Source organism: Clavibacter quasicaliforniensis, assembly GCF_051201715.1.
In the GTDB taxonomy this organism is placed as follows: Bacteria; Actinomycetota; Actinomycetes; order Actinomycetales; family Microbacteriaceae; genus Clavibacter; species Clavibacter seminis.
This window is the reverse complement of the sequence record NZ_CP139624.1, coordinates 2,043,401-2,499,653: the sequence shown is the minus strand read 5'-3', so window position 1 is coordinate 2,499,653 and position 456,253 is coordinate 2,043,401. Positions and strand designations below refer to the sequence as shown.

409 protein-coding genes, 2 tRNA genes, 3 rRNA genes, 2 pseudogenes and 3 riboswitches (2 of these 419 cut by a window edge) are annotated in these 456,253 nt (G+C 73.1%); of the genes and pseudogenes, 261 read left to right on the top strand and 155 right to left on the bottom strand.

The window, feature by feature from the left end; translation table 11 throughout:
* Positions 1-2,011, top strand: the 3' portion of a protein-coding gene (mfd, locus tag NL142_RS11850) for a transcription-repair coupling factor (protein ID WP_194684805.1). It extends 1,622 nt beyond the left edge of the window; only the last 2,011 of its 3,633 coding nucleotides appear in the window; its start codon lies beyond the left edge, outside the window; the stop codon is at positions 2,009-2,011.
* 42 nt (positions 2,012-2,053) lie between these two features.
* Here the strand turns inward: mfd and NL142_RS11845 are convergent, their stop codons facing one another.
* Positions 2,054-3,283, bottom strand: coding sequence for a Na+/H+ antiporter NhaA (locus NL142_RS11845; protein WP_435079733.1), 1,230 nt, complete (start codon positions 3,281-3,283; stop codon positions 2,054-2,056).
* A gap of 106 nt (positions 3,284-3,389) precedes the next feature.
* Between NL142_RS11845 and NL142_RS11840 the strand changes: the two genes are divergently transcribed.
* From NL142_RS11840 to NL142_RS11800, 9 genes are all read left to right on the top strand, one after another.
* Positions 3,390-4,163, top strand: a complete 774-nt coding sequence (locus NL142_RS11840; protein ID WP_435079731.1) for a nucleoside triphosphate pyrophosphohydrolase — start codon at positions 3,390-3,392, stop codon at positions 4,161-4,163.
* Between the two features lie 154 nt (positions 4,164-4,317).
* A complete protein-coding gene (locus NL142_RS11835; RefSeq protein WP_435079729.1) occupies positions 4,318-4,959 on the top strand; it encodes a TetR/AcrR family transcriptional regulator in 642 nt (213 codons plus the stop codon).
* Positions 4,960-4,971: 12 nt separating this feature from the next.
* Positions 4,972-6,279: a histidine--tRNA ligase gene (gene hisS, locus NL142_RS11830; protein ID WP_435079727.1), complete on the top strand. Its 1,308-nt coding sequence runs from the start codon at positions 4,972-4,974 to the stop codon at positions 6,277-6,279.
* A 115-nt stretch (positions 6,280-6,394) separates the two neighbouring features.
* Positions 6,395-7,675 (top strand): phosphopyruvate hydratase, encoded by a 1,281-nt coding sequence (gene eno, locus NL142_RS11825; protein WP_043588661.1) that lies wholly within the window; start codon positions 6,395-6,397, stop codon positions 7,673-7,675.
* 89 nt (positions 7,676-7,764) lie between these two features.
* Positions 7,765-8,325, top strand: a complete 561-nt coding sequence (locus tag NL142_RS11820) for an FtsB family cell division protein (RefSeq protein WP_435079725.1) — start codon at positions 7,765-7,767, stop codon at positions 8,323-8,325.
* A complete protein-coding gene (locus NL142_RS11815) occupies positions 8,322-8,837 on the top strand; it encodes a DUF501 domain-containing protein (protein WP_194684799.1) in 516 nt (171 codons plus the stop codon). Before NL142_RS11820 ends, NL142_RS11815 begins: the two co-directional genes overlap by 4 nt.
* Positions 8,834-10,117: a S8 family peptidase gene (locus NL142_RS11810; RefSeq protein WP_435079722.1), complete on the top strand. Its 1,284-nt coding sequence runs from the start codon at positions 8,834-8,836 to the stop codon at positions 10,115-10,117. Before NL142_RS11815 ends, NL142_RS11810 begins: the two co-directional genes overlap by 4 nt.
* 37 nt (positions 10,118-10,154) lie before the next feature.
* On the top strand, positions 10,155-11,642 hold the full coding sequence (locus NL142_RS11805) for an NAD(P)/FAD-dependent oxidoreductase (protein WP_087197940.1): 1,488 nt from the start codon (positions 10,155-10,157) through the stop codon (positions 11,640-11,642).
* Positions 11,643-11,757: 115 nt separating this feature from the next.
* A tRNA-Leu gene (locus tag NL142_RS11800) sits at positions 11,758-11,832 on the top strand.
* 27 nt (positions 11,833-11,859) lie between these two features.
* Here the strand turns inward: NL142_RS11800 and NL142_RS11795 are convergent.
* The gene (locus tag NL142_RS11795; RefSeq protein WP_435079720.1) at positions 11,860-13,014 is read right to left on the bottom strand and encodes an acyltransferase family protein; all 1,155 of its coding nucleotides are present in this window, start codon (positions 13,012-13,014) and stop codon (positions 11,860-11,862) included.
* A gap of 178 nt (positions 13,015-13,192) precedes the next feature.
* Here NL142_RS11795 and NL142_RS11790 point away from each other — a divergent pair, with 178 nt between their 5' ends.
* From NL142_RS11790 to NL142_RS11765, 6 genes are all read left to right on the top strand, one after another.
* Complete coding sequence (locus NL142_RS11790) at positions 13,193-14,389, top strand: PP2C family protein-serine/threonine phosphatase (RefSeq protein ID WP_435079718.1); 1,197 nt, start codon at positions 13,193-13,195, stop codon at positions 14,387-14,389.
* Positions 14,386-16,377, top strand: coding sequence for a glycosyltransferase family 2 protein (locus NL142_RS11785; RefSeq protein WP_435079716.1), 1,992 nt, complete (start codon positions 14,386-14,388; stop codon positions 16,375-16,377). The genes NL142_RS11790 and NL142_RS11785 overlap by 4 nt, the downstream gene beginning before the upstream one ends.
* On the top strand, positions 16,374-16,712 hold the full coding sequence (locus NL142_RS11780; protein WP_435079714.1) for an STAS domain-containing protein: 339 nt from the start codon (positions 16,374-16,376) through the stop codon (positions 16,710-16,712). The genes NL142_RS11785 and NL142_RS11780 overlap by 4 nt, the downstream gene beginning before the upstream one ends.
* Positions 16,702-17,151, top strand: coding sequence for an ATP-binding protein (locus NL142_RS11775; RefSeq protein WP_308726761.1), 450 nt, complete (start codon positions 16,702-16,704; stop codon positions 17,149-17,151). The genes NL142_RS11780 and NL142_RS11775 overlap by 11 nt, the downstream gene beginning before the upstream one ends.
* A gap of 71 nt (positions 17,152-17,222) precedes the next feature.
* Positions 17,223-19,793: an OpgC domain-containing protein gene (gene opgC / locus NL142_RS11770; protein ID WP_435079711.1), complete on the top strand. Its 2,571-nt coding sequence runs from the start codon at positions 17,223-17,225 to the stop codon at positions 19,791-19,793.
* A gap of 184 nt (positions 19,794-19,977) precedes the next feature.
* On the top strand, positions 19,978-20,919 hold the full coding sequence (locus NL142_RS11765; RefSeq protein WP_435079709.1) for a ferritin-like domain-containing protein: 942 nt from the start codon (positions 19,978-19,980) through the stop codon (positions 20,917-20,919).
* Positions 20,920-21,013: 94 nt separating this feature from the next.
* Here the strand turns inward: NL142_RS11765 and NL142_RS11760 are convergent, their stop codons facing one another.
* Positions 21,014-22,456: an amino acid permease gene (locus NL142_RS11760; protein ID WP_194684791.1), complete on the bottom strand. Its 1,443-nt coding sequence runs from the start codon at positions 22,454-22,456 to the stop codon at positions 21,014-21,016.
* Between the two features lie 132 nt (positions 22,457-22,588).
* Positions 22,589-24,796 (bottom strand): hypothetical protein, encoded by a 2,208-nt coding sequence (locus tag NL142_RS11755; protein WP_435079707.1) that lies wholly within the window; start codon positions 24,794-24,796, stop codon positions 22,589-22,591.
* A gap of 236 nt (positions 24,797-25,032) precedes the next feature.
* Between NL142_RS11755 and NL142_RS11750 the strand changes: the two genes are divergently transcribed.
* Both NL142_RS11750 and NL142_RS11745 read left to right on the top strand, forming a co-directional pair.
* The gene (locus tag NL142_RS11750) at positions 25,033-26,451 is read left to right on the top strand and encodes a glycoside hydrolase family 1 protein (RefSeq protein ID WP_435079705.1); all 1,419 of its coding nucleotides are present in this window, start codon (positions 25,033-25,035) and stop codon (positions 26,449-26,451) included.
* Positions 26,452-26,550: 99 nt separating this feature from the next.
* The gene (locus NL142_RS11745; RefSeq protein WP_043588635.1) at positions 26,551-27,117 is read left to right on the top strand and encodes a LemA family protein; all 567 of its coding nucleotides are present in this window, start codon (positions 26,551-26,553) and stop codon (positions 27,115-27,117) included.
* A gap of 10 nt (positions 27,118-27,127) precedes the next feature.
* Here the strand turns inward: NL142_RS11745 and NL142_RS11740 are convergent, their stop codons facing one another.
* On the bottom strand, positions 27,128-27,583 hold the full coding sequence (locus tag NL142_RS11740; RefSeq protein ID WP_435079702.1) for an AraC family transcriptional regulator: 456 nt from the start codon (positions 27,581-27,583) through the stop codon (positions 27,128-27,130).
* Positions 27,580-28,815: a winged helix-turn-helix domain-containing protein gene (locus tag NL142_RS11735; protein WP_435079700.1), complete on the bottom strand. Its 1,236-nt coding sequence runs from the start codon at positions 28,813-28,815 to the stop codon at positions 27,580-27,582. Before NL142_RS11735 ends, NL142_RS11740 begins: the two co-directional genes overlap by 4 nt.
* A 101-nt stretch (positions 28,816-28,916) precedes the next feature.
* Between NL142_RS11735 and NL142_RS11730 the strand changes: the two genes are divergently transcribed.
* Positions 28,917-30,152 (top strand): AI-2E family transporter, encoded by a 1,236-nt coding sequence (locus NL142_RS11730; RefSeq protein ID WP_194684785.1) that lies wholly within the window; start codon positions 28,917-28,919, stop codon positions 30,150-30,152.
* Positions 30,149-31,525, top strand: coding sequence for a threonine ammonia-lyase (gene ilvA / locus NL142_RS11725; protein ID WP_435079697.1), 1,377 nt, complete (start codon positions 30,149-30,151; stop codon positions 31,523-31,525). The genes NL142_RS11730 and ilvA overlap by 4 nt, the downstream gene beginning before the upstream one ends.
* A gap of 66 nt (positions 31,526-31,591) precedes the next feature.
* Here ilvA and greA read toward each other — a convergent pair whose 3' ends face one another.
* Both greA and NL142_RS11715 read right to left on the bottom strand, forming a co-directional pair.
* Positions 31,592-32,080: a transcription elongation factor GreA gene (greA, locus tag NL142_RS11720; RefSeq protein WP_012299701.1), complete on the bottom strand. Its 489-nt coding sequence runs from the start codon at positions 32,078-32,080 to the stop codon at positions 31,592-31,594.
* A gap of 60 nt (positions 32,081-32,140) precedes the next feature.
* On the bottom strand, positions 32,141-32,623 hold the full coding sequence (locus tag NL142_RS11715) for a DUF4307 domain-containing protein (RefSeq protein WP_194684783.1): 483 nt from the start codon (positions 32,621-32,623) through the stop codon (positions 32,141-32,143).
* 66 nt (positions 32,624-32,689) lie between these two features.
* Here NL142_RS11715 and mca point away from each other — a divergent pair, with 66 nt between their 5' ends.
* The 6 genes from mca (at position 32,690) to NL142_RS11685 (ending at position 38,488) form a co-directional block, all read left to right on the top strand.
* Complete coding sequence (mca, locus tag NL142_RS11710; RefSeq protein ID WP_181036622.1) at positions 32,690-33,571, top strand: mycothiol conjugate amidase Mca; 882 nt, start codon at positions 32,690-32,692, stop codon at positions 33,569-33,571.
* On the top strand, positions 33,571-33,912 hold the full coding sequence (locus NL142_RS11705) for a hypothetical protein (RefSeq protein WP_435081596.1): 342 nt from the start codon (positions 33,571-33,573) through the stop codon (positions 33,910-33,912). Before mca ends, NL142_RS11705 begins: the two co-directional genes overlap by 1 nt.
* Positions 33,913-34,379: 467 nt before the next feature.
* Positions 34,380-35,369, top strand: coding sequence for a carbohydrate ABC transporter permease (locus tag NL142_RS11700; RefSeq protein ID WP_435079693.1), 990 nt, complete (start codon positions 34,380-34,382; stop codon positions 35,367-35,369).
* Positions 35,366-36,280 (top strand): carbohydrate ABC transporter permease, encoded by a 915-nt coding sequence (locus NL142_RS11695; protein ID WP_435079691.1) that lies wholly within the window; start codon positions 35,366-35,368, stop codon positions 36,278-36,280. The genes NL142_RS11700 and NL142_RS11695 overlap by 4 nt, the downstream gene beginning before the upstream one ends.
* A 61-nt stretch (positions 36,281-36,341) precedes the next feature.
* Positions 36,342-37,721, top strand: a complete 1,380-nt coding sequence (locus tag NL142_RS11690; protein ID WP_194684778.1) for an extracellular solute-binding protein — start codon at positions 36,342-36,344, stop codon at positions 37,719-37,721.
* Positions 37,718-38,488, top strand: coding sequence for a glycerophosphodiester phosphodiesterase (locus tag NL142_RS11685; protein WP_435079689.1), 771 nt, complete (start codon positions 37,718-37,720; stop codon positions 38,486-38,488). The genes NL142_RS11690 and NL142_RS11685 overlap by 4 nt, the downstream gene beginning before the upstream one ends.
* A 31-nt stretch (positions 38,489-38,519) precedes the next feature.
* Here NL142_RS11685 and trhA read toward each other — a convergent pair whose 3' ends face one another.
* Complete coding sequence (gene trhA, locus NL142_RS11680; RefSeq protein ID WP_194684776.1) at positions 38,520-39,275, bottom strand: PAQR family membrane homeostasis protein TrhA; 756 nt, start codon at positions 39,273-39,275, stop codon at positions 38,520-38,522.
* 81 nt (positions 39,276-39,356) lie between these two features.
* Between trhA and NL142_RS11675 the strand changes: the two genes are divergently transcribed.
* Positions 39,357-40,142: an isoprenyl transferase gene (locus NL142_RS11675; RefSeq protein ID WP_160482800.1), complete on the top strand. Its 786-nt coding sequence runs from the start codon at positions 39,357-39,359 to the stop codon at positions 40,140-40,142.
* Between the two features lie 236 nt (positions 40,143-40,378).
* Complete coding sequence (locus NL142_RS11670; RefSeq protein ID WP_043561848.1) at positions 40,379-41,725, top strand: RNA 5'-3' helicase PhoH2; 1,347 nt, start codon at positions 40,379-40,381, stop codon at positions 41,723-41,725.
* Between the two features lie 78 nt (positions 41,726-41,803).
* Here NL142_RS11670 and NL142_RS11665 read toward each other — a convergent pair whose 3' ends face one another.
* The 5 genes from NL142_RS11665 to xseA form a co-directional block, all read right to left on the bottom strand.
* Positions 41,804-43,228 carry a class II fumarate hydratase gene (locus NL142_RS11665; RefSeq protein WP_435079686.1) on the bottom strand — a complete coding sequence of 475 codons (1,425 nt, stop codon included), beginning with the start codon at positions 43,226-43,228 and terminating at the stop codon, positions 41,804-41,806.
* Between the two features lie 82 nt (positions 43,229-43,310).
* Positions 43,311-43,973 carry a carbonic anhydrase gene (locus tag NL142_RS11660; protein ID WP_435079684.1) on the bottom strand — a complete coding sequence of 221 codons (663 nt, stop codon included), beginning with the start codon at positions 43,971-43,973 and terminating at the stop codon, positions 43,311-43,313.
* Positions 43,970-44,677: a DUF4245 domain-containing protein gene (locus tag NL142_RS11655; protein WP_435079682.1), complete on the bottom strand. Its 708-nt coding sequence runs from the start codon at positions 44,675-44,677 to the stop codon at positions 43,970-43,972. Before NL142_RS11655 ends, NL142_RS11660 begins: the two co-directional genes overlap by 4 nt.
* A gap of 2 nt (positions 44,678-44,679) precedes the next feature.
* Positions 44,680-44,922, bottom strand: a complete 243-nt coding sequence (locus NL142_RS11650) for an exodeoxyribonuclease VII small subunit (protein ID WP_012038920.1) — start codon at positions 44,920-44,922, stop codon at positions 44,680-44,682.
* A gap of 10 nt (positions 44,923-44,932) precedes the next feature.
* The gene (gene xseA / locus NL142_RS11645; protein WP_435079679.1) at positions 44,933-46,249 is read right to left on the bottom strand and encodes an exodeoxyribonuclease VII large subunit; all 1,317 of its coding nucleotides are present in this window, start codon (positions 46,247-46,249) and stop codon (positions 44,933-44,935) included.
* 102 nt (positions 46,250-46,351) lie between these two features.
* On the opposite strand from xseA, the gene NL142_RS11640 reads away from it, so the two are divergent.
* Both NL142_RS11640 and NL142_RS11635 read left to right on the top strand, forming a co-directional pair.
* Positions 46,352-47,386 carry a 4-hydroxy-3-methylbut-2-enyl diphosphate reductase gene (locus NL142_RS11640; protein ID WP_041465029.1) on the top strand — a complete coding sequence of 345 codons (1,035 nt, stop codon included), beginning with the start codon at positions 46,352-46,354 and terminating at the stop codon, positions 47,384-47,386.
* Positions 47,383-48,225, top strand: a complete 843-nt coding sequence (locus NL142_RS11635) for a DUF6264 family protein (protein WP_435079677.1) — start codon at positions 47,383-47,385, stop codon at positions 48,223-48,225. The genes NL142_RS11640 and NL142_RS11635 overlap by 4 nt, the downstream gene beginning before the upstream one ends.
* Before the next feature lie 76 nt (positions 48,226-48,301).
* Here the strand turns inward: NL142_RS11635 and fbaA are convergent, their stop codons facing one another.
* The 3 genes from fbaA to NL142_RS11620 all read right to left on the bottom strand — a co-directional run bounded on the left by fbaA (position 48,302) and on the right by NL142_RS11620 (position 51,509).
* On the bottom strand, positions 48,302-49,327 hold the full coding sequence (gene fbaA, locus NL142_RS11630; RefSeq protein WP_435079675.1) for a class II fructose-bisphosphate aldolase: 1,026 nt from the start codon (positions 49,325-49,327) through the stop codon (positions 48,302-48,304).
* A 105-nt stretch (positions 49,328-49,432) separates the two neighbouring features.
* Positions 49,433-50,812, bottom strand: a complete 1,380-nt coding sequence (locus tag NL142_RS11625) for a DNA recombination protein RmuC (protein ID WP_435079673.1) — start codon at positions 50,810-50,812, stop codon at positions 49,433-49,435.
* Between the two features lie 67 nt (positions 50,813-50,879).
* Complete coding sequence (locus tag NL142_RS11620) at positions 50,880-51,509, bottom strand: 3'-5' exonuclease (RefSeq protein ID WP_435079671.1); 630 nt, start codon at positions 51,507-51,509, stop codon at positions 50,880-50,882.
* Positions 51,510-51,608: 99 nt separating this feature from the next.
* Between NL142_RS11620 and ychF the strand changes: the two genes are divergently transcribed.
* The 3 genes from ychF (at position 51,609) to NL142_RS11605 (ending at position 55,351) form a co-directional block, all read left to right on the top strand.
* Positions 51,609-52,682: a redox-regulated ATPase YchF gene (gene ychF, locus NL142_RS11615; RefSeq protein ID WP_435079669.1), complete on the top strand. Its 1,074-nt coding sequence runs from the start codon at positions 51,609-51,611 to the stop codon at positions 52,680-52,682.
* A 39-nt stretch (positions 52,683-52,721) separates the two neighbouring features.
* Positions 52,722-54,260, top strand: coding sequence for a P-loop NTPase family protein (locus tag NL142_RS11610; protein ID WP_435079667.1), 1,539 nt, complete (start codon positions 52,722-52,724; stop codon positions 54,258-54,260).
* A 563-nt stretch (positions 54,261-54,823) separates the two neighbouring features.
* Positions 54,824-55,351: a hypothetical protein gene (locus NL142_RS11605; RefSeq protein WP_435079665.1), complete on the top strand. Its 528-nt coding sequence runs from the start codon at positions 54,824-54,826 to the stop codon at positions 55,349-55,351.
* Positions 55,352-55,386: 35 nt separating this feature from the next.
* Here the strand turns inward: NL142_RS11605 and NL142_RS11600 are convergent, their stop codons facing one another.
* The 4 genes from NL142_RS11600 to NL142_RS11585 are packed head-to-tail and all read right to left on the bottom strand — an operon-like array spanning position 55,387 to position 58,877.
* Positions 55,387-56,154 (bottom strand): SCO1664 family protein, encoded by a 768-nt coding sequence (locus NL142_RS11600; protein ID WP_435079663.1) that lies wholly within the window; start codon positions 56,152-56,154, stop codon positions 55,387-55,389.
* Complete coding sequence (locus NL142_RS11595; protein WP_435079661.1) at positions 56,154-56,717, bottom strand: DUF3090 domain-containing protein; 564 nt, start codon at positions 56,715-56,717, stop codon at positions 56,154-56,156. The genes NL142_RS11600 and NL142_RS11595 overlap by 1 nt, the downstream gene beginning before the upstream one ends.
* A gap of 23 nt (positions 56,718-56,740) precedes the next feature.
* The gene (locus NL142_RS11590; RefSeq protein WP_435079659.1) at positions 56,741-57,433 is read right to left on the bottom strand and encodes a histidine phosphatase family protein; all 693 of its coding nucleotides are present in this window, start codon (positions 57,431-57,433) and stop codon (positions 56,741-56,743) included.
* Between the two features lie 43 nt (positions 57,434-57,476).
* Complete coding sequence (locus tag NL142_RS11585; protein WP_435079657.1) at positions 57,477-58,877, bottom strand: amino acid permease; 1,401 nt, start codon at positions 58,875-58,877, stop codon at positions 57,477-57,479.
* 253 nt (positions 58,878-59,130) lie between these two features.
* On the opposite strand from NL142_RS11585, the gene NL142_RS11580 reads away from it, so the two are divergent.
* Positions 59,131-59,526, top strand: coding sequence for a DUF2510 domain-containing protein (locus NL142_RS11580; RefSeq protein ID WP_435079655.1), 396 nt, complete (start codon positions 59,131-59,133; stop codon positions 59,524-59,526).
* A 25-nt stretch (positions 59,527-59,551) separates the two neighbouring features.
* Here NL142_RS11580 and NL142_RS11575 read toward each other — a convergent pair whose 3' ends face one another.
* The 3 genes from NL142_RS11575 to NL142_RS11565 form a co-directional block, all read right to left on the bottom strand.
* Positions 59,552-60,007: a universal stress protein gene (locus tag NL142_RS11575; RefSeq protein WP_194684760.1), complete on the bottom strand. Its 456-nt coding sequence runs from the start codon at positions 60,005-60,007 to the stop codon at positions 59,552-59,554.
* Between the two features lie 3 nt (positions 60,008-60,010).
* Positions 60,011-61,477, bottom strand: a complete 1,467-nt coding sequence (locus NL142_RS11570; RefSeq protein WP_435079653.1) for an APC family permease — start codon at positions 61,475-61,477, stop codon at positions 60,011-60,013.
* Between the two features lie 73 nt (positions 61,478-61,550).
* A complete protein-coding gene (locus NL142_RS11565) occupies positions 61,551-61,973 on the bottom strand; it encodes a MarR family transcriptional regulator (protein ID WP_435079651.1) in 423 nt (140 codons plus the stop codon).
* Between the two features lie 221 nt (positions 61,974-62,194).
* Here NL142_RS11565 and NL142_RS11560 point away from each other — a divergent pair, with 221 nt between their 5' ends.
* Both NL142_RS11560 and NL142_RS11555 read left to right on the top strand, forming a co-directional pair.
* Entirely contained in the window at positions 62,195-62,599 is a 405-nt protein-coding gene (locus NL142_RS11560; protein ID WP_194685037.1) for a hypothetical protein, read from the top strand.
* Positions 62,600-62,658: 59 nt separating this feature from the next.
* Positions 62,659-63,222: a GIY-YIG nuclease family protein gene (locus NL142_RS11555; protein WP_435079648.1), complete on the top strand. Its 564-nt coding sequence runs from the start codon at positions 62,659-62,661 to the stop codon at positions 63,220-63,222.
* An 18-nt stretch (positions 63,223-63,240) separates the two neighbouring features.
* Here the strand turns inward: NL142_RS11555 and NL142_RS11550 are convergent, their stop codons facing one another.
* Positions 63,241-64,335, bottom strand: a complete 1,095-nt coding sequence (locus NL142_RS11550; protein ID WP_435079646.1) for a zinc-ribbon domain-containing protein — start codon at positions 64,333-64,335, stop codon at positions 63,241-63,243.
* Positions 64,336-64,381: 46 nt separating this feature from the next.
* Here NL142_RS11550 and NL142_RS11545 point away from each other — a divergent pair, with 46 nt between their 5' ends.
* Positions 64,382-64,936 carry a GNAT family N-acetyltransferase gene (locus NL142_RS11545; RefSeq protein WP_435079644.1) on the top strand — a complete coding sequence of 185 codons (555 nt, stop codon included), beginning with the start codon at positions 64,382-64,384 and terminating at the stop codon, positions 64,934-64,936.
* Positions 64,937-64,955: 19 nt separating this feature from the next.
* Here the strand turns inward: NL142_RS11545 and NL142_RS11540 are convergent, their stop codons facing one another.
* The 3 genes from NL142_RS11540 to NL142_RS11530 form a co-directional block, all read right to left on the bottom strand.
* Positions 64,956-65,351 (bottom strand): ChaB family protein, encoded by a 396-nt coding sequence (locus tag NL142_RS11540; RefSeq protein WP_194684754.1) that lies wholly within the window; start codon positions 65,349-65,351, stop codon positions 64,956-64,958.
* Positions 65,352-65,454: 103 nt separating this feature from the next.
* Complete coding sequence (sufU, locus tag NL142_RS11535) at positions 65,455-65,898, bottom strand: Fe-S cluster assembly sulfur transfer protein SufU (protein WP_435079642.1); 444 nt, start codon at positions 65,896-65,898, stop codon at positions 65,455-65,457.
* Positions 65,895-67,196: a SufS family cysteine desulfurase gene (locus NL142_RS11530; RefSeq protein WP_435079640.1), complete on the bottom strand. Its 1,302-nt coding sequence runs from the start codon at positions 67,194-67,196 to the stop codon at positions 65,895-65,897. Before NL142_RS11530 ends, sufU begins: the two co-directional genes overlap by 4 nt.
* Before the next feature lie 101 nt (positions 67,197-67,297).
* Between NL142_RS11530 and NL142_RS11525 the strand changes: the two genes are divergently transcribed.
* Positions 67,298-68,068, top strand: coding sequence for a copper resistance CopC family protein (locus NL142_RS11525; RefSeq protein ID WP_435079638.1), 771 nt, complete (start codon positions 67,298-67,300; stop codon positions 68,066-68,068).
* Between the two features lie 17 nt (positions 68,069-68,085).
* Here NL142_RS11525 and NL142_RS11520 read toward each other — a convergent pair whose 3' ends face one another.
* Complete coding sequence (locus NL142_RS11520) at positions 68,086-68,457, bottom strand: BlaI/MecI/CopY family transcriptional regulator (RefSeq protein ID WP_012038889.1); 372 nt, start codon at positions 68,455-68,457, stop codon at positions 68,086-68,088.
* 126 nt (positions 68,458-68,583) lie between these two features.
* Here NL142_RS11520 and NL142_RS11515 point away from each other — a divergent pair, with 126 nt between their 5' ends.
* From NL142_RS11515 to NL142_RS11470, 10 genes are all read left to right on the top strand, one after another.
* On the top strand, positions 68,584-69,039 hold the full coding sequence (locus NL142_RS11515; protein ID WP_043588550.1) for an SseB family protein: 456 nt from the start codon (positions 68,584-68,586) through the stop codon (positions 69,037-69,039).
* 142 nt (positions 69,040-69,181) lie between these two features.
* A riboswitch (glycine riboswitch) is annotated at positions 69,182-69,268 on the top strand.
* A 1-nt stretch (position 69,269) separates the two neighbouring features.
* Positions 69,270-69,363, top strand: a riboswitch (glycine riboswitch).
* A gap of 43 nt (positions 69,364-69,406) precedes the next feature.
* The gene (gene gcvT, locus NL142_RS11510; protein WP_435079635.1) at positions 69,407-70,627 is read left to right on the top strand and encodes a glycine cleavage system aminomethyltransferase GcvT; all 1,221 of its coding nucleotides are present in this window, start codon (positions 69,407-69,409) and stop codon (positions 70,625-70,627) included.
* Complete coding sequence (gene gcvH, locus NL142_RS11505) at positions 70,624-70,995, top strand: glycine cleavage system protein GcvH (RefSeq protein WP_045528732.1); 372 nt, start codon at positions 70,624-70,626, stop codon at positions 70,993-70,995. The genes gcvT and gcvH overlap by 4 nt, the downstream gene beginning before the upstream one ends.
* Positions 70,992-73,967: an aminomethyl-transferring glycine dehydrogenase gene (gene gcvP / locus NL142_RS11500; protein ID WP_435079632.1), complete on the top strand. Its 2,976-nt coding sequence runs from the start codon at positions 70,992-70,994 to the stop codon at positions 73,965-73,967. Before gcvH ends, gcvP begins: the two co-directional genes overlap by 4 nt.
* Before the next feature lie 228 nt (positions 73,968-74,195).
* On the top strand, positions 74,196-74,942 hold the full coding sequence (locus tag NL142_RS11495; protein WP_435079630.1) for an HAD family hydrolase: 747 nt from the start codon (positions 74,196-74,198) through the stop codon (positions 74,940-74,942).
* Positions 74,939-75,916: a phosphate/phosphite/phosphonate ABC transporter substrate-binding protein gene (phnD, locus tag NL142_RS11490; RefSeq protein WP_435079628.1), complete on the top strand. Its 978-nt coding sequence runs from the start codon at positions 74,939-74,941 to the stop codon at positions 75,914-75,916. The genes NL142_RS11495 and phnD overlap by 4 nt, the downstream gene beginning before the upstream one ends.
* Positions 75,917-75,919: 3 nt before the next feature.
* Positions 75,920-76,741 carry a phosphonate ABC transporter ATP-binding protein gene (gene phnC, locus NL142_RS11485; protein ID WP_194684747.1) on the top strand — a complete coding sequence of 274 codons (822 nt, stop codon included), beginning with the start codon at positions 75,920-75,922 and terminating at the stop codon, positions 76,739-76,741.
* The gene (phnE, locus tag NL142_RS11480; protein WP_435079626.1) at positions 76,738-77,532 is read left to right on the top strand and encodes a phosphonate ABC transporter, permease protein PhnE; all 795 of its coding nucleotides are present in this window, start codon (positions 76,738-76,740) and stop codon (positions 77,530-77,532) included. The genes phnC and phnE (NL142_RS11480) overlap by 4 nt, the downstream gene beginning before the upstream one ends.
* The gene (gene phnE / locus NL142_RS11475) at positions 77,529-78,335 is read left to right on the top strand and encodes a phosphonate ABC transporter, permease protein PhnE (protein WP_435079624.1); all 807 of its coding nucleotides are present in this window, start codon (positions 77,529-77,531) and stop codon (positions 78,333-78,335) included. Before phnE (NL142_RS11480) ends, phnE (NL142_RS11475) begins: the two co-directional genes overlap by 4 nt.
* Positions 78,322-79,194 carry a MurR/RpiR family transcriptional regulator gene (locus NL142_RS11470; RefSeq protein ID WP_194684744.1) on the top strand — a complete coding sequence of 291 codons (873 nt, stop codon included), beginning with the start codon at positions 78,322-78,324 and terminating at the stop codon, positions 79,192-79,194. The genes phnE (NL142_RS11475) and NL142_RS11470 overlap by 14 nt, the downstream gene beginning before the upstream one ends.
* A gap of 43 nt (positions 79,195-79,237) precedes the next feature.
* On the opposite strand, the gene NL142_RS11465 is transcribed toward NL142_RS11470, so the two are convergent.
* The 3 genes from NL142_RS11465 to NL142_RS11455 all read right to left on the bottom strand — a co-directional run bounded on the left by NL142_RS11465 (position 79,238) and on the right by NL142_RS11455 (position 82,188).
* Positions 79,238-80,836, bottom strand: coding sequence for a solute symporter family protein (locus NL142_RS11465; protein ID WP_435081595.1), 1,599 nt, complete (start codon positions 80,834-80,836; stop codon positions 79,238-79,240).
* Positions 80,837-80,856: 20 nt separating this feature from the next.
* Positions 80,857-81,264, bottom strand: a complete 408-nt coding sequence (locus tag NL142_RS11460) for a DUF485 domain-containing protein (protein ID WP_194684743.1) — start codon at positions 81,262-81,264, stop codon at positions 80,857-80,859.
* 108 nt (positions 81,265-81,372) lie between these two features.
* Positions 81,373-82,188, bottom strand: a complete 816-nt coding sequence (locus tag NL142_RS11455; RefSeq protein WP_087197140.1) for a CPBP family intramembrane glutamic endopeptidase — start codon at positions 82,186-82,188, stop codon at positions 81,373-81,375.
* Between the two features lie 289 nt (positions 82,189-82,477).
* Between NL142_RS11455 and NL142_RS11450 the strand changes: the two genes are divergently transcribed.
* The 3 genes from NL142_RS11450 (at position 82,478) to NL142_RS11440 (ending at position 87,221) form a co-directional block, all read left to right on the top strand.
* Positions 82,478-84,319, top strand: coding sequence for an ABC transporter family substrate-binding protein (locus NL142_RS11450; RefSeq protein ID WP_194684741.1), 1,842 nt, complete (start codon positions 82,478-82,480; stop codon positions 84,317-84,319).
* A gap of 178 nt (positions 84,320-84,497) precedes the next feature.
* Positions 84,498-86,024: an ABC transporter permease gene (locus NL142_RS11445; protein WP_435079620.1), complete on the top strand. Its 1,527-nt coding sequence runs from the start codon at positions 84,498-84,500 to the stop codon at positions 86,022-86,024.
* Positions 86,025-86,027: 3 nt separating this feature from the next.
* Positions 86,028-87,221, top strand: a complete 1,194-nt coding sequence (locus NL142_RS11440; RefSeq protein WP_194684739.1) for an ABC transporter permease — start codon at positions 86,028-86,030, stop codon at positions 87,219-87,221.
* A 53-nt stretch (positions 87,222-87,274) separates the two neighbouring features.
* On the opposite strand, the gene NL142_RS11435 is transcribed toward NL142_RS11440, so the two are convergent.
* Positions 87,275-87,880, bottom strand: coding sequence for a PH domain-containing protein (locus NL142_RS11435; RefSeq protein WP_194684738.1), 606 nt, complete (start codon positions 87,878-87,880; stop codon positions 87,275-87,277).
* 71 nt (positions 87,881-87,951) lie between these two features.
* Here NL142_RS11435 and NL142_RS11430 point away from each other — a divergent pair, with 71 nt between their 5' ends.
* From NL142_RS11430 to NL142_RS11415, 4 genes are all read left to right on the top strand, one after another.
* Positions 87,952-89,643: an ABC transporter ATP-binding protein gene (locus NL142_RS11430; RefSeq protein ID WP_435079617.1), complete on the top strand. Its 1,692-nt coding sequence runs from the start codon at positions 87,952-87,954 to the stop codon at positions 89,641-89,643.
* Between the two features lie 98 nt (positions 89,644-89,741).
* Complete coding sequence (locus NL142_RS11425; RefSeq protein WP_435079615.1) at positions 89,742-91,595, top strand: ABC transporter family substrate-binding protein; 1,854 nt, start codon at positions 89,742-89,744, stop codon at positions 91,593-91,595.
* A gap of 113 nt (positions 91,596-91,708) precedes the next feature.
* Positions 91,709-93,616: a translational GTPase TypA gene (gene typA, locus NL142_RS11420; RefSeq protein ID WP_435079613.1), complete on the top strand. Its 1,908-nt coding sequence runs from the start codon at positions 91,709-91,711 to the stop codon at positions 93,614-93,616.
* A 6-nt stretch (positions 93,617-93,622) separates the two neighbouring features.
* The gene (locus NL142_RS11415) at positions 93,623-94,132 is read left to right on the top strand and encodes a hypothetical protein (protein WP_435079611.1); all 510 of its coding nucleotides are present in this window, start codon (positions 93,623-93,625) and stop codon (positions 94,130-94,132) included.
* A gap of 40 nt (positions 94,133-94,172) precedes the next feature.
* Here NL142_RS11415 and efeB read toward each other — a convergent pair whose 3' ends face one another.
* From efeB to efeU, 3 genes are all read right to left on the bottom strand, one after another.
* Entirely contained in the window at positions 94,173-95,495 is a 1,323-nt protein-coding gene (gene efeB / locus NL142_RS11410; protein ID WP_435079609.1) for an iron uptake transporter deferrochelatase/peroxidase subunit, read from the bottom strand.
* Positions 95,495-96,712 carry an iron uptake system protein EfeO gene (gene efeO / locus NL142_RS11405; protein WP_194684732.1) on the bottom strand — a complete coding sequence of 406 codons (1,218 nt, stop codon included), beginning with the start codon at positions 96,710-96,712 and terminating at the stop codon, positions 95,495-95,497. Before efeO ends, efeB begins: the two co-directional genes overlap by 1 nt.
* Before the next feature lie 77 nt (positions 96,713-96,789).
* Positions 96,790-97,713 (bottom strand): iron uptake transporter permease EfeU, encoded by a 924-nt coding sequence (efeU, locus tag NL142_RS11400; RefSeq protein ID WP_435079606.1) that lies wholly within the window; start codon positions 97,711-97,713, stop codon positions 96,790-96,792.
* A gap of 177 nt (positions 97,714-97,890) precedes the next feature.
* Here efeU and NL142_RS11395 point away from each other — a divergent pair, with 177 nt between their 5' ends.
* From NL142_RS11395 to NL142_RS11350, 10 genes are all read left to right on the top strand, one after another.
* Complete coding sequence (locus NL142_RS11395; protein WP_435079604.1) at positions 97,891-99,240, top strand: PIG-L family deacetylase; 1,350 nt, start codon at positions 97,891-97,893, stop codon at positions 99,238-99,240.
* A 40-nt stretch (positions 99,241-99,280) separates the two neighbouring features.
* The gene (fdxA, locus tag NL142_RS11390; RefSeq protein ID WP_012038863.1) at positions 99,281-99,601 is read left to right on the top strand and encodes a ferredoxin; all 321 of its coding nucleotides are present in this window, start codon (positions 99,281-99,283) and stop codon (positions 99,599-99,601) included.
* A 5-nt stretch (positions 99,602-99,606) separates the two neighbouring features.
* Positions 99,607-100,731 carry a succinyldiaminopimelate transaminase gene (gene dapC, locus NL142_RS11385; protein WP_435079601.1) on the top strand — a complete coding sequence of 375 codons (1,125 nt, stop codon included), beginning with the start codon at positions 99,607-99,609 and terminating at the stop codon, positions 100,729-100,731.
* Between the two features lie 161 nt (positions 100,732-100,892).
* Positions 100,893-102,233 (top strand): citrate synthase, encoded by a 1,341-nt coding sequence (locus tag NL142_RS11380; protein ID WP_435079599.1) that lies wholly within the window; start codon positions 100,893-100,895, stop codon positions 102,231-102,233.
* A gap of 157 nt (positions 102,234-102,390) precedes the next feature.
* A complete protein-coding gene (locus NL142_RS11375; protein ID WP_435079597.1) occupies positions 102,391-103,962 on the top strand; it encodes a serine/threonine-protein kinase in 1,572 nt (523 codons plus the stop codon).
* Positions 103,959-109,973, top strand: a complete 6,015-nt coding sequence (locus tag NL142_RS11370; RefSeq protein ID WP_435079595.1) for an Ig-like domain-containing protein — start codon at positions 103,959-103,961, stop codon at positions 109,971-109,973. The genes NL142_RS11375 and NL142_RS11370 overlap by 4 nt, the downstream gene beginning before the upstream one ends.
* 58 nt (positions 109,974-110,031) lie before the next feature.
* Complete coding sequence (locus tag NL142_RS11365; RefSeq protein ID WP_435079593.1) at positions 110,032-111,090, top strand: AAA family ATPase; 1,059 nt, start codon at positions 110,032-110,034, stop codon at positions 111,088-111,090.
* The gene (locus NL142_RS11360) at positions 111,087-112,547 is read left to right on the top strand and encodes a DUF58 domain-containing protein (RefSeq protein WP_435079591.1); all 1,461 of its coding nucleotides are present in this window, start codon (positions 111,087-111,089) and stop codon (positions 112,545-112,547) included. The genes NL142_RS11365 and NL142_RS11360 overlap by 4 nt, the downstream gene beginning before the upstream one ends.
* Entirely contained in the window at positions 112,544-115,093 is a 2,550-nt protein-coding gene (locus tag NL142_RS11355; protein ID WP_435079589.1) for a transglutaminase family protein, read from the top strand. The genes NL142_RS11360 and NL142_RS11355 overlap by 4 nt, the downstream gene beginning before the upstream one ends.
* A 90-nt stretch (positions 115,094-115,183) precedes the next feature.
* Positions 115,184-118,633 (top strand): FtsK/SpoIIIE domain-containing protein, encoded by a 3,450-nt coding sequence (locus NL142_RS11350; protein ID WP_435079587.1) that lies wholly within the window; start codon positions 115,184-115,186, stop codon positions 118,631-118,633.
* Here NL142_RS11350 and NL142_RS11345 read toward each other — a convergent pair.
* Positions 118,623-119,633, bottom strand: a complete 1,011-nt coding sequence (locus tag NL142_RS11345) for an asparaginase (protein ID WP_435079585.1) — start codon at positions 119,631-119,633, stop codon at positions 118,623-118,625. The genes NL142_RS11350 and NL142_RS11345 overlap by 11 nt on opposite strands.
* A complete protein-coding gene (gene gabT / locus NL142_RS11340; protein ID WP_043582630.1) occupies positions 119,633-121,048 on the bottom strand; it encodes a 4-aminobutyrate--2-oxoglutarate transaminase in 1,416 nt (471 codons plus the stop codon). The genes NL142_RS11345 and gabT overlap by 1 nt, the downstream gene beginning before the upstream one ends.
* 71 nt (positions 121,049-121,119) lie before the next feature.
* Between gabT and NL142_RS11335 the strand changes: the two genes are divergently transcribed.
* The 3 genes from NL142_RS11335 (at position 121,120) to NL142_RS11325 (ending at position 123,832) form a co-directional block, all read left to right on the top strand.
* Positions 121,120-121,623: an OsmC family protein gene (locus NL142_RS11335; RefSeq protein ID WP_435079583.1), complete on the top strand. Its 504-nt coding sequence runs from the start codon at positions 121,120-121,122 to the stop codon at positions 121,621-121,623.
* A gap of 110 nt (positions 121,624-121,733) precedes the next feature.
* Positions 121,734-122,741 carry an FKBP-type peptidyl-prolyl cis-trans isomerase gene (locus NL142_RS11330; RefSeq protein ID WP_435079581.1) on the top strand — a complete coding sequence of 336 codons (1,008 nt, stop codon included), beginning with the start codon at positions 121,734-121,736 and terminating at the stop codon, positions 122,739-122,741.
* Positions 122,742-122,749: 8 nt separating this feature from the next.
* Positions 122,750-123,832 carry a 1-deoxy-D-xylulose-5-phosphate reductoisomerase gene (locus NL142_RS11325; protein WP_435079579.1) on the top strand — a complete coding sequence of 361 codons (1,083 nt, stop codon included), beginning with the start codon at positions 122,750-122,752 and terminating at the stop codon, positions 123,830-123,832.
* Between the two features lie 117 nt (positions 123,833-123,949).
* Here NL142_RS11325 and NL142_RS11320 read toward each other — a convergent pair whose 3' ends face one another.
* Complete coding sequence (locus tag NL142_RS11320; protein WP_435079577.1) at positions 123,950-124,561, bottom strand: hypothetical protein; 612 nt, start codon at positions 124,559-124,561, stop codon at positions 123,950-123,952.
* Entirely contained in the window at positions 124,558-125,808 is a 1,251-nt protein-coding gene (locus NL142_RS11315) for a serine/threonine-protein kinase (protein ID WP_435079576.1), read from the bottom strand. The genes NL142_RS11320 and NL142_RS11315 overlap by 4 nt, the downstream gene beginning before the upstream one ends.
* A 137-nt stretch (positions 125,809-125,945) precedes the next feature.
* Here NL142_RS11315 and NL142_RS11310 point away from each other — a divergent pair, with 137 nt between their 5' ends.
* The 10 genes from NL142_RS11310 to rbfA all read left to right on the top strand — a co-directional run bounded on the left by NL142_RS11310 (position 125,946) and on the right by rbfA (position 140,233).
* Positions 125,946-127,370, top strand: coding sequence for a M50 family metallopeptidase (locus NL142_RS11310; protein WP_435079574.1), 1,425 nt, complete (start codon positions 125,946-125,948; stop codon positions 127,368-127,370).
* An 82-nt stretch (positions 127,371-127,452) separates the two neighbouring features.
* On the top strand, positions 127,453-128,598 hold the full coding sequence (ispG, locus tag NL142_RS11305) for a flavodoxin-dependent (E)-4-hydroxy-3-methylbut-2-enyl-diphosphate synthase (protein WP_172405931.1): 1,146 nt from the start codon (positions 127,453-127,455) through the stop codon (positions 128,596-128,598).
* 106 nt (positions 128,599-128,704) lie between these two features.
* Complete coding sequence (locus tag NL142_RS11300) at positions 128,705-129,736, top strand: 3-oxoacyl-ACP synthase III (RefSeq protein ID WP_194684714.1); 1,032 nt, start codon at positions 128,705-128,707, stop codon at positions 129,734-129,736.
* 7 nt (positions 129,737-129,743) lie between these two features.
* Positions 129,744-132,419, top strand: a complete 2,676-nt coding sequence (locus tag NL142_RS11295; RefSeq protein WP_435079571.1) for an alpha/beta fold hydrolase — start codon at positions 129,744-129,746, stop codon at positions 132,417-132,419.
* Positions 132,416-133,417 (top strand): NAD-dependent epimerase/dehydratase family protein, encoded by a 1,002-nt coding sequence (locus NL142_RS11290; RefSeq protein WP_435079569.1) that lies wholly within the window; start codon positions 132,416-132,418, stop codon positions 133,415-133,417. Before NL142_RS11295 ends, NL142_RS11290 begins: the two co-directional genes overlap by 4 nt.
* 31 nt (positions 133,418-133,448) lie before the next feature.
* Positions 133,449-135,221, top strand: coding sequence for a proline--tRNA ligase (locus NL142_RS11285; protein ID WP_435079567.1), 1,773 nt, complete (start codon positions 133,449-133,451; stop codon positions 135,219-135,221).
* Between the two features lie 86 nt (positions 135,222-135,307).
* A complete protein-coding gene (gene nusA, locus NL142_RS11280; protein WP_119382823.1) occupies positions 135,308-136,315 on the top strand; it encodes a transcription termination factor NusA in 1,008 nt (335 codons plus the stop codon).
* A gap of 50 nt (positions 136,316-136,365) precedes the next feature.
* Complete coding sequence (locus tag NL142_RS11275; RefSeq protein WP_012038840.1) at positions 136,366-136,659, top strand: YlxR family protein; 294 nt, start codon at positions 136,366-136,368, stop codon at positions 136,657-136,659.
* Between the two features lie 96 nt (positions 136,660-136,755).
* Complete coding sequence (infB, locus tag NL142_RS11270; RefSeq protein WP_012038839.1) at positions 136,756-139,590, top strand: translation initiation factor IF-2; 2,835 nt, start codon at positions 136,756-136,758, stop codon at positions 139,588-139,590.
* A 127-nt stretch (positions 139,591-139,717) separates the two neighbouring features.
* Positions 139,718-140,233 carry a 30S ribosome-binding factor RbfA gene (gene rbfA / locus NL142_RS11265; RefSeq protein WP_435079564.1) on the top strand — a complete coding sequence of 172 codons (516 nt, stop codon included), beginning with the start codon at positions 139,718-139,720 and terminating at the stop codon, positions 140,231-140,233.
* A gap of 43 nt (positions 140,234-140,276) precedes the next feature.
* Here the strand turns inward: rbfA and NL142_RS11260 are convergent, their stop codons facing one another.
* Positions 140,277-141,155: an HhH-GPD family protein gene (locus NL142_RS11260; protein ID WP_435079562.1), complete on the bottom strand. Its 879-nt coding sequence runs from the start codon at positions 141,153-141,155 to the stop codon at positions 140,277-140,279.
* 38 nt (positions 141,156-141,193) lie between these two features.
* Between NL142_RS11260 and NL142_RS11255 the strand changes: the two genes are divergently transcribed.
* Positions 141,194-141,760 carry a nucleoside/nucleotide kinase family protein gene (locus tag NL142_RS11255; protein WP_435079560.1) on the top strand — a complete coding sequence of 189 codons (567 nt, stop codon included), beginning with the start codon at positions 141,194-141,196 and terminating at the stop codon, positions 141,758-141,760.
* Between the two features lie 48 nt (positions 141,761-141,808).
* On the opposite strand, the gene NL142_RS11250 is transcribed toward NL142_RS11255, so the two are convergent.
* Positions 141,809-142,804 carry a ketopantoate reductase family protein gene (locus NL142_RS11250; RefSeq protein ID WP_435079558.1) on the bottom strand — a complete coding sequence of 332 codons (996 nt, stop codon included), beginning with the start codon at positions 142,802-142,804 and terminating at the stop codon, positions 141,809-141,811.
* Positions 142,805-142,890: 86 nt separating this feature from the next.
* Between NL142_RS11250 and truB the strand changes: the two genes are divergently transcribed.
* From truB to NL142_RS11230, 4 genes are read left to right on the top strand one after another with little or no spacing between them, the layout of a single operon-like run.
* On the top strand, positions 142,891-143,850 hold the full coding sequence (truB, locus tag NL142_RS11245; protein WP_435079556.1) for a tRNA pseudouridine(55) synthase TruB: 960 nt from the start codon (positions 142,891-142,893) through the stop codon (positions 143,848-143,850).
* Complete coding sequence (locus NL142_RS11240; RefSeq protein ID WP_194684703.1) at positions 143,847-144,215, top strand: hypothetical protein; 369 nt, start codon at positions 143,847-143,849, stop codon at positions 144,213-144,215. Before truB ends, NL142_RS11240 begins: the two co-directional genes overlap by 4 nt.
* Before the next feature lie 38 nt (positions 144,216-144,253).
* Positions 144,254-144,715 (top strand): hypothetical protein, encoded by a 462-nt coding sequence (locus tag NL142_RS11235; protein ID WP_194684702.1) that lies wholly within the window; start codon positions 144,254-144,256, stop codon positions 144,713-144,715.
* A 2-nt stretch (positions 144,716-144,717) separates the two neighbouring features.
* Positions 144,718-145,650 carry a bifunctional riboflavin kinase/FAD synthetase gene (locus NL142_RS11230; RefSeq protein WP_194684701.1) on the top strand — a complete coding sequence of 311 codons (933 nt, stop codon included), beginning with the start codon at positions 144,718-144,720 and terminating at the stop codon, positions 145,648-145,650.
* Here the strand turns inward: NL142_RS11230 and NL142_RS11225 are convergent.
* Entirely contained in the window at positions 145,647-146,333 is a 687-nt protein-coding gene (locus NL142_RS11225) for a maleylpyruvate isomerase family mycothiol-dependent enzyme (RefSeq protein ID WP_435079553.1), read from the bottom strand. The genes NL142_RS11230 and NL142_RS11225 overlap by 4 nt on opposite strands.
* Positions 146,334-146,370: 37 nt before the next feature.
* Between NL142_RS11225 and NL142_RS11220 the strand changes: the two genes are divergently transcribed.
* Positions 146,371-147,633 (top strand): MFS transporter, encoded by a 1,263-nt coding sequence (locus NL142_RS11220; RefSeq protein WP_435079551.1) that lies wholly within the window; start codon positions 146,371-146,373, stop codon positions 147,631-147,633.
* Between the two features lie 128 nt (positions 147,634-147,761).
* The gene (locus tag NL142_RS11215; RefSeq protein WP_435079549.1) at positions 147,762-149,363 is read left to right on the top strand and encodes a PHP domain-containing protein; all 1,602 of its coding nucleotides are present in this window, start codon (positions 147,762-147,764) and stop codon (positions 149,361-149,363) included.
* Between the two features lie 59 nt (positions 149,364-149,422).
* Here NL142_RS11215 and NL142_RS11210 read toward each other — a convergent pair whose 3' ends face one another.
* On the bottom strand, positions 149,423-150,361 hold the full coding sequence (locus tag NL142_RS11210) for an ROK family protein (protein WP_435079547.1): 939 nt from the start codon (positions 150,359-150,361) through the stop codon (positions 149,423-149,425).
* A gap of 174 nt (positions 150,362-150,535) precedes the next feature.
* On the opposite strand from NL142_RS11210, the gene NL142_RS11205 reads away from it, so the two are divergent.
* The 4 genes from NL142_RS11205 to NL142_RS11190 all read left to right on the top strand — a co-directional run bounded on the left by NL142_RS11205 (position 150,536) and on the right by NL142_RS11190 (position 154,031).
* Positions 150,536-151,309: an SRPBCC family protein gene (locus NL142_RS11205; RefSeq protein WP_435079545.1), complete on the top strand. Its 774-nt coding sequence runs from the start codon at positions 150,536-150,538 to the stop codon at positions 151,307-151,309.
* 73 nt (positions 151,310-151,382) lie between these two features.
* Positions 151,383-152,909, top strand: a complete 1,527-nt coding sequence (locus NL142_RS11200) for an SDR family oxidoreductase (RefSeq protein ID WP_435079543.1) — start codon at positions 151,383-151,385, stop codon at positions 152,907-152,909.
* Positions 152,906-153,355 (top strand): hypothetical protein, encoded by a 450-nt coding sequence (locus tag NL142_RS11195; RefSeq protein WP_194684694.1) that lies wholly within the window; start codon positions 152,906-152,908, stop codon positions 153,353-153,355. Before NL142_RS11200 ends, NL142_RS11195 begins: the two co-directional genes overlap by 4 nt.
* A gap of 67 nt (positions 153,356-153,422) precedes the next feature.
* On the top strand, positions 153,423-154,031 hold the full coding sequence (locus NL142_RS11190; protein WP_435079541.1) for a GDSL-type esterase/lipase family protein: 609 nt from the start codon (positions 153,423-153,425) through the stop codon (positions 154,029-154,031).
* On the opposite strand, the gene NL142_RS11185 is transcribed toward NL142_RS11190, so the two are convergent.
* A complete protein-coding gene (locus NL142_RS11185) occupies positions 154,028-154,927 on the bottom strand; it encodes a TetR/AcrR family transcriptional regulator (RefSeq protein WP_194684692.1) in 900 nt (299 codons plus the stop codon). The genes NL142_RS11190 and NL142_RS11185 overlap by 4 nt on opposite strands.
* 136 nt (positions 154,928-155,063) lie before the next feature.
* Here NL142_RS11185 and NL142_RS11180 point away from each other — a divergent pair, with 136 nt between their 5' ends.
* Positions 155,064-157,211, top strand: a complete 2,148-nt coding sequence (locus tag NL142_RS11180) for a S9 family peptidase (protein WP_435079539.1) — start codon at positions 155,064-155,066, stop codon at positions 157,209-157,211.
* On the opposite strand, the gene NL142_RS11175 is transcribed toward NL142_RS11180, so the two are convergent.
* A complete protein-coding gene (locus NL142_RS11175; protein ID WP_435079537.1) occupies positions 157,208-158,128 on the bottom strand; it encodes a LysR family transcriptional regulator in 921 nt (306 codons plus the stop codon). The two genes, NL142_RS11180 and NL142_RS11175, sit on opposite strands and share 4 nt — an antisense overlap.
* A gap of 142 nt (positions 158,129-158,270) precedes the next feature.
* Between NL142_RS11175 and NL142_RS11170 the strand changes: the two genes are divergently transcribed.
* Together NL142_RS11170 and nagA are read left to right on the top strand one after the other, a co-directional pair.
* Positions 158,271-159,233, top strand: coding sequence for an NADP-dependent oxidoreductase (locus NL142_RS11170; RefSeq protein WP_435079535.1), 963 nt, complete (start codon positions 158,271-158,273; stop codon positions 159,231-159,233).
* A gap of 58 nt (positions 159,234-159,291) precedes the next feature.
* The gene (gene nagA / locus NL142_RS11165) at positions 159,292-160,491 is read left to right on the top strand and encodes an N-acetylglucosamine-6-phosphate deacetylase (RefSeq protein WP_435079533.1); all 1,200 of its coding nucleotides are present in this window, start codon (positions 159,292-159,294) and stop codon (positions 160,489-160,491) included.
* Here nagA and NL142_RS11160 read toward each other — a convergent pair.
* On the bottom strand, positions 160,473-161,216 hold the full coding sequence (locus NL142_RS11160) for a DUF1684 domain-containing protein (protein ID WP_435079531.1): 744 nt from the start codon (positions 161,214-161,216) through the stop codon (positions 160,473-160,475). The two genes, nagA and NL142_RS11160, sit on opposite strands and share 19 nt — an antisense overlap.
* 107 nt (positions 161,217-161,323) lie before the next feature.
* Here NL142_RS11160 and NL142_RS11155 point away from each other — a divergent pair, with 107 nt between their 5' ends.
* The 3 genes from NL142_RS11155 (at position 161,324) to NL142_RS11145 (ending at position 164,521) form a co-directional block, all read left to right on the top strand.
* Complete coding sequence (locus NL142_RS11155; RefSeq protein WP_435079529.1) at positions 161,324-163,078, top strand: pyruvate dehydrogenase; 1,755 nt, start codon at positions 161,324-161,326, stop codon at positions 163,076-163,078.
* Positions 163,079-163,140: 62 nt separating this feature from the next.
* Positions 163,141-163,458 (top strand): putative quinol monooxygenase, encoded by a 318-nt coding sequence (locus tag NL142_RS11150; protein WP_435079527.1) that lies wholly within the window; start codon positions 163,141-163,143, stop codon positions 163,456-163,458.
* 52 nt (positions 163,459-163,510) lie between these two features.
* Complete coding sequence (locus NL142_RS11145; RefSeq protein ID WP_435079525.1) at positions 163,511-164,521, top strand: S41 family peptidase; 1,011 nt, start codon at positions 163,511-163,513, stop codon at positions 164,519-164,521.
* Between the two features lie 18 nt (positions 164,522-164,539).
* On the opposite strand, the gene NL142_RS11140 is transcribed toward NL142_RS11145, so the two are convergent.
* From NL142_RS11140 to NL142_RS11130, 3 genes are read right to left on the bottom strand one after another with little or no spacing between them, the layout of a single operon-like run.
* The gene (locus NL142_RS11140; RefSeq protein ID WP_435079523.1) at positions 164,540-165,580 is read right to left on the bottom strand and encodes a zinc-dependent alcohol dehydrogenase family protein; all 1,041 of its coding nucleotides are present in this window, start codon (positions 165,578-165,580) and stop codon (positions 164,540-164,542) included.
* A 57-nt stretch (positions 165,581-165,637) separates the two neighbouring features.
* Complete coding sequence (locus NL142_RS11135) at positions 165,638-166,000, bottom strand: hypothetical protein (RefSeq protein WP_194684684.1); 363 nt, start codon at positions 165,998-166,000, stop codon at positions 165,638-165,640.
* Between the two features lie 35 nt (positions 166,001-166,035).
* A complete protein-coding gene (locus tag NL142_RS11130; protein WP_435079521.1) occupies positions 166,036-166,548 on the bottom strand; it encodes a tetratricopeptide repeat protein in 513 nt (170 codons plus the stop codon).
* Positions 166,549-166,636: 88 nt separating this feature from the next.
* Between NL142_RS11130 and NL142_RS11125 the strand changes: the two genes are divergently transcribed.
* Entirely contained in the window at positions 166,637-167,011 is a 375-nt protein-coding gene (locus tag NL142_RS11125; RefSeq protein ID WP_435079519.1) for a DUF6804 family protein, read from the top strand.
* Here the strand turns inward: NL142_RS11125 and NL142_RS11120 are convergent.
* Together NL142_RS11120 and NL142_RS11115 are read right to left on the bottom strand one after the other, a co-directional pair.
* Positions 166,974-167,768: an alpha/beta hydrolase gene (locus NL142_RS11120; RefSeq protein ID WP_435079517.1), complete on the bottom strand. Its 795-nt coding sequence runs from the start codon at positions 167,766-167,768 to the stop codon at positions 166,974-166,976. The genes NL142_RS11125 and NL142_RS11120 overlap by 38 nt on opposite strands.
* Positions 167,768-168,916: a glutathione S-transferase family protein gene (locus NL142_RS11115; RefSeq protein ID WP_435079515.1), complete on the bottom strand. Its 1,149-nt coding sequence runs from the start codon at positions 168,914-168,916 to the stop codon at positions 167,768-167,770. The genes NL142_RS11120 and NL142_RS11115 overlap by 1 nt, the downstream gene beginning before the upstream one ends.
* A 294-nt stretch (positions 168,917-169,210) precedes the next feature.
* Here NL142_RS11115 and NL142_RS11110 point away from each other — a divergent pair, with 294 nt between their 5' ends.
* A complete protein-coding gene (locus NL142_RS11110; protein ID WP_194684680.1) occupies positions 169,211-171,346 on the top strand; it encodes a DEAD/DEAH box helicase in 2,136 nt (711 codons plus the stop codon).
* 73 nt (positions 171,347-171,419) lie between these two features.
* Here the strand turns inward: NL142_RS11110 and NL142_RS11105 are convergent, their stop codons facing one another.
* The 16 genes from NL142_RS11105 to NL142_RS11030 form a co-directional block, all read right to left on the bottom strand.
* Entirely contained in the window at positions 171,420-171,641 is a 222-nt protein-coding gene (locus NL142_RS11105) for a hypothetical protein (protein ID WP_104237141.1), read from the bottom strand.
* A 54-nt stretch (positions 171,642-171,695) separates the two neighbouring features.
* On the bottom strand, positions 171,696-171,872 hold the full coding sequence (locus NL142_RS11100; protein ID WP_194684678.1) for a hypothetical protein: 177 nt from the start codon (positions 171,870-171,872) through the stop codon (positions 171,696-171,698).
* Between the two features lie 50 nt (positions 171,873-171,922).
* Positions 171,923-173,302, bottom strand: a complete 1,380-nt coding sequence (locus tag NL142_RS11095) for an MFS transporter (RefSeq protein WP_435079512.1) — start codon at positions 173,300-173,302, stop codon at positions 171,923-171,925.
* A 113-nt stretch (positions 173,303-173,415) separates the two neighbouring features.
* Positions 173,416-174,306: a cupin domain-containing protein gene (locus tag NL142_RS11090; RefSeq protein WP_435079510.1), complete on the bottom strand. Its 891-nt coding sequence runs from the start codon at positions 174,304-174,306 to the stop codon at positions 173,416-173,418.
* A 192-nt stretch (positions 174,307-174,498) separates the two neighbouring features.
* Positions 174,499-176,781, bottom strand: a complete 2,283-nt coding sequence (locus NL142_RS11085) for a bifunctional hydroxymethylpyrimidine kinase/phosphomethylpyrimidine kinase (RefSeq protein WP_435079508.1) — start codon at positions 176,779-176,781, stop codon at positions 174,499-174,501.
* Positions 176,778-177,605, bottom strand: coding sequence for a hydroxyethylthiazole kinase (gene thiM, locus NL142_RS11080; protein WP_435079506.1), 828 nt, complete (start codon positions 177,603-177,605; stop codon positions 176,778-176,780). The genes NL142_RS11085 and thiM overlap by 4 nt, the downstream gene beginning before the upstream one ends.
* A riboswitch (TPP riboswitch) is annotated at positions 177,596-177,687 on the bottom strand. (Overlaps the previous gene by 10 nt.)
* Before the next feature lie 30 nt (positions 177,688-177,717).
* The gene (locus NL142_RS11075; RefSeq protein WP_435079504.1) at positions 177,718-177,993 is read right to left on the bottom strand and encodes a hypothetical protein; all 276 of its coding nucleotides are present in this window, start codon (positions 177,991-177,993) and stop codon (positions 177,718-177,720) included.
* 38 nt (positions 177,994-178,031) lie between these two features.
* Positions 178,032-180,197 (bottom strand): S9 family peptidase, encoded by a 2,166-nt coding sequence (locus NL142_RS11070; protein ID WP_435079502.1) that lies wholly within the window; start codon positions 180,195-180,197, stop codon positions 178,032-178,034.
* 50 nt (positions 180,198-180,247) lie between these two features.
* Positions 180,248-181,717, bottom strand: coding sequence for a maltokinase N-terminal cap-like domain-containing protein (locus NL142_RS11065; RefSeq protein ID WP_194684671.1), 1,470 nt, complete (start codon positions 181,715-181,717; stop codon positions 180,248-180,250).
* 1 nt (position 181,718) lies between these two features.
* The gene (locus NL142_RS11060; protein ID WP_012038801.1) at positions 181,719-181,988 is read right to left on the bottom strand and encodes a mycoredoxin; all 270 of its coding nucleotides are present in this window, start codon (positions 181,986-181,988) and stop codon (positions 181,719-181,721) included.
* Positions 181,989-182,102: 114 nt separating this feature from the next.
* Positions 182,103-183,389 (bottom strand): D-arabinono-1,4-lactone oxidase, encoded by a 1,287-nt coding sequence (locus tag NL142_RS11055; protein WP_435079499.1) that lies wholly within the window; start codon positions 183,387-183,389, stop codon positions 182,103-182,105.
* 109 nt (positions 183,390-183,498) lie between these two features.
* Positions 183,499-186,567, bottom strand: a complete 3,069-nt coding sequence (locus NL142_RS11050) for a glycoside hydrolase family 2 TIM barrel-domain containing protein (protein ID WP_435079497.1) — start codon at positions 186,565-186,567, stop codon at positions 183,499-183,501.
* 136 nt (positions 186,568-186,703) lie between these two features.
* Positions 186,704-187,672, bottom strand: a complete 969-nt coding sequence (locus NL142_RS11045; RefSeq protein WP_435079495.1) for a carbohydrate ABC transporter permease — start codon at positions 187,670-187,672, stop codon at positions 186,704-186,706.
* Complete coding sequence (locus tag NL142_RS11040) at positions 187,669-188,685, bottom strand: carbohydrate ABC transporter permease (protein WP_194684667.1); 1,017 nt, start codon at positions 188,683-188,685, stop codon at positions 187,669-187,671. The genes NL142_RS11045 and NL142_RS11040 overlap by 4 nt, the downstream gene beginning before the upstream one ends.
* A complete protein-coding gene (locus NL142_RS11035) occupies positions 188,682-190,037 on the bottom strand; it encodes an ABC transporter substrate-binding protein (protein ID WP_194684666.1) in 1,356 nt (451 codons plus the stop codon). The genes NL142_RS11040 and NL142_RS11035 overlap by 4 nt, the downstream gene beginning before the upstream one ends.
* Before the next feature lie 119 nt (positions 190,038-190,156).
* The gene (locus NL142_RS11030) at positions 190,157-190,417 is read right to left on the bottom strand and encodes a zinc-ribbon domain-containing protein (protein ID WP_012038795.1); all 261 of its coding nucleotides are present in this window, start codon (positions 190,415-190,417) and stop codon (positions 190,157-190,159) included.
* 181 nt (positions 190,418-190,598) lie between these two features.
* Between NL142_RS11030 and NL142_RS11025 the strand changes: the two genes are divergently transcribed.
* Genes NL142_RS11025 through NL142_RS11015 form a run of 3 tightly spaced genes read left to right on the top strand, consistent with a single transcriptional unit; the run spans position 190,599 to position 193,825 of the window.
* On the top strand, positions 190,599-191,087 hold the full coding sequence (locus NL142_RS11025) for an NfeD family protein (RefSeq protein WP_194684665.1): 489 nt from the start codon (positions 190,599-190,601) through the stop codon (positions 191,085-191,087).
* 31 nt (positions 191,088-191,118) lie between these two features.
* A complete protein-coding gene (locus NL142_RS11020) occupies positions 191,119-192,570 on the top strand; it encodes an SPFH domain-containing protein (protein ID WP_435079491.1) in 1,452 nt (483 codons plus the stop codon).
* Positions 192,571-192,619: 49 nt separating this feature from the next.
* The gene (locus NL142_RS11015; protein ID WP_435079489.1) at positions 192,620-193,825 is read left to right on the top strand and encodes an MFS transporter; all 1,206 of its coding nucleotides are present in this window, start codon (positions 192,620-192,622) and stop codon (positions 193,823-193,825) included.
* Here the strand turns inward: NL142_RS11015 and NL142_RS11010 are convergent.
* Entirely contained in the window at positions 193,822-194,703 is an 882-nt protein-coding gene (locus NL142_RS11010) for a Rieske (2Fe-2S) protein (protein ID WP_435079487.1), read from the bottom strand. The two genes, NL142_RS11015 and NL142_RS11010, sit on opposite strands and share 4 nt — an antisense overlap.
* Positions 194,704-195,076: 373 nt before the next feature.
* On the opposite strand from NL142_RS11010, the gene NL142_RS11005 reads away from it, so the two are divergent.
* The 3 genes from NL142_RS11005 to NL142_RS10995 all read left to right on the top strand — a co-directional run bounded on the left by NL142_RS11005 (position 195,077) and on the right by NL142_RS10995 (position 197,366).
* Positions 195,077-195,757, top strand: coding sequence for a hypothetical protein (locus tag NL142_RS11005; protein ID WP_435079485.1), 681 nt, complete (start codon positions 195,077-195,079; stop codon positions 195,755-195,757).
* Between the two features lie 255 nt (positions 195,758-196,012).
* The gene (locus tag NL142_RS11000; RefSeq protein WP_435079483.1) at positions 196,013-196,732 is read left to right on the top strand and encodes a hypothetical protein; all 720 of its coding nucleotides are present in this window, start codon (positions 196,013-196,015) and stop codon (positions 196,730-196,732) included.
* Positions 196,733-196,916: 184 nt separating this feature from the next.
* Positions 196,917-197,366, top strand: coding sequence for a hypothetical protein (locus tag NL142_RS10995; RefSeq protein ID WP_435079481.1), 450 nt, complete (start codon positions 196,917-196,919; stop codon positions 197,364-197,366).
* A 176-nt stretch (positions 197,367-197,542) separates the two neighbouring features.
* On the opposite strand, the gene NL142_RS10990 is transcribed toward NL142_RS10995, so the two are convergent.
* From NL142_RS10990 to NL142_RS10965, 6 genes are all read right to left on the bottom strand, one after another.
* Complete coding sequence (locus NL142_RS10990; protein ID WP_435079479.1) at positions 197,543-198,274, bottom strand: hypothetical protein; 732 nt, start codon at positions 198,272-198,274, stop codon at positions 197,543-197,545.
* 128 nt (positions 198,275-198,402) lie between these two features.
* Complete coding sequence (locus tag NL142_RS10985) at positions 198,403-199,299, bottom strand: glucose 1-dehydrogenase (protein WP_435079477.1); 897 nt, start codon at positions 199,297-199,299, stop codon at positions 198,403-198,405.
* Between the two features lie 46 nt (positions 199,300-199,345).
* Positions 199,346-199,633 (bottom strand): hypothetical protein, encoded by a 288-nt coding sequence (locus tag NL142_RS10980; RefSeq protein WP_435079475.1) that lies wholly within the window; start codon positions 199,631-199,633, stop codon positions 199,346-199,348.
* A 2-nt stretch (positions 199,634-199,635) separates the two neighbouring features.
* Positions 199,636-199,920, bottom strand: a complete 285-nt coding sequence (locus NL142_RS10975) for a hypothetical protein (RefSeq protein ID WP_104294323.1) — start codon at positions 199,918-199,920, stop codon at positions 199,636-199,638.
* 101 nt (positions 199,921-200,021) lie between these two features.
* Positions 200,022-200,177 (bottom strand): hypothetical protein, encoded by a 156-nt coding sequence (locus NL142_RS10970; RefSeq protein ID WP_435079473.1) that lies wholly within the window; start codon positions 200,175-200,177, stop codon positions 200,022-200,024.
* A gap of 1 nt (position 200,178) precedes the next feature.
* On the bottom strand, positions 200,179-200,490 hold the full coding sequence (locus NL142_RS10965) for a hypothetical protein (RefSeq protein ID WP_435079471.1): 312 nt from the start codon (positions 200,488-200,490) through the stop codon (positions 200,179-200,181).
* A 172-nt stretch (positions 200,491-200,662) separates the two neighbouring features.
* On the opposite strand from NL142_RS10965, the gene NL142_RS10960 reads away from it, so the two are divergent.
* The 4 genes from NL142_RS10960 to NL142_RS10945 all read left to right on the top strand — a co-directional run bounded on the left by NL142_RS10960 (position 200,663) and on the right by NL142_RS10945 (position 207,489).
* Positions 200,663-201,823 (top strand): phosphoribosylaminoimidazolecarboxamide formyltransferase, encoded by a 1,161-nt coding sequence (locus NL142_RS10960; protein WP_435079469.1) that lies wholly within the window; start codon positions 200,663-200,665, stop codon positions 201,821-201,823.
* Positions 201,824-202,049: 226 nt separating this feature from the next.
* Entirely contained in the window at positions 202,050-203,639 is a 1,590-nt protein-coding gene (locus NL142_RS10955; protein ID WP_435079467.1) for a pyridoxal phosphate-dependent decarboxylase family protein, read from the top strand.
* Entirely contained in the window at positions 203,636-205,006 is a 1,371-nt protein-coding gene (locus tag NL142_RS10950; RefSeq protein WP_435079465.1) for a lysine N(6)-hydroxylase/L-ornithine N(5)-oxygenase family protein, read from the top strand. The genes NL142_RS10955 and NL142_RS10950 overlap by 4 nt, the downstream gene beginning before the upstream one ends.
* Positions 205,003-207,489, top strand: coding sequence for a GNAT family N-acetyltransferase (locus NL142_RS10945; RefSeq protein ID WP_435079463.1), 2,487 nt, complete (start codon positions 205,003-205,005; stop codon positions 207,487-207,489). The genes NL142_RS10950 and NL142_RS10945 overlap by 4 nt, the downstream gene beginning before the upstream one ends.
* Before the next feature lie 109 nt (positions 207,490-207,598).
* On the opposite strand, the gene NL142_RS10940 is transcribed toward NL142_RS10945, so the two are convergent.
* Together NL142_RS10940 and NL142_RS10935 are read right to left on the bottom strand one after the other, a co-directional pair.
* Positions 207,599-208,057, bottom strand: a complete 459-nt coding sequence (locus NL142_RS10940) for an Hsp20/alpha crystallin family protein (protein ID WP_435079461.1) — start codon at positions 208,055-208,057, stop codon at positions 207,599-207,601.
* Positions 208,058-208,192: 135 nt separating this feature from the next.
* Positions 208,193-208,543 carry a hypothetical protein gene (locus NL142_RS10935; protein ID WP_435079459.1) on the bottom strand — a complete coding sequence of 117 codons (351 nt, stop codon included), beginning with the start codon at positions 208,541-208,543 and terminating at the stop codon, positions 208,193-208,195.
* A 135-nt stretch (positions 208,544-208,678) separates the two neighbouring features.
* Between NL142_RS10935 and NL142_RS10930 the strand changes: the two genes are divergently transcribed.
* The 5 genes from NL142_RS10930 to NL142_RS10910 all read left to right on the top strand — a co-directional run bounded on the left by NL142_RS10930 (position 208,679) and on the right by NL142_RS10910 (position 213,598).
* Positions 208,679-209,371, top strand: a complete 693-nt coding sequence (locus NL142_RS10930) for an SDR family oxidoreductase (RefSeq protein ID WP_435079457.1) — start codon at positions 208,679-208,681, stop codon at positions 209,369-209,371.
* A 32-nt stretch (positions 209,372-209,403) separates the two neighbouring features.
* On the top strand, positions 209,404-210,792 hold the full coding sequence (locus tag NL142_RS10925; protein WP_435079455.1) for a CoA transferase: 1,389 nt from the start codon (positions 209,404-209,406) through the stop codon (positions 210,790-210,792).
* Between the two features lie 73 nt (positions 210,793-210,865).
* Complete coding sequence (locus NL142_RS10920) at positions 210,866-211,474, top strand: MarR family winged helix-turn-helix transcriptional regulator (RefSeq protein ID WP_435079453.1); 609 nt, start codon at positions 210,866-210,868, stop codon at positions 211,472-211,474.
* On the top strand, positions 211,471-212,415 hold the full coding sequence (locus NL142_RS10915; RefSeq protein WP_435079451.1) for an NmrA family NAD(P)-binding protein: 945 nt from the start codon (positions 211,471-211,473) through the stop codon (positions 212,413-212,415). Before NL142_RS10920 ends, NL142_RS10915 begins: the two co-directional genes overlap by 4 nt.
* A gap of 163 nt (positions 212,416-212,578) precedes the next feature.
* A complete protein-coding gene (locus tag NL142_RS10910; RefSeq protein ID WP_435079449.1) occupies positions 212,579-213,598 on the top strand; it encodes an NADP-dependent oxidoreductase in 1,020 nt (339 codons plus the stop codon).
* On the opposite strand, the gene NL142_RS10905 is transcribed toward NL142_RS10910, so the two are convergent.
* Complete coding sequence (locus tag NL142_RS10905; protein WP_435079447.1) at positions 213,543-214,730, bottom strand: YihY/virulence factor BrkB family protein; 1,188 nt, start codon at positions 214,728-214,730, stop codon at positions 213,543-213,545. The two genes, NL142_RS10910 and NL142_RS10905, sit on opposite strands and share 56 nt — an antisense overlap.
* A gap of 91 nt (positions 214,731-214,821) precedes the next feature.
* Here NL142_RS10905 and NL142_RS10900 point away from each other — a divergent pair, with 91 nt between their 5' ends.
* The 6 genes from NL142_RS10900 to NL142_RS10875 all read left to right on the top strand — a co-directional run bounded on the left by NL142_RS10900 (position 214,822) and on the right by NL142_RS10875 (position 222,587).
* Positions 214,822-216,405 carry a CYTH and CHAD domain-containing protein gene (locus NL142_RS10900; RefSeq protein ID WP_435079445.1) on the top strand — a complete coding sequence of 528 codons (1,584 nt, stop codon included), beginning with the start codon at positions 214,822-214,824 and terminating at the stop codon, positions 216,403-216,405.
* Between the two features lie 23 nt (positions 216,406-216,428).
* Positions 216,429-218,063 carry a carboxylesterase/lipase family protein gene (locus NL142_RS10895; RefSeq protein ID WP_435079443.1) on the top strand — a complete coding sequence of 545 codons (1,635 nt, stop codon included), beginning with the start codon at positions 216,429-216,431 and terminating at the stop codon, positions 218,061-218,063.
* 118 nt (positions 218,064-218,181) lie between these two features.
* A complete protein-coding gene (locus tag NL142_RS10890; protein WP_194684644.1) occupies positions 218,182-219,363 on the top strand; it encodes an inorganic phosphate transporter in 1,182 nt (393 codons plus the stop codon).
* Positions 219,360-219,611 (top strand): hypothetical protein, encoded by a 252-nt coding sequence (locus NL142_RS10885; protein WP_012298545.1) that lies wholly within the window; start codon positions 219,360-219,362, stop codon positions 219,609-219,611. The genes NL142_RS10890 and NL142_RS10885 overlap by 4 nt, the downstream gene beginning before the upstream one ends.
* Positions 219,612-219,737: 126 nt before the next feature.
* Positions 219,738-221,213 carry an NCS2 family permease gene (locus NL142_RS10880; protein ID WP_194684643.1) on the top strand — a complete coding sequence of 492 codons (1,476 nt, stop codon included), beginning with the start codon at positions 219,738-219,740 and terminating at the stop codon, positions 221,211-221,213.
* A gap of 96 nt (positions 221,214-221,309) precedes the next feature.
* The gene (locus NL142_RS10875) at positions 221,310-222,587 is read left to right on the top strand and encodes an Nramp family divalent metal transporter (protein ID WP_435079440.1); all 1,278 of its coding nucleotides are present in this window, start codon (positions 221,310-221,312) and stop codon (positions 222,585-222,587) included.
* A gap of 18 nt (positions 222,588-222,605) precedes the next feature.
* Here the strand turns inward: NL142_RS10875 and NL142_RS10870 are convergent, their stop codons facing one another.
* Positions 222,606-223,127, bottom strand: a complete 522-nt coding sequence (locus NL142_RS10870) for a GtrA family protein (protein ID WP_194684641.1) — start codon at positions 223,125-223,127, stop codon at positions 222,606-222,608.
* A gap of 189 nt (positions 223,128-223,316) precedes the next feature.
* Between NL142_RS10870 and NL142_RS10865 the strand changes: the two genes are divergently transcribed.
* Positions 223,317-224,063, top strand: a complete 747-nt coding sequence (locus NL142_RS10865) for a polyprenol monophosphomannose synthase (RefSeq protein ID WP_194684640.1) — start codon at positions 223,317-223,319, stop codon at positions 224,061-224,063.
* 21 nt (positions 224,064-224,084) lie between these two features.
* Here the strand turns inward: NL142_RS10865 and NL142_RS10860 are convergent, their stop codons facing one another.
* Positions 224,085-224,936, bottom strand: a complete 852-nt coding sequence (locus NL142_RS10860; protein ID WP_435079437.1) for a DUF429 domain-containing protein — start codon at positions 224,934-224,936, stop codon at positions 224,085-224,087.
* A gap of 106 nt (positions 224,937-225,042) precedes the next feature.
* On the opposite strand from NL142_RS10860, the gene NL142_RS10855 reads away from it, so the two are divergent.
* On the top strand, positions 225,043-226,560 hold the full coding sequence (locus NL142_RS10855; protein WP_194684638.1) for an aspartate ammonia-lyase: 1,518 nt from the start codon (positions 225,043-225,045) through the stop codon (positions 226,558-226,560).
* A gap of 78 nt (positions 226,561-226,638) precedes the next feature.
* Here the strand turns inward: NL142_RS10855 and NL142_RS10850 are convergent, their stop codons facing one another.
* The 4 genes and pseudogenes from NL142_RS10850 to NL142_RS10835 form a co-directional block, all read right to left on the bottom strand.
* Positions 226,639-227,550 (bottom strand): hypothetical protein, encoded by a 912-nt coding sequence (locus NL142_RS10850; protein WP_435079434.1) that lies wholly within the window; start codon positions 227,548-227,550, stop codon positions 226,639-226,641.
* Between the two features lie 43 nt (positions 227,551-227,593).
* The gene (locus tag NL142_RS10845; RefSeq protein WP_194684636.1) at positions 227,594-227,731 is read right to left on the bottom strand and encodes a hypothetical protein; all 138 of its coding nucleotides are present in this window, start codon (positions 227,729-227,731) and stop codon (positions 227,594-227,596) included.
* 28 nt (positions 227,732-227,759) lie between these two features.
* Positions 227,760-228,637 (bottom strand): annotated as a pseudogene (locus NL142_RS10840) (fumarylacetoacetate hydrolase family protein).
* 96 nt (positions 228,638-228,733) lie between these two features.
* Entirely contained in the window at positions 228,734-231,250 is a 2,517-nt protein-coding gene (locus NL142_RS10835; protein ID WP_435079432.1) for an ATP-dependent DNA ligase, read from the bottom strand.
* A 36-nt stretch (positions 231,251-231,286) separates the two neighbouring features.
* On the opposite strand from NL142_RS10835, the gene NL142_RS10830 reads away from it, so the two are divergent.
* Positions 231,287-232,342, top strand: coding sequence for a non-homologous end joining protein Ku (locus tag NL142_RS10830; RefSeq protein ID WP_435079430.1), 1,056 nt, complete (start codon positions 231,287-231,289; stop codon positions 232,340-232,342).
* A 3-nt stretch (positions 232,343-232,345) separates the two neighbouring features.
* Here NL142_RS10830 and NL142_RS10825 read toward each other — a convergent pair whose 3' ends face one another.
* Both NL142_RS10825 and NL142_RS10820 read right to left on the bottom strand, forming a co-directional pair.
* The gene (locus tag NL142_RS10825; protein ID WP_435079428.1) at positions 232,346-232,801 is read right to left on the bottom strand and encodes a DNA-3-methyladenine glycosylase family protein; all 456 of its coding nucleotides are present in this window, start codon (positions 232,799-232,801) and stop codon (positions 232,346-232,348) included.
* 133 nt (positions 232,802-232,934) lie between these two features.
* A pseudogene (locus NL142_RS10820) lies at positions 232,935-233,279 on the bottom strand (AlkA N-terminal domain-containing protein); the annotation flags it as partial.
* Between the two features lie 58 nt (positions 233,280-233,337).
* Here NL142_RS10820 and NL142_RS10815 point away from each other — a divergent pair.
* The 5 genes from NL142_RS10815 to NL142_RS10795 all read left to right on the top strand — a co-directional run bounded on the left by NL142_RS10815 (position 233,338) and on the right by NL142_RS10795 (position 238,726).
* A complete protein-coding gene (locus NL142_RS10815; RefSeq protein WP_435079426.1) occupies positions 233,338-234,768 on the top strand; it encodes an FAD-binding oxidoreductase in 1,431 nt (476 codons plus the stop codon).
* Between the two features lie 143 nt (positions 234,769-234,911).
* Positions 234,912-236,117 (top strand): PrsW family intramembrane metalloprotease, encoded by a 1,206-nt coding sequence (locus tag NL142_RS10810; RefSeq protein ID WP_194684631.1) that lies wholly within the window; start codon positions 234,912-234,914, stop codon positions 236,115-236,117.
* Between the two features lie 101 nt (positions 236,118-236,218).
* Positions 236,219-236,497 carry a DUF3072 domain-containing protein gene (locus tag NL142_RS10805; RefSeq protein ID WP_012038756.1) on the top strand — a complete coding sequence of 93 codons (279 nt, stop codon included), beginning with the start codon at positions 236,219-236,221 and terminating at the stop codon, positions 236,495-236,497.
* 101 nt (positions 236,498-236,598) lie between these two features.
* A complete protein-coding gene (locus NL142_RS10800; protein WP_435079423.1) occupies positions 236,599-237,231 on the top strand; it encodes a recombinase family protein in 633 nt (210 codons plus the stop codon).
* Positions 237,232-237,340: 109 nt separating this feature from the next.
* Complete coding sequence (locus tag NL142_RS10795; protein ID WP_435079421.1) at positions 237,341-238,726, top strand: D-alanyl-D-alanine carboxypeptidase/D-alanyl-D-alanine-endopeptidase; 1,386 nt, start codon at positions 237,341-237,343, stop codon at positions 238,724-238,726.
* 37 nt (positions 238,727-238,763) lie between these two features.
* Here the strand turns inward: NL142_RS10795 and NL142_RS10790 are convergent, their stop codons facing one another.
* From NL142_RS10790 to NL142_RS10770, 5 genes are all read right to left on the bottom strand, one after another.
* Positions 238,764-239,426, bottom strand: coding sequence for a response regulator (locus NL142_RS10790; protein ID WP_194684628.1), 663 nt, complete (start codon positions 239,424-239,426; stop codon positions 238,764-238,766).
* Complete coding sequence (locus NL142_RS10785) at positions 239,423-240,670, bottom strand: sensor histidine kinase (protein WP_435079418.1); 1,248 nt, start codon at positions 240,668-240,670, stop codon at positions 239,423-239,425. Before NL142_RS10785 ends, NL142_RS10790 begins: the two co-directional genes overlap by 4 nt.
* 79 nt (positions 240,671-240,749) lie before the next feature.
* Complete coding sequence (locus tag NL142_RS10780; protein WP_435079416.1) at positions 240,750-240,959, bottom strand: hypervirulence associated TUDOR domain-containing protein; 210 nt, start codon at positions 240,957-240,959, stop codon at positions 240,750-240,752.
* Positions 240,959-241,756, bottom strand: coding sequence for an SDR family NAD(P)-dependent oxidoreductase (locus tag NL142_RS10775; protein WP_194684626.1), 798 nt, complete (start codon positions 241,754-241,756; stop codon positions 240,959-240,961). The genes NL142_RS10780 and NL142_RS10775 overlap by 1 nt, the downstream gene beginning before the upstream one ends.
* A 119-nt stretch (positions 241,757-241,875) precedes the next feature.
* Positions 241,876-242,436 (bottom strand): Dps family protein, encoded by a 561-nt coding sequence (locus tag NL142_RS10770; protein ID WP_119401876.1) that lies wholly within the window; start codon positions 242,434-242,436, stop codon positions 241,876-241,878.
* A 244-nt stretch (positions 242,437-242,680) separates the two neighbouring features.
* Here NL142_RS10770 and NL142_RS10765 point away from each other — a divergent pair, with 244 nt between their 5' ends.
* From NL142_RS10765 to NL142_RS10745, 5 genes are read left to right on the top strand one after another with little or no spacing between them, the layout of a single operon-like run.
* The gene (locus NL142_RS10765; RefSeq protein WP_435079413.1) at positions 242,681-243,583 is read left to right on the top strand and encodes an SMP-30/gluconolactonase/LRE family protein; all 903 of its coding nucleotides are present in this window, start codon (positions 242,681-242,683) and stop codon (positions 243,581-243,583) included.
* A 53-nt stretch (positions 243,584-243,636) separates the two neighbouring features.
* Positions 243,637-244,203 carry a type 1 glutamine amidotransferase domain-containing protein gene (locus NL142_RS10760; protein ID WP_012038747.1) on the top strand — a complete coding sequence of 189 codons (567 nt, stop codon included), beginning with the start codon at positions 243,637-243,639 and terminating at the stop codon, positions 244,201-244,203.
* A 47-nt stretch (positions 244,204-244,250) separates the two neighbouring features.
* Positions 244,251-244,778 carry a hypothetical protein gene (locus NL142_RS10755; RefSeq protein ID WP_435079411.1) on the top strand — a complete coding sequence of 176 codons (528 nt, stop codon included), beginning with the start codon at positions 244,251-244,253 and terminating at the stop codon, positions 244,776-244,778.
* A gap of 9 nt (positions 244,779-244,787) precedes the next feature.
* The gene (locus NL142_RS10750) at positions 244,788-245,402 is read left to right on the top strand and encodes a signal peptidase II (protein ID WP_435079409.1); all 615 of its coding nucleotides are present in this window, start codon (positions 244,788-244,790) and stop codon (positions 245,400-245,402) included.
* 22 nt (positions 245,403-245,424) lie between these two features.
* Complete coding sequence (locus NL142_RS10745; protein ID WP_435079407.1) at positions 245,425-246,258, top strand: aldo/keto reductase; 834 nt, start codon at positions 245,425-245,427, stop codon at positions 246,256-246,258.
* 69 nt (positions 246,259-246,327) lie between these two features.
* On the opposite strand, the gene NL142_RS10740 is transcribed toward NL142_RS10745, so the two are convergent.
* Complete coding sequence (locus NL142_RS10740; protein WP_435079405.1) at positions 246,328-247,059, bottom strand: M50 family metallopeptidase; 732 nt, start codon at positions 247,057-247,059, stop codon at positions 246,328-246,330.
* 99 nt (positions 247,060-247,158) lie between these two features.
* Positions 247,159-247,428: a hypothetical protein gene (locus NL142_RS10735; RefSeq protein WP_435079403.1), complete on the bottom strand. Its 270-nt coding sequence runs from the start codon at positions 247,426-247,428 to the stop codon at positions 247,159-247,161.
* Between the two features lie 71 nt (positions 247,429-247,499).
* Between NL142_RS10735 and NL142_RS10730 the strand changes: the two genes are divergently transcribed.
* Positions 247,500-248,027 (top strand): adenine phosphoribosyltransferase, encoded by a 528-nt coding sequence (locus NL142_RS10730; protein WP_043582827.1) that lies wholly within the window; start codon positions 247,500-247,502, stop codon positions 248,025-248,027.
* A gap of 13 nt (positions 248,028-248,040) precedes the next feature.
* Here the strand turns inward: NL142_RS10730 and NL142_RS10725 are convergent, their stop codons facing one another.
* Entirely contained in the window at positions 248,041-249,300 is a 1,260-nt protein-coding gene (locus tag NL142_RS10725) for a cobalamin-independent methionine synthase II family protein (RefSeq protein ID WP_435079401.1), read from the bottom strand.
* A gap of 242 nt (positions 249,301-249,542) precedes the next feature.
* Here NL142_RS10725 and NL142_RS10720 point away from each other — a divergent pair, with 242 nt between their 5' ends.
* From NL142_RS10720 to NL142_RS10710, 3 genes are all read left to right on the top strand, one after another.
* Positions 249,543-250,031: a VanZ family protein gene (locus tag NL142_RS10720; RefSeq protein ID WP_079534624.1), complete on the top strand. Its 489-nt coding sequence runs from the start codon at positions 249,543-249,545 to the stop codon at positions 250,029-250,031.
* 104 nt (positions 250,032-250,135) lie between these two features.
* Entirely contained in the window at positions 250,136-252,412 is a 2,277-nt protein-coding gene (locus tag NL142_RS10715; protein ID WP_194684618.1) for a HelD family protein, read from the top strand.
* A gap of 104 nt (positions 252,413-252,516) precedes the next feature.
* Positions 252,517-254,100: a DASS family sodium-coupled anion symporter gene (locus tag NL142_RS10710; RefSeq protein ID WP_435079398.1), complete on the top strand. Its 1,584-nt coding sequence runs from the start codon at positions 252,517-252,519 to the stop codon at positions 254,098-254,100.
* Positions 254,101-254,355: 255 nt separating this feature from the next.
* On the opposite strand, the gene NL142_RS10705 is transcribed toward NL142_RS10710, so the two are convergent.
* Positions 254,356-255,087, bottom strand: coding sequence for an HNH endonuclease family protein (locus NL142_RS10705; RefSeq protein ID WP_435079396.1), 732 nt, complete (start codon positions 255,085-255,087; stop codon positions 254,356-254,358).
* Positions 255,088-255,113: 26 nt separating this feature from the next.
* Positions 255,114-256,466, bottom strand: coding sequence for an MFS transporter (locus NL142_RS10700; protein WP_435079394.1), 1,353 nt, complete (start codon positions 256,464-256,466; stop codon positions 255,114-255,116).
* A 203-nt stretch (positions 256,467-256,669) separates the two neighbouring features.
* Here NL142_RS10700 and rpsO point away from each other — a divergent pair, with 203 nt between their 5' ends.
* Positions 256,670-256,939, top strand: coding sequence for a 30S ribosomal protein S15 (gene rpsO, locus NL142_RS10695; protein WP_012038735.1), 270 nt, complete (start codon positions 256,670-256,672; stop codon positions 256,937-256,939).
* A 477-nt stretch (positions 256,940-257,416) separates the two neighbouring features.
* Positions 257,417-259,690 (top strand): polyribonucleotide nucleotidyltransferase, encoded by a 2,274-nt coding sequence (locus tag NL142_RS10690; RefSeq protein WP_435079391.1) that lies wholly within the window; start codon positions 257,417-257,419, stop codon positions 259,688-259,690.
* Positions 259,691-259,762: 72 nt separating this feature from the next.
* On the opposite strand, the gene NL142_RS10685 is transcribed toward NL142_RS10690, so the two are convergent.
* The gene (locus NL142_RS10685; protein WP_435079389.1) at positions 259,763-260,131 is read right to left on the bottom strand and encodes a hypothetical protein; all 369 of its coding nucleotides are present in this window, start codon (positions 260,129-260,131) and stop codon (positions 259,763-259,765) included.
* 22 nt (positions 260,132-260,153) lie between these two features.
* On the bottom strand, positions 260,154-260,684 hold the full coding sequence (locus NL142_RS10680; RefSeq protein WP_160479234.1) for a YbhB/YbcL family Raf kinase inhibitor-like protein: 531 nt from the start codon (positions 260,682-260,684) through the stop codon (positions 260,154-260,156).
* Between the two features lie 408 nt (positions 260,685-261,092).
* Here NL142_RS10680 and NL142_RS10675 point away from each other — a divergent pair, with 408 nt between their 5' ends.
* From NL142_RS10675 to NL142_RS10645, 7 genes are all read left to right on the top strand, one after another.
* On the top strand, positions 261,093-262,232 hold the full coding sequence (locus NL142_RS10675; RefSeq protein ID WP_435079386.1) for an aldo/keto reductase: 1,140 nt from the start codon (positions 261,093-261,095) through the stop codon (positions 262,230-262,232).
* Positions 262,233-262,389: 157 nt separating this feature from the next.
* A complete protein-coding gene (locus NL142_RS10670; RefSeq protein ID WP_435079384.1) occupies positions 262,390-262,950 on the top strand; it encodes a hypothetical protein in 561 nt (186 codons plus the stop codon).
* A 398-nt stretch (positions 262,951-263,348) separates the two neighbouring features.
* The gene (locus tag NL142_RS10665; protein ID WP_435079382.1) at positions 263,349-263,849 is read left to right on the top strand and encodes a hypothetical protein; all 501 of its coding nucleotides are present in this window, start codon (positions 263,349-263,351) and stop codon (positions 263,847-263,849) included.
* A 64-nt stretch (positions 263,850-263,913) separates the two neighbouring features.
* Entirely contained in the window at positions 263,914-265,269 is a 1,356-nt protein-coding gene (locus NL142_RS10660) for a M16 family metallopeptidase (RefSeq protein WP_043582846.1), read from the top strand.
* A gap of 8 nt (positions 265,270-265,277) precedes the next feature.
* Positions 265,278-265,880, top strand: coding sequence for a histidine phosphatase family protein (locus tag NL142_RS10655; protein ID WP_012038728.1), 603 nt, complete (start codon positions 265,278-265,280; stop codon positions 265,878-265,880).
* A 59-nt stretch (positions 265,881-265,939) separates the two neighbouring features.
* Positions 265,940-266,770 carry a 4-hydroxy-tetrahydrodipicolinate reductase gene (dapB, locus tag NL142_RS10650; RefSeq protein ID WP_194684608.1) on the top strand — a complete coding sequence of 277 codons (831 nt, stop codon included), beginning with the start codon at positions 265,940-265,942 and terminating at the stop codon, positions 266,768-266,770.
* Entirely contained in the window at positions 266,770-267,219 is a 450-nt protein-coding gene (locus NL142_RS10645; RefSeq protein ID WP_435079379.1) for a hypothetical protein, read from the top strand. The genes dapB and NL142_RS10645 overlap by 1 nt, the downstream gene beginning before the upstream one ends.
* A 27-nt stretch (positions 267,220-267,246) precedes the next feature.
* Here the strand turns inward: NL142_RS10645 and NL142_RS10640 are convergent, their stop codons facing one another.
* Positions 267,247-268,167 carry a TIGR01777 family oxidoreductase gene (locus tag NL142_RS10640; protein ID WP_435079377.1) on the bottom strand — a complete coding sequence of 307 codons (921 nt, stop codon included), beginning with the start codon at positions 268,165-268,167 and terminating at the stop codon, positions 267,247-267,249.
* A 107-nt stretch (positions 268,168-268,274) separates the two neighbouring features.
* Between NL142_RS10640 and thyX the strand changes: the two genes are divergently transcribed.
* Complete coding sequence (thyX, locus tag NL142_RS10635) at positions 268,275-269,066, top strand: FAD-dependent thymidylate synthase (RefSeq protein WP_435079375.1); 792 nt, start codon at positions 268,275-268,277, stop codon at positions 269,064-269,066.
* 29 nt (positions 269,067-269,095) lie between these two features.
* Here thyX and NL142_RS10630 read toward each other — a convergent pair whose 3' ends face one another.
* Complete coding sequence (locus tag NL142_RS10630; RefSeq protein WP_435079373.1) at positions 269,096-270,349, bottom strand: hypothetical protein; 1,254 nt, start codon at positions 270,347-270,349, stop codon at positions 269,096-269,098.
* Between the two features lie 131 nt (positions 270,350-270,480).
* Between NL142_RS10630 and dapA the strand changes: the two genes are divergently transcribed.
* The 15 genes from dapA to dapF all read left to right on the top strand — a co-directional run bounded on the left by dapA (position 270,481) and on the right by dapF (position 287,198).
* Positions 270,481-271,464: a 4-hydroxy-tetrahydrodipicolinate synthase gene (gene dapA / locus NL142_RS10625; RefSeq protein WP_043560894.1), complete on the top strand. Its 984-nt coding sequence runs from the start codon at positions 270,481-270,483 to the stop codon at positions 271,462-271,464.
* A gap of 60 nt (positions 271,465-271,524) precedes the next feature.
* Complete coding sequence (locus NL142_RS10620) at positions 271,525-273,201, top strand: ribonuclease J (RefSeq protein WP_194684602.1); 1,677 nt, start codon at positions 271,525-271,527, stop codon at positions 273,199-273,201.
* A 212-nt stretch (positions 273,202-273,413) separates the two neighbouring features.
* On the top strand, positions 273,414-274,439 hold the full coding sequence (locus NL142_RS10615; protein WP_435079370.1) for a permuted SH3 domain-containing protein: 1,026 nt from the start codon (positions 273,414-273,416) through the stop codon (positions 274,437-274,439).
* Complete coding sequence (locus NL142_RS10610; protein WP_435079368.1) at positions 274,436-275,143, top strand: ABC transporter ATP-binding protein; 708 nt, start codon at positions 274,436-274,438, stop codon at positions 275,141-275,143. Before NL142_RS10615 ends, NL142_RS10610 begins: the two co-directional genes overlap by 4 nt.
* Positions 275,140-276,372 (top strand): ABC transporter permease, encoded by a 1,233-nt coding sequence (locus tag NL142_RS10605; protein WP_435079366.1) that lies wholly within the window; start codon positions 275,140-275,142, stop codon positions 276,370-276,372. Before NL142_RS10610 ends, NL142_RS10605 begins: the two co-directional genes overlap by 4 nt.
* 77 nt (positions 276,373-276,449) lie before the next feature.
* The gene (locus tag NL142_RS10600; protein WP_435079364.1) at positions 276,450-279,305 is read left to right on the top strand and encodes an FtsK/SpoIIIE family DNA translocase; all 2,856 of its coding nucleotides are present in this window, start codon (positions 276,450-276,452) and stop codon (positions 279,303-279,305) included.
* A 2-nt stretch (positions 279,306-279,307) separates the two neighbouring features.
* Positions 279,308-279,937, top strand: coding sequence for a CDP-diacylglycerol--glycerol-3-phosphate 3-phosphatidyltransferase (gene pgsA / locus NL142_RS10595; protein ID WP_194684597.1), 630 nt, complete (start codon positions 279,308-279,310; stop codon positions 279,935-279,937).
* Positions 279,934-280,455, top strand: a complete 522-nt coding sequence (locus NL142_RS10590) for a CinA family protein (RefSeq protein ID WP_435079361.1) — start codon at positions 279,934-279,936, stop codon at positions 280,453-280,455. Before pgsA ends, NL142_RS10590 begins: the two co-directional genes overlap by 4 nt.
* Before the next feature lie 139 nt (positions 280,456-280,594).
* Positions 280,595-280,903 carry a helix-turn-helix domain-containing protein gene (locus NL142_RS10585; protein ID WP_012298599.1) on the top strand — a complete coding sequence of 103 codons (309 nt, stop codon included), beginning with the start codon at positions 280,595-280,597 and terminating at the stop codon, positions 280,901-280,903.
* Positions 280,904-280,988: 85 nt separating this feature from the next.
* Positions 280,989-281,213 (top strand): DUF3046 domain-containing protein, encoded by a 225-nt coding sequence (locus tag NL142_RS10580; protein ID WP_043561787.1) that lies wholly within the window; start codon positions 280,989-280,991, stop codon positions 281,211-281,213.
* A gap of 282 nt (positions 281,214-281,495) precedes the next feature.
* The gene (recA, locus tag NL142_RS10575; protein WP_012038712.1) at positions 281,496-282,584 is read left to right on the top strand and encodes a recombinase RecA; all 1,089 of its coding nucleotides are present in this window, start codon (positions 281,496-281,498) and stop codon (positions 282,582-282,584) included.
* A 119-nt stretch (positions 282,585-282,703) separates the two neighbouring features.
* On the top strand, positions 282,704-283,753 hold the full coding sequence (locus NL142_RS10570; RefSeq protein WP_435079357.1) for a regulatory protein RecX: 1,050 nt from the start codon (positions 282,704-282,706) through the stop codon (positions 283,751-283,753).
* A gap of 50 nt (positions 283,754-283,803) precedes the next feature.
* Entirely contained in the window at positions 283,804-285,390 is a 1,587-nt protein-coding gene (miaB, locus tag NL142_RS10565; protein WP_435079355.1) for a tRNA (N6-isopentenyl adenosine(37)-C2)-methylthiotransferase MiaB, read from the top strand.
* A complete protein-coding gene (gene miaA, locus NL142_RS10560; protein WP_435079353.1) occupies positions 285,387-286,310 on the top strand; it encodes a tRNA (adenosine(37)-N6)-dimethylallyltransferase MiaA in 924 nt (307 codons plus the stop codon). Before miaB ends, miaA begins: the two co-directional genes overlap by 4 nt.
* Before the next feature lie 9 nt (positions 286,311-286,319).
* Positions 286,320-287,198: a diaminopimelate epimerase gene (gene dapF / locus NL142_RS10555; protein ID WP_435079351.1), complete on the top strand. Its 879-nt coding sequence runs from the start codon at positions 286,320-286,322 to the stop codon at positions 287,196-287,198.
* A gap of 48 nt (positions 287,199-287,246) precedes the next feature.
* Here the strand turns inward: dapF and NL142_RS10550 are convergent, their stop codons facing one another.
* Positions 287,247-287,873 carry a class I SAM-dependent methyltransferase gene (locus tag NL142_RS10550; protein ID WP_435079349.1) on the bottom strand — a complete coding sequence of 209 codons (627 nt, stop codon included), beginning with the start codon at positions 287,871-287,873 and terminating at the stop codon, positions 287,247-287,249.
* A gap of 40 nt (positions 287,874-287,913) precedes the next feature.
* On the opposite strand from NL142_RS10550, the gene hflX reads away from it, so the two are divergent.
* Positions 287,914-289,479 (top strand): GTPase HflX, encoded by a 1,566-nt coding sequence (gene hflX / locus NL142_RS10545; protein ID WP_435079347.1) that lies wholly within the window; start codon positions 287,914-287,916, stop codon positions 289,477-289,479.
* Positions 289,480-289,570: 91 nt separating this feature from the next.
* Here the strand turns inward: hflX and lexA are convergent, their stop codons facing one another.
* Positions 289,571-290,251 carry a transcriptional repressor LexA gene (gene lexA, locus NL142_RS10540; protein ID WP_012038705.1) on the bottom strand — a complete coding sequence of 227 codons (681 nt, stop codon included), beginning with the start codon at positions 290,249-290,251 and terminating at the stop codon, positions 289,571-289,573.
* A 360-nt stretch (positions 290,252-290,611) separates the two neighbouring features.
* On the opposite strand from lexA, the gene NL142_RS10535 reads away from it, so the two are divergent.
* From NL142_RS10535 to NL142_RS10515, 5 genes are all read left to right on the top strand, one after another.
* On the top strand, positions 290,612-290,992 hold the full coding sequence (locus tag NL142_RS10535; protein ID WP_435079344.1) for a hypothetical protein: 381 nt from the start codon (positions 290,612-290,614) through the stop codon (positions 290,990-290,992).
* Between the two features lie 114 nt (positions 290,993-291,106).
* Positions 291,107-291,715: an imidazoleglycerol-phosphate dehydratase HisB gene (hisB, locus tag NL142_RS10530; protein WP_012038703.1), complete on the top strand. Its 609-nt coding sequence runs from the start codon at positions 291,107-291,109 to the stop codon at positions 291,713-291,715.
* The gene (hisH, locus tag NL142_RS10525; protein WP_435079342.1) at positions 291,712-292,353 is read left to right on the top strand and encodes an imidazole glycerol phosphate synthase subunit HisH; all 642 of its coding nucleotides are present in this window, start codon (positions 291,712-291,714) and stop codon (positions 292,351-292,353) included. Before hisB ends, hisH begins: the two co-directional genes overlap by 4 nt.
* A 63-nt stretch (positions 292,354-292,416) precedes the next feature.
* Positions 292,417-293,166: a bifunctional 1-(5-phosphoribosyl)-5-((5-phosphoribosylamino)methylideneamino)imidazole-4-carboxamide isomerase/phosphoribosylanthranilate isomerase PriA gene (gene priA, locus NL142_RS10520; protein ID WP_012038701.1), complete on the top strand. Its 750-nt coding sequence runs from the start codon at positions 292,417-292,419 to the stop codon at positions 293,164-293,166.
* Entirely contained in the window at positions 293,163-293,930 is a 768-nt protein-coding gene (locus NL142_RS10515) for an SseB family protein (protein WP_435079340.1), read from the top strand. Before priA ends, NL142_RS10515 begins: the two co-directional genes overlap by 4 nt.
* Positions 293,931-293,969: 39 nt before the next feature.
* Here the strand turns inward: NL142_RS10515 and NL142_RS10510 are convergent, their stop codons facing one another.
* The gene (locus NL142_RS10510; RefSeq protein WP_194684587.1) at positions 293,970-294,455 is read right to left on the bottom strand and encodes a DUF1844 domain-containing protein; all 486 of its coding nucleotides are present in this window, start codon (positions 294,453-294,455) and stop codon (positions 293,970-293,972) included.
* A gap of 366 nt (positions 294,456-294,821) precedes the next feature.
* On the opposite strand from NL142_RS10510, the gene infC reads away from it, so the two are divergent.
* From infC to NL142_RS10415, 19 genes are all read left to right on the top strand, one after another.
* Positions 294,822-295,415, top strand: a complete 594-nt coding sequence (gene infC, locus NL142_RS10505) for a translation initiation factor IF-3 (RefSeq protein ID WP_015490649.1) — start codon at positions 294,822-294,824, stop codon at positions 295,413-295,415.
* The gene (rpmI, locus tag NL142_RS10500) at positions 295,408-295,602 is read left to right on the top strand and encodes a 50S ribosomal protein L35 (RefSeq protein ID WP_015490648.1); all 195 of its coding nucleotides are present in this window, start codon (positions 295,408-295,410) and stop codon (positions 295,600-295,602) included. Before infC ends, rpmI begins: the two co-directional genes overlap by 8 nt.
* Positions 295,603-295,648: 46 nt before the next feature.
* Positions 295,649-296,041 (top strand): 50S ribosomal protein L20, encoded by a 393-nt coding sequence (gene rplT, locus NL142_RS10495; RefSeq protein ID WP_012038696.1) that lies wholly within the window; start codon positions 295,649-295,651, stop codon positions 296,039-296,041.
* Between the two features lie 62 nt (positions 296,042-296,103).
* A complete protein-coding gene (locus NL142_RS10490; RefSeq protein WP_435079336.1) occupies positions 296,104-296,904 on the top strand; it encodes a TrmH family RNA methyltransferase in 801 nt (266 codons plus the stop codon).
* Between the two features lie 150 nt (positions 296,905-297,054).
* Positions 297,055-297,843, top strand: a complete 789-nt coding sequence (locus NL142_RS10485; protein ID WP_012038694.1) for an amino acid ABC transporter ATP-binding protein — start codon at positions 297,055-297,057, stop codon at positions 297,841-297,843.
* 156 nt (positions 297,844-297,999) lie between these two features.
* Complete coding sequence (locus tag NL142_RS10480) at positions 298,000-298,923, top strand: glutamate ABC transporter substrate-binding protein (RefSeq protein WP_435079333.1); 924 nt, start codon at positions 298,000-298,002, stop codon at positions 298,921-298,923.
* A 117-nt stretch (positions 298,924-299,040) separates the two neighbouring features.
* Positions 299,041-299,688 (top strand): amino acid ABC transporter permease, encoded by a 648-nt coding sequence (locus tag NL142_RS10475; protein ID WP_194684584.1) that lies wholly within the window; start codon positions 299,041-299,043, stop codon positions 299,686-299,688.
* Positions 299,685-300,509: an amino acid ABC transporter permease gene (locus tag NL142_RS10470; protein WP_194684583.1), complete on the top strand. Its 825-nt coding sequence runs from the start codon at positions 299,685-299,687 to the stop codon at positions 300,507-300,509. Before NL142_RS10475 ends, NL142_RS10470 begins: the two co-directional genes overlap by 4 nt.
* A gap of 97 nt (positions 300,510-300,606) precedes the next feature.
* Positions 300,607-301,644, top strand: coding sequence for a phenylalanine--tRNA ligase subunit alpha (pheS, locus tag NL142_RS10465; protein WP_435079330.1), 1,038 nt, complete (start codon positions 300,607-300,609; stop codon positions 301,642-301,644).
* A gap of 2 nt (positions 301,645-301,646) precedes the next feature.
* Complete coding sequence (gene pheT / locus NL142_RS10460) at positions 301,647-304,190, top strand: phenylalanine--tRNA ligase subunit beta (RefSeq protein ID WP_435079328.1); 2,544 nt, start codon at positions 301,647-301,649, stop codon at positions 304,188-304,190.
* A 129-nt stretch (positions 304,191-304,319) separates the two neighbouring features.
* Complete coding sequence (gene argC / locus NL142_RS10455; protein WP_435079326.1) at positions 304,320-305,369, top strand: N-acetyl-gamma-glutamyl-phosphate reductase; 1,050 nt, start codon at positions 304,320-304,322, stop codon at positions 305,367-305,369.
* Positions 305,366-306,520 (top strand): bifunctional glutamate N-acetyltransferase/amino-acid acetyltransferase ArgJ, encoded by a 1,155-nt coding sequence (gene argJ, locus NL142_RS10450; protein ID WP_194684579.1) that lies wholly within the window; start codon positions 305,366-305,368, stop codon positions 306,518-306,520. Before argC ends, argJ begins: the two co-directional genes overlap by 4 nt.
* A gap of 23 nt (positions 306,521-306,543) precedes the next feature.
* Positions 306,544-307,455, top strand: a complete 912-nt coding sequence (argB, locus tag NL142_RS10445) for an acetylglutamate kinase (RefSeq protein WP_435079324.1) — start codon at positions 306,544-306,546, stop codon at positions 307,453-307,455.
* Positions 307,452-308,669: an acetylornithine transaminase gene (locus tag NL142_RS10440; RefSeq protein ID WP_435079322.1), complete on the top strand. Its 1,218-nt coding sequence runs from the start codon at positions 307,452-307,454 to the stop codon at positions 308,667-308,669. Before argB ends, NL142_RS10440 begins: the two co-directional genes overlap by 4 nt.
* A gap of 116 nt (positions 308,670-308,785) precedes the next feature.
* On the top strand, positions 308,786-309,709 hold the full coding sequence (gene argF / locus NL142_RS10435; RefSeq protein ID WP_435079320.1) for an ornithine carbamoyltransferase: 924 nt from the start codon (positions 308,786-308,788) through the stop codon (positions 309,707-309,709).
* 48 nt (positions 309,710-309,757) lie between these two features.
* Positions 309,758-310,996: an argininosuccinate synthase gene (locus NL142_RS10430; RefSeq protein ID WP_435079318.1), complete on the top strand. Its 1,239-nt coding sequence runs from the start codon at positions 309,758-309,760 to the stop codon at positions 310,994-310,996.
* Between the two features lie 4 nt (positions 310,997-311,000).
* A complete protein-coding gene (gene argH, locus NL142_RS10425) occupies positions 311,001-312,494 on the top strand; it encodes an argininosuccinate lyase (RefSeq protein ID WP_435079316.1) in 1,494 nt (497 codons plus the stop codon).
* Entirely contained in the window at positions 312,491-312,628 is a 138-nt protein-coding gene (locus NL142_RS10420) for a hypothetical protein (protein ID WP_194684574.1), read from the top strand. The genes argH and NL142_RS10420 overlap by 4 nt, the downstream gene beginning before the upstream one ends.
* Before the next feature lie 7 nt (positions 312,629-312,635).
* Positions 312,636-313,250, top strand: coding sequence for a DNA-3-methyladenine glycosylase (locus NL142_RS10415; protein ID WP_435079314.1), 615 nt, complete (start codon positions 312,636-312,638; stop codon positions 313,248-313,250).
* Between the two features lie 30 nt (positions 313,251-313,280).
* Here the strand turns inward: NL142_RS10415 and NL142_RS10410 are convergent, their stop codons facing one another.
* The gene (locus NL142_RS10410; RefSeq protein ID WP_435079312.1) at positions 313,281-313,871 is read right to left on the bottom strand and encodes a hypothetical protein; all 591 of its coding nucleotides are present in this window, start codon (positions 313,869-313,871) and stop codon (positions 313,281-313,283) included.
* Between the two features lie 5 nt (positions 313,872-313,876).
* Positions 313,877-314,584 (bottom strand): DNA-binding protein, encoded by a 708-nt coding sequence (locus tag NL142_RS10405; RefSeq protein WP_435079310.1) that lies wholly within the window; start codon positions 314,582-314,584, stop codon positions 313,877-313,879.
* Between the two features lie 218 nt (positions 314,585-314,802).
* On the opposite strand from NL142_RS10405, the gene tyrS reads away from it, so the two are divergent.
* From tyrS to der, 20 genes are all read left to right on the top strand, one after another.
* Entirely contained in the window at positions 314,803-316,107 is a 1,305-nt protein-coding gene (gene tyrS / locus NL142_RS10400; RefSeq protein WP_435079308.1) for a tyrosine--tRNA ligase, read from the top strand.
* 558 nt (positions 316,108-316,665) lie between these two features.
* Positions 316,666-318,186 (top strand): 16S ribosomal RNA (locus tag NL142_RS10395).
* Between the two features lie 428 nt (positions 318,187-318,614).
* Positions 318,615-321,734 (top strand): 23S ribosomal RNA (locus NL142_RS10390).
* A 116-nt stretch (positions 321,735-321,850) separates the two neighbouring features.
* Positions 321,851-321,967 (top strand): 5S ribosomal RNA (gene rrf / locus NL142_RS10385).
* Together the 16S, 23S and 5S rRNA genes form the textbook arrangement of a ribosomal RNA operon.
* Positions 321,968-323,032: 1,065 nt before the next feature.
* On the top strand, positions 323,033-324,067 hold the full coding sequence (locus NL142_RS10380; RefSeq protein WP_435079306.1) for a tetratricopeptide repeat protein: 1,035 nt from the start codon (positions 323,033-323,035) through the stop codon (positions 324,065-324,067).
* A complete protein-coding gene (locus NL142_RS10375; RefSeq protein ID WP_435079304.1) occupies positions 324,057-325,097 on the top strand; it encodes an HAD-IIA family hydrolase in 1,041 nt (346 codons plus the stop codon). The genes NL142_RS10380 and NL142_RS10375 overlap by 11 nt, the downstream gene beginning before the upstream one ends.
* A gap of 9 nt (positions 325,098-325,106) precedes the next feature.
* Positions 325,107-325,316, top strand: coding sequence for a hypothetical protein (locus NL142_RS10370; protein WP_194682295.1), 210 nt, complete (start codon positions 325,107-325,109; stop codon positions 325,314-325,316).
* A complete protein-coding gene (locus NL142_RS10365) occupies positions 325,309-326,187 on the top strand; it encodes a TlyA family RNA methyltransferase (protein WP_435079302.1) in 879 nt (292 codons plus the stop codon). The genes NL142_RS10370 and NL142_RS10365 overlap by 8 nt, the downstream gene beginning before the upstream one ends.
* Before the next feature lie 5 nt (positions 326,188-326,192).
* Complete coding sequence (locus NL142_RS10360; RefSeq protein ID WP_012038672.1) at positions 326,193-327,110, top strand: NAD kinase; 918 nt, start codon at positions 326,193-326,195, stop codon at positions 327,108-327,110.
* Positions 327,103-328,818, top strand: a complete 1,716-nt coding sequence (gene recN / locus NL142_RS10355) for a DNA repair protein RecN (protein ID WP_435079299.1) — start codon at positions 327,103-327,105, stop codon at positions 328,816-328,818. The genes NL142_RS10360 and recN overlap by 8 nt, the downstream gene beginning before the upstream one ends.
* Positions 328,819-328,890: 72 nt before the next feature.
* Positions 328,891-330,633, top strand: coding sequence for a CTP synthase (locus NL142_RS10350; RefSeq protein WP_435079297.1), 1,743 nt, complete (start codon positions 328,891-328,893; stop codon positions 330,631-330,633).
* Positions 330,630-331,307: an NUDIX domain-containing protein gene (locus NL142_RS10345; RefSeq protein WP_435079295.1), complete on the top strand. Its 678-nt coding sequence runs from the start codon at positions 330,630-330,632 to the stop codon at positions 331,305-331,307. Before NL142_RS10350 ends, NL142_RS10345 begins: the two co-directional genes overlap by 4 nt.
* Positions 331,304-332,290, top strand: coding sequence for a site-specific tyrosine recombinase XerD (gene xerD / locus NL142_RS10340; protein WP_435079293.1), 987 nt, complete (start codon positions 331,304-331,306; stop codon positions 332,288-332,290). The genes NL142_RS10345 and xerD overlap by 4 nt, the downstream gene beginning before the upstream one ends.
* 105 nt (positions 332,291-332,395) lie before the next feature.
* On the top strand, positions 332,396-333,244 hold the full coding sequence (locus NL142_RS10335; protein WP_234424547.1) for a ParA family protein: 849 nt from the start codon (positions 332,396-332,398) through the stop codon (positions 333,242-333,244).
* Positions 333,228-334,094 (top strand): segregation and condensation protein A, encoded by an 867-nt coding sequence (locus NL142_RS10330; protein ID WP_435079291.1) that lies wholly within the window; start codon positions 333,228-333,230, stop codon positions 334,092-334,094. Before NL142_RS10335 ends, NL142_RS10330 begins: the two co-directional genes overlap by 17 nt.
* Complete coding sequence (gene scpB / locus NL142_RS10325; RefSeq protein ID WP_435079289.1) at positions 334,084-334,695, top strand: SMC-Scp complex subunit ScpB; 612 nt, start codon at positions 334,084-334,086, stop codon at positions 334,693-334,695. Before NL142_RS10330 ends, scpB begins: the two co-directional genes overlap by 11 nt.
* Positions 334,679-335,533 (top strand): pseudouridine synthase, encoded by an 855-nt coding sequence (locus NL142_RS10320; protein ID WP_435079287.1) that lies wholly within the window; start codon positions 334,679-334,681, stop codon positions 335,531-335,533. The genes scpB and NL142_RS10320 overlap by 17 nt, the downstream gene beginning before the upstream one ends.
* Entirely contained in the window at positions 335,530-336,648 is a 1,119-nt protein-coding gene (locus NL142_RS10315; RefSeq protein ID WP_435079285.1) for a prephenate dehydrogenase, read from the top strand. Before NL142_RS10320 ends, NL142_RS10315 begins: the two co-directional genes overlap by 4 nt.
* On the top strand, positions 336,645-337,403 hold the full coding sequence (gene cmk, locus NL142_RS10310; RefSeq protein ID WP_435079283.1) for a (d)CMP kinase: 759 nt from the start codon (positions 336,645-336,647) through the stop codon (positions 337,401-337,403). The genes NL142_RS10315 and cmk overlap by 4 nt, the downstream gene beginning before the upstream one ends.
* A gap of 39 nt (positions 337,404-337,442) precedes the next feature.
* Positions 337,443-338,951 carry a ribosome biogenesis GTPase Der gene (gene der / locus NL142_RS10305; RefSeq protein WP_194682305.1) on the top strand — a complete coding sequence of 503 codons (1,509 nt, stop codon included), beginning with the start codon at positions 337,443-337,445 and terminating at the stop codon, positions 338,949-338,951.
* A gap of 82 nt (positions 338,952-339,033) precedes the next feature.
* Here the strand turns inward: der and NL142_RS10300 are convergent, their stop codons facing one another.
* Positions 339,034-340,371, bottom strand: a complete 1,338-nt coding sequence (locus tag NL142_RS10300) for an acyl-CoA dehydrogenase family protein (RefSeq protein WP_435079280.1) — start codon at positions 340,369-340,371, stop codon at positions 339,034-339,036.
* Positions 340,372-340,658: 287 nt separating this feature from the next.
* Here NL142_RS10300 and NL142_RS10295 point away from each other — a divergent pair, with 287 nt between their 5' ends.
* On the top strand, positions 340,659-341,198 hold the full coding sequence (locus NL142_RS10295; RefSeq protein ID WP_435079278.1) for a hypothetical protein: 540 nt from the start codon (positions 340,659-340,661) through the stop codon (positions 341,196-341,198).
* Positions 341,199-341,271: 73 nt separating this feature from the next.
* A tRNA-Pro gene (locus NL142_RS10290) sits at positions 341,272-341,345 on the top strand.
* Between the two features lie 252 nt (positions 341,346-341,597).
* Here the strand turns inward: NL142_RS10290 and NL142_RS10285 are convergent.
* On the bottom strand, positions 341,598-342,536 hold the full coding sequence (locus NL142_RS10285; RefSeq protein WP_435079276.1) for a GIY-YIG nuclease family protein: 939 nt from the start codon (positions 342,534-342,536) through the stop codon (positions 341,598-341,600).
* A 363-nt stretch (positions 342,537-342,899) separates the two neighbouring features.
* On the opposite strand from NL142_RS10285, the gene NL142_RS10280 reads away from it, so the two are divergent.
* The 3 genes from NL142_RS10280 (at position 342,900) to NL142_RS10270 (ending at position 345,664) form a co-directional block, all read left to right on the top strand.
* Entirely contained in the window at positions 342,900-343,691 is a 792-nt protein-coding gene (locus NL142_RS10280; RefSeq protein ID WP_435079274.1) for an SRA domain-containing endonuclease, read from the top strand.
* A gap of 47 nt (positions 343,692-343,738) precedes the next feature.
* Positions 343,739-344,275 (top strand): very short patch repair endonuclease, encoded by a 537-nt coding sequence (locus tag NL142_RS10275; protein WP_435079272.1) that lies wholly within the window; start codon positions 343,739-343,741, stop codon positions 344,273-344,275.
* A 72-nt stretch (positions 344,276-344,347) separates the two neighbouring features.
* Positions 344,348-345,664, top strand: a complete 1,317-nt coding sequence (locus tag NL142_RS10270) for a PASTA domain-containing protein (RefSeq protein ID WP_194682308.1) — start codon at positions 344,348-344,350, stop codon at positions 345,662-345,664.
* Positions 345,665-345,704: 40 nt separating this feature from the next.
* On the opposite strand, the gene NL142_RS10265 is transcribed toward NL142_RS10270, so the two are convergent.
* Positions 345,705-346,196, bottom strand: a complete 492-nt coding sequence (locus NL142_RS10265; protein ID WP_435079269.1) for a GNAT family N-acetyltransferase — start codon at positions 346,194-346,196, stop codon at positions 345,705-345,707.
* A 210-nt stretch (positions 346,197-346,406) separates the two neighbouring features.
* Between NL142_RS10265 and betT the strand changes: the two genes are divergently transcribed.
* The 3 genes from betT to NL142_RS10250 are packed head-to-tail and all read left to right on the top strand — an operon-like array spanning position 346,407 to position 351,606.
* Positions 346,407-348,515 carry a choline BCCT transporter BetT gene (gene betT / locus NL142_RS10260; RefSeq protein ID WP_435079267.1) on the top strand — a complete coding sequence of 703 codons (2,109 nt, stop codon included), beginning with the start codon at positions 346,407-346,409 and terminating at the stop codon, positions 348,513-348,515.
* Positions 348,512-350,011: an aldehyde dehydrogenase family protein gene (locus NL142_RS10255; RefSeq protein WP_435079265.1), complete on the top strand. Its 1,500-nt coding sequence runs from the start codon at positions 348,512-348,514 to the stop codon at positions 350,009-350,011. Before betT ends, NL142_RS10255 begins: the two co-directional genes overlap by 4 nt.
* A 20-nt stretch (positions 350,012-350,031) precedes the next feature.
* Entirely contained in the window at positions 350,032-351,606 is a 1,575-nt protein-coding gene (locus NL142_RS10250) for a GMC family oxidoreductase (RefSeq protein ID WP_435081594.1), read from the top strand.
* A 43-nt stretch (positions 351,607-351,649) separates the two neighbouring features.
* Here the strand turns inward: NL142_RS10250 and NL142_RS10245 are convergent, their stop codons facing one another.
* The 4 genes from NL142_RS10245 to NL142_RS10230 form a co-directional block, all read right to left on the bottom strand.
* On the bottom strand, positions 351,650-352,672 hold the full coding sequence (locus tag NL142_RS10245) for a trypsin-like serine peptidase (protein ID WP_435079263.1): 1,023 nt from the start codon (positions 352,670-352,672) through the stop codon (positions 351,650-351,652).
* 150 nt (positions 352,673-352,822) lie between these two features.
* On the bottom strand, positions 352,823-354,205 hold the full coding sequence (locus tag NL142_RS10240) for an MFS transporter (RefSeq protein ID WP_435079261.1): 1,383 nt from the start codon (positions 354,203-354,205) through the stop codon (positions 352,823-352,825).
* 224 nt (positions 354,206-354,429) lie between these two features.
* Entirely contained in the window at positions 354,430-355,467 is a 1,038-nt protein-coding gene (locus NL142_RS10235) for a trypsin-like serine peptidase (protein ID WP_435079259.1), read from the bottom strand.
* A gap of 160 nt (positions 355,468-355,627) precedes the next feature.
* On the bottom strand, positions 355,628-356,569 hold the full coding sequence (locus NL142_RS10230; protein WP_435079257.1) for a trypsin-like serine peptidase: 942 nt from the start codon (positions 356,567-356,569) through the stop codon (positions 355,628-355,630).
* Positions 356,570-356,833: 264 nt separating this feature from the next.
* Here NL142_RS10230 and NL142_RS10225 point away from each other — a divergent pair, with 264 nt between their 5' ends.
* Positions 356,834-358,204 carry an LLM class flavin-dependent oxidoreductase gene (locus NL142_RS10225; RefSeq protein WP_435079255.1) on the top strand — a complete coding sequence of 457 codons (1,371 nt, stop codon included), beginning with the start codon at positions 356,834-356,836 and terminating at the stop codon, positions 358,202-358,204.
* A complete protein-coding gene (locus NL142_RS10220; protein ID WP_435079253.1) occupies positions 358,201-359,445 on the top strand; it encodes an acyl-CoA dehydrogenase family protein in 1,245 nt (414 codons plus the stop codon). The genes NL142_RS10225 and NL142_RS10220 overlap by 4 nt, the downstream gene beginning before the upstream one ends.
* 103 nt (positions 359,446-359,548) lie before the next feature.
* Here NL142_RS10220 and NL142_RS10215 read toward each other — a convergent pair whose 3' ends face one another.
* On the bottom strand, positions 359,549-360,313 hold the full coding sequence (locus NL142_RS10215; RefSeq protein ID WP_435079251.1) for an SDR family NAD(P)-dependent oxidoreductase: 765 nt from the start codon (positions 360,311-360,313) through the stop codon (positions 359,549-359,551).
* Positions 360,314-360,464: 151 nt separating this feature from the next.
* On the opposite strand from NL142_RS10215, the gene NL142_RS10210 reads away from it, so the two are divergent.
* Positions 360,465-361,625, top strand: coding sequence for a hypothetical protein (locus tag NL142_RS10210; RefSeq protein ID WP_435079249.1), 1,161 nt, complete (start codon positions 360,465-360,467; stop codon positions 361,623-361,625).
* 83 nt (positions 361,626-361,708) lie between these two features.
* A complete protein-coding gene (locus tag NL142_RS10205; RefSeq protein WP_435079247.1) occupies positions 361,709-362,182 on the top strand; it encodes a DoxX family protein in 474 nt (157 codons plus the stop codon).
* A gap of 51 nt (positions 362,183-362,233) precedes the next feature.
* Here the strand turns inward: NL142_RS10205 and NL142_RS10200 are convergent, their stop codons facing one another.
* The 7 genes from NL142_RS10200 to NL142_RS10170 all read right to left on the bottom strand — a co-directional run bounded on the left by NL142_RS10200 (position 362,234) and on the right by NL142_RS10170 (position 369,017).
* A complete protein-coding gene (locus NL142_RS10200; RefSeq protein ID WP_194682322.1) occupies positions 362,234-362,473 on the bottom strand; it encodes a PLDc N-terminal domain-containing protein in 240 nt (79 codons plus the stop codon).
* Between the two features lie 35 nt (positions 362,474-362,508).
* Positions 362,509-363,744, bottom strand: a complete 1,236-nt coding sequence (locus NL142_RS10195) for an amidohydrolase (RefSeq protein WP_435079244.1) — start codon at positions 363,742-363,744, stop codon at positions 362,509-362,511.
* Between the two features lie 93 nt (positions 363,745-363,837).
* Complete coding sequence (locus NL142_RS10190) at positions 363,838-365,274, bottom strand: threonine/serine exporter family protein (protein ID WP_234424486.1); 1,437 nt, start codon at positions 365,272-365,274, stop codon at positions 363,838-363,840.
* A gap of 247 nt (positions 365,275-365,521) precedes the next feature.
* A complete protein-coding gene (locus NL142_RS10185; RefSeq protein WP_435079242.1) occupies positions 365,522-366,421 on the bottom strand; it encodes an alpha/beta hydrolase in 900 nt (299 codons plus the stop codon).
* Between the two features lie 208 nt (positions 366,422-366,629).
* A complete protein-coding gene (locus NL142_RS10180) occupies positions 366,630-367,535 on the bottom strand; it encodes an alpha/beta hydrolase (RefSeq protein WP_435079240.1) in 906 nt (301 codons plus the stop codon).
* A gap of 152 nt (positions 367,536-367,687) precedes the next feature.
* Complete coding sequence (locus NL142_RS10175) at positions 367,688-368,347, bottom strand: VOC family protein (protein ID WP_435079238.1); 660 nt, start codon at positions 368,345-368,347, stop codon at positions 367,688-367,690.
* A gap of 49 nt (positions 368,348-368,396) precedes the next feature.
* Complete coding sequence (locus tag NL142_RS10170; protein WP_435079236.1) at positions 368,397-369,017, bottom strand: (deoxy)nucleoside triphosphate pyrophosphohydrolase; 621 nt, start codon at positions 369,015-369,017, stop codon at positions 368,397-368,399.
* Between the two features lie 117 nt (positions 369,018-369,134).
* Here NL142_RS10170 and NL142_RS10165 point away from each other — a divergent pair, with 117 nt between their 5' ends.
* Positions 369,135-369,482, top strand: coding sequence for a LysR family transcriptional regulator (locus NL142_RS10165; protein WP_227334859.1), 348 nt, complete (start codon positions 369,135-369,137; stop codon positions 369,480-369,482).
* 39 nt (positions 369,483-369,521) lie between these two features.
* Here the strand turns inward: NL142_RS10165 and NL142_RS10160 are convergent, their stop codons facing one another.
* Positions 369,522-370,358 (bottom strand): alpha/beta fold hydrolase, encoded by an 837-nt coding sequence (locus NL142_RS10160; RefSeq protein WP_435079233.1) that lies wholly within the window; start codon positions 370,356-370,358, stop codon positions 369,522-369,524.
* 125 nt (positions 370,359-370,483) lie between these two features.
* Between NL142_RS10160 and NL142_RS10155 the strand changes: the two genes are divergently transcribed.
* The 4 genes from NL142_RS10155 (at position 370,484) to NL142_RS10140 (ending at position 375,614) form a co-directional block, all read left to right on the top strand.
* Entirely contained in the window at positions 370,484-372,199 is a 1,716-nt protein-coding gene (locus tag NL142_RS10155) for an AMP-binding protein (RefSeq protein WP_435079231.1), read from the top strand.
* A gap of 114 nt (positions 372,200-372,313) precedes the next feature.
* Positions 372,314-372,982, top strand: coding sequence for an FMN-binding negative transcriptional regulator (locus NL142_RS10150; protein WP_435079229.1), 669 nt, complete (start codon positions 372,314-372,316; stop codon positions 372,980-372,982).
* Complete coding sequence (locus NL142_RS10145; protein ID WP_435079227.1) at positions 372,979-374,544, top strand: amidohydrolase; 1,566 nt, start codon at positions 372,979-372,981, stop codon at positions 374,542-374,544. The genes NL142_RS10150 and NL142_RS10145 overlap by 4 nt, the downstream gene beginning before the upstream one ends.
* 41 nt (positions 374,545-374,585) lie before the next feature.
* A complete protein-coding gene (locus NL142_RS10140) occupies positions 374,586-375,614 on the top strand; it encodes an NADPH:quinone reductase (protein WP_435079225.1) in 1,029 nt (342 codons plus the stop codon).
* Positions 375,615-375,706: 92 nt separating this feature from the next.
* Here the strand turns inward: NL142_RS10140 and NL142_RS10135 are convergent, their stop codons facing one another.
* From NL142_RS10135 to NL142_RS10115, 5 genes are all read right to left on the bottom strand, one after another.
* Positions 375,707-376,003, bottom strand: coding sequence for a hypothetical protein (locus tag NL142_RS10135; RefSeq protein WP_435079223.1), 297 nt, complete (start codon positions 376,001-376,003; stop codon positions 375,707-375,709).
* A gap of 155 nt (positions 376,004-376,158) precedes the next feature.
* Positions 376,159-376,851 (bottom strand): NAD(P)H-hydrate epimerase, encoded by a 693-nt coding sequence (locus NL142_RS10130; protein ID WP_435079221.1) that lies wholly within the window; start codon positions 376,849-376,851, stop codon positions 376,159-376,161.
* Positions 376,848-377,663 carry an SGNH/GDSL hydrolase family protein gene (locus tag NL142_RS10125; protein WP_194682335.1) on the bottom strand — a complete coding sequence of 272 codons (816 nt, stop codon included), beginning with the start codon at positions 377,661-377,663 and terminating at the stop codon, positions 376,848-376,850. Before NL142_RS10125 ends, NL142_RS10130 begins: the two co-directional genes overlap by 4 nt.
* A gap of 114 nt (positions 377,664-377,777) precedes the next feature.
* Positions 377,778-378,806 carry an LLM class flavin-dependent oxidoreductase gene (locus NL142_RS10120; protein ID WP_435081593.1) on the bottom strand — a complete coding sequence of 343 codons (1,029 nt, stop codon included), beginning with the start codon at positions 378,804-378,806 and terminating at the stop codon, positions 377,778-377,780.
* A gap of 104 nt (positions 378,807-378,910) precedes the next feature.
* Positions 378,911-380,350, bottom strand: coding sequence for an MFS transporter (locus NL142_RS10115; RefSeq protein ID WP_435079219.1), 1,440 nt, complete (start codon positions 380,348-380,350; stop codon positions 378,911-378,913).
* Between the two features lie 100 nt (positions 380,351-380,450).
* Between NL142_RS10115 and NL142_RS10110 the strand changes: the two genes are divergently transcribed.
* Positions 380,451-382,262, top strand: coding sequence for a gamma-glutamyltransferase family protein (locus NL142_RS10110; protein WP_435079217.1), 1,812 nt, complete (start codon positions 380,451-380,453; stop codon positions 382,260-382,262).
* Positions 382,259-382,792, top strand: coding sequence for an iron-sulfur cluster assembly scaffold protein (locus tag NL142_RS10105; protein ID WP_435079215.1), 534 nt, complete (start codon positions 382,259-382,261; stop codon positions 382,790-382,792). The genes NL142_RS10110 and NL142_RS10105 overlap by 4 nt, the downstream gene beginning before the upstream one ends.
* Positions 382,793-382,802: 10 nt before the next feature.
* Here NL142_RS10105 and NL142_RS10100 read toward each other — a convergent pair whose 3' ends face one another.
* On the bottom strand, positions 382,803-383,723 hold the full coding sequence (locus NL142_RS10100) for an LCP family protein (protein WP_435079213.1): 921 nt from the start codon (positions 383,721-383,723) through the stop codon (positions 382,803-382,805).
* Positions 383,724-384,271: 548 nt separating this feature from the next.
* The gene (locus NL142_RS10095; RefSeq protein WP_435079211.1) at positions 384,272-384,895 is read right to left on the bottom strand and encodes a nucleotidyltransferase family protein; all 624 of its coding nucleotides are present in this window, start codon (positions 384,893-384,895) and stop codon (positions 384,272-384,274) included.
* An 86-nt stretch (positions 384,896-384,981) separates the two neighbouring features.
* Here NL142_RS10095 and NL142_RS10090 point away from each other — a divergent pair, with 86 nt between their 5' ends.
* Together NL142_RS10090 and NL142_RS10085 are read left to right on the top strand one after the other, a co-directional pair.
* On the top strand, positions 384,982-385,350 hold the full coding sequence (locus tag NL142_RS10090; RefSeq protein WP_435079209.1) for a hypothetical protein: 369 nt from the start codon (positions 384,982-384,984) through the stop codon (positions 385,348-385,350).
* Between the two features lie 15 nt (positions 385,351-385,365).
* Positions 385,366-386,226, top strand: coding sequence for a phosphatase PAP2 family protein (locus NL142_RS10085; protein ID WP_435079207.1), 861 nt, complete (start codon positions 385,366-385,368; stop codon positions 386,224-386,226).
* A 14-nt stretch (positions 386,227-386,240) separates the two neighbouring features.
* On the opposite strand, the gene NL142_RS10080 is transcribed toward NL142_RS10085, so the two are convergent.
* From NL142_RS10080 to NL142_RS10070, 3 genes are all read right to left on the bottom strand, one after another.
* Positions 386,241-387,695: an amidohydrolase family protein gene (locus NL142_RS10080; protein ID WP_435079205.1), complete on the bottom strand. Its 1,455-nt coding sequence runs from the start codon at positions 387,693-387,695 to the stop codon at positions 386,241-386,243.
* A gap of 211 nt (positions 387,696-387,906) precedes the next feature.
* Entirely contained in the window at positions 387,907-388,569 is a 663-nt protein-coding gene (locus NL142_RS10075) for a hypothetical protein (RefSeq protein WP_435079203.1), read from the bottom strand.
* 49 nt (positions 388,570-388,618) lie between these two features.
* Entirely contained in the window at positions 388,619-389,248 is a 630-nt protein-coding gene (locus NL142_RS10070) for a hypothetical protein (protein ID WP_435079201.1), read from the bottom strand.
* A gap of 187 nt (positions 389,249-389,435) precedes the next feature.
* On the opposite strand from NL142_RS10070, the gene NL142_RS10065 reads away from it, so the two are divergent.
* Both NL142_RS10065 and NL142_RS10060 read left to right on the top strand, forming a co-directional pair.
* On the top strand, positions 389,436-390,542 hold the full coding sequence (locus tag NL142_RS10065) for an XdhC family protein (protein WP_435079199.1): 1,107 nt from the start codon (positions 389,436-389,438) through the stop codon (positions 390,540-390,542).
* Positions 390,539-391,831 carry an APC family permease gene (locus NL142_RS10060; protein WP_435079197.1) on the top strand — a complete coding sequence of 431 codons (1,293 nt, stop codon included), beginning with the start codon at positions 390,539-390,541 and terminating at the stop codon, positions 391,829-391,831. Before NL142_RS10065 ends, NL142_RS10060 begins: the two co-directional genes overlap by 4 nt.
* A 24-nt stretch (positions 391,832-391,855) precedes the next feature.
* Here NL142_RS10060 and NL142_RS10055 read toward each other — a convergent pair whose 3' ends face one another.
* A complete protein-coding gene (locus NL142_RS10055) occupies positions 391,856-394,744 on the bottom strand; it encodes a molybdopterin-dependent oxidoreductase (protein ID WP_435079195.1) in 2,889 nt (962 codons plus the stop codon).
* Positions 394,741-395,652: an FAD binding domain-containing protein gene (locus tag NL142_RS10050; RefSeq protein ID WP_435079193.1), complete on the bottom strand. Its 912-nt coding sequence runs from the start codon at positions 395,650-395,652 to the stop codon at positions 394,741-394,743. The genes NL142_RS10055 and NL142_RS10050 overlap by 4 nt, the downstream gene beginning before the upstream one ends.
* A gap of 174 nt (positions 395,653-395,826) precedes the next feature.
* On the opposite strand from NL142_RS10050, the gene NL142_RS10045 reads away from it, so the two are divergent.
* The 4 genes from NL142_RS10045 to NL142_RS10030 all read left to right on the top strand — a co-directional run bounded on the left by NL142_RS10045 (position 395,827) and on the right by NL142_RS10030 (position 399,767).
* Positions 395,827-396,561 carry a hypothetical protein gene (locus NL142_RS10045; protein ID WP_435079191.1) on the top strand — a complete coding sequence of 245 codons (735 nt, stop codon included), beginning with the start codon at positions 395,827-395,829 and terminating at the stop codon, positions 396,559-396,561.
* Positions 396,558-397,007 (top strand): hypothetical protein, encoded by a 450-nt coding sequence (locus tag NL142_RS10040; protein ID WP_435079189.1) that lies wholly within the window; start codon positions 396,558-396,560, stop codon positions 397,005-397,007. Before NL142_RS10045 ends, NL142_RS10040 begins: the two co-directional genes overlap by 4 nt.
* Positions 397,008-397,122: 115 nt before the next feature.
* Positions 397,123-398,790 carry a stealth family protein gene (locus NL142_RS10035; RefSeq protein WP_435079187.1) on the top strand — a complete coding sequence of 556 codons (1,668 nt, stop codon included), beginning with the start codon at positions 397,123-397,125 and terminating at the stop codon, positions 398,788-398,790.
* Positions 398,787-399,767: a J domain-containing protein gene (locus NL142_RS10030; RefSeq protein ID WP_435079185.1), complete on the top strand. Its 981-nt coding sequence runs from the start codon at positions 398,787-398,789 to the stop codon at positions 399,765-399,767. The genes NL142_RS10035 and NL142_RS10030 overlap by 4 nt, the downstream gene beginning before the upstream one ends.
* 78 nt (positions 399,768-399,845) lie before the next feature.
* Here NL142_RS10030 and NL142_RS10025 read toward each other — a convergent pair whose 3' ends face one another.
* The 3 genes from NL142_RS10025 to NL142_RS10015 all read right to left on the bottom strand — a co-directional run bounded on the left by NL142_RS10025 (position 399,846) and on the right by NL142_RS10015 (position 401,835).
* Positions 399,846-400,103 carry a hypothetical protein gene (locus NL142_RS10025; RefSeq protein ID WP_194682355.1) on the bottom strand — a complete coding sequence of 86 codons (258 nt, stop codon included), beginning with the start codon at positions 400,101-400,103 and terminating at the stop codon, positions 399,846-399,848.
* Between the two features lie 46 nt (positions 400,104-400,149).
* On the bottom strand, positions 400,150-401,178 hold the full coding sequence (locus NL142_RS10020) for a hypothetical protein (RefSeq protein WP_435079182.1): 1,029 nt from the start codon (positions 401,176-401,178) through the stop codon (positions 400,150-400,152).
* A 222-nt stretch (positions 401,179-401,400) separates the two neighbouring features.
* The gene (locus NL142_RS10015; RefSeq protein ID WP_012038592.1) at positions 401,401-401,835 is read right to left on the bottom strand and encodes a hypothetical protein; all 435 of its coding nucleotides are present in this window, start codon (positions 401,833-401,835) and stop codon (positions 401,401-401,403) included.
* Between the two features lie 92 nt (positions 401,836-401,927).
* Here NL142_RS10015 and NL142_RS10010 point away from each other — a divergent pair, with 92 nt between their 5' ends.
* Positions 401,928-402,896, top strand: a complete 969-nt coding sequence (locus NL142_RS10010; RefSeq protein ID WP_435079180.1) for a 3-methyladenine DNA glycosylase — start codon at positions 401,928-401,930, stop codon at positions 402,894-402,896.
* On the opposite strand, the gene NL142_RS10005 is transcribed toward NL142_RS10010, so the two are convergent.
* Positions 402,893-403,321, bottom strand: a complete 429-nt coding sequence (locus NL142_RS10005; protein WP_435079178.1) for an RNA-binding S4 domain-containing protein — start codon at positions 403,319-403,321, stop codon at positions 402,893-402,895. The genes NL142_RS10010 and NL142_RS10005 overlap by 4 nt on opposite strands.
* A gap of 43 nt (positions 403,322-403,364) precedes the next feature.
* Here NL142_RS10005 and NL142_RS10000 point away from each other — a divergent pair, with 43 nt between their 5' ends.
* Entirely contained in the window at positions 403,365-404,858 is a 1,494-nt protein-coding gene (locus NL142_RS10000; RefSeq protein WP_435079176.1) for a flavin monoamine oxidase family protein, read from the top strand.
* Here the strand turns inward: NL142_RS10000 and NL142_RS09995 are convergent.
* Positions 404,855-405,598, bottom strand: a complete 744-nt coding sequence (locus tag NL142_RS09995; protein WP_435079174.1) for a hypothetical protein — start codon at positions 405,596-405,598, stop codon at positions 404,855-404,857. The genes NL142_RS10000 and NL142_RS09995 overlap by 4 nt on opposite strands.
* A gap of 63 nt (positions 405,599-405,661) precedes the next feature.
* The gene (locus NL142_RS09990) at positions 405,662-406,447 is read right to left on the bottom strand and encodes a Pr6Pr family membrane protein (protein ID WP_308726653.1); all 786 of its coding nucleotides are present in this window, start codon (positions 406,445-406,447) and stop codon (positions 405,662-405,664) included.
* Between the two features lie 116 nt (positions 406,448-406,563).
* Between NL142_RS09990 and NL142_RS09985 the strand changes: the two genes are divergently transcribed.
* Complete coding sequence (locus NL142_RS09985) at positions 406,564-407,571, top strand: NADP-dependent oxidoreductase (RefSeq protein ID WP_435079172.1); 1,008 nt, start codon at positions 406,564-406,566, stop codon at positions 407,569-407,571.
* A gap of 54 nt (positions 407,572-407,625) precedes the next feature.
* Here the strand turns inward: NL142_RS09985 and NL142_RS09980 are convergent, their stop codons facing one another.
* On the bottom strand, positions 407,626-408,105 hold the full coding sequence (locus NL142_RS09980) for a hypothetical protein (protein WP_194682361.1): 480 nt from the start codon (positions 408,103-408,105) through the stop codon (positions 407,626-407,628).
* A gap of 40 nt (positions 408,106-408,145) precedes the next feature.
* Between NL142_RS09980 and NL142_RS09975 the strand changes: the two genes are divergently transcribed.
* Positions 408,146-409,102 (top strand): NUDIX domain-containing protein, encoded by a 957-nt coding sequence (locus NL142_RS09975; protein WP_435079170.1) that lies wholly within the window; start codon positions 408,146-408,148, stop codon positions 409,100-409,102.
* On the opposite strand, the gene NL142_RS09970 is transcribed toward NL142_RS09975, so the two are convergent.
* From NL142_RS09970 to NL142_RS09950, 5 genes are read right to left on the bottom strand one after another with little or no spacing between them, the layout of a single operon-like run.
* Positions 409,099-410,676, bottom strand: coding sequence for an inositol monophosphatase family protein (locus NL142_RS09970; RefSeq protein ID WP_435079168.1), 1,578 nt, complete (start codon positions 410,674-410,676; stop codon positions 409,099-409,101). The two genes, NL142_RS09975 and NL142_RS09970, sit on opposite strands and share 4 nt — an antisense overlap.
* Complete coding sequence (locus NL142_RS09965) at positions 410,673-411,824, bottom strand: ABC transporter ATP-binding protein (protein WP_435079166.1); 1,152 nt, start codon at positions 411,822-411,824, stop codon at positions 410,673-410,675. The genes NL142_RS09970 and NL142_RS09965 overlap by 4 nt, the downstream gene beginning before the upstream one ends.
* Positions 411,825-411,831: 7 nt before the next feature.
* Positions 411,832-412,647, bottom strand: coding sequence for an ABC transporter permease (locus NL142_RS09960; protein WP_012038581.1), 816 nt, complete (start codon positions 412,645-412,647; stop codon positions 411,832-411,834).
* Positions 412,647-413,600 carry an ABC transporter permease gene (locus NL142_RS09955; protein ID WP_435079164.1) on the bottom strand — a complete coding sequence of 318 codons (954 nt, stop codon included), beginning with the start codon at positions 413,598-413,600 and terminating at the stop codon, positions 412,647-412,649. The genes NL142_RS09960 and NL142_RS09955 overlap by 1 nt, the downstream gene beginning before the upstream one ends.
* Complete coding sequence (locus tag NL142_RS09950; RefSeq protein ID WP_435079162.1) at positions 413,597-414,805, bottom strand: extracellular solute-binding protein; 1,209 nt, start codon at positions 414,803-414,805, stop codon at positions 413,597-413,599. Before NL142_RS09950 ends, NL142_RS09955 begins: the two co-directional genes overlap by 4 nt.
* A 112-nt stretch (positions 414,806-414,917) precedes the next feature.
* Between NL142_RS09950 and NL142_RS09945 the strand changes: the two genes are divergently transcribed.
* On the top strand, positions 414,918-415,991 hold the full coding sequence (locus NL142_RS09945) for a substrate-binding domain-containing protein (protein WP_435079160.1): 1,074 nt from the start codon (positions 414,918-414,920) through the stop codon (positions 415,989-415,991).
* A gap of 24 nt (positions 415,992-416,015) precedes the next feature.
* Here the strand turns inward: NL142_RS09945 and NL142_RS09940 are convergent, their stop codons facing one another.
* The 5 genes from NL142_RS09940 to NL142_RS09920 form a co-directional block, all read right to left on the bottom strand.
* Entirely contained in the window at positions 416,016-416,876 is an 861-nt protein-coding gene (locus NL142_RS09940; protein ID WP_435079158.1) for a DUF3097 domain-containing protein, read from the bottom strand.
* Positions 416,873-417,154: a protealysin inhibitor emfourin gene (locus NL142_RS09935; protein ID WP_435079156.1), complete on the bottom strand. Its 282-nt coding sequence runs from the start codon at positions 417,152-417,154 to the stop codon at positions 416,873-416,875. The genes NL142_RS09940 and NL142_RS09935 overlap by 4 nt, the downstream gene beginning before the upstream one ends.
* On the bottom strand, positions 417,155-418,201 hold the full coding sequence (locus NL142_RS09930) for a M4 family metallopeptidase (protein WP_435079154.1): 1,047 nt from the start codon (positions 418,199-418,201) through the stop codon (positions 417,155-417,157).
* Between the two features lie 93 nt (positions 418,202-418,294).
* Positions 418,295-418,999, bottom strand: a complete 705-nt coding sequence (locus NL142_RS09925) for a response regulator (protein WP_435079152.1) — start codon at positions 418,997-418,999, stop codon at positions 418,295-418,297.
* On the bottom strand, positions 418,996-420,750 hold the full coding sequence (locus NL142_RS09920) for a sensor histidine kinase (RefSeq protein ID WP_435079150.1): 1,755 nt from the start codon (positions 420,748-420,750) through the stop codon (positions 418,996-418,998). Before NL142_RS09920 ends, NL142_RS09925 begins: the two co-directional genes overlap by 4 nt.
* A gap of 141 nt (positions 420,751-420,891) precedes the next feature.
* On the opposite strand from NL142_RS09920, the gene NL142_RS09915 reads away from it, so the two are divergent.
* From NL142_RS09915 to NL142_RS09900, 4 genes are all read left to right on the top strand, one after another.
* Complete coding sequence (locus NL142_RS09915; protein ID WP_435079148.1) at positions 420,892-422,277, top strand: cation:dicarboxylate symporter family transporter; 1,386 nt, start codon at positions 420,892-420,894, stop codon at positions 422,275-422,277.
* Positions 422,278-422,365: 88 nt separating this feature from the next.
* Positions 422,366-422,848 (top strand): FHA domain-containing protein, encoded by a 483-nt coding sequence (locus NL142_RS09910; protein ID WP_012038571.1) that lies wholly within the window; start codon positions 422,366-422,368, stop codon positions 422,846-422,848.
* Entirely contained in the window at positions 422,848-423,549 is a 702-nt protein-coding gene (gene ftsR / locus NL142_RS09905; RefSeq protein ID WP_194682371.1) for a transcriptional regulator FtsR, read from the top strand. Before NL142_RS09910 ends, ftsR begins: the two co-directional genes overlap by 1 nt.
* 357 nt (positions 423,550-423,906) lie before the next feature.
* The gene (locus NL142_RS09900) at positions 423,907-424,449 is read left to right on the top strand and encodes a MerR family transcriptional regulator (protein WP_012038569.1); all 543 of its coding nucleotides are present in this window, start codon (positions 423,907-423,909) and stop codon (positions 424,447-424,449) included.
* A gap of 193 nt (positions 424,450-424,642) precedes the next feature.
* Here the strand turns inward: NL142_RS09900 and NL142_RS09895 are convergent, their stop codons facing one another.
* On the bottom strand, positions 424,643-425,455 hold the full coding sequence (locus NL142_RS09895; RefSeq protein ID WP_012038568.1) for a ParA family protein: 813 nt from the start codon (positions 425,453-425,455) through the stop codon (positions 424,643-424,645).
* A 79-nt stretch (positions 425,456-425,534) separates the two neighbouring features.
* On the opposite strand from NL142_RS09895, the gene NL142_RS09890 reads away from it, so the two are divergent.
* Genes NL142_RS09890 through NL142_RS09880 form a run of 3 tightly spaced genes read left to right on the top strand, consistent with a single transcriptional unit; the run spans position 425,535 to position 430,947 of the window.
* On the top strand, positions 425,535-428,936 hold the full coding sequence (locus NL142_RS09890) for a pyruvate carboxylase (protein ID WP_435079145.1): 3,402 nt from the start codon (positions 425,535-425,537) through the stop codon (positions 428,934-428,936).
* Positions 428,937-428,951: 15 nt separating this feature from the next.
* Entirely contained in the window at positions 428,952-430,424 is a 1,473-nt protein-coding gene (locus NL142_RS09885) for a mycothione reductase (protein ID WP_435079143.1), read from the top strand.
* A 31-nt stretch (positions 430,425-430,455) separates the two neighbouring features.
* Positions 430,456-430,947, top strand: coding sequence for a peptide deformylase (locus NL142_RS09880; protein WP_104234875.1), 492 nt, complete (start codon positions 430,456-430,458; stop codon positions 430,945-430,947).
* A 35-nt stretch (positions 430,948-430,982) separates the two neighbouring features.
* On the opposite strand, the gene NL142_RS09875 is transcribed toward NL142_RS09880, so the two are convergent.
* Positions 430,983-432,809, bottom strand: coding sequence for an AMP-dependent synthetase/ligase (locus NL142_RS09875; protein ID WP_435079140.1), 1,827 nt, complete (start codon positions 432,807-432,809; stop codon positions 430,983-430,985).
* Between the two features lie 133 nt (positions 432,810-432,942).
* Here NL142_RS09875 and NL142_RS09870 point away from each other — a divergent pair, with 133 nt between their 5' ends.
* The 3 genes from NL142_RS09870 (at position 432,943) to NL142_RS09860 (ending at position 436,106) form a co-directional block, all read left to right on the top strand.
* A complete protein-coding gene (locus tag NL142_RS09870) occupies positions 432,943-433,908 on the top strand; it encodes an ROK family glucokinase (RefSeq protein ID WP_043586454.1) in 966 nt (321 codons plus the stop codon).
* 78 nt (positions 433,909-433,986) lie between these two features.
* On the top strand, positions 433,987-434,676 hold the full coding sequence (locus NL142_RS09865) for a lysophospholipid acyltransferase family protein (RefSeq protein WP_012038562.1): 690 nt from the start codon (positions 433,987-433,989) through the stop codon (positions 434,674-434,676).
* Between the two features lie 59 nt (positions 434,677-434,735).
* Positions 434,736-436,106, top strand: coding sequence for a class II 3-deoxy-7-phosphoheptulonate synthase (locus NL142_RS09860; RefSeq protein WP_194682376.1), 1,371 nt, complete (start codon positions 434,736-434,738; stop codon positions 436,104-436,106).
* Positions 436,107-436,185: 79 nt separating this feature from the next.
* Here the strand turns inward: NL142_RS09860 and pknB are convergent, their stop codons facing one another.
* Both pknB and NL142_RS09850 read right to left on the bottom strand, forming a co-directional pair.
* Complete coding sequence (gene pknB / locus NL142_RS09855) at positions 436,186-438,135, bottom strand: Stk1 family PASTA domain-containing Ser/Thr kinase (RefSeq protein WP_435079137.1); 1,950 nt, start codon at positions 438,133-438,135, stop codon at positions 436,186-436,188.
* A gap of 82 nt (positions 438,136-438,217) precedes the next feature.
* On the bottom strand, positions 438,218-439,501 hold the full coding sequence (locus NL142_RS09850; protein WP_435079135.1) for a LysM peptidoglycan-binding domain-containing protein: 1,284 nt from the start codon (positions 439,499-439,501) through the stop codon (positions 438,218-438,220).
* A gap of 213 nt (positions 439,502-439,714) precedes the next feature.
* Here NL142_RS09850 and NL142_RS09845 point away from each other — a divergent pair, with 213 nt between their 5' ends.
* A complete protein-coding gene (locus NL142_RS09845; protein ID WP_194682379.1) occupies positions 439,715-440,056 on the top strand; it encodes an Rv2175c family DNA-binding protein in 342 nt (113 codons plus the stop codon).
* A gap of 51 nt (positions 440,057-440,107) precedes the next feature.
* Here NL142_RS09845 and NL142_RS09840 read toward each other — a convergent pair whose 3' ends face one another.
* A complete protein-coding gene (locus NL142_RS09840; protein ID WP_194682380.1) occupies positions 440,108-441,229 on the bottom strand; it encodes a polyprenyl synthetase family protein in 1,122 nt (373 codons plus the stop codon).
* Between the two features lie 77 nt (positions 441,230-441,306).
* On the opposite strand from NL142_RS09840, the gene NL142_RS09835 reads away from it, so the two are divergent.
* From NL142_RS09835 to NL142_RS09775, 13 genes are all read left to right on the top strand, one after another.
* The gene (locus tag NL142_RS09835) at positions 441,307-441,702 is read left to right on the top strand and encodes an SCO2097 family morphological protein (RefSeq protein WP_194682381.1); all 396 of its coding nucleotides are present in this window, start codon (positions 441,307-441,309) and stop codon (positions 441,700-441,702) included.
* Between the two features lie 338 nt (positions 441,703-442,040).
* On the top strand, positions 442,041-442,472 hold the full coding sequence (gene mraZ / locus NL142_RS09830) for a division/cell wall cluster transcriptional repressor MraZ (RefSeq protein ID WP_012038555.1): 432 nt from the start codon (positions 442,041-442,043) through the stop codon (positions 442,470-442,472).
* Positions 442,473-442,575: 103 nt separating this feature from the next.
* Positions 442,576-443,532 (top strand): 16S rRNA (cytosine(1402)-N(4))-methyltransferase RsmH, encoded by a 957-nt coding sequence (gene rsmH, locus NL142_RS09825; RefSeq protein WP_043586462.1) that lies wholly within the window; start codon positions 442,576-442,578, stop codon positions 443,530-443,532.
* Positions 443,529-444,203, top strand: a complete 675-nt coding sequence (locus NL142_RS09820) for a cell division protein FtsL (protein WP_104234864.1) — start codon at positions 443,529-443,531, stop codon at positions 444,201-444,203. Before rsmH ends, NL142_RS09820 begins: the two co-directional genes overlap by 4 nt.
* A gap of 91 nt (positions 444,204-444,294) precedes the next feature.
* Entirely contained in the window at positions 444,295-446,076 is a 1,782-nt protein-coding gene (locus tag NL142_RS09815; RefSeq protein ID WP_435079130.1) for a peptidoglycan D,D-transpeptidase FtsI family protein, read from the top strand.
* Between the two features lie 12 nt (positions 446,077-446,088).
* Positions 446,089-447,633 (top strand): Mur ligase family protein, encoded by a 1,545-nt coding sequence (locus tag NL142_RS09810; RefSeq protein WP_435079128.1) that lies wholly within the window; start codon positions 446,089-446,091, stop codon positions 447,631-447,633.
* A gap of 1 nt (position 447,634) precedes the next feature.
* Positions 447,635-449,044, top strand: a complete 1,410-nt coding sequence (locus NL142_RS09805) for a UDP-N-acetylmuramoyl-tripeptide--D-alanyl-D-alanine ligase (protein WP_435079126.1) — start codon at positions 447,635-447,637, stop codon at positions 449,042-449,044.
* Positions 449,038-450,147, top strand: a complete 1,110-nt coding sequence (mraY, locus tag NL142_RS09800) for a phospho-N-acetylmuramoyl-pentapeptide-transferase (RefSeq protein WP_012038549.1) — start codon at positions 449,038-449,040, stop codon at positions 450,145-450,147. The genes NL142_RS09805 and mraY overlap by 7 nt, the downstream gene beginning before the upstream one ends.
* Before the next feature lie 2 nt (positions 450,148-450,149).
* On the top strand, positions 450,150-451,694 hold the full coding sequence (gene murD, locus NL142_RS09795) for a UDP-N-acetylmuramoyl-L-alanine--D-glutamate ligase (RefSeq protein ID WP_435079123.1): 1,545 nt from the start codon (positions 450,150-450,152) through the stop codon (positions 451,692-451,694).
* Complete coding sequence (gene ftsW, locus NL142_RS09790) at positions 451,651-452,940, top strand: putative lipid II flippase FtsW (protein ID WP_194682387.1); 1,290 nt, start codon at positions 451,651-451,653, stop codon at positions 452,938-452,940. Before murD ends, ftsW begins: the two co-directional genes overlap by 44 nt.
* Complete coding sequence (gene murG / locus NL142_RS09785; protein WP_435079121.1) at positions 452,937-454,040, top strand: undecaprenyldiphospho-muramoylpentapeptide beta-N-acetylglucosaminyltransferase; 1,104 nt, start codon at positions 452,937-452,939, stop codon at positions 454,038-454,040. Before ftsW ends, murG begins: the two co-directional genes overlap by 4 nt.
* Before the next feature lie 42 nt (positions 454,041-454,082).
* Complete coding sequence (gene murC / locus NL142_RS09780) at positions 454,083-455,513, top strand: UDP-N-acetylmuramate--L-alanine ligase (RefSeq protein WP_435079119.1); 1,431 nt, start codon at positions 454,083-454,085, stop codon at positions 455,511-455,513.
* Positions 455,510-456,253, top strand: the 5' portion of a protein-coding gene (locus NL142_RS09775) for a cell division protein FtsQ/DivIB (protein ID WP_435079117.1). 462 nt of this gene lie beyond the right edge of the window; only the first 744 of its 1,206 coding nucleotides appear in the window; its start codon is at positions 455,510-455,512; its stop codon lies beyond the right edge, outside the window. The genes murC and NL142_RS09775 overlap by 4 nt, the downstream gene beginning before the upstream one ends.

The window sequence follows — 456,253 nt, the reverse complement described above, 5'->3', positions numbered from 1 at the left end:
CTCCTCGGGCGGCCGCAACGCCGTGAAGACCCGGCGCGAGTACCTCGTCATCGAGTACGCGCCCTCCAAGCGCGGCTACCCGGGCGACAAGCTCTTCGTGCCCACCGACCAGCTCGACCTCCTCAGCCGCTACGTCGGCGGGGAGGAGCCCGCCCTCAGCAAGATGGGCGGCAGCGACTGGGCCGCCGCGAAGGGTAAGGCGCGCCGCGCCGTCCGCGACATCGCGGTCGAGCTCGTGAAGCTCTACTCCGCGCGCATGGCGTCGCGCGGGCACTCCTTCCCGCCGGACACCCCCTGGCAGCGCGAGCTCGAGGAGGCGTTCCCCTTCATGGAGACGCCCGACCAGCTCACCGTCATCGACGAGGTCAAGCGCGACATGGAGAGCCCCATCCCCATGGACCGCCTCGTCTCGGGCGACGTCGGGTTCGGCAAGACCGAGATCGCCGTGCGCGCCGCGTTCAAGGCCGTGCAGGACGGCAAGCAGGTCGTGATGCTCGTGCCCACGACGCTGCTCGTGAAGCAGCACTTCGAGACCTTCTCGGAGCGCTTCGCCGGGTTCCCCGTGCACCTGCGCCAGCTCAGCCGCTTCCAGTCGGAGAAGGAGTCGCGCGAGACCGTCAAGGGCCTCGAGGACGGCTCGGTCGACGTCGTCATCGGCACCCACCGCCTGCTCACGGGCAACATCGCGTTCAAGGACGTGGGGCTCGTCATCATCGACGAGGAGCAGCGGTTCGGCGTCGAGCACAAGGACGCGCTGAAGAAGCTCAAGGCCAACGTCGACATCCTCGCGATGTCGGCCACGCCGATCCCGCGCACGCTCGAGATGGCGGTCACGGGCATCCGCGAGATGTCGACGCTCGCGACGCCGCCGGAGGACCGGCACCCGATCCTCACCTTCGTGGGCCCGAACAGCGAGAAGCAGATCGCGGCCGCCATCCGGCGCGAGCTGCTGCGCGAGGGCCAGGTGTTCTTCGTGCACAACCGCGTGTCGAGCATCAACCGGGTCGCCTCGGAGCTGGCGGAGCTCGTGCCCGAGGCGCGCGTCGCCGTGGCCCACGGCAAGATGAGCGAGGCGATGCTCGAGCAGGTCATCGTCGACTTCTGGGAGCGCAAGTTCGACGTGCTCGTGTCGACCACCATCATCGAGACCGGCCTCGACATCGCGAACGCGAACACGCTCATCATCGACCGGGCCGACAAGTACGGGCTCAGCCAGCTGCACCAGCTGCGCGGGCGCGTCGGCCGCGGGCGGGAGCGCGCCTACGCGTACTTCCTCTACGACGCCGACAAGCCCCTGTCCGAGACGGCGCACGACCGCCTGTCCACCATCGCGGCGAACAACGAGCTGGGATCCGGCATGCAGGTCGCGCTCAAGGACCTCGAGATCCGCGGCGCGGGCAACCTGCTGGGCGGCGAGCAGTCCGGCCACATCCAGGGCGTGGGCTTCGACCTCTACCTGCGCATGATCGGCGAGGCCGTCTCCACCTTCCGCGGCGATGTCGCGGAGGGCCAGACCGAGCTGCGGCTCGAGCTGCCGGTGGACGCCCACATCCCCGAGGAGTACGTCGACAGCGAGCGGCTGCGCCTGGAGGCGTACCAGAAGCTGTCCACCGCGGCGTCGCCCACGGCGACCGACGACCAGATCGACCGGGTCATCGAGGAGCTGTCCGACCGCTACGGCGAGCCGCCCGTGGAGGTCGACAACCTGGTGCGGGTGTCGCGCCTGCGTCGCGTCGCCCAGCGGGCCGGGCTCAGCGAGGTCGTCGCGATGGGGCCGAACCTGCGCATCGCGCCGGCCGACCTCGCCGACAGCAAGCAGGTGCGCCTGCAGCGCATGTACCCGGGCAGCAAGCTGTTCGCGCAGACGAACGCGGTGACCGTGCCCCTGCCGAAGCGCGACGGCGAGCCGCTGCCCGACGCCGAGCTCGTGGACTGGGTGCGGCAGCTGCTCGACGCCGTGTTCACGGTGGAGCAGGCGCCGGCCGCGAAGGAGTCCGCGCCCAAGGCGTGATCGGCGGTGGGCCGGTCGGCGCGGGCGCGATCCGGTCGGCGCCTAGGTGCGGGCCGGTCCGCTGTCCGCGTGGGCCGGGAAGTCGTCCCGCGTCGCGTCGTCGTCATCAGCGCCGTCGCCGGCCTGGCGTGCCCGGCGGCTGCGGATCGACAGCGTGACGGCCGCCGCGACGATCGCGACGCCGGATCCGAGCAGGACCGCGAGCGTGCCCTCGTCGCGCACCTCGCCGAGGCCCGCGAACGCGAGCTCGCTCATCAGCAGCGACACCGTGAAGCCGATGCCGCCGAGGAGCGATACGGTTACGAGGTCGGGTACGGCGAGCCCGCCCGCGGATCCGCGGCGCCGCGCGACCCACGCGCCGAGCAGCCCGCCCGCCGTGATCCCCACGAGCTTCCCGAGCGGCAGCGCGAGCGCGATGCCCCAGAAGGCGGGCGCGAGCTCCGCCAGGCCGATCTCGGGGATCGCCACGAGCGCCGCGGAGAACGCGAACAGCGGCAGGACGATCCCGTTGGAGACGGGCTCCAGCGCGTGCGCGGCGCGGAGCCCGGAGAGGCGGGGGAGCGCGAAGCCGAGGGCGACGCCCGCGATGGTGGCGTGGATGCCGGAGGAGAGCGTCGCCCACCAGGTCACCAGGGCGATGAGCACCAGCAGCGCGACCACGGCGATCCGCGCGGCGCCCGTGCGCCCGACGCCGAGCCGCCCGACCACCGCGAACAGCACGACGCCCGCGACCGCGAGGGCGAGCGCGCCCAGGTCGAGGTCGGTCGTGAAGAAGACCGCGATGATCCCGATGGCGATGAGGTCGTCGAGCACGGCCAGCGCGAGGAGGAACACGCGCACGGCCGCGGGCAGGCCGCGGCCGAACACCGCGAGGACGCCCAGCGCGAAGGCGATGTCGGTCGCGGTCGGCACGGGCCAGCCGCGCTCGAAGCCGCTGCCCGCGGTGATCGCGAGGTAGACGCCCGCGGGCACCACGACGCCGCCGACCGCCGCGATGGCCGGGACGAGCGCCGCGGAGACGCTGTTGAGCCCGCCGGCCAGGAACTCGTGCTTGAGCTCGACCGCGACGATGAAGAAGAAGACGACGAGCAGCCCGTCGCTGACCCAGTGCCGGAGCGACAGGTCGACGCCGATCGCGGGGATCGCCAGGTGCCCGTCGGCCCACGCGAGGAGGCCGGGCCCGGCAGGTGTGTTCGCGACGACGAGGCCGACGACGGCGGCGAGCAGCAGGAGCCCGGCGGCGACGCGCTCGGAGCGGATGAGGGAGGTCATGGGGCCTTCCGGGGTCGGGGGAGAGGGAGACGGTCACCCGCCGCCGACCAGACTTCCCGGCACACCGACCCTCAGCCTACCGGCGGCCCGGTGCGAGGATGGCGGGATGATCGAGCCCGCGTCCCCGTCCGCATCCGCCGCCGAATCGGGATCCGACGCCGCGTCCGCCGCCGTCGCGGACCTGGCCGCCGCGATGGCCGTCCTCCGCGCCCCCGACGGCTGCGCCTGGAACCGGGAGATGACGCACCGGACCCTCGTCCCGTACCTCCTCGAGGAGAGCCACGAGCTCGTCGAGGCCATCGAGACCGACGACGTGCCCGGCATGCGCGAGGAGCTCGCGGACGTGCTCCTCCAGGTCGTCTTCCACGCCGACATCGCGCGCACGGAGGGCGAGGGGTTCGACCTCGCCGACGTCGCCCGCACCGCCACGGAGAAGATGGTGCGCCGCCACCCGCACGTCTTCGGTGACGAGCGCGCCGACACCGTCGAGGAGGTGCTGCGCGTCTGGGGCGCCGCCAAGGACCGGGAGAAGGCGGCGCGCACGAGCGTCGTCGACGGGATCCCGATGGGCATGCCGTCCCTCGCGCTCGCCGACAAGCTGCTCGGCCGGGCGGAGCGCGTCGGCCTGCTGGAGGCTGGCGCGCCGGCCGCGATCCCCGTCGACGACGAGGACGACCTCGGCCGCCTGCTGCTCGCGGTCGTGGTCTCGGCGAGGTCGCGCGGCCTCGACGCGGAGCGCGCGCTGCGGACGACGCTGCGGTCGCTGACGGCGGAGATCCGGACGGCGGAGATCCCGGCGGCGGAGGAGCCCGACGACGGTGGGACCGGCGACGGGACCGACGCCGACGACGCATCCCCCGGCGCGGGCCGGACCGCCTGAGGCGAGCTCCGGCCCGCGGGGGCATCGCCCGGGATTTACCCGATCCCGAGCGGCCGCGTCCGTCGCCTCCACCCGAAGGAGACGGCGGACAGACCTGGGCGATCACACGGTAACGGCCTTCGCCGCACGTCCATCACGGTTGTTATGGTGAGGCGTGGCAGCCCCGGATCCGCACCGCCGCCAGGACCTGCTGGCCCACATCCTCGACCACCTGCGCGCGCACCCGCTCCAGTCGGTGACCTTCCGCGGCCTCGCCGACGCCCTCGGCGAGAGCACCTTCGTGCTCGTCTACCACTTCGGGTCCAAGGAGCGGCTGCTCGAGGCCGCGATGGACGCCATCGACCACCGGCAGGCGGAGATGGTGGAGGGCGATCCGCGCGAGATCGGACCCGGCGAGCTCCGCGAGTGGATCACTCGGGCCTGGAGCTGGCGCCTCACCGACGTCAACCGCGACTTCCAGCGCCTCGAGTTCGAGGCCGCCCTCCTGCGCACGCGCGACGGCGTCGTCCGGCCGCACGCCATCGCGAGCGTCTCCGCGTGGCGCCGGTTCGGGCTCGAGTGGATGCGCGCCCACGGCGTCCCCGAGGAGGTCGCCCTCGACACGGCCGAACTCCTGCAGGCCGGGTCCTACGGCCTCCAGTTCGACTTCGTGATCTCGGGCGACCGCGACCGGGCCATGCGCGGCTTCGAGGCGCTCATCGACGCGTTCACCCCGCGCATCCAGCCGTGGCTCGACCTCGCCGCGGGCCCGGGGGCGCCCGGTGCCCCCGGGGCGGGGACGCCGCCCGCCGCCTGACAGAATCGGGGGATGCCCCAGCAGATCACGCCGCCCCGCGGCATGCGCGACTTCCTGCCCGCCGAGAAGGCCCGCCGCGAGCAGGCGCTCGCCATCATCCGCCGCACCTACCGCGCGCACGGCTTCGACGAGATCGAGACCCCCGTGGTCGAGGAGTCCGGACGGCTGCACGCGGGCCTCGGCGGCGACAACGAGAAGCTCGCCTACTCGGTCCTGAAGCGCGGCCTCTCGGGCGACGACCTGCACGCGGCCGCCGACGCCGGCGACGTGCTCGCCCTCTCCGACCTCGGGCTCCGCTTCGACCTCACGGTGCCGCTCGCGCGCTTCTACGCCTCGCACCGCGCGGAGCTGCCGGGCGTCTTCCGGTCGATCCAGGCCGCGCCCGTCTGGCGTGCCGAGCGCCCGCAGAAGGGCCGCTACCGCCAGTTCATGCAGTGCGACATCGACATCATCGGCGAGGCCGGGCAGCTGGCCGAGGTCGAGCTGATCTCCGCCACCGCCGCCACGCTCGCCGCCCTCGGGCTCACGGGCTGCACCATCCGCGTGAACGACCGGCGCATCCTCCGCGGGATCCTCGACGCGTGCGGGTTCGCGCCCGACCGCCAGGCGCAGGCGCTCATCAGCATCGACAAGCTCGACAAGATCGGCGCCGCGGGCGTCGTGGCCGAGCTCGCCGAGGGAGGGGCGGACGCGGCGGCGGTCCTCGGCGGGATCCTCGAGCGCATCGAGCCCGCGCTCGCGGACGGCGGCGTGCCGCTCACGGCCGAGGCGATCACCGGCATCCTCCCCGCGGGCGTCGACCCCGACGCGGTCGCCGACCTCGAGACCCTGGCGGATGCGCTCGTCGGCCTCCCCGACGGCGTCACGCTCCGCTTCGACCCGACCCTCGTCCGCGGCATGGGCTACTACACGGGCACGATCTTCGAGATCGCGCACCCCGCCTCCGGCAGCTCGGTCGGCGGCGGCGGCCGCTACGACGGCATGATCGGCCGCTTCCTCGGCCAGGACGTGCCGGCGGCCGGCTTCTCCATCGGCTTCGAGCGCATCGTCGACCTGGCCGTGCTGCCCACGGCGGAGGACGCCGACGCCATCGCGCTCGTGCACGACCGGCGGACCCCGGTCCAGGTGCTCGCGCGCCTCAAGGCCGAGCTCGTCGCGTCCGGTCGTCGCGTGCGGCTGGAGCCGCGCCCGAAGAACGTCGCGCCGCTCCTCGAGGCGCTCAAGCAGCAGGGATTCCGAACGTTCGCCTCCGTCGACGCCGACACGGCGGACGCCGCCTCCCTCCAGGAGCGCCCGCTCGACGGCGGCCCGCGCGGCTGATCCGTCACCTGCGCGACACCTGCGCGCGGGCCTCGCCGCCCGCGGCCCGGAATGACCCCGCGGCTAGGATGGACCCGACTTCCCACCCCTCACCGCAACGCAAGGAGACCATTCCGTGGCAGCCATCGAAGCAGTCAACGCACGCGAGATCCTCGACTCCCGGGGCAACCCGACCGTCGAGGTCGAGGTGCTCCTGGAGGACGGCACGTTCACGCGCGCCGCCGTCCCCTCCGGCGCATCCACCGGTGCATTCGAGGCGTACGAGCTGCGCGACGGCGACGCGGGCCGCTACCTGGGCAAGGGCGTCCAGAAGGCCGTCGCCGCCGTCGTCGACGAGATCGGCCCGGCCATCCAGGACCTCGACGCCGCGGACCAGCGCATCATCGACGCCACGATGATCGAGCTCGACGGCACCGAGAACAAGTCCCGCCTCGGCGCCAACGCGCTCCTCGGCGTCTCCCTCGCGGTCGCGAAGGCCGCGGCCGACTCGGCCGAGCTGCCCCTGTACCGCTACCTCGGCGGCCCGAACGCGCACACGCTGCCCGTCCCCATGCTCAACGTCATCAACGGCGGCTCGCACGCGGACACCAACGTCGACATCCAGGAGTTCATGCTCCTGCCCGTCGGCGCGTCCACCTTCTCCGAGGGCCTGCGCTGGGGCGTCGAGACGTACCACGCGCTCAAGAGCCTGCTGAAGAAGAAGGGCCTCTCCACCGGCCTCGGCGACGAGGGCGGCTTCGCGCCGAACCTCGACAGCAACCGCGCCGCGCTCGACCTGCTCATGGAGGCCATCGACTCCGCGGGCTTCACGGCCGGCAAGCAGATCGCGCTCGGCCTCGACGTCGCGTCCAGCGAGTTCTTCTCCGACGGCGCGTACACGTTCGAGGGCCAGAAGGTGGATGCGGCGCACCTCACCGCGTACTTCGCCGACCTCGTCGCGTCCTACCCCCTCATCACCATCGAGGACCCGCTGGACGAGGACGACTGGGCCGGCTACGACCACTTCACCGCCGAGCTCGGCTCCAAGGTGCAGATCGTCGGCGACGACCTCTTCGTCACGAACCCGAAGCGCCTCGCCGACGGCATCACGCGCGGCGTCGCCAACTCGATCCTCGTGAAGGTCAACCAGATCGGCACGCTCACCGAGACGCTCGACGCCGTCAGCCTCGCGCAGCGCAGCGGCTACACGACGGTGCTCTCGCACCGCTCCGGCGAGACCGAGGACACGACCATCGCCGACCTCGCGGTCGCGGTGGACGCGGGCCAGATCAAGACCGGCGCCCCCGCCCGCAGCGAGCGCGTCGCGAAGTACAACCAGCTCCTCCGCATCGAGCAGGACCTCGGCGCCGCCGCGGTCTACGCCGGCCGCAGCGCCTTCCCGCGCTTCCAGGCCTGATCAGGCCGATCCGCCCGCGCCCACCCGGCGCGGGCGGATCGCCGTTCCACCACCCCCGCACGACCCGACCCGCACACGAAGGAGGACCGATGGCCCGCTTCCCCGGCCTCGACACCCTCCGCGCCCGCCGCGCTCCGCGTCCGCGCGCCGAGCGCGTCCCCGTGGCGCTGCCCGACGGCGACGCCCCCGCGGGCAACTGGCTCCGCAGCATGCGCTTCTCCGGCTTCTCCGTCATGGTGCTCGTGCTGCTCGTCCTCACGGTCGTGGTGCTCGCCCCGGGCCTCCGCATCTACCTCGAGCAGCGGCAGCAGCTCAGCAGCCTGCAGAGCGCGGTGGACGCCCAGAAGGGCACCATCGCCCAGCTCCAGGACCAGCGCGCCCGCTACGACGACCCCGCCTTCCTCAAGGCGCAGGTGCGCGACCGCCTCTTCTACGTCATGCCCGGCGAGACGAGCTACCTCGTCCGCGGGCTGCCCGCCGCGACAGGCGACGCCGCCACCACCACGCCCGATGGCGCGCCCATCAGCGCCGACCTCCAGGAGACGAAGCAGGACTGGGTGCAGGCCCTGCTCGGATCCGCGCTCACCAGCGCCCTCAGCGACACCCCGCCCGACCAGCTCCAGGGATCCGTCCAGGGAGGCGACCAGTGACCCGACCCCCCTTCGACCCGCCCTCCGAGCGCGACGTGGCCGTCGTCACCGCCCAGCTCGGCCGCCCCGCGCGCGACGTGGTCGGCATCGCCGCCCGCTGCGTCTGCGGCAACCCCACCGTCGTGAGCACGGCGCCGCGCCTCACCGACGGCACGCCGTTCCCCACGCTCTACTACCTGTGCCACCCCGCGGCCACCGCCGCCATCTCGCACCTCGAGGCCGAGCACGTCATGGCCGAGCTGCAGGACGACCTCGCGGAGGACGAGGCGCTGCGCGACGCGTACGCCGCCGCCCACGCGTCCTACCTCGCCGACCGCGAGTCGATCCTCGTGGTGCCCGAGCTCGCGGGCGTCTCCGCGGGAGGCATGCCCGTGCGCGTGAAGTGCCTGCACGCGCTCGCGGGCCACGCGCTCGCCGCGGGTCCCGGCGTGAACCCCATCGGCGACATCGCGCTGGCCCGGGCCTCCTGGTCGCCGGACGTCTGCGAGTGCGCCGACCCCGACGCGGCATGATGCCCGCGCCAGGTGCGCGCGCGTCGACCCGGCCCGGGCGCCGTTTCACGCGAACGATCGCCGTCGGGATCCTCGCCCTCGCCGCCGCGCTCACCGCGGCGACGCCCGCCCAGGCGGATCCCGTCCGTGAGCGCGAGTACTGGCTCGCCGACTACGGCATCGAGCAGGCGTGGCAGACCACCCGCGGCGAGGGCGTGAAGATCGCCGTCATCGACACGGGCGTCGACGCCTCGGTCGCCGACCTGCGCGGCGCGGTCGCGGGCGGCACGGACGTCTCGGGCGTCGGATCCGCGGACGGCACGAAACCCGTCGGCGCCTCGAGCGAGCACGGCACCATGGTCGCGTCGCTCCTCGCCGGCCGCGGCACGGGCACCGGATCCGGCGTGATCGGCGTCGCCCCGGCCGCGAACGTCCTCAGCGTCTCGGTCGCGCTCGGCGGCCCGACGCCCGGCGCGCGCGACGAGGACGCGCAGATCGCCGACGCCGTGCGCTGGGCCGTCGACAACGGCGCGAGCGTCATCAACATGTCCCTCACGCGCAACTCGCTCGACTGGCCGGAGAGCTGGGACCGCGCCTTCCTCTACGCCTACGAGCACGACGTCGTGGTCGTCGCGGCGGCCGGCAACCGGGGGAGCGGCACGACCGAGGTGGGCGCGCCCGCCACCATCCCCGGCGTGCTCGCGGTCGCGGGCGTCGACCGCTCGGGCGCCGCGAGCTTCGACGCGTCGTCGCAGGGCATCACCATCGCGGTGGCCGCGCCCAGCGAGCAGCTCGTGGGCGTGGAGCCCGGCGGACGCTACGTGCAGTGGAGCGGCACGAGCGGCGCCGCACCCCTCGTCTCCGGCGTGGTCGCGCTCGTGCGGGCCGCGCATCCGGAGCTCAAGGCCGACGACGTGGTGGAGCGCGTGCTCGCGACCGCACGGCAGAAGGGCCAGCCGGAGATCTACGGCCGCGGGCTCGTCGACGCGGCCGCCGCCGTGACGGCCGACGTCGCGCCCGCGAGCGGCAAGCCCCTGGGCGACCTCGAGGAGTGGGTGCGCCTCTACCGCCGCGCGCCCGCCGCGACGCCGGATCCGGCCGCGTCCGCCACCCCGGACCCCGCGCCCGCGGTGCCCGCCGACGGCCCCACCGCCGACCCCGAGGCCGGCGCGCTGCCGACCGTCGGCGCGCTCCGCGACGTGGGGATCCCGGCCCTCGTCCTCTCCGTCTTCGCGGCGCTCGCGGCGGCCATGGCCGTCGTCGCATCGCGGCATTTCAGGCGGTTGCTCCGGAAGGGGTAGCCTGATTTCGACCACAACCTGCAGGGAGTCATCCATCGTGCCCAAAATCCTGATCGTCGGCGGCGGCTACGCCGGTTTCTACACGGCATGGAAGCTCGAGTCGCACCTCCGATCCGGCGAGGCCGAGGTCACCATGGTCGACCCGCTGCCGTACATGACGTACCAGCCGTTCCTGCCCGAGGTGGTCTCCGGATCCATCGAGCCCCGCCACGCGGTCGTCTCGCAGCGGCGCCACCTCCGCACCACCAACGTCGTCACGGCGAAGGTCACCGGCATCGACCACGCGTCGAAGACCGCGACCATCACGCCGCCCGTGGGCGAGCCCTACGAGTTCGCGTACGACATCATCGTCGTCACCGCGGGCAGCGTCTCGCGCACGTTCCCGATCCCTGGCGTCGCGGACGAGGCCATCGGCCTGAAGACGATCGAGGAGGCCGTCGCCATCCGCGACCGCATCTTCGCCAACTTCGACCGCGCGGCCACGCTGCCCGCGGGCCCCGAGCGCGAGCGCCTCCTCACCTTCGTGGTGGTCGGCGGCGGCTTCGCCGGCATCGAGGTCTTCGCCGAGATGCGCAGCATCGCGACCGACCTCGTGAAGAAGTACCCCGAGATCGACTTCGAGGACACGCACTTCCACCTCATCGAGGCGATGGGCCGCATCATGCCCGAGGTGTCGCTCGAGACGAGCCACTGGGTGCTGAAGAACCTCGCCGAGCGCGGCGCGCTCGTTCACCTCGACACGCAGCTCAAGTCCGCCGTCGGCGGCGTCGTCGAGCTGTCGACCGGCGAGTCCTTCGAGTCCGACGTCATCGTCTGGACCGCGGGCGTCATGGCCAGCCCCATGCTCAAGAACACCGACTTGCCGATCGAGGAGCGCGGGCGCCTGCGCGTGCGCGCCGACGGTCGGGTCGAGGGCGACGACGGCATCGTGGCGGACGCCTGGGGCGCCGGCGACGTGGCGGCCACCCCCGACCTCACGGGTGGCGGCGTCGGCGGCTTCTGCGTGCCCAACGCGCAGCACGCCGTCCGCCAGGGCAAGCTCATGGCGAAGAACCTCACCGCGAGCCTCCGCGGCGAGGGGATCACCGACTACTTCCACAAGAACCTCGGCGCCGTCGCGGGCCTGGGCCTGTACCAGGGCGCGTTCCAGTCCGGGAAGCTCGGCATCACCGGCTTCCCCGCATGGGTCATGCACCGCGGCTACCACGGCCTCGCGATCCCGTCCTTCGAGCGCAAGGCGCGCGTCGTCACCGGCTGGGTGAACAACCTCGTCTGGGGCCGCGACATCGTCTCGCTCGAGGCGCGCGAGACCCCGCGCACCGCGTTCGAGACCTTCGCGTCGCGCCCGCGTCCCGCCGCGGACGCCGCGCCGGCCGCTCCCGTGAAGAAGGAGGAGGCGCCCGCTAAGAAGGCCGCCGACGACAAGGCCGACGCGCCCACCGAGGGCGAGAAGTCCCCGGCGCTCGCGGGCAGCTACAGCTCGGCACCCGGCGCGGAGAACGCGGACGAGAAGCCCTCGGCCTGATCCACCCGCACCACCGTCGACGGCCCGCACGCAGCAGCGTGCGGGCCGTCGTCATGCCCGGTCACCGCGGATCCGCGCCGCGACCGTAGGCTGTCGGGAGCGCCTCGGCGCCGACGCCCCCGTAGTCCAATTGGCAGAGACGGGCGACTTAAAATCGCTACAGGTCAGGGTTCGAGTCCCTGCGGGGGCACCGTCGCGGAGGCCCGATCGACCCGGGTCAGGCCGCGGGCCGCGGCGCGACGGGCGCCGCGTCCGGATCCGCCGCCTCCGTCACGTGCACCTGGCGCGTGTTGAGGAAGTGCCGCTCCACGAGGTGGAAGAAGCCGAAGCCGGCCGCGACCGCGAGCGGCGCGACGACCAGCAGCATCAGCGCGGCGTACGCGCCGGTCGGCAGGCCGAGGGGCAGCAGCAGGAGGTTCCCGAGCGCGAGGAGCGGGCTGTGCACGAGGTAGACGCTGTAGGAGACGAGGCCGATCCGTTGCGCCGGACGGGTGACGAAGGCGCCGAGCGCGCGGGGACGGGATCCGGCCATCGTGCGCGCGCCCGCCCAGGCGAGGAGCGACGCGAAGCCCGCGCCGGCGACGAGCTCCGCGGCCCACACGCTTCCCTGGAGGACCGTGATCCCGAGGAGCAGCACGGCCGCGGCGCCCACGGCCACCGCGAGCAGCAGCCGGTCGGACGCCCAGCGCGGGCGCGCGCCTACGGTGAGCTCGGCCGCGAGCATCCCGGCGGCGAAGAGGCCCAGCAGCCAGGGGCAGGCCCACGGGGCGAAGCCGGCGAGGGACGCGCCGGTCATCACGACCGTGGCGACGGCGACGACGGGCAGCCCGCCCCAGCGTCGCCAGAGCGGCAGCAGCACCAGCGGCATGAGGAAGTAGATCTGCCACTCGACGGCCACGCTCCAGAGCGGCGCGTTCACCTGGCTGACCCAGGCGGGGGAGAGGTCCTGCAGCAGGAGCACATGGGAGACGATGCCGGCGGGTGTGGCGGGCGCCGCGCTCTCCCATGCGGTGCCGGCGCCGTCGCGCATCACGGGGATCACGAGCGCCATCAGCAGGCTGAGGGCGATGGCCGCGAAGTAGGGCGGGAGGATCCGCCGGGCGCGGCGTCGGAGGAAGGTCGCCGTGCCGTGCCGGAGGTCGAGCCCCGGGCGGCCGGCGACGGGGAGCATCAGCACGTAGCCGGACAGGACGATGAAGACGGGCACGCCGAGGTAGCCGTACCCGGTGATCCAGCCGAGGAGCGGCAGATCCCGCCAGGCCTGACCGCTGAGCCCGGTGTAGAGGAACGCGTGGAACGCCACGACGGCGAGGGCGGCGGCGCCCCGCATGCCGTCGAGGTAGGGCAGCTCCGGTCGCCGTGCTGATGCCATGCGATCCCCCCGGTCCGCTCCCGAAGCTAGCAGCCCCTCCGCGACCACTGGGACGACTACCGAGGTCATCCGCGTAGCGCCACTTAGTACGTCCCCTATGGATCCGGGCACGTAAGCTGAGCGCGCCCGGCGATCCCGGGTGCCGTGGGCGGGGGCCCACATCGGCGAGGGGGCGGGGATGAGTCTGATCGAGGACGCGCGGGCGACCGCGTCGCAGCGCGCCGTCGAGGCCCTGGGGCTGCTCGACGGAGCCCCGGAGGAGCGCTTCGACCGTGTCACGCGCCTCGCCCGCACGGCGTTCGACGTGCCGGCGTGCAGCATCGGGATCCCGGACCGGGAACGCATCTGGTTCGCATCGCGCACCGGTCTCGAGATGACGGAGATACCGATCACGAGCGCGTTCTGCGACACCACCATCCGCGAGGACCGCGTGCTCGTCGTCGAGGACGCCGCCGCGGATCCGGCGTTCCGTCACCTGCCCTCTGTCGCGGGACCGCCGCACGTGCGCTTCTACGCGGGCCACCCGTTGCGCGACAGCGAGGGCGCCATCATCGGGACGCTCTGCCTCTACGACGTCCGGCCCCGCAGCCTCGACCAGGGGCAGCTGGCGCTCCTCGCCGAGCTCGCCGACTGGGCGCAGCGGGAGCTGGCCACGAGCGCGGAGATGGATCGCGCGCAGGCCGTGCAGGCCGCCCTGCTGCCCGTCGCGGAGGTCGAGCTGCCCGGCTACGAGCTCGCGGCGGTGTGCATCCCGGCGCAGATGGTCGGCGGCGACTTCTTCGACTACGAGCGCACGCCCACGGGCCTCCGCTTCGCCATCGCCGACGTGATGGGCAAGGGGACCGGCGCCGCCATCCTCACCGCCACCGTGCGCGCGACCCTGCGCGGCCTGGCCGGCACCGCCGACCGCTTCGGCGCGGGCGCGCTGGGGGACACCGGGGTCCTCGTGACGGAGGCCGCGCGATCGCTCGAGGGCGATCTCACGCGCACCGGCGCATTCGTCACGCTGCAGCACGGCCACATCGACACCGGCACCGGCCTGGTGCGCTACGCCGACGCGGGTCACGGGCTCACGATCGTGGTGCACGCGGACGGCCGCGTCACGCACCTGCGCACGGGGGACCTGCCCGTGGGCATCGACCCGGAGCACAGCTGGGCGGAGCTGCGCCTGACGCTCGACCACGGCGACACGCTGGTCACCTTCAGCGACGGCCTCTTCGACATGTTCGGCGGCAGCGATCCCGCGTTCGAGGCCATCGGCCGCCTCGTGGCCGAGGCAGGCGGCGTGCACGCGCTCGTCGAGCGGGTCCGCATCCTCGCCTCCGCCGGCGCGCCGCTCGACGACGTGACCGTGCTCGCCGTGAGCCGCGCGTGAGCCGCTCGACGCACCGCGCACCGACCACGGGCAGGTCGCCGCTGCGCTTCGCGTTCATCCGCCTCCTCGCCGTGGTGACGGCGATCCTCGGCCTGAACTACATCATCTGGCGGCTGCTGTTCTCGGTGAACACCGAGGCGCTCTGGATCGCGATCCCGCTCGTGCTCGCGGAGACGTACAGCCTCATCGACTCGCTGCTGTTCGGGCTCACGATGTGGCGGGCCCGCGACCGGCCCAAGCCGCCCGCTCCGCAGCCGGGCCTCACGGTCGACGTGTTCATCGCGACGTTCAACGAGCCGCTCGACCTCGTGATGGAGACGGCGCGCGCCGCCCAGCGCATCACCTACCCGCACAAGACGTGGGTGCTCGACGACGGCAACCGCACCGAGCTCCGCGACCTGGCGGAGGCGGAGGGCATCGGCTGGATCACCCGCTCGGCCGACTGGTCGGGCCGCGCCCGCCACGCGAAGGCCGGCAACCTCAACAACGCGCTGCTCACGACCGAGGGCGAGTTCATGCTCATCCTCGACGCCGACCAGGTGCCCACGCCGGAGATCCTCGACAAGACCCTCGGCTACTTCGACGACCGGCGCATGGCGCTCGTGCAGACGCCGCAGGTGTTCGTGAACGTGCCCGACTCGGATCCGCTCGGCAGCCAGGCGCCGCTGTTCTACGGCCCCATCCAGCAGGGCAAGGACGGCTGGAACGCGGCGTTCTTCTGCGGATCCAACGCGATCCTCCGCCGCGAGGCCCTCATGCTCCTCGGCGTCTCGCGCTACGTGACGGACATCGAGATCACCGTGTTCCGCGCGCTCCGGACGGCGGGCGACGTGATCGACAAGGCCCGCGAGGAGCTCGAGCCCGACCAGCAGGAGCTGCGCAAGGCCCTCGACGACGTCGCCTACGACGTGCGCCGCGCCCGTGCCGAGCTCCGCCGAGGTCAGGCGCTGGCGGACGTGACCTACCGCTTCCAGAAGCGCGTGGACTCCATCGCCGCCCGCATGGTGCAGGACGACATGGCCGCCCTGAACGCCGACCTCGCCGAGATCGCCGCGCTGGCCGGTCGCCACTCCGCCGAGCGCGACGCGGTCTCGCTCGTCGACGAGAGCGCCATGACGCGCCTCGCGCAGCGCGACTGGTCGCCGCTCGGGGCGCTCGACGCCGTGCGCGCGATCGTCCGCGACATCGACGTGCACCGCGACGACGACGCGCAGTCGATCATGCCGCTGGCCACCATCTCGGTCACCGAGGACATGGCCACCTGCATGCGCCTGCATGGGCTCGGCTGGAAGTCGGCGTACCACGACGAGGTCCTCGCCTACGGGCTGGCGCCGGAGGACCTGCCGACGATGCTCACGCAGCGCCTCCGCTGGGCGCAGGGCACGATCCAGGTGTTCTTCCGCGAGAACCCGCTGCTGCAGAAGGCGCTCTCCATCCCGCAGCGCCTCATGTACTTCGCCACGATGTGGAGCTACTTCTCCGGCTTCACGGCGGTCGTCTACGTGGCCGCGCCGATCATCTACCTCGTCTTCGGCGTGCTCCCGGTGCAGGCGATCTCGACGGACTTCTTCATCCGCCTGATCCCGTTCCTGCTCGTGAACCAGCTCCTGTTCGCGGTGGTCGGCCGCGGCAAGCGCACCTGGCGCGGCCAGCAGTACTCGCTCGCGCTGTTCCCGGTGTGGATCTCCTCGGTCACCACCGCCGTCGCCAACGTGTTCTTCCGCAAGCCCCTCGACTTCGCGGTCACCCCGAAGGTCCGGGCCGCGAGCGGGAAGCCGCGGTGGGATCTCGTGAAGCCGCAGCTCTACGTCATCGGCGCGCTCATCGTCGCGTCGGCGATAGGCCTGCTGCGCCTCGGGGTCGGGCAGGCGACGCCGCTCGGCACGTTCACCAACCTCGCCTGGGTCGTCTTCGACCTGGCGATCTTCAGCATCATCATCCGTGCGGCCCGCTACCGGGGCTTCACGCCGGCCAAGGAGGACGCATGATCGACATCGCAGTCAACGAGCAGGGCACGCATGTGAGCGTCGTCACGCCGACCGGCCGCCTCAACATGGTCTCCGCCCGCCAGCTCACCGCCATCATCACCGAGGTCATCGACGGCGGACGGCCCTTCGTCGTGGTGGACCTCGGCAGCACCGACTTCATGGACTCCTCCGGCCTCGGCAGCCTCGTCTCGGGCCTCAAGCGCGCCCGCCAGGCGGGCGGCGACCTCCGGCTCGCGCGCCCCAACGCGCAGGTGAAGGCGGTGCTCGAGCTCACGAACCTCAACCGCGTGCTCACGGTGCACGAGTCGCCCGAGGGCGTGTTCCGTGACCGATGAGGGCATGACGCACCACGCGCCGCCGGTGCGCGCCAACGTCACCCTGCCCGCCGTCGACGAGAGCCTCGGCGCCGTGCACGCGGTGATCGCCGCGGTCTGGGACCAGGCGTCCGACGTGAGCGACGAGGAGCGGATGCTGTTCGAGACCGCCGTGGTGGAGATCGCGGGCAACGTGGTCGAGCACGGCGTCGCGGTGGGGGAGCGCGCGGGGTACCCCGTGACGTTCACCATGACCGTGATCTGCCAGCACGACCGCATCGTCGCGCTGTTCGAGGACGACGGGAAGCCCGCCGTCGTCGACCTCACGCGCGTGTCCATGCCCGACGACCTCAGCGAGAGCGGCCGCGGGCTGGCGCTCGCGCAGGCGGTCCTCGACGACCTCACCTACGAGCGCACCGACGGCAGCAACCGATGGCGGCTGGTCAGGCTGCGCGGCTGATGCGCGGCGGGGGGATGCGTGCACGCGGGGGCGGGCGCACGCGGGGACGGATCGGCGGCTGGGCCGCCGCCATGGTGGCGCTCGCGATCGCGGTCGTCCCGGCGACGGCGGCGCTCGCCGTGCCCGCGGCGCCTGCCGCGCCACAGGTTGGATCGCCCCGGGCGGCCGCGCCCGCGGCACCCGCGGACGAGGTCGACCTCACCCGGGCGCCCGCCGCGCCGTGGTTCGGCGGCATCATCGACTGGACGGCCGACGACGCGCAGAGCTACGCCGACCGCCTGGGGGCGACCCCCGCGGTGCTCGGCCAGTCGGTGCGCTACCCGCTCGGATCCGACGACGTCACCTACCTCGACCAGTTCGCGCAGCAGGCCGCGCAGCAGGGATCGCTCCTCTTCCTCACGCTCGAGCCGACGAAGCCGCTCGCCGACCTGACGGCGGCGGACGCGACCGCCCTCATGGGTCGGCTCGAGGCGCTGCGCGAGCGCTACGACTCTCGCGCGCTTGTGCGGTTCGCCCCCGAGATGAACGGCTCGTGGACCCCCTGGGGCCAGCAGCCGACCGCGTACATCGCGGCCTTCCGCCAGGTCGCCGACGCCGTGCACGCGTCCGACGCGGGCGCCGTCACCGTGTGGTCGCCCGCGTACGCAGCCGGCTACCCGTTCGGATCCGCCGACGGCCTCACGGACGCGTCCGGCACCCGGTCCATCGCGGAGCTCGACACCGACGGCAACGGCCGCGTCGACGTGGACGACGACGCGTACCGGCCCTACTACCCGGGCGACGAGGCCGTCGACTGGGTCGGCCTGTCCGCGTCCCACTTCGGCTCCGAGCAGGACTTCACCGTCGGGCAGCCCACGAGGGACTACCTGGGGAGCGAGGTGATCCCGCAGCAGGAGTTCGGCAAGAACGTGGTGCCCGAGGACGGCAAGTTCGCGCGCGAGCTCGCCGGCGAGTACGGGTACGCGGACCAGGGCGGCGCGGGGCGCGACTTCGCGGCCGAATGGATCGAGGGCACCGGCAAGCCCGCCGTCATCGAGACGGGCGCCCTCTACGACCCGGCCCGCACCGACGGCGCGAGCGAGATCGAGATCAAGAGCGCGTGGTGGGACCAGGTGCTCTCGGCCGACATCCGGGCCGCCCACCCCGGCATCGGCATGGTGGTGTGGCGCGAGGTCCAGCGCACGGAGGCGGAGGCCGACGGCGCCGTCATCGACTGGCGCGCAACGGGGGCTCCTGCCATCGCGTCCGCCCTGCTCGCGCACCTGGATCCGGCGACCGCCACCCTCGGCGCCGTCACGCAGGTCTTCGACCAGGAGCGCGCCAACATCGCGACCGCGCAGTACCGCGACCCGGGATCGCCCGAGGACGAGCAGATGGGCTGGATCGTGCTCTGCGCGGTCGTGCTGCTCCTGCTGTTCGTGATCTCCGGGCCCATCGGCCGGCTCAAGCCCGGCTGGCGCTACCCCGACGAGAACTCGCCTCGCGACCGCCGCCTCGACCTCTTCCGCGGCTGGATCATCGTCGTCGTGGTCGTCACCCACATCGAGGTGGCGAGCCCGTACTCCTTCGTCAGCATCAACGCGATCGGCGCCATCACGGGCGCGGAGATGTTCGTGCTGCTCTCCGGCCTCGTGCTCGGCATGGTCTACCCGCTGGCGGTGAAGAAGTTCGGCGAGGTGAAGGCGCTCGTCTCCATCCTCCGGCGCGCGCTGAAGCAGTACATCGTGGCGATCGCGGTGGTCGTCATCGTCTTCGCCCTCACCTTCGTGCCGTTCCTGAACACCGACGTGATCACCACGTTCACGGACCGCGGAACGGGCGCCGACGGCAAGGCCACCACCGGGCAGGTCTACGACCTCTACCCGAACGGCGCGCGCCTGCTCGACTACCCGCCGCCCTGGTACGCGATCCGCGACCTGCTGCTGATCCGCATGGGCCCGTGGGTGTTCAACATCATGGGCCTGTTCGTGGTGCTGACCCTCCTCGTCCCCGCGATCGTGTGGCTGCTCCGCCGCCGCATGTGGTGGGTCGTGCTCATCGTCAGCTGGACCGCGTACGTGCTCAACGCGCAGTTCGACATCCGCGTGCTGCCGTCCATGTTCGAGGACGTGTTCCCGCTGCTCACCTGGCAGGTCGCGTTCCTCAACGGCATGGTGATCGGCTACTACCGCAGGCAGATCACGCGCGCCCTCACTGGTCGGGTGGGTCGAGTGCTCGTGACGATCCTGCTGGTCGCCTACACGGGCGGGCTCGCGGTCCTCTGGGCCGGGCACACGTTCGGCGTCGCGATCCCCGGCGTGCCCGACGGCCTCTACTCGTCGCTGTACGAGTCCATGTACCAGCGCACGTTCCTCCAGCCCGGCCGCCTCATCGACCTCGCGCTGATGCTCGTGGTCGCGTACACGTTCCTCACCCGCGTGTGGAAGCCCGTGGACCGCGCGTTCGGCTGGTTCTACACGCCGCTCGGATCCGCGAGCCTCTACGTGTTCATCGTCCACGTGTTCTTCGTGCTGCTGGTGGGCAGCCTGCCGTTCCTCGACAGGTCCAATTTCTGGCAGGGGACAGCTATCCACACCCTCGTGCTCGCGGTGATCTGGTTCATGGTCAAGCGCAAGTTCCTGTTCAAGGTCATCCCGACCTGATCCGCGTCCCGGAGATCCGCGCGCCCTCGGGCCAATCCGCGGAGAGCCGCGTTCCGAAGGGTTCGTGACATCCGGCGAAACAGTGCGTCGCGCCCCTATCCGGATGCCAACCACCCGTTTAGCGTTCGAACCACCACGCGCTCGGTATCTGGGATACGGACGCGCCGATCAAGGGAGCTCAGCCATGTTCGACAAGAAGTTCATCACCCAGGCCATCGACAAGAGCGCGCAGTCGCCGCTCGACCGTCGTCGCTTCTTCAGCGCCGCGGGCATCGCGGGACTCGGCGTCGGCGCCGCGGCCCTGATCCCCGCGACCGGTGCCCAGGCCGCCGACGCCCAGGCCGAGGCCGACGCGGGAGCCGTCACGGACGCCGCCGTCCTCAACTTCGCGCTCAACCTCGAGTACCTCGAGGCCGAGTTCTACCTCCGCGCCTCCACGGGCGCGGGCCTCGTCCCGAACGACATCTCCGGCGTCGGCACGCCGGGCGCGGTCACGGGTGGACGCCAGGTCCAGTTCAAGGACAACGCCATCCGCCAGTACGCCCGCGAGATCGCGCAGGACGAGAAGGCGCACGTCAAGTTCCTGCGGTCCGCGCTCGGCTCGGCGAAGGTCGCGCGTCCCGCGATCAACCTGGACGCGGCGTTCTCCGCGGCCGCCCAGGCCGCCGGCCTCATCAAGGCGGGTGAGAAGTTCGACGCGTTCGCGAGCGACGAGAACTTCCTGCTCGCGTCGTTCGTGTTCGAGGACGTCGGAGTCACCGCCTACAAGGGCGCCGCGCCGCTCATCACGAACAAGACGTACCTCGAGGCGGCCGCCGGCATCCTCGCGGTCGAGGCGTACCACGCGGGCATCATCCGCACGTCGCTGTTCGCGAAGGGCCTCGCGGCTCCCACGAACGCGATCTCGAACGCCCGCGACTCCCTCGACGGGTCCACGGACCTCGACCAGGGCATCACGATCTCGGGCGGCGCGAACCTCGTGCCGACCGATGCCAACAGCATCGCGTTCAGCCGCACCACGGGTCAGGTCCTCAACATCGTGTACCTGAACAACAAGGCCGTGACCCGCGGCGGGTTCTTCCCGAACGGCGTCAACGGCGGCATCAACACCAGCGGCGCGAACTAGCCAGCAGGGGACATGCAGCAGGGGCGCCGCCCACCTCGCGAGGTGGGCGGCGCCCCTTTCGTCGCGCGGGCGGATCCCGTCGGGGACCGACCGGTCAGCGCCGGTTGCGCGGGCTGTCCGGCGCGAGCACCGAGTTGCGGCGCGAGTAGGTGAGGTAGATCACGAGGCCGATGACGAGCCACACCGCGAACCGCACCCACGTCTCCCACGGCAGCGACGACACGAGCCACAGCGAGAAGCCGATGCCGATGATCGGCACGACGGGCATGGCCGGCAGCCGGAACGCCCGCGGGATCTCCGGCCGCTTGTAGCGCAGCACGATCACGGCCGCGCACACCACCACGAACGCGAGCAGGATCCCGATGTTCGTCAGCTCCGCCACCACCGTGATGGGCAGGAAGCCCGCGAACAGGGCCGAGCCGATGCCGATGATCCACGTCACCCGCGTCGGCACGTTGCGCTTCCGGTCGGTCACCGCGAACCACTTCGGCAGCAGGCCGTCACGGCTCATCGAGAACCACACCCGGGACGCCCCGAGCATGAACGTGAGCATCACGGTGACGACGCTGACGATCGCGCCGACCGCCACCACGTTCGCCACCGCGGGCAGGCCCACCGACTCGAACGCGGTCGCGAAGCCGCTCTCCGGGTTGATGTCGCTGTACTTCTGCATGCCCGTGAGGACGATGGTCGCGAGCACGTAGAGCACCATCGCGATCGCGAGCGACAGCAGGATCGCCTTCGGCATGTGCTTGGTCGCGTCCTTAGACTCCTCGGCCGCGGTGCTCATGGCGTCGTAGCCGAACACCGCGAAGAAGACGGTGGCGGCGCCCGTGAAGACGCCGGCCGCGCCGAACGGGAAGTACGGCTGGTAGTTGGCGCCGGTGATCTGCGTGAAGCCGATGACGACGATCACGAGCACGAGCGTCACCTTGAGGCCCACGAGGTAGAGCTCGAAGCGGCCGACGCTCTTCATGCCGCGGGTGAGGACGAACGCGGTGCCGAGGCAGAGGATCACGGCGAAGAGGTCGACCACGTGGCCGTCGCCCGTGCCGGCGGCGCCGAGCATCCAGGCGGGGAGGTCGACGCCGAACTGGTCGAGGAGGAAGCCCGCGTAGCCGGAGACGCCGATGGCGACCACGCCGACGATGGCGGTGTACTCCAGCAGCAGGTCCCAGCCGATGAACCAGCCGACGATCTCGCCGAGCGCCGCGTAGCCGTACGTGTACGCGGATCCGGCCTTGGGGATCATGCCGGCGAACTCCGCGTAGGAGAGGGCGGCAGCCGCGCTCGCGATGCCCGCGATGAGGAAGGAGATGAGGACCGCGGGGCCGGCGGTCTGGTTCGCGACGGTGCCCGCGAGCGTGAAGATGCCGGTGCCGATGATGCCGCCCACGCCGATCGCGGTGAGCTGCCAGAGGCCCAGCGAGCGGGTGAGGCCGCCCTCCTCCCCGGCCGCGCCGGGCTCCGCCTCGATCGTCTCCACCGGCTTCCGCCGCGTGAGCGCCGCCCAGAGGGACGTGCTCGATGTGCTCATGCTGGACTCCTGCCGTCGGGGCCGCGCGGGCCGGGTCGAGGCCGCCGGAGCCGGCGACGGATCCAGTGTGGCCCCGGCCGACGATCCGCACCAGGTGCGGCGCGGCAGCGGTACAGCGGCGGGGGACGGGTGCTACAGGCGCTGGAGCGAGGGCTCGACCACGCGGATCCAGAGCCACACGGCGACGCTCACCGCGGCGAACGCCCCGGCGACGACGAGGGCGGTGATCCAGACCTCGGCAGGCACCCCGCTCGCGGTCGTGGCGACGGCGGCGAACGCGAGCGTGAGCACGGCGACGCTGACGACGGCCCAGAGCGGCAGGGAGCGCAGCAGGAGCGAGCGGCCGAGCACGAGGGACACGGGCGCGAGCGCGAGGGCGGCGGAGCTGAGGGAGGCGAGCGTGACCACGCTCAGCAGCTCGTTCGCCAGCTGCGGCCACATGGCGCCGTCGGCGGGGACGAAGCCGTAGAGGATCCAGGCCAGGAGGCCCAGCGTCGCGAGCGATCCCGACTGCACGAGCGCGAGGCGAGCGCGTGACCGGTCGTCGCGGTCGTCGGCGACGATGCCGAGGACCTGGCCGATGACGATGGGCGGGGCCAGCCCGAACGCCCGCGACGCGAGCACGGCTGTCGCCGAGAGGACGAGGAGGGCGGGCACGGCGCGCACGCGGGCGGGTCCGGCGCCGACGCGGCCGGCCACCGCGGCGACGGCGACCACGCCGACGCCGTTGACGACGGCGAGGCCCACGAGGGCGGCGAGGAAGAGGCGGACGGCGTTGGGGTCGGATCCCACGGGCAGCGAGAGCGCGGCCAGCGCGGCAGCGAGGGCGAGGGCCGCCGCGGCGGCGCTCCAGCGGCCGGCGCGGCCGGGCTCGCGGGCGGGTCGGGCTCCGAGGAGCGTCGGCGCGGGCTCCCGGCGCGCGGGCACGGGGATGGGCGCGGAGTCGAGCCGCCCCGGCACGATGCGCAGCTGGCCGGTCGTCGCGGCCGAGTCCGTGAAGGCGGCGGCCGCGGCCCGGGTCGTGAGGGCGCCGGCGTCGCCGCGGGGCACGATCCGCAGCGGCGTCACGTCCTCGGCCGCGCGGTGGCGGCCGCCGAAGCGCGCGACGAGCGCCCCGCGGAGGAGGAGGGCGGGGAGGGTGACGAGCAGCACGGCGCCGAGCGCGAGGAGGAGCGGGAGGAGGCCGCGCCCGTCGGTGAACGCCGCGGGCAGCGGCTGGAGGGAGGTGCCGAAGCGCGTGGGCGCGTTCCAGGTGCCGGGTGCGGCTGCCGCGGGCGCGGATCCGGAACCGGGCGCGCCGTCCGGTCCGGGCGCGGTGCCGGTCGCCCCGCCGCCGCCCTCGCCGCCGGAACCGGAACCGGATCCGGGCGCGGGAGCCGCCTGCGTGCCCTCGGGCGAGCTGGTGGCCTCGGGCATGGGGGTCGCGGGAGGCGTGGTCGCGCCCGGGGTGGGCGAGGAGGAGGGAGTCGCGACCGTGACGTCGACCTCGGCTGCCAGCGTGCTGATGTTGCCGAGCGGATCCGTGACCGTCGCCGTGATCCCGAGCGGCCCCGGCGGCAGCGTGCCGGTCGTGCACGACCAGCGACCACCGGCGACCTGCGCCTGGCACGCGGCGTCGCCGTAGCCCGACAGGTAGGCGCGCACCAGGGTGCCGTCCTCGTCGGAGGTTCCGGAGATCGTGATCCCCGTGGCCTCGACCGTCGCTCCGGCCGCGGGGGCCGTGATGACCGCGGCGCCGGGGGCGGTCGTGTCGAAGCTGCCCGTACCGCGTCCGACGGCGGGCGTGCCCGAGCTCCACGGCGTGGTCTGCGTCGCGGTGACCGGGACGCCGGTGCCGGAGGGCGGCGGCGGGGCGAGGAGGCAGGCCCACGTGCTCGAGGCGCCCACGGTGGCGCGGCAGACGGCGGATCCCGAGCGCGCGTCGACGATCGCACCCGGGTAGCCGGTGCCGCTGACGAGCCCGGTGGTCACGACCGAGAAGCTGTTGACGCCGGGGGCACGCAGGACGGACGCGGTGGCGGCGGCTTCCTGCCCTCCCGCGGTGACGCGCACCTGGCTCTGCCCGTCCGGGACGCCGGTCGCGGTCGCGCGCCAGGTGGTGGAGGACGGGAGCGTGACGGCGGCGGGCACGCTCGCGATGGTGACCTGCACGTCGGCGCCCGCGGGCCGGGTGCCGGTGACCGCGATGGCGCCGTCGGTCGAGAAGGCCGGCGTCTGCACCGTCGGGGCGGGTGCCGGCGCGCCCGACGGGACCGGGCTCGGCGTGGGGGTCGGGGTGTCGGTGGCGGCGGAGGCGGCGACCGTGCCGCCGGCGGTGAGCGCCGCGAGCAGCAGGAGCACCGAGGCCGTGCGGGCGAGCCGCTGCCGGGATCGACGGACACCGCCCGCTCCACCCCCCGTGGACGGACGATCCTCGTTCCTCGCCAGTTGCTGCACCGTGCGTCCATTCAGGCGGGTGCATCCGGGCGTGTCAACCGCACGCACCGACCGTGACGGAAGTGGTACGGGAACCTGTGCGCCGCGTGCCCGGCGCCGGTGCGCGGGGTGTGCGTCGTCGGTGCCCGATACTGGCTCAGGTGACCCCTCGCGACGCCGCCCCCGACCGCCCGACGCCGACCGAGCTGGCGGGTCTGCTCGCGGGCGGCCCGCGCATCGGGGTGAGCACGAGCGCGACCAAGGTCGAGGGCCGCGCGCACGAGGGCGGCCGCACCGAGTCCGTGTGGGACGCCTTCGCCCGACGGCCCGGCACGGTGGCCGACGGCAGCGACCCGGAGCGCGGCGCCCGGCACATGGAGAGGTACCGGGAGGACGTCGCGCTCGCGACCGAGCTCGGCGTCGACGTCCTCTCCATCTCCCTCTCGTGGTCCAGGCTCCAGCCCGAGGCGCGAGGGGGCCTCCGCCGCGAGGGCATCGCGTTCTACGACGAGCTGGTCGACGCGCTGCTGGCCGCGGGGATCCGCCCGCGGGTCGCCCTGCACGACCACGACCTGCCCGTCGAGCTGCAGGATCGCGGCGGATGGCTCCACCGCGACACCGCGCTCCGCTTCGGCGACCTCGCGTACCTCGCCGCGGAGGCGCTCGCCGACCGCGTGCCCGACTGGGTCACGCTCCGGACGCCCGCGCTCACGACGATGGCCGGCCACGTCACCGGCACGCACGCGCCCGGATCCCGCCTCGCGCTCGACGCGCTCCCCACCGTGCACCACCAGCTGCTCGCCCACGGACGCGCCGTCGAGGCCATCCGCGGCGCGAGCTCCACGGCCCGCGTCGGCATCGTCGACGCGCACCGCGTGGTCGAGGCCGCATCCGCGGACGACGACGACCGCGCCGCCGCCGTGGTCGCGCGCGCCCTGCACCAGGACCTCTTCGCCGACGCCGTGCTCCTCGGCCGCTACCCGGACCTCGCCGGGCCGCACGCCGAGGCCTTCGAGCGGCTCGGGCGCGTGGACCCGGCCGACCTCCGCGTCATCGGCCAGCCGCTCGACCACTACGGCGTCGCGCTCGCCGACCCGATCCGCGTGGCCGCGGTGCCGCGCCTCGTCGCCGGATCCACCGCGATCCCGTTCGCCGAGCTGCCCTGGACCGACCACCCCGTCTCCCTCGACGGCCACCCCGTCGCGCCCGACCTCGTGCCCGTCGTGCTCGCCGACCTCCGCGCGCGCTACGGCGACGCCCTGCCGCCCGTCGTGCTCTCGGGCCTCGACGCCGCGCATCCGGTGCAGGTGGACGACCGCGACGGCTCCCGCCGGGATCCACGCCGCGCCCACGCGATCTCCGACCACGTCGTGCAGGCGCTCGCCGCCGTCGCGCCGGGCGGTGCGGCCGAGGGCGTGCGGCTCGAGGCCGTCATCGCGGGAAGCCTCCTCGACGGGTTCGAGTGGGAGGCGGGCCGTGCGCATCCGCGCGGCCTCGTCCACGTGGATCCGCGCTCCGGCGACCGCACTCCCCGCTCCTCCTATCGCTTCCTCCGCGACACCCTGCGCGAGCGCGGCTGACGCCGGGTCCGGGCGCGGGGCCTGGAGACGCCCCCAGAACGGGTGCGCGGGCCCCGGATCCCCCGGGTCCTCCCCAGCCCCGCGCGTAGGATCCTGAGCATGGAATTGTGGATCGCGCTCGGAGTCGTCGTGCTCCTGGCAGTTCTCGTCGGCATCTACCTCTGGGCCACGTACAACGCCCTCGTCACCCTGAACGTCCGCGTGGACGAGGCGTGGAGCGACATCACGGTGCAGCTGAAGAGGCGCGCGGACCTGCTGCCGACCATCATCGAGTCGGTCAAGGGCTACGCGAACCACGAGCAGAAGGTGTTCGAGAAGGTGGCCTCCGCGCGCACCGAGACGATCAGCGCCGCGAGCCCCGCGGAGGCGAGCACCGCTGAGGAGCACCTGCAGGGCGCGATGAAGTCGCTGTTCGCGGTCGCCGAGGCGTACCCGCAGCTGCAGACCAGCCAGACCTTCCTGCAGCTGCAGGGCGAGCTCGTGGACACCGAGGACCGGATCCAGGCGTCGCGCCGCTTCTACAACGGCGGCGTGCGCGAGCTCAACACCAAGATCACGCAGTTCCCGAACACGCTCTTCGTGCGCGGGCTGGGCTTCGGCGAGCGGGACTTCTACGAGGTCTCGAGCCTCGCGTCCATCGCCGAGCCGCCCCGCGTCCAGTTCTAGCGGCGGCGCCTCACGCCGCCGGCTGGCTCGTGGAGCGGATCGGCACGAGGCAGTCGATCTCGCCCGCCCGGCGGTACCGCTCGATGTGGGGACGATCCGGGTCGTGGTCCGCCAGGCCGAACAGCACGTCGAAGGCGGGCCCGATGTCCTCGTAGATCTCCGGGGCACTCCCGCGCAGCCTCAGCCGGAGGTAGGGGCCGCCGGGGACGACCGTCTCGTCCAGGTCCGCGGGGGCCACTCCGTCGCGCTCGAGCCGGACCGACGCCATGCGGTACACGTGATCCGCGGCGAGCACGAGGCCCATCATCCGTCGTCCGCGCAGGGAGTCGAAGCCCGCCTCGAAGGCCGGCCAGGCCGCCTGCACCGCCTCGATGTCGAGCGGCACGTCGCGGCTGAGGGCCGGAGCGTCCTCCAGGGTGATGACGTCGATCCGGCCGAGCGCATGGGTCATGGGGGAGTCGGTCACGGCGTCTCCTCCGAGGCGGCAGCGACAGCGGGCAGGTGCGCTCGCAGCGAGGCGGCGAGCGTGCCGCGGTCGACGACCCCGACGCCGTCGAGCCCCTGCCACGCGGCGGCCCGCTCGACGAGCGGCGCGATGCGCTCGGCGACCGTCGCGGGATCGTGCCGCCCCTCGATCCACGAAGCCTGCACGCGCAGCACGCCCGCCTGCCGGTCGCTCTTGAGGTCCACCCGGGCGACGATCTCGTCGTCCACCAGCACCGGCAGCACGTAGTAGCCGTGCACGCGCCGCGCCGCCGGCGTGTAGATCTCGATCCGGTAGTGCAGGTCGAAGAGGCGGAGCGCCCGCTCGCGGAACCACACGACGGGGTCGAAGGGGGAGAGCAGGGCCTCGCCGCGGATCCGCCGGGGCAGCCGCGCGTCCCGGTGCAGCCACACGGGCAGCGGCTTCCCGCGCCCCTCCCAGCCGGGCACGGTGACCGGCAGCACCTCGCCCGCGTCGGCGAGGTCGCGGAGCGCGCGGTCGGTCGCGGCGCGGGACAGGCGGTGGTAGTCGCCGAGGTCGGCGGCCGTCCCGATGCCGTGCGCGACGGCGGCGCGGCGCACGAGCTCGCGCACGGCGTCCTCCTCGGGCACCGCGCGCGCGAGGACATCGGCGGGCAGCACGTCCTCCGCGAGCCCGTAGACCCGCTCGAACCCGCGCCGTCCGGCGCTCGCGATCTCGCCCCACGCGAACATCGCCTCGAGCGCGCGCTTCACGTCCGACCAGCCCCACCACGGACCCCTGCGGACGTTGGACTCGTGCTCGATCGCGCTCGCGGGCACCGGACCGGTGCGGGCGAGCTCGGCCCGCACCTCGGCGATCAGCGGCAGGTGCTCGGATGCCCACGAGCCGGGGCGCGTCCGCCGGGCCAGCTCCGCCTCCATCCGCCACGCGAACAACGGCAGGTCGTCGACGGGCAGCACTGCCGCCTGGTGCGCCCAGTACTCGGTGTACGCGCCGCCGCCGCCGAAGAGCATCCGGTCGAGCGCGGCCCGGTCGTAGGGCCCTACCCGGGCGAGCATCGGCAGGTGGTGGCTGCGCTCGAAGACGTTGACGGAGTCGATCTGCAGCAGCCCGAGGCGCCGGATCTCCGTGGCCAGGCGTCGCGTGCCCGCCGCGGCCGGATGAGGCCGGCCGAGCCCCTGCGCCGCGAGGGCCACGCGGCGGGCGAGGGCGGGGGAGACGGTGTCGGCCATGGTGCGACGCTAGCGGCGACCCCCGACCGGGCGACCCCCGACCGGGCGGCATCGGCCCGGCGGGGAGCGGCCGCACGGGAGGCCCGTCCTAGACTCCCAGCATGATCTTCGGCCAGCGATCCCGTGCGCGCGCCGCGGCAGCCGCCCGCGCGGCCGAGCGGCCCGCCGAGCCCGACATCGACTCCGTCCAGCCCGTCGCGCGCACCGTCGCCGAGACCGTGCCGCCCGGGATGGTCATCGCGGGCGCGTGGGCCTGGCGGCTGCTCCTCATCCTCGGCGTGCTCGGGGTCGTGGCGTGGCTCGTGATCCAGCTGGAGTACGTCGTCATCCCGCTGTTCCTCGCCATCGTGCTCGCGGCCCTGCTCGTCCCCATCTCGAACTGGATGCAGCGCCACCACGTGCCCAAGTGGCTGGCCGTCGCGATCTCCGAGATCGGCGTGATCGTCGCGGTCGCCGCCCTGGTCTACCTCGTGACCACGCAGATCATCGGCCAGTACGACTCCCTCCGCGCGCAGACGCTCACCCGCTACGCAGACCTCCGCGGCTTCCTCACCGACGGGCCGCTCCAGCTCTCCGAGCAGCAGCTCAACGACGCGTACGCGCAGGCGGTCGACGCCGTGCAGCGGGATGCGGGCGCGCTCCTCAGCGGCGCGCTGTCCGTCACCTCGTCGCTCGGCCACGTGCTCACGGGCGTGCTGCTCGTGCTGTTCTCGACCCTCTTCATCCTCATCGACGGCGCGGGCATGTGGCGCTGGGTCGTGCGGCTGTTCCCGCGGCTCGCGCGTCCCGCGGTCGACGGCGCGGGCCGGGCCGGCTGGAGCACGCTGCAGAACTTCGTGAAGGTGCAGGTGCTCGTCGCCCTCATCGACGCGGTCGGCATCGCCGGGGGCGCCGCGATCATCGGGGTGCCGCTCGCGATCCCCATCGGCGTGCTCGTCTTCCTCGGCTCGTTCATCCCGATCGTCGGCGCGGTCGTCACGGGCGCGCTCGCCGTGTTCGTGGCGCTCGTCTACAACGGGCTGACGCAGGCGCTCATCATGGTCGGCATCGTGCTCCTCGTGCAGCAGGTCGAGGGCCACGTCCTCCAGCCGCTCATCATGGGCTCGGTCGTCAAGGTGCACCCGCTCGCGGTCGTGCTCTCGGTGGCGGCCGGCGGCATGGTCGCCGGCATCGCGGGCACCTTCTTCGCCGTGCCTCTCGTCGCGACCGTCAACTCCATGGTCAAGCACGTCGCCAGCGGGGCGTGGCGGGGGCAGCCCGAGCCGCCGCCTCCCGCGGTCCCCGCCGACGCCGCGCACGCCACCCGCCGCCCGAACCCGAGGAAGCCCACCCGATGACCGACGCCGCACCCGCCCGGACCCCCGCCGAAGAGGCTGCCGCCGCGCCGCACGCCGACCTGCCGCACCTGCGCGCCGTCGGCGACGAGCTCGACCCGTCGCAGCTGGGGGAGGAGGCCGCGGCGCTCGCCGGGGAGCTGCCGCGCGGATCCGCGCCGACGCTCGCGCGCATCGAGGCCGCCCGCGAGGTCGTCAGCCGCGTCGCCGAGGTGACGCCGATGGAGTCGTCGCGGTTCCTCGCGGAGATCCTCGGCAGCCCCGTGCACCTCAAGTGCGAGAACCTGCAGCGCACCGGGTCGTACAAGATCCGCGGCGCGTACAACCGCATCTCGCGCCTCACCGACGAGGAGAAGGCGCGCGGCGTCGTGGCCGCGTCGGCCGGCAACCACGCGCAGGGCGTCGCGTTCGCCGCTCGCGAGCTCGGGATCCGCGCCACGATCTTCATGCCGGTCGGTGTCGCGCTCCCCAAGCTCCAGGCCACGCGCCAGTACGGGGCCGAGGTCATCCTGCGCGGGCACACGGTCGCGGAGCCGCTCCTCGCCGCCGCCGAGTTCGCCGCGCAGACGGGCGCGGTGCTCATCCCGCCGTTCGACCACGAGGACGTCATCACCGGCCAGGCCACGCTCGGCCTCGAGATCCTCGACCAGACGCCCGACGTGGAGACGGTCGTCGTGCCGATCGGTGGCGGTGGCCTGATCTCCGGCGTCGCGACCGCGCTCAAGCTGCGCGCCGCCCAGGAGGGCCGCACGATCCGCGTCGTCGGCGTGCAGGCGCGCAACGCCGCCGCCTACCCGCCGTCCCTCGCCGCGGGCCGCGCGACCGAGATCGAGATCACGCCGACCATCGCCGACGGCATAGCGGTCGCGAAGCCGGGCCTGCTCAACTTCGACATCATCCGCGAGAGCGTCGACGAGGTCGTCACGGTCGAGGACGACGACACCGCGCGCGCCCTGCTGCTGCTGCTCGAGCGCGCCAAGCTCGTGGTCGAGCCCGCGGGCGCCGTGGGCGTCGCGGCGATCCTGGCGGGACTCGTGACGGATGCCGGCCGCACCGTCGTGATCCTCTCGGGCGGCAACATCGACCCGCTCATGATGGAGCGCGTGATCAGCCGCGGCCTCGCCGCGAGCGACCGCTACGTGAAGCTGCGGATCATGCTGCCCGACCGGCCGGGCCAGCTCGCGCGCACCTCGCAGATCATCTCCGAGGCGAACGCGAACGTCGTCGAGGTGCTGCACACGCGCCACGGCCGCGGCCTGCAGATCAGCGAGGTCGAGCTCGAGGTGAGCGTCGAGACGCGCGGACCCGAGCACACGGGCGAGGTCGTCCAGCGCCTGCGCGACGCGGGCTACGACCCGCGCCTCCAGCGCGACTGAGCGGCCTGCACGCGACGAGGGGCGCGGACCATGCGGTCCGCGCCCCTCGTCGTCGTTGCGCTCGCCCTACGGCGTGTAGTTCTCCACGGCCTGGATCTCGACGGGGATCTCGCGGCCGTTCGGCGCGGTGTACGCGCCCTTCTGCCCGACCTCCCAGCCGATGATGGCGGCCCCGAGCGGCGACTGCTCGCTGTAGACGTCGAGGTCGCTGTCGCCCGCGATCTCGCGGTTGCCGAGCAGGAACTTCGTCTCGTCGCCGGCGATGAGCGCGGTGACGACCGTGCCGGGCTCCACGACGCCGTGGCTCTCGGGGGCGTCGCCGACCTCGGCCGTCCGCAGCAGCTGCGTGAGCTGGCGGATGCGCGCCTCGATCTTGCCCTGCTCCTCCTTGGCGGCGTGGTAGCCGCCGTTCTCCTTGAGGTCGCCCTCCTCGCGGGCGATCTCGATCTTCTTCGCGATCTCCTCGCGGCCCTGCACGCTGAGGGTGTCGAGCTCCCTGCTGAGGCGGTCGAACGCCTCCTGGGTCAGCCAGGTGACTGCCTGCTCCTGCGCCACGATGGACTCCTTGCACTCGCACGGACGCCCCGACGGAACCGTCGAGGCGAATCCCCCACTCTAGGCGGGCCAGCAGCTGTGGATCAACCCGGTCACCGCGGGACCGGTGGTGCGGAGGCGCACCGTCTCCATGCGCTCGAAGCCGTCCTGGGCCGGCAGCTCGACGACCTTCCATCCGACGATGGAGCGCTGCTCGTCCTGCGCCTGCACCGCGCAGAAGGCCCGGGTGCCAGCGGGCATCACGACGGAGAAGGTGACGTCGATGGTGCGGGCGTCGACGATGTCGAACGCGCGGTCGGTCGCGTCGACGTTCCCCGACGCCTGGTCGAGCCCCGCCCACAGCACCCACGCGCCGAACACCAGCGCGACGAGGCCGCCTGCGGTGCCGTAGAGCCAGCGCTGGCGGATCCGGGCGGGCCGCGTGCGCCCGTACCGCTCGTCGAGCGCGGCGCTCGATCGGGGCGCGGGGACGCGGTGCTCGACGGTCTCGTCGTCGTGCGCGTGCGGCGCCGCGGGGGCGGGGGAGCGGGACTCGGTCGTCACGGCGATCTCCTCACACGCACCTTGTACTCTGGGGATCCAGACTACCTTCCCCACCCTTGGAGCCCCGTGACCCTGCGCCTCATGGCCGTGCACGCCCACCCCGACGACGAGTCCAGCAAGGGCGCGGCGACGTACGCCCACTACACGCGCCAGGGCGCCGAGGTCATGGTCGTCAGCTGCACGGGCGGCGAGGCCGGCGACATCCTCAACGAGGGCCTCGCCGAGCGCGCGATGGCCGAGCGCGACCTGCCGGGTCTCCGCCGCATCGAGATGGCGCGCGCGCAGGCCGTCATGGGCGTGCAGCACCGCTGGCTCGGCTACGTCGACTCGGGCATGGCGCGCGAGGACGGCTCCCTGCCGCCGGCGTCGTTCGCGAGCATCCCGGTGGAGGTCTCGGCCGAGCCGCTCATCCGCCTGGTGCGCGAGTTCCGCCCGCACGTGCTCGTGGCGTACGACGAGAACGGCGGCTACCCGCACCCCGACCACATCCAGGCGCACGTGGTCGCGATGGAGGCGTGGCGCGAGTCCGGCGTCGCGGGCTCGTACCCCGACGCGGGCGAGCCGTGGGAGATCTCCAAGCTCTACTTCGACCGGATCTTCAACGGCGCCAAGCTCCGCGCCGTGCGCGAGCACCTGGTCGCCGGCGACGCCGCTCCGGAGATGCTCGAGGCCGTCGACGAGATGCTCGGCTGGATGGGCGACCGTCCCGACCTCGCGACCACGCACGTGCACGTCGCCGACCACTTCGAGGCCCGCGACCGCGCCCTGCTCTCGCACGCGAGCCAGGTGGCGCCCGACAGCTCGTTCTTCCGCTGGCCGCGCGACCTGCAGCAGCGGGCCTGGCCGTTCGAGGACTTCCAGCTCGTGGAGTCGCGCGTCGCCGCGCCCGACGAGGAGCACGACCTCTTCGCCGGCATCGTCGACGACGAGCAGGCGGCCGTCGCGTGATGGGCGCCGACATCGTCCTGCGCGTCGCCGCGGCGGTCACCACCCCGAGCCCCACGCCCAGCGCGGAGTTCGACCCGGACACCGTCTCGCCCGGCCCGGTCGGCTTCATCGCGATCTTCTTCGTGGCCGTCATGGTGCTGCTGCTCATGGTCGACATGACCCGCCGGATCCGCCGCACCCGCTACCGCGAGGAGATCCGCGGCCGGCTGGAGGCGGAGAAGCTCGAGGCGGACCTCGCCCGCGACGCCGCGCCCGAGCGCGACCGCCGGACGACGGGCACCGCGGCGGGCGACGCCGGCACCGTGGATCCGGACGATCCCGCGGTCCCGCCCCGCGCCTGACAGGCGCCCCGCCCCGCGCCTGAGCGAGCGCCCCACCCCGCGGCTGAACGGCGCCCCCGCCCGGGGGCGCGTCCGTCCGATCCCTGTGGACCCGCGCGTCCCGCCGCTCCTTCCGCTCCTTAGTCTCGGGCTCCACCCGAGATCGGAGCTCCACCGCCGTGCCCTCCACCACGCCCTCGACCCGCAGGCCGCGTCGGACCGACGCCCGCGCCCGCGGTGAGCGCCTCGCCGTCGTCCGCGCGGGCCGACATGGCCAGCTCGGGCCTCGAGCGGATGGTGCACGCGCGATCCGCGCCGACCTCGACCGGCTGACCCGTCCCCGTCGCCCGTCCCCCATGAGGGGGACGCCGGCCGTCGCCCGTCCCCCCGCTCGTCACGAGCTGGTCGTCCGCGATTAACCATCCCTGCCTACGTTTGCGAGGCGCGGAGGGAACGTTCCCTCTCGTGAGCCGCATGAGGAGCCCGACATGACGCATGCCCCCGCGCCCGCCCGGGTCGCACCGCCGCCCGGAGCGGCATCGGCCCCGACCCCACCGGCGGCCGCGCGTGCGTCCGCCGCGCTGCGACCGCGCCGTCGTCGCCCGGGCCGACTGCGCGACGGCCTGCTGTTCCTCGCCTTCGTCGGTCCGAACGTGCTGCTGCTCGCGGTCTTCACCTACAAGCCCCTGCTCGAGTCCTTCTACTACTCGACGCTGCAGTGGAACATCGGATCCTCGGTGGCCCGCGAGGTCGGCCTCGCCAACTACGTCGCGTGGTTCCAGGACCCGCAGACGCCCACCGTCATCCGGGTCACGCTGATCTTCACCGGAGTGACGGTGGTCGGCTCGATGGCGCTGGGGCTCTGCGTCGCGGTGCTGCTCAACAGGCGGATCCGGTTGCGCGGGCCCGTGCGCACCATCATCGTCGCGCCGTACGTGCTCTCCGGCGTGGCAGTCGGCTTCCTCTGGCTCTACGTCTTCGACCCGAACTTCGGCCTGATCTCGGCGGGCCTCCAGTTCGTCGGGCTCCCGTCGCCCGACTGGTACAGCGACCCGGGCGCCGCCCTCGCCATGGTCACCACCGTGCAGGTATGGCGCGACCTCGGCTACTGCGCGCTCATCTACCTCGCGGGCCTCCAGGCGGTGCCGAAGGACCTGCTCGACGCGGCCGCCCTCGACGGCGCCGGACGCGTGCGGACGTTCCTCCGCGTGGTGCTGCCGCTGCTCAGCCCGACCACGTTCTTCCTCAGCGTGACCACGCTGCTGAGCTCGCTGCAGACCTTCGACCTCATCAGCGCCATGACCAAGGGCGGGCCGCTGCAGGGGACCACCACGATGATGTACCAGATCTACCACGAGGGCTTCGTGGCCGGACGGGCGGGCTACTCGTCCGCCGTCGCCACGATCCTCTTCCTCGTGCTGCTCGTCGTCACGCTCGTCCAGCTCGTGATCGTCCAGCGGAAGGTGCACTACTCGTGACCACGACCCTCGCCCGTCCCGAGCCCGCGGGGGCGACCGCAGGGTCGCGTCGTCCGCGCTCCGGCGGCCGCCGCCCGGACGCGTCCGGATCCTCCCGCCCGCCCCTCGCCGGCACCTACCTCGCGCTCGCCCTCGCGGTGGTCGTCATGCTCCTGCCGCTCGTCTGGATGGTGCTCACGAGCTTCAAGGACTTCGGCGAGATCTACTCGCTGCCGCTGAAGCTCCTGCCGTCGTCCTTCGCCCCGACGAACTACGCCACCGCGTCCGACACCGTCTCGTTCTCCACGCTCGCGACCAACAGCCTCATCAAGACGATCGCGGGCTCGGGCCTCAAGGTGCTGCTCGGCCTGATGACCGCCTATGCGCTGGTCTTCATCCGCGTGCCGTTCAAGAACGTGTGGTTCGGCGTCGTGATCCTCGCGCTCCTCGTGCCCCAGCAGATCGTGATGATCCCGAACTACCAGGTCATCGCCGGCCTCGGCTGGATCAACACCTACCCGGGCCTCATCCTCCCCGGGGTCGCGAGCGCGTACGGCACGTTCCTGTTCCGCCAGCACTTCCTCACGCTGCCGGGCTCCGTGCTCGAGGCCGCCTCCATGGACGGGGCCGGGCACCTCCGCCGCCTGTGGTCGTTCGTGATCCCCATGTCGGGCCCCACGATCGCCGCGGTCGCGCTGGTCTCCATCGTCGGCGAGTGGAACGACTACCTCTGGCCGCTCCTCGTCACCACCGACCCGCGCATGATGACGCTGCCCGTCGGCCTGACCCTGCTCCAGGACACCACGGGCATCACCAACTGGGGCGTGCTCATGGCGGGCACCGTCATCGTGACGATCCCTGTGCTCGCCGTATTCCTCGTCTTCCAGCGGCGCATCGTCGGCGGCCTCACCGCCGGCGCAGTGACCGGCTGACGCCCCTTCCTCCCCGCCCCATCCCCTCCCGCACGACCCGCATCCCGAACCCAGGAGAACCATGCCCATCGATCCCCGCTCGGCCCTCGGCGGCTTCGCCGCCCGCCCGTTCGACCGCCGCAGCGTGCTGAAGCTCGGCGCCGTCCTCGGCGGCACCGCGATGCTCGCCGCCTGCTCCGGCCCGTCGGTCGGCGGCGACACGGCGGCCACCGCGGCCCCCGACACCGACTGGGACGGGATCCAGCCCGCCACCGACATCACGTGGTGGACCACGCACCCCGGCCAGACCTCCGACCTCGAGGCCCAGTTCGCGGCGGACTTCCTCGCCAAGACCGGCATCACCGTGAACGTGGTGACCGGTGGCGCGAGCTACGACGAGATCGCGCAGAAGCTGCAGGCGGCCGCGGGCACCGACAGCATGCCCGACATGGTGAACGCCAGCGACACCTGGTGGTTCCGCTACATGGTGAACAAGCAGTCCATCGCGATGGACGGCCTCATGTCGCACCTCGGCTTCGAGGTCGACGACTTCAACAAGGTGTTCCTCGACGACTACCTCTACAACGGAGCGCGCTACGCGGTGCCGTACGCCCGCTCGACGCCGATCTTCTACTACGACAAGTCGATCTGGCAGAAGGCCGGCCTCCCGGACCGCGCGCCCGACACCTGGGCCGAGCTCGAGGAGTGGGCGCCCGCGATCATGAAGGCCACCGGCGGCAACCCCGCGGTGCGCCTGCCGCAGGGATCCATCGGCACCTGGGCGATGAGCAACGTCCTCTGGGGCCGTGGCGGCCAGTACTCCGACGGCTGGGACCTGAAGCTCGACCAGCCCGAGACGCTCGAGGCGGCCGGATACGCGCGTGGCCTCGTCTTCGACTCCAAGATCGCGAACGTCGCGGCGGCCAGCGGCGACACCGCGGTCGACTTCGCGGGCGGGCTCGCGCCCTGCACCATCGCCTCGGCGGGCGCGGTCGGCATCGTCACCGCGAGCGCGAAGTTCCCCATCGGCACGGGCGTGCTGCCGGGCGGCCCCCAGGGCCAGTTCGTCCCCACGGGCGGCACGGGCCTCGCGGTCATCGGCAGCAAGACCAAGGAGCAGCAGCTCGCCGCCGCCATGTTCATCAAGCACCTGACCGAAGTCGACCAGCAGGTCGCCCTGGCGAAGAAGACCGGCTATGCGCCCTCCCGCACCTCGGCGGGCGAGTCGACCGACCTCACGGGCTTCTGGGCGTCGAACCCGGCCTTCCGCACCGTGTACGACAGCCTCGACCACGTGCGCTCGCAGGACTGGGCGCGCACGCTGATCCCGAACGGCGACACCTACCTGCAGCAGCCCTGGTCGCAGATCCTCACGCAGGACGCCGACCCGGCCGCCGTGTTCCCGGCCGCCGCGACGCAGCTCACGTCCGCCTACACGGAGAACGTCGAGCCGTACCTGTGACCGGCGCTCCGCGCACCTTCCTGCTGGCGGGCCACCGCGGCAGCATGGCGGACTGCCCGGAGAACACGATGCTGTCGTTCACGACGGCGGAGCGGGCCGGGGCGGACGAGATCGAGCTCGACGTGCGCCTCACGCGCGACGGGCAGGTGGTCGTCCTGCACGACCGCACGCTCGAACGCACGGCGGCGGCACCCTGCCCGCACCTCGACACGCCCGTCGAGGAGCTGACGCTGGCCGAGGTCCGCTCGGTGGACCTCGGCTCGGGCCAGCGCGTGCCGACCCTCGACGAGGTGCTCGACCGCACGCGTGGCCTCGTGCAGGTGGAGGTGAAGGCGCCGGCAGCGGCGGGACCCCTGGTCGCGCTCCTGCGCGCCCGCGGCGACGCCGACCGGGCACGCTGCACGGTCATCAGCTTCCACCCGCAGGCGCTCGTGGACGTGATGGCCGGGCTGCCCGACCTCCCGCGCGGCACGGGCCTGCTCGTCGCCGACATCGACGGCGAGTGGCGCGATGCGGTCGCGCCCACGCGGGCGCGCACCATCATGCTGCCGTGGCGCGGTCTCACGCGATCGCTCGTGGACGGGCTGCACGACGCGGGGCTCCGCGTGCACGCGTCCCTCCTCGAGGGACCGGGCGAGGTGCGCCGCATCGTGGACCTCGACGTGGACGCGACCACGGCGAACCACCCCCGGTACGCACGCGAGCTGCTCGCGGCGCACCCGGGGTTCGTCGCGCGGTTCCCCGGCTTCGGGCGCTCGGGCGCCTGACCGCGGGTCCGCGGACGGGGCCGAGCTCCGGTCAGACGACCGGCGGGTGCGTCGCCACCAGCAGGATCCCCGTCCAGTGGCAGAGGAACGCCACGAGGGTGAACGCGTGGAAGATCTCGTGGAAGCCGAAGCGGCCGGGCCAGGGATTCGGCCGCTTCAGCGCGTACGCGACCGCGCCGACCGTGTAGGCGAGGCCGCCCGCGAGGATGAGCGTCATCATTGCCGCGTCGGCGCGGAAGAAGTCGACGATGAACACGAGCGAGGCGTAGCCGAGCACGAGGTAGAGCAGCACGTAGAGCCAGCGCGGGGCGTGGATCCAGAGCACGCGGAACAGCACGCCGATCGCCGCGCCCGACCACACGAGCCAGAGCAGCAGCACCGACTTGTCGTGCGGCAGCGCGAGGACCGTGATGGGCGTGTACGAGCCCGCGATGAGCAGGAAGATGTTGGCGTGGTCCATCCGCTTGAGGAGGATCCTCGCCCGCGGCGACCAGTCGAACCGGTGGTACACGGCCGAGACGCCGAACAGCAGCAGGGACGACGCCACGAACACGGCGCAGGCGATCTTCGCCGCGGCCCCGTCGGCGGCCGCGATGAGCACGATCCCGAGCACGAGGGCCACCGGGGTCATGCCCGCGTGCAGCCAGCCGCGCCACGTGGGCTTGGGCTCGGGGCCAGCGTCCTGCGCATCCTCGACGAGCGGGAGGTGGGCGACGGGCGCCTGCTCGTCCGGCGACGCATCCTCCGGGCTGCCGAGCGGTCCGGGTGAGGAGGCGTCGCGCGTCATCCTGCGAGTGTAGGTCAGCAGTGCACGACGTCGGCCGGGAGGGCGATCCGGCTCCCGGGCGCGTGGGATAGCGTTGCCCCCGTGCGAGAGAAGCCGATCCGACCGTGGCGCGGTCTGCTCTACCGGGCGTACCAGAAGCGCATCCGCCGCGGCCTCGACCGGAACGCCCTCCCGCACCACATCGCGATGATCCTCGACGGCAATCGCCGCTGGGCCCGCCAGCTCGGGCTCGAGTCCGCGGCGCACGGGCACCGCGCGGGGGCGGCCAAGTTCCTCGAGTTCCTCGAGTGGTGCGACGACCTCGACATCAAGGTCACCACGCTGTACCTGCTCTCGACCGACAACCTCACGGGCCGCGGCAGCGCCGAGCTCACCGCGCTCATCGACATCATCGGCGAGCTCGCGGAGGACCTCTCCCGGCACCGCGACTGGCGCGTCAAGCACGTCGGATCCGACGAGGGCCTGCCGCCCGAGCTCATCGCCCGGCTCGACGCCTCCGAGGAGCGCTCGAAGGGCAACGCCGGGCTCCACATCAACCTGGCCGTCGGCTACGGCGGGCGCACCGAGATCGCCGACGCCATGCGCAGCATCGTGCAGCAGCACCACCTCGCGGGCGGCACGCTGGAGGACCTCGCGGCGCTCCTCACCCCCGACCTCATCGGCGAGCACCTCTACACGAGCGGGCAGCCGGATCCGGACCTCGTGATCCGCACCTCGGGCGAGCAGCGCATCAGCGACTTCATGCTGTGGCAGTCGGCGCACAGCGAGCTCTACTTCATGGAGGCGCTGGGTCCGGACCTCCGCGAGGTCGACTTCCTCCGGGCCTTGCGCGACTACTCCTCGCGCCAGCGCCGCTTCGGCTCCTGAGGCCCTCGATCCGGGCTGCGGACGCGCTCGGTCGGCCGCGCCGGGCAAGAGTTAATGTCCACGACACATCCGGACCCGCGTCGCTCTGGTCATGTCGACGGTGGGCGACGTAGGTTCGCACTCATCGGGCATGGCGCCCGATCGAGAGGGCCGCAGGATCTCTTCTCGCCACCGTGGCCCGATCGCCGTCAGGATCCGAGCGCGACCGCTCGGGGATGGAGTGGCCCGTGGCCCCGATGGACAGCCAGAGCAGCACCGCACGACGCGCGAGCAGGCAGGAGGGGACGCCGCAGGCCGAGCGCACGTACGTGCTCGACACCTCCGTCCTCCTGTCCGACCCGCGGGCTCTCTTCCGCTTCGCCGAGCACGCGGTGGTGATCCCGGTCATCGTGATCACCGAGCTCGAGTCGAAGCGGAACGACCCGGAGATCGGCTACTTCGCGCGGCAGGCCCTGCGCCTCCTCGACCAGCTCCGCGAGGAGCACGAGCGGCTCGACTTCCCCATCGAGGTGGGCGAGTCCGGCGGCACGCTGCGGGTGGAGCTCAACCACTCGAGCATGTCCGCGCTCCCGAACGGCCTGCAGCTCGGCGACAACGACTCCCGGATCCTCGCGGTCGCGCTCAACCTGTCGACCGAGGGCCTCGCGGTCACGGTCGTCTCGAAGGACATGCCGCTGCGCGTGAAGGCCGCCTCCATCGGGCTGCAGGCGGAGGAGTACCGCGCCGAGCTGGCCGTGGACAGCGGCTGGACCGGCATGGCCGACGTCACCCTCTCCAGCGAGCAGATGGCCGACCTCTACGACGGCGAGTCGCTGCAGACGCGCGTCGTGCAGGACCTGCCCGTGAACACGGGCGTCGTGCTGCACTCCGACCGCGGATCCGCCCTCGGGCGCGTCGTCCGCCGCGGCACCGTGAACCTGGTGCGCGGCGACCGCGAGGTGTTCGGACTCAAGGGCCGCTCGGCCGAGCAGCGGCTCGCGATCGACCTGCTCCTCGACCGCGAGGTGGGGATCGTGTCCCTCGGCGGCAGCGCCGGCACGGGCAAGTCGGCGCTCGCCCTCTGCGCGGCGCTCGAGGCGGTGCTGGAGAAGCAGCAGCACCGCAAGATCATGGTGTTCCGGCCGCTGTACGCGGTGGGGGGCCAGGAGCTCGGCTACCTGCCGGGCGACGCCGCCGAGAAGATGAACCCGTGGGCGCAGGCCGTGTTCGACACCCTCGGCTCGGTCGTCTCGCAGAACGTCATGGACGAGGTGGTGGAGCGCGGGATCCTCGAGGTTCTGCCGCTCACCCACATCCGCGGGCGCTCGCTGCACGACGCGTTCGTGATCGTCGACGAGGCGCAGTCGCTCGAGCGGAACGTGCTGCTCACGGTGCTCAGCCGCATCGGCCAGAACTCGCGCGTGGTGCTCACGCACGACGTGGCGCAGCGCGACAACCTCCGCGTCGGCCGGCACGACGGCGTCGCGAGCGTCATCGAGACGCTCAAGGGCCACGAGCTGTTCGGGCACATCACGCTCACCCGCTCGGAGCGCAGCGCGATCGCGGCGCTCGTCACGGGGCTGCTCGACGGCGACCCCGTGTGATCCACCTGCCCCGCGCATGACGACGGGCGCCGGTCCCCGAGGGGATCGGCGCCCGTCGACGTCCGTGGCGAGCGGCGGCTACAGGCCGGGCGCCGTCATCCGCAGCACGTCGAGGCCCGCATCGAGCTGCTCCTCGGTGATCTCGCCGCGCTCGACGTAGCCGAGGTCGACGACGGCCTCGCGCACGGTCATCTTCTGCGCGACCGAGTGCTTGGCGATCTTCGCCGCGGCCTCGTAGCCGATGATGCGGTTCAGCGGCGTGACGATCGACGGCGACGACTCCGCGAGCGCACGTGCGTGCTCCTCGTTGACGCGCAGGCCGTCGACGGTCTTGTCGGCGAGCAGGCGCGTGGAGGACGCGAGGATGCGGATCGACTCGAGCAGCGACGAGCCCATGACGGGGATCGCGACGTTGAGCTCGAAGAGGCCCGAGGCGCCCGCCCACGCGACGGTGGCGTCGTTGCCGATGACGCGCGCGCACACCATGAGCACCGCCTCGGGGATCACCGGGTTGACCTTGCCGGGCATGATCGAGGACCCGGGCTGGAGGTCGGGGATGTGCAGCTCGCCGAGGCCCGTGTTCGGGCCCGAGCCCATCCAGCGGATGTCGTTGCAGATCTTGGTGAGGCTCACCGCGAGCGTGCGCAGCGCGCCGGAGGCGTCGACGAGGCCGTCGCGCGCGCCCTGGGCCTCGAAGTGGTCGAGCGCCTCGGTGACGGGCAGGCCGGTGTCGTCCGCGAGCACCTTGATGACCTTCTGCGGGAAGCCGAGCGGCGTGTTGATGCCCGTGCCGGTGGCCGTGCCGCCGAGCGGGACCTCCGCGACGCGGGGGAGCGCCGTGCGCACGCGCTCGATGCCGAGGCGGATCTGGCGCGCGTAGCCGGCGAACTCCTGCCCGAACGTGACCGGGGTCGCGTCCATGAGGTGCGTGCGGCCCGCCTTGACGAGCCCCTTCCATGCCTCGGCCTTCGTCTCGAGGGCCTCCGCGAGGTGCTCGAGCGCGGGGATCAGCTCCGCGAGGAGCGCGCCCGTGACGGCGACGTGCACCGACGTCGGGAAGACGTCGTTCGACGACTGCGACGCGTTGACGTGGTCGTTCGGGTGCACGGGCTTCCCGAGCGACGCGGTCGCGAGGGCCGCGAGGACCTCGTTCATGTTCATGTTCGAGCTCGTGCCGGAGCCCGTCTGGTACACGTCGATCGGGAAGTGATCGTGGTGGGATCCGCCCGCCACCTCGTCCGCGGCGGACACGATGGCGGCCGACACGTCGGCGTCGATGATGCCCATCTCGCCGTTGACGATCGCGGCGGCGCGCTTGATGCGGGCGAGCGCCTGGATCTGCGCGGGCTCGAGGCCGCGGCCGGAGATGGGGAAGTTCTCGACGGCGCGCTGCGTCTGGGCGGCGTACAGCGCATCCCGGGGGACCCGCACCTCGCCCATCGTGTCGTGCTCGATGCGGAACTCGTCCGCGCTGCTCGGGGATCCTGGGGCGATGTCGGCCACGCTGCTTCTCTCCTTCGGGAACGGGTGATGCACCCGGGCCCGTGGGCCGCGGGGGTCTAGGGGGTCAGCGCGGACAGGCCCTCTAGCGAGGGATGTCGCCCACGATGACGTCGGGCACCGCGGTGCCCTCGAGGAGCTTGTAGTTGGCGCCGACGATGGCCAGGCTACCGGCCGCCACCCGGTCGGAGATCATCTCGGAGGCCTCCAGCATGCGGGTCACCGTGCCGCGCAGGTGCTGGCGGCCGACCTCGCCGGCGTCGACCTCGGAGGGGACGACGTGGTCGCCCGCGACCCGGCGGACGGCGGGCGCGATGGGCGCGATGAGGTTCGCGATGTGCGGCGGCAGCGCCTCTGCTCCGGGCGCCGCGCTCTCGATGGCGGCGCGCACGGCACCGCACTCGTCGTGCCCGAGCACCACGATGAGCGGCACGCCCAGCACGGCGACCGCGTACTCGAGGCTGCCGAGCACGGAGTCGGAGATGATCTGGCCCGCGTTGCGGATCACGAAGAGGTCGCCGAGGCCCTTGTCGAAGATGATCTCGGCCGCGAGGCGCGAGTCGCTGCAGCCGAAGAGCGCGGCGACCGGGCGCTGCACGTGGGCCAGCGCGGCGCGGCGCTCCACGTCCTGGCGCGGGTGCTCGGGGGTGCCGGCGACGAAGCGCGCGTTCCCCTCCACCATCTCCGCCCAGACGGCGGCGGGCGCCTGCACGGCGTCGTCCTGCGCGGTCTCGACCTGATCGGTCATCCCTCGATCCCCTCTTCCGGTGCGGTGATGCTGGTGGTGCCGTCGGCGGGCGACGGCGTCGTGCCCGCCGGGGCGGTGCGCGCGGCGGCGACCGCGTCGATCGCGGTGCGGAGCTCGTTCGCGTCGGCCGTGCCGTAGATCGCGTAGGTGCTGTCGCCGTCGACGGCGCTCGCGGCCAGGACGACGTTGCCCGGGTCGTCCGCCTGCGAGTTGTCGTACAGGGTCCACTCGAGGCCGCCGATCTCCTCGGAGCTCACCTCGGGCGCCGACTGCAGCGTCTCGTCGAGCCAGGTGGGGTTCGCGTCGATGCCCTGCGAGATCCCGATGTAGCGGTTGCTCGGCGTGATGAGGCCGATGTACCAGACGGCCACGCCGTCGCGGCCAGCGGGGCGGATCTCCGCGTCGTTGCTCTTCCACGCCGTCGGCAGGTCGGGCACGACGAGCGTCTGCGGGAAGCCGCCCTGCGCCTCGGCGGCCGCGGCGCCGTAGTCGACGTCGGGGAGGATCGTGGTGTTCGAGCGGGGGACCAGCGCGACGATCACGGCGACGGTCGCGACCGTGACGATCAGCGAGTAGAGCAGGTTGCGGAACGTCTGCTTGGCGCGGTGGCGGCGGGAGTCGGCGGCCTTGCGGGCGGCGGTCTCCTCGGGTGTCTCCGGTCGGCCGAGCTCGGCGACGACGTTCGGGGTGCGGTCCTTCGCCACGGTCAGCCGGCGTCGGACGCGGTGGTGCGGGCGGCGTCGAGCCGCGCCTTGGCGCCGAGCAGCCACTCCTCGCAGCGGGCCGCGAGGGCCTCGCCGCGCTCCCACAGGGCGATCGACTCCTCGAGCGTGGACGCGCCCTGCTCGAGGTCGTTGACGACGCGCACCAGCGCGTCGCGCGCCTCCTCGTAGCTGAGCTCGGAGACGTCGGGCAGGCGTGCGCCGGTGTCGGCGGGGCTGGTGGGCATGGGGGTGATCCTAGCTTTCGGCGCCGGACGCCGGCCGGGCGTCCGGGGCGGGGGATGCGGGCAGCCGCGCGGCCGACGACGGGATGTCGTCGGTGGAGCCGGTGGAGGTCGCGCCGAGCGCGCCGTCGGCGAGCCGCAGCACGAGGCCGGTGCCGTCGGGCGCGTCCTCGGGGGCGCGGAGGGCGGATCCGTCGGCCGTCTGCACGATGGCGTACCCGCGGTCGAGCACGTGCTGCGGCGAGAGCGTGCGCAGCTGCCGGGACAGCTCGCTCGTCTGCTGCATCCCGCGCTCGACGACGCGGCCGGCGAGCTCCGCGGATCGCGCGATGTAGCGGCCGAGCTCCTCGGCGCGCGAGTCGACGATCCACGCGGTGCTCGCGAGCACGGGCCGCGACCGCAGCTGCTCGATGCGGTCGATCTCGCCGCGCACCTGCGAGGTGAGGCGCATGCCGATCCGGGCGCGGGCCTGCTGCACGCGGGACAGCTCCTCGGAGACGTCCGGCACGACGCGCTTCGCGGCGTCGGTGGGGGTGGATGCGCGGAGGTCGGCCACGTCGTCGAGCAGCGGCCGGTCGGCCTCGTGCCCGATGGCGCTCACGAGCGGGGTGCGGCACGCGGCCGCCGTGCGCACCAGCTTCTCGTCGCTGAAGACGAGCAGGTTCTGGAAGTCGCCGCCGCCGCGCGCGATGACGATGACGTCGACCTCGGGATCCTCGTCGAGCACCCCGATGGCGCGCGTGACCTCGCCCGCGGCCCGGTCGCCCTGCACCGCGGTGTGCACGACGCGGAAGCGGACGCTCGGCCAGCGCAGCTGCGCGTTCCGGAGCACGTCCTTCTCGGCGTCCGAGTCCTTGCCCGTGATGAGGCCGATGCAGCCGGGGAGGAACGGCAGGCGATGCTTGCGGTCGGCGTCGAACAGGCCCTCGGCGCGGAGCGTCTGGCGCAGCCGCTCGAGCCGCTCGAGCAGGTCGCCGAGGCCGACGTGGCGCATCTCCAGCACCTGCATCGTGAGCGTGCCGCCCTTGACCCAGTAGTTCGGCTTCACGAGCGCGACGACGCGCGCACCCTGGCCGAGGTCGGCGGGGATCTTCGCGCGCACCGACGACCAGACGGTGAAGCTGATGGTGGCGTCGACGTCGAGGTCCTTGAGCTTCCCGTAGACGTTGCCGCCGGATCCGCCCCACTGGGTGATCTCGCCCTCGACCCACGCGGTGCCGAGCCGGTCGATCCAGCCCTTGATCTTGCCGGACAGCACCGAGACGGGCCACGGCGCGTCGACCGTCGGGGCATCCGCCGCGGGCATGGACACGCTGCGCGTCTCGCTCATGGCTCCCCCACTCGTCGCCCAGCACGGGCGCTTAGACTCGGGACTGTGACTACAGCGACCACTGACCAGCGACTCGTGGGAGCACCCGTCGTCAGCCTGTCGATGCCGCGGATGCCCGGCGTCCGCAACAGGCTCAAGGATAACCCGGTGGCAGGACCCAAGAAGGTCCTGCTCGCGGCCCCCCGCGGCTACTGCGCCGGCGTCGACCGCGCCGTCGTGGCCGTCGAGAAGGCCCTCGAGCGCTACGGCGCCCCCGTCTACGTCCGGAAGCAGATCGTCCACAACGTGCACGTCGTCTCGACGCTCGAGCGCATGGGCGCGATCTTCGTGGAGGAGGTCGACGAGGTCCCCGAGGGCGCCCACGTCGTCTTCAGCGCGCACGGCGTCTCGCCTGCCGTCGTGCAGGGCGCGGCCGACCGCGGCCTCCAGGCCATCGACGCGACCTGCCCGCTCGTCACCAAGGTCCACCGCGAGGCCGTGCGCTTCGCGAAGGCCGACATGCAGATCCTGCTCATCGGCCACGAGGGCCATGAGGAGGTCGAGGGCACCGCGGGCGAGGCGCCCGAGCAGACCATCGTCGTCAACTCCCCGGAGCACGCCGACGTGATCGAGGTCAAGGACCCCGACAACCTCGTCTGGCTGTCGCAGACCACGCTCTCGGTCGACGAGACGATGGAGACGGTCCGCCGCCTCCGCGCCCGTTTCCCGAACCTGCAGGACCCGCCGAGCGACGACATCTGCTACGCCACGCAGAACCGCCAGGTCGCCATCAAGAAGGTCGCCGTCGACGCCGACCTCGTGATCGTCATCGGATCCGCGAACAGCTCCAACTCCGTCCGCCTCGTCGAGGTCGCGCTCGAGTACGGCGCCAAGGCGTCGTACCGGGTCGACTACGCGTCCGAGGTCAAGCAGGAGTGGCTCGACGGCGTGAACACCGTCGGCGTCACGAGCGGCGCGTCCGTGCCCGAGGTCCTCGTGCAGGAGCTGCTCGACGACCTGGCCGACGCCGGCTACGGCGACGTCACCGCGGTCGTCACGGCCGAGGAGGACCTCGTCTTCTCGCTCCCCAAGGAGCTGCGCAAGGACCAGTCCGGCAACACGGACTCCCGCGCCATCGGCGGGCGCACCCGCGCGTGAGCGACGACGACGGCACGCGCCGTCCCGGTCGGCCCGCGCCGCGCTACGGCGAGTACGCGGCGTCGCCGACCTCGTCCTCTTCCTCGTCGTCGGAGGACTCCGGGCTGTCCGAGGCGGATGCGCGCATCGTCGCGGAGGCCGCCGAGTACCGCCGGGCGCAGGCCGAGCGCGATGCCCCCGCGTCCGCAGGCCGCGGCAAGAAGCCCGGCAGGTCGGCCGCGCCGCAGACCCTCGCCGAGCAGATGGCCGAGGAGCGCAAGGCCGCGCGCGAGCGCCAGCAGGCGGAGCGCCGCGACGCCGAGAAGGCAGCGGCGGATGCCCGCCGCGTCGCCGAGAAGTCCGCCGCGGCCGAGCGCCGAGGCGCGCGCCGTGCGCCGGGCACCGCATCCACGCCGGATCCCGCCGCGTCCACCCCGGGCACCCGCCCGGAGCGCCCCGCCTACCTCGCCGGCCAGGAGCCGCGCCGCGCACCGCGTCGCTTCGACGCGGCCATCACGGTCGGCCTGCTCGCCGCGGGCCTCGTGAACGTGGCCGGCAGCATCGGCGCGAACGCGGATCCGTCGCAGGCCATCAACCAGTCGTACGCGCTGTTCGGGGGCGGCACCTACGAGGTGACGCCGCAGACGTCCGTCATCGGCATCGCGGTCAACGTCGTGAACATCGTCGTCTTCGTGCTCGCCGCGTGGATCTCGCTCGAGCTCGTGAAGCGCAAGCGCATGGCGTTCTGGGTGCCGATCGTCGGGGCGGTGGTGGCCACCGTGATCACGAGCGTTCTCGTGCTGACGCTGATCGTCCAGGACCCGGCGTTCCAGCAGATCATGTCGAGCCGCGGGCCCTGATCCGCGGAATCTGACGAACGACGGCGGGGCCGGTCCATCAGGACCGGCCCCGCCGTCGTTCGTGGTGTGTGCGCCGCTAGCTCTGCGACTTCCCGTGCGAGCCGAGCTGGCGCGTGGCCTCGACGACGCGGGCGGCCATGGCCGACTCCGCCGTCTTGCCCCAGGCGCGGGGGTCGTACGTCTTCTTGTCGCCGACCTCGCCGTCGACCTTGAGGAAGCCGTCGTAGTTCCGGAGCACCGAGTCGGCGATGGAGCGGCTGAACGCGTACTGCGTGTCGGTGTCGATGTTCATCTTCACGACGCCGTTGCGCACGGCCTCGGAGATCTCGTCGTCGGAGGAGCCGGATCCGCCGTGGAATACGAGGTCGAACGGCTTCTCGCCCGTGCCGTACTTCGCGGCGATGCCGTCCTGGATCTCCTTGAGCAGCGACGGGCGCAGCTGCACGCCGCCGGGCTTGTACACGCCGTGCACGTTGCCGAAGGTGAGGGCGGCCATGTAGCGGCCCTTGTCGCCGAGGCCGAGGGCCTCGACCGTGGAGATCGCGTCCTCGAGGGTCGTGTAGAGGTGCGAGCCGGTGTCGTGGCTGACCCCGTCTTCTTCGCCGCCGACGACGCCGATCTCGACCTCGAGGATCGCGTTGATCGCCTTCATGCGGGGGAGCAGGTCCGTCGCGATGTCGAGGTTCTCGTTCAGCGGGATGGCCGAGCCGTCCCACATGTGCGACTGGAAGATGGGGTTGCGGCCCGCGCGGACCTCCTCCTCGCTGGCCTCGATCATGGGGATGACGAAGCCGTCGAGGGCGTCCTTCGGGCAGTGGTCGGTGTGCAGCGCGACGGTGATGGGGTAGTTCTTGGCGACCTCGGTGGCGAAGCGCGCGAAGGCGAGCGCGCCTGCCGCGCGGTTCTTCACGGTGTGGCCGGAGAAGTAGTCGGCGCCGCCCGTGGTGACCTGGATGATGCCGTCGGATCCGGCGTCGGTGAGCCCCTGGAGGACCGCGTTGATGGTCTGCGACGACGAGACGTTGACGGCCGGGTAGGCGAATCCGCCGGCCTTGGCGCGATCCAGCATCTCGGCGTACTGCTCGGGGGTTGCTACGGGCATGGTGCATCTCCTTCGGCGGATCCACGGCGACGCCGTGCGGCTGTCGCGGGATCCTGATCGGCCGGCGGATGGAGTCGTGCGGCCGGGCCCCGCGTGCTCGCCACTCTACCCAGCGGGGGTGCCAGCGGCCGGGGCGGGCGGGCGCGTGAACTCGTCCGCGGTGAGCTCGCGGGTGGTGGCCTCGAGCGGCTCGAGCGTGCCGATGACCTTGGACTCGTCGAGCCGGGTGAGGCGGCGGGCGGTGGGGAGCACCTGGCGCTCCAGGGATCCGACGACGCGGTTGTAGTCGCCCACCGCACCGGTGAGCGAGCGGCCGAGCTTGGCGATGTGCTCGCCGCTCGTGGCGAGGCGCGCGTGCAGCTCGCGGCTGAGGTCGAAGAGCTGCTTCGCGTCCTCCGTGAGCACCTCCTGCTGCCAGCTGAACGCGACGGTCTTGAGCACCGACCACAGTGTGACGGGGGAGGAGAGCGCGACCCGGCGGGAGAACGCGAACTCCATGATGCTGGGGTCCGCCTCCAGCGCTGACGACACGAGCGACTCGCTCGGGATGAACGCGATGACCATCTCGGGGCTCGCGTCGAGCCCCTCCCAGTACGCGCGGCTGCCGAGCGCCGTGATGTGGTCGCGCACGGCCTGCACGTGCTGCTTCATGAGGCCGTCGCGCCGCGCGCCCTCGGGTCCGTTCGCGGAGGCGGGGATGGCGCTCGCCTCCAGGTACGCGGTGAAGGGGGCCTTCGCATCCACCGCGATGTGCTTGCCGCCGGGCAGGTGCACGACCATGTCGGGCCGGCCGACGCCCTGCGCGGTGGAGACGGAGGTCTGCACGTCGAAGTCGACCCGGTGGATGAGCCCCGCCGCCTCGACGACGCTCCGCAGCTGGGTCTCGCCCCACACGCCGCGAGTGCTGTTGGAGCGGAGCGCCGACGCGAGCGTCTCGGCCGTGGCGCGCAGCCGCTCCTCGGCCTCGGTGGCGCTCCGCAGCTGCTCGCTGAGCTCGCCGTGCTGCTGCCGGCGCTGCTCCTCCAGCTCGTGCACCTTCGCCTGCACCTGCTTGAGGCTCTCGGCGACCGGGCTGAGCGCGGTGAGCACCCGGCCGTCCTCCTCGGTGCGGGCGACCTCGGCGCGCTGGATCTCGCGCAGCCGGGTCTGCAGCTCCGCGATGCGGTCCTCCTGCTGGCCGATCTGCTCGCGCAGGTGGGACTCCTGCGCGTCGAGCCGCTCGCGGTGCAGCGCGTCCTGGGTCTGGGCGCGCTCGGCGTACTGCGCGGTGGTCTGGGCGACCTGCTCCTCGGCGAGCCGCTCCGTGCGATCCAGCTGCTCGCGCAGCGCCGTGACCGTGGCCTCCGCCGCGGCGAGGCGTGCGGCCTCGCCCGCGCGACCCGGCGCATCCACCCCGGAGCGGGCGCGCGACACCGCGAGCCCGACCACCGCGCCCACGGCCAGGCCGATGACGAGGCCGACGAGGAGGGCGATGACGGGATCCATGCGTGCAGTGTGCCAGCGGCCCCCGACACGGCCGGGACGCGGGTCGGCGGGTGGCCGAGCGAGAGGATCAGGCCCAGTCGATGGGCGGCGTCGCGGCGGCGGACGCCTGCGTGACGGTCTGCGCGCGCGGCGCGCCGATGCGTCCGAGGCCCACGCCCGCGGCCTCCGCCAGCCCCGCGATCGACGCGGCGCCGTGCCGTCCGGCCGCGTGCACGACGATCGCCGCGCACGCCCGGGCGTCCGCCAGCGCCTCGTGGTGCGAGAAGTCCTCGAAGCCCGCCGCCCGCGCGGCGACCGGCAGCCGGTACGAGTCGAGCGCGTACGTGCGGCGCGCGACCTGGAGGCTGCAGAGGTAGGAGTACGGCGGCGGGATGAGCGCGGTGGCCTTGCAGGCGCCCTGGATCACGCCCATGTCGAATCGCGCGTTGTGGGCCACGAGGTGGTCGTCGCCCGCGAAGGCCATGAGGCGCGGCAGCTGGTCGGCCCAGCCGTCGGCGCCGGCCACGTCGTCCTCGACGATGCCGTGGATCCGCGTGTTCCAGACCGAGAAGGAGTCGTGCCCCGCGGGCGGCCGGATGAGCCAGGAGGCGGTCTCGACGACGACGCCGTCGCGGACCTTCACGAGACCCACCGAGCACGCGCTCGCCGACGAGTTGTTGGCGGTCTCGAAGTCGATCGCGGTGAAGTCCAACGGCATGGGTCCGAGTGTTCCACGCACGACCGACGCCGGATCCCGGGACAGCCCAGCCCGGCGCGGGCGGGGGAGGAGCCGGCACGCCCCGTACGATGGACTCCCGTGGCTCTCACTATCGCGATCGTCGGTCTCCCCAACGTCGGCAAGTCGACGCTCTTCAACGCCCTGACCAAGAACCAGGTGCTCGCCGCGAACTACCCGTTCGCGACGATCGAGCCGAACGTGGGCGTGGTGAACCTGCCGGACCCGCGCCTCGAGGTGCTCGCCGGCCTCTTCGGCAGCGAGAAGATCCTCCCGGCCCCCGTCTCCTTCGTCGACATCGCGGGCATCGTCCGCGGCGCGAGCGAGGGCGAGGGCCTCGGCAACCAGTTCCTCGCGAACATCCGCGAGGCCGACGCCATCGCGCAGGTCGTCCGCGGATTCGAGGACGAGGACGTCGTGCACGTCGACGGCCGCGTCGACGCCGCGAGCGACATGGAGACCATCAACACCGAGCTGATCCTCGCCGACCTGCAGACCCTCGAGCGCGCCGAGCCGCGCTACGAGAAGGAGCTGAAGACGAAGCGCATCGAGCCCGTCGTGCTCGAGACTGCGAAGGCCGCGCGCGAGTGGCTCGACTCGGGCAAGCCGCTGTCGGCGTCGAAGATCGACCTGGAGCCCGTCCGCGAGCTCGGGCTGCTGACGGCCAAGCCCTTCATCTACGTGTTCAACGTCGACGAGCAGGTGCTCGGCGACAAGTCTCGTCTCGCCGAGCTGGCCGCCCTCGTGGCGCCGGCGCAGGCCGTGTTCCTGGACGCGAAGATCGAGTCGGAGCTCATCGAGCTCGACCCCGAGGACGCCGCCGAGATGCTCGCGAGCACCGGCCAGGAGGAGTCGGGCCTCGACCAGCTCGCCCGCATCGGCTTCGAGACCCTCGGCCTCCAGACCTACCTGACGGCGGGCCCCAAGGAGACGCGGGCCTGGACCATCGGCAAGGGCTGGAAGGCCCCGCAGGCGGCCGGTGTGATCCACACCGACTTCGAGAAGGGCTTCATCAAGGCCGAGGTCATCTCCTACGACGACCTGGTCGAGACCGGCTCCATCGCCGAGGCGCGCTCCAAGGGCAAGGCCCGCATCGAGGGCAAGGAGTACGTCATGCAGGACGGCGACGTGGTGGAGTTCCGGTTCAACAACTGAGTTTGCCTCTGATCGTTGACCAAGACAAAGGAGTCAGAATTGACGAACCAGGAAAGCGGCGCACTGTCTCACGGTGCTCAGCGCGGATCCCCCTCTCACCTTCTCCGTCAGCTCAAGCTGCCCTCGAGGTATGAATCGCTGATTGCTGCCGTGGGTGTGGATGTTGCACGGCTATTAGTCGAGCCAAGCGAGTCGACGCTGACAATCTTTCGGCAGGCTGCGCTCCATATTCGTAGCCGCGGCAGGGGGCTCTTTTTGCCGGTATACGCTGATTCTGGCACTGGAAAGACCACGCTGATCAGTAATTTGGCTGGGTGGATTCCTAATGAATACGGGCCGACCGCGCGACTTGCCGGAGGCGAAGTCACGGCGGATCGCTTGCGTCAAGCACTCGCCGCGATTGTGCAGGAGAATGCGCTGCCCATCAACGACTCTCGAGTATTGGTCATCAACGTCGACGACCGTGAAAGCGATCCGCCTACGGACAAAGAATTATCACAAATTAAATCGTTTGTCCGTGAATCTGGAGAAGGCGCGGCGTCGCTTGGATCTCGTGCGCTGGTTGTGTGGCCGGAGACCTCCCGCGAAAATGCCGACTCTATGTCCCAGGCATTTGTAAAGAGGGCCGGTAAGTCGCCTGTCGATATCCCAGCGGAGATCAATGGGCCTGGGAGAGAGACCTGGCCCGGCCTGGCGGTAGCAACTCTGAAGCTCGTCAATTCCTTGGAACACCTTGAGTCGCTAGGTGTGGCGCCAAATGACTATGCCCCTGAGGAATTCCCAACCTTGGGCGACTTCCTAGATGAAATTAGCAATGATTTTGTCGGCCTACTCGACAAGCTTCTAACCTCAACCCGGAAGCCAGTTCGGCTGGTTGTGGCATTTGCAAGTGAGAGCGGTAAGGCGGGAGTGCTGAGCGAGCTCGCGAGCGGATACAGATACGGATTGGTGGACGCTGATAAACTTGTGGCCGCTACGCCCGGCAGTGTTATTGGTAAATGGTGGTCCAAGCGCATGGGACTACTTATTCAGACCGTGGTGCGACTTGACGCACGCATCGCGTTTGTCGCCCCCTCTCTCTCTGTTCCTGTGGTCAACAGATTTGGGCCGAATGACGCGAAGAAGCTATTAACGGATATTGGTGTCAATCCGCGGTCACCTGCAGAAATTGCTACTTACTTTACAAGATCTGACTTTGGTCGACTCTTGGAGGGTACTGCGTCGGCAGTTGCTGAGACACGAGGTAATCCGGCCGCCGACGCCACTGCGGCCTTTACGCTACTCGCGGAGAACTACGGGTTCGGTGTCGGTCGTGATAAATTGATGAATCGCGCCCTTGGGGACTTCCTGACGCAATCCCAGACGGCCCTCGGAGTTACCTCAGTCGAGACAAAAGCGGAGGGAATTCCCTTGATCCCCGATATCAGCATCAGCACGGATGATCACGTAACTTGCGTTGAATTACACTGGCGATCCGGTGATTACTTGACGTCTGCTAATCGGTCTGCGATCGCACAATACGTCCTCACTAAACTTAAAGCGTATGCGCTAGAGCTCGGTTGGACGTCCGAGCGCTAGTATTACAATGTTTTGCATGAAGCCGTATGCGATGGATCTATCGCGTACTAATGACTGTTCTCCGATCTGGCCCTAGAAGAGCGGCCAGGGAATCGCAGTATTTTGGTGGGCGGACGCGAAACCGAGCCTCCGCCCGCGACAACGCGCACCACTGCACAGGCGCCACGATCTTCTCCGCCGCTAGCAGCTCCACCGGCTCCGACCCCCAACTCGCCATCGAATCCGGCGAGCACCGTATCCACTCCCTCGATCTCCTCAGCGGCGAGCGGGGCAAGCCGCTCGGAGTGCCTGATGGTCCTCTTTTTCCGACGGCGTCCCCTTTTGGGGGCTGCTGGCATGACGAGGAGGTCAGTAGATTCGCTGCCAAGGCTGGTGTTACGGCCCTAGTCGTAACGCGCCAGCGTGCACTGGATCGCCACGGGTGGGGCTTTGTGCGCCGTCAGGGCAGACTTCACTGTCCCTTTGGCACTGGGAGCTTATCAACAGGCACCGGGCTGCATCGAGGTGGGACTCGCTCGCGTCATCCATATAATTTAGTTAATCAGACTCGGGGGAAATCGCACATGCCAGAAATTGCAGTTCTTATATCACTAGGCTCGTTGCTTGTTTCCGCGTTGGCCTTCGTCGTCACGAGCGTCAGTGCCTATCAGCTGAGTCACCGTGCCAAAGTGGTGAACGCTCTAGAAATATTGACGGCAGATCATATCGCCGAAGCGCGATTTACAGTTGGTCATGCCGCTCGGCACCCTGACTTGACTGCAGAGCAAAAGACTGCGTTTGTGGCGGCGGCTTTCCGCCTGATGTGGGCGGTTCAGCGATCAACCTTTGCTGCCCGAACAATTAGAAAGACCGCACTCGCTCCCCAGGAGGCGCTTTGGCTGTATCGGCATATCGACAGCATAACTGCCGATTTGGCTACTGCCATCCTTTTGCATGGTCACGAAGGTGATTGGCAGCCGACTCTCGATTACACGAACGATGTCCTTAAGGAGCTTCCTAAGAAGATTAAGAGCGAATGGAATCTACTTGTTAAAAAGAAGGCATTCACGATACTCGAGGCACCGAAGGCCCAAAACTCTGTAGTTCAATAGGTGTGCAAGCTGAGGTACTCAGTCGCGTACGTAAGCTAGAACAACGGCCAGGGGACTGCGGATTGACGACCGGCGGGAGACGGGAACTTCGCCTCCGAGCGCACGCGGATGCATCGTGCGCGCAACGCCGCTATCTCCTCCGCCGTCAATAGCCCCGCCAGCTCCCGCCCCAGCTCCCCATCCAGCCCCCCGAGCACCCGATCCACGCCCGCGAGCTCCTCGGCAGTGAGCGGATCCCCGACCCACCCCCACAGCACAGTGCGCAGCTTGTGGTCCTCGTGGAAGGTGAGGCCGTGGTCGACGCCGAAGCGGTGGCCGTCGGGCATGGCGAGCACGTGGAAGCCCTTGCGGTCGGCGTTGTTCACGATCACGTCGAAGACGGCCATGCGGCGCAGCGCCGGGGTGTCCTCGTGGATGAGGGCGACCGTGTTGCCCTCCTCGTCCTCGCCGCCGAGCACCGTCCGGTAGCCGGTCTCCGGGATCTCGGCCGCGGGGACCAGGTCGACGGCGTCCTGGTCGGGATCCTCGTCCTGCCAGAGCTGCACCATGCCCTCGCCCGCGGGGCCGTCGCGGAGCCACGTGCGCGGCACGACGCCCCAGCCGAGCGCCTCGGAGACGAGGTAGGCGGCGACCTCGCGATGCGCGAGCACCGCGTCGGGGAAGTCCCAGAGCGGGTTCTCGCCGCGGATGGGCTTGTAGACGACGGCCACGTCGCCGATCGTCCCGAGGAAGGTCGCGTTCGACGCGGTGCGGATGCGGCCGGTGACGATCAGCTCGCCGTCCAGCGGGTCCGGCTCCGACATCATTCGTCGGGGAAGGTGTGCTCGTGCCCGTCGGGGTCGATGGGGTAGCCGCACACCGCGCAGATCGGGCGGCCGGCGCCCACGATCTCGTGGGTGCGCTTCGCGAAAGCGCGGGCGGCGCCCACGGGCATGCGGACGACGAGCATCTCGGTGTCGTCCGCGTCCACGTCGTCGTCGGCGCTCGGCAGGTCGAAGTCGTCGCTGTCGTCGTCCTCCGCGAGGGGATACGCCTCGATGACCACCTGGGCCGTCGTCGGATCCCAGCCGAGGCCCATGGCGCCGGTGCGCCAGCGCTCGTCGACGTCCTCGAGCGGGTCGTTGTCGACGAGCTCCGGGGGCGTGCTCTCGGGGATGCTGAAGGGGTTGCCCTCGACGGTGACGAGCTGGTCGAGGATCTCGTCGATCTTCTCGGCGAGCAGCGCGGACTGCTGCTTCTCGAGGGCGATGGTCACCAGCTGCGGTCCGGAGCGCACCTGGAAGTAGAACGTGCGCGCGCCCGGGAGGCCGATGGTGCCGACCACGGCCCGGTCCGGCCAGTCGAATTCGAGGGCTCGTGTGGGCATGCGTCCACTCTATGCGCGGTGGATCACGGCGTCGTGTGCCCGGCGCCGCCACCCACGGGAGCGTCACCGGATCCGACGCTCGCGGCCAGCCACGAGAGGTCACCCGCGTCGGTGTTGGTCGCGTGCACGGTCGGCCGGCCGGCGCCGTAGCGCACGATGGAGATCGACGCCGGGCCCACGTCGATGCGCTGGAACAGGTCGAGGTGCGTGCCGAGGGCGTCGGCGAGGATCGACTTGATGACGTCGCCGTGGCTGACCGCGACCCACACGGCGCCCGGCCCGTGCTCGGCCTCGATGGCGGCGTCGTGGCGGCGGATCGCGGCGACCGCGCGCGCCTGCATCCCGGCCATGGACTCGCCGCCGGGGAAGACGACCGACGACGGGTGCGACTGCACGCGCGACCAGAGATCCTCCTTCGCGAGGTCGGCGAGGGCGCGGCCCTGCCAGTCGCCGTAGTCGCACTCGGTGAGGTCGGGGTCGACGGGCTGGGCGGGCTTCCCCGGCTGCCGCTCGAGGATCCGCTGCGCCGTCTCCCAGCAGCGCTGCAGCGGGCTGGACACGACGGCCGCCAGCGGCACCGCCGCGAGCCGGTCGCCGGCGCGGTCCGCCTGGTCGCGCCCGGTGTCGTCGAGGTCGACGCCGGGGGTGCGCCCCGCCAGGATCCCGGTCGCGTTCGCTGTGGTTCGTCCGTGCCGCACGAGGATCACTGTCGCCATGCGGCCAGCCTAACCAGCGGCCTCGTGGGCTCTTGCGGACGGATCAGGCGTCGCGCGCGACGGGGACGGCGACCTCCGCCTCGTCGACCTCCGCCACCGGATCCACCGACCCGCCCCGCGCCTTCGTCACCACGTACAGCACGAGCACGACCGCCCATGCCACGAGGCTCAGCACGAGCTGCGGGCGGATCTCGGGATCCAGCGCCATCTGCGCGAGCACCGCGAGGATCCCGACGACCGTGATGATCGAGAGGCCCGGGAACAGCCACATCTTCACCGGGAGGCCGGCGGACCCGCTGCGCCGGCGGAGGACGATCTGCGAGATCGAGATCAGCAGGTAGACGAACAGGATGATCGCGCCCGAGGAGTTGAGCAGGAACAGGAAGACGGTGTCGGGGGAGACGGCCGCCGCGATCACGCAGAGGAAGCCGACGACCGACGAGAGCAGGATCGCCGCGCGCGGCACTCCGCGCGAGGTCACCTTCACCAGCCGTGCGGGAGCTTCGCGCCGGGCGGCGAGCACGAAGAGCATGCGGCTCGCCGTGTAGAGGCCGGAATTCAGGCACGAGAGCACGGCGGTGAGGACGACCGCGTTCATCACGTCGCCCGCGAACGGAATGCCCATGCGGTCGAACGCGCTCACGAACGGCGAGGCGCCGAGCTCCGTGGAATCCCACGGGAGGATCACGGCGAGCAGGAACAGCGAGCCGACGAAGAACAGCGAGATGCGGAGGATCACGGAGTTGGTCGACTTCCGGATCGCCTTCGCGGGGTCCTTCGACTCGGCGGCCGCGATGGTGGCGATCTCCGCGCCGACCATGGAGAAGATCACGACGACGACCGAGGAGAAGATCGCGCCGACGCCGTTGGGGAAGAAGCCGCCGTGCACGACGAGGTTGGAGAAGTCGAGGGAGCGGCCCGGCCAGATGCCCAGCACGTAGAGGGTGCCGAGGCCGAGGAACAGGATGATCGCGGCGACCTTGATCCCCGCGAACCAGTACTCGAACTCGCCGAACGCGCCGACCGAGATGAGGTTGGTGGCGGTCATCAGCGCCATGAGGCCGAGGGAGAGGAGCCAGAGCGGCGCGTCGAACCAGTAGGTGAGCGCCTTCGCGCCGGCGACCGCCTCGAATCCGACGACGATGACCCAGAAGTACCAGTAGAGCCAGCCCATCGAGAACCCGGCCCAGCCGCCGAGGGCGTGCCGGGCGTAGTCGGCGAAGGATCCGGTGCTCGGGTTCGCGGTCGCCATCTCGCCGAGCATGCGCATCACGAGGATGATCAGCACGCCGGAGATCGCGTAGGTGAGGAACGCGCCGGGACCCGCGCCGTTGATCACCACCCCGGACCCCACGAACAGGCCGGCGCCGATGACGCCGCCGATCGCGATCATGGTGAGCTGCCTCTGTGTGAGGCTCTTGTGCAGCTGGGGCGCGGATGCCATGGATGCCTCCGAGGGGGTCGGCGTTCTCCGGTGGGGGATCCTCCCGGTCAGCCGGCGACGCGTCGGGCCGGGAGGTGCTGAGCACGATACGCACGGTATCGACCCGACCGCGAAGTGTTCACAAGGGCTTTACATTCGGGCGGCGGGCGTGGTGGGCCGGCGGCCGTGCTGCGCTACCGACCGCCCGCGGACGAGCCCGCCGCCTTCCCAGGGAGCACGATGGCCGGAGGATCACACGACGAGAGGCGAGACGATGGCAGTTGAGACGCAGGCCGGTTGGTACGACGACGGTTCCGGGACCATGCGCTGGTGGGACGGCACGCGCTGGACGGAGACGGTGCAGCCTCCGCCGCCTCCGGGACATGGCGCGTCGGCGGCGACGCCCGTCTCCGCCGGAGCAGCAGCCGCGACGACATCGGATGCAGCTCCGCGGAAGCGCGGCAAGAGCTACGTGGTCCTTCAGACCATCCTCAAGGAGAAGGTGTGGGGCACCGGTTCTGGCAACCTCACCGAGCTGGAGAACGCGATCAACGCGCAGGCGGCTCGCGGCTACCGGCTGCACACCATCTCGACCGCTGTGTCGGGCAGCAAGGGGCTCGGCGGCGGCGACCGCATCCAGGCGACGATGGTGTTCGAGGCGATCGACTGAGATCTGCGCGCGCAGTCTCGCTGCGCTACCCCCGCCCGCGCACCGTCGGCCGGCAGATCAGCACCGGGCACGGTGCCGAGTGCTGCACGCGTGACGCCGTGCTGCCGAGGAGGATCGTCGCGGTGAGGCCGCGGCTGCCGGCGGCCATGGAGATCAGGCCGGCGGAGAGGTCCTCGGCGGCGCGGATGATCTCGGTGGCGGGGGAGCCGCTGCGCACGTCGTGGTGGATGGTCGGGCCCCAGCCGTCGAAGACCGCCGCGACCGTGTCGACGGCGGCCTCGGCGTCGCGGCGGTAGCTGAGCTCGGTCTGGCCGGTCGCGCGGCGCGGGCCGAGCTCGTTGGCGAACGGCGCGGCCGCGTAGGGGCTCACGACCGCGAGCACGGTGACCTCGGTGATCTCGCGGGAGTCCGCGATCACCTGGAACTGGCGGGCCGCCTGGAGCGACGCCTGGGATCCGTCGGTGGTGACGATGACGTGCACGGGTCAGACCTCCCTGTCCGTGGGTCCGGCCGCGGCGACGCCGGCGGCAGCCTCGAGGTCCGGCTTCTTCGCGCCGAACGTCCGTTGCGCGAGGTAGAGCACGAGCCCCAGCGCGAGCAGCCCGCCGACCCAGAACAGCGCGCCGGGGTCGTCGACGAGCGTGTAGATCAGCACGGCGACGTTGCCGAGGATCCCGACGATCAGCAGCGGCGTGTTCGCGCGGTACGTGTCGTCCCGCTCGTCATGGCCGCGGAGCTTCAGGCACGCGACGATCACGAGCGCGTAGATGAAGAGGAGGAACACGACCGTGATGGTCGCGAGCCGATCGACGATGTCGAGCCGCTCGTCCTCGGGGATGCCGGCCTGGCTGGAGCGGATCGCCGCGCCGATGATGAGGAGGCCGGCCACCACCGCGCCGCCGAAGATCAGCGCCACGTACGGGCTGCGGCGGGCCGGGTGCACCTTGGCGAAGATCGCCGGGACGACGTTCTCGCGCGCCATGCCGAACAGGATCCGCGACTGGGCCACCACGGTCACGAGCGCCGTGTTGCTGATGGCGACCATGGCGATGAGGCCGAAGATCACGAGCATCACCGCGGCCGGGATGAAGAAGAGGTCCGCGCGCACGACCTCGAGGAGCGTGTTGCCGGCCAGCGCGTCGATCGGCACCGCGAGGGCTGCGGCCATGGACACGAGCACGTAGACGATGCCGGCGGTCATCATGCCGCCGATGAGCGCGCGGGGGAACGCGCGCGACGGGTCGATGGTCTCCTCGGCCACGTTGGCCGCGTTCTCGAAGCCGGTCATGGCGAAGAACGCGAGCGAGACGCCGGCGAGCACGGCCAGCACCGCGGATCCGGGGCCGCCCTCGACCTGGAACTGCAGCAGCACGGCCGGGTCGCCGACGCCCTCCACCAGCGCGATCACGCCGATGGCGACGACGATGATGAGGCCGCTGATCTCGACGAACGTCATGATCACGTTCGCGACGACCGACTCGCTGATGCCGATGAGGTTGATGGCCGTGATGACGGCGACGAACGCGACGGCGATGCCGGTGGTCGCCCAGATCGCGGACTCGGGCAGGCCGATGAGGTCGCTGAGGTAGCGGACGAAGCCGGCCGCGAGGGATCCGACGGCGGCCATGTTGGCGCTGAGCATGCAGATGGTGATGAAGAACGTGAGCACCGGGCTGCGGAACGCCTTGTTGATGTAGAGCGAGGCGCCGGCGGCCTGCGGGTACTTCGTGACGAGCTCCGCGTAGGCGAGGCCGGTGATGGTCGCGATGGAGACGCCCACGAGGAACGCCATCCAGAACGCGCCGCCCACGGCCGCGGCCACGAGGCCGACGAGCACGTAGATGCCGGATCCGAGGACGTCGCCGACCACGTAGAAGTACAGCTGCTTGACCGTGATGGAGCGCTTCAGCTCGGATCTCGGGGGTGCCTGGGCCTCGATGGGATTCGCCATTTCCCCACCCTAGGGGCGTGATGGCGAGGGGTCGAGGGGGCGGGATCGGCGTCGGTCGCGTGGTATCCCCGGGTCAGGCGCCGTCGGCGATGCGCTGCAGCGCGCCGATCGCGCGCCGCAGCTCGCCCTCGTCGACGGGCGGCTGCACGGAGGCGCAGGCCCCGCGGATCCAGCCGATGCGGGCGCGCATCACCGTCTGGAGGAGCTCCCGGCCGGCGGGCCCGACGACCAGGCGCGCGCCCTCCCCATCCGCCTCCTCCACGAGGACCCGCCGCTGCAGCAGCGCCGCGAGGCTCGGCACGAGGGCCGCGCGCGAGGTGCGGGTCCACATGGAGAGCGACTGGCGGTCCACCTGCATCCCGGTGGCGACGACGCGCAGCAGCTGGATCTGCAGGCCGGTGAGGCCTTCCCAGGCGTCGAGCGTCGCGGCATCCATGAGGTCGAAGACGGTCGCCATCGAGGAGATCAACTCCTCGTGTGCGCTCAGCTCGGACACTGCGCTCCTTCGGCCAAGCGGACGGGGTGAGCAGGCGGACCGCCTGCTCGTGGAGGGAAAGGTACCCATCAGGACCGTTCCCGGTCCAGGTTCGCGGTCGACACGTCACGGAGGCGATCGTGCGGGGATACTGGGACGTGGTGCGGGGTCCCGGGTGGACGGCCGCCGGGACGGGGATGTCGCATGAGCGCAGCAGCAGGAGACGCCGGGCGGGCGCGGCCATGACGCCGCGGATCCGGGCGCTCCTCCTCACCGGGATCATCACCGGCCTGACCATGGCCATCGTCGCGGTCGCGCGCCCCTGGACCCGCGAGGACGAGCCCGACGACTGGGTCGTGCTGCGCTTCGAGGCCGGTGAGGCGGCGACCGCGTACGAGGCGTTCGAGTCGCTGGCCGCGACCGAGATCGCGGGCGACGACGCTCTCCAGCTGCTCCAGGCCGGATGGATCGACGGCAACGAGTTCGGCGAGGACTCCTACGACGTCTACTTCGTCGGCCCGGACCGCCGCATCATGTGGGAGGTGCTCGAGCCGATCTTCGCCGACGCTCCCGTGCCGTGGACCTCCGTCGAGCTCCGCCGCGGGCTCGAGGACCAGGCGCCCGTCGTCGTGCGGGCGGCGCGCTGAGGCGTTCCGGGCCGTCTCCCGCGGGTGCCGGTGTCGGCGCCCGCGCCTAGCGTCGGGGCATGACCTCGACCGGATCCGCACCATGCCTCGCCGAGGGCTGCGCCGCGCGGGCTGAACCCGGTGCACCCGTGCCGCTGTGCCCGGCCCACCTCGTGGGCGCGGCCGCGTGGGCGGAGCGCGAGCACGGCGTCGAGGACGTGCTGCCGTCGCCGTGCCCGGCCTGCGGATCCCGCCTAGGCGTGCGGTACCCGTCGGGCTGGCTCTGCGCGGTGTGCGAGTGGCGGCACGGCGACCACCCGGACGGCGAGCTCGCGCCGCCGCGGGTCGACGTCGTCTACTACATCCGCTTCGGCGACCGGCTGAAGATCGGCACCAGCTCGAATCCGCGGCAGCGGCTCGGCACGCTCCGGCACGACGAGCTGCTCGCGTTCGAGCGCGGAGGGCGATCGGTGGAGCGGGCGCGGCACGCGCTGTTCGCCCGGCAGCGCTTCGCGCGCACCGAGTGGTTCGAGCTCGACGCGGAGCTGCAGGCTCATGTCGCCGCGCTCGCCGCGGGCCAGCCGGATCCGTGGGAGCTGCTCGCGCGCTGGCGGAGCGAGGCGCTGGCGCTGCGGGTCAGCTGAGGCGGGCGGGCGAGCGGTTCATCCGGCTGCGGCCGACGGCGGCGCCTCGCGCAGGTAGGCGTCCACGAAGAGCGGCCCGCGGATCTCGCGGAGCCGGTCGAGGATCTGGTCGACCGTGCCGCGGGTGAGGCCCGGGATGCACAGGTCGTAGGGCCCGAGGGGTGGCAGCTTGCCGGTGCGGATGCGGATCACCTCCCATCCGGCGGCCCGCAGCGCGCGGTCCTTGCGCCGGTCGGCCTCCTCGCGGCGGCCGACGTGCTCGAGGCCGTGGCGGCCGGTGGAGTCGTACTCGATCGCGACGCGCAGCTCGGGCAGCAGGATGTCGGGCCACGCCTCGAGGTGCTCGAAGAACGGGCGCGCGAGCCGGACGGCGTTCAGGCCGGTCGTGTGATCCAGGCGCGCGGCCAGATCCTGCCGCAGGCGCTCCTCGACGGCGGACGCGGGCGGCGGCGCGCACGCGCTGGCGAACGGCTCGCCGACGGGGAGGTCGGGCGTCTTCCCGCAGACGGCGGGGGATCGGCGGGCGCGGGCGGGCGTGGTGGCCGTGGCGGGGGATCCGCGTCGCTCGGCGGGCCCGATCGCGCTCGGTGTGCCGTCCTTCCCGCGCCGGTCGCGGGCCGTGCCGCCGACCGCGGGCCGTCCGTCGCGCGCGCCCCGCCGCGGACGCGGCGAGCCCCCTGCCGTCGACGGCGGTCCGTCGGACGTGCCGGACGCGTCGGCCACGGACCCGCCCGCCACCGGCCCCGCCACCAGCGGCGACGCCCCCGGCCAGCGCACCTGATCGGCCATCGGCAGCACGGGCGTGCGCGGCGCCGCGGCCTCCGCGCAGTCCGGGCACCACGACGACCGCCGGCGCTCGCGGCCCGGCCGCCGCCGCTGCTCCTCGGGCGTCGCGACGAACACGTGCCCGACGTCGCACTGCCAGGTGAGGAGCACGTCGGCCGCGGGCGGCACCTGCGTGAGCGTGATGCCGCGGTTGAGCTCGGGGTGGTACTGCCGGATGAGCACGGGGAACGACGCCCACGCCTCCCGGTAGGTGCCCACCGGGTACGGCACGTCGAGGCCGCGCGACCAGCGGCGCCGCGCCCACCACGCATCCACCGGCTCGGGCATGCCGTCACGCTAGGGGGAGCCACCGACGTCCCCCTAGCCTGGGGCGATGCCCGACCTCGCGACCGACCGCCTGCTCCTCCGCCGCTTCACGGATGCCGACGCGCCCTTCCTCCTCGACCTGCACGCGCGTCCCGAGGTGATGCGGTGGATCGGCACGGGTGCGGTGCAGACGGATCCCGCCCAGGCGGCCGCGCGCGCCGCCCGCTACGCCGCGCTCGAGCACCCGGTGCGCGGCATCTGGGCGATCGAGGACCGCGACGGCGGCGCGCTCCTCGGCACGCTGCTGCTCAAGGACCTGCCCGCGTCGGCCGCGCCCCTCGCCAGCGACGACCCGGCCCCGCGGGACGCGCCGGAGGAGGGTGAGACGGAGATCGGCTGGCACCTGCATCCGGACGCATGGGGTCGCGGCGTCGCGACGGAGGCGGCCCGGCGGGTGCTCGCGCACGCGGCCGAGGGCGGGCTGGCGCGCGTGCTGGCCGTGACGAACCCGGCGAACGCGCCGTCGCAGGCCGTGTGCCGCCGGATCGGGATGCGTCCCCTCGGCCGCACGCGCGCCTACTACGACAAGGAGTGCGCGCTGTTCCGGGTCGACTTTCCCTAGGCGCGTCCGGCGCCCCGGATCAGCTCTCGCGCTCGCGGGCCTTCCGGGTCTCCCGGTCGTTCGCCTTCCGGATCCCGTCCACCAGCTCGTCCTTCGTCATGCGGCTGCGGCCGGGGACGTCGAGGCGGCGCGCGACCTCCATCAGGTGCGCCTTCGACGCGTTCGCGTCGACCCCGCCTGCCGTGCCCGCGCCGCGCTCCTCGGCGCCCGCGTCCGACGGCCCCGCCGACTCCTTCGGCTCCCAGTGGTCGCCGACCTTCTCGAAGCCGTGCTTGAGGGCGGCGTATGCGGTGCGCTCGGCGCGCTCGCCGGATCCGTACCGCTCCTCGGCCGCCGCGTGCGCCGCCGACCAGGTGGCCTGCGCGTGCTCGGGGGAGCGGCGGATGGTGCTCGGCATGTCGTCGTCGGGGGCCACGGATCCTCCTGGTGTCGCAGGTCGCCGGCCCGGGCGGCCGCCGCCCCTCCACTCTGCACCGACCCGCGCGCGGACCGTGCGGCAGGGCGCGGGAGGGCGCGGATCAGCCCGCGCGGAGCGCCTCCTCCAGCGTCGTCCACGGCAGCATCGCGCACTTCACGCGGCCCACGTACCGGGAGACCCCGTCGAGCGCGACCGCGTCGCCGAACTCCTCCGGGTCGAGGTGGGACGCGCCGCGGCTCCGCATGACCTCGCGGAACGCCTCGGCCCGCGCGCGCACCGTGTCGAGGTCCACGCCGTCGAGCACGCCGACGAGCATCGACGCCGACGCCTGCGAGATCGCGCAGCCGTGGCCCGTCCACGCGATCTCCACCACGCGGCCGTCCTCGACACGGACGCCGAGGGTGATCTCGTCCCCGCACGTCGGGTTCACCTGGTGCGCGTGCAGCGGCCAGCCGGTGGGATCGCCCGTGCCCTCGGGCGTGCGCGAGTGGTCGAGGATCAGCTCCTGGTACAGCGCGCCGCCGCCGGACGCGGGAGCGCTCATCGGCCGGCCCCGAAGAACGCGGCCGCGTCCTCGACGCCCTGCAGCAGCAGGTCGATCTCGGCGTCTGTCGTGTGCAGGGTCCCGCTCGCGCGCGTGGACGCGGTGAGCCCGAGCCGGCGGTGCAGCGGCTGCGCGCAGTGGTGCCCGACGCGCACGGCGATGCCGCGGTCGTCGAGGATCTGCCCCACGTCGTGCGCGTGCACGCCCGCCAGGTCGAACGCCGCGAGCCCGATGCGGTCGTCGTGGGGTCCGAGCACGCGCACGCCCCGGATCCCCGAGAGGCCCGTCACCAGCCGCGCGCCGATGCGCCGCCCGTGCTCCTGGATCCGGTCCATGCCGACCGCCTCCAGGTAGTCGACCGCTGCGCCCAGCGCCACGACCTGCGAGATGCGCTGCGTGCCGGCCTCGAAGCGCTGCGGCGGCGGGAGGAACTCGGCCGACTCCATCGTGACGGTCGTGATCATCGACCCGCCCGTGAGGAAGGGCGGCAGCGCCTCGAGCACCTGGCGGCGCCCGTAGAGCACGCCGATCCCGGTCGGCGCGAGCATCTTGTGGCCGGAGAAGACGGCGAGGTCGACGTCGAGCGCCCGCAGGTCCACCGGCAGGTGCGGCACGGACTGGCAGGCGTCGAGCACGACGAGCGCCCCCACCTCCCGCGCCCGCGCGACGACGGGACCGAGGGGCGCGATCCCGCCCAGCACGTTGGAGACGTGCGCCAGCGCGACGACGCGCGTGCGCTCCGTGATCACGTCGCCCAGCGTCTCCAGCCGCAGCGCGCCCTGGTCGTCGACGGGGATGAAGCGCAGCCGGGCGCCCGTGCGGAGCGCGAGCTGCTGCCACGGGATGAGGTTCGCGTGGTGCTCCGACTCCGTGACGACGATCTCGTCGCCCTCCCGCACGCGGATGGACGCGGGCGCGGCCGCGCTCCCGAGGCCGTACGCGACGAGGTTCAGCCCCTCGGTCGCGTTGGAGGTCCACACGATCTCGCCCGCGTCGACGCCCACGAAGCGCGCGACCTTCTCGCGCGCCTCCTCGAACTCCTCGGTCGCGAGGGCCGCGAGCGTGTGCGCGCCGCGGTGGACGGCGGCGTTGCGGTGCTCCAGGTACGCGCGCTCCGCGTCCAGCACCTGGCGCGGCTTCTGGGAGGTGGCGGCCGAGTCGAGGTAGACGAGCCGGTGGCCGTTCACCTCCGAGTCGAGGAGCGGGAAGTCGCGTCGGATCCGGTCGATCTCGTCGGCGGTGAGGCCGGCGGATCGCGCCGTGCCGTCGCCGGGGGCGTCCTGCGGTGCGGTGTGCATCCGTCCACTCCATCGTGCCGCGCCCCCGGGCGCAACACGCGTGCGGGCGCGGCGTCATGGACGGCCGCCCGCCGGGCGCATGCGCAGGGGATGATGGACCCATGGCGTCTCCGCACCACCCCCGCACCCCGTCCCTCCTCCGTCGTGCCGCGCTCGCCGCGGGAGCCGCGGCCCTCGTGCTGGGCGGGGCGCTCATCCCGGCGGGCGCCGCGTCCGCGCACGACCGGCTCGTGGGATCCACCCCTGCCGCCGACGCCACCGTCACGGACGAGCCCGGCACCATCGCGCTCGACTTCAGCGAGGAGCTCCTCGCCCTCGACGCGCAGGCCTCTGGCTTCGCGATCCAGGTGGTCAACGCCTCGGACGGCTCCTTCCACGAGGACGGCTGCGTCGCGGTCGACGGATCCACCGCCACGACCCGCATCGCGCTCGGCACTGCCGGCACCTACCAGGTCACGTGGCGCGCGGTCTCGAGCGACAGCCACCCCATCGACGGCACCTACTCCTTCACCTACGCGCCGACCGGCGACACGACGGGCACCCCGGCCATCGCCGCGGCCCCGGCCTGCGGCGACGCCTGGGCCGGCAGTGCGGCGACCGCGACGCCCGAGCCCGAGGGCACCATGACGACGCAGGGCGCCGAGTCCGTCGCGCCCGCGCCGACCTCGGACGCGCAGTCCGGCGAGTCCGTGCCGCTCGCCGACGCCGCGGAGACCACGCCCGTCTGGGTGTTCGTGCTCATCGGCCTCGTGATCCTCGCGGCCGCCGTGCTCGTGGTGGTCGGCGTCGTGCGCCGGTCGTCGCGCCGGTTCCCCGGCGAGGACGGCGGGAGCGTCGGCGGTCCGTACGACGGCGCCGACGACCCGCGCTAGCCGGGCGAGCGGACTGCCTAAGCCCGGTCGTCCCCGCCGAGCGCGCGGCGCAGGGCCGTGAGGTCGTCGCCGTCGAGCGTGCCGGCGAAGCGCAGCAGGGCGGCCTCGCGGTCCTTCGTGGCCGCGAGCGCGCCCGACATGAGCGACGCCGCGTGGTCGGTGCGCGAGCGGGCGGGCGCGAACGTGAGCGCGCGCGCCTCGTCGGAGCGCGTGACGAGGCCCTTCTGGCCGAGCCGCTCCAGCACCGTGAGCACGGTGGTGAGGGCGGGGCGTGGATCCGGGATGCGGGCGACGACGTCCTTAGCCGTCAGCGGCTCGTCGGCGTCCCAGAGGGCGTCCATGATGGCGGCCTCGAGCTCGCCGCGGGGGCGCTGGCGTCCGATCGACACGGGCGTCTCCCCTCGGGACGGATGGCGGGTGGAAGAGACGATCCTAACTCCGCGCGCGGCCGCGGGGAGGCCCGGCCCGGGCGCCGCGGTCAGGCGCCGCCCCGCCGGATCGGGCACGATGGACCCATGACCGATTCACAGGACCGAGAGCCCACCCCCCTCGAGCAGGCCATCGCGCGCGGCCAGGCGGGCGAGTCCGACATGACCGCCGTCCTCACCGAGTTCATCAACACGACGGTCGTGGTGCCCACCGCCACGCCCCTCACCCCCGAGACCGACCAGCTCCAGCCCGTCCTCTTCGACCGCGACGGCGTGCCCATGCTCGCCGCGTTCACGCACGAGGACCGCATCGACGAGAAGGTCACGAGCGTCGCCGACCACGTCGCCACCATCCCCGCCGCCGAGCTCGTGCAGGCGATCCCCGAGGGCACCGGCCTCGTCATCAACGTCGGCACCACAGACGGCTTCGAGATGATGCCCGAGGGCGTCGCGCAGCTCGCCGACGACGTGCGCCGCGTCATCGACCAGGACGAGGACGGCGCGCCGCAGGCACCCGCATCGCCCTCGCCCGACGCGATCTGACCCGCGGGTCGACCCGACCCCCGACGCCGCCGCATCCACCCGGACGCGGCGGCGTCGTCGCGTCCGGCGCGGGGGATCGACCGGGAATCGTCACACGGCGGAAACGTCCCGCTCGATATGCTGGGACGCGTAACACGGCCGCGCACGCATCGCGGGAGAGCTCCTCCGGGAGCACCGAAGGAGCAAGCCTCCCCGCCAATCTCTCAGGTCCACGTACCGCGATGCACTGGCCACTCTGAAAAGCAGCCGTCCCGCACGGCTCGCCCACGGTGAAAGCACCGTCCTCGGACGGCGCGAAGCTCTCAGGCACATGACAGAGGGGGAGTCCCGCATCCGGCGTCCGCGCCGGTCACGACCGGAGGACTCCATGCCCGACGCACCCGCAGACACCGCGCCCGACGCGGCCGCCGGAGACCCGCCCCGCCGATCCCCGCTGCACGCCGTGCACGAGGCGGCCGGCGCCTCCTTCACCGACTTCGCCGGCTGGCTCATGCCGGTCCGCTACACGAGCGACCTCGCCGAGCACCGCGCCGTGCGCGAGGCCGCGGGCATCTTCGACATCTCGCACATGGCCGAGATCGCCGTGGAGGGGGAGGGCGCCGCCGCGTTCCTCGACTCCGTCCTGGCGGGGAAGCTCTCCGCCATCGCCGAGTGGCAGGCGAAGTACACGCTGCTGCTGGATCCCTCGGGTGGCATCGTCGACGACCTCATCGTCTACCGCACCGGCGAGGAGTCCTTCCTGGTCGTCGCGAACGCGGGCAACCACGATCCCGTGCTCGCCGTCCTGGCCGAGGCCGCCGCGGGCAGGGACGACGTGGAGGTCGACGACGCGAGCGACGACGTCGCGCTCATCGCCGTGCAGGGTCCGGTGTCCCGCGCGATCCTCGAGGCCACCGCCGGCCTCGAGACCGAGACGCCGCTCGAGGCGCTCCGCTACTACCGCGCGACGGCCGCGCGCTTCGCCGGCCAGGACGTGCTCGTCGCCCGCACCGGGTACACGGGCGAGGACGGCTACGAGCTGTACGTCGCGACCGAGGACGCCGTCGCCCTGTGGGAGGCGCTCGTCGCGGCCGGCACGCCGCTCGGCCTCCTGAACACGGGCCTCGCCTGCCGCGACACGCTCCGGCTCGAGGCGGGCATGCCGCTCTACGGCCACGAGCTGGGCCTGCACACGCTCCCCGTGCAGGCCGGCCTCGGCAAGGTGGTCGCGCTCGGCAAGGAGGGCGACTTCCGCGGTCGCGCCGCCGTGGAGAAGGGCCCGGATCCCGTCGCCCGCGTGCTCGTCGGCCTCGTCACCGAGGGCCGCCGCGCGCCCCGGGCCGACTACCCCGTCTACGCCGAGGAGGCCGCGGGCGACTCCGCCGCGGCCCTCGAGGCCGTGATGGAGGCCACCGAGGGCGCCGTCGCGCCCGTCGGAATCATCACGAGCGGCGCCCTGTCGCCCACGCTCGGCCACCCCGTCGCCATGGCGTACGTGGATCCCTCGCTCGCCGCCCCCGGCACGCGCCTGACCGTCGACGTCCGCGGCACGCGCGTGCCTGCCACCGTCGTGACCCTCCCCTTCTACTCGCGAAAGGCCCTCGCATGACCGACCAGACCAGCCTCCAGTACACCGCCGAGCACGAGTGGGTGCAGGTCGACGGCGACGTCGCGACCGTCGGCATCACCTCCTACGCCGCCGACAAGCTCGGCGACGTCGTCTTCGTCGAGCTCCCCGCGGTGGGCGACGAGCTCGCGGGCGGCGAGGTCGTCGGCGAGATCGAGTCGACCAAGTCGGTCGGCGAGTTGTTCGCGCCCATCGACGGCACCGTCACGGAGGTCAACGACGACGTCGTGGCCTCGCCCGACCTCGTCAACAGCGACCCGTTCGGCGCCGGCTGGCTCGTGAAGGTGCGCTTCGAGGCGCTCCCGGCGCTCCTCAGCCACGACGAGTACGTCGCGCTGGTGGGCGAGTGACCGCCGTCGACGCCGGCACGCGCCCGGCCACCCCCGCGCCCGACGCCGCTCCCGACATCGCCGAGGAGTCCTCGACGTTCGCGCCGGGCGCGTTCGGCGCCCGTCACATCGGCATCGACTCCGAGGCCCGCGCCACCATGCTCGGGGTCCTCGGCCACGACTCGATCCCGTCCCTCCTCGCGAAGGCCGTGCCCGAGACGATCCAGGTCGACCGCTTCCGCACCGAGGGCGACTCCGTGCTGCCCGAGGCCGCCACCGAGCGCGACGCCCTCGCCGAGCTCCGCCGCATCGCGGGCCGCAACCGCGTGCGCACGTCGATGATCGGCCTCGGCTACCACGACACGATCACGCCCGCCGTGATCACCCGGAACGTGCTCGAGAACCCGAGCTGGTACACGGCGTACACGCCCTATCAGCCGGAGATCTCGCAGGGCCGCCTCGAGGCGCTCATCAACTTCCAGACGATGGTCGCCGAGCTGTCCGGGCTCGCGACCGCGAACGCGTCCATGCTCGACGAGGCCACGGCCGTCGTCGAGGGCATGCTGCTCGCGCGCCGCGCCTCCAAGGCCAAGACCGACGTGTTCCTCATCGACGCCGACGCCCTGCCGCAGACGCGCGCGCTCCTCGACAGCCGGGCCGCCGCCCTCGGCATCGAGCTCGTCGCGCACGACCTCGCCACGGTGGATCCGGCCGAGCTGCCGGACGCGTTCGGCGCCTTCATCCAGTACCCGGCCGCCTCCGGCCGCGTCTGGGACCCGAGCGCCGTCATCGCGCGCGTGCACGCGGCGGGCGGCCTCGCGGTCGTCGCGGCCGACCTGCTCGCCCTCACGGTCATCACCTCGCCGGGCGAGCTCGGCGCGGACATCGCGGTCGGCACCTCGCAGCGCTTCGGCGTCCCCATGGGCTTCGGCGGTCCGCACGCGGGCTACCTCGCCGTGCGCGCGGGGCTCGAGCGGCAGATGCCCGGCCGCCTCGTCGGCGTCAGCCAGGACGCGGCCGGCCACCCCGCATACCGCCTCTCGCTGCAGACGCGCGAGCAGCACATCCGCCGCGAGAAGGCCACCAGCAACATCTGCACGGCGCAGGTCCTCCTCGCCGTGATGGCCTCGATGTACGCGGTCTACCACGGGCCGAAGGGCCTCCGCGTGATCGCGCGCCAGGCGAACCGGGGCGCCCGCCGCCTCGTCCGCTCGCTCGCGACCGTCGGCGTCTCGCCCGTCCACGCCGCGTTCTTCGACACCGTGCGCGTCTCCGTGCCCGGCCGCGCCGACGAGATCCTCGCGACGGCCGCCGCGGGCGGGGTCAACCTGCTCCGCGTGGACGCCGACACGCTCGGCTTCAGCGTCGACGAGGCCACGCGCCCCGAGGACCTCGCGGCCGTCGCGCGCGCGTTCGGCGCCGAGCTCGCGGAGGACGAGGGCGCGCACGGCGACCTCTCCTCTATCCCCGAGCAGTCGATCCGCACGAGCGAGTACCTCACGCACGCCGTCTTCTCCACGCACCGCTCCGAGACCGGCATGATGCGCTACCTCAAGCGCCTCTCCGACAAGGACTACGCGCTCGACCGCGGCATGATCCCGCTCGGCTCCTGCACCATGAAGCTCAACGCGGCCACCGAGATGGAGGCGGTGACCTGGCCCGAGTTCCAGGCCATCCACCCGTTCGCGCCGGCTGACGACGTCGAGGGCTACCTCGAGCTGGTCCTCCAGCTGGAGACCTGGCTCGCCGACGTCACGGGCTACGACACCGTGAGCCTCCAGCCGAACGCGGGCAGCCAGGGCGAGCTCGCGGGCCTCCTCGCGATCCGCGGCTACCACCTCGCGAACGGCGACGACGCGCGCACCGTCTGCCTCATCCCGCAGAGCGCGCACGGCACGAACGCGGCCAGCGCCGTGCTCGCGGGCATGCGCGTCGTTGTGGTCGCGTGCGACGACCTCGGCAACGTCGACCTCGACGACCTGCGGGCCAAGATCGCGCAGCACCGCGACGAGCTCGCGGGCCTCATGATCACGTACCCCTCCACCCACGGCGTCTACGAGCACGAGGTCGGCGCGATCTGCGAGGCCGTGCACGAGGCCGGCGGCCAGGTCTACGTCGACGGCGCGAACCTCAACGCGCTGCTCGGCTTCGCCCGGTTCGGCGACTTCGGCGGCGACGTCTCGCACCTCAACCTGCACAAGACGTTCTGCATCCCGCACGGCGGCGGCGGACCCGGCGTCGGCCCGGTCGCGGCGAAGGCGCACCTCGCGCCCTTCCTGCCCGGCCACCCGCAGGCGCAGCGCAACGTGCACGCGCTCGTCCAGGACGGGGTCGTGTCCACGATCGAGCACGGCGGCGCCCCGGTGTCGGCGGCTCCCTACGGATCCCCGAGCATCCTGCCGATCAGCTGGGCCTACGTCCGCATGATGGGCGCCGAGGGGCTCAAGCAGGCGACCGGGGCCGCGGTCCTCTCGGCGAACTACATCGCCGCGCGCCTGCGCGACCACTACCCGGTGCTCTACGCGGGGGAGGACGGCCTCGTCGCGCACGAGTGCATCCTCGACCTGCGTCCGCTGACCGCTGCGACCGGGATCACGGTGGACGACGTGGCCAAGCGCCTCGTCGACTACGGCTTCCACGCGCCGACGATGAGCTTCCCGGTCCCGGGCACGCTCATGGTCGAGCCGACGGAGAGCGAGGACCTCGCCGAGGTCGAGCGCTTCATCGCCGCGATGATCGGCATCAAGCAGGAGGCCGACTCGGTCGCCGCGGGCGAGTGGCCGGCCGACGACAACCCGCTCCGGAACGCGCCGCACACGGCCGAGTCGGTCATCGCGGGGGAGTGGACGCACGCGTACACGCGCGAGCGCGCCGTCTACCCGGTGTCGACCCTGGTGCGCGACAAGTACTGGCCGCCGGTGCGCCGCATCGACCAGGCGTACGGCGACCGCAACCTGTTCTGCGCCTGCCCGCCGCCGGAGGCCTTCGCCTGATCCGCTGATCTGCTGATACGCGGCACCTCCGGGCGCCGCACCGCACCACCGCGAGGGCGGCGGGACCCACGGTCCCGCCGCCCTCGTCGCGTCCCGCCGGCGCGCGTTCACGTGCCGTTCACCGCAGCTGGGTCATTCCGTCGATGCGCGCTGCATATCGTGGACGCTGCGTCCACAGGATCCCGACGCGGGATCCCGAGGAACCGGGCGCGGAGACGAGCGCCACCCGTGAGCACCCCCGGCCGGACCATCGTGTTCGACTTCGACGGCACCGTCTCCCTCGGCGACGGCCCCGTGCTCCGCTACGCGCACCACGTGGCCGAGACGCTGGCGGTCGACGCCCGACCGGGATTCGCCGCCGCCGTCGCCGTGGGTCTCCAGCAGGTCGGCCGCGCCTCCGGGGCGGTCGACGGCTACGCGCTCGTGCAGGGCCTCGCCGCCGACCACGGGGTGCCTGCTCGGCTCCTGTCCGCCGCCTTCCTCGCGAGCCGCGCCGAGCTCGGCGGCCCGCACGCGCCCGTCCTCCCGCCCGCCGGCCTCGCCTCCTTCCTCCGCGGCACGAGCGGTCGCGTCCGCCGCGTCCTCGTCACCAACTCGCCCGCCTGCCGGATCCCGGAGGCGCTCGCCGCCCTCGGCCTCGACGACGCCTTCGACGAGGTCGTCACGGGCGCGGGCAAGCCCGCCGGGATGGACGCCGTCCTCGACCGCGTCGACCCGGGTCCTGCCGCTGGCCTCCCGGCCGCCCGGCTCCTCAGCGTCGGCGACCTCTGGGTCAACGACCTCGAGCCCGCCCACGCCCGCGGCTTCAGCACCGCGCTCGTCGGCCCCGGCTCGTCCGACGACGCCCGCCCCACCTTCCGCGCCGCCACCGTCGCCGACCTCTACGACGACATCGACGCCTGGCTCGACGCCGTCCCCTCCTCTCCTCCCGTCCCCACCTCCGCAGCTCCCCACGGAAAGCAGATGCACGCATGAAGAAGCCCGCCCTCCCGCTCCTCGTCCTCGGAGCCGTCGCCGCCCTCGCGCTCACCGGCTGCTCCGCCGGCGCCGGTTCCGACGCGTCCGGCACGCCCGCGGCCGCCGCGGATCCCACCTCCCTCACGCTCGCGCTCGTCCCCTCGCAGGACCAGGACGGCCTCGTCGAGACCGCCGCGCCGCTCACCGACATGCTCACGAAGGCGCTCGGCATCCCGGTCACCGGCGTGGTCTCGAAGGACTACCAGGCCGCGGTCGAGGCGATGGGCGCCGACCAGGCGCAGATCGGCTTCCTCCCGTCCCTCCAGCTCTGGCAGGCGAGCGACATGTACAAGGCGAAGGTCGTGCTGCAGACCGAGCGCAACGGCAACATCACCTACCCCGCCCAGTTCATGACGAACGACCCGGACAAGTACTGCGACGACACCCCGGTCGAGCGCGACGGCATGCTCTTCTGCAACGGCGCCGACGCCCTCTCGGGCCCCCAGGGACTCGACTCCATCACCAAGGTGAAGGGCGCCAAGGTCGCCGTCCTCGGCCCGGGCTCGCCCGCCGGCTACATCTACCCGATGCTCGCGCTCAAGGACGCCGGGCTCGACACCGACTCCGACATCCAGCAGATCCCCGTCACCGCGAACGACGCCTCGGTGCTCGCGGTCTACAACGGCGACGCCGAGGTCGGCTTCAGCTTCTGGGACGCCCGCACCATCGTCGCCAAGGACAAGCCGGACGTCGGCCAGAAGGTCGTCGTCTTCGCCATGACGGACGAGATCCCCAACGACGGCGTCGCGGTCTCCGGCTCGCTCTCGCCGGAGCTGCAGGACAAGATCACGAAGGCGCTGGCCGACTACTCGGCCACGCCCGAGGGATCAGCGGCCCTCACCGCCGTGTACTCCATCACCAAGCTCGCGCCCGCCGACCCGTCCTCGCTCGACGTCGTGGCCCGCGCGGCGCAGTCGCTCGGTCTGCAGTAGCCCGTGCCCGCCACCCGCTCCCTCGCGGAGGCCGGCGCGCTCGCGCCGGCCTCCGCGCCGTGGGCCGTCCGCCTCGCCGGCGTCACGGTCAGGTACCCGAACGGCGTCGTCGCGCTCAAGGACGTCTCCCTCGACATCGCCGGCGGCGAGATGGTCTCCATCGTCGGCCTGTCCGGATCCGGCAAGTCGAGCCTCATCCGCACGATCAACGGCCTGGTCCCCGTCTCCTCCGGCGAGGTGGAGGTCGGCGGCACGCGCGTCGACGGCCTCGCGGGGCGCCGGCTGCGCGCCCTCCGCGGCGACATCGGCATGATCTTCCAGGGCTTCAACCTCGCGAAGCGCGCGAGCGTGCTCGACAACGTCCTCGTCGGCCGGCTCGCGCACACGCCGGGCTGGCGCACCTTCCTCGGGATGCACGCCGCCGCCGACCGGGAGATCGCGTTCCAGGCGCTCGAGAGCGTCGGGATCCTCCCGAAGGTGTGGGCGCGCGCCTCCACCCTCTCGGGCGGGCAGCAGCAGCGCGTCGCCATCGCGCGGGCCCTCGCCCAGCGGCCCCGGCTCGTCCTCGCCGACGAGCCCGTCGCGAGCCTCGACCCGCCGACCGCCCACGGCGTCATGGGCGACCTGCGTCGCATCAACCGCGAGCTCGGGATCACCGTGCTCACCAACCTGCACCTGCTCGACCTCGCGCGCGAGTACGGCGACCGCATGATCGGCCTCCGCGCCGGCGAGGTCGTCTACGACGGCCCCGCCGCGACCGCGGGCGACGACGTGTTCGAGGCCATCTACGGCCGGTCGATCCGCCCCGAGGACACCCTCGGATGAGCGTCAGGGAGCTGCCGCCCCGGCCGGCCGGACGCTGGAAGCCGTGGCTCGCGCTCGCGGTGGTGCTCGCCATCACCGCGATCGCGATGAGCCCGCAGCTGGGCGTCGCATTCGGGTTCGACGCCATCGCGCGCAACTGGCGCAACGGCGCGGACAAGCTCGTGCGGCTGGTCCAGCCCGACTGGGCGTTCTTCCCGCGCACGGTCGCGCCCATGCTCGAGACCCTGGCCATGGCCGTCGTCGCGACGGTCGCGGGCGCGGCGGTCGCGCTCCCGATCAGCCTCTGGGCCGCGCGCCTCACGAACCCGAACCCGGTCAGCCGGGGGATCCTCCGCGCGATCCTCAACGTGGTGCGCGCCGTGCCCGAGCTGCTCTACGCCTCCGTGCTCGTCGCGATGGTCGGCGTCGGCGCGCTGCCCGGCATCATCGCGCTCGTCCTGTTCAACGTCGGCATCATCGTCAAGCTCGTCTCGGAGGCCATCGAGTCGAACGACGCCGGGCCCCTCGAGGCGGGTCGCGCGGCGGGCGGCACCCGCATGCAGGTCGACCGGGCCGTGGCGCTGCCGGACGTGATGCCCGGCTTCATCGGCCAGACGCTCTACGTCCTCGAGCTCAACGTGCGCGCGTCCACCGTGCTCGGCCTCGTCGGCGCGGGCGGCATCGGCCTCCTGATCGACGCCGTGCGCACGTTCTACCGCTACGACCAGCTCTCGCTGATCGTGCTCGAGATCCTCGTGATCGTCATCGTCATCGACCTCGTCTCGAACGAGATCAGGAAGAGGATCGCATGAGCCTCGCCGTGCCCGTCCGCCCCCGCCGTCCCGGTCGCGCGATCGCCGCGGCCGGCGTCACCGTCGTCGTCCTGGTCGCGTGCTGGTCGGCCGACATCGCGTGGGACCGCCTGGCCGACCTGCCCGCCGAGGTCGTCCGCTACCTGTGGCTGATGTTCTCCAGCCCCGACTGGTCGAAGCTGCCCGAGGCGCTGGCGCAGACCTGGATCTCCGTGCTCATGGCCTGGGTCGGCACCGTCATCGGCATCGTGATCTCGGTGCCGCTCGCGTTCGTCGCGGCCCGCGGCTTCGCGCCCGCGGCCGTGCGCTGGCCGCTGCGGATCCTGTTCTCCGCCATCCGCGCGGTGCCGGAGATCATCACCGCGATCATCATCCTGTCCGTCACCGGTCTCACGCCGCTCACGGGCGCCCTGGCGCTCGCCGTCTCGAGCGTCGGCACGCTCGGCAAGTGGGGGTACGAGTCCGTCGAGGGCGTGGACGGCGGCCCGCTCGAGGCCGTGCGCGCGGCCGGCGGCGGCGCCTGGTCGCTCGTCCGCTGGGGCGTCTGGCCCCAGGCGAGCGGCGAGTTCCTCTCCTTCTGGCTGTACCGGTTCGAGATCAACGTGCGCGCGTCGGCCGTGCTCGGCCTCATCGGCGTCGGCGGGATCGGCGACATGCTCACCTCATACACTCAGTACCGGGAGTGGCCCACCGTCGGCGTGCTCCTCATCGTGGTCGTCGCCGTCACCATGTCGATCGACGCGATCTCCGGTGCCATCCGCCGCCGGATCACCGAGGGAGCCAGGGTCCGTGCAGTGGAGTGACGACGTCGGGCCCACCACGCGCATCGCGACCGTGGTCAACGCCCTGCAGCCGAGCGAGCGCCGGGTCGTGCAGCTCATCCTCGACGACACCGAGGGCGTCGTGGAGATCACCGCGCAGGAGCTCGCCGACCGCGCGGGCGTCGCCCGGTCGACCGTCGTGCGCTCCTGCCAGAGCCTCGGGTACCGCGGATACCCGCAGCTGCGCGTCGCGCTCACCCGCGAGCTGGCGCGCAGCTCGGCCCGCGCGTCGACGGCCGCGGGGGACCACGCCCACGGGCCCAGCGCCCTCGGCCGGATCCGCTCCGACCTCGACGCGCTCGCCGCCGCCCTGCCGCGCGTCGCGAGCGTCCTCACGGAGGCGGAGGTGGAGGACGCCGTCACGCGCGTCGTCGGCGCCCGCCGGCTCGTGATCGTCGCGAGCGGCCTGTCCTCGCCGCTCGCCCTGGACCTCTCGATGCGCCTCACCGCCGTGGGCCGCCCGGCCGAGCACGTCGCCGACCCCATCGGCCAGCAGATCGCCGTCAGCCGGCTGGGCGCGGACGACGTGGTGCTGGTCATCAGCGGCAGCGGCGCCAACGAGCTGAGCCTGCGGGCCGCGCGCTCCGCCCGGGCCTCGGGCGCGGGGATCGTCGTGGTCACGTCGTTCGCCACCTCTCCCATCGGGGCCCTCGCGGACGTCGCGCTCGTCGTCGCCCCTGCGAAGGCCGGCTTCCGCCACGAGGTCGAGCACACCTCGCGCATCCCGCACGTGATCGTGCTGGAGTCGCTCGTGGAGATCGTCGCCGACCGCCTGGGCGAGGCCGCGGTCGACACCCGCGCGGGCGTCCTCGCGATCCTCAGCGACGCGCTCAGCGACTGACGGCGGCCCGGGCGCCCGCCGGGCCGCCCGGGCCGCCCGCCGCCTAGTGCTCCGTCGCCTTCTCTGCGCCGTGCCCGGTGAGCGACCGCACGTCCATCTCGGCCGCAACGAGCGGATCCTCCTTGCGCGTGGAGGTCACCGTCCCGATCCAGCCGAGCAGGAGCCCGACGGGGATCGACACGATCCCGGGGTTGCTCAGCGGGAACCACGAGAAGTCGGCCCCCGGGATCATCGACGTCTCCGCACCCGACACGACGGGCGAGAACGCGATCAGCACGAGCGCCGTCCCGAGCCCGCCGTACATGCTGAGCACCGCGCCCCGCGTGGAGAACCGCCGCCAGTAGAGGGAGTACAGGATGGTCGGCAGGTTCGCGCTCGCGGCCACCGCGAACGCGAGCGCCACGAGGAACGCGACGTTCTGCCCGTTCGCGCCGATGCCCGCGATGATCGAGACGATGCCGATCACGACGACCGTGATCCGCGCGACCCGCACCTCGCCGTTGGCCGAGACCTGCCCCTTCTTGATGACGCTGCCGTACACGTCGTGCGCGAACGACGCGGCCGCCGTGATGGTGAGGCCCGCGACCACCGCCAGGATCGTGGCGAACGCGACCGCCGCGATGATCCCGAGCAGGATCGGCCCGCCGAGCTCGAGCGCCAGCAGGGGAGCGGCGGAGTTCACGCCGCCGGGCGCCGCGAGGATCCGCTCGCTCCCGAGCAGCGCGCCCGCGCCGTAGCCGAGCACCAGGGTGAAGAGGTAGAAGACCCCGATGAGCCAGATCGCCCAGACGACGCTGCGACGCGCCTCCTTCGCGGTCGGCACCGTGTAGAAGCGCATGAGCACGTGGGGGAGGCCCGCCGTGCCGAGCACAAGCGCCAGCGCGAGCGACAGGAAGTCGAGCTGCGTGATCCCCGTCACGCCGTACTGGTTGCCGGGCTCGAGCACGGGCTTGTCGGCCGCGTCCGCCGCGGCGCCCAGCAGCGTCGAGACGTCGAACCCGTGGATCGCGAGCACCCAGACGGTCATGACGGCGGCGCCCGCGATGAGCAGGCACGCCTTGATGATCTGCACCCAGGTCGTGCCCTTCATCCCGCCGACCAGCACGTAGACGATCATCAGCGCGCCGACCACGGCGATCACGAGCGACTGCCCCAGCCGGTCGTCGATCCCGAGCAGCAGCGAGACCAGCCCGCCGGCGCCCGCCATCTGCGCGAGCAGGTAGAAGAAGCAGACCGCGAGCGTGGTGGTCGCCGCCGCCAGCCGCACGGGCCGCTGCTTGAGCCGGAAGCTCAGCACGTCGGCCATCGTGAATTTGCCCGTGTTGCGCATGAGCTCCGCCACGAGCAGCAGGGCCACGAGCCACGCGACCAGGAACCCGATCGAGTAGAGGAACCCGTCGTACCCGTTGATGGCGATGGCGCCGACGATCCCGAGGAACGACGCCGCCGAGAGGTAGTCGCCCGCGATCGCCGTCCCGTTCTGCGGGCCGGTGAACGAGCGGCCGGCCGCGTAGTAGTCCGCGGCGGTCGAGTTGTTCCGGCTCGCGCGGAACACGATCACGAGCGTGATGACCACGAACGCCCCGAAGATCGAGATGTTGAGGACCGGATCGCCCGTGTCGGTCGTGGGCGTCGTCGCCATGACGGCCGTGCCCGGCGCGATCACCGTCGGCCGCCCTTCCGGCGCTTCGGCGGCGTGGATCCGCGCGGCCCCTCGAGCGCGACGCGCTCCCGCTCCTCCAGGTCGGCGCGGATCTCCGCGGCGATCGGATCGAACCGCGAGTTCGCGCGGCTCACGTACCAGGTGGTGATCGCGAAGGTCGTCACGAACTGCCCGAGCCCGAGCAGGATCCCGAGGTTCACGTTCCCGATGACGGGCGTGGACATGAGCTCGTGCGCGTAGTCCGAGAGCAGGACGAACGCGAAGTACCAGACGAGGAAGGCGACGGCCAGCGGGAAGACGAAGCTGCGGTGCTCGCGCTTCAGCTCGCGGAACCTGGCCGAGTCCTCGACCTCCAGGTAGTCGATGGCCGGCCGGGGGTCCCCGGACGGATGAGCGGCGTCGCCCATGAGGTCTCCTCGAGATACGGCCGCACATCGTCGTGCGGCGCTCCCAGGTTAGGCACAGGTGCGGGTGATGCGCCAGGCCCGCGCCCCCGGCCGGCGCGCTAGCGCCTGTCAGCCGAACAGCCCGGGCAGCAGCGCGAGCGCGACCGGGTAGCCCACGAAGCTCACGACGTCGAGGATCAGGTGCGCCACCACGAGCGGCGCGGTGCGACCGAAGCGCACGTAGCACCAGCCGAACACGACCCCCATCGCCACGTTGCCGAGGAAGGGCCCGTAGCCCTGGTAGAGGTGGTAGCTCCCGCGCAGCACTGCCGCGGACAGGATGATGCTCCACGCGCCCAGCCGCCCGTGCCCCCAGCCGAGCTCGCGCAGCCGGGTGAAGAGGTAGCCGACGACGATCACCTCCTCCTGCAGCGCGGCGCGGAGGGCGACGAGCACGAGCACCGGCACGGTCCACCAGTACGAGTCGAGCGCGGTCGGCACGACGTCGACCGTGATCCCGAGAGCGCGGCCGGCGAAGTACAGCCCGAGCCCGGGCACCCCGATGAGCGCGGCCAGCCCGAATCCCGCGGCGACGTCGCGCCCCGGACGCGCGAGGTCGAGCCCGATGCGTCGGAAGGCGCTCCGCCCCGGCTGCCACAGCAGGAAGAGCACGAGGACCACGGGCACCAGGGCGGTGGCGATGTCGAGCAGCTGGTACAGGAGGTCGAACGCCTGCCGGTCGTTCAAGCTCCGGTTGATGGTGGCGCTCTGCGAGCCGAGGGCCTCCGGACGCGTGGACAGGTCGACGATCCGCAGCACCGAGTAGACGGCGCTCGCCCCGAGCGAGAGCCCGAGCACGATCGCGATCTCCCACCGCAGCCGCGTCCGCATGGCGCGCCGCAGCGGCGGTCGGGGAGCGCGGGCGAGGGCGGGAGCGTCGGGCACGGGCCGATCCTAGGCGCGGGATGCCGAACCGCCGTCAGCGGACCGGATGTGGCCGGTGAGGGCCCTGACGACGCGATCCGTCGCCGCGGGCGGCAGGAACGCGCGATCCCGACCGTCGAGACGCACGGATCCGGACCGCGACGCGTGGATCCGCGCGTCCGCGTTACCGGTGTGTAACGTTTGGGCCCAGTTTTTGCAAAGACTCCCAGCCGTACCTAGGGTCATTCTTATCTGCGCGGTCGACCGCACGCACGGTGGGTCCGCGCCATTCCCATGCACAGGAGGAACCTTGAAAATCAGACGCCTCGCAGCGGCTGGTGCCGTCATCGTCTCCGGTGCCCTCGTACTCAGCGGCTGCTCTGCGCCCGCCCAGGAGTCCGAGGTCATCGCCGGCACTGAGATCACCGTGGCCTGGAACGACCCGTTCCTCGAGTACAACAACGCGTCGGCGACCGGCAACGCGTCCGCCAACACGAACATCGTGTACCTGACGAACCAGTCGTTCAACTACTACGACGACGGCCCGTCCCTCGTCAAGAACACCGACTTCGGCACCTACGAGAAGGTCTCCGACAACCCGCTCGTCGTGAAGTTCACGATCAACGAGGGCGTCAAGTGGAGCGACGGCACCCCCGTCGACGCCGCGGACATGCTCCTCAACTGGGCCGCGAACACCACGAACGTCAACACGGTGGCCGACGACGCGGTGAAGAAGGACGACTCCGGCGCGGCGACGGTCGGCGACGACCAGGTCTTCTTCAACTCGGGCGCAGTGCCGGACACCCGCCTCGGCCTGGTCACCAAGACCCCCGAGATCGGCGACGACGGCCGCAGCCTCACGTACACGTACGACCAGCCCTACGTGGACTGGGAGATCGCGACCGGCAACGGCGTCGGCGTCTCCGCGCACGGCACCACGCAGCTCGCGTTCCCCGACGAGAACCTCTCGCCCGAGGACGCGAAGAAGAAGCTCATCACGGCGATCCAGGACAAGGACGCCAGCGTCCTCGCCCCGGTCTCCAAGGTCTGGAACGACGGCTACCGCTACTCGGACATGCCGACGGAGCCGCAGAAGACCCTGGGCGACGGCGCGTACACGATCACCGACCTCAAGGCCGACCAGTACGTCACCCTGACGGCCAACAAGGAGTACACCGGCTCCAAGAAGCCGAAGTACGAGAAGATCACGGTCCGCTTCATCGCGGACCCGCAGGCGCAGATCCAGGCCCTCTCCAACGGCGAGGTCCAGATCGCGTCCGGCCAGCCGACGGCTGACCTCCTCCAGCAGGTCCAGGGACTCAGCGGCATCGAGTACAAGGGCCAGGCCGAGGGCACGTACGAGCACGTCGACCTCCAGGTCACCAACGGCGGCCCGTTCGACCCCGCGAAGTACGGCGGCGACGCCGACAAGGCCAAGCTCGTCCGCCAGGCGTTCTTCAAGACGCTGCCGCGCGAGGAGATCCTCGACAAGCTGATCAAGCCCCTCCAGTCGGATGCGGAGCTCCGCAACTCGAACGTCTACGTGCCCGGCACGCCGGAGTACGAGGCATCCGTCGAGAAGAACGGCTACAAGGACCAGGCGGTCGACATCGACGGCGCCAAGGCGCTCCTCGCCCAGGCCGGCGTCTCCGGCCCGATCGACGCCCGCGTCATCTACGGCCAGGGCAACACGCGCCGCCAGCAGGAGTTCGAGCTCATGCGCCAGTCGGCCGCCCTGGCCGGCTTCAACCTCATCGACGTGAACAGCGCGACGTGGGGCGCCGACCTCTCCAGCAAGACGGGTTCGTACGACATCGCCCTCTTCGGGTGGCAGTCGGTGAGCCTCGGTGTCGGCGAGTCCGGCCCGAACTACCAGACCGGCGGCATCAACAACTACTACGGCTGGTCGAACCCCGAGATCGACTCGCTGTTCAAGCAGCTGGACACGGAGACGGACAAGGACAAGCAGCTCGAGATCGTCACCCAGGCCGAGACCCTGATCCAGCAGCAGGGCTGGACGACGCCCATCTACCAGTTCCCCGGCCTCACCGCCTGGAGCGACACCGTGTCGGGCGTCAAGCCCGCGTTCCTGTCGCCCAACTGGTTCTGGAACTACTGGGAGTGGGCTCCGGCCCAGGCAGCCGCGCAGTAGCGCGACAGCAGTGAGCGCCGTCCCCTGAACGGGAGGGTGCGAGGGTGCCGAGGTCTTCTGGCCTCGGCACCCTCTCCATGTCCGTTGCCGATTCGTGATCCGCGGATCCGGCCGCGTATGCTCTCGTCGGGCCGGGTCATGAGCCCTGGCCGAACACAGAAAGGGACGTCGTCGCCCTGTGCTTACCTTCGTCTTGAGACGTCTCGTCGCGTCGTTCTTCGTCCTCCTGGGCGCCAGCTTCATCATCTACAACCTGGCGGCCAATTCCGGTGATCCCCTCCAGGATCTGCGCGAGAACCCGTCGCCGAACCGCGATGCGCTCATCGCCGCTCGAGTCGACCTCCTCGACCTCGACGTGCCGTCGCCGCTGCGCTACTTCATCTGGCTCGGTGGGGTGTTCAAGGTCTTCATCGGCCAGGTCGACCTCGGCAAGGCCATCGACGGCCGCGAGGTCAACGAGATCATCGCCAACGCCGCCGGGCAGACGATCCAGCTGGTGACGATCGCCACGATCATCGCCGTGCTCATCGGCGTCTCCATCGGCATGACGACCGCGCTCCGCCAGTACAGCGGCTACGACTACACGGTCACCTTCGCGTCGTTCCTCTTCTTCTCCCTGCCGATCTTCTTCGTCGCCGTGCTGCTCAAGCAGTACGTCGCCATCGGCTTCAACGACTTCCTCGTGAACCCGTCGATACCGCCGATCATGATCGTGGTGCTGTCGCTCGTGTCGGGCTTCGTCTGGATGAGCATCATCGGCGGCGACCCGAAGCCGCGCCTCATCGTGTTCGGGTCCGCGACGGTCATCACCGCGATCGTGCTCGTCTACCTGCTCGCCACGGACTGGTTCTCGCGTCCTGGCCTCGGCATCCTGCTCATCGCCGCGCTCGGCGCCCTCGTCGCGGTGCTCATCACGTCGCTCTCGACGGGGCTGCGCAACCGGCGGGCGTTCTACTCCGCGCTCGCCATGGCCGTCCTCGGCGCCGCGCTCTGGTACCCGCTGCAGTACGTGCTGACCGTCTCGGCTCCCTGGTGGATCACCATCGTGCTGATCGTCGCCTTCGTCGTCGTCGGCGTGGTCGTCGGCTACGTCGTCGGCCAGAACGACAAGCCGATCGTCGCCCGCGGCGCCGGCATCACGGGTGGCCTCGTCGCGCTGCTGATCATCGTCGACCGCGTCATGCAGGTGTGGCCGGACTACGTGACCAACACCCGCGGCCGCCCCATCGCCACCGTCGGCGCCGTGACGCCTGGTCTGAACGGATCCGTGTGGCAGGGCATGCTCGACAGCTACACCCACCTCCTCCTGCCGACCATCGCGATCCTCCTGATCTCCGTCGCGAGCTACTCGCGCTACTCGCGGGCCAGCCTCCTCGAGGTGATGAACCAGGACTACGTGCGCACCGCACGGGCCAAGGGGCTCACCGAGCGCACGGTGATCATGCGGCACGCGTTCCGCAACGCCATGATCCCCGTCGCCACCGTCATCGCGTTCGACGTGGGGGGGCTCATCGGCGGCGCCGTGATCACCGAGACGATCTTCGCCTGGAAGGGCATGGGCTCCGTGTTCCAGGACGCCCTGACCAAGACCGACCTCAACCCGCTGATGGGATTCATCCTGATCACGAGCATCCTCACCGTGATCTTCAACATGCTGGCCGACATCCTGTACTCGGTCCTCGATCCTCGAATCCGGGTGAGCTGACACATGTCCAACGCACTGATGGGGAACCCCAACGACCCCCACAACGACCCGAGCCTGCCCGAGGGCGGCGCCAACTCCGAGCTGACGATCGAGCAGCGGGAGGTCGAGGGCCTCAGCCAGGGCACCGTCGTCCGCCGCCGGTTCCTGCGCCACAAGGGCGCGATGACCGCGCTCGTGGTGCTGCTGCTGATGGCGCTCCTCGTGTACTCGTCCGTCGGCATCCAGTTCTTCGGATTCCGCATCCCCGGCTGGTGGATGTGGAACTACGAGGACGTCGCGCCCATCGTCAACGGCGGCAACCCCACGTGGACCCTGCCGTTCCAGTTCGGCGTGCACCCCTTCGGTCAGGACGAGATCGGGCGCGACATCTTCGCCCGCGTCATGCGCGGCACGCAGCAGTCGATCGTCGTGATGGTGCTCTACGGCATCATCGCCGCGTTCATCGGCATCGTGGTCGGCGCCGTCTCCGGCTTCTTCCGCGGACGCATCGACTCGCTGCTCATGCGCTTCACGGACCTCATCATCGTGATCCCCGTGATCGTCATCGCGGCCGTCCTCGGCCGCACCTTCGGCGGACTCGGCGCGGTGGTCCTCGGCATCGTCCTCGGACTCATCGGCTGGCCGTCGCTCGCCCGCCTCGTGCGCGGCGAGTTCCTGAGCCTCCGCGAGCGAGAGTTCGTGGACGCCGCCCGGGTCGCCGGGGCCTCGAACAGCCGCATCGTCTTCCGGCACATCCTCCCGAACGCCATCGGCGTGGTCATCGTCTCGACGACCCTGCTCATGAGCGCGGCCATCCTCCTCGAGGCGGCGCTGTCGTTCCTCGGGTTCGGCATCGTGAAGCCCGACGTGTCGCTCGGCCAGATCATCAACGAGTACCAGGGCGCCTTCGCGACCCGGCCGTGGCTGTTCTGGTTCCCCGGCCTGTTCATCATCATCATCGCGCTGTCGATCAACTTCATCGGCGACGGCCTGCGCGACGCGTTCGACCCGAGGCAGCGCCGCATGCCCGGCGGACAGGGCCCCTACAAGCAGATGTTCGCCATGCTCACCGGGCGCACCCGCCGCGACGCGGGTCCGTCGACCGGCTCCGGTGCAGAGGGCGTCCGCGTCCCGCCGCCCGTCGGGTCCGCGCGTCCGGATGCCCAGGCCGACGGTCCCGCCGACGGCCAGGCGCCCGACAGCACGGACGGCCGATGACGGTCCCGGCGGCGAGCCGGGCCCTCAGCCGCGTGCGTGCCGCGGGCCGCGCCTCAGATCAGGCCGGACACCACAGTGGCCACGACGAGCACCGCGAGCACGGCGATCTCCGCCCAGTGGATGCGGACGCGCCGGCCCTCCTCCTCGACCGGGCCGCCCAGGTGGCCCGCCTCGGCGAGCTCGGCCAGGCGCAGGCGGATCACCGTCGCCGCGTCGCCGGAGTCGGTGCGCGGGAGGTCGCCGCGGCGCGCGTCCTGCATCATCGCGCTGAGGTAGGGCTGGATCTTCTCCTCCTTCGTGGTGATGTAGGCGTTGGAGCGTCGACCGGGCGCCGGAGCCGCCCAAGCGGTGACGCGCTCGTGCGCGGTCGTGACGTTCAGGGCCCACTTGGTGTCCACGTCCCGGATCGCGGGCCACGAGATGTCATGCGTGCGGAAGACGTTGCGGATCTGCACGCCCTCGGTGGCGATGCGCACCCACGGGTGCCAGAAGACGAGCCACGAGACGTAGGCCAGCATCACCGGCCCCCACACCGCCGTCGGCAGGAGGTCGGCCCGACCCCCGACCACGGTGCTCACGAGCACGAAGACCGCGATCGCCGAGACGATCACGGTCAGCAGGCGTCCGAACGACGGGCGGATGACGACGGGCTGATCCATGGCCACATCGTCCCACGGCCCGCGTGGACGCCCCTCGACATCCCCACTTCCAGCAGCCAGGAGGCCGCAGCATGACCGCTCACGCGAACGGGTCGGACGAGATCGTCCCCATCCTCGAGGTCTCCGGCCTCGGCGTCGACTTCTGGGTCGGCGACGAGTGGATCCCCGCGGCCGTCGACCTGGACTACAAGGTCAACCCGGGCGAGGTGCTCGCGATCGTGGGCGAGTCCGGCTCCGGCAAGTCCGTCAGCTCCATGTCGCTGCTCGGCCTGCTGCCCAAGAACGGCCGGGTGCGGGGGAGCGCGAAGCTCAAGGGCGTCGAGATGGTCGGCGCCGACCAGGCCACCCTGCGGAAGGCGCGCGGCAACGACATCGCCGTGATCTTCCAGGAGCCCATGACGGCGCTCAACCCCGTCTACACGGTGGGCTTCCAGATCGTGGAGGCCCTGCGGGTCCACAACTCGATCATCCCGTCGGCCGCCAAGGTGCGCGCGCTCGAGCTGCTGAAGCTCGTCGAGATGCCGGATCCCGAGAAGGCGTTCGACTCCTACCCGCACCAGCTGTCGGGCGGTCAGCGCCAGCGCGCCATGATCGCGCAGTCGCTGTCGTGCGACCCCGACATGCTCATCGCGGACGAGCCCACGACGGCGCTCGACGTGACGATCCAGGCCGAGATCCTCGACCTGCTGCGCAGGCTCCACCAGCGCCTCAACAGCGCGATCGTCATCATCACGCACGACATGGGCGTGGTGGCCGACCTCGCCACCAACGTCATCGTGATGAAGAGCGGCCGCATCGTCGAGCGCGGTTCCGTGCGCGAGATCTTCCAGTCGCCGAAGGACCCGTACACGAAGCAGCTGCTCGCGTCGGTGCCGCACCTCGGCACGGGCGAGGCGTCGCAGGTCGAGGTCGTCGAGCGCACGACCGAGCCCGCCATCTCCCTCAAGGAGGTGGACATCGACTACCCGAAGCTCGGTCGCGTGCCGGCGTTCCGGGCGGTCACGGGCGCGTCCTTCGACATCCACCCGGGCGAGGTCGTCGGCGTCGTGGGGGAGTCGGGATCCGGCAAGACCACGATCGCGCGTGCCGCGGTGGGCCTCCTGCCCGTCGCGGGCGGCGAGCTCACCGTCGCCGGTCGCCGCATGACCGGCATCTCCGCCAAGGACCTCCGGGCCGTGCGCCGCGAGATCGGCATCGTGTTCCAGGACCCGGGTTCCTCGCTGAACCCGCGCTGGCCCATCGGCCAGAGCATCGGCGAGCCGCTCGAGCTGTCGGGGCAGTTCTCGAAGAAGCAGCAGAGCGACCGCGTCGAGGAGCTCCTCGAGCAGGTCGAGCTGCCCCGCAGCTTCCGCAACCGGTACCCGAACGAGCTCTCCGGCGGCCAGCGCCAGCGCGTCGGCATCGCGCGGGCGCTCGCGCTGCGACCCAAGGTGCTCGTCGCCGACGAGCCCACCTCGGCGCTCGACGTGTCGGTGCAGGCCCGCGTGCTCGCGCTGCTGCAGGAGATCCAGAAGGAGCTCCAGTTCGCGTGCCTGTTCGTGAGCCACGACCTCGCGGTGGTCGACCTGCTCGCCGACCGCATCGTCGTGATGAACCACGGCAAGATCGTGGAGCAGGGGCCGACCGAGTCGATCCTCCGGAACCCGCAGCACCCGTACACGCAGAAGCTCATCGCCGCGGTCCCGCTGCCGGATCCCGACCAGCAGAAGGAGCGCCGCGAGCTCCGCGAGGCGCTGCGCGACCAGCAGCCGCCCGCGGCCTGATCCGCACCCGCACGACCAGGCCCGCCGTCCGACGCACCCCCTCGCGGGGGCGCGCGGCCGGCGGGCCTCGTCGTGCCGCTCGCGTAGGATCGACGGCGATGGACAGCGACACGCGAGGCCCCGGGGCCGCCCGAGCCCGGCGCCCGCGAGGGATCCGCCGGGCCGTCCGGGGCGCATCCGCCGCAGTCGCGCTGGCGCTCGTCGTCGGCCTCGCCGCCTGCTCGCCGACCACCGGGATGGTGGCCGACACCGAGATCCGCGCCGCGGTCCCCGCCTCCTTCACCTCATACAACGCGGCGTCGCGCACGGGTGGCACCGCGGGCAACGAGGAGATCGTGCACGCGACGAACTCGCGGTTCTCGGAGGTCGCCGCGGACGGCACCGTCGCCGCCGACCCGGGCTACGGGACCGCGAAGGTCGTCTCGCGCGACCCGTTCACGGTCGAGTACACCGTCGCCGAGGGCGTCCGCTGGTCCGACGGCGAGCCCGTCGACGCGGCGGACCTCCTGCTCGCCTGGGCCGCCGGATCCGGCGCGCTCGACACCCCCGGCTTCGACCCGTCCGGCTACGTCGACGAGACGACGGGCGGCTACACGGGTCCGCTGCCGGAGCAGACCGTCTACTTCGACGCTGCCGCGGACGAGACGCTCTCGCACGTCACCCGCACGCCCGAGATCGGCGACGGCGGCAGGTCGATCACCATGGTCTTCGACGAGTACGCGCCCGACTGGCGGCTCGCCTTCGAGGTGGGCCTGCCCGCGCACAGCGTGGTGCAGCTCGCGCTCGACATGTCGAGCCCTGGCCGCGCGAAGCAGACGCTCGTGGACGCCGTGCAGGATCGCGCGCCCGAGCTCCTCTCGCCCATCTCCGACGCGTGGAACCGCGGGTTCGGCGTGGCCGAGATCGCCGCGCACCCGGATCGCGCCGTGGGCTCCGGCCCGTACGCCATCGAGTCGATCGACCCGGGGACCTCCATCACGCTGCGCGCCAACCGCTTCTACACGGGGCTGCACCGGCCGTCGGTCGAGCGCATCGTCGTGTCCACCATCGAGGATCCCGGCGCCGCCGTCGCCGCGCTCCAGGCGGGCGAGGTCGACGTCATCGCGCCCGCGGCCGACGCGGAGGTGTCCGACGCGCTGTCCGGCATCGCCGGCGTGCAGGTCGTGCGCGGATCCTCAGACACCTGGGAGCGGCTCGACCTGCAGACCCTCGGCGCGCGCGACCCGGCCATGTCGGACGTCGCGGTCCGCACCGCGTTCCTCTCCACCGTGCCGCGGGACACGATCGTCCGCCAGGCCGCGCTGCCGGCGGATCCCGACGCCACGACGCGCGACTCGTTCGTGCTCGCTCCCGGATCCGACGGCTACGACGACCAGGTGCGCGCCAACGGATCCAGCCGCTTCGACGACGTCGACATCGACGAGGCGCGGCAGCTGCTCGCGTCGGTCGGCCGCTCGGCGCCCGAGGTCTGCGTGCTCTACGACCCCGCCGACCCCCGCCGCGTGGCCGCGTTCGACACCATCCGCGACTCCGCCGAGAAGGCCGGCTTCGTCGTGACCGACTGCTCGACCCCGCAGTGGGAGAGCGTGCTCGACCAGCCCGGCGCCTACGACGTCGCGCTCCTGTCCTCCCAGGACGCGTACCCGTCCGTCGCCGGGATCCGCGCCGCGCACGAGGCGCGCGCCGACGCCCGCGACGGGCAGGCGACGGCCGACCCCGACGTCGCGTCCCTCTTCGCGTCGCTCAGCCGCACCGAGGACGCCGACGCGCGCGACGAGCTCCTCCTCCGCCTGGACCGCCGCATGTACGGCGACCGCGCCGGCCTGCCGCTGTACCAGCTGCCCGCGCTCGCGGCCGCGCGCGACGGGATCGGCGGGGTCCAGGTGTCGCCGCACCAGGCCGGGATCCTCGACGACGCCTGGCGCTGGACGCTGTCGCGCGACGCTCCCTGACCCGGTTTGCATCGGCACGGTAGGCTGGTGGTCGCTGGGAATAGCAGACGGCGGCTCTTCGCCCTCCTCCCTTGATGACAAGGCCGGCACCCTCTCCACTGAAGGACAGCACTATGGCGCTAGTCGCGCGCAACGACCTCCGCAATGTGGCCATCGTGGCCCACGTCGACCACGGCAAGACCACGCTCGTCGACGCCATGCTCAAGCAGACGAACTCGTTCGACGCCCACTTCGAGGGCGAGGACCGCATGATGGACTCGAACGACCTCGAGCGCGAGAAGGGCATCACGATCCTCGCGAAGAACACCGCGGTGCTCTACAACGGGAAGCACGCGGACGGCTCGCCCATCGTCATCAACGTGATCGACACCCCGGGCCACGCCGACTTCGGCGGCGAGGTCGAGCGCGGCCTCTCCATGGTCGACGGCGTCGTGCTCCTCGTCGACGCGTCCGAGGGCCCGCTGCCCCAGACGCGCTTCGTGCTCCGCAAGGCGCTCGAGGCGAAGCTGCCCGTGATCCTCCTGGTCAACAAGACCGACCGCCCCGACGCGCGCATCGACGAGGTCGTGGCCGAGAGCCAGGACCTGCTCCTCGGCCTCGCCTCCGACATGTCGGACGAGCACCCGGACCTCGACCTCGACGCGATCCTCGACGTGCCCGTCGTCTACGCGTCCGGCCGCAACGGCGCCGCGAGCGCCAACAAGCCGGAGAACGGCACGCTGCCGGACAACGACGACCTCGAGCCGCTGTTCAAGGCGATCCTCGACCACGTCCCGGCGCCCACCTACGACGACCAGCACCCGCTGCAGGCCCACGTCACCAACCTCGACGCGTCGCCGTTCCTCGGCCGCCTCGCCCTCCTGCGCGTCTTCAACGGCACGCTCAAGAAGGGTCAGCAGGTCGCCTGGGTCAAGCACGACGGATCCGTCAAGAACGTGAAGATCACCGAGCTCCTCATCACGAAGGCGCTCGACCGCTTCCCGACCGAGTCCGCGGGCCCCGGCGACATCGTCGCCGTCGCCGGCATCGAGGACATCACGATCGGCGAGACGCTGGCCGACCCGGACGACGTCCGCCCGCTGCCCACCATCACGGTGGACGACCCGGCCATCTCGATGACCATCGGCACCAACACCTCGCCGATGATCGGCAAGGTCAAGGGCCACAAGCTCACCGCCCGCATGGTCAAGGACCGCCTCGACCGCGAGCTCATCGGAAACGTCTCCATCAAGCTGGTCGACATCGGTCGCCCGGACGCGTGGGAGATCCAGGGCCGCGGCGAGCTCGCGCTCGCGATCCTCGTGGAGCAGATGCGCCGCGAGGGCTTCGAGCTCACCGTCGGCAAGCCGCAGGTGGTCGTCAAGCAGGTCGACGGCAAGGTGCACGAGCCCTTCGAGCACCTCACCATCGACTCGCCCGAGGAGTACCTCGGCGCGATCACGCAGCTCCTCGCCGCCCGCAAGGGCCGCATGGAGGGCATGGCGAACCACGGCACCGGCTGGGTCCGCATGGAGTTCGTCGTCCCGTCGCGCGGCCTCATCGGCTTCCGCACGGAGTTCCTCACGATCACGCGCGGCGCCGGCATCGCCAACGCCGTGTCGCACGGCTACGAGCAGTGGGCGGGCGAGATCACGACGCGCGTCAACGGCTCGATCGTCGCGGACCGCTCCGGCGTGGCCACCCCGTTCGCCATGGTGGCCCTGCAGGAGCGCATGTCGTTCTTCGTGGAGCCGACCCAGGAGGTCTACGAGGGCATGGTGGTGGGCGAGAACTCGCGCGCCGACGACATGGACGTGAACATCACCAAGGAGAAGCAGCTGACCAACATGCGTCAGTCCACCTCCGACTCGTTCGAGCGCATGACGCCCTCGCGGCGCCTGACGCTCGAGGAGTGCCTCGAGTTCGCCCGCGAGGACGAGTGCGTGGAGGTCACGCCCGAGTTCGTGCGGATCCGCAAGGTCGAGCTCGACGCGAACGCCCGACAGCGCAAGACGTCACGACTGAAGAAGCAGAACGCGTAGCCCAGCATGACCCCGACGAGCCCGTCCACCAGGTCCCTCCGCAGGAGGGGGCTGGCGGCCGGGCTCGTCCTCGTCCCCGCCCTCGTCCTCACGGGGTGCAGCCAGGTGGGCGAGGTCGTCCGCGATGCCGCCCACGAGGGCGCGAAGCAGGTGCGCCACAGCGTCGAGGACGTCGTCGGCGACACGCTCGGCAAGGTCCAGGTGTCGACGGACGGCCATGTGCCGCCCTCGTTCCCGACGGATGCCGTGCCCTTCGCGGACGGCAAGCTCCTCGGCGGGGGAGCGGCCCCCGAGGACGCCGGCTGGGTGGCGCAGATCGCCGTGCCGGACGTCGAGGGCGGGTTCGCCGACGCCCGGGCGCGCCTGGAGGCCGCAGGCTACGCGTCGAGCGACGTGGCGAGCGACGCGCAGAGCGGCTACGGGCGGTTCACGACCGACGCGTACTCCGTCATCGTCACGGTCTCGGCCGACCTCGGATCCCCGGTCGCCACGTACGTGGTGATGCCCGCGGGCTGAGACCCGCGGCCCTAGGGCCCGCCCGGCGGCGCGCGCCGGATCAGGACGCGAAGAGCGTCTCCCCGACGTAGCCGTCGCGCGAGGCGCCCGGCGGCACCGCCCAGATCCCGCTGCCCACGTGCCGCAGGTACTCGTTCATCGCGTCGCGGGCGAGGCTCCGCTGGATGGGGATGAACTGCGTGCGCGGATCCCGCTGGAACGCCAGGAAGAACAGGCCCGCGTTGAGGCGGCCGAGGTCGTCGTTGCCGTCCACGAAGTTGTAGCCGCGGCGGAGGAGCACCGCGCCGTCGTTCGCGTCCGGGTGCGCGAGGCGCACGTGCGAGGCGCGGTCGATGAGCGGTGCGCCGCCGCGACCGGTGGCGTGGAAGTCGGGCGCGGTCATCTCGGTGCCGCCGCTGAGGGGCGCGCCGGATCCCTTCGTCCGGCCGACCACGCGCTCCTGCTCGCGGAGCGACGAGCGGTCCCAGGTCTCGATGGTCATGCGGATGCGGCGGGCGACGAGATAGGAGCCGCCCTGCATCCACGCCTCGGCGGGGGTGGATCCCGCGTCGGCCCAGACGTGGTCCTCGACCTGGCGCGTGTCCTCGGACTTCACGTTCGCGGTGCCGTCCTTGAAGCCGAAGAGGTTCCGCGGCGTGACCTGCGCGCGGCTCGTCGACGAGGTGCGGCCGAAGCCCAGCTGCGACCACCGGATGGAGGCCCGGCCGAACGCGATGCGCGAGAGGTTGCGGATCGCGTGCACGGCCACCTGCGGGTCGTCGCTGCAGGCCTGGATGCAGAGGTCGCCGCCCGTGGCCTGCGGCACGAGGGCCTCGCCGGGGAAGCGCGGCAGGTCGACGAGCGCGGCGGGCCGGCGGTCGGCGATGCCGAAGCGGTCGACGCCGTCGGCGGTCGTGAACAGCGACGGGCCGAGGCCGAACGTGATGGTGAGGCCGGCTGGCGGCAGGTCGAGCGCCTCGCCCGTGTCGTCGGGCGGGGAGTCGTAGGGGCCGTCGACCGCGCCGAGCGCGCCCGCGGATCCGCCTGCCGTCATGCGCGCGGCCGCGGCGCTCCAGTCCTGCAGGAGCGAGACGAGGCCGGCGCGGTCGATGTCGGCGACGTCGAACGCGGCGAAGTGCAGGCGGTCCTGGGCGGGCGTCGTGATCCCGGCCTGGTGCGCGCCGTGGAACGCGTACGTGGCGCCGCCCGCGGCCTGGCGCGCGCCCGCGAAGGCGCGATCGGCCATGACGCCGCCCGCGGAGCCGACCAGGCCGCCGCCGAGCGCGCCCGCGCCGAGGAGGCCGAGGATCCCGCGGCGGGAGATGCCGGCGGACGCCGGGGTCGTGGGAGCGTCGGCGGCCGCCGTGGTCTCGTGATCCGTCATCAGCCGACGAGCGCGCCGGTGAGCTTCGACAGCGGCTCGGCCAGCGCGTTCACGCCGTCCGCGAGGCCCTTGACCTGGTCGGTGGTCAGCTTGTCGTAGGTCGTGAAGCCCTTCTCGAGGGATCCGTACGCGGCGAGGTCCTTCTCGAGCGACGCGAACTGCGCGTCGAGCGTGGCCACGAGCTGCGGGTCCTTGGGCGCGACGATGTCGCGGACGCCCTCGTACGCGACGCGCGCGCCCTCGAGGTTGGCCTGGAAGTCCCAGAGGTCGGTGTGCGACCAGATCTCCTCCTCGCCGGTGATCTTTCCGGAGGCGACCTCGTCCATCAGCCCGACCGCGCCGTTGGAGACCGTGGAGATGTCGACCGAGAAGCCGTCCGCGTGCACCGCGTCGTAGAGCTTCTGCGTGTCGGCGGTCAGCTCCTGGGCGAAGTGCGCGCGATCCGCGGCGGCGAGCGGCGTGTAGACGTCGCCGCCGTTCGCGTCGGGCGATGGCTGCCAGAGGTCCTTCTCGATGCGGTGCCACCCGGTCCACTCGGTGCCGGGCTCGACGTCGGCCTCGCGGAAGTCGATCTCCGGGTCGAGGTCGCCGAACGACTCCGCGACGGGCTCGACGCGCTCGTAGTACGCGCGGGCGGTGGGGTAGAGCGCGCGCGCCCTGTCGTCGTCGCCCGCGAGGTAAGCGTCGGCGAACTCCTGCGTGGCCGGGAGGAGGCGGCCGACCTGGTCCTTGACGTAGGCGAGGTACGCGGCGGCCGCGTCCTGGCCCTGCTGCTCCGCGTCGCCCGCGAGCGCGACCTGGTCGCCCGTGACGGTGAAGGGCGCACGGCCGACGCCGTCGCCGACCATGCCGGGCTTGCAGACGGTGTAGTAGCTGCCGGGCTGGGCGGTGAGCACGAGGTCGCGCTCGATCCCGGGGCTCACGTTCTCGACCTCGCCGACGATGCGCAGGCCGTCGTCCGCGAGCAGGTAGAACTCGGTCACCTGGTCCGTGGAGTTCGTGACGTGGAACGAGACCGTGCCGCTGGGGGCGGTCGCGGCGGAGACGGTGCACGCGTCGGCGGAGCTGTCGACCGTGAGCTGCGTGACGCCGGAGTCGGCGGCCGCGGCACCTGCACCGGCGTCGGCGGATCCGGTCGGGGTGTTCGCGACGCAGCCGGAGAGGGCGAGGGCGGCGCCGGCGAGGAGGGCGGCGGCGGGGAGGGTCGAGCGCTTCATGTGTCCTCGGGGGAACGGGCCGGCGGTGCCGGGCGGTGGATGGGGAGCAGAGCGGGAGGTGCGGGGGAGCGGGCGGGTCAGCGGGCGGCGGACGCGTCGGCGACGCGGGCCGGATCGCCGTCCGCGGGAGCAGGCGCGGGAGCGGCGTCGGGCGCCGACGCGGACGGCGCCGGGACGGACGGCGCCGGGCGCGCCCGCCGCCCCCGCCGCGCGAGCCGGAGGTACACGGTGAGCGTGGGCACGACGTACAGCACCCACGTGATCGCCTCGAGCCAGGTGGTGGCGGGGGAGAAGTTGACGGTGCCCTTGAGGAGCGTGCCGTACCAGGATCCGGGCGGGACGGCGCCGGAGACGTCGAACGCGAGCGCGCCGAGCCCGGGGAGGATCCCCGCCTCCTGCAGGTCGTGCACGCCGTACGCGAGCACGCCGCCCGCCACGACGATGAGGAGCGCGCCGGTCCAGGTGAAGAAGCGCGCGAGGTCGATGCGGAGCACCCCGCGGTAGACGAGCCAGCCGAGCGCGACGGCGGTGACGAGCCCGAGGCCCGCGCCGACGAGCGGCATGGTGGTGGCGCCCGTGGCCTGCACGGCCGACCAGAGGAACAGGGCCGTCTCGATCCCCTCGCGGCCGACGGCGAGGAAGGCGACGGCGACGAGGCCCCACGCCGCGCCCGCGATGGCCCGGTCGACGGCGCCCTGCAGCTCGGAGCGCATGTCCTTCGCGGTGCGCAGCATCCAGAACACCATCCAGGTGACGAGGCCCGTCGCGACGATGGAGAGGGATCCGCCGATGGCCTCCTGCGCCTCGAACGTGAGGCCGTAGGCGCCGTAGGTGAGGATCGCGCCGACGGACAGGGCGAGGAGGACCGCGAGCCCGACGCCGAGCCAGAGCCGGCCGAGCACGTCGCGGCGGCCGATCTTGACGACGTAGGCGATGAGGATGGTGACGACCAGCGCGGCCTCGAGGCCCTCGCGCAGGCCGATCAGGTAGTTCGCGAACACGCGTGCGCCTCTCCGGGCGGCGGACGCGACGGGACGCGTCCTATTGCTAGTGTGGGGAAATGTAGGTGAGGCTTGCCTTACCTCGTGCACAGTAGCGCGGGGGCGGTGGCGCGTCCAGTCGACCGTCCCGGGAGGGCGCCCAGGGAGCGGCGCGTGGCCCGCGGCTAGGATCGCCGGATGACCACCGGCACGTCCCGACGCCCCGATCGGGCCGCCCGCCCCGAGCGCGAGCACGTCCTCTTCGTGCACGCGCACCCCGACGACGAGAGCATCGTCACGGGCGGCACCATCGCCAGGCTCGTGCGCGACGGCGTGCCCGTCACCGTCCTCACGTGCACGCGCGGGGAGCGCGGCGAGGTGATCCCCGCGGAGCTCCGCCATCTGGAGGGCGACCTGCGCGCGCTCGCCGACTACCGCGAGACCGAGCTGGCCGATGCGATGGCCGCCCTCGGCGTCACCGACCACCGCTTCCTCGGCGACCCCGACGCGCGCTGGCGCGGGCTCGAGCCGCGCCGCTACGTCGACTCGGGCATGGAGTGGGGCGACGACGGCGTGCCCGTGGCGCTGCAGCCGCTCGATCCCGACTCGCTGTGCGCGGGCGACGAGGCCGACGAGGCGCGCGACGTACTCGCGGTCATCGCGGACACGGACGCCACGAGCGTCATCACCTACGACGACCACGGCGGCTACGGCCACCCGGACCACGTGCGCACGCACGTCATCGCGACCTGGGCGGCCGAGGAGGCGGGGATCCCCGCCTACCTCGTCACCACGACGGAGTCGTCGGCCCGCGAGGCGCACGAGCTCGTCGCGGCGCGCGGGCGCTTCCCCGCCCCCGATGCGGAGCCGGCCGGGGCGCTCGTGCTGCCCGACGACGCCGTGGACCTCGAGGTCGACGCGTCCGAGGTGCTCGACGCGAAGATCCGCGCGGTCGCCGCGCACCGCACGCAGACCGTCGTCGACGGCGACCAGTTCGCGCTCTCGCACGGCATCGGGGCGCCCATAGCGCCCGTCGAGCTGTTCCGGCTGCACCGGCCGGCCGGCGCCGCCGCCGACGACGGGACCCCGCGTCCCCCGCGGGGCGCGCAGCGGATCGGCACGGCGGTCGCGTCGCTCGTGCTCGGCCTGCTCGTGGGCGCGGTCGCCACGGCCGCGCACCGCGCGACGCTGCCGGTGGGCGGGATCGCGCTGCCGGTCGGCCTCGTGCTCGCGCTCGCGACGCTCGCGTGCCTGCTGGTCGCGTTCCGCCTCCTCCTCGTCGACCGCCTGCACGCGCTCTGCCTCGGGCTCGGCGTCGTCGCGGCCGTCGCGGTCCTGAGCAGGCGAGGACCGAGCGGATCCGTGCTGTTCCCCGACGACGCGATGAGCCAGGTGTGGGCGGTCGCGCCCGCCATCCTCGTCGCGGCGGTCCTCGTGTGGCCGCGGTTCTCCTCGCGCGCGCCCGGCACCGACGCGCGCCCGGATGCCGCTGACGCCGCGGGATCCGACGCCCCGGCCCCGGCCGGGACCGGTTCGCGCGCCGCGTAGACTCGTCGGGCCGCACCGCTCCCGGAAGGACCCGCCCGAAGTGACCTACGTCATCGCCCTGCCCTGTGTCGACGTCAAGGACCGCGCCTGCATCGACGAGTGCCCGGTCGACTGCATCTACGAGGGCGAGCGGAGCCTCTACATCCACCCCGACGAGTGCGTCGACTGCGGTGCGTGCGAGCCGGTCTGCCCGGTCGAGGCCATCTACTACGAGGACGACCTGCCGGAGAAGTGGTCGGACTACTACACCGCGAACGTCGAGTTCTTCGCCGAGATGGGATCCCCGGGCGGCGCGACCAAGGTCGGCGTCACCGCCGGCGACCACCCCGTCATCGCGGCGCTCCCCGTCCAGAACGGCTGACGCGCGTGGCCCTCGGCGAGCTCCCCGACTACCCCTGGGACCAGATGGCCCCGTACGCCGAGCGGGCCGGGCGGCACCCCGACGGGATCGTCGACCTCAGCATCGGGTCGCCCGTGGATCCGACCCCGACGCTCATCCGCGACGCGCTCGCCTGGGCGACGGATGCGCACGCGTACCCCACCACCGTGGGCACGCCCGAGCTCCGGCAGGCGATGGTCGACTGGCACGCGCGTCGCCGGAACGCGACGCTCGGCACCGACCAGGTGCTGCCGACCATCGGGTCGAAGGAGATGGTGGCCTGGCTGCCGTTCATGCTGGGCCTCGGCGAGGGCGACGCGGTCGTGCACCCGCGCGTCGCGTACCCGACCTACGCGATCGGCGCGGCCCTCGCGGGCGCCGAGTCCGTGCCCGCCGACTACCCCGCCGACTGGCCCGCGCACACGCGCCTCGTCTGGCTGAACTCGCCGGGCAACCCGGACGGCCGCGTGCTCGGCGTCGACGAGCTGCGCGCCGCCGTGGCCCGAGCCCGGGAGCTCGGCGCCGTCATCGCGAGCGACGAGTGCTACGCCGAGCTCGGCTGGGAGGGGGAGTGGGCCTCGGGCCCGACGCCCTCGATCCTCGACGCGCGCGTCGTCGGCGACGACCACGCGGGCGTGCTGGCGCTCTACTCGCTGAGCAAGCAGTCGAACCTCGCCGGGTACCGGGCCGCGCTCGTCGCGGGCGACCGGGAGCTCATCGCCCGGCTGATCCGCGTACGCAAGCACGCGGGGCTCCTCCCGCCCGCGCCGCTCCAGCACGCCATGACCGTGGCCCTCGGCGACGACGACCACGTGCGCGCCCAGCGCGAGCTGTACCGCGCCCGCCGCGACGTGCTCCGCCCCGCGCTCGAGGACGCCGGCTGGCGCATCGACTCGAGCGAGGCCGGCCTCTACCTCTGGGCGACCCGCGGCCGGGACGCCTGGGAGGGGATCGCGGAGCTCGCCGACCTCGGGATCCTCGCGGGCCCCGGCCCGTTCTACGGCGACGCCTCGCCCGAGCACGTCCGCCTGTCTCTCACTGCGACGGACGAGCGCATCGCGCAGGCCGCGGCCCGGCTCCGCTCCGCCGGCGCAGCGCCCCGCTCCGCGTAGCACGACCTCCAACGGATCCGGCCGGATGCTGGCGGAGGCGACAGTGTCCCTGTCAGCCCTTTAGGCTGTAGTCGGCTCGGAATCCGACGCCGCGACGGCGCCACGAGCGTCCGGCGGCGCGCATCCCTCCCGGGCCATCCACCCAGACTCGAGGAGGCGCCGTGACCGATGGCGGGCAGCAGGCGGACGACCGGCCGAAGGCGGACGAGCCCCAGGCGGAGCAGAAGCCCACGGCGACCCTGACGTACTCGGGCGGACGGGTGGAGTTCCCCATCCTCCCCGCGGTCGAGGGCGCGTCCAGCATCGACATCTCGGCGCTCACGAAGAAGACGGGCCTCACGACGCTCGACAACGGCTTCGTCAACACCGCGTCGACCCGCTCGGCCATCACCTACATCGACGGCGAGCAGGGGATCCTGCGCTACCGGGGCTACCCGATCGAGCAGCTCGCGCGCCAGTCGAGCTACCTCGAGGTGGCCTGGCTCCTCATCCACGGCGAGCTGCCGACGAGCGACGAGCTCGCGGGGTTCGAGGACGACATCCGCCGCCACACGCTCCTGCACGAGGACTTCAAGGGCCTCTTCCGCGCGCTGCCCACCAACGCGCACCCCATGTCGGTGCTGTCCAGCGCGGTCTCCGCGCTCTCCACCTACTACGAGGACTCGCTGAGCGTCCACGACCCCGAGCAGGTCGAGATCTCGACGCTGCGCCTGCTGGCCAAGCTGCCGGTCATCGCGGCGTACGCGCACAAGAAGAGCCTCGGCCAGGCGTTCCTCTACCCGGACAACTCGCTGAGCTTCGTCGACAACTTCCTCCGCCTGAACTTCGGCAACAACGCCGAACGCTACGAGGTGGATCCCGTCGTCAGCCGCGCGCTCGAGCGCCTGCTGATCCTGCACGAGGACCACGAGCAGAACGCGTCGACGTCGACCGTGCGGCTCGTCGGATCCACCGAGGCGAACATGTTCTCCTCCGTCTCCGCGGGCATCGGCGCGCTCTTCGGGCCGCTGCACGGCGGCGCGAACGAGGCCGTGCTCGCGATGCTCGGCCGCATCCGCGACTCCGGCGAGGGCGTCGACCGCTACGTGGAGCGCGTGAAGAACAAGGAGGACGGCGTCCGCCTCATGGGCTTCGGGCACCGCGTCTACAAGAACTTCGACCCGCGCGCCCGCCTCGTGAAGGAGAGCGCCGACGAGGTGCTCGCGGCCCTCGGGATCCAGGACCCGCTGCTCGACATCGCCAAGGAGCTCGAGCAGGTCGCCCTGGCGGACGACTACTTCATCGAGCGGAAGCTCTACCCGAACGTGGACTTCTACACGGGCGTGATCTACAAGGCCATGGGCTTCCCGACGCGCATGTTCACGGCGCTGTTCACCATCGGGCGCCTGCCCGGCTGGATCGCGCACTGGCGCGAGATGAACGAGGACCAGGCCACCAAGATCGGGCGCCCGCAGCAGCTCTACATCGGCCAGCCCGCGCGCGACCTGCCGCCGCGCGACTAGCCGGGCGCGCACGATCGTCGCTCCCGAAGAGGGGGCGTCAGGAGGCCGCCGACCCGTGTACCCGCGCGGATCGGCGACCTAGACTCGTCTCACAGCGAGAGATCCATCCGCCGCCCGCAACAGCCCCTGCCGTCGGTCCCGACCCGAAGAGGGGGCCATGGCCAGACGCCTGCCGTCCGCCCCGCCTGTGCTGCCGGGGTTCACCTACGTGACGGTCCTCGGTTCCGGCGGCTTCGCCGACGTGTTCCTCTACGAGCAGGACATGCCGCGACGCCAGGTCGCCGTGAAGGTGATGCTCGCGGAGATCGTGACCGAGCGCCTCCGCGCCATGTTCCGCGCCGAGGCCGACCTCATGGCGCAGCTGAGCGCCCACCCGTCGGTGCTCACCGTGCACCAGGCGTCCGTCGCCGCCGACGGCCGCCCGTACCTCGTGATGGAGCTGTGCTCGTCGAGCCTCAGCGACCGGTACCGGCGCGAGCCGCTCGGCGTCGCGGAGGTGCTGCGCGTGGGTATCCGCATCGCGAGCGCCGTGGAGACCGCCCACCGCGCGGGCGTGCTGCACCGCGACATCAAGCCGGCGAACATCCTGACGACCGCCTTCGGCCACCCCGTGCTCAGCGACTTCGGCATCGCCTCGACGCTCGAGGACGCCGCCGCGACCGACGCGGTGGGCCTCTCGATCCCGTGGTCGGCGCCCGAGGTGCTCGCCGACGAGAGCCCGGGCACCGTGCGGAGCGAGGTGTGGTCGCTCGCCGCGACCGTGTACTCGCTGCTCGCAGGGCGCAGCCCCTTCGAGGTGCCGGGCGGGCAAAACGCGCCCGCGGACCTCGTGGCGCGGATCCAGCGGGCGCGGCCCCTGCCGACCGGGCGCGCGGACGTGCCCGAGCGGCTCGAGCTGGTGCTGCGGCGCGCGATGTCGCGGCAGCCGGACGCCCGGCCGGAGTCGGCGCTCGCCTTCGTGCGCGAGCTGCAGGCGGTGGAGGCGGAGCTGCGGCTCGCGCAGACGCCGCTCGAGGTCGCGAGCGAGGAGTGGGCGTCGGCCGTCGCGGCCGGCGTCGACGAGGACGACGACCCGACGCGCGTGCGCGGCATCGCGCAGGTGGATCCGGGGACGACCGGGCCGGTCGGCGGGCGCGGCTCCGGGGGCGTAAGGCGCACCCGGCGGAAGGCGGCGCCCGCGGTGGCGCGGCAGACGGGGGGCGCGGCGCGTCCCGGCGTCCCGGCGACCGCGTCCGAGCAGGTCCGCGCGGGATCCGCGTCCACCTCCCTCGGCCGGTCCGGTTCCGGGCCCGTCGGCCTCTCCGCCCCGGCCCGGACCACCGTCCCCGGCCGGCGCGCGTTCCTCGCGCGGCACCGCGTGGCGTTCGCGGCGGCCGCCGCCGGCGCGATCGTCGCGAGCGTGGGCGTGGGCATGCTGCTCGGCGGGTCGGGCGGCGGGAACGCGGCGCGCGACATCCCGGTGGTGGGCGAGATCCAGGCGTCCGCCGCAGCCGACGGCGTGCTGTTCTCCTGGAGCGACCCCGGCCTCGGCGCCGACGACGCGTACCAGGTGGTGCGCGACGGCGGGCTGCCGAGCACGCAGCGCGACACGACCTTCCGGGTGACGTCCGGCTCGGGCGGCACCGCCGGTGACGGCACGGACGACCGCGCCTGCATCCGCGTCACCGTCACGCGCGACGGCATCGCCGGGGAGACGTCGACCGAGAAGTGCGCGGAGCTGCCGCGATGATCCGCGAGTGGATCCGCCGCCACCGCCAGGCCGCGACGACCGTCACCGGCGGGGCCGTCGTGCTCGCCCTCCTCACGGGCTTCGCGCTCGTCTCGGACGGCTACCAGGCGCAGCGCGTCGACCTCGACGACGGATCCGTGTGGGTCGTCAACTCCGCGCAGCAGGCGATCGGCCGCGCCAACACGGCCGTGCTCGAGCTCGACAGCGTCGTCGACTCCCGCAGCGAGGACATCGACGTGCTGCAGGCCGGATCCACCGTGCTGCTCGCCGACCGCGGCAGCTCGCGGCTCGACGTGGTCGACGACGCGACGAGCGAGGTGGTCGACACCGCTCCGCTGCCCGCGGGCGCCGAGGTCATGCTCGCGGGAACCCGCGCCGCGATCCTCGTTCCGGCGACGGGCCAGCTGTGGCTCGTGCCGGTCGCGGGCCTCTCCGCGTTCGACGCCGCGAGCGCGCCCACGCTCATCCTCGGGGCGGACGCCGTCGCGTCCATGGGCGACGACGGCACGCTGCTCGTGTACTCGGCCGCCACGGGGACGCTGTCGCGCATCCAGGCCGCGACCGAGGACACCGTGCGGGAGACGGTCGACGTCGGGCCCGTCGGCGCGCCCGTGGCCGCGGCGGCCGACGCCCCCGCCGATCCCGCGGCGGCCCTCGCGGGCGAGACCGTCCAGTCGGGGGATGCCGGCCGGCCCGCGGGCCAGCGGCTCGCGCTCACGTCCGTCGACGGCCGGTGGGCGCTGTACGACGCCGACGCGCGCGCCCTCCTCGTCGACGGGCGGACGGTCGACCTCGCCGGATCCGTGGCCGCGGACGCGCGCGTCGCCCTCCAGCGCGCGTCGTCGGATGGCAGCGGCGTCCTGGTCGCGCACTCGGGCGGGCTCGTCGAGGTGCCCGTCGCGGGCGGGGATCCGGTCGTCGTCACGGGCGACGTGCGCGGCGACCCCGCGCGTCCCGTCCGCGTGGCCGGCTGCGAGTACGCGGGCTGGACCGATGGATCCGGCTGGCAGCGCTGCCTCGCGCCCGCGGCCCTCACGGGTGGGGGCGACGGCGACCAGGACGCCCGGCGCACGGCGGCGGGCGCCACGAGCGGCATCGGATCCATGCCGCAGCAGGCCGCCCTGCGCTTCGTGGTCGACGGCGCGCGCGTGGTGCTCAACGACACGCGCGGCGGCACCGCGTGGGCCGTGCAGCGCGACGCGGGACTCATCGACAACTGGGCCGACCTCATCGACCGCGACCGCTCCGACACCGTCGTCGAGCAGAACACCGCGGACACCCCGCCCGAGACCGACCGCGTGCAGCAGCCGCCCGTCGCGGTCGACGACGACCTCGGCGCGCGCCCCGGCCGCACCACCGCGCTGCCCGTGCTCCTCAACGACCACGACCCGAACGGCGACGTGCTCGTGATCGACTCCGTCACTCCCGTGGACGCGGCGGTCGGCGCGGTCGACATCGTGGACGAGGGCCAGGGACTCCAGCTCGCGCTCGCCGCGGGCGCGTCCGGCACCGTGCGGTTCTCCTACGTGGTGAGCGACGGGCGCGGCGGCACCGCGACGGCCGACGTGCGCGTCGCCGTGCGCGGGACCGACGAGAACGCGCCGCCCGAGCAGGCGCGGCCCGCGACGGGCACGGTCGCGGAGGGCGACCGGCTGCAGACCGACGTGCTGGGAGGCTGGTACGACCCCGACGGGGATCCGATGTACCTCACGCGCGCGAGCGTCCCCGCGCCCGACGCCGTCAGCTGGAAGCCCGAGGGGCGCGTCGTCTACACGGACGCCGGGGCGGGCGGCGACACGCGGACCGTCGCGCTGCAGGTGTCCGACGGGCGCGAGGAGGGCTCGGGCGAGCTGGTCGTCACCGTGCGCCGCGCCGGGGACGTGCCGCTCGTGGCCGAGGGCTTCGTCGTGCAGGCGGCGATCGGGCGCGAGATCACGGTCGAGCCGCTGACGCACGCGCGCGGCGGGAGCGGCGCGATCCGGCTGGCGGCCGTGCCCGCGCGGGCCGGCGTGCAGATCACGCCCGACCTCGAGGCAGGCACCTTCCGCCTCGAGGGCGGCCAGGCGGGCACGCACCTGCTCGAGTACACGGTGACCGACGGGCGGACGACGGCCACGGGCGTCGTGCGCGTCGAGGTGCGCGGCGCGCCCGCGTCCGACGGCCGGCCCGTGACCGTGCCGCACACCGTGTTCGTGCGCGCGCTCCAGGCCCAGGACGTGGACGTGCTGCAGACCGACTTCGACCCCGCGGGCGGCGTGCTCGTGATCACCGACGCCGTCTCGCCCGACGAGGCGGTGGGCGTGCGCGCGGAGGTGGTCGGGCAGCGGCTCGTGCGGATCAGCCTCACCCGGCCGCTCGACGGGCCGGTGGACGTGGGATACCGCGTGAGCAACGGCGTGGCCGAGGCGGCCGGCGTGATCACCGTGATCGAGGTGCCCGAGCCGGCCGTGCGGCAGCCGCCCGTCGCGACCGACGACCGCGTGGCCGTGCGCGTGGGCGACGCCGTGGACATCCCCGTGCTCGCCAACGACGAGCAGCCCGACGGCGACCGGCTGCGCCTCGACCCCGTGCTGGTGGATCCGCTGCCCGAGGGCGCCGGCCTCCTCTTCGCGAGCGAGGACCGGCTCCGCTACCTCGCGCCCGACCGCACGGGCGACTACACCGCCGTCTACCGCGCGGTCGCGCCCGACGGGCAGTGGGCGACCGCGACGCTCACCGTCTCCGTGCGCGAGGCCGACGTCGCGACCAACGCCGAGCCCGTGCCGCGCCCGCTGACGGCGCGCGTGCTCGCGGGGGAGACCGTGCGGATCCCCGTGCCGCTCACCGGCATCGACCCCGACGGCGACTCGGTGCGGCTCCTCGGGCAGGACACCGGGCCCGAGAAGGGCCAGGTCGTCGAGGTGGGCCCGGACTGGATCGACTACCAGGCGGGCGACTACTCCACCGGCACCGACGCCTTCGCGTACGCCGTGGTCGACGGGCTGGGCGCGCGGGCGACCGGCACGATCCGCGTGGGCATCAGCCCGCGCGTCGAGGGCGCGAGGAACCCCGTCGCCACCGCCGACACCGTGACCGTGCGGCCCGGCCGCGTGCTCCGCGTGCAGGTGCTCGCGAACGACACGGATCCGGACGGCGGCGCGCTCTCGCTCGTCTCGGTGCAGCCGCAGGCCGAGGGCCTCGTCGCGGGGCTCGACGGCGACACCGTGCGCGTCGTCGCGCCCGAGGCCGCCGGCCGCTACGGCTTCGTGTACGGCGTGCGCAACGCGCGCGGCGGCAGCGACGAGGCGTTCCTCACCGTGATCGTGGATCCCGCCGCGCCGCCCACCCGCCCGATCGCGCGCGACACGGTGCTCCAGCTCTCCGACGTGCTCGACCGCTCGACCGTCGACGTCGACGTGATGCGCAACGTGTTCTCCGCGGAGGGCGACGCGTCGTCGCTCGTGCTCGCCGTCGGCGCGGGCTACGAGGACGTGGCGCTGGTGACGGACGACGGCCGGATCCGCGTCGAGGTCGGCGACGAGCGCCGCATCGTCCCGTTCACGGTGGCGCAGCCCGACGACCCGTCGATCTCCGCGACGGCGTTCGTCTGGGTGCCCGGCTTCGAGGACACCCTCCCGCAGCTGCGCGTGGGCGAGCCGCGGCCGACCGTGCCGAGCGGCGAGCGGCTCGTGGTCGAGCTCGACCGGCAGGTGGTCGCGGCGGGCGGGCGGGCCGTGCGCATCGCGGATCCGAACTCGCTGTCGGCGACCCACGCCGACGGGCCCGTCGAGCTCGTGGACGAGGACACCATCGCGTACCGCAGCGAGCCCGGGTACTTCGGGCCTGCGGCGATCTCCTTCACCGTGACCGACGGGTCGGGCGCGGGCGGGCGCACGGCCGCGCTCGTGCTGCCGATCACGGTGACGCCCACCGAGAACCAGCCGCCCGTGTTCACGGGCGCGGTCATCGACCTCGAGCCAGGGCAGTCCAAGGACGTCGACCTCGGCCGCCTCACCACCTACCCGTACCAGGACGACCGCGGGCAGCTCGCCTTCGCGCTGGAGGGATCCGTCGCCGCCGGGTTCCGCGCGTCCGTCGACGGCGGCACGCTCCGCATCTCCGCCGACGAGGGCGTCGCGACGGGGCAGGCCGCGTCGTTCCCGGTGAGCGTCCGCGACGCCACGCAGACCGGGCGCGCGGGCCGCGTCGACCTCCGCGTCGTACCGTCGACGCGCCCGCTCGCGCAGCCCGCGACGGACGAGGGCACCGTGACGCGCGGATCCTCCACCTCCGTCGACGTGCTCGCCAACGACCAGGCCGGCAACCCCTTCCCGGGCACGCCGCTCACGGTCGCCTCCATCCGCGGCGCCGACGGCGCGAGCCTCCCCGCGGGCGTGACCGTGACGCCGTCGGCCGACCGCGCGACGCTCGCCGTGAGCGCATCAGCCGACGCCGAGCCCGGCGACGTGCGCGTGCAGTACGAGGTGCGCGACGCCACGGGCGACGCCGGCCGGGCCGCGTTCGGCACCGTCGTGATCCACGTTCAGGACCGCCCGGGACCCGTCTCGGCCCTCCGGGCCTCCGGCTTCGCGGACCGCTCGCTCACCGTCGCGTTCGAGCCGGGCGCCTTCAACGGATCCGCCATCACGGGCTACCAGGTGCGCGTGCTCCGCGGCGGCACGGCGACCGCGACCGTCACCTGTCCGTCGACGACCTGCACCGTGCCGACCCCCGGCAACGGGCCCGCGAACTCGGTGCAGGTGGAGGTCTCCGCCGTGAACGGCGTGGGCACCTCGGATCCGGTGTCGATCTCGGGCCTGTGGTCGGACGTGCTCCCGGCCGCGCCCGCGGGCCTCGCGGTCGAGCCGCTCGTGGACGGGCTGCGCCTCTCGTGGCAGCCGTCGGCCGTGCCGTCGTCGTCGAGCCCGGTCACGCAGTACGTCGTGGGGGTGGGCGGCCTCACCCGGCAGGTCGCGGCCGACGCCACGAGCGTCGAGGTGCGGGATCCGTCGCTCGTCGCCGAGGTGCCCGTCGCCGTCTCGGTGTCCGCGCGCAACAGCGCCCAGGTGCAGGACGGGACCGCCTGGCTCGCCGCCACCGCGACCGGCACGCCGCGCGGCGCCCCGACCGCCACCGGCGCGCCCGCCGCGGTCGCCGACGCGGCGGACGAGACGCGCGTCACCGTCTCGTGGCCGGCGTTCCAGGGCCAGGGCGTCGACGGGATCCGCTACCTCGTCGCCGCGTACGCCCCGGGATCCGCGCCCGGCTGCACGGTGCCCACCGAGGGCGTGTCGCCGTGGTCGGCCGAGCACGGTCCCGCGGTCGAGGTGGGCGGCGCGACCAGCCACGTCTTCACCGGCCTCGCCACCGACCAGCCCGTCGCGTTCGCCGTGCTCGCCGCCAACAGCCAGGGCTGCACGGTCGTCGAGGCCGGGCAGCTCACCCCGCGCACCGCGCCGTCGACGCCCGTCGTCCGCGTCGACCTGCCGAGCCCCGACCGGTCCGCCGACGGCGTCTTCCGCGCGGTCCTCGCCGACGCGCGCTACCGGCCGGGCAGCGCGTCCGCGTCCGCCCAGCTGCTCTACCGGGTCGACGGGCAGGGCGACGGCGTGCCCATCGGCGTCGGCCAGGCCCTCACGCTGCCGCGCACGGGGGTGGGCGCGTCGATCCAGGTCCGCGTCGTCGAGGACTCCGGCGACGGGCGCCCGCGCTCGAGCGGCTGGTCGGATCCCGTCTCCGCCGGGACCGCGGTGGACGCGCGCGCGGGCGACGTGCGGTCGTCGACCGACGACGCGGGCATCACGACCTTCTCGTGGACCTCGATGCCGCCGGCCGCCGGACGCGGCGCGCGCGTCGCCGACGGCGGCGGGTACGCGCGCAGCGAGTGGCGCTGCGGCGGCCAGGGCGCGTGGACCGACGCGTCCTCGGGCGCTGCCGGGTCCTGCACGGTCCCGGCCGGCGGCGAGCGGATCCTCGAGGTGCGCGTCACCGCGAACTCGGGCACGCTGTACACGTACGCCCACCGTGGATGACGGCCGTTCCCGCGGCTCCGACGCCGGACCCGAGGCCGCACCCGAGAGGCACGAACCCATGACGATGACCGCCGACGAGGCCCGCGCCTTCCAGGACGAGTTCGCGCGGCTCGTGCGCAACGTGGAGCAGGTGCTGCTGGGCAAGTCCCACGTCGTGCGCCTCGCGTTCACGGCCATGGTCACGGGCGGCCACCTGCTGCTCGAGGACGTGCCAGGCACCGGCAAGACCTCGCTCGCGCGCGCCATGGCGCAGACCGTCGACGGCACGCACAGCCGCGTGCAGTTCACGCCCGACGTGCTGCCCGGCGACATCACGGGCGTCAGCGTCTACGACCAGCGCACGGGCGAGTTCGAGTTCCACCGCGGGCCGGTCTTCGCGAGCATCGTGCTGGCCGACGAGATCAACCGCGCGAGCCCGAAGACCCAGTCCGCGCTCCTCGAGGTGATGGAGGAGGGCCGCGTCACGGTCGACGGCACGCCGTACGAGGTGGGCCACCCGTTCATGGTCATCGCCACCCAGAACCCCATCGAGCAGGCCGGCACCTACGCGCTGCCCGAGGCGCAGCTCGACCGGTTCCTGCTGCGCACCTCCATCGGGTACCCCGACCACGAGTCGATGCTGCGGATCCTGCAGGGCGCCTCCGTGAGCGCGCACGACGTGACGCTCGCGCCCGTGACGTCTGCCGCCGCCGTGCGCGCGCTGCAGGAGCGCGCGGGGACCGTGCACGTGGATCCCGCGGTCGCCGACTACGTGGTGCGCCTGGTCGACGCGACCCGCGTCGCGCCCGAGGTGCGGCTGGGCGCGAGCGTGCGCGGCGCCCTCGCGCTCGTGCGCGCGTCCCGCACCTGGGCCGCCGCGGACGGTCGGCACTACGTGGTGCCCGACGACGTGAAGGCGCTCGCCGAGCCCGTGCTCGCGCACCGCCTGCTGCTGGATCCCGAGGCCGAGTTCGACGGCGTGACGCCCACGAGCGTGCTGTCGCAGATCCTCATCGAGACCGCGCCGCCGCGCGACGGGCACGCCGGGGCGTCGGGCGGTCGGGCTTCCGCGGGGTCGCACGTCGCGGGGCCCTCCGCTCCGGGCGCCTCCGCCGCGGGCGCGCGGTCGGGCGGATGAGCGCGGTCGGGACGCGCGGCGCGGCCGCCGCCCCGGACCCCACCGCCGTCGCGTCGCCGCTCGATCCCGCCGCCGCCCCGCGGCGCCGCGCCTTCGCGCGCCTCGTGGGGGTCGTCACGCCGCTCGGCCGCGTCGTCGCGCTGGCAGCCGTCGTCGCGGGCGCCGTCGGGTACGCGCTCGGCTGGCGAGAGCTCGTCGCGGTCGCCTGGACCGCCGCCGCGCTCTGGCTCATCGCGCTGCTGCACCTCGTCGGGTCGTCCGGCGTCGAGGTGTCGCTGCGCCTGCCGCGCGACCGCGTGGTCGCGGGGGAGCGAGCGCCCGCGACCGTCGCCGTGCGCAACCCGCTGCGCCGCCGCGCGGTCGGCCTCACGGTGGAGGTGCCGGTCGGATCCGGTCTCGCCGAGGTCCACGTGCCCTCCCTCGCGCACGGCCACTCCCACGAGGACGTGTTCGTCGTGCCGACCTCGCGCCGCGGCGTGATCGCGCTCGGCCCCGCCCGCATCGTCCGCGGCGACCCGATCGGCCTGGTGCGCCGCGAGTCCGCCGAGGCCGCCGCGACCCGCCTGCTCGTGCACCCGCGCACGCTCGCGATGCCCAGCACGAGCACGGGCTTCGTCCGCGACCTCGAGGGCCGCGCCACGCGCGACCTCACCGACAGCGACGTGTCGTTCCAGTCCCTCCGCGAGTACGTGCCCGGCGACCCCGTGCGCCACATCCACTGGCGCTCGACCGCGAAGACCGGCGTGCACATGGTGCGGCGGTTCGAGGAGACCAGGCGGAGCCACATCATGGTGGCGCTGTCGCTGCACGCGGGCGACTACGGCGGCGGCGGCCCCGGCCCGGTGGAGGACGCGACGGCGATCCCGGCGGGCGGCACCACGGTCGCGGCGGGGCATGCGGCGGGCGCGCTCGCCGGATCCACCGCCGACGCCGAGTTCGAGCTGGCCGTGAGCGTCGTCGGATCCCTGGGCGCGCGCGCCATCGTCGACGCGCGCACCCTGCAGGTCGTCGCGAGCGCCGACAGGGCGGCGCGACGCACGCGCCGCCCCCCGATCGCGCCCACGCTGCCCGGGCTCGCCCGCACCGTCGCGCGCCAGGGCCCGCCCGGATCCCGCTCCGCCCGGCTCCGCCGCCTCGCCACCGTCACGCGCGACCGCCTCCTCGACGACCTCGCCGAGATCGGCGCCTCCGACCGCGCGGCGACGCTCGTGGAGCTTGCCCGCGCGGCGGCCGACGAGGTCGCGGGCGTGTCCGTCGTCTTCCTCGTCTGCGGCACGGGCGCATCCCCCGCCGCGATCCGCGCGGCCGCCGTCGGCTTCCCGCCCGGGGTGCAGGTGGTCGCGGTGGTCTGCGACCCCGAGGTCGAGCCGGGCCTCCGCCGCCTCGGCGACCTGTCGGTCCTCACGATCGGCTACCTCGAGGACCTGCGCGGCGCCCTGCAGCGGAGCGCGACGTGAGCGCGCGGGGATCCGGGGGCGGCAGCCGCCCGGCCGCCGGACGCGGCGCCGCCCGCCCCCGCGGCGCCGCCCGCCCCCGCGTCCCGGCCGGATCCCGCGACCCCGGCCGCACGCTCATCCCGGCCGTCGCGATCGCGCTCCTCACCGGCCTCGCCGCGGCCGCCTTCTGGCCCGTCTACCGCGACGCGTCGTTCGTGCGCATGGCGGGGATCACGCTGGTCGTCGGGGCGCTCATCGCGGTCGCGGGTGCCCGGTTCCGCTGGGGGAGCGCGGTGGTGGCCTCCGCGATCCTCGTGGCCTTCCTCGCGCTCGGCGTGCCGCTCGCGGTGCCCTCCGGGGCGGCCGACGGCTGGCGGCCGACGCTCGCGGGCCTCGGCGAGCTCGTCGAGGGCGCGTCGCTCGGAATCGTGCGGCTCGTGACCATCGCGCTCCCGGTCGGCGACTACCAGGCGCTGCTCGTGCCCGCGTTCGCGCTCGTGCTGCTGGGATCCGTGATCGGCGTCTCCGTGGCCCTGCGCTCCCGGCGGCCCGAGCTCGCGGTGATCCCCTCCCTCGTGATCCTCGTCGCGGCCGCCGCCCTCGGCCCCGACCGCAGCCAGGGACCGGACGCACCCGACGCCGCGGGCCTCCTCGTGCCGGTCGCGCTGGCCTGGCTCGCGACGGCCCTGCTGTGGATCGCGCGCTGCCGCTGGCGCCGACGCCACCGCGCGATGCGCCGCCTCGGCCGTCAGGCGGGGATCCCCGTGGAGTCCGCGTCCGACCGGCGCCGCTCGGGCACGCGCGCCGGGGTCTCCGCGGTCGTCGTGCTCGCGGTGGCGCTCGTCGCCGGCGTCGCCGCCACGGCCGCCGCCCCGCCCGACGCGTCCCGCACCGGCCTCCGCTCCACGGTCGAGCAGCCGTTCGACCCGCGCGAGCAGGTCAGCCCGCTCTCGTCCTTCCGCACCTACTGGAAGACGCCGACGTCCGACGAGACGCTGCTCACGGTCGCGGGCCTGCCCGTCGGCGGCCGGGTGCGCCTCGCCGCCCTCGACACCTACGACGGCGTCGTCTACGGCACGGGCGGCGCGCGCGGCAGCGTCGACGCGTCGCGCACCGGGCAGGCCTCCGGCACGTTCGCGCGCGTGCCGTACCGGCTCGACCAGACGGGCGTCGCGGGCGACGACGTCACCCTCGACGTCGTCGTCGACGCCTACCGCGGCGTGTGGCTGCCGGGCGCGGGCCGCCTCGAGCGCATCGCCTTCGCGGGCGACGACGGCGGACGCCTCGCCGACTCCTTCTACTACGACGACGCGACCGCCACCGGCGCCGTGATCGGCGGGCTGACCGCGGGCGACGCGTACGAGATCGAGGCCGTGGTCGCGTCGACGCCGCCGCTGGAGGCGCTCGCGGACGAGCGCCCGGGCGACGCCGTGGCCCCGCGCCCCACGGGCGTGCCCGACGAGGTCGCCGCGCGCGTGGAGGCGTCCACCGCTGCCCCCGACGGCGCGACCGCGGGCGGCACGGACGCGGGCGCCGGAACCTCGGCGTCGCCCGGCGCGCAGCTCGTCGCCGCGATCTCCGCCCTCCGCGCCGACGGCTACGTCAGCCACGGCGTCGGCGACGCGCCCTTCAGCCGGTCGGGCCACTCGGCCGAGCGGATCGCCGACCTCCTCACCACGCGCCCCATGCTGGGCGACGCGGAGCAGTACGCGGTCGCGGCCGCCCTCATGGCCGACGACCTCGGGTTCCCCGTCCGCGTCGTGATGGGCTTCGCGCCCGGCGAGGCGGCCGTGCGGGAGGCGCTCGGCGGGCCCGTGAGGATCCAGGGATCCGACGTCACCGCGTGGATAGAGGTCGACACGGCGTCCTCCGGCTGGGTCGCGGTGGATCCGAACCCGCCCGTCCGCGACGTGCCGGACGCGTTGCCCGACGAGCCCACCGAGGTCGCCCGCCCGCAGACCGTGCTGCCGCCGCCCGTCGAGGAGCAGGCCGAGCCCGAGGACCGCACGCCGCCGGACGCGAGCCGCGACGACCGGCCGGAGGCGGATCCCGCGCTCCAGGCCGTGCTCGCCGCCGTGCGTGTGGCCGGCTGGTCGCTGCTCGGGCTGGGGCTCGCGGCGTCGCCGTTCCTCGCCGTCGTGGGCGCGAAGGTCGCGCGCCGGCGGCGGCGGCGCCGGGCGGCGGTGGCCCGCGACCGGGTCGGCGGCGCGTGGGACGAGTTCCACGACGGCGCGCTCGATCGCGGCCTCGTGCCGCCCGTGCAGGCCACGCGGCGCGAGGTGGCGCGGCTCGTGGGCGTGGGCGGCGCGCGCGGGCTCGCGGACGTGGCCGACGAGTCGGCGTTCGCGCCGGGCGACGTGCCGGATCCGCTCGCCGACGCCTCCTGGCGCCGCGTCGACGAGCTCGCGGCGCGCATGGACGCGGGGCGGACCCGGCGGCAGCGGATCCGCGCGATGGTGTCGCTCGCGTCGCTGCGGCGCGGGCGCGGGCGCGCCGCGGGCGGCGATGGCGACGGCCGCGCGCGCTTCGCGGGAGCGCGTGCCCGGCCGCGCCGCCCGCGCCCCTGACGCCTCCTCCCCAGGATCCCGTCGCGCTCGGCGTCCACGAGGTGCGGGCGCCGCGCCGCCGGGGCACGACGACCGTGGTGTCCTCGCCCGGTGGACATCTCCCCGCCCCCGTCGCCCGCTCCCGCGCCGCCGCCCCCGTTCCCCGTGCTCGGCGTCGCGGCGCCCCTCGTCGTCAGCGTCGCCGTCTGGGCCGTCACGCGCTCGCCGTACGCGCTGCTGTTCGCGGCGCTGGGGCCCGTGGTCGCGGTCGCGGGCGTCGCGGATCAGCGCATCTCCGGCCGGCGCTCCGCCCGCCGGGTCGAACGCGAGTCCCGCGCGGCGGTCGCGCGCCTGCACGCCGAGGTGCGGGCGCGCGTCGCCGCCGCCCGCGTCGCCCTGCGGTCCCGGGCGCCGTCCGCGCGCGAGATCCTCGACGGGAGCGCCAACCCCGCGCTCCTCTGGCGGGCGGATCCGGGCGGCGACGGCTCGCTCCCGATGGCGCTCGGCACGGGGGAGGTGCCGAGCGGGATGGTCTGGCGGGGCGATCCGGACGCGCTGGTGCCGGATGCCGACGGGCGCGACGGGCGCGGCACGCTCCTGCGCCGTCCGCTCCTGCGGTCCCTGCGGCGGCGCATCCGCAACGTCTCCGCCGGTGCGCGCTCGGCGTCCGCCGCCTCCCCGCACCATCCGGCTCGGTGGGCGGATCTCGTCCGCTGGGTCCCCGACGCGCCCGTCCTCGTCTCCGCCACCGGCGGCCTCGGGCTGCGGGGCGCCCCCGCCCTGGTCGCGCCCGTGCTCCGGGGCGTCGTCGTCCAGCTCGTGCACGCCCTCCCGCCTGACGACCTGCGCATCGCGTCCCGCCCGGCCGGGCCCGAGTGGGACTGGCTCGAGCGGCTGCCGCACGCGGCCGACGGGCTCCGCGAGCAGCGGGCCGGCGCCGACCGACCGGCCGCGGAGCCCACCGCCACGGGCGAGCCGGGCGCGTGGGCGATCCGGCTCGCGCTCGGCTGGCGGGAGGTCGTGCTCGCCGCGGCGCCGCGGGTCGAGTCGCTCCCCGCCGCGTGCCGCACGGTGCTCGACGTCCGGAGCCCCGGCACGGCGCGGATCCTCGCGGCTGACCCGGCGCCTGCCGACCCGGCCGCCCTCGGCCACGGCGCCTCCGCGGATCCCGCGGCGCATGTCCTCCCGCCCGACGGCATCCCGGTGCCGCGCCTCACCCGCACCGGCCTGGTGCGTCCCGACCTCGTGTCCCTCACGGAGGTGAAGCGCCTCGCGGACGAGCTGGCCGACCTCGCGCGGCGGCGCGGGCTCGCGGCGGCGCGGGCGCCCCTCCCGTCGCGCGTGCCGTTCGCCGACCTGCTGGCCGCGGAGCCGTCCTTCGCGGAGCTGCCGGACGTCGACGACCCGGCCGCGGGCGACCCGGCCCGGTCGGCTCCCTGGCTCGCGGCGGGCGACGGATCCGTCACGGAGCGGGACCGCCTGCCGCACCCCCGCCGTCCGCGCACGCTCGCGGCGGTCATCGGCGTCGGGCACGACGGTCCCGTGTCGGTGGACCTCGTCGCGGACGGCCCGCACGCGGTCGTCGCCGGCACCACGGGGAGCGGCAAGAGCGAGCTCCTCATCACGTGGATGGCGGCGCTCGCGGCGGCGCACCCGCCCGAGGAGGTCACCGTGCTCCTCGTCGACTTCAAGGGCGGCGCGGCGTTCGACCCGCTGCTCGTCCTGCCGCACGCCGTCGGCCTGGTCACCGACCTCGACGGCCAGGGCGCGCGCCGCGCGCTGGAGAGCCTGCGGGCGGAGATCCGGCATCGCGAGCGCGTCCTCCGCGAGGCCGGCGCACGCGACGTCGACGACCCCGCCGCGGCGGGCGTGCTGCCGCGCCTCGTCATCGTCGTCGACGAGCTGGCGGCCCTCCTCGCCGACCAGGACGGCCTGCACGAGGTCGTCGCCGACATCGCCGCCCGAGGCCGCTCGCTCGGCATGCACCTCGTGCTCTGCACCCAGCGTCCCGCCGGCGTCGTGCGCGACGCGGTGCTCGCCAACTGCGACCTCCGCCTCTCGCTCCGCGTCAACAACGAGGCGGACAGCAGGGCGCTCCTCGGCACCGTCGAGGCGGCCCGCCTCGCCGACGCGCCCGCGGGTCGGTGCCTCGTCGGGGCGCACGGCGCGCCGGCGCGCCCGTTCCAGGTCGCCGTCACGACGGCTGGCGACCTCGCCCGCGTCGCCGCCGCCCGCGCGACCCCCGTCCCCGTCCGGCGCCCGTGGCTGGATCCGCTGCCCGCGTCCATCCCGTTCGCCGACCTCGACGCGGTGCCGCCCCTCCCCAGGCACGGATCCGCGACCCTCGCACCCGGCGCGTCCCCCATCCCCTTCGCCCTCGTCGACCTGCCCGAGGAGCAGCGGCGCGCGACGGCCGTGTGGTGCCCGGCGACGGACGGCCACCTGCTCGTCGTCGGCGGCCCGGGATCCGGCCGCAGCACGTGCCTGCGCACCATCGCCGCGTCCGCCGCCGTGGCCGGCGCCGAGGTGATCCACGTACCCGCGGACGCGGAGGGCTGCTGGGACGCGGTCGCCCGCGTCGTCGCCCGCATCCGCGACCCGCACGGGCCGCGCGATCCGCTCGTCGTGCTGGCCGACGACCTCGACGTCGCCGTCTCCCGCCTGGGACCCGAGCACCAGGCCGCCCTGCTCGAAGGGCTGACCGCCATCGTCCGCGAGGGGCCGCACGCCGGGGTGGCGCTCGCCGTCGCCGGCCGTCGGGCGGGCGGATCGCTCCAGTGCGTGACGGCCGCCTCGGGACCGCCCGTGATCCTCCCGCTCCCGACCAGGCAGGAGCACGTCCTGGCGGGCGGCGAGAGCCGCCTCTTCGACGCCCGCGCGACGCCCGGAGCGGGGGAGTGGCGCGGCGAGCGGATCCAGGTGGCCACGCCGCCCGAGGTCGAGAGCGCGTCCGCCCGGCATGCGGAGGGCTCCCGTGCGCCGGTGCCCGCGGACCCCGCGCCCCGCGTGTTCCTCTCGGGCGACGCCGTCCACGCGCTCGTCACGCCGTCGTCCGCCGCCGCGGTCGCGCGACTCCGCGAGCGGGGCGTCGACGCGGTCGAGGCCGCGCGGATCCCGCCGGGCTGGTCCGCGGATCAGCCGTTCCCCGGTGCGGCCGCGGACGGGATCGGGATCTCGACGCGAGCCGCCGTCGGCCTCGGCGCGCACGACGGCGGCGGCCGCGCAGCGCGTGCCCGGGTCGTGGTCGGGGATCCCGACGCCTGGCTGATGCGCGGTCCGCTCCTCGCGGACCTCCGCCGCGCCGGCGACGTCGTGCTGGAGGGCTGCACCCCGCGGGACGCGCGCACGCTGCTCCGCGTCCGCGCGGTGCCGCCGCCCCTCGCCCCGATCGCCGGGCGCGCCTGGCTCGTCACGCCCGACGGCGACGTGCGACGCTGCTCGTGGCCGCCGGCGACGGCGGGGACGCCCGATGCGCAGGTGCATGGGGAGGCACCCGCGGCGACCGCGGCGCTCCCCGCCGACCCGCCGCGTCGCGCGCAGCCTGCCGGGGTCAGCCGATGAGCGTCGGCGACACCCGGATCTCGCCCACCGGCATGCCGCCGCCGAGAACCGCGAGGTCGAGCTCCGGGCGCACGAGCTCCACGTCGTCCCGCGTGATCGCGCCCGCCTGGGCCAGCAGCTCGAGCGCCACGATGGTGGACGCCCGGAGGCTCCCGTCGAGCGTCTTCGAGGCCACCGTCGTGCCGTCGGGGGCGGTCATGATCATGATCCCCTCGGCCCCGCCCTTGGCGAAGAGGCCCAGCCGCTCGATCACGACGGTGTTCGCGCGGCCGGGCCCGTCGATCGCCCAGCCGTGGGCGCGCACGGCAGCGGTGAGGGCTGCAGCGTGCCGGTACAGCGCGAACGGCGAGCCGGGTGCGGAGGTCGCGATGCGGTGGATCCCGCGCGCGAGCGCCGTCAGCGACATCGCGTGCACGGGAGCACCGCACCCGTCGATGCCCGTCGTGGCGATCCGCTCTCCCGTGAAGCGCTCCACCACGTCGCGGATCCGCACCTGCAGGGGGTGGTCCGGGTGCAGGTAGTCGTCGGTCGACCAGCCGTTCGTCACGCAGGCGAGCAGCATCGCGGCGTGCTTGCCGGAGCAGTTCATGTGGACGGGGGAGGCGGGGATCCCGGCGCGCACGAGCTCGTCGCGCGCGGCCCGGTCGAGCGGCCAGTCGGCGGGGCAGCGCAGCGCGGACTCGTCGAGCCCGGCCTTGGCGAGGATCCCCCGCACCACCTCCACGTGTCGCGCGGTCGCCGCGTGGCTTGCCGTGGCGAGCACGTGCTCCTCCTCGGTGAGCTCCGCGCCGCTCGCCAGCACCGCGAGGGCCTGGAACGGCTTCATGCTGGAGCGCGGGAACACGGGCGTCGTCGCGTCGCCGACCTCTCGAAGCACCTCGCCCTCGGGCGACAGCACGACGGCCGCGCCGATGTGGCGCGACTCCACGAAGCCGCTCCGCTCGAGCACCGCGAGCTCCACGGCGCCCTGGACGGGGATCGTCTCGACGGCCGCCGCCATCAGAGCGCCCGGAACGCGTCGGCGATCACGCCGAGCGCGTCGTCGAGCAGCTCCTCGGAGATCGCGAGGCTCGGCAGGAACCGGAGGACGTTGCCGTACGTCCCCGCGGTGAGGATGATCACGCCGTGCGCGTGGCAGTACGCCGCGATGGCGGCGACCGCGTCCGCGTTCGGCTCCTTCGTGGTGGATCCCGTGCCGGGCTGCACGAGCTCGATGGCGACCATCGCGCCGATGCCGCGCACGTCGCCGATGATGTCGTGCTCCTCCTGCAGGTCCGCGAGCGCGTGGTGCAGGTGGTCGCCGATGCGCGTGGCCTCGTCGAGCAGCCCGTGCGTCTCGATCGCCTCGAACACGGCCACCGCGGCGGCGGCTGCGACGGGGTTGCCGCCGAACGTGCCGCCGAGGCCGCCGGGGAGCGCGGAGTCCATGATCTCGGCGCGGCCGGTCACGCCCGCGAGCGGCAGACCGCCCGCGATGCCCTTGGCCGTGAGCACGAGGTCGGGCACGAGGCCGAGGTGCTCGCTCGCGAAGAAGCGGCCGGTGCGCGCGAGGCCCGACTGGATCTCGTCCGCGATGAACACGACGCCGTTCGCCGTGCACCACTCCTGGAGCGCGGGCAGGAAGCCGTCAGCCGGCACCATGAAGCCGCCCTCGCCCTGGATCGGCTCCGCGACGACGCACGCGAGGTCGGTCGCGCCGATCCGCTTCTCGAGGTACGAGATGGTGCGGGCCGCGGCCTCGGCACCCGAGAGGCCGTCGTGATACGGGTACGAGCTCGGCGCGTGGTACACGTCGCCGGCGAAGGGGCCGAAGCCGGTTCCGTAGGGCGACGCCTTGTAGTTCATCGCCATCGTGAGGTTGGTGCGGCCGTGGTAGCCGTGGTCGAGCACCGCCACCGCGCGGCGACCCGTGTGCTTGCGTGCGATCTTCACGCCGTTCTCCACGGCCTCGGCGCCCGAGTTCACCAGCACCGTGCGCTTCTCGTGCGTGCCGGGCGTGTGCTCCGCGAGCAGCTCCGCCACGCGCACGTACTCCTCGTAGGGCGTCACGGTGAAGAGCGTGTGGATCACGTCGCCGAGCTGGGCGGTCGCCGCGTCCACGACCTCCTGGCGCGTGTGCCCGACGGTGGTCACGCCGATGCCGGCGCCCAGGTCGATGAAGCGGTTGCCGTCCACGTCCTCCACGATCGCGCCGTGCGCGCGGGAGATGTAGACGGGGAGCAAGGAGGAGACGCCGGGCGGCACCACGCGCTTCCGGCGCTCGTGCAGCTCTCGCGAGAGCGGGCCGGGGATCTCCGTCACGATGCGTCGCTCCTGCGGCACCTGCGGGCGCGCGTCGCGGGCGGACGCGGCGGGGGAGTCGGAGGCGGAGCCGGCAGGGATGCCGACGCGGGCGGAGTCCAGGGTGTCTGTCATGATCCGGCGAGTTTACCCGCGCGGGCAGCGGGATCCGGAAGGGCCGCGGCGCCGTTCGCTAGCGTGATCCCATGCAGATCGAGCACCGGTACGCCCTGTCCCTCGAGTGGACGGGCGACCGCGGCTCCGGCACCACCGACTACCGCTCCTACGGCCGCGACCACGTCGTCCGCGCCGCGGGGAAGCCCGACCTCCTGGGATCCGCCGACCGCCCGTTCCGCGGCGACGTCGACCGCTGGAACCCGGAGGAGACCCTCATCTCGGCGCTCGCGCAGTGCCACCTCCTCAGCTACCTGCACGCGGCCGCCATGGCGGGCGTCGTGGTCGTGGGCTACAGCGACGAGCCCACCGGCACGATGCGGCAGACGGACGATGGCGGCGGGCACTTCGTGGAGGTCACGCTGCGGCCCGTCGTCACCGTGCGGGATCCCGCGCACGTCGAGCTCGCGACGTCGCTGCACCAGGGCGCCTCCGAGCGCTGCTTCATCGCGAGCTCCGTCAACTTCCCCGTGCACCACGAGCCGCGCACCGTGCTCGCGGACCCCGCGGACCTCGCGGACCCCGCGGGCGCCTGACCCGGCGCTCGGCTCGCGCCCTGTCAGGCGGTCCCCGGCCGGTTCGGGCAGACTGTGCGAGTCCCTCCCACATACCTGGTGCGTCCGCCGCGCCGATGAAAGCGACTCACGTGAAGCGACGCATCCCCCTCACCCTGGCCGCGGCCGCCGTCCTGGCGCTGTCCGCCTGCTCCGGCAGCGGCACGCCGAACGCGGATCCGTCCGCGAGCCCGACGGCCGGCGCACGCACCGCGGGGGCGTCCTGCATCGACACCCCGTCGGGTGACGCGTCGAAGTCCGTCAAGGTCTCCGGCGACTTCGGCAAGGCCCCCGAGGTCACGGTCGACGGTCCGCTCACGGTCGACACGACCGAGCGCACCATCGTCACGGAGGGCGACGGCGCGGAGATCGCGGCAGGCGCCACCGCGAACATCGCGCTCGCCGCCTACAACGGCAAGACCGGCGAGGCCATCGCGCAGCTCGCCTACAACGCCGACTCGCCGCTGCCCGCCACCATGAACGACGGCGCGCTGGTCCCCGGCGTCGTCCGCGCGGTCGAGTGCACCACGGTCGGATCGCGCATCGTCGCGGTCGTCCCCGCGGCCGACGGCTTCGCCGCCGAGCAGGCGACGACGCTCGGCCTCGGCGCCGACGACCCCATCGTCATCGTGGTCGACGTGCTGAGCCAGGCCGCCACCCGCGCCGACGGCGTCGACCAGCCCGCGCCGGATGGCTTCCCCGCCGTCACGCTCGCGGACAACGGGGCGCCCACCATCACCATCCCGGACGCCGCCCCGCCGACGGAGACGAAGATCGCGAACCTCAAGGTCGGCGACGGCGCCGAGGTCGCCGACGGCGCGAGCGTCACCGTGCAGTACACGGGCATCAACTGGAACACCAAGAAGGTCTTCGACTCCAGCTGGGACCGCGGCCAGTCCGCCACCTTCGTCACGTCGCAGGTCATCCCCGGCTTCACGAAGGCGCTCGTCGGCCAGAAGGTCGGCTCGCAGGTCATCGCGATCATCCCGCCCGCCGACGGCTACGGCGACAAGGGCCAGGGCACCGACATCGGCGGGACCGACACCATCGTGTTCGTCGTCGACATCCTCGGCACCCAGCCCGCCGCCGCGGGCCAGTAGGGCGAGCCGTGCGCCGGGTCATCGTCCTCGGATCCACGGGTTCCATCGGCGTGCAGGCCCTCGAGGTCGTCGCCCGGCACCCGGAGCTGTTCGAGGTCGTGGGGCTCGGCGCCGGCAGCAAGCGCGAGGCGCTCGCCGAGCAGGCGCGCGTCGCGGGCGTCGAGCACACGGCCCTCGGCGCGGATGAGGCGGAGCAGCTCATCCGCTCGGTCGACGCCGACGTGGTGCTCAACGGCATCACCGGATCCGTGGGGCTCGGTCCCACCCTCGCCGCGCTGGAGGAGGGCCGCACCCTCGCCCTCGCCAACAAGGAGTCGCTCATCGTCGGCGGCGAGCTGGTGCGCGGTCTCGCGGCGCCGGGCCAGCTCGTCCCCGTCGACTCGGAGCACTCCGCCATCGCGCAGGCGCTCCGCGGCGGCACGGCGGAGGAGGTCAGGCGGCTCGTCGTCACGGCGTCCGGCGGCCCGTTCCGCGGCCGCACGCGCTCCGAGCTCGAGCACGTCACCCCGCGCGAGGCGCTCGCGCACCCGACCTGGGACATGGGCCTCGTCATCACCACGAACTCGTCGACGCTCGTGAACAAGGGCCTCGAGGTCATCGAGGCGCACCTCCTGTTCGACGTGCCCTACGAGCGGATCGACGTGGTCGTGCACCCGCAGTCGATGATCCACTCCATGGTCGAGTTCATCGACGGGTCGACGCTCGCGCAGGCGTCCCCGCCGGACATGCGCCTCCCCATCGCGCTCGGGCTGAACTGGCCGCACCGCATGCACGACGTCGGCGTGCCCATCGACTGGACCCGCGCGGCGACGTGGACATTCGAGCCGCTCGACGACGAGGCCTTCCCCGCCGTGCTGCTGGCCAAGCAGGTCGGTGCCGCGGGATCCACCTACCCGGCCGTCTACAACGCGGCGAACGAGCAGGCCGTGCAGGCGTTCCACGCGGGGCGCGCCGGATTCCTCGACATCGTGGACACCATCCGCCGGGTCGTCGACGCCCACGAGCCCGCGTCCGGGCCCCTCACGCGCGAGTCGCTGGCCGAGGCCGAGCGCTGGGCGCGCGCCGAGGCAGACCGGGTGCTCGGGGTCTGACCGGCCCGGACCGGCCGTCGCCGAGGGCGGCGACCGCGTAGAGCTTCGGCAGCACGTCGGTCGCGGCGATCTCGGACGCGGCGCAGAGCCGGTCGGATGGCGATCCGACCGGCCAGGTCAGCCGTTCCCGTTCCCGTTCCCGGGGTCGCCGGCTCCGCCGTCGCCGTTCCCCCCGCCGTTCCCGTTCCCGTTTCCGGGTCCGCCGCCGCCGCTGCCGTTGCCGCCGCCCGGGGCCGGGCTCGGCGTGGCCGGGGGAGCGGGCGTCGCCGTGCGGCTCGGGCTCGGGCTGGGCGAGGGCGAGGGCGTCGCCGTCCGCGAGGGGGACGGCGACGGCGAGGGGCTCGTCGACGGCGACGGGGAGTGCGTCGGGGTCGTCTCCGCCGCGTCGCGGGCGGCCTCGAGCTGAGCGCGCACCGCGTCGATGCGCGCGATGACCTCGTCGCGTCGCGCCTGGTCGATCGACGCGTCGGCGAGGTCGGCCTCGACCGCCGCCCGCAGCTCCTCGAGCTGCGCGAGCGCCTTGGCGTAGTCGCCGTCGGCGGACGACTGCGTGACGGACTGCGTGCGCTGCTGCAGGTCGTCGAGCGCGCGGTCCTCCGGCGTCGACGAGCCCGCGCAGCCGGCGAGGAGGAGCACGGCCGTGGTCGCGGCCGCGAGACCCACGGCGGCACGACCGCGGAGCGAGCGCCGCCCTGTGCCGTCGGTCGAGCGGGTCGATGTGCGGATCACGGGGCGTCCTCCACGCTCTTCTGCAGCTCCTCGAGGCTGGCGCCGAGGGGTCCGGGGACGGACGGGTACGAGGTGTCGTTGGTCTGCATGGCGTTGACGGTCACGACGCCCACGACGGCGGCCGCGGCGATCAGCACGGACACGACGCCGATGCTGAGCGCCCGGTTGCCGCGGCGCTTCGCCGGGGCGCGATCCGCGTCGGCGGCCGGGGAGGTCCGGGCGGTGGGGTCCGCGCCGCGCGCGGGAGGCGTCGTCGGCGCGGCGGCGAACCGCTCGGTCCGGGCGTCCGGATCCGCGTACGGCGCAGCAGCAGCACCCGCCCCGGCCGCGCCGAACCCGGCAGCCGCCGCAGCGGGCATCACGCGCGTCGAGGTGGCGGTCGGCGCATCCACCGCGGACTCGGGCGCGCGCCCGGTGCGGAGCTCCGCGGCGACCTCGCGCGCGGTCGGCCGGGTCGCGGGATCGCGGCGGGTCATGCGGGACAGAAGGTCCACCCACGAGGCGCCGAGCCGGGCGGGGATCTCCGGGTCGCGCACCACCCGCGCCATGGTCGACTCCGCGGCCGTGCCCGGGAAGGTGCGACGGCCGGTGAGGCACTCGAGGAGAACGAGGCCGAGCGCGTACACGTCGGTGGGCGCGCCGACCTCCTCGCCGAGCGCCTGCTCGGGGCTGAGGTAGCTGACGGTGCCGATTATGGATCCGGTCGACGTGAGGCGCGTGCCGTCCACGAGCCGGGCGATGCCGAAGTCGGTGAGCTTGGCGACGGCGGGCTCGTCGTCGTCCTCGGGCTGCGCGAGCAGCACGTTGGCGGGCTTCACGTCGCGGTGCACGACGCCGCGGCGGTGGATGTAGCCGAGCGCGTCGCTGAGGATCCCGCCGATGCGCGCCACCTCGGGCCCGGGCAGCGGCCCCTCCTTCATGCGGTCGGCGAGCGTCGAGCCGTCGACGATCTCCATCACGATGAACGCGAGCACGCGGTCGGCGACGACGTCGTCGCCCACGTCGAAGAGCGTCACGAGGCCGGGGTGGCTGAGGCCAGCGAGCATGCGCACCTCGCCCTCCTGGCGCTCCACCTCACCGGGATCGGCGGAGTCGGTCGCGAAGACCTTGACGGCCACCTCGCGGCCGAGCGTCTCGTCGGCGGCGCGGTACACGGTGGCCATGCCGCCGCGTCCGAGCAGCCCGCTGATGCGGTAGCGACCGGCCAGCAGCGTGCCGGCGAGTGGGTCGGGCCGTTCTCCGGGCATGGGCGCACCTCTCGTCACGGGCTCCCAGACTAGCCCGGGGCTCCTGGGCGGCACCCGCCCGGCGCGGTCGGCGGCCAGCCTGCGGATCCGCGCCACGGCGGCGTCCGCCCAGGGTGCGGGAGGTAGCCTCTCCCACCATGGACGGCGTCTTCCTCTACATCCTCGGGGTGCTCATCATCGTGGTCGGCGTCGCCGTGTCCATCGGCCTGCACGAGGTCGGTCACCTGGTGCCCGCCAAGCTCTTCGGCGTGCGCGTCACGCAGTACATGATCGGCTTCGGGCCCACCATCTTCAGCCGCCGCAAGGGCGAGACCGAGTACGGCGTGAAGGCCATCCCGCTCGGCGGCTACATCTCCATGATCGGCATGTTCCCGCCGCAGAGCTCCCGCGCCGGCACGAGCAGCACGGGGATCGCGCAGCTCGTCGGGCCCGACACCCGCCGCGACGCCGCCGATGCCGGATCGCCGACCGCCCCGGACGCCGACGACCGCGCCGGCCGAGGCTTCTTCGACCTCCTCGTGCAGGACGCCCGCCAGGCCAGCGCCGAGAGCGTCGGCGACGAGGAGGACCGCGCCTTCTACAAGCTGTCCGTCCCCAAGCGCATGGTGATCATGCTCGGCGGCCCGGCGATGAACTTCATCCTGGCGATCGTGCTGTTCGCGATCGTCCTCTGCGGCTTCGGCGTCACGACGTCCACCACCACGGTCGGCCAGGTGAACGCCTGCATCGTGCCCGCCGGATCCACCGCGTCGGCCGACGCCGGCACCTGCCCCGCCGGCGCACCCGAGGCGCCCGGGGCGGCTGCCGGCCTCCAGCCCGGCGACACGATCGTCAGCATCGACGGCTCGCCGGTCACCGCATGGGATCAGGTCACGAGCACGGTGCAGGCATCCGCCGGGAAGGAGCTCGACGTCGTCGTGCAGCGCGGCGGCGCCAGGCAGACGCTCGCCATCACGCCCGTGCTGACGCAGCAGGCCGTCATCGGATCCCGCGGCGCCCCCGAGGTCGACGAGCAGGGGAAGCCGGTCACGCGCGAGGTCGGCCTCATCGGCTTCAGCCCCACGCAGGCCGTGCAGCAGCAGCCGCTCTCCGCCGCGTTCACCACCACGGGCGAGAACATGGCCGCGGTCGGCAACCTCATCCTCAACCTCCCGCAGCGCCTGGTGGACGTCGGCCGCGCGGCGTTCGGCGGCGGCGAGCGCGACCCGAACGGCCCGATGAGCGTCGTCGGCGTCGGCCGCGTCGCGGGCGAGATCGCGAGCCTCGACGAGACGCCGGTCGCCTCGCGCGCCTCCGCGATGATCGGCCTGGTCGCCTCGCTGAACGTGGCGCTCGGCATGATCAACCTGCTGCCGCTCCTGCCGCTCGACGGCGGGCACGTGCTCGGCGCGATCGTGGAGGGCGTGCGCCGGTTCCTCGCGAAGGCGTTCGGCCGACGCGATCCCGGACCGGTCGACGTCGCGAAGCTCATGCCGCTGACGTTCGTGGTCGTCATCGTCTTCGGCGCCATGAGCGCGCTGCTGATCTTCGCCGACCTGGTGAACCCCGTCCGCCTCACCTGACGCGCGCCCGACCCCGCCCCGCCCGACGCCGCCCGCGCCCCCGACGCACCGGGCGCGCAGGAATCGGACGTAGGCTCTTCCCGTGCCAGCAGTCAATCTCGGAATGCCGAAGGTCCCTGAGGTCCTCGCGCCCCGCCGCAAGACCCGTCAGATCAGCGTCGGCAAGGTGAAGGTGGGCGGGAACGCCCAGGTCAGCGTCCAGTCGATGACGACCACGCAGACGACCAACATCAACGCCACGCTCCAGCAGATCGCCGAGCTCACGGCCACGGGCTGCGACATCGTGCGCGTCGCGGTGCCCCACCAAGACGACGCGGACGTGCTGCACATCCTCGCCAAGAAGAGCCAGATCCCGATCATCGCGGACATCCACTTCCAGCCCCGCTACGTCTTCACCGCCATCGACGCAGGCGTCGGCGCGGTGCGCGTGAACCCCGGCAACATCCGCAAGTTCGACGACCAGGTCGGTGCCATCGCGAAGGCCGCCAAGGCCGCGGGCACCTCGATCCGCATCGGCGTCAACGCCGGATCCCTGCACCCGAGCCTGCTGCAGAAGTACGGCAAGGCCACGCCCGAGGCGCTCGTCGAGTCCGCCGTCTGGGAGGCCAGCCTCTTCGAGGAGCACGACTTCCACGACTTCAAGATCTCGGTCAAGCACAACGACCCCGTCATCATGGTGAAGGCGTACCGCCTGCTCGCCGAGCGCGGCGACTGGCCCCTGCACCTCGGCGTCACCGAGGCGGGCCCCGCATTCCAGGGCACCATCAAGAGCGCCACGGCGTTCGGGATCCTGCTCTCCGAGGGCATCGGCGACACCATCCGCGTCTCCCTCTCCGCGCCGCCGGCCGAGGAGGTGAAGGTGGGCCTGCAGATCCTGCAGTCGCTCAACCTCCGCGAGCGCAAGCTCGAGATCGTCTCCTGCCCGAGCTGCGGCCGCGCCCAGGTCGACGTCTACTCGCTCGCCGAGCAGGTCACCGAGGGCCTCAAGCACGTCAACGTGCCGCTGCGCGTCGCCGTCATGGGCTGCGTCGTGAACGGGCCCGGCGAGGCCCGCGAGGCCGAGCTCGGCGTGGCGTCCGGCAACGGCCGCGGGCAGATCTTCGTCAAGGGCGAGGTCATCAAGACCGTGCCCGAGGCCGAGATCGTCCAGACCCTCATCGAGGAGGCCAACCGCCTCGCCGCGGAGATGCCCGCCGGATCCATCGGCAGCCCCGAGATCCTGGTCTAGTCCGCTCTCTCCCCACCCGCCCGCCCGGGCGGCGTGCGTCCGCGCGCGCCGGCTGCGCGTAGGCTCTGCTAGTCGTCCGCCCGGCGGACCGCCCCACGAACTGAGGATGCTGTTGAACGGTAACGCCACATTCCGGCATCGGAACACCTCCCTGCTGGGGCTCGCCAGCGTCCTCGCCCCGCACACCGTGACCTCCGTCGAGATCGACGACCGCCTGAAGCCCGTGCTGTCCCGGCTCCGCCTCCCCACCGGTCTCCTGCAGCGCGTCGCGGGCGTGCTCGAGCGACGCAACTGGGACAAGTCCATGTCCTTCGACGCGGCCGCGACCGAGGCCGGGCGCAAGGCGCTCGCGCAGGCCGGCGTCGAGGCGTCGCAGATCGGGCTGCTCATCAACACGTCCGTCACGCGCGCGCACCTCGAGCCGAGCGTCGCGGTCAGCATCCACAACGGGCTCGGGCTCCCGTCGTCCGCCCTCAACTTCGACATCGCCAACGCGTGCCTCGGCTTCGTCAACGCGATGACGCTCGCCGGCCACCTCATCGACTCGGGCCAGATCGACTACGCGATGATCGTCGACGGCGAGGACGCCGGCGAGATCCGCCACAACACGGTCGCGCGCCTGCTCCGCCCGGAGACCACGCGCGCCGACTTCCTCAGCGAGTTCCCCAGCCTCACCCTCGGCGCGGGCGCGGCGGCGGCCGTCCTCGGGCGCACGAGCGACCACCCGGAGGGGCACCGGATCCTCGGCGGCGTCACGCGCGCGGCCACCCAGCACCACGAGCTCTGCATCGGCGACGTCGACGGCATGTTCACCGACACGAAGGAGCTGCTCCGCGGCGGGATGGAGCTCGTCGTCGACGCGTGGAAGGAAGCCGCGCAGGACGACTGGGACTGGTCCGACATGGACCGCTACATCCTCCACCAGGTCTCGGACGTGCACACGAACGCCATCGTCAAGGCCGCGAAGCTCGACAAGTCGCGCGTGCCGCTGACCTACCCGCGCTACGGCAACGTCGGGCCCGCGAGCATCCCCATCACGCTCGCCGACCAGGCCGACAGCCTCAGCCGCGGCGACCGCGTGCTCTGCATGGGCGTGGGCTCCGGCCTCAACACGGCCATGACCGAGATCCTCTGGTAGCCGCGGCGTGAGCGCATCGGCCGCGGTCGCCCCGGCGACCGTCCCCGTGACGGGCCCCGACGGGCGGCCGCTGCCCGGGCTCGATCCCGAATGGTCGCGCGTCGTGCGCGCGGGCGGCCACGGCTGGCACCTGCTCGACACGGGGGAGCGGCTCGCGGCCACGGGCGCGCCCGTCGCGGGCACGATCCTCTGCGTGCACGGCAACCCCACCTGGTCGTACCTGTGGCGGCGCATCGCGGCGGAGTCGCTGGCGCGCGCCGAGCGGGATCCGTCGCGGCCGGCCTGGCGCGTGGTCGCCGTCGACCAGCTCGACATGGGCTTCTCCGAGCGCACGGGCGAGGCGCGCACGCTGCCGACGCGGCTCGACGACCTCCAGGCGCTGACCGACGAGCTCGGGTTCTCGGGATCGGGCGCCACCGGCCCCGTCGTCACGCTCGGCCACGACTGGGGCGGAGTGATCAGCCTCGGCTGGGCGCTCCGCAACCGCGACGTGCTGGCGGGCGTAATGGCGCTCAACACGGCCGTGCACCAGGAGGAGGGCGTGCCCATCCCGTGGCCGCTGCGCCTGGCGCTCGCCACCGGGATCCACGACGCTGCCACCCGTGGCACGCCCGGCTTCCTCGCCACCACGCTCGCGCTCGCGCACCCGCCGCTCGACCCGGCCGTGCGTCGCGCGTTCGCGGCGCCGTACCGCGGTGCCGACCGCCGCGTCGGGATCCGCGGCTTCGTCGCAGACATCCCCGTGGGCCCCGCGCACCCGAGCCACGCGACCCTCACGTCCATCGCCGAGGGCCTCCGCGACCTCGACCTGCCGGCCCTGTTCGTCTGGGGACCGCGCGACCCGATCTTCAGCGACGTCTACCTGTCCGACCTCCTCGAGCGCCTGCCGCACGCCGACGTGCACCGGGTGGAGGGCGCCGGGCACCTGGTCGCGGAGGACCACGACTACGCGTCGGCCGCGCTCGACTGGCTCGCGGATCGGGTCGCGCCGGGATCCGCGCCCGCCTCCGCTCCGGCCGCCGCCGCCGTCGCCTCCCCGCCCGTCCGCCTGCTCGGCGCCCTCCTCGAGGAGCTGCGCGACTGCGACGCGCCCGTCCTCGTCGAGATGGCGCCGCGCGGCGGCGGCGGCCCGCGCACCGTCTCCTGGCGGCTGCTCTCGCGGCGCGTCCGCGAGATCGCGGCGGGCCTGCACGCGCGCGGCCTCCGCGCCGGCGACCGCGTCTCGCTGCTCGTCCCGCCCGGTGCCGACCTCACGGCCCTCCTCTACGCGTGCCTCCGCATCGGCGTGATCGTCGTGGTCGCCGACGCCGGCCTCGGCGTGAAGGGCCTCGGGCGCGCCGTCGCCGGATCCCGCCCCGACATGGTCGTCGGCATCCCCGCCGGCCTCGCCCTCGCGCGCGCCCTCGGGTGGCCGGGGGAGCGCATCTCCGTCACCACGCTCGCGCCGCCCGTCGCCGGCGCGCTCGGCGTCGCCGCGAGCCTGCCGCAGATCGCCCGCGACGGCCGCGCGCAGGTCCTCCCGCCCGAGCCCGCTGCGGACGACGACGCCGCGATCCTCTTCACCTCCGGATCCACCGGCCCCGCCAAGGGCGTCGTCTACACGAACCGCCAGCTCGCAGCGCTCCGCGACACCCTCGGCTCCCGCTTCGACGTGGGTGTCGGCACCGGCCTCGTCGCCGGGTTCGCGCCGTTCGCCCTGCTCGGTCCCGCGCTCGGCGCCACGAGCGTCACGCCCGACATGGACGTGACCCGCCCGCGCGACCTCACCGCGTCCGCCCTCGCCGCCGCGGCCCGCGCCGCGGACGCCACGGTCGTCTTCGCGTCGCCCGCCGCGCTCGCCAACGTGGTCGCCACCACGGACGCCCTCTCGGCCGCCGATCGGGAGGTGCTCGGCCGGGTCCGCTCGCTGCTCTCCGCGGGCGCCCCGCTCTCGGAGGCGCTGCTCACGCGCGCTGCCGCGCTCGTGCCGGCCGCCGAGGTGCACACGCCGTACGGCATGACCGAGGGGCTGCTGCTGACCGACGTGACCCTCGAGGGGATCCGCGCCGCCGCCCTCCGCGGTGACGCCGGCGTGTGCGTCGGCGCGCCCGTCGACCCCGCCGCGATCCGCATCAGCCCCCTCGACGCCGACGGCGCCGCGACCGGTGCACTCACCGACGAGCCCGGCATCACGGGCGAGATCGTCGCGTCCGCGCCGCACGTGCACGACCGGTACGACCGCCTGCACGTCACCGACCGCGCGGCCCGCCGCGACTCGGCAGACGGGATCCGCCGCCACCGCACGGGCGACGTCGGCCACCTCGACGCCACGGGCGCGCTCTGGATCGAGGGCCGACTGCCGCATGTGATCACGACGGCCGACGGCGTGCTCACGCCCGTCGGCCCCGAGCAGCGCGCGGAGTCCGCGCCGGGCGTCGGCCGCGCGGCCGCCGTGGGCGTCGGTCCGGCTGGCGTGCAGCAGCTCGTCCTCGTCGTCGAGAGCGAGCCGGCCGCGCGCCGGGTCGGCCTCGCGGATCCGGATCTCGCCGCTGCCGTGCGCGCCGCGGTCGGCATCCCCGTCGCGGCCGTGATCGTCGTCCCCGTCCTGCCGACCGACGTCCGCCACAACTCCAAGGTCGACCGCGCGCGCCTCGGCCGCTGGGCCGCCGGGATCCTCGCGGGCGGCCGGGTGAGCGCGCCGTGATCGTCCTCGTCACGGGCGCCAGCGGCATGCTCGGCCGCGCCGTCGCCGAGCGTCTCGCGGCGGCCGGGCACGCGGTCCGCACCTTCCAGCGCCAGCCGTCCGGCCTCGCGGCGAGCGGCACCTCGCCCGTGCCGGGAGCGGTCGTCGACCTCCGCGGCAGCGTCACCGACCAGGCCTCCGTCGTCCGCGCGGTCGACGGGGTCGACGCCGTGATCCACCTCGCCGCCAAGGTCTCGCTCGCGGGCGACCCGGCCGACTTCCGCGCCGTCAACGTCGAGGGCACGCGCGCGCTCCTCCGGGCGGCGCGCGCGGCGGGCGTCTCCCGCTTCGTCCACGTCTCCTCGCCGTCGGTCGCGCACACGGGCCTCTCCATCACGGGCGACGGCGCCGGACCCGCGGACCCGGTGCGCGCCCGCGGCGACTACGCCCGCACCAAGGCCGAGGGCGAGCTCATCGCGCTGGCCGCCGACGACCCGGCGATGCGCGTCCTCGCCGTCCGCCCGCACCTCGTCTGGGGCCCCGGCGACACGCAGCTCGTCGCCCGCATCGTCGACCGGGCCGCCCGCGGACGCCTCCCGCTCCTCGGCCACGGCGCCGCGCTCATCGACACCGTCTACCGCGACAACGCCGCAGACGCGATCGTCGCCGCGCTCGACGCAGCGGACACAGCGCACGGCCGCGCCTACGTCGTCACCAACGGCGAGCCGCGACCCGTCGCCGAGCTGCTCGCGGGCATGTGCCGCGCGGCCGGGGTGCCCGCCCCGCGGATCCGCGTGCCCGCCGCCCTCGCCCGCGCCGCCGGGGGAGCGGTCGAGCGCGTGTGGGCCGTGCGCCCCGGATCCGACGAGCCGCCCATGACCCGCTTCCTCGCCGAGCAGCTCTCCACCGCGCACTGGTTCGACCAGCGCGAGACGCGTCGCGCGCTCGGCTGGACCCCCGCGGTCTCCCTCGACGAGGGCTTCGAGCGCCTCCGCCTCTCGGACGCCGCCGCGCGCTGAGCGGGCCCGGTCGGATCGCTAGGCTGATCCGGTGTCCACACGCCTCTCCAAGCTCTTCGTCCGCACCCTCAGGGAAGATCCCGTCGACGCCGAGGTCGCCAGCCACCGCCTCCTCGTGCGCGCCGGCTACATCCGCCGCCAGGCCCCCGGCATCTTCGCCTGGCTGCCGCTCGGCCTCCGGGTCAAGAACAAGGTCGAGGCCATCGTCCGCGAGGAGATGGAGCGCATCGGCGCCCAGGAGGTGCACTTCCCCGCGCTCCTGCCCGCCGAGCCGTACCAGGCCACCGGCCGCTACGACGAGTACGGCCCCGGGATGTTCCGCCTCGAGGACCGCAAGCGCGCGCCCATGGTGCTCGCCCCCACCCACGAGGAGTTCTTCGCGCTGCTCGTGAAGGACCTCTACTCGTCGTACAAGGACCTGCCCCTGTCGATCTACCAGATCCAGGACAAGTACCGCGACGAGGCCCGCCCCCGCGCGGGCATCCTGCGCGGCCGCGAGTTCACGATGAAGGACGCGTACTCCTTCGACCACACCGACGCCGGCCTCGCCGTCAGCTACCAGGCCCAGCGCGACGCCTACGAGCGGATCTTCCAGCGCCTCGGCCTCGAGTACGTCATCGTCGCGGCCGACGCGGGCGCCATGGGCGGGTCCAAGAGCGAGGAGTTCCTGCACCCCACGCCCATCGGCGAGGACACGTTCGTGCGCAGCCCCGGCGGCTACGCGGCCAACGTCGAGGCGTTCACGACGCTCGTGCCGGAGTCGATCCCCATCGAGGGCCAGCCCGCCGCGCGCGTCTTCGACTCGCCCGACACCCCCACCATCGCCACCCTCGTCGACCTCGCGAACGCCCGCGAGCCCCGCGAGGACGGCCGCGCGTGGACCGCCGCCGACACGCTGAAGAACATCGTGCTCGCGCTCACCCACCTCGACGGCACGCGCGAGCTCGTCGTCGTGGGGATCCCCGGCGACCGCGACATCGACCTCAAGCGCGCCGAGGTGGCGTTCTTCCCCGCCGAGGTCGAGCCCGCCACCGATGGCGACCTCGCGAAGCAGCCCGGCCTCGTGAAGGGCTACATCGGCCCGTGGTCGCCCGAGGGCCCCGTCCTCGGATCCACGTCCACCACGAAGGTGCGCTACGTGGTCGACCCCCGCGTGGTCGACGGCAGCTCGTGGATCACGGGCGCCAACGTCGCCGGGAAGCACGTGCTCTCGCTCGTCGCCGGCCGCGACTTCACGCCCGACGGCGTCGTGGAGGCGGCCGACGTGCGCGACGGCGACCCCGCCCCCGACGGATCCGGCCCCATCAGAACCGCGCGCGGCACCGAGATCGGGCACGTCTTCGAGCTCGGCCGCATGTACGCGGAGGCCCTCGGCCTCAAGGTGCTCGACGAGAACGGCAAGCTCGTCACCGTCACGATGGGGTCCTACGGCATCGGCATCACGCGCAACCTCGCGCTCGTCGCCGAGGCCACGCAGGACGGCCGCGGCCTCCTCTGGCCCGCGTCCATCAGCCCGTTCGACGTGCACGTCGTCATGACCGGCAAGGGCGACGAGATCGCCTCCGCATCCGAGGAGCTCGTCGACGCGCTCGACGCCGCGGGCCTCGACGTGCTCTTCGACGACCGCCCCAAGGTGTCGCCCGGCGTGAAGTTCGGCGACGCCGAGCTCATCGGGGTGCCCACCATCGTCATCGTCGGCCGCGGCGCGGTCGACGGCATGGCCGAGCTCTGGGACCGACGCACGAACGAGCGCACGCCCGTCGCGCTCGCCGACGTCGTGGGCGCGCTCACCGCCGACCGCTGATCCGAACCGCGCCCCCGCCCGAGGCTGCCCGACCGCTCCCGGTCGGGTAGCCTCGAGTGTTTCCAACCGAATAGAGGAGTCGCACCGTGGACATCGACCTGAGCGTCTTGCGCCTGATGGAGCGCGAGCGCGAGATCCCGTTCGAGGAGCTCGTCTCGATCATCGAGCAGGCCATCCTCACCGCCTACCTCAAGCACACCGACCAGGCCGACGCCAAGCCCGTCGCCGACGGCGTGCCCCCCGCCCGCGTGCACCTGGACCGCAAGTCCGGCCACGTCTCCGTGCACGTCCCGGAGCTCGACGAGGACGGCCTCGTCATCGGCGAGTCCGAGGACAGCCCGAGCGACTTCGGCCGCATCGCCGCCTTCGCCGCGAAGCAGGTCATCAACCAGCGCCTGCGTGACATCGGCGACGACCGCATCCTCGGCGAGTTCAAGGGCCGCGAGGGCGACATCGTCGCGGGCGTCGTCCAGCAGGGCCCGAACCCGCGGATGATCCACGTCGACCTCGGCACCATCGAGGCGATCCTCCCGCCCGAGGAGCAGGTCCCCGGCGAGAAGTACGTGCACGGCTCGCGCCTGCGCGTCTACGTCACGAGCGTCTCCCGCGGCGCGAAGGGCCCGCAGATCACGGTCTCGCGCACGCACCCGTCCCTCGTCCGGAAGCTGTTCGCGCTCGAGGTGCCGGAGATCGCGCAGGGCCTCGTCGAGATCGTGTCGCTCGCCCGCGAGGCCGGGCACCGCACCAAGATCGCGGTGCGCGCGACCGAGCCGGGCATCAACGCCAAGGGCGCCTGCATCGGCGAGCTGGGGCAGCGCGTCCGCGCCGTCACCGCGGAGCTCAACGACGAGAAGATCGACATCGTCGACTACTCCGAGTCGCTGCCCGTGTTCGTCGGCAACGCGCTCTCGCCTGCCCGCGTCACGAGCTCGTTCGTCATCGACCAGGCGACGAAGGCCGTCCGCGCGCTCGTGCCGGACTACCAGCTGTCGCTCGCCATCGGCAAGGAGGGCCAGAACGCCCGCCTCGCGGCCAAGCTCACGGGCGCGAAGATCGACATCCAGCCCGACTCGATCCTCGAGGGCGACGACTGAGCGCCGCCCGCCGCGACCCGGCCTCCCCGCCGCCGGACGGAGGGGGTAGTATGGATCCGGTAAGAACGTGCGTCGGCTGTCGTCGGCGTGCCCCGAGGTCCGCGCTACTGCGGATCGTCGCCGATCCCCCCACCAGCTCCCTCGTCCTCGACGAGCGCGCGGTGATGGCCGGCAGGGGCGCGTGGATCCATCCGACCATCGAGTGCATCGACAGAGCGATCGCGCGGCGTGCCTTCGGGCGGGCCCTGCGGAGCGACGCGGCGCTCGACCCCGCAGCTCTTGGGGGACTACGAGAGCGGCTCGCGGCCCAGCCGAGCGCGCGAGCATCCGAGAGAACAGGCTGAACGGCACATGGACAACTAATGAGCGGCTCGAAATGAGATCCGTCCAGCACTAGCGGTCCCCTCCTGCCTGGGAGAGGACCCCCAGACAGGAGAACAGTGGCTAAACCACGCGTACACGAGATCGCCGCCGAGATCGGCGTCGACAGCAAGACCGCACTCGCCAAGCTCAAGGAGATGGGCGAGTTCGTCAAGGGACCGTCGTCGAGCATCGAGCCCCCCGTGGCCCGCAAGCTCAAGGCGGCCCTCGAGGCCGCCGGCCTCACCGGACAGGCAGCGGCACCCGCCGCGGCCCCCTCGTCCGCCCCGCGACCCGGAGCCCGTTCGTCGGCTCCCAAGCCGGGCGGCCGTCCCACCCCCGGCCCGCAGCCCACCGCTGCTCCCGAGGTCGAGGCGCCCGAGGCGTCCGACGTCCCGGTCCCGGCGAAGCCGCTGACCGTCGCGGAGCGCCAGGCCCAGGCCGAGGCGAGCCGCAAGGCCGCCGCGGAGGAGAAGGCGCAGGCCGAGAAGTCGGCCGCGTCCGCCACCCCCGACGCCCCGGCCGCCGAGACCCCGAGCGCCCCGCGCCCGGACGCCGGCAGCGCCCCGGCCCCCTCGAACGGCATCCCGCGCCCCGGGATCCCGCGTCCGGCCGCCCCGCGCCCCGGCAACAACCCCTTCGCGAGCAACCAGGGCATGGGCACCAAGCCCCGCCCGGGCAACAACCCGTTCGCGAGCAACCAAGGCATGGGCCAGCGTCCCGCCGCGGGAGCCGCAGGCCCCCGTCCGGCCGCTCCCCGTCCCGGATCCCCCCGCCCCGGCGCCCCGCGTCCCGGCGGCGTCGGCCAGGGTGCACGCCCGGCCGGCTTCGGCCAGCGTCCCGCGGGCGCGGGTCGCCCCGGCGGAGCACCCGGCGGAGCGGGACGCCCCGGCGCCCCCGCAGCCGGCGGCTTCCAGCGTCCGGCCGGCGGCTTCGCCGGTCGTCCCGGCGGCGGCGGTCGTGGTCGCGGCCCCGGCGGCGGCACCGCCGGCGCCTTCGGGCGCGGCGGCGGCAAGAGCAAGTCGCGCAAGTCGAAGCGGACGAAGAGGGCCGAGTTCGAGCTGCGCGAGGCCCCGTCGCTGGGTGGCGTCAGCGTCCCCCGCGGCGACGGCAACACCATCGTCCGCCTGCGTCGCGGCGCGTCCATCTCGGACTTCGCCGACAAGATCGACGCGAGCCCCGGCAACCTGGTGACCGTGCTGTTCCACCTCGGTGAGATGGCCACGGCGACCGAGTCGCTCGACGAGGCCACCTTCGAGGTGCTCGGCACGGAGCTCGGCTACAAGATCCAGGTCGTCTCCCCGGAGGACGAGGACCGCGAGCTGCTCGAGGGCTTCGACATCGACCTCGACCAGGAGCTCGAGGACGAGGACGACGACGTGCTGGAGATCCGGCCGCCCGTCGTCACCGTCATGGGCCACGTCGACCACGGAAAGACCCGTCTGCTCGACGCCATCCGCAACGCCAACGTCATCGAGGGCGAAGCGGGCGGCATCACGCAGCACATCGGCGCGTACCAGGTCTGGGCGCCGCACGAGGGCTACGAGCGCGCCATCACCTTCATCGACACCCCGGGCCACGAGGCGTTCACCGCCATGCGCGCCCGTGGTGCGCAGGTCACCGACATCGCGATCCTCGTGGTCGCGGCCGACGACGGCATCATGCCGCAGACGGTGGAGGCCCTGAACCACGCCCAGGCGGCGAACGTGCCGATCGTGGTCGCGGTCAACAAGGTCGACAAGGAGGGGGCCAACCCCGCCAAGGTGCGCCAGCAGCTCACCGAGTACGGCCTGGTCGCCGAGGAGTACGGCGGAGACGTCATGTTCGTCGACGTCTCGGCGCTCACCGGCAAGGGCGTGGAGGACCTCCTCGAGGCCGTCCTGCTCACCGCCGACGCCGGGCTCGACCTGCGCAGCAACCCGAACAAGGACGCGCGCGGCGTGGCCATCGAGGCCCGCCTCGACAAGGGCCGCGGTGCGGTCGCGACCGTCCTCATCCAGTCGGGCACGCTCCGCGTGGGCGACGCCATCGTGGCGGGCACGGCCTACGGCCGCGTCCGGGCGATGATGGACGAGAACGGCGACGCGGTCCACGAGGCCTACCCCTCGCGGCCCGTCCAGGTCCAGGGCCTCTCGTCGGTCCCCGGCGCGGGCGACACCTTCCTCGTCACCGAGGAGGACCGCACCGCCCGTCAGATCGCCGAGAAGCGCGAGGCCGTAGAGCGCAACGCCCAGCTGGCCAAGGCCCGCAAGCGCATCAGCCTCGAGGACTTCACGCGTGCGCTGGAGGAGGGCAAGGTCGAGTCGCTCAACCTCATCATCAAGGGCGACGTGTCCGGTGCCGTCGAGGCGCTGGAGGAGTCGCTCATGAAGATCGAGGTGGACGACTCCGTGCAGCTGCGGATCATCCACCGCGGCGTCGGAGCGGTCACCGAGAGCGACGTCAACCTGGCGACGATCGACAACGCGATCATCATCGGGTTCAACGTCCGCCCCGACCCGAAGGCCCGTGCACGTGCGGCTCGCGAGGGCGTCGACATCCGCTTCTACAGCGTCATCTACTCGGCGCTCGAGGAGATCGAGTCGAGCCTCACGGGCATGCTCAAGCCCGAGTTCGAGGAGGTCCAGTCCGGCGTCGCCGAGATCCGCGAGGTGTTCCGCTCCTCCAAGTTCGGCAACATCGCGGGTGTCATCGTCCGCTCGGGCACCATCACCAGGAACGCCAAGGCGCGGGTCATCCGCGACGGCGTGGTGGTGGGCGACAGCCTGGCCATCGAGTCGCTGCGCCGGTTCAAGGACGACGTGTCCGAGGTCCGCACGGACTTCGAGGCGGGCATCGGCCTCGGCAAGTTCAACGACATCCAGATCGGCGACGAGATCGAGACGATCGAGATGAAGGAGAAGCCGCGGGTCTGACCCCGGCCGATCCGGGCCCCGCTCCCCACCAGGGGAGCGGGGCCCTCCCCGTCCCGCGATCCGCGGGGCACGAGCACGACGCCGGACGAGCACGCCCGGCGAGCAGCGTCACGGAAGGACGTCGACCATGGTCGATCACGCGAGGGCCAGGAAGATGGCCGACCGCATCAAGGAGATCGTCGCGCGCAAGCTCGACCGTGGCATCAAGGACCCGCGGCTCGGCTTCGTGACCGTCACCGACGTGCGCGTCACGGGCGACCTGCAGCACGCCAGCATCTTCTACACGGTCTACGGCACCGACGAGGAGCGCGCCGACACGGCAGCGGCCCTCAAGTCGGCCACCGGCATGCTCCGCAGCGAGGTGGGCAAGAACATCACCGCGCGCCTCACGCCGTCGCTCGAGTTCATCCTCGACGGCGTGCCCGAGAACGCGGCCGCGATCGACGCCCTCCTGGAGGAGGCGCGTCGGCGCGACGCGGACGTGCAGGCGCAGGCGAAGGCCGGCGTCTACGCGGGCGACGAGGACCCGTACGTCAAGCCCCGTGTGATCGGGGAGGACGAGGACGACGAGGACGACGACGAGGGCGACGAGGACGGCGACGACGTCGACCGCTCGGCGCCCGGGTACGAGCCCGCCCACTGATCCACCCGGTCGGTCGGCGTCCGCGCCGTTCGACCGCCGCGCGTCAGCTCGGCAGGGCGTACGTCCCGTCGGGCTGGCGCACCGCGAGCCCGTCGGCGAGCAGGCCGTCGAGGGCGCGCCCGCGCTGCACGGGCTCCGGCCACGCGGTCGCGAGGTCGGCCGCGCTCACGGGGGAGTGGCTCGACCGCAGCTCGGCGAGGAGGAGGCCGCGCACCTGGCGGTCGGATCCCTCGAACCGCTTCTGCACGACGCGCGCCGGCCCGTCGTAGGCCGGGTACCCCGCGGCGCGCCATGCGCACAGGTCGCGGACCGGGCAGTCGTCGCAGCGCGGCGCGCGGGCCGTGCAGATCACCGCTCCGAGCTCCATGGCGCCGGCGTTGAACACGCGCGCCTCCGCGACGTCGTCGGGCAGCTGCGCCTCCATCGCCTGGAGGTCGACGGTCGTGCGCGCCGGTCCGGGGTCGCCCTGGCCGGCGATCGCGCGTGCGAGCACCCGCCGCACGTTGATGTCGACCACGGGATGGCGGTGGCCGAAGGCGAACGCCGCGACCGCGCGCGCCGTGTACGGACCGACACCGGGCAGGTCGAGCAGGGCATCCACGTCCTCCGGCACCTCGCCGCCGTGCCGCTCGACGATCGCGACCGCGCACGCGTGCAGGTTCAGCGCGCGCCGCGGGTAGCCCAGCCGGCCCCATGCGCGGACGGCCTCGCTGGCGGGCGTCGAGGCGAGGGCCGCGGGCACGGGCCAGCGCGCGAGCCACTCCTCGAGCCGCGGGATCACGCGGACCACGGGCGTCTGCTGCAGCATGAACTCGCTGACGAGGATCCCCCAGGATCCGAAGCCCTCGCGGCGCCACGGCAGGTCGCGGGCGTTCTCCCGGAACCACGCGTTCACATCTCGGGCGAGGGCGGTCTCCGGCATCCGGCCAGCGTACGAGACGATGAGCCTAGGCTCGGCGCATGCCCCTGTACCGCGCCTCCCGCGCCGAGGTCCTCGCCTCGCTCGCCGACGAGTTCCTGCACAACTACGGCCATGGACGCGCGTTCCTCGCGGTGGACGGCGGGCCGCTCGCGGACCCGAACGCGTTCGCGCACGACCTCGCGGACGTGCTGCGCACGGACGGCCGCGGGGCGTACGTCGTCGCGGCCGCGGACTTCGCCTCCGACGGCGGCGCTCCTGCCGCTGATGCCCTCCGCGACAGGCTCGTGCGGCCGTTCCGGAAGCCCGGCAGCGCGTTCGCGCTGCGACCCGACGGGGACGCCGTGACGGACGCACCCGACGACGCCGTGCTCGTCGTCGCGGGGGACGCCCTGCAGGCCCCGGAGCTCCGCGGCCTCTGGAACGCCGTCGTCTACCTGCTGCTGCCCGACGAGCCGCTCGCGACCTCGGGTGGCGACGCCGGATCCGCGGTCCAGGAGGCGCACGCCCGCTACATCCGGCAGGTCAACCCGCGACGCGCGGCGACCATGATCGTGGACGTCACCGACCCCGAGCTCCCGCGCCGCGTCTTCGCCGACAGCTGCTGAGGCCTCCGGCGTCCGGCGGCTCGCCCGCCGACGGTTCGGGAGCCGGGATCAGCGCGGCACGAGCCGGGCGAGCTCCGCGGGGGAGATGTGCCGGCCGCTGGCCTCCACGCCGTGCACGAGCTGCACCAGCGCGGCGTTGACGCGCGCGTCCTGGCCGGCGCCGGGCGCGAGGGCCGAGACCGCGCCGTTGAGGTGATCCACCTCGGTGAGGCGGTTGCGGCGGATGCTCTGCAGCGTCGACCCGGGGTTCGGCACCTGCCCCATGTTCCGGGCGAGCGACACCGGCAGACGCTCGGCGAGGGGGAGCGGCAGCGAGGCGAACAGCCGCAGGCGGCGGTGGGTGAGGCCGCCGAGCCGGCCGAACGTCACCCCGCGGGCGAGGCCCGTGCGCACGGTCTCCTGCATGGCGCGCGTGACGATGCGCCGGAGCACGGGCTCCGCGATGACGGCCTGCACGCTGAGGCCGGTGACGGCCGGCACCGCGTTGATCCCGTTGATGACGAGCTTGGTCCACTGGGCGCCGCGGAAGTCGGGGGCGACCGTGATCGGCATGACGGGATCCAGGACCTCGCGCACGAGGGCGATCCCGGCACCGCCGGGGCCGTCCGCGGAGCCGATCTGCATGCCTGCGGGCGACGTGACCGTGACGAGCCCGGGCTCGGTGAGCGATGTCGCCGCGAGCGCGAGCCCGCCCACGACCTGCGAGCGCGGCAGGCACTCGACGCCCATCGTGATCGCGGAGAGGCCGTTCTGCACGACGAGCACGGGGATGCCGCGGAGCCAGCCCGCGTTCTCCGTCATGGCGTCGCGGGCGTCGGCGATCTTGGTGGCCACGATCGCGAGCTCGGGCGGGCGGCCCAGCCGCTCGGCCGCCGCGACGCGCGCGACGTGGTCGCCGTAGCCGCCGGCGAGGCGCAGGGCGCGGTCCTGGATCGCCCGGAGATGCGGGCCGCGCGCGGTGACGTCGACCTCGTGGCCGGCCCGTTCGAGGAGCGCCGCGAGCGTGCCCCCGACCGCGCCAGCACCCAAGACACCGATCCGCACGCGTCCTCCTCCGACGCCCTCGATCCTAGGCCGGGCGGATCCGAGGGAGCCGGGGGCACCGCCGGGCACGGCATGATGGTGGGGCCATGGAAACCCCGACCCCCCGCGCCGCGCCCTCCACCGCGAGCGGCCTGCTCCTCATCGACAAGCGCGGGGAGTGGACGAGCCACGACCTCGTCGCCCGCACGCGCCGCCTCGCCGGCACCCGCAAGGTCGGGCACGCGGGCACGCTCGACCCGATGGCGACGGGCCTCATGATCCTCGGCGTCAACAGCTCCACGCGCCTGCTCACCTACCTCGTCGGCCTCGACAAGGAGTACCTGGCGACGATCCGCCTCGGTCGCGCCACCACCACGGACGACCGCGAGGGCGAGGTCGTCTCCCGTGCCGAGCCCGGGCGGATCCGCGACCTCGCCGTCGCCGACGTGGAGCGCGCCGTCGCCGACCTCCGCGGCACGATCTCGCAGGTGCCGAGCGCCGTGAGCGCCATCAAGGTCGACGGCAAGCGCGCCTACGCCCGCGTCCGCGCCGGCGAGGACGTCGAGCTCGCCGCGCGCGAGGTCACCGTCTCCGCGTTCGACGTGCTGCGCTTCGACGCGGTGGAGCCCGAGGAGGGCGAGGAGGACGGCGCGCAGCTCGACCTCGACGTCCGCATCACCTGCTCGTCCGGCACCTACGTGCGGGCGCTCGCGCGCGACCTCGGACGCGCGCTCGGCGTCGGCGGGCACCTCACCGCGCTCCGCCGCACCCGCGTCGGTCCCTTCCACGTCGACGACGCTGTCCCGATCGACGAGATGGTCGTCGCCGACCGCCTCATCCCGCCGGCCGACGCCGCCGCGCGCCTCTTCGACGTGCTGCACCTCACCGAGCAGGAGGCCGTCGACCTCGGGCACGGCAAGAAGCTCACGACGCCCGACGAGGCGCCGACGGAGGATCCGCTCGCCGCGGTCGCGCCCGACGGCCGGCTCGTGGGGCTGGTCGGCTTCCGCGGCCGCACCGGCACGTCCATCGTCAACTTCCCGTCCGACGACCGGGGCGCCTCGTGATCGGCTGGTTCACGGTCGCGCAGGTCGCCGTCGCGGTCGTCGCGGGCGTCCTGTGCCTCGTCGTCGGCGCGATCGGGCGGAAGCCGAGCGACCTCACGGTGCTGCCGACCGCGCTCGTCGAGGTGCTGCTCGTGGTCCAGCTCGTCATCGCGATCGTCGCGCCCGCGGTCGGCAACCCGCCGTCGGGCAGCCTGATCGAGTTCTACGCCTACCTGCTGAGCGGCCTCGTGATCCCGCCGCTCGCGATCTTCTGGGCGCTGGTCGAGCGCACGCGCTGGAGCACGATCATCCTGGGGGCGTCGTGCCTCGCCATCGCGATCATGGTCTACCGGATGGACGTCATCTGGAACGTGCAGTCCGCGTGACCGCCCTCTCCCTCGGGTAGGGGATAATCGCAGGTGCCATGACTGACTCCCGTACCTCGCGCATGACCGGTCTCGGACGGGTCCTGGTCTTCTTCTACGGGCTGCTGGCCCTCGCCGCGACGGGCCGCTCGGTCACGCAGATCCTCACCAAGTTCGACGAGGCGCCCGTCGCGTACGCGCTCTCCGCGCTCGCCGCCGTGGTCTACATCGTCGCGACCGTCGCCCTGGTCGCGCCCGCGCGCACCACGGAGGCCGCGCGCCGCTGGTACCGGATCGCGTTCGCCACGATCGCGTTCGAGCTAGTGGGCGTGCTCGTCGTGGGCACCCTGAGCCTCGTCGACTCCCAGCTCTTCCCGCACGACAGCGTGTGGTCGGTCTACGGCTACGGCTACGTGTTCATCCCGCTCGTGCTGCCGGTCCTCGGCCTGTGGTGGCTCCGGAGCGGGGGTCGCTCGCGGGTGAGCGCCGTCGACGAGCGCCCCGTGCGCGGAGACCGCTGACCGTGCTCGTCGTCCACGACCCGGCCGAGGTGCCGGGCGGCTTCGGGCCGAGCGCCGTCACCATCGGCAAGTTCGACGGCGTGCACGCGGGGCACCGCGCGGTGATCCGGCGCCTCCTCGGCATCGCTGCCGACGAGGGGCTGTCCTCCGCCGTCGTCACCTTCGACCGCCACCCCGCCGCGCTCCTCGCGCCCGCCGCGCGGCCGCAGAGCCTCGTGAGCAACCGGCAGAAGATCGAGCTGCTCGCGGAGCTGGGCGTCGACGCGACCCTCATGCTCCCGTTCGACGAGCGCCTCCAGCGCCTCAGCCCGGAGGAGTTCGTCCGCACGGTGCTGGTCGACGCCCTCCGCGCCCGCGTCGTGCTCGTGGGCGAGGACTTCCGCTTCGGCGCTCAGGGGGCGGGCGACGCGGCGACCCTCACGCGCCTCGGCGAGGCGCACGGCTTCCGCACGGTCGTCGTCGGCGACGTCATGCCCGACGGCAGCCGGAAGGTGTCGTCCACGTGGATCCGCGACCTCATGGACCGCGGCGACGTCGAGGCCGCCGCCGAGCTGCTCGGCCGCGCGCCCGCCGTCCGCGGCCTCGTCGTGCACGGCGAGAAGCGCGGCCGCGAGCTCGGCTTCCCCACCGCGAACCTGTCGCCCGAGGCCGAGGGCCTCATCCCCGCGGACGGCGTCTACGCGGGCTGGCTGCGCGACGGCGACCGCACGTATCCCTCCGCCATCTCGGTCGGCACCAACCCGACGTTCGCGGGCGTCCGGCCGCGCGTCGTCGAGGCGTTCGTGCTCGACGAGACGCTCGACCTCTACGACCACGAGGTCGAGGTCGTGTTCGTCGCCCGCATCCGCGGCATGGTCGCCTACGAGGGGCGCGAGCCGCTCATCGCGCAGATGACGGACGACGTGGTGCGCACGCGCGGGGTGCTCGGGATCTAGGCGTCGCCCGCAGGCTGCGCCGCGTCGCCCTCGGGGCGGGGCGTGCGGCCGAAGAGGTACATGATCAGGGTCGACGCGGTCGCCTCGATGACGGGGCCGTGGCCCACGCTCCAGCCGGCGTCCGACGCGCGCAGCGTGCGCGCCCGCAGCACCCCGCGGATCTGCGCGGGCGCGATCGCGGCACGCGCCACGGCGACGGCGCCGGTCGCGCGGTGGTCGAGCTCGAGGTCCGCCTTCAGCGCGTGCGCGATGTCGAACGCGTGCACGACCACCTCGAGCAGCTCCGGCAGGCGCTTGCGGCCCTTCCCGGTGCGCTTCTCCGCGGCGATGGCGCGGATCCGGGCGACGAGCTCCTCGGGGGAGCGGGCGGCCTCGTCCGCGCTGAGGTCGTCCATCACGTGCATGGGGTTGAGGTGCGGGCGGCGGCGCATCGACCCCACGGCCGTGCGCACCATGGCGGCGTTGCTCGCGCCGACCCGCCAGACGATGTGCCCGGCGACGTCGCGCACGGTCCAGCCGTCGCACATGCTGGCCGCCTCCCAGCCGTCGGCGTCGAGCGACGCGAGGAGGTCGGCGGTGCGGTCCAGCACGTCCGCGATCTCCGCGCTCCAGATCCCGGTCACCTTCGCCTCGGGCTCGGACGCGCGCTGGCTGAGGGGCAGGTGCCGGGAGATCTCGCTCATGGCCGAGAGCCTATTCCGGCCGCCGTAGAATCTGGTGGTGACGACGACTCCCGCAGCTCCCCGCGCGGGCGCGCTCCTCGCCCTGGTCGGCATCGTGCTGGTCGCCCTCAACCTCCGCACGGCCGTCGCCGTGTTCTCGCCGATCGTCGACCAGATCGGCCGCGACGTGCCGCTCGACAGCGTCTCGATCGGCGTGCTCGGCGCGCTGCCGCCCGTCTGCTTCGCGCTGTTCGGCCTGCTCGCGCCCGCGATCTCGCGCCGACTCGGCCTCGAGCTCACCGTGGTGGTGGGCCTCGTCGCGATGGTCGTCGGGCACCTGCTGCGCGCCGGATCCGACACCGTGGTCGTCTTCGGCGTCGGCACGATCCTCTCGCTCGCGGGCATGGGCCTCGGCAACGTCCTCCTGCCGCCGCTCGTGAAGAAGTACTTCCCCGGCCGGATCGGGCCGCTCACCTCCCTCACCACCGTGATGCTGTCGATCAGCACGGGCGTCCCGTCGCTCGTCGCCGCGCCCCTTGCCGACAGCGCGGGCTGGCGCGTGGCGATCGGAGCCTGGGCGGCGATCGCGGTCGTGGCGCTCGTGCCGTGGATCGCGCTGCTGGTGAACCACCGCCGGGACACCCGGCGCGAGCGCGCCGCCGCGGCCGCGGCCGACCACGTGGAGGAGGCGCCCGCCGCCGTCACGGGCCGCGTGTTCCGCTCGCCGGTCGCGTGGGCGCTCGTGGGGATCCAGTCCGCCTCGTCGTTCAACGCGTACGCCATGTTCGCGTGGCTGCCCGCCCTCCTGCAGGACACCGCGGGGCAGTCGCCCGTCGCGTCGGGCGCTCTGCTCGCCGTGTTCGGGTTCATGGGGCTGCCTGCGGCCATCGTCATGCCGATCCTCGCGGCGCGCATGAGGAACGTCGGCATCCTGATCCAGGTCGGCGTGCTCTTCTTCGTCGTCGGCTACGTCGGCCTCCTGGTCGCGCCGGCCGCCGCGCCGCTCCTCTGGGTCGCCGCCGCCGGATCCGGCCCGCTGCTGTTCCCGCTCGTCTTCGTGCTCATCAACCTGCGCACCCGCACGCACGGGGGAGTGGTCGCGCTGAGCGGCTTCGTCCAGGGCATCGGCTACTCGATCGGCGCGATCGGACCCCTGCTGTTCGGCGTGCTGCACGAGCTGTCCGGCGGCTGGACCGTGCCGCTGCTCATGCTGTTCGTGATGGTCGCGGTGGCGTCCGCGTCGGGCTTCTACCTCGCCCGGCCGCGCATGCTCGAGGACACCTGGGACCGCGCGCCCCGCGAGGCCGCGCGCGAGGGCTGACGCCCGGCGGGTCGCGTCGCGTGCTCCGTTCACCTCCCGACAGCCCGCCGTCCATCCGGGGTCCATCGCCCGTCGCATTGATTCGGCACCGTGGGAAATCCACGCGCACGGTGACACGGAGGACACGGATGACGAACGACGCACGCACGACGGTGAGCCGCAGGGGCTTGCTCCAGACCGGCGCGGTGGTCGGCGCCGGCGCCGCCATCGCCGCTCTCGGACCCGCACCCGCCGCCCGCGCCGCCGGTGCACCCGCGAAGGTCGGCGGCTACCTCTGGCTCGAGGGCGACCACCACGTCCACACGCTCTTCAGCAACGACGGCAAGTACCGCGTCCGCGACCACATCCGCCAGGCCGTCGCCAACGGCGTGCAGTGGATCGTGCTCACCGACCACGGCAACACGGCGCACTCCACGAAGGGCAGCGTCGATCAGATCGTGCCGTTCATCGAGGAGGCGCGGAAGGAATTCGGCTCCGACATCGTGATCTTCCACGGCCTCGAGTGGAACATCCCGGGCGCCGAGCACGCCACCGTCTTCGTGCACCCGCAGGGCGACGCGGTCGGCGTGCTCAAGGAGATCGAGGACCGCTGGGACGCCCGCGTGAAGGGCACGCGCGACGGCACCCCGGCGAACGAGGCGCTCGCGCTCGAGGGGATCCGCTTCCTCGACCAGGCCGTCGCCTCGCGTCGCGTGAAGGACGCCGTGATGCTCCCCAACCACCCGTCGCGCCAGGGCATCGACTCGCCGCACGAGCTGCGCGCGTGGCAGGACGCCGGCCCGCGCGTGGTCCTCGGCATGGAGGGCGCGCCCGGCCACCAGGCGGGCGGCCTGCCGTCCCCGCACAGCACGGCCGGCGGGCGCGGCCTCTACGGCAACTCCCGCGGCACGTACTCCTTCCCCGGCTACCCGGCCGAGTCGTACCGCACCTGGGGCGGCTTCGACTGGGTCACGGCCACGGTCGGCGGCGTCTGGGACTCGATGCTCGCCGAGGGGCGGCACTTCATCGTCACGGCCACGAGCGACAGCCACAACGTCTACCTCGACACCACCGAGGTCGGACCCGGCAGCGACTACGAGCGCGACGGCCGCATGGTGGATCCCGTCTACCGCGGCGGCGTCGACACCGACGAGAACGACTTCTGGCCGGGCCACTACAGCCGCACGCACGTGGGCGCGGTCCGCCAGGACCACACGTCCGTGCTCGACGCGATCCGCGCCGGCCGCGTGTGGGTGGATCACGGCGGCCTCGTCGACTCGATCGACGCGCGCCTCGTCCTCGAGCGCGGCCGCACGGTCCCGCTGGGCGGGACGCTCATCGGCAAGCGCGACCGCAAGGTGACGGTGACGGCCGACATCATGACGGCGTCGCGCCCGAACCGCGCCGGCTTCGTGCCGGAGCTCGCGCGCGTGGACGTGATCGTCGGCCGGATCGACGGCCCCGCCGCCGACCGCGACTCCATGACCGCGCCCGCGACGCGCGTGGTCGCGCAGCTCCCGGTGTCGCGCCTCACGGCGATCCCGGGCGGCTACCGCCTGTCGCAGGAGATCACCGTGCCCGGCGACCGCTTCTACGTGCGCCTGCGCGGCACCGACGGCAAGCGCCAGCAGCCCGGCTTCCTCGGCGCGGCGATCGACCCGGCCGGCCCCGCGATCGACGTGCTGGGCGACGCGGACCCGTGGGAGGACCTCTGGTTCTACACGAGCCCGCTCTACGCCGAGCTGTCCTAGCGGCGGGCGGCGGGCGGCGGTCGTCGGGAGGGGTCGGGGGATCCGCCCGGCGACCGCCGTCAGAAGCTCGGGACCATGTCCCGGCGGTGCACGAGCGCGCCCGCGCCGATGATCGGGCCGTCGGAGGAGAGGCCGGAGGGGACGACGCACGTCTTCGTGACGAAGCCGAACTGCTCGCGGAGCGCGATGGGCTCGCGGATCATGTCGAAGAGGTCGGGCGTGACGCGGCTGAACCCGCCGCCGATCGCGACGACGTCGAGGTCCACGAGGGAGCTGGCGGACGCGATGGCGCGGCCGATCGCGAGGCCCGCGCGCCGGACAGCCGCGACGGCCGTCCCGTCGCCGTCCCGGTAGGAGGCGGCCAGGTCCTCGCCGGTGGATCCCGTCCAGCCCTGCGCGCGCGCCCAGGCGACGCTCTTCGGCCCCGACGCGATGGCCTCCACGCATCCCTGGCCGCCGCACGTGCACGGGTCGTCGAACCCGGCGACCTCGACGTGGCCGATGTGGCCGGCGTTGCCCGTGGATCCCGCCGCGGTGCGGCCGCCGAGCACGAGCCCGCCGCCGATCCCGGTGGAGACGATCATGCCCATCACGTGGTCGTGGCCGCGGCCGGCGCCGACCCAGTGCTCGGCGAGCGTGATCGCGAGGCCGTCCATCTGCAGCGTCGTGGGCACGTCGGGCGTGAGCTCGGCGAGGCGGTCGCGCAGCGGGTAGTCGCGCCAGGCGGGCACGTTGAGCGGCGACACGAGGCCGTGCGGCACGTCGACCGGGCCGGCCGCCGCGAGGCCCGTGCCCACGAGCTCGGCGTCGTCGGGCAGGGCGGCGAGCGCCTGCCGGGCGACCCCGAGGACGGCGTCGAGTAGCTCGTCGGCGGATCGCTCGGGCCCGGTGGGACCGCGGAACCGGCTGCCCTCGAGCACGCGGCCCGCGTCGTCCACGAGCGCGGACTCGACCTTGGTGCCGCCGAAGTCGACGGCGAGCGCGAGCGTGCGAGGCATCTTCGTCCTGTCCCGGTCCCGGATCCGCCCGTCGACCGGCGTCCAGGATACGGGCGGCCGCACGGGCGTCCGCGAGCCGCGCGGCCCGAGGTCCTCATCCCGTCGTCCGACCATGCCCTGACACCTGTGTGGAATTCACGGACCGGACCTGCGGTCCGCGCCTAGGCTCGGCACGTGGATCCCGATCACACCCCCGGACAGGCCCCGAGCGAGGCGTCCGACCCGCGCGCCGAGAACCCGATGCCCTCCCGGCGCGGCGGCGCCCCAGCCCTAGAGCACACCGACGCCGCGGAGGCGCGCCTCGCCTCCCGCGAGCTCGACGAGGGCATGCCCGCCTCCGCCGGCCTCGACGACGACCGTCACCCCGACCGGGACGTCGACCGTCCCCGGTTCCCCTCCCTGCCCGGCGCCTTCCTCTCCGAGGCCCGCGAGTCCACCGTCTTCCTCCCGTACGAGTTCGTCTTCCGCCGGCTCATCGACCTGCCGCCGCTCATCGTGTGGGACGCGGTGTCCGACGCCGACATGGTGTCCGGCTGGCTCGCCGAGGCGTCCATCGAGCAGGAGGACGGCGGTGACTTCTGGTTCGAGTGGATGACGGTGCCCGACCGCAGCCTCGCCTCCGCGTCCGGCGGCACGGTCACGCGCTTCGAGGAGGGGCGGGCGATCGACTACACGTTCGTGCACGAGGGCGAGGTCTCGGCCCGCTTCCTGATCCGCCTCCATGAGGTGCCCGGCGGCCCGCGCGACCGGCAGACGGAGATCAGCGTCACGGTCTCGGGCTTCCTCCCCGCCGGCATCGCCAACGTGCTGAAGGCCAGCTGGCGCCTGCACCTCGACCTGCTCGAGGACCTCGTCCACGGCAGCCCGGTGGACTGGGCGACGTGCGAGGCCGAGCACGGCCCCACCTGGCGCCGGTACCTCGCCGAGCTCGAGTCCGCCGAGGGCTGATCCGCGGGCGGCGTCCACCGCCCGTCCCGGCTCCTGGGAGCCGCTTGCCAGGCTGATTGCCTAGCGTGAGGGAATGACATCGCCGAGCGCCGCCTCCCGTCTCGCCCTCGTGACCGGAGCGACGGGCTACATCGGCGGTCGGCTCGTGCCCCGTCTCCTCGACGCCGGCTTCCGGGTGCGCGTGCTCGTGCGGGATCCCCGTCGCCTCACCGACGTGCCCTGGCGCGACGACGTGGAGGTGGTGCAGGGCGACCTCGCCGACGCCGCGACCCTCGGCCCCGCGGTCGACGGGGTCGACGTCCTCTACTACCTCGTGCACGGCATGGGATCCAAGGGCGACTTCGCGTCGTCGGAGCGCGCCTCCGCCGAGCACGTCGCGACCGCCGCGAAGGCCGCGGGCGTGGGCCGCATCGTCTACCTCGGGGGGCTGCACCCCGACACCCCGGAGCTCTCGAAGCACCTGGCGAGCCGCAAGGCCGTCGGCGACGTCCTCCTCGCGAGCGGCGTGCCGACCATCGCGCTGCAGGCGGGCGTGGTCATCGGATCCGGCTCCACGTCGTTCGAGATGATCCGCCACCTCACCGAGGTCCTGCCCTTCATGCCCGCGCCCGGCTGGGTCCGCAACTTCATCCAGCCCATCGCGATCCGCGACGTCCTCTACTACCTCGTCGCCGCGGCCGACCTGCCCGCCGACCTCAACCGCACCTTCGACATCGGCGGGCCCGATGTGCTCCGCTACGGCCAGATGATGAACGGCTACGCGGTCGAGGCAGGCCTGCCGCAGCGGCCCATCGCCTCCATCCCGGTCTTCGCGCCTCGCCTCGCCGCGCACTGGGTCAACGTCGTCACGCCCATCCCGCGGACGCTCGCCGTGCCGATCATCGAGTCGCTGCAGTACGACTGCGTGATGGGCGAGCACGACATCTCCACCTACATCCCGGACCCCGAGGGCGGCCTCACCGGCTACCGCCGCTCCGTGCGCCTCGCCCTCGGACGCATGCGCGACGGCGTCGTCGAGACCAGCTGGAAGGACTCGGCCGTCGTCGGTGCGCCCAGCGACCTGCTGCCGAGCGACCCCGACTGGTCGGGCCACACCGTCTACCTCGACCTCAAGGAGCGCTCGACCGACGCGGCGCCCGAGGACCTGTGGGCCGTGATCGAGTCGATCGGCGGCGAGAACGGCTGGTACTCACTGCCCGTCGCCTGGGCCGCACGCGGCTGGATGGACAAGCTCGTCGGCGGCGTGGGCCTCCGCCGGGGACGCCGCAGCGCGACCACCCTGCAGACCGGCGACGCGCTCGACTTCTGGCGCGTCGAGCACATCGAGCGCGGATCCTCGCTGCGGCTGCGCGCCGAGATGAAGCTGCCCGGCGAGGCCTGGCTCGAGCTCAGCTCCACGCCCCGCGAGGGCGGCGGCAGCGACTACCGGCAGCGCGCGATCTTCTTCCCCTCCGGCCTCGCCGGCCGGCTCTACTGGTTCTCGATCCTGCCGTTCCACGGCGTGATCTTCACGTCGATGGCCACCCGCATCACCGCGAAGGCGCTCGCCGCGACGACGTCCCGCGAGGCCGGGCGTCCCCTCGAGGGGGCCGCGCGGTGAGCCGGCGGATCGGGGCCCCGCGCATCGGCCTGATCCTCCTGACCCTCGTGGGCATCGCCCTCGCGTCGGCCGGCCTCGCGACCGCGGTGACGATGAGCGTGTCCGCGCCCGTCCAGGCGCGGGCCGACCTCGCGATCATCTCGGGTGACGGACCGGCCGCGGCGCGCACGCCGTCGGCGGGGAGCACGCCCGACCCCGCGGCGTCCGAGTCGTGGAAGCCCGTCCCCGTGGACGCGGCCGGCGACCGCAACATCACCGACCTCACCGACGGCGCCGCGTCGCGCGTCACCATCGACGTGCTCGGCATCCCCCTGAACCCCGGGCAGGCGGGCGCGCTGGTCGCCGCGATCCTGTCCCTCCCGCTCCTCATCGCCGTCGCCGTCCTCGTGCTGTCGCCGCGCCGACGTCGCTGGTGGCGCCGGGTCGCACGCCGGCAGCACGGCTGAGGTCGACGCGGATCCGGTGACTTCGCCGGGCGCGGGGACCATGATGGGCACGACGAGAGGCGGATCCATGGCACCGCGCACGCGCACGACAGTCCTCCTGGGCGACAGCCTGACGGGGGACGGCGGCTGGGGCGGCATCGTCCCCGGTCCCGTCGGCGACGACGCGGAGGCGCGGATCGTCGACCTCGGCCGGGCCGGCCAGACCACCGACGACGTGCTCGCGCTCTTGCCGGACGCGGTGGCCGCCGAGCCGTCGACCGTCGTGGTGTCCTGCGGCACGCACGACCTGGGCGCCGCGCGCCGCGGGCCGGAGGCGACCGTCCGCGCGCTGGAGACGATCCTCGCGCACCTCCGTCGCGACCTCCCGGCGGCCCGGATCGTCGTCCTGTCGGTGCCGCCGCGCGGGCGCGAGCACGCCGAGCGGATCCGCGTCGTCAACGTGCACATCCGCCAGTACGCGCCGGCGGTCCGCGCCGAGCACGTGGACCTCTGGCCCGCCCTCGGCTTCGGCGACGGCGAGCTCGCCCCCACGCTCACGGACGACCGGCTGCACCTGAACGACGACGGGGCCCAGGCGGTGCGCGCGGTGCTCGCGCCCGTCCTCGCGGCCAGGGATGACGAGGACGAGTCGGCGGACGACGCGACGGCCGAGGCGGGGGATCCGGCCGGCTCCTAGCGGTCCGACGCGTCCGGCCCGGGGGAGCGCAGCCCACCCACGCCCGCGAGGACCACGCCGAGCTTGCGCAGCCACCAGTCGCGCGGCGTCGCGGCGGATCCCGTCGACACCTCGCCGGAGAACCTGGCGGTGACGCGGTCCATGGTGCCGAGCGCGTCGCGCTGGGCCGCCTCCTCGCGCGCGTGCAGCGCGTCCGGGGTGCCCGCCGAGTGCGCGGGTCCGCCGCGCCGGGACGCGTGCAGGGTCTCCGCGGCGTCGGCGTCGGCGGCGTGCTCGGCCGCGATCCCGTCGGCGGCCAGGGCGAGCAGCCCGCGCCCCATGGCGGCCGGCAGCGTGGCGTCCACGATGGGCGACGACGACGCGGGCCGGTCGGCCGCGCCGCCGCCCGCCGCCAGCACGCGCTCCCAGCCGACGTAGGACTCCACCCCGATGTCGAGCACGGTGTCGAGGACCAGCACGGCCTCCGCCTCCGCGAAGCCCATGCGGGTCAGGTCGCGGATCGCCCCGGTGAAGCGCAGGACGACCTGGTCGGGGGCGGTGTCGAGGTGGTGGATCGCGCTCGCGAGGCCCGGGTGCCTGTCGTACATGTCCCAGATGCGCGCGACGGCCTGCTCGAGGTAGGCGCGCCACGAGGTGTCGTCCGGCGCCACGAGCTGGGCGGCGGGGAGGTCGGGGACCGTCGGCCAGTCCATCCGCGCGATGGCGGTGTCGCACGCGAGGAGGACGATGTCGTCGCGGCTGGCGACGTGCCGGTACAGCGTCGAGTGGTCGACGCCCAGGCGTTGCGCGAGCGAGGTGAGGGTGAGGGTGCTGAGGCCGACCTCGAGGGCCGCCTCCGCGATGAGCCTCCGCGAGACGCGCGCGGGCCTCCCGACCCGACCGGCTCGCCGCTCCATGCGCTCGATCCTACCGTGACGGCGCCAGCGATTCGGGGGCGAAGGATCCCGCCCAGCGTCGAGCTCCGTGGTGGGAGGGCCGGCCGCCGCGGCCCCGCCGGACGGCGCCGGGAGCCGCCGCGGCTAGCGTGGGAGCATGCCCGACACCCGCACCCCCACCCCCTTCACCGAGCTCGACGAGTTCATCGCCATCCCGCGCCTCGGCGGCCTCGTGCTCTCGCCCGACGGACGCCGCGCGGTGCTCACCGTCACGACCCTCGACGCCGCGAGGACCGGCTACCGCCACGCCCTCTGGGTCGTGCCCGCGGCAGGCGGCGGCGTGCCGCGGCGCCTCACCCGTTCGGCGAAGAGCGAGGGCGGCGCGGCGTTCACCGCATCAGGGGACCTCCTCTTCGTCTCCTCCCGGCCCGACGCCGACGACGCCGACGGGAACGAGGCCGCCCAGCTGTGGATCCTCCCGGCGGACGGCGGCGAGGCCCGCGCGCTGACCCGCCTCGCCGGCGGGGTGGACGGCATCGCGGCCGTCGCGCGCGACGCGGCCACGGTGGTCCTGCAGGCGCGGCTGCTGCCCGGATCCGGCTCGCTCGAGGCCGACGCCGTGGCACGGAAGACGCGCGCCGACCTGAAGGTGAACGCGATCCTGCACGAGAGCTACCCCGTGCGCTACTGGGACCACGACCTCGGCCCGGACGAGCCGCACCTGTTCGCGCTCGACCTCGCCGACGCGCTCGTGGAGGAGCCCGCGCGGCCCACCACGGCGGATGCGGCGGCCGCGCTCGCCGCCGAGGCCGCGACCGAGGACGGCGGATCCGCGGCGATGGCCCCGGCCGCCGGCGCGCAGCCGTACCCGACCTCGCTGCCCCGCCCGCGCGACCTCACCCCGGAGCCCGGCCGCACGCTCGAGCACGCCACCGCGGCGATCAGCCCGGACGGCCGCACGCTCGTCGTCGCCCTCGGCGTGAAGGAGCGCCGCGGCTTCCGGCAGGCGCTCGTGTCGATCGACGTCGCGACCGGGGAGCGCACCACGCTCCTCGACCTGCCCGGCGTCGACCTCGAGATGCCCGCCATCAGCCCCGACGGCGCGCTGCTCGCCTACGTGCGCACCGACCGCGCGACCCCGGCCGCGCCCACGCAGCAGGAGATCTGGGTGTCGGCGCTCGACGGGTCAGACGCTCGCCGCGTCGCCGCGGGCTGGGACCGCTGGCCGTCGTCGCTGCGGTTCGACGCGGACTCGCAGGCGCTCGTCGTCACCGCCGACCAGGACGGCCGCGGACCCGTCTTCCGCATCGGCCTGGACGACTCCGTCACGCAGCTCACGACCGACGACCACACCTACACGGACGTGGAGGTCGACGGCGAGACCGGCGACGTGCTCGCGCTCCGCTCCTCGTGGATGGCGCCCGCGCACCCCGTGCGCGTGTCGGCCGCCGACGGATCCGTCACCGGGCTCGCGACGCCCGCGCCCGTCCCCGCGACGACCGGGACCATGACCGAGGTCGAGACGACGGCCGCCGACGGCGCGCGCGTGCGCGGCTGGCTGATGCTGCCGGATGGCGCGTCGGCCGAGGCGCCCGCGCCGCTGCTGCTGTGGATCCACGGCGGCCCGCTCAACAGCTGGAACGCGTGGAGCTGGCGCTGGACGCCGCAGGTGCTGGTGGCGCGCGGCTACGCGGTGCTGCTGCCGGATCCCGCGCTCAGCACCGGCTACGGCCTCGACTTCATCGCGCGCGGCTGGGACGCGTGGGGTGAGGCGCCGTACACCGACCTCATGTCCATCACGGACGCGGTCGAGGCGCGCGACGACATCGACCAGACGCGCACGGCCGCGATGGGCGGCTCGTTCGGCGGCTACATGGCCAACTGGGTCGCGGGCCACACCGACCGCTTCCGCGCGATCGTCAGCCACGCGAGCCTGTGGTCGCTCGACCAGTTCGGGCCGACCACCGACTCGTCGCAGTACTGGCAGAGCATCTTCTCGGCCGAGGGGCTCGACCGGAACTCCCCGCACCACTCCGTGCGCGACATCGTGACGCCCATGCTCGTGATCCACGGCGACCGCGACTACCGCGTGCCCATCGGCGAGAGCCTGCGCCTCTGGTCGGAGCTCGCGGAGCACCACGCGGCCGACGACGGCACCACCCCGCACCGGTTCCTGGTCTTCCCGGACGAGAACCACTGGGTCCTCAAGCCCCAGCAGTCGGTGGTCTGGTACCGGACGGTGCTCGCCTTCCTCGACCAGCACGTGCACGGTGCGGAGTGGAAGCGGCCCGAGGTGCTCGGCTAGCGGCGGCGGCGCGCGGCCGCGACGTCGACCGCCACGGCGTCGAGCGCGCGGCGGAGCCAGCGGGAGGCGGGATCCGCGTCGGCGCGGCGGTGCCAGCGCTGGTCGACCTGCACCTCGGGCAGGTCGAACGGCAGCCGGTGCGCCCGGAGCGGGACGCCGCCGTCGACGAGGCGCTCGGTCATGAGCTCGGGGAGCAGGCAGATGGATCCGCTGCCCACCACCATGAGGGCCGCCACCGCGTAGGTGGGCGCGACCGCGACCACGCGTCGCGTCCGCCCCGTGGCCTCGAGGGCGTCGTCGACCGGACCCCGCGCGCGGCCCCGCCGCGACGCCGAGACGTGCGGGTGGGCGGCGAGGTCGTCGAGCGTGAGCGTCGTCTTCCTGCCGAGCGCCGTGCGGGCGCCGACGACGGCGACGAAGCGGTCGGTGACGAGCGGCGCGGCGAGCACGTCGGGCGGCGACGCCACGCGGATGCCCACATCGAGATCGAGGGTCCCGTCGCGCAGCGCCTCGGCGTCCTTGGACTCCTGCGGGACGAAGCGCAGCAGGACGCCAGGAGCCTCGGCGACCACGCGCTCCGTGAGGGCCGGCGCGAGCACGGGGATCAGCGACTCGTTCATGCGGATGGCGAAGGCGCGGTTCCAGCTGGACGGGTCGTCCTCCCCGGTGCGGGTGAGGCCGTCCGCCTCGTCGAGGAGGGCGCGGACGGAGGCGGCGACGCGCAGCGCGAACGGCGTCGGCACCATGCCGCGGCCGGCGCGCACGAGGATCTCGTCGCCCATGCTGACGCGGAGGCGGCCGAGCGCGCGGCTGGCGGCGGGCGGGGAGAGGGCGAGGCGGGAGGCGGCCTCGGTCACGCTGCTGGTCGCGACCAGCGCGTCGAGCACCCGGAGGAGGTTCAGGTCGAGCTGGGCCACGGATCCTCCTAGTTGCGCCCGGTGCAACGCATGCTTACCAGCATTGCACTGGACGCATGGGTGGCGCGACCCGAGACTGGCCGAGGCGCCCGACGCATCCACCCGGATGCGATGGATGCGCCACCACGAGAAGGAGCCCGCCATGTCCCGAGCCATCCGACCCCGCCAGCACGGAGGGCCCGAGGTCCTCGCCGTCGTCGACGTGCCGACGCCCCGAGCAGGAGCCGGGGAGGTCGTCGTGCGCGTGCGCGCGGCCGGCGTGAACCCCATCGACTGGAAGCTCTACGGCGGCGACTTCCACGAGGTCGACGACGACCAGCGCGAGGAGGCCGGCCTCATGGAGGAGATGCCGACGCTCGGCCTCGAGTGCGCCGGCGTCGTCGTCGAGGTCGGCGCGGACGTGCGCGACGTGGTCGTGGGCGAGGAGGTCGTCGTCTACCCGGTCACCGCGGCGTACGCCGACCACGTGGTCGCGCCGCCGTCGTCGCTCGTCCGCCGCCCGGCGGCGCTCGGCGAGGAGGAGGCCGCCGGTCTGATGCTGGCCGGGACCACGGCGGCGCACGCCCTGCACGCCGCCGGCGCGGGGGCGGGCGACACCGTCCTCGTCCACGGCGGCTCCGGCGGCGTGGGGCTCATGGCCGTGCAGCTCGCGCGGATCGCCGGCGCCGCGGTCGTCGCGACCGCGTCGGAGCGCAACCACGACGCGCTCCGGGACCTCGGCGCCATCCCGGTCGCCCACGGCCCGGGGCTGGCCGACCGGATCCGCGCGGTCGCGCCGCAGGGGATCGACGCGGCCGTCGACACGGTCGGCACGGACGAGGCGCTCGACGTGTCGGTCGAGCTCGTGGCGGACCGCGGGCGGATCGCGTCCATCACGGGATCCGACCGGCGGGCGGAGGCCGGCATCCGCCTCCTCGGCTACGGCCCCGGGCAGGACGCGGGCACCGGCTACCGCGCGTCCGTGCGCCAGGCGCTGGTCGACCACGCGGGCGCCGGACGCCTCCGGGTGCGCATCGCGGGGACCTTCGCCCTGGCCGACGCCGCCGACGCGCACCGCTTCGCCCGCCGGAGCCACGCGCCCGGCAAGGTCGTGCTGGTGCCCTGACGCCGTGGGCGGGCCGACGCATCGGCGACCCGACGCGGGCGTGCGGGATGATGACCGCATGCCCGCGCGCGACGAGACCGTGACCACCCTCCTCCGCGCGGCACGGGTGGTGGACGCGCGCGGCACGACCGCCGACGCCTGGATCCTCCTCGACGGCGACGCGATCGCGGCCGTCGGGAGCGGGCGCGAGCTGCCTGCTGCCGACCGCACGGTCGACCTCGGCGACGCGACGCTCGTGCCCGGCTCCGTCGACCTGCACGTGCACGGCGGCGCGGGCGCGTCCCACGAGGACGGGGCCGAGGGGATCCGCGCGGCCGTCGCCCTGCACCGCAGGCACGGGACGACGCGGTCCGTCCTGAGCCTCGTCGCGAACCCGGTGCCGGACCTCGTGCGGTCGCTCGGCGCGATCCGCGAGGCGATGGTCGACGACCCGACCGTCCTCGGCGCGCACCTGGAAGGGCCGTTCCTCTCGCCTCACGCGGCGGGGGCGCACGCGCACGAGCACCTGGTGGATCCGACGCCCGCGCGCATCGAGGCCCTGCTCGAGGCGGGTCAGGGCGTGCTCCGACAGGTGACGATCGCCCCGGAGCTCGACGGCGCGATCGATGCGATCCGGCGCCTGGTCGACGCGGGCGTGGTCGCGGCCATCGGGCACACCACGTGCTCGGGCGACGTGGCGCGCGCCGCCTTCGACGCCGGCGCGACCGTGCTGACGCACGCGTTCAACGCGATGCCGGGGATCCACCACCGGGAGCCCGGCCCGATCATGGCCGCGATCGCCGACGAGCGCGTGACGCTCGAGCTGATCCTCGACGGCGTGCACGTGGCGCCGTCGGTCGCGGCCCTGCTGTTCCGCGAGGCGCCGGGCCGCGTCGCGCTCGTCACGGACGCCATGGCGGCGACCGGATCGGCCGACGGCCGCTACCGCCTGGGCTCGCTCGACGCCGACGTGCGCGACGGCATCGCGCGGCTCGCGGCCACCGAGACGATCGCGGGTTCGACGCTCACGCAGGACCGCGCTCTGCGGATCGCGGTGGACGAGGTGGGCCTCGCCCTGCCCGACGCGGTCGCCGCGCTCACCGTCGTCCCGGCGCGGGCGCTCGGCCTCGACGATCGGCTCGGCCTGCTGCGGGCGGGATCCGCCGCGGACGTCGTGGCGCTCACGCCCGGCCTCGGGGTCGCCCGCGTCTGGGCGGCGGGCGTCGAGGTGCCCGACGCGCAGGCCGCGCCGGCTGCGCCTCAGGCCTCGTCGCGGTAGACGACCCGGCGCTCGCCCGCGCGCACGGCCGCGGTCAGGCGGTTGCCGGCCGGTGGGAGCGGGCAGTTCATCCAGTCGGAGAAGCCGCAGGGCGGGACGACGGCGCGCGTGAAGTCGAGGGTCACGGGTCCGTCGCCGTCGGGGCGGGGGATGAAGAGGAAGCGGCTGGGCGCGTAGCTCTCGCGGCCGGTGGTGGCGTCGGCGAAGACGAGCTGGAGGCGGTCGCCGTCGGCGAAGGCGCTGAGACGCACCTCGCGCCCCTCGATATCCACGACGATGTCGCCGGGGACCGGCAGCTCGCGCGTGCGGCCGGCGTCGGCGATGTGCTCGAAGGGGATCACGCGGTCGTCGTCGACGCGCTCGAAGCGGCCCTCGAGGATCCACTCGGGCGCGTACGGGTAGACCTCGATGTCCTCGAACGCGCGGTTCTTCGGGGACGCCGCGTCCCACAGCCGGTAGCCGTGCTCGGGCTCGCCCGTGTCGAGCGAGGTGCGCTCGATGCGCGTCAGCTGCACGGTGTCGGGCTGGCCCTCGAGCGCCTCGAGGTCGCTGACCTCCCGGCCGGGCTCGAGCCAGGTCGTCTGAATGAGCGCGAGGCTGCCGAACGGGCTCGTCACGGCGGCGAGGCGGGCGCGGTGCCAGGCCTCGTAGTCAGCCTGCGCAGCGGCGGCGAGGGTGTCGGGGTCGGCGGCGGAGCGGGCGGGATCGGTCGTCGTGTCGGTCACGTGAGGGTCAACGCGCCTGGCGCGGTCGCATTCCCGGAGCGCGCGGCGCGCGGAGCCCGCGCGGAGGCGGCGGGTATTGACTGGACGCACCGACGGAAGGACGCAACATGGCTCGCACGGTCGCCGACCAGCTCATCGCCCAGCTCATCGAGGCGGGGGTGAGCCGCATCTACGGGGTCGTCGGCGACAGCCTCAACCCGGTCGTCGACGCGGTGAGGCGCACGGGCGGGAGCCGCAAGGGCGGCATCGACTGGATCCACGTGCGGCACGAGGAGGCGGGCGCGTTCGCCGCATCCGCCGAGGCGCAGCTGACGGGCAAGCTCGCCGTGTGCGCGGGATCCTGCGGCCCCGGCCACCTGCACCTCATCAACGGCCTCTACGACGCGCACCGCTCGGGCGCGCCCGTGCTCGCGATCGCGAGCCACATCACCACGAACCAGATCGGCTCCGGCTACTTCCAGGAGACGCACCCCGACCGCCTCTTCGTCGAGTGCTCGCACTACACAGAGATGATCTCGACCGCCGTGCAGGCGCCCCGCGTCGTCGACCAGGCGATGCGGCACTCGCTCGCGCTCGGCGGCGTCAGCGTCATCACGCTGCCCGGCGACGTCGCCGAGTTCGAGGCGGAGGGCGAGGCGCCCGCGTTCTCGCTGCCGCGGCGCCCCGCGATCGTGCCCGCCGAGGAGGACGTGCGCGCGCTCGCCGCCGCCATCGACGACGCGAAGAGCGTCGCGATCTTCGCGGGCCGCGGCGCGGGATCCGCGCACGCCGAGCTCATGGAGCTGGCCGACAGGATCGCCGCTCCCGTCGGCCACTCGCTGCGCGGCAAGGACGTGATCCAGCAGGACAACCCCTTCGACGTCGGCATGACGGGCCTCATCGGCTACGGCGCCGCGGCAGCCGGCATCTCGGGCGCCGACCTGCTGATCCTCATCGGCACCGACTTCCCCTACGACCAGTTCCTGCCCGGCAAGGAGGTGCGGACCGCCCAGATCGACATCGCGCCCGAGCGCCTCGGCCGCCGCACCGACGTCGACATCGCGATCCACGGCGACGCGCTCTCCACGATCCGCGCGGTGCTGCCGCTCGTCGAGCGGAAGACGGACCGGCGCTTCCTGGAGAAGCTGCTCAAGGAGCAGGACAAGAAGGTGGAGCAGGTCGTCGGCGCGTACACGACGAAGGCGGAGAAGCTCCGGCCGATCCACCCGGAGTACGCGGCGAGCGTCCTCGACGAGGTCGCGGCCGACGACGCCGTCTTCCTCAGCGACACGGGCATGTGCAACGTGTGGACCGCCCGGTACCTCACCCCGAACGGGCGCAGGCGGATGCTCGGGTCGCTCGTGCACGGGTCCATGGCCAACGCGCTGCCGATGGCGATCGGCGCGCAGGTCGCGCACCCGGAGCGGCAGGTCGTGTCGGTCTCGGGCGACGGCGGCCTGTCCATGCTCATGGGCGAGCTCGTGACCGTGGCCGCCTACAACTTGCCCGTGAAGGTCGTCGTGTTCAACAACTCGACGCTCGGGCTCGTGAAGGTGGAGATGCTCGTCGACGGGATCCCCGACTTCGGCGTCGACGTGCCCATGGTCGACTACGCCGCGGTGGCGGCCGCCCTCGGGATCCACTCCCAGCGCGTCGAGGACCCCGCCGACATCCGCGGCGCGCTCGAGGCCGCGTTCGCGCACGACGGGCCCGCGCTCGTCGACCTCGTCACCGACCCGATGGCGCTCTCGATCCCGCCGGAGATCACGGCCGCGCAGGTGAAGGGCTTCGCGCTCTCGATGTCGAAGATCGTGATGAACGGCGGCGTCGGCGAGGCCGTGAAGCTCGCCCGCTCGAACCTGCGGAACATCCCGCGGCCGTGAGCGATCCCGCCCACGTGAACCGTCCCACCCCGAACCGTCCCACCCCGAACCGAGGAGAACCCATGTCCCAGCCCGTCGTCGTCACCGCCGTCTTCACGCCCGTCGAGGGCAAGCACGACGAGGCCGTCGCCGCCCTGTCCGCCGGCATCGCCGCGGTGCACGAGGAGGAGGGCTGCGAGGTCTACGCGATCCACGACGCCCCCGACGGCACCATCGTGATGCTCGAGAAGTGGTCGTCCGTCGAGGACCTCCAGGCGCACGGCGCGGGCGAGGCCGTCGCCCGGATGGGCGCGTCGCTCGCCGGGCTCATCACGGGGCCTGCCGTCGTCACGCGGCTCGCGCCGATCCCGGCGGGCTCGGAGCTGCAGGGCGCGCTCTAGGCGTCGGGGGAGGGACGGCACGGGCGGGTCCCGCGTCCGGCAGGGTGGGCGCGTGCCCCCACGTCGATCCAGGATCCTGAGCCGCCTGCCCCTCGCGTTCGCGGTCGCCGTGGTCGTGCTCGTCGGCGGGACGATCGCCGCGACGCCGTCCCTCGAGCGCGCCGGCCTGCTCGACGTCCCTCCCTCGCCGCAGCGCTACGCCGACATGGCCGTGGACCTCATGGTCGACGGCCTCAAGGCGGATCCCGCCCGCGTCGCGGAGGTCCGGGCGGAGGTGGACGCGCAGGCGGCCCGGGCGCGCACCTACGCCGGCACGTACCCGGCGCTCTCCGGGGCCGCGAAGGAGCTGGGCGGCGAGCACAGCTCCCTGCTCGGACCCGCGGATGCAGCGGCCCTCTTCGGCGACAGCCCGCCTGTGTCGGCCGCGGCCGAGCCGCGGCCCACGGTCACGACGGCCGACGGGATCACGACCATCGTCGTCCCCGCGATCGTGGGCGGAGACGAGGCATCCCGCCAGCGCTACGTCGACGCGGGAGCCCAGGCGCTCGTGGCCGCCGTGCCCGCGACGACCCGCGGCTGGGTCGTGGACCTGCGGGGGAACCACGGCGGCGACATCTGGCCCATGCTCGCCGCGGTCTCGCCGCTGCTCGACGAGGGGCAGGTGATGTCGTTCGACGACGCGGACGGCTCGGTGCCCGTCACCGTCGCGGGCGGTGCCGTCGCCCAGGGCGGAGACGTCATGGCGACGAGCGACGCGGGTCGGGTCCCCGCGGGGCTGCCGATCGCCGTCGTCGCCGACGGCATGACCGTGAGCTCCGGCGAGGCGGTCGCGATCGCGTTCGTCGAGCAGGCCGGCGTCCGTTCGTTCGGGCAGCCGACCTACGGCTTCAGCACCGGGAACGAGCCGCGGACCCTGCCCGATGGCGCGATCGTGAACCTCACGGTCACGGTCGACGCCGACCGCACGGGGAGGCGCTACGGCGGTCCCGTCGTGCCGGACGTCGTGGTCGACGACGCCGGCGTCACCGCCGCGGTCGACGCCTGGTTCGACGCGCCACGATAGCCCGGGACCCGGCCGGGCTCAGCCGACCTCGACCAGTGTGATCCCCGCCGAGCGGTCGCCCGACGCGAGCGCCTCGAGCGCGGCCGGCGCCTCGTCGAGGGTGATGCGGTGCTCGATGAGCAGCTCCGGGCGGAGCGCGCCCGACGCGACCATGGCCATGAGCTCGGCGTAGTCGTGCGCGGGCATGCCGTGGCTGCCGTGCAGGCTCAGCTCCTGGCTGATGACGAACGGCACGGGCACCGTCGGCTCGCTCGCGAACAGGCCGATCTGCACCTGGCGGCCCGTCGGCGCGAGGGCGAGCAGGCTGATCCGGAGCGTGGACTCGCGGCCGAGCGCCTCGACCGACACCTGCACGCCGTCGGCCGAGACCGCGCGGATGGCGTCGAGGACGTCGAGCTCCGAGAGGTCGGACGAGTCGATCGTGTACTCGGCGCCGAGCTCCGAGGCGCGCGCGAGGGCGGCGGGATCCACGTCGACCGCGATGACCTCCGCGCCGACCGCGACGCCGATCATCACGGCGCTGAGGCCCACGCCGCCGCAGCCGATGACCAGGAGGCGCTCGCCGCGCTGGATCCGGGCCCGGTGCACGAGGCCGCGGAAGGCCGTCGCGAAGCGGCAGCCGAGGAGCGCCGCGGCGCCGGCGTCGAGGTCGTCCGGGACGGGGATCAGGTTGACGTCGGCGTCGTGCAGGGCGACCAGCTCGGCGAAGGACCCCCAGTGCGTGAAGCCCGGCTGCGTCTGGTCGCGGCACACCTGGCCGTTCCCGGCGCGGCACTCGGCGCAGCGGCCGCACGCGCAGACGAACGGGACCGTCACGCGGTCGCCCACCTGGAAGCGCGTGACCTCGGGGCCGACCTGGTGGATCCGCCCGACCAGCTCGTGCCCCGGCACCTGCGGGAGCGCGATGCCGTCGTCGTGGCCGAGCCAGCCGTGCGCGTCGCTACGGCAGACGCCCGTCGCCTCGACGCGCACGACCACGCCGGCGGCGGACGGGACGGGATCCGGCAGCTCGCGGACGACGGGCGTCTCGCCGAACCTCTCGTAGACGACGGCGCGCATGGGGGCTCCTCGGGGTCGGGGCGGGACGGGCTCGTCCACGTTATCCGAGCGCCGGACCTATGCCGATCCGGGAGGGTCGTCGTGCGTCCACGTGTTCACGACCCAGCCGACGCGGGACGGATCGTCCACGAGCCCGTCCGCCCAATCGACGTCGAGCGGCGTCATCGGCCCGTCGGGCTCGATGACCTCGTTCGGGTAGACGGCGTCCGCGAGGCTCCGGGCGTCGCGCGGCGCGAACCGCGCAGCCAGCCGCTCGAGCACCCAGCGGCGTCCGCGCAGGCGGCCCTGCCCGTCGGAGTAGAGGATCACGGCGGTGCCGTCGGCCCGTGCCCGCCCTGCGACCCACGTCTTCTCGGGGGCGAAGGAGGGCGTCGCCTCGAACCGGCGGCGGATGGCGGCGACGAATGCGTCGCCGTCCACGGGCTCCGGCCTCCCCGGGAGCGCGGCAGGCGCCGTCACGCGGACTCCGCGGGGACGTCGAGCGAGTCGAGGTAGGCGGTGTTGCCGCGGATCGCGGGGAGGTAGCGCTGCAGCTCATCGTCGGGCACGTGGTCCGCCACGATCCGCAGCGCGCTCGCGAGCGCGGCCTCGGGCCGACCGGCGGCGTGCAGGGTCAGGGCCTCGAACACGGCGAGCGACGACGATCCCGGGAACTCGGCCCGGGCCCGCGCGAACAGGGCGAGCGACTCGTCGACGCGGCCGAGGTTCCTCAGCGTGCTGCCGTGCTGGAGGTAGCAGCGGCGGAGGATGTCGTCCGCGAGCCCCGCCGCCTCCGCGCGCTCGTAGAGGTCGAGCGCCGTCGTCTCCTCGCCCGCGGTGTCGTACGCGCCGCCGACCTCGTAGAGCACGCGGGCGTTCCGCGGGTGCGCGTCGAGGAGCGGCAGGAGGGCGGCGATGGTCGGTCCCATGTCGTCGCGGTCGCGCGCGGCGAGGATGCGGTCGAGCTGGGCGTCGAGGGTCTCGGGCACGGGGGCTCCTGCTCGTTCGCGGCGGGTGGGGGAGACGGCCGCCAGCCTGCCGCGGCCCGCTCCCGGCGCGCGCTGGCAGACTGGCCGGGTGACCCGCACCCCCGCCGCCCCCGCGTTCACCCGTCCGTCGCTCGCGCCCGGGCTCCTCGGCGCCATCGTGCTGCTGGCCGGGTTCGCGGTGATCGACGGGGACTTCTTCACGGTCGTGCGGTTCGCGGTCGCGATCCTCGCGCTCATCATGATCGTGTTCTCGGTGCGCGCCCGCAGCTGGTGGAGCGCCGCGCTGCTCGCGGCCGTCGCGGTCATGTGGAACCCCGTCGCCGTGATCCCCGTCGAGGCAGTCACGTGGCAGTCGCTGCAGTACGTGGCCGCGATCGTGTTCATCGCGGCCGGCATCCTCGTGAAGGTGCCCGTGGAGGAGAGCCCTACGCCGGGCCGACCCCGAACGCGCGCTCCTCGGTGAGTCCGCGCCGCAGGTAGGCGACGATCTCGTCGAGCGACCGGCGGGCGAGTGCGGGGTCGGCCGCCGGGTAGGCGAGCCAGCCCTGGTCGGCCCGGGGGATCCGGATGAGCCGGGTCTTCGCGCCGGCCGCCTTCAGCGCCGTCACGCCCTCCGCGACGCGGTCGATGCGCGGATCCGCGGCGCCCACGTGCACGAGCATGTCGGGCAGCCGGTCGCGGCCGTGCCCCTGGCGGTCGGCGGATCCGACGCTCGGCACGTCGCCGGACGGGCTGACGAGCACGAGCCGCAGGACGGCGGGTCCGCCGGCGTCGCGGGCGAGCGCGGTGATCCGCAGCGCCCGGTCGGCTCCGGGACCGTCCCCGAGGATCCCGAGCCGCTCCGGCGTGCCGTTCCACCCGGCCGCGTGCGACGCGATCCAGGAGAGGCCCGCGAGCGCCTGCGCGTCGTCGTCGGGCGCCATCGTCACGACCACCGCGCGCAGGTCCTTCGCGAGCGTCGAGGGCAGCCAGTCGCCGTCGTGACGCGCGAGGACGACGAGCACGGGGGATCCGGTCGCCGAGCGGTCGTGCCCGGGCGGTGTCCATACGGCCACGTCGAGGGGGACGCCCTGCTGGCCGCCTGCGGGGAAGCGCACGACGCGCGTGCCCGCGGCGGGCGTGCCGCGCATCGAGCGCGCGATCGCCGGGACGTGCCGGATCGCGAGGCCGAGGAGCCGGCGACGCCGGGTGAGCGTGCCGGGAGCTGTGCGCGCCGGCATCAGGCGGGGACCGCGGATCCGGCGTCGGCCGATCCGGGAACGGGCGCCCCGGAGACGGACGCGCGCGCCTCGGACGGGCGCGTCTCGCGTCCGCCGCGCGGCACCGCGCCGTGGCCCTCGGGCACGCGCTCGCCCTCGCGGACGGGGCCGGGAGGCGTGCCGTCGCCGAACGGCCGGCCGCCCAGCTCCTCGCGCCCGTGCGGCTCGAGCCAGCCCCACGTCTCGGGGCCGACCGGCACGACGCGGGTCGGGTTGATGTCGGTGTGCGTCAGGTAGTAGTGCTGCTTGATCTGCACGAAGTCGATGGTGTCGCCGAAGCCGGGCGTCTGGAACAGGTCCCGCGCGTACGCCCAGAGCACCGGCATCTCGCCGAGCTTCTGCCGGTTGCACTTGAAGTGGCCGTGGTAGACGGCGTCGAAGCGCGCGAGCGTCGTGAACAGGCGCACGTCCGCCTCCGTGATCGTGTCGCCCACGAGGTAGCGCTGCGTGGACAGGCGGTCGCTCAGCCAGTCGAGACGGCCGAAGAGGCGGTCGTAGGCCTTCTCGTACGCCTCCTGGGATCCCGCGAACCCGCAGCGGTAGACGCCGTTGTTCACGTCGCGGAAGACGAGGTCCGCGACCTCGTCGATCTCAGCCCGCAGCGCGACGGGGTAGAGGTCGGGCGCGCCCTCGCGGTGGTGCTCGGTCCACTCGGTGGAGAGGTCGAGCGTGATCTGGGGGTAGTCGTTGGTGACCACCTGGCCGGAGGGGATGTCGACGAGCGCCGGCACGGTGATCCCGCGCGGGTAGTCGGGGAAGCGCGCGAAGAACGACTCCTGCAGGCGCTCGGTGCCGAGGACCGGGTCGCGGCCGTCGGGGTCGAGGTCGAAGGTCCAGCTGCGGGCGTCGTGCGTGGGGCCGGGCAGGCCGAGCGAGATGGCGTCCTCGAGGCCGAGCAGCCGCCGCACGATCACCGAGCGGTTCGCCCACGGGCACGCGCGCGCCGCGACGAGGCGGTAGCGGCCGGCCTCGACGGGCCACCCCTGCGAGCCGTCGCGGAGGATCCGGTCCTCGATGTAGTTCGTGTCGCGGGTGAACTCACCCTCCTCGACGTAGCGGCCGGGAGCGCCCGCCTCGTTGCTGCCTGCGGGTGTCGCCTGATCCGTCATGCATCCACCCTAGGCCGGGCCGCCCACGGCGACCGGGCCGCGCGGAGCCGCACCGCGCACAGCGGCGCGCACCGCCTCCCGCGTGCCCTAAACTCCTCTGTGTGCCCGTCCTCCCCGAGGCGGCCGGGCGCAGGCGGCGGACCCACGTCCCACCCCCGACCCGGAACCCCGGTTGCTCGAGGCAGGTCCCCTCGCCACCGTCCGACCGCACGCGTCACCGTGCGCGACGGACGCACGTCCTTCCGATCCGGGAGCGCAGGCAGCGCCTGGCCCCGGCAGTGAACAAGGAGTTGCATGGCTCGCACCGGCCAGCGGCGGTCCTCCGCCCGCACGCGCACGATCGACAACGAGGGGCTCATCCCCGTGCTGGCGCGCGCCGTGCGCGAGATCGAGCAGGCCGCCCAGCGCGGCAAGCTCAAGCCCGTCAACCGCACGAAGTTCCAGGTCATCGCCGTGCTGATGCGCGAGGAGCGCACGCACGCGAAGGACCCGGCCACCCCGCTCAGCGACCCCGAGCGCGCCGAGACGCTGAAGCGCCTCGACGGCATCGCGAGCATCCTCGCCCGCACGGCCGCGCGCGACACCTCGGTGCTGCCGCTGCTGGATCCCGACGCCAAGCTCTCCGAGACCGCCCGCGCCATGCGCAAGCACATGCTGTTCGACGGCGGCGTGGAGATGGTCGTGGAGGAGGAGCCGGAGCCCGAGCCCGAGGATCCCGCCCTCGCCAAGCTGCACGAGCGCCAGGTCGTCCCGCCGTCGGTCAAGGCCCGCGTGCTGGCGAACCCGTTCCTCGAGCCGGACCTCGATCGGCCCGCGCCCGCCGCGCCGCCCACCCGCCTGCTGGCGAACTGGGAGCTGCTCGGCCCGCTGTTCAAGTCGTTCGAGTACGGCGCCGGCGGCGGCATCGCGAGCATGGACCTGCCCGAGAGCCCGCGCATCGACCGCCTCTCGCCGCAGAACCTCGAGCTCATGCGCCACCAGGCGCGCTTCCTCGAGAGCGTGCGCCTCGGCCACCGCGAGTTCCTGCTCGCTGACGAGCCCGGCCTCGGCAAGACCGCGCAGGCGCTGCTCGCGGCGTCCGTCGCCGACGCGTACCCGCTGCTGGTCGTGGTCCCGAACGTCGTGAAGATGAACTGGAAGCGCGAGGTCGAGCGGTGGACGCCGCACCGCCGCGCCACCGTGATCCACGGCGACGGCGCGGGGCTCGACGCGTTCGCGGACGTCGTCATCGTCAACTACGAGGTGCTCGATCGGCACATCGGCTGGCTGCGCACGCTCGGCTTCCGCGGCATGGTCGTCGACGAGGCGCACTTCATCAAGAACCTGCAGTCGCAGCGGTCGAAGTTCGTGCTGGCGCTCGCCGAGAGCATCCGGCAGCGCCAGTCGAACCCGCTGCTCATGGCGCTCACGGGCACGCCGCTCATCAACGACATCGACGACTTCCGCGCCATCTGGCAGTTCCTCGGCTGGATCGACGGCGACAAGCCCACCTCGCGCCTCATGGGCGAGCTGGAGGAGGCGGGCCTCACGCCCGCCGACCCCGGCTTCTTCGCCGAGGCGCGGCGCGCGGTCATCGACCTCGGGATCGTGCGTCGCCGCAAGATCGACGTTGCGACCGACCTGCCGTCGAAGCGCATCGCGGACCTCCCGGTCGAGCTCGACGACGACCTGGGCCGCTCCATCCGCCAGGCCGAGCGCGAGCTCGCCGCCCGTCTCGTCAAGCGCTTCACGGCGCTCGTCGGCGCGCGCGGCACCACCGTGCCCGAGGTCATGGCGGGGTCCGCGTCCGAGCGCGCGAGCCTCGTGCGGCTCGTGGCGCAGTCCGAGCTCGACGAGGCCAAGGCTCAGAAGACCGGCGAGAACGTGTTCACCATGGTCCGCCGCATCGGCCAGGCCAAGGCCGTGCTCGCGGCCGACTACGCCGCGCAGCTCGCGCGGTCCGTGGGCAAGGTGGTGTTCTTCGCGAAGCACGTCGACGTGATGGACCAGGCCGAGGCCACGTTCGCGAAGCGGGAGCTGAAGAGCGTCTCGATCCGCGGCGACCAGACGCCGGCGGCCCGCCAGAACGCGATCGACTCCTTCCAGAACGACCCCGAGGTGAAGGTCGTGGTCTGCTCGCTCACCGCGGCGGGCGTCGGCCTCAACCTGCAGGCCGCGTCGAACGTGGTGCTCGCCGAGCTCAGCTGGACGAGCGCGGAGCAGACGCAGGCCATCGACCGCGTGCACCGCATCGGCCAGGAGGAGCCCGTCACCGCGTGGCGGATCATCGCGGCGCAGACCATCGACGCGAAGATCGCCGAGCTCATCGACAGCAAGGCGGGCCTCGCGGCGCGCGCGCTCGACGGCGAGGACTTCGACGAGGCCGGATCCACCTCCGTGCAGCTCGACGCGCTCTCGCACCTCCTCGAGGAGGCGCTGGCCGCGGGCTGATCCGCGACACGCAGCACGTGACGACGCCCCCGCGACCTGCCGGTCGCGGGGGCGTCGTGGTGCTGGCGGCGGACTAGTCGCGGTCCTGGCCGCGCCGGTACCGCGCCATGGTGATCGAGTAGGCGAAGGCGAACAGGAGGACGGCCCAGACGGCGGCCGGGGCCGCTTGGTCGGCGGCGGGACGCCCGGCTACGAGCGGCACGATCACCAGCTGCGACACCAGGTAGAAGGCGGGGAGGATGGCGGCGTCGCGTGCAGCGCGGATGCGTCGCCGCCGCAGCTCGTCCGGGCTCATCCGATCAGGATGCGCGTCGGAGGCCGGCGGCGAGCGGACCCTCCCCAGCGCGGATCAGCCGCGCTCGGCCTTCTTGCGTGCCCGCTCCGCCTTCCGCGCCGCGCGGCGCTCGCGGGCCACGGCGTCCTGCGCGTCCTGCGTCGGGTTCGAGCGCCTGGTCCCGATGACCGCGAAGCCGAGGAGGATCACCACGACCGCCATGACGGGGTAGATCACGAAAGACAGGACCACGGGGTCTCCTCGGCTCGGTGCTCCCGAGCGTACCGACCGGATCCGCCGGGTCAGTCCTCGAGGGCCGCGCCGCGGAGGTCCGGGAGGGTGAGCGCGGCGGCCGCGGCCACCGCGAAGACCGCCGCGAAGACGCCGAACGGCAGCGCGACGCCGCCGAGCGCGAGGAGCGGCGGCACGCACAGCGGCGCGACGATCGACGCGAGCCGCCCGAAGCCCGCCGCGCTGCCGGCGCCCGTCGCGCGCACCCGGGTCGGGTACAGCTCCGGTGTCACGGCGTAGAGCGCGCCCCACGCGCCGAGGTTCGAGAACGACATGAGGGCGCCGAACACGAGGATCGTCGTGACGGAGTCGGCCGTCCCGAAGAGACCGGCCGACACCGCGGATCCCGCGAGGAAGACCGCGAGCGTCACGCGTCGCCCCCAGCGCTCGACCAGCCAGGCCGACACCGCGTACCCGGGCAGCTGCGCGAGCGTGATGAGCAGCGTGTACTCGAACGAGCGCACGAGCGAGAAGCCCTGCGCGACGAGCAGCGTCGGCAGCCAGATGAAGGCGCCGTAGTAGGCGAAGTTGACGCAGAACCACACGATCCAGAGGGAGAGCGTGCGGCGGCGGAGGCGCGCGCCGAAGAGGCGCTCGCGAGGCGCGGCGTCGGCGGCGGGCGCGTCGGTCTCGCTGCCGGCCGCGGCATCCACGACGCGGGCCTCGGCCGTCGAGCCCACGGCGCCGTCCGTCGAGGGATCCGCCCCCGCCGCCCGTTCGAGGTCGCGCACCACGCGCTCGGCCTCGCGGTGCCGCCCCTTCGCCTCGAGGAACCGCACCGACTCCGGCAGGCGCAGCCGCACGACGATCGCCCACACCGCGGGCACCGCGCCGAGCGCGAGCGCCCACCGCCAGCCGTCGTCGCTCGAAGGGATCACGAGGTAGCCGATGAGCGCCGCGGCGGTCCAGCCGACGGCCCACGAGGACTCGAGGACCACGATGACGCGGCCCCGGATCCGGGCGGGCGAGAACTCGCTGACCAGCGTCGACGCGACCGGCAGCTCGGCGCCGAGCCCGAGCCCCACGACGAAGCGCAGCGCGATGAGCGCGCCCACCGACATCGCGAGCGCCGAGACGCCCGTGGCCACCCCGTAGACGAGCAGCGTGAGCGCGAACACCTGGCGGCGGCCGATCCGGTCGGCGACCAGGCCGCCGACGCTCGCGCCGATGGCCATGCCGAGGAACCCGGCGGATGCGACGAACCCGAGCTGCCCGGCGTCCGCCTTCCACACGACGGCCAGCTGCGCGATCACGAACGAGATGAGCCCGACGTCCATCGCGTCGAGCGCCCAGCCGACGCCGCTGCCGCCGAGGATGCGGGAGTGGGCGCGGGTCCAGGGGAGTCCGTCGAGGCGCTGGGCGCGCGTGCGCGGCGGGGTGGTCGTGGTCATGGTCCTGGCTTCCGGGAGGGCGCTCTGGCGGTCGCGCGCCTCGCGGGGAGAGGGGAGGCGCTCGCGGTGGGTCGAGCGTAGCGCCGGGGCGGGCCGCAGCCCGCCCCGCGGCGTCAGAGCTGGCGGACCCGCTCCGCCAGGCGCTCGAACGCCGCCGCGTGCGTGACCCGCAGCGCGTCCCACGACGCCGTCATGTCGACCTGCTCGGGATCCGCGACCACCTCCGCGAAGCCGTGCTGCGCGCGCGGCACCGCGTCGCCCGGCAGCACGAGCGACTGGATGAACGCGCCCGTGTCCTCCGAGAACGTGAGCGTGTGGCTCGCGACGTTGCGGTGCCAGTCGTCCGACGGCCACGACAGGAACGCCACGTGGCGCGGAGCGACGCCCGTCTCCGACGCCGACACGTAGCTGCCGTAGTGCTCCTCGCCGGGCGACAGGATCTTGTAGGAGCCGTTGTCGAGGTACACCAGCAGGGCCTCGTCGAACGGCTTCTCGCCGTACATCGCGGTGTAGCGGAGCGCGTGCACGAGCACCGGTGCGCCGAGCGGCACCGGGAGCGCGGCCGCCGGGGTGGCGGTCGGCGCCGCGACGGACGCGGGGGCGGCCGGGCGCAGGAACTCCCCGTCGGTCACGTGCGCGCCCCAGGTGGTGGCGTCGACGGGGTCGTCGCCGTCCTCCAGCACCGCGATGTGCTCCATCGGCGCGTGGGCCGTGGCACCGTGCCAGTGCTCCTCGCCGGCCTCGATGTACACGGATCCGCCGGGCCCGACCTCGACGACCTCGCCACCGCGCGTGCCCACCCGGGCGATGCCCGAGGTCACGTGCAGCGTCTGGCCGAGGACGTGGGAGTGCCACACGGTGCGGGCGCCGGCCGCGAAGGTGACGGCCGCGACGACCGCGCGCTGCTCGGGGGTCTGCGGGGTGGAGAGCCAGCGGAGGCGGACCTCGCCCGTGAACTGGTGGTCGGGCATCGTGACGGCGGGGGTCTCAGCCTGGACGCGCATGCGGTGTCCTCTCTGTCGGGCACGAGGGTGCCCGGGTCGTGGAACGGGGAGCCCCGGCGCGGTGGTCGCGTCGGGGCACGGGCATCCTCCCGCGGGTGCCGCTGGGAGGGGGCCGGGGCGTCCCCAGGCGCGTGCGGGATCCGCGTCACGCGTCCGCCGCCCCGGTTCAGCCGAGCGCCTCAGCCGAGCGCCTCAGCCGAGCGCCTCCGGGGCGCGGAAGAAGTCGCGCTCGTACGCCGACGACAGGCGGGACGCCTCGAGCATCGCGGCCCGCCGGGTCGGACCCGCGATCACCGCCGCCTCGTCCACCAGCTCGCAGGCGCGCCGCGTGGCCGCCGCGAAACCCGGATCCGCGTACGTCGCCAGCCACGCCGCGTACGGATGGGCCTCGCCCGCGGAGGCCGCCGCGGATCCCGCCGTCCGGAGCCTGGTGCCCACGTCCGCGTAGATCGTGAAGCAGGGGAGCAGAGCCGCGACGAGCACCGAGTAGTCGCTCGTCGCGGCGTGCGCGAGCAGGTGGTCGACGTAGGCGCGCGTCACCGGTGCGGCGACCGCGGGCGCGGGATGCCGGGACAGCCACTCCTCGTGCAGCGCCGACTCGGCGGCGATCGCGTCGGCGGCGCCGCGCGCCCACACGACCTGCGCGTCGGGCGTCGGCGCGAGCTGGCTCGCCCGGGCGAGCACCCGCGAGTACGCCCGCAGGTAGATCGCGTCCTGCGCGAGGTAATGCGAGAACCACGCCTCGGGCAGGGTGCCGTCGCCGAGGCGGCGGACGAAGGGGAGGTCGTCGATCTCGCGGCGGAGGTCGGCGGATCCGGCCCACATCTCCGCGGAGATCGGCCCGGCGTGGGTGCCGGCCGCGTCCCACAGCGCGCGCAGGTGGTCGAGCGGGCCGGCACCGGATCCGACCTCGAGGTCCTCGGCGTGCGCGAGCGATCCGGTGAGCCAGGCCTTCGCCTCCGTCAGCGCGTTCAGCCAGTCGCCGCGCCGCGGGTGCAGGGTCGCGAGCGCGCTGGAGAGGGAGCAGCCGGTGCCGTGCGTGCTGGTCGTCGCGATGCGCGGGCCGTCGACGACGGTCACCGACGGATCCGCGCCGCCCGCACCCGGGGTGACGAGCGCGTCCGGGCAGTCGTCGACGCGCAGGTGCCCGCCCTTGACGACCACGCGGACGCCGTGCCGCGCCGCGAGGGCCCGGCCCTGCGCGAGAGCCTCGTCCCAGCCGTCGGCCTCGCGCTCGCCGAGGAGCACGGCGAGCTCGGGCAGGTTCGGCGTGACGACGTCGGCGAGCGGCAGCAGGCGCCGGAGCGCCTCGGTCGCGTCGGCGTCGAGGAGGGCGTCGCCGGACTGGGCGACCATCACCGGATCCAGCACCACGACCGGCGGGCGCACCGCGCGCAGCCAGTCGGCGACCTCGTCGACCACGGCGGCGGATCCGAGCATGCCGACCTTCACGGCGTCGATCACGACGTCGTCGGACACCGCGTCGAGCTGCGCGCGCAGGAACGCGACGGGCGGCACGTGGATCTCCCGCACGCCCGTCGTGTTCTGCGCGACGAGCGCCGTGACGACGGCCATGCCGTAGCCGCCGTTCGCCGCGATGGACTTGAGGTCGGCCTGGATGCCGGCGCCGCCCGTGGGATCCGTGCCGGCGATGCTGAGGACGCGGGGGACGCGGGTGGGGTCGGCTGCTGCGGGTGGCGCGGCGCTCGCCGTGTCGGCAGGATCCGCGCCGGGCGCGTCGGGTCCCGTCGCCTCCGCGGGCCCGGCCGCGGTCACGCCGGCGCGCACCCGCGCCCACGCCTCCGCCAGCTCGCGCGCCGCGGCGCACGGGTCCTCCGCCGCGCAGATCGCCGACACGACGGCCGTCCCCGCGCCGCCCGCCGCCGCGATCGCCTCGACGTCGCGCACGTCGACCCCGCCGATCGCGACGCACGGGACGGGGGAGAGCCCCGCGATGATCCCGAACCCGTCGTGCCCGAGCGGCGTCGGGTGGTCGGGCTTGGTGCTCGTGGGGCGGATCACGCCGACGCCGAGGTAGTCGACCGTGCCGGCCGGCATCGTACGCACCGCCTCGACGTGGGCGGGCGTGTTCGCGGTGAGGCCCACGACGAGGCGGCGATCCGGGCTCGCGGCGTCGAGCATCCGGCGCACGAGGTCGGCCGGCACGTCCGACTGGCCCACGTGCACGCCGTCCACGCGCGCACCGCGGGCGAGCGCGGCGAGCACCACGTCGACGCGGTCGTCGACGAGCAGCAGCGGACGCCGTGCGGATGGATGCGCGGCCGCATGGGCGTCGATGGCCTCCGCGGCCGCGACCACCGTCGCCAGCAGCTCGGCCGCGCTCGCGCGCTTGTCGCGGATCTGCACCGTCGTCGCCCCGCCCGCCACCGCCGCGGCGACGACCGCGGGCACGCCGCGCGCGCCGCACAGCGCGGGATCGGTGACGAGGTAGACGGAGAGGTCGAGCCCGCTCACGAGAGGCGCTCGCGCTGGGCGACGAGCTCGGGCGTGACGGCGTCGAGCGCGTCGAGCAGCCCGACCGCGAAGGATCCCGGCCCGCGCGCCCCCTCCGCGGCGATCTCCGCCGCGACCGTGTACACGCTCGTCGCGGCGACGGCGGCCCGCAGCGGATCCGGATCCAGCGACGCGAACGCCGCCATCACGGCCCCGAGCGCGCAGCCGCCACCCGTGACCTTCGTGAGCAGCGCGTCGCCGGTGTGCACCCGGACGACCCGGTGGCCGTCCGTGATGTGGTCGACCGGCCCCGAGATCGCGACCACCGTGCCGAAGGTGCGCGCCAGCAGCGTGGCGGCGTCGAGCGCGGCCTCGACCTCGTCGGTGGCGTCGACCCCGCGGCCGCCCGCGCCGCCGGTCGCGAGCGCGATGATCTCGGACGCGTTGCCGCGCACGACCGTCGGCGACAGCGCCACGAGCTCGTGCGTGAGCCGCGTCCGCACGGGCAGGGCGCCGACCGCGACGGGATCCAGCACCCACGGCGTCCCCGCCTCGCGCGCCGCGTGCGCGGCCTCGACCGCGGCCTCCCGCTGCTCCGCGTGCGGCGTGCCGAGGTTGACGAGCAGGCCCGACGCGATCCGCGCGAACGGCCCCGCCTCGGTCGGCACGTCCGTCATCGCGGGCGCGGCGCCCAGCGCGAGGAGGACGTTCGCGGTGAAGCCGGTGACGACCGCGTTGGTGATGCACTGCACGAGCGGTTGGCGCTCCCGCAGCAGGAGGAGGAGATCCGCCGATGCGGTCCCCGTCCCCGTGATCTCGTGGGCCGATGGGCGCGCAGCGCTCATGATGACATCCCTCCGCCGGTGCGAACCGGATCAGGTGCGACGGGTCTCATCTCAGCCCTCGTGGGCACCCCGTGTCAGGGATCCACCCTAGGGGGAGCGCGCGGGAGCGTGCCTAAGCCGGGCGGTCGCCCCCGGCCCCGACCTCACGTGCTCGCTGGAGTCGGCTGGCGACGAACCGCGCGACCGCGAGGATCAGGCCGATCAGCACGGCGGCGAGACCCAGCACGATCGCCGCCTTCTCGAACGACGTCATCCCCGTGATCCGCAGGTACAGCGACGTGTCGATCTCCCCGTAGAGGGCGTCGAACATCGAGAAGCGATGGAGGTAGCCGAGCCCCGCCGTCGCCGCCGCCGCCATGCCCGCGCCGATCAGCAGGGCGGAGATCACGGCCGAGGACCGCGATGCCGGCCCGGCGGAGGCGCGCCTCAGGCCAGCCCCGCCACGTCGAGCACCCACGCGTAGTCGTTGGCGCGCTCGCGCCACGCGTCGTAGCGGCCCGACTTGCCGCCGTGGCCGGCCTGCATCTCGGTGCGCAGCAGCACGGGCGCGCCGACCTCGCGGAGGCGGGCCGTCCACTTCGCGGGCTCGACGTAGAGCACGCGCGTGTCGTTGAGGCTCGTGACCGCGAGGATCCGCGGGTACTGCACGCCCTCGCGCACGTTCTCGTACGGCGTGTACGACTTCATGTACGCGTACACCTCGGGGTCGTGCAGCGGGTCGCCCCACTCGTCCCACTCGATCACGGTGAGCGGCAGCGACGGGTCGAGGATGCTCGTGAGCGCGTCCACGAACGGCACGCCCGCGAGGATCCCGGCGAACCGATCCGGCGCGATGTTCGCGACCGCGCCCATCAGGAGTCCGCCCGCGCTGCGGCCCTCGGCCACGAGCTTCTCGGGGCTCGTCCACCCGCGCGCGATGAGGTGGTCGGCGGCCGCGACGAAGTCGGTGAACGTGTTCTTCTTGGTGAGCGTCTTGCCCTCGTCGTACCAGCGCCGACCCATCTCGCCGCCGCCGCGCACGTGCGCGATGACGAAGGCCATGCCCCGGTCGAGCAGCGACAGCCGGGCGATGGAGAACGACGGGTCGATGCTCGCCTCGTAGGAGCCGTAGCCGTAGAGCAGGAGCGGCGCGGGCGTGCCGGGGTGCACGAGGCCGCGCTTGTAGATCACGGACAGCGGGATCTCCGTGCCGTCCTCCGCGGTCGCCCACTCGCGGGTCTGCACGTAGTCGTCGGGGTCGTAGCCGCCGCGCACCGGCTGCTGCTTGAGCAGGCGCAGCTCCCGGGTCGCGAGCACGTAGTCGTAGGTGGTGGCCGGGGTCGCGAGGCTCGTGTAGCCGAGGCGGACGGTGGGCTGCGCGAACTCGGGGTTGCCCGCGGTGCCGACCGTGTAGATCGGCTCGTCGAACGCGATCTCGTGCAGCTGCTCGCCGTCGAGCACGCGGTCGAAGGGGATCACGCCGACGCGGGTGAGGCCCTCGCGGCGGTAGGAGATCACGAGGTGGTCGGCGAACGCGCTGGCGTCCTCGAGGCGCACCTCGTCGTCGTGGGGGATGACGACCTGGCGGTCGGTCGTGGAGGTCGGGTCGTCGGCGGGTACGTCGATCAGCTCGAAGTTGGTGGCGCCGTCGTTGTGCAGGATGAGGAGCCGGTCGGATCCGTCGATGACCGCGTGGTCGACGTCGTACTCGACCCCGTGGCGGCGCGGCCACACCGAGCGGAACGTGCCCGTGGGATCCCCGGCGTCGAGCAGCAGCACCTCCGTGGTGATCTTCGAGCCGACGTAGATGGTGAGGTACTGGCGGCTGCGCGTCATGCCGAAGCCGACGAAGTAGCTCTCGTCGGGCTCGGTGAAGACCTTCACGTCCTGCGACGCGGGGGTGCCGACGCGGTGGCGCCACACGGTGTCCGGGCGCCAGGCGTCGTCGACCGTGACGTAGAAGAGGTGGTCGCCGTGCGCCGAGAACGTGGCGCCGTGGCTGGTGCCGGGGATCTCGTCGGCGAGGTCCTCGCCCGTGGTCAGGTCACGGATCTTGAGCGTGAACCGCTCGTCGCCCTCGGTGTCGGTGGAGTAGGCGAGGAGCGATCCGTCGGGGCTGACCTCGAACGCGCCGAGGGAGAAGAACTCGTGGCCGTCCGCCTCGGCGTTGGAGTCGAGGAGCACCTGCTCGCCGGGGACCGAGACGCCGTCGGCCGCGGGCTCGATGGCGGGCGGCGTCCAGTCGTCGGGGCCGGCGACGGGACGGCGGCAGCGGATCGCGTACTGCGATCCCTCGACCGTGCGTGCGTAGTACCACCAGTCGCCCTCGCGGACGGGGACCGAGAGGTCGGTCTCCTGCGTGCGGTCCTTGATCTCCGTGAAGATCCGCTCGCGCAGCGACGCCAGGTGCGCGGTCGCGCCTTCCGTGTACGCGTTCTCGGCCTCGAGGTGCGCGATGACCCGCGCGTCGTCCTTGTCGCGCAGCCACTCGTAGCGGTCCACGAACGTGTCGCCGTGGAACGTGCGCTCGATCGGGCGCTGCTCCGCGACGGGAGGGGTGGAGGGGGAGTCGGATGCGGGGGAGGAGACGGCCGGGACGGCGGGGTCGGTCATCCCGCCAGCCTACCGACGGGGGACGACAGGGCCCCGGCCTCCTCCGAGGATCAGGAGGTGATCGGCCCGGCCTCGCGAGGACCGGTCGCGCCCGGCGTGGTCACCGCGCCGAGCGTGCTCGAGCGAGTGGCGAGGCGGGCGACGGCCTGCAGCGGGATCGACAGCCAGCCGGGCCGGTTGCGCACCTCGTAGATCGCCTCGTAGACGGCCTTGTCGATCTCGAACGCGTCGAGCAGGGCCCGGTTCGCGCGGAGGTCGGTGCCCGAGCGGGCGATGTAGCCGTCGACGAACGCGCGGCGGGCCGCGGACGCCCACGCGGCGGCGGACTTGCCGGGGTGCGCGAGCGCGTAGGAGCCGGCGACGTAGTCGAACGAGCGGAGCATTCCCGCGACGTCGCGGAGCGTGACGTCGGGGAGCGAGCGCTCGTGCATCGGCCGGAGCGGCTCGCCCTCGAAGTCGAGGAGCACCCAGCCGCGGTTCGGCACCGAGAGCACCTGGCCGAGGTGGTAGTCGCCGTGGATGCGCTGCAGCTTCGGCCACTCGCCCTTCTCGGCGGCGTCGTACACGCTCGAAATGGCGTCGTGGAACGCGGCGATCTCGGGGACCTCGCGCTCGGCCGTCGCGTGGCGGCGGCGGAAGCTGACCATGATCCCCTCGATGACGTCGGGGGTGGCCTCGACGGTGGGGAGCGCGGCCGCCAGCGTGGCGTGCACGTCGGCCGTCGCCTCGCCGAGCGCGCGGGCCTCGGCCTGGAAGTCGGCGTCGGCCTCGGCGGCGCGGAGCGCGACGCGCCAGGCGTCGGTCACCCCGGGCAGGAACTCCTGCGCGAAGGCGACGTGCCCGATGGCGCGTCCCTCCTCGCGGCCGGAGTCGCTCCACTCGGCGAGCACGCTGCCCATGGTCTGCGGCACGAGCCGGGATCCGGCGCCCGCGATGGCGGACTGGAGCACGACGTCCGGGTTCTCGCCGTGGTGCAGCGCGCGGAACACCTTGACGATCATCGGGTTCACGGCGTGGCCGTCGGCCGAGACCATGTCGTAGATGATCGACGTGTTCGACTGCTCGCCCGAGAGCACGTGGGATCCGACGACGGTCGCGATCTCCACGCCCGGCTGGCGCTGGCCGCGCGCGGTCGCGCCGAGCGACGTCTCGTCGACGTCGGCGTCGCGGTCGTCGAGGATCGTGCGGATGAGGGCCCACGCGTACGCGGGGTCGTGGGGGCCGTCGTAGACGTGCAGCTCGACGCCGTCGTCCTCGACGGTGGTGCCGATGTGGAAGGGCTTCAGCTCCTCCAGCGGCGCCTGCCGGTAGGTGAGCGGCACCTGGTACAGCACGGGCTTCGCGCTGCCGTGGTCGATGATCAGGTGCGTCTCGATGCGGGCGAACCAGCCCTCGTCGCTGAAGCTCCAGCCGCCGATGCGCTCGAGGCGCGGCTCGGTGCCCTTCGAGGCGAACCAGCGCTGCTCGCGCATCCACGCGGCGAGGAAGTCCGGGATGACGCTGAGGTCGTGGTGCTGCATGTCAGGCCACCTTCGCGGTCACGTCGGCGAGCGACGGGTTGGTGGCGGACGAGCCGTCGGGGAACAGCACGGTCGGCACGGTCTGGTTGCCGCCGTTGATGGCCTCGACGAGCTCGGCGGTGCCGGGCACCTGCTCGATGTCGACCTCGTCGTAGCCGATGCCCGCGCGATCGAGCTGGGCCTTCAGCCGGCGGCAGTAGCCGCACCAGGTGGTGGAGAACATCGTGATCCGCCCGGGGGCAGGTACGTAGGAGGAGGTCTCGGGCGCCATGGTGCTCACCCTACGCGCCGTTCTCGACGCCGACCCGGGATCGCGGCGCGCCGACGGCATGCGCCGGCGCGTCGCGGATCCCCGGGTGCGGTCCCGGTCAGGGGTAGATGCGGCTCAGCCGAGGAGCGAGCGCTCGAACCACGCGTTGCGGAACTTCCCCGCGGGATCCAGGCGCTCCGCGAGGGCCAGGAAGTCGCCCGATCGCGGGTACAGCGGTGCGATGTCGGCCGCCTGCGCGGTGAAGACCTTGCCCCAGTGCGGGCGCGCGCCGAACGGCCGGATGGCCGCCTCGAGCTCGACGAGCACGGCCTCGACGGCCTCCTGGTCGCGCTTCCACGTGAAGTGCAGGCCGATGGTCGTCTGCCCGAACTGGGGGCTCAGCCACAGCCGGTCCTCGGCCACCGCGCGCAGCTCGCACACGAGGAGGATCGGGCGGATCCGGTCGCCCATGGCGCGGAGCGCCCGCACGGCCTCGACGGCCCGGTCGAGCGGCACGTGGAACTCCGACTGGATCTCCTCGCCGTCGCTCGGCGTGAAGCCCATCTTGAAGTGCGAGAGGCGGTCGGACCACAGCCCGACGACCCCGAGCTGCGACGTGCTGTTCACCGGATCGATGCCGAGGATCGGGTGGCGCTCCTCGGTCGCGGCGGGCGCCCCGAAGTAGTCGGCCACGACGACCTCGTCCTCGGGCTGGCCGTCGACGTCGAGCTGCACGCGGCTCTTCAGCCACACCTGGTCGGTGGCCTCGCCGAAGCGCGTGAAGACGCTGACGCTGTACGCGCCGCCGAACACGTCCTCGAGGTTCTCGTCGAACGCGTCCCACGACAGGCCCTCGAAGACGCGCTGGCGCACGAGGTAGGCGGGCTCGACGTCGAGGGTCACGCGCATGACGACGCCGAGCGCGCCGAGGCCGACCACGACGCCGTCGAAGTCGTCGTCCCCGCGGCGGTACGTGACGGTCTCGCCGTCGGCCGTGATCAGCTCGAGGGCGGCGACGGCGGTGCCGAGGTTGCCGTTGCCGATGCCGGATCCGTGGGTCGCCGTCGCGATGGCGCCGCCGACCGAGATGTGGGGCAGCGACGCGAGGTTGTGGATCGCGAGGCCCTCCTCGCCGAGGAGCTCGGCGAGCTTCCCGTAGGCGAGGCCCGCGGAGAACGTGGCCGTGCTGGCGTCGCGGTCGATCACGAGGTCGGCCGGCAGCTCGGCGAGCGAGACCAGCACCTCCGAGTCGGCGATGTCGTTGAACGAGTGGCGGGATCCCAGCACGCGGACCCTCGGCGCATCGCGGACGATGGCCCGCAGCTCCTCGACGCTCGTCGGCGAATGGACCTCGCGGGCCCGGTACGCGTAGTTGCCGGCCCAGTTGGTGCCCGCGGTGCCCTGCTCGATGGTGTCGGTCATGCGTCCTCCTCGCGCCCGCCATCGGACGCCGTCGTCTCCAGCTTGCTCGCCCTCCCGGGGAAGGGCGAGCGCCGGGGCGCCCGGATGGGCGGCCCGGCCCCGTTCCGCGTCAGCGGCTGCGGATGGTGAGCTCCAGCGTGCGGGCCGAGGGCCACAGCTGGTGCTCGGGCAGCACGTCGAGCCCGCACGCGCGCGAGCCGAGCCCGTGCTGCGCGGCGTCGATGTAGAGGTGCACCGCCTCGCTCGCGGGCAGCTCGTGCGGGTGCGCCGCGCGGTCGAGCTCCTGCGGCGTGTGCCGCGAGGCCGTGAAGCCGGGGCGGCGGCCCGCGGTGTCGGGCCGAGCCTGGATCACGATGCCGCCCTCGCCGTCGAACGTGCCGAGCTCGAGCTCCCGCAGGTCGCTGCGGTGGCCGGTCTCCTGGGGCATCGAGTACACGGCGCCCAGGTCGTCGACGAGCGACGAGAACCGGCCGACGAGCGCCGCGCGCCGCGAGTCCGGGTACGACTCGAAGGGCCCGGTGCCGAACCACTCCGCGTTGGTGACGCTCGCGGGCAGGTCGAACAGGATCCCGACGCGCGGCCAGGTGATGGCCCAGCCGGCGCTCGGCACGATGTCGACGCGGAGCCCCAGGTCGCCGTCGGCGCCCTCGGTCCAGCAGTACGTCGTGTCGACCGAGTCGAAGGACTGCGCCGCGCTCGTGCGCACGACGACCGTGAGCGAGCCGGAGCCGACCTTCACCGAGCGGACCCGGTGGGTGAGCCGGTCGAGGCCGGCCCCGCGCCAGCGCGCCTCGCTCGACGGGCCGGGGACGCCCTTGCCGAAGGTGAGGCGCGGATCCGCCAGCTCGTAGGAGCCGCTGCTGTCGCTGCGGTCGTTGTCGGTGGGCGCGCGCCACAGCTCCAGGCGCGGGCCGTCGACCTCGAGCGAGCCGAGGCGCACGAGGCGCCCGGTGGCGAGGTCGAACTCGCCGTCGCCGAGGGTCAGGCGCGTGGCGCCGGATGCGGGGTACGTCTCCTCGTCGGCGTCGACCCAGCGCGCGGGCACGGCGGGTTGCGGCGCGGGCGTGAGGTCGAACTGCTGCACGGCGACCACGTGGCCGGCCTCGGCCCACGGCTCGTCGTCGCGGAGGATGGCCTGAACGGTCAGCCACACCTCGGGCGCAGAGCCCTCGGCGCCGTCGCCCGCGAGCTCGCCCGCGTCGAGCGCGTCGGCGGGCAGCGGGATCCGCGCGGTCTCGCCGGCCGCGACGGCCTCGGCGTCGAGGACCCCGGTCGCCACGTCGTCGCCGTCGACCGCGAGCACCCAGACGAGGCTCGCGAGCGCGGTGGAGACGGAGTGGTAGCGGTTCTCGACCACGAGGGACGCGGATCCGCCGTCGCGCTCGAGCCCGAACGCGATGGGCTGCACGACGGCCTTGTACTCGGCGAGGCCGGGCGTGGGGGTGTCGTCGGGCAGGACCATGCCGTCCATCACGAAGTTGCCGTCGTGCACGACCTCGCCGAAGTCGCCGCCGTAGGCGTAGAACGCCTCGCCGTCGGCGGTCTCGGTGAGGATGCCGTGGTCGCGCCACTCCCACACGAAGCCGCCGTGCAGGCGCGGGTAGCGGAGGACGAGGTCCTCGTACTCGCCGATCTGGCCGGGGCCGTTGCCCATGGCGTGCACGTACTCGCAGAGGATGAAGGGCTTCGTGCGCTGGCGCATGCCCTCGCCGGGCGTGCAGCCGAGCAGGTCGCCCGGGATCACGTCGCTGCCGATGGACTCCGTCTCCTGCAGGTTCGAGTACATGCGCGAGTAGACGTCCGTGTACTCGCCCGTGTAGTCGCCCTCGTAGTGGACGGGGCGGCCGGGGTCGCGGCGGTGGACCCACGCCGACATGGCGGCGAGGTTGCGTCCCGTGCCGGACTCGTTGCCGAGCGACCACATCACGATGGACGGGTGGTTCTTGTCGCGTTCGATCGTGCGCTCGATCCGGTCGAGGTAGTGGTCGGCGAAGCGCGGGTCGTCGCTGGGGTTGCCGACCCAGCCGCCGAACTCGAAGCCGTGCGTCTCGAGGTCGCACTCGTCGATGACCCAGAAGCCGAGCTCGTCGGCGAGGTCGAGCACGCGCGGGTGCGGCGGGTAGTGGCTGGTGCGGATCGCGTTGACGTTGTGCTGCTTCATCAGCAGCATGTCGGCGCGCGCGTGCTCCTCGTCGAAGACGCGGCCGCGCTCGGGGTGGGCCTCGTGCCGGTTGACGCCGTGGAAGACCACGCGGCGGCCGTTGACGAGGAACCGGTCGCCCTCGATGCGCACGGTGCGGAAGCCGAGGCGGATGGAGAGCGCCTCGACGTTGGTGCGGAGGAAGCCCTGGTACTGCGTGGGGCTCTCGGCGCTCCACGGCTCGACGCGGTCCACGTGCACGGGCGCGACGTCGGCGGGGGTGTCCCACGTGACGTGGATCCCGAGTCCCTCGACCTCGAGCGTGACGGGGAACGCGGTCGGCTCGGCGTCGACCTCGACGTGCACCGTGCCGGCGCCCGTCTCGTGGTCGTACTCGGCGCGGGTCCACGCGTCGTCGATGCCGCCCTCGGGGCGGCCGAGGAGGGTCACGTCGCGGAAGATGCCGGGCATCCACCACTGGTCCTGGTCCTCCAGGTAGCTGGCGATCGACCACTGGTGCACGCGCACGGCGAGCACGTTGGACCCGGGGCGGAGCGACGCCGTGACGTCGAACTCGTGCGAGAGGCGGGATCCCATCGCGGTGCCGACCTCCTCGCCGTTCAGCCACACCTTGAACGCCGACTCGACGCCCTCGAAGCGGAGCACGACGCGCTCGAGCGACTGCCAGTCGGTGGGCACGTCGACCTCGACGCGGTAGTCGCCCGTGGGGTTCTCGTCCGGCACGAAGGGCGGCTCGACGGGGAACGGGTACTGCACGTTCGTGTAGGCGGGGAGGCCGAAGCGGCCGTCCTGGCCGAGCACCCAGTGGCTCGGCACGGGGATCTCGTCCCAGCCGGAGTCGTCGAACGCGGGGTCGGCCATCTCGTCGGAGAGGCCGCGCGGGGTGGGGGAGAGGCGGAACCGCCAGTCGCCGTTCAGCACGATGCGCGGGGCATCCGAGTGCAGGCACGAGCGGGGGCGGCGGGCCGCGCCCGACGTGGGGGCGAAGTCCTCGAAGTAGGGGAGGGCGTGCGTCATGGGCTTCCTTGCGCGTGGGCGGGTGCGGCGACGTGCCGCGCATCCATCATCGTGGGTCCGGGGGCGACGCGCCGAATGCGCGGACGGCCGGGCAGGTCGCCCCGCCCGGCCGTCCGCGGATCCGTGCGCGGGTGCGTCAGCCCTTCACGGCGCCGTCCGTCAGACCGCCGCGCCAGAACCTCTGCAGCACGATCATCGCCGCGATGAGCGGGATGATCGAGACGAGCACGCCGCCCGTCGTCAGCTGGTAGAACTCCGGCAGCCGGTCGACCTGGCTGCGCCAGTTGTTGAGGCCGAGCGTGATCGGGTACAGCTTCGTGTCGGCCAGCATGATCAGCGGCAGGAAGTAGTTGTTCCAGATGCCGACGAGCTGGAACAGGAACACCGTCACGAGCGCGGGCGTCATGGAGCGGAGCGCGAGCGTGTGGAAGATCCGCAGCTCGCTCGCCCCGTCGATCCGGCCGGACTCGATCACCGCGTCCTCCACCGACGCCTGCGCGTAGATCCGGCAGAGGAACAGGCCGAAGGGCGAGACGAGCGACGGGATGAGCACCGACCAGTACGTGTTCGCGATCCCCATGCTGCTGAACAGCAGGAACAGCGGAAGCGCGGTCGCCGTGCCCGGCACGAGCACCCCGCCGAGGATGGTGCCGAACACGATGTTCGACCCCTTGAACTTGTACTTGGCGAGCGCGTAGCCGCCGGCGGCGGCGAAGTACGTCGCGACGAGCGCGCCCACCCCGGCGTAGAGCACCGAATTCATGAACCAGCGCACGAAGATGCCGCCGTCGTACGTGAACACCATCGTGAGGTTCTGCCAGAGGTTCATGTTCGCGAACAGGAACCCGTTGGTGCTGAACAGGTCGGCCGTCGTCTTCGTGGCGGCGACCACGATGTAGTAGACGGGGACGAGGAAGTACAGCGCGACGAGCGTGAGGATCGCCGTGACGATGATCCGCGTCGCCGGCTTGGTGCCCGCGCCCGGGGCGCTGCCGTTCTTCGACGGCCGGCTCACCCTCGACTCGGCGGCCTGCGCGAGGCGCTTCTGCTCCGCCTTCTCCGCGGCGCTCTCGGTGGTGGTCGGTCGTGCCTCCGTGGCGGTCATGCGCGTGCCCCCTTCTTCCTCGCTGCGGCGGCTTCCCGCTCCTCCTTGGGCTTCCTGTTGGTGAACGCGAGGAACACGAACGAGAGCACGAACGCCGCGAGGGCGATGATGACCGCCTGGGCGGCGGCGACGCCGTAGTCGTTGTACGCGAACGCCGTGGTGTAGGCCGACAGGTTCGGCGTGTACTGCGAGTCGATCGCGGGGGCGGAGGTGGCGAGCACCTGCGGCTCCGCGAACAGCTGCAGCGTCCCGATGATCGAGAACACGGTCGCGAGCACGAGCGCCGGCCGGATGAGCGGAAGCTGGATCGACATCGCGGTGCGCCACGCGCCCGCCCCGTCGATGCGCGCGGCCTCGTACACGTCCCCGGGGATCGACTTCAGCTGGGCGATGATGATGAGCATGTTGTAGCCCGTGTAGGTCCAGGTCACGATGTTCGCGATGGACCAGAGCACGGTGCCCGCGCCGAGGAAGTCGAGCTGGATTCCGAACATCTGGCCGATGTCGATGATGGGCGACAGGCCGGGGATGTAGAGGAAGCCCCAGAGGATCGTCGCGATGACGCCCGGCACGCCGTACGGCATGAAGTACGCCGCCCGGAAGAACTGGGGCCACTTCGCCGACGCCGACTCGAGCAGGAGCGCGAGGATCGTGCAGAGGATGATCATCACCGGCACCTGCACGACGCCGAAGAGCAGCACCCGGCCGATGGACGCCGTGAACGCGTCGTTCGCGAGCGCGAGCGCGTAGTTCTCGAACCCGGCGAAGACGGTGGTGACGCCCTGCTCGCCGAACAGGCCCTCCCGCCGCACGGTCGTGAACGACTGGAACACCGCGTAGATGATCGGGAGCACGAAGGTCAGCAGGAAGACCGCGAGGAACGGCGCGAGCAGCACCCACGGCGCGATGGTCTGCGACTTCTTCAGCTGGCCCTTCGTGACGCCCGAGCGCTGGGCGCGGATGGGGCGGGTGGCGGCGCGCTCGCCGCTGGCGGGACGCGTGTCGACGCTCATGCGGAGGCCGCCTCGACGCGCAGGCCCTTGTTCTGGAAGGCCTCGATCACGGCCTCCTGAGCGAGCGGCAGCGAATCGACGAGGGTCTGGCCGCTCGTGAGCTTGCGGCGGAACTCGTCCTGCAGCGTGTTCAGCGTGAACTGCGTGAGCGGGCACCAGGTCCAGTCGAGGTTCTGCTCCTTCGCCGCGGGCGCGAACACCTCCTCGTTGTAGCTCTGGCCGCTGAACCACTCGCTCGGCTCCTGCCGGGAGGCGCCGATGTAGTCGGGCGACGGCGACCAGCCGATGCCGGAGTTCTTGATCATCGCGTCGATGCCCTCCCGGGAGGTCGTCATCCACGTCATGAACTTGAGCGCCTCGGCCGGGTGCTTGCTGTTCGCGAGCACGGCCGCTGTGGATCCGCCGAGGTAGCTGGATCCGTACGCCCCGTCGAAGCCCCACGTCTGCATGGGCGCGACCTTCCACTTGCCCTCGCCGCCGGAGACCGACTGGATGAGGGCGTCGCCCCAGCTGGCGCTCGTGACGCCGAAGACCTTGCCGTCCGCGGCGGCCGCGGTCCACGGCGGGGAGAAGGCCGAGTACGAGGTGTTGACCACGTCGTCGTCGATGGCCTTGTCGAAGAACGCGGCGACCTCCATCGTGCGCTCGTCGAGCATGTCGACCACCCAGCGCTCGCCGTCGACCTTGAACCAGCTCGCGCCGGCCTGCGTCGCGTAGGAGGTGAAGACGGAGGCGTCGGCGACGGGGAAGCAGTCGAGGTAGTTGCCGGCGCCGGTCTTCCGCACCTCGGCGCCGAGCGTCGCCCAGTCGTCCCAGGTCGCCGGCGGCTGGCCGCCCACCTGGTCGAGGAGCTCGCGCTGGTAGTAGAAGGCCATGGGGCCGGAGTCCTGCGGGATCCCGAAGACGCCGTCCTGGAAGCTGACCTGCTTCCACAGCGCCTCGTCGTAGCTGTCCCTGTACTCCTCGACGCCGTAGCGGGTGAGGTCGACGAGCCCGTTGGCGAGGAGGAACTCGGGCAGCTGCCGGAGCTCGACCTGGCCGATGTCGGGGCCGCCGCCGGCCGTGATGGCGGAGTACATCTTCTGGTAGCCGCCCGCGTTGCCGCCGGGGATCCAGACCGCCTCGACCTGGATGTCGGGGTTCTGCGCGTTCCAGACGTCCGCGACCTTCTGCAGGTCCTTCAGCCACGCCCAGTAGGTGAGCGTGACCTTCTCGCCGGCCGCGACGGCCGGGATTACCGGATCGGAGTTGACCAGCCTCCCGCCCGGCGCCGAGCACGACGCGAGGGCGAGCGTCCCTGCGGCGGCGGCCCCCACCCCCAGTGCCTGTCTCCTGCTGATCGAATGCGTCATCGCATCCCTCCCGTCGTCGTTGATGGCAGATGGGCCGGAGCCCACGGCCACTCTAAGCGCGCGACGAAACTTATTCCTAACCCCTGGTCGGGATTCCTGGGAGCGCGACGGGTGCCGGCTCAGCGGCGCGCGCCCCGGTTCCGCACGGCCCACTCGAGGGCGTGCATCGCCTGGTCCTTCGAGAGCCGGGTCTCGAGTCCGCAGCTCGGGCACTCGACGCGGTAGGTCGAGCGGAGCGGGATCAGCGGCACGAAGAAGACCGTGAAGCGGAGCGTCCGGTGGAGCACGCGCTGGGCGCTCGTGACGCCGCAGCGGAGGCACGCGAAGGTCACGATGACGATGAGGGCGTCGCGGGCGCGCGTGCCGAACAGGAGGATCACCTCCCGAGGCTACGCGCGGCGGCGCGGAGCATAGGCCGTGGGCGGCCCCCGGACGAGGAGGCGACGCTTCGCGGATCACCCGGTACGTTCGAAGGACACACCCAGCAGATCGGCCCCGCATGACCACGCACCACGTCGGCGCGCACGTCTCGCCCGCGGCGGCCTGCCCGGGAGCGGACGCGTGATCGTCTTCGTGGTCGTCGGGGCCGTCGGCCTCCTGCTCCTCCTCTCCAGCATCGTGCTCGGCGACCTGCTCGACGCGATCGGCGGCGGCGACGGCCTCGTCTCCGGCGTCGCGCTCGGCGCGGCCCTCGCCATCTACGGCGTGGGCGGCGTGCTCGCCGACCAGGCGGGCATCGGATCCGGCGGCGCCATCGCGATCGCCGTGGCCCTCGCGCTCGTCGCCCTCGTCGTGGTGCAGCTCACCGTCCGCTTCGTCGCGAAGCAGGAGAGCGGCGGCTCGTACTCGCCCGTCGGCATGGTCGGCGTCGTGACCTCGCCCACCTCGCCGGCCGGCGGCGAGGTGCGGCTCGAGCACATCCGCGAGCTGGAGCGGCGGCTCGCCATGAGCGACGCGCCCCTCGCCGTCGGCACCCGCATCCGCGTCGTCTCGGAGGACGGGTTCCGCGTGCGCGTCGAACCCGACTCCGACGCCGGCCCCACGACCTAGCAGCACCCGTCCCAACGAGAGGAACCATCCCGTGGACCTGATATCCGGCGGCACGACAGCCATCGCCGTCATCGTCGTCATCGTCGTACTCGTGGCGCTGGTGGCGTTCATCGCCTCCCGCGTCCGCCGCGTCCCGCCGAACCAGGCGCTCGTCATCGTCGGCCGCAACGCCGAGAAGAGCGAAGGCGGCGCGGGCTTCTCCAGCCCCCAGAAGGTCATCATCGGCGGCCGGACCTTCATCTGGCCGATCTTCCAGGAGGGCTTCACGCTCTCCCTGGAGCAGTACCAGACGAGCGTCACGGCCGAGGCGCGCGACGCGAACTTCATCAACACCGCGGTCGTCGCGACCGTCAACTTCAAGGTCACGGGCACCGAGGACGGCGTGCGCCGCGCCGTGCAGCGCTACCTCCTCCAGCAGGACGCCCTGCCGGAGATCGTGCGGCAGTCGCTCGAGGGCGCGATCCGCGGCCTCATCGGCGACCGGCCCGTCGACGAGCTCGTCAAGAGCTTCTCCGTCGTGGCGCAGGAGGCCGTGAACCAGACCAAGAACGACCTCGCGGAGCTGGGCCTCCAGATCGAGACGCTCAACGTCCGGGAGATCACGACCCCCGGCAGCTCCTACCTCGACGACCGGGCGCGCTCGAACGCCGCGCGCGCCCGCCAGGTGGCCGAGGTCGCGGAGGCCGAGAACAAGCGGATCTCCGCGCTCGCCGCGATCGAGAACGACCAGCAGACCGCCGAGCGCCAGCTCGAGCTCGATCTGCGTCGCGCGGCCATCAAGGCCGACACCGACCGCGCCAACGCGACGGCGTACGCGGCCGGCGAGCTCGCGAAGGCCGAGCAGGACCGCCTGGTCGCCGACCAGGAGCGCACCGCCGTGGCCGCGCAGGCCGAGGTCTCGAAGGAGCGCCTGCGCATCGACGTGGAGCTCCCCGCCGAGGCGCGCAAGTACGCGACCGTCCAGGATGCGCAGGCCGCCCGTGACGCCGAGAAGGCGAAGGTCGACGTGGAGGTCTACCAGCGCACGCAGAACGCCGAGGCGGCGAAGACCGCGGCAGTGAACGAGGCCGCGTCCATCACCGCGCTCGGGAAGGCCAACGCCGACGCGATCCAGGCCCGCGGCCAGGCGGAGGCCGAGGCGGCCGCCGCGCTCGCCGAGGCGCAGAACAAGCTGTCGCGCGAGGCCCTGCAGGCGCGCATCATCGCGTCGATGCCGGAGATCGCGCGCGAGATGGCGGCGCCGCTCGCCAACGTCGACAACATGACGATCATCTCGGCGGACGGCGCGAACGCGCTCAACCGCTCGGTGGCCGAGAACATGGCGACGCTGCCGAAGCTCCTCAAGGACACGACGGGCATCGACGTCGCCACAGCGCTGAGCTCGTTCCTCGGCTCGACCGCCGCGGGCACGTCCGCCGGCGCCGGATCCACCTCGACGGATGTCGGCCCGAAGACGGCCGCGTCCGAGGGCGCCGGGATCTGATCCCGGTGCCGCGGCTCCTCGGGGCGCACGCCGCCCCGAGGAGCACGGCGTGAGATCCACGAGCCCGTTCCGGGCGTTGTGGGGCGCGAACGCGCTCTCCAACCTCGCGGACGGGCTCGTCTTCGTCACCATGCCGCTCGTCGCGGCGGGCCTCACCGACGACCCGCGCGGCGTCGCCGGGCTCGCGACCACGTACGCGCTCGTGCGGCTGCTGGTCGCGCTGCCCGTGGGCGTCTACGTCGACCGGCTCGACCGGCGCACGCTGATCGTGGTCGCCAACGCGCTCCGCGGCGTCGCGGTGCTGGGGCTCGCGGTGTCCATCCAGTCGGGCGTCGCGTCGCTCGCGGTGCTCTACGCGGTGATGGCCGTGGTCGGCGTGCTCGAGAGCGCGGCCGACGGGGCCGCGGTCGCCGTGCTGCCGTCGATCGTGCTCGGCGACCGGCTCGACCGGGCGAACGCGCGCATCACCGGCACGCAGCTCGTGGCGGACGAGTTCGTGGGGCCGCCGCTCGGCGGGATCCTGTTCGCGCTCGCCGCCGCGGTGCCCGTGTACGCGACCGGCGGGCTGTGGGTCGCTGCGGGTGCGGTGGCGCTCGCGCTGCCGCGGCGGGCGGATCCGGAAGGTCCTGCCGCGGGCCCGCGCCCCTCCGTCTTCCGCGAGGCCGCTGAGGGCGTGCGCTGGCTCGCCGGGCACCGCGTGGTCGGATCCCTCGCGCTCATCGGCGGCCTCGCCAGCGTCGGCTACATGCTCCCGTTCTCGGTGCTCGTGCTCTTCGCGGGCGAGCGGCTCGGATTGGACGCCGCCGGCTACGGCGTGCTGCTCGCCGCCAGCGCGCTCGGCGGCCTGGCCGGATCCGCGATCGCCGCACCGCTGCGCGCCCGTCTCGGCTCCCGCTGGACCATCACGGCGGCCCTGGCGCTCGGCGCAGCCAGCCTCGCGGGCCTCGCCGTGATGCGCGACCCGATCGTCGCCGGGATCCTGCTCGCGCTCTACATCCTGCACGCGGTGGTCTGGAGCATCTGCGCGACCACGCTCCGGCAGCGGCTCGTCCCGGCGGATCTCCTCGGCCGCGTGGGCGCTGCGGGCCGGGTGGTCAGCCTGCTCGGCCTCGCCGCCGGATCCGCGCTGGGCGGCGCGCTCGCGACCTCCGGGATCGCGCTGCCGACCGTCGCCGGTGCGGTCGTCTTCGCGGGGTGCGCGGTGCTCGCGGTGGTGGCGCTGCGCGGATCCGTCGACCGGGATCCCACGGCCTAGCCCGCGTTCGGCAGCCGCACCTCCACGAGCCCGCCCGTGACGCGCGTCTCGAAGCGGGGCTGCGGCGCGGTCGCGGGGCCGTGGATCACCGCGCCCGTCTTCAGGCTGAACACGCTGTCGTGCCACGGGCAGGTGACGCACGCCTCGCCGGTCTTCGGGTCCGTGCCGAGCTCGCCCTCGTGGAGCGGCGCGGAGAGGTGGCTGCAGGTGTCGCTCAGCGCGTCCACCGTCATGCCGTTCCGGCGCCCGAGGAGCGGCAGGCCCGCGACGTCGCGCGCCGCCAGGCGGCCGTCGGGCAGCTCGTCGAGGTGGCCGAGCTCCTGCCAGCCCGCGGGGAAGCGGTGCGGCACGTCCTCGGCGTGGTTGGCGCCCGCCGCCTGCCGGTAGGCGAGGTGACCGCCGAGGAACCCGCCCGCGGAAACGAGTCCGAGGCCCGCGAGCCCCAGGACCTTGCCGCTCGTGTGCTTGCCACGCGCCCGCTGGATCCACGAGAGGCCGTAGAGGCCCGTCGCGAGCGCGTTGGCGGCCGAGTGCACGATGCCGACGCGCATCTGCTGCTCGTGCAGCTGGGACCAGTCGGCGTAGCCGGAGGCGATGGAGGGCGCCGCGCTCAGCACGCCGACGCCCACGAGCGCGCGGCTGGCCTTCTCGTTGCCGGGCAGGAGGTCGAGCACCGCGGAGGAGAGCCAGGCGCCGGTGGGGATCAGCACGGCCACGGGGTGCAGCGGGTGCCCGAACGGCACGCCGTGCAGGAGGTCGGCCAGCGCGCGCGGCTTGAGCAGCGCGGTGACGACGCCCTTCACCCGGTCGACGATCGGATCCAGCGTCTTCGCGCCCTCGATCCTCACGACCGCCTCGACCAGCTTGAGCTCGCGCACGGTGCCTCCGTCCGGAGCGCGGCACCGATGCCGTCGCCCTGGTCCCAGGCAACGCCGCTCGGGGAGCGCTGACAAGGGCGTCGAGCGGCGGATCGGATCCCCGCCCGTCCTCGCGCGCCGAGCGCGCCGTCCGGGATCCCACGCAGGGGATCGCCGCGCATTCCATCGGGCCCTCGCATGGGGAATACCTGATGGTCGTCAGACGAGCGTCTGATGTTCGCACCCGCGCATTCTCGGGACCGCTTCGGGAATTGTCGTCCGCCCTATCGTTGCCGCGAGGCGGGATGCCCCTTCCTCGATTAAGGAGGCACCACAGATGTCTGCACGTCCACGAGCCCGTCGGCTCCTTTCCCCGCGCCTGGCTCTCACGGCCATGGCCATCACCGCGGTCGCAGCGCTCGGCATCTCCATCGCCACGCCGCAGGGTTCGGCGTACGCCGCCACCCCGGCCGAGATCAGCCCCCAGAGCAAGGTCGCGGCCTCCATCGCGCACGACACGCTGCTCCAGGACATCCAGAGCGGCGCGATCTCGCAGGCCGACATCCAGGCCGTGTCGAAGACCGGTCTCGACGTGCAGGGCCACCACATCGCGGCGTTCACCGCGCCCACCGCCGCGGAGACCGCCGCCGCGCGCCAGGCGCCTGCCGTCTACACGGACGCTGCGGCCGGTGCGGCGGCCACGCTCTCGGCTTCCGCCGTCGCGGGCGAGTCGACGACGACCGCTCCGCCCCTGAAGTCGGGCGAGGCCGGCGGGATCACCGAGAGCAAGCACTGGTACAGCCCCATCACCAACACGTGGAAGTGGCTCCACACGGATCACTGGTACTACATCAACGGCACCTGGCTCGCGTGGATGGCCAACGTCTCGCTCGGCACGGCGGCCGCCAGCTTCTGTGGCGCCATCGCCCGGTCGCTGCCCACCGCCGTCGGCTGCGGCATCGTGGCCACGCTCCTGTGGGCGGTCGCGGGCGTGGCCCACGACTCGCAGTGCGAGAGGCGCGGCTGGTGGGTCGACCTGCCGTACATCGGCAAGTCGCACTGCAACCGGGACTAGCGGATGCGCGGGCGTCGACCGGCGCCCGGACGCGAGGCGGGCCGGAGGGAATTCCCTCCGGCCCGCTTCGTGCGTCCGACATCCGGGATCGAAGACCGCACATTCCTCGAATTCCTCCTCGACGAATACCCGGCGGCCATCAGACGGTCGTCTGGCGTTCGCGGCATGTGCTTTCCGAATGCCGCACACGCCCTTTCTCGTCCCTATTCTTCGAGCGAGGCGGGAAATGCCCCGCCCGAACAAGGAGGAAGCTCGATGTCCACCCACCACAGCGTCACCCGGATCCTCGCTCCGCGGAGGCTCATGGCCGCCGCCGCCCTCGTCGCGGTCGCCGCCCTCGGCACCGCCCTCGCATCCCCCACCGACGCCGCCCTGGCCGACACCCGCTCCTCCTCGCACTCGTCCACCTCCTCGCACGCCGTCTCGACGAAGCTGACGGCGGCCTACGAGAACGGCACGCTCGTGCAGGACATCCGCTCCGGCAAGCTCACCGACGCCGACCTGTCGACGGCGATGACCTCCGGCATCGACGTCGCCGGCAAGCACGTGACCCTCGCCGCCCCCACCCCCGCGGAGGCCGCGGAGGGGAAGCGCATCGCCGCGCAGATGAAGGCGAGCGGCACCGGCGCCGCCGAGGGGATGGCGCAGCTCTCCGGCGCGGGCAAGTCCGCCGCGGCGACCGGATCCGGGACCGTCGACGTCAAGCCCGGTGCCGGCGACCCGCTCATCGAGGCCAGCGACCACTGGTACAGCAACCACTGGGTCTACATCAACGGCACGTGGCTCAAGGTGCTGATCGCGGCGACAATCGGCGTCGTCGCGTCGGCCATCTGCGCGTTCCTCTCGATCTCCGGGCCCTGGTGCATCCCCATCGCCGCGCTGGTGTCGGGATCGGTGGAGTTCCTGAAGAACACCCAGTGCGCCCGCCGCGGCGTGTGGATCGACTTCCCGTACCTCTGGAAGACGCACTGCTGACGCGGATCCGCGCATGACGGCGGAGGGCCGGAGGGGAGCGGATCCCCTCCGGTCCTCTTCGTCGATCGGGCGTTCGCCTGATGTCCGCCCGCGGCATGTGCGCACGGACTGCGCGGGCGGCAGCCGCGCCGCTACCGTTCCCCTGCTCCGTGACGAAGGTCGCCACGGACCACTGGGAGTCCTCATGTCCTCTCCCCTCGCGCGCACCCGACGCTTCGCCCCCCGACGGATGCTGTGGGTGCTCGCCCTGGCGGCGGTCGTGGGCCTCGGTGTCGCCACGTCCACGCCAGCCGGTCCCGCATCCGCGGCGCCGTCCGCGCCCTCCTCGTCCGTTGTCGCGCAGAGCCGTGTGGTGACCACCACGACGGATCCGGTGGCGGCGAGCGATGGGCGCGTCACGACCCACAAGGTCATCATTCCCAAGTACATCTTCGACGCGTACCGCACTGGTTCGCTCAGTGAGCCTGCCCGGCTCAAGAGGGCCGCTGACCTCGCGGACTTCATCTGCTCGGCGTACTACCTGGGAACGCAATGCCGCATCGACGTCGCGAAGCTCATCACCCAGAACGCGTCCAAGTGCGCTGGCCTCATCGCGTACATCCCCCAGATGAAGGTCGTGACGTGCGGCCTATGACGGTGGCTGCCTGAGCGCCCGGCGGACGTGCCTCCGGGCGCTGCTGAGCCGCCAGCGCGAGCTGTTCGGGCGGGCCGGGGACATCCTCCGGCCCGCCCTCTGCCTGGGGCGTCGTCCGGCCGTCCGGTCGGGGATCAGCCTGTTCGCGGCGGGTGCGCTCGGACGGAGGCGTCGGGTCAGGCGTCGGGGTCGTGCGCCGCGTGCCGGGACGCCACCGGTCGGCCCCCGCGCGCGACGCGGTAGCCCGGCGCCCGGAGCCGGCGCGCCCATGGGTACGTCGTGTCGCCGGGCGGGGCCGCGAGCACGGGATCCGCGCGGGTCGCCGTGTCGAGCGGGCCGGCCGGGTCGTGGGACAGCTCGATGCGCGCCGCCACGTGCCAACGGCCGCGCGGCGTCGCGTGCACGAGCCGCATCCGCAGCGGCCGCGACGCGAGGGTGCGGCCCAGGTCCGCAGCACCCGCGGGCAGGGGCGGGTCCCGGTCCACGAGCACGCCGAGCAGCAGCGGCCCCGCGGAACCGCGGTAGGGCATCAGCGTCGTCATCCGCGCGCCGGAGAGCGCACGCCGCGGCTGCAGCAGGAACCGCCCGGGGACGCCGATGCCCGTGGTGGACACCAGCACGTCGACCGTCGTCCCGCCGCCGTCCGGGATCCGCAGCGCGAGCCCGAGTACGTCGGGCAGCGCCGACGGGAGCCCGCCCCCGCGGGAGAAGCGGGCGTCGACGTCGAGCGGGGCGTCGAGCGCGTCGAGCCACGCGAGCCCGGACGCGGCGCGGCCCGGGACCGGCGTCAGCGTCCCCGCGAGCGCGACACCGTGCGGATGCAGCGGTCGCGGCCGCCGCACGAGGCGGACGGCGGAGACCAGCCCCGCGAGGACGTTCCCGCCGACGCGGGCCGGGGTGCCGGACATCTCCCGACCCTATGCCGGTGCGCGGCGCGCGTCCGGCTCGAGATCGGCGAGCGGCACGCGACGACGCCCGGGCCGACCAGATGGTCGGCCCGGGCGTCAGGCGGTGCGGTGCGCCGGAGCGCGCTCCGCTACGGCGTCGGCATCCCGCCGTTGACGTTCAGCGTCTCGCCGACCACGTAGCTCGACTCGTTGGACGCGAGGAACACGTAGGCGGGCGCGAGCTCGGCGGGCTGGCCGGCGCGGCCGAGGGGGGTGTCCTCGCCGAACTCGGGCAGCGCGTCCTCAGGCTGGCCGCCCGCGGTCTGCAGCGGGGTCCAGATGGGGCCGGGCGCGACGACGTTCACGCGGATGCCCTTGGGGGCCAGCTGCTGCGCCAGGCCCTTCGAGAACGCGTTGATCGAGGCCTTGGTCGTGGCGTAGTGCACGAGGTTCGGCGAGGGCGCGTAGGCCTGGATCGACGACGTGTTGATGATCGAGGAGCCGGGCTTCAGGTGCGGGAGGGCCGCCTTCGTGATCCAGAACATCGCGTAGACGTTGGTCTTGAAGGTGACGTCGAACTCCTCGTCCGAGATGTCCTCGAGGGAGTCGAAGTTCTGCTGCTTGCCCGCGTTGTTCACGACGATGTCGAGGCCGCCGAGGCCCTCGACCGCCTTCGCGACGAGCTCGCGGCTGAACTCCGCGGTCGCGATGTCGCCGGGGATGGCGACGGCCTTCCGGCCCGCCTCCTCGATGAGGGCGACGACCTTCTTCGCGTCCTCCTCCTCCTCGGGGAGGTAGGAGAGCGCGACGTCCGCGCCCTCGCGGGCATAGGCGATGGCGACGGCCGCGCCGATGCCGGAGTCGGCGCCGGTCAGGAGGGCCTTGCGTCCCTCGAGGCGGTTCGATCCGCGGTACGTCTTCTCGCCGCGGTCCGCGGTGTCGTCGAGCGCGGCGTCGAGGCCGGGCCCGTCCTGCTGCTGCGCGCTGGGCTGGATGTCCGCGTACATCTTCGTCGGGTCCTGGAACGTGTACTGGTCGGTGCTCATGTGTCTCCTGGTGCTGTGGTGTGCGTGAGGGAAGGCCGGGGATGGATCAGCTGGGCGGGGTGTCGTCCAGGTCGATGTCCTGGCCCGCGAGCTCGTTGTCGGCGAGGACGGGCTCGGCCTCGCCGTCGACGCCGAGGACGTCGGCCGTCGGCTCCGCGTCGGCGCCCATGACGGCGTCGTCGTCGGGCTCCTCGACGGGCTCGTCGGTGTCCGGGAGGACGGTCTCGCCGGCGACGGCGTCGTTCACGACGGTCTCGTTCGCGAGGGCCTCGGTGTCGAGCGCCGTGTCGTCATCGGTGGAGTCGTCAGCGGGGGTGGCGGTGGCGTCGGTCACGATCACGCACCGGCCTCGGGCTTGGGGTGGCCGGGGATCGAGTCGCCGCTGAGGTTGAGCTCGTCGGGATCCACGTCGATCTCGCCGACGTCGTCGGGGCCGCCCGATCCGGGGAGCACCTGCACGTCGTCCGCGGCGGCGGGCACGTCGTCGGAGACGCCCTCGCTCTCCGTGATCTGCTGCTCCTGCTTGACGCGCGTGTCGTCCTCGCTCTGCGAGATGAAGTCCTTGTCCTGGTTGGTGTCTGAGGTGTCCGCGGGCTGGAGGCGCGGGTCGTCGGTGTCCATGCGTCCGACGCTACGCTCGGCCCCGAGAGCTGTGTGGTGGCGCTCAGGCAACGCTCATGTGTCGTGTCCGGGACGCGTCGTCGCCGCACGCCGGGGGCGGATCACTGGTCGTCGGGACCCTCGCCGAAAGGGTCCGGCGCATCCTCGCGGGCGTCCTCCTCCGCGGCCTCGGCGAGCTCGGCCACCGAGTCGGCGTCGATGTGCGCGGGCTCGGCCAGCGGGTCGTGCGGGGCGTCGGCGGGAGCGGGATCCGTCATGTCAGCGGCCCTCGGGGTCGACGTGCCCGGCGGCGTCGTCGGCGGGCGCGCTCATGTGCGAGTCGGCCGCGGTGACGGAGCGGTTGTCGGGGACCGCGGGGTAGTCGGCGCTCGCGGGATCCGCGTCCTCGATCTCGAGGGTGTCCTCCTCGGGCGTGCCGTAGGTCGTCCCGTCCGGCTCGCGGACCGCGTCGCCGACACCCGCCGGCGCGTCGTCGCCGGAGACCACGTCGTCCACGGTCACCAGCCCGTCGGGATCCCCGGGTCCGCGCCCGGTGCGGATGCCGTCTGCCTGGTCGTCTCGGTCGCTCATGCTCCCCACCCTACGAGCGCCGAACCGTCGTGACCGGGTCGCCGCCGATGTGCACGGGCCCGTCGGCGCGCCGCCGGCGCTTGGTTCACTGGCCTCTCACGTTCACCGGCCTCCCGCGCCTCCGGCGGATCGGCCTCCGAGCGACACCACGGGCGCGGGAGGCGACGGCGACATGGACATGCGATACGGGATCAACCCCCACCGGGCGCCGGCGCGGATGACGGCGGCGGGGCCGGGCGGTCTGCCGTTCCGGATCGTGAACGGCGAGCCGTCCTACGTCAACGTGCTGGACGCGGTGAACGCGTGGCAGCTCGTCCGCGAGGCGAGCGTCGCGCTCGGGGCGGTCGTGGCGGCGTCCTTCAAGCACGTGTCCCCGGCCGGCGTCGCGCGTGCCGGCGCCCTGGACGCGGTGGTCCGCGCCGACTCGGGGCTCGCCGCCACCGAGGAGGTCGACGACGTGACGAGCGCCTACCTCCGCGCGCGGGACGCCGACCCCAAGTCGTCCTACGGGGACTTCGTCGCGATCAGCCACGCCGTGACCCGCGGCCTGGCCATGCGCCTCGCGGGGATGGTCTCCGACGGGATCATCGCTCCGGGCTTCGAGGACGGTGCCGTCGAGATCCTGCGCCGCAAGAAGAAGGGCGCGTTCGTCGTCCTGGAGGCGGACGAGGGCTTCGTGCCGCCGCCCGAGGAGTCGAGGGACGTCTTCGGGGTGCGTCTCACCCAGCCGGCGGACCGGGTGGTGATCGACCGCGGGCTGCTCGCGCACGCGGACGGTGAGGCGCTGCCTGACCATGCCGTGGACGACCTGCTGCTCGGCATGGTCGCGCTCCGCCACACGCAGTCCAATTCCGTCGCCTACGTGCGCGAGGGCGTCACGCTGGGGATCGGCGCCGGGCAGCAGTCGCGGGTGGACTGCACCCGGCTCGCCGGGGCGAAGGCGGACACCTGGTGGCTGCGGCGTCTCCCGGCCGTGCGGGACATGGCGTTCCGGGACGGGGTCAGCCGCCAGGAGCGCATCAACTGGCGGATCCGGTGCCTCGAGGGGGACATGACGGCGGACGAGGGCGCACGGCTGGCGGCGGCGCTCGTCGGTCGCGCTCCGGACCTCGGCGTCGAGGATCGCCGTGCGTGGATGGCGGGTCTCGACGGGGTCGGCTTCGTGTCGGACGGCTTCCTCCCGTTCCGCGACAACATCGACCACGCCAGGCGGCACGGCGTCCGGTACGTCGCGGAGCCCGGCGGCTCGGTGCGCGCCGACGAGGTCGCGGCGGCCTGCGCCGAGCACGGGATCACCCGCGTCCGGACCGGTCTGCGGCTGTTCCACCACTGAGCAGGACGACGGATCCCGTCCCCTGATCGGCGGGATCCGAGCTCCGGATCACGCCGCTGGCGCCCCCGAAACGGGGTCGCGACAGCGCCTCGCGGAGGGTCCCCGCGAGTCCTCGTCGGCCGGGTTGCGTTCCCGTCCGGGCGCCTTCATATTAGGTGAGCCTTGCCTAACCGCGCAGGGTGCTCGTGACCCGGACACGGCTCCCCATCGAACCGACGAAGGACCCATGACCCTCTCCCCGCACGCCTCCCGTCCCTCCGATCCGACGCTCGACGACCCCCGGTCGGCCGTCGTCACGGCCGCCGCGGATCCCGCCGACGAGCTGTTCTCCGACCGGACGCTCCCCGGCTGGGACGCCGCCCTCCGCGCCGCCGCCGACCACGTCCGCGGCGCCGCCCGACGCGCCGACGGCCCGTTCACCGGGATCACGCCCGACCGACTCCGCGGCTCGTTCGCCGGGCTCGACCTCGACCGCCCGCTCGGCGCCCTGGACGACGCCCTCGACGAGCTCGACGACCTGTACCTCCGGGACGCGGTCTGGTTCCACGACCCGTCGTACGTCGCGCACCTCAACTGCCCGATCCTCATCCCGGCCATAGCGGGGGAGCTCATCCTCTCGAGCGTCAACACGTCCATGGACACGTGGGACCAGAGCGCGGGCGCGACCCTCATCGAGCGCGCGCTCATCGACTGGACCGCGGGCCGCGCCGGCCTCGGCGACGAGGCGGACGGCGTCTTCACGAGCGGCGGCAGCCAGTCGAACCTGCAGGCGCTGCTGCTCGCCCGCGACGAGGCGGCGGCCGTGCACGGGCTGTCGATGGCCGACCGGCAGCGGATGCGGATCCTCGTCAGCGACGTCGGCCACTTCAGCGTCGAGAAGAGCGCCCGGATCCTCGGCCTCGCGCCTGACGCCGTGGTGCGCGTGCCGAGCGACGACGCCAAGCGGATGCGCGTCGACGCCCTCGAGCGCGAGCTCGCGCGCTGCTACGCCGCCGGGCTCCTGCCGGTCGCCGTCGTCGCGACCGCCGGCACCACCGACTTCGGCAGCGTCGACCCGCTGCCCGCCATCGGCAACGTCTGCCGGCGCGAGGGGATCTGGCTGCACGTCGACGCCGCGTACGGCGGCGGGCTCCTGACGTCGCTACGGCACCGGCACCTGCTCGACGGCATCGAGCGCGCCGACTCCGTGACGGTCGACTACCACAAGACCTTCTTCCAGCCCGTGAGCTCCAGCGCGCTGATCGTGCGCGACGGCCGCACGCTGCAGCACGCGACGCTGCACGCCGACTACCTGAACCCGGCGGACCGCGCGCACGAGGAGATCCCCAACCAGGTCGACAAGTCGCTGCAGACCACCCGGCGCTTCGACGCCCTCAAGCTGTGGCTCACGCTGCGCACCGTGGGCGCCGACGGGGTGGGACGGATGCTCGACGACGTGATCGCGCTCGCCGACCGCACCTGGTCCGCGCTGAGGCGGGACCCGGCGCTCGAGGTGGTGGTGCGGCCCGAGATCAGCGCGCTCGTGTTCCGGTACGTGCCGGCGGGGGAGCGGGGCGGATCCGCGGGGCCCGACGCGGGGACGCGCTCGGACGCCGTGAACCGCGGCATCCGGCAGGCGATCCAGGACTCGGGCCGCGCGATGGTCGCCGCCACCCGCGTGGGCGGCCGCGCGCACCTCAAGCTCACGCTGCTGAACCCGGCGACGACGGACGCGCACATCGCGGAGATCCTGGGGATGGTCGTGACGGCAGGGGACGCGCTGGACGCCGGGCTCGGAGACGTGGCGTGCGCGACGGTCGCGGAGGCCGGGCGATGAGCGCCGCCCCCGACCGCATCCACGACGTCGTCGCCGTCGGCCTCGGCCCCGCGAACCTCGGCCTCGCCTGCCTCGCGGATCCCCTCGACCTCGACCTCGTCGTGCTCGAGCGGAAGCCCCGCTTCGACTGGCACCCCGGCATGATGCTGCCGACCGCGCACCTGCAGACGCCGTTCCTCGCCGACCTCGTGACGCTCGCGGATCCCACCTCGCGCTTCTCGTTCCTCGCGTACCTCAAGGACACCGGGCGGCTCTACTCCTTCTACATCCGCGAGGACTTCTTCGTGCTCCGCAGCGAGTACGTCGCCTACTGCCGGTGGGCGGCCGAGCGCGCGCGGGGGATCGAGCTCGACCGCGACGTGCGCGCGATCCGCTTCGAGGAGGCCGAGGGCGCGTACGTCGTCGAGTCGGTCGACGCGGCGGGCATCACGCACGTGCACCGCGGGCGGAACCTCGTGGTCGGCGTCGGGACCCCGCCGTGGCTGCCCGAGGCCGTGCGCGACCTGCCGGGTGTGATCCACAGCTCGGGCTACCTCGGCGCCAAGGACGCGCTGCAGGAGCGGGACGCGATCACGGTGATCGGCAGCGGCCAGAGCGCCGCCGAGATCTACCGCGACCTCCTCGAGGACGTGGACTCCCGCGGGTACCGGCTCGACTGGATCACGCGCTCGCCGCGGTTCTTCCCGCTCGAGTACACGCGCCTGACGCTCGAGATGACGAGCCCCGAGTACAGCGACCACTTCTTCGGCCTGCCCGCGGATGCGCGCGAGGTGCTGCTGCGCGAGCAGCGGAACCTCTACAAGGGCATCGACTCGGAGCTCATCGACGAGATCTTCCACACGCTCTACCGGAAGCGGCTCGCGTTCGACGCGCTGCGGGCGGAGGGGCGGCTCGCGCCCAGCGGCGATGCGGGATCCGGCGTGCCGACCCGGGTGCTCACCAACGCGGAGGTCGTGTCGGCGCGCGCGACGCCCGACGGCGGCGCGGTCCTCGGGCTGCGGCACGCGGAGACGGGCGCCGAGCGCGACTGGCCCACGGGCGCGGTCATCATGGCGAGCGGATACGACGCACAGGCCCCGCGGATCCTCGACGGGCTCGGCGACCGCGTGCACCGCGATGCGCGCGGCCGCCTCGACGTGGCGCGCGAGCACACGGTCGACGACGCAGGCACGCTCTTCGTGCAGAACGCGGAGGTGCACACGCACGGCTTCGTCGCGCCCGACCTCGGCATGACCGCGCACCGCAACTCGCGGATCCTGCGCGCCATCACCGGGCGCGAGGACTACGCGGTGGAGGAGCGGATCGCGTTCCAGGAGTTCGGTCTGCCGGACGACGCGCCCGTGGCGGGATCGGGGGTGCTCGCGTGAGCGCGCCCACCCTCGAGGCGCCTGCCTACGCCCTCGACCTGCGCCCGCTCGACCCGGACGCCGACGCCGCCCTCGTGCACGCCTGGGTCACGGCCCCGCGCGCCCGCTTCTGGCAGATGGAGCACGCGACCCTCGACGACGTGCGGGCCGAGTACGCGGCGATCGCGGCGGATTCCCGGCGCGAGGCCTGGATCGGCCTGCACGACGGCGCCCCCGCGTTCCTCGTGGAGGCGTACGACCCGGCCGACGACCCCATCGGCGCCCACCTCGATCCGCTCCCCGGCGACCGCGGCATGCACCTGCTCATCGCGCCGCCGGCGGGCGACCCGCTGCCGGGATTCACGACCGCCGTGATGCGGCACGTCGTCGCGCACCTGCTCCGGGACCCGGCCGTGGAGCGCCTCGTCGTCGAGCCGGACGTCCGCAACACCGCGATCCAGCGCCTGAACGAGCTCGTCGGCTTCCGCCCGCTCCGCGTCGTCGACCTCGGCGCGAAGCACGCGCTCCTCAGCGTCGCCACGCGCGACGAGGCACTCCTGCACGCCACCCCCACGGACGGACCCGCCATGACCCTCACCCACGACCACCCCCTCGACACCCACCCCGAGGCCCGGCCGGCCGCCGCGTCGAGGACCGCCGAGCCGGATCCCCGCGTCCACCCCGCCGCGCACCTCCGCCCCGACGTGTGGGCCGCCGCCACGCGCCACCTCGTGCGCAAGGCGCTCGCCGAGTTCGCGCACGAGCTGCTCATCGCGCCCGAGCGCGTGGATCCCGAGCTCCCCGCCGGCGCGCCCCGCCGCCTGCACGACCCGCGCGACTGGGCGGACTACCGCGTCGCGAACGCCGACGGCCGGAGCGCGTACGCGTACCGCGCCCGGATCCTCGAGCTCGACCACTGGGACGTCGACGAGGCGAGCATCCGCCGCACGGTCGACGGCCGGCCCGCCGACCTCGACGCGACCGACCTCGTGCTCGACCTCCGCGACCGCCTCGGCATCACGGACGAGGTGCTGCCCGTCTACCTCGACGAGATCCAGAGCACGCTGTCGGCCGCCGCCTTCTCGCGCCTCCGCGACGTGCCCGACGCGCGCGGCCTCCTCACGGCGTCCTACGCGGAGGTCGAGTCGACGATGGACGAGGGGCACCCCTGCTTCGTCGCCACCAACGGCCGCATCGGCTTCGACCTCGACGACCACGACCGGTACGCGCCCGAGGCCGGCGCCGACGTGCGGATCCTCTGGCTCGCCGTGCACGAGCGCCTCGCCCGCTTCACGGCGATCGACGGGCTCGACCGGGAGACGTTCCTCGACGCGGAGCTCGGCGGATCCGCCCGCGCCCGATTCCGCGCGCGCATGGACGCGCTCGGCATCGACCCCGCCGAGCGCGTGCTGGTGCCGGTGCACCCGTGGCAGTGGGAGAACGTCGTCACGGTGACCTTCGCGGGCCTCGTCGCCCGGCGCGACATCGTGCTCCTCGGCACGGGCGACGACGAGTACGGCGCGCAGCAGTCGATCCGCACGTGGGCGAACCGCACGACCCCGGAGCGGTGCTACGTGAAGACGTCGCTGTCGATCCTCAACATGGGCTTCACGCGCGGCCTCTCGCCCGCGTACATGGCCGTCACGCCGGCGATCAACGACTGGGTGCACGCGCTCGTCACGGGAGACGCGGAGTTCGCGCGGCTCGGCTTCGGGATCCTCCGCGAGGTCGCCGCGGTGGGCGTGCGCGACGAGCGCGTCGAGTCCGCGCTGCCGCCCGGCCACTCCCACGGGAAGATGCTGTCGGCGCTCTGGCGCGAGTCGCCCGTGCCCGGCCTCGCGGAGGGCGAGCGGCTGATGAGCATGACGAGCCTGCTGCACGTCGACGCCCATGGAGGCACGGTGCTCGGCGAGCTCATCGACGCGTCCGGCATCGGCGCGGCCGCCTGGCTCCGCCGGTGGCTCGACGCCTACCTCGTGCCGCTCGCGCACGCGCTGATCGCGCACGACGTCGCGTTCATGCCGCACGGCGAGAACGTGATCCTCGTGCTCCGCGACCACGTCGTCGTCCGCGTCCTGATGAAGGACATCGCGGAGGAGGTCGCCCTCTTCGACACGGAGCGCGCGCTGCCGGAGGGCGTGCGGCGGATCCGCCTCGACGTGCCCGAGGAGGAGCGCACCCTCACGGTCTTCACCGACGTGATGGACGGCTTCCTCCGCTTCGCCGCCGCGCTCCTCGAGGACCGCGACGACCTCGGCCCCGACGGCCTGTGGCGCGTGGCGGCCGAGGCGCTCGCCGACCACGAGCGCGCGCACCCGGAGCTCGCGGAGCGCTTCTCCCGGTTCGACCTGTTCACGCCGTCGTTCGACCGCTCGTGCCTCAACCGGCTGCAGCTGCGCGACAACCGGCGCATGGTCGACCTGCAGGCGCCCGTCATGCAGATCCACGGATCGCTGCGGAACCCGCTCGCGATCCACGCGGGGCTGCGGCCGCGGATCTGCTGACGTCGACGGCGCCGACCCGCGTCCCGGGCCGGACATGCGGGGAGCCGCCGCCCGCTTCGTGCGGACGACGGCTCCTCGTCGTGTGCGGCGCCTCATGCGCCCGGTCGGATCAGCTCGCGGCGGGCGCGCCCTGCTCCACCGTGAGCGTGCGGCCCTCCTGGCCCTGCGGCTCGTCGGACGTGACCGCGATCTTGCGCGGCTCCGCCCGCTCGCTCACCGGGATGGTGACGCTCAGCACGCCGTTGGCGTAGTGCGCCGAGATGCGCTCGGTGTCGATGCCCTGGCCGAGGGTCAGCTGGCGGAGGAACGTGCCGGCCACGCGCTCGCGCGTGAGCCACCGGACGTTCTGATCGCCGGCGAGGGTGCGCTCGGCGCGGATGGTGAGCAGCTGGCCGTCCACGTCGATGTCGACGGAGCCCGGATCGATGCCGGGCAGGTCGGCGGCCAGCACGTAGGTGTCGCCCTCGCGGTGCAGGTCGATGGGCATCGGACGGTTCGCCTGGCGGGTCTCGGCCAGCGCGCCCATGGCGCGGTCCAGCTCGCGGAACGGATCGAAGGTCATGTTCATGCTCGACTCCTCTGATGATCTGCGGTGATGATCTGCGGGGTTGAGCCCGCTCGGCTCAACCACGTCGAGATTAGCACTCGGCCTGGGGGAGTGCCAAGCCGTTCGCCGACGGCGAATGCGGCTCTCACCACCTCTTCAGGAGCGGCGGCGGAGGTCGCGCTCCATGCGCCCGATGAGCGTCCAGACCGCGCGCGAGAGGTCGGGGTGCTCCAGCGCGATCCCGCGCAGCAGCCGGTACTCGAAGCGCGCGACGACCGCGGGCTCGGTCTCCGGATGGCGCACGCGCGCGAGCTCCTCCGCCATCCCCTCGGCCTCCAGCGCGTCCTGTCGGAGGGTCGCGACCACGTGCTCGTCCACGGTCGGCAGCTGCGGGATCACCTCCCACGGGTCGTCGCCGATGCGGCAGCGGTGCTCGATCACGGCGTCCAGCTCGTCGCGGGCCTCCTGGCGCAGCACCTCGAGGCTGGCGGGGAAGCGGGCGTGCACGGGCGGATCCTCTCGGGCGGCGGGCCGACGCGCCTCACGGCCGCCGTCCCTTCACGCTACGTCATGCCCCGGGGGGCGCCGGGCGGGTGGCCGGATGCCGTCGGTAGCCTGGAGGACCGCGACCCAGGAGGATCCATGACCGACCACGCCCGCCCCGTCGCCCTCGTCACGGGAGCCACCCGCGGCATCGGCCGCGCCGTCGCCGAGGACCTCGCCCGCACCCACCGCGTGATCGTGCACGGCCGCGACCGCGACGCCGTCGACGCGCTCGCCGCCTCGCTCCCGGACGCCGTGGGCTGGGCCGCCGACCTCGCCGCGGGCGGCCTCGCCGACCTCGTGCCCGGCCTCGACCGCCTCGACGTGCTCGTGCACTCCGCCGGCGTGATCGGCGGCGACGCCGTGGCGGAGACGCCCGTCGACGAGTGGCGCCGTGTCTTCGAGGTCAACGTCTTCGCGGTCGCCGAGGTGACGCGGGTCCTCCTGCCCGCGCTCCGGGCGGCGAAGGGGCAGGTCGTGCTCGTGAACTCCGGATCCGGCTTCACGGCCAACCCCACGGACGGCGTCTACGCGGGATCCAAGTTCGCCCTCCGCGCGCTCGGCGATGCCCTCCGCGAGGAGGAGCGCCCGCACGGCGTGCGCGTCTCGAGCGTGCACCCGGGCCGCGTCGCCACGGACATGCAGCGCGAGCTCCGCGCCAAGGAGGGCGGCGAGTACGACGAGACGCGCTACCTCGAGCCCGCGTCCGTCGCGCGCGCCGTGCGCCTCGTCGTCGACCAGACCCGCGACGGCACGCTCGAGTCGGTGTCGCTGCGGCCGTTCGGGGGCTGATCCGGGCCCGCCCGCCGGCGTAGCGTGCGGGCATGACGACCCCGGGATCCGACGACGCCTCCGGGCTCGCAGCCGCGGCCACCCTGCTGGGCGCGACCGCTCCGACGCGCGTCGTGGGCCGCGGCGCCCTCCGCTCCGCGCTGCCCGTCACGGATCTCGTCGTGTCCGCGATCGGGCTGCTCGGCGGCGCCGTGGCGGCTCTCGCCGAGGCCGCCGACCTGGCCGGTCCCCGCGAGGCCGTCGTCCACCGCGGACGCGCCGAGGCGTGGTGCGGGCAGCACGTGGAGCCCGTGGGGTGGGCGCTGCCCTCGCCGTGGGATCCGCTCTCCGGCTCGTTCCCGACCCGCGACGGCTCGTGGATCCGCACGCACGCCAACGCGCCCCGCCACCGTGCCGCGCTGCTGTCGGTGACGGGCTGCGCGCCCGACGCCGACGTCGCGGCGCTGACCCGGGCGATCGCCGGGTGGGATGCCCTCGCCCTCGAGGACGCGGTCGTCGCGGCGGGCGGGGTGGCCGCTGCCCTGCGGAGCGCGGGGGAGTGGGCCGCGACGGGGGCCGGCCGGGCCGTCGCCGCCGAGCCGCTCATCGCGCGCCAGGACGGCGGCGCGGTCGCCGGGTCCTCCGGCTGGCGGCCGAGCGCGGAGGCGCCGCTCGCGGGGATCCGCGTGCTCGACCTCACGCGCGTCATCGCGGGCCCGGCCTGCACGCAGGCGCTCGCGGCGCTCGGCGCGGACGTGCTGCGCGTGGATCCGCATGACTGGGACGAGCCCGCCGTGCTGCCGCTCGTCATGGCGGGCAAGCGGACCGCGCGCCTCGACGCCCGCACGCCGGAGGGTCACGCGCGCCTCACGGAGCTCATGGCGGGCGCCGACGTGCTCGTGCACGGCTATCGTCCCGGTGCCCTCGACGCGCTCGGGTTCCCGCGTGAGGAGAGGGAGCGGATCCGCCCGGGCCTCGTGGACGTGGCCGTCGACGCGTACGGCTGGACGGGTCCGTGGGCCGGACGCCGCGGCTTCGACTCGATCGTGCAGAGCGCATCCGGGATCGCGCACGCGGGCATGGTCGCGGCGGGCGGCGACCGGCCCGTGCCGCTACCCGTGCAGGCGCTCGACTGGAGCACGGGGTACCTCGCGGCGGCGTCCGCTGTCGCCGGGCTCGCGCGGCGGGCCGGCACCGGGCGCGGATCCTCGTGGCGGCTCTCGCTCGCGCGCACGGCGCACGCGCTGCTGGCCCTGCCGCGCTCCGCGGGGCAGGGCGACGTGGACGAGGCCGGGGACGCGGAGGACGAGCCCCCGCGGCTCGTGACCAGCCCGCGCGGCGGCGCGCGCATGACGGCGTCGCCCCTGCGCGTCGGCCCCGCGTCGCTCTCCCCGACCTGGATTCCCACGGCGCTGGGCGGGGATGCGCCGAGCTGGCGCTGAACCGGCGGTCGCCGTCACACGGTCGGACAGATGATCTTGACGAAAGACGATCTCTTGGGCATATGATCTCCGCATGAGCTCATCCACCGCGACCCGCGACCGGGGTCACGCCGACGTGGACGCATCCGGCATCGACTGGGGCTCCGGCGGCATCGAGACGCAGTTCGGCTGGTCCATCCAGGCCGTCTACCAGGGCTTCGTGCGCACCGCGCAGGCCGCCGTCGCGGACGTGCCCGGCGGACCCCGCGGGTACCAGGTGCTCGTCGCGATCACCACGGAGGAGCCGTCGTCGCAGCTGGCCCTCGCGCAGCGGCTCGGCATCGACAAGACGCAGATGACGTACGTGATCGACGCGCTCGCCGCGGGCGGGCACGTCGAGCGCCAGCCGCACCCGCGCGACAGGCGGATCCGGCAGGTCGTGCCGACCGACGCCGGGCGCGCCCTGCTCGCCACGGCGCGCGTCGCGCTCGGCGAGGTGGAGGACGGCCTGATGGGCGCCCTCGAGCCCGACGAGCGCGTCGCGCTCCGGCGCCTCCTCGCCCGCGTCGCACTCGGGATCGGCGAGGCCGCCGGACCGGCCGCCGAGCCGGCGGAGACGGAGCGCCTCGAGCAGCCCGTCGCCGCCCCCCATCGTTCGCGCCGACCGGCGCGCCGCACCACCCCAGAGGGAGACCCCGCATGAGCCCCCCGAACCCCGCATCCGCATCCGGCCCCGTCGTCGTCGCCGGCGCCACCGGCGACCTCGGCCGCCGCATCGTCCGCGAGCTGCTCGCCGCAGGCGTCCGCGTCCGCGTCCTCACCCGCCCCGGCAGCACCTCGGCGGCCGAGGCGTGGGGCGACGACCCGCGCGTCGAGGTCGTCGAGGCGGCGTACACCGACCGGGCCGCCCTGATCCGCGCGGTCGCCGGCGCCCGCGTCGTCGTCTCCGCCGTGAGCGGCGCCCGTGCCGTGATCGTCGGGGCGCAGCGGGCGCTCCTGACGGCGGCGGTCGCGGCCGGCGTGCCGCGCTTCATCCCCTCGGACTACTCCTCCGACTACCGCCGGGTCACGCCGGGCAGCAACCGCAACTTCGAGCTGCGGCGCGAGTTCGCGTCCGACCTCGACGCGGCGCCGATCCGGGCCACCTCGGTGCTCAACGGCGCCTTCGCCGACATGCTCACCGGGCAGGCGCCCATCGTGCTGTTCGACCGGCGCCGCGTCCTCTACTGGTCGTCCGCCGACCAGGTGCTCGACTTCACGACCAAGGACGACACGGCCCGCGTGACGGCGCTCGTCGCGCTCGACGACGACGCGCCCCGCGTGGTCGAGGTGGCGGGGGACCGGGTCACCGCGCGCGACCTCGCGCGCACCATGACGGAGATCACGGGCACGCCGTTCGCGCTGCAGTGGGCGGGCAGCACGGGGGTCCTCTCCACGGCGGCCAAGGCGATGCGCCGCGTCGGGCGCGACGAGCAGGAGACCTTCCCGGCCTGGCAGGGGATGCAGTACCTCGTGAGCATGTACAGCGGCGAGGCGGAGCTCCTGCACGTCGACCGCGAGCGGTTCGGCGCGCACACCTGGACGAGCGTGCGGGACGTGCTCGCCGCGCACGTCGCCGAGCGCGGAGCATCGACCGCCGCGTAGCCGCACGTGGGATCGGGGCGGCCGGGCGACGCGCCCGGCCGTCCCGTCACGAGGCCACGGTTCGCTGGGTGCCGCGTCCAGCGGGCGGTGGAAGGGTGGGGCCGCGCCACGAGCGCCGCGGGCCGGCCGTCCGACCGCCCGCACCCGAGAACGAAGGAGACCCATGTCTGCACGCAGCATCCAGTGGCAGCTGGCGAAGCGCCCCACCGGCGAGCCCACCCCCGACGACGTCCGCCGCGTCGAGGTCGACCTGCCCGACCTGCAGGACGGCGAGGTCCGCGTCGAGAACGAGTTCATCTCCGTCGACCCCTACATGCGCGGCCGCATGAACGACGTGCCGTCCTACGTGCCGCCGTTCCAGCTCGACGAGGCCATGACCGGATCCGCCGTCGGCCGCGTCGTCGAGTCCCGCTCCGACGACCTCGCGGTCGGCACGCTCGTCAGCCACATGCTCGGCTGGCGCGACGTCGCCCAGGGCCAGGCCGGCGGCTTCCGCCCCGTGCCCGAGGTCCCGGGCGTCGCGTCCTCCGCGCACCTCGGCGTGCTGGGCCTCACGGGCCTCACCGCGTACGTCGGCCTGACCCGCATCGCGTCGATCAAGGAGGGCGACGTCGTCTTCGTGTCCGGCGCGGCCGGCGCGGTCGGCTCGATGGTCGGCCAGATCGCCCGCCTGCTCGGCGCCTCGCGCGTCGTCGGCAGCGCCGGATCCGCGGAGAAGGTCGAGCGACTCACCTCGCACCTCGGCTTCGACGCCGCGTTCGACTACCACGGCGGCGACCTCGAGCAGAAGCTCGCGGAGGCGGCGCCCGACGGCATCGACCTCTACTTCGACAACGTCGGCGGCGACCACCTGTCGGCCGCGCTCGGCGCCCTGAACAATGGCGGACGCGTGGCCAACTGCGGGTCGATCTCGACCTACAACTCCACCGGCGAGGAGATCGCGATCCGCAACACGGGCCGCATCGTCACGCGCGGCCTCACGCTCCGCGGCTTCACCCTCGGCAACCACCAGGACCTCGCGCCCGAGTTCGCCCAGAAGATGGGCCCGTGGCTGTCGGAGGGCCGCATCACGGCCGACGAGACCGTGATCGACGGCATCGACCGCGCCTTCGAGGCCTTCACCGGCCTCATGCGCGGCGAGAACGTCGGGAAGATGGTCGTGCGGACCCGCGCTTCCGCCTGACCCGCACCTCCCTCGTGTCGTCCTCGGGGAGCGTCTGCGGTGCATCCGCCCGGCGCTCCCCGGGGTTCGACGCGTGTCGCCCCGAGCGCGCCTCTCGCAGGCGCCGCCCCTCGTCCTCGAGGAGGGCGCGGCGCCGGGCGAGCCGGTCGGCGCGGGTCGTGTCGCGCACGGGCAGCCGCAGCGCGTGCTCGGCCGGGATCCCCGCCTGCAGCTGCCGGGCGCGGATGATCTCCACGTCGAGCTCCCCGCCCAGCACGAGCGACAGGTTCCCGATGTAGAGCCACAGCAGCAGCACGATCACCGCGCCGAGCACCCCGTAGGTCGACTCGTAGGTCGCGATGGTCGTCACGTACCAGACGAAGCCGGCGGTGCCGAGGCCCCACGCGACGATGGCCACGAGGCTGCCCCAGGTGAGCAGGTCCACCCGGCGACGGCGGAGGTTCGGGGTCGCCGCGTACAGCACGCCGATGATCCCCGTCAGCAGCGCCGCGAGCAGCGGCCACTTGACGATCGCCCACACCACGAGCGTCGTGTCGCCGATCCCGAGCTGCGGCCCGAGCGCACGGGCGCCGTCGTCGGTGAGCAGCAGCATGCCGACCATCACGACGCTGACGACGAGCAGCGCGACCGTGACCCCGAGCATGAGCGCCCGGTACTTCACGAGCGGCCGGCCCTCCTCGGTCTCCTGCACGCGGTTCATCGCGCGGCCGAAGGCGGTGACGTAGGCGGCCGACGTCCAGAGCGCGCCGAGGAAGCTCACCGTGAAGGCGATGCCCGAACGGGGACCGTCGGCGAGCTGCTCGACGGGGTCGCGGATCACGTCGACGGCCGAGTCGCCCAGCACGGCCGTGAGCACGCCGAGCACGCCCTCGACGCCGGCACGCGTGTCGCCGACGACGCCGATGAGGCTGAGCACCGCGACCGCCGCGGGGACGAGCGAGAGCGTGGAGTAGAAGGTGAGGCTCGCGGCCATGTCGATGCCGCGGTGCTTCATGAAGCCGTAGACCGCGCGGCGGCACGCGTACCAGCCGAGCTCGCGGCCGATGCGCTGCCGCCGGTGCAGCGCCTGCTCGTCGAGCTCCGCCTGCGGCGCGGCGTCGTCGGGCGCGACGCGGCGCGGGCGGATGGGCATGCCAGCCAGTCTGACCCACACCCGGAGCCGTGGTGCTCCCGGCGACCGTCGGCGGCTGGCCGCGCCGGGCCGGGTGCGCTACACAGGGGGCATGGTTCACACATCCTCCGTCGAGATCGAGCGCAAGTACGACGTCCCGGAGGGGGTGCCCGTCCCGGCCTTCGTCGGCATCGAGGGGATCGCCGAGGCGCGAGCCGCGGAGCCCGTGACGCTCGTGGCGGTCTACCTCGACACCGCGGACCACGTGCTCGCCGACCGCCGCATGATCCTCCGCCGCCGCGAGGGCGGGCACGACGCGGGCTGGCACGTGAAGCTCCCGGCCGACGGCGGCGAGGGCCGCACCGAGCTCGGCTGGCCGCTCCAGGACGGCGACGGCGACGATGGCGCGATCCCGCCGGCCGTGCTCGACCAGGTGGCCGTGCACGTGCGCGGCCGCGAGCTCACGCCGCTCGCGCGCCTCGAGACCGTGCGCACCACCGTCACGCTGCACGACGCCGACGGCCGGGCGGTCGCCGAGTTCGCCGACGACCGCGTCACCGGATCCGACATCCGCGGCGGCACCGTGCGCGCCTGGCACGAGTGGGAGGTCGAGCTGCTGCCGGACGCGCCCGCGAAGCGGAAGCAGCGCGCCGCCCTCCTCGACCTGATCGAGCGGCACATGGTCGACGCGGGCGCCCGCCCCTCCGACAGCGCCTCGAAGCTCGCCCGCGCGCTCGGCGCCGACGCGCTCGGCCGCGAGGCTCCCGCGGGTCCCGCCCTGCCGGATCCCGCGACCCTCACGAAGGAGAGCCCCGCATCCGAGGTGGCCCGCGCGATCCTCGCCCGCGGCGTCCGCGACCTCGTGGCCGCCGACCCGCACGTGCGCGCGGACGAGCACGACGCCGTGCACCGGATGCGCGTCGCCGTCCGTCGCCTCCGCAGCGCGCTCCGCACCCACCAGGACGTGATCGACCCGGCGGCCACGGCGCCCGTCCGCGCCGAGCTCACCGCGCTCGGGACCGTCCTCGGCGGCGCGCGCGACATGGAGGTGCTGCGCGACCGCGTCGTCTGGTCGGTGGTGGAGCACGACACGGAGACCGTGCCCGACCACGTCGGCGACGCCCTGCACGACGTCCTCGACGAGCGCTACCGCCGCGCCCGCGAGCGCGTGGTCCGCGCGCTCTCGTCCGCTCGCTACCTCGCGCTGCTCGACGACCTCGACCGGCTGGTCGCGGATCCGCCCCTCACGCACGACGCGAGCGCCCCGGCGGGTCCCGCCCTGCACGCGGCCCTCCGTCGCGACGCCGAGCGGGTCGGCCGCCGGGCAGCGGTCGCGCAGGAGGCGGTCGGCGAGGCCGCGCGCACCGAGGCGCTGCACGAGGTCCGCAAGGCCGCCAAGCGCCTCCGCTACGCCGCGGAGGAGGTCAGCGGCCGCACGGTCCAGGTCCTCGGCCGGAAGACGATGCGGCTCGCGACCGCCGCCGAGGAGGTGCACGACGAGCTCGGCGAGCACCGCGATGGCATCGCGATGCAGCGGGTCCTCCGCGACGAGGCGAAGCGCCTCGCGGCCCGCGGCGAGGACGCCTTCGCGCTCGGCGTGCTGCACGAGGCCGAGCGGCTGCGCACGGAGTCCGCGCTCTGGCGGGCCGAGCGCGCGCTGGAGCGCCTGCTCGCGACCGCCGTCCCGGGAGCGTGAGGGCGGACCGTAAACTCGATCGGGTGACCCCCGACGCCGACGTGCCCACCCCGGCGTACGACCCGTCGGAGCTCGACGTGCGGGTCACCGGCGGCACCGTCCGCGGCGTGCGCGAGCGCGGCATAGAGGCGTGGCGCGGCATACCCTTCGCCGCACCGCCCCGCGGCGACCTCCGCTTCCGGGCGCCGCAGCCCGTGGTCGCCTGGGAGGGCGCGCGGTTCGCGCAGCACTTCGGCAAGGTCGCGCCGCAGGTCAGCGCGGGCGCGTTCATGGGCGCGCCGCAGGGCACGCCGATGGGGGAGGACTGCCTCACCGTCAACGTCATCGCGCCCTCCGGCCTCAGCCCCGACGCCGCCCGCGTGAACCGCGAGTCGCAGCTGCGGCCGGTCATGGTCTTCATCCACGGCGGCGCGTACGTCGTCGGATCCTCGCGCGAGAACCCCGTGCAGGGCGAGGGCCTCGTCCGTCAGGGCGGCATCGTCTACGTGAGCTTCAACTACCGGCTCGGCGCGCTCGGCTACCTCGACTTCAGCCGGTACTCCACCCCCGAGCGCCCCATCGAGTCGAACCTGGGCCTGCGCGACCAGGTGCAGGCGCTCCAGTGGGTGCGCGACAACATCCGCGCGTTCGGCGGGGATCCCGACAACGTCACCGTGTTCGGTGAGTCCGCGGGCGGGAACGCGGTCACGACCCTCATGGCGGTGCCGTCGGCGCACGGGCTGTTCGCCCGCGCCATCGCGCAGAGCTCGCCGACGAACGCCGTCTACCCGGCCGAGCAGACCGCGCGCTGGGCGGCCGAGTTCGTGGGCCTCCTCGCCGGTCGGGCGGGCCGCGCCCCCGACGACGCCGAGGCGGTCCGGCTGCTCACCGCCGCGAGCGCATCCACCCTCGCCGCCGCGGCGAACGAGCTGATGGTGCGGACGCCCGACGAGGAGCCGGGCACCATCACGTTCAGCCCCGTCATCGACGGCGACGTGCTGCCGGAGCGCCCGCTCGACGCGTTCAAGCACGGACGCGCGGCCCGGGTGCCGCTCATCATCGGCACCAACGAGCGGGAGGGATCCCTGTTCACCGGCCGCCTCGACATCCTCGCGACCACGCCGCCCCGCATCGAGGCGGTGTTCGCGAAGACCGACGAGGCCCACCGCGCGGAGCTGGCCGCGCTCTACCCGGGCCTCCCGAAGCGCCGGGCCGCGCTCGACTTCGGCGGCGACTACGCCTTCTGGTTCCCGTCGATCAAGGTCGCCGAACGCCATGCCCGCTACGCGCCCGTGCACTTCTACCGCTTCGACATCGCCCCGCGCCTCGTCCACCTCATGGGCCTCGACGCCACGCACGGCCTCGAGCTGTTCGCGCTGTTCGACCGCATGGACTCGATGCTCGGCCGCGGCATGACCCTCCTCGGCGGCCGGCGCGCGTTCGTCGCGGCGGGGGAGCGGATGCGCATCGCGTGGCTCCGCTTCGCGCAGGACGGCACCGTCGACGAGTCCTGGCCGCCCTACGTGGGCGGCGCCGACGAGGCGCCGGGCACCGGTGCGCCGGGCACCGGGGCGTCGGGGGAGCGCGCGACCCTCGTCTTCGACGTGGTCGACCGCATCGAGCACGACCCGCACGCCGAGCGTCGCGTCGCCTGGCGCGACTTCGTGCCGCACATCTGACGCCCGGCGTCCGGCGCGGGATGTTCACCGGATCGCCATCCTCCGGACCCCCGTTCGAGCCCGGCGTATGCAGGCCGTTAGGATCGACGACTGTGACATCCGCTCGAGGGATCCGATAGTGGATCTCACCCTCATCGTCGTCCTGGTCATAGCCCTGGCCCTGTTCTTCGACTTCACCAACGGCTTCCACGACACGGCGAACGCGATGGCCACCCCCATCGCGACGGGTGCGCTGAAGCCGCGGGTGGCCGTCGCGATCGCCGCGGTCCTCAACCTCGTGGGCGCGTTCCTCAGCACCGAGGTCGCGAAGACCGTCTCCGGCGGCATCATCCGCGAGGGCGACGGCGGCGTGCAGATCACGCCGACCATGATCTTCGCGGGCCTCATGGGCGCCATCGTCTGGAACCTCGTCACCTGGCTCCGCGGCCTCCCGTCGAGCTCCAGCCACGCGCTGTTCGGCGGCCTCATCGGCGCGGCCGTCGTGGGCGCGGGCCTCGGCTCGGTCGACTTCGGCGTCGTGCTGTCGAAGGTGATCCTGCCGGCGCTGCTCGCCCCCGCGATCGCCGGCCTCATCGCGTACACGACCACCAAGCTCGCCTACTCGATCACGCGCCGCTCGAGCGGCCCGAACGAGCGCGGGGGCTTCCGCTACGGCCAGATCTTCACGTCGTCGCTCGTGGCCCTCGCGCACGGCACCAACGACGCGCAGAAGACCATGGGCATCATCACCCTCACGCTCATCGCGGGCGGCTTCCAGGCGGCGGGCTCCGGCCCCGAGTTCTGGGTCATCGCGGTCTGCGCCGTCGCCATCGCGCTCGGCACCTACATGGGCGGCTGGCGCATCATCCGCACGATGGGATCCGGCCTCACCGAGGTCAAGCCCGCGCAGGGCTTCAGCGCCGAGGCGTCGACCGCGGCCACCATCCTCGCGTCCAGCCACCTCGGGTTCGCGCTCTCGACCACGCAGGTCGCGTCCGGATCCGTCATCGGCTCGGGCCTCGGTCGCCGCGGCGCGTCCGTGCGCTGGAACACGGTCGGGAAGATCGCGCTCGGCTGGCTGCTGACGCTGCCGTCGGCCGCCATCGTCGGCGCGGTCGCGGCGTTCGTCGCGAGCACCGGCACGGTCGGCTTCGTCATCGACGCGGTCGTCGGCGTCGCCGTCATCGTCTGGATCTTCTGGCGCTCGCGTCGGAACGCGGTCGACGCCCGCAACGCCATCGTCGAGGTCGACGCCGCCGGTTTCGCGGTGCGCGGACGCAAGGCCACCAAGGCCGCCCGGAAGGCCAGGGAGGCCGCATGATCGACTGGAGCGCGTTCCTCGTCGTCGCCGTGGCGGCCCTCGTGGGCGCCGTCGCGGTGGTGTGCCTCTTCTCCCTCGGCGTGCGGCTGCTGGCCGTCGGCACCGAGTACGACGACGAGGGCGACAAGGTCTCGGTGACGGGCATCCGCCCGCAGGCCGCGACCGTGGGCGGCTACGTCTGCTTCGCCCTCAGCGGCCTCGCCGTGCTCTACGGCGTGTACCTGATCATCCCGGCCCTGCACTCCTGAGCGGCGGGCGAGGCGCTCCGGGCTGGTCCCGGCCGCGCGCCCGGCCCTAGGCTCGAACCCGTCCCGACAAGGTCGTCGGCCCCTCCCCTCCCCGTCGCCCGACCCGACCCCTCGCGGAAGAAGCCCATGACCGAAGCGCGCACGTCGTCCCCCGCCCCCGATACCCGCGAAGGGCGCGGCGCGCTCGACCGGTTCTTCGAGATCACGAAGCGCGGATCCACGTACGCGCGCGAGATCCGCGGCGGCGTCCTCACCTTCGTGACCATGGCGTACATCGTCGTGCTCAACCCGCTGATCCTCGGCGGCTTCAGCGCGGACGCGGCCACGCTCGACGTCGAGGGCAACTGGCTGCGCGCCTCGCAGGTGGGCGCCGCGACGGCCCTCACCGCGGGCGTCATGACGATCCTGTTCGGCCTCGTGGCGCGCCTCCCGTTCGCGTTCGCCGCGGGCCTCGGCATCAACTCGTTCCTCGCGGTCAGCGTGGTCGGCGAGGTCACCTGGCCGGAGGCGATGGGCCTCGTGGTCATCAACGGCCTCGTCATCGTGCTGCTCGCCACCACGGGCCTCCGCACCCTGATCTTCCGGGCCGTCCCGCGGGAGCTGAAGACCGCCATCACGGTGGGCATCGGCCTCTTCATCGCCTTCATCGGCTTCGTGGACTCCGGCTTCGTGCGCGGCACGGGCGTGCCGGCGTCGCCGCTCGCGCTCGGGATCGACGGGTCCATCGCGTCGCTGCCGACCGTCGTCTTCATCCTCGGCCTCGTGATCATGGGCGTGCTCATGGCCCGCCGCGTGCCGGGCGCGCTCCTCATCGGCATCGTCGCGACCACCCTCATCGCCATCGTCGTGGAGCAGGTCTTCCACATCGGCCCGTCGAACACCTCGGGCGCCACCGGCTGGAACCTGAACGCGCCCGTGCTGCCAGGCACCCCGGTCGCGCTGCCGGACCTCGGCCTCGTCGGCGCGTTCGACTTCGGCGCGTTCGGCCGCATCGGGATCATCTCGAGCCTGATGCTCGTCTTCACGCTCGTCTTCACGAACTTCTTCGACGCCATGGGCACCATGACGGGCCTCGCGAAGGCGGCCGACCTCTCCGACGAGCGCGGCGACTTCCCGCGCCTCAAGGGCGCGCTGGTCGTCGAGGGCTTCGGCGCGGTCGCGGGCGGCGCCACGTCGAGCTCGTCGAACACGGTCTTCATCGAGTCGGCCTCCGGCATCGGCGAGGGCGCCCGCACGGGCCTCGCGTCGATGGTCACGGGCGTGCTGTTCCTCCTCGCGATGTTCTTCACGCCGCTCACGCAGGTCGTGCCGCTCGAGGTCGCGGCCGCCGCGCTGGTCATCGTCGGCACGCTCATGGCGTCGCAGATCCGCGACATCGTGTGGACTGACTTCTCGGTCGCGCTGCCCGTGTTCCTCACCGTCCTCGTCATGCCGCTCACCTACTCGATCGCCAACGGCATCGGCGTCGGCTTCCTCTCCTGGGTGCTCGTGCGCTCGTTCTCGGGCCGTGTGCGCGAGGTGTCGCCGCTGCTCTGGGTCGTCTCGGCGGGGTTCCTGATCTTCTTCGCGCGCGGGCCCATCGAGCAGCTGCTGGGCGTCTGACCCTCGGGCGCCGCGCGACCGGCGGCGCCCGCGCGGCGCCCAGCCCTGCGTAAGGTGGGACAGGACCCCCATCCGATGACGCACGGGAGCCCGCTCATGACCGACCTCGACACGCGCGGCGACGTCCGCGAACCCCAGGAGTCGGCCAAGCGCTGGCGCATCGTCGGCCCCGGCCTCGTGGTGGCCGCCACGGGCATCGGGGCGGGCGACCTCGTCGCGACCCTGGTCGCCGGATCCCGCTTCGGCTACGCCCTGCTCTGGGCCGCGGTCCTCGGCGTGATCATCAAGATCTTCCTGGTGGAGGGCGCCGGCAGGTACTCGCTCGCGACGGGGAAGACCATCTTCGAGGGCTGGCGCACCGTCGGCCGCTGGACCACGTGGTACTTCGGTCCGTACATCCTCATCTGGGGCCTCGTCTACGGCGCGGCCGCGATGAGCTCCTCTGCGCTCCCGCTGGCGGCGCTCTTCCCGGGCGTGGACCTCAAGGTGTTCGCCATCGCGTGCGGCCTCGTGGGCGCCGTCGTGGTCTGGTTCGGCCGGTACTCCGCCTTCGAGAAGATCATCGCGGTGTTCGTCGGCCTCATGTTCGTGACCGTCGTGGGCGCCGCGATCGTCACCGTGCCGAACGTGCCCGCGCTCCTCACGGGCCTCGTCCCCACGATCCCCGAGGGCGGCCTCGTCGTCGCGCTGAGCATCGCGGGCGGCGTCGGCGGCACCATCACGCTCGCGGCCTATGGCTACTGGCTGCGCGAGAAGGGCTGGGTCGCGCCCCGCTGGATGAAGGTCATGCGCATCGACAACTCCGTCGCCTACGTGATGAGCGGGATCTTCGTGCTCTCGATGCTCGTGGTCGGCGCGGAGCTCCTGTACTCCGCCGACATCGCCCTGGCCGACGGCGAGGGCGGCCTCGTGCAGCTCGCCGACGTGCTGGGGGAGCGCTACGGCGCCTTCATGACGTGGTTCTTCCTGCTCGGCTTCTTCGCCACGTCGTTCTCGTCGATCCTCGGTGTCTGGAACGGCGTCTCGCTCATGTTCGCCGACTTCCTCGGCACCGTCCGCGGCCTCGACGTCGAGGACCCGCGCCGTCGCCTCGGCGGCAGCTACTACCGGGCGTTCATCCTCTGGCTGACGATCCCGCCCATCGGCCTGCTGTTCCTCGACCAGCCGATCGGCCTGATCATCGCGTACGGCGTGCTCGGCGCCCTGTTCATGCCGTTCCTCGCGATCACGCTGCTGGTGCTGCTCAACACCGACCGCACGCCGCGCGCGTGGCGGAACCGGCCGCTCAGCAACACCGTGATGGGCATGTCGGCGCTGCTGTTCGTGGTGCTCGGCGTGCAGCAGCTCGTGACCGAGGTCGGGAAGCTGCTGTAGCCGGCGGCCCGGGCGGGCTCAGTCGGCGGACGCGGCCTGGCGGACGGCGGGCGAGCCGTCGGTCGCGGCGTCGGGGCCGGCCTCCGCGGCGGGCGTCGGCGTCCGGAACACCACGAGCCGGTACAGCGTGAAGTTCCACACGAGGCCGATGAGCACCGCGGTGGCCTTCGCGATGTTGATCTCGAGGAACTCCTGCTCCGCGCTCGTGCCGAACATCAGCAGCGAGCGGCCGAACGTCGTGTCGAAGCCGCGCTCGAAGAGCCAGATGACGCCGCTCTGCAACAGCAGCGAGCTGAAGCCGGTGACCGCGAAGAACTTGAGGAACCGGCCGATCGTCACCGCCTCGCCGTGGCGGAACACGAAGAAGTGGTTGAGGAAGTACGAGATCGTGATGCCGACCGTGACGGAGATCAGGTTCGCGGCGAGCACGGGCATGTGCGCCGCGAGGATCAGGGCGTTGAGCAGCACGAAGTCGAGGGCCGTGTTGAGGAGCCCGGCGATGAGGAACCGGACGCGGCGGTCGGCGAGGAGTCTGGTCACGCTGATCCTCCCGGGCGGTCGCCGGACGGTTCGGCGGGTGCGGACGGCGTCAGGACGCCGGGCCTCCCGAAGTGTAACAAGGAGATAACGGGCGACGGCCGTCCCGCGCGGTCGGATCCGCGGTCGCTGGCTAGACTCGACGAGGCCCGGATCCGGGTCATCCCCCGATTCGGAGACGGAACCACCAGCTTGAGCAGTCTCACGATCGTGATCCCCACCTACGAGGAGGCGCGCAACGTCGGGGAGCTGCTGCCCCGCCTCGCGGCCATGGCGGCGGAGAACCCCGACTTCCGGATCACGGCCATGATCGTCGACGACTCCTCGCCCGACGGCACCGCGGACCTCGCCCGCTCGATCGCGCCGAGCGTCGAGACCGAGTCCTTCCGGGTGCGCGTCGAGACCCGCGCGGAGAAGGCCGGCCTCGGCGCCGCGTACATCTGGGCCTTCGAGAGGCTGCTGGGGGCCGAGGAGCCGCCCACCCACATCCTGCAGATGGACGCCGACCTCTCGCACGACCCCTCCTACATCACGGAGATGCTGCGCCGGGTGCGCGGCGGCGCCGACCTCGTGGTCGCCTCGCGCTACATCCGGGGCGGGGCGACGCCCGACTGGAACCTCAAGCGCCGGTTCCTCAGCGTCGGCGGCAACCTCTACACGCGCCTGTTCCTCGGCTCGCGGATCACCGACTACACGGGCGGCTTCAACCTCTACGAGACGGAGCTGCTGCGGCGGATCACGCCGTCCACCATCACGACGACGGGCTACGGCTTCCAGATCGAGATGAAGCAGCGCGCGCTGAAGCTCGCGAAGCGTCCCACCGAGGTGGCGATCGTGTTCATGGACCGCACCGAGGGCGAGTCGAAGATCCCGAGCGACACGCTCGTGAAGAACCTGCTGCTCGTGCTGCAGCTGCGCTTCGGGCTGCGTCGGGGCTGACCCGACGTCACGCCTCCGCGGTCACGCCTCCGGCGCGTGCAGCGGATCGCCGGGGGCGCGCTGGTGCGGACGGGCCGGCGCGATGATCGTGCCGCGCCGCCCGAGCGCGTCGACCACGGGATCCGTCGCCCCGAGCACCTGCGACCGTGCGAGCCCGTGGCGCGCCCAGTACGCGGCGGTCCAGGCGCAGATCAGGCCGTCGAGCAGGTCCTCGAGGTGCTTGTGCTGCCGCTCCACGATCGCGGGGCCGTCGGCGACGAGGGCGGCCGCGCGCGGGTGCGTCGTGACGTCGAGCGGCGGATCCGCGTGGGCCAGCCCCGCGACCGCCGCGAGCACCACGCGGAACTCGGCCGCGCGATGGGGCCGGCGCTCGGCCGTCGAGAGCAGCGGGGCCAGGCGCTTGTAGCGCGGCTTCATGGCGGCGAACCCGAGCTCGTGCGCGCCGACGAGCGTCGTGTAGGGGTAGCACTCGATCATCGTGCGGGCCTCGGCGTCGCGCACAGCACTCGACCCGTCGTCGTACACCCAGCCCGCGTCCTCCAGCCGCCGACGCAGCGCGACCGCGCCCTGCGCGGGCCGTCCCGTGTTCGACGGGTAGGCGGAGATCCCGAGGCGACCGTAGCGGGACGCGACCTCCTTCTCGGCGAGCCGGCTGCCCGTGGCGTTCGCGACGACGAGCGGCCCGTCGACCGCGGCGACCGCTCCGGGGCCGTCCCAGCGGGCGACCCAGGCCACCACCTCGTCGATCCCGCGGGCCGTCGAGAGGTCGAGCACGCGGCCCGACGCCTCGATGCACGCGAGCCCGGTCTCGCGGGCCGGGCGGGTCGCGGTGCCCTCCGCCCAGGCGAGGTCGATCCCGAGGAAGCGGCGCATCCGACGAGCCTATCCGCGGGTCCGGGCGGCCTCGGCGGGGCGCGACCCCGCTAGTAGGGTCGAGGGATCCTCATGCCACGAGCGACGAGACGATGGAGCCTGCACCGTGACCCCTGTCAGCCCGAACGACGACCGCATCCCGACCCCGGACGGCCACCCCGTCCGGACCGAGACCGACAGCCTGGGGAGCATGGACGTCCCCGCCGACGCGTACTGGGGGATCCACACGGCGCGCGCGCTCGAGAACTTCCCCATCAGCCTGCGGCCGTTGAGCGTCTACCCGGAGTTCGTCGTCGCGCTCGCGCAGGTGAAGCAGGCCGCCGCCCGCGCCAACGTGCAGATCGGCGTGCTCGACGCGCGGAAGGCGAAGCAGATCGACGAGGTCTGCACCGAGATCATCGCCGGGCACCTGCACGACCAGTTCGTGGTCGGCGTGATCCAGGGCGGCGCCGGCACGAGCACCAACATGAACACCAACGAGGTCATCGCGAACCGCGCCCTCGAGCGGGCCGGCCACGCGCTCGGCGACTACCGGCACATGCACCCGCTCGACGACGTGAACCGCAGCCAGTCGACCAACGACACCTACCCGACCGCGCTCAAGGTCGCCCTCATCCACTCGCTGCTGCAGACGCTCGACGAGCTCGACCTGCTGCGCCGCTCGTTCCTCGCGAAGGGCGCGCAGTTCTCGCAGGTGCTCAAGGTCGGGCGCACGCAGCTGCAGGACGCCGTGCCCATGACGCTCGGCCAGGAGTTCCACGGCTTCGCGACCACGCTCGGCGAGGACCACGCGCGGCTCGGCGAGCTCGTGCCGCTGCTGTCGGAGATCAACCTCGGGGCGACGGCGATCGGCACGGGCATCACGGCGGACCCGAACTACGCGGCCGCCGTGCGCGGGCACCTCAGCGCCATCACGGGCTACACGCTCGTGACCGCGAGCGACCTCATCGAGGCGACGAGCGACGCGGGCGTGTTCATGACGCTCTCGTCGACGCTCAAGCGGAGCGCCATCAAGCTGTCGAAGATCTGCAACGACCTGCGGCTGCTGTCGTCGGGGCCGCAGGCGGGGCTCGGCGAGATCAACCTGCCGCCGCGGCAGGCGGGCTCCAGCATCATGCCGGGCAAGGTGAACCCGGTGATCCCCGAAGTCGTCAACCAGGTCGCGTTCTCCATCGCGGGCGCCGACGTGACGGTGACCATGGCGGCCGAGGGCGGGCAGCTGCAGCTCAACGCGTTCGAGCCGGTCATCGCGCACTCGCTGCTGCAGTCGCTGAGCTGGCTGCGGAACGCGGCGAAGACGCTGCGCGTGAACTGCATCGACGGGATCACGGCCAACACCGAGCGGCTCGCGGCGCAGGTGGAGTCGTCGGTCGGCGTCGTCACGGCGCTCACTCCGTACATCGGCTACGCCGCGTCGTCCAGCCTCGCGAAGACGGCGCTGATGACGAGCGCGTCGATCCCGGACCTCGTGGTCGAGGCGGGGCTCATGACGCGGACGCAGGTGGAGAAGATCCTCGCGCCCGACCGGCTCTCCGGGCTCGAGCCGGTGACGGCGGCCATGTCCGTGATCACGCCCGAGATGCTCGCGGCGCACGCCGCCGAGGAGGGTGGCCAGGCCGACTGACCCGCCCCCTGACGACGACAGCGCGCCGCGGCCCGAGGGCTGCGGCGCGCTGTCGCGTGCGGGGTGGCGTGCTCGGGATCAGGCGTCGTCGCCGGAGGTGCGGGCCGGGGTGGTGCCGGTCGCGTCGTCGGCGGGCGCGGCGTGAGCGGGCTCCTCGCGGTGCACGGATCCGGCGATGTCGCCCGGCGTCGGCACGTGCGGGGCGTCGGCCGGCTTCGGGGTCGTCTTCGGCTTCGGGGTCGCCTTCTTCGCGGCGGCCTTGGGCTTCGCGGGAGCGGGAGCGGGAGCGGGAGCGGGCTCGGCGGCGGGTGCCTCGTCGGCGTGACCGTCCCGGGGGATCGCCACGGGACCGGTCTCGTCCTCGTCGTCGAACGACGCGAGGGCCTCGTCGCGCGCCTCGGCCGCGGTGAAGACGGCGCGGCGGCCGGCCTCCTCGCCGCGCTCGCGGAGGTCCTCGGCCGTGGCCTGGACACGCGTGCGCGCGTCCTCGGCGGTCTCGACGACGCGGTCACGCACGTCCTCGGCCGTCTCCGCGACGCGGTGCCCGACCTCGGTGGCCTGCTGGCCGACGCGGTCGACGACGTGCTTGGTCTGGTCCGCCGTGCGGGTGCCCAGGTCCTTGGCGGTGTCGCCGACCCGGCCCGCGATGTCCTGCGTGGTGCTGCCGACGCGACCGGCGACGTCCTGCGTGGTGGTGCCGATGCGCTCACCCACGGTGTGCGCGGTGCGGCCGACGGCGACCGCGGCGCCCTGGACCGCGTGGCCGACGAAGTCCGCGACCTCGCGGGCCGTCTCGACCGTGCGCTCGACGACGACGGGGCCCTTCTCGTCGAGCACGGTCTGCGCCTGGCGGACGCCGCGCTGGACGGGCTCGCTCGACCAGACGGAGCGCGAGGTGCGCGCGATCCCCTCGTAGCGCTTGCGCCCGGCGCGCGCGCCCAGGACGTATCCGGTGCCGATGCCGGCGAGGAAGAGGAGACGGTTGATCATGCGTCGAGCCTAGACGCGGCGGACGTGCATCGGCCGGGAGCGGCTACGCGTCCGGCTCGCCCCGACGGCCGGTGGCGTCGTGCAGCTCGTCCGTCTCGGGATCCACGGCGTCGGGCGCCGAGACGTCGGCGTCCTCGGGGATGGAGTGGTCGTGGATCGGGTCCTGCGGCTGGTCGGTCATGCGCTCGACCCTACGCGCGGCTCGCGCCTCAGAGGATGCGCGTGTGCGTGGTGAGCGAGCCGATGCCCTCGACGGAGACCGTGACGGTGCTGCCGTCCTTGAGGAAGATCTGCGGGTCGCGCGAGTAGCCGGCGCCGCTCGTGGTGCCCGTGGAGATGAGCGTGCCCGGCTGCAGCGTGGACGACGTGGAGAGGTAGGAGACGAGGCGCGCGACCGTGCGGACCATGCCGCTCGTGCGGCCGTCCTGCACCGTCTCGCCGTCGAGCACCGTCGTGATGCGGAGGTCCTGCGGATCCGGCACCTCGTCGCGCGTGACGACGACGGGACCCGTGGGGGAGAAGCCGTCGAAGCTCTTGCAGCGGCTCCACTGCTGCTCCGAGAACTGGAGGTTGCGGGCCGTGATGTCGTTGACGACCGTGTAGCCGAAGACGTGGTCGAGGGCGTCCGCCTCCGACACGTCGCGGGCGGCCTTCCCGATGATGACGCCGAGCTCGACCTCGTAGTCGACCTCCTCGCTGAGCGAGCGCGGCCAGCTCGTGGTGCCCTCGTGGCCCGAGAGCGAGTTGGGCCAGAGCGCGAAGACCGTGGGGGCGGAGGCGCTCGTGATGTTGAGCTCCTCGGCGTGCGCGGAGTAGTTGAGGCCCACGGCGTAGACGGCCGGCGGGCGGAGGATCGCGGAGGCGTGCGTGAGGCCGTCCACCGGCGTGGTGCTGGTGCGGCTCGCGACGGCGCGCTCGACGGTCGCGCGGACGCGGGCCATCTCGTCGTCGCCGCGCTCGATGAGGTCCTGGAGGTCGCGGGGGAGTCGTCGAGCACCTCGTCGAGGAAGAGCGCCTCGCCCTCGGAGACGATCGCGGCCAGTCGGGGGGTCACGCCGTCGTCGGCGAGCAGGTGGGCGAACTTCATGACCCTGAGCGTATCGGGCGCGTGTGAACGGACGCGGTTGCGGTCATAACGTGCATGGGAAGGTCCGCCTCACCTCGTCTGCACGCGCGCCCAGGGTCAGCCCTCGCGGACGACCTCGTCGGGCGACTTGTCGTGCCGCCAGCCGCGCCACGACGCCTGGCGGAGGCGGCCCGTCGAGGTCCACTCGGCGAACTCGACCTCGCCGACGAGACGGGGCGTGATCCAGTGGGCGTCGCGGGCGTCCGCGGCCGGCACGTCGGCGAAGGGGCTGGTCTTCCGCGCGAGCGGGCGGAACCGGCGGAGGGCGTCTTCGAGGTCGCGCTCGGTGAAGCCCGTGCCGACGCGGCCCGCGTACATCAGGCCGTCGGAGCCGGGGACGCCGACCAGCAGCGAGCCGATGCCGGATGCGCGGCTGCCGGATCCGGGCCGCCATCCGCCGACCACCACCTCCTGCGCGCGGTGATGCTTGATCTTGATCCAGGCGCTCGACCGGCGGCCCGACTCGTAGGGCGCGTCGACGCGCTTGGCGACGACGCCCTCGAGGCCGAGCTCCCGGCTGGTGGCGAGCGCCCCGTCGAGGTCGCCGTCGAAGGCGGGCGGGACCTGGATCCGCCCGCGGCCCGGCGACCGGACGGCGTCGAGGAGCGCGGCACGGCGATCCAGGTAGGGCTCCTCGACGAGCACGCGGTCGCCGATCTCGAGCGCGTCGAAGAGCATGAGGTGCACGGGCGCGGCCTTCCGGGCGCGCGCGCTCTCCTTCTCGCCCGTGAGGCCGAGGCGCGTCTGCAGGAGGCCGAAGTCGGGGCGGCCGCCGTCGCCCAGCACCACGATCTCGCCGTCGAGCACCGCGGCGTCGACGCCGAGGGAGCCGGGCAGCTCGGCGAGCTCGGGGAAGGCGGGCGTGAGGTCGACGCCGTTGCGGCTCGTGATGGTCGCCCGGCCGTCGGCGACGACGGCGATCGCGCGGTAGCCGTCCCACTTCATCTCGACCGCCCACTCCTCGTCGGCATCGAGGCCGGCGGCGGTCGCGGCCGTGGCGAGCATGGGCGCGAGAGCGGACGCGGATCCGCCGCGAAGCCGCGCGCCGACGCGCGTGCGTCCGCCGGCCTTCTCGAGCGCGGCGGGCCGTTCCGGCTTCGCGTGCGCCGTCGCGGGCGCGTCCGCGGGCTCCATCAGGTGGATCAGCCAGTTCGCGTCGGCCTTGCCGTGCCCGCCCGTGTGGATGAGCGCGTACCGCCGCGGCCCGTCGATGCCGGTGCCGTCGCCGCGGCCGTGCAGCGTCGCGATGACCTCCTTGCCGTCGCGCCACTTCTCCAGCTCGAAGGTGCCCGCGTCCCAGATGGTGACCTCCCCGCCGCCGTACTCGCCCGCGGGGATCGTGCCCTCGAAGGACCCGTACTCGAGCGGGTGGTCCTCGGTCTGCACCGCGAGGTGGTTCGTGCCGTGCTCGGTGGGCACGCCCTTGGGGAGGGCCCAGCTCACGAGGACGCCGTCGTGCTCCAGCCGGAAGTCCCAGTGCAGCGCGCGCGCGTGGTGCTCCTGGATCACGAAGGAGCTGCCCTCCGAGGGCGCAGGGGACTCCGCGGGCACCGGCTCGCTGGTCTTCGCGGCGTCGCGCTTGGACCGGTAGGTCGCGAGGCGGTCGTCGGCGGGCGCGTCGGCGGCGGGGTCCTTCCGCGCGAAGCCCGCGAGCCGCTCGCGCGTGGGCTCCAGGCTCTCGCGGTGGCCCTCCTCGACCGGGGCGAGCGGATCCTGGCGCTTCCGCATCCGGGCGATCACCTCGTCCAGCTCCAGGTGTCCGAGGGTCGGCGACGCGAGCTCGCGCCAGGTGCGCGGCACGGCGACCGTCGGCCGGGAGCGCCCGCGCAGCGAGTACGGCGCGACCGTGGTCTTGTTCGGGTTGTTCTGGCTCCAGTCGACGAGCACCTTGCCCTGCCGGAGCGCCTTCCTCATGTCGCTCACGACGAGGTCCGGGTGGTCGGCCTCGAGGGCGCGGGCGAGCTCGTGCGCGACCTCGGAGATCGCGTCCGCGTCGTGGCTGCCGTCGAGCGCGGCGTAGAGGTGGATGCCCTTGGACCCGCTCGTCACCGGGTACGGGTCGAGGCCCATGTCGCGGAGGATCGATCGCGCCGCCTTCGCGACCTCCACGCACTCGGGGAGGCCGGCACCCGGGCCGGGGTCGAGGTCGAGCACGAGCCGGTCGGGCCGCCGCTCGTCGCCCGTGCGGCCGAAGCGCCACTGCGGCACGTGCAGCTCGAGCGCGGCGATCTGCCCGAGCCAGGTGAGCGTCGCGACGTCGCCGACGAGCGGGTAGTCGTTCGCGTGGTCGCGGTGCTGGATCGCCCGCCGCTGCACCCACTCCGGCGTGTGCGCGTCGAGGTCCTTCTGGAAGAACATCTTCCCCGGCGCCTCGTCGGTGCCGACGCCGTCGACCCAGCGCTTGCGGGTCACGGGCCGGTCGCGGAGGTGCGGCAGCATGTGCGGCGCGATGGCGGCGTAGTAGGCGATGACGTCGCCCTTGGTCGTGCCGGTCGCCGGGTACAGCACCTTGTCGAGGTTCGTGAGCGTGATCCGGTGCCCGTCGACCTCCACCTGCTGCTTCTGCCCCGCCATCGCTCCAGCATGGCCCTGCCGGTGTTCACTGGATCCATGAGAGCCATCTGGAAGGGCGCCGTCACCTTCGGCCTCGTCAACGTGCCCGTGAAGGTCTACAGCGCGACGCAGGATCACGACGTGCCGCTGCACCAGGTGCACGACGCCGACGGTGGGCGGATCCGGTACCAGCGCCGCTGCGAGGTGTGCGGCAAGGTCGTCGACTACGCCCACATCGACAAGGCGTTCGACGACGGCGACCGCACCGTGGTGATCACCGAGGAGGACCTCTCGAGCATCCCCGAGGAGAAGAGCCGCGAGATCGACGTCGTCGAGTTCGTGCCGAGCGACCAGGTGGATCCCGTGATGCTCGACCGCAGCTACTTCCTGGAGCCCGACTCGTCGAGCCCGAAGTCGTACGCGCTCCTGCGCCGGACGCTGCAGGAGACCGACCGCACCGCGATCGTGCACGTCACCCTCCGCCAGCGCACCCGGCTCGCGGCGCTCCGCGTGCGCGGCGACGTGCTCATGCTGCAGACGCTGCTCTGGGACGACGAGGTGCGCGAGGCCGACTTCCCGTCGCTCGACGCCGCGCCCAAGGTGTCGCCGCGCGAGCTGAAGATGTCGGCGCAGCTCGTGGAGGGCTTCGCGGAGGACTTCGACCCGTCGAAGTTCGGCGACGAGTACCAGGAGCAGCTGAAGACCCTGATCGACGCGAAGCTCGCGCAGGGCGACTCGCTCGACACCGACGCGACGTTCGGGGAGGGCGACGCGGACGACGACGAGGGCGAGGGCGGCGAGGTGCTCGACCTCATGGACGCGCTGAAGCGGAGCATCGAGCGGAGCCGAGGCGGGGGATCCGGGGCGAAGAAGAAGGCGCCGTCGGCGAAGGCGCCCGCGAAGCGGAAGGCGTCCGCCGCGTCGGCGAAGGAGGGCGGCGAGGGGAAGAGCACCGCCGCGAAGGTCACGGCGAAGTCGACGTCGAAGTCCGCGGGCTCCACGACCGCGAAGAAGTCGAGCACGGCGAAGAGGTCGAGCACCGCGAAGAAGTCGAGCACCGCGAAGAAGGGCAGCACGACGAAGAAGCCTGCCGCCGAGCGGAAGAGCGCGTAGGCGTCAGCCCGCGGCGGGCATCCCGTCGGTCATGACGCGCCAGAGGTGCAGGGTCGCGTAGGAGCGCCACGGCGACCACGCGGCGGCGCGCGCGTCGAGGGCGCGCGCCTCGTCGGGGAGGCCGAGCGCGGCCGCGCCGCGGCGGACGATGAGGTCGCCGGAGAGCAGGATGTCGGGCTCGCCGAGCGCGCGCATCGCGACGTAGTCGGCGGTCCAGGGGCCGACGCCGTGGAACGCGACGAGCGCCGCCCGGAGCTCCGCGCGCGGCATGCCGGGCTCGATCGCCAGCTCGCCGGTCTCGAGGGCCTCGGCGATGCAGATCAGCGTGGCCGTGCGCCGGGCGGGTCCCCGCAGCAGCTCGGCGCCGTCGCGGGCGATGCGTGCGGCGGTCGGCGGCAGCCGGGTGACGGATCCGTGCGCGACGGATGCGGGCAGGTCCTCCCCGAGGTCGGCGGTCATGCGACCGTGGGTGGCGCGCGCTGGCGACGGAGATCTGCTGGCCGACGATGGTGCGGAAGAGCGTGGAGCGCGGATCCAGCGTGCCGGGGATCCGGAGGCCGGGCGTCGCGCGCACGACGGCGGCGAGCGCGGGGTCGCGGGCGAGGTCGGCATCGATGCGGGCGGCGTCCACGTCGAGGCCGAGCAGGCGGCGCGTGCCGGCGAGGAGCTCGGCGGCGTCGGCGGCGTGCTCGACGCGGGTGGTGACCTCGACGCTCGAGGCCACGTCATCGCCCGGCTCGGCCTCGAGCAGCCGCACGGTCACCGTCCCCGCGCCGTGCGCGAGTCGCGCGGACTGCGTGAACGACGTCGCGTCGCCCTCCTCGGCGCCCGTGACGGCGTGCCAGGAGAGGAAGCGGATCACGCCGCCGCCGTCGAAGGGACCGGGGACCTCGAGCACCGTGCGGTCGACGTGCGCGACGGCGCCGGGGGAGTCCATGCCTCCAGCCTGCCCGACGCCCCCGACGGCGGCGGGCGCGCGACCTAGGGTGGATCGCATGATCGACGACGTGGTCCTAGCACCCTCCGCCGATGCGGATGCCCGCGTCGACGCCGTCCGCGCCGAACTGGTCGCGGCCCTCGGCGACATCGTCGCGACCGACCCCGCCTCCCTCGACGACGCGCGCGGCGACCGGTCCGGCTACCGCAGCGCGGCCGCGCCGATCGCCGTGGTGCGCGCCACCGAGGCGGCGCACGTCGTCCAGACGCTGCGCATCGCGCACGGGACCCGCACCCCCGTCGTCACGCGCGGCGCCGGCACGGGCCTCGCGGGCGGCGCCACGGCGACCGCGGGCGAGATCGTGCTGTCGGTGCGGGGCATGGACCGGATCCTCGAGGTGAGCGAGGCCGACGAGCTCGCGGTCGTGGAGCCCGGCGTCCTCAACGACGACCTCAACGCGCGGCTCGCGCCGCTCGGCCTCTGGTACTCGCCGGATCCCGCGAGCAAGGCCATCTCGACCATCGGCGGCAACATCGCCACCAACGCGGGCGGGCTCCTGTGCGCCAAGTACGGCGTGACGCGCGAGGCCGTCCTCGCGCTCACGGTCGTGCTCGCCGACGGCCGCGTGGTCGAGACCGGACACCGCACGGTCAAGGGCGTCACGGGCTACGACCTCACGGCGCTGATGATCGGCTCGGAGGGCACGCTCGGCGTCATCGTGCGCGCGACCGTGCGGCTCCGGCCGCTGCCGACCGCGACGCCGGCGACGGTCGCCGCGTTCTTCCCGGACTCGGCGACCGCGGCGGCCGCGTCCTCCGCGATCACGGCCGCGCGGATCCGGCCGGCCGCGATGGAGCTGCTCGACGCCGGCGCGCTCGAGGCCATCGACGCGTTCCTCGGCACCGACCACTCCACCCGCGGATCCGCCCACCTCCTCGTGCGCTGCGACGGCCCCGACGCCGCCGATGAGGCCGCGCGCGTGGTCGAGGTCGTCGTCGCCGGCGGCGGCACGGCCGACGTGACCGACGACGCCGACGAGGGCGAGCGCCTCCTCGCGATCCGCCGCGCCTTCCACCCGGCGCTCGCCGCCCGCGGCCGCGTGCTCATCGAGGACGTCGCCGTGCCGCGCTCGCGCCTCGCCGACATGCTCACGCGGATCCGCGAGATCGAGCGCGAGACGGGCCTCGCCATCCCGACGGTCGCGCACGCGGGCGACGGCAACCTGCACCCGAACTTCTGCATCCCCGAGGATCCGACGACACCCGACGGCGACGCGACGGGAATCCCCGACGACGTCTGGCACGCGGCGGACCTCCTCTTCCGCGCGGCCGTCGACTTCGGCGGCACGCTCACGGGCGAGCACGGCGTGGGCCTCCTCAAGCGGCGCTGGCTCGCCGACGAGCTGGGCGACGACGTCATGGGGCTGGCCGCGGGGATCCGCCGCGTCTTCGACCCGCGGGGGATCCTCAACCCGGGCAAGGCGGCCTGAACCCCGGCAAGGCGGCCTGAACCCCGGCACGGCGGCCTGATCAGACGGCCATCCGGTCGCGTGTCCGCGGGCCGATCCGACCCGGACGGCGGGCGGTCCCGTCGCTAGGCTGGCGGAGCCGATCCGCCGAAGAGAGGGCCGTCGTGACCGACCCGTCCATCCCCGTGACCGCCCACCGTCCCTCGCCGGCCTCGCCCCCGCCGTCCATGGAGCTGCCCGCGCCGCACGCGTCGTCGCGCATCACGGCATCGGCCGTGCTCGGCGTCGTGGGCGTCGCGGTGCTGCTGCTCGTCGGCCTGGTCGTCGCGGCGTACCTCGTGCTCAGCCTCGGGATCCAGGCCGTCGCGATCTGCGCGCTCCTCGCCCTGATCCCGCTCGCCGGCGTGCTCCTCGCCATCCGCTGGGTCGACCGCTGGGAGCCCGAGCCGCGCCTGGCCCTGCTGTTCGCGCTGCTGTGGGGCGCGGCCGCGTCGGTGGCCATCGCGCTCCTCTTCGACCTCGTCGCGCAGTACGCGCGCCTCGCGATCGGCGTGCCCACGCGCTACACGGAGTTCCTGCAGCTCGCCGTCCAGGCGCCCGTCGTCGAGGAGTCCGCGAAGGCGATCGGGCTGCTCCTCATCTTCTGGGTCGCGCGCCGCCACTTCGACGGCCCGGTGGACGGCGTCGTCTACGGCGCCACCATCGCGGCCGGCTTCGCCTTCACGGAGAACATCGTCTACTTCGGCGGCCCGCTCGTCTCGGGCACGACCGGCACGCTCGTCGGCACCTTCGTGCTGCGCGGCCTGTTCTCGCCCTTCGCGCACGTGACCTTCACGATGATCACCGGCATCGCGATCGGCTACGGGGCCCGCCGCGGTCCGGGAGCGGCGCTCGGGTTCGGCGCGATCGGGCTGGTCGGCGCCATCGTGCTGCACGCCCTCTGGAACACGGGCGTCACCATCACGGGCGACTTCCTCTCCTTCTACGTGCTGCTGCAGGTGCCGATCTTCGCGTTCCTCGTGACGGTCGTGATCCTCCTGCGCCGCTACGAGATCCACCTCACGCGCCGCCGCCTCCGGGAGTACGCGGCCGTCGGCTGGTTCACGCCCGCCGAGGTCGAGATGCTGAGCACCTGGCAGGGGCGTCGTCGGGCCCGGCTCTGGGCGCGCACGCGCGGCGGCGAGGCGGGCCGGGCGATGGGGCTGTTCACTCGGGACGCCACGCGGCTCGCGTTCGCGCGCCAGCGGATGCTCTCGGAGCGCCCCGCCGCGTCCGGCCGATCCGAGGCCGGGCACCTCGACGACGAGCGGCGCCTCCTGCGCGCCGTCACCGAGCACCGCGAGGCGCTCCTGCGCGGCGGCCGGCGCTAGAGATCCGGCGCTAGCCGCCCCGCGTCGAGGACGACTCCGGTACCCGTCCGGTGTCGCCGGTCGCGAGTAGCGTCGGAGGCACCACACGAGGAGGCACCACCATGAGCGATGCGAACCAGGACACCACAGGCGGCGACGAGAAGGAGATGCTCGGCTCCTCCACCCCCACGCCGCCGCAGAGCGCCGAGAAGGACCCGAGCACGTGGGTCACGGGCGACGAGCCGATGACGGGCGCGCAGCGCAGCTACCTCGACTCGCTCGCCACGCAGGCCGGCGAGGAGATCCCCGCTGACCTCAACAAGGCGGAGGCGAGCGAGCAGATCGAGCGCCTGCAGGAGAAGAAGGACACGGCGTCGCCGCAGTCCGACGACGCGAGCTGATCGACGCATGGACGGGACGGACGGGCGCCTGATCGGCGCCCGTCCGTCGTCGCGTGACGCGGGGGCGCACGCAGGGGGAGGCGACGCATGAGGGAGGACGCATGACCACGCTCGTCGGGTACGTCCGCGTCGCGCGCTCCGAGGAGCCGTACCAGGACCAGGTCGACGCCCTCGACGCGGCCGGCTGCGAGCGGATCTTCGTCGACGTCGCAGGAGGCCGCAGGGCCCCGCGTCCCGGCCTCCAGGACGCGCTCGACTACCTCCGCGAGAACGACGAGCTCCTCGTCGTGAGCCTCGACCGGCTGGGGCCGGGCACCGCAGACGTGGTGCGGATCCTCAACGGGCTCGAGGCCCGCGGCATCGCCTTCCGCGCCATCCGCGACGGGCTCGAGGCCGGCACCGCGGCCGGCCGCGGGCTGTTCGCGGCCACGCTCGCGCTCGCGACGGTGGAGACGACGACGGAGGCCGAGCGGCACCGCAGGCGGTCCTCCGACCGGTCCGCGGGATCCCCGCCGGAGGGCACCCCCGAGGCCGCCCCCGCGACGCCCGCCGCGCCCGCCCTCCCGTCGCTGCCCAAGGGCATCACGCGTCGCAAGCTGCAGATCGCCGTCGAGGAGCGCTCGAAGGGGCGCGACACCGCGGAGATCGCGCGCGTGCTCGACGTGAGCGAGCGCGTCGTCACGCGCGCGCTCGCGTGGGCCGAGTCGGGTCGCCAGGGCGGCATCCAGCGCTGACGCCGGGGCCGGCCGCGCGAGCTCGGGCCGCTCGCGCTCGTCCCCGCGACGGAGCGTGTCGGCACCCGCGGCCGAGGTGCCCGGCCCGGCCGTTTCCTACCCTGGGGACATGACCGGATCCCGCCCCGCGCCCGCCCGACGACCGCCGGGCCGCTCCCGGTCCGTCCGCCGCCGCCGCGACGCGGTGCTCGCGGCCGTCGTCGCGACCGCGGTGGTCGGCGTCGGGCTCGCCACCGGGATCCTCCCGTCACCCGCGGGCGGAGCGTCGGCGGATCCCGCGTCCTGCACGGTCGACGCGCTCACGGGCGGCTGGTCCACGGGCACGCTGCACCTCTCGGCTGCGGAGGTCGACGGCGACGCGGGGCGCGACGTCCTCGATGTGCGCGGCGACGTGCCGGCGGCGACCGCCAGCACCATGAAGGTCCTCACCGCGGCGGCCGCCGTCGAGGCGCTCGGCCCCGACCGCCGCATCGCCACGCGCGTCGTCCAGGGCGCCCGGGCCGACACGGTCGTCCTCGTCGGCGGCGGCGATCCCACGCTCAGCCGCCTGCCGTCCGGCACCGACGGCGTCTACCCGGACTCCCCGCACCTCGACGACCTCGCGCGCCAGGTGCTCGACGCCCGCCGCGCCGACCCCGACCTCGCGGGCGTCCCCATCCGCCGCCTCCAGGTCGACAGCGGCCTGTTCACCGGGCCGGCCTGGCTGCCGGAGTGGCCGCTCGAGGCGAGGCGGGGCGGATCCATGTCGAACATCACGGCGCTCATGGTCGACGGCGACCGCGACGACCCGGCGGAGCCCTACTCGCGCCGCGGCGAGAAGGCGGTGGCGCGCGCGGCCGACGCCTTCGCGGCGCTCATCGGCGACGACGTGGCGGCCGACGGCCCGCTCGTGACCGCGTCACCCGGATCCGCCGTGCTCGGCACCGTGGAGTCCGCGCCCGTCCGCGACCTCGTCGGCTACATGCTCACCCACTCCGACGACACGCTCGCCGAGACCCTCGCGCGGCTCGTCGCGATCGAGACGGGCGCCGGTAGCGCGGCCGAGGACATCCAGCGCGGCACGCCCGCCGCCCTCGCCGACCTCGACCTGCCGACCGACGGGGTGGTCCTGGTCGACGGCTCGGGCCTCTCGGACGCGAACCGCGTCCCCGCCGCGCTCCTCACGCGGCTGATGGTGCGGATCGCGGAGCACCGCGGCGACCTCGCGATCGTCGACGCGGGTCTCGCGGTCGCGGGGCGCACGGGCACGCTCGCGGAGGGCGGCCGCTTCACGGGTGAGGCGGACGCGGCTGCGGGCCGGATCCGCGGCAAGACCGGCACGCTCGAGCGGATGCACGGCCTCACCGGCATCGCCGACGCGGAGGACGGCACCGAGGTGGCCTTCACCATCTGGGCGGAGGACGTGGATCCGTCCGTCCCCGCGGAGTCCGCCCGCGCCGAGATCGACGCGCTCGCGACCGACCTGCACCGCTGCGGCGGCGCGCTCGGCGGCTGATCCGAGCGCAGCCGATGACGCGCGAGACGCCCGCCGCCTACGCCCCCGAGCGCTCCACGAGCCGGTGGTCGTGCGCGTACACGACGAGCTGCACGCGGTCCCGGAGCGCGAGCTTGGCGAGGATGCTGCTCACGTGCGTCTTCACGGTCGACTCGCTCACGAACTCGAGCGCCGCGACCTCCGCGTTCGACAGCCCGCGCGCCACGTGCCCGAAGACGTCCTTCTCGCGCGCGCTCAGAGAGCGGAACGCGGGCGGCGCCGGGGGAGCGGGGGCGGCCGTCGCGTCCGAGGTGAACAGCTGCGTGAGCTCGTCCGGCGCGAGGACGGCGCTGCCCGCGTGCACGGCGCGGATCGCCGCGGCGAGGAAGGCGGGCGTCGCGTCCTTGAGGAGGAAGCCGCTCGCGCCGCCGCGGATGGCCGTGGCCGACGCGCGATCCAGCGCGAACGTCGTCAGCACGATCACGCGCGGCGGAGCGTCCCGCGTGCCGTCGAAGAGCGCGCGCACGGTCTCGAGGCCGTCCATCACGGGCATGCGCATGTCGAGGAGCACGACGTCGGGCCGCACCTCGTCGATCACGGCGAGCCCCTGCCGCCCGTCGCCGGCCTCTCCGACGACCTCGAGGTCGGGCTGGGCGTCGAGGGCGACGCGCACGCCGCCGCGGAACAGCTCCTGGTCGTCGACGAGCACGATGCGGATCACGGGCGGCCTCCCGGCACGGTGGGGATGGGGTGCGCGGCCGGCAGGGGGATGCGGGCGCGGGCGGTGAACAGGTCGTCGACGGGCTCGGCCTCGAGGTCGCCGCCGACGGCGGCGAGCCGGGCGCGCATGCCCTCGACCCCGGTGCCGACGCGCAGGGCGCCCAGCCCGAGCGGGTCGGCGTGGTCGGGCGCGGGCCCGCGTCGGGCGACGGGGTTCTCGACCTCGAGCACGACGTCGGCGGTCCGCCAGGTCTCGCGCAGGCGGATCCGTCCGCCCGGCTCGCCGTGGCGCATCGCGTTGGTCGTCATCTCCTGCGCGACGCGGCGGATGACCACCTGCCGCGCGGGATCCACGGGCCGGCGCACGCCGCGCACCTCGTGCGCGAGGTCGACGCCCGCGGCCCGCACCTGCGCGACGACCGCGTCGAGGTCCTCGGGCCCGTCGTCGGCGTCGGCCGTGCTGGTGCCGCTCAGCACCTCGCGCACCTCGGCGAGCGAGCGGCGCGCGGTGTCGGCGATGGTGGCGGAGACTCCGCGGATCCGCTCCTCGTCGTCGAGGAACTGCACGGAGTCGGCCTGCGCGATGATCACCGCGAGCGAGTGCCCGACTATGTCATGCACGTCGCGCGCCATGCTCGCCCGCAGCGTCTCGGCCTGCGCGAGGTCGACGGCCTTCACCGCGGTGTCCTCCGCCTGGACGCGGAGTCGCGACTCGGCGGTGCGGGACCGGATCACGCGCACCACGAGGCCGGTCAGCCATGCGAGGAGCAGCATCAGGACCGGTGCCAGCACGAAGATCACGGCGCCGATGCCGCCGGGGCTGATCAGGAGCGAGTAGCGGGCGCCCGTGTGCAGTAGGTAGACGGTGGCCATCGCGCCGCCGACGAGCGCGGAGGCGAGGCCGAGCACGGCCGTCGCACGGGATCCCCGCCGGGCGGTGGAGTACAGGACGAGCAGCAGCGCGAGGTCCGCGAAGCCGGGTCGCTCGCCCAGCTGCCACTGCGCCAGCGCCATCACCCAGGCCAGCGCGAGCGCCGCCCCCGGGAACACCGAGCGGACGGCGACGGCCAGGAGCACGAGCGCGGCGACGGGGAATCCCGCCTCCTGCACGTCCACCGGCGGCTTGAGGGCGAGGCCCGCGAGCACGAGGCCGACGACCGCGTCCACGAAGAGCTCGATGCCGTCGCGGTGCCGGGGCGCCCGTGTCGACGTCGAGCGCGTCACGGCGGCGGTCCCGGTGTCCATCGGCCACAGCCTAGGCGCGGCCCCGCGGGCGGGTCGCCCCTCGCGGGTACCGGTCGCCGGTACCCGCGGGGGAGGAACTCTACTTCTTCTTCGTCAGCGCGGAGCCCTTGTGGGCCGCGGTCTTGCCGGACTTGTCGCTCTCCACGATGTACGCGGGCTCGTCGGACGACGCCGTGAAGCGCTGCCCGTCGTGCTGGAAGTCCTTCGTCTTCTCCTCGACGACCTTCCCGTGCGTCTCGCCCTGGGGCGTGTTCCAGGTCACGTGGTCGCCCTTCGACAGACCGGCCATCAGATCGTCGCCACCGATCCGGAGTCGACGCGGTAGTTGGACCCGTTCACGAACGACGCGAGGTCGGAGCAGAGGAACGCGACCACGTTGGCGACCTCGGCGGGCTCGCCGCGGCGCTTGAGCTCCATGTACGGGCGCTCCTCGTCGAGGAACGACTCGATCGCGTCGTCCGTCGAGGTGCCCAGCTGGTCGGCGCGCTTCTCCATCATCGCGTCGGTCATGGGCGTGTGGATGAAGGCGGGCGAGACCGCGTTCACGAGCAGCCCCTCCTTCGCGTAGCTGCGCGACAGGCCCTTCGACAGCGCGAGGATCCCGGCCTTGGCGGCGCAGTAGGGGAGCTCGTCGTCGTACGGCTGCACGGCGTCCTCGGAGGCGAGGAACACGATCCGGCCCCAGCCGCCCTTCCGGAGCGACGGGAGGAACTGCTTCACCAGGCGCACCGGCCCGAGCAGGTCGACCTCGATCGTGTTCGTCCAGCCCTCGTCGTCGATCTCGTGGAAGAGCCCCTGCGCGCCCGTGATGCCCGCGGACTGCACGAGGATGTCGATGTCGCCGACCGCCTCCTGCACCTTCTCGTGCAGCGCGGCGAGCGACTCGACGCTCGTCACGTCGGCCGCGAACGCGTGCACGCGGTCGCCGCCGTCGAGCTGCGCGGCAGCCTCGTCGAGCGATCCCTGGTCCTGGTCGCTGAGGACGACGGTCGCGCCCTCGGCGAGGAGGATGCGGGCGGTCTCCCACCCGATCCCCGAGTCTGCGCCCGTGATGAGCGCGGTCTTGCCTGTGATCCCGAGGTCCATCTCGGTCTCCTCACTGCCCCGCGAGGGGCGTCGTGGTGTGTCTGCCGTGCCCTCGCGGACACGACGAGGGCCGCACCTGGCGGCGCGGCCCTCGGGTCGTGATGCGCGTGCTGCTCGCGCTACTCGGCGGCCGAGCCGACGCGGCGGTTCTCCGCGGAGACCATCCACGCGTACTGCTCGAGCGCGGTGATGAAGCCGTGGAGGAGGTCAGCGGTGGTCGGGTCCTCCTCGTCGACGTCGTCGTGCACCTCGCGCATGGTGTGCACGGCGGCCTCGAGGCGCTGGGTCACGAGGTCCACGGTCTCGGCCGTGTCCACCTCGCCCTGCGGGTACTCGGGGAGCGTCGTGGTCTCGGCGACGGTGTCGCTGCGGCCGTCCGGCGTGGCGTGCAGGGCGCGCATGCGCTCGGCCAGGTCGTCGCTGAACTCGCGGGCCGAGTCGATGATCTCGTCGAGCTGGAGGTGCAGGTCGCGGAAGTTCTTGCCGACGACGTTCCAGTGCGCCTGCTTGCCCTGGATGTGCAGCTCGATGAGGTCGACGAGCACCTTCTGCATGTTCTCGTGCAGCTGCTCGGAGGCCTTGAAGCCCCGCTCGGCGTTCTGGCGCTTGGTGGGCTTGGAGCCCTCGGGCTGGGTGGCCTTCTCGGATGCGCTGGTGGGGCGTTCGACGGTCGTGGTCATGTGCGACTCCTCGTTCTGTTCGTTCGTGGGGTCGGGGGTTCCCGATCCGTGCGGGGAGGCGTCCGGTGGGATCCTGCCCCTGCTGGCCGGGCGCGCTCTCGCGCGTCGTCCGGCCTCTCCTCGACGGTACGCCCGCCGCTTCCTCGTCGCACGAACGATGAGGGCGCTCACAGTCTGCGTCCAGCGACGCGGGCGGTCGCTTCGCTCCGCGGACGGACCGACGCTCGGGTGCTTGGCTGGATCCATGACCGCCATCACGTCCGACCTCCGCGTCCTGCGCGACGCCCGCGCGATCCTCGTCGAGAGCCTGTGGTGGGATCCGGCAGGCGACGTGATGTGGAACGACATCACCGCGGGCACGCTGCACCGCAGCCCGTGGGAGGGCGCCGCCGACGGATCCGACGACACCGTGCTCGAGCTGCCGCCGCCGCTCGCGTCCTTCCAGCCGGCAGACGACGGCGGCTTCGTCGCGGGGCTCGGCGACCGCATCGTGCTCGTCGACCGCGCCGGCCGGATCACGCGCGACCTCGCCCGGGTCGAGCACGCGCACGACGGCATGCGCCTCAACGAGGGGAAGGTCGATCCGGAGGGACGCTTCGTCGTCGGATCCATGGACGTCACCGAGGGCGAGCCGGACGGGGCCGTCTACTCGGTCGACGGATCCGGCGCCCTGCGCACGCTCCTCGGCGGCTTCGCCGTCGCCAACGGCTTCGAGTGGACCGACGGCGGCCGGACCATGATCCTCACCGACACCGGCGCGCAGACCGTCTACCGCGCGCCCTACTCGCCCGACGGCGAGCTCGGCGACCTCGAGCGCTGGATCCACGGCGAGATGAGCGACGGCCTCACCCTCGACGTGGACGGGTACGCCTGGAACGGGATCTACGGCGGCGGCAAGGTCATCCGCTGGGCGCCGGACGGCACGAAGGACCTCGAGTTCGAGGTCCCGGCGCCGAACGTCACCTCGGTGGCCTTCGCCGGCCCGGATCTCCGCACCCTCGTCATCGGCACCGCCCGCGAGAACCTCACGGAGGAGCAGCTCGAGGAGCACCCGCTCTCCGGCGGCGTCTTCGCGATCGACACCGCGGTGTCCGGCCGCCCGGCGAACGTCTTCCGCACCGTGGTCGACGACGCCCGGCGGGCGTAGCGTCGAATGCGCCGTCCGACCGGGCGGCGACACTCTCACGAGGAGGAACGCACATGACCGGAGAGAGCATCCAGGGCCGCACGGTGGCCTTCCTGCTGACGGACGGCTTCGAGCAGGTCGAGCTGACGGAGCCGTGGAAGGCCGTCCAGGAGGCGGGCGGGAAGCCCGTGCTCGTGTCCCCGAAGTCGGACACGGTGCAGGGCCTCAACCACATCGACAAGGCCGACACGTTCGACGTCGACGTGCAGGTGAAGGACGCCGACGCGGCCGACTACGACGGCCTCGTGCTGCCCGGCGGCGTCGTGAACGCGGACGACCTCCGCGTCGACGCCGACTCGGTCGCCTTCGCCAAGGCCTTCTTCACCGCGGGCAAGCCCGTCGCGTCCATCTGCCACGCGCCGTGGATCCTCATCGAGGCCGGCGTGGTCGACGGCCGCCGCATGACCTCGTACCCGACGCTCGCCACCGACCTCCGCAACGCGGGCGCCGAGTGGGTCGACGAGGAGGTCGTGGTCGACAGCGGCTTCGTCACGAGTCGCAACCCCGACGACCTGCCCGCGTTCAACGCGAAGCTGATCGAGGAGATCGCCGAGGGCGAGCACGACGAGCAGCACGCCTGACCCGTCCGGCCGACCCGCGCGGACGGCCCCGCGCCTAGGGTGAGGGCGTGACCACGCCCTCACCCGATGCGCGCTTCCGCCAGACCACGCCCGCACCGCGCGCCGTCCGCATCGCCGGGCTGGTGATCGCGGTGGTCGGCCTCGTGGTCCTCATCGCCACCGGGGGCGGGGCGCTCGGCCTCGTCGTCGCGGTGCTGCTCATGGCGGCCGGCGCCGTCGTCGGCTCGCTCCGGATCCGCATCACGCTCGACACGGACGAGGTCGAGGTGGCGCTCGTGCCGCTCAAGCGCATCCGGATCCCGTACTCCGCCGTCGCGGACTGCACGGTCGTCGACCACCTCCGCCCGCGGACCGTCGGAGGGATCGGCGTCCGGCGGCTGCCGGGCGGCGGCGCGGCGATCCTGCTCGACGCGGGCCCCGCCGTCGCGATCGAGGCGGCCGACGGCACCCGCCACCTCGTCCGCAGCACGTTCCCGCGGGAGGCGGCCACGCGGATCCGCGACCGGGCCGCCGCCGCGCCCATCGCGCCGTCCGACGCCCGCGACCCGGAGGATCCGGCCGCGACCACCGCCTAGGCTCGTCGCGTGACCACAGCACCCCCCGCCGCACGCCGTCCCCGCACCTCCCGCCCCGTCGTCGTGGCGCTCGCGGTCGTCGTGGTGGTCGTGGGCTTCGTCCTCGACCAGCTCAGCAAGCGCTGGGCCGTCGACGCCCTCGGCGGCGGCGAGACCATCCCGCTGTTCCCGACCGCGCGCTTCGCGCTCGTCTACAACCCGGGCGTCTCCTTCGGCATGGGCGCCGAGGTCGGGCCGCTGCTCACCGTCGGGATCATGGCGCTCGCGCTCGGACTCGCCGTGTGGGTCGGCTGGCAGATCCGGCACCGCGCGTCGCTGCTGCAGGTGCTGCTGCTCTCGGCCGTGCTCGCGGGCGCACTCGGCAACCTCTTCGACAGGATCACGCGTGCGGAGGACGGACCGCTGTCCGGCCACGTCGTCGACTTCATCGCCGTCGAGTGGTTCGCGGTCTTCAACGTGGCCGACATCCTCACGGTCTGCGGCATGATCGCGTGGGCCCTCACGACCGTGTTCGGGCGCGACCACGTGTCCGACGCGCGCGAGGCGGATGCGGACGCGGAGGCGGACGATGCAGCCGTCGACTCGGCCCCCGACACCGGATCCGCGGCCACCGACCGCGCCTGACGCCCCGGCGTACCGTGAGGGGATGACCACGATCCCCACACTGGAACTGTCCGACGGGAACCGCATCCCCGCCATCGGCCTCGGCACGTACGGGCTGAACGACGACGCGGGCGCCGAGCTCGTGTCCGGCGCGATCGGCGCCGGCTACCGCCTGCTCGACACGGCCCTCAACTACGGCAACGAGGCCGCGGTGGGCGAGGGGATGCGCCGCTCCGGCGTCCCCCGCGAGGAGCTCTTCCTCACCACCAAGCTGCCCGGCCGCCACCACGGCTACGACGAGACGCTCGCGTCCTTCGAGGAGTCGCGCGCGTCGCTCGGCGTGGACTACGTGGACCTGTACCTCATCCACTGGCCGAACCCGAGCGTGGACAGGTACGTCGACAGCTGGCGCGCGTTCGTCGAGCTCAAGGAGCGCGGGCTCGTCCGCTCCATCGGCGTCTCGAACTTCACGCCCGCGCACCTCACGCGCCTGCATGGCGAGACGGGCGTGCTGCCCGTCGTCAACCAGGTCGAGCTGCACCCGACGTTCGCGCAAGCGGATCTCCGCGCCTTCCACGCCGAGCACGGCATCGTGACGGAGAGCTGGTCGCCGCTCGGCACGCGCGAGCAGCTCATGCAGGACCCGGCCGTCGTGGCCGCCGCCGAGGCGCATGGCGTCACGCCTACGCAGGCCGTGCTCCGCTGGCACGTCCAGTCGGGCGCGCTGCCGATACCGCGGTCGACGGATCCCGAGCGGCAGCGCCAGAACCTCGACGTCTTCGGCTTCGAGCTCAGCGAGGAGGAGGTGCGCGCGATCGGCTCCGGCCCGCAGTCGCGCCTCTGGGACGGCGACCCGGACACGCACGAGGAGATGTAGCGCTCCCGTTCCGGCCTGCTCGGCCGTCGCGTCCCTCCGGGGCGCGGCGGCCGCGGCGTGCGGGGCGGGTCAGCGCCCGAGCAGCGCGGGGATGCCGAGCAGCACGACGCCCGCGACCAGGCACGCGGCCGCGACGACGACGAGCACGCCGACCCACAGGATCCCCGGCAGGTGCGTCAGCCGCCCGAGCTGGTCCGCGTCGGACGCGCCGCCGCCCCGGCGGGACCGCGACCGCTGCAGCTCGAGCGTCGCCCGCAGCGCGCCGAGCAGCAGGAACAGCGCGAGCGCGTGCGCCGCGACGCCCTGCACGACGATCGGGGCCGCGCCCGCGACCACGCCGACCACGACGCCGGCGACGAGGCACGACCACAGCCCGAACCAGTTGCGCACCTGGATCACGACGAGCGCGAGCAGCAGCAGCCACAGCCAGAGGACGGCGGCCGAGCGACCGGATCCCGCGAGCCACGCGGCGCCGAGCCCCGCGAGCGCCGGGGCCGGGTAGCCCGCCAGCAGCGTGATCACCATGCCGGGCCCGCGCGGCCGGCCGACGCTCACGGTGAGGCCGGAGGTGTCCGAGTGCAGCCGGATCCCCGCGAGCCGCCGCCCGCTCAGCGTCGCCGCGAGCCCGTGGCCGCCCTCGTGCACGATCGTCACGGCGTGCCGCGTGAGCCGCCACGCGGCCGGCACGAGCACGAGCACCGCAGCGAGCGCGACGGCGACGAGCGCGGGCCCCGCATCGAGCGGCGCCTCGACGGCGGTCGCGCGCGCGACGACGTCGCGGACGATCTCGACGGGGTCCAATGGCTGCTCCTCGGTGGGCGGTCGCGGCGCCGGGTGCCACCGCGGCCGCCAGCCTAGGAGCGCGTCGCTGGGGAGAGCCCGTCCGGCGGCGCGGTCGCGTCAGGGCGCGACGGGATCCCCGTGCACCGTGAGCGACCACGCGGTGTCCCGGTCGGCGCGGTACCCGATCGCGCCGACGCGGTCTCCCGTCGCTCCCGCGAGTGCGGTCGAGGTGAGGACGGTCACGCTCCCGTCGTCGGCCCCGCGAGCGGCGCGCTCCGCGTGCCACCGCTCGAGCGCCCCCTGGTCGACGGCAGGCGGAGCGCAGGCGGACAGCCCGGCCACCGCGACGACGACCAAGGACACGGCGGCGAGGCGAGAGGAGCGCATCGCTCCACGATAGGCGCGCTCCCGGCCGCCTGACGGATCGCCGCCGCCCGGCCACCGACTACCGTTGTCGGGTGCCCGAGACCCCCGCATCCGACCTCGTCCGCTCCCTCCTGCTCACCGTCCCCGACTTCCCGCAGCCGGGGATCCTGTTCCGCGACCTCACGCCCGTGCTCGCCGACGGCGCCGGCCTCCGCGCCGTGGTCGACGACCTCGTGGCCGCCGGCGGTCCCGTCGACGCCGTCGCCGGCGTCGAGGCGCGCGGCTTCCTGCTCGCCGCGGCCGCCGCCTACGCGTCCGGCGTCGGCACGCTCGCGGTCCGCAAGGCCGGCAAGCTGCCCGGCGAGGTGCTCCGTGAGACCTACGCGCTCGAGTACGGCGAGGCGGCCATCGAGCTGCACCCCGGCCAGCTGGCGCCCGGATCCCGCGTGCTGCTCCTCGACGACGTGCTCGCGACCGGCGGCACCCTCGAGGCGGCCGCACGGCTGCTGGAGCGCGCCGGCTACGAGGTCGCCGGCATCGGCGTCGTGCTGGAGCTCGCGGACCTCGGCGGCCGCGCGCGTCTGGCCGGCCACGACGTGCACGCGATCCTCTCGCTCTGACCAGCCCGAACGATCAGCTCCAGAGCCGCCGCGTCGCGATCTCCGCGCCCTGCGACAGGCTCTCGAGCTTCGCCCACGCGATCTGCGGGTGGATCCGCCCGCCGAGCCCGCAGTCGGTCGAGGCGATCACGCGCTCCCGGCCCACGAGCCGCGCGTAGCGCTCGATCCGGTCGGCCACGAGCTCCGGGTGCTCGACCACGTTGGTCGCGTGCCCGACCACGCCCGGGACGATGAGCTTCCCGTCGGGCAGCTCCACGTCCTCCCACACGCGCCACTCGTGCTCGTGCCGCGCGTTCGCGCCCTCGAACGAGTACGCGCCCGCGTCGATCTCGAGCATCGTCCGCACGAGGTGCTTGAACTCGATGTCGGTCGTGTGCGGCCCGTGCCACGAGCCCCAACAGAGGTGGAAGCGGATCCGCTCCTGCGGCAGCCCGCGCAGCGCGTGGTTCAGCGCCTCCACGCGGATGCGCGTGAACGCCAGGTAGTCCTCCACGCTCGGCTCCGGGTTGATCTGGTCCCAGTTCTCCGCGATGGACGGGTCGTCGATCTGCAGCACGAGCCCCGCGTCGATGATCGCGACGTACTCCTCGCGCATCGCGTCCGCGCACGCCCAGATGAACTCCTCCTCCGTCGCGTAGTGCAGGTTGCCGATGCGCGACGCGCTGCCGGGGGAGAGGGACGTGATGAAGCCCTGCCCGTGCTCGTAGCCGTTCGCGCCGAGCGCGTGCTGCAGGTGGGCGATGTCCGCCCGGATCGCCGCGTGCCCCGTGTAGGAGACGGGCCCGGTCGCGCTCGGGAACTCGATGGGCGCGTCGCCCACCGTGATGCCGCTCGCCGGATCGCGGTACGCGTCGGCGAAGATCGTCCAGTCGCGGCGGTCGGGGAACGTCGTCAGCCGCACGTCCCCCGGCGAGCTGCGCACGGGCTCCGAGGAGAACGGGCCGCCGGGCACGAGCTCGAGGCCGCCGAGGCGCTGGAACGAGTACGACCACCAGGCGCCGTAGTCGATCGCGCTCGACATGGCCTTGCCGTACTCGCCGTCGCCGGGCACGGTGATCCCGACCTCGCGCTGGCGGGCGACGAGGCCGTCGACCGCGTCGGCGAGCACGGCGTCCAGGCCGTCGTCGGCCGGGGCAGGCGCGGACGACGCGTCACCGCCCGCGAGGACGGCCTTCCGGCTGTCGGCGCGCGCCGCGTTGGCGGCGATGAGCGCGTCCGTTCGCGGCAGGCTGCCGGCGTGGGACGTCTGGATCCGGTCGGTGCTGTCGAGCATGGGGACCTCCGCGGGTCTCTCGTGCCGTCGGGCGGCCTCGGACGACCGCCCGCGGCGAGCGGGAACTGATCGCAGGCGGTGTCCGGCCGCGGATGCGGTGGGACGCGAGGCTTCGCGGGATGCGCTGCACGCACATGGTCCCACCGGGTCATCCCCGAGGACGGGTCGGCCGCAACAGGGCGTCACGGAACCGGCACCTCCGGCGGATCCGGTGCACAGGGGCGAGCCCGGATGATGGACGGATGCTCCTCCGCCACCCCGTCCTCGGAACCGCCACGGCCCTGTACCTCGGCCTGGTCGCGTGGATCACGCTGTCGCCGGAGCCCTACGACCGCCGCATCGACGGCTACCTCTTCCGCGCCCTCCGCGCGCTCCACCGGCACGACGGCACCTCGTGGATCACGTACTCCGCCGTCGAGGGCGCGGCGAACGTGGCGATGTTCGTGCCCGTCGGCATGTTCCTCGTGCTGCTCCTCGGCCGCTCGCGCTGGTGGCTCGCGATCGCGCTCGGCGTCGGCCTGTCGGCGCTGATCGAGACCGCGCAGGCGTTCCTGCCCACCCGCGTCTCCGACGTCCGCGACATCGTGCACAACGGCCTCGGCGCCCTCGTCGGCGTGGTAGTGGTCCTGATCCTCACGGCCCGCTCCGAGAACGCCCGCCGCCGCGCGCTCCGCAGGCGCCCGCAGCCCGCGACCACGGGCCCGCAGCGCCTGGTCGGCACGCGCCGCTGACCCCGACGTCGGCCGTCGCGCGCCGTCGTCGTCGGGGGCGCCCGCGGTCAGGGGAGGCCCCCTCGGCTCGATAGGATTGACGCCGGATTCCAAGGGGTGTGCAGGTGACCGGTACGGAGCTGGAGCGCGAGCGGGCGTACGTCACCCGCCTCTACGGGCGACTCGACGCGGTGCGCGCGGAGACCAGGGATCAGCTGACGGCGGTGCGGGACAGCCCCACCGGCGGAACGCACCAGAACCGCTCCGAGCGCGACGCGTTCGCCCGCATCTACGAGGACCGCCTGCAGGCGCTCCGCGAGGTCGACGAGCGCCTCGTCTTCGGCCGCCTCGAGTTCGAGGACGGCCACCTGCCGGAGGACGAGCCCCGCGACGGCGCGCCCGTGCGGGTCATCGGCGACGGGGATCCCGTCTACAGGTACATCGGCCGAATCGGCCTCCGCGACGACGACCTCCAGCCGCTGCTCCTCGACTGGCGCGTTCCCCAGGCCAGCGCCTTCTACCAGGCCACCGCCGCGACCCCGCTCGGCGCCCGCGCCCGCCGCCACCTCACGACGCACGGCCGCGAGGTCGTGCACGTCGAGGACGAGGTGTTCGACCCGACGCTCCTCGACGAGGGCCGCACCAGCCTCCAGGGCGAGGGCGCGCTGCTCGCCGCGCTCGCCGCGGGCCGCACCGGCCGGATGAACGACATCGTCGCCACCATCCAGGCCGAGCAGGACCGCATCATCCGCTCCGACCTCCGCGGCGTGCTCGTCGTGCAGGGCGGACCCGGCACCGGCAAGACCGCGGTCGCGCTGCACCGCGCGGCGTACCTCCTCTACTCGCACCGCGACCGCCTCGCGTCCTCGGGCGTGCTCGTCGTGGGTCCCAGCCGGTCCTTCCTCCAGTACATCGAGGCCGTGCTGCCGTCGCTCGGTGAGACGGGCGTCGTGCTCGCGAGCGTCGGCCAGCTCTACCCGGGCATCGACGCCGCGGGGGAGGACGCGCCGGAGGTCGCAGCCGTGAAGGGATCCGCCGAGATGGCCGGGCTCCTCCAGCGTGCCGTGCGCTCGCGCCAGGTCGTCCCGACCGAGGCCGTGACCCTCGACGTCAACGGCGAGCGCATCGTGCTCGAGCCGTCGCTCGTGGCGAACGCGCTCCGCCGCGCGCAGGACAGCCGGAAGCCGCACAACGAGGCCCGCGTCGTGTTCAACAAGGCGGCCCTCGGATCCCTCGCCCAGGTCCTCGCGTCGCAGATGCGCCGCAACGGCAGCGCCCTCGACGACAGCGACCTCGCCATGCTCCGCGAGGACCTCCGCACCTCGTACGACGTGAAGGTCGCGCTCAACACCGCGTGGCTGCCGCTCACCCCCGAGAAGCTGATCCAGGACCTCTACGCGCGCCCGAACTGGCTCGCCTCGCTCACCCCGCGCTGGAGCCCGGAGCGGCGCGCGCTCCTCCGCCGCGACCGCGACGCGCCCTTCACGATCGCCGACGTTCCGCTCCTCGACGAGGCGGCCGAGCTCCTCGGCGAGTTCAGCGCGCAGGCCGACGCGAGCGCGCGCGAGCGAGAGCAGCAGCGCCTCCGCGACATCGAGAACGCCGAGCAGGCCATCGAGAACATGGGCGTCGGCGGCATGGTCACGGCAGAGCGCCTCGCCGAGGGGTTCGCCGAGCAGGCCGCGCGGCGCACGACCGCGGAGCGCGCCGCATCCGACCGCACCTGGACCTACGGCCACATCGTGGTCGACGAGGCGCAGGAGCTCAGCCCCATGCAGTGGCGCGTGCTGCTCCGCCGCTGCCCGCTGCGCTCCTTCACGATCGTGGGCGACGTCGCGCAGGCGAGCTCGGCGGTCGGCGTCACGAGCTGGCAGGACGCGCTCGGGCCGGTGCTCGGCCGCGAGTGGCGCCTCGAGGAGCTCACCGTCAACTACCGCACGCCCGCCCGGATCGCCGAGGCCGCCGAGCGCATGGCCATCGCGCACGGCCTCCCGGTGACCCGCTCGCGGGCCGTCCGCGAGGGCGAGCACCCCATCGACACGGTCGAGGTGGCGGCCGACGAGGTCGTGTCGGCCGTGGTCGACGTGGTGGACGAGGAGCGCGAGGGCGGCGACCAGGGCACGCTCGCGGTCATCGCGCGCGACGACCGCGTCGAGGAGCTGCACCGCGCGCTCGCCGAGCGGTTCGGATCCGCGGTCGGCATCGGCGTGGGAGGCCTCGGCCGGCCCATCGCGGTGCTCGGCTCGCAGGAGGCCAAGGGCCTCGAGTTCGACGTCGTCGTCATCGCGGAGCCCGACGAGATCCTCGCGCACACGTCGCGCGGCGCCGCCGGCCTCTACGTCGCCATGACCCGGCCGACGCAGCGCCTGCACATCGTCACGTCGACGGGCTTCGCCGCCTGACCCGCGGCGCCGCCTGACGCCTCTCGGACCAGGGCGCGGCGCTCGCGTGAACACTATGAAGACAAGTGGCATCGGGCCTCGCACGCGCGGATGATGGGCCGGTCATGACCCCTGATCCCGCATCCCCCGGCCCCTCGTCCGCATCCGGCACCGGGACGGATCCCGGCCCCGGTGGAGCGCCCCGGGACGAGGTGGATCCGGCGCCTGACGGGGTCGCGTCCGTCGCCGCCCCCGATGCTGATGCCGCCGACGCCGCGGCCGCCGCCCGCCGTGCCCGCCGCTCGCGCGCGATCCAGGTCGTCGTCATCGTGGCCGTCGCGGTCGGCATCGCGCTCGTCCCGCCGCCCGCCGGGGTCGACCCCCGCGGGATGCACATGGCCGGCATCTTCGTCGGCACGGTCCTCGCGCTCATCCTCCAGCCGCTGCCGACCGCGCCCGTCGCGCTCACCGGCCTCGCGGTCGCGATGCTCACCGGCACCATGACCACCGACGGCGAGGCGCTCGTCGGCTTCGCGAACCCCACCATCTGGCTCATCGTCGCGTCGTTCTTCATCGCCGACGGCTTCCTCGTCACCGGCCTCGGCCGCCGCATCGCGCTCGCGTTCGTGTCACGGCTCGGCGGATCCAGCCTCGGCCTCGCGTACGGCATGGCGCTCACCGACCTCGTGCTCGCCCCCGCGACGCCGTCGAACACCGCGCGGGCGGGCGGCGTCGTCTACCCGATCGTGGCGTCGCTCAGCCGGGTGCAGGGATCCACCCCGGACTCCGACGCCTCCCGCCGTCGCCTCGGCTCCTACCTCGCGCTCACGAGCGTGCAGGTCAACACCGTCACCTCCGCCATGTTCGTCACGGCCATGGCCGGCAACCCGGTCGCGCAGAAGGCCGCGGCCGACCTCGGCATCGAGGTCACCTGGGGCGGCTGGGCGCTCGCCGCGCTCGTGCCCGGCCTGCTCAGCCTGGTCGTCGTGCCGTGGGCGATGTCGCGCGTGTACCCGCCGACCCTCACCCGCACGCCCGAGGCCCCCGCCCACGCACGCGAGGAGCTGCGCGGGCTCGGCCCGCTGTCGGGTCACGAGCGGATCATGGCCGCGACCTTCGTGCTGCTGCTCGTGCTCTGGTGCGGCGGATCCCTGCTCGGCATCCCCGCGACCGCCGCGGCGTTCGGCGGCATCGCGGTGCTGCTCGTGACGGGCGTCCTCAAGTGGTCGCACCTCGCCGCGAACGCCTCGGCGTGGTCGACGCTCATCTTCTTCGCGGTGCTCGTGGGCATGGCCGACCAGCTCGACGCGCTCGGCGTCATCGACCTCGTGGGCGGCGCCGTCTCCGGATCCGTCGGCGGCCTGCCCTGGCCGTGGGCCTTCGCGGTCCTCGCGCTCGTGTACTTCTTCTCGCACTACCTGTTCGCGTCGAACACGGCCCACATCGTCGCGATGTACGCGGTCTTCCTCGGTGCTGCGGTCGCGACCGGCACGCCGCCGCTGTTCGCCGCGCTCGTGCTCGGCTTCATCGGCAACCTCTTCGGCGGCATCTCGCACTACGCGTCGGGGCCGTCCGGCGTGGTCTTCGGATCCGGCTACGTCACGACGAAGGAGTGGTTCCGCGTCGGCTTCGTGATGGCCGTGGTGCTCATCGTGATCTGGGGCGTCGTCGGCACGGCGTGGATGGGCGTGCTCGGCCTCCTGGCCTGACGCCGCGGAAGCCCGACCGCCCGAGGGCAGGGAGATGGGCCGACCCGATGACGGGCCGGCCCTGCGGTCGTGGTCCCGGCGCCGAGACCCCTCTCCATGCGCCGTCCGTGCGACCGCTCTCCCCATGACATCCGGACCCGTTGTGCATCGCGTCTCTGGTGGTCCGGCGCATTGCAGTGTCTTCGGACCGGCCACCCGATCGGATCGGCCGGCCAGGTGACGGCTCCCTGTGCGCGCGTTCCCGCATGCCGGGCGTCAGCGCACCGGCGACGGCCAGCCCACGTCGTCGGAGGTCAGCAGCGGCACGTCGCCGCACCCGTCGAGCACCCGCGCCATCGCGTCGTGCTCGGCCCGCGTCACGCTGAGCTCGGTGCGCACCTTGATGGACACCTGCCGCACCACGAGCGCGCACGCGTCGGCCGGGTCATCCGGCAGCCACGCGTCGGCCGTCGCGTCGGACTTCGCGTTGTTCTCCGCGGCGGACGCGGCGACCAGCTCCAGCGGATCGTTCGCGAAGGCCGCGCGGTAGTCCGCGTCCCAGCGCCACGCGCCCGACGACCATGCGTCCGACAGCGACACGACGTGGTCGATCTGCACCGCCTCCGGGTCGCGCGACCGGTCGAACGACACCCGTGCCCCCGAGTACGGGTCCTCCAGCGCGCCCGCCTGCACGACGCAGCCGCGCGTCCCGCCGCGGATCTCCGCGTCGGCCAGGTCGCGCCGCAGCACGTCGTTGCGGGTGTCGCAGCCGTTGCGGTCGACGTCCGTGCGCCAGGCGAAGGACTCGCGGTCGTAGCCGTCGACGCGATCCTCGGCCCGCACCTCGAGCCCGTCGAGGGCGAGGCGCGCGGATCCGGTGGAGCCCGGCTCCGCGCCGAGCCCCGACGTGCCGCCAGCGGCCGGGCCCGATCCGACGCCCGGATCCCCGCGCCACTGCACGAGACCCGCGACGATCACGATCGCGAGCGCCGCCAGCGTCACGAGCACGGGCGTCCGCCGTCTCCTCCGCCGCGTCACGGCGTCGGGTTCCGGGAGTCGTAGTGCTCGAACGACGGCAGCGCGCGGATCAGGATCCACACCACCACGGCGATCAGCAGCCCGCCCACGAGCGACGGCACCCACAGGTACGCGAACAGCGTGACGATGCCGATGTACGCGTCGCCGAGCCGCGGCCCGCCCGTCACCACCACGATGAAGATGCCCTGCAGCCGCCCGCGCATGTTGTCGGGCACAGCGGTCTGCAGCATGGTGTTGCGGAAGATCGAGGAGATGTTGTCGGCCGCGCCCGTGAGCGCGAGCAGCACGGAGGCCGCGACGATGCCCGGGATGCTCGCGTCCTCGATGCGCGACCCGATCCCGTGCAGCACGCCCGGCTTCGACGCGAGGAGCAGCACGACCCCGAAGCCCGCGGTGGAGAGCCCGTACGCGACGATGGCCCAGCGGATGGCCCGGCCGTGGCGTGTGACCCGGCCGACGGATCCGCTCAGCACGCTGCTCACGAGGCTCCCGACCGCGCCGGCCGCCGTGAGGATACCGACGGTCACCGGCCCGCCGCCGAGCACGACCGCGCCGACGGCCGGGAACAGCACGCGCGGCTGCCCGAACGTCATGGCGATGATGTCGACGATGAACGACATGCGGATGTTCGGCGCGGTCCTCAGGAACCCGAGCCCGTACCTGATGGACGCCAGCCCCGGCCGCTGCACCTCGCCCTCCGGCGCGATCCGCGGCAGCGCGAGCACGCCCGTGAAGGCCGCGAGGAAGAGCACCGCGTCGACCGTGTAGGTCCACTGGAACCCGACCGACGCGACGAGCACGCCCGCGAGCGCCGGCCCGACCGTCACCATGACGCCCAGGCTGATCCCGCCCAGCGCGCTGGCCGCGGGCAGCAGGTGCGGCGGGAGGATGCGGGGGAGGATCGCCTGCCGGCTCGTCCCGATGACCGTCGCCGCGACCGCGTTGAGGATGCTCAGCGCGTACAGCGACCACACCGTCTCCGCGTGCGTCCACGCGAGCGCCGCCAGCAGGATGGTCGACCCCCACGCCACGCACGACGCGATCAGCGCGACCTTCCGCCGGTCGAACGCGTCCGCGAGCATGCCGCCGTAGAGCCCCGCGATGATCATCGGCAGGAGCGACAGCACCCCCACGAGCGCGACCGACCCGGTGGATCCCGTCAGCTCGTAGACGTGCAGCCCGATGGCCACCACGGTCATCTGGCTGCCGATGCCCGCGATCGCGTTGCCCGCCCAGAGCCGGGCGAACGCCGGGCTCTCCTTCAGCGGCGACAGGTCGACGAAGTGGCTGCCGCGCACCTGCCGCTCGTCGGGGATCGGGATGGGGGAGGTCTCGGGCGGGGTGCTCACGTGTCGCTGCGTCGTCTCTCTAGAGTGGATTTCCACGCTAGCCGAGTCCACCGACGGCGCCCCGCGCCAGGCGCCTCCGCCCGCCGGCTCGGCCCCGCCCCTCTGGTATGCTCGTGCGGTTGCCGTCTGAACGGCCGCGGATCAAGAGAGCTCGCACATCCTGTGACGGGCGCCGCGCAACGAACACGAGAGGGGATCATCACATGGCTCTGGAAGCAGACGTCAAGAAGGCGATCATCGACGAGTACGCGACCCACCCCGGTGACACCGGATCCCCCGAGGTGCAGATCGCGCTCCTCACCAAGCGGATCACGGGCCTCACCGAGCACCTCAAGGAGCACAAGCACGACCACCACACGCGTCGTGGCCTGCTCCTCCTGGTCGGCCAGCGTCGCCGTCTCCTCGGCTACCTGTCCAACGTCGACATCGAGCGCTACCGCGCCCTGATCGCGCGCCTGGGCATCCGCCGCTGACACGCATCACGCGTCGCTGATCGCATTGCTTGCGAAGCAGACGGGCCGTCACCCTCCGGGGTGGCGGCCCGTCCGTCGTTAAGGGGTGCGTCATCCGCCCGACACCCGGCGATGCCCGCCATCCCGGGCCCGCGAGGGGCCGGGTGCTACCATGGCCGAAGTGATCCAGCGGACGCCCAGCGTCACGATGCGATCACGACAGATGGAGCTGGCCGGCAGGAGCTGGTCGTTGGTGGTGGTATTCCGAGTCGCTCGGAGCATTCCCACTGATGGCCAGACATGCGCCCGCCGCCGTCGGCCACCGGCCGGCGAGCGGAACCAGCCGCGCACGTGCACCCGGGATCCGCAGCAGGCGGACGCCGCGGTGTCGCCTCGCCCGCTCCTCCTCTGTCGTAGGAGGTCCGCATCCACACGGGATGCAGGACGAGCGCCCGACGGGCGTCGCCGAGAGGCGCAACACGAAGGAGAGAGACCTCAATGGAAGGTCCAGAGATCAAGTTCGCCGAGGCAGTCCTCGACAACGGCAAGTACGGAACCCGCACGGTCCGATTCGAGGCCGGCCGCCTCGCGCAGCAGGCGCAGGGCGCGGTCGCCGCGTACCTCGACGAGGACACGATGCTGCTGTCCGCCACCTCGGTGGGCAAGCACCCGAAGGACAACTTCGACTTCTTCCCCCTGACCATCGACGTCGAGGAGCGCAGCTACGCCGCGGGCAAGATCCCCGGCTCGTTCTTCCGCCGCGAGGGCCGTCCCTCCACCGAGGCGATCCTCGTCTGCCGCCTCATCGACCGGCCGCTGCGCCCGTCGTTCATCACCGGCCTCCGCAACGAGGTCCAGGTCGTCATCACCGTCCTCAGCATCGCGCCGGACGAGTTCTACGACAGCCTCGCCATCAACGCGGCGAGCGCCTCCTCCATGCTCTCGGGCATCCCGTTCTCCGGCCCCATCGCGGGTGTGCGCCTCGCGCTCATCGGCGACCAGTGGGTCGCCTTCCCGAAGCACTCGCAGCTCAAGGAGGCCGTCTTCGACATCACCGTCGCCGGCCGCGTCGTCACCGACTCCGCGGGCAACGAGGACGTCGCGATCATGATGGTCGAGGCCGAGGCCACCGAGGGTGCCTGGGACCTGATCCAGGCCGGCGCCACGAAGCCCGACGAGGCCGTCGTCGCGCAGGGCCTCGAGGCCGCGAAGCCGTTCATCCGCCAGCTCGTCGCCGCGCAGGCCTCGCTCGCGCAGCAGGCCGCGAAGCCCACGGTCGACTACCCGGTCTTCCTGCCCTACGCGCAGGAGACCTACGACGCCGTCAGCGCGCTCGCCCTCGACGAGCTGGGCACCGTGTACCAGATCGCCGACAAGATCGAGCGCCAGGACGCGGACGACGCACTCAAGACCCGCACCAAGGAGGCCGTGGCCGCCAAGGTCGAGGCCGGCGAGCTGCCGCAGTCGACGCTCACCGAGTTCTCCGCGGCGTACAAGTCCGTCACGAAGACCGTCGTCCGCGGCCGGATCCTCCGCGACGGCATCCGCATGGACGGCCGCGGCCTGGCCGACATCCGCCCGCTCGACGCCGAGGTGCAGGTCATCCCGCGCGTCCACGGGTCGGCCATCTTCCAGCGCGGCGAGACCCAGATCCTGGGCGTCACCACGCTGAACATGCTGAAGATGGAGCAGCAGATCGACTCGCTGAGCCCCATCACGAAGAAGCGCTACCTGCACCACTACAACTTCCCGCCCTACTCCACCGGCGAGACCGGTCGCGTCGGGTCGCCGAAGCGCCGCGAGATCGGGCACGGCTTCCTCGCCGAGCGCGCGCTCGTCCCCGTCCTGCCGAGCCGCGAGGACTTCCCCTACGCGATCCGCCAGGTCTCGGAGGCACTCGGGTCCAACGGCTCCACGTCGATGGGCTCCGTCTGCGCCTCGACCCTGTCGCTGCTGAACGCGGGTGTGCCGCTGCGCGCGCCCGTCGCCGGCATCGCCATGGGCCTCGTGTCCGACACCGTCGACGGCCAGGTCCGCTACGCGGCCCTCACCGACATCCTCGGTGCGGAGGACGCGCTCGGCGACATGGACTTCAAGGTCGCCGGCACGTCGGAGTTCGTCACGGCCATCCAGCTCGACACGAAGCTCGACGGCATCCCCACGTCGGTCCTCGACGGCGCGCTCAAGCAGGCCAAGGAGGCCCGCACGGCCATCCTCGGCGTGCTGAACCAGGCCATCGACGGCCCCGACGAGATGGCCCCGACCGCGCCCCGCGTGATCTCGGTCAACATCCCCGTCGACAAGATCGGCGAGCTCATCGGCCCCAAGGGCAAGACGATCAACGCGATCCAGGACGAGACCGGCGCCGACATCTCCATCGAGGAGGACGGCACCGTCTACATCGGCGCCGTCGACGGCCCGTCGGCAGAGGCCGCGCGTGCGCAGGTCAACGCCATCGCGAACCCGACGAACCCCGAGGTCGGCGAGTCCTTCCTCGGCACCGTCGTCAAGATCGCGACGTTCGGCGCGTTCGTCTCGCTGCTCCCCGGCAAGGACGGCCTGCTGCACATCAGCGAGGTCCGCAAGCTCGCCGGCGGCAAGCGCGTCGAGAACGTCGAGGACGTGCTCGGCGTCGGCCAGAAGATCCTGGTGGAGATCACCAAGATCGACGACCGCGGCAAGCTGTCGCTCGCTCCCGTCCTGGAGGAGGCCGCTGATCAGGAGGGCCGCGACGCCGCCAGCCACGGCTCCGAGGCGCCCGCGGAGGGATAGTCCCCGCCGCAGCACCCGAACGAACCGGATGCCCGTCCCACCTCGGTGGGGCGGGCATCCGTCGTGTGCGGGCTACTTCCCGTGGTTCGGGTCCGTCGGGTACGGAACGTCCTGCGCGGGCGGCGCGGAGAGGGACGGTGACGGGGTGGGATCCGCGGTCGGGCTCGGGGCGGGCGTCGGCGCCGGCTCGTCCGGAGCCGGCGTAGGCGTCGGGTCGGGAGCCGGCGACGACGGCGTGACGTCGGGCGTGGTGCCGGGCTCGCCGGTGGTCGGGACGGACGGCACCTGCTCGCCGTCGCCCCGCGACAGCGTGATCGCCGCGATGACCCCGGCGATCACGAGGACGGCGGCGATCACCGCGAGGACCAGCACGAGGCGCCGGCGTCGGGCGCGGGCGTCGTCGCCCTCGCCCGAAGCCGTCCGGCCGCCCCCGTGGGTCACGTCGTCGCCTCGATCCGGTCGCTCAGTCCGCGACGTTGATCGCGGTGCCCATGAGCTGGGCGCGCCCGATCACGTGGGGGAGCATCAGGAAGCCGAGCATCGCGGGGGTCGCGCCCTCCGGGATGTCCAGCGACTCCACGTCGAGCGCGGTGACGGTGAAGAAGTAGCGGTGCGTGCCGTGACCCGCGGGCGGCGTCGCCCCGAAGAAGCCCGTCGCGCGCGCGTCGTTGTGCAGGGTCACGGCGCCCTCGGGAAGGAGACCTGAACCCGGATCGCCGGCACCGGCGGGCAGCGCCGTGGTGGACGCGGGGATCCCGCGCACCGCCCAGTGCCAGAACCCGCTGCCGGTCGGGGCGTCGGGGTCGTACGCGGTGAGCACGTAGCTGCGGGTCGCGGCGGGCGCGCCCGTCCACGTGAGGGTGGGGGACCGGTCCTCGCCGCCCTGCCCGGCACCGCGCGCGGACTGGGGCAGCGCTGCCCCGTCGGCGAAGTCGGGGCTGGTGAGGTGGAAGGGGGCGGCGTCCGGCAGGCGGTGGAGCGGGTCGTTGGGCACGTGGGTTCCTCTCGGTGGTGCTGACCTCCCCAGCCTCGCACGGCCGGACGTGCAGCGGCCGGGATCGTCCCGCCCCGACCGCGGAGAGGCCTCCCCGGACCTCACGGGGACGAGCGCGCGGCGACAAGGCCCCCGAAGAGGGGTCTGGGTCCCGACGAGGGCCCCTGGCTACCGTTGTCGATGCGGGCAGGTCCACGTGATCGCCCGCCTCCGGGGGACGCATCGGGGGATGCAGACCGCCGAGGGGTGCCGGGGTCGGGGGATCGCGGCACCCCTTCCGGCGGTGTCGCCGTCTCGATCGCCCGCACCCGGACGGTCGCTGGGCGGCCCATGTCCCGGAGGCGAACGTCGGCGCGCGCATTCCCTTGGTACGCAAACCTTTCGCCTGCTGGGCGGTATCCTCGGGGTGTGACGACGTCCCCTCCCTCCGCCTCCGACGTCATGCCCGGATCGCAGCCGCGCCGCCGTCGCGGGGGATCGCTCGTCCCGCGCCTCTCGCGCCCCACCGGCGCGACGACCCGGCCCGGCGGAATCGTCGAGACCACCGTCCAGGCCGCCAGCGCCATCGTCCTCGAGGCCTCCGTCGCGGAGCCCGGCCTGCGCACCGGCGGGAGCATCCCGCAGCCGGCCCGCCGCCGCGCCATCGGCGACACCGACCTCCGCGTCTTCCCGCTCGCGCTCGGCGGCAACGTCTTCGGCTGGACCGCCGGCGCGGAGGACGCATCCGCCATCCTCGACAGGTACCAGGAGGCGGGCGGCAACTTCATCGACACCGCCGACTCCTACGCGAGCGGCCGCAGCGAGCACATGATCGGCTCGTGGATGCGCGAGCGCCGCAACCGCGACTCCATGGTCGTCGCCACCAAGATCGGCAAGAGCGAGGACTTCCCCGGCCTCGGTGGATCCCGCATCGAGCGCGCCGTCGACGCCAGCCTGTCGCGGCTCGGCACGGACTTCATCGACCTCCTCTACTTCCACTGGGACGACATCGACGTGCCGCTCGAGGAGAGCCTCGCCGCCGCCGGCCGACTGATCGCGTCGGGCAAGGTCCGGCACCTCGCGGCGTCGAACTACGCGGCCGAGCGCCTGCTGCACGCGCGGATCATGGGCGGCCTGTACGACGCGCCGCGGTTCGTCGCCCTGCAGACGCACTACAACCTCGTCAACCGGGCGCCCTACGAGTCGGCGTTCCTCGACGTCGTCCGCGGCCAGCAGCTCGCGGTGATGCCCTACTTCGCTCTCGCAAACGGGTTCCTGACGGGCAAGTACCGCACCCGCGACGCCGTGCGCGAGGGCGCCCGCGGGGCTCGGGCCGCGAAGTACCTGACCCGACGGGGGCTCCGCGTGCTCACCGCCCTCGACGAGATCGCCGACCACCACTCGACGAGCGTCGCCACGATCGCCCTGGCCTGGCTCCTCGCCAAGCCGGGCATCGTCGCGCCGGTCGCGAGCGCGAGCCGACCGGAGCAGGTGCACGACCTGGTGCAGGCCGCCCACGTCCAGCTCTCGCGCCACGACGTGGCCCGGCTCGACCGCGCGTCCGAGTAGTCGTCCCCAGGGTGCAGCGCCCGCCGTCCCTCCCCCGCGATGTGGAGGGCCGCGGTCGTGCCCGCGTCCCGGCGGCTACCTTTCCTGGACCCGCGACGCCCGGCGCTACTGCGCCCGCTTTCTCGTGCGGGTTCCGCACTGCCCGGGGGAGACGACCATGCACGACCGACTGCGCATTCCGCTGCGACGACGAGGGGGAGCGGTGGTGGGCGGGCTCACGGTGGTGCTCGTCGGCGGTCTGCTGAGCGGATGCACGGCGTCGCCCGCCGCGGATCCTGCTCCGGCGCCGACACCGTCATTGACGCAGGAGCAGCAGGATGACCAGACGTTCAGGGACGTCATGACGAGATATATCGACCTCGATGCGAACTCCGACATAGAAGATGATTTGAATGAGCTCCTGACGGGGAATGTCCTCAACAGCGAGAAGGACGGGCTCGCCGAAGCACGACGAACCGGGGAGCGACAAAGCGGCAAGGAGATCGCTTCCGGCTTCCAAGTCACCGATCGAGGCCTGGACCCAGCGGGTCTTCAGTACATGACGGCTCAGGTCTGCCTCGACACCAGCGGTCTGCGCCTCCTTGACGCGAACGGCAACGACATAACTCCGCAGCACGACACGCGCCGCTCGCTCCAGGTGAAGGCGATCAAGTCGCCAGACTCACTTTGGCGAATCAGCGACATCGTGCGGAACGAGGATGTCCACGCATGCGGGTGACGGTCGCGACGCTCACCCCGCTTCTGGTCATCGGCATCTTGACGGCGCCGGCCACCGCCGCTCATGCATCAGGTGAGGACTGCTCCACGAAGTACGGTGCCTTCGGCCCGTGCGCCTCCGGTCTCATAGGCGACGGAGGAGTTTCCATTAGCGCGCAGGACCAACAACCGGAGTCCTCAGGTGGGGGACAGTCGAATCGCGGTGAGCAGAAACCGCGACCGGAAGCTCAAGGCCCCGTGGCGCCACCTCCGGTGCCGCGGGGGCGGTTGGCTGCGGATGTGGACGTGCCGTGCACTCCGAGTGCGCGTCTGTCGGGTGGATCTCTCTGTTCGGATGGGCAGCATGCGTTCCTGCCGCCGGCGAAGGCAGCGACCAAGCCGGCGGATCTGGTGCCGGTCGTGGCCGCAGCTCCTGGGGTGTCGTTGGCGGATGTGGCGCAGTTCGTGCCGCGGGATGCGTCGATCCGGTCGCAGCCGAACGGGTGGGCGATCGTGGGGGCGCCGGTGAACCTGTTCACCGACGCGACGCCGCAGGTGGTGGACGGGGTGTTGCTGGGTCGGCCGGCGCAGGTGCGGTTCGTGCCGGTGTCGTTCGTGTGGGATCACGGCGACGGGACCAGTACGACGGTGGTGGGTCCTGGTGCGTCGTGGAAGGCGTTGGGGCAGCAGGACTTCACGCCGACGGACACGAGCCACGTGTATCCGAGCGTCGGTGACAGGCAAGTGAGCCTGACGATCTCGTACTCGCCCGCCTACCGGTTCGACGGGGGTGCCTGGCAGCAGATCCCGGGCACGCTCCCGGTGCAGGTCGGGCCTGTCGCGATCCGTGTCCTGCAGGGGTCGACGGTGTTGGTCGGGGGTGCGTGCGGGGAGCGGGACGCGGGACCCGGATGCCCGTGAGCCGCCTGTCGCGTGCCGGTCAGCGCCCGGGTCGCTGCGGGGCCCGTGGCGTAGGGTGACGCTGATGTCCCGCGCCGTAGAACTCCCCCTCGACCTCCCCGAGCTCACCGTGCAGTCGACGGGCGGCGCCCGTGTCCGGCGCTCCGTCCTGCCGTCCGGCGTGCGCATCCTCAGCGAGGACGTGCCCGGCAGCCGTAGCGCGACCATCGGCATGTGGGTCGCGGTCGGCTCGCGCGACGAGCAGCCGGGCGACCTCGGATCCACGCACTTCCTGGAGCACCTCCTCTTCAAGGGCACCCCGTCGCGCACGGCCCTCGACATCGCCGTGTCCTTCGACGCGGTCGGCGGCGAGCACAACGCCGTCACCGCCAAGGAGTACACCTGCTACTACGCCAAGGTGCAGGATCGCGACCTCGGCATGGCCGTGGACGTGCTGGCAGACATGGTCACCTCGAGCCTCATCGACGCGGAGGAGTTCGAGACCGAGCGCGGGGTCATCCTCGAGGAGCTCGCCATGGCGGACGACGACCCGGGCGACGTCGTCAGCGAGCGCTTCTTCGAGGCCGTGCTGGGGGATCACCCGCTCGGCCGTCCCATCGGCGGCAGCCCCGAGGACATCGAGGCCGCCGAGCGCGACGCCGTCGTCGCGCACTACCGGCGCAACTACCGCCCGCAGGACCTCGTCATCACGGCGGCGGGCTCCGTGGACCACGACGCCCTCGTCGCCCGCGTCACCACCGGCCTCGAGCGCGCAGGCTGGGATCTCTCGGTCGCGGCGGCCCCCGTCGCACGCCGCACCGGCGCCACGCCCGTGATCACCCGCGGCAGCGACCTGGTCGTCGTCGACCGGCCCATCGAGCAGACGAACATCCTGCTCGGCGTGCCCGGCCTCGCGGCGTCCGACGACCGGCGGCCCGCCCTCGCCATGCTCAACTCGGTGCTCGGCGGCGGCATGTCCTCGCGCCTGTTCCAGGAGGTGCGCGAGAAGCGCGGCCTCGCGTACTCCGTCTACTCGTTCGGCGCCTCCTACTCGGACGCGGGCGTCTTCGGCCTCTACGCCGGATGCACGGCCGCGAAGACCGAGCAGGTGTCGCGCCTCATGGTCGAGGAGTTCCGGAAGCTCGCCGAGGAGCACGTCACCGAGGAGGAGCTGTCGCGTGCGTTCGGGCAGCTCTCGGGGCAGTCCGCCCTCGCGCTCGAGGACTCGGACACGCGCATGTCGCGGCTCGGGCGGTCGGAGATCACCACCGGCGAGTACGTCGACCTCGACGAGACGCTCGTCCGCCTGTCCCGCGTCACCGCCGAGGACGTCCGCGCCCTCGCGTCCGACCTGATCTCCCGACCGCTCTCGATCGCCGCTGTGGGGACCGTCGGCGCCGACGCGTTCGCCCCGCTGCTCGAGACCCCCGCGCTCCTGTAGGAGGAACCGTGTCCCACTACATCTACCTCGTGCGCCACGGCGAGCAGCAGGATGCCGAGCACGGGCTGCCGGACGGGCCGCTGTCGGGCCGCGGCAAGCGCCAGGCCCACTGCATCGCCGACCGGCTGAGCGGCGTCCCGTTCACGTCGGTGCGTCATTCGCCGCTCGCGCGGGCCGAGGAGACGGCCGCGATCATGGCGGAGCGCATGCCGGCCATCGAGCCGGAGCCGTCGTCGCTGCTGTTCGACTGCATCCCCTCGGGACCGGTGCCGGACATGCCGCACGCGTTCGAGTCGTTCTTCGGCGGCATCACCGAGGAGGAGATCGACGCGGGGAGCGCCCAGATGGCCGACGCGGTGAGCGAGTTCCTGGCTCCTGCCCGCGGGGAACGGCACGACCTGCTCATCACCCACAACTTCGTCATCGCCTGGTTCGTGCGGCACGTGTTCGACGCGCCCGAGTGGCGGTGGATGGGCATCAACCAGGCCAACTGCGGCCTCACCATCATCCGGGTCCGATCCGCGAAGCCGCCCGTGCTCGTCGTGCACAACGACCTCGGCCACCTGCCGGTCGAGCTGCGCACCGGCCTCCCGGAGCAGCAGCCCTACTAGCCGCGCTGGCGCATCGGCCGCCCGGCGTCGGCGGGGGAGCGCGCCGGTACGCTGGGCGGATGACAACCACGGTCGCCGTCGTCGGCGCAACGGGACGCATGGGCCAGCTGATCTCGCAGATCGTCGAGGCGAGCACCGAGTTCGAGCTCGTCGCCAGCCTCGACTCGAAGGACGAGCTGTCGGACATGCTCGGCGCCGACATCGCGGTCGACGTGACGCTCCCGGCGGTCAGCCAGGGCGTCGTCGAGTACGCGGTCGCGCACGGGATGAACGTCCTCGTGGGCACGAGCGGCTGGACCGGCGAGCGGATCACGGAGCTCGAGCGGCGGATCACCGGCAACCTCGCCGTGGGCGTCGTCATCATCCCCAACTTCTCCGTCGGCAGCGTGCTCGCGACCTCGTTCGCGCAGATGGCGGCCCGCTTCTACGACTCCATCGAGATCGTCGAGGCGCACGGCGCGTCCAAGATCGACTCCCCGTCGGGCACGGCCGTCCGCACCGCAGAGCTCATGTCGCAGGCACGCGGCGCACGCGGGCCTGTGCAGGCGCCGCACACGGATCAGCGGGCGCGCGGCCAGCAGGTCGCGAGCATCCCGGTCCACAGCCTCCGCATGCAGGGCGTCGTCGCCAAGCAGGACGTCGTGTTCGGCGGCAACGGCGAGGTGCTCACCATCAGCCACGACACGCTCGCGCCGAGCGCCTACGAGGCCGGCATCCTGCTGGCCCTCCGCGCGACCCGCACCGCGCGCGGCGTGGTGGTCGGGCTCGACCGCCTCATCGACCTCGACGGGTCGCGCGAGCGCGCTGCGCAGGCGGCGGGCGACGCGGCGTCGGGTCCCGTGGACGACGGCGGGCCGAGCGGCCAGGCCGCCACCGTCACGAGCGCCTGATGGGGACGCGCATCGGCGTCGGCCTCATGGCCGTGCTCATGACGCTGTACCTGGTGGTGCTCGCCCAGCGCGCCGTGCTGTTCGTGATCTCCGGTGAGCCGGCGGGCATCGCTATCAGCGTCGGACTGCTGATCCTGTCGCTCGTCGGCGCGTGGGCGCTCGTGCGGGAGCTGTGGTTCGGCGTGCGCAGCGGGCGCCTGGCCCGGATCCTCGAGGAGGAGGGCGGCCTGCCCGTCGACGACCTCCCGACGCGCGCCAGCGGCCGGCCGATACGCGACGCAGCGGACGCGTCCTTCCCCGCGTACCAGGCCGAGGTCGAGCAGGATCCGGCCAGCTGGCGCGCATGGTTCCGACTCGGACTCGCCTACGACGCGAGCGGGGACCGGCGCCGGGCGCGCGGGGCTATCCGCCGCGCGATCGCGCTGCACGGATCCGACCGCGACGCCTGAGCGCACCGCGGGCGCGGGCTCGCGCCTCTAGCTCTTCGCGAGCAGCCGGTCGATCGCGAGCTCGACCGTGGGGTCGCGGAAGGCGAACCCGTCGGCGAGCAGCTTCTCGGGCCGCGCGGGCTGGCTGGAGAGCAGCAGCTCCTGTCCGGCCTCCTGCAGCGCGAGCCGGATGAGGAACTCGGGCACCGGCACCAGGTAGGGCCGGTGCATGCGCTTCGCGAGGTGGCGCATGAGCCGGTCGGCCATGACGGGCTCGGGGCCGGTGAGGTTCACGGGGCCGGAGATCGAGGACGTCAGCAGGTGCACGAGCGCGGCGGCCTCGTCGCGGAGGGAGATCCACGGCCAGATCTGGCCGCCGGTGCCCAGCCTGCCGGCGAGCCCGAGGTTGGTGAGGAGGCGGAGCGGCGCGAGGGCGCCCGCCTGCGCCAGCACCAGCCCGGTGCGGAGGGTCGCGACGCGGACGTCGGCGGGCGCCTCGAAGGCCTCGGCCTCCCACGCCTCCACGACCTCGGCCAGGAAGCCCGCGCCACGCGGCGAGTCCTCGGTGAGGCGCTCGGCGGGACGGTCGCCGTAGAAGCCCACGGCGGATCCGTTGAGCAGCACCCGGGGCGGGTTCGCCGCCGACGCGATCGCGCCGACGATCGTGCGCGTGGCGGAGACGCGCGACGCGCGGATCTCCTCCTGGTACGGCTTCGTCCACGGCAGGCGGCTGATGGAGGCGCCCGAGAGGTTGACCACGGCGTCCACGCCGTCGAGCGCGGCGGGATCCAGCCGCCCCTCGGCCGGCTGCCACTCGCGCTCGTCGGGCGACGACGGCGCGTGGCGCACGAGCGTCCGGACGCGATGCCCGGCGGCGTGCAGCTGGGCCTGCAGCTCGGTGCCGATCGTGCCCCCGGCGCCGGAGATGAGGACGGTGAGCGGGGCGGGGGATGCGGTGCTGTCGGACATGGTCGAGCCCTTCGTCGGTGCCCAACAGCCTAGGACGCGGCCCCGCACGGCAGCCGGGAGGAGCTGCGCGCAGACCGGGCGCGAGCGGGTGCGGGCCGTCGCGTACAGTGACGGTCGTGCCCCACGACGACATCGCCTTCCGCTCCGACATGACCGTGGAGCTCGTCCGCTCCAGCGCCCACGACTCCGACGTGATCTTCGCCGCCCGCGTCTCCACCGCCGGGGAGAAGACCCTCGAACGCGCGCTCGACGAGCCCGACGGCAAGGACCGCGCCCTCGAGGGCGACGTCGACACCGAGGCGGAGGAGAAGCGGGTCAAGCGCGACCGCGGCCTCATCAACTACCTCATGCGCGACCGCCACGGATCGCCCTTCGAGCACAACTCGATGACCTTCTACGTGCAGGCGCCGATCTTCGTGTTCCGCGAGTTCATGCGCCACCGCATGGCCTCGTACAACGAGGAGTCGGGCCGCTACAAGGAGCTCGACGCCGTGTTCTACGTGCCCGGCCCCGAGCGCAACCTCGTGCAGGTCGGCAAGCCCGGCGCCTACGAGTTCCACGCGGGCACCCCCGAGCAGACCGCGCTCGTGCAGGAGGAGACCCGCCGTACCTCCGCCGAGGCGTACGCCTCCTACCAGCGGATGCTCGAGCAGGGCGTGGCGCGCGAGGTCGCCCGCATCGTCCTCCCGCTGAACATCTACTCGTCGATGTACGTCACGCTCAACGCCCGCGCGCTGATGAACTTCCTGTCGCTGCGCACCAAGCACGAGGACTCGACGTTCCCGAGCTTCCCGCAGCGCGAGATCGAGATGTGCGCCGAGAAGATGGAGACCGAGTTCGAGCGGCTCATGCCCCTGACGCACGCCGCGTTCCAGAAGAACGGCCGCGTCGCCCCGTAGCCCGCGAGGCGACGCAGCCACGCGTCGCGTCACCCCACGTGCACGGCGACGCTGGTCCGCGAGATGGTGGGGTAGGGGTACCGCTCTCCCGTCACCCTCACCTCGAGGAGCCGCCCGCGGTCGGCGGCGACCGGCGTGTACGCGGGCCCCTCGGCGCCCGGGATGACCACGCCGTCGCGCAGCCACCGGTAGGTCAGCGCGATGGGCGCCGGACGCCAGAACCCGGTCCTGACGGTGAGCTCCCGTCCGACGAGCGGGAGCCCGCCGATCGCCGGCACGCCCGGGGAGATGACGGGCATCGCAACACGCGGGGTCGGGGCCGAGACGCGCTCGACCGACGCACGGCCCGGTGCGCTGCCCCTCACGCCCACGGTGATCCGCTTGCCGCCGTCGAAGCGCGCGTCGACCTCGTAGGTCGGCCCCGACGCGTCGGAGATCCGCTGGCCGTCGCGGTACCACTGGTAGGCGAGCGTGACGGGGCCCGGCCGCCAGGTCCCCGTCCGGACGGACAGGGTGCTCCCCGGCACCGCGCGGCCGACCACGGTCGGGGTCGGCGCGGAGGTGAGCGACGGCGTGCCGGGAGGGCTGCCGGTGGCGAGCTCCAGGTGCACGTACCTGGCCACGTCGACGTTGGGCCCGTGCCAGAACACGAGGCGGATGGTGCGGTCGTAGCCGACGTCGAGGGTGGTCGATCCCACGGCGTCGGCGAAGGTGTACGGGTCGTCGCCGAACGCGTAGACGACCGACCGCGCCTCCGGCCAGCCCGCGAGGTACCCGCGGACGTCCCAGGCGAGGGTGATCCGGGGCCCGTCGATCGTGATGACCGGGTCGTACCGCGTGGGGTAGCCGAGCGAGAGCACGGCGACGGGTGCCGAAGCGGTGCCGACGACGGGCGTGCCGTCGACGACGCCCGCGGCGCGGAAGGCGATGGTGTGCGGTCCGGCGGGAGCGGCGATGCGGATGACTGCCGAGTCGAGCGGACCCGAGTAGGCCGTCCGCCAGGATCCCACGCCGTCGAGCAGGTACTCGAATCGCGGATCAGCGAGCTCGAGCTGCCCGACGTCGAGTCCGACGTACACCTCGATCTCGGGGACGTCCGTCACCTCTCCGCCCACGAAGACGTCGGGGGCCGGCAGGGAGGGCGCGGCGACCGGGGCGAGGGGGAGCGACGCACCGGACGGCGCCGCCTGGGCCGGCGCGGCGCCGGCGAGGGAGACCCCGACGACGAGCGCCAGGGTGAGGGCCAGGAGCGGCGAGGGCCGTCTCCGTGCCGGGATGTCCATGGTGGCACCAGCGTCTCCGGGACATCGTCGTCCCGAGCGAAGGGTGCTCGCGATCCGGCCCGCGCGCATCCCCCCGTCCGGGGGCGCCGGCGCGGAGGATCGCCCCGCCCGGCCACGGCCCGCCCGTTACGATGGTGCCCGTGTCCACAGAGAACCCGTTCGGCCAGGTCCTGGTGGCGCTCGTCACCCCGTTCACCGCCGATGGCGAGGTCGACTGGGCGGGCGTCGAGAAGCACATGGACGACGTCATCGTCGCCGGCGCGGACGGCATCGTCGTCACGGGCACGACGGGCGAGACCAGCACCCTCACCGACCCGGAGAAGATCAGGCTCGTCGAGGTCGGCCGGTCCGTGAGCGCGGGCCGGGCGAAGATCATCACGGGCGGCGGGTCCAACGAGACCGCGCACGCCATGCAGCTCGCGCGCCAGAGCGAGAAGGCCGGCGCGGACGGCAACATGATCGTCACGCCGTACTACAACAAGCCCACGCAGGCCGGCGTCCTCACGCACTTCCGCATGATCGCGGACGCGACCGACCTCCCGGTCATCCTCTACGACATCCCCGGCCGCACGGGCATCCCGATCCAGTACGAGACGATCCTCCGCGCCGCGAAGCACCCGAACATCCTCGCCATCAAGGACGCCAAGGGCGACCTCGCGCAGGCCAGCCGCGTGCTCAACCAGACCGGCCTCATGTACTTCGCGGGCGACGACGCGAACGCGCTGCCGACCCTCGCGATCGGGGGGACGGGCCTCATCGGCGTCACCGCGAACATCACCGCGACGCCGTACCGTACCATGGTCGACGCCGTGAACGCGGGCGACCTCGGCGCCGCGACGCACGCGCACCAGCAGCTCGAGCCGCTCGTCCGCGCGGTCATGACGCACGTGCCCGGCACGGTCGCGGCGAAGTACATCCTCCACGGCCTCGGCCGCATCGGCAGCCCCCGCGTCCGCCTGCCCCTCGTGGGGCCGGAGGAGTGGGAGGCCGCGCAGATCGAGGACGAGATCGACCTCGTCCGCGACGTCCCCGGCGTCGACTTCCGCAACTTCCGACCGGACCGCAACGCCGCGGCCGGTGGAGCGCTGCCGCAGGTCGCCGGCACCACGCGCTGACGCGCGCCCCGAGCATCCACCGTCGGTCCCCTCGGGCCGCACCGTCACCAGAGGAGTCCCATGCCCCACGGCGTCTACGACCCGCCCGAGCTCAAGCCCGGCACCCTGCGCATCACGCCGATCGGCGGCCTCGGCGAGATCGGGCGCAACATGACCACGTTCGAGATCGACGGGAAGATCCTCGTCGTCGACTGCGGCGTGCTCTTCCCCGAGGAGCACCAGCCGGGCGTCGACCTGATCCTCCCCGACTTCTCCTCCATCGCGGACCGCCTCGACGACGTCGTCGGCATCGTCCTCACGCACGGGCACGAGGACCACATCGGCGCCGTGCCGTACCTCCTCAAGCTCAAGCAGGACATCCCGTTGATCGGCTCCGGCCTCACGCTCGCCCTCATCGAGGCGAAGCTCAAGGAGCACCGGATCAAGCCCTACACGTTCCAGGTGAAGGAGGGCGACCGCGAGCGCCTCGGGCCGTTCGAGCTCGAGTTCGTGGCGGTCAACCACTCCATCCCGGACGCGCTGGCCGTCGCCATCACGACCGAGGCGGGCAGCGTGCTGCACACCGGCGACTTCAAGATGGACCAGCTGCCGCTCGACGACCGGATCACCGACCTCCGCGCCTTCGCGCGCCTCGGCGAGGCCGGCATCGACCTCTTCATGTCGGACTCCACCAACGCGGACGTCCCCGGCTTCACGCCCACCGAGCGCTCCATCGGCCCGGTGCTCGAGGCCGTGATCTCGAAGGCTCCCCGCCGCGTCATCGTCGCGAGCTTCTCCAGCCACGTGCACCGCGTCCAGCAGGTGCTCGACGCCGCGCACGCGAACGGCCGCCGCGTCGCCTTCATCGGCCGCTCGATGATCCGCAACATGACCATCGCGGCCGAGCTGGGCTACCTCAAGGTGCCGGACGGGGTCCTCATCGACTCCAAGAAGGCCGTCGACCTGCCGGACGACCGGATCGTCTACATGAGCACCGGGTCGCAGGGCGAGCCGATGGCCGTGCTCAGCCGCATGGTCAACCAGGAGCACCAGATCGAGATCGGCCAGGACGACACCGTCATCCTCGCGTCGAGCCTCATCCCGGGCAACGAGAACGCCGTCTACCGGATCATCAACGGGCTCACGAAGCTCGGCGCGAACGTCGTGCACAAGGCCAACGCGAAGGTCCACGTCTCGGGCCACGCGGCCGCGGGCGAGCTGCTCTACTGCTACAACATCCTCAAGCCGCGCAACGTCCTGCCCGTGCACGGCGAGTACCGGCACCTCGTCGCGAACCAGCAGCTCGCGATCCAGACGGGCGTGCCGGAGCGCAACACGTTCCTCGCGGAGGACGGCACCGTCCTCGACATGAAGGACGGGCACGTGCGCGTCACGGGCCAGCTCGACGTCGGCTACGTCTACGTGGACGGCTCGACCGTGGGCGAGATCACCGACGCCGACCTCAAGGACCGCCGCATCCTCTCCGAGGAGGGCTTCGTCACGATCTTCGTCGTGGTCGAGCCGCAGACCGGCAAGGCCACGGTCGGCCCGGAGATCGAGGCGCGGGGCTTCGCCGAGGACTCGAAGGTCTTCGACAGCGTCAAGCCGCTCGTCGTGAAGGCCCTCGCGGAGGCGGCGGCCAACGGCACCAGGGACACGCACGCGTACGCGCAGGTCGTGCGCCGCACGGTAGGTCGCTGGGTCAACTCGTCGCACCGCCGGCGTCCGATGATCATCCCGGTGGTCATCGAGGCCTAGGCCGGCCGCCGGCGAGGGCTGGCGCGCAGCACGTCCGGAGGGGGCGGGGGAGACCCCGCCCCCTCCGTCGCGCGTGCCGACGGCGCTCGTCCGCGCGGCCCCCTGACGGGGGGAGCATGTCATCCGCGTGGACGAAGCGACGCGCACGGTGCCGCCCCTAGCGTCGGAGGCGACCGGACGGGCCGCTGGGGACCGCCGGGGAAGGAGCGGCCGTGGGCATCTGGCGGAGATGGATCCTCCCGATCACGAGGCTGGTGGTGCTCGCGGCGATCGCGGTGGCGCTCGTGCGCATGGCGTTCTTCGGGACCACGACGGAGGAGACGGCCCAGGTGCCGACCGGCTCCGTCGTCGAGTCGCAGGTGCCGGCGTCCATCGCGACCGTGGTCAACGACGTGACGGTGAAGGGCAGCATCCAGCCGGATCCGGACGTGGCCGTGAAGGCGACGCTGCAGGGCAAGGTCTCGAAGATCGTCGCCGGGCAGGGCGCCACGCTCGCGGCCGGCGACCCGATCCTCGTCATCCGCCAGGAGACGCCGGTCGATCCGGTGGTCGCCGCGGACGGCACGGTCACGCAGTCGAAGCCCAAGGTGGTCACCGAGACCGTCACCGCGTCCGCCGCGGGATCGCTCGCGGAGCTCGGCGTGCTCGTCGGCCAGGAGGTCGCCGTCGGAGACGCGGTCGGCCGGATCGCGCCGCCCACCTTCCGCGCGACCGCGCCGCTGACCGCGGAGGAGCAGTACCGGCTCGTCACGCAGCCGACGGCCGCGAAGGTCGCGATCACGTCGGGCCCCGCGCCCTTCGAGTGCGGGGAGCTGCGCATCGGCCAGCAGGCCGCGGCGTCCACCGAGGGCACGGGCGCGGTCGGCGGGGCGGGCTCCGGATCCACCGGCGGCACCGAGTCGGCCTCCACCGGCGCGACCGTCTCCTGCGCCGTCCCGGCCGGGACCCGCGTCTTCCCGGGCCTCGCCGCCGACATCACGATCCCCGCGGGCGAGGCGCCCGACGTGCTGACCCTCCCGACCACGGCGGTCGAGGGCCTCGCCGACACGGGCAACGTCTGGCTCGCGTCGGACGGCGGCGAGCCCGAGGAGCGCGCGGTCGGACTCGGCATCAGCGACGGCAAGGTCGTGCAGATCACCTCGGGTCTCGCGGAGGGCGACATGGTGCTCGAGTTCGTGCCCGGCGCGCCCGTCCCCGAGGACGAGGCGATGATGATGCAGGGCGGGTACGGCGGATGAGCCTGATCCGTCTCGAGCAGGTGACCCGGACCGTCGAGCGGCCGGATGACGAGCCGCTGACGATCCTGCACGGCGTCGACCTCGACGTGTCGGTGGGTGACCACGTCTCGATCGTCGGCCGGTCCGGTTCCGGGAAGTCGACCCTGCTCAACATCCTCGGCCTGCTCGACACCCCGACCACGGGTGAGGTCTACCTCGACGACGTCCCGATGGCCCGCGTCTCCGGTTCTCGGCGCGACCGGGCCCGCGGGGGCGACATCGGCTTCATCTTCCAGCAGTTCAACCTGCTGCAGGGCCGCACGGCGCGGGAGAACGTGATGACCCCGCTGCTCTACTCGACGGGCCGCTCGTTCTGGCGGCGGGCGGCGATCGCGGCGGACATGCTCGAGCGCGTGGGGCTGGGCCACCGCATCGACTCCATGCCCGAGACGATGTCCGGCGGCGAGCAGCAGCGCGTCGCGATCGCGCGAGCCCTGGTGCGGTCGCCGCGGCTGATCCTGGCCGACGAGCCGACCGGCGCGCTCGACATCGAGACCGGCGCCACGGTCATGACCCTGCTCGCCGAGGTCGCGCACGCGTCCGGCGCGGCCCTCGTCACGATCACGCACGACCCGACCGTCGCGGCCCGCGCGGACCGGCACCACCGCCTCGAGATGGGCGTCCTCGCGCCGTCCGAGGCCCTCACCCGCGGGGTGCTCGCATGACCGGCTGGCTGTCGCGCACGGCGACCGGTCTCGTGGGGGCGGTCGTCGAGGCGTGGGCCGAGCTCCGGATCCACCGCACGCGCGTGATGCTGTCGCTCATCGGCGTCGCGGTCGCGGTGGCGGCGATCACGTCGGTCGTCGGCCTGGGGGCGGTCGTGCAGCAGTCGCAGACCGAGCAGATGGAGCGCCAGTCGGGCCGACCGGCCGCGCTGTCGGTGTCCGCGTACTCCGCGACGGGGGACGGCCTGTCCTACGCCGAGCAGCGCACGCTCCTCGCGGACGTCGCCGACCGGTACGGCATCACCTGGTCGACGATCATCGGCTCCACGACGATGCCGGTCGACTTCGCGCGCGGTCAGGCGCAGGTCCAGACGGTCGTGGTCGACCGGGACTACGGCGAGATGCGCCGCGTCGACGTGACGGACGGCCGCTGGTTCGTCGAGCGCGACGCCGAGCGCCTCGCGCCCGCGCTCGTCGTCAATCCCGCGTTCCTCGCGGAGCTCGGGTCGCCCGACATCGCCGCGCATCCCTCCGCCGTGCTGCATGGCGAGCGCTCGGACCTCGTGGGCGTCGTCGTCGGCACCGTGCCCGCGCTGTACGCGGAGGAGCCGCCGACCGCCTACCTGCAGGCGTCGGACGCCGAGCGCCTGATGTCCGACGACGCGCTCGACGCGATGGCGCCGCAGTCCGAGTTCTGGGTGCCCGAGGCGGACGCCGACGCGCTCACGGCGGCCATCACCTCGCAGGTGGCGGCGACCGCGCCCGAGGGCCTGCAGGTGAGCGTCGGCCGCAGCGACTGGGGGACGTACGACTACGACCCGCTGCTGTCGGTCAAGATCCTCGTCGGGGGAGTGGCGGGCCTCGTGCTCCTCCTCGGCGCCCTCGGCCTCGTGAACATCTCGCTCGTGACCGTGAAGCAGCGGATCCGCGAGATCGGCGTCCGCCGCAGCTTCGGCGCGAGCGCGGGCCGCGTGTTCTTCGCCGTGATGATGGAGAGCATCGTCGCGACGGTGGCCGCGGGCGTGGTCGGCGTGATGGCTGCGGTCGCGATCGTGAAGAACCCGTGGATCCTCTCGTTCGTCGCGTCGGGCGTCACCGAGTTCCCGCCGTTCCCGCTCTCGGCTGCGCTCCTCGGGCTCGGCGCCTCGCTCGCGGTGGGCGCGATCGCGGGCCTGCTGCCGGCGCTCGTCGCCGTGCGCGTGTCCGTCATCGACGCGATCCGGTACTGATGCCGGGGCCGCTCGGGCAGCGTCCCGTCCGGCCCGGCGTCCTGTCCGTGACGGCGGCGCGGGATAACGTGGGGCGCATGGCTACGAGCACCAGGTCGACCAGCCGCGCCGGGAAGACCTCCTCGGGCGCGCCGCGCGCCACGCCCCCGCGCAAGGGGCGCACCGCGGACACCAAGCAGCAGACCGTCGCCTACCCCGTCCAGTCGGAGCGGCGCGGACCCCTCGTCGCCGCGTGGATGGGCCTCGCGCACGCCACGGGCGCCCTCTTCCGAGCCCTCGGTCCCGAGAAGCTCGCGAAGGAGGAGCGCCGCGACGGCATCCCCTTCCTCCTCGTGGTCCTCGCGATCGCCGGCGTCGTCGTCGAGTGGTTCAACCCGCTCAACGACGTGGCCATGGCCTTCGACGCGTACACGTTCGGCGGGCTATTCGGCCGAGTGGCGTTCGCGCTGCCCATCGTGATGGTGCTCCTCGCCCTCTGGCTCTTCCGCCACCCGTCCTCGGTCAGCGACAACGGGCGGATCGGCGTGGGGGTCTCGCTCCTCCTCGTCTCCATCGCCGCGCTCTGCCACGTCTTCAACGGGGCGCCGGATCCGCGCGACGGCATGCTCGCGCTCGCCCGCGCCGGCGGCGTCCTCGGCTGGGTGCTCGCGGCCCCGCTCTCGCTCCTCATCACCCCCATCGGCGCGGGGATCGTGGCCGGGATCCTCCTGGTGCTCTCCCTCTTCATCATCACGCGCACGCCGCCGAACCGCGTGGGCATGCGGCTGCGCGAGCTGTACTCGTACCTCTTCGGCGCCCCGCCGGTCGACGAGGAGCAGCGCGCCGCCGACCGCGCGGCCCGCAAGGCGCAGGCGACCGAGCAGGTCGAGCTCGAGGGGCTCGACGACGACGGCCCGGTCGACACGGACAGCCTCCCGTGGTGGCGGCGCAACCGCAGCCAGCGCGAGGACGCGCCCGCGTTCGACAGCCCGGTCCTCGCGCCGCACGCGGGATCCGACGACCGCGACGAGACGACCGGCCGCGCCGCCGGCGAGGCGCCCACGACCGTCATCGACCGCACGGTCGATCCCGACACCTCCCGCCCCGAGCCCGGCGCCTTCTCGGGCGACGACGCCGCGACCCGCCGCATCGACCTCGACGCGCCCGTCGACGCCACGGCCACCGCGATCCTGCCCTCCGTTCCCGTGCACCCGACGGGGATCCGCGAAGACGACGAGCCCGCGGTCCTGCCCGGCTTCGAGGACGACGGCTCCGACGCCCCGATCGTGTCGGGGGAGTCCGACACCCCGCAGGCCCCGTACCGCCTCCCCGCAGCGAGCACCCTCGCGCCCGGCACGCCCGCGAAGTCGCGCTCGTCCGTCAACGACGAGGTGGTGCGCGCGCTCACCGAGGTGCTCACCAACTTCCAGGTCGACGCGACGGTCACGGGCTTCTCGCGCGGCCCGACGGTCACGCGCTACGAGCTCGAGCTCGCGCCCGGCGTCAAGGTCGAGCGCGTCACGGCGCTCGCGAAGAACATCAGCTACGCGGTCGCGTCCAACGAGGTCCGCATCCTCTCGCCCATCCCGGGCCGCAGCGCCATCGGCGTCGAGATCCCGAACACCGACCGCGAGATCGTCTCGCTCGGTGACGTGCTCCGCTCGTCCGCCGCGACGAACAGCGCGCACCCCATGACCATCGGCGTCGGCAAGGACGTCGAGGGCGGCTACGTCATCGCGAACCTCGCGAAGATGCCCCACCTCCTGGTCGCGGGATCCACGGGCTCCGGCAAGTCGAGCTTCGTCAACTCCATGATCACGTCGCTCCTCATGCGCGCGAAGCCGAGCGACGTGCGCATGGTCCTCATCGACCCGAAGCGCGTCGAGCTCACCATCTACGCGGGCGTCCCGCACCTCATCACGCCCATCATCACCAACCCGAAGAAGGCGGCCGAGGCGCTGCAGTGGGTGGTGAAGGAGATGGACATGAGGTACGACGACCTCGCCAGCTTCGGCTTCCGCCACATCGACGACTTCAACAAGGCCGTCACGAGCGGATCCATCGTGCTCCCCGAGGGCAGCGAGCGGACGCTGCGCCCGTACCCCTACCTCCTGGTCGTGGTCGACGAGCTGGCGGACCTCATGATGGTCGCGCCGCGCGACGTCGAGGACTCGATCGTCCGCATCACGCAGCTGGCGCGCGCCGCCGGCATCCACCTCGTGCTCGCGACGCAGCGCCCGTCGGTCGACGTCGTCACCGGCCTCATCAAGGCCAACGTGCCGTCGCGCCTCGCGTTCGCGGTGTCGAGCATGACCGACTCCCGCGTGATCCTCGACCAGCCCGGCGCCGACAAGCTCATCGGCCAGGGTGACGGCCTCTTCCTCCCCATGGGCGCCAACAAGGCGGTCCGCGTGCAGGGCGCATGGGTGCAGGAGGCCGAGATCGCCAAGGTCGTGGAGCACGTGACGCGCCAGGCGCGGCCCGAGTACCGGCAGGACGTCGCGGTCGCCGCCGAGAAGAAGGAGATCGACGCGGACATCGGCGACGACCTCGAGGTGCTGCTCGCGGCCGCCGAGCTCGTCGTCAGCACGCAGTTCGGTTCCACGTCGATGCTGCAGCGGAAGCTCCGCGTCGGCTTCGCCAAGGCCGGCCGTCTGATGGACCTGCTCGAGGCGCGCGAGATCGTCGGCCCGTCCGAGGGATCCAAGGCGCGCGACGTGCTCGTCTCGGCCGAGCAGCTCCCTGGCGTCCTCGCGACCCTGCGCGGGGAGACGCCCGCGGCACCGCCGGCTCCCGCCGCGCCCTCGGCCGCTGCCCCGACCGCGCCGCCCGCCGCCGACGCGGACGACGGGAACCGCTACCCGTCGGACCCGCTGCACAAGGACCTGGACGCGTACGAGCAAGTGGAGGCCGAGGGCGACGACGACGCCTGGGGCCTCACGGGGAGGGACTGACCGTGTCCGAGCGGAGCGCATCGGGCACGGCCGGCACCGGGGCACCGCGCGTCTGGCGCGCGGGGGACTCCCCGGCGAGCCCCTGGAACGTCGCCAACGTCCTCACGATCGTGCGGATCCTGCTCGCCCCCGTCTTCGTCGTCCTCCTCGCGGCGGACGACGGCGCCGACGGTCCTCTCCGCTACGCGGCCGCGGCGCTGTTCATCGTCGCGATCGCGACCGACGGGGTCGACGGGCACATAGCCCGCAGCCGCAACCTCGTGACCGACCTCGGCAAGCTCCTCGATCCCATCGCCGACAAGGTGCTCACGGGCGCGGCGCTCGTGATGCTCTCCGTCCTCGGCGAGCTGCCCTGGTGGGTGACCATCGTGATCCTCGTGCGCGAGCTCGGCATCACGGCGTACCGGTTCGCCGTGCTCCGCGACCGCGTGGTCGCGGCGTCGCGCGGCGGCAAGCTCAAGACCGTCGCGCAGGCCGTCGCGATCAGCGTCGCGCTCCTCCCGTTGTGGGACGTGGTCGGCGACGGCATGCACGTCGTCAACACGGTGCTCATGTCGATCGCCTTCGTCCTCACGGTCCTCTCGGGCCTCGACTACATGCGCCAGGCGCTGCGGGCGGAGCCCGCGCGATGAGCGCGTACGACGACGTGACGGACGATCAGCTCGCCGAGCGCGTCATCGCGTCCCTGGTGGCGAGCGGCCGTCGCATCGCGGTCGCGGAGTCGCTGACGGGCGGCCTGCTCACCGCCGCCCTCGTGGGGGTCCCCGGCGCATCGCGCGCGCTCCTGGGCGGCATCGTCTCCTACGACACGGCCCTCAAGCGCACGATCCTCGGGGTCGAGTCCTCGATCCTCGCGGTCCACGGCGCGGTCCACCCCGACGTGGCGAGGCAGATGGCCCGCGGCGTCCGCCAGGCCTGCGCGATCGACGGGCGCCCCGCCGACATCGGCGTCTCGACGACGGGCGCCGCCGGTCCCGACCCCCAGGACGGGCAGCCGCCGGGCACGGCGTTCGTCGGCCTGTCCATCGACGGCGACTCGCGCGCCATCGCGCTGCACCTCGACGGGGGCCGCCAGGCGGTCCGCGCGGGTGTCGTCCGAGCCGCCCTCGCAGCCCTCGTCGACGCGCTCGAACCCGGCGGGAACATCTGATGCGGCTCCCGCGTTGTCGTAATCACGTTCACAAGCAACGCCCAGTGCCCCTGCTTAGCCTGAGTCCTCGGCCAGATGGTCATCCATCAGCCCCGGACCTCCGGTTCGATCAGGCACCAGGCGCAACGAGGAGGCTCCCGTGGTTCTAGTCCGTCAGGAGATCGGCGACGTCCTTCGCGACTTCCGCCTGCAGAAGGGGCGCACGCTCCGCCAGGTCGCCAGCAAGGCGAGCGTCGCCCTCGGCTACCTCAGCGAGGTCGAGCGGGGCCAGAAGGAGGCGTCGAGCGAGATCCTCGCGTCCGTCGCCGACGCGTTGGACACCCCGATCTCCGTCATCATGCGCGAGGTGGGCGACCGCCTCGCCGTCATCGAGGGGCTCAACCCCATCCCCGACACCATCCCCGACGACCTCGTCGCTGGCTTCGACAGCGATCTCGTCGCGCGCTGACCCCTCCGCCACGGCCTCCCGCCCCGCTCGTCCTCGTGACGGGCGGGGCGTCGTCGTCCCAGCCGCAGCGGGTAGCGTGGCGGGCATGCGACTGAGCGAGTTCCAGCGGGCCGTCTCCGACGAGTTCGGCGCCGGCTACGGACCGGTGCTCGTCGCTGACCTCGTGCTCGGCGACCTCGGCGGGCGCACGTGCGCGCAGGCGCTGAAGGACGGCACGCCCGCCCGCGAGGTCTGGCTCGCCCTCTGCCGGGCGCAGGACGTCCCGCGCTCGCGCTGGAACGGCGCCGGCGTCCCCGAGCCGCGCGCCTGACGGTCCCGTCCTCCGACGCTCCTCGTCCTCGAGGCGCCGCGGATCCGTCGACGACACGCGGCGCGCCGTTCGAATATCCCTTCGAACGCGCGTAGTCTCCCCACAGGAGCGATTCGAAGCGCGGACTGCACAGGTCCGGCCCCTCCGGCAGCGATGTCGGCGGCGCCGCATAACGTGCACCTCGCGGAGATCACCCGTCGCCTTGTCGGCACCGGACCCCGCGGCCAGCGGGAGCGGAGCGACAGCCTGCAGGCAACCCACCTTCGACACGAGGAGCACCCCATGGCATCATCGGCAGACCGCGAGAAGTCACTCGAGACCGCGCTCGCACAGATCGACCGGCAGTTCGGCAAGGGCTCGGTCATGCGGCTGGGCAGCGACGAGCGCGCCCCCGTCGCCGTCATCCCCACCGGCTCCGTCGCGCTGGACGTCGCGCTCGGCATCGGCGGGCTCCCGCGCGGCCGCATCGTCGAGATCTACGGCCCGGAGTCCTCGGGAAAGACCACGCTCACGCTGCACGCCATCGCCAACGCGCAGCGCGCCGGCGGCATCGCGGCGTTCATCGACGCGGAGCACGCGCTCGACCCGGAGTACGCGAAGAAGCTCGGCGTCGACATCGACGCGCTCCTCGTCTCCCAGCCCGACACGGGCGAGCAGGCCCTCGAGATCGCCGACATGCTCGTGCGCTCGGGATCCATCGACCTCGTCGTCATCGACTCCGTCGCGGCGCTCGTGCCGCGCGCGGAGATCGAGGGCGAGATGGGCGACTCGCACGTCGGCCTCCAGGCGCGCCTCATGTCGCAGGCGCTCCGCAAGCTCACCGGTGGGCTCAACCAGACGCAGACCACCATGATCTTCATCAACCAGCTGCGCGAGAAGATCGGCGTGTTCTTCGGCAGCCCCGAGACCACGGCTGGCGGCAAGGCGCTGAAGTTCTACGCCTCCGTCCGCCTCGACATCCGCCGCATCGAGACCCTGAAGGACGGCACCGACGCGGTCGGCAACCGCACCCGCGTCAAGGTCGTCAAGAACAAGATGGCACCGCCCTTCAAGCAGGCGGAGTTCGACATCCTCTACGGCACCGGCATCTCCCGCGAGGGCAGCCTCATCGACTTCGGCGTCGAGCACGAGATCGTCCGCAAGTCGGGCGCCTGGTACACCTACGACGGCGACCAGCTGGGTCAGGGCAAGGAGAACTCGCGCAAGCACCTCCTGAACAACCCGGAGATCGCCGCCGAGATCGAGCAGAAGATCAAGGTCAAGCTCGGCCTCGTGAAGGACCCGAACGCCGTCGCCGACGCTCCCGCGGATTCGGCTCCCGCGCCGGTCGCGGCCGTCGCGCCGAAGGCCTCCGCCCGCAAGAGCGCCTGACCCGGCGCATCGCGGTGGGGCGCATCGCACCGATGCGCCCCACCACCTGCACCAATCCGGCTCTCCCCCCATCGCGCCCGGCGCCAGCAGGGGATGGCCCATCCGAGGACGGACGCATCATGGTCAGATTCCCCTCCGAGAACGAGCAGGGCACGGGCCCCGGGCCCGACGAGGTCGCACCCGTCGCCTCACTCGCCGCGCGGCGTTCGCGTCGAGAGGCAGCCCGGCCGATCGTCGAGTCCGCGTCTCCCGCCGCGGAGCCGCCCGCGGCTCAGGTCGCGCCGACGCATCCCGCGCGCGGTCGCACGGTCACCGAGGTAGACGGCATCGTCACGATCGGCGCCGCCGTGGACGAGTCGGAAGCCGGTCGCGCGCTCGCGGCGCAGGAGCGCATCGCGGAGGCGAGGCGGGTCCTCGCCGAGGCCGAGGCCCAAGCCGCGCGAGGGTCAGGGGACGCGCCTGCCGCGTTCCCCGACGGGCCGCAGTCCGAGCCGGCGTCCGCGGACGACCCGACCCCCGCCGCATGGCGTGCCGAGCAGGAGCGCGCCGAGCGGGCGCGCGCCAAGGCGGAGCAGGACGAGGCGTATCGGAAGGACATGCTCCGGCTCGAGGAGGACCGCGTCGAGGACGAGCGTCGCGAGGCGGAGGCCGAGGAGGAGCGCGCGGCCGAGCGGACGCCCGAGCGCCAGCGGCGTCGGGCGGACAACGTCCTCGCCAACCGCCTGCGCGGTCGGGGGCTCTCGCTCGCCGAGGCGCGCGAGGTGCTCGACGGCGCGGAGATCGACGCCGACATCGCGGAGGAGACGCTCGCCAGGTACGTCTCCCTGCAGTACATCGACGAGGCCGCGCTGGCGGAGCAGATCCTGCACACGCACCTCGACCGCAAGGGCCTCGGCCGGCGATCGGTCGAGATGGAGATGCGCCGCCGCAAGCTCGATCCCCTCGTCATCGAGGAGGCGATGGCCGAGCAGCCCGACGAGGAGCTCGCTCGCGCCACCGAGGTCGCGATGAAGCGCGTGGGTCAGCTCTCGTCGTATGACGACGAGACGGCCGAGCGGCGCCTGACGTCGTTCCTGATGCGCCGCGGCTACGGGGGCGGCGTCGTGCGCGACGCCGCGAAGGCCGCGCTCGCCACCCGCCGCGGCTCGTCGCGCGTGCGCTTCCGCTGACCCGGTCGTCGGGCGGCGCGCGGCGTCCGCGCACGTAGGATCGAGCCATCATGAGCACCCTCGCCGAGCACGTCCGCGACACCCCGCCCGCAGCTGAGCGGCCCCGGACGTACGAGGTCCGCACCTACGGGTGCCAGATGAACGTGCACGACTCGGAGCGGCTCACGGGATCCCTCGAGGCCGCCGGTTACGTGTCGGCCGAGGGCGCCGAGGCCGACATCGTCGTCATCAACACCTGTGCCGTCCGCGAGAACGCGGACAACAAGCTCTACGGGAACCTCGGCCACCTCGCCGGTGTGAAGCGCCGACATGAGGGCATGCAGATCGCCGTCGGCGGATGCCTCGCGCAGAAGGACCGGGCGACCGTCCTCGAGAAGGCGCCCTGGGTCGACGTCGTCTTCGGCACCCACAACATGGGCGCGCTGCCGACGCTGCTCGAGCGTGCGCGGCACAACGGCGAGGCGCAGCTCGAGATCCTGGAGAGCCTCGAGACGTTCCCGTCCACCCTGCCCACGAAGCGCGACGAGATCGCGAGCGGGTGGGTGTCCATCTCGGTGGGGTGCAACAACACCTGCACGTTCTGCATCGTGCCCGCCCTCCGCGGCAAGGAGAAGGACCGACGGCCGGGCGACATCCTCGCCGAGATCCAGACGCTCGTGGACGACGGCGCCGTCGAGGTCACCCTGCTCGGCCAGAACGTCAACTCCTACGGCGTCGAGTTCGGCGACCGGTACGCGTTCGGCAAGCTGCTCCGCGCCGCGGGCGCCATCGAGGGCCTCGAGCGCATCCGCTTCACGAGCCCCCATCCGGCCGCCTTCACCGACGACGTGATCGACGCGATGGCCGAGACGCTGGCCGTGATGCCGCAGCTGCACATGCCGCTGCAGTCCGGATCCGATCGCATCCTCAAGGCGATGCGCCGGTCGTACCGGTCCGAGCGCTTCCTCGGGATCCTCGACCGCGTGCGCACGCGGCTCCCGGACGCGGCGATCACGACCGACATCATCGTCGGCTTCCCCGGGGAGACGGAGGAGGACTTCCAGGAGACCCTCCGCGTCGTCGAGGCCGCCCGCTTCTCCTCCGCGTTCACGTTCCAGTACTCGATCCGCCCCGGGACCCCGGCCGCGACCATGGAGGAGCAGGTGCCCGCCGACGTGGTCAAGGATCGCTACGGGCGCCTCACCGCGCTGCAGGAGCGCATCAGCCACGAGGAGAACCAGCGTGTCGTCGGCCGCACGGTCGAGGTGCTCGTCAGCGCACACGAGGGCCGCAAGGACGGCGACACCCGCCGGGTCACGGGGCGCGCGCAGGACGGTCGCCTCGTCCACCTCGACGTGCCTGCGGGCAGCGGCGAGCCGCGGCCCGGCGACGCCGTCGAGGTCGAGATCACGCGGGCGGCGCCGTTCCACCTCATCGCGGACTCGGTCGACCGGGCCCCGCTGCGCATCCGCCGCACCCGGGCGGGCGACGCGTGGGAGCGCGCGCAGGCCGACTCCTGCGGCGTGCCCGCGCCCGCGGCGGGCGCCAGCTCGAACGGTGCACCGCGCGTCTCGCTCGGGCTGCCCTCGCTCCGCGTGCCGACCGTCGCATCCGCGGGCGCGGTCGACGGGTCCGCGCACCCGCGCCACCGCGCGTGAACCCGATCGTCGCGGTCGTCGGCGCCACCGGCACCGGCAAGTCCGGGCTGTCCGTCGACATCGCGGATCGGCTGCGGTCGCAGGGTCGCGCCGCGGAGATCGTCAACGCGGACGCCATGCAGCTGTACCGCGGCATGGACATCGGCACGGCCAAGCTGCCGGAGGCCGAGCGTCGTGATGTGCCGCACCACATGCTCGACGTCCTCGACGTGACCGCCGAGGCGACCGTGGCCGCGTACCAGGAGGAGGCGCGCGGGGTGATCGCCGGCATCCTCGAACGCGGGGCGGTCCCGGTCCTCGTCGGCGGATCCGGGCTCTACGTCTCGTCTGTCCTGTTCGACTACGAGTTCCCCGGCACGGACCCCGAGATCCGACAGCGCCTGGAGCGGGAGCTCGCGGAGACCGGGCCGGGCATGCTCCACCGACGCCTCCGGGAGCTCGACCCGGCCGCAGCCCAGCGGATCGGCGCGCACAACGGGCGGCGTCTCGTGCGCGCGTTGGAGGTAGTCGAGATCACGGGTCCGCAGCCGGAGCGCGCATCCGCGGAGCCGCGGCCGTGGCACCCCGCGCGGATCCTGGCGCTCACGCTGCCGCGCGAGGAGCTCGTGCCGCGGCTCGACGCCCGCGTGTCCGGCATGTGGGCAGACGGCCTCGTCGACGAGGTCGCCGGGCTGCTGCCCGCGGGGCTCGCGGACGGCGTCACCGCGTCCCGCGCCATCGGCTACGCGCAGGCGGCGCGGCAGCTCGCGGGGGAGCTCACCGAGGAGGAGGCGATGGAGGAGACGCGTGCGCTCACCCGTCGCTACGCGCGGCGGCAGGTGTCGTGGTTCGGTCGCTACGCCGACGCGGTGCGGCTCGACGCGCGCGACGAGCGGCGACTCGAGCGCGCGCTCGACGCCCTCCCGGCGGCGCGCCCGTAGGCTGGCGGGATGGCAGACCTGCAGTTCACCAAGGGCCAGGGCACGGGCAACGACTTCGTGCTGTTCGCGGATCCCGCGGGCGAGATCGACCTGACCGACACGCAGGTGCAGGCCCTCTGCGACCGCCACTTCGGCATCGGCGCCGACGGGACGATACGCGCGGTGCTCTCGAGCCGCATCCCCGAGGGCCGCGCCGCCCTCGACGAGGATCCGGACGCCGAGTGGTTCATGGACTACCGCAACGTCGACGGCAGTCCCGCCGAGATGTGCGGGAACGGCATCCGCGTCTTCACGCTGTTCCTCATCGAGAACGGCCTCATCGAGCTGCCCCCGGGCCGCACGGTCCCCATCGGCACCCGGGCTGGTGTCCGCGACGTCCAGCGCAGCGGATCCGGCTTCCAGGTCGACCTCGGCCGCTGGGAGCTGGCGGGGGGCGAGCCCCTCGTGCGCGCCAAGGACCTCCAGGTGGCGCGTCCGGGCCTCGGCATCGACGTCGGCAACCCGCACGTGGTGGTCGCGCTGTCGAGCGAGGACGAGCTCGCGGAGGCCGACCTCGCGTTCGTGCCGCAGCTGGACCCCGAGCCCGCCGCCGGCGCGAACGTCGAGCTGGTGGTCCCGGCGGATCCGCTCGTCGTCGACGGGGTGGGCCACATCACCATGCGCGTCCACGAGCGCGGGAGCGGCGAGACGCTGAGCTGCGGCACAGGGGCCGCGGCGGCGGCCCTCGCGACGCGGCACTGGGCGGGTGCCGCAGCACCGCACCAGTGGCGCGTGCAGCTGCCGGGCGGTGCGCTCGGCGTGCGCATGTTCCCGACCGAGGACGGCGAGCACGTGGGCCTCTCAGGACCGGCCGAGCTGGTATTCGACGGCGTCGTGGCGCTGGCCTGATCCGGCGAGGCGTCGGGCTCGTCCGGCGCCTGGCCCGGATGCCCGGCCCTAGGAGTCGGAGCCGCTGTCGGCGCGGTGCACCCGCAGCACCCGGAAGCCCTTGTCGGACGCGGCACGCGTCGTCTCGAGGCCCTCGGGCAGCGTGTCGACCAGCCAGCGCTGCAGCGAGTCGGATCCGAGGTTGCGCTGCACCACGAGCCAGGCGTCCGCGCCCGGGGCGAGCCGCGGCATCCAGTCGAGCAGGATGCCGTGCAGCGCCTCCTTCCCGACGCGGATCGGCGGGTTCGACCAGACCGTGACGAACTCGAGATGCGAGGGGACGTCCTCGGGCAGCACGGCGTTGACGTTCTCGAGGCCGAGGGACCGGGCGTTCGCCCGTGTCAGCGCGAGCGCGCGCTCGTTCACGTCGACCGCCCAGACCGTGGCCGCCGGCGACCGCATCGCCAGATCGAGCGCGACGGGACCCCAGCCGCAGCCCACGTCCAGCAGATGCCCCTCTGCAGGGGGCTCCGGGACGTTGCGCAGCAGCACCAGCGAGCCTTGGTCGACGTGCTCGGGGCTGAAGACGCCGCCGGCGGTCTCGACGTCCACCGTGCGTCCGCCGAGCTCGACCGTGATCGTGCGCGTGCGCAGGGGGCCGGCCGGCGACGGGGAGAAGTAGTGCGCGTCGGCCATACCGGGACGATACCGGACGCCCGCGCTACGATGGGAGCACATGACAACGCACGACGAGCACGACCACGAGCCCGCGGACACGACGACGACGTCCACCGAGAACACCGACCGGGACGACGTCGTCGCGCGCGTCCTCGCCCGAGCGGAGAACCGGTCGGCCGGCTACGCCCTCTTCCGCGGGTCCGGCGCACAGGCCCTGTCCGCGAACCCCGACACCGAGCAGGGATCGGACGGCGACCAGAGCGAGCGCGCCGACCGCCAGGCGCTCCGTCGGGTCCCCGGCCTCTCCACCGAGCTCGAGGACGTCACCGAGGTCGAGTACCGGCAGTTGCGCCTCGAGAACGTCGTGCTCATCGGCGTGTACTCGCAGGGCTCCGTCGACGACGCCGAGAACAGCATGCGCGAGCTCGCGGCCCTCGCGGAGACCGCAGGGGCCGTCGTGCTCGACGGACTGCTGCAGCGCCGTCCGACGCCCGATCCCAGCACCTACTTCGGCCGCGGCAAGGCCGAGGAGCTGCGCGCGCTCGTGGCAGCGGTCGGCGCGGACACCGTCATCGCGGACACCGAGCTCGCCCCGAGCCAGCGGCGTGCGCTCGAGGACGTGGTGAAGGTCAAGGTCATCGATCGCACCGCGGTCATCCTCGACATATTCAGCCAGCACGCCAAGAGCCGCGAGGGCAAGGCGCAGGTCGAGCTCGCGCAGCTGCAGTACCTCCTCCCGCGCCTCCGCGGGTGGGGCGACTCGATGTCGCGCCAGGCAGGTGGACAGGTCGGCGGCGCGGGTGCCGGCATGGGATCGCGCGGTCCGGGTGAGACCAAGATCGAGCTCGACCGCCGGCGCATCAACACGCGCATGGCGCGTCTCCGCAAGCAGATCGCCGCGATGAAGCCCGCGCGCGACACGAAGCGCGCAAACCGCGACCGGCACTCGGTGCCCTCGGTCGCGATCGTCGGGTACACGAACGCCGGGAAGTCGTCGCTGCTCAACCGCGTCACGAAGGCCGGCGTGCTCGTCGAGAACGCGCTCTTCGCGACCCTGGACGCGACCGTGCGCAGGACCGAGACCGACCAGGGGCAGCTCTACACGCTGGCCGACACCGTCGGCTTCGTGCGCAACCTGCCGCACCAGCTGGTCGAGGCCTTCCGCTCGACGCTGGAGGAGCTCGCCGACTCGGACGTGCTCGTGCACGTCGTCGACGCGTCGCACCCGGATCCCGCGGCCCAGCTCGCGACCGTGCACGAGGTCATCGCGGAGGTGGACGCCTCGTCCATCCCCGAGATCGTGGTGTTCAACAAGAGCGACCTCGCCTCCGACGGCGACCGCGTGGTGTTGCGCGGCCTCGCGCCGCAGGGCGTCTTCGTCTCGGCCCGCACGGGCGAGGGCGTCGAGGAGCTGCGTCGCCGCATCGCGGAGCTGCTGCCGCAGCCGACCATCGAGGTCGACCTCCTGGTGCCGTTCGAGCACGGCGAGATCGTCGCCATGCTCCACGACGGCGCGAAGGTGGTCGAGACCTCGTACGTCGAGGAGGGCACGCGCGTGCGCGCGCTCGTGACGGCCGAGCAGCAGGCGCAGGTCCAGGCGTACTCGGTGGTGCCCACAGCCTGATCCGCGGCATCGTGCGCAGGTTCGAGCCCGCACGCAGCAGAGCGGCCGATCCCCTCGGGGACCGGCCGCTCTCGTGCGTCGTGCGGGGGGATCAGACGGAGCGCATGACCGCGACGACCTTGCCGACGACCTCCGCGAAGTCACCGAGGATGGGCTCGAACGCGCTGTTCCGGGGGAGCAGCCATGTGTGGCCGTCGCGCTGGCGGAACACCTTCACCGTGGCCTCGTCGTCGAGCATGGCCGCGACGATGTCGCCGTTCTCCGCGGTCTTCTGCTGGCGGACGACGACCCAGTCGCCGTCGCAGATGGCCGCGTCGATCATCGAGTCGCCGACGACGCGCAGCATGAAGAGGTCGCCCTTGCCGACGAGCTGACGGGGGAGGGGGAAGACCTCCTCCACCATCTGCTCCGCGGTGATGGGGATGCCGGCGGCGATGCGGCCGACCATGGGCACCATGGCGGCGTCGCCCACGGGCGTCGACGGCTCGCCGCTCTCCGCGGCGCCGCTGCCGGGCAGGTCGATGAGGACCTCGAGGGCGCGCGGCCGGTTCGGGTCGCGGCGGAGGTAGCCGGAGAGCTCGAGCTGGTTGAGCTGGTGCGTGACGCTCGAGAGCGACGCGAGGCCCACGGCGTCGCCGATCTCGCGCATGCTCGGCGGGTAGCCCTGGCCGGCGATGGTGCGCTGGATGAACTCCAGGATCGAGATCTGCTTGTCGCTGAGGCTCTTGCGGCGCCTCGTCGCGCCGCCTCCCGCCGCTCGCTCGTCCGTCATGTCACGGCCCGCCTCTCGTCGCCGACGCCTCCGCGGCACGTCGACCCGGCGGGCCGACGCCCTCGCGGGGGCGATGTCGGTGGTGCCGGGTGGAATGGACACCAGGCACTCGAAACTGTATCCAGCTGGGGCACCTCGTACAAACACCTGTTCGAGCGTGTCGCGCCGTTAGGGGCCGGATCGAGGCGATGAGGGCTTGCGGAGCCTGGGTTTCGAATGTATGTTCGGAACACAGCTTCGCACCCGGCTCTCCCGGCCGAGAGCCGGGTGCGAGCTGCCGGACCCGCATCGCATGCCGCACCGCACTGCACCGCCGGGTGCGTCGCATCGACGCCCCACCGTCTCGCACGAGAGGTCACCATGAACACCGCAGCCACCACCACCGTCGCCCCGTCCGTCGCACCCGTCGCGGAGGCCGCCGTCGCGCCCCGTACGCGCCTGCGCATCACGCGCCGGGGGCGACTCGTCCTCACCGCGCTGGTCGCGGCTCCCCTCGCGTTGGGCGCCGGCTTCGTCGCGCTCAACGGCGGCGCGGCCGTCGCGTCGAAGGACGCCTCGGGCACCACGTTCGAGTACGTCACCGTCTCCAGCGGCCAGTCCCTGTGGGACCTGGCCGAAGAGATCGCGCCGTCGGCCGACCCGCGCGACGTCATCGCGTCGGTCGTCGACCTCAACCGCCTGCCGTCGTCGGACGTCGCGGCTGGCCAGCAGCTCGCCGTCCCCACCGAGTACGCGCACTGATCCTCGGGCGACGCCGCATGGGTCGTCGCACGCGAACGGCGGTCAGCCGCCGCGCTCCCGGTGGCGGCCGGGAGCGCGGCGGCTGGAGGGGAACCGATCGGTAGCATGGATCCCATGAGCACCCTCGCGCGCACCGCGCACGTCACGCGGCAGACCAGCGAGTCCACCATCGATCTCCAGCTCGACCTCGACGGCACCGGCGCCTCCGAGATCAGCACGTCGGTGCCGTTCTACGACCACATGCTCACCGCGTTCGCGAAGCACTCCCTCACCGACCTCAGGGTCACCGCCACGGGTGACACGCACATCGACGTGCACCACACCGTGGAGGACGTCGGGATCGTCCTCGGGCAGGCCATCCGCGAGGCGCTCGGCGACAAGTCCGGCATCGCCCGCTTCGGCGACGCGCTCGTGCCGCTCGACGAGGCCCTGGTGCAGTCGGTCGTCGACATCTCCGGCCGTCCGTTCCTCGTGCACTCGGGCGAGCCCGCAGGCTTCGAGATGCACCTCATCGGCGGCCACTTCACCGGATCCATGGTCCGCCACGTGTTCGAGGCCATCACCTTCCACGCCGGCCTCACCGTGCACGTCACCGTGCTCGGCGGGCGCGACCCGCACCACATCGCCGAGGCCGAGTTCAAGTCCTTCGCGCGCGCCTTCCGTCAGGCGAAGGAGCTCGACCCGCGGGTGTCCGGCATCCCTTCCACGAAGGGCGCGCTGTGACGCGGCCCTCCGTCGTCGTCCTCGATTACGGGAGCGGGAACGTCCACTCCGCCGTCAAGGCGCTCGAGCTGGCCGGCGCCGATGTCGAGCTGACGGGCGACGCGAAGAGGGCGCACGAGGCCGACGGCCTCCTCGTCCCCGGCGTCGGGGCGTTCTCCGCCGTGATGACGGCGCTGCGGGCGGCCGGCGGCGACCGGGTCGTCGACCGCCGTCTGGCGGGAGGCCGCCCGGTGCTGGGCATCTGCGTAGGCATGCAGGTCATGTTCGACCGCGGCGTCGAGCGCGACGTCGACGTGGCCGGCCTGGGGGAGTGGCCCGGCACGGTCGACCGGATCGAGTCGGACGTGCTCCCGCACATGGGCTGGAACACGGTCGACGTGCCCGAGGGGTCGGCGCTGTTCGCGGGTCTCGAGGAGGAGCGCTTCTACTTCGTGCACTCGTACGCCGCGCGCACGTGGGGGATCGACCCGCTCCCGCCGCTGCCCGCGCCCCGCGTCACCTGGGCCACGCATGGAGAGCGGTTCGTCGCCGCCGTCGAGAACGGCCCGCTCTCCGCCACGCAGTTCCACCCCGAGAAGTCGGGCGCGGCCGGGATCCGGCTGCTCGCGAACTGGCTCGGCACCCTCCGCGCCGCCTGACGCATCCCACCCGCCGCCCTGTGCGGCATCCCGCACGCCCGCGCCCCATCGATGGAAGGCCCCATGAGCGAGTTCACCAGCACCCCCCGCCTGACCCTGCTGCCCGCAGTCGACGTGGCGGGAGGCCAGGCCGTCCGCCTCACGCAGGGCGCGGCCGGCACCGAGACCGGCTACGGCGACCCCGTCGACGCCGCCCGCGACTGGGCGGAGCAGGGCGCCGAGTGGCTGCACCTCGTCGACCTCGACGCCGCGTTCGGCCGCGGGGACAACCTGTCGGTGATCTCCCGTGTGATCCGCGCCATCGACGGCGTGCAGATCGAGCTGTCCGGCGGGATCCGGGACGATCGCTCGCTCGACGTGGCGCTCGAGAGCGGCGCGACGCGCATCAACCTCGGCACCGCCGCGCTGGAGAACCCCGAGTGGGCCGCCAGCGTCATCGCCCAGCACGGCGAGGCCGTGGCGGTCGGGCTCGACGTCCGCGGCCGCACCCTCTCCGCTCGCGGTTGGACGCAGGACGGGGGCGACATCTGGGAGGTCCTCGAGCGCCTCGAGGACGCCGGGTGCGCGCGCTACGTCGTCACCGACGTCACGAAGGACGGCACGCTCCAGGGCCCGAACCTGCAGCTGCTCCGGGATGTGCTCGAGCGCACCGAGCGTCCGGTCGTCGCCTCGGGTGGCGTCTCGAGCCTCGACGACATCCAGGCTCTCCGTGAGCTCGTGCCGCTGGGTCTGGAGGGCGCCATCGTCGGCAAGGCCCTCTACGCGGGCGCGTTCACGCTCGGGGAGGCGCTCGACGTCGCCGGGGAGCGATGACGGGATCCTCTCCGCACGCCGACTCGGCCGGGACCCCCTGGGCGGGCCGGTCGTTCGAGCCCACCCCGTTCCCGGACGACGACGGATCCGCGCCGCCCGCCGTCACGGCAGCGCTCGCGCGGCACGGTCGCGGCGAGGTCGGGCAGGCCGCGGTCGTGGACGCGCTCCGCGATGCGCGCCTGCTGATCCCGCTGGTCGCCCGCCTCGGCGAGGAGAGTGAGGGCGCGCACGGGCTGAAGGCCGACAAGAGCGCCGAGCTGTCGATCATCACGGTGGCCGGGCCCGACGGGCGCACCGTCATGCCGGTCTTCACGTCCGTCGCCGCGATGGCGAGGTGGAACCCCGCCGCGCGTCCCGTCCCCGCGGACGCCGTCCGGGTGGCGCTGGCCGCGGCGAGCGAGGAGACCGACCTCGTGGTCGTCGATCCGATGTCCGACACCGAGTTCGTCCTGCGGCGGCCGGCGGTGTGGGCGGTCGCGCGGTCGCTGCCGTGGATCCCGAGCCCCGAGGACCCGGAGGTGGTCGCGGCGCTGGAGGCGAGCGTCGCCGAGGAGCCCGCGGTCGTGTCCGTGAGCACGGCGCCGGGCGATCCGCGCGCACGCCTCGAGGGGCCGGAGCTGATGATCGCGCTGGAGCTCGTCGACGGCCTCGACCGCCCGGCGCTCGACGCGCTGCTGGCACGGCTGCAGGGGGAGTGGTCCCGGAGCGCGGTCCTCGCCGACCGGGTCGACAGCATGGGGCTCCGGATCACGTCCGCGCGCTGACCTGCGGGCGCGGCTCGCGAGCCCCAGCGGGCGGCTGGCCTAGGAGACGGGGCCGGTGTACTTCTCGCCCGGTCCCTTGCCGACGGCGTCGGGGTACGGCGACGCCTCGCGGAAGGCGAGCTGCAGGGAGCGGAGGCCGTCGCGGAGGCTGCGCGCGTGCTGGTCTCCGAGCTCCGGGGACGCGGCGGTCACGAGGCCCGCGAGCGAGATGATGAGCTTCCGCGCCTCGGCGAGGTCGGTCTGCGTGGCGGGGTCGTCGGCGAGCCCGCACTTCACGGCCGCGGCGCTCATGAGGTGGACGGCCGTGGTCGTGATGACCTCGACGGCGGAGACCTCCGCGATGTCACGCGCGTACTGGTCGGCGACGAAGTCGGCGGTGTCGTCGTCCGCGACGCCCGCGGCCGAGCTGCCGTCGCCGGTCGCGGCGGGCTCCTCGAAGCGGTGCACGTGGGCGTCGGCCGGACCGGCGGACGCGGGGTCGGCGGGCGCGGTGGTCGCGGGGTCGGGCTGGGCCTGGTCGGTCATCTGTGTCCTCGGGCTGGGTGGCGGTGCCGGATGGCGGAGGCGGCGGGAGCTCGTCGTGGCCGCCGGGGTCGGCGTCTGCTATGCTGATCGACGGCTCCGGGGCTGTCACAGTCCCGGTTCGAAAGAGGATTGATCTCCCACCCGCGCTTGACCGCCTCCATAGGTTACCGGGTCGATTTCGCTCCCCCGTCCGAACGGCTCCCCAGCGGGAACCGCGCAGGACGGGAGCCCCGCATCACGCGGGCATGGGCGTGTTGCCGAGTACGACGGATCCGTCGCACCCTGGTGAAGAACCCTCCTCGTCTCGAATCCGAGCGGCTCCCCGAGAGCCGCCGGGCCACCCGAAGACACGAATAGGAGCAGTCCATCAGCGATCCCCGTACCAACGATCGAATCCGAGTTCCCGAGGTTCGCCTCGTTGGCCCAGCAGGCGAGCAGGTCGGCGTCGTATCCATCGACGTCGCACTCCGGCTCGCGCAGGAAGCCGACCTCGACCTCGTCGAGGTCGCGCCCAATTCCAAGCCCCCCGTGGCGAAGATCATGGACTACGGCAAGTTCAAGTACGAGGCCGCGCAGAAGGCCAAGGAAGCGCGTCGCAACCAGGCGAACACCATCCTCAAGGAGGTGCGCTTCCGCCTGAAGATCGACAAGCACGACTACGAGACCAAGCGCAAGCGCGCCGAGGGCTTCCTGCAGGACGGCGACAAGGTCAAGGCCATGATCCTGTTCCGCGGACGCGAGCAGTCGCGTCCGGACCAGGGCGTGCGACTGCTCAAGATGTTCGCGGAGGACGTCGCCGAGTTCGGCAGCGTCGAGTCCACCCCCACGATCGACGGCCGCAACATGGTCATGGTCATCGGACCGCACAAGAACAAGTCCGAGGCCAAGGCCGAGGCCAACGCGAAGCGCGACGCCACCAAGGCGAGCGCACGAGAAGCGAGAGAAGAGAACAATGCCTAAGCAGAAGACCCACTCGGGTGCCAAGAAGCGTTTCAAGGTCACCGGCAGCGGCAAGATCATGAAGCAGCAGGCGGGCATGCGGCACAACCTCGAGGTCAAGTCCTCCGGGCGCAAGGCGCGACTCAACCAGGACCAGCCGCTGGCCAAGGCCGACATGAAGGTCGCCAAGAAGCTCCTCGGCCGCTAGGCCCCTCGTCGTCCGCGACACCTGAATTCGAATAGGAATAACTGAAATGGCAAGAGTCAAGAGGGCCGTCAACGCCCACAAGAAGCGTCGGGTCATCCTCGAGCGCGCCGCCGGATACCGCGGCCAGCGCTCGCGTCTGTACCGCAAGGCCAAGGAGCAGGTCACCCACTCCCTCGTCTACGCGTACCGCGACCGCCGCGCGAAGAAGGGCGAGTTCCGCCGCCTCTGGATCCAGCGCATCAACGCCGCGGCCCGTGCGAACGGCCTGACGTACAACCGCCTCATCCAGGGCCTCTCGCTCGCCGGCGTCCAGGTCGACCGCCGCATCCTCGCGGAGCTCGCGGTCCACGAGCCCGCGACCTTCGCGTCGCTCGTGCAGACGGCCAAGGCCGCCCTGCCCGCGAACACCTCGGCCCCCAAGGTCGCGGCGAACGCGTAGCGCATCCCGCACCACCGCCGACGGCGCGTCCCCATCCGGGGGCGCGCCGTTAGTGTTGGGCCATGCTCGACAACCCCCGCTCCCCGCGTGTCCGTGGCGTCGCCAAGCTCGCGAAGCGGGACGCGCGCGCCGACACGGGCCTCTTCCTCCTCGAGGGGCCGCAGGCCGTCTCGGAGGCGCTCGCGTTCCGGCCCGACCTCGTCCAGGAGCTGTTCGCGACCCCCACGGCCCTCGACCGCTACCCGGACCTCGCGCGCGCCGTCCGCGAGGCGGGCGTCGAGGTCGAGTTCGTCACCGAGGACGTGATCGGGTCCATGGCCGACACCGTGACCCCGCAGGGCGTCGTGGGCGTCTGCCGCCAGTTCCCGACGTCGCTCAAGCAGATCCTCGGTGACGACCCGCGCCTCATCGCGATCCTCGAGGAGGTGCGCGACCCCGGCAACGCCGGCACCATCATCCGCGCTGCCGATGCCGCGGGAGCCGACGCGGTGATCCTCACGGGCCGCTCCGTCGACCTCTACAACCCCAAGGTCGTGCGCGCCACGACGGGCTCGCTCTTCCACCTGCCGGTCGCGATCATGCCCGAGCTCGACGCCGTGCTCGAGCGCGTGAAGGCGGCGGGGCTGCAGGTCCTCGCCGCGGACGTCAAGGGCGACGACCTCCTCGCGGAGCGCACGTCCGGCGGGCTCGCCGGCCCCACCGCCTGGCTCTTCGGCAACGAGGCGCGCGGCCTCCAGGACGAGCACCTCGCCCTCGCCGACCGCGCCGTCGTCGTGCCGATCTACGGGCAGGCCGAGTCGATGAACCTCGCGACGGCCGCATCCGTCTGCCTCTACGAGTCGGCGTTCGCGCAGCGGGCCTGACCGCCCGAGGCCGGACCCCTCACGGGTGATCGCCGTCCGGTAGGTGTCGGCACCGCCCCTGATCGGCGGAAACGCGGCCGACGCGTCACGATGGGGTGACGATGCCCCGCGGAAACGCGGACGAAACACCGGCATGGATATGGTGTTCGCATGGAGCAGAGCCCGACGGCGGACCCCGCCTCGCCCGCCGCAGCAGCGGTCGGCGAGCCCCTGGTCGTCGTATCCCACGTCAACAAGCACTTCGGTGACCTGCACGTCCTGAAGGACATCTCGACCACGGTGAACCGCGGCGAGGTCGTCGTCGTCATCGGCCCCAGCGGGTCGGGCAAGTCGACGCTGTGCCGCGCGATCAACCGGCTCGAGACCATCGACGACGGCACCATCACGATCGACGGCCAGGACCTCCCGTCCGAGGGCGCCGAGCTCGCGCGCCTCCGCGCCGACGTCGGCATGGTGTTCCAGTCCTTCAACCTCTTCGCGCACAAGACCGTGCTCGAGAACGTGACCCTCGGCCCCATCAAGGTGCGCAAGCAGGGCAAGGCCGAGGCGGAGAAGCGGGCGATGGAGCTCCTCGACCGCGTCGGCGTCGCCAACCAGGCGCAGAAGATGCCGGCCCAGCTCTCGGGCGGCCAGCAGCAGCGCGTCGCGATCGCCCGCGCGCTCGCGATGGACCCGAAGCTGATCCTCCTCGACGAGCCCACCTCGGCGCTCGACCCCGAGATGATCACCGAGGTCCTCGACGTGATGGTCGGCCTCGCCAAGGACGGCATGACGATGATGGTCGTCACCCACGAGATGGGCTTCGCCCGCAAGGCCGCGGACCGCGTGATCTTCATGGCCGACGGCGCCATCGAGGAGGACACCACCCCGCAGGCCTTCTTCGACGACCCGCAGAGCCCCCGCGCGAAGGACTTCCTCTCCAAGATCCTCGCCCACTGACGCGCGCGGAGGGCACGCGCCCTCCCGCCCTCCCGCATCCGGACGCCGCCGAGGCAGGCGCGTCCGGGCGCCGCACCACGGCACGACCCGCACCACGCACCACGAGCGATCCCCATCGCGTCCGTCATCCACCTCACCAGCAGAGAAACGGGAACCATGAAGAACAGGAAACTGACCATCGCCGCGGCCGCCGCGATCGTCGTCGTCGCCCTCACGGGCTGCGGCGCGGCCGGCAGCGCGTCGAACAGCGGCATCGACGCCGGCACGAACGCCCCCGAGAACGGCGACGGCCCCTACAAGCTCGCGCTCGCGGAGAACCCGACGTTCGACGAGGGCACCACGATGGCCCGCCTGGCCGCGGCAGGGGAGATGAAGGTCGGCACGAAGTTCGACCAGCCGCTCTTCGGCCTCGCCGGGCTCGACGGCAAGCCCGCGGGCTTCGACGTCGCGATCGCCGCGCTCGTCGCCAGCAAGATGGGCATCCCCTTCGACGGCATCAAGTTCACGGAGACGGTGTCCGCGAACCGCGAGCCCTTCATCCAGAACGGCTCGGTCGACGCGGTCGTCGCGACCTACACGATCAACGACAAGCGCAAGGAGGTCGTGGACTTCGCGGGACCGTACTACGTCGCCGGCCAGGCGCTCATGGTCCTCGCGGACGACACCACCATCAACACGCCCGAGGACGTCCGCGGCAAGCAGGTCTGCTCCGTCGCCGGATCCACCCCCGCCGCGAACATCGAGGCCACGTTCGGCGCGGTCGTCGTGCCCACCGACGTCTACAGCAAGTGCCTCGACCCGCTGCGCAACGGCCAGGTGGCCGCCGTCACGACCGACAACGTGATCCTCTCCGGCTTCATCGACCAGAACGAGGGCGAGTTCAAGCTCGTCGGCGACGGCGAGACCTTCACCCAGGAGCCCTACGGCATCGGAGTCGCCAAGGACGACGAGGCGTTCCGCACGTTCATCAACGACACGCTGCAGGAGGCCTACGACGACGGCACCTGGGCGCGCCTGTTCGAGGCGACGGCCGGCACGGTCATCGACACGCCGGAGCCCCCGGCGATCGACCGCTACTAGTCCCACCGGGTCCCGCGTGCGCTGATGCGCGCGCGGGACCCGTCCCCTGTCCGAGCGCGACGAGCCCGGATCCGACCATCGCCCGGCCCGCCGGGTGCAGACCATAGGAGGTGCGCCGTGGATGTGATCCTCGACAATCTCGACGTGTTCCTGCGGGGGTTCGGCGGCACGCTGCGCCTCCTCGTCCTCACCGTGCTGTTCGCCCTCCCGCTGGGGGTCGTGATCGCCGCGATGAGGATCTCGCCCGTCGCGAGCCTCCGCGCCACCTCCACCGTCTACGTCGAGCTGCTGCGGAACACCCCGCTGCTGCTCGTGTTCACCTTCTTCAGCGTCGTGATCACGTCGATCTCGGGCGCGCTGCCGTTCATGACGGCCGCGGTGCTCGCGCTCACGCTCTACACGGCGCCGTTCTTCGCCGAGGCGATCCGCTCGGGCATCAACAGCGTGCCCGTCGGACAGGCCGAGGCCGCCCGCAGCATCGGGCTCACGTTCTCGCAGACGCTCGGGTCGGTGATCCTGCCGCAGGCCGTGCGCACCGTCATCCCGCCGCTGATCAACGTCGTCATCGCCCTCACCAAGAACACGTCGATCGCGGGCGCGTACTTCATCTACGAGCTGTTCAACGTGGGCCGTGACGTCGCGAACGCCAACGGCGACGCGGTCGTCTGGGTGTTCGTGGGCGTCGCGTTCTTCTACCTCATCATCACGGTCCCGCTCGGCCAGCTGGCGGACCACCTCGAGAAGCGAGTGGCGGTCTCCCGATGAGCCAGGTCCTCTACGACGTGCCCGGCCCGAAGGCCCGCCGTCGCTCCCGCATCCTCTCCGTCGTCACGGCGGTCATCGTGGTGGCCGTGCTCGCCTTCGCCGCGGTCAAGCTGCAGCAGGCGGGGCAGTTCAGCCCCGACATCTGGCTCGTGCTCAACGACCCGCTCGTCTGGCAGCTGCTCCTCCGGGGCCTCGTCGTGGTGCTGCAGTCCGCCGCGGTGGCCGCGGTCCTCGCGATCCTCCTGGGCATGGTCCTCGCGCTCCTCCGCATGAGCGAGCACCGGGTCATCCGCTACGCCGTCACCGTGGTGCTCGAGTTCTTCCGCGGCATGCCCGTGCTGCTGATGATGCTGTTCATCTACCTGATCTTCCCCATCGGCCCGTACTGGTCGGTCGTCACGGCGCTCGCGCTCTACAACGGCGCGATCATCGGCGAGGCCCTGCGCTCCGGGATCCTCGGCCTGCCGCGCGGCCAGCGCGAGGCGGGGCTGGCGATCGGTCTCCGGCCGCTGCAGAACCGGCTGCTCGTGGAGTTCCCGCAGGCGTTCCGGACGATGCTGCCGATCATCGTCGCCCAGCTCGTCGTGCTCATCAAGGACACCGCGCTCGGCACCATCGTCAGCCTCGTCGGCCTCACCAAGCAGGGCGAGCTGATCCTCGAGGCGACGAGCCGCGCCAACTCGCTGCCGATCTTCGTGGTCATGGTGGGCATGTACCTCGTGCTGAACCTCACGGTGTCTACCATCGCGCGGCGGCTCGCCCGCAAGCGCGGACCGCGCGTGGCGAAGACCGTCGCGGCAGGGACGTCGCAGGGGGCGTAGGCGCAGCGCGGGCGCCGCTCGCGGGAGCCCGCGGCGGGCAGGTCGCGGGCCGGTCGCGGGCCGGGAGCGGCACCCCCGATCGGTAGACTCGGGCCTCATGTCCGAACCCCAGATCTCCGAGGAGACCGTCGGCGCCGCCGTGGAGCAGGCGATGGCCGCGCTCGCCGCGACCACCGACTCCGCGTCGCTCGCCCAGGCGCGCTCCGCCCACATCGGCGAGGCGTCCCCGCTCGCCCGGCTGAACGGATCGCTCCGCGACCTGCCGCCCGCCGACCGAAAGGACGCCGGCAAGCTCGTCGGCCAGTCGCGCGCCCGCGTCACGCAGGCGTTCCAGGCGCGCGAGGCGGAGATCCAGGAGCAGGAGGCCGCCGAGCGGCTCGTGGCCGAGGCCGTCGACGTCACCGCGCTGCCGAGCCGCTGGCGCGCCGGTGCCCGCCACCCGCTGACCATGCTCGAGGAGCGCATCGCCGACATCTTCGTCGGCATGGGCTGGCAGGTGAACGAGGGCCCCGAGCTCGAGAGCGAGTGGTTCAACTTCGACGCGCTCAACTTCCCGCCCGACCACCCGGCGCGCGCCATGCAGGACTCCTTCTACGTGGATCCGACCGACGCGCACCTCGTGCTGCGCACGCACACCTCGCCCGTGCAGATCCGCACGCTGCTCGCCGACGAGCTTCCCGTGTACACGATCGCGCAGGGCCGCACCTTCCGCAGCGACGAGCTCGACGCCACGCACACGCCCGCGTTCCGCCAGATCGAGGGGATCGCGATCGACCGCGGCCTCACCATGGCGCACCTCCGCGGCACGCTCGAGCACTTCGCCCGCTCGATGTTCGGCCAGGACGCGCGCATCCGCCTCCGCCCCAACTACTTCCCCTTCACCGAGCCGAGCGCCGAGATGGACGTCTGGCACCCGGCCGCCGCGGGCGGACCCCGCTGGATCGAGTGGGGCGGCTGCGGCATGGTGAACCCGAACGTGCTGCGCTCCGCGGGCATCGACCCCGACGAGTACCAGGGCTTCGCGTTCGGCATGGGCACCGAGCGCACCCTCATGTTCCGCAACGACCTCTCCGACATGCGCGACATCGTCGAGGGCGACATCCGATTCGGCGCGCAGTTCGGGATGGTGGTGTAGTCGTGAGGATCCCGATCAGCTGGCTCGGCGAGCACGTCGAGCTCCCCGCGGGGGTCACCCCCGAGGACGTCCACGCCTCCCTCGTGAGGGTGGGCCTGGAAGAGGAGGACGTGCACGCGTTCTCGATCTCCGGCCCCGTCGTCGTCGGGCAGGTGCTCGAGGCGAGCCCCGAGCCGCAGACGAACGGCAAGACCATCAACTGGTGCTCCGTCCGCGTCGCGCCCGAGGGCGCCACGGCGGCCGACGGCGGCGAGGACGTGCGCGGCATCGTCTGCGGCGCGCACAACTTCGTCGTCGGCGACAAGGTCGTGGTGAGCCTGCCCGGCGCGGTGCTCCCCGGCCCGTTCCCCATCTCCGCCCGGAAGACGTACGGGCACGTGTCCGACGGCATGATCGCGTCGTCGCGCGAGCTCGGCCTCGGGGAGGAGCACGACGGGATCCTCGTCCTCTCCTCGCTCGGCCTCGACCCGGAGGTCGGCACGGACGCCCTCGCGCTCCTCCACCTCGACGACCAGGCGGTGGAGGTCAACGTCACGCCCGACCGCGGCTACGCGTTCTCGATCCGCGGCATCGCCCGCGAGTACGCCCACGCCACGGGCGCCGCGTTCACCGACCCCGCCGACGCGCTCGCGCTGCTCGCGGCCGACGCGCCCGTCGCGGGCGTGGAGGTGCGCGTCGACGACGCCGCCCCCATCCGCGGCCGCTCCGGCGCCGACGTGTTCGTCACGCGCGTGGTCTCGGGCATCGACGTGTCCCGGCCCACTCCGCCGTGGATGGTGTCGCGCCTCACCCTCGCGGGCGTCCGCTCCATCTCGCTCGTGGTCGACATCACCAACTACGTGATGCTGGAGCTCGGCCAGCCCCTGCACGGGTACGACCTCGACCGGCTGCGGGGCGGGATCGTCGTCCGCCGCGCCGCCGAGGGCGAGACGCTCGTCACGCTCGACGGGCGCGAGCGCGCGCTGCACTCCGAGGACCTCGTCATCGCCGACGACTCCGGCCCGGTCGGGCTCGCGGGCGTCATGGGCGGCGCGGCCACCGAGATCGGCGCGGGCACCAGCCGCGTGCTGATCGAGGCGGCCGGCTTCGACCCGGTGTCGATCGCCCGCACCGCTCGCCGGCACAAGCTGCCGAGCGAGGCGTCCAAGCGCTTCGAGCGCGGGGTGGATCCCCGGATCGCCCCGGCCGCCGCCGCGCGCGCCGTGCAGCTCCTCGAGGAGCTCGCCGGCGGCCACGCCGAGGGCCTCGGCTCGATCCTCGACACGACCGCGCCGCGCGAGGCGATCGAGCTGCCGCTCGGCTACCCCGCGTCGCTCGTCGGCGTCGACTACACCGAGGACGAGGTGCGCCACGCGCTCGTCGACGTGGGCTGCGCGCTCGAGGAGCGCGACGGCGTCCTCGTCGTCACCCCGCCGACCTGGCGACCCGACCTCCGCCACCGCGCGGACCTCGTGGAGGAGGTCGCGCGCATCGTCGGCTACGACCGGATCCCCGCCGTGCTGCCCGTCGCGCCCCCGGGCCGCGGCCTCACCGCCGCGCAGCGCCTCCGACGCCAGGCCTCGATCGCGCTCGCCGCGTCCGGGCTCAGCGAGGTCATGGGGTCGCCGTTCGCGTCCGAGCAGCAGAACGCCCGCTTCGGCGCGGCCGACCGCGACGACGCGCCCGCGGTGCGCCTCGCGAACCCGCTCGACGTCGCGTTCCCGTACCTCCGCCGCTCGCTTCTGCCGGGGCTCGTCGACATCGCGCGGCGCAACCTGTCGCGCGGATCCACCGACCTCGCGCTCTTCGAGACCGGCACCGTGTTCCTGCCCCGGGCCGGCGTCGCGTACGGCTCGCCCGAGATGCCGCCCGGAGCCGCGCGCCCCGACGCGGACACGCTGCGGGCGCTGGATGCGGGCATCCCGCCGCAGCCGCGCCACGTCGGCGTGCTGATCCTCGGGGACGCCGTGCCGAAGCAGCCGGGCACCCCGGCGCAGCGCGCGGGCCTCGTCGACGCGCTCGACGCCGTGCGGCAGCTGGCGCACGCGGTGGGCGTGGAGATCCGCTTCGAGCAGGGCAGCCACATCGCCCTGCATCCCGGACGCACGGCCGCGGTCGAGGCCGTGACCGCCGACGGCCCCGTCATCGTCGGCTTCGCGGGCGAGCTGCTGCCCGCGCTCGCCGCCGAGCTCGACCTCCCCGAGCGCGTCGCCCTCGCCGAGGTCGACCTCGACCTGCTCGTCGAGCTCGCCGGCGGCGCCGTGGAGGTGCGCACGCTCACCTCGATGCCCGTCGCCACGCAGGACCTCAGCCTCGTGGTGCCGCTCGAGGTGCCGGCGGGGGAGCTCCTCCGCACGGTGGTCGAGGGCGCGGGAGACCTGCTCGAGTCCGCCCGGCTCGTGGACGACTACCGCGGTCCCGGCGTCGCGGACGGCACCCGCTCGCTCACGTTCGCGCTCCGCTTCCGGGCGCCCGACCGCACGCTGACGGCGGCCGAGGCGAGCGATGCCCGCGACGGATCCGTCCGGCTCGCCGCCGAGCGGTTCGGCGCGGCGCTCCGGGAGTAGGCGCCCCGCGGCGGTCGCCGCACGATCGTCCACGCGGGCGGGCTCCTCCTCAGGGAGGGCCCGCCCGCGCGTGCGTCTGCGGGCGCCCGGCCGGCGGGACCCCTCCGGCACCGGCACTAGATTTGAGGCATGTCATTCTCAGTCGCCGTGGCGGGTGCCAGCGGCTACGCGGGCGGGGAGCTCCTCCGCCTGCTCGCCGACCACCCGCGCCTCGAGGTCCAGACGCTCACCGCATTCCAGAACGCGGGCGAGCGTCTGCGTCAGGTGCACCCGCACCTCACCTCGTACGCCGACCGCACCTTCGTCGAGACGACCGCCGAGCAGCTGGCCGGCCATGACGTGGTCTTCCTCGCGCTGCCGCACGGCAAGTCCGGCGCCATCACGGCCGAGCTCGACGACCAGACCCTCGTGGTCGACTGCGGCGCCGATCACCGGCTCGTCGACGAGGCCGCGTGGGACGCGTTCTACGGCGGCGACTTCGCGGGCGCCTGGCCGTACGGCCTGCCCGAGCTGCTGCACGCGGAGGAGGGCGGCACCCAGCGCACGCGCCTGTCGGGCGTGAAGCGCGTCGCCGTCCCGGGCTGCAACGTCACCGCCATCACGCTCGGCCTCCAGCCGGGCATCCGCGCGGGCGTCATCGAGCCGGAGGACATCGTCGCGGTGCTCGCCGTCGGGCCGTCCGGCGCCGGTCGGTCGCTGAAGACGAACCTGCTGGCCAGCGAGATCCTCGGATCCGCGAGCGCCTACGCGGTCGGCGGCACCCACCGCCACACGCCGGAGATCCGGCAGAACCTCGAGACTGCGGGCGGCGGGCACGTGAGCGTCTCCTTCACGCCCGTGCTCGTGCCGATGGCCCGCGGGATCCTCGCCACGGCCACCGCGCGCCTCGCCCCCGGCTTCTCCGCGCACGACGTGCGCGCCGCGTGGGAGCTCGCCTACGCAGACGAGCCGTTCGTGCACCTGCTGCCGGAGGGGTCGTTCCCGAACGTGTCCGACGTCACGGGTTCCAACACCGCGCTCGTGGGCCTCGCCATCGACGAGGCCGCCGGCCGCGTCGTCACGGTCACGGCCATCGACAACCTGGTCAAGGGCACGGCGGGCGCGGCGATCCAGTCGGCCAACATCGCGCTCGGACTCCCCGAGGCCATGGGCCTCCCGGTGAACGGGGTCGCCCCGTGAGCGTCACCGCCGCACGCGGCTTCGTCGCAGGAGGGGTCGCCGCGGGCCTCAAGTCCACGGGCGCGCTCGACGTCGCCCTCGTCCGCAACACCGGCCCGTCGCAGGCGGCCGCCGCGGTCTTCACCAGCAACCGCTGCCAGGCGAACCCCATCCTCTGGTCGCGCCAGGTCATCGGCGACGGCCGGGTGAGCGCCGTCGTCCTCAACTCCGGCGGGGCGAACTGCTACACGGGATCCCGCGGGTTCCAGGTGACGCACGCCACCGCCGAGGCGGTCGGCCGCGCGCTCGACGTCTCGAGCGGCGACGTGCTCGTCTGCAGCACCGGCCTCATCGGCGAGCAGCTCCCGCTCGAGAAGCTCGAGGACGGGGTCGCCCGCGTCGCCGTCGCGCTCACCGACGGCGGCGGTGACGACGCGGCTCGCGCCATCATGACCACCGACACGAAGCCGAAGCAGTCGGTGCGATCCTCCGACGACGGCTGGACGGTGGGCGGCATGGCCAAGGGCGCGGGCATGCTCGCGCCGGGGCTCGCGACGATGCTCGTGGTGATCACCACCGACGCCGACCTCGACAGCACCGCGCTCGATGCCGCGCTCCGCGAGTCCACGCGCGTCACGTTCGACCGCCTGGACTCCGACGGCTGCATGTCGACCAACGACCAGGTCACGCTCCTCGCGAGCGGCGCATCCGGCGTCGTGCCGGACGCGGACGCGTTCCAGGCCGCGCTCACCGCGGTGTGCGCCGACCTCGCCGAGCAGCTGCAGGCCGACGCCGAGGGCGCCTCGCACGACATCGCCATCGAGGTCGTCCACGCGGCGTCCGACGACGACGCCGTCGAGGTCGGCCGCGCGGTCGCCCGCAGCAACCTCTTCAAGGCCGCCGTCTTCGGCAACGACCCCAACTGGGGCCGCGTGCTCGCGGCCGTCGGCACGACCGGCGCCGCGTTCGACCCCTACGGCATCGACGTCGCCATCAACGGCGTCCAGGTGTGCCGCGCGGGGGAGCCGCACGAGAGCCGCGATCTGGTCGACCTCCACCCGCGCGCCGTGCACGTCCTCATCGACCTGCACGCGGGCGACGCGACCGCGACCATCCTCACCAACGACCTCACGCACGACTACGTGCACGAGAACAGCGCGTACGCCAGCTGATGGGCGGCGCAGACGGGACGGACGTGACCGCCATCACGCAGGACGCCGCCGAGCGCGACCAGGCGCAGGCCGAGTCGAAGGCCGCGACGCTCATCGAGTCGCTGTCGTGGCTGCAGCGCTTCCATGACCGCATCGTGGTCGTGAAGTTCGGCGGCAACGCCATGGTCGACGAGGAGCTCACGCGCACCTTCGCCGAGGACGTCGTGTACCTCCGCTACGCGGGGCTGCGTCCGGTCGTCGTGCACGGCGGCGGTCCGCAGATCAGCGCGATGCTCACGCGCCTCGGCATCGAGAGCGAGTTCCGCGGGGGATACCGCGTCACCACGCCCGAGGCCCTCGAGGTCGTGCGCATGGTGCTCACCGGCCAGGTCAGCCGGGACGTCGTGCGCGGCATCAACGCGCACGGCCCACTCGCGGCCGCCGTCTCGGGCGAGGACGCGGGGCTCTTCACGGGCCGCCGTCGTGGCGCCGTGGTCGACGGCGTCGAGGTCGACCTCGGCCTCGTGGGCGACGTGGTCTCCGTGGATCCCACGGCCGTGCTCGCGCAGCTCGACGCCGGCCGCATCCCGGTCGTCTCCTCCATCGCGCCCGACGAGTCCGACCCCGCCGTCTCGCTCAACGTCAACGCGGACGCCGCGGCGGCCGCGCTCGCCGTGGCCCTCGGCGCCGAGAAGCTCGTCATCCTCACGGACGTCGCCGGCCTCTACCGCGACTGGCCCGACCGCGGATCGCTCGTCTCCGACATCCGCGCGGACGAGCTCCGCGCGCTCCTGCCGTCGCTCGAGTCGGGCATGATCCCGAAGATGGCGGCGTGCCTCGAGGCCGTCGACGGGGGAGTGCCCAAGGCCGCGATCATCGACGGCCGCATCCCGCACTCGATGCTCCTCGAGATCTTCACCACGAACGGAATCGGAACGGAGGTCGTGCCCGCATGACCACGACCCAGCCAGAGCGCCGCACCACCCAGACCGAGAGCGAGTGGTCCGACCGCTTCCAGGCCGCCATGATGCGCTCGTCGCCCCCGCCGCTCGCCATGCTGGTGCGCGGCGAGGGCTGCCGCGTGTGGGACTCGACCGGACGCGAGTACCTCGACTTCCTCGCCGGCATCGCCGTCAACTCGCTCGGGCACGCGCACCCGGCGCTGATCCGCGCGGTCACGGAGCAGGTGTCCACGCTCGCGCACGTCTCCAACTACTTCGCGACGCCGCCGCAGATCGCGCTCGCCGAGCGCCTGCGCCGCATCACGGGAGCGGGCGACAGCGGCCGCGTGTACTTCGGCAACTCGGGCGCCGAGGCGAACGAGGCGGCCTTCAAGCTGGCGCGCCGCAACGGATCCGAGCGGCGCACGCGCGTCATCACGCTCCAGGGCTCCTTCCACGGCCGCACGATGGGCGCGCTCGCGCTCACCGGCCAGCCCGCGCTGCAGGCGCCGTTCCTCCCGCTGCCCGGCGGCGTCGAGCACATCGCGCCGACCCTCGAGGCGCTCGAGGCCGCCGTCGACGACACAGTCCAGGCGCTCATCCTCGAGCCGATCCAGGGCGAGGCCGGCGTGGTCGACCTCCCCGCCGGCTTCCTCCGCCGCGCCCGCGAGCTCACGCGCGAGCACGGGGCGCTGCTCATCCTCGACGAGATCCAGACCGGCGTCGGGCGCACCGGCCGCTGGTTCGCGTACGAGCACGAGGGCGTCCGTCCGGACGCGGTCACGATCGCCAAGGGCATCGCCGGCGGCGTGCCCATCGGCGCGCTCGTCGCGTTCGACGCCGCGGCCGACCTCCTGCAGAAGGGCCAGCACGGATCCACCTTCGGCGGCAACCCGCTCGCCACCGCGGCGGGGAACGCCGTGCTCGCCGAGATCGAGGACGCCGGGCTCGTGGAGAACGCCGCGCGCCGCGGCGAGGAGATCCGCGCGGCCATCACGGGCCTCGACTCGCCGCTCATCGCCGAGGTCCGCGGTCGCGGCCTCCTCATCGGCGTGGGCCTGCACCACGAGGACGGCGGGCGCATCGCGGCCGCCGCGCTCGGCGAGGGGCTCATCATCAACGCGCCGAACGCCCGCAGCCTCCGCATCGCGCCGCCGCTCATCGTGGGCGACGACGAGGTGCGCGACTTCCGCGAGCGCTTCGGCCGCGCCCTGGCGCACCTGCGCTGAACCGCGCAGGGCCGGCCGACACGACGGTCCGGGCCCCATGCGGCACCCGTCGACGGGCACCCCCGCACGTCCCCTAGGCTTGAGCGATCCCGAGTCCCCCGAGAGCGAGCGATGCGATGACCCGCCACTTCCTGCGCGACGACGACCTGAGCCCGGCCGAGCAGGCCGAGGTGCTCGACCTGGCGGTGCAGCTCAAGCGCGAGCGCTGGTCCGAGCGCCCCCTCGCCGGCCCGCAGACGGTCGCGGTGATCTTCGACAAGTCCTCCACCCGCACCCGCGTCTCGTTCGCCGTCGGCATCGCGGACCTCGGCGGCGTCCCGCTCATCATCAGCACCGCCAACAGCCAGCTCGGCGGCAAGGAGACCGCGAGCGACACCGCGCGCGTGCTCGAGCGCCAGGTCGCCGCCATCGTCTGGCGCACCTACGGCCAGGCGGGCCTCGAGGAGATGGCCGCGGGCACCACGGTCCCGGTCGTCAACGCGCTGTCGGACGACTTCCACCCGTGCCAGATCCTCGCCGACCTGCTCACCATCCGCGAGCACCGCGGCGACCTCGCCGGCCAGACCCTGGTCTTCCTCGGCGACGGCGCCAGCAACATGGCGCACTCCTACCTCCTCGGCGGCGTCACCGCCGGCATGCACGTCCGCATCGCCGCCCCCGCGGGCTACGTGCCGTCGGAGGCCGTCGTCGCGGACGCCGAGCGCATCGCCGCGTCCACGGGCGGCTCGGTCCGGATCCTCGCGGATCCCGTCGAAGCCGTCACGGGCGCCGACGTCGTCATCACCGACACCTGGGTGTCGATGGGCCGCGAGGAGGAGAAGGCCCAGCGCCTGGCCGAGCTCGGCGCCTACCAGGTCACGACGGAGCTCATGGAGCACGCGGTCGACGACGCGATCTTCCTGCACTGCCTTCCCGCCGACCGCGAGTACGAGGTGGCCTCCGAGGTCATCGACGGCCCGCGATCGGTGGTCTGGGACGAGGCGGAGAACCGCCTCCACGCCCAGAAGGCGCTGCTCGTCTGGCTCCTGCGCCAGTCCTGACGCAGCCCCCACACCCCGAGACACCTCAGCAACGAAACGGAGAACGGCATGGCCGAACGCGTGGTACTGGCATATTCCGGCGGACTCGACACCTCGGTCGGCATCGGCTGGCTCAAGGACGCGACCGGCAAGGAGGTCGTGGCCCTCGCCGTCGACGTCGGCCAGGGCGGCGAGGACATGGAGGTCATCCGGCAGCGCGCGCTCGACTGCGGCGCCGTCGAGGCCGTCGTGGTGGATGCGAAGGACGAGTTCGCGGACGACTACATCGTCCCCGCGCTCAAGGCCAACGCGCTGTACCAGAAGCGCTACCCGCTGGTCTCGGGCCTCAGCCGCCCGCTGATCGCCAAGCACCTCGCGCGCGTCGCCCACGAGCTCGGCGCGAACAGCGTCGCGCACGGCTGCACCGGCAAGGGCAACGACCAGGTCCGCTTCGAGGCCGCCGTCGCCGCGCTCGCGCCCGACCTGACCTCCATCGCGCCGGTCCGCGACCTCGCGCTCACGCGCGACAAGGCCATCGTCTACGCGAACGAGCACGACCTGCCCATCGAGCAGAGCAAGAAGAGCCCGTACTCGATCGACAAGAACGTCTGGGGCCGCGCGGTCGAGACCGGCTTCCTCGAGGACCCGTGGAACGGACCCATCGAGGACCTGTACGAGTACACGCAGGATCCCGACGTGCTGCGCGACGCCACCGAGGTCACCATCACGTTCGAGTCGGGCGTCCCCGTCGCGATCGACGGCGTGCGCTACTCGCCGCTCCGCATCGTCCAGGAGCTCAACGCGGCCGCGGGCGCGCATGGCATCGGCCGCATCGACGTCGTCGAGGACCGCCTGGTCGGCATCAAGAGCCGCGAGGTCTACGAGGCCCCCGCCGCCATGACGCTCATCGAGGCGCACGAGGAGCTCGAGAGCCTCACGATCGAGCGCGATCTCGGCCGCTACAAGCGCGGCGTCGAGAAGGACTGGGCGAACCTCGTCTACGACGGGCTCTGGTTCTCCGGCCTCAAGCGATCGCTCGACGCCTTCATCGAGGACTCGCAGCGCCACGTCTCCGGCGACATCCGCATGACGCTGCGCGGCGGACGCGCGGTCGTCACGGGCCGCCGCAGCGAGTCGAGCCTGTACGACTTCGACCTGGCCACCTACGACACGGGCGACACGTTCGACCAGTCGCTGTCCAAGGGCTTCATCGAGCTGTGGTCGCTGCCGAGCAAGATCTCGGCGCGTCGCGACCTCGCGGTCGAGCAGGCCGCGCTGGCGGTCGACTCCGCGCCCGCCGCGGAGTAGCAGCATGACCGAGAGCACGGATCCGTCCACCCGCGCGGGCGAGGCGGGCGCCCTCTGGGGCGGCCGCTTCGCCGGCGGCCCGTCGCCGGAGCTCGTGGCGCTCAGCCGCTCGACGCACTTCGACTGGCAGCTGGCGCCGTACGACATCGCCGGATCCCGGGCGCACGCCCGTGCTCTCGCGTCCGCGGGCTACCTGTCGGACGCCGAGCGGCAGGCCATGCTGCAGGCGCTCGACACCCTCGAGGACCGCGTCCGGTCGGGCGCGCTCGTCGCGTCCGAGGCCGACGAGGACGTACACGGCGCCCTCGAGCGCGGGCTCATGGACATCGCGGGCACCGAGCTCGGCGGCAAGCTCCGCGCGGGCCGCAGCCGCAACGACCAGATCGCGACGCTCGTCCGCATGTACCTCCGCGACCACGCGGCCGTCATCCACGCGATGCTCGTGCAGCTCGTCGACGCCCTGGCCGCGCAGGCCGAGGCGGCGGGCGGCGCGATCATGCCGGGCCGCACGCACCTGCAGCACGCGCAACCGGTGCTCCTGGCGCACCACCTCCTGGCGCACTGCTGGCCGCTGGTCCGCGACCTCGAGCGCCTCGCGGACTGGGACGCGCGCGCCGACGTCTCGCCCTACGGATCCGGCGCCCTCGCGGGCTCGACCCTCGGCCTCGACGCCGGCGCCGTCGCCCGCGACCTCGGCTTCGCGCGCAGCTCCGAGAACTCCATCGACGGGACGGCCGCCCGCGACGTCGTGGCCGAGTTCGCGTTCGTGCTCGCGCAGGTCGGCATCGACCTGTCGCGGCTGAGCGAGGAGATCATCCTCTGGAACACGCGCGAGTTCGGGTTCGTCACGCTGAGCGACTCGTTCTCGACCGGGTCGTCGATCATGCCGCAGAAGAAGAACCCCGACATCGCGGAGCTCGCGCGCGGAAAGTCGGGGCGCCTCATCGGCAACCTCTCCGGCCTGCTCGCGACCCTCAAGGGCCTGCCGCTCGCGTACAACCGCGACCTGCAGGAGGACAAGGAGCCGGTCTTCGACTCGGTGCAGACCCTCGAGGTCCTGCTCCCGGCGTTCACCGGCATGATCGCGACCCTCCGCTTCGACACCGACCGCATGGCCGAGCTCGCGCCCCAGGGCTTCTCGCTCGCGACCGACGTCGCCGAGTGGCTCGTGAAGCACCGGGTGGCATTCCGCGACGCGCACGAGATCACGGGCGAGCTCGTGAAGGCCGCGGAGTCCCGTGGCATCGGCCTCGAGGATCTGTCCGACGACGATCTGCGGACCGTGTCGCCGCACCTGGTGCCGGAGGTCCGCGAGGTCCTGAGCATCGAGGGATCCGTGGCGAGCCGCGACGGGGTGGGCGGCACCGCCCGGGTGCGCGTCGACGAGCAGCGCGCCGAGCTCGTGCGCCGGATCGCCGAGCTGCGCGCGCGGGCCGATGCAGCGGCCGAGCGCCGGGCGGCGGCAGCGGCGGCGGCTTCCGGCGAGGCGTCGGAGTGACGCTCTCGAACGGCCGCCGTCCCGAGCGGCCCGCGCCCCGGCACCGCTGGCTCCTGCCGCTCGTCATCGGCGTGGCCGTCGCCGTGCTGGTCTTCGTGGTGGTCGTCGCGAGCCTCAACGGCGAGCTGATCTGATCCCCGCGTGATCGACGCGGCCTTCTTCGCGCGCGACGCGGTCGAGGTGGCGCCCGCGCTCCTCGGCGCGATCCTCTCGCGCGACTCGGAGGAGGGCCGCGTGTCCGTGCGCCTCACCGAGGTGGAGGCCTACCGCGGGGTCGGCGAGGATCCCGGCTCGCACGCCTTCCGCGGGAAGCGGGCGCGCAACGCGACCATGTTCGGCCCGCCCGCGCACCTCTACGCGTACTTCACGTACGGCATGCACACGTGCGCGAACATCGTCTGCGGCCCCGAGGGCACGAGCGCGGGCGTGCTGCTGCGCGCCGGCGAGGTCGTGGAGGGCGTCGAGCTCGCGCGGCGCCGGCGCGGCGCTGCGGTCCGTGATCGCGACCTGGCGCGGGGGCCGGCGCGGCTCGCGGTCGCCTTGGCGATCCCGCTGTCCGACGACGGCGTGGCGCTGGACGCGCCGCCGTACCGGCTGGTCCTCCCCGACGAGCCGCTCGCCCTCCCTGCCGCGGGCCCGCGCGTCGGCGTGTCCGGACCCGGTGGGTCCGGCGAGCTCTTCCCGTGGCGCTTCTGGGTGCCGGGCGACCCGACCGTCTCGGCGTACCGGGCGCACGTGCCGCGCGTCCGCCGCTGACCGGTCCGCGCGACGCGGACGGACGGGCGACTAGCGGACGACCAGCACGACCGCCGCGCAGGTGGCGGCCCACAGCCAGCTGACCAGGGTGCCGATGATGAACCGCTCCCGCGCCTCCGCGGCCTCGCCGAGCTCCGAGAACCGGCCGACGCCCTTGATCGCGATGATGACCGCGAGCGCCTCGGGGTAGCCGGCGAGGATGACGGCCACCACGGCCAGCCGCTCGAGCATGCCGATCGTCGCGCCGCCGCGCAGCACTTCGCGGGTGGGTCGACGCAGCGCCGACGGATCGTCCTCGTGCCCCCGCGGCGCCACCAGGATCCCGCCGAACGCTCCCGGCGGCACCGAGCCGCGGGTCGCGAGGGCGAGCACCACGGTGGACGCGGACCCGCCGCCCAGCACCGCGAGCACGACCGCGACCATGCCCACGAAGCCGACGACCAGGGGCGACGCGGGGCCGGTGAGGGCCAGTCCGAGCGCGAGGGCGCAGGCGAGGGCGCCCGCGGCCGCGACCACGCGGCCCGTCCGGGGCGCGCGCACCGCCAGCAGCGCGAGGATGAGCGCCGCGGTCACCAGCACGCAGAGGGCGATCCACGCCGTGATCTCCCCGGCAGTCCCCACCGGGATCACGAGCGCGTCCCCGGACGGGCGGATCGCGGTGCGGGTGCCACGGCGTCCTCGTCCCGGGTCGCCTGCGCGTCGAGGTGGGCGAGCAGCGCGACGAGCCCCGGGATCGCGGCCCGCTCGGCGCGCCATGCGCTGGTGCGCAGCCGCGTGCTCACGGCCTGCGGCGTGATGCCGAGGGTGGCGGCGACCTCCCGCTGCGTGCTCCCGTCCGCCATCCGGTCGACGACGTCCCAGCCCTGGGTGGTGCGGCGGTCCCGCGCGAGGAGCAGCAGCGTGATGAGCGCCTCGACCTCGTCGGGGCCGGGGAGCGCGTAGCCCGGGAGGTCGGATCCCGGATCACCGGGTGTCGGGGGAGCAGGCGGATCCACCGCGAGCGCGAACCTCGTCGCGCTGCGCTTCGCCGCGCCGACCGCGTCGCGCGCGGCGATGAAGGCCGGGCCGGTGGCCTCCCGTGTCGCCCGGGGGAGCGGGGTGCGCACGGCTCCGATCCCGAGCCCGACGCTCCAGTGCCCGGCGCGGGTGAGGACGAGCGCCATGTCGAGGGCGGTGTCCGCGTCGGCGACGAGCGCCTGCAGCTCGTCGCCGGACGTGCGGTCGACCGGGAGCACGAGCCGGCCCTCGAAGCGCGACGCCAGATCGTCCCGTCCCGTCCCGGCGCGGTCGACGTCGGTCCTGCTGCCCTTCTGGTCGGCGGTGATGACGAACATGCGGATCCCCCTCAAGGCCCTGCCGTTGATGCGTGCACATCAAAGCTATGCACTTGATCTCCGCGGATCAAGCCCAGGGGCCTGATCGCATCACCCGGTGCGCTTCCGAGTGTGTCCGGGACCACCGACAGCGGTCCGAGCTCGACCACCCCGCCCGGGAGGCGACGACACCGCCGCGTCCCACCGTCCCCGCGATGCCGCGCTGATACCGTGATCGCGTGACGAACGCCGATCCCGACCGACTCTCCTCCCAGCGCAACGACCCGTCCTTCGAGGACGTGTGGGAGGAGATCGTCTGGCGCGGGTACGTGCACGTCTCCACGGCCCAGGACGCGCTGAAGGAGCTGCTGTCCGGTCCGCCCATCACCTACTACTGCGGCTTCGACCCCACCGCGCCGAGCCTGCACCTGGGCAACCTCGTGCAGCTGCTGCTCATGCGCCGCCTCCAGCTGGCCGGGCACCGTCCGCTCGGCCTGGTGGGCGGGTCGACCGGCCTGATCGGCGACCCGCGGCCGACCGCCGAGCGCACCCTCAACGACCCGGAGGTGGTCGCAGACTGGGTGGGCCGTGTGCAGGCGCAGGTCTCGGCGTTCCTCAGCCCCGAGGGCGACAACGCCGTGCGGATCGTGAACAACCTGGACTGGACGGCGCCGATGAGCGCCATCGACTTCCTCCGGGAGGTGGGCAAGCACTTCCGGGTGGGCACCATGCTCAAGAAGGACGCCGTGAGCGCGCGCCTCAACTCCGACGAGGGCATCAGCTACACGGAGTTCAGCTACCAGATCCTGCAGGGTCTCGACTTCCGCGAGCTGCACCGCACGTACGGGTGCGTGCTGCAGACCGGCGGCAGCGACCAGTGGGGCAACCTCACCAGCGGCACCGACCTGATCCGGCGCAGCGAACGGACCACCGCGCACGCCATCGGCACGCCCCTCATCACCAACTCCGACGGCACCAAGTTCGGCAAGAGCGAGGGCAACGCGATCTGGCTCGACCCCGAGCTCACGAGCCCGTACGCGTTCTACCAGTTCTGGCTCAACACGGAGGACGGCGACGTGGTCCAGCGCCTCCGCCTCTTCACGTTCCTCGACCGGGCCCGCATCGAGGAGCTGGAGCGAGCCGTGGAGTCCGAGCCCTTCCGACGCGAGGCCCAGCGGACGCTCGCCTGGGAGGTGACGTCGCTGGTCCACGGGGTCGAGGCGACCGAGTCCGCGATCGCCGCGGCGCAGGCGCTGTTCGGGCAGGGCGAGCTGACCGCACTCGACGAGTCGACGCTCCGCGCCGCCTTGGGAGAGCTCCCGTCCTCGGAGATCCCCGCCGGCACCACCGTGATCCAGGCGCTCATCGACACCGGTCTGGTCTCGAGCGCGGGTGAGGCTCGGCGTGCGATCACGCAGGGCGGGGTCTACGTGAACAACGTCGCGGTGGGCGATGCGGCCGCTGTCGTGGATGCCCTCCTGCACGGCCGTTTCGCCGTGATCCGCCGAGGCAAGAAGACCCTCGCGGGCGTCACCGTCGCCTGAATGCCCTCCTGATCAGCCCTTCATGTAGAGGGCCGTCGCGACACGCCCGGGATGTGGGTGGTTTTGCGGGGGTGGGGTGGTCCGCGTAATGTCTCCTCTTGTCGCCGGAACGGGCGGGGAGCTGAGAAGCTTCCGGAGTTGTTCTGGTGCTCTGGATCCTGGTGAAACAGAAGTTGCCGTGGCCCTGAAGGGTTGCGTGTTTACCATCAACTGAGCTAGGGTCTGATTCTGCTTCCGACGTGAGTGCTGGGCCTTCTGGTCTGGATCACTCCCACGGGGAGCGGTGGAGTGTGAGCTCCGATGGCTGGCTGTGATGGTCGGTGTCGGGAGCGTCCGTTCCTTGAGAACTCAACAGCGTGCACAATGTCAAATGCCAAATACCCGTTGCGGGTGTCCTTCGGATGCTCGTTTCGGATTCCTTTGGAATACATTTAAACAAACAAGCAAGTCAGTAATGATTTGTTCTGTCGGTTTCAAACTTGCTGGTTCGTGTTCGATTCCCGTTCACGTCTGGCTTTAGATGTGCCGGCTGCTTTTGGGTGGTCGTGCGTTTAAGCATTTATGGAGAGTTTGATCCTGGCTCAGGACGAACGCTGGCGGCGTGCTTAACACATGCAAGTCGAACGGTGATGTCAGAGCTTGCTCTGGCGGATCAGTGGCGAACGGGTGAGTAACACGTGAGTAACCTGCCCCCGACTCTGGGATAACTGCTAGAAATGGTAGCTAATACCGGATATGACGACTGGCCGCATGGTCTGGTCGTGGAAAGAATTTCGGTTGGGGATGGACTCGCGGCCTATCAGGTTGTTGGTGAGGTAATGGCTCACCAAGCCTACGACGGGTAGCCGGCCTGAGAGGGTGACCGGCCACACTGGGACTGAGACACGGCCCAGACTCCTACGGGAGGCAGCAGTGGGGAATATTGCACAATGGGCGAAAGCCTGATGCAGCAACGCCGCGTGAGGGATGACGGCCTTCGGGTTGTAAACCTCTTTTAGTAGGGAAGAAGCGAAAGTGACGGTACCTGCAGAAAAAGCACCGGCTAACTACGTGCCAGCAGCCGCGGTAATACGTAGGGTGCAAGCGTTGTCCGGAATTATTGGGCGTAAAGAGCTCGTAGGCGGTTTGTCGCGTCTGCTGTGAAATCCCGAGGCTCAACCTCGGGTCTGCAGTGGGTACGGGCAGACTAGAGTGCGGTAGGGGAGATTGGAATTCCTGGTGTAGCGGTGGAATGCGCAGATATCAGGAGGAACACCGATGGCGAAGGCAGATCTCTGGGCCGTAACTGACGCTGAGGAGCGAAAGCATGGGGAGCGAACAGGATTAGATACCCTGGTAGTCCATGCCGTAAACGTTGGGAACTAGATGTGGGGACCATTCCACGGTCTCCGTGTCGCAGCTAACGCATTAAGTTCCCCGCCTGGGGAGTACGGCCGCAAGGCTAAAACTCAAAGGAATTGACGGGGGCCCGCACAAGCGGCGGAGCATGCGGATTAATTCGATGCAACGCGAAGAACCTTACCAAGGCTTGACATATACCGGAAACATGCAGAAATGTGTGCCCCGCAAGGTCGGTATACAGGTGGTGCATGGTTGTCGTCAGCTCGTGTCGTGAGATGTTGGGTTAAGTCCCGCAACGAGCGCAACCCTCGTTCTATGTTGCCAGCACGTAATGGTGGGAACTCATAGGAGACTGCCGGGGTCAACTCGGAGGAAGGTGGGGATGACGTCAAATCATCATGCCCCTTATGTCTTGGGCTTCACGCATGCTACAATGGCCGGTACAAAGGGCTGCGATACCGTAAGGTGGAGCGAATCCCAAAAAGCCGGTCTCAGTTCGGATTGAGGTCTGCAACTCGACCTCATGAAGTCGGAGTCGCTAGTAATCGCAGATCAGCAACGCTGCGGTGAATACGTTCCCGGGCCTTGTACACACCGCCCGTCAAGTCATGAAAGTCGGTAACACCCGAAGCCAGTGGCCTAACCGCAAGGGAGGAGCTGTCGAAGGTGGGATCGGTGATTAGGACTAAGTCGTAACAAGGTAGCCGTACCGGAAGGTGCGGCTGGATCACCTCCTTTCTAAGGAGCATGTGCACCTCTCCTCTGTATACAGGGAGATCAAGGGTGCCAAGTCACGCGTCAGGCGTCTGTTCTGGCGGTGGCGCTCATGGGTGGAACATTGACATTGATGCCGGCTGATGTGTCGGGCTGCTAGTACGCCTCCTTGTGGGGTGGGAACGCGGTCTGGTGTGTCGAGGGCATGTTGCACGCTGTTGGGTCCTGAGGGACCGGGCCGCACCTTTATGGGTGTGTCTGGTTTCTTGTCGGACCCTTTCCGTCGTCCTGTTGTGGATGGTGGTGGGGTACCGCCCGTATATTGAGAACTACACAGTGGACGCGAGCATCTTAGATTCACCGGTTTACCGGTGGATCACAAAGATCTATTTATAGATCATTGGTCAATTCTGTCTCCTCTAGGGGAGGCGAAACGATTCAATCTCATGTGATTTCAAGATTCTAAGAGCAAACGGTGGATGCCTTGGCATCTGGAGCCGAAGAAGGACGTATAAATCTGCGATAAGCCTCGGGGAGCTGATAATAGAGCTGTGATCCGAGGATCTCCGAATGGGGAAACCCCGCCAGGCCCTTTGGGTGACCTGGTGACTCCCGCCTGAATATATAGGGCGGGTAGAGGGAACGTGGGGAAGTGAAACATCTCAGTACCCACAGGAAGAGAAAGCAAAAGCGATTCCGTTAGTAGTGGCGAGCGAAACCGGAAGAGGCCAAACCGATCATGTGTGATATCCGGTAGGAGTTGCATGGTCGGGGTTGCGGGACTTTCCGTACAGTTCTACCGAGCTGTGAGGGCAATGAGCGCGATATAGACGAATGGTCTTGAAAGGCCAGTCATAGAGGGTGCGAACCCCGTAGTCGAAATGTCGTCGCCTGTCCGGAGAGTATCCCAAGTAGCACGGGGCCCGAGAAATCCCGTGTGAATCTGTCAGGACCACCTGATAAGCCTAAATACTCCCAGATGACCGATAGCGGACAAGTACCGTGAGGGAAAGGTGAAAAGTACCCCGGGAGGGGAGTGAAATAGTGCCTGAAACCGTTTGCTTACAAACCGTTGGAGCACCCTTGTTGGTGTGACAGCGTGCCTTTTGAAGAATGAGCCTGCGAGTTAGTGATATGTGGCGAGGTTAACCCGTGAGGGGCAGCCGTAGCGAAAGCGAGTCTTAATAGGGCGTATGAGTCGCATGTTCTAGACCCGAAGCGAAGTGATCTATCCATGGCCAGGTTGAAGCGACGGTAAGACGTCGTGGAGGACCGAACCCACTTCAGTTGAAAATGGAGGGGATGAGCTGTGGATAGGGGTGAAAGGCCAATCAAACTTCGTGATAGCTGGTTCTCTCCGAAATGCATTTAGGTGCAGCGTTGCGTGTTTCTTGCCGGAGGTAGAGCTACTGGATGGACGATGGGCCCCAAAAGGTTACTGACTTCAGCCAAACTCCGAATGCCGGTAAGTGAGAGCGCAGCAGTGAGACGGTGGGGGATAAGCTTCATCGTCGAGAGGGAAACAACCCAGACCACCATCTAAGGTCCCTAAGCGCGTGCTAAGTGGGAAAGGATGTGGAGTTGCATAGACAACCAGGAGGTTGGCTTAGAAGCAGCCACCCTTGAAAGAGTGCGTAATAGCTCACTGGTCAAGTGATTCCGCGCCGACAATGTAACGGGGCTCAAGCACGCCACCGAAGTTGTGGCATTTATATTATAGGCAGGCCTTCGTGGTCCAGCCGTATGGATGGGTAGGAGAGCGTCGTGTGGCCAGCGAAGCGGCGGTGTGAACCAGCCGTGGAGGCCACACGAGTGAGAATGCAGGCATGAGTAGCGAAAGACGGGTGAGAAACCCGTCCTCCGAAAGACCAAGGGTTCCAGGGCCAGGCTAATCCGCCCTGGGTAAGTCGGGACCTAAGGCGAGGCCGACAGGCGTAGTCGATGGACAACGGGTTGATATTCCCGTACCGATGAAGAACCGCCCAAGACAATCCAGTAATGCTAAGTGTCTGAATCCTTGATTCGATCCCTTCGGGGTGACGGTCTTGGCCTAGCACACGACCCTACGCTGGGGCGTTTAGCGTATTAACAGGTGTGACGCAGGAAGGTAGCTGAGCCGGGCGATGGTTGTCCCGGTCTAAGGATGTAGGGCAGAAGATAGGCAAATCCGTCTTCTATGTAGCCTGAGACCCGATGGGTAGTCCTCACGGACGAAATCAGTGATCCTATGCTGCCGAGAAAAGCATCGACGCGAGGTTCCAATCGCCCGTACCCCAAACCGACTCAGGTGGTCAGGTAGAGAATACTAAGGAGATCGAGAGAATCGTGGTTAAGGAACTCGGCAAAATGCCCCCGTAACTTCGGGAGAAGGGGGGCCTGAGGCGTGTAGGGATTTACTCCTGAAGCGTTTGAAGGCCGCAGAGACCAGTGGGAAGCGACTGTTTACTAAAAACACAGGTCCGTGCTAAGTCGCAAGACGATGTATACGGACTGACGCCTGCCCGGTGCTGGAAGGTTAAGAGGAACGGTTAGCACGCAAGTGCGAAGCTGAGAATTTAAGCCCCAGTAAACGGCGGTGGTAACTATAACCATCCTAAGGTAGCGAAATTCCTTGTCGGGTAAGTTCCGACCTGCACGAATGGCGTAACGACTTCCCAGCTGTCTCAACCGCGAACTCGGCGAAATTGCACTACGAGTAAAGATGCTCGTTACGCGCAGCAGGACGGAAAGACCCCGTGACCTTTACTACAGCTTGGTATTGGTGTTCGGTGTGGCTTGTGTAGGATAGGTGGGAGACTGTGAAGCTCGGACGCTAGTTCGGGTGGAGTCATTGTTGAAATACCACTCTGGTCACTCTGGATATCTAACTTCGAACCGTAATCCGGTTCAGGGACAGTGCCTGGTGGGTAGTTTAACTGGGGCGGTTGCCTCCTAAAGAGTAACGGAGGCGCCCAAAGGTTCCCTCAACCTGGTTGGTAATCAGGTGTCGAGTGTAAGTGCACAAGGGAGCTTGACTGTGAGACTGACAAGTCGAGCAGGGACGAAAGTCGGGACTAGTGATCCGGCAGTGGCTTGTGGAAGCGCTGTCGCTCAACGGATAAAAGGTACCTCGGGGATAACAGGCTGATCTTGCCCAAGAGTCCATATCGACGGCATGGTTTGGCACCTCGATGTCGGCTCGTCGCATCCTGGGGCTGGAGTAGGTCCCAAGGGTTGGGCTGTTCGCCCATTAAAGCGGTACGCGAGCTGGGTTTAGAACGTCGTGAGACAGTTCGGTCCCTATCCGCTGCGCGCGTAGGAAATTTGAGAAGATCTATCCCTAGTACGAGAGGACCGGGATGGACGAACCTCTGGTGTGTCAGTTGTTCCGCCAGGAGCACCGCTGATTAGCTACGTTCGGAACGGATAACCGCTGAAAGCATCTAAGCGGGAAGCCGGCTTCGAGATGAGATTTCCATCCCTTTTAGGGTGAAGGCTCCCGGCTAGACTACCGGGTTGATAGGCAGGATGTGGAAGCGAGGACTAAAGACTCGTGGAGCTGACCTGTACTAATAAGCCGATATCTTGAAAACACTTTGCTTGCGTCCACTATGTGGTTCCCGATATACGGTCGGGTGCTAATTGAACAACCAGCTTGACTGGTCGATTCATCACAGATTTCATGCCCTGTGGGGTGTGTATGAGGTGTTTCGGCGGCCATAGCGAGAGGGAAACGCCCGGTCACATTCCGAACCCGGAAGCTAAGACTCTCAGCGCCGATGGTACTGCAGGGGGGACCCTGTGGGAGAGTAGGACACCGCCGGACTTAACTTGAGAATGATCGGGGAGGCCCGTCGCACATCGTGCGGCGGGCCTTTCTGCGTTAACACCCGGACCATCGCGGGCGATCCTCCACGGCGGGGCTTTCGAGCTCGACCCTGAGATGGCCCATCGCGGCGGTGGCGGATGGGTTGCGCCTCTCCTGGTGTCGCGTCCGACTGCGTGTCCCGGGGCTGAGATCGCCGAGGCGATGCAGCCCGCCGAGGATCGGTGCGCGACCACCATGATCGCCGATGCCGGTCCGCTGCACACGACCGACGGCACCGGTTAGCCTGGGACCTGACTTCGGCGACACCCACAACACCACAGACATCATCTGGCCCATGCGGCCGACAGGAGCACAGTGAGCGACTCATCCGATCGAGACAGCCGGCCCGAGGGCCAGGACCGCGGATCGTCGCACTCGCCGCGTGGACGTGATGGCGGCAAGCCGCCGTACGAGCGCGGTTCCGCGGGTGCGCCTCGCGGGCCCCGTGAAGGCGGGCGCTCCTCCGGTCCGCGTGCGGCCGGGGGAGACCGCACGGCGCGTGACGGGGAGCGCAAGCCCTGGTCGAAGGACGACGGTGGAGCGGCCGGTCGGCCGCAGCGCGATGGGGAGCGCAAGCCCTGGTCTCGTGATGGCGGCGGTCCGGCTCGTCCCGCTCGTGACGGTGAGCGGAAGCCCTGGTCGAAGGACGGTGGTGGGCAGTCCCGCCCGCAGCGCGATGGGGAGCGCAAGCCCTGGTCCAAGGACGGCGGCGGGGCCGGCGGTCCGGCTCGTCCCGCTCGTGATGGTGAGCGGAAGCCCTGGTCCAAGGACGGCGGTGGAGCTTCCCCTCGGCCGCAGCGCGATGGGGAGCGCAAGCCCTGGTCGCGTGATGGCGGGTCGGGTTCGCCGCGGCCTGCCAGGGACGGGGAGCGGAAGCCGTGGTCGAAGGACGGCGGTCGGGATTCCGGTGGCCGTGATGCCGGACGCGGTGGTGCTCGACCGCCGCGCGACGGTGACAAGCTCTGGACGCGCGGCGGACGACCCGCGAGGAACGACCGCGATGCCCCTCGCTACGAGGAGGCCTTGACGGAGGAGCAGCTGCGCGCGCGTGAGCTGCGCTCCGTGCGTCCGCGCCACGAGGACCCCGAGATCCCCGAGGACGTGAAGCCGGGCGATCTCGACCGCATCGCGCGCAACGAGCTGAAGACGCTGAGCAAGGACAACGCCGAGGGCGTCGCGCAGCACCTGGTGATGGCGGCGCGGCTCATCGAGGAGGATCCGGAGCTCGCGCACCGGCACGCCACCTCGGCTGCTCGCCGTGCCGGTCGCATCGCGGTGGTCCGGGAGTCGCTGGCCATCACGGCGTACGCCGTCGGCGACTATGCGCTCGCGCTGCGCGAGCTGCGGACCTACCGGCGCATCTCCGGCAAGGACGACCAGCTCGCCCTCATGGTCGACAGCGAGCGCGGGCAGGGACGCCCGGACAAGGCCTTGGAGCTCGGGCGCTCGGTCCCGAAGGAGACGCTGCCGGCGGCGGAGCAGGTCGCGCTCGCGATCGCGATGTCCGGGGCGCGCCTCGACCTCGGCCAGACGGAGGCGGCTCTCGACGAGCTGTCGATCGCGCAGCTGAACCGGGACGTGGCGTACTCGTACAGCGCGGACCTCTTCCACGCCTACGCGGAGGTGCTCGAGGAGCTGGGTCGCTCGGCGGAGGCGGACGCCTGGCGTCAGCGCGCCGACGCGGCCGAGGCGGCGTTCGCGGATCCGGACGAGGGCTGGGACGACATGGTCGAGGTCGTCGAGGAGGAGCTCGAGGTCGAGGACGGTGGGCACGAGCCGTCCGAGGACGACGGATCCGGCGACGCGATCCCTGCGAGCGCGAGCGCCGTGGAGTCCGACGAGGCTGCCGATGCCACAGTCGACGCCTCGGAGGACCCCGTCGAGGCAGCTGAGCCGAGCCCGCCGAGCGAGGAGGGCGACAGCGAGGACATCGCGGTCGACGTCGACGACGAGTTGGAGGTCGATGGCGATGCAGGCGACGAGTCGCCTGCCGCGGACGCCGAGGACGACAGGCCGCGGGCCGACGACGCCGGGGAGGCGGACCGCGATGTTCGCTAGGGCGTCGAAGGGCAGTGCGCCGCTCGACGGCGTGGACGTGATCCTCGCGGACCTCGACGGCGTCGTGTACGCGGGACCCGACAGCATCCCGCACGCGGTCGACGCGCTGAACCGCGCCGCCGGCGACGGGATCCGGCTCGGCTACATCACGAACAACGCCTCGCGCACCGACGCCTCGGTGGCCGAGCACCTGAGCTCGCTCGGGCTCACGGTGGCGCCCGAGGACGTCGTCACGTCGCCGCAGGCCGCGCTGCGGCTCCTCGCGGACCGGGTGCCCGCCGGATCCACCGTGCTCGTCGTCGGCGGCGATGGCCTCGTGCACGAGCTCGAGAAGGCCGGCTACGTGGTGACGCGCTCCACGGAGGACCAGCCGGCTGCGGTCGTGCAGGGCTTCTCGCCGGAGGTGGGCTGGGCCCAGCTGGCGGAGGCCGCGTTCGCGCTGGCCGACCCGGACGTGGTGTGGGTCGCGACCAACACCGACTGGACCATCCCCGTCGCGCGGGGCATCGCGCCCGGCAACGGCACGCTCGTCTCGGCCGTGCACACGGCGGTCGGTCGGCTGCCCGTGGTCGCGGGCAAGCCGGAGACGCCGATCTTCGACGTGGCGCGCGAGCGCTTCGGCGCCCAGCGGCCCGTGTTCCTCGGCGATCGTCTCGACACCGACATCCTCGGGGCGACGCGCGCCGGGATGGCGTCGGTCCACGTGCTCACCGGGATCGACCGGGCGAAGCAGCTCCTCGCGGCCGAGGAGGACCAGCGGCCGACGTTCATCCTCGAGCACCTCGGGCAGCTGCACGAGCCGTACCCCGAGACGCGGTTCTCGCAGGAGGGCCGGGTGGCGACGGTCGGCAAGTCGTCCGTGCGCATCGCGGGCGACCGCGTCGAGGTCGTCAAGGACGGCGGATCCACCATCGACACGCTCCGCGCCGCGTGCGCCGTGATCTGGAACTCGGGCCGGCCGATCTACGGGCTCGATGTGCAGGAGTCCCTCTACGTCGCCGCCGGTGCCGCCGGCGCGGGCCGGGCGTAGCGTGACGGCGTGAGCGACGACCCGGACGACAGCGCTCGAGCGGGATCCGCACCGGGGTCGGACTCCGACGACGGCCGCGACGTGGCCGAGGAGCTCGTCTCCCGGCTGCAGCTCATCGAGGAGCAGCCGCTCGGCGACCGCGCGGCCGCGTTCGCGCTGCTGCACGACGAGCTGCGCGCGCGGCTCGAGGGCGGCGACGGGGCCGCGACGCGTGGCTGACCCCGGCGACGGATCCGCGCCCGCGCCAGCAGCCGACCCGGTCCCGGGCGAGTCGCTCGGCGGCGACCTGCGGCTCGACGCCGCCCTGCCCGCGCTCGGCCTCGCGCGTTCGCGCACCCACGCCGCCCGGCTCATCGCCGACGGGCTCGTCACGGTGGACGGGCGCGGTGTCGTCAAGGCGTCGTTCCGGGTGATGCCCGGATCCGTCGTCCAGGTCGCCGGCACCGACGCCTATGTCAGCCGCGGCGCCCACAAGCTCATCGGCGCGCTCGACGCCTTCCCCGGGGTCGCGGTCGACGGGCGGCTGGCGCTCGACGTCGGCGCGTCCACGGGCGGGTTCACGCAGGTGCTGCTCGAGCGGGGCGCGCGTCGCGTCGTGGCGCTCGATGTGGGGCACGGGCAGCTGGATCCGCTCATCCGGGAGGATCCGCGCGTCGACGTCGTCGAGGGGTTCAACGTGCGCGACCTGACGCCCGAGTCGCTGGCCGGCGTGACGCCCGAGGATCTCGCGGGGGAGCGGCCCGGGCTCGTCGTCGGCGACCTCTCCTTCATCTCGCTCGGACTCGTGCTGCCCGCCATCGCGCGCACCGCCGCGGACGGCGCCGACATCGTGCTGCTGATCAAGCCGCAGTTCGAGGTGGGCCGCACGGGGATCCGCGAGGGCATCGTGCACGACCCGGGGCTCCGCGACGACGCCGTCATGCGCGTCCTCTGGGCCGCGTGGGACCTCGGCCTCGGCACGGCCGGCCTCGTCTCCTCCCCGATCGTCGGCGGGGCCGGGAACCACGAGTACCTCGCCTGGTTCAGCGGTCGCGCGGGGAGCAATCCGACACAATGGAGATCGACGTCGAACGAGATCACAGGAGCGTGAGCGAAGTGGCTGGACCCGCGAGGCACATCCTGGTCGTGTCCCACACGGGACGGCGCGACTCCATCGACGCGGCGCTCAGCGTGTGCGCGCAGCTGGCCGAGGCCGACGTGCACCTCGTGCTCACGGCCGACGAGAAGGCCGACATCCTGCCCTTCGCGCCCGAGATGGACGGCGTCGCCGTGCTGGGGGAGGACGTGCAGACGGCCGACCTCGAGATCGTCATCGTCCTGGGCGGCGACGGCACGATCCTCCGCTCGGCCGAGATCGTGCGCGGCACCTCCGTGCCGCTCCTCGGCGTGAACCTCGGGCACGTCGGCTTCCTCGCCGAGAGCGAGCGGGAGGACCTCACGGCCACCGTGCGCCGCGTGCTCGACCGCGACTACACGGTCGAGGAGCGCATGACGCTCGACGTCACGCTCAAGGTCGGGGCCGACATCGTCTACCGCACGTGGGCGCTCAACGAGGCGACCGTGGAGAAGGCAAGCCGCGAGCGCATGCTCGAGGTGGTGGTCGAGATCGACGGGCGGCCGCTCGCGTCGTACGGGTGCGACGGCATGGTCGTCTCGACGCCCACGGGATCCACGGCGTACGCGTTCTCGGCGGGCGGCCCCATCGTGTGGCCGAGCCTCGAGGCGATGCTCGTGGTGCCGCTCAGCCCGCACACCCTGTTCGCCCGCTCGCTCGTCGTGGGACCGGAGTCCACGGTCGCCGTCGAGGTGCTGAGCCGCACGTCCGGATCCGGCGTCCTCTGGTGCGACGGCCGACGCACCCGAGACATGCCGCCCGGCGCGCGCGTCGAGGCCCGCCGCTCCGCCATCCCCGTGCGCCTCGCGCGCCTCAAGCAGTCGCCGTTCACCGACCGCCTCGTCAACAAGTTCGAGCTGCCGGTCACCGGCTGGAGGGGGCCGATCGACCGTGATTGAGGAGATCACCATCCGCGACCTCGGGGTGATCGGCCAGGCCACGCTGCCGCTCGGGCCCGGCTTCACGGCCGTCACCGGCGAGACCGGCGCGGGCAAGACCATGGTCGTCACCGCCCTCGGCCTGCTGCTCGGCGCGCGCGCAGACTCGGGCGCCGTGCGGCAGGGGAGCGAGCGCGCGGTCGTCGAGGGGCGCTGGATCATCGCGGCCGACGGGCCCGTGCCCGAGCGCGTGCGCGACGCGGGGGGAGACGTCGACCCGTTCGGCGACGGCACGCGCGGCGAGCTCATCGTCACGCGCCAGCTCTCGTCCGAGGGCCGCAGCCGCGCGTCGGTCGGGGGCCGCGGGGCTCCGGCGGCGCTGCTCACGGAGATCGGCGAGCAGCTCGTGGTGGTGCACGGCCAGTCCGACCAGATGCGCCTGCGGTCGTCCAGCGCCCAGCGGCAGGCGCTCGACCGGTTCGCCGGATCCGCGCTCGCGCCCGTGCTCGCCGAGTACCAGGAGGTGTTCCGTCGCTGGCAGGCGGCGCGGGCCGAGCTCGACCGCCTCGTCACGGAGCAGGACGCCCGCACGCGCGAGGCCGAGGAGCTGCGCATCGCGATCGACGCGATCGAGGCCGTGGCACCGCAGCCGGGTGAGGACGAGGAGCTGCGCGAGCGCATCGACCGGCTCACCAACCTCGAGGACCTGCGGGCGGCCGCATCCGCCGCCCACGAGCTCATGTCGTCCGAGGACGTGTCAGGGGAGATGGCCGACGCCGCGTCGGTGCTCGACACCGCCCATCGCCGCCTCGACCGGGTGGTGGCGCACGACCCGGGCCTCGCCGAGATCATCGAGTCGCTGGACAGCGCGCGGATCCTCGTGTCGGAGATCGCCGTGCAGCTCTCGGGCTACCTCGCGGGGCTCGACGCCGACGGCGCGCGGGAGCTCGAGACCCTGCAGGATCGCCGCGCCGAGCTCGCGGTCCTCACGCGTGCGCACGGTCCGACGGTGGAGGACGCGCTCGCCTTCCTCGACACCGGCAGCGCCCGCCTGCTCGAGCTCGACGGCGACACCGACCGGATCGACCTGCTGCGCGTCGAGGTGGAGCGCGACGAGCAGCTCGTCGGCGAGCTGGCCGCGCGCGTCACCGCCGTCCGCGAGGAGGCCGGCGCGCGGCTCGCCGCGGCCGTGACGACCGAGCTCGGCGCGCTCGCCATGGCCGACGCGTCGCTCGAGGTGCGGGTGTCGCCGCGGGAGGAGCCCGCGCTGTCGGGCGCCGACCGGGTCGAGATCCTGCTGCGCCCGCACGCGGGAGCCGAGGCGCGTCCGCTCGGGCGGGGCGCGTCCGGCGGCGAGCTGTCGCGCGTGATGCTCGCCATCGAGGTCGTGGTGGCCGGCGACGACCCCGTGCCCACCTTCGTGTTCGACGAGGTCGACGCGGGCGTCGGCGGTGCGGCGGCGATCGAGATCGGACGGCGGCTGGCCCGGCTGGCGGAGCGCGCGCAGGTCATCGTCGTCACCCACCTCGCGCAGGTCGCGGCCTTCTCGACCAACCACCTGCGCGTCGTCAAGGGCGGCGACGGCCAGGTCACCGCGTCGAGCGTCACGCAGCTCGAGGGCGACGCGCGGATCCAGGAGATGGCGCGCCTCCTCTCCGGCCTCCCCGACAGTGAGAGCGGCCTGGCGCACGCGCGCGAGCTCGTGGAGACGGCGGCGTCCCTGCGCTGAGCGGACGACCGGCGGCAGCCTCGCGCGGCGTGGCTGTCGCGCAGCCCCGGAACACACGTAGGATGGAAGCCCGTGGCGGACATCAATTCAGCGGACACGGACCCGAGCTCGACGGACAGCATCACCAGCACGACAGGCACGGCGAAGACGACCAGGCACATCTTCGTGACCGGTGGCGTCGTCTCCTCGCTCGGCAAGGGCCTCACGGCGGCCAGCCTGGGCAACCTCCTCACGGCGCGCGGCGTGCGCGTCGTCATGCAGAAGCTCGATCCCTACCTCAACGTGGATCCGGGCACCATGAACCCCTTCCAGCACGGCGAGGTCTTCGTGACCGACGACGGCGCGGAGACCGACCTCGACATCGGGCACTACGAGCGCTTCCTCGACATCGAGCTGGACCAGGCGGCCAACGTGACCACCGGCCAGATCTACTCCGAGGTCATCGCCAAGGAGCGCCGCGGCGAGTACCTCGGCGACACCGTGCAGGTCATCCCGCACATCACCGACGAGATCAAGCGCCGCATGCGCCTGCAGTCCTCGGACGAGCCGCAGCCCGACGTGATCATCACCGAGATCGGCGGCACGGTCGGCGACATCGAGAGCCAGCCGTTCATCGAGGCCGCGCGCCAGGTGCGCCACGAGCTCGGCCGCAACAACGTCTTCTTCGTGCACGTCTCGCTCGTGCCGTACATGGGGGCGTCGGGCGAGCAGAAGACCAAGCCCACGCAGCACTCCGTGGCGGCGCTGCGCTCCATCGGGATCCAGCCGGACGCGCTCGTGCTCCGCAGCGACCGGCCCGTCTCGGACTCGAACAAGAAGAAGATCGCGCTCATGTGCGACGTCGACGAGCAGGCCGTCGTGAACGCGGTCGACGTGCCGAGCATCTACGACATCCCCGAGATGCTGCACGGGCAGGGCCTGGACAGCTACATCATCGACCACCTCGGGCTGCCGGCCGCGGACGCCGTCGACTGGTCCGGCTGGAGCGACCTGCTCGACGCCGTGCACGACCCGAAGCACGAGGTCACCGTCGGTCTCGTCGGCAAGTACATCGACCTGCCGGACGCGTACCTCTCGGTCACCGAGGCGCTGCGGGCCGGCGGGTTCGCCCACTCGGCGCGCGTGAAGCTGCGCTGGGTCGCCTCCGACGAGTGCGAGACGCCCGAGGGCGCGGCGAAGAAGCTGGGCGACCTGGACGCGCTGTGCGTGCCGGGCGGGTTCGGCATCCGCGGCATCGAGGGCAAGCTCGGCGCGCTCAAGTTCGCGCGCGACAACATGATCCCCGTGCTCGGCCTCTGCCTCGGCCTGCAGTGCATGGTCATCGAGTACGCCCGCAACGAGGCCGGACTCACCGGCGCCTCCTCCAGCGAGTTCGACCCCGAGAGCGAGTTCCCGGTCGTCGCGACGATGGCGGAGCAGGTCGACATCATCGCGGGCGGCGACCTGGGCGGCACCATGCGCCTCGGCCTCTACGAGGCGGCGCTCGCGCCCGGGTCCCTCGCGGCCGAGCTGTACGGCGCGCCCGTCTCGCACGAGCGCCACCGCCACCGCTACGAGGTCAACAACCAGTACCGCGACCGGATCCAGGACGCCGGCCTCGTGTTCTCGGGCACCTCGCCCGACGGCACGCTCGTCGAGTACGTGGAGCTGCCGCGCGAGGTGCACCCGTTCTACATCGGCACGCAGGCGCACCCGGAGCTGCGGTCGCGCCCGAACCGCGCCCACCCGCTGTTCGCGGGCCTCATCCGCGCCGCGCTCGACCGCCAGGCCGCCAGCACGCTGTTCGTCGAGGACGACGCCGAGGCGGTCGCGTGACCGACGCCGTCGCGGGCGCGCCGGCTGACGGCCTGCACGACGACGCCGTCTCGTACGACGTCACGTCGAGCGAGCGGGTCTTCCAGGGCAAGATCTGGGACATCCGCCGTGAGACCTTCGCGTACGGCGACGGTGAGATCACGCGCGAGTTCGTCGACCACACGGGCGCCGTCGCGGTGCTCGCGATCGACGACGAGGACCGCGTGCTCCTCATCAAGCAGTACCGGCACCCCGTGCGCATGCGCGAGTGGGAGATCCCGGCGGGCCTCCTCGACATCACGGGCGAGCCGCCGCTCACGGCCGTGCAGCGCGAGCTCACGGAGGAGGCCGACCTGGTCGCCGCCGAGTGGAGCGTGCTGGCCGAGTACTACACGACGCCCGGCGGCAGCGACGAGGCTATCCGCGTCTACCTCGCGCGCGGTCTGACCCCCGCGGCGGAGGCGTTCGCGCGCACCGACGAGGAGGCCGACATCGAGGTGCGCTGGGTCGACCTCGACGAGGTCGTCACGGCGGTGCTCGAGCGGCGGATCCAGAACCCGTCGACCGTGATCGCGGTGCTGCAGGCGCACGTCGCCCGCTCGCGCGGCTGGTCGACGCTGGGACCGGCCGACGCGCCGTGGCCGCGCCACCCGAAGCTGCGCGACGGCGACGGCGGGGGCTCGTCCGCCTCGTGACCGACGCGGCCGAGGGATCCGGGGGAGCGGCGCCCGACGCCGCCCCCGAGGTCCCGGTCGCGCTGCGGCGCGCCGTCGACCGCTGGCTCCGGCACGTCGAGGTGGAGCGCGGCCTGTCCCAGAACACCCTCCAGGCGTACCGCCGCGACCTCGCGCGCTACACGGCGCACCTCGCAGCCGAGGGCGTCGCGGATCCGGCCTGCGCCAGCGCCGCGCACATCGCCGCCTTCGCGCAGCGCGTCCGCGACCCCGAGCACGGCGGCCTCACGGCGTCGTCGCTCGCGCGCATGCTGTCGAGCGTCCGTAGCTTCCACCGCTTCCTCGTGGAGGAGGGCATCGTCGAGGTCGACGTGTCCGCCGACCAGCGGCCGCCCAAGCTGCCGAGCCGTCTGCCGAAGGCGGTCTCCATCGAGACCATGGGCCGGATCCTCGACGCCACCGACGGCGACGAGCCGCTCCGCGTGCGCGACAAGGCCCTGCTCGAGCTGCTGTACGCGACGGGCGCGCGCGTCAGCGAGATCACGGCGCTCACGGTCGACGACGTGCTCGGCCCCGACGGCGCCGCGGCCGAGCTGGTGCGCGTGCTCGGCAAGGGCGGCAAGCAGCGGATCGTGCCCGTCGGGTCCTTCGCGCGCCGCGCCGTCGACGCGTACCTCGTGCGCGTCCGCCCGATCCTCGCCGCGCGCGGATCCGCCACCCCGGCCCTGTTCCTCGGCCTCCGCGGACACGCGCTGTCGCGGCAGAACGCGTGGCTCGTGATCAAGGCGGCCGCCGAGCGCGCCGGCGTCGCGGAGGAGATCTCGCCGCACACGTTCCGGCACTCGTTCGCGACGCACCTCATCGCCGGCGGCGCGGACGTGCGCGTGGTGCAGGAGCTGCTCGGCCACTCGTCGGTCGCGACCACGCAGATCTACACGCGCGTCACCGTCGACACCCTCCGCGACGTCTACACGACCGCGCACCCGCGTGCCCGCCGGGCGTGAGCGACCCTCCCCGGTAGACTTCCAGGATCCGGCGGGACCGCGTCGGAGGAGCGGCAGAGAGAGATCCACGTGACGCGCAAGCCAGATGTGACCGAGCTCCCGGGAATGGACGTCCCCGTGCTCGGACCCACCGGTCGGGAGCTGCGCGAGTTCGCCGAGCCCGAGCCGCTCCAGGGCCACGGACCGGCCAAGATCATCTCCCTCTGCAACCAGAAGGGCGGCGTCGGCAAGACGACGACCGCCATCAACCTCGGCGCATCGCTCGCGAGCTACGGCCGCCGCGTGCTCGCCGTCGACTTCGATCCGCAGGGCGCGCTGTCCGCGGGCCTCGGCGTGCAGACGCACGACGCGATCACCATCTACGACCTGCTGCTCGGCACCGTGAAGGACCCGCGCGAGGCCATCCAGACCACGGGCTTCGAGGGCCTCGACGTGATCCCCGCGAACATCGACCTGTCGGCCGCGGAGGTGCACCTCGTCAACGAGGTCGCGCGCGAGCAGATCCTCGCCAGCGTGCTGCGCAAGGTGAGCGCCGACTACGACGTCATCCTCATCGACTGCCAGCCGTCGCTCGGCCTGCTCACCGTCAACGCGCTCACCGCGAGCCACGGCGTGCTGATCCCGCTCGAGTGCGAGTTCTTCGCCCTCCGCGGCGTCGCGCTGCTGGTGGAGACGATCGAGAAGGTCAAGGACCGGCTGAACCCGGGGCTCGCGCTCGACGGGATCCTCGCGACCATGTACGACTCGCGCACGCTGCACTCGCGCGAGGTGCTGCAGCGCGTGGTCGAGGCGTTCGACGACAGCGTGCTCGAGACCGTGATCGGCCGGACCGTGAAGTTCCCGGACGCGTCGGTGGCGGGCAAGCCCATCATCCAGTTCGCGCCCGAGCACCCGGCCGCGCTCGCGTACCGCAAGGTGGCGCGGGAGCTCATCGCGCGTGGCGCCGTCGCGTAGGGGCGCACCCCTGGCGGAGCCGGAGCTCGCCGTCGACGCGGACGCCGCCGCGCTCCGGACGGATCCCGAGCGCGCCTTCCGGGTCAGCATCGGCAACTTCGAGGGACCGTTCGACCTGCTGCTCTCGCTCATCGGCAGCCACGAGATGGACATCACCGAGGTGAGCCTCAGCCTCGTGACGAACGAGTTCATCGCGCACATCCGCGGGCTCGACGGGCCGGAGGACCTCGACGAGGCCAGCTCCTTCCTCGTGGTCGCCGCGACGCTGCTCGACCTCAAGCTCGTCGGCCTCCTGCCGCAGGGCGAGCTCGTGGACGCCGAGGACGTGGCGCTGCTCGAGGCCCGCGACCTGCTGTTCGCGCGGCTGCTGCAGTACCGCGCGTTCAAGCAGGCGGCGTCGTGGTTCCAGGAGCGGCTGGCCGCCGAGTCCGGCCGCGCGTTCCGCGACGTGCCGCTCGAGGAGCGGTTCCGCGCGCAGGTGCCCGAGCTGGTCTGGACCACGTCGCCGGCAGACCTCGCGGCCATCGCCCTGCTCGCGCTCGCGCCGCGCGAGATCCCGACCGTGGGGCTCGACCACCTGCACGCGCCGCTCGTGAGCATCCGCGAGCACGCGGCCGTCGTGGTCGCGCGACTGCGGGGCGGGGCGCCGGTGACGTTCCGGGAGCTCGTCGCGGACGCCGGGGTCACGGGCGTCGTGATCGCGCGGTTCCTCGCGGTGCTCGAGCTGTACCGCGTCGCCGCGATCGAGTTCGACCAGCCGGAGGCGCTCGGCGAGCTCACGCTGACGTGGACCGCCGAGAGCTGGACCGACGACGCGCTCGCGAGCCTGGGGGCCGGATATGACAGCTGAGCCCCTGGATCCCGATGGCGGCACGGTCGTCGAACCCGCCGACACCCCGCTCGACCTCGACCGCGCGCTCGAGGCGCTGCTCATGGTCGCCGACGAGCCGCAGAGCGTGACGACCCTCGCGACCGCGACCTCGACGCCCGTGAAGGAGGTGCGCCGCGCGATCCAGCGGCTCGTCGACGACTTCGACGGGAAGACCGGGGGAGTGCGCCGCGGCTTCGAGCTGCGTGAGGTCGGCGGCGGCTGGCGCGTGTACGTGCGGCCCGAGTACGACACCGTGATCCGCGACCACGTGCTCACGCAGAACCCCACGCGCCTCTCGCAGGCGGCCCTCGAGACGCTCGCGGTGATCGCCTACAAGCAGCCGATCAGCCGCAGCCAGGTCGCCGCGATCCGCGCCGTGAACGTCGACTCGGTGGTGCGGACGCTGCTCGCGCGGGGCCTCGTGACCGAGGCCTTCACCGACGGCGAGACCGGCGCGATCCATTACGGTACGACAGACCACCTGCTCACGCAGCTCGGCATCAACTCGCTCGACGAGCTCCCCCCGATCTCCCCGTTGCTCCCCGACGGGGCGGAAGGCTTCCATGACCCCCTCCTCTGACCATGCCTGGAACCCTGACGAGCCCGTCGCGGGCGTCCGCCTGCAGAAGGTGATGGCCGCCGCCGGCGTCGCCAGCCGCCGCGTCTGCGAGGACATGATCGCCGCGGGCCGCGTCACCGTGAACGGCGAGGTCGTCACCGAGCCCGGGCGCCGCATCGACCCCGACGTCGACGAGGTCGCGGTCGACGACCAGGCCGTGCAGCTCGACACCTCCAAGCGCTACCTCATGCTCAACAAGCCCGTAGGCATCTACTCCTCGCTGCGCGACGAGCGCGGCCGCCCCGATCTCCGGGAGTTCACCGAGGAGTTCGAGGAGCGCCTGTTCAACGTCGGCCGCCTCGACGCGGAGACGAGCGGCCTGCTGATCCTCACCAACGACGGCGACCTGGCGCACGTGCTCGCGCACCCGTCGTTCGGCGTGCTCAAGACGTACATCGCGAAGGTCACGGGCCGGGTCACGCCGCAGACGATCCAGCGCCTGACGCAGGGCGTGGATCTCGAGGACGGGCCGATCCAGGCGGATCGCGCGCGCATCCTCTCGGGCGGCGGCGACCAGACGCTCGTGGAGATCACGCTGCACTCCGGACGCAACCGCATCGTGCGCCGCATGCTCGACGAGGTCGGCCACCCGGTGGAGGAGCTCGTGCGCCGCCAGTTCGGGCCGCTGCACCTCGGATCCCTCGGCGTCGGCCGCGTCCGCGACCTCACCTCCGACGAGCTCGGCCAGCTCCTCACCATCTCGCGCGAGGCCCGCGCGCAGGCCGGACCCGTGACGCCGCAGGGCGCGGGCGCCGCCGCCGAGGCGCAGGGGGACGTGGACCGCGAGGACGGCGAGTGAGCGAGGCCGCGGGCGCGGCCGCCGCGACCGACACGCGCGTGCAGGGCACCGTCCGCATCGTCGGCACGGGACTCCTCGGCACGAGCATCGCGCTCGGCCTCCGCGCGCGCGGCGTCGACGTCGTGCTGGCCGACGCGTCGCCGACGACGCTCCGCCTCGCCGCGGACATGGGCGCGGGCCGCATCGCCGACATCTCGCCGGCGCCCGACCGGCCGTCGCTCGTCGTGGTCTGCGTGCCCCCGGACGTGACCGCGCGCGTGGTCGCCGCCGAGCTCGCCGCGCACCCGGAGGCGCTCGTCACCGACGTCGCGAGCGTGAAGGCCGCACCGCTCGCCGAGCTCCGCGACATGGGCGCCGACCTCTCGCGCTACCTCGGCTCCCACCCGCTCGCCGGGCGCGAGCGCGGCGGCCCCGTCTCCGCGACGGGCGACCTCTTCCTCGGCCGGCCCTGGGTCATCGCGGGCCACGACGGCATCACGTACGCCGCGGGCGCGCCCGTCGAGCAGCTGATCCTCGACCTCGGCGCCGTCCCCATCGAGATGACCGCGGAGGAGCACGACGCCTCGGTGGCGCTCGTCTCGCACGTGCCGCAGGTGGTCGCGAGCCTCCTGGCGTCGCGGCTCGCCGACGGCGACGCGGCGGCGCTCGGCCTCTCCGGGCAGGGCCTCCGCGACACCACGCGCATCGCGTCGAGCGACGCGGCGCTGTGGGTGCAGATCCTCGGCGCCAACGCCTCCCGCATCGTGCCGATCCTCCGCGCCCTGCGCTCCGACCTCGACGACGTGATCGACGCGCTCGACGACGTCGACGCGCAGGGTTCCCGGCTGCGGGTGGCCGAGCGGATCCACGCGGGCAACGCGGGCGTCGCGCGCATCCCCGGCAAGCACGGCCAGGACCGCCGCTTCGCCGCCGTCACCGTGATGATCGACGACCGCCCCGGCCAGCTGGCCGCGCTGATCGACGACGTGGGCGCCGCCGACGTCAACATCGAGGACCTGCGCCTCGAGCACTCGCAGGGCGCGCAGGTGGGTCTCGTCGAGATCGCCGTGCTGCCCGAGGCCCGCGACCGCCTGGTCGCGCGGCTCGAAGAACGGAACTGGAGGATCGCCGGATGACCGGAGACGCTGTGAACGCACCCGACCCGACCGCACCCGACCCGCTGGAGAGGGATCCCCTCGAGGACGCCCTCCTCGTGGACGCCACGCTCAACCGCACGGTCGTCGCCGTCGACGGCCCCGCCGGCAGCGGCAAGTCGAGCGTGAGCCGCGCCGCCGCACGCGCCCTCGGCTTCGACTACCAGGACACGGGCGCCGCCTACCGCGCGCTCAGCTGGTTCGCGCTGGAGAGCGGCGTCGACACCGAGGATCCCGCCACCGTCACGAGCCTCATCGAGGGCTTCGACTACGACATCGCGATCGATCCGTCCGAGACGCGCGTGAGCGTCCGCGGCACGGACGTGACCGAGGCGATCCGGGAGCCCCGCGTGTCCGCCGTCGTGAGCCGCGTGGCCCGCGTCCCCGAGGTGCGCCACTACATGGTGGAGCTGTTCCGCTCGCTCATGGCGTCGAGCGACAAGCCCGGCATCGTGGTCGAGGGCCGCGACATCACGACGGTCGTGGCGCCCGACGCCCAGGTCCGCATTCTGCTGACGGCCTCCCCGGAAGCTAGGATGAGCAGGCGTTCCGCGGAGACGTCGACCCAGTCGGCAGCCGCGGTCGGCGAATCACTCGCCTCCCGGGATCGGGCCGACTCGCAGGTCGTCGATTTCATGAACGCCGCAGATGGTGTGACCACCATCGACTCCACGGACATCGACTTCGACCAGACCGTCCAGGCGGTGGTCGATCTCGTTCACGCACGAACAGATTGAGGCGCGGCCCGGTGACGGGCCGACACGCCAGAGGACAACATGGCTGATCACGACGACGACTTCCCCGAGCTCGACAGCGGGCTCCACGAGCGCCTGTCGAGCATCGACGAGGAGCTCGCCGCCCAGCGCGCGCAGACGCTCCGCGCCGGGCTCGAGGACTACGACCTGGACGACGAGGACCTCGAGGTCCTCGAATCCGCCACGGACGACCCCGACCAGGTCACGTACCTGCCGGCGCTGCCCGTGCTCGCGGTCGTCGGCCGCCCGAACGTCGGCAAGTCGGCGCTCATCAACCGGATCCTCGGCCGCCGCGAGGCCGTCGTCGAGGACACGCCCGGCGTCACGCGCGACCGCGTCTCCTACAAGGCCGAGTACGCGGGCCGCTGGTTCACGCTCGTCGACACCGGCGGCTGGGAGCCCGACGCGAAGGGCATCAACGCGTCCGTCGCCATGCAGGCCGAGATCGCGATGGACCTCGCCGACGCCGTGCTCTTCGTGGTGGATGCGAACGTCGGCGCCACGAGCACGGACGAGCACGTCGTCCGCCTGCTCCGCAAGACCAAGAAGACGGTGATCCTCGCGGCCAACAAGGTCGACGACGCGCGCCAGGAGCCGAACGCCGCCTCGCTGTGGTCGCTCGGCCTCGGCGAGCCGCACCCCGTCTCCGCGCTGCACGGCCGCGGCGTCGCGGATCTGCTCGACCTCGTGCTGAAGACGCTGCCGCTCGTCTCCAAGGTCGCCAAGGAGGAGGTCGGCGGACCCCGCCGCGTCGCCATCCTCGGCCGCCCGAACGTCGGCAAGTCGAGCCTGCTCAACAAGGCAGCGGGCGAGGAGCGCGTGGTCGTCAACGAGCTCGCCGGCACCACGCGCGACCCGGTCGACGAGCAGGTCGAGATCGCCGGAAAGGTGTGGCGCTTCGTCGACACCGCCGGCATCCGCCGCCGCATGCACCTCGCCCAGGGCGCCGACTTCTACGCGTCGCTCCGCACGAGCGCGGCGCTGGAGAAGGCGGAGGTCGCGGTCGTCATGATCGACGTCTCCGAGGTCATCAGCGAGCAGGACATCCGCATCATCGAGCTGGTTCTCGAGTCGGGCCGCGCGCTCGTGCTGGCGTTCAACAAGTGGGACCTCCTCGATGACGAGCGCCGCCGCTACCTCGAGCGCGAGATCGAGACCGACCTCGCGCACGTGTCGTGGGCGCCGCGCGTCAACATCTCGGCGCGCACCGGCCGCCACATGGAGAAGCTCGTCCCGGCGCTCGAGACGGCGCTCGAGTCGTGGGACACCCGCATCGCGACGGGCAAGTTCAACGCGTTCCTCGCCGAGCTCACGGCCGCCCACCCGCACCCCGTGCGCGGCGGCAAGCAGCCGCGCATCCTGTTCGGCACGCAGGCCTCGAGCCGTCCGCCGACATTCGTGCTCTTCACCACCGGGTACCTCGACCCGCAGTACCGCCGCTACATCCAGCGGCGCCTGCGCGAGATCTACGGCTTCGAGGGCAGCCCGATCATCGTCAACATGCGCGTGCGGGAGAAGCGGAAGCGCTAGTCGCTCCTCGCTCGCAGCACGACGGACGGCGTCGATCCCTCTTGGGGGTCGGCGCCGTCCGTCGTCGGGGGCTGGATGCGGATCACGTGTACCAGGTCGGCTCCGGGATCTCGCCGAGCAGCACGTGCCGGCCGACCTCGCGGCGCTTGTAGGGGATCGGGTCGTGCAGCGTGTGCGTGCGCAGGTTGCGCCAGAAGATGTCGAGCCCGGCCTTCGACGAGGAGGCGCGGGCGCCTGTGAGCTCGAGGATCCGCGTGCCGACCTCCAGCCCGTCCTCCGCGATGCGCGCCTTGGCCGCCGCGACCCGCACGGCGATCTCGCCGCGCTTCCGCTCCGTGAGCTTCTCGCGCGGCGCGTGCAGCACGGCGCTGATCTCCGCGCCCACCCGATCCAGCAGCGCCTCCGACGCCCACAGCTTCGACTGCAGCTGGCCGTAGCCCTCGAGCACGTACCACTCGTCGGTCGCGCGCTCCTTGTCGTCGCCGCCGTACGGCCACGCGCGCGTGGTGCTGCGCGTGTACGCGGCGGCGGTCTCCAGCGCGCCCTCGGCGATGCCCTGGTAGAAGTTCGCGAACACCAGCTGGATCGCCGGCACGTTGAGCGTGCCGTACACGAGCGGCTGGAAGACCTTGTCGACGAAGCCGGCGGCGTCCGTCCACGGCACGCGCACGTCGCGGATCTCGACCGAGCCCGACTCCGTGAGCCGCTGCCCGAGGCTGTCCCAGTCGTGGCCGAAGACGATGCCCGGCTGGTCGGTCGGCACGATCGCGAACACGTGGGTGTCGGTGCCTTCGATGACGCCCTCGAGCACCGTGAGGTCGGAGACGACGCCGCCCGTCGAGAAGGACTTCCGGCCGGAGAAGATCAGGTCGTCGCCGTCCTCGCGGATGACGAGGTCGGAGTCGCGCGGGTTCACGGCGCCGCCGAAGAGCAGATTGCCTGTCGTGGCGAGCTTCTCCACGGCCTCGATCTGCTCGTCCGTCGCCACGAGCCGCGCGGCCCACGCCCAGAGGTAGTGGTAGCCGAGGAGCTGGCCGATGGATCCGTCGCCGCGTGCGACCGCGCGGATCACCTTGTACGCGGTGTCCCACGTCTGCCCGCCGCCGCCGTGCTCCGCCGGCCCGAGCAGGGTGACGAGGCCAGCGTGCTTGAGCAGCGCCACCTCCTGGTGCGGGCTCGCGCCGGCGCGGTCGCGCTCGACCTGGTCGACGGCGAGGATGTCGGCGACCTCGCGGGCGCGGGCGATCCACGCGGCCGGCGTCGTGGGACGCGGCGCGCCCCTCCAGCGGTCGACGGGCGCGTCGCCGAGGGGAGCGGGGCGCGGGCGGTCTGTCTTCGCGGGTGCGTCCGCGTTCGCGGTGCCGTGGGCGGGCGCGGGGGAGCCGGATGCGGGTCGGGGCTCGCGGTCGATCAGGGTCATGTCCTGTACCTCTCGTGAAGGGGCGCGACCGCTGCCGCGCCTCGCGGTGGGGCCACGGTAGGGGCGGGTCACGCGGGGTGGCGAGGGGTGTGACGCGGGGTTGCCCCGCGTGACGACGCGGGGCGTCACGGGGTGTCATGCGGGGGATCCGCCGACCGTCGGCGGGTGCCCGCGTCGCCTGTCCGGATCGCGCCGCTCCCCACGTTCGCGGGCGGCTCCAGGCGTCACGTCGTACCCTGATCCGGGCGCATCCGACGCCCGCTCACGAGACACGGAGGATCGCACCGGTGGACCAGCTGCTCAGCCGTCTCGATCGGATCGCCGCCGGGCGCCAGGCGGGCCATGTCATCGCCCAGGACATGCGCGACCACCCGTGGACGGCGCGGGCGTTCCGCTGGATCCGGTGGATCCTCATCGCCGAGACCCTCGTGGGCGCGACCGCCGTGGCCATCGCCCTGACCCTCGCCGAGGACGGCATCGCGATCGCCCCCGCCGTCTGGTTCCGCTCCTTCGTGGTGCTCGCGATGACCCTCACGCTCTACTACTTCGCCTGGCGCGCGTCGGCCGGCTACTGGTGGGCGTACTCTCGCCTGCGCCTGTTCAGCCAGATCTTCCCCATCGTGACCCTGGTGGTCGCCGCGATCCCGGGCCTCTACCCGCTCTGGATGGTCATCGAGCAGATCGTCTTCTCGCTGCTGCTCATCGGGGTGGCCGACATCCTCCGGAGCGACCACATGCGGGACGCCTTCCCGAAGCCGGGGCGGGTGGCTGGTGGTGGCGCGCCGGACCCCGCGGCTCCTGGTCGCCCGGGCGGTGCGCCGGCCTGATCCCGGGCCCCGCGCGTGCCGGAGCAGTGCCGCCGATGCGGTAGGCTCTACGAGTTGCCCAGCGATGGGTCAGCGGGCTGTGGCGCAGCTTGGTAGCGCACTTGACTGGGGGTCAAGGGGTCGCAGGTTCAAATCCTGTCAGCCCGACGGACATGCCTCGGAAGGACCTATGGGTCCGGCCGGGGCATTCGTCGTTTCCGGGGTCCTTCACAGATATGGACATCCGTCTGCGCTAACGGAGGAGAGATGCCGGCGAGCCTATTGTCTCCGCTTCGGTTGCATGGATGCATGGACCCGATGCGCTCGATTCTCGGGACCCAGGACATGTGTCCGTGCCTGCCGCAGTCACAGCAAGGTCCTGGTGCGTTGCTCATCCGGAGGCGAGAGGCCTTGCGAAGCTCACGTACCGTCGGATCGAATCGCTGCTCGGCGGAGTAGATCGTCGGCGAGGGCCATGTTGTGGTGCCGCTTGAAGGGCGATGAGCGACGACGCATCTGCATGGTGTTCAACTTGTAGATCGCCTCGACGAATGGCTCGAAGTCCAGGGTGCGTTGAAGGTCCTTCCACGACGTGACGACGCACTGGTGCACCGTTGCGCTGGTGTAAGACGGCGCGTGATGCAGGTTGCTGAACACCGATGGCAGCGCTGTGCGTCTGCCGCGTGCGCCCCTCACCTCGGCAGCGCGGGCATCGTCGAAGTTGAGGGCGATCTCCAGCCGCGCGTGATCGCCGTCGTCGACCTGGTAGGCGTACAGCGTCTCCAATGCGCCGCAGCTCAGGGTGAACAGGCGCCTCGCCACCTTCGTGCGCCCGGTCTCCGGAAGCGCGACGATCGTCCACAGGAGTCGCTGTGTGCCGAAGGGATCGGGGATGCATTCTTCGATGTATCTGGCGACCGCTTCAGCCATCTCTTCGTAGTCGTCTCGGGCGGCGAGTGTCCAGAAGCGCCGATGCAAGGTCGCCTCTCCCTCGTCGGAGAGTCTCAGGCGTCGATTCCTCTCCCATGGCAAGAAGACGCTCCGGCCGTTCTCGACCGTCACGTCGAGGTCCCCGGTCCCCGCGGGCCATCCGGTGAGGTTGAGGTTTCGGAGGCTGCGCTTCGCCGCCTCCTGCCGACGCACCTCCTGCCGTTCGTGCTCGTCTAGGTCGGTGGCAGAGCATGGGGCGAAGCTGAAGGCGACGATGTCACCGTGATGGCGTCGGTGGGCCGCGTAACGCGACACGATCTGACGTGTTTGGCCCACGTATCGCATTCCATCCGCGAACTCCAGGACGTAGATCCCGCACACCTTCTTGGAATCGGCGAAGAGAGCTGCGGCGGAGCCCGCAGTGCTCATGTCGTATCGAGTGAATACCAGAGGGCGAAGGGGAGGGGGCATGTGCTCACCGTAGGCATTCGCGGCTCGGGTCGGGCGGCGGTGCGGGAAAGCCGCCGGCCGGGCGGGGTGCTATGACCTCAGAGAGGTGCCCTTGGCCAGTGCTGGAAGGCAAGGTCGGCAGGTGCGTCCGCTTCGCGTGACCCGCTTTGGGTGCATCACCAAAACCATCCGCGTGAAAGGCTTTCGCGACGAAGGCGAGAGCACGTGGCACAGGATGAGTGGTCGATACCGGTCGGGGACGTGCGTCGTAGGCGCGCCGTGCACGCGCTCTACGGCGGGGCTCGCCAGGGTGGGATGGAGCCCAGCGGGAGGACCCCGAACGTGCTGCTGTTCACCGGCCCCGGCGGGAAGTCGAGCGGGTACGACGTGTTCGACGGTTGGCACGACGACGGCACGTTCCACTACACGGGCGAGGGGCCCAGTGGTGCTCAGGTGATGACCAACGGGAACAAGGCTGTGCGGGATCACAAGCCCGACGGTCGGGCGCTGAGGCTCTTCGAGAAGCAGGGGACCAGCCCCGAGGTGATCTACGTCGGTGAATTCGAGGTCCCCGAAGTCGACCCTTACATCGTGGACGACGCCACGGGAGAGGACGGCGCGATCCGCTCCGTCTTCATCTTCCGCTTGCGTCCGGTCGGGGAGTCCCGGGCGCCTCAACTCGCGCACCTCCCGACAACTCCTACCGAGGTCCAGTCCCTGCCGCTCGAGGCCGCTCTCGTTGATGAGTACCTCGTCCAGAGGAGAACGGAGCCCCAGGTGCACCTTCGAACCGAGGCGGCGCTCGTGAGGCGGTATTCGGAATGGTTGCTGCGTACTCGAAAGGTGCAACCCACACGGCACCGGATCCCGAGCCCCGGTGGTGCCTCTCTGTACACGGATGTCTACGACCCATCACGGAAGCTCCTCGTGGAGGCCAAGGCCTCCGCGACCAGGCACGACATGCGCACGGGTCTCGGGCAGATCCTCGACTACGCCCGTTCCGTCGACCACTTGCAGAAGGCGGTCCTGCTCCCATCGGAGCCTCCTCGGGATCTGGAGGAGCTGTTGGCGATGTACGGAGTGGGCGTCATCTGGCCGACTACCGGAGGACGGTTCTTGGAACGGCTCGTCTGACCACCCCCTCGGGTTGCGATGTCGGAGGGAGCTGGTCCACTCCGGCCATGTCCTGGGCCTCCTCCGACACCGCTCGACGGGTCATGCGAGCCAACAAGCGCCGGGACACCGCGCCTGAGCTGGCAGTACGACGGATCTTGCATGCCAGGGGGCACCGGTACCGCGTCGACCTCCGCGTGGCCATGGAGTCCCGGAGCCGTGCGGATATCGCATTCACACGGCAGCGCATCGCGGTCTTCATCGACGGGTGCTTCTGGCATGGCTGCCCAGATCACCTGCACTTGCCCAAGTCCAACGCCGACTACTGGGGGCCGAAGCTCGCTCGGAACGTCGAGCGCGACGGCGAGGTGACCGCGTTGCTCACCGGCCTGGGATGGACCGTCCTGAGGTTCTGGGAGCACGAACCGGCCGACGCTGTCGCGGAGGCGATCATCGCGGAGAGGGAAATGCGGCTACGGACGCGCCACGCGCAGATTGCGACGTTCGCTTCGATGGGTGGTATCCGACTGAGTCGCTCAGATCAGCCCTCGGCGCCGAGAATCACCCCCGTGCGAGGGCTTCCCGTCGCGAGAGCGCGCTCATAGCCTCAGGCGTCGTATATCGACGGCACCACCTGCGGCTTACCCCTTGGCCGCGGCACGCACCCGAGGAGCACCATGCCCGACGTCCCCTCCGCCGCACCTGCCGGCTGGTTCCCCGACGGATCCGGGCAGCTCCGATACTGGGACGGATCCGCGTGGACGCAGCACGTCGCGCCGATTGTGCAGCCCGCCGGAGCGCAGGCAGCCGCTCCGAGCGCAGCCGCGGCGGCGGCCGTCTCCGCCTCGCAGCAGGCCGACGCCCTGCGGAACGCGCAGGCCGCTGAGGCCGCGCACGACAAGGCGATGCGGGCCGCCGAGGCCGCGCAGGCGAAGGCAGTGCGGGCCGCGGAGGCCGAGCAGCAGCGCGCCGCGAAGGTCGCGCAGCGCGAGGCGGCCATGCAGGTGAAGGCCGCGGAGCGCGATGCAGCGATCCAGGCCACCACTGCGCGGGCGGCCGTCGCGACGTTTGCCATGCCGGCGCCTCAGCGCGCCATCGCGCCCCCGGCCGCTCCGACTGCACCGACCGCCGTCATGGCCGACACGCGACCCGGGATCCACCCGGCGACGACGTGGATCGTCGCGACCGTCGCCGCGCTCGTCATCCTCATCACCACGGCGAACGACGGCTTCCATGGCATGTTCGTGTCCGTCGGCCTGGTCGCTCTCGCGGCCGCCCTGTACACCGTCATCTTCGGGCGTCGCGGCTTCGTCCCGGCGCTGACCTCGCGCCCGCGCGGCACCGCTACCGCGGTCGGCGCGGTCCTGCTGCTGATCATCGGCGCGGCGCTGCCCGCGGGCGGCTCGGGGTCAGCACCCGCGCCTGCGCTGGCCGCCGTCGTCACCGCGTCGCCGAGCCCCACGCCGACACCCTCCGCCACTCCGACGCCCGCGGTCCACGTGGTCGAGGACGTCAGCACCAAGAGCGCCACGGACGCTCGCACGCTGCTGCGCGAGGCCGGCTACGTCGTGCAGTACGTGCTCGAGTCGGGCGGGGTGCCGAGCGTCACCGACGGCATGACCGTGAAGTCGCAGAGCCCGACTCCGGGATCGCGCGTCGACGCCGGATCCACCGTGACGCTGACGCTGCTCGCGCCTGCGCCTGCGCCCACCGTCGAGCCGACGGTCGCGCCGGCTCCCGCAGCCACATCGGCTCCCGCCGCACCGGCCCCGAAGCCGGCTGCGCCCGCGCCCGCTCCGGTGGCCCCGGCTCCAGCACCCGCGCCGGCCGCTCCGGCTCCGGCACCTGCCCCGCAGACCGGCCTCATCAATCCCGGCGGTTACTGCTCGCCCGCATCCGTGGGCAGCGTCGCCCAGGCGTCGAACGGCCGCAGCTACCGGTGCGGCGGCAAGGGCGCCGACCGCAACGGCGACTTCCACTGGAACACGATGTGACGCTCGCCCGGGCGACGCCACGAACGTCGCCCGGCCACCCTCACCGCACCATCCGCACCGTGATCATCTCCGCGCCCTGGTACATCCGCCGCTCCACCCCGCCATCGCGCGCGAACCCGTTGCGGCGGTAGAACGCCGCCGCGCGCGGGTTGTCGTCGGCCGCCCAGAGGTAGGCGGGGGAGTCGCCGACGGCCGCGTCGAACAGGGCCTGACCCGCGCCGGAGCCGTGGGCGGAGGCGACCATGTTGATCGCGTAGAGCTGCAACGGGCGGGGCGGATCCTCGTCGCGCGCCGGCCCCGCGAGGGCGAAGCCGACGATCCGGTCGCCGTCCAATGCGACGAAGGGCGGAGCTGCGGACGCGGAGGCCAGCGTCCCCCGCCACTGTTCGGCCCTCGCCGTGACGTCGAGCACCTCGAGGTACGCAGCTGGCAGCAGGTGCGCGTACGTCTCCTGCCAGGTGCGGATGTGGACCTCGGCGATCCCGTCGGCGTCAGCGGGCACGGCGGGGCGGACGGTCACGGGCACGGTCATGCGGCCACGATATGGGGCGGTCGGAGCGGCATGATTCCGTGCAACGCGCCCGCGCGCGCGGACCCTACCGCAGGCCCGATCCGGCTTGCGGCCGGGGGAGGGCCCCTCGCTAGGGTGGTCGCGCAACCCGGTGTGGTCCGTGAGACCCCGGGTGTCGACCGAAGCCTCATTCCCCTCCGAGCGAAGGACGCGATGAGTACTCGCACACCCATGCCCGCTTCCACCCCCGACAGCGCGGCCCCCGTCGGCGCGGCCCCCGTCGTCGACGGCGCGCCGCCCGGCCGCCCCCGCCTCAACAAGCCCGTCTTCTTCGGCTCCTCGATCGGCATCATCGCCATCGTCGCCTGGGCATCCCTCGCCCCGACCGCCGCCGCAGACGCCATCGGCGCCGCCGTCGCCTGGGTCTCCGAGAGCTTCGGCTGGTACTACATCGCCGTCGTCACGCTCGTCGTCGGATTCGTGGTCGTCGTCGCGGCCTCCCGCGCCGGCCGCACGCGCCTCGGGCCCGACGACTCGCGTCCCGCGTTCAACTACTTCACCTGGTCGGCCATGCTCTTCGCCGCGGGCATCGGCATCGACCTGATGTTCTTCTCCGTCTCGGAGCCCATCACCCAGTACCTCGCCCCGCCGACCGGCGATGGATCCACCGTCGAGGCCGCGCGACAGGCCATGGTCTACACGCTCTTCCACTACGGCCTCACCGGCTGGGCGCTCTACGCGCTCATGGGCATGGCGTTCGGCTACTTCGCCTACCGCCACAACCTGCCGCTGAGCATCCGCTCGGCCCTGCACCCGATCTTCGGCAAGCGCATCCACGGCCCCATCGGCCACGCGGTCGACATCGCCGCCGTCCTCGGCACGATCTTCGGCATCGCGACCACGCTCGGCATCGGCGTGGCCCAGCTGAACTACGGCATCGACTTCATGTTCGGGATCCCCGAGAACCTCGCGGTGCAGGCCGGCCTCATCGCCCTGTCGGTGATCATGGCGGCGGTCTCGGTGCTCACGGGGGTCGAGAAGGGGATCCGGCGCCTGTCGGAGCTCAACGTGCTCTGCTCCATCGCGCTCATGCTCTTCGTGCTCTTCGCGGGCCGCACGAGCTTCCTCATGGACGCCATCGTGCAGAACGTCGGCGACGTCCTCAGCCGGTTCCCCGCCATGACCCTCGAGACCTTCGCCTACGACCGCCCCGACGCGTGGCTCAGCAGCTGGACCCTGTTCTTCTGGGCCTGGTGGATCGCCTGGGCGCCGTTCGTGGGCCTGTTCCTGGCGCGGATCTCCCGCGGCCGCACCATCCGTGAGTTCGTCATCGGCACGATGGTGGTGCCGTTCGCGTTCATCCTGCTGTGGATCTCGATCTTCGGGAACAGCGCCCTCGACCTCGTCATGGGCGGCGACAGCGTGTTCGGCGACGTCGCGATGAACACGCCGGAGCGCGCGTTCTACTCGCTCCTCGCCGAGTACCCGGGCGTTCCGCTCACGGCCGCCGTCGCGACGTTCACGGGACTCCTCTTCTACGTGACCTCCGCCGACTCCGGCGCGCTCGTCATGGCGAACCTCACCTCGCACCTGCCCGACGCCGACACCGACGGACCCAAGTGGCTGCGCCTGTTCTGGGCCGTCGCCACCGGCGCGCTCACGCTCGTGATGCTCGCGGTCGGCGGCGTGCCGACCCTGCAGAGCGCGACCGTGGTGATGGGGCTGCCGTTCTCGGTGGTGCTGCTGCTCATCATGCTCGGGCTCTACAAGGCCCTGAAGGTGGAGGGATCCCTTGCCCAGAGCTACCGGTCGAGCCTCCCGGGGATCCTGTCCGGCCGCTCGGGCGACGCGGGACCCGGACGCAGCTGGCGGCAGCGGCTCGCCCGGTCGATGACGTACCCCGATCGCGACCGCGCCCAGCGCTTCGCCCAGGACATGGCGCTCCCCGCGCTCACCGAGGTGCACGACGAGCTCATCGTGCAGGGCGCCGTCGTGCGCCTCGTGGAGGGCGAGCACTCCGACTACGGGATCCGCGAGCTCGACCTCGAGGTCTCGATGGGCGAGGAGCGCGACTTCCGCTACGCCATCCGCCCGGTGCGGTACGACATCCCCACCTACGCGCCGCACGCGGCCGCCGGATCCGAGGAGCACTACTACCGCATGGAGGTGTTCTCGCTCGAGGGCAGCCGCGGCTACGACGTGCTCGACTACACGCGCGAGCAGGTGATCGCCGACGTCCTCGACCACTACGAGACCCACCTCGAGTTCCTCCACCTCAACCGCGACGAGCCGGGCAACACCGTCGTCGTCGCCTCCGACCAGCCCGAGAGGACCGCATGACCATGCACGAGCACACGAACGGGGCACCCGCCTCCCTCTTCATCGACGGCAGCTGGCAGCCCGCCGCCGACGGCGCGACCCGCGAGATCCGCTGCCCGGCCGACGGATCCCTCGTCGGGCACGTCTCCGAGGCCGGCGCCGCGGACGTCGAGCGCGCCATCGCGAGCGCCCGCGCCGCGTTCGACGGCGGCGCCTGGGCGCGCACGCCCGCACCCGAGCGCGGCGACCTCCTCCTCAGCGTGGCCGACGGCCTCGTGCAGCGGAAGGCCGCGTTCGCCCGCGCCGAGACCCTCGACACCGGCAAGCGCCTGGTGGAGAGCGAGATCGACATGGACGACATCGCCGCCTGCTTCCGCTACTTCGGCAAGCTCGCCGGCCAGGACGCCGGCCGCGTCGTCGACGCCGGCGACCCGGACGTCGTCAGCCGCATCGTCCACGAGCCCGTGGGCGTGTGCGGCCTCATCGCGCCGTGGAACTACCCGCTGCTGCAGGCCGCGTGGAAGATCGCGCCGGCGCTCGCCGCGGGCAACGCGTTCGTGCTGAAGCCCAGCGAGCTGACGCCGCACACCTCGATCCTCATGATGCAGCTGCTCGCCGACGTGGGACTCCCCGCGGGCGTCGCCAACCTGGTGCTCGGCGCGGGCGCCGTCGCGGGCGCGCCCCTCTCGAGCCACCCCGACGTCGACATGGTCTCGTTCACGGGCGGCCTCGCGACGGGCCGCACCATCGCGGCGGCCGCGGCGGCGACCGTGAAGAAGGTCGCGCTCGAGCTCGGCGGCAAGAACCCCAACGTGGTGTTCGCCGACGCCGACTTCGACGCCGCCGTCGACAACGCCCTCAACGCCGCCTTCGTGCACTCCGGCCAGGTGTGCTCGGCGGGAGCGCGGCTCGTGGTGGAGGAGTCCATCGCCGAGCGCTTCGTCGACGAGCTCGTGCGCCGCGCCGAGGGGATCCGCCTCGGCGGCCCGTTCGACCCCGACGCGGAGACCGGCCCGCTCATCTCGGCCGCGCACCGCGACAAGGTGCACGCGTACGTGGAGAAGGGGATCGCCGAGGGCGCGCGCCTGCGCACGGGCGGCGCGTTCGGCACGGGCGACCTCGAGGCCGGGTTCTACTACCTGCCGACCGTGCTCGACCGGGTCGAGCGCGGCATGTCCGTGGTGGTCGACGAGGCCTTCGGACCCGTCGTCACGGTCGAGACGTTCCGCACGGAGGAGGAGGCGGTCGCCATCGCGAACGACACCGACTACGGGCTCGCGGGCGCCGTCTGGTCCCAGGACGCCGGCCGGGCCCAGCGCATAGCGCAGGCGCTCCGCCACGGCACCATCTGGATCAACGACTTCCACCCCTACCTGCCGCAGGCGGAGTGGGGCGGCTTCGGGCAGTCCGGCGTCGGCCGCGAGCTCGGCCCGACCGGCCTCGCCGAGTACCAGGAGGCCAAGCACATCTACCAGAACACGCGCCCGCAGGTGACCGGATGGTTCCCGGCGCGATGAGCGACAGCAGGGGAGACGACATGACGGGCACCGAGTACGACTACGTGGTCGTCGGCGGGGGATCCGCCGGCGCGGCCGTGGCCGCCCGCCTCAGCGAGGATCCCGACATGCAGGTGGCCCTCATCGAGGCCGGCCCGCACGACAGGGACCTCGACGTGGTCCTCCGCCTCGACCGGTGGATGGAGCTGCTCGAGTCCGGCTACGACTGGGACTACCCGATCGAGGAGCAGGAGAACGGCAACTCCTTCATGCGCCACGCGCGCGCCAAGGTGCTCGGCGGCTGCTCGAGCCACAACTCGTGCATCGCGTTCTGGGCGCCGCGCGAGGACCTCGACGGCTGGGCGACGACGCATGGCGCCACCGGCTGGGACGCCGACAGCACCTACCCGCTGTACCAGCGGCTCGAGACGAACGAGGATCCGGAGCCGCACCACGGCCACGACGGCCCGGTGCACCTCATGAACGTGCCGCCGCGCGACCCGTCCGGCGTGGCGCTCCTCGACGCGTGCGAGCAGGCGGGGATCCCGCGCACGCGCTTCAACACCGGCGAGACCGTGCGGAACGGGGCGGGGTTCTTCCAGATCAACCGGCAGGCGGACGGCACGCGCGCGTCGTCGTCGGTCTCGTACCTGCATCCGCTCGCCGACCGCGCGAACCTCACGGTGCTGACCGACCTCAAGGCGCGCGCGCTCGAGTTCGACGACGACGACCGCTGCACGGGCGTTCAGGTCGTCGACAACGCGTTCGCGAAGACCCGCACCATCCGGGCCCGTCGCGAGGTGATCCTCTCCGCCGGCGCCATCGACTCGCCCAAGCTGCTGATGCTCTCAGGCATCGGCCCGAAGGCGCACCTCGAGGACCTCGGCATCCCGGTGCGCGTCGACTCGCCCGGCGTGGGCGAGAACCTGCAGGACCACCCCGAGGGCGTGATCCAGTGGGAGGCCAAGCAGCCCATGCCGACGGAGAGCACGCAGTGGTGGGAGATCGGGATCTTCGCGACCACCGAGGAGGGCCTCGACCGGCCGGACCTCATGTTCCACTACGGCTCCGTGCCGTTCGACATGCACACGGTGCGCCAGGGCTACCCGACGACGGAGAACGGCTTCTGCCTCACGCCGAACGTCACGCACGCGCGCTCGCGCGGCACCGTGCGCCTCCGCAGCCGCGACCACCGGGACAAGCCGCTCGTGGATCCGCGCTACCTCACCGACCCGCACGACATGCGCGTGCTCATCGCCGGGATCCGGCTGGCGCGCGAGATCGTGGCGCAGCCCGCGATGGCCGAGTGGGCGGGCCGCGAGCTGTACCCGGGCGTCGAGGCGCAGACCGACGAGGAGCTCGCGGACTACATCTCCCGCACGCACAACACCGTCTACCACCCGGCGGGCACCGTGCGGATGGGCGCGGTCGACGACGCGATGTCGCCGCTGGATCCCGAGCTGCGCGTCAAGGGCGTCACTGGCCTGCGGGTCGCCGACGCGTCCGTGATGCCGGAGCTCACGACGGTGAACCCGAACATCACGACGATGATGATCGGCGAGCGCTGCGCCGACCTGGTGAAGAGCGCGCGGGCGGTAGAGGCGGCGCGGCGCTGATCGCGGCCCGGCGCGCGGCGTGGCGGCGCGCGCCGGGTGCGGATCAGCCCGCTGCGGTCACGGACGGGACGGCCGCCGCCTGGTCGTAGGCCGCGTGCTCGGCCGCCATCCAGAGCGTGCCGACGACGTGGGACGAGTCCTCGAAGCGGGCGGCGGCGTTCCCGAACTCGGCGCCGTCGGATCCGTCGCCCGCGAAGATGGGCCCGCCGGAGACGCCTTCGTTCATGTCGCAGGCCACGTCGATCCGCTCCGGGTCGAAGGCCTCGAAGACGCCGCGGCAGCGCTGGAGCGTGCGCGCGTCGAAGCGGCCGGCCCCCGGGTAGCCGTAGACCGTGCCGAGCTCGGCGGGATCCTGGTCGAAGAGCACGGGGGACGCACCGACGACGCTCGTGATGTCGGCCCCGTCCTCGTTCGGCGCGGCCACGGCGAAGGCGGTGTCGTCGCCCTGGTCGCTCTCGTCCTGCGCGTAGCCCGCGGCGACGACCGCGCCGCTCAGGGCCCACGTCCCGTACGGATCCTGGCCGTTCGCGTACGCGGGGGCGAAGATCAGGCGCGAGGCGTACTGCCTGCCGCGGAGGACGCAGTGCCCGGCGGTGGCGACCACCGACTCGTTGCCGGAGACGACGACGTTCGCGCTGCAGGTCTCGATGGAGCTGCCGAAGATCCCGAAGAGCTTGCCGATGTGGGGGACGACGGGGACCTGCTCGGCCGTGGAGATCGGCGCGGGGGATGCGGCGTCGGATGGGGCGACCGCGGCGGGCGCGATCGTGTCCTCCTGCGCGGAAGGCGCGGCGGCGTCGAGGGCGTCGACGGTGGTGGCCGCGTCACCGGCCCGGGTGGCCGCGGCCATCCGGGCGGGCGTCCAGAAGGCGAGCGCGTCGGCCGTCTCCGCGGGCGACGCGTGCAGCTCGAGCGGGCGGGCGGACGACGCGGGATCCGTGACGGTCCGGTCGCCCGCCCACGCGGCGGGTGCGCCGCCGAGCAGGGCGGCGACGGCCACGGCGGACGCGGCGGCGAGCCCCGCAGTCCGCATTCGTCGGGCGGGGAGGTGCGGGGACAGCGGCATGGCGGGTCCTCTCAGGACGCAGCGGAGCAGGACGGAGCAGGATCGCGGCGAGCGCCGCGCGCTCACGCTAGCGAGCGGCCGGGCCGATCGGCTCGCGGCCCGCACAGCCGCCGCCCGGCGTCAGCTCGCCCGCCGTCAGCGCGCCCGGCGTCAGCCCGCGCGTCGCAGGGCGGCGATCGCGTCCCGTGCCGGGTCCTTCGCGGCGAGCGCCGCGGCGATCGTGAGCACCGCGTAGAGGCCGATGTATGCGCAGAGGATCCACGGGGATCCGCCGCCCCACTGCAGGAACAGCACCGCGAGCAGCGGCGTCAGCCCGACGGAGAAGATGCTGCCGACCTGGTAGCCGAGCGAGACGCCGCTGTAGCGGACACCCGTCGGGAACTGCTCCGCGAACCACGCGGCCTGCGGTCCGTAGATCGAGTCGTGGAACACGTTCATGCCGAGCGCGAAGACGAGCGGGAGGAGCAGCAGCGGCCCCGAGTCGAGGAACGCGAAGAACGGCCAGATGAGGATCCCGATGCCGGCGGCGCTCGCGATGGTGAGGCGGCGGCGGCCGACCCGGTCGGAGATCCAGCCCCAGAGGGGAGTGGTGAGCACGCTCAGAGCCGAGACGATGAGCACCGCCGTGAGCGCGCTGCCCGAGTCGCCGCGCTTCTCGGCGAGGTAGGAGAGCGTGTAGACGGTGAGGATCGAGTAGAGCGCGGGCTGCACGAGGCGGAGGCCTGCGGTGATCAGCACGGCGCGCGGGTGCCTCCGCAGCACGACGCCGAGCGGGAAGCGCTCGACCTTCCCGGCCGACTTGATGTCGCGGAACTCGGCGGCGTCCTCCACGCGGAGGCGGATCACGAGGCCGACCGCCACGAGCACGGCGCTGAGGAGGAACGGCAGGCGCCAGCCCCACGCGAGGAACTGCTCCTCGCCGAGGCCGAAGCGCGTGGCGGCGAAGACGCCGGTGGCGAGGAGCATGCCGCCCGCGGATCCCATCTGCGTGAACGCGCCGAACAGGCCGCGGCGGTGGGCGGGGGCGTGCTCGACCGACAGCAGCGCGGATCCGCCCCACTCGGCACCCGCCGCGATCCCCTGCACGAGCCGCAGGAACACGAGGCCGAGGACGCTCGCGAGGCCGATGGTGGCGTAGGTCGGCAGGACGCCGATGAGCGTCGACGCGATCCCCATCAGCACGAGCGAGTAGACGAGCATGCGTTTCCGGCCGATGCGGTCGCCGAGGTGCCCGGCGACGATCCCGCCGATGGGCCGCGCGAGGAACCCGACGCCGTACGCGGCGAACGACGAGAGCAGGCCGACGGCCGGCGTCTGGTTCGGGAAGAACTGGCTGCCGAACACGAGCGCGGACGCCGTGGCGTAGAGGTAGAAGTCGTAGTACTCGACGGTGGTGCCGATGAACGACGCGGTGAGGACGCGGCGTCGGCGGCGGGACACGTCGGCGGGGGCCTCCGGGGCGGTGGGTGCCTCGGATCCGGCGGGCGGCGGCGTGGTCGGCGCGGCGGATGCGGCGGGCGGTGCGGTGGTCATGGGGTCTCCAGCGGTGCGGCTGCGGTGCAGGGAGCGGTCCGGGCGGGGATCCGCTCGGGTGACGCCTACCGTGCCCGGTGTTCCCCCGGCCGGGGAAGGGCCGCGGTCACGGCGCGTAACGCACGGGCGCGCACTGGTCCCGCACGAAGCCCGCCTGCCCTCCGATGGAGGACGCCGGCGGCGGACCGGTCCGTGTCCGACCCGCCACCACCCCGCCAGGGGGATCAGCCCTGCGCCGCCGCGCTCTCCGTGTCGACCGCGGCGGCCAGGTCGTACGCCGTGTGCTCGTTCCCCTGCCAGATGGGCCCGATGATGTGCGACGAGTCCTCGTAGCGCGCATCCTCCTCGGCGTACTGCGCGCCCGTGGCCTCGTCGCCCGCGAAGATCGGCCCTCCGGACACGCCGCCGGTCATGTCGCAGGGCAGGTCGATCGCCTGCGGGTCGGTCTCCTCGAAGCGGCCGGTGCACCGCTGGAGCGACTCACCGTCGAAGCGGCCCTCCGCCGGGTACCCGTAGACGCTCCCCTCCTGGGTGAGCGACTGGTCGAAGAGCACGGGTGAGGCGCCGACGACGCTCTCGATGTCGTCGCCGTCGTCGTTCCGCGCCACCACCACGAAGCCGACGTCGTCCGCCGCGTCCCCGTTGTCCTCGGTGAAGCCGCCAGCGACGTACCCGCCCACGACGGGCCATCTCCCGTAGTCGCCTCCGCCGTCGTGGTACCCGGGCACTAAGACGGAGTCGGTGGCGAATGCGCCGTTCCCGGTCATGCAGTGCCCCGCCGTGGCGACCGTGGAGCGGTTGGCCGCCTCGACGACGTTCGCGCTGCAGGCGTAGCCCTGGCCGTTGAGGTTGTAGAAGAGACGGCCGATGTGCGACACGGGCGCGACCTGCTGGGCGACCGAGATCGGGCCGCTGTCGGCCGTGTCCTGTTCGTCCGCGTGATCCTGGCGCTCGGCCGTGCCCGTGGATGCGGGCGCCTGCCCGCCGACGACGCTCGCGGCGGCGATCCGCGCGGGTGTCCAGTAGGCGACGGCCTGCGCGGCGGCGTCCGCGGACCCGAGCAGCGGCATCGCTGCGGGTGCCAGGGCGGTCGTCGTGTCGGATGCCGGAGCGGTCGCATCCGCCGCCCATGCGGACGGGGTGGTGCCGGCCAGGGAGGCGGCGACGCAGGCGGCGGAGATGGCGGAGATGGCGGAGAGCCGCAGGGCAGCGGATCCGCGGCGGCGGTGCGCGGCCGAGCGCTCGGTCAGGTGCGTGTGCACGGTGCGTTCCTCTCGGAGGGGCCGACGGCGGCTGCCGTGCCCGTTGACGGTGGTGGAGGGTCGTCCGCCCGCGGTCGGGCGTGTGGCACCACTGGGGAGTGCCGTCGGGAGTGGGCCGCGACCCGGAGCTCGGGGAACCCCGGCGTCACGCGGCCCCGCCTCAGCCGACGTCGCTCGCGGTGGCCTGGTACGCCGAGCGCTGCGCGTCCTCCCAGAGCGGCCCCTGGTTGTGCGTCTGGTAGTAGTCGAGCGTGGTGACGTTCGCGAACTGCGCCCCGTCGGCGGAGCCGGCGAGGATCGGGCCGCCCGAGGCGCCGCCGGTCATGCCGCAGGGGAACGCGACCAGACTCGGAGCGAGGGCCGTGCCCGTCGCGAGGCAGCGCTCGAGATGGGTCCCGTCGAAGCGGCCCACGACGGGATAGCCGAACGCCGCGATGGCCTGCTCCGCGGACTGGCCGAACAGCACCGGCGACGCACCGACCACGCTCTCGACGGTGGCGCCGTCCGCGTTCGCGTCCAGCGCGTAGAAGGCCGAGTCGTCCGCCACGTCAGTGTCGTTGCTCGAGTACCAGCCGCTAGGGATGTTGCCGGTGCGGATCGTCCACGTGCCATACGGCGTCTGGCCGTCGTGCGCCCCGGGGAAGAACGCCAGGTCGGTCGAGAAGACCCCCATCGACGAGGCGCAGTGACCGGCGGTCGCGATGGTCGAGCCGTTCGGCGCATCGACGACGTTCGCGGTGCAGTAGTAGTACGAGCCGTTGCGGACGAAGTACAGGCGACCGATGTGCGGCACGGGTGCCACCTGCTCGACGGGATCCGCGGCATCGGCGGACACGGCGTCGGCCGATGCGTCGCTGCTCGGAGCGTTCGCGTCGTCGGCCCGGGCGGCCTCGCGTCGTGCCGGAGTCCAGAAGCCGGCGGCACCGTCCGCGGCGGTACCCGCGACGGGGATCGTGACGACGGATGACGTCTGGTCCACGACCGTCGCGGGGCGGAGGGACGCGGTGGCCGGCTGGCCCGGGGCGATCGCTGCGGTCGCGGCGATGAGCGCGCTCGCGGCCAGGAGCGCGCGGCGGGCGGACGGTGCTGTCGGTCGGATCATGGGTTCTCATCTCTGTCGTGCCCGGAGGGCGGCGCGCTGCCGACGCTCGTCGGCGGTCGTGCGGTCGTGCGGTGCGAGGAGCGCCGGGACCGGGCGATCACCAGCGGCCCCCGACGCGGTGGGCTGACGGTATCGGGGCCGTGCATCCGCCCGTGCGCCGCCTGCACAGACGATCGTCTGTCGGTCATGTGACGGACCGCTACGGCGACGCCGACCCGCATTTCCCCACCCGTGCGACGCTGGGGGTCCGACGAGAGGATCCCCATGCCCGACGCCCGGCCCCCGCTCCGCTTCGCCGCGTTCGTGATGAACACCGCCAGCCACATCCAGCACGGCCTGTGGCGGCACCCGTCCGCCAGGCAGCACGAGTTCGACGACGTCCAGCTGTGGGTGGATCTCGCGAGGACCCTCGAGCGCGGCCGCTTCGACGCCATGTTCTTCGCCGACGTCGTGGGCCTCTACGGTCCGGGCGACGGCGCCTACGACGTCAACGCGCGCGAGGGCCTGCAGTTCCCGAGCAACGACCCCTCCGTGCTGATCTCCGCGCTCGCCGTGAGCACCGAGCACCTCGGCTTCGCGTTCACGAGCTCCGTGCTCCAGGCGCACCCGTTCGACTTCGCGCGCAAGGTGTCGACGCTCGACCACATCACGAAGGGGCGCATCGCCTGGAACGTCGTGACGAGCGCCCTCGACGGCGCCGCCCGCAACTTCGGGCACGACGGCCTCGAGGACCACGACGCCCGCTACGCCTGGGCCGACGAGTACCTCGACGTCGTCTACAAGCTGTGGGAGGGCTCGTGGGACGACGACGCGCTGCTGCGCGACAAGGAGCGCGGCGTGTTCTCGGACGCGTCCAAGATCCACCGCATCGACCACCAGGGCCCGCGCTACAAGGTCGCCGGGCCGCACCTGTCGTCGCCGTCGCCGCAGCGCACGCCCGTGCTCTTCCAGGCCGGATCCTCGCCCGTCGGCCGCCGCTTCGCCGCCCGGAACGCGGAGGCGCAGTTCATCCTGTCGTCGACGCCGGAGAAGACCCGCTCCCTCATCGAGGACACCCGGGCGCTCGCCGTGGACGCCGGCCGGCGAGCCGACGACCTCTCCTTCTGGCTCGGGCTCTCCTTCATCACGGGCAGCACGGAGGAGGAGGCGAAGCGGAACGAGGCCGAGATCGACGAGCACCTCTCCGCCGACGGGTTCCTCCTGCACTCCAACCTCGGCTTCGACGCGAAGACGGGCGAGCAGCTGGATCCGGCCACGCCGCTCTCGCAGGTGGAGACGCAGGCCGGGCAGAGCCACCTCAACTGGCTGCGCGAGGCGTCGCCCGACCGCGAGCCGACCATCGCCGACCTCGCCCGGCTCTCCGCGAAGCTGCGCGGCCGCGTCGTGGGCACGCCCGAGCAGATCGCCGACGTGCTCGCGGGCTGGCAAGAGGCAGGGGTCGACGGGATCAACGTCATCAACTGGACCCTGCCCGGCAGCTACGAGGACTTCGTCGACCACGTGACGCCCGTGCTCCAGGAGCGCGGCCTGCAGCAGCGGGAGTACGAGCCGGGCACGCTGCGGCACAAGCTGACCGGGCGCGACCGGCTGCCGGAGTCGCACCCGGCGGCGGCGTACCGGGGCGCGTTCTCGTGACGGTGACGGCGGCCGCGACGGGGACTTCCACCGCCGACCTGCGGGCCGAGCTCCTGCCGCTGTTCGACCGGATCCGCGCGGGCGCCGTCGCCCGCGAGCGCGACCGGGAGCTCGCGCACGACGCCGTCGCGCTCCTCCGCGAGGTGCGCTTCGGCGCCCTGCGGCTGCCGGTCGCCGACGGCGGGCGCGGCGCGACGATCGCCCAGCTCGTCGAGCTCGTGATCGAGCTCTCGGCTGCCGACGCCAACATCGGCCACCTGCTCCGCGGCCACTTCGGCTACGTCGAGCTCGTGCTGCGCCGGCCGTCCGGGCCCGCGCGCGAGGAGTGGATCCGCCGGATCGCCGACGGCGCCATCGTCGGCAACGCCACGAGCGAGCAGACCGGCAACACGCTCGCCGACATCTCCACGACGCTCACGGAGCGCGACGGCCGCTGGATCCTCGACGGCACCAAGTACTACTCCACGGGCACGCTCTACTCCGACTGGATCTACCTCGCCGCCGGTCGCGAGGCCGCCGACGGCGTCGAGCGCGTGACGCTCGCGATCCCCACCGATGCGCCGGGCGTCACCGCGGTCGACGACTGGGACGCGTTCGGCCAGACCCTCACCGCGAGCGGCACCACCACCTTCGCGGGCGTGGAGGTGGATCCGGCGACCGTGACCGCCTACCGCGAGGCGCCGCTGAGCCACATCCAGGCCTTCTACCAGCTCTACCTCGTGGCGGTGCTGGCAGGGATCGCGCATGAGGTGGAGCGCGACGCGGTCGCGTACGTGCGGAGCCGCACGCGCACCTACATCCACGCGAACGCCGCCCTGCCCCAGGACGACCCGCAGGTGCTGGACGTCGTCGGCCGGATCTCCACGGCCGCCTTCGCCGTGCGCGCCACGACCCTCGCGGCCGCCGCCCGCCTCGACGATGCGATCGCGACCGCGGAGCCAGGCGACGCCCTCGACCGTCCGACGCTCGACGCCGCCGAGAACGCCGTCTACCAGGCGCAGGTGCACGCGGTCGACCAGGTGCCCGCCGCCGCGACGCTGCTGTTCGAGGTCGGGGGAGCGTCCGCCACGTTCCGCGAGCGCGCGCTCGACCGGCACTGGCGGAACGCCCGCGTCGTCGCGAGCCACAACCCGGCGATCTACAAGGCCCGGGCGATCGGCGAGTACGCGGTCGCGGGCCGCGGCCCGGTCGACGCGTGGGCCGCGTACGAGAAGGTGGGCGCGACGCCGTTCCCGCGGTGACGGGGCCCCGCGCTGAGGTGACCCCGCGCTGAGGTGACCCCGCGCCGAGGTGACCCCGCGCCGTCCGGTCGCCGCGTGGATCCGCGGTGCCGGGGTCCAGCCGTCAGTGCACGGAGAAGCCGCCGTCGACCGCGATGGTCTGACCGGTGACGTACGCGGATCCCGCGCCCGCGAGGAACACGGCGGGTGCCGCGAAGTCGCCGGGGACGCCGTTGCGGCCGACCAGGGTGCGGGTGGCCAGCGCGGCGACCGCCACGGGATCGGAGCCCAGTCGCTCGTTCAGGGCCGTGAGCACGAAGCCGGGGACGAGCACGTTGGCGGTGACGCCCCGGGCCGACCACGCCTCCGCCTGGGAGCGGGCGAGCGCCTCGACCGCGGCCTTCGACACCCCGTAGGCGCCGCTCGCCGCGAACGCGCGCTGCGCCTGCTGGCTGCTGACGTGGATGACGCGGCCGTGGCCGCGCTCCGCCATCGGGGGCAGGAGGCGCTGGCCGAGGATGAACGGCGCGTCGAGGTTGACGGCCATGGTGGCGTCCCAGACGTCCTCGCCGAGCTCGCCCATCGGCGGGCGGAGGTTGATGCCCGCGCAGCACACCAGCACGTCCACGTCGCCGACCGCGAGCGCCCGGTCCGCGAGCAGGTGCGCGCCTGCCCGGGTCGAGAGGTCGGCGACGATGCCGTCCGCCGAGCCGCCCTCCGCCCGGATGCCGGCCACCGTGTCGTCGATCGCGGCCTCGGTGCGCGCGGCGACGAGCACGTGCGCGCCCGCCGCGGCGAGCGCTTCGGCGATGGCGCGCCCGATCCCGGAGCTGCCGCCGGTCACCAGCGCCGTGCGTCCGTCGAGTCCGAAGAGCTGCTGCAGATCCATCGGGTCAGGTTACGGGCGCGGCATCCGTCATGCGCCCGACCGGAGGTGACGCCCCCGTGCCGCCCGACCTGGGGGCGTCCGTGCGCCCGGCCGCCGCCCGCGCCCTCGGTACGGTGGACGGGCGGCCGGGATGCCGCGGGACAGGGGATCCATGACGACGCATGCGCCCAGCCGACCGCAGCTGGACACGACGCCGCTGACCGGCCGCATCGACCGCGACGACCTCCGCCGCTTCCGCCGCGAGTTCACGGCGCGCTTCCCCGTGCTGGTCTCGCCGCTCTTCGTGCTCGGCCGCATCGCCCTGGGCATCCTCGCCGTGCTCGCGATCCCGCTCGGCGGCGTCCTCCTCCTCGCCGGCGGTGTGGGCGCGATAGTCACCGACGACCCCGAGACCCGCGGCGACGCCCTCGGCATGACCGTGTTCGCGATGCCCATGTTCGGCACCGGCGTCTTCTTCGCCTGGCGCCTGATCCGCACGCGCCGGCGCCGCAGCACGGTCCGCGCCCACTACCGCCTCACGCGCTTCGGGCGGATCAACGGCCTCAGCTACACACCGGGGCCGGTCTCCGACGGGCACATGGGATCCGCCGCGCGCGGCATGTTCGTGACCCGCGTCATGCGGCCGCGCACCGCGCGCCCCGTCGAGTTCGGCAACCACGAGCTCAACCAGGGGTCGCGGTTCGACGGCATCACCCAGTACGGCGGCTACGCGATGATCGGGCTCCGCCGCGAGCTGCCGCACATCCAGGTCATCTCGAACCCCACGCGCCTCCGCCGGGAGATGGCGCCGACCATCGACGTCGCGCGCGACCAGCGCCTCGAGCTCGAGGGCGACTTCGACCGGCATGCGGCGCTCTACTGCCCGCACGGATACGAGCGCGACGCCCTCTACCTCTTCACGCCCGACGTCATGGCCGTGCTGGTCGACCGGGTGCGCGGCTTCGACGTGGAGATCCGCGGCGACCGCCTGCTGCTGCGCTCGCCCGCCGACATGGTGACGCTGGATCCCGACCGCTGGCACGACGTGATCGACGCGACCGCCGCCCTCATGGCGAAGGTCGACCGCTGGGAGCGCTGGCGCGACGACCGGCTGCGGTCGCTCGAGGGCGAGGAGGCCTCGGTGCTCACCGCGTCCGACGACGCGCTCGCCGTGCCGGAGCCGGGGCGGACCCGCCGTCGCGCCCGTCGCTCGCGCGGCGTCGCGGCGGCCGGGCGTCGGCTCCGGATGCGGCCGACGATCGGGCTCCTCCTGCTCATCGCCCTCGGCGTGGTCTTCTTCGGGCTCGCCTTCGTGATCACGACGCTGCCGTGATCAGCGCCCCTGCCCGGGCAGCTCGGGAACCACGGGGATCCGCGTGGGCCGGACGCCCATCCGGCCCGCGTCAGACTGGGCGCATGACCACGAGCTCCGCGACCCGCCCGACCGCCGACCGCCGCATCGCCCCGGACGGCGGACGCCGCTCGATCCCGCGCACCATCGGCCGCATCCTGCTCGGCCTCGTGCTGATCATGGCCGGCACCGGCCACCTCACGGTCGCGCGGGAGCCGTTCCAGGCGCAGGTGCCGACGTGGCTGCCGATGGATCCCGACTTCGTGGTGCTGGCGTCGGGCGTCGTGGAGATCACGCTCGGCCTGTCGCTCGTGCTCCTCGGCCGCTGGCGCGTGTGGGTCGGCCTCGTGGTCGCGGCGTTCTTCGTCGCGATCTTCCCCGGCAACATCTCGCAGCTCGTCACCCGCACGCCGGCCTTCGGCCTCGAGACCGACGCGGCCCGCGCGATCCGGCTGGTCTTCCAGCCGCTCCTCGTGCTCTGGGCGCTGTGGGCGACGGGCGCGTGGTCCGCGTGGCGGAACAGGCGCGCCCGCCGCTGACCGGGGTCGAGCGGCGGGCGCGGGGGCTCCGAGGGGAGCTCCGATCCGTGCCTACAGGCTGAGCCGCAGGCGGTCGACGGCGCGTCGCGCGTCGGCTGCGCGGTGCCCGACGGCGAACCACGCGAGGGCCCCGACGACCGGTGCGAGCACGATCCCGATGATCCAGAGATCCCGGGCGAGACCGGCGAGCGCGCGGTCGCGGACGACCTGGACGAGCGCCGTCACGACGAGCGCGACGTAGGCGATGGCGAACGGGGCGACGACGGCCCCGGCGATGAGTGCGTCGGACATGGTGGTGCCTCCTGTCGTGTGCGTGTCCCTCGAACCTACGCGCGTGCCAGGCCGACACGCGAGAGCAGGGCGGCCGTCGCGGCCTTGACGCCCGTCTCGATCGTGCCCTCCATCGTCGGCGCGAACTGCGGCGTGTGGTTGCCGGGCGGCGGGGTCTCGCCGCCGAACGCCGACGCCTCGACGCCGCCGAACGCCCAGTAGACGGTGGGCACGCCGATGGCCTCGCCGAGGATCCCGAAGTCCTCGCTGCCCATGATGGGCGGCGACTCCTTGACCATGTCCTCGCCGAGCTGCGCGGTGAGCGCCGCGACGATCCCGCGCGTCGCCTCCGGGTCGTTGCGGTTCAGCGGGAACGACACGATCTCCTCGATCTCGGGCTCCGGTGCCCCGCTCGCGGCGGCCTCGGCCAGGATGATCCGCCGCACGGACGCCAGCACGCGCTCCCGCACGGCCGGGTCGAAGGTGCGGATGCTGAGGCCCAGCACCGCGTGCTCCGGGATGATGTTCTCCTTCGTGCCCGCCTGGAACGTGCCGACGGTGACGACCGCGGCGGCCTGCGGATCGACCTCGCGCGCGACCACGGTCTGCAGGCGCAGCACGATGGCGCTGGCCGCGACGATCGGGTCGATGGAGTTCTGCGGCTGCGAGCCGTGGGCGCCGCGGCCCTTGACGGTGACCTTCCACGAGTCGCTCATGCTCATGAACGCGCCCTCGCGGGTGGCGACCACGCCGACGGGGAGCGGGAAGACGTGCTGGCCGAGGATCACCTCGGGGCGCGGCGCTCGATCCCAGAGGCCGTCGGCGAGCATGGCGCGGGCGCCCTCTCCGGTCTCCTCGCCGGGCTGGAACACGAAGACGATGGTGCCGGCCCACGCGTCGCGGTTCGCGGCGAGCGCCTGCGCGGTGGTGAGCGCGGCGGCGACGTGGAAGTCGTGGCCGCACCCGTGCATGGTGGGCACCTCCTTCCCCGACGGGTCGATGCCGGTGTCGCGGCTGGCGTGCGCGAGGCCGGTCTCCTCGAGGATGGGGAGGCCGTCGGTGTCGGCGCGGAACGCGACCGTCGGGCCGTCGCCGTTGCGGAGGATCCCGACCACGCCGGTGCCGCCCGATCGGAACGTCTCGGCGCCGATCGCCTCCAGGTACGCCTCGATCGCGGCCGCGGTCGCGTGCTCCTGCATCGACAGCTCGGGGTGCGCGTGCAGCGAGCGGAACAGCTCGTGCGCGTCCCGCACGTCGTCGTCCAGCAGGCTGACTCCGGGGTGCACGTCCATGGGGATCCTCCTCGCGAGTGGGTGGCGTCCCTCGGGGGGGACAGGTCCTCCCAGGCTAGGCCCGGCCCTCAGTCGCCCCGGCGACGCGACCGGTCAGCCGAGGTCGACGCCGCCGCCCGCCGGACGCGATGGCGGATCCACGAGCGCGGGGTCGCGGATGATGCCGATCGGCGTCGTGTCGAGGCGCACCGACTGCACCACGACGCGCTTCGCCCGGCGGCGCAGGTGGCGACGCGCCTGCGGTGTCGCGAGCAGGCTGCCGAGCACGAGGCCCGCGCCGATCGCGAGGGTCGTCGCCATCGCGCCGACGAACGCGCCCGTGGCACCCGACGTGCCGGCCATCGAGTTGAGCAGCGCCGAGGCGACCGCGAGCGAGGGCAGGAGGGATCCGCAGAAGGCCGGCACCGCGATCGCCGTGGCCGACACCCGGACGCGCGCCGCGACCACCGTGCCGAGCGCGCCGAGCAGCGTCGCCACCAGGAACGTCGCGGCGAGGAGCGGGACGCCGGCGGCCTTGAGGATCCAGAGCGAGATCGTGCCGACGAGCGCCACGCCGATGGCGACGGGCATCACGCGCGCGTTGGCGCCCTGGGTGATCCCGGTGGCGCCGGCCGCGAAGAACGTGGTGATCAGCAGCATCCAGAGGGGGAGCGCGCGCAGTGTGATGTCCGTGGGATCCACCTCGATGTCGACGCCGGCCGTGAGCGCGAGGCCGCCCGGGATCCCGACGGCGATGCCCGCGACGATGAGCACGATGATCATCGCCCGCGACAGCGCCATGGCCCGGAACCCGGAGATCGCGTCCTGCGCCCAGGTGACGATGGTGACGTGGGGGAGGATCAGCACCACCACGGCCGCGACCATCGCGGCGGCGCTCCCCGCGGGCATGACGCCCGACCAGATCGCGAGCGTGCCGACGGCGGCGACGATCGCGGACTGCACGGCGACCACGAAGAACGGCGGGATGCCGCGGCGCGACAGCTGCCGGCCGAGGACCATCGCGCCGATCATCAGCAGGAACGCCCCGACGGCGCCCGGGAGGGAACCGCCCGCCTGCAGCGACACGGAGACGCCGAACAGGCCCATGGCCGCGTCGGTGATCCACGACGGCCAGCGCGGCGGCGACTTGAGCACCTCGACGAGGCCGTCGACGGCGCTCGTCATGTCGCGGTCGTCGTGGAGGAGCTCGTCGACGATCTGGTAGACGAGCGACAGCCGGTGCAGGTCGCTGCCCTCGGCCGTGACGACGCGCAGCTTCACGAGCGGCGGGCCCTCGAGCGGCGCGTACTGGATGGTGATGGCCGTGCCCGTGATGTCGAGCTCCAGCGGCGCGAGGTTCCACTTCGTGCTCACGGCGACGATCGCGATCTCCACCGCGCGCACGTCGGCGCCCGAGGCGAGCATCACCTCGCCGAGGTCGAGGCAGAAGTCGACGATCTGACGCGGGGAGTACAGGTCGCCGAGACGGCCGTGCGCCGGCTCGGTGCCCTCGTAGATGGTGCCGCGGAGGCGCGCGCGGACGTCGCGCATCTCCTGCGGGTTGACGCGGCGGCGGCGCTGGCGCGGCGGACGCGCGGCTCCGGGATCCCGGCGGGGGCGCCGCGGGTCGCCGGGCGGCGGGGTGGTGCTCAGCGCGATCAGCGCTCCGTTCGGTGGCCGGCCCGCGTGGAGCGGGGGCGGATGGTGGTTCGTCCCCACCCTAGGCGGCGGCCCGGGGGACACGCCCGCGCGGCGCCCGACCGGATGGTCGGACGCCGCGCGGGATGGAGCGGAGGGATCAGCCCTTCGGGCAGGAGCTGTACGACGCGGTGATGGGACCGCCGACCTTCGGGGCCGGGCAGATGAACTTCGCGTAGGCGCTGTTGCCGTCGAGGTAGCGCTTGAGGAACGCCGTGACCGCGTTGCGGATCGCGGCGACCGGCGCGTGCTCGCCGGCGTAGTGATCGAGGCCCTTCAGCTCCAGGTACTGCTTCGGGGTGCCGGCGGGGATGGAGTCGTACGCGGGCTTGCCGAAGTCCGCCGGGTCGGCGACGTCGTCCTTCTGGCCCGTGATCACCAGGGTGGGCACCGTCAGCTTCGGGTACGCCGGGTACTGGGCGTCCGGCTGGTCCGCGGGCGGGAAGTCGTACGGCATGAGCGTGACCGCTGCCTTGATGGACGGGCGCGACTGCGCCGCCTGCATCGTGCCGCCGCCGCCGAACGAGTAGCCCAGGAGGGCGACGTCGTTCGCGGACACCTCGGACTTCACCGCGCTCGTCCCGGTGAGGTAGTCCGCCGCGGCGAGCATCTCGGTGGCGCGCTGGTCGGGCAGGTCGTACACGTCGAGGGTGTCGATGGCGAACGCGACGAAGCCCTGCGAGGCGACGAGCTCGGCCGTCGCCTTCTCGTCGGCGTTCGTGTCGGTGAAGCCGGGGGTGATGATGACGGCGCCGAGGACGGGCTTGCCCGTGTCCTGCGGCGTGTAGATGACGCCGCCCCCGAACGCCTTCACGGCCGTCTTCGGGACCACCGTGGCGCGCACCGCGAAGGGCGCGTGGTGGTGGGCCGCGGCGTGAGCGGGTGCCGCGTGGTGGGCGGGGGCGGCCTGGGCCGCGGTGGGGATGGCGAGGGTGGCGACGAGGGCGAGCGCAGCGACGGCCGCGGGACGCGAGCGGAGCGCGGAGGGCATGACGGGCATGGGCGTCTCTCTGTTCGGTGGGCGGGAGCCTGCGGCGGTCGCCGCGGACGGAGGTTCGTCAGGACATTAGGGGCACGCGAACCCGACCCCTGTCCCGTCCTCCCCAGCCGCGCAGCCTGGGGATGATCCGCCCGCGGAGAGCGCTCGGTCCCACGCGCGCGCGGCGCCCGACCCGGTGGTCGGACGCCGCGCGGGACGGGCGGACGTGTCAGCTCGTCGGGCAGGAGCTGGTCGACGCGCTGATGGGTCCGCCGACCTTCGGGGCCGGGCAGATGTCCTTCGCGTAGGCGGTGTCGCCGTCGAGGTAGCGCTCGAGGAACGCGGTGATGGCCGCCCGGATCGTGGCGGTCGGCTTCCCCATGCCGGCCGCGTGGCCGAGTCCCGTCAGCTGGAGGTACTGCTTCGGGGTGCCGGCCGGGATGGAGTCGTAGGCGGGCTTGCCGAACCTCGCCGGGATCGCGGTCGCGTCCTTCTGCCCGGTGACGATGAGCGTCGGCACCGTCAGCTCCGGGTACGCGGGGTGGACCGCCTTCGGGTCGCCGGCGGGCGGGTAGCCGTACGGCATGAGGGTCAGCGCGGCCTTGATCGACGGGCGCTGCTGCGCGGCCTGGAGCGTGCCGCCGCCTCCCATCGAGTAGCCGAGGAGCGCGACGCGGTCCGGGGAGACCTCGCCCTTCACGGCGCTCCGGCCGGTGAGGTAGTCCGCGGCCGCGAGCATCTCGGTGGCGCGCTGGTCGGGGAGGTCGGCGCGGTCGCGTGTGTCGATGGTGAAGACGACGAAGCCCTCCGCGGCGAGCTCGGTGCCGTAGACGGCCATGTCCGACTTCCTGCCGTGGAACCCGGGGGTGACGACGACCGATCCGAGGACCTTCTGCCCGGCGCCCCGCGGGGCGAAGATCGTGCCGCCGCCGAAGCGCGCATCCGCCGTGGCGGGGACGACGATCTGGTCCACGGCGGGAGCGGCCGGCTGGTGGTGGGCGGGGGCCGGGCGGGTCACCGGGTGGTGCACGGGCGCCGCGGCCTGGGCGGCCGTGGGGACGGCGAGGGTGGCGATGAGGGTCAGGGCGGCGACGGCCGCGGAGCGGGAGCGGGACGAGGGGGGTGTTGCGGGCATCGGGCGTCTCTCGGATCGGGTCGGGGACGTCCGCGGCGACGGCCGCAGGACGGGGTGGACGCTACGGCGGTCGATGCGCCCGCGGACCCCGGTCGTCCCCAGCCCCCGCGCGGGGGCGTGCCCCGGTCCGACCCGCGCCTCGCGCCCCGGCGTCAGAGGATCCGCGTGCCCGGTCCGAGCACGACCTCCCGCCCGAGGCCCGCGTCGACCACCACCGGCACGTCGGCCGCGACCTGCGTGCCCTCGGGGACCCACGCGCGGCCGCGGGCCACGAGGATCACGAGCCCGTCGACGTCGCCGACCGCGGCGAACCCGTCCGTCGCGAAGCCGCCGTAGGGCTGCAGGCCGGCCTCCTCCAGCAGCGCGACCGCGGCGGGCACGTCGTCGACGACGACGCCGACCTCGCTCACCGAGACGACGTCGGATGCCCGGAACGGCGCGCGCGCAGCGGGGTCGGGGGCGAGGGCGCGGCGCTCGATCAGCTCCAGCACCTGCGCGTCGGGTCCGCGGAAGTAGACAGAGCGCGAGTCCCACGTGCCCGGCCCCTCGAACTCGTCGCGGCCGTCGGGCGCGATGACCTCCGCGCGCTCGCCGATCCACGCCCGGGCCGCCGCGAAGGTGCCCGTCGGGATCGTGAAGGCCAGGTGGTGCGCGCCGAGGTAGCCGGGATCGCGGTCGAAGCGGAGGCGGGTCGTCCCGACCTCCACCTCGGCGGCGTCCTCGGTCGTGCGCGCCGGGAAGCCGAGCGCGCGGTAGGCGTCGGCGACCTCGGCGGTGTCGCGGGCGGGCAGGGTCACGGCGTGGATGATCATGCGCCGATCCCAGCAGCTCAAAGTCGCTTGAGGTCAAGCTGCCGCCGGGTCAGCGGAGCAGGCCCCGCACGTGGGCGAGCGTCAGGCGGGCGGCGACCGCGATCCGGTGCTCGTCGAGACCCGCGGCGTGCGCCGCGCGCACCGCGTCCCCGAGCACGGCGCCGGCCGTGGCCAGGCCCTCCGACGCCTCCGCGAGCAGCACCGCGTGCCGGTCGTGCTCGGGATCGGGAGCACGCGGCGGCGTGCCCAGGTCGATCACCCAGTCCGCATCCGGGTGCCGCGCCTCGAGCACGAGACGCCGCACCGCCGGCAGGTCGGGCGCCGACCAGGCGAGGTCGCCGAGGTCGGCGAGCGGCACCCAGCGCAGCTCGTCGTGGTCGGTGCTCGTCGTCGGCAGCGGCCCGACCGGATCCGCCCGGTAGCACGCGAGGTCGATCACGCGGTCGCCGACGGGCACCTCGGAGCGGTCGACGAGCGCGCCGACGGTCACCTCGATGCCGAGCTCCTCGCGGATCTCCCGCGCGAGCGCCGCCGCGGGCGTCTCGCCGGGCTCGACCTTGCCGCCCGGGAACTCCCACGTGCCCGCGCCCGGCTTGTGCGCCGCACGTCGGCAGGCGAGCGCGCGCCCGTCGCGGACGAGCACCGCCGCCACGACCTCGAGTCCCGCCATCCCGTGCCTCCCCGCTGGCGCCGTCCGTCTCCTCGACGCTACCGGGCCGCCCGGGCGGCACCGAGCCGGCCTGTACCGTGGGACATCCGGCATCCGCCGCGACGAGAGGCTCCACCCGTGAAGATCAGCCACCAGCGTCACTTCGTGGTCGCGGCCGAGGTGCTGCACCATCCGAAGGCGGCGGATCAGCTCGGCATCTCGCGCGCGAAGCTCGCCTCGTCCATCCGCGCGATCGAGGACCACTACGGCCGTGCCGTCTTCGATCCGCAGAGCACCGAGACGCGCCTGACGAAGACCGGCCGCCTCGCCTACGAGGAGGCCATCGAGGAGCTCGCGAAGCCGTCCACCCCGCCCGAGGCGCCGAAGCCGCCGGCCGGCGGGAAGGCGAAGGCCTCCAAGGGGCAGGGCCGCGCGCCCGTCGTCAAGGGCCAGCCGAAGCCGTACAAGCGCACGCAGGGGCGCTGACCCGGATCGGATCAGCGCCCCTGCGGCGTGCGGTGCGAGCTACTTCTTCAGGAACTCCAGCACGGCCTGGTTCCACTCCTCGGGGTGGCTGACGGTGACGCCGTGCGGGGCGTCCTTCACGACGTGCAGCTCCGAGCCGGCGATGGCCTGGTGCGTGCGGGCGCCGGAACCCTCGAACGGCACGGTCGCGTCGCTGTCGCCGTGGATGACGAGCGTCGGCACCGTGACCTTGGTGAGGTCGTCGCGGAAGTCCGTGGTCGCGAACGCGGCCATCGACGCGAGCGCCGCGTGCTTCTTCGACTGGTGCGCGAGCGCGATGGCCTCCTGGCGCTCGGCCTCGGTGACCTTGAGCACGCCGTTCGCGGAGTAGAAGCCGGTCGTGAACTCGTCGTAGAAGGAGTCCTCGTCCTTGGTGAGGCCGGCCGTCATCTCGGCGGCGGCGTCCTTCGTGAGCGGGCCGTCCGGGTTGTCGTCGGTCTTCTCCAGGTACGGCGGCACGGCCGAGGCGAAGACGACGCTGTGCAGTCGCGCCTCGCCGCGCGTCCCGATGTAGCGGGCGATCTCGCCGCCACCCATCGAGAAGCCGACGAGCGTGACGTCCACGAGGTCGAGCTCGGTGAGCACGGCGTCGAGGTCGGAGGCGAAGGTGTCGTAGTCGTAGCCCGTGAGCGGCTTGTCGCTGCGCCCGAAGCCGCGGCGGTCGTAGGTGATGACGCGGAAGCCGGCGGCCTCGAACGCGGGGACCTGCTTGCTCCAGGACTCGCCGGACAGCGGCCAGCCGTGGATCAGGACGACGGGGCGGCCCGTGCCGCCGGTGTCGTCGACGTGGAGGTTCGTGTCCTTGAGGAGCCCGTGGTGGGCGGTGATCTCGGTCATGCTGCGGTCCTTCCGTCTTGCATGGATTCGTGCACTACTGGATTGCTTCGGAGTCGTCGGCGATCCGGAGCGGTCCTGCGGATCCCCGGCCGCCGACACCCGGGCGCGGGCGGCAGGATGGACCCATGACCGAAGCCAACTCCTCCTACCGCGCCGCACGCGACCTCCTCCAGGAGATGCGCACCGACCGGACAGCCGCCGTCGCGCGGTTCGAGTGGCCCGATGTCGGGGACTCCTTCAACTGGGCGGTCGACTGGTTCGACCGGATCGCGCGCGGGAACGACCGGGTGGCGCTGCGCGTGGTCGCGGGCGACGGATCCGAGCGCAGCCTCTCGTTCGACGAGATGGCCACGCGCTCCGACCGCGTCGCGACGTGGCTCGTGGGGCTCGGGGTGCGAAAGGGCGACCACGTCATGCTCATGCTCGGCAACCGGGTGGAGCTGTGGGAGACGATGCTCGCGATCATGAAGGCGGGCGCCGTGATCCTGCCCACCTCCACCGTGCTCGGATCCGCCGACCTCGCCGACCGCGTCGAGCGCGCGGGCGTGCGCCACGTCATCGCCGACCTCGCGCACACGGCCGTCTTCGACGACGTCCCGGGGGAGTACGCGCGCATCGCGATCGGCGCCACCGGGGACGCGCCCGTGCCCGCCGGGTGGACCGACTACCGCGACGCCGACGACGCGCCCGCCGACCGGGTGGGCATCGAGGTCGCGTCCACGGATCCCGCGCTCGTCTACTTCACGTCCGGCACCACGAGCAAGCCGAAGATGGTGGTCCACACGCACGTCTCGTACCCGGTCGGGCACCTCACGACCGCCTACTGGCTGGGGCTGCGGCCCGGCGACGTGCACCTCGCCATCAGCTCGCCCGGCTGGGGCAAGCACGCGTGGAGCTGCTTCTTCGCGCCGTGGATCGCGGAGGCCACCGTCTTCGTGCACGACTACGCGCGCTTCGACGCGCACGCGCTCGTGGAGCAGCTCGACCGGGCCGAGGTCACGACGTTCTGCGCGCCGCCGACCGTGTGGCGGATGCTCATCCAGGCCGGGATCCGCGAGCGGCCGGGGAGGCTGCGGGAGATCATGTCCGCGGGCGAGCCGCTCAACCCCGAGGTCATCGCGCGCATCGAGGAGTGGTGGGGGCTCACCATCCGCGACGGCTACGGCCAGACCGAGACCACCGCCATCGTCGCCAACGCACCCGGTGACGCCGTGGTCCCCGGCTCCATGGGCACGGCGCTCCCCGGCGTCGACCTCGTGCTGGTGGATCCCGTGACCGGGCAGCCCGCCGACGAGGGCGAGATCTGCCTCGACCTCACCACCCGGCCCGTGAACCTCATGGCCGGCTACCTCGGAGACGACGCCCGCACGGCCGAGTCGATGCGCGACGGGTACTTCCACACGGGCGACGTCGCCCGCCGCGACGCCGACGGCACCATCACCTTCATCGGCCGCACCGACGACATCTTCAAGTCCTCCGACTACAAGATCTCGCCGTTCGAGGTCGAGAGCGTGCTCATCGAGCACCCGGCGGTCGCGGAGGCCGCCGTCGTGGGCGCGCCGGACGCCGTGCGGCTCAACGTCGCGAAGGCCTACGTGCACCTCGCGGCCGGGTGGGAGCCCGACGAGGAGACGGCGCTCGCCGTGCTGAAGCACGCGCGCGAGCGGTGCCCGGCCTTCATGCGCGTGCGCCGCGTGGAGTTCGGCGAGCTGCCGAAGACCGCGTCGGGGAAGATCCGCCGGGTCGAGCTGCGGCAGCGCGAGGTGGCCGCATCCGACGCCGGCGAGCGGCTCGACGGGGAGTGGCGAGACGACCAGTTCCCGGGGCTGCGGGCGCGCTGACGCGCGGCCGGGGCGGGTCGTCCGCGCGGTGACGGGAGCGGCGTCCGGCGGCCGGTAGCATCCCGTCATGCCCCTCGCCTTCCCGCCCGCCCTCGAGCCGCGGCGGGCCGCCCGGTGAGGGAGAACCCGTCGTACGCGCTCGAGGACGTCGCCGAGATCCGCCGCCTCGTGGACGAGAACCCGTGGGCCACGATCGTCAGCGGCACGGGCGCCGGCCTCGTCGCCTCGCACTACCCGGTGCTGCTGGATCCCGCGCGCGACGACCTCACGCTCCTCACCCACGTCGGCCGCCCCGACGAGCGGATCCACGAACTCGGCCAGCGCGACGGCGCCGACGGCGAGGTGCTCGTCATCGTCCAGGGCCCGCACGGCTACGTGTCGCCCGGCTGGTACGACGCCGACCCGGCCGTGCCCACCTGGAACCACGTGTCCGCGCACCTCACCTGCCGCGTCGAGATCCTCTCGGCCGAGGAGAACCTGCGGGTGCTCGGCCAGCTGGTGGACCACTTCGAGGACCGCATGCCCGAGCCGCGCCGCATGGACGGCACGCTCGAGGACGCCGCCTACGCCGCCCGCATCAGCGCCGGCACCGTGGGCCTCCGGCTCGTCGCCACGCGGTTCGTCGCGAAGGCGAAGCTCAGCCAGGACAAGCCGGCGCACGTGGTCGAGCGCGTGCTGCACGAGCTCGAGCACGGGGTGGAGTACCCGCACCCGGCGCTCGCCGCGGAGATGCGCCGCGCCAGGGACCTGACCGCGGGCGGATCCGCCGGGATCGACGCGTGAGCGCCCTGCTCCTCGCGGGCGGACGCCTGCCCGGATCCGACGCGCCCGTCGACGTGCTCGTCCGCGACGGGGTCATCGCGTCCGTGGGCCCCGCCGGATCCGCGGACGCGACCGGTCTCGAGACCCGCGCGCTCGACGGCCGGTTCGTCATCCCCGGCCTCTGGGACAACCACGTGCACTTCACCCAGTGGACCAAGGTGTCGCGCCGCCTCGACCTCTCCCGGGCCTCCTCCGCGGCGGAGGCCGTCGGCCTCGTCCGCGACGCGCTCGCGGCCCGCACCGCATCCACCGGATCCGGACCGGTCACGCGTGCGGGCGCCCCCGAGTCGCTCGTCGGCTACGGCTTCCGCGACGGCCTCTGGCCCGACCTCCCCACGAAGGACCTGCTCGACGCCGTCGCGGGCGACACCCCCGTGCTGCTCGTCAGCGGCGACCTGCACTGCTGCTGGGCGAGCTCGGCCGCGCTCGCGCCGCATGGCTACGGAGATCACCCCACCGGCCTCCTGCGCGAGGACGACTGCTTCGACTTCATGTACCGCGTGGAGGAGGGCGACGCGTCGTCGCTCGACGCGCAGGCCGTGCAGGTCGCCCGCGAGGCCGCCCGCCGCGGCGTGGTCGGCGTCGTCGACCTCGAGATCGACTGGAATGCGGCTCGCTGGCGCCGCCTCGCCGCGCTCGGCCACGACGCGCTCCGCGTGGAGGCCGGCGTCTGGCCGCAGGACCTCGACCGGGCGCGCGACGAGGGGCTCCGCACGGGCGACGTGCTCGCGGGCACCGGCGGGCTCGTGCGCGTGGGACCCGCGAAGGTCGTCACCGACGGATCCCTCAACACCCGCACCGCGTACTGCTTCGACCCGTACCCCGACCTCGACGGCCAGGGCGGCGACGCACACGGCGGCGCGTGCGGCCAGCTCTCCGTCCCGCCGGAGGAGCTGCGGGAGCTCATGGTGCGCGCCGCGCGGCAGGGGCTGCGGCCCGCGATCCACGCGATCGGCGACCACGCGAACCGGCTCGCGCTCGACGCGTTCGCGCACCTCGACCGGGTGCTCGGGGGCGCGCACCGCGACGCCGAGGGGCTCGCCGGATCCATCGAGCACGCCCAGCTGCTGACGCACGAGGACGTCGCGCGGTTCGCCGCGCTCGGCGTGGTCGCGAGCGTCCAGCCCGAGCACGCGATGGACGACCGCGACATCGCCGACGTCTACTGGGCCGGGCGCACGGCCCGCGCCTTCGCCCTCGCCGACCTCCGCGCCGCGGGCACCCGCCTCGTGCTCGGCTCCGACGCGCCGGTCGCGCCGCTGGATCCGTGGGCCACGATGAGCGCCGCCGTCGGCCGGTCGCGCGACGGCCGGGAGCCCTGGCACCCCGAGCAGGCCATCGACCGGGCGGCCGCGCTCGACGCGTCCGTCCGCACGCGCGTGGCCGCGGGGGAGCGGGCCGACCTCGCCGTCGTGGAGCGGGATCCGCTCGCCGCCTCCACCTCCGCCGACGACCTCCGCGCGATGCGCGTGTCCGCCACCCTGCTCGGCGGCCGGTTCACGCACGACACGCTCGGGGGCTGACCCGCAGGAACACCGCGCGGGTGCCGGGCGTTGGACCCGTCATGAGAGCCATCGCCTACACCCGCACGGGTGCCCCCGACGTCCTGCAGCCCGTCGACCGAGACGAGGCCGCCCCCGGCCCCGGCGAGGTGCGCGTCCGCGTCGTCGTCTCGGGCGTGAACCCCACCGACTGGAAGTCCCGCGACGGCGGAGCGCCCGGCCAGGAGCTGCCGTTCCCCGAGGTCGTCCCGAACCAGGACGGCTCGGGCGTCATCGACGCCGTCGGCTCCGGCGTGACCGACCTCGCCGTCGGCGACCGGGTCTGGATCATGCTGGCCGCCCATGGCCGCCCCACCGGCACCGCGCAGGAGAAGACGGTCCTGCCCGTCGACCGCGTCGCGCCGCTGCCCGACGGCCTGTCCTTCGACCTCGGCGCGAGCCTCGGCGTCCCCGCGGTCACCGCCCACCGCGCGCTCACCGTCTCCGAGGACGGCCCTTCGCGCCTCGCGCCCGGCGCCCTCGGTGGGAAGCACGTGCTCGTCGCGGGCGGCGCCGGAGCGGTCGGCCACGCGGCCATCCAGCTCGCGCGCTGGGCAGGCGCGACCGTGATCACCACGGTCAGCTCGCCCGAGAAGGCCGCCCTCGCGACTGCCGCCGGCGCCCACCACGTCGTCGACTACAAGGCGGGCGACGCGGCCGCGGAGATCCAGTCGATCGCACCGGACGGCGTCGACCTGATCGTCGAGGTCGCCCCCGCGCAGAACGCCCAGCTCAACCAGGCGGTCGCCAAGAACCGCGCCTCGGTCGCGGTCTACGCGAACAACGGCGGCGACACCGTCACGCTGCCCGTGGTCGACAGCTTCGTGAAGAACCTGCGCTACCAGTTCCTGCTGCTGTACACGGTGGGCCAGGAGGCGCTCGACACCGCGCGCGCGGACATCCACCTGGCGCTCATCGACGGCGCGCTGCCGGTCGGCGAGGACGCGGGCCTCCCGATCACGCGCTTCCCGCTGGAGCGCACGGCCGACGCCCACCAGTCCGTCGAGGACGGCGTGACCGGCAAGGTGCTGATCGACGTGACGCCCGCCTGATCCGACGGGCCCCGGACGACGGATGGCCGCACCGCCCTCGGGCGATGCGGCCATCCGTCTGCCCGCCGCAGCCCGGCTGCGGCGGTCGCGGGCTACTCGGTGCCCGCCACCCGGCGCCCCGAGCGCGGCGGTCGGCTGAGCAGACGCTGCATCACGAGCGGCGCGAGGGCGCTCGCGTTGAGGCAGGTGGAGATCAGGAACGTGATGGCGAGCAGGTTCGTCGGGATGTCCCATGCGTCACCGAGGAGGTGCAGCGCGAGCACCCCGAGCGAGACGGCGAGCAGCAACCACGACGATCCGCGGAGCCACCGCGGGGTGCGTGCCCCCGCGAGGGCGACGACCGCCATGACGGCGGCGTTGGCGATGGCGAGGGCGAGCGGGCCGGTCATGCGGCCCCTCCACCCGTGGTGCGGTGCTTCCTGGCGTGACCGTGCATGTTGTCGTCCCCCTTCGACGGGCCGGATGGCCTGCCTCGACTCTTCCGCAGGGGGAGCGTCGAGTGAAGTCGGCGCTATCGGGGACAAGAGCCCGCCCGGGCGCGTCGTCAGCGCGCGGCGCGCACCAGCGGCGTCGCATCCGAGAGGTCGAGCCCGACGTCGACCAGCTCCACGCGGCCCGCGAGCGCACGGCCGGGGCCCTGCATCAGGCCGGGCTTGCCCGCGCCGAACGTGACCGTGACGTCGGCGGGCAGCACGGTGGGATCCGGCACCTGGCCATCGTCGCAGCCGACGCCGCTCGGGATGTCGCACGCGATCACGGCGGGACCGCCCTCCGCGGTCACGACGGGCAGCAGCGCGGCGACGACCCGGCGGCCCTCGCCGCGGAGAGCCGGGCTGTCGGTGGTGCCGATGCCGAGGATCCCGTCCACGACGAGCACCGACGAGCGCGCGATGTCCGCGAGGGTCGCGTCGTCCAGCTCGTCCGCGGAGGTGACGGGCACCCCGGCCGCGACGGCCTGTGCGGCGCCGGCCTCGTGGATGCGCCCGGCCGTCCGGATGACGCCCACCTCGCGGCCCTCGCGCGCGAGCTCGGCCGCGGCCAGCAGCGCGTCGCCGCCGTTGTTCCCGGCGCCGACCAGCACGAGCACGGGACCGTCGGGCGCCTCGGCGCGGCAGACGCGCGCGAGACCGGCGGCGGCGACGCGCATGAGCTGCGCCCCGGCCGCGAGCAGCGGCGCCTCGGCGGCGCGGATGGCCGCGGCCGCGTATCCGTCCGCGATCGAGCCGGGATCGGTCACGAGGGCGCGATCCGCTCCACCAGCAGCTCGGCCCACGCGCGGTAGACGCGGCCGTACAGGGTGTCCTCGGGGTTCGGCGCGGTGAACTCGGGGATCCGCCAGGCCGGGAAGGGGACGCTGTCGGCCCGGTCGTGGCGCGCGACGACCCGGCGGGTGCTGTGGTTCAGGGCCTCGGCGTGGCGTCCGACAGGACCGGCGATGAGCGGGGGCGTGACGGGCGAGATCTCGAGCGGCGGCACCTCCGTCACGAGCACGAGCGCGCCCTCGGGCATGCGCGCCTGCATGCCCGTGATGCACGCGTCGAGCAGCGACTCCCAGAGCGGCGTCGGGGTGTAGCGGATGGCGTCGCCGATGCCCAGGGCGAGGACGGCCACGTCGGTGCTCGCCCAGGCGGGGAACGCGTCGAGGCCCGCGCGCCAGGAGCGAGCGGTGAAGTCGGGGAACGCCTGCACGGACCAGAAGACGCCGCGGCCGGTGCGCGCGGCGAGCTTGTGCGCGACCTGCCCGGCGACGCCCAGGTCGTGCGACACGGTCTGGTAGCCGACTGCGGTGCCCTCACCCACGACGGCGAGGCCGAAGGGATCCGGACCCGGGAGCGAGCCCGTGGGGGAGTCGCGGGGGAAGGTGGCGCGACGCATCTCGCGGTAGAGCACGCGGTACTGGAGCCGCCCGATCGTGGCCGAGCGGAGCGACGCGAGCGGCCCGGCGGAGAGGGCCCGCGAGCCCGCTGCGGGCTCGACGGCCCACGCGTCGGACGGGTCCGCGGCGTCATCGCGACCCGGTTCGGCGTCGGAGGGCGGTGCGCCGGTCATCGCAGCCCGTCCTGTCCGTCGCGACGCCCCCGGAATGGGGACGATCGCAGGATATCCCGCGCACGGGCACCCCCTCCACCGCGACGGCGGATGAGGGGGTGCCGGGAGGGCGGATCAGGCCAGGATGTCGCGGACCATGGGCGCCACGATCGTGCCGTAGCGCTCGATCCCGCCCATCATCCGCTCGTGCGAGAACGGGCCGGCGCTGTACTTCAGGTCGAAGCGCGTGGCGCCCACGGCCTTCAGCGTCGCGGCGATCTTGCGGGCGACGGTCTCCGGGGATCCGACGTACAGAGAGCCGTGCTCGATCTCCTGCTCGTAGGAGGCGCGGGCGAGGGGCGGCCAACCGCGGTCCTTGCCGATGCGGGCGTGCATCACCTGGTAGTCGGGGAAGAAGGCCTCGCGTGCCTCTGCGTCGGTCTCGCCGACGTACCCGGGCGAGTGGATCCCGACGGGCAGCCGCGGCTGCTCGAGCTGGTCGAGGGCGCGCGCGAACAGGTCGGCGTAGGGCGCGAAGCGGTGCGGCTCGCCGCCGATGATCGCGAGCATGAGCGGGAACCCGTGGCGCGCGGCGCGCACGACCGACTCGGGGCTGCCGCCGACGCCCACCCAGGTCTTTATCCCGTTCGCGGTCTTGGGGAACACGTCGTGCTCGGTGAGGCCGGCGCGCGTCGAGCCGCTCCAGGTGACGGGCGTCTCCTTGACGAGCTCGGCGAAGAGGCCGAGCTTCTCCTCGAAGAGGCGCTCGTAGTCGCTCAGCTCGTAGCCGAACAGGGGGAACGACTCGGTGAACGAGCCGCGGCCGAGGATGACCTCCGCGCGGCCGTCCGAGACGGCGTCGAGGGTCGCGAAGCGCTGGAAGACGCGCACCGGGTCGTCCGAGCTGAGGACCGTGACGGCGGATCCGAGGCGGATGCGGGAGGTCTGCGCGGCGATGGCGGCGAGGGCGACCTCGGGGGAGGAGATCGCGTAGTCGTCGCGGTGGTGCTCGCCGAGGCCGATGAAGTCGATGCCGACCTGGTCGGCCAGCACGCCCTCGGCGACGACGTTGCGGATCACCTCGGCGTAGGGCAGCTCACGGCCGTCCGGTCCGACCGTGACGTCGCCGAACGTGTCCAGTCCGAGCTCGATCTCCTGCGCCATGCTGCCCTGCTTCCCTGATCCTTGATCCATGCGAACGTATGCATTCAGGTCAACTGTAGGGGCGGGGTCCGCATTCCCGCGAATCGCGCGCGCGGCGCGGCGGGTCAGTCGGCGACGGGCTCGGCGCGCGCGATCTCCGTGTCCTCGACGCGTGACTCCGGCATCAGCAGGCCCGCGACGACCGTCGCCAGCGCGCACATGCCGACCGCGAGGAACACGGCACCGGACGCGGCGATCACGGCGTCCGGATCCCTCTGCCCGCCGGCCGACGCGGCGAAGATCGCGTTGGCGATCGCGCCGAAGACGGCGACGCCCACCGCGCTGCCGATCGAGCGCGCGAAGAGGTTCGCGCCCGTGACGACGCCGCGCTCGCCCCAGCCGACGCTCGACTGCGCGCCGATGAGGCTGGGCGTCGCGACGAGGCCGAGCCCGAGGCCGACCACGAAGCAGCCGGCCGCGATCCCGGCGAGCGTGGGCGTGCCGGCGAGCGCCGCGATGGATCCGGTGCCGACGATCGTGAGCGCCATGCCGATCAGCACCGTGCGGCGGAAGCCGATGCGGAGGTACAGGCGGCCGGAGAGCGACGCCGAGATCGGCCAGCCGATCGTGAGCGCCGCGAGCGCGAGGCCGGAGACGAGCGGCGTGACGCGCAGCGACCCCTCGAGGTAGGTGGGCACGTACGAGGTGAGGCCGATGAGGATCGCGCCGACGCCGAGCGAGACCAGCGTGGTCGTGAGGAGCAGGCGCCGCGAGAACACCCAGAGCGGGAGCACGGGCTCGGCCGCGCGGCGCTCCACGAGCAGGAACGCGACGATCAGCACGGCGCCGACCGCGAACGCGCCGATGCTCGGCACGGAGTCCCACGCCCACGCCTGGCCGCCCTCGAGCACCGCGAGGATCAGGAGGCTGAGGCCGACCGTGAGGAGCGCGGCGCCCGCGTAGTCGACGCGGTGGCGCTTCCGCTCGATGGACTCGTGGAAGCGGCGGACGATCATCCAGCCGGCGAGGAGGCACAGCGGCACGTTGACGAAGAAGATCCAGCGCCAGGTCGTGAACTCGGAGAACACGCCGCCGAGCGTCGGGCCGACGACGCTCGAGACGGCCCACACGCTCGCGAGGTAGCCCTGCGTCTTCGCGCGCTCGGCGACCGTGTAGATGTCGCCCGCGATCGTGATCGCCATGGGCGCCACCGCGCCGGCGCCGAGGCCCTGGATCGCGCGGGCCGCGATGAGCGCGGGCATGCTCCACGCGAACCCGCACAGCACGGATCCCACGAGGAACAGGCCGATGCCGATGAGGATGATCGGCTTCCGCCCCACGGTGTCGCTGAGCTTCGCGTAGAGCGGCACCGAGACCGCCTGCGCGAGCAGGTAGATGGAGAACAGCCACGGGAACGACGCGAAGCCGCCGAGGTCGTCCACGATGGACGGCACCGCTGTGGCGAGGATGGTCGAGTCGATGGCCACGAGGCCCGTCGTCATCATCAGGGCGATGAGGATGGGTCCGCGCTCGGATCGGAATCCGACGCCAGTGGTGTCAGTCATGAGCCTCCCGGGTCGAACGGTGAACGGCCGGGAGGTCGACGGCATTCCCGCGACGCGCGATCGATGTGGTCGACTGGGATCCCCACCGGAAGGACCATCTGTGACGTTCCGCTCGCCCGACGCATTCACCACCCGACCCACGCTCCGCGGCACGTTCGGCATGAGCGCCTCCACGCACTGGCTCGCGTCCGGCACCGGGCAGGCCGTGCTCGAGCGCGGCGGCAACGCGTTCGACGCAGCTGTGGCCGCCGCGTTCGTGCTGCACGTGGTCGAGCCGCACCTCAACGGGCCGGGCGGAGACATGACGGCCGTCGTGCACGTCGCGGGGGAGGAGGCGCCGAGGCTGCTCATGGGGCAGGGATCCGCGCCCGCCGCCGCGACGCCCGAGCGCTTCCGCGCCGAGGGCCTCGACCGCGTGCCCGGCGCGGGCGCCCTCGCCGCGGCCGTCCCCGCCGCCGTCGACGCCTGGCTGCTGCTGCTGCGCGACCACGGCACATGGGAGCTCGCCGACGTGTGGGCGTTCGCCATCGGGTACGCGCGGGACGGGCATCCCGTGCTCGAGAGCGTGCGCCGCACCATCGCGGGCGTGGCCGACCTGTTCCGAGAGCACTGGTCGGCGTCGGCCGCGTTCTGGATGCCGGACGGGGAGGCGCCCGTCGCGGGCTCGCTCGTGCGGAACCCGGCGTGGGCGGCGGCGATGGAGCGGATCCTCGCCGAGGCGTCGACCGCAGCCGGACCGGAGGCGACGCGGTCGCAGCGGATCGAGGCCGTGCGCACCGTCTGGGCCGAGGGCTTCGTCGCGCAGGAGATGGTCGCGAGCGTGCGGGATCCGCACCGGCACTCCACGGGCGCCGACCACGCGGGGCTGATCACCGCAGAGGACCTCGCCGGCTCGCGCGCGTCGTGGGAGGACGCGGTGTCGATCGGGTTCCGGGGCTTGCGCATCTGGAAGACCGACGCGTGGGGCCAGGGCCCGGCGCTGCTGCAGGCGCTCATGATCCTCGACGGGTACACGGACGACGAGATCGACCCCGCGACGCCCGCCGGGATCCACCGCATCATCGAGGCGCAGAAGCTCGCGCTGGCCGACCGCGAGGCGTACTACGGCGACGCCGTGCCGGGCGGCGCGCCCCTCGACGTGCTGCTCAGCCCGGAGTACGCGGCCGCGCGGCGTGCGCTCATCACGGACGAGGCGTCGCACGAACTGCGTCCCGGGCGCATCGACGGCGTGGAGCCGTTCCTCCCGCCGCTCGTGGTCGAGGGCGACGCGCCCGCGTCCGCCGGCGGCACGGGGGAGCCCACGCTCTCCCGCACGGGCGAGACCCGCGGCGACACCTGCCACCTCGACATCGTCGACCGGTGGGGCAACATGATCTCCGCCACGCCCTCCGGCGGCTGGCTCCAGTCGTCGCCGTTCATCCCGTCGCTCGGCTTCTGCCTCGGCACGCGCCTGCAGATGACGTGGCTCGAGCCCGGCGGCCCGTCGTCGCTCGTGCCGGGGCGCCGGCCGCGCACGACGCTCACGCCCACGCTGATCACGCGCGACGGCGAGCCCGTCGAGGCGCTCGGCTCGCCCGGCGGCGACCAGCAGGACCAGTGGCAGCTGCCGTACCTGCTGCGCACGATCGTCGGCGGGTTCTCGCCGCAGCAGGCCGTGGACGCACCGACGTTCCACACGACGAGCGTCCCCGGGTCCTTCTGGCCGCGCACCTGGACGCCCGGCGGCCTCGTGGTCGAGGGTCGCGTCGGTGACGACGTGATCGCCGACCTGCGGGCCCGCGGGCACGAGGTGGAGGTCGTGGGGGATTGGACGCTGGGGCGGCTCTCCGCCGTGACGCGGGATCCCGCCACCGGCCTGCTGGGAGCGGCGGCCAACCCGCGCGGGGCGCAGGGGTACGCGGTCGGGCGATGACGCTGGATCGGCAGATCGCGTCGGCGCTCATCGCGGATCACGCGCGGCGCCGCGTGGGCAGCGACGCGGCGCTCCGGGCGGCCTCGGCGCCCGGCCGCTTCGTCGCGGAGCCGGACGCCGCGACGCCCGCGGTCGGCATCGTGCTCGGCGCGTCCGAGCAGCGGAACGCGACCTGCGGCGACGTGGTGGACCTGCGGGTGCTCGCGTCGGATCCCGCGCACCCTCCCGTCGACGCGGCCGCGGCCGTGGATCCCGCCGCGCGCATCGCCGTCCGCTGGCACGGTCGGGGCTGCACGGTCTCGCAGGCGTCCGCGTCCATGCTCGCCGAGCTCCTGGAGGGGCGCACGGCCGCGGAGGCGTCGACGCTCGTCGTCGAGCTGCGCGCGCTGATCCGCTCCCACGAGCTGCGGCCCGGCGCGGAGGACCGGCTCGGCGACGCGCTCGCCCTCGCCGACTCCGGCCGCTACCCGCTCCGCGGCACGTGCGCGCTGCTCGCCTGGCACGCGCTCGAGGAGGCGCTGGCGCGCTGACCCGGATCCGTCAGCCGTGCGCGCACGTCTCCTCGGCCGCGGTCTGACCCGTCACGTCCTTCGGCAGGACCGTGCCGGGATCGGCGGTCGCGCTCGTGCCGCCGGCATCCGCGGAACCGGGCGACGCCGACGGCGCGGGGGTCGACGGGGGAGCTTGCACACCGCCGCCGATGGAGCCGGGTGCGAGGCTGAAGTCGGAGTCGGAGGACACGACGCCGATGAGCTCCTTCCCGGCCTGGGTGTCCGGGTCGACGCGACCGTCGTCGCGTCGGACGCTCGGGTACTGCACGAAGCTGAAGCGGTCGGCGGGGATGTCCTTGACGGTGAGGGCGATCGAGGCGATGGCCGCCGGGTTGTCCATGGAGGTCGACAGGCTCATGTTCTCCACGACCGCGCGGGCGATCTCGTAGACCTTCGCCGGGTTCGTCAAGGTGCCGCTGCTCGTCACCGCGCGGACGAGGGCTCCGAGGAACACCTGCTGGTTGCTGATGCGATCGATGTCGCTCGCATCGCCGACGCCATGGCGGGTTCGTAGGAACTCGGCGGCCTCGTGGCCCTGGATGACGTTGATGCCGGCCGGCAGGTCGAGGCTCGTGTACTTGTCCTTGATGGGCTTGGCCAGGCACACGGGGACTCCGCCCACGGCGTCGGACACCGCTTCGACGCCCTTGAACTGCACGACGCCGGCGTAGGGGATGTCGATCCCCGTGATGCTCTTGATGGTGCGGACGACGCAGCCCAGCCCGCCGCGGCTGAGCGCGGTGTTCAGCATCACGTGGGTCGCTCCTGGGACGTCCGACCCGCCGTCCTCGCTCTTGCACGACGGGATGTCGACGAGCATGTCGCGGGGGAACGAGATGGCGGTCGCCCGCGTGTGATCCGCGCTGATGTGCACCAGGACGGTCGCGTCGTTGAGTCGACCCGTCCCCACGACCTTCGGATCACCGAACCCGTCCCCTTGTCCCTCGCGGCTGTCGCTGCCGACGAGGAGGATGTCGGCGCCGCCGTCGAGCCCGCCGAGGTTCGGGGGGGGAGAGCGGCGCCGTCCGAGATGTCCACGGAGTTCGCGGAGACGGTGCGGCTGAGGTCCCACGCCGCGATGGCCGCGATCGATCCGGCGCTGATGGCGGCTACGGCCACGATCGCGACCAGGAAGCGGATGACCGGTCGAGCGGGACCTGGCCGGCGCAGTCGTCCGTGTCGCGCGATGCCGGCCTGCGGGGATCGTGCAGTACCGGATCCCCGCTCTCCGGTGAGCTCTGGCTCGTCGTCGTCATCGAAGGGCAAGGTCGCTCCTGTGCTCGGTCGGTGCGGTGCCGGATCGCGTGCGGCGCGGGATCCGCGCATCGCGGAGCGCGGACGGCGGAAGGGGAATCCCGGACGCGGGGGGTCACCGTACTGCGCGGCGGCGTCACCGCGAGCGGATCCACACGGAGCGCCGAGGGCGGTCGGCGCTGCCCCGGCGCATCCGTCCCTGCGTCAGGTGCGAGCGTCGACGTCCGCGCCCGCGCTGAGGTCGGCGGCCTCGACGAGCTGGGCGTCGTGCGAGGCGAGGTAGCCGCGGGCGCCCGCGTCACCGCGCACCTCTGCGGCGAGCGGCGCCCAGTGGGCGCGTCCGATCAGTGCGGGGTGTCCCGGGAGCCCGAGGAAGACGGCCTGGCGCAGGGTGGACGGGTCGACGGGAGCGGCGTCGAGCACGCGGCGGACCGTGACGGCGTCGAGGTCGGGCACATCGACCGGGACGACGGCGAGGGCGACGGGCTGCGGATCCACGGTCGCGGCGGCCCGGAGCGCCGCGCGCAGGGAGGCGGACATGCCGTCGGCCCAGTCGTCGGCGCGGACGACTACCGCGCGAGCGGCCTCGGGGAGCGTGAGGAGCAGCGTCGCCGCCTCGTCGGCGGAAGCGCCGAGCACGACGAGCACGGGGGAGCAGCCGGCGTCGGCGAGCGCGCGGATCGCGGTCGCGACCCACGGCGTGCCGTCGGGATGCGTCGCGAGCGCCTTGGGGCCGCCGAACCGGGTGCCCGCGCCGGCGGCGAGCACGACGCCCGCGATCCGCTTCGTCGAGCGCCCGTCGTCGTCCGCGTCCCGTGATCCCGCCATCCGCCCATGGTAGGAGCGCTCTCGCCGCCTCTCACCGCCTCTCACCGCCTCTCGCCGTGCCCGGCCGCCCGGCCTACGCTCGATCCATGGATCCCGACACCGCGTTCGCGCTCGCCCTCACCCTGACGCTCGGCGTGCCGGTGCTCGTGATCGTCGTCGCCGTCGTGCTCGTCGTCGCGAAGGCCCGCGGCGCCGGCTGGGGCTGGTACCTCGTCGGGACCACGATCGTCGCGCTCGTCCTGGCCCTGGGTCTCGCCGTGCTCGCCGCGTGGGCGACGCGGGACGTCGTCGGGCAGCCCGACGTGGGCGCCGGCGCCTTCGGGATCGTGCTCATGGGCGTCATCGGCGCCGTCGCGACGTTCGTCATCGGGCTCATCGCGGGCACGGCCGGCCTCATCGCGTCCGCCGTCCGCCGTCGCGACCGCGTGCCGTCCTCCGCCCTGGTCCACGGCTGATCCGGCGCGCCCCCCGTGCACGACCGTCGCGCCGCCGCGCCCGAAGCCGGATCAGCGACCGCGTCCGACCGCCCGCTGCCCGACGGGATCGCCTCCACCGGCGACCGCCTGCCGCCGCGCCGCCGCCCTGATCGCACCCGACCTCCCGGCCGCGTCGCCCGCGCGGCGACGGGCGTCGCCACCCGCGTCGGCCCGACCGGGACCTTCGCCGCGTTCCTGATCCTGGGCCTCCTCGTCATCACCGCCGCGTCGAGCCTGTTCGCGGGCCTCTACGTCGCGGTCGTCGACGACGACAGCGTCGCGCTCCTCGACGAGCCCGCGCTGCACCTGGCGATGGACGTCCGCACGCCGTGGCTCGACACCGCCGTCACCGCCTTCACCGAGGTCGCGGGCGTCTACGCCGTGCCGATCGTGGGCGTCGCGATGATCGTCGCCCTCGCGATCCGTCGGCGCCAGTGGGTGCCGGTGGTGCTCGGGCTCACCGCGGGCGCCGGATCCCTGCTCATGACCGAGGTCGGCAAGGAGCTCGTCGGCCGCGACCGCCCGCCGCGCGCCGACGCCGTGCCGCCCTACGAGACGTCGCCGTCGTTCCCGTCCGGCCACACCCTCAACGCGAGCGTGGTCGCCGGGATCGTCGCGTACCTGCTGGTGCTCCGGCAGATGCGGCGGGCGACGCGCGTGCTCACCTATGTCGTCGCGATCGCGTTCGCCGCCTCCGTGAGCCTCAGCCGCGTCTACCTCGGCCATCACTGGCTCACGGACGTGATCGCGGGCTGGCTGCTGGCGCTCGCGTGGCTGGCGCTCCTGGTCGTGGCGCATCGCGTGCGGCTGCGGCTGGTGGAGGGGCGCGAGCGGGACGCCCGGGAGGACACCTGAACTGGCGGGCGACGTCAGCCCGCCGACACCCGCCGGCCCTGCACGTGCACGCCCGAGATGGCGGGCTCGCGGAGCCCCATCAGCAGGGTGAACAGGATCTGGTCGGTGGCGCGCGCGTCGTCGTCCGCCCGGATCCCGTGGGCGAGCGTGAGGGCGAGCGGCTCCCAGAGGTCCGGCGTGATGGTCAGGAAGTCGGCGTCCTTGCCGACGTCGAGGTTCCCGTAGCGGTCCTCCATGTCGAGCGCGCGGGCGCCGGCGAGCGTCCCGGTGAAGAGGAGCTCGGCCGCGTCGATCTCCACGCCCGCGTCGCCCGGCTCGGAGAGGTGCACTTTGAACGCGTCGTTGAGCACGCGGGAGACGAGCCACTCGTCGCCGGCGCCCACGTCGGATCCGATCGCCACGTTCACGCCCGACGCGACCGTGCGCCGCCACGGCATGGTGCCCGACCCGAGGAACTGCTGCGACGTCGGGCAGTGCGCGATGCTGCTGCCCGTCTCGGCGAGCCGCGCCAGCTCGGAGTCCTGGCAGTGCACCGCGTGGGCGAACACGCTGCGGCGGCCGAGGAGGCTCGATCCGCCCCGCTCGGACCCGGGCAGGAAGAGCCCGTCGTAGGTGTCGAGGTAGGTCTCGGTGCCGAAGACCTCGCGGACGGCGGCTATCTCGCCCGTGCCCGGCCGGTCGTTCTCGTTGAGGTGCGAGTGGAAGTGGACGCCCTCGCCGCGCGCCACGTCGTACAGCTCGCCGAGGCCGCGGAGCGTCGTCGGCGTCACCGAGAGGCTGAAGCGGGGCACGATCGCGACCTGGAGCGTGGCCGTCGTCGCGTCGCCCGTGTCGACGGCGTGCCAGCGGTCGATCTCCGCGCAGGACAGCGCGATCGCGTCCTCCTCCGAGGTGAGGAGCGGGGTCGCGGGGCCGGAGCCGACCGTCTGGATCCCGCGGCCGCTCACCAGCCGGAGCCCCGCGTCGCGGGAGGCCTCGAACAGGGCGTCCTGGGCATGCGGGAACGCGGATCCGAACACCAGCGCGCTCGTCGTGCCCGCCATGATGCGGCGGCGCGTGAAGTCCGCCGCGATCATGCGCGCGAACCCCTCGTCCTCGAGGCGCGCCTCGGACGGGAACACGCACGAGTCGAGCCACTCGAGGAGCTGGCCGCCGCCGTGCGCGCTCGTCGTGTAGGTCTGCGGGAAGTGCACGTGCGCGTCGACGAAGCCGGGGATCAGGAAGTCGGAGGCGTCGCCGTGAACGGGCGCGTCCGCGAAGGCGGCGGGCAGCTCGCGGAACGGGCCGAGCCAGGCGATGCGGCCGGCGTCGTCGACCGCGAGCGCGCCGTCGGGCACGGAGACGAGGTGGCGGCGGGCGTCCTCCACGCGCGGGGACCCCTTGATGTGGAGGACGTGGCCGCGGTGGACGGCGCGGCGGGAGTCCGTCGTGGGCGATGCGGTGTGGTCGGTGGTCCGGGGTTCGCTCATGCGGGGGATCCGTTCGCTCGGCTGGTGCGCGGCGGTGCTGGACGGCGGGCGCCCGAGGGCACCACGCGGAGGGCCGGATCCTGCGGCGGCGCGGCGTCGCGTCGCGCGGGATCGGGAACCCGGTCGATCGTCGACCTCGGGACGGGGCGCGCGCTCCGACACGCCGCGCCCGACGGCGGCGCTCAGGAAGCGGTGACCCTTCTCGGTCAGGTCAGGTCGGCGGGCGTCGTCCGGGCCCGGTGGCCGAGGCCGAGCCCGAGTCGGCGTCGCTCGCGCCCGCAGCGGCCGGTGCGTCGGGGGCGCGATCCTGGTCGAGCAGCGGCTGCAGGAGCACGTCGATCTCCGCGACCCGGCGTCGGCGGACCACGGCCATGCCCGCGACCATCGCGGCGACGACCGCCGGCAGCGTCCAGGCGTACGGCGGACCGCCCAGCACACCGAGCGCGATCGTGCCGACGAGGAGAACGGCCGCGACGAGCACCGCCCACGGTCCGCCGAGCTGGTCGTGCACCTCGCGGCGGCGGAGCAGGAGGAACCGCCAGGAGTCCGCGTCCTCCTCGGCGTCGGCGGGCAGGCGTCCGTCGTCGATCGCTTCGGACACGTCGACCCAGCGCATTCGCGATGGCGTACCGCGGCGCCGCATGGAGAGGACGACCGTGATGATGAGGCCGGCGACCGCGCCGACCGTGAGCGTCCCGAGGAGCAGGCCCACGTCCGGCTCGCGGCCGAACCCGACTCGCGCGTAGGTCATGACCGCGGTGTAGGCCACGGCGACGCCCATCGCGGGCACGATCGCGGGCGCCTCGGCGAGCCGGCGCCGGGCGCGCCGCCATCGACCGTGCGTCGGAGGCGCGGTGCCGTTCGTCGACGTCATGCTCGCTCCCCGGATCGGTCGGGCGCCGGATCGTCGCGCGTGCTGCACATCATCCAGCAGCCGGGGGAATCCGGTCGTCGGGGGCGGGCGGCGCCCAGCTGGCGTGCCGCTCCTCGTCGACCCGTGCCGACTCCTGCAGCGAGATGAGCAGGGCGTCGACGGCGTCGCGGCGACGACCGCGCGAGACGATGTTCGACATCCCCCAGGTCACGAAGACCGCCAGGAACACCAGTCCGGCGATGGCCCGGTCACCGTTCGCCCCGTTGAGGAACGTCAGGGCCACTACGACGACGAGACCGATCGGGACGATCCACGCCTCCTGCCGGATCTCCGAGCGGCGGCGCTCCAGTGCCGCGACCCAGGCGCCGAGGTCCGCGCCCGCCGGGAGCTCGCCGTCCTCGGCGGCCTCAGACACCTCGACCCAGCTGGGGGTGCGGGCCCAGCGTCGGCCCCGGATGCGTCGCGAGCCGATCATCAGCGCGCCGAACACGAGCGCGAGGCCGGCACGGAGGAGCAGCGCGAAGCCGACCTCGTTCCACCCGGCGAAGTCGATGAGGGTCAGGAAGCCGAAGTAGACCGCGGCGACGGCGAGCACCTGCACGACCGCGGGCGCGTCGGCCCAGGCGCGGCGGATCCGCCGGAACAGGGGTTGCGGGCGGTCGGGTGCGGTCGATGCCATGGGTCCCCCTCGGACGGCGTCGGATGGTCGCGCGACCCCGGGGGAGGATCCCCCCGGCATCCGCGTCCCACCCTACGCAGGGGCCGTGCGAGGCTTGACGCGGGCGGTAGCATCCCGATCCGTCGGGCCGCCGCCCTCCCCGTCCCGCTCCGCGCCCGCCCGTCGGCGCTCCCGTCCCGGAGGTGCCGTGCTCGAGATCGCCGCCGAGGTGCTCGACGCCCTCGCCGACGGCCGCCGCCTCGCCGTCGCGTGCGTCACGGACGTGCTCGGCAGCGCCCCGCGCACCGCCGGCACCGCGATGGCCGTCGACGACGCCGGTCGCGTCATCGGATCCATATCCGGCGGCTGCGTCGAGGGCGCCGTCGTCGAGGTGGCCCACGGCGTGCTCGAGGACGGGGCGCCCGCGCTCACGTCCTTCGGGGTCAGCGACGACGACGCGTTCCAGGTCGGCCTGACGTGCGGCGGGCGGATCGGCGTGGTCGTGGTCGAGGTCGCCCCCGCGGGCGACGCGCGGTCTCCGATCCCGGCCGCGGTGCGCGCCGCGCTGGAAGACGCGCGCGCCGGCCGCGCCGCGTCGCTCGCGCTCGTGCTGGATGGGCCGGCCGTCGGCGCGTGGATCGCCGGGGCCCCCGACCCCGAGGCCGACGCGGCCGTCGGCGCCGACCCCGCCCGCCGGATCCGCGCCGAGCTCGCCGCCCGCCTCGCCGCCGGCCGCTCGGGCACCACGGAGGTCGACTGCGCCGACGGGCCCCTGCGCGTGCTGCACCTCGTGGCCGCGCCGCCGCCCCGCCTGCTCGTCTTCGGCGCCGTCGACTTCTCCGCCGCCCTCGCCGACGCCGCCGCGCTGCTCGGCTACCGGGTCACGGTGTGCGACGCACGTCCGGCCTTCGCTACCCGCGCGCGCTTCCCGTCCGCGCACGAGGTGGTCGCCGAGTGGCCCGACGAGTACCTCGCGCGCACCGAGGTCGACGCCCGCACCGTGATCTGCGTGCTCACCCACGACGACCGCTTCGACGTGCCGCTGCTGGTCGCCGCGCTCCGCCTGCCGGTCGCGTTCGTCGGGGCGATGGGATCCCGCGCCACCGACGTGCGCCGGAGGGCGCTGCTCGTCGAGGAGGGCCTGACGGAGGCCGAGCTCGCGCGCCTGCGCTCGCCCATCGGCCTCGACATCGGCGCGTCCACGCCCGAGGAGACGGCGGTGTCGATCCTCGCGGAGGTGCTCGCCGCGCGGGCTGGATCCGCGGGCGCGCCGCTCACCATGACCACCGGGCCCATCCACCGCGAGCGCACGTGACCGCCGCCGCGTCCGCCGCCCCCGCCCAGCCCGGCCTCGCCCGCCGCCTCGGCCTCCTCGACGCCACCGTCCTCGGTCTCGGTGCGATGATCGGCGCCGGGATCTTCGCCGTCATGCCCGCCGCCGCCCGCGCGGCCGGCGGTGGCCTGCTCCTCGGCCTCGCGATCGCGGCGGTCGTCGCGTTCTGCAACGCCACGGCGTCCGCCCAGCTCGCGGCCCGCTACCCGTCGTCCGGCGGCTCGTACCTGTACGGCCGCGAGCGCCTCGGGGAGTGGCCGGGCTTCCTCGCGGGCTGGTCGTTCGTCATCGGCAAGACCGCGAGCTGCGCGGCCATGGCCCTCACGTTCGCCGCGTACGCGGTGCCCGCCGCATGGCAGCGGCCGGTCGCGGCGCTCGCCGTCGTCGCCCTCGCGGTGGTCGGCTGCCTCGGCGTGACCCGCACGGCCCGGCTCGCGCGCGTGATCATCACGGTGGTCCTCGCGGTGATCGCGCTCGTGCTGGTCGCCGGTCTCTTCGCAGGCGGACCGACCGCCGCCGCGGGCCCGGTCGCGGGAGTCGTCGACACGACGCCGTATGGCGTGCTCCAGTCGGCCGGGCTGCTGTTCTTCGCGTTCGCGGGCTACGCGCGCATCGCGACCATGGGGGAGGAGGTGCGGGATCCGGCGCGCATCATCCCGCGCGCCATCCTCCTGGCGCTCGGCGGCGCGCTCGTCGTCTACGCGCTCGTGGCCGTGACGCTCCTCGGGGTGCTGGGGGAGGCGCGGCTCGGGGGATCGACCGCGCCGCTCGCCGACGTCGTGCGTTACGCGGGCTGGGGGTGGGCGGTGCCGGTCGTCGGCGTCGGTGCCGCGGCCGCGTGCCTCGGCGCGCTGCTCGCGCTCCTCGCCGGGATCGGGCGCACGTCGCTCGCGATGGCGCGCGAGGGCGACCTGCCGCGCGCGCTCGCGGTCGTGCACCCGCGGTACCGGGTGCCGCAGCGGGCCGAGATCGCGGTGGCCGTGGTGGTCGTGGCGCTGGTGCTCACGGTGGATCTCCGCGGCGTCGTCGGCTTCTCGTCCTTCGGCGTGCTGCTGTACTACGTGGTCGCCAACGCGGCCGCGTTCACGCAGGAGCGCGCGGACCGGCGGTACCCGCGGGCGCTCCAGGTGCTGGGCGTCGTGGGCTGCCTGGTGCTCGTGGCGACGCTGCCGGGAGCGTCCATCGCCGTGGGAGCCGGCGTGCTGCTGGTCGGGGTCGTCGGGCGCGCGGTCGTGCTCGCCCGTCGGCGCCGGGCCGCCGCCACGCGCTGATCGCCGCGACCGACGTCCCCGCGGCTATTCCCGCGTCCCGCGCTCCCCGAGCGTCGTCGGGCTGTCGAACCGCGGCTGCGGGCCGCCGCCGTGCAGGAGCCGCCACACGCGGTCGCGCGACATCGGCAGGTCGTGCGGGCGGATCCCGATCGCGTCGCGCACCGCGTTCGCGAGCGCCGGTGCGACCGGGTTGTAGGGCGCCTCGCTCATCGACTTCGCGCCGTGCGGCCCGTTGTCGTCGTGCGTGCGGGCGAAGAGCACCTCGGTCACGGGCAGGTCGGCGAGCTGGGGGATGTGGTAGTTCCGCAGCACGTCCGTGAGGATCCGCCCCTCGCCGTCGTGCACGACCTCCTCGAACATGGCCGTGCCGAGCGCCTGCGCCGTCCCGCCCTCGACCTGGCCGCGCAGCTGCGCGGGGTTCAGCACGGTGCCGGCGTCGACGGCCTGCACGGAGCGGAGGATGCGGACCTCGCCGGTCGCGGGATCCACGGCCACCCGGAACGCGTGCACGTTGAACGCGAGGGAGCGCAGCGCGCCGTCCTCGTGCGCCTGGGCGGACAGGCCGTCGGGCCCGACCAGCTCGGCGACCGGGACCGCGACGCCGTCGGCGACCAGCGCGTCCGGCGTGAGCGCGAACGCGTCGGCGGCGATCCCCGTGCGGGCGGCGGCCGCCTCCCGCAGCAGGTCGGCGAGCGCGGTCGCGGCCCCGTGCACGGCCTTGCCCGCGACGACGGTCCCCGCGGACCCGAACGCGCCCGTGTCGTAGCGGGTGACGTCGGTGTCGGACTGGCGGATGCGGATCCGGTCGGGCGTCGTCCCCAGCGCGGTCGCGGCCAGCTGCGCGTGCACCGTGGTCGTCCCGTTGCCGAACTCGGCCGTGCCGACGGACACCGTCACGATCCCGTCCGCCGCCAGCGCCACGGTCACGTCGGCGAAGTGCCCCCTGGGCGGCATCGTGGCGATCATCGCGGCGGCCATGCCCTCGCCCACGAGCCAGCGGTCCCCGGCCGGCACCGGATCCCCGCCGCCATCGCGCAGCGCCCGCTCGGCGAGGTCGAGGCACTGGTCGAGCCCGTAGCTGCCGCCGAAGCCGAGGTCCGGGCCCTCGGCGTGCGTGATGATCAGCGGGTCGCCCGGCACGACCGCGTTCCGCCGCCGGATCTCGAAGCCCGAGATGCCGAGCCGCCGCGCCAGCTCGTCGAGCGCGGACTCGATCGCGAAGATCACCTGCCCGAGGCCGTAGCCGCGGAACGCGCCCGACGGCAGGTTGTTCGTGTAGACGCTCTGCGCGTCCACGCGCTTGGCCGGCGAGCGGTAGAGCGCGATCGACTCGTTGCAGCCGTGGAACATGACGCCGGGCCCGTGGTTGCCGTACGCGCCCGTGTCGCTGAGCACGTCGACCGCGAGCGCCGTGAGCACGCCGTCGGCGGTCGCGCCGGCCGTGACGCCGACGCGCATCGGGTGCCGCGCGGGGGAGAGCGTGAACTCGTCCGACCGGGTGAACTCCAGCTGCACCGGGCGCCCGGTCGCGAGCACGGCGAGGGTGACGACGTCCTCGGTGAGGATCTCCTGCTTGCCGCCGAACCCGCCGCCGACGCGCGCCGTGAAGACGCGCACCTGATCCGGCGTGAGCTCGAACAGCCGGCAGATCTCGCGCTGCACGAGGAACGGGACCTGCGAGCTGGTGCGGAGGACCAGGCGGCCCTCCTCCATCCAGCCGATGGTCGCGTGCGTCTCGAGGTGCGCGTGCGCGACCCGGTGCGTGGACCACGTGCCCGAGACGACCTCGTCGGCGCGGGCGAGCCCGGCCGCCACGTCGCCGTGCTCGCCGTGCATCTCCGCGACGACGTTGCGCTGCGGGTCGGCGAGGCGCGAGACGGCGGGATCCTTGTCGCCGTGCACGAGCGGAGCGCCCGGCCGCCTGGCGTCCTCGGGGTCGAAGACGGCGGGCAGGACCTCGTAGTCGACCTTCACCAGCCGCACGGCGGCCTCGGCGATCCCGATGTCGTCGGCGATCACCGCGGCCACGCGCTGCCCGCGGAATCGCACGACGTCGTCGAAGACGCGGCTGTCGTCGGGGTCGTCGAAGCGGTCCTCGTGGCGGGCGGAGGAGTAGAGCGTGGCGGGGGAGTCGTGGTGGGTGAGCACCGCGTGCACGCCCGGCAGCGCGAGCGCCTCCGACGTGTCGATGGAGCGGATGCGAGCGTGCGGGTGCGGGCTCCGCACCAGGCTCGCGTGCAGCAGGCCGGGGATCGCCACGTCGAGCGTGTACGGCTCGAGGCCGCTGACGACGCGCTCGCTCGCGGGGGCGTGCAGCGACGTGCCGACGCGGCCGGTCTGGGCGCGCTCGGCGGCGCGGACGTCGTCGCGCTCCGCGGTCCGGGCGTCGGCGGTCGCGGCGGGAGCGGATCCCGTCGCCCGCACCGGCCCGAGACCCTCCGGCCGCCCGCCGCCGCAGCCCTCGGCGTGCGCGTGGTCCGCGCCGCCGTGCTCCCCGCGGATCGCCTCGTCGATCGCCCGGTACCCGGTGCACCGGCAGAGGCTGCTCTTCATCAGCCGCGGCAGGTCGTCGAGGTCGTCATCTCCGAGCGACGCCGCCGTCACGACCATGCCGGGCGTGCAGAACCCGCACTGGAACCCGGCCGCATCCACGAACCGCTCCTGCACCGGATGCAGGTCACCCGGGGTCCCGAGCCCCGCCGCGGTCGTGACCTCGCGGCCCGCCGCCCGGAACGCCGGCAGGATGCACGAGTGCACGGCCTCGCCGTCGAGGAGAACGGAGCACGCCCCGCAGTCCCCGGAGTCGCAGCCCTTCTTCACGCTGAACACCTCGTGCGCGCGCAGCCAGGTGCGCAGGCTCTGGCCGGGCGCCGGCTCTCCCGGGATCTCGCGGCCGTCCACGGTCATGCTCACGGGCGTGCTCCTGCCGTCGTCGTGGCGGCGGCGCCGGGCGGCGTGCCGCGCTCGCCGGATGCCGGCCCGTCGCCGGAGCCTGCCGCATCGCCCGCCAGCTCCGCGCGGATCTCCTCCGCGAGCAGCGCGCTCACCGCCCGGCGCCAGTCGGCGGCTCCGTGCGCGTCGGTGAACCAGGATCCGATCGCCGTCACGTCGTCCGCGAGCGCCGCGGCGGCCGGCAGCGTCGGGTAGCGCAGCAGCTCGGGCCGGAGCGTGGCGCCGGTGACGGTGAGCGTGAACGCGCCGCCCTCGTCGAGCCGCCCGATCACGACGGAGCCGGACCTCCCGATGGGCGACAGCGCGATCTTGCGGAACGCCGTCCGGGCGCGCAGCGAGGCCGCCGGCACGTGGATCGAGCGGAGCACGTCGCCCGGGCGGAGCGCGGTGGTCCGGTCGCCGGTCACGAGCTCCGCCACCGGCATCCGCTCGTCGTGGGCCGGTTCGTCGACGGTTGCGGCCCGCCAGATGAGCGCCTCGGCGTCGAGCGCGGAGGCGAGCGCCGTCATCGGCCCCGCGGGCAGCGCAGAGCAGACGTTCCCGCCCACGGTCGCGACCCGCCAGATCTTCGTCGACCCGAACAGCGCCGTGCACGCCTGCAGGAACAGCGGGTGCGCCGCCCAGCCGTCCCGCGGCGGGATCCCGGCGACCTCCGCGATGGTGCACGTCGCGGCGATCTCGAGCCCGTCGACCGTGACGATGAGCGACTCCCAGCCGAGCGCGTGCAGGTCGACGAGACCGGTGAGGTGCGGGTGGGGCTCGGCGAAGATGCCGGATCCGCCCGCGAGCGCCGCCACGCTCGGCCCCAGGGCGGCGAGGTCGCCGCGCGTCCGGGCGGGCACTACGGAGCGGACGGTGGGCTGGTCCATGGGTCTCCTCTGAGGGCGTCCCGGTCGACGGCCGCGGGTCCTCCGGGGGAGCGCGGGCGTGCGTGGGGTGTGACAGCGATCCTCGCATCCGCCCGGCCCCGCCCCCGCCGGCGCGCCCCCGAGTTGCCGCCGTCGGGACGCGCTGCCACGCTCGGGTCGAGACCCGGGGAGACCATGAGAATCCGCATCACCGCCAGCGCCGCCCGTCCCCGCCGTCGATCGCCCGGACACGCCGCGCTCGCCGCGACCGGATCCGCGCTCGCCGCGTCCCTGCTCCTCGCCGGCTGCGCCTCCGCCCCCGACGGCCCGCCCGCCCCGCCGTTCGACGCCGTCGCCCTGCCACCCGAGGCGCCCACCGCGGTCCCTGACCAGCGCGTCGCCGCGGGCGAGGTCGTCGCCCTCGCGAGCGCGGACGCGGACGGGGCCGCCGGTCCCGTCGTCGCCACCTCCGTGCTGGGCGTCGCCGAGGGCCGGCCCTCCTACTGGTCCGGCTTCGAGGACGGCGCGCGCTTCGCCGACCGGATCCCGTTCTTCGCGTTCGTCCAGACGCGCTGGCTCGAGGGCGAGCGCGGCCCCGCGAACGGTCCGGTCCTCCGCCCCTTCCTCGCCGACGGCACCGAGGTCGACATCATCCAGCGTGAGGTCGGCGGCGTCAGCGCCTCCGCGGAGTGCCCCTACGAGATGCCCGTCCTCCGCCCGGACGACGGCCACGCCGCCGAGGAGCACCTCGAGTGCGTCGTCTACGCCGTGCCGAAAGGCCAGGAGCTCGCCGAGCTGCGCTGGCACGACGTCCCGCGCACCGTCCTCGAGACGCCGGATCCCGCGACCCACCCGTTCCTCGCGGCGCCCGTCGTCTGGGAGGTCGACGCCCTCCCCGCCGCCGAACCCGAGGGCGAGGCCGAGGGATGACGCCGCCGCGCCGCGCGCGCCGCGAGCTCCGGGCCGCCGCCGTGCTGCTCCTCGTGCAGGGCGTGCTCATGGAGGGCCTGGTCGCCGTGGGGCTCGTCGTCCTGCTCGCGCTCGGGATCCCGCAGGCCGCCATCACGGACCACGCCGAGGTCTTCGCGCTGCCCTACCTGCGCGAGAACCTCTACCCGATGATGGCGATGAGCGGGATCTTCGCCGCCCTCCGCATCACCGCGGCCGTCGGCCTCTGGCGGGACCGGCTCTGGGGCCTCGCGCTCGCCTGCGTCATGTGCGTAGTCACGCTCGTCCTGATGGTGTTCCTGCTGCCCGCGGGGCTCCTCGACGGCGTGCTCTCCGGCACTGCCCTCGTGCTCCTCCTGCACGCGCGGCTCGGGCGCGACGCGACGGGCGCGGTGCGCTCCGCGCTGGGCCCGGCCGACCGCGCCTGATCCGCCGAGAGCCCCCGACCGGGGGCGCGCACCCGCGCTCGGTAGAATGGTCCGTCGCCACCCGTCGGGTCAGGCGACCGCACCAGGCACACGAGAAGCACCAAGGGGATGATCCATGGCGGGCAGCGCACGGCAGTTCAACGTAGCGCTCGAGCCGACGGTCGATCCCGCCACCAGCGAGGAGGAGTTCTCCCGCCAGGACGACGCGGTCGCCCCCGCCCCCGCCACGTGGCCCACCACGCACCACCGCCCCGACGTCGTCGTCCGCAAGGGCCTCGCCACGCTCGTCAACCGCTCGCTCACGCCGCACCAGGCGCTCGTCACCGACCTGCTCTTCATCCGGGACGCGCTGCTCGCGACCGGCATCGACTTCTGGCTGATCCGCGGCAACGACGAGCGCCCGGTCATCGCCATCGACGTGCAGAACCGCGACACGGTCGTCCGCGCCCTCGTCGCCGCGTGCGCCGACGAGCCGCTGTACGCCAAGACGGTGGATGGCCGCCGCCGCCCGCCGCTGCTCGTCGCCGACGGCCGCCTCACCGACAACCCCGACGCCGGGATCTTCCGCCTCTACCGCCCGCGCATCGAGCCGGTGGGCCTCCTGGCGTACGGCGCGTCCACCGCGGTCGAGCTGCAGTTCTTCCGCTTCGAGGGCGAGACCATCGTCTGGCCGGTCGAGAACTCGCTCACGCGCGAGATCCTGCCCGCCGCGGAGGTCGTGCCCACCACGGTCGAGATGTACGGCCACGAGTGGAAGACGCTGCGCGGCATGTTCGACGCGCAGGCGTCCGACATCACGTTCGACATCGACATGGTCTTCTCCTGGGTCGACGGCAACGACCCGGAGTTCCAGAAGCGGCGTGCCGAGCGCATGAAGGACGTCGTGGTCGGCGAGGGCGACGACTCCGAGGCCCGCTTCCGCCAGATCGACGAGCTCAAGTACGCGCTCCGCTCCGTCTACCTCTTCGCGCCGTGGGTGCGCCGGATCTTCATCGTCACCGACTCCCCGAAGCCGTCGTGGCTGGCCGACCACCCCGGCGTCACGTTCGTGCGCAGCGAGGAGTTCTTCACGGATCCCGCCGGGCTGCCCACGCACAACTCGCAGGCCGTCGAGTCGCAGCTCCAGCACATCCCGGGGCTCAGCGAGCACTTCCTCTACTCGAACGACGACATGTTCTTCGGCCGCCCCGTGCAGCCCGGCATGTTCTTCTCGCCCGGCGGGATCACGAAGTTCATCGAGGCGTCGACCCGCATCGGCCTCGGCGACAACGACTCCGACCGCAGCGGCTTCGAGAACTCGGCGCGCGTCAACCGGCGCCTGCTCATGGACCGCTTCGGCCGCCTCATCACCCGTCACCTCGAGCACGCGGCCACCCCGCTGCGCAAGAGCGTGCTGCTGGAGCTCGAGCAGGAGTTCGCGGAGGACTTCCACCGCACGCAGCTCAGCCGCTTCCGCTCCAGCACCGACATCTCGGTGACCAACTCGCTGTACCACTACTACGCGCAGATGACCGCGCGCGCGGTGCAGCAGGAGAACGCCAAGGTCGCCTACGTCGACACGACGTCGCGCGCCGGGCTGGATCTGCTCCCCGGCCTCCTGAAGCGCCGCTCGCAGGACTTCTTCTGCCTCAACGACGGATCCTTCCCCGAGGTGCCGGCCGAGGAGCGCCAGGAGCGCGTGCAGGACTTCCTCGAGCGCTACTACGGCATCCCGGCGCCGTGGGAGGCGGAGGTGGCCGGCGCCGCCGACCTGTCCGGCGCGCCCGCCGCTCCGGCCGAGTGACCCGCGCGGGGAGCCCCGCCGACCGCACGCCGTACGAGGTGCTCGGCGTGGATCCCGCGGCCGACACCGCCGCCCTCCGCGCCGCGTACCGTCGGCTCGTCCGCGCCACCCACCCGGACACCGGCGGCGAGGCGCACCTGTTCCACGCGGTGCAGCGCGCGTGGGAGCTCGTGGGGGATGCCGACGACCGCGCCGCGTACGACCGAGGCCAGGGCCGCACGACGACCGCGGACGACGACCCGCTCGGCCCGGACGACGCCGGGTACGCGCCCGCACCCGGATCGGGCACCCGGCTCGGCGCGACCGTCCACGGGGTCGCGGGCGCGCTCGCCCGCGCCCACTACCTCGACCGCGTGGCCGAGTGGCAGGGCGTCGCGCCGGGGACCGACCTCGGCGTGGATCCCTGGGCGCCCGAGCTGGTGCGCCGCGCGCCGCGCGACGTCCGCTGGCTCCTCGCGAAGGCCCTGGCCGAGGAGGCGACCGCGCGGGCCGCGGCGTCGCTCGGCATGGGCGCCACGATCTTCCACGACGTGCGCCCGCTCGCGGGCGCGGGCAAGGTCGACCACGTCGTGCTCGCCCCCGCCGGCCTCTTCGCGCTGAGCTCCGAGGACTGGGGCACGGCCGTCCAGCTGGTGCGCGGCGAGCTGCAGCCCGTCGCGGCGGATCCCGACGGCGCCTTCGCCCCGGGCGACGCGCCCGTCACGTGGCTGGTCGGCGCCGCCCGCTCGCTGGCTGCCTCTGCGGGCGTGCGCTTCGCGGCCGCGGTGGTCGTCGTGCCGGACGACGCGCTCGCCCAGCCCGTCGAGCGCGTGGAGCGCGGGCCCAACCGCGGCGCGCTCGTCGTCCGGCGATCCGTCCTGCCGCTCGTGCTGCGCGACGGCGTCTCGGAGGAGGGGCGGCTCAGCGTCGCCGATCCCTACGCCGTCCGGGCGCTGCTCCGCGAGCGGCTGACGCTCCTCGATCCCGCCACGGGCTGACCTCGCGCCGTCCGGGCTGCGGCACGCCCGAGGGCCCGCCGCGACGGATCGCGCGGGCCCTCGGGCGGTGCGGATGGATCAGGCGGGCAGGTCGGTCGGCGCGTCGCCCGCGTCGGCGCCGGCAGCGGCCGCGTCCTCGTCCGCGCCGAGCGAGTCGCCGCCGCTGGAGAGGCCGCCGTCGCCGGGCGCCTCGTCGTCGTCGACGTGCTGGATGCTCTCGCCGTCGGGCACCGTGCCGCCGACGCTCGCGTCGGAGTCGGCCTCGCCGGGCACGGCCTGCGAGACGCCGGGGGCGCCCTGGACAGTGGACAGGGGATCGATGTCGGAGTCGCTCATCACTCGACCGTACGCCGGAGCCCCGCGCGCGTCAGGGCGGGCGCGGTCAGACTGCGGGGGCGAGCGGCGCGTCGAGCTGGTCGACGCAGCGGGAGAACGCGTCGGCGAGCACCTCGAGCTCCCGGGCATCCGGGCGCGGATCCGGGAAGAGCGCCCGCGCCTCGCCGGCGTCCCGACCGGCGAACACCAGGGCGCGCTCGTGCAGGCGCTTGTCCCCGGCGGAGACGCACGCGTCGCCCATGTCGCCCAGGTGGTGATCGACCCGCGCCCCGAGGCCCGCCGCGCGGGCGTGCGCCACCCGCCAGAGGATCGGGGTGCGCGGGTTGTGCAGCGTCGTGCTCGCCGCGACGCGGTCGACGGCCGCGTCGAACTCCTCGACGGGGAGGATCGTCAGGTCAATCCGGGCCTGGGCGCGGATCAGCTGGCAGACCTCGACGGCGGTGGCGGGAGGCGAGCCCGGTGCGGCAGCGGGCGCATCGTCGTCGAGCGCCGCGACGTAGTCGAGCGCCGCGTCGAGCAGCGGGCCGCCGCCCTCGCGGCTGTCCTCGGCCGAGCGCCGCGCGAGCTCGAGCGCCGCGCGCTCGTCGCCGACGGCGACCAGCGTCTTGAGCAGGGAGATGCGGCTGCGCAGCCGCAGCATGAACATGGCGCCCCCGAGCACCGCCGGACTCGCGTCCCGGCCGCGCGCGAGGTCGACCCCCAGGATCTCGTCGCGATCCGGCTGCCGGCCGCTGGACAGCTCGTGGACCTCGCGCAGGAGCGCGATCGCGGCGCGCGGCTGACCGGCGTACCGCAGGAGGTCGGCGTGGTTGATGACGCATTCGACGCCGTACCGGATCGCGTCGGCGTCCGTGCGCAGGAGCCGGTCGGCCGCGGCGATCCCGCGGTCCAGCAGCGCGGACGCCCGCTCCGCCTCGCCCGCGCGGGCCAGCACCAGCGTGAGCGTGTTCAGCGCGAGGAACAGGTGGTCGGGCGTGGGATCGTCGACGCCGTCGACGTAGCGCCGGGCGTTGTCGACCAGCTCCGCGGTGCGCCACAGCTGAGGGGGCGTGTCGATGAGGGTCTCGTTGATCATGCGGTGGCAGGCCTCTTCCCGTGGGGCGCCGGCAGCCCGGCGCTCGTGTCGCGCCGTCGGGCGCCCCGCGTCCCGACGGCCGTGGGCGGGGTCGCTGGCCGGATCGGGACGGGAGGCCCACGCTAGGCCGCACGCGCCGCGGGGCGCCCGTCCCGTCCACACCCGCGGCACACGCACGAGCGCGCCGCCCGCGATGCGGACGGCGCGCTCGGAGACGGTGGTTCAGTCGATGCGCTTCAGGCTCTCGAGGCGGCCGAGCAGGTCGCGGTCCTGCGCGTCGAGGTCGCCCTCGGCGGCGACGACGCGGATGGCGGCCTCGAAGTCGAGGTCCTGGTCGTCGGCGACGCCCGCGACGTCGGCCACGACCCAGAGGAAGCTGACCAGCTCGGGGAGGATCTCGGACAGCACGGCGTCCGGGAAGATCGCCGCGGCCTGGCGGAACATGCGATCGGTGGCCGGGCCGCCGAACGCGTGGTCGAGGTCGGCGACGATGCCGTCGTCCTCGTCGAGGTCGGTGGAGATCCAGTTGGCGACGTGCTCGCCGTCGAGGTGGATCGCGGAGATGAAGAGGGGCTCGCCGCCCGACTCGCTCTCGACGATCTCGGTGATCGTGTAGCCGGCGACGCCGGGAGGCGTGAGAAGGGAGTCGTCATCCATGCGCTCATGCTATCCGGGGCGGGGCGTCCGGCGAGGCCGGAGTCCCGCGTCCACGGGCGGATCGGGCCAGGTCGCGCGGGTAGCCTCGTCGGATGACCTCCGCCGCCGATCCCGCGACCTCCGCGGCGGCGGCGACGGCGACCACCGACCGGGGTGTGCGCCACCTGTCCGCGGTCGAGGGACCCGCCGACTGGCGCGAGCGGGCCGCCCGCCACGTCGACCGCGCCGACGCCTTCTCCGCGGGGTTCCGGGCGCGCCGCCTCGCCGGCCGCACCCACGAGGTCGACGACTTCCTCTTCACCTACTACCCGCACAAGCCGTCGCTCCTCCGCCGCTGGCACCCGGGCGCGGGCGTCGTGCTCGCGGACGCGGCGGGCGACGAGCGCGCGGCCTGGCGCTGGTACGTCGCGGACGAAGGCCGCGCGGCCGGGGGCGTGCGGGTCGACGCGGCGGGGTACCTCGAGGCGCGCGGATCCACCGCGTCCTTCATCGAGCGGATCCTCGGCCGCACCGCCGCGCGCCCCGGCCGCTTCTCCTGCTTCGGCCTGCACGAGTGGGCGATGGTCTACAAGGTCGGGCCCGGCGAGCAGCGGCATGAGCGCCTGCCGCTCCGCCTCGGATCCGCCGCCACCGACGAGGTCGTCGAGACGCACAAGCTGGCCTGCACGCACATCGACGCGTTCCGCTTCTTCACGCCCGAGGCCGTGCCGCGGAACGCGCTCGCGCCGACCCGCGAGACCCAGCCGGACCTCGAGCAGCCCGGCTGCCTGCACGCCGGCATGGACGTCTACAAGTGGGCCACGAAGCTCGGCCCGCTCGTGCCCGGCGAGACGCTGCTCGACGCGTTCGAGCTCGCCCGCGACATCCGCTCGCTCGACATGCGCGCGAGCCCGTACGACGTCTCCGGCCTGGGTCTCGAGGCCGTGCGCATCGAGGAGCCCGCGGGCAAGGCGCGCTACGCGGCCGAGCAGCGCGGGTTCGCGGAGCGGTCGAACGATCTGAGGACGCGGATCCTCGACGAGCTCGCGCAGGCGCGTCGCGCCGCTGCCGCCGGGCTCTAGCGCCCGCGCATCCCCTCGGGATCGCGAAGCCGCTCGATCTCGCGCCGGTCGCGCTTCGTCGGGCGTCCCGCGCCGCGGTCGCGCACGATCGTCGCGGGCGCGGCGTCGCGCGGCGGCGGCGGGGGAGTGAGGTCGGTCATCGCCTCCGCGGCGATCGCGGGTCCGACGCGCTTCACGAGCGTGCGGCGCACCACGAGGATCCGCTCGGCACCCGCGACGCGCACGCGCACCTCGTCGCCGGGCCGCACCGACTGGGATGCCTTCGCCCGCTCGTCGGCCACCTTCACGTGCCCGGCCCGGCAGGCTGCCGTCGCCTGCGAGCGGGTCTTGTAGATCCGCACGGCCCAGAGCCAGCTGTCGACCCGGACCGCGGCCTGCGTGGCATCCGCGGCCCGCGCGGGAGGCGGGGCGGCGTCGGCGGGCATGCTCCGACCCTAGGCGACGGCTCCCCGGTACGCTGGCCCGAGCATGTCGATCTCCCGCCGCACCCTCCTCGCCGCGTCCGTGTCGGGGTTGTCGCTCCTCGGACTCGCGGCGTGCACGCGGACGACGCCGACGCCCGCGACCCCCACGGCCACCCCCTCCGCGACGCCGACCCCCACGCCCACCGCGGGTGCGGCCGGCCTCCCCGATCCCGTCGCCTTCGCGCGCTCCGACTGGGCGGGCGACCCGTTCGCACGCGGATCCGGCAGCTTCCTCCGACCCGGCGCCACGACCGCCGACCGCGAGGCGCTCGCCCGCCCCATCCAGGACCGCGTGTTCTTCGCCGGCGAGGCGACGAGCGCCGACCGCCCCGGCACGGTCGCGGGCGCGTACGCCTCGGGGCTCCGCGCGGCGGGCGAGGTGGATCGCGCGGGCGCCGGATCCGAGCGCGTCGCGGTCGTCGGCGCCGGCATCGCGGGAACGGCGGCGGCCCGGGCCCTCCGTGACGCCGGGCACGACGTCGTCCTCGTCGAGGCGCGCGCGGACCTGGGCGGTCGGATCCGCGCGGCCGGCGGCACCGGCTGGCCGCACCCCGCGGAGCTCGGCGCGCTCTGGATCGCCGCCGACGACGACGACCTGCTGCGGGACGCGATCGAGGCCGCCGGCATCACCCGCTACGGCCTCGCGCTCGTCGCGGAGGACCGCGGACCCGACGGCGCCGTGCTGGATCCGTCGAGCGCGGGATCCGACGCCCTCGCCGCCGCCCGCGCCTGGGCCCTCGCGCAGCCGGGCGCCGTGAGCCTCGCCGCGGCCCTGCGCGAGACCGGCGGCGACGCCCTCTCCACCGAGGGAGGCGCCGCGTCGCCCGCCGCCCGCCTCGCCGCGCTCCTCGCCACCGACGTCGCGATCGCCCACGGTGCGGCACCCGACGAGCTCTCGGGCGCCCGCGGCCTCGACGAGCCGGCGCCCGTCGGCAACGTCGCCGTCACGGGCGGGTTCGCGGGCCTCGTGCAGCACATGCTGCGCGACCAGGACATCGACGTGCTGCGGGAGTCCACCGTCTCGCGCATCGCCTACGGCAACGGCCGGGTGGGGCTGCGGCTCGGATCCGGCGAGTCGCTGTCGGTCGACCGCGTGGTCGTCACGGTGCCGCTCGGCGTGCTGCAGGAGGGCGCGATCGCCTTCGACCCGGCGCTGCCGTCGTCCCACGACATCGCCATCCGCGCCCTCGGCCCCGGCCGCGCGGACCGCATCTGGCTGCGCTTCGCCGAGCCGTTCTGGTCGACGACGGCCACGGTCTGGACCTCCTACGACGAGGACGGCCGCTTCACCCGCTGGTACAACCTCATGCCGATCTCGGGCGAGCCCGTCCTCATGGCCGAGGTGGGCGCGGAGGCGGCGGAGCGGATCGCGGCGATGGACGACGAGGCGCTGCGGTCGGCGGCGCTGCGCTCGCTCGCGCCGTTCGCGGATCCGGAGCTCCTCGCGACGGGGACGGCCACGCCGGATCCCGGCCCGAGCGCCGAGCCGACCCCCTAGGCCGTGGTGCCCGCCGGGCCGTCGCCGAGGGCGTCGCGTCGGCTCTCGCTGCGCGCCAGGCGACGCCGGGTCTCGGCCATCTCGTACGGCAGCAGCCAACGGACGAAGCTGCTGAGCACCTGCTGGGCTCCGTCGCGGTCGACGCCGAGGAGGTCGACGATGCGCGCCATCGCGTCCTCGTGGGACTCCGCCCGCGCAAGCGTCGCGCCCAGCGCCTCCAGGTCGGCGCCGGCGGCGAGCCGTGCCCGGTCGGCGGAGATCTGCGTCTCGACGGCGCTGCGTTCGGCGGCCGCTCCGAGAGCGGTGACAGCTCCCGGGACGTGTCGCGCGATCATCGCGGCCGTGACCCGCACCGGCAGCGGGTCGGCCGTGCGGATCCCCAGGGCGGGCATCGTCGCGCGTGCCTCGTGCTCGCCGGGCTCGAGGCCGCTCCACTCCGACGTGGCCACGTGGACGGGCACGCGCGTGCTGTCACCCGGATCCAGCGGCACGGCGCCGGGCGTCCCGCCGACGAACGCGAAGTCGATGCCCCGTGCGACGCCGCCGCGCGGCGTCAGGCCACCGACCGTGTGGAACGACGCGACGGGCACCCACCGTGCGTCGCCGACGTTGACCACGTCGACCACGAGGGCCTCCGGATCGGGGTCGTCCCGCACCACCGACGGCCAGCGCAGCTCGAGCGCCGGCCCTCGTGCCGCGTCGTCGGGTCGGGCAGCGGAGCGTCCGTCGTCGGTGACCATCCGTCCATGCTGTCACGCGACAGCGTGGCGCCAAGGGAGCCGCCTGATGCCGTGCTCCGTTCCTCAGCGGCGGACGGTCTCCCTGTCGCCCGCGGATCCCCGTGCCCGCCGGGGCGCTGGCGTCCCCGCGGTCTCCGCCACCGACTCGTCCTCGGCATCCGACGGCGCGGGCTGTCGGGGTGCCGTCCCGCCCGGCGCGTCGCCATGCGGCGTCCGCCGCAGGGTCCCGGCATCGGCCGGCCGCACGCGGCTCAGCGCCACGACGAACGCGGACACCCCCGCCAGCACGCCCGCCACCAGCGACAGCCACGCGGCGATCTCGAACGGGACCCCGACCTGCGCGGGATCCAGGAAGAAGTACGGGTACCAGCCGACGCGCGGACCGCGGACCTCCGTGAAGGCGCACCAGGCGACCGGGAAGGGCATCGCCCAGCCGACGGCCTTCCACGTGACGCGCGGGCGGCCCGGCGCGAGGGTCCAGTCGAGGAGCGCGTAGGCGGGGATCACGAAGTGCAGCAGGCGGCTCGACCACGGCACCTCGACGTAGTAGGCCTGCGAGCTGGACTCCAGCACGATGAGGCCGAAGACCACGCCGGACACCACGACGTAGCTCAGCACGACGGCGCGCACCGCGGCCATGAGCGGCGGCTCGGCGCGGCCGCGGAGGGCCTGCAGCCCGGAGGCGGCGAGCACGACGACGCCGGCCATCCCGCTCTGCGTCGTGAAGTAGCTGAACCAGTTCTCGGCCGCGAAGGTCGTGAAGCCCTGCACGTAGTCGAAGTCGCCGACGAGCGCGACGACCACGACGATCGCGGCGACCAGGCGCACGCCACCGAGGATCCTCTGCACGTGACTCCGATCACGGCCGGCTCCTGGCATGCCGGCCGCGTCCAGTCTACGAACGAGGTCTCACGATCGGCTCCGTGCCCTCGCGCGTCGCGGGCGGGAGCGGCAGGATGACGCCCATGAGCCCTTCATCGCGATCCACCAGCCAGCAGGTGCAGTTCGGATCCTTCGGCGGCGTCGACGTCCTCGAGGTCGTCGACATCCCGCGTCCCTCGCCCGGCCCCGGTGAGGTGCTCGTCGAGGTCTTCGCGGCGGGCATCAACCACATCGAGGCGTACATCCGCCAGGGCCGCTTCCCTGACGAGGTGCCGACCGCCTTCCCCAACGGGCAGGGCAGCGACTTCGCCGGATGCATCGCGGCGGTCGGCGAGGGCGTCACGCGCTTCAAGAAGGGGCAGGACGTCCTCGGTCACACCGTCATGGCCGCGCACGCGACGCACGTGGTCGTGCCAGCGGGCAACGTCGTCCTGAAGCCCGCGCAGCTCCCGTGGGAGGTGGCGGGCGGGCTGTTCCTCGCCGGGCTCGTCGCGCACGACGTGCTGCACGCGGTCACGGTCGGCGAGGGCGACACGCTCGTCGTCACCGCGGCGGCCGGCGGAGTCGGCAGCATCGAGGCGCAGCTCGCCATGCGGCGCGGCGCCCGCGTCATCGGCACGTGCGGCGAGCGGAACTTCGACTACCTGCGCCAGATCGGGGTCACCCCGGTCGTCTACGGCGACGGCCTGGCCGACCGGATCCGCGCGGCGGCGCCGAACGGCGTGCAGGGCTTCGTCGACAACTTCGGCGGCGGCGAGCACGTGGCCGAGGAGCTGGGCGTGGCGGGCAAGCGCTTCAGCTCGAGCGACGACCGCCGGGAGCTCGAGCTCGAGGCCGTCCTTCCTCCCGTGGAGGAGGACGACGTGCACCGCTCGCGCACGCTCGCGACCGTCGCGGACCTCGCGGCCAAGCGCGAGGTCGACGTCCTCGTCTCGGGCTTCTACCCGCTGGCGGAGGTGCAGGACGCGTTCGACGACCTGGAGCGCCGGCACGCGCGCGGCAAGATCGTGCTCGGCATGCGGCCCGTCCACTACCCGGGCGACCGGCGCAGCACGGCGAAGGCGCGCGACGTGGCGGACGGGCGGGCCTGACGCGGAACGGGTGACCCCGGCCGGGTGACGCCCATCGGGTGACGCCCGCCGGGGTCAGCGCGCGACGACCTCGGCGGGCTCCGGCTCGGCCGGCGCCTCGATGTGCGCCTCGCGCCAGCGCAGCAGGTCGCGCACCGCGGGCGACTCGTCGCACTCGAGCATCGCGACGGCGGCCTGCGGCGTCGCGTCGTTGACGGCGAGCCAGGAGCGCACGCGCTCGGAGGTGTCGCCCACCAGCATCGTGAGCACGGCCGCTGGCGCCTGCGGGTTGCGCGCCAGGCACGCGCGGACGCCCTCGTCGGCGTCACGCGCGAGCGCCTGCTGCACGTCGAGCGGCGCGTGCAGGCTGCTCGCCACGCTCTCGCGCACCTTGGGGTCGCGGTGCTCGGCGAGCAGGCGGAGCCGGCGGATCTTGCTGGGCGTGACCTCGGGCGCGGGATGCAGCGCGGCGGCCTGCTCCGCGGTGAGGACGGCGGGCGCGGTCCGGTGCAGGGCCTCGAGCTGCGCGGCGGTGGTGAACCTGATGCACGACATGCCCCGACGCTATCGAAGGTGCCCGTGAGATGGTGGATCCATGACCGCCGACCGCCCGCCCGAGCTCCCGCGCGGGGCGCATCGCGACAGCGGCGACGCGTGGGTCGAGAGCCCCGAGGGCCAGCGGTTCTGGGGCGCGTTCGGCGCCGCGGGGCTGCTCGTGCACGACCCGGATCGCGGCGTCCTGCTCCAGCACCGGGTCGCATGGAGCCACCACGGCGGCACGTGGGGCCTGCCCGGCGGCGCACGTCACGCGGGCGAGTCCGCCGTGGACGGCGCCGCGCGCGAGGCCGCCGAGGAGGCGGGGGTGCCGCCCGCGGGGATCCGCCCCGTGCTGGCGACCGTGCTCGACCTCGGCTTCTGGAGCTACACGACCGTGACGGCCCGCACCATCCGCCCGTTCGAGCCGCGCGTCGCGGACGCCGAGAGCATCGAGCTGCGCTGGGTGCCCGTCGACGAGGTCGACGGGCTCGAGCTGCACCCGGGCTTCGGCCGCGCCTGGCCGATGCTGCGCGACGAGCTCGCGCGCGAGGTCACGCTGGTCGTCGACACAGCCAACCTGCTCGGCTCCCGGCCGGACGGCTGGTGGCGCGACCGCGCCGGATCCACCACCCGCCTCCTCGCCGGGCTCGACGAGCTCGCGCGCGACGGCCTGCCCGCCGCGGAGCTCGACCTGCCGGGCGCCGTGCGCTGGCCCGACGTCGTGGCGGTCGTGGAGGGGGACGCGCGCGTCGCGTCGCTCCCGGCGGCGCCCGCCGCGGCTCCCGCGTCGCCCACGCTCCGCGCGCCCGGCGTCGCCGTGGTCGCCGCGCCGGCCGACGGCGACGGCGAGATCGTGCGCGTCGTCGGCGCGGCGCGCGACGCCGGGCGCGAGGTCGTGGTGGTCACGGCCGACCGCGGTCTCGTCGCCCGGGTCGAGGCGCTCGGCGCACGCGTCGTCGGGCCCGGTCGGGTCCGCGCGCTGCTCGACGCGCGCGCGGACCTCGACGCGGGCTAGGCCGCCGGCGCGCGCGTCGGCAGCGCGGCGGACGTCGCCTCGACGATCCCCGCGCGCCAGAGCGCGTGCAGGGCCCGTGCGGTCTCCCGGTCGCGGGCCGCGAGCACGCCGCCCGACGCCGGGAACAGCGTGTCCTCGCCGTCCGCGTCGAGCACGACGCCGCCGGCCTCGCGCACGATGAGCGTCGCCGCGAGGTGGTCCACCGGCCCGAACGCGCCGATCACCGCGCCCGCGCCGTGGCCGAGCGCGATGCCGGCGACCGTGAGCGTCCCCGACCCCATGATCCGCATGGTGCAGTAGCGCGCGGCGAGCGCGTCGAGCAGCGGCAGCATCCCCGGCCACGGCGCGTGACCCGCGAGCTCGGTGCTCACCATGCGGCCGCGGAGGGGATCCGCGTCGGGCACGTGGACGCCGCCCGGCGTCGCCCGCAGGTCGAGGCGCGCGCCGGCGGACCAGGCGCCCTCGCCCGCGGCGGCCTCGACGACCGTGCCGCGCCAGGGATCCGCCACGACGCCCACGACGGGCTCGCCGTCGACCACGAGGGCGAGCGAGAAGCTCGTCCACGGCACGCCGTTCGCGAGGTTCGCGGTGCCGTCGACGGGGTCGAGGTACCAGCACGGGCGGCCGGGCACGGCCTCGCCGCCGTACTCCTCGCCGACGAGCACGTGGTGCGGGAACTGCGCGCCCACGACCGCGCGCACGTCGCGCTCGACGGCCCGGTCGATCTCCGTCACGTGATCCGCGGGGTTCGCCTTCGTCGTCACGGCCCCGACCTCGTGCGAGCGGACGTGGTGCACCGCGCGCGCCGCGAGGTCGCGCGCCGCGGCACGGGCGCGGGTCCGCTCCGCGGCGGGCGCGGTCGCGCGGGCGTCCGCGGCGGCGGGATCGGCCTCCCGGCGCGCGAGCACGTCGAGGAGCGTGGCCAGCTCGTTCGTGGTGATCGCGTCGACGCCGATCGACGCCAGCCACTCCATCTGGGCGGGCTCGTCCACGGTCCAGCACGTGACGCCCGCGCCGAGCGCGTGCACGGCGTCCACGAGCGCGCGGCCGACGACGAGGTGCGGCATGTTGACGACGGCGGGCCGGAGCTCCGCGAGGTCGTCCGCGGTGGGTGGCTGGGGGTCGGCCCACGGCAGCCAGATGGCGGCCGCCGGGTCGAGCTCGCGGATCACGCGCATGCCGTCGAGGTGCCCGCACCAGGCGACCCGCGGCGTGCGCGGGGCGGCCCGGACGACCGCGTGCGCGGCGGCGGCGGGATCCCCGGACGCCATGTCGATCACGAGCTCGACGTCCGTGCCCGCCAGGAGCTCGAGCGCCTCGGCGAGGAGCGGGATGCGGAGATCCCCGCCGCCGAGCGCGCGCACGTCGGCGAGGTCGAGGTCCGCGATCCGCGCGTCGACGCCCCACAGGCGCTCGAGCGTGTCGTCGTGGACGAGGACGACCTGGCCGTCGCGCGTGACGTGCACGTCGACCTCGACCGTCCGCGCGCCGGCCTCGGCCGCCGAGCGGATGGCCTCCAGCGTGTTCTCGCGGTGCCGGGAGGAGTCGCCGCGGTGGGCGGTCGCGGCCGTCATCGGGCGTCGCCCGCCGTGGCGCCGTCCGGCACCAGGATCCCGTCGCGGTAGTGCCGCACCTCGCGGAGCGTCACGGTGCCGGCCTCGCCGACCGCGGGCGCGGATCCGGTCACGAGCGCGCGCACCTCCACGCCGCCCGCGTCGAGCACGAGCTCCTGGAAGTGGCCGTGCGGCAGCACCCGGCGGACGACCACGGAGGTCGCGTCTGCCTCGGGCGTGGTCCCGCGCGGTGCGTAGGACACGTCCTCGGGGCGGACGGCCCAGACGTCGGCGTCAGCCGAGGTCGGCACGAACGCCGCGGGCGGGCCGGCCGTGAGGGTCTCGGGCGTCGTGCCCTGCAGGCGCGGCGCCGGCAGCAGGTTCATGCTGCCGATGAACGACGCGACGACGAGGGTCCGGGGCCGGGCGTAGAGCTCCGTGGGGGCCGACACCTGCTCGATGCGGCCCTGGTGCATCACGGCGACGCGGTCGGAGATGGCGAGCGCCTCGTCCTGGTCGTGCGTGACCATGACGGTCGTGATCCCCAGCCGCTGCTGGATGTCGCGGATCTCCTCGCGCACCTTCACGCGCAGCTTGGCGTCGAGGTTCGACAGCGGCTCGTCGAGGAGCAGCAGGTCGGGCTCCTGCACGATCGCGCGGGCGAGCGCCGCGCGCTGCTGCTCGCCGCCGGAGATCTGCGTGGGGCGCGAGTGGGCGTGGTGCCCGAGGTTCACGGTCTCGAGCGCGGCCATGACCCGACGGGTGATCTCGTCCTTGGACAGCTTCTTCAGCGTGAGCGGGAAGGCGACGTTCTTGAACACGGTGAGGTGCGGCCAGAGCGCGTAGTTCTGGAACACCATCGCGCTCGGCCGCTTGTCGGGGCCCGCTGCGGTGACGTCGCGGCCGCCGATGACCACGGATCCGCGGTCGGGCTCGAGGAACCCGGCGATCATGCGGAGCGTGGTGGTCTTGCCGCAGCCGGACGGGCCGAGCAGGGCGACGAGCTCGCCGCGCGCGACGTCGAGGTGGAGGTCGTCGACGATGGTGCGGCCGCCGAGGTCCTTGGAGAGCCCGGCGACGACGAGGCCGGACGGCGCGGCCGTCCCGGTGCCGTCGTCGTGCGCGCGCGGCGGGGCGGCGGTGGGGGAGGTGGGGGCGGATGCGGTCATGACCGGCCTAACGGATCTGGAAGCCCTCGGCCAGACGCCCGCCCATGATGTGGCGGCGGGCGAGCAGGAGGAGGGCGACGGAGGGGACGGAGAGGAGGATCGCGAACACGGCGGCGACCTGCTTCGGGTGGTTGAGGACGAGCGAGTACATCTCGGTCGGCATCGTCATGTAGACGGGCGCGCCCACGAGGTAGGTGCCCTGCGCCTCGTCGAACGCGGCGAGGAACGACATGAGCACGGCCACGAGGATCCCGGGCAGCGCGAGCGGCAGGGTCACGTGCAGGAAGGTCCGCACGCGTCCGGCGCCCGCGTCGCGCGCTGCCTCCTCGAGGGAGCGCGGCACGGCGCTGAACGCGGCGGCCGGGATCCAGGTCATGAACACGACCGTGCCGATCAGCTGCACGATGACGATGCCCGTGACCGTGTTCATCAGGTGCAGCCCGTAGAACAGCGACGCCATCGACACGAAGAGCCCCATCTTGGGGAACGCGTTGGTGGCGAAGAGGCCCACCAGCAGGATCCGCCGGCCGGGGAACTGGAACCGGGAGAACGCGTACGCGGCCGGCAGGCAGACGAGCGCCGAGACGAGCACCGTGATGGGCGCGAAGTACAGCGAGTTGCGGACGGCCGCCGCGAGCTCGGCGTCCTCGAACACCACGCGCCACCAGTCGAGCGTGAGGCCGGCGGGCACCAGGCTCGGGTAGTCCCAGCTCGTCGCGAACGCGTGCGCCGCGAGCCAGAGCAGCGGGCCGAGGATGAACACCGCGACGACCGCGAACAGCGCGGCCTGGATCCAGCCACGGGCGGAGAGGAGAGCGCGCATCAGACCCGGCCCTCCTTCTTCGCGGAGCGGAAGTTGGCCCGCACGTAGAGGAACGCGATGCCGGACGCGAGCACGAACACCACGACGGCCATCACGATCGACTGCTGCGGGTGGTTGAAGCCCGTGAAGTACTTCGAGATGTCGACGCCGAGCATGCTGGGCGCGTTGGGGCCGGTGAAGTACGGCACCGTGAAGGAGCCGAGCACGCCGATCGCCGTGAAGGTCGTCGCGATGACGAGCGGGATCGCGGCGAGCGGCACGAGCACGCGCGTGACGATGGCCCAGGTCGAGGCGCCCGCGTCGCGCGCGGCCTCGATCATGGCGTCGGGGATGCCCTGCACGCCGGAGGTCGCCATGAGCGTGGCGAACGGGAGGCTCGTCCACACGGATCCGATGACCACCGCCACCGTCGTGTAGCCCCAGGTCGGCCCCTCGAGGCCGACGAGCGCGAAGACCGTGCGGACGAAGCCGTCGCCCGAGTAGAAGGTGAGGATCGCCCACGACGCGATGACTACGGGGATGAACAGCGGGACGATCGCGAGCCCCGCGAACACCGACGCCAGGCGGCCACCGCGGAGGCGCAGGTTGAGCGCGATCGCGAGCGACAGGGCGATCACGATCGCGGTGGAGATCACCGTCACGAGCACCGTGACGCCGAGGTCGCGCAGGAACCGCGGGTCGGTGAACACGTCGACGTAGGCGTCGAGCGTGCCCCACCAGCTCGTGGCGGTGCGCGTGCCGAGGCCGATCGTGGCGATGGTGCTGTTGAGCCCGCCCGTGTGGCCGAGGCTGAAGCCGATCGCGAGGACGACGGGGATCCCGACGAAGAACGCGAGCAGGAGCGCGGGCGGGAGGGCGAGAGCCAGGCCGACGCCGGCGCGGCGGGTCTCCGGGGAGACCCGCCGCGCGCTGGCGGCCCGGGCGGCGGGATCCGCCGTCCGGACGGTCGTCACTGGCCGGGGACCTTCTGGTCCCAGAGGTTCGACATGTCCGACGCCATCTGGCTGTAGTAGCCGGGGCGGAGCGTCGACGGGTCAGCCGAGGCGAACTGGTCCTTGAGGTCGGCGGGCACCTGGTCGAGCGAGATCACGGGGTAGCCCGCGATGGTGCTCGCGATGATGGCCTGGCCCTCGGCGGAGAGCACGTAGTCGGCGAGCTTCTGCGCGACGTCCGCGTGCTCGGCCGTCTTGGGGATGCCGAGGTAGGAGGCGTGGCCGGTGAAGGCCGGGTCGGAGATCTGCGCGTACTTCACGGTCGCCGGCAGCGTGCCGGACTTCTGCGCCGTGATGACCTGGTCGCTCCAGACGGGGGCCATCTCGATGGCGCCCGTGCCGAGCAGGTCGAGCACCTGGTTGTTGCCGTTGGGGTAGACGCCGCCCTGGTACATGGCCGAGTTGAGGCCCTTGAGCTCGTCGAAGCCCGCGTCCCACGCGCTCTCGAGCGACTGGTCGTACCCGGTCGTCATCTTCTCGCGCGTGGCGTCGTCGACGTGGGTGTCGAGGACGGTCGTGACGAACGCCTGGCCGGATCCGCCGGTGGAGGGGGAGTTGTAGGCGAACTGGCCGGGGTTGGCGCGGATCCAGGAGAGCAGGTCGGAGAGCGTCTTCGGCGGGTCGGTCACCTTGGTGGAGTCGTAGGCGAGCAGCACGGACGAGGCGCGGTAGGGGATCCCGAAGCCGCCGCCGGACTGCACGGTCGCGTCGGGCACGGTCGCGAGGTTCGGGATGGTGTCGGCCGAGACGGGCGCGAGGAGCCCGCCGGTGCCGGCCGCCGCGGTGAAGCCCGCGTCGATGAGGTCGTAGCCGGGGTCGGATCCGCCCTGCACCGAGCTCGTGAGCGTAGCCATGGTCTGGGCGTCGTGCTCGCCGTGGAGGTCGAGTGTCGTGGTGACGGAGGCGCCGGGGTTCGCCTTCTCGAACGCGGGGATGATCCCGTCGTCCCAGAGGGCCTGGACGTTGGTGTCGCCGGAGATGAATACGCGGGCGGTGCCCGATGCGTCGGTGACGGCGTGGTTCTGGGCCTGGGCCTGCGTGCTCGTGGTGGGAGCGCAGCCCGCGAGCGCGACCGCGGCGGACGCGGCGGCGGCGAGGGCGAGGAGGGAACGGCGGGGGATCACGGGTCGGGTGTCCTTCTGCTGGGGGAGGGATGCGGATCGCATCGTTTCGATGGTGCGGTCCTCCGGTGGCCCGGACGTGAACGGGACGTTGCGATCCAGGTCCCCGAGGGCGAACGGGCGTGCCGGGGAGCCTGCCGTGAATAGGGTGGGCGGCATGAGGAGGAACTCGCCCCGCGCCTCCGTGACCCTCGCCGACGTGGCCGCTCTCGCAGGCGTCTCCACCTCCACGGCGTCGCTCGCGTACCGCAGCACCGGCTCGATCACGCCCGCCACGCGCGCCCGGATCCTGCGCGCCGCCGCCAGCATCGGCTACGCGGGCCCGGATCCCACGGCCAGGTCCCTGAAGAGCGGCCGCTCCGGCATCGTCGGCGTCGTCGTCGCGGGCAGCATCCGCCGCGCCTTCCAGAACCCGGTCGCGCTCGCGACCATGGCCGGCCTCAGCGAGGCGCTCGACGACCTCGACGTGGGCCAGCTGCTCCTGCCGGGACGGCGTGAGCCGCGCGAGGGATCCGCGCCGCTGCTCGAGGGCATGCCCGTCGACGCCGTGGTCTTCCTCACCCGCGGCGAGGAGGTGGACGCGCTCCTGCCCGGGCTGCGCGCGCGCCGGATCCCCATGGTCGGCGTCGAGGGGCCGCACGGGGAGGGCGTGGCCGTGGTCGACATCGACGACGCCCGCGGCATGGGCGAGCTCGCGCGCCACGTGCGCGCCCTCGGCCACCGCCACGTCGCCGTGCTCATGCGCACCACGCGGATCGAGGAGGACGGCCCGCCCGGCCCCGTGATCCCCGTGGGTCGCGACCTCGAGGACATCGTCAACCGCACGATCCGGGAGCGGCTCCGCGCGGCGTGGAGCGTCTTCCCCGACGCCGTCCGCGTCGAGGCGGGCGGGCGCGACCTGGAGGCGGGGGAGCGCGCCGCGGGCGTGCTGCTCGACCTGCCGTCGCGGCCGACGGCGATCCTCGCCCAGAACGACATGCTCGCCGCGAGCGCGATCCGCGCCGCCGCCGCGCGCGGGCTGCGCGTGCCGGAGGACCTCACCGTCACGGGCTTCGACGGCGCGCACCTGCCGTGGCTCGAGCGCCAGCTCACCACCGTGGAGCAGCCGCTGCACGACCGCGGGGTGCGCGCCGGGCGCATGGTCGGCGAGCTGCTCGCTGGCCGGGCGCCGGCGAGCGTCGTGCTGCCGGTGCGCGTGCGGATGGGCGACACGGCGGCGGCACCCGCCTGACGCGCGGCGCCTCGCGCCCGGACGCTAGCGTCCAGCGGGGTCCGTCACGAAGTCGATGAGCTGCTCCACCCGGCCGAGGAGCGCGGGCTCGAGGTCCTGGTACGAGCGCACCTGGCCGAGGATCCGCTGCCACGCCCGCGCGATGTCCGCCTGCTCGTCGTGCGGCCAGCCGAGCGCGGCGCAGATGCCGTGCTTCCACTCCACGTTCCGCGGGATGACCGGCCACTCGCGGAGCCCGAGACGCCCGGGCTTCACCGACTGCCAGACGTCGACGTAGGGGTGGCCGACCACGAGCGCGTGCGCCCGGTGCGGCCCGCGGGCGACGGCCTCGGCGATGCGGCTCTCCTTGGATCCGGGCACGAGGTGGTCGACGAGCACGCCGACGCGGCGGCCCGCGCCCGGTCGGAAGCGGTCGAGCTCCTCGTCGAGGTGGTCGACGCCCTCGAGGTACTCGACGACGACGCCCTCGATCCGGAGGTCCTCGCCCCACACCTTCTCCACGAGCTCGGCGTCGTGCCGGCCCTCCACGAAGATCCGGCTGGGCAGGGCCACGCGGGCCTTGGCGTCGGCGACCGCGAGCGAGCCGGACGCGGTGCGAGCGGGTCCGGCGGGCGCGGCACGCGGGACGCGCAGCGCGACGGGCTCGCCCTCGAGCAGGAAGGATCCGCCGAGCGGGAACGTGCGCTGCTTCCGGCGGAAGTCCTCGAGCACGACCATCCCGGACTCGACGCGCACGATCGCGCCGCAGAACCCGGTCGACAGCTCCTCGACCACGAGGTCGCGCGTCGCGTCCTGCGGCCGCGGGGCCTTCTTCGCGGGGCCGCGCCAGCCGGGGGCGAGCACGTCCTGTCCGTAGCGGTCGTCTGCGGAGGGGGGCGGGGTCATCCTCCGAGGCTCTCACGGGACGCGTCGCGCACCCGGTCGACGAGCCGACGCCACGCGCCGTCGACCGCGGCCTCGCCGAGTCGCGCCTCGCGGTCGCCCGCGCGCACGAGGTAGACGAAGCGGTCGGCGCCGGGGGTCAGCACGGCGGGCTCGTCCCACGGGCAGGCGTCGACGAGCGCGCTCCAGTCGGCCGCCCCGTCCTGGCCGTCGTCCACGCGCACCGACCAGGTGCGGGTCATGCCCGCCACCCCGCCCGTGCGCGACACGGCGATCTCCACCTAGACCTCGATCCCGACGCCCTCCCACGCCGCCTGGACCGCGGCGACCTCGGACGCGCCCTCACCGTACCGCGCCGCCGCCGCGTCGATCGTGGCGCGGGCGAACGCCGCGAAGTCGGCGTCGGCGCGCACCGCGCCGGACTCGATCACGTCGTACCAGACGCGGCCCGCGCCCTCCCAGGCCTTGCCGCCGATCGCCGTGGCCGCCAGGAAGAAGGCGCGGTTGGGTATCCCGGAGTTGATGTGGACGCCGCCGTTGTCCTCCTGGGTCTCCACGTAGTCGTCCATGTGGCCGGGCTGCGGGTCCTTCCCCAGCACGTCGTCGTCGTACGCGGTCCCGGGCGCGCGCATCGAGCGGAGCGCCAGGCCCGTCGACCGCTCGAGGAACAGCTCCGCGCCGACGAGCCAGGTGGCCTCGTGGGCCCTCTGCCCGAGCGAGTGCTGCTCCACGAGCACGCCGAACACGTCGGAGATCGACTCGTTGAGCGCACCCGACTGGCCCTGGTAGACGAGGCCGAGCGTGAGCTCCGTGACCCCGTGCGCCAGCTCGTGCCCGATGACCGTGAGCGACCGCGTGAACGGCGCGAACACCTCGCCGTCCCCGTCGCCGAACACCATGCGCGTGCCGTCCCAGAACGCGTTGTCGTACTCCTCGCCGTAGTGCACGGTCGCGAGCAGCGGCAGGCCGCGGTCGTCGAGCGACTCCCTGCCGTACACCTCGGAGAAGAGGGAGTACGTCGCGCCGAGCCCCGCGTAGGCCTCGTCGACCTGGGCGTCGCCCGTGTCGGGCGCGCCCTCGACGCGCACCGTGCGGCCCGGCAGCTCCTCGCGGTTCCCGGCGTCGGAGATGGTGCGGTGGATCCCCGACGGGTCACGCTCCGCGAGCGCCGACGCGTCCGGCGCTGCGCCCGGACCGCGGCGGTCGTGGATGAGCGGTCCCTGGTCGCGGAGGGCGCGGCGGGCGGCCTGGCGGGCGGCGGCCATGCGGTCGGGGTCGGCCTCGGCGAGGCGGGTCAGCAGGTACGGCGGGAGGATGGTGCGTCTCATGACCCGAGACTCGCACGGGGCGGCGACATCGTCATGGGTCGCGGCGGATCCGGCGCCGGGCTCGCGCGACGGCGCCGCGTGCCGTACGGTGCGTCAGCTCGTCCAGCGGTACCCGAGCTCGGGCCGGCCGGGGGTGCCGTAGCGCGGCACCCGCTCCACCTGGCCGACGTCGGCGAGGTACTCGAGGTAGCGCCGTGCCGTCACGCGCGACACGTCGAGCGCGCCCGAGACCTCCGCCGCCGAGACGCCGTCCGCGCCGCGCGTCGCCGCGCCGTCGCCCCGCGCGATCCCGCGCACGAGGTCGAGGGTCTCCGCCGACATGCCCTTTGGCAGGCGGGCGTCGGAGGCGGGAGAGCGCAGCGCCGCGAGCGCCCGGTCCACCTGCAGCTGGGTGGTGCTCCCGCTGCCCGCCCCGAGCCCCTCGCGGTAGCTGACATAGGCCGCCATCTTCTCCGCGAACGCCGCGAACGTGAACGGCTTGATGAGGTACTGCACGATGCCGGCGGTCACCGAGCTGCGCACGACGGCCTGGTCGCGCACGGCGGTCACGGCCACGACATCGGTCGCGCGCCCGGCCGCCCGCAGCCGGCGGCACACCTCGAGGCCGTGCATGTCGGGCAGCGTCATGTCGAGCAGCACGAGGTCGATCCCGTCGGGCCCGGCCTCCGCGACGAGCCGCAGCGCCTCGCCGCCCGTGTGCGCGACGCCCGTCACCTCGAACCCGTCGAGCCGGCCGACGTAGAGGGCGTGGGCCTCGGCGGTCAGCGCGTCGTCGTCGACGACCAGCACGCGGATCACGCGCGCACCCCGCCGTCGCGGGCGTCGGCGCCGTCGGGCACGCCGGCCGGGTCCTCTCCGGGGGCGTCGGCGGGATCCGCGGGCAGCACGACTCGAACGCGCGCCCCGCCCAGCCGCACGTCCGCGTCGCCCACCTCGACCCGTCCGCCGAGCCGTGCGGCCGAGCGGGCCACGAGCGCGAGGCCCACGCCGCGCGGCCCGGCGTCGCCCGCCTTGGTCGTGACGCCGAACTCCAGCACGCGCGGCCGCACCGCGGGATCCACGCCCGGCCCGTCGTCCGCCACCTCGACGACGAGCTCGCCTGCATCTGTGCGCGACAGCGAGAGCTCGACGCGGCCGCGGTCGTCCCCGCGCGCCGTGGCGACCGACGGATCCGCCGCCGCGTCGATCGCGTTGTCGACGAGGTTCCCCACGATCGTCACGAGCTCGGTCGCGGGCACGCCCGGGTCGCCCGTGCCGTCGGCCACGCGGACGGAGAGCGCCACCCCGCGCTCGGCCGCCTGCGCGGTCTTGCCGCGCACGAGCGCCCGGACGACGGGATCCGCGTCCGCCGCCAGCCCGCCCTCCGACGCCCTCCGGTCCGTCTCGAGCTCCGCGGCCGCGAGCGCGAGCGCCTCGCGCGGCCGCTCCAGCTCGATGAGCGACACGATCGTGTGCAGCCGGTTCGCGAACTCGTGCGTCTGCGCGCGCATGGCGTCCGAGAGAGTGCGCAGGGTCGCGAGCTCGCCCGACAGGCGCTGGATCTCCGTCCGGTCCCGCAGGGTCGTCACCGTCCCCAGCCGCGCGGCGCTTCCGGTGCGGCCGGTGGGCAGCGCCGGCCGCTGCGTGACCACGAGGACGCGCCCGCTCGGCAGGTGCACGACCTCGTCGGCCGTCGTCCCCGCGACGAGCAGCCGCTCGATCGCGGGAGGCAGCCCCAGCTCGCGGATCTCGACGGGACCGGTGGCGGGATCCAGCTCGAGGTCGAGCAGCTCGGCCGCCTGGTCGTTGTGGAGCACGAGCCGCCGGTCGCGGTCGACGAGCACGATGCCCTCGCCGACCGAGTGCTGCACCGACTCGTAGTACGCGAGCATGCGCGCCATCTCCTCGGGCCCGAGCCCCCACGTCGTCCGTTCCAGGGACCTGCTGAGGAGCACGGCCCCCGCCGCGAGGAGCAGCGCGAGCGCCCCGACCGTGCCGACGAGCCCGGGGAGGCGCGCGCCGAGCACCTCGGTGACGCGGTCGACGGTCACGCCCGCCGCGACCAGCCCGACGATGCCGCCGTCCGCGTCGCGCACGGGGACGACCGCGCGCACGCTCGGCCCGAGCGTCCCGGTGAAGGTCTCGGTCATCGACCGCCCGGCGAGCGCGGGGCCCGTGGTGCCGAGGTACCTGCGGCCGATCTCGTCCGGGTCCGGGTGGGTCACGCGCACGGTGTCGCGGTCCATGATCGTGACGAAGTCGACCCCGGTGTCGCGCATCACGTCGAGCGAGTAGTCGAGGAGGGCCGCCGTGGGATCCGCGGACGCGAGCCCCTCCGCCACGCGCGGCGAGTCGGCCACGGTGGTCGCGACGGCCAGGCTCCGGTCGGCGGCGGCCTGCTCGGCGCGCTGCCGGGAGTCCGCCCACAGCGCCGCGGTGGCGACGACCGCGACGAGGAGCAGGACCGCGAGCTGCACGACCAGGAGGCGTGCGGCGATCCCGCGGGGGAGGCCCACTCGGAGGCCAGAGAGCGGGTGGCGGAGCCGGTCGGCGAACGCGCGTCCGGCCATGCTGCCCCCTCGCGTCCGCGGCCGGCACCCGGCAGGAACATTATGAACACAACGCCGGGGCGCCCCCGCGCGTGGGCCATCCTGTCGACGACCGCCTTTCGCACCCGTGCGCTGGCGCCGCTCACGAGACAAGGACGTCCCATGACCAACCCCATCGCCGCGCTCCGACGCCTGGACCGCCAGCACTACCTCTACATCGCCGTCATCGTCGCGGTGCTGCTCGGCATCACGGTCGGGCTCGTCGCCCCCGAGACGGGCGTGGCCCTCAAGCCCATCGGCGACGCGTTCGTCGCCCTCATCAAGATGATGATCGCGCCCATCATCTTCTGCACCATCGTGCTCGGCGTCGGCTCGGTCGCGAAGGCCGCCACGGTCGGTCGGGTCGGCGGGCTCGCGCTCCTCTACTTCATCGTCATGTCGACGTTCGCGCTGGCGATCGGCCTCGTGGTCGGCAACCTCATCCACCCGGGCGAGGGCCTCGACCTCAGCGGCCTGCGCGCGCCGGAGGGCTCGACGGAGGCGGCGGGCGAGACGGACTTCCTCCTCTCGATCATCCCCACCTCGCTGCTGTCGTCGCTCACCTCCGGCAGCATCCTGCAGACCCTGTTCGTGGCGCTCCTCGTCGGCTTCGCCCTGCAGCAGCTCGGGAAGCGCGGCGAGCCCGTGCTCGAGGGGATCCGCAACATCCAGATCCTCGTGTTCCGCATCCTCAGCATGGTGATGTGGGTTGCCCCGCTCGGCGCGTTCGGCGCGATCGCGGCGGTGGTCGGCGCCACCGGGTTCCAGGCGGTCATCAGCCTCGCGACGCTCATGATCGGCTTCTACATCACGTGCGCGCTGTTCGTCGTCGTGATCCTGGGCTCGCTCCTCTGGTTCGTCACCCGCGTCAGCATCTTCAAGCTCATGAAGTACCTCGGCCGCGAGTACCTCCTCATCGTGTCCACGTCCTCCTCCGAGGTCGCGCTGCCGCGCCTCATCGCGAAGATGGAGCACGTCGGCGTCTCCAAGCCCGTCGTCGGCATCACGGTCCCCACCGGCTACTCGTTCAACCTCGACGGCACGGCGATCTACCTCACGATGGCGTCGCTCTTCATCGCCAGCGCGCTGGGCAGCCCGCTGGCCCTCGGCGAGCAGGTGTCGCTCCTCGTCTTCATGATCATCGCGTCGAAGGGCGCGGCGGGCGTCACGGGCGCCGGCCTCGCGACCCTCGCGGGCGGCCTGCAGTCGCACCGCCCCGACCTCGTGGACGGCGTGGGCCTCATCGTCGGCATCGACCGCTTCATGTCGGAGGCGCGCGCGCTCACCAACTTCACCGGCAACGCGGTCGCCACGCTCCTCATCGGCACCTGGACCCGCGGCATCGACGCCGACCGCGTCGCCCTCGTCCTCGGCGGCGGCGACCCGTTCGACGAGAAGACCATGGGCACCGAGCACGGGGACGAGCTCACGGCCCCGGCCGAGGCTCTCGAGGCCGACGTCACGCGGGCGGGCGAGCTCGGCGACGAGCCGCGCGGCACCGCCCGCTGACCCGGACCGGGGCCACGCCCGGGTGCCGCCCACCGTGGTCCCGGCCGTGTCCGATCCGTTACGCTGTCAGGTCACAGGAGGTACGACCATGGATGGACGCGAAGAGGGTCACGGCGCCACGCGCGTGCCCGAGCAGTACACGAGCACGGACACCACGGCCACCTTCCGCGATGAGCTCGGAGCGGCCCTCGCGGGCCTCGACGGCGCCGTCTCGGCCGAGGAGAAGGACGCCGTCACGGCGCTCCCCTCGGGATCCGCCCTCCTCGTGGTCCGCCGCGGCCCCAACCAGGGCGCGCGCTTCCTCCTCGACGCCGACGTGACCGTGGCCGGCCGCCACCCCGACGCCGACATCTTCCTCGACGACGTCACCGTGTCGCGCCGCCATGCGGAGTTCGTCCGGCAGGGCACGTCGTTCCAGGTCAAGGACCTCGGCTCGCTCAACGGCACCTACTTCGACGGCGTGCGGATCGACACCGCGCTCCTCCAGGACGGGGCGGAGGTGCAGGTCGGCAAGTTCCGCCTCACGTTCTACGCGTCGCGCACCGACCTCGTCGGCCGGACGAACGAGTAGTGCCGGCGTCCGCCGCCCGGTCGACGCCAGCCCGCACCCCCGGTCTCCTCAGCATCGGGCAGGTGCTGGCGCGCCTCACGCCGGAGTTCCCCGACCTCACCAACAGCAAGCTCCGCTTCCTCGAGGAGCAGGGGCTCGTGCAGCCGTCCCGCACGGAGTCCGGCTACCGCAAGTTCAGCCCCGCCGACGTCGAGCGCCTGCGCACCGTCCTCGGGATGCAGCGCGACCACTACCTCCCGCTCAAGGTCATCCGCTCCTACCTGCACGACCTCGACGCCGGGCTCTCGCCCGCCCTCCCTGGCGGCGCCCCCGTCCCGACCGCATCCATGCTCGACCAGGAGCGCCGCTACAGCCGGGCGGAGCTCGTGCGCGAGTCCGGCGCCACCGCCCCGCTCCTCGGCGACGCCATCACGGCCGGCGTGCTCATGCCCGCGGAGGTGTACGGCGAGGAGGCGGTGCAGGTGATGCGCGCTCTCGTCGAGCTGCAGCGCACCGGCATCGAGCCGCGTCACCTCCGCGGCTTCCGTCAGGCAGCCGAGCGCGAGCTGAGCCTCATCGAGTCGGCCCTGGTGCCCGTCTCCCGCCGCCGCGACGCGTCGAGCCGGGCGCATGCCGCGGAGCTCGCGCGCGAGATCGCCACGCAGCTCGAGGTCGTGCGAGGGAGCCTCATCCGGTCCGCCCTCGGCCGACTCTCGTCCTGAGGTCGCGCTCGCGCCGAGGTCCGCCCTCGGCCGCTCGTCGTCCTGAGGTCGCGCTCGCGCCGAGGTCCGCCCTCGGCCGCCTCACGTCCTGATCGGGCTCGCGCGGACGGACGCGGCCGGTAGGCTGACGTGTCCGCACGGGGCCGTCCGCACGCCGGAGGGGCCCGTCGGGACCGGTCGATGCGCGCCCCCCACGGGGGCGCGGCGGAGGGCCGGGACGACACGCCGGGCGCTTCCGCCGGATGTCGTTGATCGGGCCCGCGGGCCCCGCTACCGTGAGAACACGATCCCGACGAACCGACCCGAGCAGCGCGAGAACCCCACCGGGGCGAGCGCTGAGGGGTGGAAGGCAGAACGATGAGCGACTCCACCCCGGACTCCGGGCGCTACGACCTCGGTCTGCTCTTCACCGACGGCCTCCCCGAGATGGACGCGAGCGCCGGATACCGCGGTGCCGTCGCTGCCCGAGCAGCGGGGATCACGTACCGCCAGCTCGACTACTGGGCCCGCACCGGCCTCGTCGAGCCCACCGTCCGCGGGGCCTCCGGCTCCGGCACGCAGCGCCTCTACGGCTTCCGCGACATCCTCGTCCTCAAGCTCGTGAAGCGCCTCCTCGACACCGGCATCTCCCTGCAGCAGATCCGCACCGCCGTGAACCAGCTCCGCGAGTCCGGCGTCGTCGACCTCGCGCAGACCACGCTCATGAGCGACGGCGCCAGCGTCTACCTCTGCACCAGCAACGACGAGGTCATCGACCTCGTGAGCCGCGGCCAGGGCGTCTTCGGCATCGCCGTCGGCAAGGTCCTCCGCGAGGTCGAGCACTCCCTCGTCGAGATCGACACGCAGACCGTGGATCCCACCGACGAGCTCGCGGCCCGCCGCGCCGTCAAGGCGTCCTAGACCCGAGCGCCCGCTCCGCCCGCCCGCGGCCCTCCACGGGCAGCGGTCCCATCCGCCGTGCGCGGGGCGCAGCGGCGTCGGTCGCCTTGACCCGCACGTGCTCACGCCCTCATCCGACAGGGGCCCGGGCGCACGCGCCACAGACGACTGACGCCGCCCCTCGAGGAGGAGCGGCGTCCGGAGAGCGCGCGGATCAGCGCGCGGCGTTCTCCGCGTAGTCGCCGATCTTCGCCGTGCGCATGATGCGCTCCAGCAGCTGGTCGAAGTTGCGCGCCATCTCCTGGGCGCTCTCGCCCGGCCATACGTGCAGCGGCTTCGCGGCGCCCTGCGCCTGCTGGAGCGAGGTGCGCTCTGGCAGCTGCGGGCTCAGCACGAGCGGGCCGAACATGTCGCGGAGCTCCTTGATGCGGAACTGGTGCTCGAGCGACTGCACCCGTGCGCGGTTGACGATGATGCCGAGGGGCTGCAGGCGCGGGGAGAGGCCGCGGCGGATCTCCTCGATGGCGCGCAGCGCGCGGTCGGCGGCGGCGACGGAGAAGAGGCCGGGCTCGGTGACGACGGTGACACGGTCGCTGGCCGCCCAGGCCGTGCGCGTGAGGGCATTGAGGGAGGGCGCGCAGTCGATGAGCACGAGGTCGTAGTCGGCCTCGACGTTGGCGAGCGCCTCCTCGAGCTTCCAGATGTCGCGGATGCTGGGGTGCGGCCCGTCGAAGTTGATGGCGGACGGGCTGCCGATCATGACGTCGATGGTGCCGGGGCGGCCCTTGGTCCAGCCGCTGGGCGCGATGGCCGCGCGGACGATCTTCTCCTTGGGGGAGGCCAGCACGTCGGCGACGTTGAGGTGGCCGGCGACCTGGATGTCCATGCCCGTGGACACGTCGGCCTGCGGGTCGAGGTCGACCACGAGGGTCCTCAAGCCGCGGGAGAAGGCGGCGGACGCCAGTCCCAGGGTCACTGTGGTCTTTCCCACGCCCCCCTTGAGGGAGCTGACGCTCAGTACATGCACGTGGGAGAGGCTACCGTCGATACTCTGGGAAGACCTAAACGCGGGGGTGCCCGAGCCCCATCCGACGAGAGGCCCCGCCATGTTCGAGAAGATCCTGGTCGCCAACCGCGGGGAGATCGCGATCCGCGCGTTCCGCGCCGCCGTCGAGCTGGGCGCCCGCACGGTCGCCGTCTACCCGTACGAGGACCGGCACTCGCTGCACCGGCTCAAGGCGGACGAGGCGTACCTGATCGGCGAGGAGGGGCACCCCGTCCGGGCGTACCTCGACGTCGACGAGATCATCCGCGTGGCGAAGGAGTCGGGCGCGGACGCGATCTACCCGGGGTACGGCTTCCTGTCGGAGAACCCGGACCTGGCGCGCGCCGCGGCGGCGAACGGCATCGTCTTCATCGGCCCCGACGCAGGCGTGCTCGAGATGGCGGGCAACAAGGTCACGGCCAAGGAGCACGCGACCGCGGCCGGCGTGCCGGTCCTCGCGTCGACGCCGCCGTCGACCGACGTGGAGCTGCTGCTCGAGCAGGCGGCGGGCATCGGCTTCCCGATCTTCGCCAAGGCCGTCGCGGGCGGCGGCGGCCGCGGCATGCGGCGCGTCGAGCGCGCCGAGGACCTGGAGGACGCGCTCCGCGCGGCGATGCGCGAGGCGGACAGCGCCTTCGGCGACCCGACCATGTTCCTCGAGCAGGCCGTCCTGCGGCCCCGGCACATCGAGGTGCAGATCCTCGCCGACGCCGCGGGGGAGACGGTGCACCTCTTCGAGCGCGACTGCTCGGTCCAGCGCCGGCACCAGAAGGTCGTGGAGATCGCGCCCGCGCCGAACCTGGATCCCGCGATCCGCGACGCCATGCACGCGCACGCCATCGCGTTCGCCCGGAGCATCGGCTACGTCAACGCCGGCACGGTCGAGTTCCTGCTCGACACCGACGGGCCGCGCGCCGGGCAGCACGTCTTCATCGAGATGAACCCGCGCATCCAGGTCGAGCACACCGTGACGGAGGAGGTGACGGACGTCGACCTCGTGCAGTCGCAGATGCGCATCGCGGCGGGGGAGACCCTCGCCGAGCTCGGCCTCCGCCAGGACGCGATCGTGCTGCGCGGCGCGGCGCTCCAGTGCCGCATCACGACCGAGGACCCGGCGCAGGGCTTCCGCCCGGACACCGGCAAGATCACGACGTACCGCTCGCCGGGCGGCGGCGGGATCCGCATCGACGGCGGCACGGTCGCGACCGGCGCGCAGATCAGCCCGCACTTCGACTCGATGCTCGCGAAGCTCACGTGCCGCGGGCGCGACTTCCCGGCGGCCGTGACGCGGGCCAAGCGCGCCCTCGCGGAATTCCGGATCCGCGGCGTCTCCACGAACATCCCGTTTCTCCAGGGCGTGCTCGACGACCCCGACTTCCAGGCGGGCGACATCAGCACGTCCTTCATCGACGAGCGGCCGGGCCTCGTGCGCAGCAACGTGTCGAAGGACCGCGGCACGAAGATCCTCAACTGGCTCGCCGACGTCACCGTCAACCAGCCGAACGGGCCGCGGACGGCGGTCGTGCGTCCCGCCGACAAGCTGCCCGACGTCGACCTCCGGCAGCCCGCGCCCTCGGGATCCCGCCAGCGGCTCCTCGAGCTCGGGCCGCGCGGCTTCGCCGAGGCCCTCCGGGCGCAGACCGCCCTCGCGGTCACGGAGACGACCTTCCGCGACGCCCACCAGTCCCTGCTCGCGACGCGCGTGCGCACCCGCGACCTCGTGGCGGTCGCCCCGTACGTCGCGCGCACGACGCCCGAGCTCCTGTCCGTCGAGGCCTGGGGCGGCGCCACCTACGACGTGGCGCTGCGGTTCCTCGGCGAGGACCCGTGGGAGCGGCTCGCGTCGCTGCGCGAGGCGCTGCCGAACGTCGCGATCCAGATGCTGCTGCGCGGCGCCAACACCGTGGGCTACACGCCGTACCCGACGGAGGTCACCGACGCGTTCGTGCAGGAGGCGGCATCCACGGGCGTCGACGTGTTCCGGATCTTCGACGCGCTGAACGACGTCGAGCGCATGCGCCCCGCGATCGACTCCGTGCTCGCCACCGGCACCACGGTGGCCGAGGTCGCCCTCTGCTACACGGGCAACCTGCTGGATCCCGCCGAGGACCTCTATACGCTCGACTACTACCTCGGCTTGGCGGAGCGGAGCGTGGCCGCGGGCGCGCACGTCCTCGCGATCAAGGACATGGCCGGGCTCCTGCGTCCCGCCGCCGCCGAGAAGCTCGTCACCGCGCTCCGCCGCGAGTTCGACCTGCCCGTGCACGTCCACACGCACGACACGGCGGGCGGCCAGCTCGCGACCCTGCTGGCGGCGAGCCGCGCCGGTGCCGACGCGGTCGACGTCGCGAGCGCGCCGATGTCGGGCACCACGAGCCAGCCGTCGGCGTCCGCGCTCGTCGCCGCCCTCGCCGACACCGAGCGCGACACGGGCCTCTCGCTCGACGCGGTCAGCGACCTCGAGCCGTACTGGGAGGCGGTCCGCCGCCTCTACCGGCCGTTCGAGTCCGGGCTCGCCGGGCCGACCGGGCGCGTGTACCGGCACGAGATCCCCGGCGGCCAGCTCTCGAACCTCCGGCAGCAGGCGATCGCGCTCGGCCTCGCCGACGACTTCGAGCTCATCGAGGACATGTACGCCGCGGCCGACCGGATCCTCGGCCGCATCCCCAAGGTCACGCCGTCGTCCAAGGTGGTCGGCGACCTCGCCCTCCAGCTGGCCGCCGCGAAGGCCGACCCGGCCGACTTCGAGCGGAACCCCCAGGACTACGACATCCCCGACTCGGTGGTCGGCTTCATGGCAGGCGAGCTGGGCGACCTGCCCGGCGGCTGGCCGGAGCCCTTCCGCACCCGCGTGCTCCAGGGACGCGACGTGCGCATCGGCGTCACGCCCGTGTCCGCCGAGGACCGCGCCGCCCTCGAGGCGCCGGGAGCCGCCCGGCGCCGCACGCTCAACCACCTCCTGTTCCCGCAGCCCACGGAGCAGTTCGAGACCATCCGCGAGCTGTTCGGCGACCTCTCCGTGCTCGACACGGACGACTACCTGCACGGCCTCCGCCCGGGGCAGGAGCACGCCGTGCGGATCAGCCGGGGCGTCGAGGTCCTCATCGCCCTGGAGGCCGTGGGCGACGCCGACGAGTCGGGGATGCGCACCGTCATGGTCGTCATGAACGGCCAGCTCCGCCCCGTGTTCGTGCGCGACCGCGGCATCGCCGTCACCACGGTCGCCGCCGAGCGCGGCGACCCGACGAAGCCCGGCCACGTGTCGGCGCCGTTCTCCGGCGTCGTCACGCTGAAGGTGGAGGAGGGCCAGGTCGTCGCCGCCGGCCAGCCCGTCGCGTCCATCGAGGCGATGAAGATGGAGGCGGCGATCACGTCGCCCGTCGCGGGACGCGTCGCGCGCCTCGCGGTGCCGACCACGCAGCAGGTCGACGCGGGCGACCTGCTCGTCGTCGTCGAGCCCTAGGAGATGAGCCACGAGATGACCGACACCCCGCAGGACCAGCAGCAGGACGACCGCTACGACCTGGTGATCGTGGGGGCCGGATCCGGCAACTCCATCGCCGACGAGCGCTTCGCCGACCAGCGCGTGCTGCTCGTCGACGACGGCGAGCACTTCGGCGGGACGTGCCTCAACGCCGGCTGCATCCCCACGAAGATGCTCGTGCACGTGGCGGACGTCGCGGCGGAGACGCGCGACGGCGCCGCGCTCGGCATCCGCGCATCGGTGGACGCCGTGGACTGGCCCGCGATCAGCGCGCGTGTGTTCGGCCGCATCGACGCGATCAGCGAGGGCGGCCGCGAGTGGCGCGAGAGCGGCATGGAGAACGTGACCCTGCTGCGCGAGAGCGTCGGCTTCGAGGCGCCGGGCGTGCTCGTGTCGGCGAGCGGGCAGCGGATCACCGCCGACCGGATCGTGCTCGCGGCGGGATCCCGTCCCCGTCCGCTGCAGGCGGTCTACGCGCCCGACCCCGACATCCACGACTCCGACTCGATCATGCGCATCGCCCAGCTCCCCGCCTCGCTCCTCATCGTGGGCGGCGGCTACGTCGCGGCCGAGTTCGCGCACGTCTTCAGCCACCTCGGCGTGCACGTGACGCAGGTCGCCCGCTCCGCGCACCTGCTCGGCAACCTCGACGCCGACGTCTCGACGCGCTTCACGACGCTCGCGCGCACGCAGTGGGACGTCATCACCGACTGCGAGGTCGAGGAGATCGAGCGCGACGGCGACGTGCTCCGCTCGCGCCTCGCCTCCGGCCACCTGGTCGAGACGGAGGCCGTGCTCGTCGCGCTCGGCCGCGTCCCCAACACGGACACGCTCGCCGTCGCGAACGCGGGCTACGACCTGCACGACGACGGCCGCATCGTGGTCGACGACCGGCAGCGCGTGCTCGCAGGCGGCGAGCCGGTGCCCGGCGTCTTCGCGCTCGGCGACATCAGCGCCGACCACCAGCTCAAGCACGTCGCCAACCACCAGGCGCGCGTCGTGCAGCACAACCTGCTGCACCCGGACGACCTGATCGGCGGGGCGCCCGGGCCCGTGCCGCAGGCGGTCTTCTCGCGCCCGCAGATCGGCTCCTTCGGGCTCACGGAGGCGGAGGCCCGCGAGGCCGGACCCGTCGTCACGATCGAGCAGCCCTACTCGTCCACCGCGTGGGGCTGGGCGCTCGAGGACACGACGTCGTTCTGCAAGCTCGTCATGGATCCGCGCGACGGCGGCACCCTCCTCGGCGCGCACATCATCGGCTCGGACTCGGCGGCGCTGATCCAGCCGCTCCTCATGGCCGCCAGCCTCGGCCACCCCGTGACGGGCCTCGCCCGGGCGCAGTACTGGCCGCACCCGGCCGTGACGGAGATCGTCGAGAACGCGCTGCTCGCCGCCGAGTCCGCGGTGGCCGACTGGGCACGGGAGAATGGACCGGGCCTCGCGCCCGCGGGCGCCGATCGACCCTGATCGCGGCCCGCAGGACCCACGGAAGCAGAGAATGACTGAACGACAGATCCGCCTGTTCGGCGATCCGGTGCTGAAGACCGTCTCCTCGGAGATCCACGAGATCGACGAGGGCGTGCGCGCCCTGGTCGAGGACCTCCTCGACAGCGTCCGGCCCGACGGCCGCGCCGGGGTGGCCGCCGCGCAGATCGGCGTGAACCTCCGCGCATTCAGCTACAACGTGGGGCCGGCCTTCGGCTACGTCCTCAACCCCGTGATCGAGGAGCTGCGCGGCGAGGCGGTCCTCGTCGACGAGGGATGCCTCTCGGTGCCGGGCCTCTGGTTCCCCACCATGCGCCACCCCGAGGCCGTGATCACCGGCATCGACCTCGACGGGAAGCCGGTCCGCATCGAGGGCACGGGCGTGCTCGCTCAGGCCTTCCAGCACGAGGTCGACCACCTCGACGGCCTGGTGTACCTCGACCGGCTCGACAAGCAGCGCCGCCGCGAGGCCATGAAGCAGGTGCGCGAGTCCGACTGGTTCTGATCGACGGCCCGCGCGTGCGCGGGCCGTCGATCAGGTCAGTGGACCAGCGAGTGCCCCTCCGTGGTCGGCGCCGCCTCGTAGATCCGCGTGATCACGTCGGCGAAGGCGTCCAGCACCACCTGGCGCTTGATGCTGAGCTTCGGCGTCAGGTGCCCGGCCGCCTCGGTGAGCTCCACGGGCAGCACGACGAACTTCCGGATGGACTCCGCGCGCGACACCGTCGCGTTCGCCGCGTCGACGGCCCGCTGCACCTCGGCCAGCACCGCCGGGTTCTGCGACGCCTGCTCGAGCGTCATCGCGGCATCCTGGTCGCTGTTCGCCAGCCAGACCTTGAGCATCTCGGGATCCAGCGTGATGAGCGCCGAGATGAACGGCCTCCGGTCGCCCGCCACCACGACCTGCCCGACGAGCGGGTTCGCGCGGATGGGGTCCTCGAGCGCGGCCGGGGCGACGTTCTTGCCGCCGGCCGTGACGATGATCTCCTTCTTGCGGCCCGTGATCGTGAGGTAGCCGTCCGCGTCGTAGCTCCCGAGGTCACCCGTGCGGAACCAGCCGTCGTCGAAGACGGCCGCGGTCGCCTCCTCGTCCTGCCAGTACCCGTCGAAGACGTTGACGCCCTTGACCTCGATCTCGCCCTCGTCGGTGATCCGCGTGGAGACGCCCGGCAGCGCGGGGCCGACCGTGCCGATGCGGAAGCCCTTCACGAGGTTGACGCTCACCGGCGCGGTCGTCTCGGTGAGGCCGTAGCCCTCGAGGATCGTGAGGCCGAGCGACCGGTAGAAGTGCCCGAGCCGGAGGCCCAGGGGCGCGGATCCGCTGACGGCGAAGCGCACGCGCCCGCCCATCGCCTGCCGGATCTTGGAGTACACGAGCGCGTCGAAGAGCTTGTACTGGAGCTTCAGCGCCAGCGGCACCGATCCGGCGTCGACGGCGACCGAGTGCGCGTACGCGACCTCGGCGGCCTTGCGGAAGACCTTCCCGCGGCCGGCGCCCTCGGCCTTCTGCTCCGAGGAGTTGTAGACCTTCTCGAACACGCGCGGCACCGCGAGCAGGAACGTCGGCTTGAACGACGCGAGCGCGGGCAGCAGCTGCGTGGTGTCGGCCTGGTGCCCGGTCTTCACGCCGGCCTGCACGTTGAGGATCGAGATGAAGCGCGCGAAGACATGCGCCGTCGTGATGAACAGGAGCGTCGACGCGCCGACCTGCACGACCTCCTCCATCGCCACCTCGGCGTTCCGCGAGAGCTCGACGAAGTTCGCGTGCGTGAGGATGCAGCCCTTGGGCCTGCCCGTGGTGCCCGACGTGTAGATGAGGGTCGCCATGTCCGAGCCGACGGCGATGTTCCGGCGACGCTCGATCTCGGCGTCCGGCACGTCGACGCCCTGCTCGGCGAGCTTGTCCAGGTCGGCGAGATCGATCTGCCAGACGCGACGCACCGCCGGCAGCTCCGGGTGCACCTCGTCGAAGCGCGAGAAGTGCTCGGCCGTCTCGAGGATCATCGCGACCGCGCCCGAGTCCTGCATGTTCCAGTGCACCTGGCCGGGGGAGGAGGTCTCGTAGACGGGCACGAGGACGGCGCCCGCGAAGAACACCGCGAAGTCGACGAGCGTCCACTCGTAGCGGGTCCGGCACATCATGCCGATGCGCTCGCCCGGCTCGATCCCCGCCACCACGAGGCCCTTGGCGAGGGCGACGACCTGGCGGTGGAACTCGGCAGCCGACACGTCGCTCCAGCCCCCGGTCCCGTCCGGCAGCGCGAACAGCGGAGCGTCGGGGCTCGTCCTCACGCGATGCACCAGGACGTCGGTGATGTTGTCGTCGGGTCTCGCCTCGACGACGGCGGGCATGGTGTGCTGTTCCACGGCAACTCCCTCGGTACCGGAAATGGATGTGGTCAGCCTATCGGCGGGGGACTCCCGGGCGCTCGTCCCCGGTCGGGGGCGTCCGGCACGTCAGTAGGATCGACGGGCGAGACGATGAGGAAGGGCCCGCGGAGTGCATGCAATAGGGATCGACATCGGCGGGACCAAGATCGCGGGAGCGGTGGTAGACGAGCTCGGCGTCATCGCGGCGGAGGAGCGCACGCCCACCGAGGCGAGCAGCCCGGACGCGATCGTGGAGGCCGTCGTCGGCATGGTCGAGCGGCTCCGCGCCCTGCACCCCGACGTCGTCGCGGTCGGCGTCGCGGCGGCCGGCTTCATCGACGCCGCGCAGTCCACCGTCTACTACGCCCCGAACATCAACTGGCGCAACGAGCCGGTGCGCGAGAAGCTGCGAGGCCGCATCGACCTCCCCATCGTCATCGAGAACGACGCGAACGCCGCCGGGTGGGCCGAGTTCCGCTACGGCGCGGGCCGTCTCGTCAGCGACATGGTGACCCTCACGATCGGCACTGGCGTGGGCGGCGCCATCGTCGCCGACGACCGGCTGTTCCGCGGCGGCTTCGGCGCGGGCGCGGAGCTCGGCCACATGCGCGTCGTCCCCGACGGTCTGCCCTGCGGCTGCGGCGCCCGCGGCTGCATCGAGCAGTACGGATCCGGCCGCGCGCTCCTGCGCACCGCCGACGAGCTGGCCGACCTCGGCGGCACGCACGGCGAGGGCCTCGCCGCCCGCCGCCGCGAGGTGGGCACGCTCACCGGCCACGACGTCAGCGACCTCATCCAGGCCGGCGACCCCGGCGCCCTCCTCGCCCTCCGCCGGCTCGGCGGCTGGCTCGGCGAGGCGGCCGCGAGCATCGGCGCGATCCTCGATCCCCAGATGTTCGTAATCGGCGGCGGCGTCGCGCAAGCGGGCGACCTGCTGCTCGACCCCATCCGCGAGGCGTACCTCGCGCATCTCCCGGCACGCGGCTACCACCCGGAGCCGGAGTTCCGCATCGCCGAGCTCGTCAACGACGCCGGCGTCGTCGGCGCGGCGGACCTCGCCCGTCGCCACGCGGCCGCGCTGCACCACGGGGCCTGAGCCCGGTCGCCGGGCTGCGGCGTCGCGCCTGCCCGGCCGCCTATGCTGGAGGCGACCCCACCCGGAAGGTGACCGACGATGTTCTACTGGTTCATGAAGAACCTGGTCGCCGGACCCCTCCTCCGGAGCACGTTCCGGCCCTGGGTCACCGGGATCGAGAACATCCCCGCCAAGGGCGGCGTGATCCTCGCGAGCAACCACCTCTCGTTCATCGACTCGGTCTTCCTGCCGCTCCTGGTGGACCGCAACCTCGTCTTCCTCGCGAAGAGCGACTACTTCACGGGAACCGGCCTCAAGGGCTGGGCCACCAAGATGTTCTTCACGGCCACGGGCATGCTCCCCATCGACCGCTCCGGCGGCAAGGCGTCCGAGGCGTCCCTCAACACGGGCCTCCGCGTGCTCGCCGAGGGCCGCATGCTCGGCATCTACCCCGAGGGCACGCGCAGCCCCGACGGTCGCATGTACCGCGGCCGAACGGGAGTCGCCCGCATGATCCTGGAGGGCGACGTCCCGGTCGTCCCGATCGCGATGATCGACACCGAGAAGGTCATGCCCATCGGCACCCGCATCCCGAAGGTCCGCCGGATTGGTGTGGTCATCGGCGAGCCGCTAGATTTCAGTAGGTTCGCCGGCCTCGAGGGAGACCGCTTCATCCTCCGCTCCATCACCGACGAGATCATGTACGAGCTCTCGAGGCTGAGCGGCCAGGAGTACGTCGACGTCTATGCGACCTCGGTCAAGGAGAAGCGCGCGAGCGCGGCCCGCTGACCGTCTCCCGCACAGCCTCCACCGCGCACCACGCGCACGACACGAACCGGGATCCCACCGTGGCCTCTGAGCACCTCGTCCCCGCCCATCCCGACGTCCTCGCGGGCCTCGACCACTGGCGCACCCTCGAGGTCAAGCAGCAGCCGCAGTGGCCGGATGCCGCGGCCGTGCATGCCGCGTCCGCCGAGATCGCCCTGCTGCCGCCCCTGGTCTTCGCCGGTGAGGTCGACCTCCTGCGCTCGCGCCTCGCCGCCGCCGCGGACGGCCGCGCGTTCCTCCTCCAGGGCGGCGACTGCGCCGAGACCTTCGCGGGCGCCACCGCCGACGCCATCCGCAACCGCGTGAAGACCGTCCTGCAGATGGCCGTGGTCCTCACGTACGGTGCGGCCATGCCCGTCGTGAAGATGGGCCGCATGGCGGGTCAGTTCGCGAAGCCCCGCTCGAGCGACTCCGAGACGCGCGGCGACCTGACGCTGCCCGCGTACCGCGGCGACATCGTCAACGGCTACGACTTCACGCCCGAGTCGCGCGCGGCGGATCCCGCGCGCCTCGTGAAGGGGTACCACACGGCCGCCTCGACCCTGAACCTCATCCGCGCCTTCACGCAGGGCGGCTTCGCTGACCTCCGCGAGGTGCACAGCTGGAACAAGGGCTTCGCCGCCAACCCGGCGAACCAGCGCTACGAGCAGCTCGCGCGCGACATCGACCGCGCCATCAAGTTCATGGAGGCCGCGGGCGCCGACTTCGACGACCTCAAGCGCGTCGAGTTCTACACCGGCCACGAGGGCCTCCTCATGGACTACGAGCGGCCCATGACGCGCATCGACTCGCGCACCGGCACGCCGTACAACACGTCGGCGCACTTCATCTGGATCGGGGAGCGCACGCGCGACCTCGACGGGGCGCATGTCGACTTCCTGTCGCGCGTGCGCAACCCGCTCGGCGTCAAGCTCGGGCCGTCGACCACTCCGGAGACTGTGCACGAGCTCATCGAGAAGCTCGACCCGGAGCGGGAGCCCGGTCGCCTCACCTTCATCACGCGCATGGGCGCCGGACGCATCCGCGACGCGCTGCCGCCCCTGCTCGAGGCGGTCAAGGCGTCGGACGCGAACCCCCTCTGGGTCACCGACCCCATGCACGGCAACGGCCTCACGACCCCCACCGGCTACAAGACGCGGCGCTTCGACGACGTCGTCGACGAGGTGCAGGGCTTCTTCCAGGCGCACCGGGCGGCGGGCACGCATCCCGGCGGGATCCACATCGAGCTCACCGGCGACGACGTCACCGAGTGCCTGGGCGGATCCGAGCACATCGACGAGGCGACGCTGGCCACCCGCTACGAGTCGCTGTGCGACCCGCGGCTCAACCACATGCAGAGCCTCGAGCTCGCCTTCCTCGTCGCCGAGGAGCTGGCCGCCGCGCGCAGCTGAGCCCGACCGCACGGCGATGCCCCGCGGCCCTCTGGGCGGCGGGGCATCATCATGCCGGGACTGGGTGGTTCGCGTCGGATCAGCCGGACGCGGTGATGCCGAGGTTCACGGTGGACCCGCGCCGGACCATGGCCCCGGCCTCCGGGCTGGCGGACGCCACGCGGGTGATGCTGTTGGGCAGCGCATCCCAGAACGCGGAGTACGCGTACTTGAACCCGGCCGCGTCGAGCGCCGCCTTGGCCTCGTCGCGCGTGAGGTCGACGACCTTCGGCACCGCGACGAGGTCCGGCCCCTTCGAGATCTCGAGCCCCACCTTGCTGCCGGTAGCGTCGCCGAGTCCGGAGCGCACAGGGTTCTGGTCGAGCTGGTAGACCGAGATGACCTCGCCCGCGTCGACGTCGTCGCTGAAGCTCTGCTTCCCCGGCTCGCCGACGAGGCCCGCCTGGGCGAGGGTCGCCTTGGCCTGGTCGACGGATCGACCGTTCACCTGCGGGATCTTGCCGGCGGCGACCACCAGGGTCACGGGCTGCTGCTCCGGGTACTGGGCGCCGATGGGCGCTCCCGACGAGTCCAGCACCTGCACGACCGTGCCCTCGGCGGCGTCGCCGTACTGCCGGACGGTCGCCTCCTGCACGACGAAGGGCACGCCCTCGAGGCGCGTGCGGGCGTCCGCCTCAGCGGCCCCGACCACGTCAGGCACGTCGAGGAGCCGCGGTCCGGTGGACGCGTACAGCGTGACGGTGGATCCCTGGTCGACGGGCGTCCCGGATGCCGGGACGCTGCGCGTCACGTGCCCCACCTCGACGTCCACGCTCGGCTCCTCGGCGCGCGCCACGACGAAGCCCTGACCCTGGAGCGTGCCGGCCGCGTCGTCGACGGCCATCGCCGCGACGGACGGCACCGGCACGCGCGCGCCCGGGCCCTGGCCGTAGTACCAGCCCGTGCCACCGGCGAGGGCGGCGAGCATCACGACGAGGAGCGCGAGCATCCAGCCGCGCGAACGGCGGCGCGAACCGGCCGCGGCCAGGGCGACGACGGACTCCGGTTCGGTGCGCTCGGTCTCCTGGCGTGTCATGACGGGCGGACCGCCCACGACCTGCGTCTCGCCCGTCGTGACGGACGGGAGCGCCGGGGCGCTCGGGAAGACGACGGTGCGCTGGAGCGGAGCCGGGTCCCCCGACCGCGCGTCGAGCCGGTTCTGGACGGCGTAGAGCTCGTCGAGGAGCGCCCGGGCGTCGCGCGGGCGCTGTTCGGGATCCCGTGCGGTCGCCCACAGCACGAGCTCGTCGAGCTCGACCGGGACGGACGCGTTCGCCGTGCTGGGCGTCGGCACCTGGTCGTTCGCGTGCTGGTACGCGATCTGCATGGGCTGCTCGCCCTTGAACGGCTGCTCGCCGGCGAGCATCTCGTACATCATGATGCCCACCGCGTAGATGTCGCTGCGGGTGTCGGCGATGCCCCGGGTGACGAGCTCGGGGGAGAGGTACGCGATGGTGCCGAGGAGCGCCTGCCCGGTGGCGGTGTTCGCGCTGACGGCGCGCGCGAGCCCGAAGTCGCCGATCTTGATGCGCCCGTCGTCCGCGAGCAGCACGTTCTCGGGCTTGAGGTCGCGGTGGACGATGCCGGCCTTGTGCGCGGCGGCGAGACCCGAGAGCACGGCCTCGAGGATGTCGAGCGTCTGCTCGGGCGTCAGCCGCTCGTACTCCTGCAGCAGCTCGCGCAGCGTCATGCCGGGGAGGTACTCCATGACGAGGTACGCCATGTCGGAGTCCTGGCCCTGGTCGAAGACGTTCACGACGTTGGGATGCGCCAGCCGTGCCGCCGAGCGCGCCTCTTGGATGAAGCGGTCGCGGAACGCGCTGTCGTCGGCGAGGTGCCCGTGCATCACCTTCACGGCGACGCGGCGCTCGAGCCGCAGGTCGGTCGCGACGTAGACCGTCGCCATGCCGCCGCGCGCGATGCGGGACCTGACCTGGTATCGACCGTCGAGGAGACGGCCGATCATGGGGTCGGTCGGGCTGGAGGTCACTGGTCGATTCTAGGGATCGCGGGTGCCGGGGCCTCCCCGGCACACCGGTGCGCCGCCTGCCGGGTGCGCCTGGGGATCGGCGTCAGCCGATCTCGTCGAGCCAGGCCCAGGCCGACGCCTCCCACTTCGCGTACGCGTCGGGGTAGGCCGAGTACTGCACGGCCTGCGCGGCCTGCGTGACGGTCATCGACGTCCACCCGGCGATGTCGAGGAGTCCCCTGGTGGCGCCCGGATTCGGGTTCACGGGACCGCCGAAGAACGCCTGCGCGGCGAAGTAGGGGTTGTGCAGCTGCTCGGGCGCGCCCCAGCCCTGGCTCGGGCGCTGCTGGAACAGCCCGATGGAATCGCGGTCGCCCCAGTCGAGGTTGCGGAGCGTCGACTCCTGCGCCGCGGTCGCGAGCGCGATGACGAGCCCGTAGTCGCTCACGCCGGCGGAGCGCCCGACCTCGACGATGACCCGCGCGTTGCGGCGCATCTCGTCGGTCATGATCGTGGTCCCGTCGAGCGACGCGACCTGCACCACGGCCGTCGACGCGTGAGGGATGGTGAGCTTGCTGCCCGCGTAGATGATGCTCGACCAGTTGAGCCCGTTGGCGTTGAGGAGGTCCTGCACCGTGACGCCGGACTTCGTCGCGATGCTGTGCAGGGTGTCGCCGGTCGCGATCGTGTACGTGCCGGAGAGGCCCTGCTTCGCGGCGGGCGACGCGCTGGCGGGAGCGGAGGGCGCCGACGTCGCGGTGGATCCCGCTCCCGGGATGGAGAGGCGGTTGCCGGGGAAGATGGTGCTCGTCGCCTGCAGGCCGTTCGCCTGGAGGACCGACGACGTCGAGACGCCGTGCTTCCCGGCGATGCCGGTCACGGTGTCGCCCGCGACCACCGTGTAGCTCGCGCCGGCTCCGCTCGAGGCCGCGGCGGGAGCCGCCGTCGAGGCGCCGGTGCCGGAGCCGGAGCCGCCGAGCGTGAGCGTCTGGCCGGGGAAGATTGTCGTCTTCCAGCCGAGGCCGTTCTGCGCGAGCACCGAAGCGGTGGAGAGGCCGAAGCGCCCGGCGATGGTGGAGACGGTGTCGCCCTGTTCGACCACGTAGGTGGCAGGCGCCGCGACCATGGGCGCCGCCGCCGGAGCTGCCATCGGAGCCGCGACGCGGGGGAGCTTGGTCTGCGTCGCACCGGACTTGGCCTTCGGCATGCGCTTGACGGGGGCGGCCTCGGCGGGCGTCGCCATTCCGAGGCTCACCGCGAGGGAGCCGACGAGCACGATGGGCATGGTCGCGAGCAGCGCCTTGGAGCGGCGGTTCGCCGAGCGTCCCGTGGCGGTGTCCGAGGACCGGCTGGGGTCGCGAGGAGAGGTGGGTTCGGTCATGGGCATGCTGGTCTACTCCGGCCGTCGTGCTCGATTCCCTGATGCAGGTGTTCCACGTTAACACGCAGCGAGAGAAAAGCGCACATAAGGGACGGATGTGACTGGAGTGAACAGCGACACGCGTCTTCGGCGGATAGGCAGCGGATCGACGACCCCGAGCGTGTCGTCGCCAGGGCACCGGGTCCCGGTGTCGGCTCCGGACGTGCCAGCATGTGAGGCGTGAACGAGCCCTATTCCGACCGTGAGTGGTTGACCGTCCCCGATCTCGTCGACCTCCTGGGTCTCACCGTCAGCCGCGTGCGTCGGCTCATCGAGGACAGGCGCCTGCTGGCCGTCCGTCTCGACGGAGTGCTCAAGGTGCCGGCCGTCTTCCTGCGGGACGGCGAGCCGCTGTCCGAGCTGCGGGGCACGATCATGGTGCTCGGCGACAACGGCTTCACCGACGAGGAGGCCATGCACTGGCTCCTCATGGAGGAGCCGAGCCTCGGTGCGGCCCCCGTGGATGCCCTGCTCGCCGGGCGCAAGGCCGAGGTGCGGCGCGTGGCCCAGGCCAGCGCCTGATCCCCTCCATCGCGGTCGTCGACCGCCCGGCGCGAGCCGCTCGGGTCGCGATCAGGTCACGCGGCGCGTGACGCTGTCGACGAGCAGCTCGAGCTGGTTCCTCGCGCGGGAGCCGATGGGTGCGTCACGCAGCGCCGCCAGCGACTCGCGCACGTGACGCGCGATCATCCCCTCGACCTCGTCGAGGGCCCCGCTCTCGCGGAGGATCGACTGGAGCACGCGGATCTGCTCGTCGTCGAGGTCCGGATCGCCGAGGAGCGCGTCCACCGTGCGGCGCACCCCGTCCGGGAGCCGGCGGCGAGCCAGCGCGATGAGGACGGTGCGCTTGCCCTCGCGGAGGTCGTCACCGCTCGGCTTCCCGGTCACTTCGCTGTCGCCGAAGACGCCGAGCACGTCGTCGCGCAGCTGGAACGCGATGCCGAGCGGCAGCCCGACGGCACGTAGGGCCGCGACCTGCTCGGGCGTCGCCCCGGCCAGGCTCGCGCCGACGACGAGCGGGGCCTCGATGCTGTACTTCGCGGACTTGTAGACGATCACGTTGTGGGCGCGGGCGAGCGTGTCCTCCTCGGGCACGGTCGGCCACGCGACCTCCTCGAGCACGTCGAGGTACTGGCCGAGCGTGACCTGGGTCCGCATCGTGGCGAGCTCGGCGCGGGTGGCGCGCGCCGCCGACCCGTCCGCGAGTGCGAGGAGCGAGTCGATGAGGAGCTCGTCGCTCCATCCCAGGAGCAGGTCGCCGAGGAGGGTCGCGCCTGCCTCGCCGAAGCGCGGTGAGGATCCGACCCAGCCGCCGGCGGCGTGCAGTGCCTCGAAGCGGCGGTGCGCGGCGGGCCGGCCGCGACGCGTGTCGGAGCGGTCGATGATGTCGTCGTGGACGAGCGCCGCGGCGTGGAAGATCTCGAGGCCCGCGGCGACGCCGACGACAGCGCGGTACCCCGGGCGCTCCTCGCCCTGGGGGCGTCCGGCGGGAGAGGGCTCGAGGTCGATGACCGAACGCCAGCCCCAGTAGCAGAACTGCGCGCGGAACCGCTTGCCGCCTCTCAGCAGATCCGAGGAGAACTCCTGGATGGGCACAAGATCCGGGCTGATCTCCCGGAGTCCCGCCGCCTGCGCCGTCAGGAAGTCGTCGAGGCGGGTCTGGACGTGGCTGACGAGGCGGTCGCTTTCGGGCACGCGCCTAGCCTAGCCAGGGGCAGGGAGCTAGAATTCACGGGTGAACACCAACGCGTCGTCCCGAGCCTGAGGGGAACATGATGCCGCTTTCCGAGCAAGAGCAGCGCCTGCTGGAGGAGATGGAGCGCAGTCTCTATCACAACGACGCAGACTTCGTGGCGACCGTCAGCGGTCGCCGCAGCAGACCGAACTACACGATGGTCGTGGTCGGGGTGCTGGTCATCGTCCTCGGCATCGCCGCCCTGGCCGCCGGCGTCATCACCAAGCTGGCCATCATCGGCATCCTCGGCTTCGCGGTCATGATCGTCGGAGCGCTCCTCATCTTCAGCCCGCGCGACTCGGCTGCCGGTGCGTCGACGTCCACGTCCGCTCCCGCGCCCGGCCGAGGCGGCGCCAAGCGGCCTGCCTCGTCGTCCTCCTTCATGGACAGGATCAACGAGCGCTGGGAGAAGCGCCAGGGCGGTCAGGACTGACCTCCGACTGAGGCGTTCCTCCACCGCCCTCCACTCGACCCGAAGGGGCCGATCCCAAACAGGGATCGGCCCCTTCTTCTGTCTCCTCCGCCGCCCACATCCCTCCCCGGCGCCCCGCCGGCAGTCCTCGGACCGCCCGTGGGGCGCTTCTGCGTGCCCGCGGCGCGCCGGTCCTCGCATCGCCCTCCACATCCCTCCCCACGAGAAGGGCCAGCAGATCACTGGGATCGGGGGACAGTCCCCGCGAATTCACCCCGCGTCCCTGGCGGTGGGTGGAGGGCTGTGGAGTAAAGTGGAGCAAGTCCTGAACCACGGCCGGAGAGACAGGGGGTGTCGGTGTGTTCCTCGGCACCCATTCGCCTCGTCTCGACGACAAGGGGCGGCTCATCCTCCCCGCGAAGTTCCGCGACGAGCTCGAGGGCGGCGTCGTCATGACGCGCGGCCAGGACCGCTGCATCTACGTGTTCACGACGCGCGAGTTCGAGGAGCTGCACGACCGGATGCGCCAGGCGCCCCTCGCGAGCAAGCAGGCGCGGGACTACATGCGCGTCTTCCTGTCCGGCGCGAACGCCGAGACGCCGGACAAGCAGCACCGCATCACCATCCCGCAGGCGCTCCGCACCTACGCGGGCCTCGACCGGGAGCTCGCGGTCATCGGCGCGGGCAGCCGCGTCGAGATCTGGGACGCCGGCACGTGGGACGAGTACCTCACCGCCAACGAGAGCGCGTTCGCCGACACCGCGGAGGAGGTGATCCCCGGCCTGTTCTGACCCCGGCCCCTGACTCCCAGCCGTCCTACGCCCTGCCGCACTTCCCCGGTGGCAGGTCGGGACGGATGGGGATCAGGAGCCGCGGACAGGACAGCGGGATGCCATGGCCCTCGACGACATCCACACCCCCGTCCTCCTCGAGCGGTGCCTCGAGCTGCTCGCTCCCGCCCTCCAGGGCGAGGGCGCCGTGCTCGTCGACGCCACCCTCGGCATGGCCGGCCACTCCGAGGCGTTCCTCGACGCGCTGCCTGGCCTCCGGCTGGTCGGGCTCGACCGCGACCCCGACGCCCTCGCCATCGCGGGGGAGCGACTCGCGCGCTTCGGCGACCGGGTCCACCTCGTCCACACGGTCTACGACGGCATCGGGCGCGCGCTGGACGGGCTCGGGATCGGAGAGGTGCAGGGTGTGTTCTTCGACCTGGGCGTCTCGTCGCTCCAGCTCGACCGCGTCGAGCGCGGCTTCTCCTACTCGCAGGACGCGCCCCTCGACATGCGCATGGACGGGACCGCGGGCCTGACCGCCGCCCAGGTGGTGGCGGAGTACGACGAGCTCGAGCTGCGCCGGATCTTCTACGACTACGGCGAGGAGAAGCTCGCCCCCCGCTACGCCAGCCGCATCGTCCAGGCGCGCGAGGTGGAGCCGATCACCACGTCGGCGCGGTTGGTGGAGATCATCCAGCAGGCGACGCCCGCCGCGGTGCAGCGGGCCGGGCACCCGGCCAAGCGGGTCTTCCAGGCGCTGCGCATCGAGGTCAACCAGGAGCTGAGCGTGCTGGCCCGCGCCATGCCCGCCGCCATCGATCGTCTGGCCGTCGGCGGACGCGTGGTCGTCGAGTCGTACCAGTCCCTGGAGGACCGCATCGTGAAGCGCGAGCTGCGCGCTCGGTCCACGAGCACCGCGCCCGTCGGGCTCCCCGTCGAGCTCCCCGAGCACCGACCGGAGCTGAAGCTCCTCGTCCGCGGCGCCGAGCTCGCGGACCAGCACGAGATCGCCCAGAACCCCCGCGCCGCTTCCGTCCGGTTGCGCGCCGCCGAACGAGCCAGGAGGCGACACGCATGACCGATGCAGCACGCGCGACCGCGCGTCCCCGGATCCGGCCGTCGGCCGAGCCGCCCACCCGCCACATCGAGGTCGTCGCCACCCGCGGCCAGCGTCGCGCCCGACCGCGCACCGTCTACGCGGTGATCGTGGTGGGCGGGCTCTTCGCCGTCCTCCTCGCGCAGCTCCTGCTCTCGATCGGCCTGTCCGACGGGGCCTACGCGATCCAGTCGTTGCAGCAGCAGCAGAAGGAGCTGGACCGCACCCACCAGGCGCTGACCGAGGACGTCGACCGGCTCTCGTCCCCGCAGAACCTGGCGCGGAACGCGCAGGCCCTCGGCATGGTCGCGAGCGCATCGCCCTCCTTCCTCTCGCTCGACGGCACCATCCAGGGCACCCCGCAGGCGAAGGACGGCGCCACGACGGCGCTCACCGCCGACACCCTCATCGGCAACTCGCTCCTCTCCGGGGTCCCGCTCACCATCGAGAGCGACCCGACGAAGCGCGCGGCCGCGCTGCAGGCCGCGACGGCGCAAGACGGTGCCGCCGCGGTCGACCCCGGCTCGGCCATCCCCGGCTCCGCCGAGGCCTCAGGCGGAGTGACCGCCGGGACCCCGAGCGCGCCTCCCGCGTCCGGCGCGGCCTCCGGGCTAGCGTCGGCCACGTCGATCCCGACCCCGCAGACCCGCTGATCACGTCCTGCGCCGAGAGGCGCAGGACACCGCACGACACCGCTCCCACGGAGCACCGCACCGCACCGCAGGCATCGAGAGGAACATCCGAGTGAGCACGATCTCGAACCGACGGCGCATCGCCTTCTCCCTCATCGCGATCCTCGCCGTCATCGGGGTCTTCGTCGTCAAGCTCATCGACATCCAGGTCGTGCAGGCCACGGAGCTCAACGAGGAGGCGCTCGGCAAGCGGGCCATCTCGCAGACACTGCCCGGCGTCCGCGGCAGCATCTACGACGCCGACGGCAAGGTGCTCGCGGACAGCGTGCTCCGCTACGACGTGACGATGGATCCGTCCAAGGCCGGCGACTTCACCCGGACGGTGACGGGCGACGACGGCAAGCCGGTCAAGCAGGACGTGTCGCTCGCGGACGCCGAGGCGCAGCTGGGCGCGATCACCGGGCAGAAGCCCGAGGAGATCGACGGGCTCATCACGGGAGCGCTCGCCAAGGACCCCAAGTCGCTGTTCGGCTACGTGACCAAGGGCGTCGACGTCGACGCGTACCTCGCCATCCGGGACCTCAAGATCCCGTGGATCTACTTCCAGGCCGTCTCGAGCCGCACCTACCCCAACGGGCAGATCGCGGGCAGCATCCTCGGCTACATCGCGGGCGACGGGACGATCAAGGCCGGGCTCGAGCAGGAGTACGACTCCTGCCTCGCCGCCCAGGACGGCGCGCAGACGTACGAGCGCGGCGCGGACGGCGTGCCCATCGCCGGCAGCACCGTCACGCAGAAGCCGGCCAAGGACGGCAGCGACGTGATGACCAACATCGACACGGACCTCGAGTACTTCGCGCAGACCGCCGTCGCCGAGCAGGCCGTGAAGGTCGGCGCCGACTACGGGCACGCGACCATCGTCGAGGTGAAGACGGGCAAGGTCCTGGCGGTCGCCGAATACCCGTCCGTGGACCCCAACGACGTGTCCGCCACGAAGCCCGAGGACCGGGGGAGCCGCGCGTTCAGCTCGCCGTTCGAGCCCGGATCCACGCTCAAGGCCGTGACCGCCGCCGCGCTCCTCGACTCGGGCAAGGCCGACGCGGGCACGCACGTGGTGGCGCCGTACACGTTCACGCGCCCGAACGTGAAGCTCAGCGACAGCTACGTCCACCCCGACCTCCACTTCACGCTCGCGGGTGTGCTCATGGACTCCTCGAACACGGGCATCTCGGCGCTCGGCGAGCGCCTCTCCGCCCAGGATCGCTACGACTACCTCAGGGCGTTCGGGGTGGGCGGCGACACCGGCCTCGGCTTCCCCGGCGAGAGCAGCGGCCTGATCCGGCCGTGGCAGGAGTGGGACCCGCAGACCAACTACGCGACCATGTTCGGCCAGGGCCTCACGACCACGGCGCTGCAGGTCGCGAGCATCTACCAGACCATCGGCAACCACGGCGTGAAGCTGCCGCTGTCGCTCGTCTCCGGCTGCAAGGCCGCCGACGGCACCGTCACGGACCAGCCCTCGACCCAGGGCACGCAGGTCGTCTCGCCCCAGGCGGCCGACTCGACCGTGAACATGCTCGAGACGGTCGTCACCGACGGGCACCTCTCCAAGGACCTCACGATCCCCGGCTACCGGGTGGCCGCGAAGTCCGGCACGGCGCAGGTCGCGGAGGCCGACGGCAAGTACGGCAAGAACTACCTGGTGTCGATCGCGGGCCTCGCGCCGGCCGAGGACCCCCAGTACGTCGTGTCGATCAGCCTGGCCAATCCGGATACCATGAAGTCCTCGGCGGCCGCGGCGCCCGTCTTCCAGAAGATCATGTCCCAGGTCCTGAAGACGTACCGGGTGCCCCCCTCCACCGTGCCGTCCCCGAACCTCGCCACGACCTACTGAGAGATGAGGGCGATGACCTCCCCTGCCACTCCCGCCCTCCGCCCCGAGCATCCCGTCGCACGGTCGCTGTCCGGCCTGGTGAGCGACTTCGCGCTCGACGTCGTCGGCGACGTGGACGACGTGGAGGTCACGGGCGTCACCCTGTCCTCCGGCGACGTGCAGCCCGGCGACCTGTACGTCGGGCTCCGGGGGGTCCGCGTGCACGGCGCCCGCTTCGCCGCCGACGCGGCGGAGAGCGGCGCGGTCGCGGTGCTGACCGACCCCGACGGGCTCGCCGACGCCCAGGGCTCCGGCCTCCCGGTGATCCTCACCCCCGACCCGCGCGCCGCCCTCGGCGACATCTCCGCATGGGTCCACCGCTCGGCCGAGAATCCGGCGACGCTCTACGGCGTGACGGGCACGAACGGCAAGACGAGCGTGGTGTACCTGCTCGACGGCCTGCTCCGCCAGCTCGGCGTGGTGACCGGGCTCACGTCGACGGCCGAGCGCCGCATCGGCGAGGAGAGCATCACCAGCCGGCTCACGACGCCCGAGGCGAGCGAGCTGCACGCGCTCCTGGCGCGCATGCGCGAGGCCGAGGTACGCGCAGTGACGATCGAGGTGTCGGCGCAGGCCCTCACCCGGCACCGCGTCGACGGCCTGGTGTTCGACGTGGCCGCCTTCATCAACCTGAGCCACGACCACCTCGACGACTACGCGGACTTCGAGGAGTACTTCGACGCCAAGGCCGCGTTCTTCGACCCCGACCGCGCGCGCCGCGGCGTCGTCTCGCTCGACACCGAGTGGGGCCAGCGCATCGTGGACGGATCCCGCATCCCGATGACCACGATCGCCTCGAAGCCCGGCGTCGACGCCGACTGGACCGTCACGGTGCTCGAGCAGACGCCCGACTCGACCGGTTTCCGCCTCGAGGGGCCCGACAACCGGGTGCTCGTCTCGCGCGTGCCCGTGCCCGGCTGGTTCATGGCCGCCAACGCGGGGCTCGCCATCGTGATGCTGGTCGAGTCCGGCTACGACCTCGACGCGGTCGCCCACGTGCTCGACCGCGACGGCGGCATCCAGGCGTACATCCCGGGTCGCGCCGAGCGCGTCTCCGGCGACACCGGCCCCCTCTTCTTCGTCGACTACGGGCACACGCCCGACGCCTTCGAGCAGACGCTGCAGGCGCTGCGTCCGTTCACGCCGGGGAAGCTCGTGATGGTGTTCGGCGCCGACGGCGACCGCGACACCACGAAGCGCGCCGAGATGGGCGCGATCGCGGCCCGCCTCGCCGACGTCGTGGTCATCACCGACTACCACCCGCGCTACGAGGACCCGGCGTCCATCCGGGCGAGCCTCATCGCTGGTGCGAAGGCCGCGGTCCCCGACCGCGAGATCCACGAGGTGCCCGACCCCGCCACGGCGATCCGCACCGCGGTGTCGCTGGTCGGCGAGGGGGACACCATCCTCGTCGCCGGACCCGGGCACGAGGACTACCACGAGGTGGCCGGGCGCAAGATCCCGTTCTCCGCCCGTGACGACGCGCGCGCGGCCCTCCGCGACGCAGGCTGGAGCTGACATGATCGCCCTCACCCTCGCCGAGATCGCCGAGGCGGTCGACGGCCGCCTCCTGCTGCGCGGCGACGCGACCGCGCAGACCGTCGTCGACGGCGCGGTCGACACCGACAGCCGGCTCATCGGCCCCGGCGGGATCTTCGTGGCCAAGCCCGGCGAGGAGACCGACGGGCACCTCTTCGCGCCGAAGGCCGTCGAGGCGGGCGCCGCGCTGCTCCTCGTCGAGCGCGAGCTCGACCTGCCCGTGCCCCAGGTGCTCGTGCCCGACGTCGTCGACGCGCTCGGCCGGCTGGCGCACGAGGTCGTGGCGCGGGTGCGCGCGCTCGGAGGCCTGCGGATGGTGGCGGTCACCGGATCCAACGGCAAGACCACCACGAAGAACCTGCTCCACGCGATCCTCGAGACGCAGGGCGAGACCGTGTCGCCCATCGCGTCCTTCAACAACGAGGTCGGCGCGCCGCTCACCATGCTCAAGGTCACGCGCACCACGCGGTTCCTCGTGGCGGAGATGGGCGCAAGCGGGCTGGGCGAGATCACGCGCCTGATCCGCATGGCCAAGCCCGACGTCGGCATCGTGCTCACCGTTGGCCTCGCGCACGCGGGCGGCTTCGGCGGCATCGAGCGGACGCTCGTGACGAAGACCGAGATGGTCAAGGACCTCCTGCCCGAGGACACGGCCGTCCTCAACGCGGACGACCCGCGCGTCTCCTCCATGAGCGACAAGACGGAGGCACCCGTGCTCTGGTTCGGCCGCGACGCGCGGGCCGCGGTCCGCGCCACCGACATCGTCGCCTCCGCGGCGGGCACGACCTTCACGCTCCACCTGCCGGACGGATCCACCCGACCCGTGTCCTTCCGCGTGCTCGGCGAGCACCACGTCACCAACGCGCTGGCCGCGGCGGCGGGCGCCTGGGCGCTCGGCGTCGACGGCGACTCCATCGTCTCCGCTCTCCAGACCGTGCAGCGCGCCGAGCGCTGGCGCATGGAGGTGCTCGGCGGCAACGGCGTCACGATCATCAACGACGCCTACAACGCGAGCCCCGACTCGATGGCGGCCGCCCTCCGCACGCTCGCGCAGATCCGCGGACCGGAGCAGCGCACGGTCGCCGTGCTCGGCGAGATGAGCGAGCTCGGCGAGTTCTCCGAGGAGGAGCACGACCGCGTGGGCCTCCTCGCGGTGCGCCTCAACATCGGTCAGCTCGTGGTGGTCGGCCGCCCCGCGCGCCGCCTGCACCTCGAGGCCATCGCGCAGGGCTCGTGGGACGGCGAGTCGATCTTCGCGGAGGACGCGGCCGAGGCCCGCGAGATCCTCGACCGGATCCTCGGCGACGGCGACCTCGTGCTCGTGAAGTCGTCCAACTCCGCCGGGCTACGCTTCCTCGGCGACGAGCTGGGGGAGAAGTACGCGTGGTAGCCCTCCTCTTCGCGGGCGCGTTCTCGCTCGCCTTCACGCTCTTCCTCACGCCGCTGTTCATCAAGCTGTTCCACCGTCTGCAGTGGGGCCAGTTCATCCGCGACGACGGACCGCAGACCCACCACACCAAGCGCGGCACCGCCACGATGGGCGGCATCGTCATCATCCTGGCGAGCGTGCTCGGCTACTTCGTGGGGCACCTGCTCACATGGGACGGGATCCGCTTCGACCCCGTGACGCCGTCGGGCCTGCTGGTCGTGTTCATGATGGTCGGCCTCGGCTTCGTCGGCTTCCTCGACGACTACCTGAAGACCCGCAAGCAGCAGTCGCTCGGGCTCGGCGGCTGGCAGAAGATCGCCGGCCAGGTCGTCGTCGCGACCGTGTTCGCGGTGCTCGCCATCACGCTGCGCGACCCGGTGTCCGGCCTCACGCCCGCATCCACCGCCATCAGCCTGTTCCGCGACCTGCCGCTCGACTTCATGGCGCTCGGCGCGGTCATCGGCACGGGCCTGTTCATCGTCTGGATCTGCCTCATCGTCGCGAGCGCCTCGAACGGCGTGAACGTGGCCGACGGCCTCGACGGCCTCGCGGCGGGCGCGTCGATCTTCTCGATCGGCTCCTACGTCATCATCGGCTTCTGGCAGTTCAACCAGTCGTGCGACAGCGTCTCCAGCTACCAGAACGAGTACCGCTGCTACGAGGTGGCGAGCCCGCTCGACCTCGCGATCATCGCGGCCTCCATCGTGGGCGCGCTCATCGGCTTCCTCTGGTGGAACACCTCGCCCGCGCAGATCTTCATGGGCGACACCGGCTCGCTGGGCCTCGGCGGCGCGCTGGCGGCCCTCGCGATCCTCAGCCGCACCGAGCTGCTGCTCGTCTTCATCGGCGGCCTGTTCGTGATCGTCGCGGGCTCGGTGGTCCTGCAGCGCATCTACTTCAAGCTCACGCACGGCAAGCGCATCTTCCTGATGAGCCCGCTGCACCACCACTTCGAGCTGAAGGGCTGGGCGGAGGTCACGGTCGTCGTGCGCTTCTGGATCATCGCCGGGCTGCTCGTGGCGGCGGGCGTCGGCACCTTCTACCTGGAATGGATCACGCAGTAGAGATGACAGACGGCACCTCCGACGACGGCACGGCGCTCGCGCGACCCGACTCCCTGCACAGCTGGCACGACGACTGGACCGGCCTCCGCGTCGCCGTCCTCGGCCTCGGGCGCACCGGCTTCTCGGTGGCCGACACGCTTGTCGAGCTCGGCGCCGATGTGCTCGTGGTCGCGTCCGACGCGTCGCCCGAGCGGCTCGCGCTGCTCGACGTGATCGGCGGGCGGCTCGTGCGGCCGACCGACGAGGAGCCCGTGCCGGCGGAGCTCGTCGCCTTCGCGCCCGAGCTCGTCGTCGTGTCGCCCGGCTACGCGCCGACGCACCCACTGCCTGCGTGGGCGACGGAGGCGGGGATCCCGCTGTGGGGCGACATCGAGCTCGCCTGGCGGGTGCGCGACAAGACGGGGACGCCTGCCGAGTGGATCACCATCACCGGCACCAACGGCAAGACCACGACCACGCAGCTCACGGCCGCGCTCCTCCAGGAGGGCGGCGTGCGCGCCGTCCCGTGCGGCAACATCGGCCTGCCCGTGCTCGACGTCGTGCGCCACCCGGACGGCTTCGACGTACTGGTCGTCGAGCTCTCCAGCCACCAGCTGCACTACATGCGCGAGGTGCGGCCCTACTCGAGCGCGTTCCTCAACCTCGCGGACGACCACCTCGAGTGGCACGGCTCGCGTGCGGCGTACGCCGCCGCGAAGGGGCGGGTCTACGCGGACACGCGCGTCGCCTGCGTCTACAACCGCGCCGACCGCGCCACCGAGGACGCGCTCCGCGACGCCGACGTGCAGGACGGCGCGCGTGCCATCGGCTTCGGCCTGGACGCGCCCGGCCCGAGCGACCTCGGCATCGTCGACGGGATCCTCTGCGACCGCGCCTTCCTCGAGGAGCGGTTCACCTCCGCGCTCGAGCTGACGACGCTCGACGAGCTGCGCGCGGTGGGCCTCGCGGCACCGCACATCGTGCAGAACATCCTGGCCGCGGCTGCGCTCGCCCGGTCCTACGGCGTCTCGCCGGCGGTCGTGCGGCAGGCGCTCCAGCGCTTCGAGCTCGACAGCCACCGCATCGAGCGGATCGGGGAGCGCGACGGCGTCGCCTTCGTCGACGACTCGAAGGCCACCAACCCGCACGCCGCGTCCGCGTCGCTCGCGGCCTTCCCCTCCGTGGTGTGGGTCGTCGGCGGCCTCCTCAAGGGCGTCGAGCTCGACGACCTGATCCGCGCCCACGCGGCACGCCTGCGCGCGGCGGTCGTCATCGGCGTCGAGCGCGCCGAGGTCCTCGCGGCATTCGCGCGACACGCGCCCGACGTCACCGTCCTCGAGGTGGCCGAGAGCGACACTGAACAGGTCATGCGGTCCGCCGTGCGGCTCGCGGCGGGCGTGGCCCGGGAGGGCGACACCGTCCTCCTGGCCCCGGCGGCGGCATCCATGGACCAATTCACCGACTACGCCGACCGCGGACGCCGATTCCGGACCGCGGTCGACCACCACCTGGGAGGTGCGGCGGATGACACTGCCCCCGAGAACGACGCGGACCCCTCGCGCGGCTGACGCGCCGGGCCCCCGCGGCCCGCGCACCCCGCAGTCGTCCGTCGACGACGCGCAGGAGGGGACGCAGCGTCGCGGCCTCGCCGCCCGCATCCACCTCGGACGCGCCTTCCACGCGGAGAGCGGCTCCTACTTCCTGCTCCTCGGCACGACGCTCTTCCTGGTCGTCTTCGGCCTGGTGATGGTGCTGTCGTCCTCCAGCATCGACTCGTTCGTCGCCGGCGGCGGCTTCTTCGGCATCTTCCTCAAGCAGGGCATGTTCGCGCTCATCGGCGTGCCGCTCATGCTCCTCGTCTCGCTCGTGCCGCCCATGTTCTGGAAGCGCTGGGCCTGGGTGCTGCTGATCGCGGCCAGCGCCGTGCAGCTGCTGGTGTTCGGCCCGATGGGCGTGAAGGTCGGCGAGAACATCGGCTGGATCCGCATCGCCGGCACGACGTTCCAGCCCGCCGAGCTCATCAAGGTGGGCCTCGTGATCTGGCTGGCCTTCATCCTCGCGAGGAAGCGCCACCTGCTGCGCACGTGGCCGCACATCCTCATCCCGGTGCTGCCCGTCGCGGGCGGCGCCGTCGGCCTCGTCGCGCTCGGCGGGGACCTCGGGACCGTCATCATCATGGCGAGCATCATCCTCGGCGCCCTCTTCTTCGCGGGCATCCCGATGGGCAAGCTCACGCTCATGCTCACGATCGGCTCCGTGCTCGCGGTGCTCATGACCGTGATCAGTGACAGCCGCATGCGCCGCGTCACCGAGTTCCTCACCGGCCAGTGCGACTACGCGGGCGGCTGCTGGCAGTCCACCCACGGCCTGTACGCGCTGGCCGCCGGCGGCATCTTCGGAGTGGGCCTCGGCAACTCGAAGGCCAAGTGGATGTGGCTGCCCGAGGCGGACAACGACTACATCTTCGCGATCATCGGCGAGGAGCTCGGCCTCATCGGCGCGATCGTCGTCATCCTCCTGTTCGTGGTGCTGGCCATCGGCTTCATCCGCGTGATCCGCGCCAACACCGACACCTTCGCGCGCGTCGCGACGGGCGCCGTCATGACCTGGATCATCGTGCAGGCCTTCGTGAACATCGCCGTGGTGCTCAACCTGCTCCCGGTGCTCGGGGTGCCGTTGCCGTTCGTGTCGTCGGGAGGCTCGTCGCTCGTGACGACGCTCGTGGCGATGGGCATCGTGCTGGGCTTCGCCCGGAGGCCCACGACCGAGGAGTCGCCGGACGTCGTGCCCGCCGTCGTCGGGATGCGCTCGTGACGGTCTACCTGCTCGCCGGCGGCGGCACCGCGGGGCACGTCAACCCCCTGCTCGCCGTAGCCGACGAGCTCCGCGCGCGTGAGCCGGGGTCGACGATCCTCGTCCTCGGCACGCGCGAGGGCCTCGAGTCCCGGCTCGTCCCCGCCCGCGGCTACGAGCTGCTCACCATCGCGCGCCTGCCGTTCCCGCGCCGCCCGGACGGGGCCGCCGTGCGCTTCGCGCCGGCGTTCGCGCGGGCCGTGGGGCAGATCCGCCGCATGATCGCCGATCGCGGCGTCGACGTGGTCGTCGGCTTCGGCGGCTACGCGGCCGCGCCCGCCTACGTCGCCGCCCGCCGCTCGGGCGTCCCCGTCGTCGTGCACGAGGCCAACGCCTCGCCGGGACTCGCCAACCGGCTCGGCGCTCGCGTCGCCGCGGCGGTCGGGATCACGTTCCCCGGCACCGCGCTCGGCCCGCGCGCCCAGGTGGTCGGCATGCCGCTCCGCCGCGAGATCGCGACCCTCGACCGCGAGGCGGCCCGCGACGCCGCGCGCACCGAGCTCGGACTCGACGCCGACCGGCCGACGCTCCTCGTCACGGGCGGATCCACGGGCGCGCGCAGCCTCAACCGCACGGTGGTGCAGGTGGCCGAGCGCATCACGGCGACGGGCGCCCAGATCCTGCACATCGTCGGCGGCGCGCAGGAGTTCACCGACCCGGGCGTCGAGCGCTACCACGTGGTCGGCTACTCCGACCGGATGGAGCTCGCGATCGCCGCGGCCGACCTCGTCGTCTCCCGCGCCGGCGCCGGAGCGCTCTCCGAGCTCACCTGCGTCGGCGTCCCCGCGGTCTACGTGCCCTACCCCGTGGGCAACGGCGAGCAGGCCGTGAACGTCCGCGGCGTCGTCGCGGCCGGCGGCGGGATCGTCGTGGCCGACGCCGACTTCACGCCCGACTGGGTGCTCGCGCACGTCCTCCCGCTCCTGTCCGACCCGGCGGCGCTCGCGCGCATGGCCCAGGCGGCGGCCTCCGTCGGCACGCGCGACGGCGCGGCACGCATGGCCGACCTCGTCCGCGACGCCGTCGCCGCCCGCCCCTCCCGGCCCGCCGCGCGGCGCTGACCGCCGCCCACCCCGCTTCCCACCCTCCCGAGGAGACCGCACGTGATCGCACCCGACCTGACCATGGACATCCCGACCGAGCTCGGGCGCGTCCACTTCGTGGGCATCGGCGGGTCCGGCATGAGCGGCATCGCGCGCCTGTTCCTCGCGGCAGGGCACCCGGTCACCGGATCCGACTCCCGCGACTCCGACGCCGTCCAGGCGCTCCGGGAGCTGGGCGCCGAGATCCACGTCGGCCACGACGCCGCTCACGTGGGCGACGCCGACGCGCTCGTCGTCACGGGGGCGCTCTGGCAGGACAACCCCGAGTACGTGCTCGCGAAGGAGCTGGGCCTGCCGATCCTGCACCGCTCGCAGGCGCTCGCCTGGCTCATCTCCGGGCAGCGGCTCGTGGCCGTCGCGGGCGCCCACGGCAAGACCACGTCCACGGGCATGATCGTCACCGCGCTCCTCGAGGCCGGCCGGGACCCGTCGTTCGTCAACGGCGGCGTGATCGGCGGGCTCGGCGTCTCGAGCGCCCACGGATCCGAGGAGCTGTTCGTCGTCGAGGCCGACGAGTCCGACGGCTCCTTCCTCCTGTACGACACGTCCGTCGCGCTCATCACCAACGTCGACGCCGACCACCTCGACCACTACGGCTCGCACGAGGCCTTCGACGACGCCTTCGTGCGCTTCGCATCCGCCGCGTCGGAGCTCGTCGTCATCTCCAGCGACGACCCGGGCGCCCGGCGCGTGACCGCCCGCATCGAGGGACGCGTCGTCACGTTCGGCGAGGACCCGGCCGCCGACATCCGGATCACCGACATCGTCACCGACGGCCCCGTCGCCTTCACGCTCACCCACGACGGCGTGCCGCGCCGCGCCGCGCTCCGCGTCCCCGGCCGCCACAACGCGATCAACGCGGCCGGCGCCTACGCGGTGCTCGTCGGCCTCGGCGTGGATCCCGACGACGCCATCGCGGGACTCGCCGGCTTCTCCGGCACCGGCCGCCGGTTCGAGCTGCACGCGGAGGTCCGCGGCGTGAGCGTCTACGACGACTACGCGCACCACCCCACCGAGGTCCGCGCCGCGCTCGAGGCCGCGCGCACGGTCGTGGGGGAGGGCCGGATCATCGCCGTCCACCAGCCGCACCTCTACAGCCGCACGCAGATGATGGCCGGCGACTTCGCGCGCGTCTACGAGGAGCTGGCCGACCACACCATCGTGCTCGACGTGTACGGCGCCCGCGAGGACCCGATCCCCGGCGTCACCGGCGCCCTCGTCTCCGAGCGCTTCCAGGACGCGGGCCACGTCGACTACCTGCCCGACTGGCAGGAGGCGGCCGATCGCGCGGCGGAGATCGCGCGCGACGGCGACTTCATCGTGACCCTGAGCTGCGGCGACGTGTACCGGATCATCCCGCAGGTGATCGATGCGCTCGAGCGTCCCGCCGGATCCCCGCAGCCCGCCGCGTCCTCCCGGCCCCGCGAGTGAAGCGGCCCGAGGGCTTCGACCGGCCCCGGGTCCCGAGGCCGCCCACGCCCGCCGCGCCCGAGGATGCGCCCGCACGTCGAGGCCGCGGATCCCGACCCGCCGCGCCCGCGACGCCGGCGGCACCCGCGCCGACGCCGCCCGCGACCCCGCGACCCCGCGCGGCGTGGCGCGACGACGACGAGCCCGACACCGAGCCCATCGTCCTCCCGCACCTCGCGCAGGCGCCTGTCGAGGCGCCGCCCGCGCCGCGCACGGGCCGCGAGCCGACGCCGCCGCGCTCGGGTGGCCTGGTCGGCAGGCTGGGCGCTCGGGCACGCGGAGCGGCGGAGACCGCGGCCTCCGCCCGTCCGCTCCGCCGGCGCACCCGCTCGGACGCGGACGGGGAGCCCACCCCACGGGCCCACCGCCCGGCCCGCCCCGCGAGCGCGGCCACCGGAGACGCCGAGGCGCGACGCCAGCTGCGCCGCGCCCGTCGCGAGCGGCAGCGCTACGAGCGCCAGGAGGTGCGCCGCTTCACGCAGCGCGCCCGCCGTCGACGCGCCGGGCTCCTCGGCGCGCTCGGCGCCGTCCTCACCCTCGCGATCGTCGTCGGCATCGCCGTGTACTCGCCGCTGCTCGCCCTCCGCACCGTCGAGGTCGAGGGCGCGGACCGCGTGTCCCCGTCGAGCATCCAGGCGGCGCTCTCCGACCAGGTCGGCACGCCGCTCCCGCTCGTCGACCTCGGCCGCGTCGGGGACGAG

What these genes read in the sequence shown, in the direction of transcription:
- NL142_RS10075 (WP_435079203.1), bottom strand. Translation starts at nt 388,569, where the DNA reads ATGACGTCGACGAACGGCACCGCGCCTCCGACGCACGGTCGATGGCGG.
- NL142_RS10210 (WP_435079249.1), top strand. Translation starts at nt 360,465, where the DNA reads ATGACGACGCATGCGCCCAGCCGACCGCAGCTGGACACGACGCCGCTG.
- NL142_RS10300 (WP_435079280.1), bottom strand. Translation starts at nt 340,371, where the DNA reads ATGACCCTGATCGACCGCGAGCCCCGACCCGCATCCGGCTCCCCCGCG.
- NL142_RS10185 (WP_435079242.1), bottom strand. Translation starts at nt 366,421, where the DNA reads ATGCCCGTCATGCCCTCCGCGCTCCGCTCGCGTCCCGCGGCCGTCGCT.
- NL142_RS11600 (WP_435079663.1), bottom strand. Translation starts at nt 56,154, where the DNA reads ATGTCGGAGCCGGACCCGCTGGACGGCGAGCTGATCGTCACCGGCCGC.
- NL142_RS11595 (WP_435079661.1), bottom strand. Translation starts at nt 56,717, where the DNA reads ATGCCCACACGAGCCCTCGAATTCGACTGGCCGGACCGGGCCGTGGTC.
- efeB (WP_435079609.1), bottom strand. Translation starts at nt 95,495, where the DNA reads ATGACGGATCACGAGACCACGGCGGCCGCCGACGCTCCCACGACCCCG.
- NL142_RS11670 (WP_043561848.1), top strand. Translation starts at nt 40,379, where the DNA reads ATGGACAGCCAGAGCAGCACCGCACGACGCGCGAGCAGGCAGGAGGGG.
- NL142_RS10050 (WP_435079193.1), bottom strand. Translation starts at nt 395,652, where the DNA reads ATGGACCAGCCCACCGTCCGCTCCGTAGTGCCCGCCCGGACGCGCGGC.
- NL142_RS10930 (WP_435079457.1), top strand. Translation starts at nt 208,679, where the DNA reads ATGACCGACCACGCCCGCCCCGTCGCCCTCGTCACGGGAGCCACCCGC.
- NL142_RS11000 (WP_435079483.1), top strand. Translation starts at nt 196,013, where the DNA reads ATGTCCACCCACCACAGCGTCACCCGGATCCTCGCTCCGCGGAGGCTC.
- NL142_RS11060 (WP_012038801.1), bottom strand. Translation starts at nt 181,988, where the DNA reads ATGGCGCCCGAGACCTCCTCCTACGTACCTGCCCCCGGGCGGATCACG.
- NL142_RS10135 (WP_435079223.1), bottom strand. Translation starts at nt 376,003, where the DNA reads ATGACCGGCCCGCTCGCCCTCGCCATCGCCAACGCCGCCGTCATGGCG.
- NL142_RS10805 (WP_012038756.1), top strand. Translation starts at nt 236,219, where the DNA reads ATGAGCGATGCGAACCAGGACACCACAGGCGGCGACGAGAAGGAGATG.
- NL142_RS10645 (WP_435079379.1), top strand. Translation starts at nt 266,770, where the DNA reads ATGGGGACGCGCATCGGCGTCGGCCTCATGGCCGTGCTCATGACGCTG.
- NL142_RS10440 (WP_435079322.1), top strand. Translation starts at nt 307,452, where the DNA reads ATGACCACGACCCAGCCAGAGCGCCGCACCACCCAGACCGAGAGCGAG.
- NL142_RS10960 (WP_435079469.1), top strand. Translation starts at nt 200,663, where the DNA reads ATGGACATGCGATACGGGATCAACCCCCACCGGGCGCCGGCGCGGATG.
- NL142_RS09820 (WP_104234864.1), top strand. Translation starts at nt 443,529, where the DNA reads ATGACCGATGCAGCACGCGCGACCGCGCGTCCCCGGATCCGGCCGTCG.
- NL142_RS11760 (WP_194684791.1), bottom strand. Translation starts at nt 22,456, where the DNA reads ATGAGCACATCGAGCACGTCCCTCTGGGCGGCGCTCACGCGGCGGAAG.
- NL142_RS10040 (WP_435079189.1), top strand. Translation starts at nt 396,558, where the DNA reads ATGACGCCGCCGCGCCGCGCGCGCCGCGAGCTCCGGGCCGCCGCCGTG.
- truB (WP_435079556.1), top strand. Translation starts at nt 142,891, where the DNA reads ATGGAAACCCCGACCCCCCGCGCCGCGCCCTCCACCGCGAGCGGCCTG.
- NL142_RS10155 (WP_435079231.1), top strand. Translation starts at nt 370,484, where the DNA reads ATGACCGAAGCCAACTCCTCCTACCGCGCCGCACGCGACCTCCTCCAG.
- hisB (WP_012038703.1), top strand. Translation starts at nt 291,107, where the DNA reads ATGAGCACCCTCGCGCGCACCGCGCACGTCACGCGGCAGACCAGCGAG.
- NL142_RS10965 (WP_435079471.1), bottom strand. Translation starts at nt 200,490, where the DNA reads ATGAGCGACCGAGACGACCAGGCAGACGGCATCCGCACCGGGCGCGGA.
- NL142_RS10535 (WP_435079344.1), top strand. Translation starts at nt 290,612, where the DNA reads ATGAACACCGCAGCCACCACCACCGTCGCCCCGTCCGTCGCACCCGTC.
- NL142_RS11375 (WP_435079597.1), top strand. Translation starts at nt 102,391, where the DNA reads ATGGCCAGACGCCTGCCGTCCGCCCCGCCTGTGCTGCCGGGGTTCACC.
- thiM (WP_435079506.1), bottom strand. Translation starts at nt 177,605, where the DNA reads ATGAGCGCTGCGCGCCCATCGGCCCACGAGATCACGGGGACGGGGACC.
- NL142_RS11765 (WP_435079709.1), top strand. Translation starts at nt 19,978, where the DNA reads ATGTTCGACAAGAAGTTCATCACCCAGGCCATCGACAAGAGCGCGCAG.
- NL142_RS10610 (WP_435079368.1), top strand. Translation starts at nt 274,436, where the DNA reads ATGAGCCTGATCCGTCTCGAGCAGGTGACCCGGACCGTCGAGCGGCCG.
- NL142_RS11545 (WP_435079644.1), top strand. Translation starts at nt 64,382, where the DNA reads ATGCCCGACCTCGCGACCGACCGCCTGCTCCTCCGCCGCTTCACGGAT.
- NL142_RS09995 (WP_435079174.1), bottom strand. Translation starts at nt 405,598, where the DNA reads ATGGTCACCGACGACGGACGCTCCGCTGCCCGACCCGACGACGCGGCA.
- NL142_RS10920 (WP_435079453.1), top strand. Translation starts at nt 210,866, where the DNA reads ATGAGCTCATCCACCGCGACCCGCGACCGGGGTCACGCCGACGTGGAC.
- NL142_RS10245 (WP_435079263.1), bottom strand. Translation starts at nt 352,672, where the DNA reads ATGCCGCTGTCCCCGCACCTCCCCGCCCGACGAATGCGGACTGCGGGG.
- NL142_RS10940 (WP_435079461.1), bottom strand. Translation starts at nt 208,057, where the DNA reads ATGAACATGACCTTCGATCCGTTCCGCGAGCTGGACCGCGCCATGGGC.
- NL142_RS09970 (WP_435079168.1), bottom strand. Translation starts at nt 410,676, where the DNA reads ATGACGGCCGCGACCGCCCACCGCGGCGACTCCTCCCGGCACCGCGAG.
- NL142_RS11200 (WP_435079543.1), top strand. Translation starts at nt 151,383, where the DNA reads ATGACATCGCCGAGCGCCGCCTCCCGTCTCGCCCTCGTGACCGGAGCG.
- NL142_RS09910 (WP_012038571.1), top strand. Translation starts at nt 422,366, where the DNA reads ATGGATGGACGCGAAGAGGGTCACGGCGCCACGCGCGTGCCCGAGCAG.
- NL142_RS11465 (WP_435081595.1), bottom strand. Translation starts at nt 80,836, where the DNA reads ATGGCGACGACGCCCACGACCGACACGGGCGATCCGGTCCTCAACATC.
- murD (WP_435079123.1), top strand. Translation starts at nt 450,150, where the DNA reads ATGACAGACGGCACCTCCGACGACGGCACGGCGCTCGCGCGACCCGAC.
- NL142_RS10900 (WP_435079445.1), top strand. Translation starts at nt 214,822, where the DNA reads ATGGTTCACACATCCTCCGTCGAGATCGAGCGCAAGTACGACGTCCCG.
- NL142_RS11590 (WP_435079659.1), bottom strand. Translation starts at nt 57,433, where the DNA reads ATGGCGACAGTGATCCTCGTGCGGCACGGACGAACCACAGCGAACGCG.
- NL142_RS10795 (WP_435079421.1), top strand. Translation starts at nt 237,341, where the DNA reads ATGACCGGATCCCGCCCCGCGCCCGCCCGACGACCGCCGGGCCGCTCC.
- NL142_RS10070 (WP_435079201.1), bottom strand. Translation starts at nt 389,248, where the DNA reads ATGGCATCGACCGCACCCGACCGCCCGCAACCCCTGTTCCGGCGGATC.
- rpsO (WP_012038735.1), top strand. Translation starts at nt 256,670, where the DNA reads ATGGCTCTGGAAGCAGACGTCAAGAAGGCGATCATCGACGAGTACGCG.
- NL142_RS10765 (WP_435079413.1), top strand. Translation starts at nt 242,681, where the DNA reads ATGACCGCCATCACGTCCGACCTCCGCGTCCTGCGCGACGCCCGCGCG.
- NL142_RS10640 (WP_435079377.1), bottom strand. Translation starts at nt 268,167, where the DNA reads ATGTCCGACAGCACCGCATCCCCCGCCCCGCTCACCGTCCTCATCTCC.
- NL142_RS09950 (WP_435079162.1), bottom strand. Translation starts at nt 414,805, where the DNA reads ATGCGATCCGCATCCCTCCCCCAGCAGAAGGACACCCGACCCGTGATC.
- xseA (WP_435079679.1), bottom strand. Translation starts at nt 46,249, where the DNA reads ATGAGCGAGACGCGCAGCGTGTCCATGCCCGCGGCGGATGCCCCGACG.
- NL142_RS10620 (WP_194684602.1), top strand. Translation starts at nt 271,525, where the DNA reads ATGCCCCACGGCGTCTACGACCCGCCCGAGCTCAAGCCCGGCACCCTG.
- NL142_RS11255 (WP_435079560.1), top strand. Translation starts at nt 141,194, where the DNA reads ATGCCCCTGTACCGCGCCTCCCGCGCCGAGGTCCTCGCCTCGCTCGCC.
- NL142_RS10950 (WP_435079465.1), top strand. Translation starts at nt 203,636, where the DNA reads ATGAGCGCCGCCCCCGACCGCATCCACGACGTCGTCGCCGTCGGCCTC.
- NL142_RS10875 (WP_435079440.1), top strand. Translation starts at nt 221,310, where the DNA reads ATGACCGACCTCGACACGCGCGGCGACGTCCGCGAACCCCAGGAGTCG.
- rplT (WP_012038696.1), top strand. Translation starts at nt 295,649, where the DNA reads ATGGCAAGAGTCAAGAGGGCCGTCAACGCCCACAAGAAGCGTCGGGTC.
- NL142_RS10760 (WP_012038747.1), top strand. Translation starts at nt 243,637, where the DNA reads ATGACCGGAGAGAGCATCCAGGGCCGCACGGTGGCCTTCCTGCTGACG.
- betT (WP_435079267.1), top strand. Translation starts at nt 346,407, where the DNA reads ATGCCCGCTTCCACCCCCGACAGCGCGGCCCCCGTCGGCGCGGCCCCC.
- NL142_RS10375 (WP_435079304.1), top strand. Translation starts at nt 324,057, where the DNA reads ATGTTCGCTAGGGCGTCGAAGGGCAGTGCGCCGCTCGACGGCGTGGAC.
- NL142_RS11430 (WP_435079617.1), top strand. Translation starts at nt 87,952, where the DNA reads ATGACCGCTCACGCGAACGGGTCGGACGAGATCGTCCCCATCCTCGAG.
- NL142_RS10905 (WP_435079447.1), bottom strand. Translation starts at nt 214,730, where the DNA reads ATGCCCATCCGCCCGCGCCGCGTCGCGCCCGACGACGCCGCGCCGCAG.
- NL142_RS11360 (WP_435079591.1), top strand. Translation starts at nt 111,087, where the DNA reads ATGAGCGCGGTCGGGACGCGCGGCGCGGCCGCCGCCCCGGACCCCACC.
- rpmI (WP_015490648.1), top strand. Translation starts at nt 295,408, where the DNA reads ATGCCTAAGCAGAAGACCCACTCGGGTGCCAAGAAGCGTTTCAAGGTC.
- NL142_RS11090 (WP_435079510.1), bottom strand. Translation starts at nt 174,306, where the DNA reads ATGCGCGTCCAGGCTGAGACCCCCGCCGTCACGATGCCCGACCACCAG.
- NL142_RS11810 (WP_435079722.1), top strand. Translation starts at nt 8,834, where the DNA reads ATGATGCCCGCGCCAGGTGCGCGCGCGTCGACCCGGCCCGGGCGCCGT.
- NL142_RS11745 (WP_043588635.1), top strand. Translation starts at nt 26,551, where the DNA reads ATGGAATTGTGGATCGCGCTCGGAGTCGTCGTGCTCCTGGCAGTTCTC.
- NL142_RS11215 (WP_435079549.1), top strand. Translation starts at nt 147,762, where the DNA reads ATGACGAACGACGCACGCACGACGGTGAGCCGCAGGGGCTTGCTCCAG.
- NL142_RS10860 (WP_435079437.1), bottom strand. Translation starts at nt 224,936, where the DNA reads ATGCGCCGCTTCCTCGGGATCGACCTCGCCTGGGCGGAGGGCACCGCG.
- opgC (WP_435079711.1), top strand. Translation starts at nt 17,223, where the DNA reads ATGGTGGCGCTCGCGATCGCGGTCGTCCCGGCGACGGCGGCGCTCGCC.
- NL142_RS10230 (WP_435079257.1), bottom strand. Translation starts at nt 356,569, where the DNA reads ATGATCCGACCGACAGCACCGTCCGCCCGCCGCGCGCTCCTGGCCGCG.
- NL142_RS11820 (WP_435079725.1), top strand. Translation starts at nt 7,765, where the DNA reads ATGGCCCGCTTCCCCGGCCTCGACACCCTCCGCGCCCGCCGCGCTCCG.
- NL142_RS10605 (WP_435079366.1), top strand. Translation starts at nt 275,140, where the DNA reads ATGACCGGCTGGCTGTCGCGCACGGCGACCGGTCTCGTGGGGGCGGTC.
- NL142_RS10775 (WP_194684626.1), bottom strand. Translation starts at nt 241,756, where the DNA reads ATGGACCTCGGGATCACAGGCAAGACCGCGCTCATCACGGGCGCAGAC.
- NL142_RS10105 (WP_435079215.1), top strand. Translation starts at nt 382,259, where the DNA reads ATGACGCTGGATCGGCAGATCGCGTCGGCGCTCATCGCGGATCACGCG.
- NL142_RS10120 (WP_435081593.1), bottom strand. Translation starts at nt 378,806, where the DNA reads ATGGCGCAGGAGATCGAGCTCGGACTGGACACGTTCGGCGACGTCACG.
- NL142_RS10955 (WP_435079467.1), top strand. Translation starts at nt 202,050, where the DNA reads ATGACCCTCTCCCCGCACGCCTCCCGTCCCTCCGATCCGACGCTCGAC.
- NL142_RS11310 (WP_435079574.1), top strand. Translation starts at nt 125,946, where the DNA reads ATGGACGGCGTCTTCCTCTACATCCTCGGGGTGCTCATCATCGTGGTC.
- dapF (WP_435079351.1), top strand. Translation starts at nt 286,320, where the DNA reads ATGGCAGACCTGCAGTTCACCAAGGGCCAGGGCACGGGCAACGACTTC.
- NL142_RS11700 (WP_435079693.1), top strand. Translation starts at nt 34,380, where the DNA reads ATGACGCATGCCCCCGCGCCCGCCCGGGTCGCACCGCCGCCCGGAGCG.
- NL142_RS11570 (WP_435079653.1), bottom strand. Translation starts at nt 61,477, where the DNA reads ATGGCGAATCCCATCGAGGCCCAGGCACCCCCGAGATCCGAGCTGAAG.
- NL142_RS09920 (WP_435079150.1), bottom strand. Translation starts at nt 420,750, where the DNA reads ATGGCCGGACGCGCGTTCGCCGACCGGCTCCGCCACCCGCTCTCTGGC.
- NL142_RS10015 (WP_012038592.1), bottom strand. Translation starts at nt 401,835, where the DNA reads ATGGATGACGACTCCCTTCTCACGCCTCCCGGCGTCGCCGGCTACACG.
- NL142_RS10095 (WP_435079211.1), bottom strand. Translation starts at nt 384,895, where the DNA reads ATGGCGGGATCACGGGACGCGGACGACGACGGGCGCTCGACGAAGCGG.
- NL142_RS10320 (WP_435079287.1), top strand. Translation starts at nt 334,679, where the DNA reads ATGACCCCCTCCTCTGACCATGCCTGGAACCCTGACGAGCCCGTCGCG.
- NL142_RS10995 (WP_435079481.1), top strand. Translation starts at nt 196,917, where the DNA reads ATGTCCTCTCCCCTCGCGCGCACCCGACGCTTCGCCCCCCGACGGATG.
- NL142_RS10270 (WP_194682308.1), top strand. Translation starts at nt 344,348, where the DNA reads ATGCCCGACGTCCCCTCCGCCGCACCTGCCGGCTGGTTCCCCGACGGA.
- NL142_RS11425 (WP_435079615.1), top strand. Translation starts at nt 89,742, where the DNA reads ATGGACAGCGACACGCGAGGCCCCGGGGCCGCCCGAGCCCGGCGCCCG.
- NL142_RS11150 (WP_435079527.1), top strand. Translation starts at nt 163,141, where the DNA reads ATGTCCCAGCCCGTCGTCGTCACCGCCGTCTTCACGCCCGTCGAGGGC.
- NL142_RS11560 (WP_194685037.1), top strand. Translation starts at nt 62,195, where the DNA reads ATGACGCCGCGGATCCGGGCGCTCCTCCTCACCGGGATCATCACCGGC.
- NL142_RS10815 (WP_435079426.1), top strand. Translation starts at nt 233,338, where the DNA reads ATGATCGACGACGTGGTCCTAGCACCCTCCGCCGATGCGGATGCCCGC.
- NL142_RS10430 (WP_435079318.1), top strand. Translation starts at nt 309,758, where the DNA reads ATGGCCGAACGCGTGGTACTGGCATATTCCGGCGGACTCGACACCTCG.
- NL142_RS10090 (WP_435079209.1), top strand. Translation starts at nt 384,982, where the DNA reads ATGGATCCCGACACCGCGTTCGCGCTCGCCCTCACCCTGACGCTCGGC.
- NL142_RS11515 (WP_043588550.1), top strand. Translation starts at nt 68,584, where the DNA reads ATGACCGATTCACAGGACCGAGAGCCCACCCCCCTCGAGCAGGCCATC.
- ftsW (WP_194682387.1), top strand. Translation starts at nt 451,651, where the DNA reads ATGACACTGCCCCCGAGAACGACGCGGACCCCTCGCGCGGCTGACGCG.
- NL142_RS11055 (WP_435079499.1), bottom strand. Translation starts at nt 183,389, where the DNA reads ATGACCGACACCATCGAGCAGGGCACCGCGGGCACCAACTGGGCCGGC.
- nagA (WP_435079533.1), top strand. Translation starts at nt 159,292, where the DNA reads ATGCCCGCGCGCGACGAGACCGTGACCACCCTCCTCCGCGCGGCACGG.
- NL142_RS09940 (WP_435079158.1), bottom strand. Translation starts at nt 416,876, where the DNA reads ATGACCCCGCCCCCCTCCGCAGACGACCGCTACGGACAGGACGTGCTC.
- NL142_RS10010 (WP_435079180.1), top strand. Translation starts at nt 401,928, where the DNA reads ATGACCTCCGCCGCCGATCCCGCGACCTCCGCGGCGGCGGCGACGGCG.
- NL142_RS10480 (WP_435079333.1), top strand. Translation starts at nt 298,000, where the DNA reads ATGAAGAACAGGAAACTGACCATCGCCGCGGCCGCCGCGATCGTCGTC.
- NL142_RS10885 (WP_012298545.1), top strand. Translation starts at nt 219,360, where the DNA reads ATGATCGACTGGAGCGCGTTCCTCGTCGTCGCCGTGGCGGCCCTCGTG.
- NL142_RS11120 (WP_435079517.1), bottom strand. Translation starts at nt 167,768, where the DNA reads ATGCCGGCGCGCACAGCTCCCGGCACGCTCACCCGGCGTCGCCGGCTC.
- NL142_RS09805 (WP_435079126.1), top strand. Translation starts at nt 447,635, where the DNA reads ATGATCGCCCTCACCCTCGCCGAGATCGCCGAGGCGGTCGACGGCCGC.
- NL142_RS11170 (WP_435079535.1), top strand. Translation starts at nt 158,271, where the DNA reads ATGTCCCGAGCCATCCGACCCCGCCAGCACGGAGGGCCCGAGGTCCTC.
- NL142_RS10025 (WP_194682355.1), bottom strand. Translation starts at nt 400,103, where the DNA reads ATGAGCGACTCCGACATCGATCCCCTGTCCACTGTCCAGGGCGCCCCC.
- NL142_RS11035 (WP_194684666.1), bottom strand. Translation starts at nt 190,037, where the DNA reads ATGACGCATTCGATCAGCAGGAGACAGGCACTGGGGGTGGGGGCCGCC.
- gcvH (WP_045528732.1), top strand. Translation starts at nt 70,624, where the DNA reads ATGACCGACCAGACCAGCCTCCAGTACACCGCCGAGCACGAGTGGGTG.
- NL142_RS10990 (WP_435079479.1), bottom strand. Translation starts at nt 198,274, where the DNA reads ATGTCCGGCACCCCGGCCCGCGTCGGCGGGAACGTCCTCGCGGGGCTG.
- NL142_RS10035 (WP_435079187.1), top strand. Translation starts at nt 397,123, where the DNA reads ATGGCGGGCAGCGCACGGCAGTTCAACGTAGCGCTCGAGCCGACGGTC.
- NL142_RS11040 (WP_194684667.1), bottom strand. Translation starts at nt 188,685, where the DNA reads ATGAGCGTCGACACGCGTCCCGCCAGCGGCGAGCGCGCCGCCACCCGC.
- hisS (WP_435079727.1), top strand. Translation starts at nt 4,972, where the DNA reads ATGCCCCAGCAGATCACGCCGCCCCGCGGCATGCGCGACTTCCTGCCC.
- NL142_RS10590 (WP_435079361.1), top strand. Translation starts at nt 279,934, where the DNA reads ATGAGCGCGTACGACGACGTGACGGACGATCAGCTCGCCGAGCGCGTC.
- NL142_RS10125 (WP_194682335.1), bottom strand. Translation starts at nt 377,663, where the DNA reads ATGACCGGCGCACCGCCCTCCGACGCCGAACCGGGTCGCGATGACGCC.
- NL142_RS10180 (WP_435079240.1), bottom strand. Translation starts at nt 367,535, where the DNA reads ATGCCCGCAACACCCCCCTCGTCCCGCTCCCGCTCCGCGGCCGTCGCC.
- NL142_RS11435 (WP_194684738.1), bottom strand. Translation starts at nt 87,880, where the DNA reads ATGGATCAGCCCGTCGTCATCCGCCCGTCGTTCGGACGCCTGCTGACC.
- NL142_RS10850 (WP_435079434.1), bottom strand. Translation starts at nt 227,550, where the DNA reads ATGATCAACCGTCTCCTCTTCCTCGCCGGCATCGGCACCGGATACGTC.
- NL142_RS11690 (WP_194684778.1), top strand. Translation starts at nt 36,342, where the DNA reads ATGCCCATCGATCCCCGCTCGGCCCTCGGCGGCTTCGCCGCCCGCCCG.
- dapA (WP_043560894.1), top strand. Translation starts at nt 270,481, where the DNA reads ATGGTGCCCGTGTCCACAGAGAACCCGTTCGGCCAGGTCCTGGTGGCG.
- NL142_RS10200 (WP_194682322.1), bottom strand. Translation starts at nt 362,473, where the DNA reads ATGTCCGACGCACTCATCGCCGGGGCCGTCGTCGCCCCGTTCGCCATC.
- NL142_RS11640 (WP_041465029.1), top strand. Translation starts at nt 46,352, where the DNA reads ATGCCGCGGATGCCCGGCGTCCGCAACAGGCTCAAGGATAACCCGGTG.
- phnE (WP_435079624.1), top strand. Translation starts at nt 77,529, where the DNA reads ATGAGCCTCGCCGTGCCCGTCCGCCCCCGCCGTCCCGGTCGCGCGATC.
- NL142_RS09915 (WP_435079148.1), top strand. Translation starts at nt 420,892, where the DNA reads ATGACCAACCCCATCGCCGCGCTCCGACGCCTGGACCGCCAGCACTAC.
- priA (WP_012038701.1), top strand. Translation starts at nt 292,417, where the DNA reads ATGAGCGAGTTCACCAGCACCCCCCGCCTGACCCTGCTGCCCGCAGTC.
- fbaA (WP_435079675.1), bottom strand. Translation starts at nt 49,327, where the DNA reads ATGCCCGTAGCAACCCCCGAGCAGTACGCCGAGATGCTGGATCGCGCC.
- NL142_RS10600 (WP_435079364.1), top strand. Translation starts at nt 276,450, where the DNA reads ATGGCTACGAGCACCAGGTCGACCAGCCGCGCCGGGAAGACCTCCTCG.
- NL142_RS10080 (WP_435079205.1), bottom strand. Translation starts at nt 387,695, where the DNA reads ATGAGCGAACCCCGGACCACCGACCACACCGCATCGCCCACGACGGAC.
- NL142_RS10630 (WP_435079373.1), bottom strand. Translation starts at nt 270,349, where the DNA reads ATGGACATCCCGGCACGGAGACGGCCCTCGCCGCTCCTGGCCCTCACC.
- NL142_RS10660 (WP_043582846.1), top strand. Translation starts at nt 263,914, where the DNA reads ATGTCCCGCGCCGTAGAACTCCCCCTCGACCTCCCCGAGCTCACCGTG.
- NL142_RS11395 (WP_435079604.1), top strand. Translation starts at nt 97,891, where the DNA reads ATGACCACCGGCACGTCCCGACGCCCCGATCGGGCCGCCCGCCCCGAG.
- NL142_RS10225 (WP_435079255.1), top strand. Translation starts at nt 356,834, where the DNA reads ATGCCCGACGCCCGGCCCCCGCTCCGCTTCGCCGCGTTCGTGATGAAC.
- NL142_RS11235 (WP_194684702.1), top strand. Translation starts at nt 144,254, where the DNA reads ATGACTGACTCCCGTACCTCGCGCATGACCGGTCTCGGACGGGTCCTG.
- dapB (WP_194684608.1), top strand. Translation starts at nt 265,940, where the DNA reads ATGACAACCACGGTCGCCGTCGTCGGCGCAACGGGACGCATGGGCCAG.
- NL142_RS10115 (WP_435079219.1), bottom strand. Translation starts at nt 380,350, where the DNA reads ATGACTGACACCACTGGCGTCGGATTCCGATCCGAGCGCGGACCCATC.
- NL142_RS11650 (WP_012038920.1), bottom strand. Translation starts at nt 44,922, where the DNA reads ATGCCCACCAGCCCCGCCGACACCGGCGCACGCCTGCCCGACGTCTCC.
- NL142_RS11735 (WP_435079700.1), bottom strand. Translation starts at nt 28,815, where the DNA reads ATGGCCGACACCGTCTCCCCCGCCCTCGCCCGCCGCGTGGCCCTCGCG.
- NL142_RS10745 (WP_435079407.1), top strand. Translation starts at nt 245,425, where the DNA reads ATGACCACGATCCCCACACTGGAACTGTCCGACGGGAACCGCATCCCC.
- NL142_RS11155 (WP_435079529.1), top strand. Translation starts at nt 161,324, where the DNA reads ATGGCTCGCACGGTCGCCGACCAGCTCATCGCCCAGCTCATCGAGGCG.
- NL142_RS11625 (WP_435079673.1), bottom strand. Translation starts at nt 50,812, where the DNA reads ATGGATCCCGTCATCGCCCTCCTCGTCGGCCTCGTCATCGGCCTGGCC.
- phnE (WP_435079626.1), top strand. Translation starts at nt 76,738, where the DNA reads ATGAGCGTCAGGGAGCTGCCGCCCCGGCCGGCCGGACGCTGGAAGCCG.
- NL142_RS11660 (WP_435079684.1), bottom strand. Translation starts at nt 43,973, where the DNA reads ATGACCGATCAGGTCGAGACCGCGCAGGACGACGCCGTGCAGGCGCCC.
- NL142_RS11335 (WP_435079583.1), top strand. Translation starts at nt 121,120, where the DNA reads ATGCAGATCGAGCACCGGTACGCCCTGTCCCTCGAGTGGACGGGCGAC.
- NL142_RS10240 (WP_435079261.1), bottom strand. Translation starts at nt 354,205, where the DNA reads ATGACCACCGCACCGCCCGCCGCATCCGCCGCGCCGACCACGCCGCCG.
- NL142_RS11225 (WP_435079553.1), bottom strand. Translation starts at nt 146,333, where the DNA reads ATGAGCGAGATCTCCCGGCACCTGCCCCTCAGCCAGCGCGCGTCCGAG.
- NL142_RS11795 (WP_435079720.1), bottom strand. Translation starts at nt 13,014, where the DNA reads ATGGCATCAGCACGGCGACCGGAGCTGCCCTACCTCGACGGCATGCGG.
- NL142_RS11260 (WP_435079562.1), bottom strand. Translation starts at nt 141,155, where the DNA reads ATGCCGGAGACCGCCCTCGCCCGAGATGTGAACGCGTGGTTCCGGGAG.
- NL142_RS10020 (WP_435079182.1), bottom strand. Translation starts at nt 401,178, where the DNA reads ATGATCAACGAGACCCTCATCGACACGCCCCCTCAGCTGTGGCGCACC.
- NL142_RS10275 (WP_435079272.1), top strand. Translation starts at nt 343,739, where the DNA reads ATGTCCTGGGCCTCCTCCGACACCGCTCGACGGGTCATGCGAGCCAAC.
- NL142_RS10000 (WP_435079176.1), top strand. Translation starts at nt 403,365, where the DNA reads ATGTCGATCTCCCGCCGCACCCTCCTCGCCGCGTCCGTGTCGGGGTTG.
- NL142_RS11525 (WP_435079638.1), top strand. Translation starts at nt 67,298, where the DNA reads ATGGCGTCTCCGCACCACCCCCGCACCCCGTCCCTCCTCCGTCGTGCC.
- NL142_RS11460 (WP_194684743.1), bottom strand. Translation starts at nt 81,264, where the DNA reads ATGGGCGACGCCGCTCATCCGTCCGGGGACCCCCGGCCGGCCATCGAC.
- NL142_RS10160 (WP_435079233.1), bottom strand. Translation starts at nt 370,358, where the DNA reads ATGACCGAGATCACCGCCCACCACGGGCTCCTCAAGGACACGAACCTC.
- lexA (WP_012038705.1), bottom strand. Translation starts at nt 290,251, where the DNA reads ATGACGGACGAGCGAGCGGCGGGAGGCGGCGCGACGAGGCGCCGCAAG.
- NL142_RS11840 (WP_435079731.1), top strand. Translation starts at nt 3,390, where the DNA reads ATGATCGAGCCCGCGTCCCCGTCCGCATCCGCCGCCGAATCGGGATCC.
- NL142_RS09890 (WP_435079145.1), top strand. Translation starts at nt 425,535, where the DNA reads ATGTTCGAGAAGATCCTGGTCGCCAACCGCGGGGAGATCGCGATCCGC.
- NL142_RS10255 (WP_435079265.1), top strand. Translation starts at nt 348,512, where the DNA reads ATGACCATGCACGAGCACACGAACGGGGCACCCGCCTCCCTCTTCATC.
- NL142_RS10490 (WP_435079336.1), top strand. Translation starts at nt 296,104, where the DNA reads ATGCTCGACAACCCCCGCTCCCCGCGTGTCCGTGGCGTCGCCAAGCTC.
- NL142_RS11005 (WP_435079485.1), top strand. Translation starts at nt 195,077, where the DNA reads ATGGCCATCACCGCGGTCGCAGCGCTCGGCATCTCCATCGCCACGCCG.
- cmk (WP_435079283.1), top strand. Translation starts at nt 336,645, where the DNA reads ATGACCGGAGACGCTGTGAACGCACCCGACCCGACCGCACCCGACCCG.
- NL142_RS11185 (WP_194684692.1), bottom strand. Translation starts at nt 154,927, where the DNA reads ATGGAGCGGCGAGCCGGTCGGGTCGGGAGGCCCGCGCGCGTCTCGCGG.
- NL142_RS10335 (WP_234424547.1), top strand. Translation starts at nt 332,396, where the DNA reads ATGGACGTCCCCGTGCTCGGACCCACCGGTCGGGAGCTGCGCGAGTTC.
- NL142_RS10215 (WP_435079251.1), bottom strand. Translation starts at nt 360,313, where the DNA reads ATGGATCTGCAGCAGCTCTTCGGACTCGACGGACGCACGGCGCTGGTG.
- NL142_RS11705 (WP_435081596.1), top strand. Translation starts at nt 33,571, where the DNA reads ATGGGCGCCGACATCGTCCTGCGCGTCGCCGCGGCGGTCACCACCCCG.
- NL142_RS11845 (WP_435079733.1), bottom strand. Translation starts at nt 3,283, where the DNA reads ATGACCTCCCTCATCCGCTCCGAGCGCGTCGCCGCCGGGCTCCTGCTG.
- NL142_RS10835 (WP_435079432.1), bottom strand. Translation starts at nt 231,250, where the DNA reads ATGGCGGGGCAGAAGCAGCAGGTGGAGGTCGACGGGCACCGGATCACG.
- typA (WP_435079613.1), top strand. Translation starts at nt 91,709, where the DNA reads ATGGCGCTAGTCGCGCGCAACGACCTCCGCAATGTGGCCATCGTGGCC.
- NL142_RS10045 (WP_435079191.1), top strand. Translation starts at nt 395,827, where the DNA reads ATGAGAATCCGCATCACCGCCAGCGCCGCCCGTCCCCGCCGTCGATCG.
- NL142_RS09965 (WP_435079166.1), bottom strand. Translation starts at nt 411,824, where the DNA reads ATGACCGCATCCGCCCCCACCTCCCCCACCGCCGCCCCGCCGCGCGCG.
- NL142_RS10725 (WP_435079401.1), bottom strand. Translation starts at nt 249,300, where the DNA reads ATGCTCGACAGCACCGACCGGATCCAGACGTCCCACGCCGGCAGCCTG.
- NL142_RS11190 (WP_435079541.1), top strand. Translation starts at nt 153,423, where the DNA reads ATGGCACCGCGCACGCGCACGACAGTCCTCCTGGGCGACAGCCTGACG.
- NL142_RS10770 (WP_119401876.1), bottom strand. Translation starts at nt 242,436, where the DNA reads ATGACCACGACCGTCGAACGCCCCACCAGCGCATCCGAGAAGGCCACC.
- NL142_RS10470 (WP_194684583.1), top strand. Translation starts at nt 299,685, where the DNA reads ATGAGCCAGGTCCTCTACGACGTGCCCGGCCCGAAGGCCCGCCGTCGC.
- NL142_RS09930 (WP_435079154.1), bottom strand. Translation starts at nt 418,201, where the DNA reads ATGAGACGCACCATCCTCCCGCCGTACCTGCTGACCCGCCTCGCCGAG.
- phnD (WP_435079628.1), top strand. Translation starts at nt 74,939, where the DNA reads ATGAAGAAGCCCGCCCTCCCGCTCCTCGTCCTCGGAGCCGTCGCCGCC.
- NL142_RS10720 (WP_079534624.1), top strand. Translation starts at nt 249,543, where the DNA reads ATGCTCCTCCGCCACCCCGTCCTCGGAACCGCCACGGCCCTGTACCTC.
- NL142_RS10195 (WP_435079244.1), bottom strand. Translation starts at nt 363,744, where the DNA reads ATGGACGTGCACCCCGGAGTCAGCCTGCTGGACGACGACGTGCGGGAC.
- NL142_RS10170 (WP_435079236.1), bottom strand. Translation starts at nt 369,017, where the DNA reads ATGGCGGGACTCGAGGTCGTGGCGGCGGTGCTCGTCCGCGACGGGCGC.
- ilvA (WP_435079697.1), top strand. Translation starts at nt 30,149, where the DNA reads ATGACCGACGCCGCACCCGCCCGGACCCCCGCCGAAGAGGCTGCCGCC.
- NL142_RS10580 (WP_043561787.1), top strand. Translation starts at nt 280,989, where the DNA reads ATGCGACTGAGCGAGTTCCAGCGGGCCGTCTCCGACGAGTTCGGCGCC.
- NL142_RS09850 (WP_435079135.1), bottom strand. Translation starts at nt 439,501, where the DNA reads ATGCCCATGACCGAACCCACCTCTCCTCGCGACCCCAGCCGGTCCTCG.
- NL142_RS11050 (WP_435079497.1), bottom strand. Translation starts at nt 186,567, where the DNA reads ATGACGCACGCCCTCCCCTACTTCGAGGACTTCGCCCCCACGTCGGGC.
- NL142_RS10485 (WP_012038694.1), top strand. Translation starts at nt 297,055, where the DNA reads ATGGAGCAGAGCCCGACGGCGGACCCCGCCTCGCCCGCCGCAGCAGCG.
- NL142_RS10190 (WP_234424486.1), bottom strand. Translation starts at nt 365,274, where the DNA reads ATGCGCGACGTCCGCGCGCGCCTCCGCGGCACCATCTACGAGGGCACC.
- NL142_RS10880 (WP_194684643.1), top strand. Translation starts at nt 219,738, where the DNA reads ATGACCGAAGCGCGCACGTCGTCCCCCGCCCCCGATACCCGCGAAGGG.
- NL142_RS09835 (WP_194682381.1), top strand. Translation starts at nt 441,307, where the DNA reads ATGATGCCGCTTTCCGAGCAAGAGCAGCGCCTGCTGGAGGAGATGGAG.
- NL142_RS10140 (WP_435079225.1), top strand. Translation starts at nt 374,586, where the DNA reads ATGAGAGCCATCGCCTACACCCGCACGGGTGCCCCCGACGTCCTGCAG.
- NL142_RS10830 (WP_435079430.1), top strand. Translation starts at nt 231,287, where the DNA reads ATGAGAGCCATCTGGAAGGGCGCCGTCACCTTCGGCCTCGTCAACGTG.
- NL142_RS10250 (WP_435081594.1), top strand. Translation starts at nt 350,032, where the DNA reads ATGACGGGCACCGAGTACGACTACGTGGTCGTCGGCGGGGGATCCGCC.
- NL142_RS10800 (WP_435079423.1), top strand. Translation starts at nt 236,599, where the DNA reads ATGACCACGCTCGTCGGGTACGTCCGCGTCGCGCGCTCCGAGGAGCCG.
- gabT (WP_043582630.1), bottom strand. Translation starts at nt 121,048, where the DNA reads ATGACAGACACCCTGGACTCCGCCCGCGTCGGCATCCCTGCCGGCTCC.
- gcvT (WP_435079635.1), top strand. Translation starts at nt 69,407, where the DNA reads ATGCCCGACGCACCCGCAGACACCGCGCCCGACGCGGCCGCCGGAGAC.
- NL142_RS11585 (WP_435079657.1), bottom strand. Translation starts at nt 58,877, where the DNA reads ATGGCATCCGCGCCCCAGCTGCACAAGAGCCTCACACAGAGGCAGCTC.
- recA (WP_012038712.1), top strand. Translation starts at nt 281,496, where the DNA reads ATGGCATCATCGGCAGACCGCGAGAAGTCACTCGAGACCGCGCTCGCA.
- NL142_RS10915 (WP_435079451.1), top strand. Translation starts at nt 211,471, where the DNA reads ATGAGCCCCCCGAACCCCGCATCCGCATCCGGCCCCGTCGTCGTCGCC.
- NL142_RS09810 (WP_435079128.1), top strand. Translation starts at nt 446,089, where the DNA reads ATGACCTCCCCTGCCACTCCCGCCCTCCGCCCCGAGCATCCCGTCGCA.
- NL142_RS10285 (WP_435079276.1), bottom strand. Translation starts at nt 342,536, where the DNA reads ATGAGCACTGCGGGCTCCGCCGCAGCTCTCTTCGCCGATTCCAAGAAG.
- NL142_RS10780 (WP_435079416.1), bottom strand. Translation starts at nt 240,959, where the DNA reads ATGGCCGGTCTGTCGAAGGGCGACCACGTGACCTGGAACACGCCCCAG.
- efeO (WP_194684732.1), bottom strand. Translation starts at nt 96,712, where the DNA reads ATGAAGCGCTCGACCCTCCCCGCCGCCGCCCTCCTCGCCGGCGCCGCC.
- rbfA (WP_435079564.1), top strand. Translation starts at nt 139,718, where the DNA reads ATGGTCGATCACGCGAGGGCCAGGAAGATGGCCGACCGCATCAAGGAG.
- NL142_RS10985 (WP_435079477.1), bottom strand. Translation starts at nt 199,299, where the DNA reads ATGAGCACCGACCAGTACACGTTCCAGGACCCGACGAAGATGTACGCG.
- NL142_RS11620 (WP_435079671.1), bottom strand. Translation starts at nt 51,509, where the DNA reads ATGCCGTTGGACTTCACCGCGATCGACTTCGAGACCGCCAACAACTCG.
- NL142_RS11580 (WP_435079655.1), top strand. Translation starts at nt 59,131, where the DNA reads ATGGCAGTTGAGACGCAGGCCGGTTGGTACGACGACGGTTCCGGGACC.
- NL142_RS11530 (WP_435079640.1), bottom strand. Translation starts at nt 67,196, where the DNA reads ATGCACACCGCACCGCAGGACGCCCCCGGCGACGGCACGGCGCGATCC.
- NL142_RS10550 (WP_435079349.1), bottom strand. Translation starts at nt 287,873, where the DNA reads ATGGCCGACGCGCACTACTTCTCCCCGTCGCCGGCCGGCCCCCTGCGC.
- NL142_RS11415 (WP_435079611.1), top strand. Translation starts at nt 93,623, where the DNA reads ATGACCCCGACGAGCCCGTCCACCAGGTCCCTCCGCAGGAGGGGGCTG.
- NL142_RS11730 (WP_194684785.1), top strand. Translation starts at nt 28,917, where the DNA reads ATGATCTTCGGCCAGCGATCCCGTGCGCGCGCCGCGGCAGCCGCCCGC.
- NL142_RS09975 (WP_435079170.1), top strand. Translation starts at nt 408,146, where the DNA reads ATGACCGCCGACCGCCCGCCCGAGCTCCCGCGCGGGGCGCATCGCGAC.
- argC (WP_435079326.1), top strand. Translation starts at nt 304,320, where the DNA reads ATGTCATTCTCAGTCGCCGTGGCGGGTGCCAGCGGCTACGCGGGCGGG.
- NL142_RS11070 (WP_435079502.1), bottom strand. Translation starts at nt 180,197, where the DNA reads ATGACCGACCCCGCCGTCCCGGCCGTCTCCTCCCCCGCATCCGACTCC.
- NL142_RS11095 (WP_435079512.1), bottom strand. Translation starts at nt 173,302, where the DNA reads ATGACCACGACCACCCCGCCGCGCACGCGCGCCCAGCGCCTCGACGGA.
- NL142_RS10710 (WP_435079398.1), top strand. Translation starts at nt 252,517, where the DNA reads ATGACCCCTGATCCCGCATCCCCCGGCCCCTCGTCCGCATCCGGCACC.
- rsmH (WP_043586462.1), top strand. Translation starts at nt 442,576, where the DNA reads ATGGCCCTCGACGACATCCACACCCCCGTCCTCCTCGAGCGGTGCCTC.
- NL142_RS10510 (WP_194684587.1), bottom strand. Translation starts at nt 294,455, where the DNA reads ATGACCGACCAGGCCCAGCCCGACCCCGCGACCACCGCGCCCGCCGAC.
- hflX (WP_435079347.1), top strand. Translation starts at nt 287,914, where the DNA reads ATGACAACGCACGACGAGCACGACCACGAGCCCGCGGACACGACGACG.
- NL142_RS11550 (WP_435079646.1), bottom strand. Translation starts at nt 64,335, where the DNA reads ATGCCCGAGCCGGTGGATGCGTGGTGGGCGCGGCGCCGCTGGTCGCGC.
- NL142_RS10925 (WP_435079455.1), top strand. Translation starts at nt 209,404, where the DNA reads ATGACGACCCCGGGATCCGACGACGCCTCCGGGCTCGCAGCCGCGGCC.
- NL142_RS11110 (WP_194684680.1), top strand. Translation starts at nt 169,211, where the DNA reads ATGGCTCGCACCGGCCAGCGGCGGTCCTCCGCCCGCACGCGCACGATC.
- NL142_RS10405 (WP_435079310.1), bottom strand. Translation starts at nt 314,584, where the DNA reads ATGTTCGTCATCACCGCCGACCAGAAGGGCAGCAGGACCGACGTCGAC.
- NL142_RS09960 (WP_012038581.1), bottom strand. Translation starts at nt 412,647, where the DNA reads ATGCGCGCTCTCCTCTCCGCCCGTGGCTGGATCCAGGCCGCGCTGTTC.
- NL142_RS11045 (WP_435079495.1), bottom strand. Translation starts at nt 187,672, where the DNA reads ATGACCGCCACGGAGGCACGACCGACCACCACCGAGAGCGCCGCGGAG.
- NL142_RS11210 (WP_435079547.1), bottom strand. Translation starts at nt 150,361, where the DNA reads ATGCCTCGCACGCTCGCGCTCGCCGTCGACTTCGGCGGCACCAAGGTC.
- NL142_RS10845 (WP_194684636.1), bottom strand. Translation starts at nt 227,731, where the DNA reads ATGACCGACCAGCCGCAGGACCCGATCCACGACCACTCCATCCCCGAG.
- NL142_RS10515 (WP_435079340.1), top strand. Translation starts at nt 293,163, where the DNA reads ATGACGGGATCCTCTCCGCACGCCGACTCGGCCGGGACCCCCTGGGCG.
- NL142_RS11065 (WP_194684671.1), bottom strand. Translation starts at nt 181,717, where the DNA reads ATGCAGCACCACGACCTCAGCGTCATCCCGGACTTCCTCGCCGCGTGG.
- NL142_RS10825 (WP_435079428.1), bottom strand. Translation starts at nt 232,801, where the DNA reads ATGACCGCCGACCTCGGGGAGGACCTGCCCGCATCCGTCGCGCACGGA.
- NL142_RS09945 (WP_435079160.1), top strand. Translation starts at nt 414,918, where the DNA reads ATGAGGAGGAACTCGCCCCGCGCCTCCGTGACCCTCGCCGACGTGGCC.
- NL142_RS10690 (WP_435079391.1), top strand. Translation starts at nt 257,417, where the DNA reads ATGGAAGGTCCAGAGATCAAGTTCGCCGAGGCAGTCCTCGACAACGGC.
- NL142_RS10785 (WP_435079418.1), bottom strand. Translation starts at nt 240,670, where the DNA reads ATGGACACCGGGACCGCCGCCGTGACGCGCTCGACGTCGACACGGGCG.
- NL142_RS11440 (WP_194684739.1), top strand. Translation starts at nt 86,028, where the DNA reads ATGTCCAACGCACTGATGGGGAACCCCAACGACCCCCACAACGACCCG.
- NL142_RS11140 (WP_435079523.1), bottom strand. Translation starts at nt 165,580, where the DNA reads ATGCGCGCCGTCGTCTACGAGAGGTTCGGCGAGACGCCCGTCGTCCGC.
- NL142_RS11365 (WP_435079593.1), top strand. Translation starts at nt 110,032, where the DNA reads ATGACGATGACCGCCGACGAGGCCCGCGCCTTCCAGGACGAGTTCGCG.
- NL142_RS10005 (WP_435079178.1), bottom strand. Translation starts at nt 403,321, where the DNA reads ATGCCCGCCGACGCCGCCCCGCCTCCCGCGCGGGCCGCGGATGCCACG.
- argH (WP_435079316.1), top strand. Translation starts at nt 311,001, where the DNA reads ATGACCGAGAGCACGGATCCGTCCACCCGCGCGGGCGAGGCGGGCGCC.
- NL142_RS10735 (WP_435079403.1), bottom strand. Translation starts at nt 247,428, where the DNA reads ATGCGCTCCTCTCGCCTCGCCGCCGTGTCCTTGGTCGTCGTCGCGGTG.
- NL142_RS09880 (WP_104234875.1), top strand. Translation starts at nt 430,456, where the DNA reads ATGACTGAACGACAGATCCGCCTGTTCGGCGATCCGGTGCTGAAGACC.
- NL142_RS10205 (WP_435079247.1), top strand. Translation starts at nt 361,709, where the DNA reads ATGACCACGAGCTCCGCGACCCGCCCGACCGCCGACCGCCGCATCGCC.
- sufU (WP_435079642.1), bottom strand. Translation starts at nt 65,898, where the DNA reads ATGAGCGCTCCCGCGTCCGGCGGCGGCGCGCTGTACCAGGAGCTGATC.
- NL142_RS11370 (WP_435079595.1), top strand. Translation starts at nt 103,959, where the DNA reads ATGATCCGCGAGTGGATCCGCCGCCACCGCCAGGCCGCGACGACCGTC.
- der (WP_194682305.1), top strand. Translation starts at nt 337,443, where the DNA reads ATGGCTGATCACGACGACGACTTCCCCGAGCTCGACAGCGGGCTCCAC.
- NL142_RS10975 (WP_104294323.1), bottom strand. Translation starts at nt 199,920, where the DNA reads ATGGACACCGACGACCCGCGCCTCCAGCCCGCGGACACCTCAGACACC.
- NL142_RS11315 (WP_435079576.1), bottom strand. Translation starts at nt 125,808, where the DNA reads ATGCCCGGAGAACGGCCCGACCCACTCGCCGGCACGCTGCTGGCCGGT.
- NL142_RS09885 (WP_435079143.1), top strand. Translation starts at nt 428,952, where the DNA reads ATGACCGACACCCCGCAGGACCAGCAGCAGGACGACCGCTACGACCTG.
- scpB (WP_435079289.1), top strand. Translation starts at nt 334,084, where the DNA reads ATGACAGCTGAGCCCCTGGATCCCGATGGCGGCACGGTCGTCGAACCC.
- trhA (WP_194684776.1), bottom strand. Translation starts at nt 39,275, where the DNA reads ATGACGCGCGACGCCTCCTCACCCGGACCGCTCGGCAGCCCGGAGGAT.
- NL142_RS09865 (WP_012038562.1), top strand. Translation starts at nt 433,987, where the DNA reads ATGTTCTACTGGTTCATGAAGAACCTGGTCGCCGGACCCCTCCTCCGG.
- NL142_RS10970 (WP_435079473.1), bottom strand. Translation starts at nt 200,177, where the DNA reads ATGACGGATCCCGCTCCCGCCGACGCCCCGCACGACCCGCTGGCCGAG.
- NL142_RS10670 (WP_435079384.1), top strand. Translation starts at nt 262,390, where the DNA reads ATGCACGACCGACTGCGCATTCCGCTGCGACGACGAGGGGGAGCGGTG.
- NL142_RS09985 (WP_435079172.1), top strand. Translation starts at nt 406,564, where the DNA reads ATGAGCCCTTCATCGCGATCCACCAGCCAGCAGGTGCAGTTCGGATCC.
- NL142_RS11275 (WP_012038840.1), top strand. Translation starts at nt 136,366, where the DNA reads ATGGATCCGGTAAGAACGTGCGTCGGCTGTCGTCGGCGTGCCCCGAGG.
- NL142_RS11605 (WP_435079665.1), top strand. Translation starts at nt 54,824, where the DNA reads ATGCCAGAAATTGCAGTTCTTATATCACTAGGCTCGTTGCTTGTTTCC.
- NL142_RS11790 (WP_435079718.1), top strand. Translation starts at nt 13,193, where the DNA reads ATGAGTCTGATCGAGGACGCGCGGGCGACCGCGTCGCAGCGCGCCGTC.
- NL142_RS11780 (WP_435079714.1), top strand. Translation starts at nt 16,374, where the DNA reads ATGATCGACATCGCAGTCAACGAGCAGGGCACGCATGTGAGCGTCGTC.
- NL142_RS09980 (WP_194682361.1), bottom strand. Translation starts at nt 408,105, where the DNA reads ATGTCGTGCATCAGGTTCACCACCGCCGCGCAGCTCGAGGCCCTGCAC.
- pheS (WP_435079330.1), top strand. Translation starts at nt 300,607, where the DNA reads ATGTCCGAACCCCAGATCTCCGAGGAGACCGTCGGCGCCGCCGTGGAG.
- NL142_RS11180 (WP_435079539.1), top strand. Translation starts at nt 155,064, where the DNA reads ATGCCCGACACCCGCACCCCCACCCCCTTCACCGAGCTCGACGAGTTC.
- miaB (WP_435079355.1), top strand. Translation starts at nt 283,804, where the DNA reads ATGAGCACCCTCGCCGAGCACGTCCGCGACACCCCGCCCGCAGCTGAG.
- NL142_RS11345 (WP_435079585.1), bottom strand. Translation starts at nt 119,633, where the DNA reads ATGGCGGCGGCCGTCGAGACGATCCCCGTCCAGGGCGCCGTGGAGCTC.
- NL142_RS10910 (WP_435079449.1), top strand. Translation starts at nt 212,579, where the DNA reads ATGTCTGCACGCAGCATCCAGTGGCAGCTGGCGAAGCGCCCCACCGGC.
- NL142_RS11115 (WP_435079515.1), bottom strand. Translation starts at nt 168,916, where the DNA reads ATGACGGATCAGGCGACACCCGCAGGCAGCAACGAGGCGGGCGCTCCC.
- NL142_RS09900 (WP_012038569.1), top strand. Translation starts at nt 423,907, where the DNA reads ATGAGCGACTCCACCCCGGACTCCGGGCGCTACGACCTCGGTCTGCTC.
- NL142_RS11555 (WP_435079648.1), top strand. Translation starts at nt 62,659, where the DNA reads ATGACCTCGACCGGATCCGCACCATGCCTCGCCGAGGGCTGCGCCGCG.
- NL142_RS10265 (WP_435079269.1), bottom strand. Translation starts at nt 346,196, where the DNA reads ATGACCGTGCCCGTGACCGTCCGCCCCGCCGTGCCCGCTGACGCCGAC.
- NL142_RS10570 (WP_435079357.1), top strand. Translation starts at nt 282,704, where the DNA reads ATGGTCAGATTCCCCTCCGAGAACGAGCAGGGCACGGGCCCCGGGCCC.
- NL142_RS10175 (WP_435079238.1), bottom strand. Translation starts at nt 368,347, where the DNA reads ATGATCATCCACGCCGTGACCCTGCCCGCCCGCGACACCGCCGAGGTC.
- NL142_RS11105 (WP_104237141.1), bottom strand. Translation starts at nt 171,641, where the DNA reads ATGAGCCCGGACGAGCTGCGGCGGCGACGCATCCGCGCTGCACGCGAC.
- NL142_RS11300 (WP_194684714.1), top strand. Translation starts at nt 128,705, where the DNA reads ATGCTGTTGAACGGTAACGCCACATTCCGGCATCGGAACACCTCCCTG.
- argF (WP_435079320.1), top strand. Translation starts at nt 308,786, where the DNA reads ATGACCCGCCACTTCCTGCGCGACGACGACCTGAGCCCGGCCGAGCAG.